The sequence below is a fragment of the Bacillus sp. TH17 genome (assembly GCF_016651125.1).
In the GTDB taxonomy this organism is placed as follows: Bacteria; Bacillota; Bacilli; order Bacillales; family Bacillaceae_G; genus Bacillus_A; species Bacillus_A mycoides.
Window position 1 is genome coordinate 3,229,600 of sequence record NZ_JAEKEN010000001.1, and the last position, 461,373, is coordinate 3,690,972.

Sequence of the window (461,373 nt, forward strand, 5' to 3'; positions counted from 1 at the left end):
GCCGGTTTGATACTGACCACTATAATCATAACCGTCTTTTGCATAGAGTTTATTTTCCCATTTTACATTAGGTGTTTCTGTTCCTGCATAAGGAGAGTTTCTGTTCCAATGTTGCCCGAAGGGAGCTTCTGCCTCTAAATCATATTTACCTTGTTCAAATTGTTTCCCTTGTGTGTTAATGGTCTCAGCTTTGGTCATTGAATTAGGATGTACCCCTACCATCAATGCAAACAGAAGCATCATTAACATAAACTTCTTTTTCATGATATACCTCCTAAATGTGATATTAAATTACACAACAATAATATCATATTTATTATATATTACAATTAATTATCCTAATACTAAAAGAGCTGATATAAATAGCAATAGAAAAAAGACCAGCTATCGCTGCTCCTGATCTGTTTGTGTTGTATTTTCAATTGTTGTTGAAGTTCCTTCTTGTGGTGGGCGTTGGCCAGTAAATGCGAAATAGTCCTCTGCACAAAGTTTCTTTTTACCGAAATTTGTTTCTAATTCATATAAGCGTGCACCGCGTTTACATATTTCGCACCTTGTTGCGATCCGGAAACAAATTGTTCCATCAGACATTTCCCTCCACACTTCAACTTTATTACTTCCTCTTGATATACCGGCGTTATCTAACATGTCGAACGGTATTTTCAATACTACTCCATCATCCGCACGCTCGAGATCAACCAGACGTCCTAGAAATGGAGTCCCTTCATTGGGTTGTACTGGCATGCCTTGTAAATCTTTGTATTGTTCCATGATTCTTATCTCCTTCCTATTTTCTATCCAAGCGCATTAAAGTGCCATCCGTTTGAATTGTTTACATAAAAACCAATACCACGGTTACCGTCTACAAATCTTATATGCCCCCAGCCTTGGAACTGATTTCCCCCCAGGTTAACGCCTTGCACCGCTCGTATGTTGGTTAAGAACTTAACTTCTTTTTCTGTTGATATATCGAACGTTTGACCATCAGGTGCCGGACCTATGTTGTTATTTACACTACCTACAGCAATTGAATTAAACGGCTGAAGACCAGCGGCTCTTTCTGCTGCCGCTCGATCCCAGTTATACATAGATGCATATTTACCGCTGTATAGTGTTACACCTGATACACAAACCGCTGTTTGTGCACCAGTTATTTGTCCATTTGCAGAACAGACTTTAATAATAAGTGCATGTTCTTGTGGTTTATAGTTTGTTGGTACCTTAAAAGTGAATGAATATCTTCTGATTTCTCCATAAAAAATACTTGGCTCAGGGAAGTCAATTTTTTGTTCATTCCATATGTCATAGGAAACATTATCCCTAAACTTAACACAGCATACATGCAAACGTGGTTTCGCTGTCTTACGTACACCATTTATCATAGATGCTCTAAAATGTGCAGATAATGTATATTCGTTTCCTGGATGTATCCCATTGTTAACCACTGCTTCTGGATAGTTGTACATATCTACCCTTGCTGCATTAACCATTTGTTCGTAATCAAATACAGATGTATTTTTTTCTATCACTACATTGCCCTGCGACTTCCAAGTTAAACCATATCCACCTTCAAACCCATAGTAATCTGCATTTCCTATATTGTTCTTTCCAACACTAGAAAAATCGGAATCTGCTATTAAGTTTCTTCTTGATACCGCAGTTGTTTTTGTTCCCCATTCGTCTTGGAATAGGAAGTCTAGCATTTTAACAGTTACACCATTTTTATCAATGGTAATTTTATCACCATTAACGTTTATGACATTCGTATCAATACCTTTTGCAGTTAACCATTTCACCATTGTATCTGCATTAATATTTACCTTTGCAACATCAATTACTAATTTTTCCGATGATAAATTAATAGCTGCAATGATATTTCCTTTTTTAACTTCTGCCAGAATTCCTTCATCTAAAACTTTAATCTTAGATCCAGTTTCTTTTACATAAGCGGCATAAGTCTCATTAATAAATTTTTCTTGTTTATTCGAGGTTATTTCAATGCCGTCTGCTGTAGCTTTTATTTCCCTCTCAATGTCCGTTACTTTTTTATTGTAATCCTCAGTTGCTACTCTATCAGCTATATCTTCCAACATCTTGTCAACATCAGTTTGATCTTTCGGATGTAACCAAAATTCACTTGCTATAGTGCCACGTTGCAACATAGGTGCGGCACACCACAAACGCCCATTTCTTGTAACATAATAACGCCATCTCACGAACGATGCATTAGCAGGTGCTTGGTCTGTACATACAGCACGAACCCACGTATTATTTACAACCTTGACATTAGCTCTAGCTGTTTTAACACGAGTTTTTTTGTCAGCAGTCCACCATTCAATTTCAATAAATGCACCGCCACTATCAATAGGTGTTTTCCCGTCAGTATTGAAATAACCTGATGCAACAAATTCCTCGTTAACTTGACACTCAATGAATTGACTTGTTAGACCCCACCAACGATCTTGAGTCTGTCCAGTAACGGTAATTGAGAATGTATTCATACCTTTGTATTTTAAATTTGTATCAACTGAACCAACAGCCCCATTACCATTATTCCAAATCCAGTATTTCTGTCCTAACTTAAAATCAGTATCACGCAACTCATTGACAGTACCTAAACCACCTACATAATCCTCAACATCTTTCTTTTTCATTGTTAACTTCAATGCTTCGCTATGTTGACCTATTGTTGTAGTAGCCTCGCTAAGCGTCTTTCCTTGCTCAGTTTGTGTTTCCTGTAATTTCTTAACACTTGCAGTTGTTCCTTCTGCATTCTTTTCTACAGTGTTAACACGTTCACTAAATTTGCCTTGTGTTTGTTCAACTGTTTTAATACTTTCTTTAATACCGTCCACACTTTTTGTAATCTCAGTTGTTTTCTTAGTGAATTCCTCATTTGTTACTTGGTTTTCTGGAGCTGGTGTCCAATCTTGCGGTTTGTTACCTTTGTACAAAGCAACCCATTCTACAGTAGCTTTTGTGGCATTACTTGGATAGTTATATAAACTTAACTTTCGTTCATTTCCACCCGTAGCCGCAACAGCTTTAAATGTCACATAAGTAATTCCGCTGGCATAAATGCTTGTTGCATATCCAACATTATTTGAACCATCATTCTGCCAAATTCCAAATTTCTGACCTTGTGAGACACTCCCTTTGATTACAAAGATATATTCCTCACCTGTAGAGAAATTTTCAGTCGAATTGTATTGATTGATTAAATAATCCGTTTTTTCATATTTAACATTTGAATCTAATAGAAGGTTACGCCCTCCTGCTTTATCGTTAGCAACCTTCTGTTCTACGCTCTCTAATTTCTCACTGATTTTCCCAGCTTTTTCTGTAATTTCAGTTGTGGTTTTCTTTAAATCATTTGTTGTTTGCTGCACCTCAGAGATTATCTTTTTTGTACCTTCGGAAGTCTCTACTACTGTATTTAATTTTTCAGTGATTTCACCGTCTTTTTTTGTTAATAATTCAATAGATTTAGTAAAACCTTCATTGGTTTGTTTCATTTCAGAGACAGTTTTATTAATTCCACCTTGGGAGCTTTGTACACTTTTAATAGTTCGAGAAACCTCTTGAAGATTTTCATTTACTACATTAAATTGTCCAGCGGTTTCGTTTTGTGCTTCTTCCACTCTCTTATTTAACTCTTCTTTTGTGGACTGAATATCCTTATTGACCTGCTCCAGTGTCTCTTTCTTTACTGCTTCTACATCAGGAATCAGCAATTCCCACCCGTTACCGTTCCATATTTTTAAAATACCAGGTTTCCCGTTACTAATATCTCGCCATATTGTTTTACCCGCTTCCAATCCTGTAGTCGGCGCTGTTTTACTTTCAATGATAGTCGTTTGATAGTTCTTTATGTTTTCTTGTATTTTTTCAGCAAGTTTTTTTGCGGCTTCAGATTCTTTTTGAGCATTGTTAGCTGTTTCAGCCGTTTCTTTAACAAGTTCATCCAGCCTGTCTAATAATTCTTGTTTATCTCCTAATGAAGCAAGAATTTTATTGTATAACTTCCTTAATTCTTCGTTAGCATCCACAATTTCACGATAATCACCAAACACATATTTATCTTGTGTAGGATCAGTAAAAGATTCATCACCAGCAATTACTCTTGCTTCTAAATACAGTTTTGGTTTAAAACCTGTATCTTTAATTCGGATTATATCTCCTTCATTAATCAGCTCATGAGCTAATCCAAATACACGCCCAATACTTTGCGCTTGAACATCATATATATAAGATGTATTTATACGTTTGGCCATTTCTATTTTCATGAGAGTTAAAAGGCGTTGTGGCGTTATATCTTCTTCTGTTTCTGGAGTATAAAAGCCAAATTTATATTGACCACGCTCATTCCATCGCTGAAACGCATCATTGTCTACGAGATAAGGGACTCCATTATTAATACTAGAGATGGTTATAAAGTCCCCACCTTCTTTTTTCACGAACCCTAATAGGGCTGTACAGATGTTTTGGGAATTCTCAATTCGTTTGATACCCATCAAATCTTTACCAAGAGTTACTTCTTTACCAGTATCACGCCCTCGCTTCTTCACCATATCTACATAACGGCCTACAATTTGAGAGCCTACAACTTCCGCACGGTATTGGATTTCTAATTCGAATAAGGACGCAATATCTTTTAAAAATTTTAATGGATTTATAAATTCATCAATCGTCATCGTGTGGAAGCCAGCGTATTCTGTTTTTCCTCTTTTCCACTTCGTACCCACCAGAGCCATATCGATAAACTCATTGACTGTTTTACCTTCAATCTTCTGCGGGTTGATTATGCCAGCCTTCGCTAGTTGAATCCATTCACCAGATGCATAAGCAATAATGGATCTATCATCTGAATTTTTTTCAGTTTCAGTAATGACATACGGAACAATCCGTCCATCCCTTACCTCTTTTAAAACTAAATTTTGCTGCATGAGTGTAGCTGCATGATCTGTATTATCAAATACTTTCAACTCTAATGTATCAATGTTATTTTTTATCTCCCAATGTCGTTTATCGTCCCAATAATCTTTTGATTGTATATTGGAAACGATTTGACTTGTTTTAAAATCAACAACATGTAAAATTCCGCTTGGTGTCCTCATCTAAATCGCTCCCTATACGTTACTTTGGCTGTTCCGACAGTGGAAGGCATGATTTCTAGTTTATTTAAACCCTTATGAATAACAGGATAATCACTAAATATATCTTTTAGATTAATAGCACTCTTACCATTTATCGTGACAAGACTTCTCTCTGTATCAATGACTACTTTATCTCCAACATCGAAAATATACGGTGGATTATCTTGTGTATTCATATTGACTTTCCATATTTTCAAATCATCAATAGACATGTTTTGACAGAACATATTATTCGAGAATTGACAGACACTAATTTGAACCTGTGCAATTTTAGTCATGTTTACATTATTTTCATCTATCCACACGACAAAGCGTTCTGAATCATCAATTTCCGTACCATCTTTAAACCTTGAAATATAAGCTTCCCATCTATTCCCTGTTCTCGCTAACCACAATCGACCACGATATTGATTCCAGGTATTAGGATGGTCGCCTGTTTCGTTAATAAATACTTGACCACTTGGCTTTTTTCGATTTCCAACAGAAGCAAATCCACTATTCTGCTCAGCTTCCCATTGAACATCACTCATAGATATACGAGCAACATAATCGCTATTTTCATCAAGAAGCCCAATTTCTACGCGTCCCATTTGATCCCACTGTAAGCTTCTTACTCCAACATACGCTTGCATAATAAAATCCTGTAATGGCCCTTGTGGAATATTCTTTTTGGCTATGCAACCATGCCATCCTTTTACTGTAGGTTCACCTAGATATTCAGCCATAAAACGATATCCATCTGTTTTAAACTTCCCTCCACCCTTCATATCTTCTGTTTTAGGAACATTTGTCCATCCCACAGTAGTTGACATTTCATCCCACAATACTCGCTGATTCCTTTCAACAGGAACTTGATCAGCTTTAAGCGGATATCCAATGCGAAAGTAATTCGTTCCATTCCATACATCAAGAAATGTGGAAGGTTTCGTTACTTCGATTTCTAAAAGTGGATTAGATTCCACGCTTCCCTTGTTTTGAACATTCGCTATTAACCCACGCCCATCCATTTGAAATTCTACCGTTCGAGTAGGTCCTAGTTTATAAGGCATTGGACAAATAAATTTAAGAACGCCCTGACCAAGTGTTACAAATTCATCTGGATCAAAACTATCATCCACAACTGCTAAATATGTTCTATTTGGTTCTACATCAAAAATAAGCTCTGTTGGTTGATCTGTTATTAACCAATCTGCAATTTCTTCTTTCAACGATTCTAAATCCGAACCATTAGGGACTATAATTCCTACAGGAATAGATAAGATACGCATTTCTGTTTGTGTGTTTAATAATCTTGCACCAGGATAACCAGGAACACTTAGAAAGTTTCGTTTCAATGGCGCCCAAGTAGGTCTTTTCCATCCTTTTGAAATTTGGACAAATTCTTTACGTTCATTGTTAAAGGTAAAAGAACTCATTTTGACACCTCATTTCTCTATAAAATAAAAGAAACTCAAACCTAAAAGGCTGAGTTTCTGTTTGCTTCTCTATCTTGATATTCCGTTGTGTATTTATATGTCCCATGGGCCACATCTCTACCCTCTAAAATCACAGGTACTTCGATCACTAAACCGCCACTTTGTGTTGGAATAGCTCCATTGCCATCCGATTGTCCAGGTGAATAATTGAATATCTGATTTGTAGGACTATTTGTCATAGCTTGTCTGCTATTTGACATGCTTCCATATACGCCACTTATGACAGTCTTTAACCCTGCTAATTGGCTTGCAGAACTAGCCATCATACGGCTCATGTCACCCATTAGTTGATTTATGTCTCCTGGCATACTAAATTGTTCTTGTGGCATGGCCGCTACGATTCCAGCACCAATAGCTCCAAGTGTCTTTTTGTTTAAAGGTAAAACGGCTTCATCCCCAGCTTCACCAGCACCTTGCAAGTTTCCGCCATTCATTCCAAAGATAGTCGGTTTGGTGAAGATACCACCTTTTGCTCGCCAATCTATATCGAGTCCAGATGGAAATGTAATATCTTTTCCTAAAACATTTTTTGTACTTGTTTGTAAGCTGAAATGTGGAAGAGGTGGCATTTCAGGTTTAGGGATTTTCAACTTTAAACCTTCAAAGAATCCCTTGATTTTCCCAATAAACTCTTCTACCTTACCAACCGCTTCTTTGATTGGATCAATAATATTACGTTTAGCCGCATCAAATTTTTCTTTCGCTGAATTATATAAGTCGGTAAATTTTTGCTTGGCTTGATTATACGCTTCTGTTACCGGATCAATTACATATTTTTTCACCAAATTCCAAGCTGTAAGTGTATAAGATTTTATCGTTTCCCAGTTACTTAATATCCAATTTGCTAGGTCACCAAGCTTTTGCTTGGTTGCATTCCACAAGTCTTGAACAGGTTGGATAACATACTGTTTTATCAGATTCCAAGCCACAAGAGTATAAGATTTAGCAAGCTCCCATTGCGAACCTAACCAAGATATTAAATCTCCGAATTTTTCTTTTACAAAGTTCCAAATATCTAGGACGGGCTGAATAATATATTGTTTAAATAACCCCCATGCAATTTGTGCCACAGCTTTTGCGATTTCCCATTGTGTACCAAGCCAAGTAACCAATTCGCCAATTTGTTTACTTACCCAATTGTAAGCATCTTGGATTGGCTGAATAATATACTGACTTATAGCTGCCCATGCGATTTGCGCTCCTGCTTGAATAAGCAGCCAACCTGCTTCCAAAACTGTTGCCATAAATGAAATGATTGGATCTAAAACAGTAAGAATGGTATTCCAAGTGTCTTGCCAAGTTTGTACGAGTGTTCCCCACAGTTCAGAAGCTGTTGTAACTAAAGATGTCCACCAAGAGGAAGCTGTTTCAGCAATCCCAGACCATAGATTACTAAAGAATTCTCCTATCGGATCAAAGAAACTATGCATCATTTCAGTGAATGAAGCCCAAGCTCCAGAAAAGAATTCAACAATAGAATTCCATGTACTACTACATATTTCACCTATACCTGTCCACAAATCACTAAAAAATTGACCTATCGGATCAAAAGATGAATGCATTGTTTCTAAAAATGAATTCCAGGCTTCGCTAGATGATTGAACGATACCGTCCCAAAGTTCTATCAAATATTCTTTAATAGAATCCCAGGCTTCTATGGTCCAATTTTTTATATCGTCCCAGTTTTTATAAATGGCAATTCCTATAGCTGCTAAAGCTGCTATAAGAAGAGGAATACCGGCAACAAGTCCAGCTGCTGCTAAAGCTCCAATCTCAAAGAAGCTCATGACTGTCATGACTATAGGAGCAAGTGCAATAATTGCACCTGAGATTATACCAATAGCCATTGCAACAGCTGTTAATGTGGCTGCTAATTTAGGATTGTTAGAAATCCATTCTGCTACTTTAGAAATAACATCAGCTATAACACTAAGAACAGGTTTGAGTGCAACTTGTAAATCTTGCATTGCTTTTTGAAACTTAACTGCTGGACTTGTATCCATTTTTTTTATGGATTCATTTAATTTATCCTGATTCTTCTGGAAGTCTACTGTTTTTTCTGAAGCGTTTATTAAAGTATTAGTTAAATTTTGTCCTTGGTCTTCAAACATAGTGGCTAGAACTTTAACCCCTACTTGATTCTTTTTAACAGGATCTTCTATTCCTTCTATCGCTTTAGCTACTTCCACCATAGCTTTCGAACCGTCACTTCCACCTTTAGCGACAGCTGCACCCCATTTTTCTATTTGTTCAGTTGCAATGCCTGATCCATCAAGTGCTTCTTTTAAAGCTTTATCCGCACCTTGAGCAAATTCAGTTAGTTGGATTCGCCCCTCCTTCAGCCCATCTAACATGTTGTCGATATTCCAACTACCCGTTTCAACCCCCGCTTCCATAATCGCTTGGACTTCTTCAGCTTTAAAACCTGCACGAGTCAGCTGACTTCCGTATTCGGCAATGATATCTAGTTGCTCTGGTGGAAATCCCATTTTTAACAACGCATCAACCATACCAAGAGCACTTTCTTGAGTTATCCCTAATTCACTACCTATTTCGTATGTTTCTTGAATTAATTCTGTAAAATCTATTCCTTCATATGATTGCGCGATTGTTGCAGCTCCCTTTACTATAGATGCATTCGCTTCATCACTAATGTCTTTATTTAAAGCCCATTGTCTACGTACACCAGCAAGCGACTCTTCAGCATCCACCCCATAAGCGGTTACGCCTCTTATTGCTTCTTCCACTAATTTTTTAGAGGACTCTGGAACATCGAATGTTATATCAATCTTAGTTTTCAACTTTGACATATCCATTGCTTTTTCAATCGCAGTTGCAATACCACCACCGGCAGCCATACCACCTATGACGTTTTCTAATCCTACCTTTAGTCCTTCAAACTTCTTCTCTGTTCTTCCGGCTTCTTGCTGTAAATCTCTTAATTCATTTCGCACTTGTTGTATTGAGTTTCCAGCATCCACAGATCGAAGAGCTCGTTGTAATTTCTCAATATCAGCTTCTGTTCCTAATGCTTCTCGGCCGATAATTCCAATTGCTTGTTCTAGCTGTCTACTTGTAGCCGTTCCACTTTTAATTGCATTCACAAGACGATTACCTAATGCACTAGCAAAATCATCAACGCTTTTCCCTGTAGCGTGGAATAAAGTTTCTAACTGCCTGGTTGAACTTGCTACACTTTCCTGTTCGGCCTTCATATTACCAAGTTTGTTTTTTAAGCCATTAAGTGACCCTTCTGTAAATTCAATTTCACGCCTAAAAGCACGATATTGTTCTTCAGAAATCTTACCGTTTTGAAATTGGGCCTGTACTTGTTGTTCAGCAGCCTTTAACTTATCTAGTTTTTCAGTTGTATTCTCAATTTGTTGTGTTAATAATTTTTGTTTTTGCGCTAATGCTTCCACATTACCTGGATCAAACTTTAGCAACCGTTCAACATCTTTTAGTTCTTTTGCCAAAGAATCACTTTGCTTATTAACATCTTTTAGAGCATTTTGTAACGGTTGAGTATTCCCACCGATTTCTATCGTAATCCCTTTAATTCTTCCTGCCATATTTTCACCTCATTTCTTAGAAAGAATCGTAATCTTTTTGATTCGCTTTTCTTACTTTTTCTTTATCTGGATTTTCCATTTCAGCAAATTCAGCAATATAATCAAAGCAATCGCCGATTGTCATGGTTTCTAAATCCCAATACGTTAATTTTGCTTTATAACAAAGAGCAAGGAACAAATCAGTGGTTAATTCTTCATCACTGAATGTCCCTTGCTTTTCATCATTTCCTGTTATTTTTTTTTTGCTCCCATAGTGACTTGAACTAATTCCATGATTTCTGGCATGATTTCTTCAATTGGGAATTCTTCAAATTCATCCAACCACGTCATAGGATCAGAAATATTTGAATCAGCCGTTTTAGCGAATAACCAAGTCAAGTCATAAATAAGTTCAAAGTCCACTTTACTTATATCAACATTAGACATATCAATAGGTTGTTCTGATCCACCTGGCGTAGTTAACGCATTAATTGCTCCTAACCCCATCATATCTGCAAATAAATTACGTCTGAATTGCGCTTTATATCGTTTAACTGTTGCCGCTGTGCTTTTTAATCGAACTTGTTTTCCATCTATAGTAATTGTCTTTTCCATTTATAATTACGCCCCTTTTGGTGCTGCCGGTGTTTTTACATATACTTTTTTGTACCAGTCGTTATAAATTGCTTGTGTTGTTTTAGCAGTCGTTTTCGTTTTAACCATTGGTCTTCCACCAGGCGCTAAAACAATTGGAATAGAAACAAACTTCAGTTCATTTGTATTTGGTTCAGCAGAACTTGTTTTTGTTTTAGATGCAATCGTTGGACGACTCGCTGAACAGTTATACATAACATGACGGGTTGCTTTCACATCACCATCAAACTCAAATAACAAGGCGAATGGTTTTCCTTTTGCATCAGCTAATTCATTTAATACGCCATCCGTTTCGTCTAATTCCTCACCAAGTGCATCAATAGCAAATTGCTCTGGAATAGTAGCAATATTTAATGCTCCATCGTACCCTTGGTTATTACTTGCCGCGTAATAAAGCATGTCATCTGCATAGAATTCAATTAAATCACCGCGTGGCTCAAAAGTTAGTTCAACTCCACCGGGTAATGGAGTTGGTGTCCCGAATTTAACTAAAAAATCCTTAGTATCTAATGGCACATAATGTACATTTTTCAAACCGAATGTTACCTTATTTTCATTCATTTACATCAACCTCGTTTCATAAAATTTTTGATATATTTTTTCTGTTTCAATAATCCCTTCGAATGGCGAATCATATGGTATTTCATGATCGTCCAGGACTTGTTCAAGCTTGGCTTCTGCAACTGAATCTTTTCTATTTGTATAAAGCTCTATATTTAAATCATTTATCTTGTGATAGACCTTATTATCAGCCATGAGATTGGCTGAACCGTCCACAAGAAAGCAAATATAAGGTGGTGCTGGAACAGGATTAGTTGGTGTTGCTGTGAAATGCGAATAAGCCACAGGATAACCTGTAGCTTCAAGAATTTTTGTTAGTTCTCCTAATGTCATTGTTGAACCGCCCTTTCGATACGTTTTGGCAATTCATCAATTACATACTCTTCAACTGGACGAATATGAACTTGTGCTGGAACTCGACCACCACCGACTTTCGCATGTCCCTTTTCTAAAAGATGCGTTAATTGTCCTTGCGTATTATGAAGGACAACACCATTACCTTCTTTTTTCTTACGCCATCCTTTACGATAAGCACCTGTTTTTTTAGGACTATTTTGCTTTAATTTACCTACAGCAATATCGCCCACTTCATCAATTTCATTTTCTAAGTTTTCTTCTACAACATTTGCATACCTTTGTAATTCTCTAGCAATCTCACTAGTAAAATCATTCATATTAAGTATGCTCCTTTGCGATAATGGTCAATGTTTGATACATTTCATCATCATTCATTGGCGGTTCGATTATATCGAAGGTTCTATGTCCTGTTTTATCCTTCAAAATAATTCTCATTAATTCTGTAATTCCCGCTGTGTAAGGAATTACAAACCTATAAATTCGCGTGGACTGTGAAGCCGAAGCTTCAATGTACTCTGAACCTTTTATCGTTTTTATCATCGCCCATGCTGTTTTAACTTCTTGCCAATTACCAGTTTCAATTTCTTGATTTAATTCATCTTTTATTACTTCAGGCTGCTCAAAAATAATTCGATTTCTAAAATCACCTGTATTCAGTGGCTTTTTATACTGAAAAGGACGCATTTTATTCACCGCCCAACTTAATTTCTTCTAAAGCCTTTTCAATGCTTAAACTATTAATCTGACTTAAAAAATTCTTGTCAAAATACTCTAGAGCATCGTTATAAACATAACGAGAGCGTTCAAAGACTAATTCCTTGAACACCTCGTCTTTATTAAGGTCGTAATTACCACAAACCCTAATTAAATCTTTATTAGATGCAAATAAGATGCGTCTTAGGTTGTCGTCTTCATCATCGCCTAATCGCATCCTATCTTTGAATTGCTGTAATATTTCATTTGAAATTACTGTTTCCATTCACATCATTCCTTATTTAGTTGCTGGTGGTGTTTCCTCAAGGCTTAATGTGTAAACTTGTGAAGTATATTTGTCCTTCGGCTTACCCGTAGCATATTGTTTTGCAATATAAAGTGTTGCATCTTCTAAAGCTAATGTTTCTTCATACTTTTTAATTGGTTCAGTTCCACCCATCGCTGCAATATACTCTCCTTTAACAAAAAACAGCACCTTACCTTGAGGTACAAACACTGATTCTGTAGGAGTTGGATTGAACGGTAAGCTTGTCACATACACTCCAGCTGCATTTTGAATTGTTGCATTTGCTTGGATATCAAAAGTATCAAACGGATTTGTTACCATAACTACTTTCCCAGCAATATTTTTTGGTCTGTCTGCATCAGTTTTACCATCAGGATTTAGCTTTTTAGCCAGTAATTTAACAACTCCTTTTAATTCATTGATTGTTTTTCGACCTGGTTCAAATGTTAAAGTCCCTGCTGTTTTTTTATCTGGATATACTCCTCCAACAACACTCCCACTTGGATCTTTTAACAATCCGATAGGTTCATCTTTACCTGTACCAATTACGAATCCACGTTCTAAACCTACAGACATAGCTTCTGAAATCATTGTACGAACATAGCGTTCCACCCACACTGGACCAAGTTTAAGCATGTCATTTGCCAATGGGATAAATGCCGTTAATTTAAGTTGAGAGATAGACTCTTTTCGGAATGTAGCATTTAGTTGCCCTTTAATATCACCGAATAATGGTCCCCATACAGCTGCACCTTCTGGATCTCCATAGATAAATTCTGTCACAGCACCTAAGTTTTCTAATCCGATATGTTCTAACAACGGATGACCTTGAACTAAATCATCAAAAATCCGTTCTTGTGTTGTCTTAGGTAATGTTTCAGTATCTTTAAATCCACCATCTTGAACAACTGCATTAAAGAATTTCATTTCCTCACTTGTTAATACATTAGAACCACGAGACTGCATAATAGAACGGTCTACAATAGATTCATTGACTTGATTCAAGATATCTGAGCGGACATCTGTAGCAAGTGCCTCAATCATGGAGTTCAATGCTGCCGATTGTTCTTCCGCTGTACCATCCTGTGTTGCTTTCGCAAATGCTATTTTCTTATCTTCAAAATTATTAAATTTAATCACCATGTTTTATTTTCCTCCTAGATTTAAAAAGAGCGTACTCAGATTCTGTTTTGTATCAACAGGCTCTTGAATAGGCTCTTTTGGATTTTGATTATTTGGTTGTTTCGTATACTTTGCTATTAAATCTTCTTTGAAATTTTCTACAATTTCCTCTTCTTCATCTTCTTGCGTATCATCAATTGCAATTTCATCAGCAATTTCATCAGCTAAACCAAGAGCAACTGCTTCCTCTGCTGTTAGCCAAGTTTCATCTTTTAAAAGCTGTTTTAATTCTTCGTCTGTTCCAACAAAACGTTTTTTATAAGATGCCGCTAAAGCTGAATCAATCTTTCGTAAATCTCGTGCTGTTTTTTCAAAAAAATCTGCATTTCCATATTCAAAGGTACTTGCTTGATGAATCATCATCATGGTATTGCTAGGCATAATGATTTTATCACCTGCCATAGCAATTACAGATGCGGCACTAGCTGCCCAACCATCAATATGAACTATAATTTCTGCATTGTGCTGCTTTAACTGATTACAAATTGCTACACCATCGAACGCGGAACCTCCACCCGAATTAATATGAACGTGAATTTTTTCTGCTTTAACATCTTGAATTTTTCTTCTTACTACTTCAGCATTATTTTCACTAAACCATCCACCAATTGATCCATAAACAGTTAATTTATACTCATTTTCTCCTTTAGCTTCAAAACGAATATCTCGTTTTAAATTTAAAAGCTTATTCATATTCACATGTTCCATCATTTCTCACCTCCTTCAGATTCATCTAATCTTGTATAGTTTTTCGTAATGTGATGAACATTTAAGTTCGGATCATCCGAATCTTCATAATCTACTTCTGAACGAATCTCATTTCCTGTAAATGCACTTGAAGAAATGAGTTTATCAATACTTGTTGCAAGGTCAAATATACTTTGGTAAGAAACAGCCTTAACTTCAATCTTTTGTCCTGAAAGATATTCATTCATTTCAAAGAATTTAACATTTGCTTCATCAGATAGCTTTTTTAATAATGGCCTTACTGTGAAAAGCATGTAATTTTTCGTTTGCTTCTCTACATCAGCCATTTCCCCATATAATAAAGCTGTTGGAATACCGATAGCCATTGCTACTTGATTTAAAAAGCCACTGGTTACTTTGTTGATTTCTTCCACACTTGGTCCATTCGCAACACCATTATATATTTCGTTATAATTAATACCCTTTTGTTGCGGAACAATAGCTATATCTTTTGAACCAATTGACTTATACATGTTGTCTATAAACTCTTGTAACTTCGCTATTTGTTCTTCTGTTTTGGCACTAATCATATCCATATCAACTGTGCCACGAACTTGATTTTTACGCTTCTGCGAGTTTAATATCCTACCAAATAAATCTCCGTAATCCGCAAATAACCCATCGATAAGTGGGGATAATTTATCGTTCCGATACTTTAAGTGAATTACTTCGCTTTGTTTAAAATTTCTCTTAAACGTGTAATCTTTTACTATTACATCGGTAAAAGTATCTTCAAACACAGCATACTCATTATGTCGAAATCCATCGGCAATAAGTAAATCACCATCATCAGCTTGTATGACTAAGCATTCATTATCATAAATAAGTTTACGAATAAATCTTTCCCAGAAAGTGCTTGCTGTCATGTTTTTGTTCGGTCTAACGTTTAATCGATAATATAGCTCATTCTTTTCAAATACTTTACCGTTTCTTACTCTGAATTCAGATTGACTAATCGTTCTTCCTAGAAAAGATACGCATGTATCAAGTGCTAATCGTTTCATATGAAGCCTGTTTGCTGTATCGGCAATCAAATCCAGATCTAGCATAAATTCTAGCTCTTTATTTCTTTTAAATACTGAACCTAACCATCCAATGGTTACCACCCCCTTTATTAAAATTTAATATCGCTTAATATGAAATCTGCTACTTCTCGTATTTCATCTGCTCGATAAAGAGCATGAACAAAACTTTGGAATCCGTCAGTTTTTCTTCGCACCGGTTCTTTCTTTTCATATATTTTATTTCCGTCACCTTTGATAACAACCAATACGTTTTGCGTGTACCAACGCATAAGAGGGTTATCGCCGAAAATAATCTGCTCATTTGCAAATGCCATTTCAATCCGTGGTGCTAATAAACTATGAATTGCTTTAGGATTTCTTATAACTTCTATTTCGAATCCTTCCGCAACTAATAAAGGTCTGATTGCTTCCATCCGGAAGTTATCAGCTATAATTTTCTTAATACCATATTGTTCACGCATTTTTACAAACCAATTAACGATGTGTTGAGGATTGATGGTCGGCTCGTCCACAACAGTTAGTAAACCGTGCTCTTCCCATTCTTTTATTGGCGCAAACTTCTGTTTTTTGAACTCGCCTGCTTTTTTGGAATATCCATAATAAATATCAACAAATTCTTTTCGTACAAAGGAATGTGTTTTGAAAAGATACTCACCAGATTGTCTAAATAAAAGACCACACGCTGCGAAATCTCGGATACTTGCAAAGTCTAATGAACCAATGCATTCTTGTCCGTGTAAATCTGGAAACGGTCGGTCTGTAGCAAGAATTTCTGACCATTTTGCAACAGAGCGTTCTAAATTAGTAACAGGTAAGTTCATACGCTTTGTCATGAACTCCTCTCTATTACTAGGGTCGTCTTCTAAATCTTCATATTCTTCCTTAATTGTTTCAAGTAACCCTTCAGCATACTCACTTAAAGGCTTAGATAACATGGGATTCGCAAGCTCCCAATTATCAAGATCATCTACTTCAGTTTCGTCATTCAATTTACAAATAAAAGGAAAGACAGCATTCGGACGTGCTTCGCCGTTTAATACCTTCATTGCCTTTTCTTTTTGTTTATCTAAGAAACCGTCACGAACATATCCATCTGTACCAATGTAAAATTCACGTGGGTTTTTCTTTTTCCCTAAACCACTGATATGAACACGGACATCTTTATTGCTTTCGTATTGATGTATTTCATCAAATACAACCGCACCATCACGCAAACCATCTTTTGTATCTCCATTTGAAGTTCTAAACTTCAGTACACTTTCAGTAGCCTTTGAAACTGTTTGAGTTAACGTTGTTTTAAAGGCTCTTTTCAAGACCTCATTCTTCTTCACACATTTATGAACTTCGTCAGGGCTTGTTTTTGCTTGTTCTTCACTATTCGCTACAACTGAAATGTTATACTCTGGAATGCCATGTAATTCACTAATTAAAAAGTGAATAATAACAGAAATCAGGCCGTTTTTACCGCCACCACGTCCTAACATCCATAGGAATTTACGATAAAATACACGTCCATTTTTCTTATAAAATAAAAAGACGAATGCTATTAAGAATTTTTGAAATGGCTGCAATGGAAAATACCACTTCTCGCCGAAGTTGATACAATCCTCAATCATTTCATCATCAAAATACAAATCGTCTCTGTTTAAAACATGTTTTTCTAGATATTCAATTAACCGTTCTCTTTCTTTATTGAACTTTACTTTCCCACTTCGATAAAGTTCAATATATTCTTCCACATACTTTTGCTTAATCATGTAAGATCACTTTTGCTATAACCTGCATTAGGGATAGTATTCTTAACAACAAACTTTATATCTCTCCCTAATGCAATTAAAGAACTGTTAATTTTATTCCTCTCACCTATAAGAGGGTGGGCTTTAACAAAAACTTGAGAACCGTTTTTTACTGTTACGGACTCGCCTTCTTTATTAATAGTTTTATTTATTTTTCTAAATGCTTTGACAAGATCAATATATCTTTCTACCTTCTCAACTTCTACTAAATCTGTAATATCAATACTATTCATGAGCTGTTCTTTTAACCTTACAATACTAACAGCCATCTACCCACCCACCCCTTACGTGCGTAATTCCGAAAAAAACCTGACAGTTAACCCCCTCCTCCGGTGCCCCTAAGACGAATTTTTCATGAAATATTTTAAGGGGGGGTGTTATTTTTGTTGTATTTTCACCATTTCTCATCATGTTCCCATTTATTTTGTTTCTTTTCGTACATTCTTCCATGTTCTTTGTTATGGCAATTTACACACACTGTTTCAAGGTTGTCTATGTCTAATGCAAGATCAGGATGATGTTCTAGTTCTTTTATATGATGGACAACGAGCTGTATCTTCTTACGCTTTGCGCTCTCACTGTATTCATTGGTATCAGTTTGTACTCGGCCGTTACGTTTACATTCCTGGCACTCATAGTTGTCACGTTTCTTTACTTGTTCGCGTGTACTCTTCCACTCACCACTGTCATAGAACTTACGCTTCTGTTGTTTGGTTTTGTATTCATTCACTATCCTTTACCTCTATCACATCCGTATCAATCCGCTTCTCTCGGCGTTGAATATCAAGGCACTTCTCGCAATAGAAAGTATCTGATACTTCCTGAATAAATTGCTTATCATCAGAATAGAAAGAAGTAGTATCACTATCTAACACTTGATACTTATACTCACACATTATCCTCACTCCTTATCTATAAAATAAAAAGCACCCGAATGGATGCTTTTTATTTAAGTATTAGTTTACACTTCAATTACGGTAAATGAAGTTTTATTCTTCTTCCAATCACTTAATTTTGTTTACGTATATTTGCATTAATATTATTAAGTAATTGGAAGAAGAGCAAAAGCCCTTCTCCGTTTACACAACGTAAATTGCAATTGAATGTGGAATCAAGAAACACCTGGTCATCCAATCTTCAACCATCGTCACCGGTCATGACGATCCATTTTCATTTATCAGGAATTTTGAGAGAAATGTTTTCCGCCATTACTCACAATACAAATATAACACGTTAATTCCAAAACAACCGGCACATATACTGCCAAAAAGCGGTCACAACTCTGCCACTTATTCTAATTTACTAATAGCCTTTATTTTCCTAGACACCCTCAAGGCAACAGCCATAAAGAGTAGATTGAATTTAATTCAAGTATTATGCTTGATCTGATTGTAGAACATGTAATGGAGGCGGAATAATCCAACCTTTTTTCTTATTCAGACGAAGTAATATAGCTCCAGCTTGTGCTTTTTTCATATGAAATTGACCAAACATCATTCCAACATCTTCTCGAAGAGATTGTCCCATAGCTTGACTACATGCTACTAAGCCAGCAGCAAGATCCATAGAAACTTTAGCTGCAATTTCTGCATCATTAATACGAGCACCAGGAGGAATCGTTTCAATAGATGCAACTGGTCTTTCTGGAGGTGCTGGTGGTAATGCAACACCGTTCAATTTCAAGATATTTTTTAATTCTTCAACTTCTGATTGGATATCATTCTCTACAAGGTTCTCTAAAAATTTCTTTAAATCCTCGTCTCCTGTATGGTTAATAAGAACTTGATATCCAGCAATCGCGCCTTGTGCCGCTGCAAGATAACTCCAAATCCCAAAGACTTCTCCGTAGTGCATTGGTTCATTTTGTGGATTTCCACTTAAAATACCCATAAAAATATTCCTCCTTAAAGAAATTAGACTTTTAGCAACAATACTTACTATAGAAAAAATTTTCCCAATCATGTTCTTGATTAAAGAAAATAAGTTCTTATAACTCATAAGGAACACCTTACCCAAATATAGTAATTACCTCTCATAGAATGTACCATTACCAAAAATTTATTCTTATAAAGAATAAATACATTTCAATTAACCTAATCCATTATTATTAAGTACTTTTAATAATGAAAATTAAAGATGTTTATCATAATTTCAATTCAAATGGTTTTATATATTTTCAACCGAATATTGTCTAAAAGAACTGGAGACATTACTAAATACGAAAGGAGGGAAAAACATGAAGAAAAAACTTTCATCTATTTTAGGTGCCCTATTACTAACTATTATGGTTTTTGGTACAAGCGTCCATGCTGAATACGATGGATATAATACGAATAGAGTTAACAATAACAATAATACAACTCGAGTTAATGACTATAACACGAATAGAGTTAATGACTATCACATGAATAGAGTAAATAATGATGTGAGAACTCGAAATGTAAATACGACAAATGATTTAAATGATAATCGTAATAAAAATAATAATTGGGCTTGGCTTGGTTTATTGGGACTAGTAGGATTATTTGGTCTTAGAAAAAAAGACAATGATCCCGAAAGACGTTAATGTAGAACATTGTAATTAATTTTAAAAGATATTTATTTTTTTAAAATCAATTACAATTGTGATTTGAACCATAATTTTGCCGCTTGGGCAGGCTTATGGTTCTTTCGGTTTGTGGCAATCCTCCTATAACCTCACTGTCCAAGACTGTTTCACCTATTGCTTGTTAAGAACAGGAGGTAATTTCTATGACTGTCAAAATATATGTAAACCACATCCACAGTAAAGAATGTACCCTTTGAGCCCCTCAATCCTTGAAGGGCTCCCACGCTAATTAATCAAATCAAATAATCTCTTTGCTTCGCTAGATCCGTTTTGATTGACAAACATCCTTTTTTTCCTATAACAGGGTTTTTGCTACTACACCAAGTACTCCTGTTAACAATCCGCTTATGATTAATCGTAAAATCCATGTAGTATTTGCACTAATTTTATCTAATTGTTTATTAATAGTTAAAACATCCTTTTCAGCTACTAGTATTCTTGTTTCTAAATTTTTCATATCATGTTGTATAGCTTTTAAATCTAGTTTCATTTGATTAAAATCTTTTTCTAGTTCCTCCAATTTTGTCATATAACATATTTCTCCTTTTAAATTTAATTTTAATACTTTATATGTATATGATAATTAAAGAATGTTGATACAAAGAGAGGTCCCAAATCTATTAGGGTTGCACCACCTGCCCATCAAGCTACATTAATAAAAAACACGGCAACTTTATGCTTTATATTAAAACTTCTGGCAAGTTTATAAGTAAAAAAAGATTTATGGCAATATTATGGTTCAAATCACAACAATCACAAAAAACAGATGCAATTAATCAGAAGCAATGAATTTCTTAACTTAAAAGTAATAGAGCATTACATCTGTTTGACGAACTACGCTCCTTTTTTATGCCTTTTCTTCACTTACCCATATCTTATATTCTGTGTAACTGAGTCAAACGCTACAGCCCTTGCTATTCATAGTTTTATAACACTTTCTCTTTTGAGTTACACAGTAAGAAAATTATGCGTAACTGTATAGATTAAAAAGAAAAAACAATGCTTAGATTTTAAATCTACTCATTGCTTTATCCATTGCATCTTGATTTACACCTATATAACGTAACGTGACCTTCTCTGACGAGTGATTGAATATCTCCATAAGTAATGCTATGTTTTTGGTTTGCATGTACATGTGATACCCATACGTCTTTCTCAATGTATGCGTCCCTATCTCATCTAATCCAAACTCTGCTGCAGCTCCACTTAATATCTTATATGCCATACTGCGACCAATCGGACGATTCTTCCCTTGTCTACTTTTTAATAGGTACTCATCCTCTTCTCTATTTTCATTGAACCATTTAAGCTCTCTCTTTAGTGCTGTTGTAATCTGTATACGCTTCTGCTTACCTGTCTTCATTTCACGCATTGAGATGTGGCTGCTTTTTAAATCTCCAACCTTTAGTTTTAAAATATCACTTATACGTAACCCTGTATTAATTCCCATCACGAATAAGATATAATTACGGTCACTCTTTTCTTTCAAATATTCTTTTATCTGTTGTATTTGCTCTGGATTACGTATTGGTTGAACAAAATTCATTATTCATTACCTCCAGTCTCTTCTGTCTCGTAAACTTCTAATCCAAGTGCAAAAGCTAGTTTATAAAATGCTTTAGACTTCCAACGGCGGTAAGTACGCTCTGACATTCCGATTTCGTTATAAACCATGTAATCACATACATCCTCTTCTTCTAAATAACGTTTACAAATAATATCCCTTTGGATACTTCCTGCACGTCCGTTTCCTAATCGATTTAGAAATTGATCAATACGTAATGACATTCTTTCGAGCCATTCTTCACGTTTACTTTGTTGAATATTCGCTATGGCAACATCTTCTAATGGCTTACCAACTGCATGTGTAGGACCGTGCTCGCGCATTTCATAAGAAGGAGTGACTTTCATTTCTTTACGCATCATCCCAAATTGTCTATGTATACGTACACTTTCCAACACACCTTCTAATTCCTCTTGTGTTGCCGTTCTATCGATTTTTGGTAAGAAAGATAATTGTTTAGTCATGTAAAGACCACCCCTTTTTATTTTTTAATTACTTTTGTCTTAAAGCTCCACGTCTACGTTCATAACGTGGTCCACGAATCCCCATTAAATCTTCAATGTCACGAGTGCTTAATTTCTCTTTTTGTTTTTTCTTGTTTTTCTTCTTCGCTTGTTTTGATTGCTTATTCCACTCACGCAATTGATCCCTTAGCACCTTCATTTCTCCATCTCCCTTTTCAAAATAAAAAGGACACCATTTCTTAAAACAGCTCTATTGCTGCTCTAAAAATTGGTATCCTCTAGTTTTCTAGCCGGACTGTATTCTGTTTTCATTTATTTGATAATACCAGCCTGCACAAAGATGTTTCTCCAAGCTTTGTTAACTTGGTATTTATCAACGTCTATCGCACGACGAGCGATAGCTTTTCTTATTTTCTTTTTCTTTGCATTTGCCATTCCTCTCATCCCTTTCATGCAAACGTCTCTCATTTCCATTTTGGAGCGTTTCACTCCTCTTGATACCTATATTACATTCAAAAATAATCTAAACGTGAATTGTACCTATTTTATAAAGGCCTTTTCCCCACAGTTGCGATAGGTAAGACTTTGAAGTTATCTCCATCTTTTCCCCCGCTTAGCACTGTACGTGCGACTTTCATCGCATACAGCGCCCCATCTTATCCTTTTATACTAAAGTAACTAGATTACAAGCTTTACGGAGTTTGTTTATTTTCTTCAATTGTTTATCGTTCAATTGAAGAATTCTCATATATGTTCTAATCGTCTCGTCATTTGTAGCGTGAATCAATCTGTGGACAAATTCATGTACAATAATCAGGTTATTAAACTCGTCAGTTCCTCCCATACCTTTCGGTATTTTATGGTGACAGTGCACATCTTCAGCTATTAAGAAGATTCCGATGACAGCGCATTTACCATTTTGCATGGAATACCTGGATATTCTGTTATCTGTATACTCCATGCTTTGTCCTTTATTGGAGGATAGCAACATCTTTTGCATTTCATTGGCAATGTTACCTTTTAGGATTTTGATGAGTTTTTGTCTTCCTTGCTTAGTATAATTGCATATGTCTTGACTAAAACTTTGAGGGAATCGTGTTTGTATGTCCGCTAGTGGATATACATGATTGCCTGCTATTTCAAAGGTTCTATAATTGTTCCTATGAGTTCTTTTGTATAATGCATTCGCATTGGTAGGAATCTTATATTTCCCTATTGACTTTAGACGATTAAACAAAGTTTTCGAGAGACGAAAGGCTATTTCAGCAAAGTCTATAGTTACATGTGTTGCAATTTTGTAATAATTTTTTATACCAAGCACATAAGAGTTATAGTCCTGTACTGTTTTCCCTGATGGGCTTTTTTGAATTGCTTTAATCCTTGTCTTTGCTTTTTCAAGGATATCCTTTTTCTTTTTCTCGCTTACATGTGTGTTTGCCACATATCTTTCGCGCTTTTTAACAGATTTGATAGAGAACCCCAGAAAATCGGAAGATTTTCTTTTTAGGTTAGTTATAGTCGATTTTTCATTAGATATATTAAGGTTTAATTGATTTTTAAGATAACCTTCTACTGCATGGAATATTTTGATTGCAGATTGATGATTGTTAGTAAATATTTTAAAATCATCTGCGTATCTAACGATATGCATTTTCTTCAATTTTGTTTTTATCAGCAATGGATTTTTGGTTGCTGTTGTGTATGGTCTTCTTGTTTTAATATTCTCCCATTGCCTAGATATCCACCAATCCAAATCGTTTAATACAACATTACTAAGTAATGGGCTTAGGATTCCTCCTTGCGGAGTTCCTTTTGTAGGAATACCTTTTCCTTTGATTGGTGCTTTTAACATTTTAGAGATAATTGTCAGCACCCTTTTATCAGTTATGCCTATGTTGTATAGTTGTTTTAATAACTTGGAATGGTTCACGTTGTCAAAGAAACCTTGTATATCAATGTCTACTACGTGACTAAATCTTCCTCTGTTTATCAGATATTGACACCTAGCCATTGCATGGTGTGTTGACCTGTTAGGTCTGAATCCATATGAATGCTTGTGGAATTTTGCCTCGCATATTGGTTCTAGAACCTGTTTGAACATTTGTTGAATCAATCTATCTCTCATTGTAGGGATTCCTAATGGGCGTTTCTTCCCATTAGGTTTAGGTATTTCTACCCTACGTACCGTATTTGGTTTGTAATTTGTGAGAGTTTTTCTAATATCGTCAACGAAGGAATTTACATCTTCCATTTTATAATGGTCGATTGTGATACCATCTGTTCCTTCAGTTTTAGAACCACTGTTAGCCTTTATACTTCTATATGCCAATAGAATATTTTCTTTTGATATGATGTATTTATATAGATTTACACCTTTAGTAGCGTTATTTTCACTACGTTGGTATAAATCATCGAACACTTTTTGTATATCGTAATATTCTGCATGTCGTAATGTTGTACTCACCGATGTATTATTTCCCCTTTCTTACGAAAAGTCCCATCATCTTACTCGATCCTGTGAGTTACATCTAGTTAATTTAGTTTTCAAAGAACAAGACTAGGGACTATCCCTCCACATTCGTTACATGCTTCGTCGGTACTTTGTCCCCACCTTCACAAGAATGAAGCAATTTCGGTTCGTTAGAACCTTATATGCATCTGTCCGCTAGTAGGCGTTGGTGACAGTTTCTTGCTTACCACGTTCCGATTGACTTAGCTATACATATATCCTTAGGTGCTTGCTTTAAGCCTGTTATCTTTACACCCTCATCGTTAGATGTTCCGAATTTCGTATCCTTTACTCTTACTTTTCGGTAGATAACGTCATCATTGACGACATACAAATTTCTATTGTATTAATAATTTAGACCCGTACATTCGCAAGTTCGCCAGTCCGTTATTTTAGACATTCTCACCATAGATATTTTGTAGCATCCCGACCTATCCATTACCATATGATTTCTCACTTAGGTTTTGTTCAGCCGACTTCACCTAGCTTCATACAATTTGTGACTACTATCACGCCTTGCATGTAGGAGTATTAGATAAGTAGTTTCAGCTCAACCTGACGGCTTTCATTCCTACTTTCAGTCAAACAGTTGTTGTTATCAAATTAATAACCCTCCTACTTCGTGTTTGCACACTTATGAGGAAACGTGTCGCACAAAGGATTATTTTATTAAAATCTTCACAAGCCATAACTTCGAATTCTTAGATCCAAATGAACCTCTAGACGAATACACCATATGCTAATTTAAATATTTTTTTAGGAAAGTAGGTGAATACTATGCCCTCAGTTGTAGCAAACCTTGTCGTACAAAATAGTGCTGGTTCTTTCAACTTAGGCGATTTTTATAACGTTTCTCCAAAAGAGAATACAAAATCTTATAATGGTTCAGGGGCATCAAATGTTGGTTTTGTTGTCAATACCTTTAGCGGTGTTAGCGCAACAAACACATTTGATGCTGATGTTGCAGACCAAAATCAAGTTGGGACAGCTTAAATTTATTCACTCCCTTCTCCCCCTGAATAAAACTCAATATCCCGTCCATACTATAGATAACCCATCTTTAATGTACTGTAACCATTTAGATCTTCTTTAAGACTAAGCAGTTAGCTTTTGCTAGCTGCTCTTATTCTGTAAGTACATCTCATCTATAATTACATCTTTTTCAATTAGTTCTTCATCCTCCACAAGACCATTACGTACTTTATCAATTGCTTTATCTAGATCAGGTGCTTCCACAAATGCTTCATAAGATTTAGTTTCATTAAATTCAACGCGATATCTTTTCAAATCCATTCCTCCTGAATAAAATTTAATAATTCGCAAATGCTATACACAGGCAATAAGCCAGAACTCATTTAACTGTCCCTGTAGTTCTTCTCTTCTCTGTATTAAGCAGTTAGCTTTTGCTAGCTGCTCTTTTGTTTGAAATTAAAATAGCGATTTCGTTCAAATACTTCACGCCCCATGAAAAAATTACATATGGTATCACGTACTCTTTTACATTAAGAGTTTTGGTCCGAAGAGCACTTATGTTTAGTGCTCTTTTTGGTATGGGATGCGAAATAGAGTCTTACTCTTAAGGCCTGTTTTGATTTTCATAGTTTTTTTCCTTACACCTGTGTGTCGGTTTACTCATAAGTTGTTATAGTATCGTTAGTTCATTTATGAGGGAGGTGTAAAAATGAGTAAATTTAAAAAGAATTGTCACATACCCTTTCCATGTGCCTTTCCTTTGCCTCAAATAGGGCCTACTGGAATGACTGGAGCGACAGGATCTTCAGGGCCTACCGGAATAACTGGAGCGACAGGATCTTCCGGTGGACCTCCAGGACCTACGGGACCAACCGGAATAACTGGAGCGACAGGATCTTCCGGTGGACCTCCAGGACCTACGGGACCGACCGGAATAACTGGAGCGACAGGATCTTCCGGTGGACCTCCAGGACCTACGGGACCGACCGGAATAACTGGAGCGACGGGATCTTCCGGTGGACCTCCAGGACCTACGGGACCGACCGGAATAACTGGAGCGACAGGATCTTCCGGTGGACCTCCAGGACCTACGGGACCGACCGGAATAACTGGAGCGACAGGATCTTCCGGTGGACCTCCAGGACCTACGGGACCGACCGGAATAACTGGAGCGACAGGATCTTCCGGTGGACCTCCAGGACCTACGGGACCGACCGGAATAACTGGAGCGACAGGATCTTCCGGTGGACCTCCAGGACCTACGGGACCGACCGGAATAACTGGAGCGACAGGATCTTCCGGGCCAACCGGGCCTTCTGGGCTTACAACATCTGGTTTATCTCAGTATGCTTATGTTTTCAATACAGCAGCTCAAGTTATTGCCTTAGAAGCACCTATTCTTTTTAATTCACACGGCACAATCACATCCGGTTTTACTCATACTCTTGGAACTTCTCAGATGACAGTTATTAATGCGGGAGATTATAAAATTTCTTTTTCTGTATCAGGAGTTGAGCCTAATCAATTTGCACTCTTTTTAAACGGGGCTCCCGTTACCAACTCCGTTTATGGATCAGGTGCAGGAACTCAACAAAACAATGGGCAAACAGTTCTCACTTTAGCCGCAGATGATATTCTTACCCTTAATAATCATACTTCCGCTGCTGCAGTTACTTTGCAGACTTTAGCGGGTGGAACACAAACCAATATAAATGCTTCAATTGTAATTGAAAAGTTAAATTAATTATTCCTTGAAGCTCTGGCAGTCAATAATCTAGAAAGGATTCTTTTTTCAACAAGTATTTAGCATTAGTGATTCATTTTCACATTACGTTGAAATGGTCATATATTATTTCGAAGCAAGAAACCCTAATCTACTTTTCAACATTTCACTTTTCCCCTAAAGAGCACCGTAAGTAAGTGCTCTTTTTTAGTTTCATCTATTCTACAAAATGAAATTTTTATACCAATCCTCACCAAGTGTTATAGCAATTATGTCGCCTCTTGTCTTCTTCTTTTAGCCAATTCATTTTAATATAGCTATATCCTATAACTTACCTTCTAATAAATTTATTTTAGAAGATTAAAAACACATGTTTATTGCCCATTCCTCAAACAACCCATACCCGCATAAATTATTAAGTATCTAAAATCCATAATTGATCATTATTTTAATCAAAAGAGAGGAGTGTTAATATGGACATCAACAATCAACAATCTTATACCCCTATTGATTATTATCGAGAGCCTCAGCAATCCTTATATCCACAATCACATAACCTTCAACAACAAACTCTTACTATAATAACTCCAGCTGTTAGTCATGGGTTACGAGAAGCCCAGCATCTTGGCTATCGACATGCATTAACAGAAGCTGTTGCCATAGGATACTTGATGGGAAGAGGTTACAATTATAATACCGCTTGGAAAACCGTTGAGTCTTGGTGGAGACCACCAGGGACTCAACTTCCTACGCCGTACTAAAGTTATTAATAAAGTCTTTAATTTGAAAAGCATTACTATATAGTGCTCTTTTGAGTACGGAGAATTTCTACAAAATGAAGTATTTATTAAGTTCACTTCCTTATAACATTTCCAATCTGGTTTACACTATAACTGTAACTTAAAGTTACACATACTAACTTGTAGGGCCTAATTTTCTTTTGTACAACAAGTGGTTAGCTGATTAAGCTGGCTACTTTGTTGTGCCAAGTGATTTTTTCTCAACATCTAACATATAGAAATCAGATTCCATTTTTGGTAATATATACGTAATCTCTATATGCTTAGCTTTAGTAAAAGGACTCACCCCCTCAATGTGGGTCCTTTTTTTAATATTTTCTACTAAAATAGCGTTTTTATTAAAAACTTCTCACATTTAAACCGGACAAGCATATGTTATTGTATGGAAGCTTTCCATTCATAGCATTCTACCTTTCTCATTTGAGAGCACACATATAAGTGTGCTCTTTTTTATTTAAGATAAAATAACGATTTTGTTTAGTTTTCTAACCTTTTCCCTACCTTACATTCATTAATTCAGATATAATAAAATATATAGTTACAACAATTTATTATTAGGAGGTGTAATTATGTCATTTGCAGCATGGAGTGCAATTTTTATGACTTTAATTGGAGCAATTTCTGGAGCAATATTTGGTACAATCTCTTCTAGAAACAAGAGCAAAAATGCCAACTAAAATACCTAATAATAAAAGTTAATATCTATTCCAGTGACAGCTGATACGTCCTCGACATTTCAGCTGTCATTTTCTATTTAAATAAGGATTTTGTTAAAAACTTACATGGATATATTTTTCGTTATATAATTAAATTATCAATATATTAGGAGTGTTAATAATGATAAAAACAATAATGATTTTGTTATACATCTGTTTCGGAATAAGTGCAGTTTTTAGATTAATAAAGGAAGTTCGAAAACCACAGAAAAAACAGTTCTTGATTTTAGTTGATTCTCTAATTTTGATAGGAGCTATATTTTTAATGGCTAGCTTCTTTATCTAAATTACATAAAGAGAACTCCCTGTGAGTGAAGCAGCTAGCAAAAGCTAACTGCTTTTTAATTAAAATAACTATTTTGTTATAAAGTCACTTCTTCTGCTGCAGGTTTGTTTTTCTCTAATTGTTCAATTGCCATTTGCAGCCCTAACCAATAACCAATTAAGCGACGTGGTAACCTTTCACCGAAATTCCAAACATCTTCCATCGTGTCAGAATCTAATGAGCTATTATGATAGACATCACTCAACCAAAAGTGGTAACTTTCCATAGATGAACTCTCACCGATTGCTGAAATAATGCCGTCATATACTTCTTGTCCATCTTCCGTTTCATTCATGTTGTATTCTTTCCAATATTCATCAAGTTCCTTTTTAGCCTTTTCTTCATCGAAATTCCAACGTTCCTCACAAAATGCTGTTAACTTTTCAGTGAAATATCCTAAATTGAATCCCTTGATGTTTGCTAATGTCGCTGGACATGTAAGGTTATACACCGCTTCTCCAATATCACCAGAAACGAACACGTTGTATCCTGAAAGAACAAATTTAGTGCGATACATATTCGTTCCAGGCTTGCCCCAGTAAATAACCTGCAATCCTTCTTCACCTTGAATTTCAGCTACATGATCTTCAAACCAATTTTCTCTAATATCTTTAGTTGCTTTTTCAATGTATTCCATTTCTCATTTCCCCCTTTTGTATTCAAATAACGCTTTTGTTATAAGTCACTCGTAATAAGTCACTTCTTGTTGCAATCAATATAATACGTAACTTCCCTTGTATTTGAACCAACTTCCTAAGAGCCGTGACCTATATTAAAAACAAGCATCTAATAAATGAAAGGATCTTTATTATTCCAATAATCACCATCTAATAAATGAAAGGATGATGTATATGTGTTGTTGTCCAGACCCACAATTTGTATCTGTTTCTACATGCAATACTTTCACTACAACTGGAGGTGATGAAGTGGGTGGAGCTGTAGTATTTAATAATACTGGAGGTCCAGTCCTTTCTGGCTATGTTACTTTAACTAATAATCCTACAAGTGGTACTATTACTGCTTTTTTAGCGAATAATGGTACAAACATTATTGGCCCAATAACTCCAGGAAATAGTCAAACTGTTTTTGTGTCAAACATAGGAACATTGGATGCCTTTTCTGGTACCGCTGGCCAACCTGTTAGTGGTAGAGTTTGTGTTGATGCTGCCCGTCAAGTAGCTTAGCTTTTAAAGAAAAAGATATTAATTCATTTTTGGGTTAATATCTTTTTCAATTTATAGAAATGAGGCATTATATATGAAAAAAAAATTTAGGGATTTTAAATACTCCATTACAATCCCTTGTGCTTTTCCTATCCCAGTCTGTGATGTATTACCCAAACCACAAGAAGAACGAAAAATTGTATGCAATGACATTTGTGGTAACTTTTTACTTAGTGACAACATTACCTTTCTAGAAGTTTGGGAAAAGAGAATTGATCAACCTGTTACTGCTACTGTCACGATTTTTAACAGTATACAAAGCTCACTTATTGAAGTTAATGTGCAACAAAACACTGGTAACTCAATTCTTTTCACAATCCCTCCTGGAAATTCGATTTCCAAAACAATTGGAGACATCAAAGTAGTTACCATTCTTCTCACCGAACCCGGTAGTGCAAGCGGAAAATTTTGTTTAGATATAAATTTCACTATAAAGTCCCTATGAATATTATGAAGGGACTTATACATATCCCTCCAAATCTCTTCCTTGTTTCTTAATAAAATTCAAATTTGATTATAATAACTGTGTTTTTCGTTCTTCCATCCGAATTACTTTTCCACTTTGATATACAAATGATTGTTCACCAAATCCACCTTGAGGTGGTTCTATTAGTTGGACTTGACCATTTTTAACAACATATATTCCGTTTGTTTTCAAATCTATTTCAGCCGTCATTTCTACAAGATTTTCTTTTCTAATTCCCATCAAGATCACTCCCATATGTTATAATTACTTTGTCGGAGTAAGTTGAGAGTGATCTCAGCTTTTTTTATTTGTCTATAAATATTGCAAAACATTTTCCGGAACAAATAATTGTTCCAGTGATAGATGGAGCCGAATTGGAATCGGCTCTTTTTCATCTCTTGCTCGCTTACAAATTTCTTCCGCTTCTTCCCATACAAAATTCTTGTCCTCCGCTCGCTTATAACGCCAAATTCCAATTGCGTAATCTTCAAATAACTCATACCGCTCATCAGGCGCTGTCGTTGGTTTTAATTCATCAATCGCTTTGGCTTGACGTGGTATTTGTACAACCACATCTGCATACCGTAATTTTGAATTCAAACATTGAATATGAGCTTTCTTAGGATCAAATGATACAACTGGTTCCACGTCAAAAATTGTTAATTGCTTTGGCATTGTTTTTTCCCCTCCAATACCTGCAAGCTTGCTATTAAAATTCCTTCAAGCTGCGTTAACGTTAGTTGATCTAATGTTTGTCCGTTAATTTCAGTTAATCCTAATCCCAATAATTTACGAATAATTGCTAGTTTTCTACGCTCTACTTCCTGCCGTAACAACATGATTAGGCATCCTGTTGATGATTGAACTTTCGCTCTAAATTTACAAACTTACTAAATTCTTTAATGAATGCTAGTTCAACAACACCAACTGGACCATTTCTCTGTTTCGCTAAAATGATTTCCGTTATGTTTTTATTTTCTGTTTCACGGTCGTAATAATCTTCGCGATATAAGAATGCGATCAAGTCCGCATCTTGCTCAATTTGACCATTTTCACGTAGGTCTGAGAGCAACGGCCTTTTATCTTGTCTACTTTCAACAGCACGACTTAACTGCGATAATGCAACCACGCATACGTTTAGTTCTCTTGCCATAAGTTTTAGCTTACGACTAATCTCACCGATCTCTTGCATGCGATTCCCTTTGTGCTTTGGGTCACCTACAATAAGCTGCAAGTAATCAATTGCGACTAGCACCTTTTTGTCTGGGTATTTGCGCTTTAGTTTCCTAGTCTTTGCGTAAATCTCTTGCATCGTTACATTTGCTTTATCGTATATTTCTAAAGGCAAATCGTTTATTAACCCCATTGCTTGGCTAATCTTTTCCCAATCCTTTAAATTACATAGTTTTTTAGGATTCTTTAATTTCGTAGCATCTATATTTCCAGTACTTGAGATCATCCGCTTAAGCAACTGTTCTTCTCCCATCTCTAGTGAAAAGACGCCTGTTGCTGTATTAGAACTCGCTGCATGATAAGCAACGTTTAATACGAAAGCTGTTTTCCCCATCGAAGGACGTGCACCAACAATGATTAGGTCCCCTTCTTGTAGTCCAGCTGTCATTCTGTTCAACTCATCGTAGCCAGTATTTATTCCCGTTAAATCTCCAACATCAACTTGCATTTTTTTATATAAATCAACGAGCGTTTCCTTTAGTTTAAAATCATCTGAATAACCTGTTTCTTCAATTGCGCTTAATTCATCAATCGATGTACTAATAGCGCTCATATCTCTTTCTTGCTGAAGACGATTATATAAATTACCAGCAACCTCCTGAGCATGTCTCATCTTCCACGCCTCAATTACTAAACCTTCGTGATACGAAAAGTTTTTTGTTGTGGTAACAACTTCTGTCAAGTTTACAAAGAATCCAATTCCGCCAATTTGATTCATAAAGCTTTCATCGAATTTTCCCATGAGAGCGACAAGGTCTATTGGAACCTCAGCATCCTCTAACTCTCTCATCGCTTTAAAAATCACTTGATGTGTTGGTAAAGAAAACTGTTTTGCCTTTAGCTGGCAATCTTTAATTAAATCGCCTTCTTGGATTATGCTACCTAAAACACTTTGTTCGGCTTCTGCGTTACGAATCATATCATTACTCATTGAACCATCCACCCATTTTGTTGATTAAGTGCTGCAAGTTCTTCATCCGTTGGAATGTTTTTCTCCCATGATTGTTGCTGCTGTATTACGTTCTTAGTAGATTCTGATAAGCCTTTCTGTTGATAAGGAGCTTGCGTCGGTTGTTGTGCCTTTGCTAATCGTTGAGTACGAAATGCTTTATCAGCTACTTCAACATCTACTATCGTTTTAAAACCTTTAAGATGCCAATCTCGTAAAATCGTATTTACGTAAGACATGTTTCTCGTATTTTTCTCTAAAGCAATCTCCATAGCTTTTACAACTAGCTCCGTATTTAAATCATCTATCCAAGCGTGAATACCATCTGCGATAAAAGGTGTAATGAATCCGAAGTTCTGCTCGTAAAAAGAAATTGGATTAACCTCAACAACTTCTTCCGCGCCTGCGCGTTCTTCTTGTTGTTGTTCTTTTTCTTCTTCTTTTTCTTCTTCCTTGCTAGGGTCTTGGAAGCCCCTTATAAGCCCCTCCAAACGGACTGATAAATACTCCTTGATACGAGGGATTTTGAAATCTTGTTCACGTTCTAATTGCAAACATGTTTCATAGAAATCAGCTAAAAAATCTTGGTCCTTCACAGATTGAATCTCTTTTAAAACACACTTTTCAATGTTTACATTTTTAATCGGATTGAATTTCAACCAGTTGATTAAGAACAACTCTTTTGTTTTTTGGTTGTAATTAATTTTTCCGTACTCAGCAAAACGTTCTAGTAGCTTCATAACAGTTTCACGGTTATATCCTGTATCGGTTTCAATAATACGAAGTGGAAGCTCATAGATTCCTGATTGAGACGTCTTACTGTTTGTCATCAAATATAAGTAGAAATACTTCTCCTCCGGTGTAAGATCTAAAACAAATGAATCCTGCCAAAATGAAACGTGTACTGGTCTATAAACTGCCATATTATTCATCCTCCCGTTTACATATCGCAAATCCGTCCTCTACACGTAATAAGCGATAATTTTTATATCCTATTTTGAGATATTGTTTTACTAAGTAAATTAGGTGTTGCTCTGATGTTGCTTGTTGAAACACTTTAGGATTCAGCAACACTCTATGTGATGATTTGTCTAAAAGCATGCGGCACACTCCGTTGTTATACGAATGCTAATTTGATATAATTAGTCCTAAGATCTTTGCAAGACCATTTATCTATCACTCTGCCAAGTGATAGACTTTTTTATTTTCTACGTGTTACCAATGAAGCGTTAACTCCTCTTGCTCTTAAATCTTTAATCACTACACGATAACTCATCGATGCCTCATGTTCCTCTTTTGTATCACGAAGCATTTTAAATTCCCTCATACATCGCTCTAGCTCTTCTTCCCAGTGATTTGATTCTTCGGTTGATTCTGCATTAAACATGTTATGAATACATTCACTCATACAGTTACGAAGTTTATTCGCAAATGAAAAATCCCCAGGAAGAACTAGATCATGAAGACGATTGTTTTTATCGTTCATGAATTACATCTCCTTTCTAATTAAATTGATGCTGTACGCATCGTTACAACCAGAAAGGAACATTGTGTAGAGGTATTGGGAGGAACAATCCCTTTCTGGTCATAACGACAAGCACAGTGCTTGTCCAAATGATTTATAAAATGTTATAATTGCTTTACAATATTTTTGTTAGGGCTACTGTTGTCTAGGCGGTAGCTTTTTCTTTTGCCCATTTATGTTTTAAAATGAATGATGCTTCGATAATTTTGATTCGAATCCCCACTAACTTTTTCTCTTGCTTTAACTCAACTGACTTTGAATCCTCACCAAGTGTTTTTGCTATTTTAATTTCACCAGTTAGTTTTGCATCATAGCGTATTAGTTCCTTATATTCTCTTAAACTTGGTTTCTTATAATCTACTGTCATTTTTCTTCCTCCTTTACAGCATCTTTGTTAAAGTCATTAAGCTATCCACCGATTGAATAATAACGTTCTCCGCCATAGCCTTTTGCAACCAACTTCTTTGTATTTGTTCCATAATGCCAAAATGAACCTGCTCAAGAGCTTGTACTACACATTGAGTAGCTTGGATTGTATCGAAGATTTCTTTTGCATGAACTGCGTATTCATGTTTCTTTTTTTCATCAAGCTTCCATGACCTTGTTGCAACTTGTAAGTTCATGATTTCCTTTGCTGCCACAATCCCCTCTTCAGCTTGTTTAATGTAGTTCATCAATTGTAGATTTACATCTTGAGTTAATCGTGGATCTGTAGGCGGTAATCCAACACCATAAATATGTTTAATCGCTTGTTGATTCAACTTTGCTCCTGTTGCATGACACCAATCCATCGCAAGCTCAAATTCTGGTTTAGAAAGTCCAGATTCAATACGAGTTAAGCGTTCATGTGTAATGCCAAGGTACTTAGATAGTCCTTTCTTCGTTTTCAGCTGAACATTATCACAACATTCTCTAGCATTCTGTAATAATTCTCCTATTGCTGAATTGCAGTATATGCTTGTTCCCATATCTGTTCGCCTCCATATTTAGTTTTCAAATGGTTACAATGAATTTAGTACATATGTAACTTGTCTATTTTTCATGTAAAAAGAGAGGAACTATTCCTCAATGTTTTCTTTCACTTGCATTTCTTTGATGATGGCCCAACCAGCCTTGTAATATGCTTGAAGGAGTTTATCAATATCCTTTTGCGCTTTTGGCTCAGGAGCCACAACATGGACTTTCGTTTTTCCAAATTCATAAGTCGCTGCATATTCTTCTTGTTGGCTCATGGTGTCACCTCTTGAAGTGCTTTTTATATGTTTATGCGACTGATCTGTTGGTACTGCCATTTGAAGTTTTGACATTTCCCCACCTCCATAGAAACAATTCGTTTCCTTTTTAACCAAAAAAAAGATCATCAATTGTTGTTTTATAAAAATCAGCTATTCTTTTGGCCAACTCTAATGAGGGTGTCCTATCACCTCGTTCAATCGCTCCTAACATTTGAGGAGTAATTTTCAACTTCTTCGCTACGATTATTCTCGATTGGACACTTCTAAACTCGATCATTTTATTTCTTTTTTTATCCACTAGTTCACCCCCAAAGAAACAATTCGTTTCCCTATACCCCCAATATAAAGAAACAATTTGTTTCTGTCAATATTTATTAGAAACTTTTTGTTTCTTTTATAGATTTAGAAACTAAACGTTTCTATAATTAAGAAACAAAGCACCTATTCTTATTTAGAAAGAGGGCAGAATTTATGCTTGGAAAAAAGATTTCAGAACTTAGGAAAAAACAAAAACTAAGTCAATATGAGCTTGCTGAACGATTGGGCTTTTCAAGAGGAAAATTAGCTAATTATGAACAAGGTCAACGTGAACCAGATTATGATACCTTAAAGAAAATCGCAGATTTTTTTGAAGTATCAACAGATTATTTATTAGATAGGACACAAAAAAAAGAAATGGTATCTAGTGAACCATCTAATTTATCTATTAAAGAAGAACGTGATATTGCCAGGGACTTGGAAAAAACTTTAGAAGATCTAGAAAATAGTGAGGATGCCCTTATGTTCGATGGTGAACCTATCGATGAGCATACAAAGGAAATGATTCGTATCTCTCTGGAAAATTCTATGCGTATGGCAAAACAATTGGCAAAACAAAAATTCACTCCAAACAAGTATAAAAAAGATTAAATGGAGCGAAAAATGGACATAAAAAAATACGTACTATACATCGCACAAAAACATGAAACCACAAATCCATTTGAAATCGCTAAACAAAAAAATATTATAGTGTTGTTTGAAGACCTTGGGAATACTCTCGGTTTTTACAACACTTACAAACGCCTTAAATTTATTCATATTAATAATCAAATTGACGAAATCACTCAACGATTTGTTTGTGCACATGAATTAGGGCATGCTGTACTTCACCCTAAAGCAAATACTCCTTTCTTGCGTAACCAAACATTCTTTTCGGTAGATCGCTTAGAGATTGAAGCGAATACATTTGCTGTAGAATTATTACTTACAGATGAAATGATTGCCGCTTATGAAAATACACACTTATCAATTCAAGAAGTTGCGGAAATCCACGGGGTTCCGGGTGGGTTTTCTCGTTTAAAAAACTATTCCTATTAAATTATTTTATTGAAGTAAACATATTCGAAAACGAATTAATCACTAAATAGAAATATAGAGATCTTTCATTCAAAGAAATAGTAGAACCTTTCGGCCAAAGTGGATTCAAACCAGTTTTTAAATACATAACACATAAATTTTCTAAATCTAATAATGAGAATACGTCTAATACTGACAGATAGTCCAATAAAGGAGATTATGAATCATGAGAAGAAAACGTTATAGAGGCAAATTTATTGCATCCAAGGTGAATATACATGAAAATATATTTAGCGACAATGTTGAATCGCTTATTCGATTAATCCCCACTGCGATACTAAATAAGCCTGAAATATCTCAAGGGAATTTCAAGTGGAAAATAACTGAAACCAATGAAATTGAAGAAAATGGATACACATTTATCTATGGTGACTTAGTTCGTTCACGATCTGAATCTGTTGAGATTTTAAAAGGAGACGATTTACAAGAATACCCTATTCCTGATAGAGCTTATACTTCTAGATTTGTTTACGAACCAGTTAATGAAATCCTTATATTTGAAGAAACATCAAAAATTAGAAGAGATGACTTTGTTGAAATATTCGAAAAGTTGATTCAAAAAAGTGATATACAAATTGGTGAAGTTGTGATTTCATATATTAATAAAATAGAAGATCTAGTCGCAAAAATCTTATCTTTAGACGTTTTGACAAAAATTGAATTTGAATTCATTCATCCTAATTTTCATAAAAAAAAGGCATTTCGTTCATTAGCAAGTATTCTTGCCGAAGAAAATGCGAAAAAAATGCAATTAAATTTAGAAAACAAAGATGGATTAAATAAAGAGGGAGAAACTATAAACGAAGGATTAGAAATGATCGGACTCTATGGAGATGCTAAGGCAGTAGGCTACAACAATTTACCTAGCAGAAAAGAAAAACATAACCAAAAAAAGAAAAAAAATATAACAATAAATTCTCGAGAATCTGTTCACACAGAAACTATAAGCGAGAAATCTGAAAGTGAACTAAAACAAAAACTTCGCGGATTTGTTTTAAAGGTTGCTCAAAAATTCAACTAATAAAGGAGGGGGAATATGATTAAACGCGAGGAACGTGCAACTTATGATAATACTTCTTTCCTTAGTTTATTAAAAGAAAATGGTATTTTTAGTTTAACAATAGGGAACTTAGGATTTTATGTAGCAATCCTGCTTGGTTGGTTGTCTTATAGAGTGTTTATTAATATGAAACAGACAGAGATCACTGAAATCGCGGGTTATATTAGCAACATACTACCTGGTGTTTCTGCATCCATTTTGGGTATTATTATTGCTGGATTATCAATTATTGTTGCATTAACCTCAGGTAAAATTCTCCACCTTCTATTAAAAAATAAGACACTTCAAAATCTGTTATTTCCTTTTTGGTATGCAGCTGCATTGTGGGGAATAATAATTGTTATAACAATGTCTTTCCCTATAATAATTAAAATAACTACTATAAAAATCTTAATTTATTCCATAGTTTTTGTCTTATCATTAACTATATATACTTTATTTGGAACTATAGCACTTATTGGAAATACTATAAGGATTATGGTTATATTAGCACAATTGAATGATAATTAAATTACACTATACTTCTCCAAAAGCCCAATTTTTTGGGCTTTTCTTTTATCATTCTCTTAACTGTTCCATAAATGTTTATCCTTAATGAACTATTGATACGGAGGTCTAACTATGAAAACCGCAATCTACCTAAGAAAATCCCGCGCCGATCTCGAAGCTGAAGCTCGTGGCGAAGGCGAAACTTTAGCAAAGCACCGCTCTACCCTGCTGAAAATTGCCAAGGAAATGAACCTAAATGTTCTAGCTGTCCGTGAGGAAATCGTTTCTGGTGAGAGCTTAGTGAAACGTCCTGAGATGTTAGCTCTGCTTGAAGAAATTGAAGATAACAAATATGATGCTGTTCTTTGTATGGATATGGACCGTTTAGGTCGTGGTGGTATGAAAGAGCAAGGAATCATTTTAGAGACGTTTAAACGCTCGAATACGAAGATTATGACACCTAGGAAGACTTATGACCTTAATGATGAGTGGGACGAAGAATACAGCGAATTTGAAGCGTTTATGGCACGTAAAGAGTTAAAGATTATTACTCGTCGTATGCAAAGAGGCCGTATCGCAAGTGTAGAGGCTGGTAATTACCTTGGTACACATGCACCATTCGGATATGATATCCATCGTTTAAATAAGCGAGAACGTACTTTAACGCTTAATTCAGAAGAAGCTTCTGTCGTAAGAATGATATTTGATTGGTATGCAAATGAGGATATGGGCGCGAATGCAATTAGGAGTAAGTTAAATGATCTTGGCTACAAAAGCAAACTCGGAAATGAATGGAACCCCTACAGCATCTTAGATATATTAAAAAACAATGTGTACATCGGAAAGGTAACTTGGCAAAAGCGAAAAGAAGTAAAACGTCCTGATGCTGTAAAAAGAAGTTGTGCACGCCAAGATAAGTCAGAGTGGATTATTGCTGATGGCAAACATGAGCCAATTATACCTGAAAGCTTGTTTGAACAAGTGCAAGAAAAATTAAACTCAAGGTATCACATCCCTTACAATACGAACGGAATAAAGAATCCATTGGCTGGTATTATTAAATGCTCTAAATGTGGTTACAGTATGGTCCAACGTTATCCAAAGAACCGAAAAGAAACTATGGATTGTAAACACCGTGGATGTGAAAACAAATCAAGCTATACTGAATTAATTGAGAAGCGTTTAATCGAGGCTTTAAAAGAATGGTATATCAATTATAAAGCTGATTTTGAAAAACATAAGCAAGATGACAAATTAAAAGAAACGCAAGTTATTCAAATGAATGAAGCTGCATTACGCAAGCTTGATAAAGAATTAGTGGATGTCCAAAAACAGAAAAATAATTTACATGATTTATTAGAACGCGGCGTTTACACAGTCGATATGTTTTTAGAACGCTCGAATGTAGTTTCTGATCGTATTACTGAAATTACTTCCACGATGGAAAACTTAAAGAAAGAAATTAAAACAGAAATTAAGAAGGAAAAAGTGAAGAAAGATACAATTCCTCAAGTAGAGCATGTTCTTGATCTGTACTTTAAAACAGATGATCCAAAAAAGAAAAACAACCTCCTAAAGTCGGTTTTAGAAAAGGCCGTTTATAAGAAAGAAAAGTGGCAAAGGCTTGATGATTTCGAACTTGTGCTTTACCCTAAGCTCCCTCAAGATGGCGACATATAAGCGTTCGCGCTTTGTCGTCACCTTGTTGGTGTAATTAGATTTACTCCATTAAGCCCTAAAGCATCATTCGTCGAAACAGCCAATACGACAGGCTTCCCATTTCTAAGCGTCGCTTTTGCTGCCATTAATACTGGAGAGTCTGTCATTGCATTTGCAAATTTACTCATCGAATTCCCTGTTAGTGGTGCAATCACCATGCAATCTAGTGGAATTTTCGGTCCTAGTGGCTCTGCGCCAACGATTGAATTAATTGCCTTAAAACCGGTTATTTCTTCGATCTTTTTAATCCATTCTTCCCCTTCGCCAAATCTAGTATTTGTTGATTGGACAGTATAAGAAACAACGGGACGTACTTCTGCACCTTCTGCAATTAACTTCTCTAAATGTGGCATAACTTCTTCATACGTACAATGTGACCCTGTAAATCCGAAACCAATTCGTTTTCCCTTCAAACTCATTTCTCATCATCCTCCTTTGCGATTGCATCTGCTATTAATAACTGAGAAAGAACATTCGCTAATATTTGTCCTGCTGTTTTCGGTGCAACAATCCCAGGAAGACCAGGTGCTAATAGTGCCTTCACTCCACGCTTCTCCGCATAGCGAAAGTCCGTGCCACCTGGCTTAGAAGCTAAATCAATAACTAGCGTATGAGCTGGCATTTTTGAAAGAACATTCGCTGTCACAACAAGATGCGGAATTGTATTAATAACAATATCGATATTACCTACTTCTTTCTCTATGTCTTGCATATGAAAAGGAGAAAACATCATTTCTGTAATACGAGCAATATGTTCCGAACGTCTCGCTCCAACTTTGACATGTGCTCCTAATGATTGAAAGGCTCTTGCAACACTCATACCAGTTCTACCAAATCCTAAAACCATTACATTCGATCCATGAATTGTGTAATCAGTATGTTGAATAACCATCATTAGTGTACCTTCTACGGTCGGAATAGAGTTATAGATTGCAACATCATCACGATCAAATAATTTTACAAGTTTGCGATTTGTAGTAGCTACGAGATTTTCCAAGTAAGGTGTACCAATACCTGAATATATAGTGAAGTTTTCTGGCGTCTTTTCAATTTGTTCTTTCGTTATGGAAACTTTCTCATTTGAAAAAATAGTATCTACTTCTCCTCTGGCATTCGTCCCTGCAACCGGCAAAATAATTGCATCTAAAGAAGTGAAATTTAAATCTTGTATACTTTCCTTTGCTGCCCCTGTGAAGCCATGATCTAACTGTTCAAACCCTATTAATGAAAGTTTCGCGTCCAGTTCGACTAGCTTGCGAATTACTTCTAGCTGCCGTGCATCTCCTCCTATGACAGCAATATGCATCTCAGTCAACATTCCCTAATTCACCTTCTTTTTCTTTCATTTATAAGAAAAATGCCTACTTTTTCTTTTTCCTCCACATCATATGTAATGTACGAGTTTGAGGTGATTGAAAAACAAAAAGCACACGTGATTTATCTTCTTTATATAAAGATAAAAAAAAGACAACCAAAATGGTCATCTTTCACTATGATCTTGAATGGTTCGTAAGATCGCAAAGTATCATATCATTTCCAACCTTCTTTATTTTGCTCCATTCTACTCTCACTTCTTGCTGTTCTCTTTTAAAACCTCCCCATTTCCCAGCAGGTATAATAAGCGCTTGTATTTTTCCATCTCTCTCATCAATTTCTAAATCTGCATGACCTAAAACTCCCATTTTTTCTGCTCTTTCTAAATCCACAATCTCTTTGCCACTTAATTCACTTAAACGCATTAAATCTCCCCCTATCCTACTTTTTATGAAGGTTATCCTATAATAAGTACCTATTCTGCATATATAAAAAAATAACCGTATCTCATATAAAAGAGATACGGTTATTTCCGAAAGCGAATGAATTACAAGATCGATTAAAGTTTCATTCCTTTTGGCAGTTTTCCATCTGGACTAATAAGTGCCGCAGAGAATTCATCGGTAAACATATTGCGAATTAACTCGTCTACATTTTGCTTTGTTACAGTGTTTACACTTTCAATAATCTCATCAAGAGAACGATGTTTACGAAGAAGCAATTCGTTTTTACCATTACGGCTCATACGACTATTCGTACTTTCTAAACTTAACATTAAGTTTCCTTTTAATTGTTCTTTACTGTTAACAAGCTCTTTTTCTGTAATACCTGTATTTTTCAACGTATTTAACGTTTCTTGCATTGTTTCATACAGTGTATCTAATTGTTTACTACCTGTTCCACCGTAAAGTGTTAACATTCCTGTATCTTCATAAGAAGAGTGATAAGAGAATACTGAGTACGCCAATCCACGTTGCTCACGTACTTCTTGGAATAAACGGCTACTCATACTACCGCCTAAAACATTATTTAATACAATTAAGTTATAAATATCTTCGTGTCCCATTTGCAAGCCTTTATATCCTAAACATAAATGAGCTTGTTCTGTTTCCTTCTTACGTGCTACTTTATTGAAATGGAAGATTGGGCTATGTACTTGTTCACGATTTGTTGTCCCTTCGTAACTACCGAAATATTGCTCTACAGTTTGTAAAAATGCTTCATCAATATTCCCTGCAATTGATACAACAACATTTTCAGGTGTGTAATGATCTTTCATATATTGACGTAACGTATCACCTGTAAATGTTTCAAGCGTTTCTTCTGTTCCTAAAATAGGATATCCAAGCGGATGCGTTTCATATGTTGCTTTCGTTAACATATCATGCACAATATCATCTGGCGCATCTTCGTACATTTTTATTTCTTCACATACAACATTCTTCTCTTTTTTCAGTTCTTCCTCATCAAATGTTGAATTAAAGAACATATCTGCTAAAACATCTAATGCATATTTAGCATGCTCATCTAGCACTTTCGCATAGTAACATGTATATTCTTTTGAAGTAAAAGCATTTACTTGTCCACCAATGCTATCAAATGATTCTGCAATCTCCCTTGCACTTCGCGTTTCTGTCCCTTTAAAGAACATATGTTCCAAAAAGTGCGAAACCCCATTATTTTTTTCATTTTCATTTCTTGAACCTGCGTGGATCCATATACCAATCGCAACCGAGCGTACAGTTGGTATATTCTCCATAACAATTCTTACACCATTTTTACACGTATATTTTTTAATCAAAAACTTTCCTCCTAATGCCAGTTTCTCTAAATAATTGCTATTATTTAATGATAACAAGTTTAGAGATGAATGTCATGCAAATGTATTTAATCCACACGTTTTTCATCTAGTAATTCTGTAATATTCCCCACTTTATATCCTTGTTCCTTTAAATTTTTAATCATAGTATCTAGCGCTTCTGTTGTAGATGAAGTAGGATGCATTAGCACAATAGCACCTGGATGTATTTTTCGCATTACTCTCTGCAATAGCACACCCGGTTCTGGCCGCTTCCAATCAATTGTATCTACAGTCCACATAATCGTCCCCATTTGGAAATCATCCGCTATTTTTACTACCTCATCCCGAAAGCTTCCACTTGGCGGAGCAAACCATCTCACTTTCTGATTTGTAGCTGCTTCTATCATTCGATTCGTTTTTTGTAATTGATCTCGTATTTCATCTGTAGACAGCGTTTTCATATTAGGGTGTGTGTAAGAATGATTTCCTACTTCTTGATTTGCATCGACAATCATTTTGGCAAATCGTAAGTTTTCTTTCACCCAGCGTCCTTCTAAAAAGAAAGTCGCCTTCACATCATGTTTTTTCAATATCTCTAATATACGTGGCAAATACTCATTACCCCAGGCCACATTAATTGTTAATCCCACCATCTTTTTATTTGGATGTCCTCGATAAATGGGAGCTGGTGGTAAATCTTCTAAGTGAACACTCGGTGATACTTCCTTAAATTCAAGTTGTTTTTGATCAAACTTCTTGATTTTCTTCATATTATTATAGGACGCTTCTATATCCACTTGTTTTCCATTATACCCAGGCGTCGCCTTCCAAATCTTATCAATCATCGCATTTTGCGGCATAATCTCGTACTGTTTTACATGCTTTTGAATCTCTTCATGCAAGTTATCCTGCGCAAAAACGGAATAAGAGCCACAACCCATATATAAAGAAAATATAAATATGTACGCTAATATACGAGCTTTCATATAAACCCTCCCATTAACTATAAAAAAGAAACCATTTTCTTCTTATCTTTGTTAATTTGAGCGTTATGATGAAAACTATACCTATACTCACATAAAAATCTAAATAAATCACATTTTTTACATAACAAAAAAAGCCAGCTAAACTGGCTTTCACTTATTGTTGCTCTTGTGCGTTTTCTTCTTTAGCTGCTTCTTCTTTAGCTGCTTCTTTTTCTTGCTCTTCTTTTAGCAATACTTTTCTAGATAAGTTTACACGACCTTGTTTGTCAATCTCGATAACTTTAACTGAAATCTCATCACCGATTTTCACAACGTCTTCTACCTTACCTACACGCTCAAGTGCAAGTTCAGAAATGTGAACAAGTCCATCTTTACCGCTAAATAATTCAACGAACGCACCGAATTTTTCAACGCGTTTAACTTTTCCTAAGTAGATTTCGCCTACTTGTACTTCGCGAACGATATCTTCGATAATTTTCTTCGCTTTTTCATTCATCTCTTGATTAATTGATGAAATGAATACTGTACCATCTTGCTCGATGTCAATTTTAACGCCAGTTTCTTCAATGATTTTATTGATTTGTTTACCACTTGGTCCAATAACATCACGAATTTTATCTGGGTTAATTGCCATTGTAATAATCTTCGGAGCATACGCAGATAACTCAATGCGAGGTTCAGCGATAACAGATAACATGTGATTTAGAATGTGCATACGACCAACTTTCGCTTGTTGTAATGCTTCTTCTAAAATCTCACGAGATAAACCATCGATTTTAATGTCCATTTGTAGTGCAGTTACACCTTTTGCAGTACCTGCTACTTTAAAGTCCATATCACCTAAATGGTCTTCCATTCCTTGAATATCTGTTAAAATTGTGTAATGCTCACCAGATTTCACTAGACCCATTGCAATACCAGCAACTGGTGCTTTAAGTGGTACACCCGCATCCATCATCGCTAATGTACTACCGCAAATACTTGCTTGTGAAGTAGAACCATTTGACTCTAATACTTCAGATACAAGACGAACTGTATATGGGAAATCCTTTTCAGATGGAAGTACAGGTTCAAGAGCTCGTTCTCCTAGTGCTCCGTGACCAATTTCACGACGACCTGGTCCACGCATTGGTCTTGTTTCACCAACACTAAATGAAGGGAAATTATAATGGTGCATAAAGCGTTTTGACTCTTCTACACCTAGACCATCTAAAATTTGCACATCGCCTAATGCACCTAATGTACAAATACTTAATGCTTGCGTTTGTCCACGTGTGAATAGACCAGAACCATGTGTACGAGATAAAATGCCAACCTCTGATGCTAAAGGACGAATTTCGTCACCTTTACGACCATCTGGGCGGATTTTTTCAACTGTAATAAGACGACGTACTTCTTCTTTTACAATTTTATATAAAATCTCACTTACTTGTCCTAATGTATCAGCATCAGCTTCCTCAGCTTCGTAATGCTCAATTACACGCTTTTTCACTACGCTAATTGCATCTTCACGTGCATGTTTTTCGTGCACTTGAATTGCAGAATGCATATCTGTCTCAGCCATTTCACGTACAGCTTGGTTCAAATCAGCATCCACTTCATAAAGTTTCACTGCTGTTTTCTCTTTACCGACAGCTTGTACAATCTCTTCTTGGAATGCAATTAGACGTTTAATTTCATCGTGTCCAAACATAATTGCTTCTAACATTGTTTCTTCAGGTACTTGATCCGCTCCTGCTTCAACCATGTTAATTGCATCTTTCGTACCAGCTACAACAAGGTGCATATCACTTTGTTCTTGCTGTTCTACTGTTGGATTAATAACGAACTCGCCATTAATACGACCAACTGTCGCACCTGCGATTGGACCTTCAAATGGAATATCTGAAATAGATAATGCTAATGAAGAACCAAGCATAGCTGCCATCTCAGAAGAACAATCTTGATCAACACTCATTACGATGCTGACAACTTGTACTTCATTACGGAAACCATCTGCGAAAAGTGGACGGATTGGACGGTCAATTAAACGACTTGCTAAAATTGCTTTTTCACTTGGACGGCCTTCGCGCTTAATAAAACCGCCTGGGATTTTTCCAACTGCATATAAACGCTCTTCATAGTTTACTGTAAGCGGGAAGAAATCTACATTTTTTGGCTCTTTTGATGCAGTTGCTGTAGATAGAACTGCTGTGTCGCCATATCTTACTAATACTGCTCCGTTTGCTTGTTTTGCAAGCTGACTTGTTTCAATTGTTAGCTGACGACCAGCTAAATCTATCGAGAAGACTTGCTTTTCCTGACTCATTTAAGTACCCCTCTCAATTTAAAATATTCAATTCTTCTATGTAAATGGGTAGTATATCACAATATTCTTTCCTCTAGTATTGCCGAAAATTAAGTAAGCTATAAAGAGTAGAAGATATATTTTTACCTAACAAAAAAGCGGGAATATTCCCGCTTCTTTGACTATCGACGTAAGCCAAGCTTTGTGATTAATTCACGGTAACGTGTGATATCGCTATTACGAAGGTAAGTAAGTAAGTTACGACGTTTACCAACCATCTTTAATAGACCACGACGTGAATGATGATCCTTCTTGTGAGTACGTAAGTGCTCGTTTAGAGTGTTAATTTGCTCCGTTAGGACAGCAATTTGAACCTCTGGAGAACCAGTATCAGTCTCATGAGTTCTAAATTGTGCAATGATTTCATTTTTACGCTCTTGTGTTAAAGCCATCCTATTTCACCTCCTAATAATTAAACCCCCAGTTACCTAGCAAGCATCGGTGAGTCGCAATGCCAAGTAATGGTTGTCATAAAGTACATAACATAGAATACTACTTTTCATTTGAAAAAGCAAGTATATTCTTTACGCTCGCAAAATATTCTTGGGCAACCTTTTTATCTTGAGCGATTTGCGCAACTAACTCATCAATTCCATTAAACTTTTTTTCTTCTCTTATACGCATGTGCCATTCCACTGTAACACTTTGATCGTATATGTCTTTATTAAATTCAAATAGATGCACTTCAATAGATAATTGACGCTCATTCTCTTTGAAAGTTGGTTTATATCCGATATTACATACACCATCATGCCATTCATCATGAACCTTCAACCTTACCGCATATACACCTACAGGTGGCAACAAATATTCATCACTTAAACCTACATTTGCAGTTGGGAAACCAATTTGACGTCCACGCTTATCACCGTGTACAACTGTTCCTTCTACCGTGTAAGCTCTCCCTAAAATAGATGGAATTTGTTCCATTTCACCGTTTCGAATTAACTTTCGTAATGAAGTAGAACTTACTTTTTCTTCTTGATATTCAACTTTTTCGATCACGGTCTGTGTAAACTCCCCTCTTGCATGAAATGGTAAAGTCTCCATCTTCCCTTTTCCTAAACGTCCATATGAATAATCAAAGCCTGCTACTACATGCTTTACATTTAAACCAATAATATACTCATCGACAAACTGCTGTGGTAATAATCCAGCAAATGGCTCATCGAATTTCACCACATATAAGATATCAATTCCTAAACTTGCGATGATTTCTTCTTTAAGGCGCATCGGTGTAATATACTCCACATGCGCTTCTTTTTTTCCTAATACAACAGATGGGTGTGGATGGAACGTCATGACAGCACTTTTACATCCTCTTTCATCCGCTATTTTTTTCGCTGTTCGAATCACACGTTGATGTCCTAAATGAATGCCATCAAAATATCCTAATGCCATTACAGTAGGTGGTAATTCTATTTTATTTTGTTCATGTGGATGAGTTAAATGAATAAGTTTCACGCTTGAATTCACCTTTTTCTGTAATAATCCTTCCAATAATTCATTATAGCTTTAGTTCTTGATTATTCACAAGTACTTTCATTGGCTTTAGCATTCCAGGGTGTTTTGGGTGATGCTCATAAATTGCTAAGCAACGATCATTTTTATCAAATACTGTAATAAATGGTGCTGTTGTTTCTAATTCATTGTTTAAGAACATACCGTTCTTTATTTTTTCAGCTTGCTTTTCATCTACAACCATTTTTGGAAACTTACTTAGCGCCTCATCAATTGAGATGAAAATAGACTCTACTGTTCCATTTTGCACGTTTTCTTCAATTTCTTCAAATGATATGCAATCTTCTAGTAAAAATTCACCAGATGCTGTTCTTACAAGGTGAGACATATGTGATGGAAATCCAAGTTTTTCACCTATCATTACTGCTAGTGTTCTTACATATGTTCCTTTACTACACGTTACACGGAAACGAAATGAAATATTTTCTCCTTCAAAAACTTCACGTTCATCAAGTAATACAAATTCATGAATTGTAATTGTACGAACTGGACGTTCAACTTCTTGTCCTGCCCTTGCATATTCGTATAGTTTTTTCCCGTTAACTTTTACAGCTGAGAACATCGGCGGCATTTGTTCAATTGTCCCTGTTAATTCCGCTAGTACCTCTTCTACTTCTTTACGTGTAATGACACGATTTACATCTTGTTTCTCCACAACTTCACCAGAAGCATCTTCTGTTGTTGTTGAAAATCCTAATGTCACTTCACCTTCGTATGTTTTTGTTTCACTTGTTAAAAATTGCGCAATTTTTGTTGCACGCCCAACGCAAATAGGTAATACTCCTGTTACATCTGGATCCAGTGTCCCTGTATGACCAATTCGTTTCTCACGCAATATCTTTCTTAATTTGAACACACAATCATGTGATGTCATTCCCTTTGGCTTATGTAATAATACTACACCTTCCATATACTCACCTCATCATTATTCTTTTGTAGTAATTGCAATTATGCAAAACTTATTTTACATTGAAAAAATGGATAGACAAATGTCTATCCATTATTCTTCACGTTTACCGTCTTTATTAATTTGATGTAAAAGTGTATCAATTCGATGACCATATCCAATAGACTCATCAAACTCGAAGGAAATTTCCGGCGTTTTACGAAGACGAATACGTTGGCCAATTTCTGAACGAATAAAGCCTTTTGCCTTCGCTAAACCTTTTAATGTATTTTCTTTCTGTTCTTCGTCACCTAAAACAGAAATATATACTTTAGCAATTTGTAAATCTCCACTTACCTGTACATCTGTTACTGTAACAAATCCAATACGTGGGTCTTTAATTTTACGACTGATAATGTCGCCTAATTCTTTTTTCATTTGCTCGCCCACACGGTTCGCACGTAATTTCATAACTCTTCACCTCATTCAATACCATTCCAAATGTGTTATCGTACGTTCAATTTCAGGAAATGAATCGATATACTCAAGTACACGATTCATTTCTTTTTCACAGACAACACGATTTGAGGATACGGAAACAATTGCAATTTCTGTACGTTGCCATACATCTTGATGCCCAACTTCAGAAACAGCTACATTATAGCGCTGTTTCACACGAGTTAACACACGTTGCAAAATTGCTCGTTTCTCTTTTAAAGAATGCACATCGTAAATCATACACTCGAATGAGAGTGAAGCGATAATCATCGCTTCACTTCTTCCATAACGTATGCTTCAATGATGTCCCCTTCTTTAAGATCATTATATCTCTCAATTGTAATACCACACTCATAGTTTTGTGCAACTTCTTTTACGTCGTCTTTGAAACGTTTTAACGTATCAAGTTTTCCTTCGAAGACTACTACGCCATCACGGATAATACGAACGCCACTATCACGTGTAATTTTACCGTCTATTACGTAACAACCTGCGATTGTTCCAACTTTTGTTACTTTGAATGTTTGACGAACTTCCGCTTGACCGATTACTTTTTCTTCGAATTCTGGATCCAGCATACCTTGCATTGCTGATTCAATTTCTTCGATTACTTTATAGATAATACGGTGTAAACGAACATCAACTTTCTCTAATTCAGCTGTACGCTTCGCATTCACATCAGGGCGTACGTTAAATCCAATTACAATTGCATTAGATGCAGAAGCTAAAATAATATCAGATTCTGTAATCGCACCTACGCCTGTATGGATAATTTTTACTTTTACGCCTTCAACATCAATTTTACGAAGTGATGCTGCCATTGCTTCTACAGAACCTTGTACGTCTGCTTTCACAATTAAGTTAATTTCTTTTACATCGCCCTCTTGGATTTGTTGGAATAAATCTTCCAGGCTGAATTTAGATTTCTCACCACGTTGTGCAACTAACGCTTCTTGTGCACGTGATTCACCAATTTGACGAGCTTTCTTCTCATCAGCGAATGCCATGAAACGATCTCCCGCTTGTGGCACTTCATTTAAACCTGTAATTTCAACAGGAGTTGATGGACCAGCAACTTTTACACGACGACCAATATCACTTACCATTGCACGAACACGACCGAATGATGTTCCAACAACAATTGGATCTCCAACTCGAAGTGTACCGTTTTGAACAAGTAGTGTCGCGATAGTTCCTTTACCTTTATCAAGCTGTGCTTCAATTACAGTACCAGCTGCATAGCGATTTGGATTTGCTTTATATTCTTCTACTTCACTCACAAGAAGAATCATTTCTAGTAAGTTGTCAATTCCCTCGCCTTGAATTGCAGAAATTGGTACGAAAATCGTGTCTCCGCCCCAAGCTTCTGGAACTAATTCATATTCTGTTAATTCTTGCATTACACGATCAGGATTTGCCGCTGGTTTATCCATTTTATTCACAGCAACAATAATTGGTACTCCAGCTGCTTTCGCATGGCTAATTGCTTCAACTGTTTGTGGCATAACACCGTCATCAGCTGCAACAACAAGAATTGTAATATCTGTTACTTGTGCACCACGAGCACGCATTGTTGTAAATGCCGCGTGACCTGGTGTATCTAAGAACGTAATTTTCTTATCATTTACATCAACTTGGTATGCACCGATATGCTGAGTAATTCCACCAGCTTCGCCAGCAGTTACTTTTGAATTACGGATAGAGTCAAGCAATGTTGTTTTACCATGGTCAACGTGTCCCATAATTGTAACAACAGCTGGACGTTCTTTTAAGTTTTCTTCATCATCTTGCTCATCGATGAATGTTTCAAATTCAGTTTCACTTACAACTACTTCTTCTTCTACTTCAATACCGTAATCAGTAGCAATTAACTCAATTGTATCTTTATCTAAGTCTTGGTTAATTGTCGCCATAATTCCTAGCATGAAGAGCTTTTTAATAATTTCAGATGGCTCTTTGCTTAACTTTTTAGCAAGGTCACCTACTGTAAGGCTTCCAGAGAAAGTGATTTTATCTGGTGTTTCTACTATTGGTGTTTGTTGTCTTCCAGCAAAGTTATCTTGACGTTTATCTTCATTAGCTTTGCCTTTTTTCTTATTCTTATTGCTGTTCTTTTTACTGCGAACAACTTTCTCTTCTACTTCAAACTCATCTGCAACAGAAGGTTTTTCCGCTCCAGCGCTATATTGATTATCTAATTTGTTTACTACTTCATCTTCTAACATTGTCATATGATTCGAAACCTCGATATTCATCTCTTTTAGTTTTGTCATAAGATCTTTACTTGAGATATTATTTTTTTTTGCATATTCATGTACTCGAATTTTACTCATACCTTCACCCCCGGTAATTTGTATCGAGCATGCTACGTAGCTTTTTCGCAAAGCCTTCATCTAAAACAGCTACAACGACTCGCTCGTCTCTCCCAATCGCATGCCCTAATTGTTGTCGATTTTCGACTTTTCTCATTGGTATGTTGTAGTACGTGGTTTTATCAATGATACGTTTTGTAGTGTTCGCTGACGCATCTTCAGAAAGCAATACTAGCTTTGCTTTGCCACTTCGTACTTCTTTTAAAACGAGTTCTTCACCCGAAATAAGTTTTCGAGCGCGGTTTGCTAGTCCTAAAAATGATTTCCAATCAGACACTTATTTCGACTCCTTCTCAACAAGCTCAAGAAGCTCTTCGTACAGAGAACTGTCGATTTTCGCTTTTAGATGATGTTCCAAAATGTTTTTCTTTTGGGCTTGAATAATGCTTTCTTTATCTTTTGATAAATATGCACCTCGTCCTGATTTTTTTCCTGATAAATCAATAGACACTTCGCCCTCTTTGGAACGAACAATGCGAACTAGCTCTCGTTTTGATTTCATCTCTTGCGTTGCAATACATTTTCGTAACGGAACTTTTCGATTGCTCATACTCATCACCTCTATTCGATTTCGTCTTCAGCTGAATCGAATCCGAATGCGATTACGCTATCTTCTTCTGTCACAATACCAAGTTGTTTCGCATCAGACTCACTTTTAATATCAATTTTCCAGCCTGTTAATTTAGCTGCAAGACGCGCATTTTGTCCACGCTTACCAATCGCTAATGAAAGCTGGTGGTCTGGAACAACAACAGTTGTTGCTTTCTCTGCTTCATCTACAAGTACTTTAACAACCTGTGATGGACTTAAAGCATTTGCAACATATTCAACTGGGTCATTCGACCAGCGAACGATGTCAATCTTTTCACCTTTTAGTTCATCTACAACGCGTTGTACACGTTGTCCTTTCGGTCCTACACAAGAACCTACTGGATCAACATCGATATTCTCTGCATATACAGAAATTTTAGAACGGTCGCCTGCTTCACGTGCTACAGAGCGAATTTCTACAGTTCCATCATAAATTTCTGGAACTTCCATTTCGAATAAACGTTTTAAAAGACCAGGATGTGTACGTGATACGTAAATTTGTGGTCCTTTTGTTGTCTTTTCTACTTTTGTAATAAATACGCGAATACGATCATGTGGTTTATATTGCTCATTTGGCATTTGCTCACTTACAGGTAATAAAGCTTCTACTTTACCTAAGCTTACATAGATGAAACGAGCATCTTGGCGCTGTACAATACCAACCATAATGTCTTCTTCACGATCACTAAATTCTGAATAAATTACACCACGTTCCGCCTCACGAACTCGTTGTGTTACAACTTGTTTTGCAGTTTGCGCTGCAATACGACCAAAATCTTTTGGCGTTACTTCAATTTCTAGTACGTCACCATCTTGGTAGTTTGGATTAATTTGTCTTGCCTCTTCTACAGAGATTTCAAGACGTGGATCAAACACATTATCTACAACGTCCTTACGTGCTAAAACTTGAATTGTTCCCACTTCTGGGTTAAAGCTCACACGAACGTTTTGTGCTTGGTTAAAATTGCGTTTATAAGCAGAGATTAATGCTGCTTCAATCGCATCAATAATAATATCTTTGCTAATACCTTTTTCTGACTCTAATACGAGCAAAGCATCTAACAACTCAGTGCTCATGAAGATCCCCCTTCTTACTAAAACGTAACAGCAAGTCGCGCATTTGCAACTTTATCCATTGGAATTTGGATTTCTTTTTTACGTGTTTTAATTGTTAATAGTAGTGTAATTGTATTACCGTCGTAGGAAAGTAGCTTTCCTTCAAACATCTTCTCACCATCAATCGGCTTATATGTTTTAATCGCCACTTGTTTTCCTACCGCTTGCTGGAAGTCTTTCTCTTTCTTTAATGGACGTTCCGCTCCAGGAGATGATACATCCAAAAAGTAAAGATGAGGAATTGGATCCTCTTTATCTAAAGCTTCGCTTAAACGTTCACTTACCGCACCGCATTCTTCAATTTCGACTCCCTTTTCAGAATCGATGAATACGCGTAAGAACCAGTCTTGTCCTTCTTGCACATACTCTACATCTACAAGTTCAAGATTTAACTCTTCAACGATTGGCTGCGCAAATGCTTCTACAATTTCTGTGACTTTCTTATCCATAAACAGCCTCCTTCCTGCCGCCATGTACCATTTACAAGAAAAGATCCCGTTCATAAAGACGGTCTATCTTATTCTTTCTCGTTAGCTAACAAAAGCCCCTGCCGTTAAGCAGGGAATATCTGTCTTAGTATTACCAAATTTAAGAAGTAAAACTTGTAACAAAATATGTATATACGACAGAAATATCTTTACTATCTACATCAGCAAAATGTAGATAGTAACACGAAAGAGTGGGTTTCCCCACTCTCTTTTTCACAAAATATACATGACATGGTTATCTCGGTTTATAGTATACCATAGCAAATGTTGATTTGCAAAGATTTTTCCTACCTATTAGAACAGTGACAATTGGTTTTGATCCGGTAAATCTCCTAGACAACCTTGACCATCTAAATACTCAATAATCGTTTTAGAAACCTTACTGCGCTGCTGTAAGTCTTCTTTTGATAAGAAATCACCATTTTTACGAGCTTCAACAATACTGAAAGCTGCGTTTGTACCAAGACCGGGAACTGCATTAAATGGAGGAATTAAAGTATCCCCATCAATTATAAATTCGGTTGCATGCGAGCGGTATAAATCAACCTTTTGGAATGAATAACCACGCTCACACATTTCAAGTGTCATTTCTAATACCGTTAATAAACTCTTCTCTTTCGGTGCTGCATCCAATCCTTTTTGTGCAATCTCATCAATTTTTACACGTATGGATGCTGAACCTTTCGCCATCGCCTCTACATCAAAGTCATCTGCACGAACTGTAAAATATGCCGCATAGAATAAAAGTGCGAAATGTACTTTAAAGTATGCAATACGTACAGCCATAAGTACGTAAGCAGCCGCATGGGCTTTAGGGAACATGTACTTAATCTTCTTACATGAATCAATATACCAACCTGGTACATTGTTATTTCTCATTTCCTCTTCCCATTCTTCAGGTACACCTTTACCTTTACGCACCGACTCCATGATTTTGAAGGCTAATGATGGATCCAAGCCTTGATAAATTAAATATACCATGATGTCATCACGACAACCGATAACTTCACTCAGTGTACACGTACCGTTATAAATTAATTCATTCGCATTACCTAACCATACATCTGTACCATGGGACAGTCCAGAAATTTGGACAAGCTCTGAAAACGTCGTTGGTTTCGTTTCTTCTAACATTTGTCTTACGAATTTCGTACCAAACTCTGGTATACCAAGTGTACCTGTTTTACAGTTAATTTGTTCTTCCGTTACCCCTAAAGATTCTGGACCAGAGAAAATTTTCATTACTTCTGGATCATCCGTTGGGATTGTTTTCGGGTCAATACCACTTAAATCTTGAAGCATACGAATAACAGTCGGATCATCGTGTCCTAATATATCAAGTTTCAATAAATTATCATGAATTGAGTGGAAATCAAAGTGCGTTGTTCTCCACTCAGCACCTATTGAATCAGCCGGAAACTGAATTGGTGAAAAGTCAAAGATATCCATGTAATCTGGTACAACGATAATACCACCTGGATGCTGTCCGGTCGTACGCTTTACACCTGTACATCCTGCAACTAAGCGATCAATCTCTGCATTTCGAATTGTTAAGTTATGATCATTAGCATAACCTTTCACATACCCATAAGCGGTTTTTTCCGCAACCGTACCAATTGTTCCTGCGCGGTATACATAATCTTCACCGAACAGTAATTTCGTATAGTTATGGGCGCGTGGTTGGTATTCTCCGGAGAAATTCAAATCGATATCCGGTACCTTATCCCCTTTAAATCCAAGGAACGTTTCGAAAGGAATGTCATGCCCATCTTTCACATATGGAACATTACATGTTGGGCATTCTTTATCTGGTAAATCAAAACCAGAACCTACAGAACCGTCATTAAAGAACTCTGATTGTTTACACTTTGGACATACATAGTGCGGTGGTAATGGGTTTACTTCTGTAATTTCCATCATCGTTGCAACAAATGATGAACCTACCGATCCACGCGAACCTACTAGATAACCGTCCACTAACGATTTTTTCACAAGCTTATGTGAAATTAAATAAATAACGGCGAATCCATGTCCAATAATACTTTTCAATTCTTTTTCCAAACGAGCTTCTACAATTTCCGGTAGTTCATCTCCATAGATACTTCTTGCCATTATATAGCTCATATCACGTGTTTCATCATCAGCACCTTCAATTTTCGGTGTGTATAAATCATCTTTTACTGGACGAACATCACCAATTAATGATGCGATCTTGTGTGTATTTGTCACAACAATTTCTTTTGCTTTGTCTTCACCTAAGAATGAAAAACAATCTAGCATTTCATTTGTTGTACGGAAATGTACAGGCGGTAATGAATGGCGATTTAACGGATTAGCTCCTCCCTGCGAACTGACTAAAATTTTCCGATATATCGCGTCCTCAGGATCTAAATAATGCACATTCCCAGTAGCAACAACTGGTTTATCTAACGTCTCACCTAGTTTTACTAAGTTAGAAATTATTGTTTTTAACTGTCCTTCATCTCGAACGAGTTCACGTTCCACTAAATGACGTAACACTTCTGGAGGCATAACCTCAATGTAATCGTAAAACTGTGCAATTTCTTCTACTTCTTCAGGCGCTTTTTGCATCATAGCTTCAAATACTTCACCTTTGTCACAAGCTGTTCCTACTAAAATGCCTTCGCGATATTTTTTTAATAGTGATCGTGGTACACGTGGTACACGATAAAAGTAATTCAAGTGAGAATATGAAACAAGTTTATATAAGTTTTTCAACCCAACATCTGATGTGGCAAGTAACGTCATATGACTTGGACGCCCACGTTTATACGCATCCCCTTGTCCCATACTATCGTTTAGTTGATCGTGATATTCAAATCCCTTTTCAATCACATCTTTTAACATCTTCACAAGTAAATATCCCGTTGCTTCTGTATCATAAATCGCACGGTGATGTTGCGTTAATTCAATATCAAGCTTTTTACACATCGTATTTAATCGATGATTTTTCATTTCTGGGAATAAGAACCGTGCAAGTTCTAACGTATCAATAACTGGATTTTTCGTTTTTTCTATCCCAGCCTTTTTAAAACCTACGTTAATAAAGCCCATATCGAAGCTTGCGTTATGAGCAACAAGTGTATGGTCACCCATCCATTCCTCAAACTTTTTAAACACTTCGTCCACTTCTGGTGCATCAGTTAACATATCATCTGTAATACCTGTTAATTCAATAATCGTCGCCGATAATGGTTGATGAGGGTTTGCGAAAGATTCAAAGCGATCAATAATTTCTCCACTTTTTACCTTTACAGCAGCTAACTCAATGACTGTATCATATACAGCAGATAACCCTGTTGTCTCAACGTCAAAGACAACATATGTTTCTTCTGCAAGTAGACGATGTGCTTCGTTATATGCTATCGGCACACCATCATTAACTAAATTTGCTTCTACACCATATAGAACTTTAACTCCAGCCTTTTTACCAGCAGAATATGCTTCTGGGAACGACTGTGCAACAGCATGGTCTGTAACTGCAATAGCCTCATGCCCCCATTTTCCGGCTTGGGCAACGAGCTTAGAAACAGAAGTAACAGCATCCATTTGACTCATTGGAGTATGAAGATGAAGTTCTACTCTTTTTTCTCCTTCTTTTGCTTTATCTTTACGAGAAGGTCCCGTTATTTCATTTATATCATTTGCGATCATAACTAAATCACGCACGAATGTATCATTTTGAACTGAACCACGCGCTTTTACCCAAGTTCCTTTTTTCAAGGATTGTAACATCGGGATATCTTCTTTATCACGTGAGAACATCTTAATCATAATAGAGTCCGTATAGTCAGTTATCTTTAAAGTTAATAATGTACGTCCACTACGAAGTTCTTTCGTCTCTACATGGAAAACATACCCTTGAACGGTTTTTCTTCTTTCTTCATCTTGAATTTCACGCAGCGGCGTAATCTCTTCATCTGGCTTAATAAGATAACCAAGCACAACTGGTCCTTCATGAACAACATCACTTTCTTCAGCTTGCCTTTTAGCCATCTCTTCCATAGCCTGTATAACTCGTTGACGATCTTCTTCCTGTGTCTGCTCACGAAACTTTTGCATTTCTTCTGCATTTTGCTTTATATGTGTGTCTAACTGAAAACGCGGGAATCCAAAAGCTTCGTATTGATCACCTACTGGTTTCGCAACGTTTTTCTTTAAAGTAGTAGATTCCAGCTCATTATTTACATTTAATAGCAACTTCACGCCATTGACCTGCGGAAGTTGCTTCTTTAAGTACGCGAACATAGGTGAAAATGTAATTCGTTCTGTACAAAGCGGCCAATATGCCTTTACTTCTTCTTCTGTAAATTGTTTATTCTCTGCTTCTAATGCAAATGTTGTTCTTGCAATATGAGAAAATGATTGCTTAAGCTTTGTTTCTAGCAACTCATATAATTCTGTCGGCAAAATACGTGGCACTTGTAAGTCAAAATGCCAACTTTTATTCGCTTTATCAATAACTAGCTTTTCAATACCACCGCCATGTAAATATTGATTTATAAGGTCTTCTGGTATTTGCAACTGTTGGAGCAAAATTTGAAATCGCTCTTGTTGTTCATTTGTTAATGACATAAGCACTCTCCTTCCATTTGCTATTATAAATTGAAACGTACTACAAAGAAAGATTTCTTCCTTCTTCTTTTACAAAATACGTTTACAAAGAAAGAGAAGGTACCTCATTACGAGGTACCTCTTCTTATTTTAAAATATTAGCAATATATGTTTGAAGTTCTTCTACTTTCACTTCTTCAGACTCGCCTGTAGCACGTACTTTCACTTCTACAATACCTTCATCTGCTTTTTTACCAACTGTAACACGAACTGGAAGGCCGAATAAATCTGCATCTGCAAATTTAACACCTGCACGTTCTGCACGATCATCTAGTAATATTTCGTATCCTTGCTCTTGTAATGAGTTATAGATATTTTCACCCATTTCACGTTGTGCATCAGATTTCATATTTACTGGAATTACATGCACATGGAACGGTGCAACAGCTTTTGGCCAAACTAAACCGTTCTCATCATTAAACTGCTCTGCGATTGCTGCCACTGTACGAGATACACCGATACCGTAACAACCCATAATAAGTGGTTTTGTTTTTCCGTTTTCATCTAGGAACGTTGCGTTCATTGCTTCACTATAACGAGTTCCTAATTTGAATACATGACCAACTTCAATTCCACGTGCGAAAAGAATTGTTCCATTTCCATCTGGAGATTGGTCTCCTTCTTGGATGAAGCGTAAATCTGTATATTGACTTACTTTAAAGTCACGTTCTGGATTTACATTTACATAATGGAACCCTTCTTCGTTCGCTCCTGAACATCCGTTGACAATTGATGCTACAGCATGGTCAGCGATAATTTCGATATCCCCTGTAACACCAATCGGTCCTAAAGAACCCACTTCACAGTTTAATAACTCTTTTATTTCTTCATGTGAAGCAAGCTCAACGACTGAAGCTCCGTATACATTCTTCACTTTTACATCATTGACTTCATGATCGCCACGAACAAGTACTACTACTAATTTCGCATCTACTTTAAACACCATAGATTTAATGCATTTTTCCGCTGCGATATTTAAGAATGCAGATACTTCTTCAATAGCTTTTTGATCTGGAGTTGCTACTTTTTCAAGTGCTTTTTCGGCTTCATCGCTCTTCGTATACGTAGCAACAACAGGAGCCATTTCAATATTTGCCGCATAATCAGATGTATCAGAATACGCAATTGTATCTTCACCTACATCAGATAACACCATAAATTCGTGTGTATCTTTTCCACCCATTGCTCCAGAATCAGCGATAACTGCACGGAAATTCAAACCACAACGAGCAAAGATATTAGAATACGCTTTGTATAAACCGCTATATACTTCATCCAAACTTTCTTGTGTTGCATGGAAAGAATACGCATCTTTCATTAAAAATTCTCTTCCGCGTAATAAACCGAAACGTGGTCTTTGCTCATCACGGAATTTTGTTTGAATTTGATATAATGTTAATGGTAGTTTTTTGTATGATTTAATTTCATCACGTACAAGATCTGTAATTACTTCCTCATGAGTTGCCCCTAGCGCAAACTCGCGAGCATTACGATCTTTCATACGCATTAATTCTGATCCGTAAGAATACCAACGACCTGATTCTTGCCATAATTCAGAAGCCTGCATAGCTGGCATTAATAGTTCTACTGCCCCTGCGCGCTCCATTTCTTCACGAACAATACGTTCTACTTTGTGTAACACTTTTAAACCAAATGGTAGAAAACTATAAATACCAGAAGCATTTTGACGCATAAACCCTGCGCGAAGTAATAATTGATGACTCTTAATTTCAGCATCTGCTGGAACTTCACGTAATGTAGGACTGAATACCATACTTTGTTTCATTTATTCGCACCTCTTCATTTTACTCTTACACGCAATAAAATCCCTCACCTCGAGTTAGGTGAGGGATTTTATTCTATGAGCTCTATTTCATTATAAACTTCTTCTTATTTTACAAGAAAAACTTACGGATGTCATTCCATGTTACAACTAACATAAGCAACATTAATAATGCAAACCCAATAAAGTGAACCATTCCTTCTTTTTGACGATCAATTGGTTTTCCTCGTAATGCTTCAATTAAGAAGAAGAACAAACGTCCACCGTCTAAAGCTGGGACTGGTAATAAATTAAATAAACCAAGGTTAATACTTAAAACTGCCGCTAAACTTAGTACACGCGTAAATCCATAATCTACAACTTGATCTGTTAGATTATAAATTCCTACTGGACCTGACAACTCATTAATAGAAAATTGACCCGTTACTAATTTCACAAGAGAATCAAAAATTAGTTTCGTCCATTCGTATGTTTGTTCAAACCCTGATTTAATAGAACCCATCACTGTTTTCTCTACAGGAGAATAAACACCAATTCTACCAACTTCGTCTTTTCCTTCTTTATCAAGCGTTGGTGTTACTTTCACATTAAATTGCTCACTATCACGCTTTACATGTAACGTAATTTCTTTATTTGGGTTTTCACGTACAATCGTTACAACATCTTTCCATGTACTAGTGTTTTTCCCATTGATTGCTTGAATTGTATCGTTTTCTTTTAATCCAGCTTGTTCTGCAGCACTATTCTCCATTACTTTTCCGACCATTGGTTTGTCAACAGGAACTCCTTGTACAAATCCAAGAATCACAAAAATAACAAATGCTAGAATAAAGTTCATTGCAGGACCTGCAAAAATTGTTAGAGCACGTTGGCCCAATTTTTTAGAGCCAAATTGTCTATTGTACGGAGCGATTTGAATTTCTTCTCCCGCAGAAATGATACGAGCTTTTTCATTTACTCGGAATGTTTGCAGCTCTTCCTCGTACTCTTCATAACCCAAAATTGTAAGATTATGCTCTAAATCAGCTTGTTCGACTTCAATGACACGAACATTTGGATATTTTTCATGTCCGTCAAAAACTAATTTCACAACTTCGTCTTTTTCATTTAATACAAGTCCAACCTTTTTTCCAGGTTTTAACTCAACTGTGTCCGCATCCTCGCCAGCCATTCTTACATAGCCACCAAGGGGCAGTAATCGAATCGTATACACCGTTTCATTCTTTTCAAATGAGAATATTTTCGGACCAAAACCAATCGCAAACTCGCGGCACAAAATACCTGCTCTTTTTGCGAAATATAGATGCCCTAGCTCATGGAAAAATACGAGTGCACCGAAAATTAATATAAAGGCAATCGCTGTATTCAATTCCATAACCACCTTTGCTAAATTTGTTCCATCACAAACCGTCTTGTGGCTGCGTCAATTTCCTGAATTTCCTCTAAGCTCGGACGTGCAATGACAGTGTGATGGTGCATTGCTTTTTCAATGAGGTCTTCCACTGTTAAGAAACCAATTCTCTTTTGTAAAAAAGCTTCAACAGCTACTTCATTTGCCGCGTTCATTACAGCCGGCATACTTCCACCTGTCTTTCCAGCTTCATACGCAAAACGTAGACAACGGAAACGCTCTTGATTCATTTTCTCAAAATGCAATGTTCCCATTTCCCATAAATTTAACTGTTTCGTGTCTGAAAGAGGCAATCTATCAGGATATGTAAGCGCGTATTGAATCGGTACTCGCATATCAGGTGAGCCAAGCTGTGCCATTACACTACGATCTTCAAATTCAACCATAGAATGAATAATACTTTCTTTATGTAGAACAACATCGATTTGCTCATAAGGGATACCAAAAAGCCAGTGTGCTTCAATTACTTCTAGCCCCTTATTCATCATTGTAGCAGAATCAATTGTAATTTTCGAACCCATTGACCAGTTTGGATGACGAAGTGCATCTTCTACGGTCACTTGATGCAATTCATCTCTCGTTTTATCACGAAAACTTCCGCCTGAAGCAGTTATAATTAAGCGAGAGATTCTTTTTTCATTTTCACCATTCAAGCATTGAAAAATAGCTGAATGTTCACTGTCTACTGGAAGTAACGATACATTATGTTTTCGTGCTGCTTCCATTACAAGATGCCCTGCAGTTACTAACGTTTCTTTATTTGCAATTCCAATTGTTTTTTTCGCCTCAATTGCGCGGAGTGTCGGTAACAACCCTACGCTACCTACAACAGCATTCACTACAATTTCTGTATCTGGGTGCAGCGCTACTTCTAATAAGCCTTCGCTACCATATACTACTTTTGTATTACCAGAAACAGCTTGTAATTTTAAAACATCTTCCTCTCTTTGCACAGAGACAATTTGCGGGGAAAATTCTTGAATTACCTTTACTGCATAATCAACATTTTTCCCTACAGAAAAAGCAACGAGACGGAATTGGTCTGGGTGCGAGCGTAACACATCTAATGTTTGTGTACCGATTGATCCGCTTGCACCTAGTAAACTAATGTTTTTCATGACTCCAACCCCTCGTTCATTTATTAATTGTATTGTAATAAGAAGTATAGAATTGGTAACACAAATAACCAACTATCTGTTCGATCTAAAATACCACCATGTCCAGGTAAAATTGTACCTGAATCCTTTACACCATAATGGCGTTTAAATGCAGATTGCACTAAATCACCAATTTGTCCAAAAATAGAAATGATAATCGTCAGAACGATTAAAACTCCTACATTCGCTTCAACTGGGAAGAACATATTGTAAACAAGTGCAACAACAATTCCACAAACAATACCGCCTAATGAACCTTCAATCGTTTTATTCGGACTAATTTCTGGCCATAATTTTCTTTTTCCAAATGCTTTCCCTATGAAATATGCACCTGAATCAGTTGCCCATATGACAAATAGTGCACAGAACACATATTTGATTCCTAATATTCTCGTTTCATTTAAATATAAGAATCCCATTCCAACATATGTCGTTGCCATAAGTAAAAATGAAGCATTGTCAAAAGTAAATGTATTCTTAGAAAGGACTGTATATGATAAAAGTAATAAAACAATCACAAATGTGATTTCTAATTTACCTAACCCAATCCACGTAAACAGTTCTGATGCACTACTCGGAATTAAAATAATCCACAATAATACTGCAGCTAAAACTGTTGGTACCGAAATAAGCGTAAGCTTGTTCATACGAATTAATTCATATAAACCTATAGAAGCAAGTGCATACACTAAAACTGTAAAAGGCACGCCACCGTAAATTACGATGGGAATGAATAGCGCGGCAGCAATCACTCCAGTAATAATTCTCTGTTTCACTACCAAACCCTCTCTTTCTACACGCCTCCGAATCTGCGCCCTCTATGTTGAAAGTCTGTAATCGCATTTAGCAAATGTTCCTCGGTAAAATCTGGCCAATACACATCTGTAAACCAAAATTCCGAATAAGCAATTTGCCATAACATGAAATTACTAATACGTAGCTCTCCGCTTGTACGGATTAACAACTCTGGATCAGGTAAAGAACTCGTCATTAAGTAAGAAGAAATCTTTTCTTCACTTATTTCTTCCGAACGAATTTTTCCTTCCTCACTATCTTTCATCATATGTTGCACAGCAGAAACGATTTCATCTCGACTTCCATAGTTTAACGCGAAATTAAGAATTAATCCCGTATTCTCTTTCGTATCTTCCATGGCTTTTTCCATCGCTCTGCGCGTATGCGTAGGAAGACGATCTTTTTGCCCTATTACTCGGACTTGTACGTTTTCTTCAATCAACTCTGGTAAAAATGCACCTAAAAATTCTTCTGGAAGCTTCATCAAATAATCAACTTCTTTTTTCGGTCTTTTCCAGTTCTCAGTCGAAAAAGCATAAAGAGTTAATACTTTCACATCAAGCTTACTTGCAAATTTTGTGATTTTCTTCACAACTTGCATACCTTCATGATGACCAGCAATGCGAGGCATGGCTCTTCTCTTTGCCCATCTTCCATTACCATCCATAATAATAGCAATATGTTCTGGGATATATCCTTTTTTCACTTTTTCAATGAGATGATCAAACGATGTGACCTTTTTACTTTTAAAAAAAGGAAACTTTTTAAACATCATTCATACCCTCCAACAAGCAGACGTATGCCTAAAAGTGTAAAAAGACCCCCTTAAGAAGAGGGTCATATTTGCGAAATTATCGCTATTACACTTCCATAATTTCTTTTTCTTTGTTTTTTGCGATTTCGTCAACTTTTGCAATATATTTATCTGTTTCTTTTTGGATATCTTCAGTATATCCTCTTAAATCATCTTCTGTAATGTCGCCAGCTTTTTCAAGCTTCTTAAGGTCATCATTACTGTCACGACGTACGTTACGAACAGCAACTTTTGCTTCCTCAGCATATTTCTTCACAACTTTTACAAGATCGCGACGACGCTCTTCTGTTAATGCAGGGAATGCAATACGAATTACAGTTCCATCATTAGAAGGGTTTAAGCCTAAATCTGCTTTTAAAATTGCTTTTTCAATATCACCGATAGAAGTTTTATCATAAGGTTGAATTACAAGCAAACGTGCTTCTGGAACTGTAATGTTCGCTAATTGCACAACTGGTGTTGGTGCACCATAGTAATCAACTTGTACCTTATCTAATACAGACGAGCTTGCACGACCAGCGCGAACTGTTGCTAATTCACGAGAATAAGCAGCAACTGCTTTTTCCATTTTTTCATTTGAAGACTTCAATACTTGTTGTCCCATAATTTATTTCCCCCTTACAACTGTTCCAATATTTTCACCTAAAACGGCACGTTTAATGTTACCTTTTTCCATAACCGAGAATACAATTAATGAAATATCATTATCCATACATAAAGAAGAAGCTGTAGAATCCATTACACCTAAACCTGCTTTTAATACATCTAAGTAAGTAAGTGTTTCGTATTTCGTAGCTGTTGGGTCAATAGATGGATCTGCACTATATACGCCATCCACATTATTTTTCGCCATTAAAATAACGTCCGCTTCGATTTCAGCTGCACGTAATGCTGCTGTTGTATCTGTAGAGAAGTATGGGTTACCTGTACCTGCAGCAAAGATAACAACACGTTTTTTCTCTAAGTGACGAATTGCTTTACGACGAATGTAAGGCTCTGCCACTTGACGCATCTCAATTGAAGTTTGTACGCGAGTTTGAATTCCAATATTCTCTAAGCTATCTTGAAGAGCTAATGAATTCATAACTGTTGCTAACATGCCCATGTAATCTGCTCCTGCACGATCCATGCCCATTTCACTTCCAATTTTCCCACGCCAAATGTTACCGCCACCAACAACAACAGCAACCTCTACATCAAGTTCTGCAATTTCTTTCACTTGTTCCGCAACTGACTTAATAACAGCTGGGTTAATTCCAAATCCTTGCTCGCCAGCTAAAGCTTCTCCGCTCAGCTTTAAAACGACACGATTATATTTCGGTTTACTCATAATGAACCTCCAATTGCTTACATCTTTATTTTAAAAAAGGGAACACAATGTGTTCCCTAATCTGTATTAGTTGTTACCTTTTACTTGGTTCATTACTTCTTCAGCAAAGTTGTCTTCGCGTTTTTCGATACCTTCACCAACAGCGTAGCGAACGAATCCTTTTAATGTTCCGCCTTTAGACTCAACGAATTGACGAACTTTCATGTCAGGATTCTTAACGAATGTTTGGTCAAGTAAGCAAATCTCTTCAAAGAATTTGCCAAGACGGCCTTCTACCATTTTCGCAACGATTTTTTCAGGCTTGCCTTCGTTTAAAGCTTGTTGTGTTAATACTTGACGCTCATGCTCAACTTCTTCAGCTGTTACAGCATCGCGGTCGATGTATTTAGGGTTAACTGCTGCGATGTGCATTGCTACATCTTTAGCAGCTGCTTCGTCAGTAGAACCTTCAAGAACTGTTAATACACCAATACGTCCACCCATGTGTAGGTAAGCGCCGAATGCATCAGCATCAGTTTTTGATACGATTTCGAAACGACGAAGTGTAAGTTTTTCACCAATTTTAGCGATTGCTTCGTTGATGTGCTCTTCTACTGTTTTGCCGCCTTCGATTGTTTGAGCCATAGCTTCTTCAACGTTAGCAGGTTTGTTAGCTAATAAGTGAGCAGCTAATTCTTTAATTAACGCTTGGAAACCTTCGTTTTTCGCAACGAAATCAGTCTCAGAGTTTAATTCTAAGATTAAACCTTCGTTACCGTTTGTTTCGATGAAAGTTAAACCTTCAGCAGCGATGCGGTCTGCTTTTTTAGCAGCTTTCGCAATACCTTTTTCACGTAAGAAGTCAATTGCTTTCTCCATGTCGCCGTTAGTTTCTGTTAAAGCTTTTTTGCAGTCCATCATACCTGCGCCAGTTTTTTCGCGAAGTTCTTTTACCATTTGTGCAGTGATTGCCATATTTTTCATCCTCCTAAAATATGTATTTATACCTTTTATAAAGGTGTTTATACCTTAAAAAAGGTGATAAAAGGCCGAACCCCTTATCACCTTTCCAAATTTGTTACGCAGTAACAGTTTCTTCACCTTGTTTTGTTTCAAGGATCGCGTCTGCCATTTTAGATGTAAGAAGTTTTACAGCACGAATTGCATCATCGTTTGCTGGAATAACGTGATCGATTTCGTCCGGATCACAGTTTGTATCAACGATACCGATGATTGGAATGTGTAATTTGCGTGCTTCAGCAACTGCAATACGCTCTTTACGAGGGTCTACTATGAATAATGCACTTGGAAGACCTTTCATATCTTTAATACCGCCTAAGAATTTCTCAAGACGCTCTAACTCTTTTTTAAGTTGAACAACTTCTTTCTTAGGAAGTACTTCGAAAGTACCATCTTCTTGCATTCTTTCGATATCTTTAAGACGCTTGATACGCTTTTGGATTGTTTGGAAGTTTGTTAAAGTTCCACCTAACCAACGTTGGTTAACGAAGTACATACCAGCACGAGTTGCTTCTTCTTTAATAGCTTCTTGTGCTTGTTTTTTAGTACCTACGAATAAAATGTCTCCACCTTCAGCAGCGATGTCACGCATCGTTCTGTAAGCTTCCTCAACTTTTTTCACAGTTTTTTGTAAGTCGATGATGTAGATACCGTTACGCTCTGTGAAGATGTAACGCTTCATTTTTGGGTTCCAACGACGAGTTTGATGTCCGAAATGAACACCAGCTTCAAGCAATTGTTTCATAGAAATTACTGACATAATTTAGTTCCTCCTAAATGGTTTTTTTGATATCCTCCGTTTACTTCATCTCTAAGCGAAACTACGAACGTAGCACCAACACTTAAATCAGTAAACGTGTGTACTTTGTACTGACACCACTGCTTACTATATCATACTGAAATATTACAATCAAGTCGAAAATGCGAACAATGTAAAACTTTCTTTTTTTCACGCTCAAATCCTAGTATTACCAACCTTCAATTCCTTTAAGCAAGGAATTGAAGGTTAATTAATAGTTTTCTAATGAATGTTGTCATGACGCCTTACGTAAGCAAAATCATTCACTTAAAAAAACAAAAAACTCTCCTCAAGCGAGGAGAGTTTTTTTATAAATTAGTTTGTTTTTAATTTAGCAAGTTCCTGTAGAAACTTGTCGTTTAGCACTTTAATGTATGTTCCTTTCATACCTAAAGAGCGAGACTCAATAACACCAGCACTTTCTAATTTACGTAGTGCATTTACGATTACCGAACGAGTAATTCCTACGCGATCAGCAATTTTACTTGCAACAAGTAAACCTTCTGTTCCATTTAATTCTTCGAAGATATGCTCGATTGCTTCTAACTCACTGTAAGATAATGAGCTAATCGCCATTTGAACAACAGCTTTACTACGTGCTTCCTCTTCGATTTCTTCTGCTTTTTCACGTAAGATTTCCATACCTACAACAGTTGAGCTGTATTCAGCAAGAATTAAATCATCGTCTAAGAACTCTTGACCAAGACGAGCTAATACTAGTGTACCTAGACGCTCACCGCCACCAACGATTGGTACGATTGTAGTTAAACCTTGACCGAATAATTCTCTATTTTCTACTGGGAATGCTGTGTAGTCACTATCCACACCTAAATTTGAAGATGTTTCTGTAACATTGAATAAACTTTGCGTATACTCTTCTGGGAATTGACGCTCTGCAAGCATGTGCTTCATACGTTCGTTTTCGATTTGTTGGTGAATCGCATATCCTAATAATTTACCGCGACGACTTACAACGAACACGTTCGCTTCAATTACTTCACACATTGTGTCAGACATCTCTCTAAAGTTTACAGGTTTTCCTGCTGCGCTCTGTAATAACGCATTTAATTTTCTCGTTTTTGCTAATAATTCCATTTCAAAATTTCCTCCTACATGTTACTTACATATTTTTTCATCACTTGGAAACTAGGGCGAGTCACCTGATGACACTATTACAAAATAAACTGGCTCACATCTTTATTTTTAGCTATTGTCGCTAATTTTTCCTCAACATATTGAGGTGTTATCGTTATTTTCTCTAACGTAATTTCAGATGCCTCAAACGATAAATCTTCAAGGAGCTTCTCCATAACAGTATGAAGTCTTCTCGCTCCAATATTATCTGTATCCTGATTAACTTGATAAGCAATCTCAGCAATCTTACGAATAGCTTCGTCTGAAAATTCAATTTCTATACCTTCAGTCGCTAATAACGCCGTGTACTGTTTAATTAGCGCATTGTCAGGCTCGATTAATATTTTAACAAAATCATCCGCCGATAATTTTGTTAATTCTACTCGAATCGGAAATCTCCCTTGCAATTCCGGAATTAAATCCGACGGTTTAGACATATGGAACGCTCCAGCTGCAACAAATAAAATATAATCGGTTTTTACTGATCCGTATTTCGTTGCTACATTCGATCCTTCTACAATCGGTAAAATGTCACGTTGCACACCTTCACGCGATACATCTACGCTATTCGACTGCTTACCAGCAATTTTGTCAATTTCATCGATAAAAATAATCCCGAGCTGTTCAGCACGACAAACAGCCTCTTGTGTAACTTCATCCATATCAATTAAGCGCTGTGCCTCTTCATTTGTCAAGAGTTTTCTTGCTTCTTTTACAGAAAGTTTACGTTTTTTCGTTTTTTTCGGCATGATACTTCCTAGTGCATCTTGGAAATTCATTCCCATTTGTTCCATGCCAGTTCCTTGCAACATATCAAACATAGAAGACTGTTGTTCCGTCACTTCGATTGATATCACTTCATCTTCAAGAAGGCCTGCCGCAAGCTTTCTTTCCACATCTTGACGTTTCTTTTCGATTTCATCATCTTCCTGTGCATCAGATGTTTGGTTTGAATTTTGATTACCACCAAAAAGCATTTCTAATGGATTTTTAAATCCAGATTGCTTCTCCGGACTCGGCACTAAAATTTCAACAAGACGTTGATTCGCTTGCTCTTCTGCTTTATCTTGAACTTTAACTACCATTTCCTCTTTCACAATGCGAACAGACGTTTCAACAAGGTCACGGACCATCGACTCTACATCTCGACCCACATATCCAACTTCTGTAAATTTCGTCGCTTCAACCTTAATAAAAGGTGCTCCAACGAGTTTCGCCATTCGCCGTGCTACCTCTGTTTTACCAACACCTGTCGGTCCAATCATTAAAATGTTTTTAGGTGCAATTTCATCACGTAAATTTTCAACTAATTTACTGCGACGGTATCGATTTCGTAGAGCTACAGCAACCGCTTTCTTTGCATCTTTTTGACCGATGATGTATTGATCTAATTTTTCCACAATTTGACGCGGAGTAAAATGTAAATGCATATAAAATGCCTCCCTTACGATTCTACAATTCTTCAACAATTATGTTGTGGTTCGTATAAACACAAATATCGCCTGCAATTTCTAAACTGGCCTTCGCAATTTGTTTCGCTGTTAAATGTTCACTTGCATGTTGCTTTAAAGCACGACCAGCAGCAAGTGCATAATGTCCGCCTGAACCAATTGCTAAAATACCATCATCTGGTTCAATCACTTCTCCTGTACCTGAAACAAGGAGCATCGTTGTTTTATCCATGACAATGAGCATTGCTTCTAGCTGACGTAGCATTTTATCACCACGCCATTGTTTCGCCATCTCAACTGCAGCGCGCTGCAAGTTGCCATTATACTCTTCTAATTTCCCTTCAAACATTTCAAAAAGAGTAAATGCATCAGCAACTGATCCTGCAAAACCAGCTAAAACTTTCCCTTGGAAAAGTTTGCGAACTTTGCGAGCTGTATGTTTCATTACAACAGCATTTCCCATCGTTACCTGACCATCTCCAGCCATTGCACATTCTCCATTATGATGAACTGCAAATATCGTTGTAGCGTGGAAATTTCCCATAGAAAAAACTCCTTTATATGTTTTTATAGCCTTAAAAGCAATTTATGCCCGCGGGTGATGCTTCATGTACACAGAACGCAATCTTTCTTTAGAGACATGCGTATAAATTTGTGTGGTTGACAAATTCTCATGACCTAATAGCTCCTGCACAGTACGTAAATCCGCTCCTTCATCCAACATATGTGTAGCAAATGTATGCCTTAACATATGGGGACTTATCCGCATTGTAAGTGAAGCTTTCTTAATGAGTTCGTTCAAAACATAACGTACACCCTGATCTGTTAACGGCTTACCTTTCGCATTTAAAAATACCATATGAGATTGTTCTTCAGTCTTTTGAGCTAACTGTTTTCTCCCGTTCTCTATATAAGTAATTAAAGCATCTTGTGCATAGCTTCCGAACGGAATATATCTTTGTTTTTTCCCTTTTCCCATCACTAAAATTGTTCCCACTGCAAAGTCAATGTCGGTAAGTTGCAAATTAACGCATTCGCTTACACGAATCCCAGTTGCATACATCAACTCTAATAAAGCTTGATTCCTTTGACCTAATGGTGCCCCTGTATCAGAAACTTCAAACAATCCCTCTAACTCTTCAGCATATAAAAACTTTGGGATTGACAATTCTTTCTTGGGAAGTGACGCAAGTGCAAACGGATTATCTTTTTGATAACCTTCACGCATCAAAAAACGATATAAACTTCGTAAGCTTGATACTTTCCTTGCGACAGATTTACGGGCTAACTTCTGATCGTGCAACGTCGTCAAGTATAAACGAACATCCGCGTATGTAACATCTAAAAAAGAGGATATGCCTTCTCGCTCCATAAATTGCACAAAATGTTCTAAATCATTTTGATAACTTGCAATTGTATATTTTGAATAATTTCTTTCAATTTGTAAATATCCAACGAATAATTGTAACAATTTCTTCACATTCACATCCATATAATTCACCTCAATAAAGGCTACTAAATCTTATCACAACTTAGTAGCCTTTGCAAGAAATTTAATTAAATATTTACAAAATTTTGAATTGTTTCCAAAGCGCGTGTAGCATATGCTTCATTTCGCTCTTGTTTCTTTTTAATTTTCTTCTCTAACGGTGTAAATAAACCGAAGTTTGCATTCATTGGCTGGAAGTTTTTCGCATTTGTCGCAGTAATATAATTTGCCATACTTCCCATTGCAGTTACAGGTGGTAATACAACTGGCTCTTCACCTTTTACAAGTCGAGCAGCGTTAATACCCGCTAATAATCCTGATGCTGCTGATTCAACATAACCCTCTACACCAGTCATTTGACCAGCGAAGAATAAATCATCACGTTGTTTATATTGATATGTTGGACGAAGTAAATTAGGCGAATTAATAAACGTATTACGATGCATTACACCATAACGTACAATCTCTGCGTTTTCTAGTCCTGGAATTAGCTGTAACACTTCTTTTTGTGGCCCCCACTTTAAATGTGTTTGGAAGCCTACAATATTATATAATGTTCCTGCTGCATCATCTTGACGTAATTGAACAACCGCATACGGTGTTTTCCCTGTTTTCGGATCTTCTAACCCAACAGGCTTCATCGGTCCAAATACTAACGTCTGTCTTCCTCTACTTGCCATAACTTCTACTGGCATACAACCTTCAAAGAAAATTTCTTTTTCAAATTCTTTTAAAGGCACTGTCTCAGCAGCAATTAAAGCCTCATAAAAACGATCAAACTCTTCTTCTGTCATTGGACAGTTTAAATATGCCGCTTCACCTTTATCATAACGGGATTTTAAATATACTTTATTCATGTCAATGCTGTCTTTCTCAACGATTGGCGCTGCAGCATCATAGAAATAAAAATAATCTTCACCTGTTAGTTTTTTTAATTGTGCAGAAAGATCCGGAGACGTAAGTGGACCTGTCGCGATAACAGTTGGTCCCTCTGGAATTTCAGTGATTTCCTCATTCATTACAGTTACGTTCGGATGATTTTTCACATATTCAGTCACTTTCGCCGCGAATTCATGACGGTCTACAGCTAAAGCACCTCCTGCTGGTACAGAGCACTCATCAGCTGCACGAATAATGACAGAATCCATTAGACGCATTTCTTCTTTAATAACACCAACAGCATTTGTCAATGTGTTTGCGCGAAGTGAGTTACTACATACTAATTCAGCAAATTTATCTGTATGATGAGCTGGTGTTTGCCTTACTGGTCTCATTTCATATAATTTTACTTGGACACCACGCTTTGCAATTTGGTAAGCTGCTTCGCTTCCTGCAAGACCTGCGCCAATGACGTTTACTACTTGTGTTGTCATATATATCACCTTTCCTTTTCTTCCCGAAAAAAATGTGAGCAGTTACGCTCACATTTGTTGTTCTTCTTCATAATCACACGAAATACATTGTACTTGCACGCCTTTTTTTAACTTTTTCTCTACGAGCATACCTTCACACTTCGGACATTTACGACCAATCGGCTTATCCCAAGATACAAAGTCACATTCTGGATACGTACCGCATCCGTAGAAAAGGCGTTTCTTTTTATTACTACGGCGTTCAATAATTTGCCCTTTATCACACTTCGGACAAGTAACACCGATTTCTTTTACAATCGGTTTTGTATTACGACATTCCGGGAAATTTGAACAAGCCATAAACTTCCCATATTTACCCATTTTAAAGACCATCGGGTGACTACATAATTCACAGTCTTCCCCAGCTGGTTCATCTTTAATTTCCACTTCACGCATTTCTTTTTCCGCTTTTTCTAAGCGCGGTTCAAATCCTACGTAGAAATCATCAACAATTTTCACCCAATTTGCATTTCCTTCTTCTACTTCATCAAGGCTTTGCTCCATATTGGCAGTAAATTCAATGTTAATAATTTCTGGGAAAAACTCTAAAATAAGTTCGATTACTATTCCACCAAGCTCAGTCGGAACGAAGCGTTTATTATCTAAAGCAACGTATCCTCGTTTTTGGATTGTTTCAAGTGTCGGTACATAAGTAGACGGTCTCCCAATTCCAAGCTCTTCAAGTGTTCTTACTAGACGAGCCTCTGTGTAACGCGGCGGAGGCTGTGTGTAATGTTGCTTTGGTTCTATATCTTTTGAAAATACAGTTTCACCTACTTCTAACGGTGGCAACATCTTATCCTTTTCTTCCGCACCATCATCTTTCGACTCTACGTACACTTTCATAAATCCTGGGAACTTTACAACTGATCCACTTGCACGGAACTGAACATTGTTATTAATGAGTTTCCCTGTAACAGTATCCATTATAGCAGATGCCATTTGACTTGCAACAAATCGCTCCCAAATCAGTTTATACAAACGGAGTTGATCACGACTTAAGAAACTTTTTAGTTCCTCTGGCTTTCTCATTACCGAAGTAGGACGAATCGCCTCATGCGCATCTTGTGCTTTCGACTTTTTCGTTTCTTTCCTCTTCTCTGTTCCTATGTATTCCGCACCAAACGCCTCAGTAATGTAATCACGAGCCTCTGTTTGAGCTGTTTCTGAGATACGTGTTGAATCAGTTCTCATATACGTAATAAGACCTACAGTCCCTTGTTTTCCAAGATCTATCCCTTCATACAGTTGCTGTGCAAGCATCATTGTTTTCTTTGCTCGCATATTTAACTTACGCGCTGCTTCTTGTTGCAAGGAAGATGTTGTAAACGGTAATGCAGGGTTACGCTTTCGCTCTTTTCGCGTTACATTTTCAACCGAAAACGCATTGTCTTTCATCTTTTCGATTATTTCGTTCACTTGTGCTTCGTTCGTTAATTGAACTTTTTCACCATCTACACCGTAAAAGCTTGCTTCAAATGTGTCTTTCCCTTTCACAAATTCTGTTTTAATTGTCCAGAATTCTTCAGGTTCAAAACTTTGAATTTCTTTTTCACGTTCGATGATTAAACGAACTGCTACAGATTGTACGCGTCCTGCACTTAATCCTTTTTTTACTTTCTTCCATAATAAAGGACTAATATTGTAACCAACAAGACGATCGAGTATACGCCTTGCCTGTTGTGCATCTACTAAATCCATATTAATTGCACGAGGATATTTAAATGATTCTTTTATTGCATCTTTTGTAATCTCATTAAATACAACTCGGCAATCTGATTCAACGTCCACATTTAACGTATTTGCTAAATGCCAAGCAATTGCTTCTCCTTCACGATCCGGATCGGCCGCGAGATAGACTTTCTTTGCTTTTTTTGCCGCTGATTTTAAATCTTTTAAAACGGGACCCTTACCACGAATGGTAATATACTTCGGGGTGAAGTTATTCTTTACTTCTATCCCCATTTGGCTTTTAGGTAAATCGCGGACATGTCCCATGGACGCGACGACTTTGTATTTTTTCCCTAAATATTTTTCAATGGTCTTCGCCTTAGAAGGCGACTCCACGATTACGAGGTAATCTGACATGCTAGTGCCTCCTTAAGAGGTGGATTCAAGTCTTCATCAATCTTATTGATTTCTCTTGTTTTTGTCAATCAAGAATGAATATACCATACAGCGACAATCTACCATTTGTCAATAATTGTTTAATAAAAACATAAAAATATATGGTTAATTTAAAATTTCTCCAAGGATATCCTCCGCATTTCTTACTAGCTTTGCGCCTTGTTGAATTAGATGATTCGTTCCCGCTGCACTCTCTATAAATATAGGTCCAGGAAGCGCAAACACCTCTCTATTTTGTTCTAGCGCAAGGTCTGCAGTAATAAGGGATCCACTTCTCGTTTTTGCTTCTACAACTAAAACACCTTTACTTATACCGCTAATAATTCGATTTCTTTTTGGGAAATACCATTTTTTCGGCACATAATGGGGCGGATACTCTGTCAATAATAATATATAATCTTTCCACGTGTCATATAAACCTCTATTCTCCTTTGGATACATATAAGATAATCCATGTCCTAATATTGCAATGGTCGGGCAATGCTGCCTTACTGTAACTTCATGAGCAATTGTATCTATCCCTCTTGCAAACCCACTAACAATAAGCCATTCTTTTTCAAGTAAAGGTTGTAAAATAAACTTCATACTCTCCTTTCCATATAAAGACGGTTCTCTCGTTCCAACAATCGCTAATTTATTTACTTTATTTAGAAAATCTCTTTCTCCTTTTCCGTATAAAACAAAAGGGGGATCTTGTATTTCTCGCAGTAATTGTGGATAGTCCTTATCCCATATTGTTATATAAAATATTCTCTTTTTTCTAACTGGGATACATATTGTTGGAGATTTGAAATTTGAAGAAAATTTACTAGTTCTAAAGATTTTTTCGAGGATATTCCAGCGTAATATTCAAATTGTTTCGGACTAAAAGTGTATATTCCCTTCAGTTCTGGATCAACATATAGTAGTCTCTCCATTGCCTTCCAATGATCCGCCAACATGTAATGAAGGTGCAATAAACGTTCTCTTTTCATCTCAATTCTCCTTACCCATAATTTTTATTATGTAAACAAAAAATGTGTAAAAAGACACCCTCTAATAAGAAGGTGTCTTTCAAAAAGATTAGTAGTTTTTACAAGTCTCAAATAATCCCTTTTCTTTTAAAACAGAGATTAATGTTTCACCCATAACAGCTGGTGTTTCCGCTACTTTAATACCACAAGCTTCCATTGTTTTAATCTTTTCAGCAGCAGTTCCTTTGCCGCCAGAAATGATCGCCCCAGCATGACCCATACGTTTGCCTTCAGGCGCTGTTTGACCACCAATGAAGCCTACAACTGGTTTTGTCATATTAGCTTGTACCCATTCTGCTGCTTCTTCTTCTGCCATACCGCCGATTTCACCAATCATAATTACAGCATGCGTTTCTTCATCTTCATTAAATGCTTTTAACGCATCAATAAAGTCCGTACCGTTAACAGGGTCTCCCCCGATACCTACAGCAGTAGATTGACCAATACCTTCTTGCGTTAACTGATGTACAGCTTCATACGTTAATGTACCAGAGCGAGATACGATACCAACATGACCTTTTTTGTGAATATATCCTGGCATAATACCAATTTTACATTCGTCAGGTGTAATGACACCAGGGCAGTTTGGTCCAAGTAAACGTGTATGTTTACCCGCCATATATCTCTTTACATTTACCATATCTAATACAGGGATTCCTTCAGTAATACATACTACTAAATCAACCTTTGCATCAACAGCTTCCATAATTGCATCAGCCGCAAAAGCGGGTGGAACGTATACAACTGAAGCGTTTGCGCCTGTTGCTTTCACAGCATCTTCTACTGTATCAAATACTGGTACGCCTTCAATATCAGTGCCACCTTTACCTGGTGTTACACCACCTACAATTTTCGTACCGTATTCAATCATTTGCTTTGTATGGAATAACCCTTGAGAACCTGTAATACCTTGAACAATAACTTTTGTATCTTTATTAACTAATACGCTCATTTTTCTCCCCCGCTTTCTATTAGCCCACTAGTGAAACAATTTTTTGTGCACCGTCTGCCATAGATTCTGCTGCAACAATATTTAAACCAGACTCATTTAAAATTTTCTTTCCTAGCTCTACGTTTGTACCTTCAAGACGTACAACTAAAGGCAACTCAAGGCCTACCTGCTTCGTCGCTTCAATAACACCTTCTGCGATAACATCACACTTCATAATGCCACCAAAAATGTTAACGAAGATACCCTTTACATTTTTGTCAGAAAGGATAATTTTGAATGCTTCTGTAACTTTTTCAGCTGTTGCGCCGCCACCAACATCTAAGAAGTTAGCCGGGTCACCATGGTAATGTTTAATGATATCCATTGTAGCCATTGCTAAACCTGCACCATTAACCATACAACCGATATTTCCATCTAAAGGAATGTAGTTTAAATCATATTTAGAAGCTTCAATTTCTTTTGAATCTTCTTCTTCAAGATCACGAAGTTCTAAAATGTCTTTATTGCGATATAACGCATTAGAATCAAAGTTTAATTTTGCATCTAACGCCATAACTTTACCGTCACCTGTTGTAACAAGTGGATTAATCTCAGCGATAGAGCAATCTTTTTCGATAAACGCACTGTATAAGCCCATCATAAACTTCACAGCTTGTCCTACAAGTTCTTTTGGAATATTGATGTTAAACGCGATTCTACGCGCTTGGAAACCTTGTAAACCTACTGCTGGATCAATATATTCTTTAAAGATTTTTTCAGGCGTTTTTTCTGCTACTTCTTCAATTTCTGTTCCACCTTCTTCAGATGCCATTAAAACAACTTGAGAAGTTGCACGATCTAATACAAGACCTACATAATATTCTTTTTTAATATCGCAACCTTCTTCGATAAGTAAGCGTTTTACTTCCTTACCTTCAGGACCTGTTTGATGCGTCACAAGTGTAGTTCCTAAAATGCTTTCTGCATATGTACGAACTTCTTCTAAATTTTTCGCAACTTTTACACCGCCAGCTTTGCCGCGTCCACCAGCGTGAATTTGCGCTTTAACTACACATACTTCCGTTCCTAATTCTTTCGCTGCTTCTACAGCTTCTTCTACTGTAAATGCAACCTTCCCGTTCGGAACGCTAACCCCATAGCTTCTAAGGACTGCCTTACCTTGGTACTCATGGATATTCATGGTCCCATCCTCCCCTGTTTTCCTGTTTTACTCGAAAAGTTTTTTAATGTTTAAAAAACATTACATTGCCATTGTATAAGATGATTGGCACGCTGTCTACAATAAAGTGTCAGAAAACTGAAATCGCTTTATTCTTTTTCGAAAATAATAATGTTTATATACCAAAATAAAAAATAAGCTGTGAATATACAGCTTATTTTTGAATCATATCTTTAATTGGCGCGAATGATTTTCGATGTTCTTCTAATACTCCATGTACTTCAATCGCTTCTAAATGCTGTTTCGTCCCATATCCCATATGTTGTTCGAATCCATATGCAGGATACTTTCCTCCTAACTCTTTCATCATGCGATCTCTCGTCACTTTCGCAATAATAGATGCAGCTGAAATAGAGACACTTTTCGCATCACCTTTAATGATTGATGTTTGCGGAATTGATGTAGGAAGCTTCATCGCATCGATTAATAAATATTCTGGTGTACATGATAAATTAGCAACGGCATCTAACATCGCTTGCTTCGTCGCTTGATAAATATTTATTTCATCAATAACTTGTGGTGATATAATTCCAACCCCAATCGCAATTGCATGATCTTTAATTTCATCATAAAAACGCTCACGTTTCGCTTCACTTAATTTTTTCGAGTCATTTAATCCTGGAATATAAAAATCTTCTGGAAGGACGACTGCCGCCGTCACAACCGGTCCTGCTAACGGCCCACGACCCACTTCATCAATACCAGCAATGTATGTGAGCCCTTTTTCACGTAACTCATTTTCGTACTTTGACATTTCTAGAAATTTTTCTCTTTCTTTTTGCGCTAACTCTTTTTGTTTATACCACTTCAAAATTAGTTTTTGAACACCTTTTCGCTCATCTTTCACTAACATTTGAAAACGCTCGTCTTCTTCATTCATAATTTCTTGCAGCAAACATTCCGCTTCATGAATAGTCATTTTTTGCATCTATTTACACTCCTTTTAAACGTAACCAAAAAGAAAAGACGTACAAACGCACGTCTTATACTTCTTCTACTTTTTCCGCATCTTCTACCTGCTCTGCAAACTCTTCTGGTGTTTCAAACGTCATTTTTCCTAATCTTCCACCACGAAGCTCACGAAGTATAAGCTCAGATGTTTTATCATAATCAATCATTCCGCCGCCCATTAAGCAACCTCTATTTTTTCCAATTGCATCAAATAACTCCACAATTTCTTCTGGAATGTCATTTAAATTATATCGCTCTTTTAAACGTTCCGGATAATGTTTTTCCATAAAACGTAACGCATAAATAGCTACATCCTGTAGATTTAATATAGAATCTTTAATTGCACCAGTCGTCGCTAAACGAAGACCAACTAATTCATCTTCAAATTTAGGCCACAAAATACCTGGCGTATCTAATAATTCCATTTCTTTCCCAACTTTAATCCACTGCTGGGCCGTTGTCACACCAGGACGATCTCCTGTTTTTGCTATATTCTTCTTCGCTAATTTATTAATTAGTGTAGATTTACCAACGTTTGGAATACCTACAATTAAAGCACGAATTGCTCTTGGTCTAATGCCTTTAGCAACCATTTTATCGAATTTTTCTTTGACAAGAACTTTACAAGCTGCTGCAATTTCTTTCATACCTTGTCCAGCTTGCGCATTAATTGAAATTGCCTTTTGACCTCTTTCATCAAAATATGCAATCCACTGCTTTGTAAGACGATCATCCGCCATATCCGCTTTATTTAAAACAACAAGCCTTGGTTTATGTGTAATAATTTCATCAATCATTGGATTACGAGAAGATAAAGGTAATCGAGCATCTACAAGCTCAATTACAACATCAATTAACTTTAATTTTTCTGTTACTTGGCGTCTAGCCTTTGCCATATGTCCTGGGAACCATTGAATTACCATGTTGCCACCTTCTTTTTCTTTTATTTCACAATACGCGCATCTTTTAACGGCCAATATAGCATATTTGCTTTACCAATCACTTGGTCCATTGAAATTGTACCAATCGAACGGCTATCTTTACTAAAACGACGATTATCGCCTAAAACAAATAATTGACCTTCTGGAACAGTTTTCTTTCCTGTCATTTCTTCAAGAGTAAAATCATATGTAAGCGGTCCGTCAGCAAGTTGTTTTTTCTGCTTATCTAAATACGACTCCTCATAAGGTTTCCCGTTAACATATAGTTTATCATTACGGTATTCGATTTCGTCGCCTGGCAGGCCAATAATACGCTTAATATAATCTTTTTCTTCCGTCGCTCGGAATACAATAATATCAAAGCGTTTCGGATCACCTATGTGATAGCCAATTTTATTAACAATCATTCGATCACGGTCATGTAAAGTCGGCGACATCGATACACCGTCTACGAGAATTGGGGCAAAGAAAAACTGTCTAATTACGCCCGCTAATACAACAGCAATCAAAATTGCTTTGATCCATTCCCAAAGTGAGCTCTTCTCTTTCTTCATGCTTTCCCCTCCACTGTTATGTAAGCTGCTCGTATTATACCAAAATTTCATATAGATTGGAAAAAGGGAGCTTGTGTATTTACAAGCTCCCATACATGTCTTATCGAATTTCTTTAATACGTGCTTTTTTACCGCGAAGGTTACGTAAGTAGTATAACTTAGCACGACGTACTTTACCACGACGAAGTACTTCGATGTTCGCGATTCTTGGCGTGTGAACTGGGAATGTACGCTCAACACCTACACCGTAAGAAATCTTACGAACTGTGAATGTTTCACTGATTCCGCCACCACGACGTTTAATTACAACACCTTCGAAAAGCTGAATTCTTTCACGAGTTCCCTCAACTACTTTTACGTGTACACGTAAAGTGTCTCCAGGACGGAATGAAGGAAGGTCAGTTTTCAATTGGCCTTTTGTGATTTCTGTGATTAATTGTTGCATATTAAATTCTCTCCTTTAAACAGATGCTCTTATAAAGTCTTATTAAATTACAGCGGAACATCGTTAATACGGCTACTGATTTCAGTAGCACAAATGTTATAATAGCATATTGCTAGGACTGTTGCAATAGAAAATATATCAAGCCCTTATCGGTCTTCTTTAATCTGTTCCAGCCATTTCTCTTCTTGCTTAGATAATTCTCGTTCTTCCAGTAAATCCGGTCTACGTGTGTACGTACGACGTAGTGACTCTTTATGGCGCCATTCATCAATGTTTTTATGATTTCCTGACATTAGTACATCCGGTACCTTCATACCACGAAAATCAGCAGGACGTGTATAATGTGGGTGTTCTAACAAACCTGTGCTAAAAGAGTCTTCCACTTGTGACGTTTGATTCCCAAGCACTCCTGGCAAAAGACGTACAACACTGTCAGTGACTACCATAGAAGCCAATTCCCCACCCGTTAATACGTAATCCCCAATAGAAATCTCATCTGTTACAAGATGCTCACGAATTCGTTCATCGTATCCTTCATAATGGCCACATACAAAAATAACATGCTCTTCTCCAGCAAGCTCTTCTGCCTTCTTCTGCGTGAAACGCTCTCCTTGTGGACACATTAAGACGATTCTCGGCTTACGGTCTGTTTCCTTCGTTAACTCTTCTACTGCGTCAAAGATAGGCTGTGGGGTTAATACCATACCAGCGCCCCCACCATACGGATAATCATCTACACTATTATGCTTACTAGTTGTATACTCACGAAAATTGACAACACGAAGCTCTACCGCTTCTTTTTCTTGTGCTTTCTTTAAAATTGAAGAACCAAATACACCCGTAAACATATCTGGAAACAATGTTAAAATGTCAATTTTCATTATAGTAGCCCTTCCATTACATGAATGGTTACTAATTTATTTTCAATGTTAACTTGAAGTACAACGTCATCAATATAAGGAATTAACAAATCTTGACCCTTTGGACGTTTAATCACCCAAACGTCATTCGCACCAGGAGATAGAATCTCTTTGATTGTCCCTAACGCTTCTCCTTCTTCCGTTACAACGTTGCAACCAATAATTTCATGGTAGTAGTATTCACCTTCAGCTAGTTCGCCTAACTGCTCTTCTGGTACTTTTATTAAAGAACCTTTTAACTTCTCTACTTCATCTACATTGTTGTATCCTTCAAGTGTTAATAAATCAAATGTCTTATGTTGACGATGAGAAGTTACCTTCACTGTAAGATAGTCTGTACCTTTCTCATCCCATATGTATAACGTGTTCCCTACTTTATATCGCTCTTCTGGAAAATCAGTACGAGAAATAACACGAATTTCTCCTTTTACGCCATGAGTATTTACAATTTTCCCTACATTAAACCATTTTGTCATAAATAGTATGTCACCCCTGGTTTCTATATAAATTAAGCATTTCCATTTTATATATGGAACATGCAATTTCTCTTTAAATGTTAAAAAAGGGAGAGGAAATAACTCCTCGCCCTTTTTACGTTTATTGAATTTCCAGTGTGACGTTCTCATCATTATGATGTCCCACTGAATACAAGAGCATTCTAATCGCTTTCGCAACTTTCCCTTGCTTTCCAATGACTTTTCCAACATCCTCAGGATGTACAGTTAATCGATACTTTATTTCTCCGTTGCAAAGTTCCTGTGTAACTTTTACATCTCCAGGATGATCCACAAGAGGTTTAACAATTGTCTCGACTAACATTTTCATTGTCATTGCCTCAATTACTTACCTTGTTTAGATAAGTGGAATTTCTCCATGATACCTTGGTTAGAGAAAAGGTTACGAACTGTATCAGATGGTTTAGCACCATTTCCTAACCATTTTAATGCTGCTTCTTCGTTGATCTTAACTTCCGCTGGTTGAGCAACCGGATTGTAAGTACCGATTTCCTCAATGAAACGTCCGTCACGAGGAGAACGAGAATCTGCAACAACTACACGATAGAAAGGAGTTTTTTTAGCTCCCATACGTTTTAAACGAATTTTAACTGCCATTTATAAAGCACCTCCGAATTTATTTCACACAGATAATTATATTAGCAAAAAGACTATTGCTTTGTAAAGTATTTTTTCTTAACAGAGCCATCTTTTTTCCTTACATGAATGGAAACTTCAATCCACCTAGTCCTTTTTTCTTACCTTTTTGCATTCCCGTCATCGTCTTCATCATTTTTTTCATATCATCAAATTGCTTGATTAGACGATTGATTTCTTGTACCGTTGTACCGCTACCTTTGGCAATGCGCTTTTTACGACTAGCATTGATTATTTCCGGTTGTTCTCGTTCTACTTTAGTCATAGAACGAATAATTGCCTCAATATGCCCAATTTGTTTTTCATCAACTTGTGCATTTTTCAGCCCTTTAATTTTATTTGCACCAGGAAGCATTCCTAACAATTCGTCAAGCGGTCCAAGTTGACGCACTTGTCCAAGTTGTTCTAGGAAATCGTCAAGCGTAAACGAAAGCGTACGCATTTTTTGCTCAAGTTCTTTTGCTTTCTCTTCATCAACTGTAGCTTGCGCTTTTTCAATTAATGTTAAGACGTCGCCCATCCCTAAAATACGAGATGCCATACGTTCTGGATGGAACGCTTCAATTGCATCTAGTTTTTCACCCATACCAGCGAATTTAATTGGTGTATTTGTTACAGCCTTAATAGATAATGCCGCACCACCGCGCGTATCACCATCTAATTTCGTCAATACAACACCTGTTAATCCTAACTGTTCATGGAAACTTTGTGCTACATTTACCGCGTCTTGTCCTGTCATCGCATCGACAACAAGGAAAATTTCATCCGGTTTCGCAACTTCTTTGACTTTTGCTAATTCACCCATTAGTTCTTCATCAATATGCAGGCGACCCGCTGTATCGATTAAAACGTAATCGTGATGATCTTCTTTTGCTTTCGCAATCGCTTGTTTCGCAATTTCAACCGGACTTACTTGATCTCCTAAGGAGAAAACAGGCATGTCCAATTGCTTCCCTAATGTTTCAAGCTGTTTAATCGCTGCTGGACGGTAAATATCCGCTGCAACAAGCATCGGTTTACGATTATGCTTTTTACGAAGCAAATTTGCAAGCTTACCTGTCGTCGTTGTTTTACCCGCACCTTGCAGACCAACCATCATTATAACAGTAGGTGGCTTATTAGCAACAGCAATTTTGCTTTGCTCTCCGCCCATAAGTTCTGTAAGTTCTTCCTGTACGATTTTAATTACTTGTTGTCCAGGTGTCAAACTTTTCATTACATCTTGTCCGACAGCACGCTCAGACACACGCTTTATAAAATCTTTTACTACTTTAAAGTTAACATCCGCTTCTAAAAGAGCTAGACGAACTTCTCTCATCATTTCTTTTACATCGGCTTCAGAAACTTTTCCTTTGCCGCGGATTTTTTGCATTGTCTGTTGAAGTCGGTCGGCTAATCCTTCAAATGCCATATTGCCGCCCTCCTAATCTAATTTTTCGATAGCTTCAACAACTTGTTTCATTTCTTCATTCACATGCTCTTCTTCGCTGAGTAGCTGTTTTAGCTTTGCAACAAGTCGCTGTCGCTCTTGAAACTTTTGAAGTAATACTAATTTATCTTCATATTCTTCAAGCATCGCTTCAGTCCGTTTAATGTTATCATACACGGCTTGGCGACTTACATCAAATTCTTCCGCAATTTCACCAAGAGATAAATCATCTAGATAATAAAGCGACATATAACTTCTTTGTTTTTGCGTTAACAACGATTGATAAAAATCAAATAAATAGTTCATTCTCGTTGTTTTCTCGAGCATGTTGGATCATCCTTTGTTAAGTGATTTCCCTTTACATGACTTAGTTTACATGGAGTATAAAAGAGTGTCAAGTTTTTTTCTTAACATCACATATTTTTATAAAAAAAGAAGCGGAAATACCGCTTCTTTCACTTTCACTTACACTTCTTCTGTTTCTACTACGTTCGCAAACAAACCATAAACATATTGTTCTGGATCAAACTGTTGCAGATCATCCATTTGCTCTCCTAGCCCAACAAATTTCACCGGAACATCCATTTCGTTACGAATCGCTAAGACGATACCACCTTTAGCAGTTCCATCTAACTTCGTTAAAACAATACCAGTAACATTCGTTGCTTCACGGAATGTTTTCGCTTGGCTTAAACCATTTTGCCCTGTTGTTGCATCAATAACAAGTAATACTTCATGAGGAGCCCCTGGTACTTCACGCTCAATTACGCGCTTCACTTTCTCTAACTCATTCATTAAGTTTACTTTATTTTGTAAGCGTCCCGCTGTATCACATAGCAATACATCCACTTTACGGGCCTTTGCCGCTTGTACAGCATCATACATAACAGCCGCTGGATCAGATCCTGACCCTTGTTTAATTACTTCTACACCAACACGATCGCCCCATACTTCTAATTGCTCAATCGCCCCAGCACGGAATGTATCTCCTGCCGCCAATAGGACAGACTTACCTTCTGATTTAAATTTATGTGCAAGCTTACCAATCGTCGTCGTTTTCCCCACACCATTCACACCAACAAATAAAACTACTGTTAATTGATCCTCTTGTATATTAACTTCATTACTAAAATCGCTGTCACCTTTGTAAATGCCCACTAGCTTTTCAGAAATAACAGCCTGTACTTCTTTCGGATCTTGAATGTTACGACGTTGCACTTCTTCTTTCAACTGATCAATTAATTCCATCACTGTCGAAACTCCGACATCCGCACTAATTAAAATTTCTTCTAATTCTTCAAAGAAATCTTCGTCTATTTTGCGGTAACGGTACACTAAGTCATTTACTTTATCAGCAAATGAATTTCTCGTTTTTTCTAATCCTTGTTTAAACTTCTCTGTTACCGTATCCGTTTGTTTTGAAATTTTTTCTTTTAATTTTTTTAAAAAGCTCATACTTCCCATCCTTCCTATCTACTTGCAACAAGTTCTTCGCCATCATCTAAACGAACAGAAACAAGCTTCGACACCCCTGATTCTTGCATTGTTACACCGTACAATACATCAGACTCTTCCATTGTACCTTTTCGGTGTGTAATTACAATAAACTGCGTTTCATCACTAAATTTCTTTAAATACTGCGCAAAACGAGCAACGTTTGCCTCATCAAGAGCTGCTTCCACTTCATCTAGAACACAGAATGGAACTGGGCGTACTTTTAAAATACCAAATAAGAGCGCAATTGCCGTTAAAGCACGCTCTCCCCCTGAAAGTAAACCTAAATTTTGTAGTTTCTTCCCTGGTGGTTGCGCTACAATATCAATACCCGTATTTAGTAAATCTTCTGGGTTTGTCATTACTAAATCCGCTCTTCCACCTCCGAATAATTCAGAGAATACAGATTGAAACTCTGTTCGAATCCCTTCGAACGTAGTAGAAAAGCGTTTTTTCATCTCTTCATCCATTTCCGTAATAAGTTGATGCAATGTCGATTTCGCTTCTTCTAGGTCATCTCTTTGCTCTAATAAGAATGTATGGCGCTCTGCTACACGTTCATATTCATCAATTGCCCCTAAATTTACTGCGCCTAACTCTTCAATGGATAGTTTAATTAGTTTCACCTTTTTACGTGCATCTTCTGCAGGCATCATCATTGTATACTTAAGTTTTGCTGCTTCAAATGAAATAGTATATGTTTCACGTAAATGTTGCAATCTATTTTCCAGCTCTACATCAAGTCGGTTAATTTTCACTTCTTGATCTTTCAGCATCTCAAGAATATATTTATGTTTACCTATTGTTCCTTTCACACCGCGCTCTAACTGCTCGACTCTTTCTTGCAATGATACGCGTTGTTCACGACGAGAACGAATTAACTCCGAAGTTTGATTACGATCATACGCTTTCTTCTCAATCATATTCGTAATTTGTTCTTCGCCACTTGAATTAGATGTCATCTCTTGCTTTAAGAACGCTAAATCTTCTTTCGTTTTTACAAGCGTCGCATCAGTCTCTTCCTTTTCCTTCGTCAAACGTTCGACTTTTTCTTTTTGATTAGACAAACGTTGTTGTTGTTCAGCAGCTTGTACTTTTAGCTCCGTCATTTCCTTCTGAACTTTTTCTTTTGAAGAATATTGTTCACTTTTTTGTTTCGTTAAAACGACGATTTTGCTATCTAATTCCCCAATCTCAACTTGAAGAATCGCTAAAATCTTTTCTAACTCTTCTTTGCGCCCTTGCATTTTTACTTGATCTTGTAAAAATCCTTCAATCTCTAAATCGTAAATCGATAAACGATCATTAATACGATGTTCATCTAATTCTAAACGATTAATTTCTTCTCTTAGCTTCTGTTCATCTACACGTTCGGTCTCTACACCTTGGCGTAGCTCTCGTATTTGTACTTCTTTTTCTTGAATCTCTTGCTTTACTGCTTTAACAAAGTTTTCTAGCTTTGTTGTTTTTTCTTCCATGTCAGTTAGTTTTTTAGTCCACTCTTCAAGTTCACGTTGACGTCCCAATAAAGAGGATTTCGCCTGTTTTACAGCTCCACCCGTCATAGAACCACCCGGGTTCACTACGTCACCTTCGAGTGTTACAATACGATAGCGGTATTGCAGTTGTTTCGCTAACTCATTTGCTCCGCGTAAATCTTTCGCAACAACAACTGTACCTAATAAACTTGAAACTACATTCTCATATTTATTATTGTACTGCACAAGTTCTGCCGCTACACCGACAAACGATGGATGCTGGTTCACAATGCGTAATTGATCAAATGATAGCGATCGGCTTTTAATAACAGCTTGAGGTAAAAACGTTGCACGGCCATGTTTATTTTGCTTTAAAAATGCAATTGCATTACGAGCATGCTCTTCTGTTTGTACTACGATATGTTGCATCGCTGCCCCAAGGGCGATTTCCATTGCGATTTCATATTCTTTCGGCACAGTCAGAAGTTCTGCAACAGCTCCCTCAATACCTTGTAGTCTATTTTCTCTAGCCTTTAATACTTCACGTACCCCTTGATAGAAGCCAGAGTAGTCCTCTTGCATCTCTTCTAACATTTCTTTACGAGAGCGCGCCTGTTGCACAAATTGATACGCTTGATACAGTTTCGTTTCATTTTCACTATACTGTGACTTACATTTCCCAAGTGCCGTTTCTGTCTTCTGTATGTTAGAAATAATGCCAGCTATTTTCTCTCTCGCTTGCTCATAACTGTCTACAAGTTTCGCCTTTTTCGCTGTAATTTCCACACGCATCTGTACATACTTTTCATTTTCTTCATCAAGTCGTTCGTTTTTAGAGTTTTGCTGTTTTGATTGTTCTTCAATCATAGATAATTCATTACGAAGACTTGCTTGTTGATTTAAAAGTTCAATATAGTCACCTTTTAAATTCTCAATTTGTTCCTCTAAATTCTCAGCAAAAGTCGCAAGTAATTGCTCGTTATCATGCAATTTCTTCTCCAATTCTTTTACTTGATTCACAAATTGCATTAAAGCTTCTGTACTTGTTTCAATTTCGCCATCATAACTTGTAGTTTTCTCTGTTAACTCAACAATTAGCTTTTCAAGCTGCGCACAATGTGTCGTTGCATTTTGCTTTCTTTCCTTTAACAGCTCGCGTTGCCCTTCTAGTTTTTCTAGTTCTTTACTAGACAGAAGTAGAACTTCTTGTAAGGAATTTACAGATTCATCAACGGCTTGTAATTGCCCGCGTAATTCCTCAAGCTCTTCTTCACTTTTTTGTAAGTTCGCCGACATTTTAGCTTCTTCATCTTTATTATGCCCAAATTGATTTCGAAGCGCTTCCCACTTTTCATGTAATTCTTCAATTTCATGTACAATAAGCGCAGCTTCTACTTTCTCTAATTCTTCTTTTTTCTCAAGATAATCTTTCGCAATAGAAGCTTGTCTTTCTAGTGGTTCTACTTGACTACTTAATTCGTGAATAATATCTTGTACACGATTTAAGTTTTCTTGTGTTTCCGCCAATTTCCCTTCAGCTTTCTTTTTACGAAGTTTATATTTCAGCACACCCGCAGCTTCTTCAAATACACCACGACGTTCTTCTGATTTACTACTCAAAATCTCTTCGACTTTCCCCTGGCTAATAATCGAAAAAGCTTCCCTTCCCATACCAGAGTCCATAAATAAATCAATAATATCTTTTAATCTACAAGATTGTTTATTAATATAAAAATCACTATCACCCGAACGAGATACACGACGCGTTACACACACCTCGTTATACTCAATCGGTAAGCGTTGGTCTTCATTATTTAAAGTTAATGTAACTTCAGCAACATTAACCGCTCTTCTCGTATCACTGCCGGCAAAAATAATATCCTCCATCTTTGCACCGCGTAATGACTTTGCAGATTGTTCACCAAGTACCCAGCGAATTGCATCAGTAATATTACTTTTCCCGCTCCCGTTAGGTCCTACTACAGAAGTTACACCTGGAACAAAATCGACAGATACACGCTCAGCAAAAGACTTAAATCCTGCTATTTCTAATCTTTTTAAAAACACGAAAGGCCTTCCTCCTATTCTCCGTTGTTGTAAACGTTGTCTGTACGAAAACAAACTACTATACGGATTTCCCACTCCTTTTATTTATAAATAAAAGGAAAGTTTCATTCTATGCATAAGGAATCCCCCTCATTCAAAGGGGGATTCCTCATGATTGTTCTTTTAATTTTTTCAATGCTTCTGCAGCAGCTTGTTGCTCTGCCTCTTTTTTTGACTTACCACTTCCAAGACCTAATGCCTCATTATTTAAAGTTACACGGGACACAAATTCTCGGTTATGGGCCGGTCCTTTTTCTTGCAAAATTTGATACTCAACATTGCCACTACCATCACGCTGAATCAATTCTTGCAATTGACTCTTATAATCCATCACATGAGAAAAAGCACCTTCATTAATTTTTGGATATACAACTTCTTTTAAGTAACCCCAAACTGTTTCTAGCCCTTGATCAAGATAAAGGGCACCAATAAACGCTTCAAAGACATCCGCTAATAAAGCTGGTCGTTCACGTCCACCCGTCATTTCCTCACCTTTCCCTAATAAAACAAGGCTACCAAATGACATTTCGTTTGCAAAACGAACAAGAGATGGCTCACATACAATAGCTGCACGTAGTTTTGTTAACTCTCCTTCGCTCATTGTCGGATATTTTTGAAACAGATACTGTGATACAGTGAGTTCCAATACAGCATCGCCAAGAAACTCAAGACGCTCATTGTCCTCATGCGGTTTTTTTCGATGCTCATTCACATACGATGAATGCGTAAACGCTTGAATCAATAATTTTTCATCTGTAAACGTAATACCTATCTCTTCTTGAAATACTTTAAAAGCTTCACGATATTTTGCTTCGTATTTTTTTTCTCTATGTTTTCGGTACGGCATAGGTCCCTCCAGATATAAGCCGAGAAGCCCCGTTAAAAAACGGGACTTCACTTAAGCATTATAGATGACTCTCTATGTAAGTCACAGCATCGCCAACAGTAGCAATCTTTTCAGCATCTTCATCAGAAATTTCCATTTCGAATTCATCTTCTAATTGCATTACAAGTTCTACTACATCTAGGGAGTCTGCGCCTAAATCTTCTTTGAAGCTTGCAGCTGGTACTACTTCAGTTTCTTCTACTCCTAAACGATCAACGACAATTTTGGTTACACGCTCTAAAACATCTGCCATTCTATTCACCTCCCCTCAAATATTATATAAAATATTGTCCAAAAAAACTAGGTGAAATCGATTCTTTTATTACATTACCATACCGCCATCAACATTTAACGTTTGACCTGTAACATATTTACTTTGATCAGAAGCAAAAAACGTTACAGTATTTGCGATATCTTGTGCTTCTCCAAACTGAGCTGCAGGAATTAATTTTAACATTTCGGCTTTTATATTTTCATCTAATACATCCGTCATATCAGTTGCAATAAACCCTGGAGCAATTGCATTTACAGTAATATTTCGGCTCGCTAATTCTTTTGCTGATGTTTTTGTTAATCCAATTACACCAGCTTTAGCAGCAACATAATTTGCTTGTCCTGGGTTTCCTGTTACACCAACAACAGAAGCGATATTAATAATACGTCCATGACGTTGACGCATCATATAGCGAGATACTGCTTTCGTACATAAGAAAACACCTTTTAAGTTTGTATTAATAACTGTATCCCATTCTTCTTCTTTCATACGCATTAATAAATTATCTTTTGTTACACCAGCGTTATTTACAAGAATATCAACTTGTCCAAACGTATCTACAGTTTGTTTCACCATTGCAGTAACATCATCAGCATTTGCAACATCTGCTCTTACTGCAATGGCATCTGAACCTAATTTCTTTATTTCATCAACTACTTCATTCGCCTTTTGCTCATTACCAGCATAATTTACTACAACATTTGCCCCTTGTTTCGCTAAATCAATAGCAATCGCACGACCAATCCCACGTGAAGCACCAGTTACTAATGCTACTTTCCCTTTTAACATCAGCTTTCTCCTCTCAAATTTGAAATGGTATCTTTTAATGTCTCTTCATCATATACCGCATATGCTTTCACTGAAGAATCAATCGACTTCATAAGACCAGCAAGTACTTTTCCAGGTCCGATTTCAATAAATGTATCTACCCCTTGATTCACCATATACTCAATAGATGGGTACCATAATACAGGCGAATAGAGCTGTTCAATTAGCTTTGCTTGAATATCTGTACCACACGTAATAACATCTGCCGTAACATTTGCAATAACAGGAATATTCGTGTCTTGAATTGTAATTTCATTTAAAACACTTTGAAATTTCTCAGCAGCTGGTTTCATAAGCGAGGAATGAAACGGTCCACTTACTTTGAGCGGAATTGCTCTTTTAGCACCATTTTCTTTCGCTCTTTGAGAAGCAAGTTCTACTCCTTGCTTTGTTCCAGAAATAACAATTTGCTTCGTACTATTCATATTAGCAATTTGTACTGCATATCCTTCACTTGTTACTTCTTCTGTAACTCGTTTCAGCATATCCGGATCCGCACCTAAAATAGCTGCCATTGCACCTTCCCCGCCTGGAACAGCTTCTTCCATATATTCCCCGCGTTTCCTTACAGCATATACAGCGTCTTCGAATGTTAATGCACCAGCAGCTACAAGAGCGCTATATTCACCTAAACTATGTCCTGCGACAAAATTAGGTGTAATATCATACTCCTTCAAAGCTGTTAAAATTGCAAAGCTCGTTGTTAATAGTGCCGGCTGCGCATTTGTTGTTAATGTTAACTTTTCTTGCGGTCCTTCAAAAATCACTTCTGAAAGAGAATCATGCAAAACCTCATCCGCTTTTGCAAACACTTTCGCAACCTCTTTATTATTCTCCGCTAACTGTCTACCCATTCCAACTGCCTGTGAACCTTGGCCCGGAAAAAGAAATGCTATTTTTCCCATTTCAAATCCTCCTCTTATTGAAGCGGCTCCTTCTCCATTACACTTGAAATTGTAGGAATTACTTCTTTCGCTACCATTTCTCTCGTTTGACGAATCGCACTAAATATCGATTGGTCATTAGAAGAACCATGAGCCTTAATGACAGGAGCTTTCAATCCAAACAACGCCGCTCCACCATACTCCGAATAATCCATTTTATCTTTCAATACCATAAGTTTTGGTTTTAATACCGCTGCTGCTAATTTGCTCGTAAACGAACTCATTAATTGTTCTTTTAACATAGAGAATAACGCAAGTGCTGTTCCTTCTAATGATTTTAGCGCTACATTACCCGTAAAACCATCACATACAACAACGTCTGCTACACCTTGCAATAAATCTCTTGATTCAACGTTTCCAACGAAATTAATTGGTGCATCCTTGAGCATAGCAAAGACTTGTTTTGAAAGCTCGTTTCCTTTACCATCCTCTGTTCCAACGTTTAAAAGTCCAACGCGTGGATTTTTAATTCCTCTTACCTTCTCTGCGTAAACAGAGCCCATTACTGCATATTGATATAAATGAATTGGTTTTGCATCAACGTTGGCTCCAACATCTAACATAACAAAACCTTCTCCATCAACAGTTGGCATTGTAGGTGATAAAGCTGGTCGTTCAATTCCTTCCATACGACCAACAACAAACAATCCAGCTGCCATCAAAGCTCCTGTACTACCTGCTGATATACAAGCATCCGCTACGCCGTCTTTTACTTGCTGCGCCGCTAGTACCATTGAAGCTTGTTTTTTTCGACGAACCGCTCTTACTGGTTCGTCTGTCGATTCAATTTTTTCGTCCGTATGAAGTATAGTAATTCGCTCTTCACTCGTTAAATATTGACGAATTCCCTCTTCTTTCCCTACTAACGTAATATGTAAATCTGAGTATTCCTTAATAGCTTTCATTGCTCCTAATACTACAGCCTTTGGTGCATGATCGCCGCCCATTGCATCTATTGCGATTTTCATAAGTTGTTACCTTCCTCACTATAATTACTAGATCGATACATTTCAAAAGTGCCTGTAAAGACAAGTTCTTCTCCAACAAAACTACGCACTTTGACAACCGTCCGTCCTTTATCATTCTCTACATCTTCAACACGTACTTTTGCAACAACACGCTCTCCTAATTTTACAGGACGAATATATCGAATGGTGGACTTTGCAGTTAAAGCTAATTCTTCATCAATAACCGCAACAGCTAGTGAGTTTGCTTGTGCAAACAAATGATGCCCACGAGCAATTTGATTTCTTTTAAATACATGTTCTACCTTTACTTCAAAGATAGAAATCGCATGTCTATCTAATTCTATATCAATAATTTCTCCGACAACCTCTTCTAACGGTAAAGATTTCACGTCTTCTTCATGTTGTTTTGTAGCCACATGCTTAATTCGTTCTCTTAATTCAGGAATAGATAATTCCATACGATCAAGACGAACAGTTTGTATGCTCACTTGAAATTTTTCCGCTAAATCTTCATCCGTTATAAAAGGATTCGTTTCTATTGTTTGTTGTAATAATTCTTGTCTTTCTTTTTTACTTCTTCTTTTTTTCATACCGCACCATCCATTTTTATGACTAGGTACTAAAAGTAGTATATAATCATTAAAAGTAGAATGCAACAAAAACTTTTGCAGACTACTTTTAATCGAGCTTCTCTCCCTGGAACACACCTGTCCCATCAAGATAAGTACGCAGCGAAGCATACTGATCATTATGCCAAAACGCTTCTGAATCAACTAGTATCGCCGCATCTTGTCTTGCTGTTTCTAACGCCCGATAATCATGTACCATATCAGCAACCTTAAATTCTGGTAGACCACTTTGCTTACTTCCAAAGAAATCCCCAGGACCTCGTAACTCTAAATCTTTTTCTGACAATACAAATCCATCATTTGTTTCAGTCATAATGCGCATTCTTTCTTTTCCCGTTTCTGATTTCGGGTCCGCAATTAATAAACAATATGATTGTTCACTACCACGCCCAACACGCCCCCTTAGCTGATGGAGCTGTGATAAACCGAAACGTTCCGCGTCATAAATAACCATAACAGTCGCATTTGGTACATTCACGCCTACTTCAACAACTGTTGTCGACACAAGAATTTGCACTTTATTTTCACTAAACTGTCCCATTATCTCTTCTTTTTCTTGAGATGATAGTCTCCCATGCATTAATCCAACTTGGCATTTCCCTTGATAATGATGAGTCAGCATACTATGTAAGTCGATAGCATTTTGTACATCAAGCTTCTCAGACTCTTCAATAAGAGGGCAAATAACATATGCCTGTCTTCCTTTTTTTATCTCTTTCTCCACAAAGCCGAGGACACGATCTAACATATCATGTTTTGCCCAGTACGTTTCGATTACCTTTCTACCAGCTGGCATTTCGTCGATAATAGAAACGTCCATCTCTCCAAATGCAGTGATAGCTAACGTACGCGGGATTGGGGTCGCCGTCATAAACAATACATCTGGACTTTCACCTTTCTCACGTAAAACCCGGCGCTGCGCCACACCAAATCGATGCTGTTCATCGGTAATAACGAGACCTAACCTATGAAATATAACTTCGTCTTGAATTAAAGCGTGCGTTCCAACAAGGATGTCTACTTCTCCCTGTTCTAATCTCGACAAAATTTCTCGACGTCTCGCACCTTTAACAGAACTTGTTAGCAATTCAACCTTCATACCGAAATGTGAAAACGTCTCCGCGAGCGACTGATAATGTTGCTCGGCTAAAATTTCTGTAGGAACCATCAAAGCACCTTGATAATGAGCCAATTTCGCCGCATAAAGAGCAATCGCAGCAACAACTGTTTTCCCAGAACCTACATCCCCTTGCAATAATCGATTCATTCGGTACGGAGATATCATATCTTTCATTATTTCATCTACAACCCGGCGTTGTGCACCAGTTAATGGAAACGGAAGCGCATCAGTAAACTCTTGCAATTCTACTAATGAAATTTCCTTTTTCGTCCCTTTCGAGTTTTCCCTTTCCATTTTCCGTAATGTTTGCATTTTCAACTGAAACAAGAAAAACTCCTCATATACAAAACGGCGACGCGCTTGCTTTAAGTCTTCCTGTCCCACTGGAAAATGTAACCCTCTGAGCGCTTCATAGCGTGATAATAATTTATATCGACTTAACAAACCATCTGGTAACACTTCGACTATAGAATCTCCATACTCCTTAAATGCTTGTGCAACAAACCGGCGCATCTGTTTTACTGTCAGTTTTCCTTTCACTGAATATACAGGTTCTACTTCTTGTTGTCGTACAACCGGTCCAAAATTCAGTTCTGATACAGCAATTGTTTGGCGATGCTGATCCCATTTACCAGTAATCGTTACCGTTTCATCTAAATTTAACTTTTGTTTATAGTATGGTCTATTAAAACATACAGCTGTAATTAAATAACGACCGACGAGAACACGAACTGTAAGACGTGACTTCTTCTTCCCATAATATTGCAGTAAAGGAGCACTATGAACTTTCCCCTCAACCGTTACACGCTCGTCATGCTTTACTTCAGCAAGATCTTTCATCGCATAGTCTTCATAGCGGTACGGAAAATGTTCTAATAGATGAGAAACTGTATAAATTCCCATCTCGTGTAACAACTCAGATGTTTCTCCTCCGATTCCCTTTACATCCGTAACAGGAACTTGTACAACTTCATTCAAGATTCTCACGCTCCGTCACATTATTTTCTTTGATTCATTCTATTGATTATCCATTATTATCATTGACATCTGTAATCGCTCTCTTTCACCTTATATATTCTATCATAGGCATTCTAAGAGAAACTACTCTAATCCCTCTATATAAAGTGAAACTATAATCAGTGGGCGCTTACGGGCAGTTAATCTCCCACTTAACTTCTTTGCTCCAGCCGAATATAGGGGGTGGAAGTTTTACTGCCCACAAATAGCGGGATAAAACAAAGTTGTACAATACGTAAGAAAAGAGCCTCACTATTAGCAGCAAGGCTCTTTTCTATCATCAATATGCTAGCCTTTTGAATAAAAACTAGTAATAAACTTCATATCACTATTTCTTATCCATTAGCAAGTAAGTAACCCATTTATTTTCAAATCGAATCTTTTCTTATTCTACAGAGAAGATGAAAGAATACACCGGTTGGTTCCCTGCATGTACTTCTACTTCTGCATCTTCAAAGTTCTCTTCTACAAACGCAACTAATTTAGCCACTTCTTCATCTGTTGCATCTTCACCTTGTAGAATCGTTACGATTTCAGAATCTTCATCAATTAGCGCTTCTAGTAATTGCTTTGCAGCTCCCACTTTCTCAGCATTTGTAGATACAATTTTCCCATCTGCAATACACATGAAATCATCTTTTTGAATCGCTACACCGTCAATTTCCGTATCACGAACAGCATACGTAATCTGACCTGTTTTCACATGAGCTAAAGCTTCTTTCATGTTTTCTTCATTCTCTTCTAGCGTTCCAACTGGATTAAATGCTAACATTGCAGCCATACCTTGAGGAACTGTTTTTGAACGAATAACAATAACTTCTTGTTCTACAACTGACGCTGCTTGTTCTGCTGCCATCACGATATTCCCGTTATTTGGTAAGATGATGATTTTTTCAGCATTCGCCTCTTCAATCGCCTTCACAATATCCTCCGTACTCGGATTCATCGTTTGGCCACCTTCGATGACTTTCGTTGCACCAATGCTCTCAAGTAGAGTTTTAATACCCGATCCCATAGCTACAGTTACAATACCATACGGTTGTTTCTCTAGTGGCTGATTCGTTTGTTCAGGTACCATGGTAGGTTCATCTAATAAAGCAGTATGCTGTTCACGCATATTTTCTACTTTGATCTTAATTAGACTACCGTAACGTTGTCCATAGTTCATAGGATCTCCAGGATGTTCCGCATGAATATGAACCTTTACAACCTCATCATCCGATACAACAAGTAGTGAATCTCCGTACACACTAATATCTTCACGGAATTTTTGTTCAGAGAAATTATGTTCCTTCATTTTTCCAGGCTCTAATTTCACCATGAACTCCGTACAATATCCATACTTAATATCTTCTGTACTCAATTGGCTTTGTACACTACGGTGATGTTCTGCACGTACCATGTCATTCATAGATGGTTGGGCAGGCATATCAGAAGAAATCGTTTCTCCTTTTAAGTCAGCTAAAAATCCTTCATATACAACAACAAGACCTTTACCACCGCTATCTACAACGCCAACTTGTTTTAATACAGGTAATAAATCTGGCGTACGATTTAACGATGCGTTTGCTTCTTTTACAACGTCTTCCATAAACAAAACAAAGTCGCGCTGTTTTTTCGCAACTGTCACTGCATATTTACCCGTTTCTCTTGCAACCGTTAAAATCGTTCCTTCAATTGGTTTCATAACCGCTTTGTAAGCTGCCTCTACTCCAGCTTCTAAAGCTGCAGCAAAATCAACTGTCGTTAATTCTTCTTTTTGTTCAATGGATTTAGAGAAACCACGGAATAACTGAGATAAAATAACCCCAGAGTTACCACGAGCTCCCATTAATAATCCTTTGGCTAAACTTACACCGACTTTACCAGCATGCTGCGAAGGATTTGCTTTCACTTCACGTGCGCCTGAAGTCATTGATAAGTTCATGTTTGTACCGGTATCGCCATCTGGAACTGGGAATACGTTTAATGCATCAACAAGCTGAACATTATTTGTTAAATTATTGGCTCCTTGAATGATCATTTGTGATAAACGTTTTCCATCAATTTTTTGAATTGACACAGATTTTCCTCCTTAATGCACATTACAAGTTTATTACTTTAACTCCTTGTACGTAGATGTTTACAGAATCTACTGCTAGTCCTACAGTTTGATCTAATGTATATTTCACTTTAGTCTGCACGTTATGTGCTACTTCTGAAATTTTCGTACCATAGCTCACAATAATATACATATCAATATGTACTTCATCTTCATTTTTACGAACAATAACGCCTCTAGTGAAGTTTTCTTTTCGTAAAATTTCTGTTAATCCATCTTTTAACTGATTTTTTGATGCCATACCTACGATACCGTAGCAATCTACTGCGGCACCTCCAGCAATTGTTGCAATTACATCTGTACTAATATCAATTTGACCGTACTTCGTTTTAATTTCAATTGACATCTCGTTTCCCCCTTCATAAATGGTGAAAGTGAGCTAGACTACTTTAGTTACTATCATATAATCTTTTTAAAGAAAATTCCATCGTTCTTTCTTTTTCACTCTCATATTTTATGTTTTAAATTACATTTTTTTATGATGAGCAAAATAGTCCATTGTTATTATACAACATGTACCACTATAATATGTCAAGCAATTTTTCTTGATTTCACCTTTTCTTCATTGACATATAGTGTCAAGTATTTTTTCTTGATTTCTTTTTCCTACGGTGTTGCATTCTCTTTTTAGTTGTGTTAAATTATAGTAGTGTTTTTAGCATCGCATAAAAGACTAATATTGAAAAATTACGTATGTTACGGTAGTTAAGGGAGGGAAATATAAATGGCTCGTGTTTGTGCTATCACTGGAAGAAAAGCTCGTTCTGGTAACTCTCGTTCTCACGCAATGAACGCTACAAAACGTAAATGGGGCGCTAACCTTCAAAAAGTTCGCGTACGCATCGACGGAAAAGTTCAACGTGTTTACGTTTCTGCTAGAGCATTAAAATCTGGCAAAATCGAACGTGTTTAATAATAAAAAAAAGAGCCGCTAGGCTCTTTTTTTATTATACCATTGGAAAAAGCACCGGTAATAGGTGCTTTTTTTAGTCTTTTTTGAAGGTATTTAACATCGCACGAACAATTCCACCAAGAAATTTAGGTAACTTAATTGTATAAAATCTCATGGTTTCCCTCCTAATCCCCATTACTCCACTTGTTCACTATATGATGCAAGGAGCAAAATTGTTTCTTCAATCAGTGCTTCTTATCATCATTAATATGCCAGAAGTGAATGAAAAAGTACCTTTTTCCTCAACGAGTTCATTACTAATACAAAGTGTCGATCCCCACTCTATTGTTTTATTAGTAAGGGGATACTTAAAACCGTGAAGTGTAATACCTTCTACCCTTTCAGTAACTGGTACAAATGATACGTATGGAAAATGTTCGTTTCCTTCAATTATATACATACCAAACTTTTTCACCATTATTTCATTTTTATTGTCCACAATACACATTTCTATATTTACTTCTAATCCCTTTAAAAGCATCTGAATATTCGCTAAACCATGATCAAGTCTTCCACCAGTAGCACCAAAAATACGAATTAATTTTGGTTTCTGTTCTAAAGCCCAGCTAATTGCAATTTCTAAATCTGTTTGATCTTTTTCTCGCGGGACGATATGTAATTCATTTGTTTGTTGCCTCATCCATGCTAATTCCTCATCAGTAACTGAATCATAATCCCCAAACGCAACAGCCGGAGTGATCCCTCTTTTCAACAAACGGTACACTCCTCTATCAACGGCCGCCCAAACTACTTCTTCATTTTCATACCGCGAAAAATCTGCGCAGTATTCTGCAGGTCCTCCCGCTAAAATATGAATAATCATTTTTCCTTCCCCTTCTATTGTAAAAAGGCAATCTGCCATTCGGTAGATTGCCTTTCTCCTTATTTGCCACTCTAACATGTATAAATAGTGAAGTCTTAATGAACTAGAAGCTTCACTAGGATAAAGGTTCGTTCATTCTTTATCCGCGAATTACACGAATTGCTTCACCGCGGTCTTTTTGATTGTATACTGCTGATCCCGCTACAAGAACATTCGCTCCTGCTTCAATACAAAGTCTTGCCGTTTCAGCATTGACACCACCATCAACTTCAATTTCCACTTCTAGATTTCGCTCTTTAACCATTTCTGCAACTTGTTTGATTTTCGGTAATACAGAATGAATAAACTTCTGCCCGCCAAATCCAGGATTTACTGTCATAAGTAATACCATGTCTATATCTTCTAATACATGCTCAATCGTTGAAACTGGAGTATGCGGATTTAATACAACCCCTGCTTTAATGTCATGAGATTTAATTAACTGAATTGTACGATGTAAATGAGGACACGCTTCTACATGAACAGTAATAATATCCGCTCCCGCTTTTGCGAAAGTTGGGATATAGTTATCAGGATTTTCAATCATTAAATGTACATCTAACGGTAATGATGTAATAGGACGGATTGCTTCTACAATTAATGGTCCAATCGTAATATTTGGTACGAAATGCCCATCCATTACATCGACGTGAATATAGTCAGCTCCGCCTTTTTCTACATCTTTAATCTCTTCCCCTAATCTTGAAAAATCTGCTGATAAAATCGATGGTGCAATTTTAATCATGACTAATACCTCGGCTTTCTCTCTCTAATTTCTTCTACGAATTGTTTGTAATTCTTATAACGATATTCGGTAATCTTTCCTTCTTCCACCGCAGCTTTCACCGCACATTTCGGTTCAGCAAGGTGTGTACACCCTCTAAATTTACAGTATTGGCTCGCTTCTTTCAACTCTGGAAAACAATATGTAAGATCTTCTACCTCTATATCTATGAAATCAAGCGAACTAAAACCAGGTGTATCCGCAACAAGTCCGCTTCCAACTGTAATTAATTCTACGTGTCTTGTCGTATGCTTTCCACGTCCTAAATGTGAAGAAATATCATTAGTTTTCAATTCTAAATCTGGACGTAATACGTTTAGCATTGAAGATTTCCCAACACCAGATTGGCCTGCAACGACGGAAATACAACCTTCTAAGAATGGTTTCAGAATATCAATACTTTCCGATGTATTTATAGAAGTAAACAACACATCATAACCCATTTCACGATAATCATTTGCATAAGATTCAACAGTTTCTCTCATTTTTTCATCTACTAAATCCATCTTACTAATACAAATAATTGGTTTAATGTTATGATATTCAATTAATACTAAAAATCGATCTAACAGTCCTGGATTAAAATCTGGTTCTACCGCAGAGAAAACAAGAATAGCTTGATCAACATTAGCAATAGGAGGTCTAACAAGTTCATTTTTCCGATCAAATACTTCTAACACATAACCTTCATTCGGATTATCCGCTTGAAAAACAACTTGGTCTCCTACAAGTGGCGTAATTTTATTCTTTCTAAATACACCACGCCCACGACATTGTGTAATCCCTTCCTCATTCTGCACATAATAAAACCCACTTAGAGCTTTTACAATTTTTCCTTCTGGCATATAATTCTCCTTTATTTTGTATAAAATGAAACTGCAATTAAATATGAATAGACTAGCGTTCTGTAAACAATTAGTTCAAAGCCCACCAAATATATATCCAGGTTCATATATTTAATCTACCATCAAATTTGAAATATTATTTACAACAGTATCACTTTTACAGCTTTTTGAATCATATATTTTTGCCTGTTATACAGTCCACGATGTAGACAGCATAACAGGCAAGAGTAATAAATTCCATCTTCTATATAAGGACGATAGAATTCACTATTATTGAGCTGGATATGGTACTTCCTTGTCCATAATCGTTACTCCATCTCGGACAATTTTATAGTGTCCCTTTGCACCTTCTTGAATTACAAATTCTAAAGAAATAATCGCTGACTCAGTAATTGTTCTCGTTTCAACTGGTTTATCCATTTTTTGCTGCATATCTTCTTTATAAATTTCTATTGTTTGCGGCTTTTTCTCACCTGTTGCAGAAGCTTCATATGGGATAGAAATGTTATCCACTTTTACCGTTTTCGTCACTTTAGGCTTCGGACCATCGGAGATAACAATCGATACTTTATCTCCTTCTTTTAAAGGTGTCCCAGGCTTTGGTAACTGTGAAATAACAAGACCTTTATCAACCTTATCTGAATACTCTCTTTGTATATCAGAAACAAGCTTTCTTTCATTTAAATAACCTTTTACACTATTTTCAGTCCATCCTGAAAAATCACCTGGTCTTATTTGATAAGGTCCTTTACTTACCCAAATTTTCAGCTCTTGTTCTGTCTCTATAACCATTTGATCAGGCGTTGGTATTTGCTCTACAATTTCACCTTTCGGCTTATCATTTTCAATATAATTTATTGTAACTTGTTTATATTCTTCTTCTAACTCAGCTCTTATACTCTCGAAATCTTTTCCTGTCAAATCACGCATCTTACTTTTCTTTTTCCCACCTGATTGATAGATAGTAATTTTAGAGTTTTCTTTCACTACTCTTCCTGCTATAGGATCTGTTTTTATCACTTTTCCGGCTTCAACATCATCTGTATATACAAGATTAGGTTCAGTAACTTCAAAACCTTTTTCAACTAATGTATTTACAGCTGTCGTATATTTCATACCAGCCACATCAGGAACCTTCACATCTTTCGGAATAAAGAAGCCTGGAATAACAGTAAGTGCTAATGTTATCCCTATCGCTAAAAGTAAAAATGTTGTAATTAAAACTTTCAGCCATTTATTATTTCGCTTTTTCTTCTTACCTGATTTAGTCTCTTCTTTTCTTACTTGTTCATCCACTTTACTTCCTTTTAATACAATCGTTTCATCACTTACATTTTGAAATAGTTGTTCTTGTTGAATAATTGGAATCGCTTTCGTTGCTTCCATATCTTCTGGTATGTAAAATGGTTGTTCATTTATTCGTTCTGGGTATAGTGCTGTTTCAATATCTCGTTTCATCGCGTTAGCAGATTGATATCGATGGAACGGATCTTTCGCAGTTGCCTTTAATATAATATTTTCAACACTTTGTGGAATATTGTCATTCCATCTTTTTGGGGATGGCATTTCATTTTGTAAATGTTTTAACGCAATTGCAACAGCAGATTCACCAGAAAACGGTTGTCTTCCTGTTAACAATTCAAACATAACAATCCCAAGTGAATAAATATCTGATTGTTTATTCGCTATACCGCCGCGCGCTTGTTCTGGTGATAAATAATGCACCGAACCGAGCACCGAATTTGTATGTGTAATTGTTGCTGCACTTGTAGCTGTCGCAATTCCAAAGTCTGTTACTTTGACCACTCCGTCATCTCGAATCAAAATATTGTGCGGTTTAATATCACGATGTACAATCTCAAAATGATGGGCGTGTGCCATAGCGGACGTTAACTGCTCCATTATATCAAGAGCCTCTCCTATCGGTAACATCCCTCGATCAATTATGTATTGCTTCAATGTTCGTCCAGGTACATATTCCATTACAAGATAATATATATCATCCTCTTCCCCAACATCATACATATTCACAATATTTGGATGCGACAACGTTGTAACAGATTGCGCTTCTCGATGGAAACGTTTAATAAACTCTTCATTATTTGAATAGTCGAGTCTTAATATTTTTACCGCTACATCTCGGCCGAGTATATCATCATGAGCTAAATATACATTGGCCATTCCTCCACCGCCAATCATTTTCAGCAGCTTATAACGGTCATTTAAGCGTTTTCCAATCAGCACGTTGCACTTCACCTACTTTCGTTTGTCGAATCCGTATAATCAATAATAACGAGGGTAATATTATCTTCTCCACCACGATCATTTGCTAATTGAATGAGATGCTCTCCCTTCGCCTCGAGCTGTTCATTCAATTGTAAAATTTGTTGCATATCAGCAATAGAAACTTTGTTAGACAATCCATCTGAGCAAAGAAGTAATTGATCATCTTCTTCAAGCACCAATGTTTTAACATCTAATCCAACTGTTTCTTCATTTCCTAATGCTCTTAACAAAACATTCTTTTTCGGGTGATATTCTGCATCTTCCTTTGAAATTTCGCCATGTCTTACAAGTTCATTTACAAGCGAATGATCTTCCGTTACAAGCGTCATTTCCCCCTCTGATACCATATAACAACGACTATCTCCTATATGACCTATCGTCACAAAATTCGATGTACAAATGGCTATTATAAGTGTTGTTCCCATGCCATTACATTCTGCATGCTGCTGAGAGTAAGCATATATGCGCTCATTAATAATTCCAACGTTAGTATGTAACCACTTTTCTACCTTTTTAGGCTCATTCATATTATGCGTTTGCTTCCAATAATCATGGAATAATTGAATAGCCATCGAGCTAGCTACATCGCCAGCTCGATGACCTCCCATTCCATCTGCTACTACCGCTAAAATATTTCCATCTAAATTGCGAAAAACTCCTGCACTATCTTCATTATGTTGACGAACTTTTCCTTTATCCGATAGAAACACGGCTTTCATCTAGTCACCTCGTCTCTTCTTTGCGCTCCTTTGCACGCAACTGACCGCAGGCTGCATCAATATCATGACCTTGTTCACGGCGAATGGTTACATTCACTCCACGATCTTTTAGCGTCTTTTCAAATAAGAAAATTTGCTCTCGTGGCGTACGTACATAATCACGTTCTGGCACGTAGTTTACCGGAATTAAGTTTACATGACATTTTACACCTTTTAAGAGCGCAGCAAGTTCTTCAGCGTGCTCAACTTGGTCATTTTCTCCTCCAAATAAGCCATATTCAAATGTAATACGACGCCCTGTTCTATTTACATAGTATTTAACAGCTTCCATTAAATCAGGTAGCTTATAAGCACGGTTGATCGGCATTAATTTTGAACGTATCTCTGTATTTGCAGCATGCAATGAAATCGCAAAATTAATTTGCATATCTTCTTCAGCGAACTTATAAATTTTTGGAACAATTCCACTTGTTGAAACTGTCATATGTCTTGCACCAATATGAATTCCTTTTTCATGATTTACAATGCGTAAGAATGACATTAAGTTATCATAATTATCAAATGGCTCTCCAATTCCCATAACAACAAGAGAACTTACACGTTCTTCTGTTTCATCAAGCGCACGCTGAACTTCGACTACTTGCGCTACAATTTCTCCAGCCTCTAAGTTTCGTTTTAACCCACCAAGTGTAGAAGCACAGAACGTACAGCCAATGCGGCAACCCACCTGTGTTGTTACACAAATGGAATTTCCATATTCATGTCGCATTAGTACAGTTTCAATAGAGTATCCATCGTATAACTGGAATAGGAATTTAATCGTTCCATCCGAAGACGTTTGTTTTACTAAAGTGTTTAAAGTAGTAATATCAAAGGAATTCGACAATTTATCGCGCAATCCTTTAGCAAGGTTTGACATATCCTCATAATTTTTTACACGTTTTTTATATAGCCAATCAAAAATTTGTCCTGCACGGAACTTAGGTTCTCCTTGTTCCTTTAACCAATCTTGCATTTCATGAAGTTGTAAAGAATAAATTGATGGTTTCTTTGTTTCTAGATTTTTCTTTTGTTTTTTTACAGTCGTTTCCATGATGCTACACCTTCTTTCTTAAACAAGCAATATAAAAGCCATCTGTTGCAAAATAATGCGGTAAAATTCGTACTTGACCTTCATCAATATACGGATTTAACTTTTCTGGCATGCGATCTTTTATCGTAGTATCCCATTCAAATTCAGGATGCTCTTGTAAAAATTGCTTTATTACTTGTTCATTTTCTATTTTTTCAATTGTGCACGTACTATAAACAAGGCGACCACCTTGTTTTAACAATGGTGCTATTTTTTCTAGTATCGCAAGTTGAATCGTTGATAACCTTTCACTATCGCCCTTATCTTTACCTAACTTAATATCAGGTTTACGTCTAATAACACCAAATCCAGAACATGGTGCATCTACTAATATTTTGTCAAAAGATTCATTTGCAAAATGCTCTTGAACTTTTCTAGCATCTAAAGCCATCGTTTCTACATTTTCTAAACCAAGTCTCTTCGCCTGTTGTTCAATTAAACGTACTTTATGTGCGTGTAAATCAAGCGACATTACCTTACCAGTTCCGTCCAAACGCTCTGCAATATGAGTTGTTTTTCCGCCAGGAGCAGCACAACTATCTAGAACTGTATCTCCTTTATTCGGTTCTAAAGCACGTGCTACAAGCATTGAGCTTTCATCTTGAATAGAAAGGAAACCTTTTTTGAACGCTTCTGTATGTGCGACATTTCCTCTTTCAATTTGAATTGCATCCTCTGACAATTCACCACGTTTTGCTTCTATACCCTCATCAGCTAATAACGCAACCGCTTCTTCTACCGTTACTTTATCAACATTTACACGTGCTGTTGGTACAGGTGGCAACATATTTACTTCACACATTTTCTCTGCTGTCTCTAAACCATATTCGGATGCCCATTCTTGTACAAGCCACATTGGATGACTCGTTGCAATCGCAAGACGTTCTACTGGATTTTCGATTTCTTCTAACGAAGGTACACCTTCTCGCTGAATTGAACGCAATACTCCGTTCACCATGCCTGAAATCCCTTTATGCCCACGACGCTTTGCAATCTCAACTGCTTCATGAATAGCCGCTCTTTCTGGAACTCGGTCTAAATATAGCATTTGATATAGAGATAGGCGAAGCAACACTCTTACCCACGCTTCAACCTTTTTTCTTAAAAATGGTTGTAAATAATAATCTAGTGTGTCACGACGTTGAATTGTTCCATATACCATTTCAGTTAATAAACCAATATCTTTTCTGTCAATTGTATTTTTTTCAATCAAATTATTTAAAAGTAAGTTGCTATATGCACCACTTTTTTCTACTTGAATTAAGCCATCCAGAGCTAACTCACGAACATTTTGTCTCATGCATTTTCTCCTAACTTCGTACCAATTTCAGGTTTTGTTCCACGTAAAAATTGTGAACAACTCATACGCTTTTTACCAGATGGTTGCAATTCAGTGATTTTAACGCCTGTCTCGTTCCCTGTTGCAACAACAAATCCATCTTCTTCAAGAGCTACTATTGTACCTGGTTCAGCTTTCTCTGTAATAGAGACCTTCTCTCCCCACCATACTTTAATAACTTGTCCTGCCAAAGTCGTATAAGCAACTGGCCATGGATTCAATCCGCGAATGTGATTGTATACTTCTTCACCTGTTTTTGTCCAATCAATTATCTCTTGCTCACGTTTTATATTATATGCAAACGTCACTTCAGCTTCACTTTGTTTAATTGGTTCTAGTTTACCCTGAATTAATAAAGGAACCGTTTTAGATAAAAGGTGTGCTCCTGCTTCGCTTAACTTATCAAATAATGAACCTGTTGTTTCACGCTCTTCAATTTCTACTTCTACTTGCGTTAATATATCGCCCGCATCTAATTTTTCTACCATATACATAATTGTAATACCTGTTTTCTCTTTACCTTCCATGATCGCATAATGAATTGGTGCACCACCGCGAAGTTCTGGAAGTAATGATGCGTGGACATTAATACATCCATACTTTGGCGCTTCTAAAATTTCATTCGGTACGATTTGTCCAAATGCTGCTGTTACAATTAAGTCTGGCTCTAGTGCTAATACTTTTTCATATTCGTCTTTTTCACGAATTTTTAACGGCTGTACTACTGGAATACCATGTTTCTCCGCTTCTACTTTAACAGGAGTAGGTGTTAAAACCTTTTTTCTACCAACTGGACGATCAGGTTGCGTTACAACACCAACTACGTCATATCCGTCCTCGATAAGACGACGAAGCACCGGCACAGAAAAGTCCGGTGTCCCCATAAATACTACTTTCATCATTCAAAAACCGCTCCTTTTAAACCTATTCTAATTCGCCTGCTTCATAATACCTTTTCACTTTAGATGTAAATAAAACACCGTGTAAATGATCGATTTCATGCTGAATTGCACGCGCTAAGAAGTCATCCGCTTCTAATAAAAATATTTTACCGCGACGATTTTGTGCACGTACTTTAATGTAATCTGCACGCTCCACTTCACCATAAAGTCCCGGAAAGCTTAAGCAGCCTTCGGGACCTACTTGTTCACCACGTTTTTCTAAAATAACAGGATTAATTAATTCAATTTTACCCGTATCATCACCTATATCAACAACAGCAACTTGTAAGCTTACACCCACTTGTGGCGCAGCTAGACCAACTCCGTCTGCAATTAACATTGTTTCATGCATATCTTTTAACAATTTCACTAACTTTTTATCAAAGTTAATTACTCTTTCGCATGGTGTTTCTAACACTTCATTTGGATGCTTTACAATTTCTAAAACTGCCATATTTCCCTCCGCTACATTAACATTGTTGGATTAAAATCAATTGAGATTTGTAGCTCTTTTTGCATTTCTGCTTGATAATGTTCATTTACCATTTTGAGCACGTTCTTTAAGTTTGGTTCCCGTTTGTATTTTATCATGCATTGGTAACGATATCTATCTTTTATCCTTGGAATTGCTGAAGCAACCGGCCCTAACACCATTGTTTGCCTTGAACAATGCGTTCGTAAATGACCGACAATTTTTTCCGTCACTTGGACTGCCTTTAATAACTCCGGATGAGATACAGTTACAAGTACAACGTAGTAATATGGCGGATATTGTCTCATTTGCCTCATTTGCATTTCGTGCTCATAAAATACATCATATTGTTGATTCTTTGCTAATTCTACACTGTAATGTTCCGGCGTATACGTTTGAATTACAACTTCACCTGGCAATTCATGTCTTCCTGCACGTCCACTTACTTGTGTCAATAGCTGATACGTCTTTTCACTCGCCCGAAAATCAGGTAGATGAAGCATCGTATCCGCCGTTAAAACGCCAACAAGCGTCACCTTCGGAAAATCAAGCCCTTTTGCAATCATTTGTGTTCCAAGTAATATATCTGCTTTCTCTTCACCAAACGCCTTTAATAATTTTTCATGCATTCCTTTACGGCTTGTTGTATCCACATCCATTCGAATGACCCGCGCCTCAGGGAATAGTTTTGTGATTTCTTCTTCAACCTTTTGCGTCCCTGTACCAAAGAAACGAATATACGTACTATTACAAGCAGGACACTCCGTTGGCATATTTTCCTCATGACTACAATAATGACACTTTAAACGATGGTTCATTTTGTGATATGTCAACGAAATATCACAATGCGGACATTGTACGACATACCCACAATCACGACACATCACAAACGTAGAATGACCCCTTCTATTTAAAAAGAGAACCATTTGTTCTTTCTTTTCTAATCGATCTGCTATTTTTTCATGCAGTGCCTTTGAAAACATTGAGCGATTTCCATCACGAAGCTCTTCACGCATATCAACAATTTCTACAGTCGGCAAAGCTTGTTTGTTCATACGTTTTTCCATTGTAAGCAACCCATAGACACCTTTTTTCGCTCTAGCAAACGATTCAAGTGTCGGCGTTGCACTTCCGAGAACGATTGGACACTTATGGTATTGTCCTCTCCACACTGCTACATCTCTTGCATGATACTTTGGGTTATCCTCTTGCTTATAACTTGATTCATGCTCTTCATCAATAATAATGATTCCTAAATTTTCGAATGGAGCAAAAATAGCTGAACGCGCACCAACTACAACTTTCACTTCTTTTCTTAATATCTTTCGCCATTCATCATATTTCTCGCCAACAGAAAGCGCACTGTGAAGAACTGCAACTTGCGAACCGAACCTACCTTTAAAGCGATCTACCATCTGGGGCGTTAGCGCAATTTCAGGAACAAGCACAATTGCTTCTTTTCCTTTCTCGAGCACCGCTGCTATAGATTGTAAATACACTTCAGTCTTACCACTTCCTGTAACACCATATAGTAAAAATGGATTGTAAGTTTCATTTGTAATTGATGACAAAATCGGTGTAATTACTTGTTTTTGTTCCTCAGTAAGCGGAAATGGTTTCGTTTGTTCAAAATCATCATCGTCATACGGACTCCGGTATACCTCTACATACTTTTCTGAGATTAGACCCTTTTTAACAAGTGCTTTTATTGGAGCATCTGTTATTTGTAATTCTTCTGTTAAATTTTTTAACGGTACACTTTTGTAGTTTTCTACAAAATAATAGAGTACATCTTGTTGTTTTTTACTTTTCAGTTCAAATGCTGCTAATTCCAATTTATCTGCCGGCAACTCCGGTTGAACTACTCTTTGTTTCTTCTTCTGCACTTTATCCTTTACTTGATAAACCACTTCAGTCGTACCATTTTTAATTTCTTGTTGAATAGTGCGATATAGGTGCGGCTGTGCTTCGATAACTTCCCAATCTATCGTTTCCTTCCCTTGAAATAAAGAAAGAATTTCTGGTGCTACTTCTTCTCGGTTACGAAGTTGCAGACGCTTTTTATATGTTGCTTTAATCGCCGTCGGAAGCATCACCTGAAAAGCTGAAATCATATAACATAACGTTTCACTTGTAAGCCAATACCCAAGTTTTAATAATTCATCATTTAAAACCGGAGTGACATCTAATATTTCATACAACGCTTTTAACTTTTTACTTTCTAGTTCAACCGAATCCTTTATGCCAATAATAAAACCTTGCAATTTCCTCGGACCGAATGGGACTACTACACGCATTCCTGTTTGCACGATATCTTCCCATTTTTTAGGGATAATATAATCAAACGGTCGATCTGTTTGACGTGCAGGTACATCAACAATTACACTTGCAAACTTCATACATAATCATCTTCTAACATCATTTCTATTTGCTTTAATATTTCACGAGCCACTTCTTTCTTCGTTAAAAGTGGCAGCTCAATGATTTCTCCATCTTTTCTATACATTGTCACAATATTTGTATCCGTACCAAACCCAGCTCCTTGCGCTTTCACGTCATTCGCAACAATCATATTTGCATTTTTCTCACGTAATTTTCTCGTTGCGTATTCCTCTATGTTTGTCGTTTCAGCTGCGAAACCGATAAGTAACTGTCGGTCCTTCTTCTCACCTAACGTTTTTAAAATATCCACTGTTCTTTCTAATTCAATTACAGCATCGCCATTTTTCTTTTTCATTTTATTATCATGAACATATTTCGGACGGTAATCTGCAACGGCTGCTGTTTTGATGACAACATCCACACTCTGATAATGCTGAAGGACTGCCTCTAACATATCTTGTGCAGATTCCACTTGTATTGTTGTGACATGTAATGGTGACTCTAATGCTGTCGGTCCTGACACAAGTATGACATCAGCACCTAAGCCTGCTGCAACTTCTGCGATCGCATACCCCATCTTTCCAGAAGAAAAATTCGTCATAAAACGAACCGGATCAATCTTTTCACGTGTCGGTCCAGCTGTTATTAATATTCGTTTTCCTTGCAATGGTTGTTGTTCTGAGAAAGCCTCTTCTAATCGTCCAATAATTGCTTCAGGTTCTTCCAGTCTTCCTTTTGCTACATAACCACATGCTAAAAAACCTTCCCTAGGCTCAATAAATGTATATCCTAATGTTTTTAACGTCATCATGTTTTTTTGAACAATTTTATTTTCATACATATGCACATTCATAGCAGGTGCAATCCACACTGGAGCTGTAGTAGCTAACAAAGTAGTTGTAATCATATCATCAGCAATACCGCCAGCTAACTTTCCAATGCAATTAGCTGTAGCAGGTGCAACAAGTACAACATCTGCCCAATCCGCTAAATCAATATGAGCAATAACAGCGGAGTCTCTCTCATCAAACGTATCCGTATATACATCATGGCGAGAAAGTGCTTGAAATGTAAGAGGCGTAACAAACTTCATTGCCGACTCACTCATCATTACTTTTACAAGAGCGCCAGCTTGTGTCAATTTACTTGTTAACGCAGCCGCTTTAAAAACTGCAATGCCTCCTGTTACACATAGAAGTATCTTTTTCCCTTTTAGCATATGACTCGTCCTCTTTCTTTTTCAAACTTATTCTACTGAAATAGAATTTCCAGCTCGTCAGTACCAGTATTTCGTTCCGTCTTTTTCGATTCTTTTTCATCCCTATCGTAAAAAAATAACAACCTACTTGTAAATAGGTTGTTACCGTTACATAGAAAATTATAAAGTCTATGTTTTAATTTGTCGAAAAGAATGTCTTAATCAATTATTGTGTCATCGCTTGGTACATATTTTAATACTTCTGCATCGATTTCTTCTAATGATTTACCTACACATTTATGAGAAACAGGCTTTTCAATAACACAATTGTCAGCAATTTGCATTTCACGTGCACGCTTTGCAGCTACTGTTACAAGTGTATATTTAGAATCGATTTTTGTTAATAATGAGTCAATTGATGGATTTAACATAATTATAGACCCTCCGTCATTTCTTTATAGTATTTTGCCACTCTTTCGCGGCGGCAATGTTCACCAACCACAATTGCTTTAATTCGGTCGCAAGCTAATTCAACTTGATCGTTTTCTACAACATAGTCATAAGCGTCCATCATTTCGATTTCTTCTTTCGCTACAGTTAAACGATTTTCAATAACATCTTCAGTTTCTGTACCACGGCCGACAATTCGGTTCTTTAGTTCAGATAAACTTGGAGGTGCTAAGAAAATAAATACACCTGCTGGGAAGGCTTTCTTAACTTGAATTGCTCCTTGCACTTCAATTTCTAAGAACACATCTTTTCCTTCTTGTAACGTTTTTTCAACATAATCAATCGGTGTTCCGTAATAATTACCAACGAACTCAGCCCATTCAAGTAACTTTTCATTACGAATCATTTCTTCAAATTCTTCTCTCTCTTTAAAGAAATAATCCACACCATCTACTTCACCTTCACGCGGTTTACGTGTCGTTACTGAAATAGAGTACTGAAAACGTGTGTCTTCATGGCTAAACAGCTCTTTTCGAACCGTTCCTTTCCCGACACCAGAAGGTCCCGAAAGAACGATGAGCAATCCTCTTCTACTTCTCATAAATATGTAAAACCTACCCTTCCTCACTTAAATCTTCTTTATTATTCAAACGATGTGCAATCGTCTCTGGCTGAATTGGACTTAATACTACATGCCCATCATCCATAACAATAACCGCCCTTGTTTTTCTCCCATACGTAGCATCAAGCAAAGCATTATGTTCACGCGCTTCCTGTACTGTCCGTTTAATAGGAGCTGACTCCGGACTTACAATAGCAATAATTCGATGAGCAGATACAATATTTCCGTATCCAATATTTAAAAACCGCATGGCCATAGTTTGCGCCTCCTAGTAAGTCTATCCGATTTCTCCACCACGTATAACTTTATATATTTTTTGAAAGCTACTCAATATTTTGTACTTGTTCACGAATTTTTTCAAGGTTATTTTTCATTTCTACGACATATTTTGAAATTGTTAAGTCATTTGCCTTAGAACCTATCGTATTAACTTCCCTATGCATCTCTTGCACGATGAAGTCCATTTTCCTTCCAACAGGCTCTGTAATTTGCAGTGCTTCACGAAATTGATCTAAATGACTTTGTAATCGAACTAATTCTTCGTGAATATCTGAACGCTCTGCAAATATTGCTACTTCTGTCAACAATCGTTGTTCATCTAAATCTTGATTATGTAATTCTTTTAAGCGATTTTCTAATCGTTCACGATATTTTTGTGTAACAATTGGTGCATGTGGAATAATTGCATTTACACAATTATGAATCTCTTGCAAACGATATGCTATATCTTTATGTAATCGTTCTCCTTCGCCATCTCTCATCGTTTTCAACATATGAGCAGCTTGGCGAACAGCTTCATATAAACCGGTTTCAAATTGTTCATTTACATTTTCTATTTCTTCAACTGCCGTTACTTCTGGCATTCCCATTAGTTGCCCGAGTGTAATAGAATCTTGTAATTGAAATTTCCCTTTTATATCTTCCATAATGGATTGGTACTGCTTGAGAAGTTCCCAATTCACAGTTAATTTTCTTTCAACAAGCCCTTCACCTGTTATACTAATAGACACTTCAATACGTCCACGGCGAACTTGCTTTGCAATTATTTTACGAATCTTGTCTTCAAACGCCATCATTTGCTTCGGAAGCCGAATACTCATTTCTAAAAAACGATGGTTCACCGACTTCATTTCTACTGTTATTTGAAAAGTATCGTTTTCTACCTTCGATCTTCCAAATCCTGTCATACTACAAATCATCTTTATCACATCCAAGCCATGAAATAACTCAATGAAAAAGGCAATAGAGACAAGGCTCTACTACCTTCTGTAAATTATATCATATTTTCATATCATTGACTATTTCAAGTTTAATCCCTTCTTATATAACAGCGGCTTTTTCTTTTTCTCCTTTTTTCTTGTTAATAAGGATCCTACTAATAAGAAGGTCGGAATAGATGATAATCCTCCAATTAACAACCAATCTCGTGCTTGTATCGGCATTGTGCTAAAAATCGGCTGTAATGGTGGATAATATATAACTACAAGCATTAACAGTAAAGAAATAATAACCGCCCCTACTAAATATATATTTCCAAACGGGTTGCGGTGAAATATAGAATGTTCACTACGACAATCAAATACATGAATAAGCTGAGCCAGTACTAATGTTGCGAAGGCTACCGTTTGTGCATACTTCAATTCATTCGGATGCTGGTTAAATGCAATAATAAACGCTACTAATGTCACTGCTCCAATTAGAAAACCACGACTTATAATTTTCCACGCAAGCCCTCTAGCGAACACCCCTTCTTTCGGATGGCGTGGTGTTCTCTTCATCACATCTCCTTCAGCCTTATCCAAACCTAATGCCATCGCTGGTAAACCGTCAGTAACTAAGTTCACCCATAAAATTTGAATTGGAACCATCGGCAATGGCAGTGCAAGTAACATCGCAAATAACATAACTAAAATTTCACCAACGTTAGATGCTAACAAATACCGAATAAACTTCCGAATATTTTCATATATGTTTCTACCTTCTTTAATCGCCGATTTAATCGTAGCAAAGTTATCATCTAACAACACAAGTGACGAAGCTTCTTTTGCAACATCTGTCCCTGTAATTCCCATCGCAATCCCTATATCAGCTGTTTTAATAGCTGGAGCATCGTTCACTCCATCACCTGTCATAGCTACTATATGTCCCTTATTTTGTAGCGCCTTAACGATTTTCAATTTATGCTCAGGAGACACACGAGCGAATACATACGTATCTTCTACAATATCTTCTAATGCCTCTACATCCATATTCGCAAGTTCTACACCTTCAACAACGCGTCCACCCGCCGGTAAAACCCCTAGCTGTTCCGCAATTGCCATTGCCGTCACTTTATGATCTCCCGTAATCATTACCGTTCTAATACCAGCTTCCTTACACTCTTTCACCGCTTGCGCCACTTCTAGTCTTGGCGGATCTATCATTCCTTGTATTCCAACAAGCATAAAATCCTGCTCGACTTCTCTTTCATGTTCAATTGAATCTGTAGCTTTTAACGGTTTAAATGCCACCGCAATCGTTCGTAAAGCTTGACTTCCTAAACTATGAATCGCTGCCTGCACTTCTTTTCGATACATTTCACTTAAAGGCTGCTGCTTATTTCCCCACAAAATTGTTTGACTCATCTGCAAAAGAACATCTGGTGCTCCTTTTGTAATAACAAATTTTTTACCTTCACGATCACGAACGATAACGCTCATCATTTTTCTAGTTGAATCAAAAGGAAATTCACGAATGACTTCAAACTTTCCTTTAAGAGCTTCACGTGATATTCCCGCCTTCATTGCAGCAGCAACGAGAGCTCCCTCTGTTGGATCTCCATCTAACACATACGTCTTTTTCTTTTGAATAACATTCGCATTATTACATAAACAGCCAAATGTAAGTAGTTGATACAGTGATTTCGTCTTAGTAGGGTCAATTACTTCTTCACCTTTCATAAACGAACCTGTTGGCTCATAGCCTTGACCTGTTACTTTCCACAATTCTCCGCCTGACCACATATGTGTTACCATCATTTTATTTTGTGTCATTGTTCCTGTTTTATCTGAGCAAATAACAGAAGCACAGCCTAACGTTTCTACAGCTGGCAACTTTCGCACAATTGCCCTCTTTTTAATCATACGCTGTACACCAAGTGATAGCGCAACCGTAACGATAGCTGGCAATCCTTCTGGAATAGCTGCAACAGCAAGCGAAACCCCAGCCAAAAACATGTGATACACTTCATTCCCTTGATATACACCAGCTAGTACAACAAGAGCCGTCAATATAAGAGCAACAATAATTAAAATTTTTCCAAGCTGTTCTAATCTTCTTTGTAATGGCGTTTCCATTTGCTCAGCATTTTGCAACATATTTGCAATTTGCCCCATAGCTGTATTCATTCCAGTCGCTACGACTACCCCTGTTCCAGCACCTCTCGTTATCATCGTCCCCATAAATGCCATGTTTTTTTGATCACCAATTGAAACATCTTGACCTTGTAACGCATCTACCTTCTTTTGTACAGGCAATGACTCTCCTGTAAGAGCCGATTCTTCAATATATAAACTTGAAGATTCCACAAGGCGAACATCCGCGCCAATACGGTCACCACTAGAAAATTTAATAATATCACCTAGTACAAGCGCTTTTGACGGCGCTTTTATCCACTTCCCATTTCTTAGTACAGTAACTTGAGGAGCTGCCAATTCTTTTAAAGCTTCCAACGATTTTTCAGCTTTCCTCTCTTGGAAGAAACCGAGGACACCATTAATAATAACAATTGCAACAATTGCAATCGAATCAATATACTCTCCTAAAAAAGCTGAAATAATTGTAGCACCAAATAAAACAAGTACCATAAAATCTTTAAATTGCGCTAAAAACACCATAAGCGCAGAAGGCCGCTTTGCTTCTTGCAATTCATTTGTGCCAAATTTCTTTAATCGGCCCTCTGCTTCTTGCTCTGTAAGACCTACCTCCACATTCGTATTCGTTCTTTCCTCCACTTCATGTGCTCGCATTTCATACCAGTTCATCCTGCCATCGACCTCCTGATTCCAGACATACTCTAATGAAAGCTTATTCAGCCTCGTCCAAAAAAATGCTATAATTAACTTTTAGTTAGAAAGGAGTGTTCATTCATGGCATTCGATGGATTATTTACAAGAGCAATTACACATGAAATTGCAAATTCTCTTCAAACAGGAAGAATTTCAAAAATATATCAACCCTCAAAATATGAAGTTTTATTACATATTCGAGCAAACGGAAAAAACCAAAAACTAATTCTTTCATCTCACCCTACATATGCGCGTATGCACTTAACAAATCAAAACTACAATTCACCAGCGCTACCGCCGATGTTTTGTATGCTTCTTCGCAAACATTTAGAAGGTGGATTTATTGAAAAAATTGAACAAATTGACTTAGAACGTATTATTCAAATTACAGTCCGCAGTCGCAATGAAATCGGTGACGAATCAGTAAAAACATTAGTAATCGAAATAATGGGACGACACAGTAATATTATCTTAGTAGATACGAAAACAAATGTTATTTTAGATAGCTTAAAACACGTTTCTTTAGCGGTAAACCGACATCGTACTGTATATGCTGGAGCTGAATATGTTGCCCCACCGGCACAACATAAAGTTAATCCGCTTCTTATCGAAACAGAAGATGATTTTATTAAACCGCTAGACTTTTTATCTGGCAACATGGACAAACAACTTGTCGGAGCATTCATGGGAATTTCCCCATTATTTGCAAAAGAAGTTGTAAAAAAAGCAGGTATGGCAAATGAAAAAGCATTATCTGAAGCTTTCTTCAGCTTGCAAAAACCTTTGCTAACACATCAGTACGTGCCAGCAATGATAACAGCAAATGGAAAAGAGTTCTTTTACCTATTCCCTCTTTCTCACTTACAAGGAAACGAAAAAACATTTTCATCTGTTAGTGAATTATTAGATCGTTTCTTCTTTGGTAAAGCAGAGCGCGATCGTGTAAAACAACAAGCTCACGATTTAGAACGCTTTATGCAAAATGAAAAAACAAAAAACGAAAAGAAGCTAATTAAACTAGAAAAAACATTACAAGATGCCGGAAAAGCAGATAAATATCAACTATTTGGAGAGCTACTTACAGCCAATATGTACGCTTTGAAAAAAGGTGATAAAGAGATAGAAGTCGTTAACTATTACGACGAAAATGGTGGGACTGTAAAAATCACATTAAATCCTTTAAAAACACCATCTGAAAATGCACAACGCTATTTCCAAAAGTACCAAAAAGCGAAAAATTCAGTTGCTATTGTAGAAGAACAAATCGTAAAAACAAATGAAGAAATTCTTTATTTCGATAGCTTACTTCAACAAATGGAGGTTGCTTCTTCAAAAGATATTGAAGAGATTCGTGAAGAACTGACCGAAGAAGGTTATGTACGTAATCGTAAGAAGAAAAACTCAAAGAAAAAACCGACAAAACCAGTATTGGACAAATATTTAGCTAGTGATGGCACAGAAATTTTCGTCGGTAAAAACAATAAGCAAAATGATTATTTAACAACGAAATTCTCCCGTCGTGATGAAATTTGGTTACATACGAAAGACATACCTGGGTCCCACGTTGTCATTCGTTCTCTTGAACCTACGGAAGAGACTTTACAAGAGGCCGCTAAAATCGCTGCTTATTACAGTAAAGCAAAAGATTCTAGTTCTGTTCCTGTAGATTTCACAAAGGTACGCCATGTCAAAAAACCGAGCGGTGCAAAACTTGGATTTGTTACATATGACAATCAACAAACATTATATGTAACACCAGATGCTGATACAGTAATGAAATTAAAAGCGTAAATTAAAAAATGCGTTGCTTGCTAGCAACGCATTCTTTAATTTAGTTCATATATCCATTAACTAATTCGTAACATCTTTCTTTTGTCATCTTATATTTCTCTTCCGAAGCCTCTATACGTCTCATCGTTCCATTATTTGGATCTATACCAATCGCTGTAACTTTACTTTCTTTTTCTTTAACCCATGCAATCTGTTTTGTTTTTAATGACTGAAATGCATCAGCTGACATCGTATTTTTTAATGTACTGTAAATTTCATTTAGTTTATTATCCCATAGTTGATAATTTCCTTCTATTTCATTTACTATGTCATTTGTTGACATAACATTTGTATGTTTTTCTTCGTTTTCTAGAGCAACTAACTCATTTAGAGCCTTAGTTTTACCTAATACTGAAGAAGATTCTTTTTTTGGCTGCTTCTCTTCTTTTGAACTAGTATACGTACTGGAATCATTTCCCTTAGCTGTTTCTTGCTCTTGAATAAAATCCTGTTTCGTTACCTTCTCTTGCTCTTCATCATCTACATTGTGAGTAATAACAGATGTTTGGGCATCCACAGCAACTACTCCGTTACTTTCTTTAAAAATATATTTCTTATTTCCACTATTCTCTTCTCTAACGAAAGAAACATTCTTGAAACCTTGAACTCTAAGAATTTCGTTAGCTTCTTCTTTAGTTAACTTTAAATCTACTGACGTATTTGATGACCATTTATCCATTAACCATTTTCCATCGGTATAAACTAAAACAAATTCCCACGTCTCCGCTTCATTCCCCATATCATTTGCAAGGATAAGCGTCTCAATCTTTAAAACATCATTTTTCTGTGAACAAGTTATTCTCACGTCTGGCTCAATATGAATTGGGAATGGCAACATATCCGTCTCTCTAGACCTATTAAATGTGTCAAGCGACTTAGGAAGCTGATTTTCTACAAACTTATCTGTAACTAATCCCTTAACTCCTTTTTTCGCTGTCTCCATATCTCCAGGATTATTTCGGCTCCATCCATTTTCTTTTTCCATCTCACTAAAAGCGTTTGCTATCCTATCTACGCTCTTTCGTACAATCTTTTTCGCTTCTTTTCCTGTCACTTCTGGTGCTTCATCAAGCTGTTCAATCTTTTCATTTACTTGAACTTTGTTTTCACTTTTTTCACAACCTGCTAGAACAAACATACTAACTACCAAGCAAAATGACATTACTTTACTTAATTTTTTCATATACTCACATTCCTTAATCCTATTTATTCGTTACGTATCCCTATCTTCGAGAGAAACCCAACAATTACCTATTGTATCAATAATTTTTTTATTTATATATTAATTTTTATATTAAAATAAATAATAAATGTAATGTTATTTTCAAATATACACTCTAAACATCGCTTATCCTTTTCTTTCCTAACTTCGATATTCCAAAAAAATTTGACATTATTTTCTCGTATTTGTATAAATTTTTTTACAGTGTGTAAAAAAATCGATTCGATGTTCTTTTCATTTGCTCACTAATATTTTGAAGCAATCCGTAGTTTTCAAATAGTCCTTCCCACAAATGGCGGACAGAACTTTACCTTCCCTTATATATATTCCCCACTATCCTTTCTCTAAAGTTAAATTTTGGCACGCTATTTGCTTTATTCAATACTGTGAAAAGGGGGAAATTAACATGACTTTAAGAATTAATAAAATCCAAAATCAACTACAAAAATATGAAATTGACGGATTACTTATTACCAAAAAAGAAAATCGCCAATATGCAACAGGCTTTACAGGTAGCGCTGGCGTCGTCTTAATCTCTGCGGATAAAGCTGTTTTTATAACTGATTTCCGCTATGTAGATCAAGCGAAATTACAAATAAAAGAAGCTAAAATTATTATGCATAAAGGAAATTTAGAAAAAGAAATCGCAAATCAAGTATCGAAATTAAACATTCAAAAACTTGGAATTGAAGAAAATAACATGACATTACAACAATATAAAAACTTACAAAAATACATACATGCGGAAATGGTGCAAGTGTGCGAAATCATCGAAGATATTCGCATTATTAAAGACACACCTGAAATAGAAACAATGAAAATTGCGGCTAATATTGCTGACGAATCATTTCACCACATCCTTACGTTTCTAAAGCCAGGAATAAGTGAGACTGATGTCCGAGATGAATTAGAATTTTTCATGCGAAAGAAAGGGGCTACATCCTCATCATTTCAAATTATTGTAGCTTCTGGCGTTCGCTCTTCACTTCCTCATGGCGTTGCATCGAATAAAATAATCGAGCACGGCGATATCGTTACCTTAGATTTCGGTGCACTTTATAACGGGTATTGTTCCGATTTAACACGTACTGTAGCGATTGGCGAACCATCGGAAGAATTCAAAAAAATATATAATGTTGTATTAGAAGCATTAAAGCGTGGAACTGCAGCCATTAAACCTGGAGAAACTGCGAAAAGTATCGATGATATAACGAGAGATTACATTACAGAACATGGATACGGTCAATATTTCGGCCACTCTACTGGTCATGGGCTTGGGTTAGAAATTCATGAACCTCTCCGTCTATCCCAAGAAAGTAAGGCTACTTTAGAAGAAGGTATGGTTGTTACAGTTGAACCAGGTATTTATATACCAAACTGGGGCGGGTGTAGAATTGAAGATGATATTGTCATCACAAAAGAGGGCTATGAGGTTATTACAAAGGCAAATCGGGAACTAATTGTCATTCCCTGTTAAAAATCATGAACTTTTTAACAGGAGTTTTTTCTTTACACATAGAATTCCTTCTCTGGAGTAATTGTTTAAAGAGGGGGAATTTTAATTGAACTTTGTAATCGATAAGGTAGATGGTTTACAGCCTGAATTTTCAAAACTTGTTTCCATGATGAATTACGCTCGCTATACAACAATGCAGGCTGTCGAAGGCTTAACAATTGAAGAACTTGATTATTTATATGATGATGAAGCAAATTCAATTGGTATGCTTTTGTACCATATGGCTGCTATTGAATTTTACTACCAAATTCATACTTTTGAAGATCGTGAACCAACAGATGCTGAATTAGAACGTTGGTTACCTGCTGTTGAGTTAGGAAATCTTGGACGCGAGAAAATAAAAGGCAACTCAATAGAATTTTACATAAATACGTTACAAGAAGTGCGCTCTAAAACGATCGAAACATTTCAGTCTTTACCTGACGAATGGCTATTTAAAACGACCGACTTTTGGCATGACAAACCAGCAAATAACTACTTTAAATGGTTTCACGTATTTGAAGATGAGATCAACCATCGCGGACAAATTCGTTTAATTAAAAAGATGCAAAAAGCTCATTCAGTAAAGTAAGAAAATGCCACCGAATAAGGTGGCATTTTCTTTTATTCATTAACGAATAACTTTTCGTTTACTTTTTTAGCGACTACCGCTACCGATATTAAAATACATATTAAATATAGCAATTTCGCAATAAATAACCACCCTTGAAACATTACAATTCCATCTATTATCTCATTTCCTTTCAATAACAAAAACGGAATCGTGCTAATTATAATGACAAACTCGATGCTGAAAACAATTTTCTTTTTTCGACTATATGCTTTCCATTCATCCCAGCGATACATAGGAGCAAAAATCAATACTCCTATACATAATATTACTGGTACCCATTCACTTTTAAGAAATTGCCCTGAAACAACTGATAATAGTAAACAAACGAGCACACCAAAATACCCTATTTTCTCTCTCATTCGTACTCCCCCATTCTACTTCTCCTTTAATATGTAACTTGCTATGCTTATAACAATTCTTAGAAAAATAACAACTACAAGTACAATATAAAGACCTTTTGCAGAAGACATCCATTCTTGAAAAATAGACATTTTCTCCATTTGTTTCTGCCCTTCTATTAAAAGAAACCCTACGAAAAATGAGCAAACAACAGTGATACCTATCATAATTCCGATACTTTTCTTACTATATTGTTTCATATCATCCCAGTTATATAAAAGTATAAATACAAACCCGAAAACAGGTATGATACTTATCCATTCATTGCTTGTAAACAGATTTAAAATGATTAATAGACTACAAGATATGATGAATCCCCAAAATCCAATTTTTTTGCGCATAAGTCCTCCTTTAATTCCATTTTTAGGATTAATTGTATTGTAACATCCATTTATTATTCTTACCATTACAGTACATGAAATTTCACTTTTTTCTTTTTCCTATACTCACATACCTTCACCGCTTTCATACAATGAACTACACGAATGCCTAAAGGATGTGAATGTTATGGGAGTTGAATTAACGCTTTTACATGCTCTCTATATTCTTTGTTTACTCACTATTATTACCTTTTTTATTCTTCGAAAAGATACGACAATTATTTGTATTGTTTTTATCTTTTTATTAGCATTAACCGCTACAAGTTCTCTCCCTCTTGCTATTAGCGGTATTTTTCAAAGTTTCATTTACGCCATTACTGAGCTATTACCAACACTTGGGATATCTTTGCTATTATTTTTGGTGTATTTTTTATTAAGGGAATTTGCATTTAAAACATATTTAGTAAAAAATGTTGCCACTGGGGAAACGTTCAGAGTAGATAAACAGGATTTCAAGCAATATAAAAGAGAATTTAAAGCGAAGGAAAAAGAAGTTAGAAAGATATCTGATCTACAGTAAAAGTGTAACTAGTACACAAAAAGTAGGTGTTTAAAATAAGGAGAGATTCTACCTTTATGAAAGTCATTCGTTCAATCTTCCACGCATTTCGTTTATTGAGTAAAATCTTTAAACCTATATTAAAAGCATTATCTAAAAGTAAATTTTAATTACATATAAATAAAAAAGCCGCCCGACAGGACGGCTCTTCTTTCACATATACATAGGCTTTATTTACAATTAAGCAAATTTTATTTTATATAAATATTACTATACTAGTCTAAAATTTCTGTGTTTACATTTTTTTCTTTTTATCTCATAATTTTAATTGGGAAAAGGGAGAAAAGAAATGGTTCAAATCAAAGTGACACCTGAAATGCTAGAAGAAGTTGCTAATCGTGCAAGTAATACCAGAATCGCATTAGAATCTATACATAATAATTTATGTAATGAAATTGATCATTTGTGTTTTCAATGGATCGGTGCCTCTAATCAACAGTTCATTCAAATGTTCAATGAAGCGAGACCAAAAGCTTTTACATCTATCAATTCAATTATACAAGTGGAAGAAGATCTGAAACGAATTGCCGAAAAATTCCGCAATACAGATAATCAAGATGTTACAATGGAAGAAGGTGCAATGTGTGGTAAACCTTCTTCTGAAGAGAATGGCTTTGATGGTAAAAAATTAGCTAGAGATATTGCTGGTGAAATAAGTGGTGAATATGATGTTCGTCGTGTTTGGGATGGTATTGATCCATCTACTGGCGAAAAACTTTCGGGGTGGGAGCGTGCTGGGGCAGGTGTCATGGCTGTAGCCGGCCTTACACCCTTTGGAAAGATAGCTAAAGTAGGAAAAGGAGTTAAAATGACTGCTAAGGCTACTGAGGCTGCAAATACAGCTAAAAAAGTCACTGCTGGGACAAACAGCGGAGCTAATCTTAGAGTAATTGAAGAACTTAAAGGACCTGTTATAGATGGAAAACGAGTTGGAAGTGGAAAAAAGGTTGATAATGTAAAACCAGTTTGGGGAAGAGATGAAAAAGGGAAACCTTTTATAGAAAAAGAGTTCCCTCATGTATCAAAGGAACATGGTTTTTCTGATGTTATTGATAATTATTCAAGATTTGCGGAGGAGTTTCCACTAGTAGGAGGGGACCGTATTAAAAGGGAATTATATCAAATAACAGGAAGTAACAATGGTAATAAAGGTGTTTTTGAATGGATTGTTGAGCCCAATGGTGATGTGAGCCACAGGAGATTCATTGAAAATGGTGTTATGACGGGTAAGCCAAATCAAATTCCAAAAAAGTAAGAGGTAAATAATATGAACTTAAAAGATTTAAAAAATAAACATATTAAGTATGACTGGAAAACTATTTTTATAGGCATCCAAGAAAATTATTTTAATAAAGACGTCATTTCCGATTATGCGGTAGAATTGATGGATATTGGTGATGAAAGTGAGTTTGTTAGTGAACTTGCATGGGGAGTATCTAGTGAAGATTTAGATAAGGTGATGTTAGAAATAAAAACTAATTATTTTCCTCAATTAGATGAAGAAAGCACAATGTTAGTAGAGGAGAATAGAAAACTAAGATTTGTTTGTTTATCTGAAATAAAAGAAAGATGTAAAGAAGATAATGAATTATTAAATGAAATTGCAGAGTTTTATGGAAATCATCACTACCCAGAAGATATGGTGAGTTTTGTTAATTATATGCCTCAAGAAGTCCCAACTACGAAAGAAGATCTGATAAATAGGTTTGAAAAATTTTTAAACTTAGAGAGATCGAGATTTAAATATGAATAAGGAAACATTAGGAGAATCAATAAGAAAAAAGCCGCCCAACAGGACGGCTCTTCTTTATTTCACATATACATAGGCTTTATTTACAATTAAGTAGATTTTATTTTACACAAATATCATTATACTAATCTAAAATTTCAAATGCATTCGTTAATGCTGAAGGTAAAGGGATTCCCATACGACCAGCATTTTCTAACAGTGATAGCAACTCATTTCCAATAAATAAAAAGATTGTTGCCTCACGAATAGCGCTATTTGTTCCCATAACCACATCAGCTTGTGAAGCCGCTGCTATTTGTAAAGTAGATCCATTTGAACTCGCACGCCGAAATTTTTTGCCAGTTATTATCGGCTTAATCGTCACCACTATCGTTGTGATGTTTATCCTGTAACGTAAGCAAGATAATACTTGCTTACGCCTTTTTAGGTTAAATATTGAAATATACTAACCTTCAAAAGGGTTTATTTATTACATAGCGAAATTATATTATGAGAGTAATTATTTCAAAACGTTTACGAGAAACAGATTACTTCAATTAGAAAAGGGGACATAACTATGAATGAATTGATTTTTGTCTTATTAATTTGTCCATTACTTATCTTTATCGTTTCTGTTATTGGAACACGTAGAACGAGAACGTACTATGTAATGCCAATTGTAACGTTTGCTAGTTTTTTAATAGTAGGTGCTATCGCCTTCCCTCCAAAGTTTTTCTTTTGGGTCGGTATGTATAGTATCTTCTCATTTATTATTTCTTATATGACTCTATTGTTTGTGAGAGGATATGAAGTTGCAGAAAACAATAAGTAGTTATTAGTGAGGAGATTGTAATATGATTTTCTTTGATATCGATGGAACTTTACATAAAATTTTAGCAATGATATAAAAAAGACGACCACGTTCCTGATATGATCCCCTTATAGTAGACAGGAAAAAGAAAGCACATTAACCTGTTTACTATGGAGGGGATTTTTTCATGGGAAAAATTAGAGTCACTTACGATGTAGAATTTAAGAAACAAGCTATAGATTTATACTTAAAAGAAGGCATGAGCTATAAAACCATTGCGAAAGAATTAGGTATTCATCACTCGGTTGTAAGTCGTTGGGTGAAACACTTTGAAGCTGAAGGAATCAAAGGACTAGAAGAAAAACGCGGTAAAGCGAAAGGACCAGGTTTAGGTAGACCAAGGGTTAGACCCGAAGATCCTGAAGCTAAGATCAGACGATTAGAAGCGGAAAATGAAATGTTAAAAAAGCTCTTAGGGATGTAAAAGGAGGAATGAAAGTCGTATCCAAAATAAAAAAATTCGAAGTCATCCATGAAATGACAAAAACAGGTTATACAGTGACCATTCTATGCGATATTGCTGGTGTAACCAGAAGTGGATACTACAAATGGCTAAAACGGCATACGACGCCTTCTAAAAAACAATCAGAGGATATCGAAATTAAGAAAAAGATATTGGAGTGTCATAAAAAATTAAGAGGAATTTATGGATATAGAAGAATACAAGTGTGGCTGAAAGCCACATATAACCTTCATTTGAACCATAAGCACATCCAAAGATTGATGAGTGAACTAGGTATCAAAGCCGTAATTAGGAAAAAACGACCTTATTACGGAAAAAAAGAAGCTTATGTGATTTCAGAGAACCATCTAAATAGGGAGTTTCAGGCTTCAAAACCGAATGAGAAATGGGTAACCGATATTACCTATTTGATTTTCAATGGACAGCGCTTGTACTTATCCGCTATTAAGGATTTATACAATAATGAAATTGTTGCCTATGAAACCAGTCGTAGAAACGACTTAAAGCTTGTGTTAGATACGCTTAAAAAGGCAAAGAAAAAACGAAATGTGAAGGGAATCCTCTTACATAGTGATCAAGGATCCCAGTATACATCTCGTCAATATAATCAATTACTTAAAAAATATCAGATGAAGGCAAGTATGTCTCGAAGAGGCAACTGTTGGGATAATGCTTGTATGGAAAACTTCTTCAGTCACTTTAAGGCAGAGTGTTTTCATTTATACTCCTTCCGTAAAGCGAATGAGGTCAAACTTGCCGTGCGTAAATATATGCACTTTTATAATCATCAAAGATTTCAAAAGAAATTAAATAACCTGAGTCCATATAAATATAGAACTCAGGTTGCTTAGTTGCGCTTTTTAAATACTGTCTACTTGACAGGGGTCACTGCATCCCCCGCGGTCGTCTTTTTTCGTGTTACGCTGTAATCCAAGCTTCGTTTGCTGGATTTTTACGCCACTCTTGTAACTTTTTCGTTTCAGCTTGTCCGATCATACCTTTTTCTGCTGCAACTTCAGTTAATGCACTGTAATCACTTAAAGAATATGATGCTACGTTTGCTGCTTCTAGTTTCTCTTTTCCTGACTCAAGCTCGTATGTGAAGATTGATACGATTCCTAATACTTCACAGCCAGCTTCGCGAAGTGCTTCTACACATGTAATTGCACTACCGCCAGTTGAAATTAAGTCTTCTACTACTACTACTTTTTGACCTTTTTCAGCTTTTCCTTCGATTTGGTTCCCTTTACCGTGACCTTTTGCTTTACTACGCACGTAGCACATTGGTAAATCCATACGATCGCTTACCCATGCAGCGTGCGCAATACCAGCAGTTGCTGTTCCTGCAATAACTTCTACAGTTGGGAAGTGCTCTTTAATTAACTCTTCTAATCCAGCTGCAATCGCTTGGCGTACTTTTGGATAAGATAAAGTTAAACGATTATCACAATAAATTGGTGATTTTATACCAGAAGACCAAGTAAATGGGTCATTCGGTTGTAAAAATACTGCTCCAATTTCTAATAAATGCGATGCGATTTCTTTTTTCATACTGTTACACCTTCCCACTGTTGTTTTACTGTTTTATACGCTTCAAGCGGATTTTCTGCTTTTGTAATACTACGTCCAACTACGATGTAGCTTGAACCAAGTTCCCTCGCACGTTTCGGTGTTGCTACGCGCACTTGGTCATTTACATCATCGCTTGCAAGACGAATCCCCGGTGTTACTGTTACAAATTCATTTCCGCATACTTCACGTAATTTTGGTACTTCAAGTGTTGAACAAACAACTCCATCAAGTCCACTTTCTTTCGTTAATTTTGCATAATGAGCAACCGCTTCTTCTAACGTTTTCTCAATGCCAATCTCTTTTTTCATCATAGCTTCCGAAGTGCTTGTTAATTGTGTAACGGCAATACAAATCGGTCTCTCTTTTCCTTCTTGCTTACCTTCCTCTAATCCCTCAATCGCAGCTTTCATCATACTGCTTCCCCCAGCAGCATGAACATTTACCATATCTACATCTAGACTAGCTAGGCTACGCATAGCGCTTTTTACCGTATTCGGAATATCATGAAGTTTTAAATCTAGGAAGATTTTATGTCCTTTTTCTTTTAAGTACGTAATAATTGCAGGACCTTCTTTGTAAAACAACTCCATACCAACTTTGACAAATAACTCTTCCCCTTCAAAGTGGTGTAAGAATTGTTCTACCTCTTGTTTCCCTGGAAAATCTAGTGCAACGATTAACGACTGTGACATGTTTGCTTCCAGCTCCTTCCTTGACATTCCGAAATATGATCAAATCCTAATTCATCTAGTAATGCTGGTAATTCTTCAATAATTGTCGGACATACGAACGGATCGATAAAGTTCGCCGTTCCAACTGCAACCGCGCTTGCGCCAGCATAGAAGAATTCAATTACATCTTCCGCTGTTTCAATACCACCCATTCCGATGATCGGAATGTTAACAGCTTGACTTACTTCATGTACCATACGAATTGCTACTGGCTTAATCGCAGGCCCTGATAGTCCGCCCGTACGGTTTGCTAAAATTGGTTTTGCAGTTTTTAAATCTAGACGCATACCAAGCAATGTATTAATCATCGTTAAACCGTCCGCACCCGCATTTTCAATTGCTTTTGCAATTTCCACAATGTTTGCCACGTTCGGTGACAATTTCACATATACCGGTACTTCAGAAACCTCTTTTACTCGCTTCGTTAAATCAGCAGCAATTTCAGGATTTGTACCAAAAGCGATACCACCCGTTTTTACGTTTGGACAAGAAATATTTAATTCTAGCGCATGAACATTAGGTGCCTTTGAAATCGCCTTCGCAACCGCTACGTAATCCTCAGCTTGTGAACCCGCAACGTTTGCAATAATCGGAAGATCAAATTGCTCGAGAAAAGGTAATTCAGAATTCATTACCTTTTCTAATCCAGGATTTTGAAGCCCGATTGCATTTAGCATTCCGCCTGGTGTTTCAGCAACACGAGGCGTTGGGTTTCCATAACGAGGTTGTTCTGTTGTCGCTTTAATCATAATTGATCCAAGTACACTTAAATCATAGAACTGTGCATACTCACGACCAAATCCGAAGCAACCAGATGCTGGGATGATTGGATTTTTTAATGATAACCCTGGTAATTCAACTTGCAATCTGTTCATAGTACAACCTCCCCGATTGGAAATACTGGTCCGTCGCTACACACCTTCTTGTAAGAATGTCCACTCGGATCTGCTTGCAAATGGCATACACATGCGAAACATGCTCCGATACCACAGCCCATACGTTCTTCTAATGAAATGTAGGCTTTTCTCTCCTTATAGCGTCCTTCTAATGCACGAAGCATCGCTAAAGGTCCACATGAGTAGAGAATGTCAAAGTCAATTCCATAGCTATCGATTACATCTGTTACAAACCCTTTTGTACCATGTGTACCATCAACTGTTGCAACATACGTATCACCAAGTTCTGCGAATTTCTCTTCATAGAAGACAACATCTTTCGTTTGGAAACCTAAGATGTGAATAACGCGTACTCCTTTTGCTACAAGACGCTGTGACAATTCATATAGTGGTGGTACACCAATTCCCCCACCAACTAATAGAGCCGTTTGTCCAGATTCCGCTTCTTCTACAGGAAATCCATGACCAAGTGGTCCTAACACATCTACAAGTTCACCTTGTTTTCTTTTCGCTAATGTTTTTGTCCCTTGTCCTTCCGCACGATATAGCATTGTAAATTCGTTCTTGTCTTGATCGACATTACAAATACTAATTGGGCGGCGCAGAAGGGGCGTAATGCCCTCTGCTACCTTAATGTGTACAAACTGTCCTGGATCGTTCATTTGCTGCACTAAATCCCCTTGAAGCACTAATTCGTAAATGTTTTTTGCGATTTCTTTTTGGTTAACGACGATCATATTTTGCTTTTGCATCATGCATGTACCACCTCGTGACGCTTCGTTTGCGTAATTTCTTTCATTGAATGAGCTGAGAATGTCATAGATTCTAATACTCTCAAGATTGCTCTCGTTGTATCAAGTGATGTTAAGCAAGCCACACCATTTTCTACTGATTCACGGCGAATGCGGAAACCATCACGCGCTGGTTGTTTTCCTTTTGTTAATGTATTGATTACAAACTGCGCTTTCCCTTGACGGATAATATCAAGTAAGTTGTAGTCTTCAGAATCAATTTTGTTTACAACTTGCACCGGAATGTTTTGTTCTGTTAGCGATTGTGCTGTTCCTGCTGTTGCTAATAAGTTATAGCCGATTTCATGGAAGCGTTTTGCAATTTCCAGCGCTTCTTCTTTATCTTTATCCGCTACAGTGATGATTACTGATCCGTGCGTTGGAATGTTAATTCCTGAAGCAACAAGTCCTTTATATAATGCTTTTTCAAGCGTTAAATCTTTACCCATTACTTCCCCTGTTGATTTCATTTCAGGCCCTAATGTTGTATCAACTGAGCGTAGTTTCGCAAATGAGAATACCGGTGCTTTTACATACACTTCCTTCTCTTCTGGGTGATAGCCAGTTCCATATCCTTGTTCTACAAGGTTTTGACCTAAAATAACTTTCGTTGCGATATTTGCCATCGGTACGCCTGTAATTTTACTTAAGAATGGTACTGTACGGCTCGCACGTGGATTTACTTCAATTACATACACTTCATCTTTGAATACTACAAACTGAATGTTTAGTAATCCAACAATGTTTAAACCTTTTCCAAGCCCAATTGTATGTTCAATAATTTGTTCTTTTAGTTTTTCAGATAAGCTCTGTGGTGGATATACTCCAATTGAATCCCCAGAGTGAACTCCAGCGCGTTCGATATGTTCCATAATACCTGGAATGAATACATTCTCACCGTCTGAAATTGCATCTACTTCAATTTCTTTACCAACCATATAACGGTCGATTAATACTGGGTGATCTGCGTGAACTTTAACCGCATTTTTCATGTAGTGCAGTAATTCTTCTTGACGATATACGATTTCCATCGCACGTCCACCTAGTACGTAAGATGGTCTTACTAATACTGGGTAACCAATTTTGTCAGCGATCGCTACTGCTTGCTCTACAGTCGTTGCTGTTTTACCAACTGGTTGCGGGATACCAAGCTTTGTTAAAGCTGCTTCAAACTTATCACGATCTTCTGCACGGTCTAAATCTTCAAGTGATGTTCCTAAGATTTTCACACCATGTGCTTCTAATTTAGCCGCTAAGTTAATTGCCGTTTGTCCGCCGAATTGGACGATAACACCTTCTGGCTTTTCTAAATCAATAATGTGCATTACATCTTCGATTGTTAATGGTTCAAAGTATAATTTGTCAGAAATACTGAAGTCTGTTGAAACTGTTTCTGGGTTGTTATTAACAATGATTGCCTCATATCCAGCTTCTTTTATTGCCCATACAGAGTGAACTGTTGCATAATCAAACTCAACACCTTGACCAATACGGATTGGACCAGATCCTAGTACAACTACACTCTTACGATCTGTTACAATCGATTCATTCTCGTCACCATATGTGCTGTAGTAGTATGGTGTTGCAGATTCAAACTCTGCCGCACAAGTATCTACCATCTTATAAACAGGAGTCATATTACTTTCTTTACGCATATCGTAAATTTCACGCTCTGTTTTGTTCCAAGCATTGGCGATGTAATGGTCACTGAAGCCCATTTCTTTAGCAGATTGTAACACTTCCATATTTCCTACATTCGCTTTTACTTCGCGTTCCATGTTTACGATATTTTCAATTTTTTGTAAGAAGAAGAAGTCCATTTCACACCATTCGTTGATTTCTTCTTTCGTTACACCTTGACGGATTGCTTCTGCTACAACGAACAGACGCTCGTCATCAGCTTTTATAATACGCTTTTTCATCGTTTCTTTATCAAGCTCTTTTAAGTGGTCTAACTCTAGGTGATAAACGCCAAGCTCTAAAGAACGAATCGCTTTTAATAATGATTGTTCTAAGTTACGTCCGATTGACATAACTTCACCAGTTGCCTTCATTTGTGTACCAAGTGTTCTGTTTGCTGATTCAAACTTATCAAATGGCCAACGTGGAATTTTTGAAACAACATAGTCTAATGCTGGCTCGAAGCAAGCATATGTTTTTTGTGTTACTGGGTTTATAATTTCATCTAATGTTAAACCGACTGCAATTTTCGCCGCTAGCTTCGCAATTGGATATCCAGTTGCTTTAGATGCTAGTGCAGACGAACGACTCACACGCGGGTTTACTTCGATTACATAGTATTGGAAGCTATGTGGATCAAGTGCAAGCTGAACGTTACATCCACCTTCAATTCCTAATGCACGAATAATTCTTAATGAAGTGTTTCGTAACATTTGATACTCACGGTCACTTAATGTTTGGCTCGGTGCTACAACGATAGAATCACCTGTGTGAACCCCAACCGGATCGATATTTTCCATGTTACATACTACAATCGCGTTATCATTCGAATCACGCATTACTTCATATTCAATTTCCTTACAACCGGCAATACTCTTTTCTAATAAACATTGTGTTACTGGACTATGTTTTAATCCACCTGATACGATTTCAATTAGTTCTTCTTCATTATTACAGATTCCGCCACCTGTTCCCCCCATTGTAAATGCTGGGCGAACAATAACTGGATAACCAATTTCTTTTACAAATTCATGTGCTTCTTCCAGCGTATGAATAATCGTGCTAGATGGAATTGGTTCATTTAATTCCTGCATTAATGTACGGAATAAATCACGATCCTCGGCTTGCTCGATTGCTGATAATTTTGTTCCTAAAATTTCAACTCCGCACTCTTCAAGTATGCCTGATTTCGCAAGTTCAACAGCCATGTTTAGGCCTGTTTGACCACCTAATGTTGGTAGGAGTGCATCTGGACGTTCTTTACGAATGATACGGCTTACGAATTCTAATGTTAATGGTTCTATATATACTTTATCTGCTGTTGCAGTATCTGTCATAATTGTTGCTGGGTTAGAGTTAACAAGGATTACTTTGTAACCTTCTTCTCTAAGAGATTGACAAGCTTGTGTACCAGAGTAATCAAACTCTGCTGCTTGCCCAATTACAATTGGTCCTGATCCGATTACTAAAATTGTGTTAATGTCTAGGCGTTTTGGCATAACTCTTCCCCTTCTTTCTTGAAGTTTTCAATCATTGCTAAGAAATCTTCGAATAAATCATTTGCATCTTCTGGTCCTGCAGAAGCTTCTGGATGGTATTGCACTGTAAATGCCGGGAACTTCGTATGACGAAGACCTTCTACTGTTCCATCATTTAAAGCAACATGTGTAATTTCCAGTTCTGTATTTCCAACTGATTCTTCTTCTACTGCGTAACCATGGTTTTGAGATGTAATTGCTACTTTTCCAGTTGCAAGATTTTTTACTGGATGATTTAAACCACGGTGACCGAATTTTAACTTACTTGTATTCGCACCAGATGCCAGGGCGAACAATTGATGTCCTAGGCAAATCCCAAATAAAGGAACTTTACCAATAATGTCTTTTAACATTTCAATTGCTTCTGGTACATCTTTTGGGTCCCCAGGTCCATTACTTAACATAATTCCATCTGGGCTAAGGCGTAGAATTTCTTCTGCTGTTGTATTGTAAGGTACAACAATTACATCGCAATCACGCTTATTTAATTCTCGTAAAATACCATGTTTCATTCCGAAGTCTACAAGTACAACTCGGTGTCCACGGCCTGGACTTGGATATGGATCTTTTGTTGATACGCGTTTCACATGATCTGTAAAGACAGTTGCTTTCAATTGGCTAACGATGTCCTCTACATCCACATCCATATTGCAAAGACGTCCGCGTAAAGTTCCATATTGACGAATTTTTCTTGTTAATTTTCTCGTATCAATTCCTGCTAATCCTGGGATATTTCTTTCTTTCAAGTAATCATTTAGCGAAATTTCATTACGGAAGTTTGATGGGTGATCACAAATTTCGTTTACGATTAAACCATTTACAGATGGGTGAATTGATTCAAAATCATCACGGTTAATGCCGTAGTTTCCGATTAATGGATACGTAAATGTTACGATTTGACCGCAGTATGATGGATCAGATAAAGTTTCTTGATATCCAGTCATCCCAGTTGTAAATACAACCTCACCTGACTTTTCTATTTCTCCTCCGAAACCTTTTCCAATTAATACTGTTCCATCTTCTAAGATAAGTTGTCTTTTCATACTAATGCACTCTCCTTTTGCCATGCGATCTTACCACCAACGATTGTCATAACCGGCCAACCTTGGCATTTCCAACCTGCGAATGGTGTGTTTTTTCCTTTTGATAAGAATGTTGTTGGATCAATTTCTTCTTCTTGTTCTAAATCGATAATTGTAATATCAGCTGTTCTACCTTCTGTTAGGCGCCCTGCTTCTAAACCGAATGTGTCAGCTGGTTTTTCTGTTAAGAATTGAATCAGTTGCTCTAATGTAATGATTCCTTTTTTCACAAGGTTCGTATATAAAAGCGGGAATGCTGTTTCAAAACCAGTAATTCCGAACGGTGCTCTTTCAATCCCTTGCGCTTTCTCTTCTGCAGTATGCGGTGCATGGTCAGTTGCGATCATATCAATTGTTCCATCTAATAGTCCTTCAATTAACGCTGCATGATCTTCTTTTCCTCGAAGCGGTGGATTCATTTTAAAGTTAGGATCAGCCGATGGGATATCATCTTCACATAATACTAAGTGATGCGGTGTTACTTCTGCTGTCACCTTAATTCCAGCACGTTTCGCGTCACGGATTACACGTACAGATCCTTTTGTACTTACATGACATACGTGGTAGTGACAATTTGCAGCTTCCGCAAGTAAGATGTCCCGGGCAATATGTACGGATTCACATACTGATGGGATACCGTTTAATCCGTGTTTCTCAGAAAACTTCCCTTCATGTACACATCCTTTATTAATAAGTGTGTTCTCTTCACAGTGTGCAACAACTGCCATATTTAATTTCGATGCACGCTTCATTGCAGCTAACATCATGCTTGCATCTTGCACGCCTACGCCATCATCAGTGAAAGCAAACGCTCCAAGTTCTTTTAACATTTCAAAATCGGTCATTTCAGAACCTGCTTGACGTACTGTAATTGCTCCATATGGTAATACATTTACATGTGCTTTTTCTTTAATACGCTTTTGCAGGTCTTCCATATGTTCTTTACAATCTGGTACTGGGCGTGTGTTTGGCATTGCGCAAATTGTAGTAAATCCACCTTTTGCTGCTGCAAGTGTTCCTGTTTCAATTGTTTCTTTATGTTCACCACCTGGTTCACGAAGATGAACGTGTACATCTACTAATCCAGGTGCGATTAACTTTCCATTTACATCGATTACTTCAGCATTATCTGCCGTAATATTTTCTGCTACCTTCGCAATTTTACCGTCTTGTACGAGAAGATCTGTTGCTACGATTGTTCCTTCTGCATTCATATAACGACCATTTTTAAACAAATAATTCATGTTTCATTCCTCCTAATACATTTGGTAATGCGCGTTTTAGTACAGCCATTCTTACGTAGACCCCGTTTTCCATTTGCTTGAATATGCGTGAGCGTTCACACTCGACAAGTTCACTCGCAATTTCAACATCACGGTTTACAGGGGCTGGATGCATAATAATGCTTCCTTCTTTCATACGTTTTTCTCTTTCAACTGTTAACCCATGTTGCTCGTGATACTCTTTCATAATGTCTGTTTCATAATGGTCATGACGCTCATGTTGTACACGAAGTAACATCATCACATCCACTTCTGGAACAAGTTCATCTAAGCTCTTGTACGTTCCAAATGTGTTCTCTTCATCTTTCCACTCTTCTGGGCTTGCAAAGTAAATTGTCGCGCCCAGTTTCGTTAATGCTTCTGCATTAGAACGTGCTACTCGGCTATGACGAACATCCCCAACTATTGCAATCTTCAAACCTTCAAATCTTCCAAACTCTTGTTTAATTGTTAGAAGATCGAGTAGACATTGCGTTGGATGATTTCCACATCCATCTCCAGCGTTCAAGATTGGGATATTCACCTGATCTTTTAATTCATCGAAGTAACGATCTTGCTCATGGCGGATGACTACCGCTTTTGTTCCGATTGATTCTAGTGTTCTTATCGTATCGTATAAAGTTTCTCCTTTTTGTACGCTAGATGCATCTGCGGAAAAGTCTAATACTTCAAGTCCTAATCTCTTCTCAGCAACTTCAAAGCTAAATCTCGTCCTCGTACTATTCTCAAAGAACAAGTTCGCAACAAATGTTTGCTCTGTCGTTTTTCTCTCTTTTCCATTCGCGAAATCTTCTGCGTCTTTTAGGATTTCTGAAATTTCTTGTTCCGATAATTCACTCATCGTTAACAAATGGCTCATCGTCATCCCTCATCTTTCTGTTTTTTATGATAACACCATTGAATTTATATAACAATAACTGTATAAAAATACCCTACTCTTTGAGACTAGGGTGCGTTAAAGTAGCCACCCTTTTCTATCTCACAGGACTGAATTAAAAGGTTATTTTTATGAAGCAATCTGCTTAGATTGTTTTGTTTTATTTGTTTGTTTTGTCTCTGGTAGTAGTAGATTTAATAGTACACCTACAATTGCTGCTAGCGCCATTCCTTCTACTTGGAACGATTCACCTACGTGCAGTACCGCTCCGCCAATACCAATTACTAGTATAACTGATGCAATCATTAAGTTTCGTTTGTCACCTAAGTCTGTTTTATCGTCTACCATCATACGTAAACCACTTGATGCGATTACACCGAAGAGTAAGATTGATACACCACCCATAACTGGTGTTGGAATCGAATGAATCAGTGCTGAAATCTTCCCGATAAATCCAAACATGATTGCGAACACTGCTGAACCGATGAATAAGTATACACTGTATGCTCTCGTAATTGCTAGCACACCGATGTTTTCACCGTACGTTGTATTCGGTGGTCCTCCTATTAGTGATGCGATCAATGTTGCTATCCCATCACCGAAGATTGAACGATGTAAACCTGGTTTTTCAATTAAATCTCTTTTAATAACATTTCCAAGTACAATTTGATGTCCGATATGTTCTGAAATTGTTACAAGTGCAACTGGCACCATTAAGAGTACAATTTTCCATGAAAACTCCGGAGTATATGTTACAAACGGTACTGTGAAGTCTGGTATGACAAACCATTTTGCCTCAGCTACTGGCTTTAAATCTACTAGCCCTTGGAAGTAAGCGAATATATACCCGCCGATGATTCCAAGTAGCACTGGTATGATACTGAAAAATCCTCTCCCGAATATGGAGCAAATGATTGTAATTGCTAATGTTACTAATGCTACTGAAAAGTGTGTAATGCTATACTTACCATCCGCACCGTTCATCGCCATGTTCACTGCTGTATGTGCTAAAGATAAACCGATTACCATTACGACTGGCCCAACTACGATTGGCGGAAGTAATTTCATAATCCATTCTGACCCAGATTTCTTAATTCCGAGTGAGATTAAGATGTAAACAAGTCCCGCAAGCATTCCTCCAAGCATCGCTGCTCCAGGTCCACCTGCTGTTTTCGCTGTAATAATTGGTGCAATAAAGGCGAATGATGATCCTAAATACGCTGGTACTTGACCTTTCGTTATTAGAAGAAACGCTAGCGTTCCTAATCCACTTGATATTAAAGCTACTGATGGATTCAGTCCTGTTAAAAACGGAACAAGCACTGTTGATCCAAACATCGCGAACAAATGTTGTATACTTAATAATAACCATTTTCCCGGTTTCGGTACTTCATGAATGTCTAACACTGGCTTTTGCTCCATTGTTACATCCTCCTTCAGTTTTAATTTTTGCAATAAAAAAACTCTTTGTGCCTGTGCACAAAGAGTCCTACACTTTCGTATGCCAAATTTGACATATGAAAGCCAAGACCCTTTGGCAGCCTCACAGGACTACATTTAAAAGGGCTTTACTTATCGTATATGCTTACTCGATCTTGTTGATCTGTCTCTTGCAAATCAACTTCGATACGCTCTTCACTAGATGTTGGAATGTTCTTTCCTACATAATCAGCGCGAATTGGTAATTCACGATGACCTCTATCAACAAGAACAGCTAATTGGATTTGTGATGGTCTACCTAAATCCATAAGAGCATCCATTGCTGCTCGAACTGTTCTTCCTGTATATAACACATCATCCACAAGGATAACTTTTTTCTTCGTAATATCTACAGGAATATCAGAACCTTTTACAAGTGGTTCTTTATGTTTCGATTGTAGTGTTAAATCATCACGATACAACGTAATATCTAACTCTCCTACTTCCATCTCTTTTCCTTCAATTTGACCAATTCGTTCTGCCAAACGTTGTGCAATAAAAATTCCACGTGTTTTTATTCCGACAAGAACACAATTATCGACACCTTTATTTCGTTCCACGATTTCATGACTAATTCGTGTTAAAGCGCGGCGAATCATTTGGTCATCTAAAACGACAGCTTTCTCTTGCATGCTCTACACCTCCAAGTTTTTTTCTTGCGTGAGAGTAATGGTATAAAAAAAGTCCTCTCAGCGTGTGCGAGAGGACTTTTGAAAAAAGGGTACAACATACCCTAAGTATTTCAAACCGTTACCTTCTCAACCTCACGGGGCTGTGTTAAAGGATCATTATTTAACTGTTGTCAGTATCTCAGTTTTCTTATGATTTGTCAATACTATTTCCGTAAAATATTTAGCGCTTCTTCAAACACTTCTGGAATCGGTGCCTCAAACTCAATATATTCACCAGTACGAGGGTGATCGAAACCTAAAATCCCTGCATGAAGTGCTTGTCCATTCATATCTAATGTTTTCTTCGGACCATACTTTGGATCCCCTGCAAGTGGATAACCAATATATTTCATATGAACACGAATTTGGTGTGTACGTCCCGTTTCTAAGCGGCATTCTACAAGTGTGAAATCCTTAAATCGCTCTAACACTTGGAAATGTGTAACTGCATTCTTACCATTTTCATCAACAGTCATACTTTGACGTTCTTTTTTATCACGACCAATTGGAGCGTCAATTATTCCTTTATCATGTGGAATTACACCATGTACAATCGCTTTATAACGTCTTGTTACCGTTTTTGCTACAAGTTGATTTACAAGTGATTCATGCGCCATATCATTTTTAGCAACCATTAATAATCCAGATGTATCCTTATCAATACGGTGTACTATACCAGGACGCATTACACCGTTAATACCTGATAGGTCTGTACAATGATGCATAAGTCCGTTTACAAGCGTACCCTTCGTATGCCCTGGTGCTGGATGTACTACCATGCCACGCGGCTTATTTACAACTAGTACATCGGCATCTTCATAATAAACTTCTAAATTCATATCTTCCGGTTGAATATCTAACTCTTCTGGCTCGGGAATTGTTACTGTAATTTCATCATTTCCTTTTACTTTATAATTCCCTTTAACTGATTTCCCATTTACTGTCACAACAGCATCTTTAATCCATTGCTGCACTTGTGAACGTGACCATTCACTGTTTATTTCTGCAACGAATTTATCAATTCGCTCGCTTTTTTGTTCTTCTGCAACTGTTACTTGTACTACTTCACTCATTCAATTACTCCTTCGCTTTCTTTCCTTCTAATACTGTTTGAATAATAATTAATACAACTCCAATACATAATGCTGAGTCAGCTATATTGAATACCGGATAGTTGTACGAGAAAATATACACGTGAATGAAATCCACTACTTCTTGTCTAAATACACGATCAATAAAATTGCCAATTGCTCCGCCTAAAATTAGACCTAATGAAATACCTAGAAGCTTGTCCGTTTTCGCATATTTTTTCATATAAAATACGATAAATGCTACGAAAATGACTGTAATAATGTAGAAAAACCACATTTTATTTTCTAAAATACCCCAGGCAGCTCCTCTATTTCGATGAGATGTTATGTATAATACATTATCGATAATCGGAATGCTCGTACCCAATTCCATGTTCTTTACAATTAGCCACTTCGATATTTGATCGATGGCAATGACAAATAACGCTATTACATAATATATCATTTTCATTTCCCCCACAAAGACAGTGTACCTCAAAATTTTAGCATAGCTGCTACCTTTTCACAATGAACCTTTGTAGAAGAATAAAATAAATTAAAAAAGGTAACATAATATCGTTGTGCGTATTTCATACATTTACCTTTTCATAGAAAAATTCATGAATAGTACGAGCAGTCGGCATTGTTTTCATTTGTTTTGTAGAAATCGCTCTTCCAGTTTCTTCACAAATACCGTACATATCTATTTCCATTTTAAACAATGCACGTTCTACATCTTTTAAATCCTCTTTTATATCATGTAATAGCAATTTTTTCTTTGTCTCTTCCTTTATTTCGTATCCAAGTTCTTGCCCAAATTCCATATAGTATGTGTGCATTACTTCTTTTGCCAATCTATCTTGCAACTCTTTTCTCATCAATTGTAATTCTTCTTTTATTTCCATATAAATTTCATTCACGTGTACATTCCTCCCAGCTGCAATGTACAATTAGTGTGTCCGAAATTTCCACGCTTACCTCACACACATTTTTCCTTCATAGGAAAGAGAGTGAAAGTTATTTTGATATATCATCAACAAAAAACTGACTGCTATTATGAGCAGTCAGCTTTTTTTCATTATTTTACATAATTTTCTTTAACAACCGTTGCACAACGCTCACATAATGTTTCATGTTCTGCATCTTTACCAATTGTTTCTGAAACAACCCAACAACGTTCACACGTCTCACCTGTCGCCTGTGCTACAACTACAGCTGTATGCTCATACTTTGGTGCATCTGTTGGTGCTTCTTCAATTGTACCACCAAGTTTATACTCAGAGACGATGAATAATTGCTTTAAGTCTTCGCTAATAGACTCTAACATAGCCTTCATTTCTGCAGTCGGATATAGCGTAATGCTCGCATTTAATGACTTACCAATTACTTTCTCATTACGAGCTACTTCTAACGCTTTTAAAACGTCATCACGTAATGTCATAAATGCATCCCATTTTGCTCTTAACGCTTCTGAACCCTCTACTTCTGTAGCTTCTGGCATATTAGTTAACTGTACGCTTTCTTCTTCTGCACCAGGAACATATGGCCATACTTCATCAGCTGTATGAGGTAAGATTGGCGTTACAAGTTTCGTTAATGCAACAAGAACATCATATAATACAGTTTGAATTGCACGACGATCCGCGTGATCTGCACCTTCAATATATAAAATGTCTTTTGCAAAGTCTAAGTAGAATGAACTTAGATCAATTGTACAGAAGTTGTGAATTGCATGATATACAGCAGCAAAGTCATATGTTTCATATGCATCTTTTACTTTTGTAATTAAGTCATTTAACTTCACTAACATGTAACGATCTACTTCACGAAGTTCAGCTACCGCTACTGTATTTTCACTTGGATTAAAATCATCTAAGTTTCCTAATAAGAAACGGAATGTGTTACGGATTTTACGATACACTTCTGCTACTTGTTTTAAAATATCATCTGAAATACGTACATCAGATTGATAGTCAACAGAAGATACCCATAAGCGTAAAATGTCTCCGCCTAATTGATCCATAATTTTCTTCGGTACGACGATGTTTCCAATCGACTTACTCATTTTACGTCCGTCACCATCTAGTACGAAACCATGGCTTAGTACGCCTTTATACGGAGCTTTACCAGTTACAGCAACTGCTGTTGATAATGAAGAGTTAAACCAACCACGATACTGGTCAGATCCTTCTAAATATAAATCAGCTGGACGTTGTAAGTCTTCGCGCTCTTCTAATACCGCTTGGTGAGAAGAACCTGAATCGAACCATACATCCATGATGTCTGTTTCTTTACGGAATTCACCATTTGGGCTACCTGTATGTGTAAATCCTTCTGGTAATAAATCTTTCGCTTCACGCTCGAACCATACGTTAGAACCGTGCTCACGGAATAAATCTGCTACATGATTAATTATTTCATCTGTAATAATTGGATCACCATTTTCTGCATAGAATACAGGAATTGGCACACCCCATGCACGCTGACGAGAAATACACCAGTCACCACGGTCACGAACCATATTATGAAGACGAGTTTCTCCCCATGCTGGTACCCATTTTGTTTCCGCAACAGCTTCTAATAATTCTTTACGGAACGCTTCAATAGATGCAAACCACTGCGCTGTCGCACGGAAAATAATTGGTTTTTTCGTTCTCCAATCATGTGGGTATGAATGCGTAATGAATGTTAGTTTCAGTAACGCGCCTACTTCTTCTAATTTTTCCGTAATTGGCTTGTTAGCTTTATCATAGAATAAGCCTTCAAATCCAGGTGCTTCATTTGTTAATACACCTTTATCATCAACTGGGCAAAGTACTTCTAAGCCATACTTTTTACCAACAACGAAGTCATCTTCCCCGTGTCCTGGTGCTGTATGAACACAACCTGTACCTGCATCTGTTGTTACGTGCTCTCCTAGCATAACTAATGAGTCACGATCGTAGAATGGATGTTTTGCAACTGTATACTCAAGTTCGCTACCTTTTACCGTTTTCACAACTTCAGCATTTTCCCACTCTAACGTTTTTGCAACTGTCTCAAATAGTTCAGAAGCGATGATATATTTCTCATCATTTACTTTCACAATAGCATATTCAAGTTCTGGGTGAACAGAAATACCTAAGTTTGCAGGTAACGTCCAAGGCGTTGTTGTCCAAATAATGTATTTCTCATCACCTTCTAATACGTTCTTTCCATCTTTTACAGGGAATGCTACGTAAATAGATGCTGATTTTTTATCTTGATATTCAATTTCAGCTTCTGCTAAAGCTGATTCACTTGTTGGAGACCAGTAAACTGGTTTTTGTCCTTTATAGATATAACCTTTTTTCGCCATGTCACCAAACACTTTAATTTGTTGTGCTTCATAAGCTGGCTCTAAAGTAATATATGGATTATCCCAATCTGCACGTACACCTAAACGCTTAAATTGTTCACGTTGACGTTCTACTTGCTCATATGCATACTCTGCACATAACTTACGGAACTCAGCAACTGTCATTTCTTTACGCTTTACACCTTTATTTGCTAAAGCTTGCTCAATTGGTAAACCGTGTGTATCCCAACCTGGTACATATGGTGCACAGTATCCGGTCATTGATTTAAAACGAACAATAAAGTCTTTTAACACTTTATTTAGTGCGTGTCCCATATGGATGTCACCATTTGCATATGGAGGTCCATCATGTAGTACAAATAAAGGACGGCCTTTCGTATGTTCTTGTACCTTTTCATAAATATTCATTTCAGCCCATTTTTCTTGCATTGCAGGCTCACGTTTCGGTAAATTCCCACGCATCGGGAATTCTGTTTTTGGCATTAGTAATGTATTTTTGTACTCCATGCTCAATTCCTCCTTAAATATATAAACGACAGACCTTAAAAAAGGGAATAAAAAAGAGACCTCTCATCCCCAAAAAGGGACGAGAAAGTCTCCCGCGGTACCACCCTAGTAGACCATATACAAATGCATAAGGTCCTCTTTATATTCTTAACGCGAATATACGCCTACGCTTACTAAATTTGTTCAGCGCGGAACTCCAGGGTGATATTCCCATTATCTCCTTATCCTGAGCTTACACCATCCTCAGTTCGCTATATAAGGTATGAAAAAGGTACTTATCCCTATCTTCGTTTTTCTTAATAAATATGCTGTTTAAAATTATATGTAATAATGAGAAAAACGTCAAGCTTACACTGTTTCTTCTTTTTTCAACAGTTCGTCCACTTCGTCTTCTAATTCAATTAGTTTATCCCAATCATCGTTGTTTAACATTTCAAGTTGTGTTTCTAATAACATACGGAAACGAGTTCGGAATACTTTCGCTTGTTTCTTCAACTCTTCAATATCAAAAGCAACTTTTCTTGATTTCACTAACGCTTCATTAATGATACGATCTGCATTTTTTTCTGCTTCACGTACAATTAATTTTGCTTCTTTTTGTGCATTACGCTTCACTTCTTCAGCAGCTTCTTGTGCGACAATGATAGATTTGTTCAGCGTATCTTCAATATTAGAAAAATGATCTAACTTTCCTTCTAATTGTGCAACCTTTTCTTCTAAAGCTTTTTTCTCACGAATGACTAATTCATAATCTTTGATGATTTGATCAAGAAACTCATTTACTTGATCTTCATCGTAGCCACGAAATCCGCGACCAAATTCTTTGTTATGAATATCTAATGGTGTTAACGGCACAACGCCACCTCCAAGTAGTTATCTAAATTTCCTCTTTCAATTATATCTTTTCTTCGACAAAATAAGAGAATTTCCTTCTAAAAAACCAATCATTTTAGTATACCATACAAAACTCTCCATTTGTCGCGCTTCGTTTTACCTTCTACAGAAAATAATTTACTTCGTCCATACCCTCTAACCGAGAAAACATCCCCTGGAAAACATTCATACGAAGTTTGCTCTACTGTTTTCCAATTGACTTTTACTAAGCCACCTTTTATAAGAGGCTGTACCTTCTGCCTAGATATATGTAGCATTTCAGCTAATAAAACATCTAGACGAAGTGACGAAACAGTCCCAGATTTTTCTCCCCATTTTTCACCTACACGCAAAATTTTCTCTACTTGTATAGGAGAGAGTGTGACTTTCATTTTCCCTATTGATTGTAAGTTCATTTCAATATACGATACAACTTCTTTGGCAACTGCAATTTGGGCACGGTCTTCTTGAAGCAAAATATCACCACATTTTTCCCTTGTTAAACCAAGCGACATGAATGCACCTAATATTTGCCTATGTTCTAGCGTAAAAAACTTGGAAGGATAGTCAATTTCTAATACTTCTACTTGAAATTCCTCTTCATTTAATTCTAGATAATCTGGATAAATTAGTGCTCTTTTCCGTTCGGCTTCAGGCATCGCACCATCAAACCGTACAGCTACATCTCCTTGCCCTATTACCATAGAAACAATTTGTTGCTGTCTTGGATCAAGAAAATCTGTTAACTTGACTTGATGGTACTCAGCAGCCTGTTTCCACTCTAATACTTTATCCACAAAGACCTCTTCATCAGGTCTAAAATGCTCATAGATGCTCATGTATTTAACCTCACACTATAAAAAATAGTTGAATAAACTCACTAAGCCACCTCTAGCAAGTTTCAAGGCAACAATAGCAACAAGTGGAGAAATATCAATCATACCAAATGGTGGAATAAACCTCCTAAACGGCTCTAAATACGGTTCGCAAATACGCGCAAGAAAATCTCCAAAAGCTGATTCCTTTGCGCCAGGAAACCATGATAGGAGAATGTAAATAATTAGTGCCCACGAGTAAATCTCGATAGCAGTAAGTAACACTGTTAAAACTGTTGTCATGGCGTATTACCACCTCTTTATATTTGTCTCTTCTTCTTCACCGAATAACTCTGAAATCGCACCAACGATATCAACATTTTCAGGTGTACACATAAATGTTTTCGGGCCTATTTTTTGAATATCCCCGCCTATAGCGTATACAGTACCACTTAAAAAGTCAACGATACGTACAGCTTGATCTGTAGACATTCTTTGCAAATTAATTACAACAGCTCGTCTACCTTTTAAGTGATCCGAAATGCCTTGCGCTTCCGAATATGTACGTGGTTCTAGTAAAACAACTTTTGAAGATTGCTTCGCTGTTTCAATACTCACTACATTTTGCTTCGGTTGCACTTTCGCAAACGGAACATCTTGTTGTTCTGGGGGATCTTGTTGCTTTTTCATGTCTGTTTGCTCCTTTTCATAACTATATTGAGCTGCTTCTTTTTCTTCCGGTGTGTCAAAAAAGAAGTATTTTACTTTTGACCAACTCATAATAACTTTCTCCTTCCTCCTACGCTTTTCCTACTAAAACCGTTCCCAAACGAATATATGTAGCGCCTTCCTCAATTGCAATCGTGTAATCATTTGACATTCCCATTGATAATTCTTTACATGGTGCATGTAATAATTCTAGCTCCTGCACCTCTGTTTGTAGCATGCGCAATTCCTTAAAGCAGCGACGAATCTCTTCCTCTTCTCCTGTAAACGGAGCCATTGTCATTAATCCTACCACTTCAATCTTATCCAATTCTTGCAAACTTTGAATAAAAGAAATTGTTTCTTCTATCGCCAATCCTTGCTTTGATTCTTCAGATGATGTTTTCACTTGAATAAAGCATTTAACTTTCTTATCAGCACGTTTTTGAATTTCTTTTGCAAGCGAAAGACGATCTAATGAATGTAAATAATCAATCTCATTAATGATTTCTTTTACTTTTCTCGTTTGCAATGATCCAATAAAATGCCAATTCACTTTTGAACCGAAATGCTCGTATTTTTGTAAGAAACCTTCATTTCTATTTTCACCTAAATCAATAATTCCTGTTTCAATTACTTCGCTTGTTTTTTCAATCCCTACAGTTTTTGTAACTGCAACGAGCTTAATATCTTTCATCGAACGTCCAGCTCGTACACAAGATTCTTTAATTACTTCGTTTACATCTGCTAAATTCCCTTGCACTGTCACTTACTTCACTCCTCCTTAAAACCTATGAAACTCAACATTCTCCCCGTCTTACCTTGATCACGACGATGAGAGAAAAATAATTGTTCTTCACAGCTTGTACAAAGAGATGACATTACAATATGTTCTTCTTTTATGCCTGCTTGTACACATAATATACGATTAACTTCTTTTAAATTAATTGCATACTGACCATCAGAAATTACTTTATGAGGAACAGATCCGTTTACTACTTGCTGTGCTGCTGTTAATACACGATCATCAACAACATAACAACATGATCCGATTGCAGGACCAATTGCGACATGAATTTCATCACTTGAAACACCTTCTGCATTCCACTTTTGAATCATTTCTTTCGCAATCTCTGTTACAGTCCCTTTCCACCCAGCATGCGCAAGTCCTATCATATCATGTGATGGTGCATAAAAATAGAGCGGAACACAATCAGCGTAACAAGATGTTAAGAGAACATCTTTGTTAGTCGTATAAATGCCATCCGTTTTTGGAATACCGTCTTCATATGAATAAACGCCTTTCCCTTTTTCTTGCAGTCCTACTTTCTCAACATGATGGTCATGAACTTGTTCAGAGCAAATCCATTTTTCTAATGGTTTTTGTAACTTATTAGCTAAAATGCGTCTGTTTTCATGAACATTCTCCACGATATCATTCACATGTAATCCTAAATTCATCGCATGAAAGGAGCCTGTACTTACTCCACCATCTTTTGTCGTAAATCCAACAGTAATGTTTCCAAGTTCTTTCCACGCTTGTAAATACAGTATACCGTCCGCATATTTAAATGGTTCTCTCATAAAGCGACTCCTTTTAATTAAAATAACAGAAAAAAGTATGGTACTTCCTGTCTATTTTACCATACTTTTATTTTTTCATAATGACAACAGAAAAAAAAGAGGAATTTGTAATATTCTTTATGAAATTGTCGGTGTTTGTATTGATTCTGTTACAGAATTAACATGATCTACTTTTACAAGTATGACATCTTCTCCAATTTTCATAATTTGCTCCCAAGGAATCACAAATTCTACTTCCTTCCCAAAGAGTCCAAGCATTCGTGCCTGCTTAGAAATAATAACCGCCCTAATCTTTCCTGTGTCTATATCAATATCAATATCTCCAATATTCCCAAGCCTCTTTCCATCTGAAACATTTACAACATCCTTCATTTGAAACTCCGAAATCCGTATCATATTCATCCTCTCCCTTATATCATGAATCGTAAGTACGCTCTCAAATAAAGTGAAACCTTAATCAGTGGGATTATCCCCATCCCTACTGATTATTAACCCATGCCAATCGGACTTTTACGGGCAGTCCCGCTTTCATCTAACTTTTTACTTCAGCCTAATTTCGAAGCGGATAAACAGTATATAACCGCTACTAATAGAACATCCATTTTATTTTCATTATATGAACCTACCCAATCTACTATGAGCGCAAAATATTATATATAAAAAAGACCTCACCATAACTGGTGAGGACCTTATCCTTGAATCGTCTTATTCATTTGCTTAATAGCAGACTTCTCCAAACGTGATACTTGCGCTTGAGAAATCCCAATTTCTTCGGCAACTTCCATCTGTGTCTTTCCTTGAAAGAAACGTTTTCGAATAATCATTTTTTCACGATCATTTAAACGCTTCATTCCTTCTTTCAACGCCAGTTCTTCAACCCACTGCTCGTCCTTTTGTTTTTCATCCTTTAATTGATCCATAACAAAGATAGGATCTCCTCCATCGTTATAAATCGGTTCAAATAATGAAACCGGATCTTGAATCGCATCTAGTGCAAAAACAATCTCTTCATGTGTCACTTCAAGAACTTTCGCAATATCCATTGCTGTTGGTTCTTTTGAATTTTCAGCAATCAATTTTTCTCTTACTTGCAACGCTTTATACGCAATATCTCGTAATGAGCGAGATACACGAATTGGATTGTTATCACGCAAATATCTGCGTATTTCTCCAATAATCATCGGCACAGCATACGTTGAAAACTTTACATTTTGGCCTAAATCAAAGTTATCAATGGATTTCATAAGTCCAATGCAACCAACTTGAAATAAATCATCAACATATTCTCCTCTGTTATTAAATCTTTGGATGACGCTCAGTACAAGACGTAAGTTTCCATTCACTAATTTCTCTCTGGCGCTTATCTCTCCACTTTGCATTTCACGAAATAATTTACGCATCTCTTCATTTTTTAGTACTGGAAGTTTAGCTGTATCAACACCGCAAATTTCTACTTTGTTTCTCGTCAAAGTGTTCCCTCCTATCGGGAGTTGCTGTACAGTGTAAAGTATTTCCTTTGAAGGGGATTTTATGCATACGTTTTTTCCATCATTTTTCACAAATATCATATTTCCTAATGCACAAAAAAAGAATAAGACCAGTCTAGATACCGACTGGTCTTATTCTTCACACCATTTTATTAAATTCTTTTCGTAATCTTTTTATAATTCTTTTTTCCAAACGAGAAATATAAGACTGTGAAATTCCAAGCATATCAGCCACATCTTTTTGTGTCTTCTCTTCGCCACCAGCGAGTCCAAACCGAAGCTCCATAATTTGTTTTTCACGGTCATTTAATTGATGCAATGCTTTCATTAAAAGATGACGATCTACAGTAGCTTCTAAATCTTTTGTAATAATGTCATCATCTGTACCTAAAACATCTGATAGTAACAGTTCATTTCCGTCCCAATCAATGTTAAGCGGTTCATCAAAAGAAACTTCCGAACGATTTTTATTATTTCGACGCAAATGCATTAAAATTTCATTTTCTATACAACGAGATGCATATGTTGCTAATTTAATTTTCTTTTCTGGATTAAATGTATTCACTGCCTTAATAAGACCAATTGTTCCTATACTAATCAAATCCTCAATATTGATCCCTGTATTTTCAAATTTTCTTGCTATATATACAACAAGCCTTAGGTTACGTTCAATAAGCATCGACCTCGCAGCTTGATCTCCATTTGGTAATTTATTCAAAAGAACTGCCTCTTCTTCTTTCGTTAACGGCGGTGGCAACGCTTCACTTCCACCAATATAATAAATTTCATCGGTCTTAATTCCTAATTTCAGCAATACTTTATACCAAAGGTATACCAAATAAAATTTAAATTTCACCATATTATCCCGCCTCTCATAATTAAGCAATTACCATCTTTTGCGAAATCAACATTTTCGGATGTACAATGCATTGATACTCTCCATTAGTAGATAATTGTTGTGTATTTAATCCAATCAGTACTTTGTTTACAACAACCGAACTACCTTCATGATAAACTCGCACACAATCTGGCTTAATTGCCCATAAAAATTGATTCTCTACTCCTACTGCTCGGAAAGGAATTAAACGTAGTTTCGTCGCCCATCCAGAATCATTTTCTGGTATTTGAGGAATTTCTGTTTTGGAATAAATTTGTTCTGTTAACCAAGCTGGCAAACAATGTTCTAATGATGAAATATGCATAATCATAACGGGTGTTTTCGTTAACGGGTCATAAAGTTGGTTCCCACTATCAATTAGACCTGCTAATTCTAGTTCCTCTCCAGCTAATTGAATTTCCACTTTCACGATTTGATCATAGTGTATCTTTGTGACCTCTACGCTTTCTATACGCTTTTTAGAAAAATAATAAATTACTGGAAAACCAAAAATAACAAATACCCAACTAATTGGATCACCGTAAGAAACTGATTTAGATTGAACTAATCCATTTACCATTTCGTTCGTTTGCAAAAAGTAATGCGTTCCAATTAATCCTCCACCAACCATAAAGGTTACAAAATAGAAAGTAAAAACAGTTTGTGTATAATTTCTAAATGTCGAAAACCCAAATGCTGTATACACAATAAGTAACGAGTACAATAGTTTCATAATTGGATGTGTCATCATAGAAGCAAAAGGCGTAAAGGCGAAAATAACAATAGTTGAACCTATAAATGCCCCTAACACAAGCCTCCATCTTTTGATTCTCTTTTTTAACACGGTGGCTGTTAATAAAAGTAAAAGAAAATCAATGCAGGCGTTTAACAACCAGACAATGTCGGCGTAAACAACCAAACAATTCACCTCTTTTTTTAAGTTGAGACTAGTATAATGCATATCCAATAGGAAAGTGTGTCAATTGGTGGAGGGGTTTTTTTGTTATTTTGTGATTTCTAGACATAATCTGTCGGTAAAAAATAAAAATGTATTTTTCATAGAATAATATAAATTTCTTACTTGTATACATAATAATTGAATTATATATATACAAAGTTTATCTTGCTATTTGCGGGCAGTAAGACCCTGCCTCAAAATTCAACTATAAAAAGGACAGAAGTTAAGTGGGAGTCGGGCTAACAATCATTTTCGGATGAACACCCCCGATTAATTAAAGTTTCAATTTATCACAGCTTATGGCTTAAAAATAGGACTGGGCTCTCCATATGCAAAATAATAAAAAAAGATCTGCTTAGCAGATCTTTTCCATTTAGACAACAAAAAAAGGAGCATGAAAGCTCCTTTTCTTTTATCGTCTACGACGGTTACGTAAGAATGCTGGAATATCGATGTCATCTGAATCTGTATGACGATCATGCACAACCGGCTCTTCACGTTTCATTTCACGCTTAACTTCACGTTGTTTTGAAGGTTGAGCTACTGGTTGTTGTTGCTGTTGTGTGTGATTCGCAGTCGGACGGATAATTGGTTTTGGTGGTTGTGTCGAAGCACTATCATCAAAACCAGTTGCAATTACAGTGACAACGATATCATCTTTTAATCCTTCATTAATAACAGAACCGAAGATCATATTTACTTCTGGATCCGAAGCTGAAGCTACAATGTCTGCTGCTTCTTGTACTTCATATAAACTTAAGTTTGCGCCGCCCGTAATGTTCATAATAACACCTTGAGCTCCATCAATAGATGTTTCTAGTAATGGACTAGAAATCGCTTTTTTCGCAGCTTCAGCAGCACGATTTTCACCATTACCAGAACCGATACCCATTAAAGCAGAACCTCTATTAGACATAATTGTTTTTACGTCTGCAAAGTCTAAGTTAATTAGACCTGGTGTAGCAATTAAATCAGAAATACCTTGAACACCTTGACGTAATACGTTATCTGCTTCACGGAACGCTTCTAACATTGGCGTATTTTTATCAACAATCTCTAATAAGCGATCATTTGGAATTACGATAAGTGTATCTACATTTTCTTTAAATGACGCAATACCAGATGCAGCTTGAGTTGCACGTTTACGCCCTTCAAATGTAAATGGACGTGTTACAACACCAACTGTTAACGCGCCTAGTTCTTTTGCAACTTGAGCAACAACTGGAGCTGCACCAGTTCCAGTTCCGCCGCCCATACCAGCAGTTACGAAGACCATATCCGCGCCACGAAGCGCTTCTTGAATCTGTTCTTTACTTTCTTCTGCAGCTTTTTTCCCTACTTCAGGGTTTGCGCCTGCACCAAGTCCACGCGTTAATTTTCCACCAATTTGCATTTTCGTTTCAGCTTTTGATAGATTTAATGCTTGTGCATCAGTATTCACAGCGATAAAGTCTACACCTTGTACACCGTGTTCAATCATACGGTTTACAGCGTTGTTTCCGCCACCGCCGACACCGATAACTTTTATATTCGCTAATTGATCTTGAGTAGTATCAAACTCTAACATGTCGAAATCCCCCTAGAACCTCATTTTTCGTGTCCAATTTTAATCCCATAAATAACGGAATGCACGTTTTACTTTTGACATCATGCGGTCATCATTTTGATTAGTATTGTTTTGATTACGAGTTTTTTGTTTCGCAGGTTGCTGTTGTACCGGCATTGGTGCTGGTACTGGTTCAAAATGTTCTTGCTTTTCCTGCACATTTTTCCCACGTAATTTAGCTTTTTGATAAGAATGTTTAATTAATCCAACTCCACTTGTATATTGAGGCTCACGAACACCAATATAATCAGGAGTTGCTATACGAACATTTTCATGTAAAATATCGTATGCAAGATCAAGAACACCTGGCATAGAAGCTATCCCACCAGTTAGTACATATCCAGAAGCAGCTTGCTTTACTCCTAACTTATGCACTTCATCTTGAACAAACATTAAAATTTCCTCTACACGAGCCTCTATTATATCCGATAATTCCAACTGAGAATATTGTTCTGTTTGATCGCTTCCCATAATAGGAACCGTAAACATCTCTTCTTCAGATGCTGTATCATAAAAAGCATGTCCATATTTCAGCTTAATTTGATCTGCATTTTCTGTTGAAGTTTTCAGCCCAATCGCTATATCCTTCGTTATATGATCTCCACCTAATGGCAATACGCTCGTTGCTTGCAACTCTCCATCTTTAAAAATAGATAAGGTTGTAGATCCCCCGCCCATATCAACAAGGGCTACCCCTCTATTTCTTTCATCCGAAGATAACGCAACTGTCGCTGCCGCTAAAGGTTGCAGACAAATATCAACAATTTCAAGACCTGCTTTTTCTACACAACGAAGTAGGTTATGTAGTAAAGTTCTCGAGCCTGTAATAAGTGTACCTTCCATTTCTAATCTTACACCGATCATCCCGCGTGGATCGTTAATCTCGTCAAGACCGTCTACAATGAACTGTCGAGGTACCACATCAATAAATTCACGTTCAGGAGCAATTGACACAACTTGCGCTGCATCTAGAACGCGTAAGACATCTTCATTCCCGATTTCACGATCTTCATTTGAAACAGCGACTACTCCGTGACACGGGAGCAACTGTACCTGGTTTGCATTGACACCTACTACAACTTGCTCAATGTGGATACCCACCATGCGCTCAGCTTGTTCAATTGCTTTTTTAATTGATCGAACAGTTTCATCTATATCAACTATCGATCCCTTTTTCAAACCATTTGATTTTACGTTTCCAACACCAATAATGTTTAAGCTATCATTAACCATTTCACCAATGATGACTTTAACATTGGATGTACCGATGTCAAGACTAACATATATTTCATTGCTGTTCATTCTTTGGCACCTCCTTCTTTATTTATACCATACAACTCAATATATGGAACAACAATCGCAACTTTACTATTTATAAGAAAAATATTCAACGTCTTTGTACGTTTCCCTTTTTTAACCCTATATTTTTCTTATTTTTATTTAACATTCATTTAAGAATATCGCAGTAACCTGTGAATAACTGCTCTATCTTGAAATAATTATATTTCAAGTGTAAAGATTACCGCCAAGTATAAGTCTACACTAAGATGTACTTGTAGAAAAGTGAAACTTGTACCAATCCTAGTATGAATCTAAGAAAATTTACATTTTTTTCATCAAATTAAGCATTCTTGCAAATTAGCATCCATATAAAAGAACGTTTGTTTCATTTCATACGTAATAACGCAGTAAAAACTATCATTCTATTCTTTCTTTTCTTCAGCACCTAGTTCCTTCGTATATGCACCCACTTCTAAGTCAATTAAAACCTTCTTACCAGGTTCAATTGTTTTTAAAATAAGTGGATAAGCTTCCATTCGCTTTGCGAAATTTTGAATAGTGGTGCTCACTTCATATCCTTCATTCATATATAAAGTAAGATGATCTTCATTTGCGTTCGTTGGTGTATAACGAATTTCAGAAATAGACCTTAAAATAGTTGGCGTTAATTTTTCTAGTTCTGCAATTAATTCCTTCATTTTTTCCTCTTTAAATGGTTCGAAAATTGGTGCTGCAACTGGAAGCTTTCCGTTCGGAAGTACATCGAGTGTTTTCCCATTTTCTAATAACGGTTGTAATTTCCCATCTTTGTTTATATAGCCAATTGTTAAATATTCTTCGATATGAACATCAATTTTGTTTGGGAAACGTTTTTTTACATTTACCTCTTTAATTTCTTTTCGTTTCGTTAAGTTTTCTTCTGCTTTATGTGCTGTTACTCGGAAATAACTCGTATCATATGTCACACCTGATTCCTTCATAACTTGTTCATCTGTCATATAATGATTTCCAAAGACACTTATCTTTTTTATATTACTAAGCGGAGACCGAAAATAAATTAAAAAGAGTACTAATAAAAATAAAATCGATATGTATAAAATTAACCGATGATTAACAGGTTTCTTATTTTTTTATTTTGATTCTTTAATTTTGGTACACGATCTTGTAGTTTAATCACTTTACTATTTTTCATGTACGATCCCCCTATGTAACATAAAGAACGGCATGTTCCTCATGCCGTTCTTATCTTCTTATTATAACATAAATGATAATGAGCGGAACGAACAACCGTTATCTTCCAATTATTTCTACTTCTGTATGCATATCAACACCAAATTTATCTTTAATTGTACGCTTTACCAATGCGATTAAGTCTAATACATCTTGCGCTGAGGCCACACCAGTATTAACAATAAAATTCCCATGCATTTCAGAAATTTGAGCTCCACCTATTGTATAACCACGAAGCCCTGATTTTTCTATTAAATCTCCTGCAAAATAGGGGACTGGATTTCGAAATATACTTCCTGCACAAGGGTAATTCCAAGGCTGCGTTTCACGGCGATACTCTTTATTCTTTTGCATGCTTCTTACAATTCCCTCGCGTTCGCCTACCTCCAATTGGAATTCAGCTTCCAAAACAATACCAGGGCGTTTCATTTGCAATACAGATGTGCGATAAGAAAAGCCCATTTCGGTATTCGTCAACCAATTAATTGTTCCATTGTCAAACAAAATACGAGCTTTCGTTAATACACTCGATATGTCGGACTTATGAGCGCCTGCATTCATATACACTGCACCGCCAACACTTCCTGGAATACCACTTGCAAATTCCAGGCCCGCTAATCCCTGTCGACTAAGTAAAGTTGACAATTTAATAAGGGGATATCCAGCACCGACTCTTACTCTATGTTTTTCGACTTCTAAATGGTCTAATCCTTCTCCTAAACGAATAACCACACCTTCTATACCTTGATCAGATACGAGAAGATTTGAACCACGACCAATTGCAGTCCACCTTGTCTTGTACTTCTTTACTAACTCTAGAGTCTTCTCAATACCAGCAACATGCTTTGGTACAATTAAAATATCAGCTGGTCCGCCTATTTTCATAGTCGTGTAACGCGCTAACGGTTCATTAACTAACACGCGACCAACATTTGCTTCTAAAAGCTCTTTTACTAATTGTTCCATAGACAATCTCCCCCATATCAAGTCTCCTTATTACAGTAATATGCGGGGCGTTCACCTAATGTTATTTTTTAATAAGCTTGTTCATTACTTCATATAGCTTATTTGCTGCATCTGGAATACCAAGTTGCTTAGTAGCCAGTTTCATATTTTGTAATGTTTGTGTATCCAATAAAATCTCATCAATGTCACGAATAAGCGTTTCAGATGTTAAATCTTTTTCAAGTAGCATTTTAGCTGCTCCTTTATCAACAACTGATCGTGCATTTTTTTCTTGATGGTTATTTGTTACGTACGGACTTGGAATTAATACACTCGGCTTTCCTAACGCTGTTAATTCTGCAAGCGTTGTAGCCCCTGCCCTTGAAACAACAAGATCTACACCCGTCAGTACCTCTGGCATATTATGAATAAAAGGTTTAATAATAACATTATTCGGATTCCCTTTTTGTTTCACGGCTTCCATAACTTTATCATAATGTACTTCGCCTGTTACATATAATACTTCGTAACTTTTATTCCCAAATTGTTCAATCGCTTCTACAAAAGCATCGTTAATCGGTCTAGCCCCGCGGCTCCCACCAAAAATAAGCACGGATTTTTTAGAAAGGGATAGTCCTACCGAACGTTTTCCTTTCATTCCATTTTGGTCCATTACTTCTGATGCACGTGGATTACCTGTCATAACCACTTTTGACTGTGGAAAATGTTCTGCAGCTGCTTCAAAACAAACTGCAACTTTATCGACATAACGACTTAAAAATTTATTCGTTACACCAGGTACACTATTTTGTTCATGGACAATAGTCGGAATACCTAATTTAGCCGCAGCATATACAACTGGCCCACATACGTATCCACCCGTACCAATCACAATATCAGGGTTAAAACGACGAATATATCGTTTACTATCTTGAACACCTTTTAGGAAACGCATCACGGTTTTTACATTATCAAGAGATATTTTTCGTTTAAATCCACTTATAACAATAGATTGGAACGGAATACCCGCTTTCGGTACGATGGTACTCTCTAATCCATTCTCTGTACCAATGTATAAAAATCTTGCTTCCGGATTTAGTTTTTTTATTTCTCTAATTAAAGCAAGAGCTGGATAAATATGTCCTCCAGTACCCCCACCACTTACTAATACTCGCACTACTGATTCCTCCACTTCCCTGTTCTTATTCAATCGTATTTATTTCTATATACATATTGTATTTTCACACACACACGAAAAACCCTGTCTTTTAAACAGGGTTTAATAGCGAGAATGGCGACTTATATTCAATAATACACCTACTGCCATTAACATTAAGGTCAAACTTGATCCACCATAACTTAAAAATGGCAAAGTAATACCGGTAACAGGCATCAGTCCTGTTACAACACCAACATTAATCATTACTTGAATCGCAATCATCGCCACAATACCTACTGCTAAAAACGTACCATATAAATCTGGCGCTCCTAATGCTATACGAATCCCACGCCATAATAATAGACTAAATAATAATAACACAAATGAACCACCAATAAAACCTAATTCCTCGGATAAGATTGCAAATATAAAGTCTGTTTGTGGTTCAGGTAAATAAAGAAATTTTTGTCTACTTTGTCCAAGTCCAAGCCCAAATAAACCACCAGGTCCAATTGCGAGTAACGATTGGATAATTTGAAATCCACTTCCGAGCGGATCCGACCACGGATCTAAATATGATGTGATGCGTTTCATTCGATATGGCGCTGATGCAATTAACCCTACAAATCCCGCTGCACCAAGCAAACCAAACATTGCAAAGTGAAAGACCCTTGCTCCCGAAATAAATATCATAATAATACATGTCCCAATCATTACCGTTCCCGTACCAAGATCTGGCTGTAACATAATTATCCCAAAAGCAAGAAATACAAAACTAAGAGCCGGTAGTAAACCTCGTTTAAAAGATGTAATTAATTTTTGTCGTTCCGCTAAAAATTTTGCTAAGAAAATAATCATCGCGAATTTCATAAACTCTGACGGTTGGATAGAAAATGCCCCGATTCCAATCCAACTTCGCGCCCCTCCACGAACGAGACCTACTCCAGGAATAAGAACGAGAATAAGAAGAACGAAACAAACTAGTAAAATTACTTTTGAATACGTACGCCATACCCAATAATCAATTTTCATCAGAAAAAACATAGCTACTACCCCAAGACTTGCAAATAACAATTGTCTTTTTGCAAAAAAGAATGAATCCCCCATTTTATAAGAGGCCCAAACCGCACTCGCACTATAAACCATAATCATTCCGATTGTTAACAACGCAAGTGTAACGATGATGAGAATAAAATCAGGCGTTTTCTTCATTACCCATGAACACCACCTCTTTGAGCAGAACCTTTGCCCTATGTAACAAAACATCAGTAGGTGTTAGCCTACTGATGTTTTGATTTACTTTATATAAGTTTATGCACAGCTTGTATAAAAATGTCTCCTCTTTCTTCAAATGTTTTAAATTGATCCCAGCTTGCACATGCTGGTGAAAGAAGAATTACATCACCATCGGTAGAATGAGCATAAGCTTTCACTACTGCATCATCTAAAGTATCGACACTTTCAATTACATCTAATCCTGCTTTTTCTGCCGCTCTTACTAATTTTGGTGCAGTTTGTCCAAATGTCACAATCGCTTTGACATGTTTAAAATATGGAATTAAATCATCAAATTCATTACCACGATCAAGTCCACCAGCCAATAATACAATCGGTTGTGTAAATGCAGATAATGCTTTTTCTGTCGCTAGCATATTCGTCGCTTTTGAATCATTATAAAATTTACGATTATTAATCGTTGTTACATATTCTAAGCGATGTTTTACACCTGTAAAACTTTTTAACACAGCAGTAATTGCTTCATTAGAAACACCTAGTAATTTAGCAATACTCATTGCTGCTAAAATATTTTCTAAATTGTGCTTACCAGGTAAAACAATATCACTTACTTTAACTACTTTTTCGCCTTTAAAATAAAGAGCGTTATCTTTTATATACGCACCATCTTCAATTTCTTTCGTCGTCGAAAATAATACTTTCTGTCCTTTACTATATGCCGATAACGCCATGACATCTGCATCATCTGCGTTAATTATACTATAATCTGCTTCAGTTTGGTTTTTGAAAATATTCGCTTTCGCCAAACCATACTCTTTCTTCGTCCCGTGATAATCTAAATGCGCTTCAAATAAATTTAAAAAGGCTGCAATTTTTGGTTGGAACGATTCCACTCCCATCAATTGAAACGATGAAAGTTCCGTAACGACAACTTCATTTTCTTTCGCCAATTGTGCAACTTCACAAGCTACAGTACCTATATTCCCCGCAATAACTGGGTGCTTTTGTCCTTCTTTTAACATTTCAAACGTTAACATTGTCGTTGTTGTTTTACCGTTAGATCCCGTAATCCCAACAAACGGTGCTGCTGAAATGGAATATGCTAATTCAACCTCAGTTACAATTGGAATTTGTTTTTCTTTCGCCGCCACTAAGAGTGGATTAGAATATGGAATTCCTGGATTTTTTACGACAAGTGAAATGTTTCTCTCCAGTAATTCTAATGGATGCCCACCACACACAACATCCATTCCTTCCGCTTGTAACTCAGCTGCAAGCACATTACCCACTAATGGTTTCCCATCATTTACAATGACGTTTGCCCCTAACTTTTTTAATAAAGTAGCTGCTGCATAACCACTTTTAGCAATACCTAATACAAGAACATTTTTATTTTGATATTCAGTTACAGTTTTCAATTACATCCACACCCCGATATAAATTCCTAGCACAGCTAATAAAAATCCTACAGACCAAAACGTTACAACAACGCGCCACTCTGACCAACCACATAATTCATAATGATGATGTAATGGACTCATTTTAAAGACACGCTTTCCTGTTGTTTTGAACGAAATAACTTGGATAATAACAGATAAAGTTTCCGCTACGAATACACCGCCAATAATAACGAGTAACAATTCTTGTTTTAACAAAATCGCTACAGCTGCGATAGCACCACCTAAAGCTAGAGAACCAGTATCCCCCATAAATACTTTCGCTGGGTTCGCATTGAATACTAAAAAGCCAAGTACAGCTCCTACGACTGCCATACAGAAAATCGCTACCCCAAATTGTTCTTGAGCTACAGCAATAATACTAAATGCTCCGAATGCAATAGCAGCTGTTCCTGATAATAAACCATCTAAACCATCTGTTAAATTAACCGCATTTGATCCACCAATAAGCATAAATAATACGAGAACAAAATACGCCCAGCCTAATTCAAATTTAACATCAGTTCCTGGAATCATGATATACGTGTGAAATGCTTGCCCTTTTCCAATTAAAAAGAACGCAATAGCAATTACAAGCTGACCAATCAATTTTTGTTTTGATGTTAAACCAAGATTTCTTTTCTTTACTACTTTTATGTAGTCATCTAAAAATCCGATTAATCCGTACCCAAATGTAACTAATAATAACAATGATACTTCTGCACCTAAATTGTTAAATTTAATCGCCATAATAAGCGTAGTCACCATCATAGATACATATATGACAATACCACCCATCGTTGGTGTCCCTGATTTCTTTTGGTGTGACTTCGGTCCTTCGTCACGAATACTCTGTCCGAACTTTAACTTTCTTAAAAATGGAATAAATAATGGTGAAAGGGCAACAGAAATTAAAAATGCTACCCCAGCCGTTACTAATAAACCTTGTTCAAGCACATGTAGTCCTCCTCTCATGCTGTTACACTTCGTTATTTAAACGCTCCGTGATTGCTTCTTTAGCAACTTCACGATCGTCAAAATGATGAACTTCTTTACCAATAATTTGATACGTTTCATGCCCTTTACCAGCAATAATAATAATATCTTCTGCTTTTACTTTCGAGATAGCGGAACGTATCGCTTCTTTTCGATCGACAATTACTTCATAATTATTCCCATTCACATCATTTACCATATCATCTAAAATAGCCTTCGGATCTTCACTTCTTGGATTATCTGATGTATAAATTGCATGAGTTGCATATTCGGTTGCGACACTTGCCATTATTGGTCTTTTCGTTCTATCTCTATCACCACCGCAACCAACGATACAATATACATCGCCTTTTGCAAACTGTTTTGCTGTTTTTAGTACGTTCTCTAAGCTATCAGGTGTATGCGCATAGTCAACAATAACTGTGTAATTTTGTCCACCATCTACAACTTCAAAACGTCCAGGAACGCCAGCAAGCTCTTTAATTACATCAATAATTGTTTGTAAGCTCACTCCTGAAACAAGACCTGCTGCTGTAGCAGCTAACACGTTGTATACATTAAACTTACCAATTAATTTCATCGTAACATTTACAGTTTCGTACGGTGTTACAAGTGTAAATGTTGTACCGCCACTCGTCATTACGATATCTCGTGCCATAATGTCGCTTGCAACATCTATACCGTATGTTACAACAGTAGCTGCTGTACTTCTCATATACTCTTCTGCTACTGGATCATCACTGTTTAATATAGCGTATTTTTCACGATTATGATGATAACTATTGCCAAGCTGTGCGAAAAGCAACCCTTTCGCATGTTTATATTCTTCCATCGTTTTATGATAGTCTAAATGATCTTGTGTTAAATTCGTAAATACTGCAACATCATAATCGCACCCGTGTACACGGCCAAGATCTAAAGCATGAGACGAAACTTCCATTACTGTGCTATCCACACCTTGTTCAACCATTTTTGAAAATGTCTGTTGAAGTGTTAGTGCATCTGGTGTTGTATTTTTCACCTCAAATGTTTCATCACCGATTTTCATATTAATCGTTCCAATTAGCCCTGTTTTATGACCATGTGCGCGCATAATTTCATCCATAATATGCGATGTTGTTGTCTTTCCATTTGTACCTGTAATACCGATTAAATGTAACTTGTGTGTTGGTTGGCCATAAAAATAATCAGCTAAAACCGCTAGCGAACGAAAAGTATTTTTCACAAGTACAACTGGAACGTCAACATCAATTGGTCTTTCCGCAACAATAGCAGCCGCTCCTTGTGCGGCTGCTTGCTTAGCAAAGTCATGGCTATCAACCGTATATCCTTTCATACATATAAATAAGCTTCCCTCTTTCACTTTACGTGAATCCGCTTCAATAGATGTTATTTCTGGATTTTCTGTTGGAACAACTGGAAAATCATGCAAACATGATACAAGTGTATGCAACTTCATTTCACTAAACCCTCTCTACATTGTTTATTTATCTCTTATTTTAGCAAGTAACACGTTACCTCCTAGTTATATAAAAATAGGAGGTAAGTGCTACTATAGTCTAATCAATAGATTTATTTATTAATGAGACACTTATCGTCTCAAGTAAAGCAATTTTTCTATAAAGAACTCACTTCCACCAATTGTACCATAAAACACAATCAGTTACCTTTAATTCCCGAAGTAAATTCTAACTTTTGAACCCTCTTTTACTTTAGCTCCTGCTTCTGGTGATTGTTTAATTACTTTCCCACCATCACCACTTATATCAAGCTTCAAGTCTACAAGTTGCGTTTGTAAATCTTTCTTTTTCATACCAATTAAATTCGGAACTTCCACAGTTGGTGTATCGCCCCATTTATATTCTTTCTCAACTTGCTCTTTTCTCGGTTCCACTCCCATTACAGGAAGTGCGTCACGAAGAATATTCCCAACAATAGGTGCTGCTACAACTCCACCAAATTGAGTGACTCCTTTTGGATTATCCACTGCTACATAAACAACAATTTGCGGATCGTCAGCTGGAGCAAAACCGATAAATGATACAATATAGTTATTATCTAAATATTTTCCATCTTTCACCTTTTGAGCAGTTCCAGTTTTTCCACCTACACGATATCCATCAATATAAGCCCCTTTACCCGAACCTTTCGCTACAACATTCTCTAATGCGTAACGAACTTTCTCTGAAGTTTCCTTGGAAATAACTTCCCTTTTCGCAACAGGTGTCTTTTTGCTGACAACTTGATTATTCTTCGGATCAATAAATTCCTTCGCTATATATGGCTGATACAAAGTTCCACCATTTACAGCGGCTGCTACAGCTGCTACTTGTTGAATCGGTGTAACAGAAACACCTTGCCCAAATGAAGTCGTCGCTTGCTCGACTGGACCAACTTTATCTAAATTAAATAAAATCCCGCTACCTTCACCTTGTAAATCAATTCCGGTCTTCTGTCCAAACCCGAAATTGCGAATGTATTTAAACAATCGATCTTTACCAAGACGATCACCGAGTTCAATAAATCCTGGGTTACAAGAGTTTTGAACTACCTCTAAAAACGTTTGGCTACCATGGCCTCCAGCTTTCCAACACCGCAATCTAGCTCCACCAACTTCAGCTGCCCCATCATCATAAAATGTATCTTTCTCTAAGTCTACTAAATTTTCATTCAAGGCTGCAGCTAATGTAATAATCTTAAATGTTGACCCCGGCTCATACGTACTCCATACAGGTAAGTTTCTGTTATATACTTCCGGAGAAACACTTTGGAAATCTGCTGGATCAAAACTTGGTCGACTTGACATACCTAAAATTTCACCATTTTTCGGATTCATTGCAATTGCTATCATACCGTCAGGATTATACGTTGATTCCGCAATATTCATTTCTCTTTCCATAATCCTCGTAATGCGTGAATCAATTGTTAATCCTAAATTCAAACCGGCTTCTGGTTTTTTGAAATCATCTCCAACGTTAGGCATTCTCTGTCCTTTCGCGTCTGCAAAAAATCGCACATGACCTTTATCACCATTTAGCTCTTTATCATAATATTTCTCTAGTCCCATAAGCCCTTGATTATCACTGCCCGCAAATCCTAATACGTGTGATAAAAAATTACCGAATGGATAGTACCGGATAGAATCCTCTGCGATGTACACACCCTTTAAACTTAATCCGCGTACTTCTTTCGCTTTGTCATGCGATATTTTCCTTCCGCCTTTATCAAGCCTTACAATCGATTCTTTTTTTGTAATCCGCTTATAAACATCATCTTTTTCCACACCTAATACTGCAGCTAACTTCTCTGCAGTCTCTGCTGGTTTTTCAATTTGCCTCGGCACAACAAAGACGGTCGGTGCACTTTTATTCGTAGCAAGCTCCACACCATTTCGATCTAAAATTTTCCCTCGCTCTGGTTCAAAAGTAATATTACGACTCCATGAATCCTTCGCACGATCCGTTAACATATTTCCAAGAAAAAATTGCACATATCCAAGACGAATATCGATAATGGTAAAAATGAGTATACCCGATATAAGTATAAAAATAAGTCGTTTTCTAACTGTTACATTTGATACACGCATATTGGAACAAGCCTCCCTTACGCCTAGCTTGTTCCAATATATGCTTGTACTTATTTAATTAGAACTTCTTCCCTATTACCATTATGGCTTTTCTGCTTCTTGCTGCGGTTCAAGTGGTGGTACGAGTGTTACACCTAATTCTGTACCAGGTTGCAACAATGTCCCTTCCGCTACACTTTGCTCAGTTACATATCCTGTACCAGAAGGTTTTAAGTTAAGCTTTAATGTTTTTGCTAAATTCATAACATCACGCAGTGCCCATCCCTGTATATTTGGCATTGTAGGTTTATCTCCTACTAAGAAGACTCGATCACCCTTTAATGTTTGTTCAGTTGCTTTTGGCACTTGCTGCTGCACTTTACCTTCACCTAATACGATTGGACGAAGTTTTGCTTTATCAATTGCTTTTTTCGCTTCTTCCATCGTTTTTTCGGTTACATCTGGAACGACAGTTTGTTGTTCTTTCACATATTTTTTCGGGTCTTTTACTTCATTCGGCTTAATCTTTAAGTACTCTAAGCTATTTTTCGTTACATATTTAAAGATATCTGCTAAAGGTTTAGCCCCGTTTTCATCATCTTTTAATTTTGGTTGTTTAACGGACAGATACACAACAAGTTGCGGATCGTCCATCGGTGCCATACCTAAGAATGAGAATATATAATTCTCTCTTCCCGTCATATAGCCACCTTTCCCGTCAGGAATTTGTGCTGTACCTGTTTTCCCCCCGACTGAGTACCCATCAACTTTATATGCAGTTCCTGTTCCTTTCGGTGATGTAACAACACGTTCTAGTAATTGCCTTACTTGCGCTGCTGTATCTTTGGAAACAGGTTTTCCTACTTCTTCTGGCTTATGCTCTAGCTGTACTTTACCTGTTATTGGATCCACAATTTTATCAATTGTATAAGGTTTCATCATTTTCCCATCATTTGCAATCGCTGTTGCAGCTTGTACAAGTTGAATTGGTGTAACTGTAGAACCTTGTCCAAACGCTGTTGTTACTTGTTGTATTTGTTGATCAAATAAAATTGTATTTGACCCTTCACCAAGTAAATCAATGTTTGTTTTTTCATCTAATCCAAAATTATGAATATATTTCCGGAAACGATCTGGACCAAGCTTTTGATCACCTAAAATTGCAAACGCTACGTTTGAAGAGCGCTCTACCCCTTCGTCAAAAGTAATAGAACCCCATCCAGCGCCGCCGTTATGATCTTTTATTTTGCGATTACCTACTTGATATGTACCAGACTGATAAAAGTCTTGTCCCTTGTATACACCTTCATTAATGGCCGCTGCTAATGTGAAAATCTTCATTGTTGATCCTGGTTCAAATGCATTTGCAATGGCGTCGTTGAAGAAATATTTAATTTGACGATCATTAGGGTCATAACTAGGTTTACTAGACATCGCTAATATTTTCCCTGTCTTCGGATCCGCAACAATCCCTATTAAATTTTCTGGTTCATAATGTTTACTCGCTTCTTTCATTGCGTCTTCTAAATAACTTTGAATACGTTGGTCAAGCGTTAAATACACATTATCTCCATTTTTAGGTGCCTTTACATTCACTTTCCCACCGTCAAGAGATACTCCTTTACGGTCACCTGTATAAGCTACCTCACCATTAGAAGCACCTAAATATTTATCCAAACTCTTTTCTAAGCCAAATTGACCGACTGAGATTCCATTTTCATCAGGTTTCGCATGACCTATGACGTAAGATGCAAAATCACCGTTTGGATAAACTCGCGCATTTTCGGTAATAAAAGATATTCCCGGCAATTTCAATGCTTCTATTTGTTCTTTCTTTTCTTTCGTCAAGTCTTTACCCAATGTTCCAAATTCCACTTGACTTTTGCCTTCTTTATTTAAAGTAGCTAAAATTTTATCTTCATCTTTTCCGAGTACTCCTGCGATTTTCTTTGCAGTATCCTCTTTATCCTTAACGGCGTTAGCTCCTTTTAACTCGGCTACAAGTTTATAAGAATTTGCGTCTTGCGCTAGTACATGACCATTTTGATCATAAATTGTTCCTCGATTCGCTTCGAGAACTCCCTTTTTACTATGTTTCTGCTCAGCAAGTTTCTTCAAATCATGATTGTCCACTGTTCCTGTTGCTTGTATGTAAAAAAATCGGGCTAATAACAGCAAAAAGAGCAGGAGGAAAAATATCATAAAATAACCTGCTCCCTTATTGGTATGAAATTTGGTCATATTTCTCTTCATCTTTTCTTCACACCTATTTGCCTTACTTTAGGCCTTTCACATTATTCGCATTAATTTCTAGCCCGTGTTTTTTTGCAACTTCAGCGATACGTTCATAACGACTTAACTTCTCTACTTCAGCCTGCAATTCTTGATTTTCCTTTTGTTTTTTCACAATTTGTTCTTCTATCGTCGCTGCTTCTACATTAACTTGATATAGACCCGCTTTATTCCCAATAAAAGCTACACAAGCATATAATAAAAACCCAATAAACGTTACGTACAATAGCTTTTCAATTCTTGTAATTTTCGTTTTAACTTTTGGCTTAACCATCTGCTGTGGCGGCGCTTGAATTTGTACCTCTTCTTGCGCCTGTTGTTTATACTTTACAGCTAAATTAGTCATACCTCTCTCTCCTTTTTATCGTTTTTCAGCGATTCTCAACTTCGCAGAACGCGCTCGATTATTTTCTTCTAATTCAATGTCAGAAGGTAAAATCGGTTTCCTTGTAATAAGCTTTAATTTCGGCTTAAATTCATCCGGAATAATCGGTAGTCCCTGTGGTAATTGCGGCGTTGTGCTATTTCGCTTAAACGTCGTTTTACAAATACGATCTTCTAAGGAATGGAATGTTATAACACTAACTCTTCCACCAGGCTTGACCATATCAATTGCAGATTCCAACGCTTCTTCAAATACTTTTAATTCATCATTTACAGCAATACGAATCGCTTGAAATACTCGCTTCGCAGGATGTCCACCTGTTCTACGTGCCGGAGCTGGAATACCTTCTTTAATTAATTCCACTAATTCTCCTGTCGTTTCAATAGCCTTATTCTCGCGATAAGCTTCAATTTTCCTTGTTATTTGCTTTGAAAATTTTTCTTCTCCGTATTGGAAGAAAATTCTTACGAGTTGTTCATATGACCAGCTGTTCACAACATCATATGCTGTTAATGGGGCATCTTGATCCATCCGCATATCTAACGGTGCATCATGATGATAACTAAAGCCACGCTCTGGTGTATCTAATTGTGGGGATGAAACACCTAAATCGAATAAAATCCCGTCTACTTCTGTGATACCTAATTCATGTAGTTTTTCAGATAAATAACGGAAGTTGCTCTTCACTGTTACAAATTGTTCACCATAAGAAGAAAATTTTTCCTTCGCATTTTGAATCGCTATTTCATCTTGATCAAATGCTATTAACTTTCCACCATCTGTTAGCTGAGATAATAAATAAGAACTATGTCCTCCTCCACCCAGTGTACAATCTACATATGTACCACTCGGTTTTATATCTAAGCCATCTACTGTTTCTTTCAAAAGTACTGTTACGTGTTTGAACATTGCTGCACCTACTCTTTTTCCAATTAATTATGTTAAATACATTTCTCACTCTACAAACACAATTTACTACTAGAGGATGAAATGCTACTAAAGAACGACTCATTTAACTTCCAACAAGGTAGTACGCTATACAAATCGCTATTTTATTTTATTATATACTAAATTTTATCATTTTTTGCGGGAATTTAAACAAAAACCTGTCGAAAAAGATATTAATCCGTTTACATTTTGTGCTATTTTGTCATATATATATACCTGATACATAGCGATTCATTACATTAACATAAGATGGATAATTCAGAAATATTTCACTTCACAGTTAATTCAACAGAATAAAAATAAAATCCTGCTCAAAAGAGCAAGATTCTATAGTTTTATTACATGATGTTTTCCATCCCACGAAAAAGATTGTTCCATTACCCGGTCAACAAAATCAAGGCCGAACTGATTTAAATAGTAACACACATTCCACACACGTTCTTGCGGTGCTCCTAATGGACGAAGCGCGAATTGTAAACGGCGGAATTTATTCAGTTGAACCTCATGTTTCTTCTCAACATTTCTTTTCAACATTTTTTCTAACAGTTCAATTTGCTCATTAATTTTCAGTTCATTTTTCCCCGCAAACTCATTTAACCCTGGATCTATTTTTTTCACGAATTGTTGTAATGATGTATGAATATCCATTATTTCTTTTTTCGCTTCTATAAATCGCTCGTCTATCGGTTCCTCTATTTGATTAGAAAGCCAATTGTCACGCAGATTATCTATATTATTTAGAAATGGATCAATTTCTTGCAAATCTAAATCATATAAATCTGTCGCTATATCTCGCTCCATATAAGTAATTGTAAGCCGCGGAACAACAGGTGGCATTTGGAAACCTGCCGTATGAAACACTTGTTGCAATTCACTCCAATAAGCTAACTCCCCTGGACCGCCAATAAACGCTAACGTAGGAAACACATATTCTTGCATAAGAGGGCGCGTTACAACATTATTACTAAAACGTTCTGGACTTCTTTCCATCTCTTCCATCAATTCTTCATACGAAAATGAATGCACTCCATCTTTTCCAATAAACTTCCCTTGATTCTCTTCAAGCAATACTCGCTCATTATCAATTTCCATAAATATATGCACTGCATTTGTCTTCGTTTCAATAATCGGTTTAAATCCTAATTCCTTAAGTACTTCCTGTTGATTACGAAGCCCTACTTGAATTTCTTTATATTTACTTATAATTTGTTGTAAAAACGGCACTTCTAATTTTCTTAATGCAGGATGATGTGAATCTACAAGAATTAAACCAGAATTTGCGAACATTTTCGTAATAAGGTGCGCAAAGAAATCTACATATGTATGCGATTTACCTAAAGCATCATCAACAAATTGTAATACATCCTTTGTAAAATTCGTTTCCGGATATGTTTTAAAAATCTCTTCGACCCATTTTCTACAGTCTTCAATAGAAAACTCAGACTCAGAAGCACTCGCCTTTTTCGGATAACGATCATGAAAAATGGTCTTTTTTATTTTTTTATTTTTCGTTACAAATGTATGATTAATTTCATCCATATCATGGTCTTCACCAGCAATCCAAAAGACAGGAACAACCCGAACCCCTAAGCTCTCTTCTTTTTCTTTTGCAAGCTGTAAAATTGAAATGATCTTATGAACTGTATAAAGCGGACCAGTTAATAACCCAGCTTGTTGTCCAGCTATAACTACATATGTATTTTCATCTTCAAGCGCTTTTATATTTTGAATTGTAAATTCTCCCGCTTGCAATTGTGTATTATATTCTAATAAATGCGTTACTAAATCTTGACGGAAAAACTCTCTCTCACGTAAATCATGTAAACGCTGTTTAAAAGCATCCTCTGTTAACAGATAATCAAAACATGACTGTATCTCTTTTTTACCGTTCATATAGTCCGCTACAACACCTTGTAGTGGAACAGAGATTTCTTTTATCTCCATATAATTCTTCCTTTCGTATCCTGTTCTCTCACCAACCCACATTGTATTCAATGTTTCACGTAAAAGCAAAGAAAAACACTTATAATTCCATTCCTTTTATTGCATTGAACAAAAATTGAAGTGTCGGAACAGATTGTTGTTGTTCCTTAGCTTCTTCTAATACATATCCAACAATCGCATTAACTTCCGTTTGTCTATTCGCTCTTACGTCCGCTAACATAGATGAAGTATTATGGGATGTTTTTTCACATACTTGGCATACCATTTTCCATAGCATTTCCTTATCTTCTTCTTTAACAAGAAATGCAACTTCCTGAAATACTTGCTCCATCATTTGATAAAAAAGTGGGTTTGAAATTAACTCCCCGTTCTCAACCCGCAATAATGCCGTCAACGGATTAATACATACATTGACTACTAATTTATTACGCATAATCCCCTTCCAATCATCTTCTATCTGAATCGGAAAATAATCAAAAGGAAAACAATTAAATACCTTTTTAAAACAACTAGATTGACCACGCACTACACCAAACTTTGTAATACCTATTCCAGTATGACGAACTGTATGTCCATCCTCTTTTTTTGCACCATGCTCCACAATCCCGACTGCTATACGTTCATTTCCTATTTTTTGCATAACGTGAAGATGTGACATTCCATTTTGCAAAAAGATTAATGACGATTCTCCCTGCACAAAAGGTAATATATCAGTTACATGATATTGCTTTACAGCAATAAATATATAATCTAACTGTTTATCCAGCATACTTTCTATCGGTAAAATAGATGGAAATACCGTTTCACGTTCTCCATTCCTAATACAAGTTACACCCGTTAAGTTTAATTCTTCTGCTTGCTTATCGTTTCTTGTAAACAACGTAACATCTTGATTACTTTTTTGTAAATAAAATGTATATAGGAGACCAATAGCTCCCGGTCCAACAATTCCAATTTTCATCTTCACACAAAGAACTCATATTAACAAGTGATATAAGTTCCCTTGCCTTTCCCCCTTTATATCTTATTAAATTACAATTACATAGTTGAGGATTCAATTACCTTTTAACAAATGCAACCTCTTCTTTCACTACGTATATACTACCTATATACATAGTTCTATTCTTAGTTTAGCAAATCCTCAAAAAAATAATGAAAGAAATATTCTATCTTCTTCATAAAAATTTAAAAATGAGTTATAATATTATTATAAATATTTTAACTTTTCTGCATTCAACAAGATAAGAAAAGGACGTGATGTAATGGGATTCCCAAAAGTTGAACGCTTGCTCATCAATTATAAAACATTAGATGAATTTAAAAAATTTAAAGGGTGCGGAGCTCAAGAACTATCCATGTTGGAAGAATTACAAGCAAACATTATTGAAAATGATAGTGAGTCTCCATTTTACGGTATTTATTATGGTGGATCGCTAATCGCACGTATGAGTCTATATATGAAAAGGAACGGCGGAGAACCATTTGAAATTACAGGTACTTACCTAGAACTTTATAAACTTGAAGTATTGCCGACTTTTCAAAAACAAGGATTCGGACAAATGCTTGTTAATTATGCGAAACAACTACAATTCCCAATTAAAACGATAGCACGTATCCAGTCATCTGGTTTTTGGGATAAATTAAGTTTCCAGCCAGTATCAGTAACTGATGGTGATTTTTATATTTGGCATCCAGAAACAAATTCGAATGCGATTACAAACGAAGAATCTGCATAAGAAACAAAAAAAACAGCTGTTACGCAGCTGTTTTTATTTCTTTAATTTTTCTAATTCTCCATTCGAGCGAGCGCCATTTCTTTCCGCTACCATTACACTTCTTTTTTGATCGATATAATCAAGTAATGTTCTATATTCTTCCTCATATACTGATAATCGCTCCAGAAGATGTTCTTTCTCTGTTTGCAACGATTCAATTTGTTGTTGCAAAACCATTAAAGAGCTTTCATCTTTATAATTTCGCAAAAATTCAATAACATCATTCAATGTAATTGATGTAGGCTCTAATACCTTTGTCTCTTTCACTTCATAATTTTCTACTTTACGAAGTTGCTTTGCTTCTTCAATACGTTCTTTGTATTGCTTTCTAACATAAGAATTCCACCTAAATCCACATGCTGCTGGTGTGCGAGACAAATGTCTCCCCACTTCTTTAAAGGCAGAAAGTTGCGTTCCACCTTCTTGAATATGCCGGAGTACTACTTCTGCCAGAAGCAAATCTTCATCATCAGTCCAAGCATCTTGTCTTGTTGTCGCCATCTCTCTAGTCCTCCCTATGCATTTTTTATTAAGCATATGCAGTTACTAGAAAAGATAGAATACAACAAATAAAGAATAAGACAAAAAAATAAACGTAGAAGATATCTTCTACGTTTATTTTCCCGCAATTACTTGCTGATTACTTCTTTACCTTTGTAAGTACCGCATGCTTTACATACACGGTGAGCTAATTTCGCTTCACCACAGCTTGGGCACTCTACCATACCAGGTACTGATAATTTGAAATGCGTACGACGCTTTCTTTTTACTGTTTTAGAAGTTCTTCTAAAAGGTACAGCCATTCTTCCCACCTCCTTAAAAGAAATAGTTATTTTCATATGAAGGCCTAAACCAGTCTTCCGATTATTTGTCAAAAAACTTTGCAAGTCCTGCTAATCGTGGATCAACAGTCTTTTCTTTGTTTTCTTCCGAAATCACTTGCCAGTCTTGACCTTGCATCGGTGCTCCACCAGAAACATCATCACTGAAAATTTGCATTGGAATCTCCAAAAGTATATTTTCCTTGATTACGGGCAGTAAGTCAAGTACTTCTCCTTCTAAACAATGAATTTCAGCTTCTGTTTCAAATTCTTCTTCCGAAGTTTGGAACACCTCAGTTGTTTTAATGTCAAATGGTAATGTCACATCTACTAAAGAGCGAGAACATGGTAAAACCATGCTTCCAGTTATATGTAGATGAAACGTAAACTTACCGGAGCCAAAATCAACTCTTCCTGTTACATGAGCAGGATTAATTTCACGAATATCTTTCTCGACCTCTTTTAGCTCACTTACATCTACCATTTCATTTAATGTCAATCCTTTATTTCTCAATTTATTCAATTGATGGATGGACCATTTCATATCATATCACCTCAAGGCAACAAACAAAATTATAGCTAGCCATTTTATATTTGTCAATGTTTTTTCTTTACACTATAATGAAGTCATCATAGGAAATAATATATAGACTATCACGTTTTCCAAAAAGATGCTACATCGAAAGGAGAGATTACCATAAAATCCAGTGGTATTGTTGTTGAATATAACCCTTTTCATAACGGTCATGCTTATCATGTGCAACAAACAAAAAAGTTAACACAGTCTGATATTATTATCGCCGTTATGAGTGGTCCTTTTTTGCAGCGTGGTGAGCCCGCACTCATCTCCAAATGGTATCGTACCAAAATGGCCTTAACAAACGGCGTAGACCTCGTTGTAGAGCTTCCATATGCATTCGCAACACAAAAGGCCGAAACTTTCGCAAATGGCGCAATTTCGATTTTAAACGCCCTTGGTGTTTCTGAAATTTGTTTCGGTAGTGAAGATGGACAAGCTGAAAATTTCTACAATACCATCGCTATACAAAAAAATGAAGAAGAGACTTTTAATCGTCTTGTGAAGCAATTTATGAATGCAGGTAATAGTTATGCGAAAGCTACATCTGAAGCCTTTCTACACATCTTACCACCCGAAAAAAACGTAGATATGTCACAACCAAATAACATTTTAGGCTTACAGTACATTAAAGCAATTCTCTTACAAAACAGTTCGATGCAAGCACAAACTATAAAAAGATTCGCCTCTCATTATCATGATGAAACATTTCACGATCAACATATTGCAAGTGCAACAAGTATTCGCAAACAGCTATTTAATGAAAACAGTTCCTCTACAACTATTGAGCCTTTTATCCCGAAAATGACTGCTTCTCTTTTAGAAAACTACAAGCAAAACTACGGGACGTTACATAACTGGGAAAAATACTTTTCATTTTTTAAATACAAACTTATGACGATGTCTTCAGAGGACTTACAACATATATATGAAATCGAAGAAGGTTTAGAGCATCGTATTTTATCAAAAATACAAAACAGTTCATCTTTCTATTCATTCATGGAAGCATTAAAAACAAAACGTTATACATGGACTAGATTGCAAAGAGCTTGTACACATATTTTAACAAATACAACGAAGGAAGAAATACACAAAGCAAATATAGAGCAACATGCGCCGTATATCCGTCTTCTCGGAATGTCACAAAAAGGACAAACTTATCTTTCTAGAAATAAGAAAAAAATAGAACTCCCAATCCTTACTCATACAAAAACATTCGAACATCCAACTTTAGACATAGAACGAAAATCAAATGCTGTATATTTCTCCATAATGCAAGAACCTTTGCGGACACAACTGCTAAAACAAGACGCAACGCATCATCCAATTCGTTATGATGAAATAACGAAAAAATTCCTATAAGAAAAACCTCTCTTCTTCAGAGAGGTTTACTTTGTTTTACCCATTTTTTCCAAATAAGTTAATGCATCATCCAGTGTGTCCACTGGCACAATTTTCATCTTCGTTTTAATATCTTTCGCAGCTTCAAGAGCATCTTTATAATTCGATTTCTCTACACCTTTTTCATTTGGCGCAAAAAACACTTCAGCTCCCGCATCACTAGCAGCTACTACTTTTTGCTGAATACCACCAATTGGACCAATTTCTCCTTTATCATTGATTGTACCTGTTCCAGCTATTTCATGTCCGTTTGTTAAATCTTCTTCAACGAGCTGATTATAAATTTCTAGTGTAAACATTAACCCCGCTGATGGACCGCCGATTTCATGGGAATCGATTTTCACTTTCGGGTCTACTACTAACTCTCTTTCCGTAACGATAGAGACCCCTATACCGACGCGTCCATTCCCATTAGGGATCGTCTTTACATTTAAATTTTCTTTAAACTGTTTTCCGCCCCGCTTGTATTCAATATTTACTGTGTCCCCTTCTTTTTTCCCTGTCATATACTCAATAAATTGTTCCGTCTTGTCGAATATTTTTCCATCGACAGCTATAATAACATCTCCAAGCTTAAGCTTTCCCTCTGACGGCATACCCTTTGCTACACCAGCAACTAGTACACCTTTATTTTCAAAAGAAACAGAGCGATTTGCACGTTTATAAGCATTATAGATTGCTGCATTTTGCGAATCTTTCATTGCATAATTTTGGCGAAATTGATATTCTTCATCACTCTCGCCTTTTTGCAATATTTCTTCCGCCTTCGAAACGTGTGTATATTTATTAAATTGCGCGGCTATTAAGTTCACCACATTAGCAGGTCCCATTGAGACAGTGACAAGCATGAAATCACCAGACTCTTTAGTTCCACCGTCAACTTGCACGTACGGCGCTAATTTCGCGGCCATACCTGGTTTTGTCACATAATACGGCAAGCGCACATAAACAAGTAGCATCGCCAATATAACCCCTATTAAAATTGCATATATAAACCGAAAACGCTTAAACATTATGTTTCTCCTTCCACTGCTCAATTAGTAAATAAATGTTTGAAATATGTTGTTCCGCTTCCACTTCTCCGACCCTAATAATGTCTTCAATATGTGTAAAAGCACGCGAACTAAATTGTTCCACTGCTGGCCGCATCATTAAATCTGATGCTATTTGCCGATTCATCACAAGTTCATGTTGCATAATTTCAATACTTTGCATAATTACATCATAAATCGATGTAACCTCTCCATTCACCTTAATTGGAGATACATCAACAGCAATAACAATATCAGCACCTAAATCTTTTACAACCGATACGGGAATACGGTCAATTACCCCTCCATCCACTAATAAGCGGCCATCTATTTTTTCTGGAACAAACACCCCTGGTACAGATATACTAGCTCGAACCGCCTCCGCAATCGGACCACTTGTAAAAACAACTTTCTCCCCCTTCAAAATGTCAGTAGCCACAACAGCTGTCGGGATATCTAACTCTTCTAAATTTTTATTATATGTAAACATTTTAATCATATCTTTAATACGTTTTCCAGCAATAAATCCCATTTTAGGAACTGTAAAATCCAAATAATATTTCCTTTTGAAAACAGCTGCCAATCTATACAGTCTTTCAACGTCACAACTCGCTGCATAAAATGTACCAATTAACGCTCCTATACTACTACCTGCTATCATGTGAATAGGGATGCCAGCTTCCCTTAACACTTTTATTACCCCTATGTGAGCAAAACCTTTTGCACCTCCGGATCCAAGCGCTAAACCGATTTTTGGTTCCTTCATTTTTCTCACCCTTTAATTTTTTTCATTCCTTTTTCATACTTATGGTCTAAATTCACCACATATCCACGTATACTGAAATGAACGTTTTTGGGACAAAGGGGGATTTTCTTACATGTACGAAAAATGGAAAACTGCTTTTCTTACCATATCAATGTTGTTTTTAACCTTTTCTCTTGTACTTCACCCCCAAGATGCTTTGCAAGCTTCAATTCGCGGGTTAAATATATGGTGGGAAGTTGTATTCCCTTCACTACTACCGTTTTTCATCATTGCGGAACTTCTAATCAGTATTGGTATTGTAAAATTTATCGGTGTTATATTAGAACCACTAATGCGTCCACTGTTTCGTGTTCCAGGGGTAGGCGGATTTGTTTGGGCAATGGGAATGGCTTCAGGATTCCCCGCTGGCGCCAAATTAAGCGCTAGACTACGCAAGAGCAATCAACTAACACAAATTGAAGCGGAACGACTCGTATCTTTCACAAATTCTTCTAATCCACTTTTTATTTTCGGAGCGGTTTCTATTGGTTTTTTCAATAATCCGAAATTAGGACTCGTATTAGCAGCAGCACATTATATAAGTAACCTTATCGTCGGATTACTTATGCGCTTTTATGGTAATAACGATACTTACATAAAAGACAAACATACGAATCAAAAGCGTGCCTTTCAAAACCCTTTTTCCATCCTCCACCAAACACGTATGCAAGAAAAAAGACCAATCGGAAAACTACTCGGTGACGCTATCGTTTCTTCTATTCAAACATTGCTCATGATTGGTGGGTTTATTATTTTATTCTCTGTTTTAAATAAAATGATTACTGTTTTCAAAATTACAGAAGCGCTTTCTTTTATTATGCAACATATTTTATCATTCTTCCAACTTACATCCCAATTTAGTATTCCGATATTATCCGGTATTTTTGAAATGACGCTCGGAAGCCAAATGATTAGTCAAATTAATGAATCAACACTTCTTCAACAAGCGATGGTAACAAGCTTCATTTTAGCATTTAGCGGTCTTTCTATTCAGGCACAAGTAGCAAGCATATTAGCGGAGACAGATATCCGCTTTAAACCATATTTTTTAGCTCGAATTATCCAAAGTATTCTCGCTCCTATTTTCACTTTTATATTTTGGGGACCATTTTATGAAAAAGTTCATTCTTTCTCGCCTACGCAAGAAGATCTTCCCGTATTTTTATTGAATCATTCTTATACACTAACTGATATTTGGACATCATTTATACACTACGGACCAATCTTCACCTTATTTTGTTTATATTTGTATGTCATTTTATTATTTTTACGCATTCATAAAGAAAAACCCCGTTCACTTTAACGGGGTTTTAAACTTTTCTTTTAAAGCACGCTCTACAATCGGAGGAACAAGGTCTACTACACTCCCACCATATCTCGCAACTTCTTTCACAATACTTGAACTTAAAAATGAATATTGATTATTTGTCATAATGAAGAAGGTTTCGATACTTTCGTCTAGTTTTCGATTCATTGAAGTAATTTGCATCTCATATTCAAAATCAGAAACTGCTCGTAAACCACGTAATATTGCATTTGCATTACGCATTTTTGCATATTCCACCAATAATCCACTATGTGAATCAACTTTTACATTCGGAATATCCTTTGTCGCCTCTCGAATTAACTCTAGGCGTTCTTCTACCGAAAAGAATGGTTTTTTTGATGAATTGTTTAAAACAACTACATATACTTCATCAAATACTTTTGCTCCCCTTTTAATAATATCCAAATGTCCAAGGGTAATTGGATCAAAACTCCCTGAAGAAATAGCTATACTTGTCATTCTGTCCCCTCACCTTCATACTTATAAATCGAAATTGCTGTAATCCCGTAGTTTTCTGCCCGTACTTTTACAAGTTCTCCTATAGAATCAGGTAAAACCACGTCATCCCCATGCTCTGCCATAATGATGCCATCTTTATTTAACAATCCATGTTGATCCATTACACTAACTAAAGACACAATTTTTTGAGCTTTATATGGAGGGTCTATTAGTATAAGATCGAATGATATTTCACGCTTTATAAGCGCCTTTACCGCACGCTCTGCATCATTTCGGTACACTTCAGCTTGTTCTTGTAGTCTACAGCTTTCTAAATTTTGATGAATGACTTTTATCGCTTTACTATCTCGGTCAACAAAAATCGCTTTATCAATCCCTCTACTTATGGCCTCAATTCCAAGACCACCGCTACCACCAAATAAATCAAGAGCGATACCACCATCATAATAAGGACCTATCATATTAAAAATAGATTCTTTCACTTTATCTGTCGTTGGACGCGTTGTATTACCAGGTACCGCTTTAAGTGGGTGCCCTTTACATTTTCCTGAAACTACTCTCATCTGTTGTCACTACCTTTATTTCAATCTATAGAGCGATTACAGCAAATTCATTTCAATTCGGTAACCGCTACCGATTCATACTATTTCATACATTTTTTCATTAATCTGTTATTTAACTAATTGAAAACCTCAGTTAAAATAATCGCTCGCTATTTCTTTCATATCCATTTCACTATTTGCAAGCAACAACCCTCTATGTACATCAGTTCCACTTTACCTTTTTTATCCTATCATAAAATAAAAAAAAGAAAAATAAAAAGCCTAACATAAATTTTAATTTCATTATGTATATCTTCATTTTAGATTGGACATAAATAAATATAACAACATCATTTTCGATGTTGTTGCCAACCGCGGAGAAGACTTACGTTTCCCCATAAGTTCTTCCTCCGGTTTCTCCTCTCCCTTTGCCTTCTTACTAGTAGTACATACTAGTATTAGAAGGGCCCTGCTTTGCAGGGTTTTTTTATTTGTCTACTTTTCATTTAAAAAGTGAGGTGGTACAGTAAAAGAAAGAGGAGGAAAAAATATGATTCAACGCTTTATAGAACTCGGAGAAGGCTACTCTGACTTATATGAATTACTTGAAATTGCCAAAACAAACCAAGAACGTGTAACACATATGTTACAATTCGAAACTGTAAAAAACGAAAAAAAAGTGTGTTCACTTGTTGTAATACTAAAACCGACAACTACTGGTGATTTCCAACCATTATACATATGTCGTGAAGGCATTCCTGTACTTGAAAATAAAAAAAGTAAACGTGTCGTTTTATTTGAAGAAATGGCGGAACAAATAGGGAAAAAAGTTACTCCCTTTACTGTAAAACCATCAACAACTTTCCCTGAAAAAGAACTATTTTTTAATCATCTAATCGGTATTTTACGAATGAACAATTTCATTCCTCCAATGAAATAACACGTTATTTCAAGTAAAAAAATCCCCTGCTAAATTTAGCAGGGGATTTTTTTACTTAGCTATAATCGTATTCTTTTGCCCGATCAGGACGCGAATTTTCGAATTCCGTTTTTAAAAATGGGCGATACGACTGTTCTACTTTTTTTACAAAAGGAAGTTTATTCAATTTTTGCATCATATGCTCAATTTGTTCCATATCACAATATACAACGGCATATTTCAAACGTTTTGATATGTAATGAATGTTACCATATTTCCTTAAAATCTTGGCATGTTTCAATGAATGTAAATAAACAATCATACTTTGTCGTTGCCCGAACATAATCTTCTCCATCTTCTCCTTTTAAAAACTTATATTCTTATATTTTATGAAAACCAATCATAAATTTATGACATTAAAGAACAAACTCTGTATACGTTTTCTTCTATATTCTAAAAAACGGGGTAAATTACCCCGTTTTTTTACAACCACAACCGCCTCCGGTACCACAACCACCGCCACAGCCACCCGCATCAAAAAACGGATTTCCTGTTGGAACTTTAACGGAAGAAGATACCTCAGAACCAATTGCTACACTAACTTCATCTAATAACTTCTGTAAAGCTGTTTCTGCTCTTTTAAAAGTTGCAACCTTATCATGCATATCTACAGAACGCTTTAATTCCCTCATTTTCGTCGAAACGAAAGTATAATCAGGATGATATTTACCAAAGCGTTGCACTTCTTCGTATCGCTCTTTCATCGCTGTAAATTGCTGAATTAGCGTCTGGACTTCTATATCTTCTTGTAAATCCTTATAATACTTACGGTAATCTTCTGCTATATCTGAACAGATGATCGCTTTTGCAAGCTGCTCTGCCTTATCTAAAATCAATACGCTTTCCAGCGTCGCTACAATCATGAGAGACACCTCCGAGTATTCATCATAACACATTTGGAACAGAACTACTAATTGAAGTGTCTCACCTAAAAGAAAGATATGATTCTAATTACTTTTCATACAATCTCCTTGCACTCTTATACACTAATATGCTCCGCAATATTATATTTAAGAACATCCCATTTCCCGCTATTCTCTTTCACGTAGCTAATACATGCGTTTTTTAACGGCGTTTTAAATGTAATTTCATTTGGTGCAATTGCGTGTAAAATAGCTTTTATTGCATGTGAATGCGCAACAATGATAATACGTTTATCTCCATGTGCTGCTGCAACCTGTTGTAAAGCCGTAAAACAGCGCTCTACGATTTCTTCATCCTGTTCCATTCCTTCTACATTACCTTCTGTAATTAACTCTCTAACGGCCGCAACTGGTTTCCCAGAAGCTTCCCCAAAATTACGTTCCATAAATCGCTCATCTAATAAAATAGATGGTAATCCAATAGCCCCAGCAATTTCCTTAGCTGTTTCTTGCGCTCTAATTAACGGGCTACTTATAATTATATCCCACGATTCCGCTTGCAAGGCAGCTGCACTTTGACTCGCTTGCTTCTTCCCAACTTCATTGAGTGGAATATCTTCGCGCCCTTGAATAATCTCTTGAAAGTTCCAATCAGTTTGTCCATGTCGTACTAAACAAATTTCCGTCATGCTGCAACTCCTTTTTTAAATAATCCGATTCTATTGTAACAAAAGTTTTGCATAACGGACATAGTTTTCCCTTCCAATTACGTCGTATTTTGCTGCTTCATATACTGGAACATATCAATCATAATTGAAGCAACGGCCAATTGATTTTGAAATTTTTCCACTTTATCTGGTATCGTTTTTTTGAAATGCTGCATGGCAGCTAACTCAAAAGCTTCTTTTTCTTCTGGGTTACGCGTCAATTTCCGGTACCAGTATGGCTGTTCCCGAATATAGCGAGCTAAATCCTCATCAGCTTTTATAAACTCCATAAGCTCTGCTCTCATTCTCTTTCCCCCTAATCCTTTTGAAAGAAAAAAGGATTATTTTCAGAAGTACTTTGTTCTTGCTGCGCACGGTTTCCTTGAAATTGTTGAATAACTTGTTGCACGCTACCAATCGCACTCGTTACATTTGCTAAATGATGTTGCATTTGTTCTACGTCTAGCTTTTTAAAGAAAGAAAGCATTTGCCCCATCACATCAGCAGTTTTTTCCTCTTCTGTTCGATTTTCTTTTTCTTCTTTATTTTCTTTTACCGAAGAAAAAGCAGGTGCTCCATCAGGTCTATATGCTGTCCATATTTGATCTTCTTCACCAAGTAAGTACCATTCTTCATAAAATTGCTGCCAAGTTTTTTGACCACCTCTAACCTCATGAACCATTTTAGGGTGATGGTTTACAAACTCTTTAAACTGTTGAACCGATGGATGTAACGGCCCTTTTGTTGTTGGCATAATCCTCACCTCTTCATGTATATCTACTATATTGTAAGAAAAAAAAGGCACATGGTTCGCCTATTTTTAGACGATTCATGCACCTTTTTATCTTCCTATTTGTGGACAATTAAAGCCCGATTGGTGAAGACTAATAATCAATGAAGAATGCCCCGACTGATTAAAGTTTCATTTTATTTTCGGATAAAGTTTTGAGTATAAAATTTATCATATACCCCAACACCTAATCCAGTAAATTGTTCGTTTAATAAATTCTTTCTATGCCCCTCACTATTTAACCAACCCTGTACCGCCGCAATTCCATCACTATGTTGCGCCGCTATATTCTCACCAGCAAGTTGAAAAGCCACTTGCCCACGTTGCAAGCGATCTCCTAACGTACCAAAAGTAGGTGAATCGTGCGAAAAATAATTATTATCCTTCATATCTTTACTATGGCCAAATGCAACATCTGCAGTTTGTTGATCCAATGTTAACAACGGTAATTGATGACGACTCCGAATAATATTTGTTAAATCGAGAATTTGTTGCATATTTCCATTTTCTACTTGCTTCATTTTTTCTGGCGTCAGCGGCTGTTCCGCTATTAATTCACCTGAATAAACAAGTTGATATGGCCTTTGTCGTAATAACGTTTCATCATCCATATAACGAAGACCAACAAGCTCATGTGTAAAGTGATCAAAGTATAATTGTGCCCATCCATCTTCTACAGGTACTAGCGGTTGTTCCATTACTTCCGTATCAGATAACTCAAATTGATAACTATTCTTTCCTCTTTTTAATGAAATCTCATGTGAAAGTGGATTCTTTTTATATACCTCTTCATACTTTTCATTTATATAATAGGGAGCCACCTTAACTTGCTCACCAGCAACATACGCCGTTACAACTTTACGTTCAGCAACTCCAAATTGAACATACTGAGCTAAATCTTGATTATACACCCACCATTCATATCCATAAGCAGACGGCTCTATTCGAGATGGTTCGCCCCACTTCGCTAATAAATTCTCAGAGTCCCCGCCAAGCATATTTAAAACAGTGTCTGTGGATTCTTCATTTACTTGCTTCTTCTTTTTCACAATTTTATTTTCTTGCTTAGAGTGAGATGGGGTTAATATATATTGTGACACGAGTAACTTCCCGTATAAATCAACAGCTAAAATTAAAAATGTAATCATTACGATACGCAATAATTTCTTCAAACGATATACCTCCTGAACAAAGCATAAAATCGAGATATACACAAATCCTTTTATTTCCTTTTTTGTGTGTACCGTACTCTTTTCACTATATCATATTTTCACGAAAAAAGTCTGGATTATCCCTTTTCTCGCAATACGAATTGCACTTTCTTATTATTCGTACTATTATAAAAATAATGAACTAACATTAAAATAAGGAGGTATTCTATGCAATTTACAAATACAAACTTTACTGATGCAGTCGTTGATCTAACTCTTTTAACTGAGATTATGGAAAACAATCATTTTGTACTTGCCGGACAATGGGATTACGAACGCGTTACATATGATTATAAATTTGAAATATTAAAGGATATTTATTATTTACGTGTACAAGGATTTGCTGTTGAAGGTGACATCGGCGGCAGACACGCTCAAGTAAAACTATTGCCACCCTTATTAGGAAAACATTATTATCCTCATGGCGTTGAATATGGCGATGATGAGATTTTTCCAACGAATGTACTTCAAAAAAGCGAACAACTCCTACAAAATATTGAAAAAGAGTTAAAAGAATTTCAAATTATTGAATAACAAAAAAACTAGCGCATTAACACGATGCGCTAGTTTTTATTTCGTCTGCAAATAAGGAGGTAACTCTTGCAGCTGCTCTTTATCCTTTTCACGCTCTCTACGTGCCCATTTAAAGAACACATAACCGATAATCGTACCGTACACTATTTCCTGGACAATTTTCATAATAATACCACCTGTTTGCTGGTCTTGTACTACCGGCATCCAATGTAAAAATTCTGGTCCAGTTATATTTAAATCTGATAAAGTACCCGCCGGTACACAGAGTTCCATTGCCTTCATCCAAGCGGCCGAATCTGTATATGTTGCAAATAATGGTGCAGTCGCAAAAATTATTAACGCACAAGCTGGCGTTAATAAAATACCATTAGCAAACATGTAACCAAGCTTCTTAATATCACTTAAAGTTTGATATTCTGGCAGTGGATTTAACATCGGCCACCACATCATCATTGCTGCAAAAAACAATATAGCAAGGCAAATAGGATGCGCTATTTGACTTTGTTTTACTGCATCAAAAACAATTGGCAAATGATAAAAGGAAAACAGGCCATTAAATACAAACAACGCAATAAGCGGCTTAGCAAAAAACTTTATCACAATTTGAACGAACTTAAAAGAAGTAATATAACGATATAACCAAACAGGTATACCAAGCAGTAATAACGGAGGCACCGCAATATACATTACTGCCATCTCAAACATATGTGCACTAAATATGATATGACCAATTAAATCAATAGGTCCTCCCTTTACAACATACAAAAGAACAATCCCGGTCGTAAAATAAAAAATTTGCTTCTTACTTACCTTCGTCGCATTTTCAAATCGCGTTCTATACGGTCCAATAATTAAAAAATAACTAATAAGAATCGAGATCATAAATAATAAAAAAATTGGACTCCATAAAGCTTGAAAACCAAATACCCATAAGTTTTCCATTTCCACACCTACCTTTTCAAAATTCTTATATTTCATATAAAAAGAGGGCTTTGATATATCAGAGCCCCCTACTATCACTGTTTAAATCCACACAATTGTCATAAAGGCTAATATTGTTAATAAACCAATTAACAATCCAGAGTACAAGAAGAAACTCGCCGCTTCATGCCCTTTATGACTCATATGCATGAAATAATATAACTGAAATATAACTTGAATGACTGCTAACAATAATATAAATGGAACCGAAAAAATCGGGCTAAATGTTTTCGGATATGCCACCGCTGCAAATGCAACTAATGTTAAAAAAATCATTAGTGAAAATGTAACAACTTGGTGCTTCATTTCCTCTGCACTTTTTCTCTTCCGATAAACAAGATCCACCTTAGGATTATTCGTTTGCTTAACCGCCATTGTTTATCCCACCATTCCCATCAAATATACTACAGTGAAAATAAACACCCAAACTACGTCAATAAAGTGCCAATAAATTGATGCAACATAAAACTTTGGTGCGTTGTATAAATTTAAGCCTCTCTTCGCGTTTCTAAAGATTAATGTTAAAATCCAACATAATCCAAACAACACGTGGAGCCCGTGTGTACCAACAAGAGCATAAAATGCAGAACCAAATGCACTACTTCTCATAGTATGCTTAAATTCATGCGTATAATGATAAAACTCATATATTTCAAACCCCAAAAATCCTAAGCCAAGCAACACTGTTACAAGTAACCAAAGTTGCATTTTCTTAAAGTTAAAATTTTTCATATGATACATTGCGTATACACTCGTTAAACTACTTGTTAACAAAAGCATCGTCATAATGAAAACGAGTGGCATTTGAAACATCTCTTGAGATGTTGGTCCACCATTTGTAGAGTTCTTTAACGCTAAATATGTGCCAAATAAGGAAGCGAACAACACTGTTTCGCCTCCAAGAAATAACCAAAAACCAACAAACTTATTTTTCCCCTCAAGGGTTGCTTTTTCAGGCTCTGCTGGAAATGTTTCATTCGTTAATTTCTCATCTACATGCATTACGCCTTGCCCCCCTTATCATCTAAATCTTCCTTATGAATATGATATCCATGATCATCAATTACTGAACGAAGGAACATTGTACCAAACGTAATGATTAAACCGATAATCGCTACTAATAACCAAAATTTATCTTTGCCACCCTGCATATACATCGCACCGAATGCTGCTATGAATAAGCCTAGAGAAATGATAAATGGTGAAAATGAAGCATTTGGCATATGAATATCACCAACTGGTTCCGCTGCTGTCATCTCTTTATTACCTTCACGTTTTTCAACCCAAAACGGATCTAACCCGCGAACAAATGGCAATTGTTTAAAATTGTATTCCGGTGTAGGTGCTGGCATTGTCCATTCTAATGTACGTCCATCCCATGGATCACGGCCAGCCTTCTCTTTTGATACCGTTGTTTTTATTACATTGAATAAAAGAACAATCGTTCCAAGAGCCATAAACACAGCTCCGATAGAACTAATCATATTCCCCATTTCCAACCCTTGGCCCTCAAGATATGTGTAGTAACGACGCGGCATACCGATTAGACCTAGGAAATGCTGAATAAAGAACGTTAAATGGAAACCGATAAAGAATAACCAAAATGTTATCTTACCTAATGTTTCATTTAATACTTTATTAAACATAAGTGGCCAATAATAATGCGCACCTGCAAGTAAACCAAATACAACACCACCAACAATTACATAATGAAAGTGTGCTACTACGAAATAGTTATCATGAAACTGATAATCAGCTGGTGCAGAAGCAAGCATAACACCTGTAACTCCACCCATAACGAAGGATGGAATAAAAGCTACCGCCCACATCATTGGTGTTGTAAACCTAATACTTCCACCCCACATTGTAAAGAGCCAGTTAAATATTTTAATACCCGTTGGAACTGCAATCGCCATTGTTGCAACCGAGAAGATAGCATTTGCAACAGGCCCAAGACCAACAGTAAACATATGATGCGCCCATACCATAAATCCTAAAAACCCTATTAATACTGTCGCGAACACCATAGAGGAATAACCGAATAATCGTTTTTTCGAAAATGTGGCGAAGATTTCTGAGAATATTCCGAAAGCTGGGAGTATAAGAATGTATACTTCCGGATGACCGAAGATCCAGAATAAATGCTCCCATATAATCGTGTTCCCACCTAGTGCCGGATTAAAGAAACTTGTGCCAAATAAACGATCTAACATTAAAAGTCCTAATCCTACAGTTAATGGTGGAAATGCAAATAAAATAAGTGAAGATGTTACAAATGTTGTCCATGTAAACATCGGCATGCGCATGTACGTCATCCCTGGCGCGCGCATATTAATAATTGTAACAAGGAAGTTAATACCTCCAATTAATGTACCAATACCTGATATTTGCAAGCCGAGTACATAAAAATCAACACCATGTCCTTTAGAGGCTAAAGCTAAAGATGCATACGATGTCCACCCTGCATCAGGCGCTCCTCCTAAAAACCAACTTAAATTTAAAAATAATCCACCAAAGAAAAACAACCAAAATCCGAGCGAATTCAAAAACGGGAACGCCACATCACGTGCTCCAATTTGAAGTGGTACAGCGGCGTTCATAAATGCAAACACGAGTGGCATAGCTGCGAGGAAAATCATTGTTGTACCGTGCATCGTTAATACTTGATTATAAGCATCCCCAACAAGAAAAGCATTGTTAGGAATCGCTAACTGCAGGCGAATAAATAGTGCTTCTATTCCACCTATTACAAAAAACAATCCACCTGCAATTAAATAGAGAATGGCAATCTTTTTATGGTCTACTGTCGTTAAATAATCCCATATGACAGCACCCATCCCCTGTTTTTTTGCTACAGAACTCACGTTTTCAACCTCCCCTTCGCAAATGATCCCTCTTTATTTTTCAATCTTTAACGTTTGTAAATATGCATTTAATGCATTAATTTGATCATCCGTTAAGTTGCCATATTTACCAGTCATTTTATTACCTGGTTTCATATTTTCAGGATCTTTGAGCCATTTTTTTAAGTTCTCTTCATTATTTTCGGCAATACCAGCAACCATATCGCGATCTGCGAAGTTTGCTAAGTTCGGTGCGATACGAGCAGAAGGTGGTCTACTATCATTTGATCCAACTGCATGACAACCAATACAGCTTTTATTAAATATTTCTTGACCCTCTTGCGCCTTTGTAGAAGCTACTTCTTTTTTTCCATCAATCTTCTTCATGTCAGCAAGCCACTTTTTGTACTCGCTTTCATCCAGAGCTTTCACTTTGAACTGCATTAAAGAATGTGATGGGCCACAAAATTCTGTACAAAAACCATTATAAGTGCCCGATTTATCTGCCTTTAACCACATTTTGTTTACATTATCTGTATTTGTATCCATTTTCCCAGCTAAAGATGGAACCCAAAACGAATGTTTAATATCGGCACCCTTCAAATTCAAATACACTTTCTTACCTGTGGGGATAACTAAATCTTGAGAAGTTACTATTTTTTCTGATTTATAAGAAAATTCCCACCAATAAAGATTCGCTGTTACATCAACAACGATAGTATCTTTATCAATATTCTTTTTCTCCATCGCACTTACATCAGCAAGCTTGAATGTATATGTAACAGTCGGAACAGCCAAGATTAACAAAAGAATAATCGGAATGACTGTCCATATAATTTCTAGTTTGTGATTTCCTTCAACTTGCTCTGGAATATAATCTTCCTCACCCTTTTTTTGTCGGAAACGCACAATTACATATAAGAAAATAATAGTAACTACAAGTACTACTCCTACCATGATTGCACTCGCTAGCAAGAGCAAATCATATTGCATTTTTGCTACTTCCCCTTGCGGAATTAAAGTAGACTGAAAAGCTTTACCGCATCCCCCTAACAGTAAAGCCAGCAGTGAAACGAACGAAAGCAGTCGCCACTGTTTCTTCATACAAACAACCCCCACTTTCTTTGTGAATTAGATTGTACTTTATAGTTAAGTAAAGTAAATCTCAACGTAAAGAAATCCAATCATGTCGTTGTCTTAGAAGAATGTAACTACAATCATTGACACAAATAAGATTGTTAAGTAATTCAGGGAATAAACAAACATTTTTACGGACCACTTGATGTCATCTTGCTGACGGAAGCCATAAAGCCCTAATGCGATCCATCCGATGTTAAGCAATGTTGCAATTACCATGAATGCTATTCCAAGTCCACTCATATAAAATGGTAGTGGTAATAAACATACTGTCCAAATCATAATCTGACGTTTCGTAATATCAAATCCCTGTACAACAGGAAGCATTGGGATTCCTGCATTTCGATATTCATCAACACGCTTCATCGCTAATGCGAGGAAATGTGGGATTTGCCAAATAAACATAATTAAAAATAACATCCAAGCAATTGGATGATTTAAAGACGGATCAATTGCCGCCCATCCAATTAAAGGTGGAACTGCTCCTGATATACTACCTACAACAGTATTTAACGTATATTTTCTCTTCGTCCATAACGTATATAAAACAACATATGTGAAGGCACCAATAAATGAGATTAACACTGCCATCGGTGTAGTAAGTAATAAAAATACAAAGCCAAGAAGTAAAATTACAAGTCCAAATGCAAGTGCAAAGCCAGGTTTATATTTACCTGTTACCGTTGGACGGTTTTTTGTTCTTTCCATTAATGGATCGATATCTCGGTCAATGTAGTTATTTAAACAACATACCCCTGCCATAATTAATGCCGAACCAACGATTGTGAAAAATAACTTATCTAGATTGTCCATAACACTCAATCCATTAAAATGTAAAGCCAACCAAAATCCTGTAAATACAGTAAGTGTATTTGAGTTTACAATCCCCATTTTAACGAGCGCTGATAAATCTTGTAACCGAGTTGTTTCCGGTACAATTGAAACAGCTGACTCATCATGCAGCTCACTTGTTGCATGGTTCATCACTTTAACCCCCTCTTAAACCTATCATCTTTCTAAGCAGATATTTCATGTGAAATATTTCGCTTCTATATAGCAATATTATTACAGTAGAAATATTGTTAACCCATTCTACTACTAATCTACGCCCATACTCCAATATATTAAATCACATTTCCCGAACATTTTGTGAAGAAAACATGAACTTTTTGTGTCGAACATTAAAAAACTTTATTCTAATTTATCCTTATCATAACATGATGTTATCTTCTATAATAAACTATTTTGTCATATTTAGCATGTATTCTCCCCATTTCTTTTCAAAATAGCCTGAATTCCTCCTAAAATATGTATTTTAAATCCCGTTTTTTTCTTTATAATACGTACGTTGTCCTCGCCCTCCATTTCTTTGCTATTTTATTATTTTTTATATATCATAGGACTGTAGCACGTTTTATTCTATACATAATGGAATGAAAATATTTCGCAATAACTTCATAGCAGAAAGATGGTGAAAGAGATTGCAACGCTTTATTAAATGGTTAGCAGTCATTACAAGTCTCGATTTATTAGTAGTTTTACTAGGAGGCGCTTTAGTTACAAAAACGGGTTCAGGCCAAGGATGCGGCAAATCATGGCCTCTTTGTAACGGTGAATTTGTTCCATCTAATTTATCAATGGAGACTATTATTGAGCTAAGTCACCGCTTAACATCTGGATCAGCCGGAATCCTTGTTACTCTTCTTTGTATCTTGTCCTGGAAATATTATAAACATGTGCGCGAAACAAAGACGTTAGCAATTTTATCCTTCGTATTTTTAGTTGCACAAGCATTAATGGGGGCGGCGGCGGTTGTTTGGGGTCAAATGCCTGCTGTATTAGCTATTCATTTCGGTATTTCCTTAATTTCATTTGCTTCTGTCATCTTGTTAACGTGTCTTATTTTTGAAATTGATCAGAAATTTGATGCACGTTCACTTATTATGGACAAAAAAATGAAATTTCATATTTATGGTGTAACAATTTACAGTTATATCGTTGTCTACACAGGAGCTTTAGTACGTCACGAACGAGCTACCTTAGCCTGTCCAGACTTCCCTTTATGTAGCAAAAGTAGACCTATGCCAACTCAACTACATGAGTGGGTTCAAATGGGACATAGAGTTGCAGCGATGTTAATTTTCGCTTGGATACTATATGCGATGATTATCGCTATTCGCCATTACAAGCAGCAGCGTGTAGTATACTGGGGATGGATTATTTCATTTATCCTTGTTACACTTCAAGCTATAGTAGGGATTTTGGTCGTATTTACAAATGCTAGTTTAGCAATGGCATTATTACATTCGCTCTTCATTTCTTGCCTGTTTGCTGTACTATGCTATTTAGTTATGATAGGTACAAGAAGTACAGTCAATGCAAAAGAAACTGAATCAACTTCTAAGCAAACAAAATAAAGTAAAACTATAATACCTTGCCAATTCGGCAAGGTATTATTTACACACAAAAAAGAGCTGCTTTGAACTGCACCCCAATTGTTAGACACAGTCTAACAATTGGAGGTGCAGTTTTTCTATGGCTAAATTTACAGCTGATGAAAAAATACAAATCGTTCTACGTTATTTGAACGGAAATGAAAGTTATCGAGAAATGGGTAGAGCGATCGGTATAAGTGGCACAATCATTTTGAATTGGGTAAACCAATATAAGCAGAATGGTGTGGAAGCTTTTCTAAAACGATGTACAAATTACACACAACAATTTAAACTAGACGTACTAAACTTTATGATTGAAAACGGTATGTCCTTATTTGAGACGGCAGCTATCTTTAACATTCCTGCCCCTTCAACGATTTCTGTTTGGAAAAAACAACTCGAAACACAAGGAATTGATGCCCTTCAATCTAAAAAAAAGGGGCGTCCATCCATGAAAAAAGAGTCAAATAAACAAGTAAAACAAGCTTTAGCTGAAGGGTCAGTCGAAGCACTTGAAGCACGTATTAAACAGCTTGAAATGGAAAATGAGTACTTAAAAAAGTTGAATGCCTTAGTTCAAAACAAGGAAAAGTCACTAAACAAGACAAAGCGCAAGTAGTCTATGAATTAAGGCATAAATATTCGGTGAAGGCACTCGTCGAGTTAGCTACTATTCCACGAAGCACGTATTATGATTTAGTAAAGAAAATGAATCGCCCAGATGTAGATGCCGATTTGAAAGCTGAGATTAAAGTGATTTATGAGGAGAATGAAGGTCGTTATGGCTACCGTCGCATTCGTGATGAGTTAGCGAATCGTGGTCAGAAAGTGAATCATAAAAAGGTGCAACGTATTATGAAAGAGCTTGGATTAAAGTGTGTTGTGCGTATGAAGAAATATAAATCCTACAAAGGGAAAGTCGGTAAAATTGCACCCAATATTTTAGAGCGTAATTTTTATGCAGATGCACCGAATCAAAAATGGGTAACAGACATCACAGAGTTTAAATTATTTGGAGAAAAACTGTATGTATCACCTGTATTAGACTTGTATAATGGTGAGATTATTACCTATACAATTGGTTCTAGACCGGCGTATTCACTTGTTTCAGAGATGTTAGAGAAAGCATTAGAACGTTTACCTGAAAACCACCAGCTACTGATGCATTCGGATCAAGGATGGCATTATCAAATGAGACAGTACTTCCGTACACTTGAATCAAGAGCTATCGTACAGAGTATGTCTCGAAAAGGAAACTGTTACGACAACGCAGTAATAGAGAATTTCTTTGGGATTATGAAGTCGGAGTTCCTCTATATAAAAGAATTTGAATGCATAGAGCATTTTAAAATAGAATTAGAAAAATATATAGATTATTATAATAAGAAACGGATTAAGGCAAAATTAAAAATGAGCCCGGTACAATACCGGACTCATTTGGATCAAGTAGCCTAATGAAATAACCGTGTCTAACTTTTAGGGGTCACTTCACTTTCGCACAGCTCTTTTTCTTTATTTTAATGATCTAATTCAATGAGTAAATCTCCCGTTTGAATTGCATCCCCATCATTTACATATACTTTTTTCACTTTACCACTAAATGGCGCTTGAACCGTCGTTTCCATTTTCATAGCTTCTGTAATTGCCATGGAATCACCTTTTTTCACTTCATCGCCTTCTTTTACAACTACTTTAATAACAGTTCCCGGCATCGTTGCGCTAATATGATTTGGATTTTCACGATTCCCCTTCACACGCTGTGCAACAGTTGATTTCACGTTTTCATCTTTCACTACGATTTCACGCGGTTGTCCATTAAACTCCAGGTAAAGCACACGATTTCCATCTGGCTGTGGCTCCCCAATGGAAACTAGTTTAACCATCAATGTTTTACCTTGCTCGATTTCCACATCAATTTCTTCACCAAGTCTCATACCATAGAAGAATGTCGGTGTATCAAGCACAGATACATTTCCATAAATCCCAGCAACTTTTTCGTAGTCCATAAATACTTTTGGATACAATGCATATGCGACTACATCAAAAATTGTTACTTCGCGTCCAAGTTTGTGGAATAACTCTTCTTTTAAAGCATCGAAATCTACTGGTTCTAATAATTCACCCGGTCTTACTGTTAATGGCTCTTTCCCTTTTAAAATAATTTTTTGTAATTCTTTCGGGAAACCACCATATGGTTGTCCTAAATCTCCAGAGAACATTTCAACAACAGATCCTGGGAAGTCCATAGCATGTCCACGTTCTAAAATATCTTGTTCTGTTAGGTGATTTTGAACCATAAATAATGCCATATCACCGACAACTTTAGATGATGGTGTTACTTTTACAATATCGCCAAACATATCATTAACACGGCGATACATCACTTTAACTTCATCAAAGCGATCTCCTAAGCCAACCGCTTTTGCTTGTTGTTGAAGATTACTATACTGTCCACCCGGCATTTCATGCATATATACCTCTGTGTGAGGAGCATTCATACCACTTTCAAATGGAGCATAATATTTTCGTACATCTTCCCAATAATGAGATAGTTTTTCTAATGAGTCTATATTAACATCTGGCTGTCTTTCGTTTCCACCTAACGCATAGTATAGTGTATTCGCACTTGGTTGTGACGTTTGACCAGCCATTGAACTCACCGCTACATCGACAATATCAACACCCGCTTCAATTGCCTTTGTATACGTTAAAATACCATTTCCGCTCGTATCGTGTGTGTGCAGGTGAATTGGAATCGACACCGTCTCTTTTAATGCTGAAACTAAATCATATGCTGCGCTTGGCTTTAGTAAGCCCGCCATATCTTTAATTCCTAAAATGTGAGCTCCTGATGCTTCCAACTCTTTTGCTAAATTTTTATAATAATTTAAATCATATTTACTGCGTAACGGATCATGAATGTCTCCTGTGTAACACATTGTTGCTTCTGCAATCTTACCAGTATCTCGTACAGCATCAATTGCAACTCTCATGCCTTCTACCCAGTTTAAGCTATCAAAAATACGGAACACATCAATTCCAGCTTGCGCGGAACATTCCACAAATTTTTGAATTAAATTATCTGGATAGTTTTTGTAACCTACTGCGTTTGAAGAGCGAAGTAACATTTGGAATAAAACGTTTGGCATTTTTTCACGAAGATCTAGTAATCGTTCCCATGGATCTTCTTTCAAGAAACGATACGCAACATCAAACGTTGCACCGCCCCACATTTCTGCTGAGAATAAGTTTGGTAACATTCTCGCTGTCGGCTCTGCAATGTGATGTAAATCTTTTGTACGAACACGAGTTGCAAGTAATGACTGATGTGCATCACGGAATGTTGTATCCGTTAAAAGTACACGCTTTTGATCTTGTACCCACTTTACTAATCCATCCGCTCCACGCTCATCCAAAATTTGTTTCGTTCCATTTTGCATTGGCTCTGAGTGTATCACATTTGGTATACGAGCATCTGGGAAAATTGGTTTCTCTTTTTTCCCTACTCCAGGGAAGCCATTTACTGTTACTGTACCAATATAATTTAACATTTTTGTTCCGCGGTCTTTACGTTTCGGGAACAAGAATAGTTCAGGTGACGCGTCAATAAATGAAGTGTCATATTCTCCTGATAAGAAGTTTTTATGTTTTACTACATTCTCTAGGAATGGAATATTTGTTTTAATACCACGAATACGGAATTCTTTTAAGTTACGTTCCATTTTTGCAGCGGCTTGTTCAAAAGTAAGTGCCCAAGTAGTAACTTTTACAAGTAAAGAATCGTAGTACGGTGTAATAACTGCACCTTGGAAACTATTACCTGTATCAAGACGAACACCAAAACCACCGCCTGATCGGTACGCCATAATCTTTCCTGTATCAGGCATAAAGTTATTAAGTGGGTCTTCTGTCGTTACACGAGATTGGATTGCAAATCCATGCACAACCACTTCCTCTTGCTTAGGAACACCTACCATTTTGCTATGTAATGCATGTCCATCAGCTATTAAAATTTGCGATTGAACTATATCCACTCCTGTAATCATCTCTGTAATCGTATGTTCAACTTGAACACGTGGGTTTACTTCAATGAAGTAAAACTCATCACCTTTTACAAGGAATTCTACCGTTCCAGCATTTAAATAATTTACATTTTTCGTTAACTTTACTGCAGCATCACAAATACGCTGACGCAAATCATCTGAAAGCGACACGCTCGGTGCAATTTCAACTACTTTTTGATGGCGTCGTTGTACAGAGCAATCACGCTCATACAAATGAACAACATTACCTTCTTCATCTGCTAAAATTTGTACTTCTATATGTTTAGGTTTTTCAACGAATTTTTCAACGTACACTTCATCATTACCAAAGGCTGCTTTTGCTTCTGATTTCGCGCGATTATACGATTCTCTTAACTCTTCACTAGCACGTACAATACGCATACCGCGACCGCCGCCACCAAGGGATGCTTTAATAATAATCGGGTAATCATACTTTTCAGCAAATTCTTCAACTTCTTCTATTGAATTTACTGGACCATCACTACCAGGAATAATTGGAATTTGCGCTAGCTGCGCTTGTGTTCTTGCTTTAACTTTATCTCCAAACATGTCTAAATGCTTACTTTTTGGACCGATAAAGATAATCCCTTCTTCTTCACAACGTTTTGCAAATTGAATATTTTCTGACAAGAAACCATATCCAGGGTGGATTGCATCTACATGATTACTTTTCGCAATCTCAATAATGCCTTCAATATCTAGATAAGCATCAATTGGCTTTTTCCCTTCCCCAACTAAATAGGACTCATCGGCTTTATAGCGATGATAAGAACCGCTATCCTCTTTAGAATAGATCGCAACTGTGTTTAATCCAAGTTCTGAACATGCTCGGAACACACGAATTGCTATCTCTCCACGGTTAGCTACCAATACTTTTTGAATACGTTGCAGCTTTGTCATGATTTTCCCCCTCTATTTTCCTACCACTCTAGAGATAAAATACATACACACTCTAAAGAGCGTGAAGTTCTTCACTTTCTACATTATATTATACTTAGAAAGCTTCACTTTATTTTTATCCATCATACCTTATTTTTCAACAAATGATAAGTTTTCTGATCGATTTGTTTCACAAAAATAGTATAGCATACCTCTTCCTTTTCTAACAACAATATTGTATATCACATTCACTTGAATGTAATATACTTTTCGTTTTATAACAATCAATATTGTATCACATTTAAAATCTAACAAAATAAAAAACACATTGAACTCTAGAGCTCAATGTGTTTTTTATTTTACAACAACAAGATGCGGTCCACCTTGTTCTATTTCGTTAGTCAATTTGTTTTGTTGTTTCTCTTGTCGTTTTACATAACTAGCAATATTTAACAGTATACCCATTGCAAGTAAATTAGCCAATAAAGAACTACCACCATAACTTATAAACGGTAATGGTACCCCTGTAAGCGGTATTAACCCAGACATACCACCAACATTTATAAAAGTTTGAACTCCAAACAAACTTGCAATTCCAATTGCTATTAAACTTCCAAACGGATCTCTGCACTTTTGTGCAACCCTAAATGCCCGAATAATAATAAGTAGTAAACAGATTAAAATGACAGCTACGCCTATAAATCCAAGTTCTTCAGATATAATTGCCATAATAAAATCTGTTTGCGGTTCTGGTAAGTATCCATATTTTTGCACACTGTTCCCTAACCCTCGACCATTTAGCCCTCCTGAAGCAATTCCAATAAAAGAATTTATTAATTGGAACCCATCATTTTGAGGATCATTAAATGGATCAAGAAAAACGGAAAAACGTGCCTTTTGATACTTGCTTAATCCATAATTCCCGAGAAAATATAGTGCCGGAATCCACACTATAGAAGTTAAAACGATTCGTTTTATCCATAAATTAATCCGTACCCCCGAGCAAAGAAACATAATTCCAACCGTTCCCGCAATTAATAAATCGGTACCTAAGTCATTTTGCTTTAAAATTAAAAACATTGCCAATCCAACAAAACCAAGCGTAAGTCCCGATCCTTTAAAAACAGGAGTATCTGTCTCTTGTCTTCTCGCAAAAAAACGAGCTAATATAATAATAATCGATATTTTAACAAATTCAGCGGGCTGTATACCTAATATCCACCCTTTTGCACCGTTTATTTCCTTACCGAAAAACAAGGCTGCTGCTAATAAACCAATACTACCTATTCCCATTGCTATTAAAACTATTCGCTTCCTCCAAAGTTTATAAGGAATAGCAATGATAATCGCTAATATTATCGCTCCAACAGCTAGAATTAATACTTGCCTATTAAAAAAGAAATCCGCTGGTTTCCCATGCTTCGAAATCGCAACAATGGAACTAGAACTATATACCATTATAACTCCCAGCACACATAAGATAATAAGAGGAAGTAATAAGGAATAATCCATCGATTTCCATACTTTTTTCATTTCATTTCCTCTTTCTGTTTCAATTTAATTATTGTTGTATTCCATATGTATATAGGTTCTTCCTTCTTTATTATACAAATAAAAGGCCCAAACTATTTCAGTTTGAGCCCCCTTATTTGAACCCGTTATTGTTGTTTGTTTGTAAATGCTTCATGAAGTGCAGACAACTCACGTTCGAGCTCTCCTAACATTGCTTTCCCTTGTTCTTCTCCAATAAGACCAAGGCGAACCGCAAAATCGACCTCGCGGGATAGTCCAAACATTTGTGTGTCTAAAACTTCTTCATATAATGGACATTGCGGCATTGTAAGATTGTCCATTTGTACCTTAATAAGTCTTAAAATCTTCTCTGCATCCGCTTGTAGAAGGGCTAGTGCCTTTTCCTGATGATTTGATACTGTCTCAGACGCCAAATTGATTCCCTCCGTTTCCGTCCTACTCTCTCATATCTATTAATATTAGCGATAGTTTTAATAAATTGCAATAGAAACATTTTTTGTGACAACAGTGCCTAATACTATTATACTGAAAAGTGGGAGTATAACACAAATGGGGGAACAACAATGAGCGAAATTTTATTTATTAATGGAAAAGTTCGTTTTTCAATCACTATCGATCCAACTGTATGGATTTTCGATGATCGAAAAATAGATTTGACAACTTACTTTGATGAAACTAGAGAAGACTCATCCGAATTAGAAACATACTTAAAACATACTTCAGAGCATTGGGATCGCGAAATCCGTGATGGTGCTGCCTTCCCGCCAATACAACAAAGTGTAAAGAAATATAAAAAAGAACAGCTTATTAACGGGACATTTGGCATACCACTTCATCCATTTCTAAAAAATGCTGAAATTTTAGAAGATGCTACTCATGTCGAAATTGCAACCACAGACAATACAATTACACTTCCGTTAGAAACAGCCCATAAAGCTATTCTCGGTTTTTCAAAAGAAGGTAAACCATTACGAGAAGACGGGCCTGTTCATCTATATTTCCATGATGGATCTAATAGACAAAATCCGATTCGTAACATCCGTAAATTTACAATCATTTAAATTGTATAATTAAAAGGCAAAAAAGGAGTGAGCTTAAGCTCACTCCTTTTTATAATAAATCCGCTGCTAGTTGTGCTAAATTAGAACGCTCTCCTTTAACAAACTTTACATGACCACTAATACGTTGTTCTTTAAACTTCTCTACAACATATGTTAAACCGTTATTATATTCATCTAAATACGGGTGATCAATTTGCTGAGGATCCCCCATTAATACAATCTTACTTTTTTCGCCTACCCTTGTTAATATCGTCTTTACTTCATGCTTCGTTAAATTTTGTGCCTCGTCAATTATAATGAATTGGTCTGGAATACTTCTCCCGCGTATATAGGTAAGCGCTTCTACTTCAATCGAACCCATTCCAGCTAAAATAGCATCTAGCTCCCCAGGCTTTTTCGTATTGAATAAATACTCTAGATTATCAAAAATCGGCTGCATCCACGGTCTTAATTTTTCCTCTTTCTCTCCTGGTAAATAGCCTATATCTTTCCCTACCGGTACAATTGGTCTCGCGACAAGTAGTTTTTTATATAATCCTAAATCTTCCGTTTGCATTAGTCCCGAAGCTAATGCGAGTAACGTTTTTCCTGTACCGGCTTTCCCTGTTAACGTTACAAGTGGAATATCTTCCCGAAGTAGCAATTCTAATCCCATAATTTGCTGCACGTTTCGTGGGCGTATCCCCCACACTTGTTCATTGTGAAAAATAAGTTTTTTTACCTTCTTACCTAAATGATCCACAATCCCAAGTGCAGAACTAGAACCCCCTAGTGCATCTTTCATTACAACAAACTGATTTGGATAAAAAGGATGATTTGCGATTTCAGATAAAGGCAGTTCACCTTTTTCATAAAAATAATCTAACTGTTCTTTTGATATATACCCTTCTAAAAATCCTGAATATATATTTTCCACTTCGATTACTCGGTCACTTAAATAATCTTCGGCCTGCAGTCCGATTGCATCAGCTTTTACCCTTACGAGTACATCTTTACTTACTAAAATAACTGATTTCCCGTCCTCTTTTTCTTGTTCTTCTAAAGAGAGGTTTTTCGCTACCGCTAAAATTCGATTATCATTTGTTTTTTCCACAAAAATATCTTGCAGTTGAACAAACGAGCGATGATTTAATTCAATACGAAATGTACCGCCGTTTTCTAACGGAATACTTTCATGCAGCTTTCCTATTTCGCGAAATTTGTCGATTAACTTAGATACATAGCGAGCATTTCGTCCTACTTCATCCATATAACGTTTTTTCGAATCAACCTCTTCTAATACAACTGCTGGAATCACTACTTCATTTGTTGCAAATGAAAAAATAGATAAAGGATCCTGCAAAAGTACATTCGTATCTAACACATAAATTTTATCCAACCTGTTACCCCCTGACTCCACTTTTAAATTTGTAGAACAAGGGTTTCATCCATAAAATATGGACGAACCATTGTTATAATTATATGTACCGTAAAAACGAGGTAGAATCGAAACTCATAGAAATTAAACCTTTTCTTTATTTTTTATTCATTTCTATTCAATATATTACTTTTTATTATAATTTTTCACATTAAATCACAATACTCACTTGTAAAAGTTTATGAACGATGTTCCTATTCATCTTCTTTATAATTCTTTCATTCCTACTAATACTTGGTTATCAAGCTTTTTAGCTGCTCGAAGATCATATGTTTTTTCATATGTTGGTTCAGTAGCAAGTTTCGCACCATAAAACATAACATCACGAACTTCTTGTACATTCACTTCTACTACCGTTAATTTTAGAGGAATCCCTTCCATTCTATCTGTTAAAATTTCACTTTCACCACTTATGGAAAATACGGATTCATTCGCCATTATAGTCAATACAACCCCTGCACTATGCCGTATATTCCCCACAATACGTGAGCGTTGATCTACCGCAAATCGAATACTAGTTTCACTCACTGCATATACCCAAGAAATAGCACTTACGTTAGGAATTTGTTTTTCGAAATCTGTTGTTGCTATCATAACGATACACTCTTTACGCAAAGATTGTACTAAATCACCTGTCAATGTAGGCTCAACTACATTCGCCATATTTCCACCTCCAAATATTATTTATATATCCTTATCATAACCTATTTTTCGAATTGCGAAAATATTATTTTTTCCCGCTATTATTCAAAAACATTATGCTTCCATGATATACTTATACTGATAGAATTCGTATTGAGGTGACGAAATGAGAGTCAGATGTATGATTTGTGATAAAAAAGATATGTTAGATGACGAAAATCCTATGGCAAAAAAACTGCGTAATCGCCCTATTCATACATATATGTGCATGGAATGTACGGAACGCATTGCAGAGCGTACTATGGAACGCCATGCAAGTGGTAATTTCCGATTATATCGTGATAAAAAAGTAGAAGACGATTGGTAAACCGTAAATAAGTCCTTAATCATATAGATAAGGACTTATTTGTATTTTTCTGGTTCACGATTCATCTGATCCAAAAAACAATCAATGGCTTCTACTGGAAATCTTGCACACCTTATTTCTCCATCAATTTCATATGTAATTAAATACATTTCCTCGTTCTTTTCCACTTCTACATTTCGTAATTTATGCTCTTCATATATCATATTTCGAAATAATACATACGTTTCTTGTGCAGCGCTATCATCTGGACGCGCTTCCGCAACCGTTTTAATTGTTAACCAATTATATAGTGCATCTTGTACCGAGCGCATGAAACTCCCCCTTTTCACCCTGCCTTTTGTTGTTTCGCTTGACGTAAACGTAATCTATAAATTCCAAGTACAATCGCCGCTACAACGAGCCCCTCTCCAACTGGTAAAAAAACTGCAAAGAAAGTTAATACCGTGCATCCAATTGCTAAAGATATGTATATTACTATATTTTTTAGCACTGATAGCTTCCTTGCAAATCCTAAATTATATACAAGTGCACTCAATATAATAATTGTTCCATAAAGTAACCACATCCCTATTTCTGGATTTTCATCAACTTTGCACAATTTCGCGAAAAATGACATTCTTTCTAACACTATCTTTCCTCCCTTCTCATAAAAACAAATTTTCTTTATGTACTTAATACAAGAGTAACTCGCAAAAAAAATACTGTCCACAAAAAAGAATAAATATTCTAAAAATAAACAAAATAAAAAAAACAACTACCTTTTATAAAGGTAGTTGTTTTTTTTATTTTTACGCTTCTACAGATTTCTTTTTCTTAGCAGCTCTTTCGCGCTCACTCTTATCAAGAATCTTTTTACGTAGACGAATTGATTCTGGAGTTACTTCACAGAACTCATCATCGTTTAAGTACTCTAATGACTCTTCTAAAGTCATTAAGCGTGGTTTTTTCATTGTTGAAGTTTGATCTTTCGTTGCAGAACGAATGTTCGTTTGTTGTTTCATTTTTACAACGTTAACTGTTAAATCATTCTCACGTGTATGTTCTCCAACGATCATACCAGCATATACTTCTGTACCTGGTTCAACGAAGATTACACCACGGTCTTCAACTTGCATAATACCGTATTGTGATGCTTTTCCTGCTTCAAGTGAAACTAGAACACCTTGACGACGTCCACCCACTTGTCCAGCATGTACTGGTTGGTAGCAATCAAATGTATGGTTTAAAATACCATAACCACGAGTTAATGTTAGGAATTCTGTTGTGTAACCAATTAACCCACGTGCTGGAACCATGAAAGTAAGGCGAACTTGACCGTTTCCGTTATTCACCATATCTAACATTTCACCTTTACGTGCGCCCATTGATTCCATAATAGAACCAGTGTATTCTTCAGGAACATCGATTTGTACGCGCTCTACAGGCTCACTTCTTACGCCATCGACATCTTTAATAATTACTTCAGGCTTAGATACTTGTAGTTCATAACCTTCACGACGCATGTTTTCAATTAAGATAGATAAATGTAACTCTCCGCGTCCAGATACGATCCATGCATCAGGAGAATCTGTATTATCTACACGTAAACTTACATCTGTCTCTAATTGTGAACGAAGACGCTCTTCAATTTTACGAGAAGTAATGAATTTACCTTCACGACCTGCAAATGGGCTGTTATTTACAAGGAATGTCATTTGTAATGTTGGCTCATCAATACGTAATAATGGTAAAGCCTCTTCATGCTCAACCGGACATACCGTTTCACCTACGTTAATATCTTCCATACCTGAAACAGCTACTAAATCTCCAGCTTTTGCTTCTTCAATTTCTTGACGTTTTAATCCAATGTAACCAAATAATTTAGTTACACGGAATTGTTTTACACTTCCGTCAACTTTCATTAATGCAACTTGTTGTCCTACTTTCATTGTACCGCGGAATACGCGTCCAACCCCAATACGCCCAACATAGTCATTGTAATCAAGAAGTGCTACTTGGAATTGAAGTGGCTCTTCGCTGTTATCAATTGGTGCTGGAATATGTTCAATGATTGTGTCAAACAATGATTTCATATTCTCTTCTTGATTTGCTGGATTTGAATCTAAGCTTGCTGTTCCGTTCATTGCTGATGCAAATACAACTGGGAACTCTAATTGATCTTCGTTTGCACCAAGTTCGATGAATAAGTCAACTACTTCATCAACTACTTCATCAGGGCGAGCGAAGTCACGGTCAATTTTGTTTACAACAACGATTGGAGTTAAGTTTTGCTCAAGAGCTTTCTTTAAAACAAATCGTGTTTGTGGCATACAACCTTCATATGCATCAACTACAAGTAGAACACCATCAACCATTTTCATGATACGTTCTACTTCTCCACCGAAGTCAGCGTGACCAGGTGTATCTAAAATGTTAATTCTTTTATCTTCATAGTGAATCGCAGTATTCTTCGCTAAAATTGTAATACCACGTTCTCTTTCTAGATCATTTGAGTCCATTGCGCGTTCTTCAATATGTTCATTCGCACGGAACGTCCCCGCTTGACGTAATAACTGGTCAACAAGTGTTGTTTTACCATGGTCAACGTGGGCAATAATTGCTATATTTCGTAAATCTTGTCGTTTTTTCAACATGTCCAACTCCTAATGTCTTTTTAATCCTTCTCTATTATAAGAGCGAAGGGGATACAATGGCAATCAAAATAAAATCAAGAATGAAAATATAGTTGTATTCTTACTTTTGTGAAAGTAAAATAAGATTGGAGGGTGAAGAAATGGAACACATTCAATATCGCTTTTTATTAACAGCAATTATCGGTGTTATCTTCTTAATTGGTATCGGAATTATGATTGCTGAAAATAGTCCCATCGGCATTATTATTTGCATTATCGGCACATTTGTTACAGTTGGATACGGTTTTGTAACAAAAAGAAAAATGCGTAAATCGCAATAACATTAAAAAGTAAGAAGCTTCTTTATGCCTCTTACTTTTTTTTCATTATTGCGATACAAATGGTAATAATTCTTCGTATACTCCTGGTTTTGCAACTAACACACTGCTTTTCTCTACAATAGAAAGAGGCGTTCCCAAGAACGTTGTCACTTTACCGCCAACTTCCTCTACAATAATCTGTCCCCCGCCAAAGTCCCATGGCGATAAGCGCGGTGTTACATATGCGTCTAATCTTCCCGTGGCAACATATACCATTTCTAACGCTGCACAACCATATGACCTCGTACCTCTTGCCTTCTTAACGAGCATCATCATTTTTTCCATATTAAGCAATGGATTATCAGTAAGCCATATCGCATTCAAAGCTATAACTCCATGCTCTACCGTTCCTTTTTCCAACATGGGAATAGCTAAATCATTGCAAAAAGCCCCTTCTCCCTTTACCGCATGATATAGTTCGTCATGAACTGGATCATAAATAAGACCAATCTTTCCGATACCGTTCTCATAAATCCCGATTGAGATTGCGAAATTTCTTTTTTGATGAACAAAGTTCATCGTGCCATCAATTGGATCAATTAACCAAACAACCCCATTAGAAGAGGTAATCTCATCTCCATAGCCTTCTTCTCCTAAAATATTATGATGTGGGAATGTTTCTTTAATTTTCCCAATTAAAAACTGCTCCGTTTCTCGGTCCATATTTGTTACTAGATCAGCTGCATTTGACTTTGTTTCTATAATAAGTGTTTTTTTCAGTGACGCCATTAATTGTTCTCCGGCTTCTCGAATCCACTGTTTCGCGTGTGTATCGATGTCTTTCCATACTTCTTGCATGTTTAAACACTCCGATCTATACTGTTCACAGAAAAAACGAACCCTTTATAAGGTTCGCACCAACTAATTATTTATACATATACTATTATTACGCTTCTAAACGGATCATTTCAAGTCTTAACACTTCTAATTTTTGTACGCACTCTTCTTTTTTCTGTTTGTCGTTATCCATCATCGCATCATATAAAGTTGCTAATTCATAATCTAGCTCCAAACGTAGCACCGGAATTCTCTTTTCAGCATCTGTTCTCTTTAACGCATTAATCACCTGTCTCATTTTTTTGCCTCCTCCCAATATTCGTCTGCCCTCGGACTAGAATTGATTCAATTTTCTGATTTTTTGTTTTATACTATACTATGTTGGATAAATCATCTATGCAACAAAATTATATTTTTTTATTTAAATTTTTTTGTGATGTTTTTTTTATGAATAGTACAAGCTATGCTAAAATTAAAACAAAATAGGAGTTGGAGGAACAATCATGACACTACAAACATTCACATCAACTGATTTTGAAGTCTTTACTGTTGATGGTCTTGAAGAACGAATGAGCGCAATTAAAACGAATATTCATCCTAAGCTAGAAGCTTTAGGGGAACAATTTGCAGAATATTTATCACAACAAACTGATGAAAACTTTTTCTACCATGTAGCAAAACATGCACGCCGCAAAGTCAATCCACCAAACGATACTTGGGTTGCTTTTTCAACAAATAAACGTGGATATAAAATGTTACCACACTTTCAAATTGGTTTATGGGGTACTCACGCCTTCATATACTTTGGTTTAATCTATGAGTGTCCACAAAAAGTGGAGACGGCTCACGCCTTCTTAGAACATTTAAATGATTTAAAAACAAATATTCCAAATGACTTCGTTTGGTCCATTGACCATACTAAACCAGGTGTAAAACTACATAAAACGCTTGAAACGGAAGACTTACAAAAGATGATTGAACGTTTAGCTACTGTGAAAAAAGCAGAGTTATTAGTCGGTATTCATATATCACCAGAGGAGTTTTCAGCAATGACCAACGAACAATTCCTTGCTAAGATTGAATCTACGATGCAACCACTCCTTCCTTTATATGCACTTTGTAATCGATAGTAGAAAACGGACAATTTATATTGTCCGTTTTTAGTTGTTATCACATTATAGCACTTTGCATTTTAATTTTCAAAATATTTTTACATTTTTACAATCTTTTTTTCCGCTACTTCTTTTGCTCTTTGAATCGTACGATATATAGAATATCCACTTACTTCTTGAAATTCTTTATCAATTTTTTTCTCCGCTGCCTTCGATGGCACAATCTCTTTAAAACGACGATATAATTCCATCAAATCTTCTCTCAAAACTCCTTTTTCATATACCTTTTCAATCGCTTCATAAAACTTTACAACTGCTACCATTTCTTCATTTGACCAATTGTAATCAAGTGGATATTGATATTCCATTTTTGCACCTCATTCAGTATTCTTTCTTTTTCCATTATGCTACCTTTAAGACAACCTTTTATTCTTCACTATAGCCACTCTGCATTATACACCATTTATCCATTTCAATGGAATTGTCTTCCTCTTTGCAGTATTTAAAATATAACTATTAAACATACTCACCTTAAAAATGCGATTTTTCTATACATCTATAATTATTGGTGATATAATGCTTTTGTTTTATAGAGAATAAAGTGAGACTACCATCCCAAAAAAGGCTTTTGCGAATGGCAGAAAAACAAGTCAAGTTCTAAAAGTTTGTCATCTTAATTTCCTTTTAGAATGAGATGAAATCATATAAAACAAACTCTAATAAATATTACGAAGAAGAAGGGGTGTATAGATTGTCCCAATACGAAACACCATTGTTTACCGCTTTAGTTGAGCACAGTAAGCGAAATCCAGTTCAATTCCATATTCCTGGTCATAAAAAAGGACAGGGCATGGATCCTACATTTCGCGAATTTATTGGGCATAATGCATTAGCAATTGATTTAATTAATATTGCGCCGCTCGATGATTTACATCATCCAAAAGGTATGATTAAAGAAGCACAGGATTTAGCAGCCGCTGCTTTCGGTGCAGATCATACGTTCTTTTCTATTCAAGGTACAAGTGGTGCAATTATGACAATGGTGATGAGCGTGTGCGGTCCTGGGGATAAAATCCTCGTGCCACGGAATGTGCATAAATCAGTAATGTCAGCTATTATTTTCTCAGGTGCAAAACCAATTTTCATGCATCCTGAGATTGATCCGAAGCTCGGTATTTCACATGGGATCACAATTCAATCTGTCAAAAAGGCTCTTGAAGAGCACTCAGATGCGAAAGGCTTACTTGTTATAAATCCAACATATTTTGGGTTTGCTGCAGATTTAGAGCAGATTGTAGAATTAGCTCATTCTTACGATATTCCTGTACTTGTTGATGAGGCTCACGGTGTTCATATCCATTTTCATGATGAACTACCAATATCAGCTATGCAAGCAGGTGCAGATATGGCAGCAACAAGTGTTCACAAATTAGGTGGGTCTTTAACCCAAAGCTCTATTCTTAATGTAAAAGAAGGTCTTGTGAACGTAAAGCATGTCCAATCCATTATTAGCATGCTTACGACTACATCAACTTCTTACATTTTGTTAGCATCCCTTGATGTTGCTAGAAAACGTCTTGCTACAGAAGGAACAGCTCTCATAGAACAAACAATACAATTAGCTGAGCATGTTCGTGATGCTATTAATGCTATTGAGCATCTTTATTGTCCCGGAAAAGAAATGCTAGGAACAGATGCTACTTTTAACTATGATCCTACAAAGATAATTGTATCTGTAAAAGATTTAGGTATTACAGGCCATCAGGCTGAAGTATGGCTTAGAGAACATTACAACATTGAAGTAGAACTCTCTGATTTATATAACATACTTTGTCTTATCACATTTGGAGATACAGAAAGTGAAACAGATACACTTATTACAGCATTACAAGATTTAGCAGCAACATATAGAAATAGAGCAGACAAAGGTGTTCAAGTACAAGTAGAAATACCAGAAATACCTGTGCTAGCACTTTCTCCTAGAGATGCTTTTTATTCAGAAACAGAAGTCATTCCATTTGAAAACGCAGCAGGTCGTATTATAGCTGATTTTGTTATGGTTTATCCGCCAGGGATTCCAATCTTTACTCCGGGGGAAATTATTACACAAGATAACTTAGAGTATATTCTTAAAAATTTAGAAGCTGGGTTACCTGTACAAGGTCCTGAAGATATGACATTACAAACATTACGTGTTATTAAAGAGTACAAGCCTATCAGTTGATAGGCTTTTCTTTCACCTTTTTTCTCTTTTTTTCATACGATACTAAAGAATTTGACATTCCCACCCTAATGGGGCAAGCTGACTAACATCAGTGGGATTCTTGCTACCTAAGGCGAAGTCCATTTCTGGTATCGCTGACGTGCAAGATTGCGGTGTGCCATCACCACTCTCACAACAGACCGTATAGGTTCGTGAGCTACGGTACTTATACCATACCGTACAGATTCGTGTTCAGGTGTTTTAGCGTCTTGTTCTTGACGACACATATCATTTTACCGATAGCTTGAATTCGGCTATCGAACTCCCTATGCTATCTTTTTTCAAAGAACACATTGGCGTTTTAAAGACTTGTACTTGTCTGTAGTTAAAGTCTACCAAAATATAAAGTGAAACTTTAATCAGTGGGGTTTTGTTCATCCCCACTGATTATTAGCCTTCACCAATCGGGCGTTTACGGGCAGCAGGGCTCCAGCCGAATTTTGAGGTGGAATTCTTACTGCCCGCAAATAGCGGGATAAATGTTTTTCTATGAAAAAGCGATACTTTCATCCTATGTCTAAAGTCCAATATAGGCTTTCCCGTATCGCGAAATCTGTAACGTATAGGTGGGGATACCATTATGATTGTGATAGGCCGTTCTATTGTACACCCTTATATCACAAATGAATATGAGCCATTTGCAGCTGAAAAACAACAGATTTTATCCATAATGGCGGGAAATCAAGAAGTTTATTCCTTCCGAACAGCCGATGAACTCAGCTTTGATCTTAATTTACGAGTTAATATTATTACTTCCGCGCTAGAACTTTTTCAAAGTGGATTTCAGTTTCGTACGTTTCAACAATCTTTTTGCAATCCTCAGTTTTGGGAAAGAACATCACTTGGCGGATTTCAACTACTTCCAAACATAGCCCCTTCCATTGCCATCCAAGATATTTTTAAAAACGGAAAACTATATGGAACTGAATGTGCCACCGCAATGATTATCATTTTTTACAAAGCATTACTATCATTATATGAGGAAAAAACTTTCAACCGTCTATTCGCAAACCTCTTACTTTATACATGGGACTACGATCGCGACTTAAAGCTCATAACAAAAACGAGTGGCGATATCGTTCCAGGTGACCTCGTTTACTTTAAAAACCCACAAGTTAATCCAGCTACGATTGAGTGGCAAGGAGAAAATGCAATCTATCTAGGAAACTTCTTTTTTTACGGACATGGCGTAGGCGTAAAAACGAAAGAGGAAATTATTTATTCATTAAATGAACGAAGGATCCCTTATGCTTTTATTTCAGCTTATTTAACCGATTTTATTACTCGTATTGATAGCCGTATGATGAGTCAATATGCCCCTCCTAACACGCCACAAACATCAATAGGATTTATTCCTATTAGAGATGATGCAATTGTTGCAACAGTCGGGCATACAACTACAATCTATTAAAAAAACGCCTACATGTGTAGGCGTTTTTTCTTAATTATTAAGCTTTTGTATGTTCTGTATGGTCACATTCGCAATGAGATCCACATTTCCCATAAAGTACTGTTGATTTTTCATCTTCAAAATGTGCGATTGTTCCTTCACAAACTTGGCATACGATTGTTCCCATTTTCATTTCCCCCTGAGTTTAAAGAATAATCTACTTATATATGATTAAGCTTTCGCATTTTCTCTACTAGCACAGTCACAATTGGAACCACATTTCCCATAAAGTACTGTCGTTTTCTCATCTTCAAAATGTCCGATTGTTCCTTCACAAACTTGGCATACGATTGTTCCCATTTTTCATTTCCCCCTAAGTTTATGGTCCTAAAAACTTTTAGCTGTCAATTTCCTATCAATTATTGGGCTTTTGTATGTTCTGTGTGATCACATCCGCAAGATCCACATTTCCCGTAAAGTACCGTTACTTTCTCATCCTCGAAGTGTGCAATTGTACCTTCACAATCTTGACATACGATTGTTCCCATTTTTCATTTCCCCCTAAGTTTATAATCCCAAAAACTTTTGTAACCGCTTAACTTTCTGTCTTTATTTTAATATGTTATACTTTTTACGTCAATAGGTTTTTAGTATAACACATTAAATATTTTAAAATTAAATTAGTATGCGATATTAACACAAAAAAACAGCCATATCTCATACGTACGACTGTTTCTTGTTAATTATTCTTCATACTCCGCATGCAAAGAAGTAGACGGAACAAGAAATTTAAAAAACTGAGCTAACTCCTCCGCCTCCTCTTCCGATCCTAACTTAAAAGTTTCCTGTATATATGGAACATTTTCTACATCATCTCTCCCAAGCAAAGTAGATCTCCCTGTTTGCATACAAACAATAAGTGGCTTTCCAAAAAACATATTTGTATAAATAACTCCAAAATCATAACGTGTATCATGCGTCATAAATCCTAAAAATCGTACCTTCACACTTTCATGCTCATCATACAATTTTTCAAACATGAGTTTCCACCTTTCTAAATAACACTTCCTACTCATTAATATATTAAACAAAAAAAGGAATACTCCTTTTAATTGTCAAAAAATTCAGTAGGATGTAGAATGATATTATTCTACTAAGCTAAGGGGGAATTTGTATGCAACACGCCTTTATCACACTTGTACCTAAATCCAATCAACAATCTGTTTCAATAGAAGATGTTAAACACCTTTTTCATAACTATAAAACCGTTACTTCCAAGACTGGTGATCAAATTAATTATGCTTATACAAATACAGCTTTTCCTTATGAAATATTAGATACATCAGCAACAACATTAAAACTCCAATCGAGTCACGATCGATATGATTCTATTTATGTTGGGATTGGAATAGAAAAGGAACAATCTTTTATTCAGGTTTCTTTGCCTACTACAGCAACATTTGGTGATAAAGGAAAAGCAAATGAATTTAGCCGTTTTCTAGCGAAGAAATTAGAAGGAGAGTTACAACTATTTAATGGAAGAACAATGTATTTCTATAAACGTTAATTTAAAAAATAGAGAATATGATTAAAAAAAGTATGCAATTTGAACACGTAAGGAATAATGCCTGCTTTCTTACGTGTAATACAAAACATGCAATCACATATGCCAAATAAAGAAATACGAAAAAGAGAATTACTTTATAATGAAACTTATCACCATTCGATAATGTTAATACAATGGAAAAACCACTCCATAATAGAAAATGATAAAATATAACATGTAATATTCTCATGGAACCTTCTCCTTTGACATGCTCTATTTTATTAATATATGGGATTAAGTTTGAATCAATTACATATTATATAACGGCATATATGCTAACGGTTCATTTAAAGTATTATATATTCATTCGACAAGTACATATAAAGACCTTGCAAGTCATTTTATGAAAATAAAAATACCCCATCTCTTTAAATAAGAGATGGGGTATTTACATTACTTAAATTATTTTACAATGTGAATTGGCATTCCAAGAGCAACTTCAGCTGCTTCCATTGTGATTTCACCTAATGTTGGGTGAGCATGGATTGTTTGAGCGATATCTTCAGCTGTCATTCCAGCTTCGATAGCTAAACCAATCTCAGAGATAATATCAGAAGCACCTGCACCTGCAACTTGTGCACCTACAAGAAGACCATCTTCTTTACGCGTTACAAGTTGTAAGAAACCGTCAGTGCTGTTTAATGATAACGCACGACCGTTTGCAGCGAATGGGAACTTAGATACAGCTACTGTCATTCCTGCTTCTTCAGCTTGTTTCTTAGTGTAACCAACAGATGCTAATTCTGGATCAGTGAAGCATACTGCAGGAATTCCGATGTAATCGATTGCTGATGCATGGCCACTAATTACTTCAACAGCTACTTTACCTTCGTAAGAAGCTTTGTGAGCTAATGGTGGTCCAGGAACGATATCACCGATTGCATAGATGTTTGAAATATTTGTACGGCATTGCTCATCAATTTCGATAATGCCACGGTCAGTCATTTTAATTCCAACTTGCTCAAGACCGATTTCTTGAGTGTTTGGACGACGACCTACAGTTACTAATACGTAATCTGCTTCTACAGTTTGGATTTCACCGTTAACTTCAAAGCTAACTTTTACGCCAGTTTCTGTTTCTTCAACGCCTTTAGCCATAGCTTTTGTATGGATATTTACGTTACCTTTTTTCTGTAGAGCACGTTTAACAACAGAGCTCATAGCTTTTTCGAAACCAGCTAAGATTTCGTCGCCAGCTTCTACTACAGTAACTTCTGTACCGAAGTTAGCATATGCAGTACCTAATTCCATACCGATGTAACCGCCGCCGATTACAACAAGTTTTTTAGGAATTTCAGTTAAGCTTAAAGCGCCTGTAGAGTTGATAACACGTTTAGAGTATTTGAATCCTGGAATTTCGATTGGTGTAGAACCAGTTGCAAGAACAGCATTTTTAAACGTATAAGTTTGTGCTGCATCTTCAGTCATTACGCGTAATGTGTTAGCATCTACGAAGTAAGCTTCACCGCGAATGATTTCAACTTTGTTACCTTTAAGAAGGCCTTCAACACCGCCAGTTAATTTCTTAACTACGCCGTTTTTCCATTCTTGAACTTTTGTAAAGTCAACTTTTACGTTCTCTGCAGTGATACCCATGTCATCAGAATGCATTGCATTCTCATAACGATGACCTGCATTGATTAACGCTTTTGAAGGAATACATCCAACGTTTAAGCATACGCCACCAAGGTTAGATTTTTCAATAATCGCTACCTTTTGACCTAATTGTGCTGCACGAATTGCCGCAACGTATCCACCAGGACCTGCACCAACAACGACTGTATCTAATTCAATTGGGAAATCTCCTACTACCATTGTTATTACGCCTCCATTACTAATAATTGTGGGTCATTCAATAGACGTTTAATTTGGTTTAATGCTTTTTGAGCAGTTGCGCCGTCAATTAAACGATGGTCAAAGCTTAGAGATAATGCTAATACTGGAGCTGCAACGATTTCACCGTTTTTCACAACTGGTTTCTCAGCGATACGGCCGATACCAAGGATTGCTACTTCTGGGTGATTGATAACTGGAGTGAACCATTGTCCACCTGCAGAACCAATGTTTGTAATTGTGCAAGAAGCACCTTTCATTTCAGTTGGAGCTAAACGACCATCACGTGCTTTACCAGCAAGTTCATTGATCTCGTTAGAAATAGTAAAGATAGATTTACGATCTGTATCTTTAACAACTGGTACTAATAGACCTTTGTCTGTATCAGCTGCGATACCGATGTTGAAGTAATGTTTATGAACGATTTCTTGAGAAGCATCGTCTAAAGCAGTATTCAACATTGGGAATTCACGTAATGCAGATGTTAAAGCTTTTACAACGTATGGAAGGTAAGTTAATTTAATACCTTTGTCAGCTGCAACAGCTTTGAACTTCTTACGGTGAGCAACAAGTTCTGTTACATCTACTTCATCCATTAATGTTACGTGAGGAGCTGTATGCTTAGAGTTAACCATTGCTTTCGCAATCGCTTTACGGATACCACTCATTTTCTCACGAGTTTCTGGATATTCACCAGCTGGGATTGGTTGTGCTTTTGGTGCTTCTTCTTTCGCTGCTGCTGCTGGAGTAGCTTCTACTGCTGCTGGAGCCTCAGTTGCTGCTACAGTTTGTCCACCATTTGCAAATGCATCGATGTCAGTTTTCACAACACGGCCGTTCTTACCAGAACCAGCTACTTTATGAATATCTACACCTTTTTCACGAGCATATTTACGAACAGATGGCATAGCGATTACACGCTCATTTACTACTTCTGCAGTTGCTGCTGGAGTAGTTTCCGCTGCTGGAGCTTCTACTGCTGCTTCTTCAGCTTTTGGAGCTTCATCATGATCGTCACCTTTAAATTTAAGGTTTTCGTATCCAGGAGCATCAAATTTAATTAATGTATCTCCTACAATTGCAACTGTTCCTTCTTCTACAAGTACTTCAAGTACTTTACCTTTAACAGGAGAAGGGATTTCTACTACTGCTTTATCATTTTGTACTTCAAGAAGTACATCATCTTCATTTACTTCATCGCCTGGTTTAATAAACCATTTTACGATTTCACCTTCGTGGATACCTTCACCGATATCTGGTAGTTTAAATTCAAATGCCACGGAATTCAGCCCCCTGATTCATTTCATTATTATGGAATATGTACAAAAGAAACCAGCATGTGCTGATTTCTTTTGCACATGAAAAACTAAAAATTAGAAGTTCATTACTTTGTTAACAGCTTCAACAATATCTTTATGGTTTGGTAACCATACGCTCTCAGCTTGAGAGAATGGGAATACTGTATCAGCAGCTGCAACACGTACAACTGGAGCTTCTAAGTTTAAGATTGCACGGTCGTTAATTTCCGCTACAACGTTAGCTGCAATACCAGCTTGTTTTTGAGCTTCTTGAACTACAACTACGCGGCCTGTTTTTTCAACAGAAGCGATGATTGTTTCGATATCTAATGGTTGAACTGTACGTAAGTCAACAACCTCTAAAGAGATACCTTCTTTTTCAAGTTCTTCAGCAGCTTTTAATGCAGCATGAACCATAGCACCATAAGCGATAACAGATACATCTGTACCTTCACGTTTGATGTCAGCTTTGCCTAAATCAATTGTGTAATCACCTTCTGGTACATCTTGACGGAATGAACGGTACAATTTCATATGCTCTAAGTAGATAACTGGATCGTTGTCACGAATCGCAGAGATTAAAAGACCTTTTGCATCGTATGGAGTAGATGGAATAACAACTTTTAGACCAGGTTGTTGTGCCACTAATCCTTCTAAGCTATCAGCATGTAGTTCAGGAGTATGAACACCACCACCGAATGGAGAACGAATTGTTACTGGAGCAGTCCAACGTCCACCAGAACGGTAACGCATACGAGCTAATTGACCAGAAACTGAATCCATTACTTCAAAAATGAAACCGAAGAATTGGATTTCTGGAACTGGACGGAAGCCTTCAAGTGCAAGTCCAACTGCAAGTCCACCAATACCAGACTCTGCAAGTGGAGTATCCATTACACGATCTTCACCGAATTCAGCTTGTAAACCTTCAGTAGCACGGAATACTCCGCCGTTTACACCAACGTCTTCACCAAACACAAGTACGTTAGGATCATTTTTCATTTCAACGCGTAAAGCATCAGTGATTGCTTGAATCATTGTCATTTGAGCCATGGCTTACTTCGACTCCTTTTCTTTGTAAATTTCATATTGTTCAGCTAAGTTGTAAGGCATTTTTTCGTACATGATTTCCATTAAATCAGTAACTTTTTGTTTTGGAGCTTGGTCAGCCTTAGCAATTGCTTGTTTGATATCTTCTTTTGCTTCTTCGATAACTTTCTCTTCAACTTCTTGAGACCATAGGCCTTTGTTTTCTAAGAATGCACGGAAGCGTACGATTGGATCTTTTTGTTCCCATTCGTTTTCGATATCTTTTGTACGGTAACGAGTTGGGTCATCACCAGCCATTGTATGTGGACCATAACGGAATGTTAAAGTCTCGATTAAAGTAGGACCTTCGCCATTTACTGCGCGCTCACGAGCGAAAGCAGTTGCTGCGTATACAGCTAATGGATCCATACCGTCTACTTGAATTCCGTAAATACCTGCTGCTACTGCTTTTTGTGCTACAGTTTTAGCTGCAGATTGCTTTTCTACTGGAGTAGAGATTGCATAACGGTTGTTTTGTACAACGAAGATTGCTGGAGCTTTGAATGCACCCGCAAAGTTCATACCTTCGTAGAAGTCACCTTGTGAAGCACCACCGTCACCAGTGTAAGTAATTGCAACAGATTTTTTACCACGTAATTTCATACCTAACGCAACACCAGCAGTTTGGATGATTTGCGCACCGATAATGATTTGTGGAGCAAGTGCATTTACATTCTCAGGCATTTGGTTACCCATGAAATGTCCACGAGAGAATAAGAATGCTTGGTATAATGGTAGACCGTGCCACACTAATTGTGGAACGTCACGATATCCTGGTAAGATGAAATCTTCTGCTTCAAGTGCGAAATGACTTGCTAATTGAGAAGCCTCTTGTCCAGCAGTTGGTGCGTAGAAACCTAAACGTCCTTGACGGTTTAAAGAAATAGAACGTTGATCTAGTACGCGAGTATACACCATACGGCGCATTAATTCTTTTAATTGATCATCAGATAATTCAGGCATAGCTGCTTCATTCACAACTTCGCCTTTTTCATTTAAAATTTGTAATGTTTCAAATTGAGCTGCGATAGCTTTCATTTGCTCATCAACATTAAATAGGGTCTTTTTTGTTTTAGTACCCATTCCGTTCACCTCTTCCTCTCTTGAACCATATTCTGAAACGCTTTCACTATCTATTAGCTAGACTGAAAGCGCAACAATGTAAACCAACAAATTTGTTTGTCGGTTGAGAATAATTTTGTGTACCTAACAATCTGTACTAATGTTTTTTCAAAAACATATTAATACAATCTTGATCACGTTTTTTAGTTTACAACTATTCTAATTACGATGTCAATTACTTTGAATACGTTTTTTTATAAATAATATGCCGGTTTCCTCTACACAAACGTGTTTTTATTTTTCACATCTGTATTAGTAAGCAATAACCTGCTGTTATATTATTCCCTTTTTAACTTATTTTTTCTCTTAGAATAATATGTAAACGATTTAATTCTCCTTAGTTTTTCTCTCTTCTCAAGAAAATTATACAAACACTTCTTCCTTTTATAGGTAAATACCTATACATTTCTGATCATTCCTCCATACATTATAGTAACCGCAGTATTAGCGGGAAATGATAAAGGAGGTCATCTCATGTACGGATACTCATATTGCTATCCAACAACTTGTTCATATCCTTCCTACGGTTATGGCGGTTCTTGTGGCGGATCTGGAAGCGGCTTCGCCTTAATCGTTGTGTTGTTTATCCTTTTAATTATCGTCGGTGCTGCTTGCATTCGCTAATTAATGTAAAATGAAACAACTATGGAAAGAAACAGACGGCTTTGCCGTCTTTTCTTTTTATTACATAACTTATCTGTAGAAGATTTGTTTCCAAGTAGCTCTTCCTTACTTGCCGATGACTTTTTTTATCTCCTTTGGTAGACTAAAGGAGAAAGGAGAGATTACATATGCTTACAATGAATGAGGTAATTCGTGAAGGAAATCCTATTTTGCGCGACGTCGCAGAAGAGGTCTCCTTACCTGCTAGCGAGGAAGATACAAATACTCTTAAAGAAATGATTGAATTTGTAATAAATAGCCAGGACCCTGAAATGGCTGAAAAATATAATTTACGCCCCGGAATCGGATTAGCGGCTCCGCAAATCGGTATTTCAAAGAAAATGATTGCGGTTCATGTAACTGATACGAACGATACGTTATATAGCTACGCATTATTTAACCCAAAAATCATTAGTCATTCTGTTGAACGTACATATTTACAAAATGGTGAAGGCTGTCTATCTGTAGACCGTGAAGTACCTGGTTATGTCCCTCGTTACACGAGAATTACAGTAAAGGCAACAACGATTAACGGTGAAGACGTAAAACTGCGATTAAAAGGTTTACCAGCAATTGTATTCCAACATGAAATCGACCATTTAAACGGTGTTATGTTCTATGACCATATTAATAAAGACAATCCATTTGTGGCTCCCGATGATTCAAAACCTCTCGAGCGATAATAGTAAAAAGGCGGAAGTTAACCTTCCGCCTTTTTATTATATGAAATGGGTTCCACACTTACTTATAACAAGCCAGCCCACTTTAATCCGTGATAAATACCGTCTTCATTAACATCTTTTGTCACATAATTAGCAAGTTTTTTCAAATCCTCATGACCATTCCCCATCACAATGCCCGTTCCTACTGCTTCAATCATTTCTAAATCATTTAATCCGTCCCCAAATGCATATACTTGTTCACGATTAAATCCTATTTTCTCAATAAACTTCTCAATCCCTTTTGCCTTAGAACCACCATTAGGGATAATATCCATTGAATATGCATGCCAGCGTATAAAATGAAAATCTGGATAATGATGAATAAACTTTTCTTCTTCGTTTACTTCACAAAAAAGAAGCGTTTGATAAATATCGCGTTTCTCATAAAAATCGGGTTCATATGCCGGATGATCGAATTGTAAGCTTCCAAAACCTTCTTTTACATAATCATGATATTCCACTGACGCTCTCATTTCTTGATGGTCAAGATATACAAGTGGATATCCTTCTTGTTTTGCAAACTGAGTAAACTTATGTAGAGCATCAGGATGTAATGGATTATTAAATAATACCTCATCCTCAAATACAACATACTGCCCGTTAAAACTAACATAATTATGTATATTGAGTTCCTCACGAATATCTTCAAACATAAATGGCGCACGCCCTGTCGCAATCGCTACATGCACACCTTTTTCTTGTAAATCTCTTACTGCATCTCTTGTAGATTGCGGAATTTTCTTATCATGATCTAATAATGTTCCATCAATATCAAAAAAGACAATTTTATCATTCATTTGTCAAAATCCTTTCTGGCACTCTATATTCCTATTTTGATTATCACTTTTCAAATTTCAAAAAAAGTATAACATATTAAACATCTGTGAAGAAAGCGTTCACTTTCTGACCTTATTTATGAAATGTGCATATACTATTAGTGAAAAAATGTGGATACTTGTTCGGATGAATTTTCTTTTCTATTCTTCCTCATACTATATCTATAACTAACGGCTACTAATCGTTACTACAAGATAACTTACACTATACTAAAAAGAACAAGATTCACTATTCACTTCTAATCTTCTTTCTTGTATGGGAGACAGAGTTATCATTAGTAATATGCATGTTTTAAATAAGGAAAGGAAGGAGTAATCATGCTGAAGAAGCTGAAGAAAAAGCTCAAGCGTTATTTAAACGATTTAGTCCGTAAGAAGACAATCGCTTAAATTGTGCCCATTTCGGGCTTTTTCTTCATTCTCATTCGAAAAAACATGAAAATCGTGACTGTTTGCTTTATAATAAGTAACAGATAATGCAAAACATAGACAAGGAGAGGTTTTCCAAATGATTTTTAAAGTATTTTATCAAGAAAAATTAACTGAGGTCCCAGTACGTGAAAATACAAAAGTTTTATATTTAGAGGCTACGTCTCAAAAGGATGTTCGTAAAAAATTAAATAAGTTCGCATATAATATCGAGTTCGTTCAGTCTGTTACTGGTGCTCATCTTGAATATGAAAAACAAAACGCTGATTTAATATTAGCGGAGATCGTATAGTCATATGAAATTCCTAAAAAATGATCAAGCTGCCGTTTTTGCCCTCGGTGGTCTTGGTGAAATCGGTAAAAATACATATGCTGTTCAATTTCAAGATGAAATTATTATAATTGATGCTGGAATTAAATTTCCAGAAGACGAACTCCTCGGGATCGATTATGTAATACCAGATTACACTTATTTTGTGCGAAACGAAGATAAAATTAAAGGATTATTCATTACACATGGTCACGAAGATCATATCGGTGGAATTCCTTATCTATTACGTCAAGTAAACATTCCAATTTACGGCGGAAAATTAGCAATTGCCCTAATAAAAAACAAATTAGAAGAGCACGGATTACTTCGTAAAGCAAAACTTTATGAAATTCAAGAAGATGATGTTATTAAATTTAAAAAGACATCTGTTTCCTTCTTCCGTACAACTCACAGTATTCCGGATTCATACGGAGTTGTTGTGAAAACACCTCAAGGACAAGTCGTTCATACAGGTGATTTCAAATTTGATTTCACACCAGTAGGTGAGCCAGCAGATTTAACAAAAATGGCCGAAATCGGAAAAGACGGTGTACTTTGTCTCTTATCTGATAGTACAAACAGTGAAGTGCCAAACTTTACGATGTCTGAGCGCCGCGTTGGTGATAGTATTCAAGATATATTCCGCAAAGTAGACGGTCGTATTATATTCGCAACCTTTGCATCGAATATCCATCGCTTACAACAAGTTGTTGAGGCTGCTGTTGAAAACAATCGTAAAGTAGCTGTATTCGGTCGAAGTATGGAAGCGGCTATTGAAATCGGACAAAACCTTGGTTATATCCGGTGTCCAAAGGATACATTCATAGACACAGCTCAGCTAAACCGCCTACCAGCTAATAAAGTTGTTATGTTATGTACAGGTAGTCAAGGGGAGCCGATGGCAGCACTTTCACGTATTGCCAATGGTACACATCGTCAAATTCAAATTATCCCTGGCGATACAGTTGTTTTCTCTTCTTCACCAATCCCAGGCAATACAATTAGTGTAAGTCGTACAATTAACATGTTGTACCGCGCTGGTGCTGATGTAATCCATGGTAAACTCTCAAATATTCATACGAGTGGACACGGTGGACAAGAAGAACAAAAGTTAATGCTACGTCTTATTAAGCCGAAATATTTCATGCCAATTCATGGTGAATATCGTATGCAACGTATGCATATGAAATTAGCGAATGATTGTGGTATTCCAGAAGAAAATTGTTTCATTATGGATAATGGAGATGTTCTTGCTTTACGTTCTGATGAAGCAAGCGTAGCTGGGAAAATCCCATCTGGCTCTGTCTATATCGATGGAAATGGTATTGGAGATATCGGTAATATCGTATTACGTGATCGTCGCATTCTTTCTGAAGAAGGACTTGTTATTGTAGTTGTAAGCATTGATATGAAAGAATTTAAAGTTGCAGCAGGACCTGATATCATCTCGCGTGGTTTCGTTTATATGCGTGAAAGCAGCGATTTAATCAACGATGCTCAAACATTAATTACAACACATTTAGAAAAAGTAATGGAGCGAAAAACAACACAATGGTCTGAAATTAAAAATGAGATTACAGACACATTAGCACCATTCCTATACGAAAAAACGAAACGTCGTCCAATGATTTTACCAATCATTATGGAAATATAAGAAAAAGGACAATGCCTCCTCGGCATTGTCCTTTTCTCTTATCTTAAAAAATGCTTAAAACGATCTACTTCATCGTCATGACCAATTACAATTAATATATCTCCCGCCTGAACGTTTTCTGTAGCTCGAGGAGATACGATAACTTCTTTTCCACGTTTAATTGCTACAATGTTCAAACCAAACTTCGCACGAATATCTAATTCAATTAAAGAGTGCCCATCAATTTTTTTATTTGCGATAATCTCTACAATACTATGCTCATCTGAAAGCTCTAGGTAATCTAACACATTACTTGATGCGATATTATTAGCAATCCTTTTTCCCATATCTCGTTCTGGATGCACAATATGATCTGCCCCTATTTTACTTAACACTTTTTCATGATAGTCATTTTGAGCTTTTACAGTAATATTTTTCACACCTAATTCTTTCAAAATTAACGTTGTTAAAATACTTGAATTCAAATTATCTCCAATAGCAACGACTACATGATCAAAATTACGAATACCAAGACTTTTTAATACCATCTCATCTGTTGAATCTGCAATTACAGCATGCGAAGCTATATTTGCAAACTCATTAATTTTATCCTCATCTGAGTCAATTGCCATTACTTCCATACCTAATTGAGCTAATTCACGGCAAATACTTCCACCAAAACGGCCAAGCCCAATAACAGCAAATTCTTTCTCTTTTTCGCCCACAGGAATTCCTCCAATAACATCAAATACTATGTACTTTTATTGTAACATACTTTAAATTCGCTACAAAAACCTGTATATACTTCTTATTTTTGTTTTTGCATATAAAAATACTGTTGTAAATAAAACGCGATACCGAAAATTAACATACCAAATACAAATATATTTCCAAATGAACTAAATGTTTCAAAAACGAACAATAGCGTTTCTTGTCCGAAAAAAGCAAATAAAAGTTGTGTAAATGCGAATAACAGTGCCAATATGTAATGATGTTGATGGAATAAATAATGTGTTGCGCCTAAAAAAGCTACAAGCGAAACAATGAAGATCCACCAAGTTTCTAAAAACAATTGCCAATTAGTAAATTGATATCCATTTACTAATATCGCAATAATTCCTATAACTGCCATCGTCGGCACACTCCATAATAATGCACGCCCTCTAAAGAAGTGCGCACCTTTTGCGTCTCCTTTTTCATTTGCGATGTATGTTAGCACGACAGTACTTATATACAAAACAGAGAGGATTGTTAAAACAATGATAAGCCAAAAATGTAATTGATAATATTCATGTTCTATATTCGTCACAATTGCAGCTAACATACATGGAATAAACATCCCTGTCCAACCATCTATTTTTCTTTCGTTCCAAAACACCGTATTACCAATCCGAATTCCTAATAGCATAAAAATAATGATACCTAGTACAAATAACGTAGTCTTATTCCCTACTAAACTCGTCGAGAAAGCAATTAATCCAATAAATAAAAAAAGAACAAATCCATTCATAATTTCTAGTACAGGTGACAAATATCTTTTCACCCATTTGTATGTTTCTTCATATTCACTATTATTTGCTAAACGATAGGCGTAAAAACTTATCCCAAAATAAACCGCCGCAATAATAACATATGCATATAAGACGAAACATAAAATCGCACTGCTAATTTGCACGTAATTCCCCACCCTTTTTTCTATGTATCACATTGATTTTACACACTTTTCATACTAAAAGTAAACATATATAGGGTAGTTAAATAATTATCTTCCCTATTAGCAATAATTAATAATGAGCAGTGGCTAAAAACCCCCTGCTCATTATTAAGACGTCAAATTTAACTTTACTCATTTGTATGAAGATGTCTAACACTAACGAATACGAAAGATGTTTTCGTCTCTGAACTAAGAAGTCCCCACTCTAAACTATTGCACAATTAGCGAGTAAGTTCACTTTCTATTTCCCTTCCACTTCACATATTGATTTAAAAATACAATTGCTTTCTCAATAACCTCTTCGTCTGGTTTTAATTTCGCATGATGTAAACCATATTCTGAATTTACTCCAAGCCAAAACATAAATCCAGGTATCTCTCGAAGCATATAACCAAAGTCTTCACCTGTCATTGCCTCCGTACACGTAATTACGTCCATAGTCGTTTGTTCACGTGTAAATTGCATAAACTCTCTCGTTAGCTCCTCATGGTTATACACTTGATGATACATCGCTCCGTAGTCAATAACAGCTTCACATTGAAAAGAAGCTTCTATTCCCGCAACAATTGCCTCAATTCGGCTCTTAACACGTTTCATTGATTCCACTGATAGCGTTCGAATTGTTCCTTCTAAACGAGATTTTTCTGCGATAATGTTTTGAACTGTACCACCTGTAATTTTCCCAATTGTAATTACCGCACTGTCAAGAGGGTTCACATTACGACTAATAACTGATTGAAGTTGTGTAACGAGATGACTCGCTGCAACAATCATATCATTTGCTGTATGCGGATATGCAGCATGTCCACCTTTTCCTTTTAAATCAACGTATAGCTCTGATGTATTCGCAAATAATAAACCTTCTTTTGTCGCAATTGTTCCCACAGAGTATTCAGGCGCAATATGAAGTCCAAGAATCATATTAGGCTTCCATTCTTTTAACTCATCGCTTTCTAACATAGGAAGTGCACCACCTGGACCTTCTTCAGCTGGTTGGAATATAAACACAAGATCATCATCTATTCTTTCGCTTACAGCCGCTGTTAGAAGTCCTAAACCGATTGTTGCATGCAAATCATGTCCACATGCATGCATCATTCCTTCATGGACAGAAGAGAATTCATATCCAGTTTCCTCTGTAATTGGTAGACCGTCTATATCTGCACGATAACCTATTATTTTTTCTGGATTTTTTCCATTTACTTTAACAATTACACCTGTTTTCCATGTTTTCACTTCCAAATATTCATTAGGAAGCGTTCCTATATAATCTAAAATATACTGTTGTGTTTTCCACTCTTTAAATCCGATCTCCGGAATTTTATGTAAATCTCTACGAACTTGGACAAATTTGCTTACTGTCATTTTTGCACCTCTATCTATAAAAAGCGTAAGAGCACATTCATGCTCTTACGCTTTTTATTTTTTATTTCTCTGGGTTTAATTGACGAAGCTCTTGTTTAATTTCAGTTTTTGCTTTTGTCTTCTCATCAATTTCTTTAATTACACGTGCCGGAGTTCCCGCAACAACTGTATATGGAGGCACATCTTCTGTTACAACAGCTCCTGCTGCTACAACTGCACCTTTACCTACTGTAACGCCTTCTAGAACAACTACATTTGCACCAATTACAACATCATCTTCAACGATAACTGGTTTTGCAGAAGGTGGCTCAATAACACCGGCAAGTACAGCACCTGCACCTACGTGACAGTTCTTACCAACTGTTGCACGTCCACCAAGCACTGCGTTCATGTCGATCATAGTACCTTCACCAATTACAGCACCGATGTTAATTGTTGCATTCATCATGATAACAGCGTTGTCACCAATTTCTACATGGTCACGAATAATCGCGCCTGGCTCAATACGAGCTTTAATACCTTTTAAATCAAGCATTGGAATTGCAGAATTACGACGGTCATTCTCAACTACATAGTCAACAATGTGCTTGTTATTTTCATCAAGAATTGTCTTAATTTCAGACCATTCTCCGAATAATACACCAGATTTTTTATTTACAAATGCTTGTACTGTTTCAGGGAATGTTACCTCTTTTAAATCCCCTTTTATGTATACCTTTACAGGAGTTTTCTTTTCACTGTTTTGAATAAACGAAATAATTTCGTTAGCGTCCATCATTTTCATTCTTGTTGCCTCCTAAATCCATTTATAATGTTACTCTACCAAACGATAGAGCGAGTAGCAAGACAATAATCTTATTTTTCCATTTGAATTTCTTCTATAATTTCTAAAAATGCTTGTACTTGCTTCAACTGCCTTGCCGAGTCACTCGTCAATAACCATGTTTCTCTCGTTAATTGAACAGGTGTTTTATACATATTTTCCTGCACTTCTTTTAAAACAGTCGAAGGTAAAAGAGCATAACCTATTCCATTTAAAACAAGCTGTTTGCACGTTTCAATTTGGTCAACTACAATCGTTCGCTTAGGTGGATTTGAAAATAATCCATACCACCAATTTTGTATTTGTCCATAGTAGGTCGAATCACTTTTAAATTGAATAAATGGTCTATTTGTCTCTTTTAACATCGAAATATCTTTTATTTCTTTATCAACTAAATATAATTCATCTTCAAATAATTGTTGTTTCTGCCCTTTGTATTCTTGTGATCCTCTCAGGATAGCAACATGAACGTCTCCTTCATAAAATTGCTTTTGCACTTCACTACTCCAGCCAGTAAACAGAGATATCTTCACAGAAGGATACTTATGCACAAATTTTTTCAAAACAGGTGGAAGCCAATATTGCCCAATGACTGATGCAACAGCTATTTTTAACGTACCGTATGTTTCGGTTCTAAAAAGAGCCAGTTCACTTTTAATACCCTCTTCCCGTTGTAACATTTCTTTTGCATAATTTGCAACTTTTTCCCCTTCAGGTGTAATTGTTAATCCTTTTTGTGAACGAATAAAAAATTTCATTCCCCATTGTTTCTCCATAGATTGTAATCGTTGACTAAGCGCAGGTTGGGAAACAAATAAACGTTCCGCCGCTTTTCTCATATTTGATTCCTGAGCTAACACAACCATCATTTGAAAATCATCAATTTGCAACTTTCTCCCTCTTTCCTTAGCTTCCATACACCTAATTTTAATAAGTATTTCATCCTTAATTTAATTGCATACTTTTATACATTAGAACGGTTTGTTAGTTCAAACTTTTCTTATGCTTTATGTCTTTTTAAATATAATACATACACAACTGATATGCACGAAAAAAAGTGACTTCGCCTTTTCTGTGAAGTCACTTTCCCTACGTTATCGATTATGCTGTCTCACTTTTTTATTCAACAATTTTAAAATAGCCCGCCGTGTTAAAATACCCTCGAAGTAACCTTCTTCATTGACAGCGCAAATAAAAGGATGATCAATTGTCATTTCTAAAGCTTTTGCAAAAGAATCTTCTAACGTAAGAACTGGAATCTCTTCCTTCATCACTTGTTCCACTTTCATATTCTCAAGTCTTTCAAACTCAATGCGCTCTAATCCTAAAATACCATCTAAAATCATAGCAGTACTAATTAACCCATGTAGTTTATACATAGGGTCTAAAACAGGAATCGCCGAATATCCAGATTTCACAAGAACGAGTAAAGCATGTTCTAGACCATTCCCTATTTGTACATGTGCTACTTTATCTGATGAAATCATTAAATCCTTCACAAGAATTTGTTGAAACTCGTCTTTCGGAATACTAATCATGTTACATCCCCCATTTTCCCTTTTTCCTGCTAATATTCTCCGATCCTATTCACATTTTATGATAGCGTTTTCATATTATTATTTTGTCCTGACATTCTTCTAATAAAAATAAAAATACATAACTATTTTAGCATATAACATAAAAAAAGACTACCATTCCGGTAGTGCTTAATACCCTTTATTTTTTAATCGGTATAACAATCTTGTGATTTTTTTATATTGCGTCACATCTGTCTGTTTTAAACCATTCTCAATGTCTGTAAGCTCCACCGCTAAAATTTCGCTCGCGTAATTTTGCTGAAACAGAATATCCAACAATAAATTTTCTTCTTCTCTTGTTAAAACAAATTCCTTTTCCATATGCTCCTCTCCTTGCACTCGCATCATCACTCTCATTATATAAATTTTTCAGTCTATTTAACAGATGTAATATTCAGTTTTTGTTAGAAATACTTAACGACTGCGAATATATAGACATCATTTCACATTATTTCGTATATCTGTTTGCATAACTAAATGCCGCATAAGCATCTGGTTTAATTTTTGCTGTTAATCCCATTGCTTGAATTTTCATCGTCATATCTAAAATAAATTCTTTTGTTAAACCATCATTCCCGATATCTAAATGAATTTCCATTATGAATCCTGCTCCATCTTGAGCGTATGGGTGCAATAAATCCCATATCGCTTGTATATGATTGGGAGTAAATAGATAGGCGATTTCTTGACTAAACTGTGTTTCTAAATATATTTTCTCTCGCAACGTTGCTGGCTTATTTTTCACTGATTTATGATGTAAACATCCCCATGCTCCTTTTCCAACACGATGAATATGTATCGCTGTAATAAACCTCGTATCCTTTTGATGCGCTTGTGAGTCTGTCCCAATAGATAATCGATATAAATTTCGCGGATCCTTTTCAATGAAACTACAAATACGGTTAAATACCATATCAAAATTCAAATGTCTCTCTGAAACATTATAAAATGTATGCTCACCGTCCACATAGTCACGTCCTTTCAATTAGACAGACTTTTCGTATTCTCATTGTATGGGACAAAAACAAAAATTATAACTTACTACCCTTTATTCGTTTCAATATTTCGAATTACATAATTACAAAATCTACATGTATATATTACATTTTGATTAGACTGGGCGGTTAATACGTGATTAATTTCAGCATGACTGTGACAATTAGGACAAATAACAATCGGTAAGCGTTCCATCCTTTGCACCTCCTATTAATATTTACTATCATTGTAGGAAAAATAAAAAATTCCTATACATATACATTTGTAAAAACTCTTTTATTTAATCGCGACTTAAATTACAACTTCTACTACCTATATAGCCCATTAATTAATATAACTAAAAAAGGTACCGCCATTTGGCAGTACCTTTTTTATATGTATCAAGAAATGATATCGTAAATCTCAATTGCAACCATATCGATGTTATCGAATTGATACACTTGAGGTTTTTCACCTTGTTGATACACTTCTAACTCATACATTTCACTTTTATCGAAAAATTTCACGCTACATTTGCGCTCACCGTTCACTTCAAAATAGCGTTGTGCTACTTCACCGCTTTCAGCTTGTTCTTGTAGACTAACAAGTCGAGTTAAAATTCCTTGGAGTAGAGACATGAAATCTCTCCTTTCTCTGATCTTCCTACCAATAGGTTTTACAGCTATACTCATTCTATCCGTCATAACAGAAAAAACGTTCCACAATCTAGGATAAAGGTTCTTGGCCAGAAACTCAACTAAAATTTGTCGAAATAAGAAGTAAAAAGATGAAAGATCATCTTTTTACTTCTTTATTGCGCTTTTTATACTGGCAGAATATAATAAACAACAGAAAAAGGGAGGAATTACAATGAAAAAAATTGAGGTTTATACACAACCTGATTGTCCGCCTTGTACCATTGTAAAAGAATTTTTAAAACATAATAACGTTGTATATGAAGAATTTGACATAAAAAAAGACGCTGCTGCACGCAATCGTCTTTTATATGACTATGAATCCTATTCAACTCCAACAGTTGTAATTGACGAAGAAGTTGTGGCAGGTTTTCAAATTGAAAAATTGCAACAGCTACTCGGTATAGAATAGGAATAGGCGACACCTATTCCTATTCTCATAATTGTTGTAACCTTTTTATTTCAGTCAACAGTTCCTGACTTTCATGATACCCTGCTAATTTCCATTTTCCATTATCCTTTTGCAATGTCACAATTTGATATTGTCCACTCTTTGTCCGCTCATAGACATATAAATTTTTATGTTCTTCATCATAAGACATTTTTGTTTCTGAATTAAAAGAAAACGGAGCTTCTTTTGCTGGAAGTAAATATTCACCACTTTGTTTTTCATTTCTACTGTTTTCATCTGTAAAAACTTGAAGGAAATTATTTGTAAAATATGGTGATAACGTCTCTATCATCTTATTCATAGGTATTTGCTTCCCGCGGATTGAAAATTGCGTCTCATAACCTTTTTGTATCGTTGTAAACACTTCTTTCCGATCCACTTTCACTTCTTCTTTTCCTAAAACAGTTGTGACACTATAGCCAACTAGAAAGGCAACACATATAAATAGAACAAACCATATTCCATATTTTTTCATTTTTTCACCTTCCTTTTAAAAGAGCTTGTCTTTGTAGTATTCATTGTAACAATGATTATGCAAAGAAAGGGATGATTTCGTTCGTAAAATCTTTACAACGATAGACAGCATTTTCATCATCATTTTCACTATTACCAATTTATGATAAAAACAAACAAAAAAATACACGAATCTCTTCGTGCATTAAAATAAAACATCTTCTTCATATAAATATTCGTACGATAAATCTATAAATAAAAAGTTTTCATCATCAATCGGGAATGAAAATGTTCGTACCATTTCACCAGTTTCGATATCAGCATATAAATCTGAAAGTCTTGCCTTATTCTCAAAACGCATTTTCATTATATTTTCTAGAAAATAAGGGCGCCAGCTCCAGTTCTTCATATAATACTCTGGCATAATGATCCATCCACCATCTTTTTTCATAATATTACCCGATTGTTGAAAACCATCTTCATTACAAATAAATATCCGAAAACTATATTGTGATATGCTTTGGCTAAATTGTAATAACCAATCATTTATATCTTCATTCTTTTTTTGTTTTGACAGAACATCACCAATTCGATCACGTAACATCTCTGTTAAATTATAAATTTTTTGCAACTTCTTCTTCTCATGCAGAATAAATTGATGACATTCATTACCAAGTCGCTCTTTTAAAACATTCGTTTCAATAAAATCAGGTAAACATTCTTTCAAATAATTACCTTGATAATACCTACCACCGTTTTTCCAAGCATATTGTAGTTGATAAAAAGCATCAATTTCTTCATATAACAATGTCGCACCAATTCTTCTAGCAAGTAAAGATAAGGAATATAAAATATCTTGATAAGATTGTAAAAGTGCAGTTTGCCTTAAATTTGTTAAATCTACTTTTAAAATATCCGGTGCTAACACGCTAATACGCTCTAAATTACTTGTACCCGTTCCGACTTTATTAATCGAAATTTGAATACCATATGTACGATAATACATGAGTAAATGATTAAATTGTTCTATATCTTCTTTACATTCATGTTCTGTTATTTCCAGAACAATGCGTTGTAAGTTCAAACCTTGTTCTTCATACATCAGCAAAAGTTGAAGTAAACTTTCATCTTCATCATTCATTAATACATTAGCATTCCGATGTATAAATAATAATAATTTTTGATCCGTTTCTAAATACCTATTTAACGCTTTTTCTACGATGATGTTATCCGCTTCAAGTTGGAACTCACTCGGAATAGAATCATCATGGAAGAAAGATGCTAAACTTTGTATGCCCTCTTCTGTTTGAATTCGTCCTACAACTTCATATCCAATTATTGTATGCTCATCAGCACTAAAAATAGCTTGATAATAAGGAAGGACTTTATCCAAGTTACTCATTACATCTAATGCATCTATCAACGTGCTTCCCTCCCTTTACTTTTCAAAAATTATAACACGATATTTACGGAAAAATAATAAAAAATCCCTTCAGTTTTCCTGAAGGGATTAGAGGGGTAAAATGCTAAGGGGAATTAGCAATTCTACTATGAAGAAAAAAGAGGTCTTAAATATAACGTATATATCCCCTCTTGTAAACACATTTCTTTTAAGTGTCACAATTTCGTCATATTTTACCACAAAGAAATGAATAAATCATTCGTTTTTTTCATCCCTTTTAAAATGGATATTGATGCAAATGCTGGCCACCATCCATTGTCATACAAGTTCCATTTATGTATGCAGCTTCATCTGAACATAAATAATAAGCTAGACCCGCAATTTCTTCTGGTGTCCCCAGCCTACCAAGTGGGACACTTTGTATTGTACGCTTAGCCATTTCTTCTGAAATCCATAATTTATCGGCACCACCTGTACGTTCAATTGGTCCTGGTGCGATAGCGTTAACTCGTATTCCATATTTACGTCCCCACTCAACAGCAAGAGTTTTTGTCATCGCTAATACACCAGCTTTAGCTGCTGCCGAATGGATAACCCCTGGGCCTGCATCCCATGCATAAGTTGCCACCATGTTAATAATATTTCCTTTTATACCTTTTTCAATCCAATATTTCCCAATAGCCTGACTACAATAAAATGTACCATTTAATACAATATTAATTACCGAATTCCAGCCATTCACAGATAAGTCCTCTGCTGGACAAATAAAGTTTCCAGCTGCATTATTTATTAAAATATCAATTCGTCCAAACTTCTCATCAATATGTTCAATCATTTTTTGAATATCATCAGTATTTCGTACATCCATTTGTACAGATAATACTTGGCCTGGAAACTGTTCAATTTCTAACTTTGCTTCTTCTAGCTTTTCTTTTGTACGCCCTGTAATAACAACACGTGCCCCTTCTTTCGCAAAACGTATCGCCATCCCTTTTCCCATTCCACTTGATCCACCTGTTATAATAACTACCTTCTCTTTCACATACATCCCCTCCAAAAAATGAATACACATTCATTTTATCACTTTATTTGATAGAAATCTTTATATTTTTCAATTTTTCTGATATTTTAACGTAAAGAGGTTTCTTTTCGTTCATTTTTTTCGTAATCTATACTACTTTTTTAGTATTTAAAATATATTTTTAAAAAACTGAAGGGAGGTTCGAGTAACCTGTATATGAAGAAAATTACAAGAAGAAATTTTTTAAAATCTGGAATACGCACTTGTCTATATTCATTTATAACCGCAAGTATCGGCTATTATTATGCTAAATATATAGAGCCCTATTTGCTTTCTTTTACGCAACACACACTTAAATCACCGCTCATACCAAAAGGTTTTCATGGTATGAAGATCCTTCAATTTAGCGATTTACATCTAGGATACTATTTCTCTCTCCAACATTTATCTCAAATCGTTTCCAAGATTAATGCTGAAAAGCCAGATATTGTCCTTTTTACTGGTGATCTCATTGATGATTACCAAACATATACCGAGGCTTCTTTTGTTGCATCCATTTTAAAGAATATACAGGCACCCTTCGGTAAATTTTCTATTTATGGTAACCACGACCATGGCGGATATGGAACTGAATACTATGATCACATCATGCGCGAATCTGGATTTGAACTTTTGCTAAATAGCGAAAAGCGAATTCGTTTACTGGATAATAGTGAAATTTCTATTTTCGGACTCGATGATATGCTACTGGGTAAACCAAAAATAGCGGAAACTTTACAACATGCAAAACAAAATATTTATACAATTGTTCTCGTTCACGAACCAGATATCGCGCCACAAATCGCTACATATCCAATCAATCTTCAACTTTCTGGTCATAGCCATGGCGGACAAGTACAAATTCCTTTTTTAGGTGCTATTATTACCCCGTCGCTTGCAAAAGAATATATTGAAGGTTTCTATAACATTCAAGGTTTGACTCTCTATGTCAATCGAGGTATTGGAAGAACACGTGTCCCATTCCGCTTTATGTCAAAACCTGAAATCACACTCTTCATCCTACAACATTCGTAACAATTCGCCTATTTCCTTACATATCCTTCCTTGTACTCGCTCATCCACGCTTGGTCCACCATATGATAAAAATGAGTCCAGTAAAGGAGGTTTGTTCATGTATCCATATTATCAACCGATCCCAGTTCGTTCAGCACCTTTTGGCCCAGCAGGCGACTCACGCTTCTTTCCATTTTTCGGTGTTCCATTTCTAGCTGGAATTGCTGGCGGACTGCTAGGCGGAGCATTAGCTTTCGGGCCTAGACCGTTTTATCCGCCTTATCCACCGCCTTTCCCACCACCAGCACCTTTTCCTTGTTACGGAGGGCCTTGTCAACAACCATACTATTATTAATTTAAACCAACCATTCTTCTAATGTTTTTCTCTCAACGAACCGACTCATCACACGCCTATAATAAAAACTATTCTCTCTACTCATCCTTCCATTTTGAGAATATATGATTAGAGAAAAAAAGTAAAAACCTCTTAAATTCAATAAGAGGTTTTTACTTTTTTCACACTATTCAGCGTCTGTATTTTGATACGCCATCTTAAATAAATTCACTTGGCTATCAATTTCTTCTATACTACTATTAATTATATAATAATAGTCACCATCTTTATTTTGTTCACGTGTTTTCACATTATCAGCTAAAACCAGCTGTAAAATTGCCTTTATTCTCGCTTTCATTTCAATATCTAAAATTGGGAAGGATATTTCTACTCGTTTTTCCATATTTCGCGTCATCAAATCAGCTGAAGATAAATATATTTTTTCATCTCCATTATGATGGAAATAATAAATACGACTATGCTCTAAATATCTTCCAACAACACTAACTACACGAATATTTTCACTTACATTTGGAATCCCAGGTCTTAAACAACATGTCCCTCTAACGATGAGCTCTACCCTTACTCCAGCTTGTGATGCCTCATACATTTTTTTTATTAACGGTTTATCTGTTAACGAATTCATTTTAGCGATAATATATCCATTTCCATATTGTCTATGATAACGGATTTCCTCATCTATTAACTCCATAAACTGCTCTCTTATATCAAACGGGGCAACAGATAAATGATGAAAATGCGGTTTTTTTGTATAACCACTCAAATAATTAAAGAAATTTGTTGCATCTACACCAAAGTCTTTTCGCGATGTAATATATCCAAAATCGGTATACAACTTCGCTGTTGCATCATTATAATTTCCGGTTCCAAGATGTACAAACCTTTCAATTTTTCCGTTTCTTCTTCTTACAACTAACGTAATTTTACTATGCGTTTTCAAGTGACTTACTCCGTAAATAACGTGACATCCGGCCTGTTCCAATTCTTTAGCCCAATGAACATTATTCTCTTCATCAAACCTTGCCTTTAACTCAACCAATACCGTCACTTGTTTTCCTTTTTCAGCTGCTACCTTCAGCGCCTGAATTATTGGAGAATCTCCACTTACACGATATAATGTTTGTTTGATCGCAAGTACATTCGAGTCATCTGCCGCATCACGGACAAAATCAACGACTGGCTGAAACGACTCAAAGGGATGGTGTAATAAAATATCATGTTCTATCGCTTTTTCAAATACATCTTCCTCATCACCTAAATCTTGAGGAGGTTGAGGAATAAGAGCTGGGTATACTAGATGTTCATATAAAGGCGCTAATTTTTTATATAAGGAGAATAAACATGTTAAATCTAACGGTCCATCCATCATGTACACATCTTCATCTTTTACTTCTAACACATCATACAATAACGCTAACACTCTTTCATCAATGTGTTCTTTACCAACTTCTAAACGAACGGCAGCTCCCCACTTACGCTTTTTCAATTCTTTTTCAATTACTTTTAATAAATCGCGTGCACCTTCTTCATGGATCGTTAAATCCGCATTACGTGTAATACGGAAACGAGTAACAGGTGATACGTTATATCCTGTGAATAGTTTATGAGTAAAACCACTAATTACATCTTCTAATAAAATAAATTTATGTTTTTGCCCTTCACTCGGTAAAAATATGAAACGCTCCAGTAATGAAGGCACTTGTACAATTCCTAACTTCGTACGATTTTCTTCCTCAGCCTGTTGCTCATCATATAAAATAGTAGCTAAATTCAAACTTTTATTTAATAACATTGGAAATGGACGATACGCATCAATAGATACAGGGGTTAAAACCGGAAATATTTGTTCATCAAAATACTCCTCGATAAATTCCCTTTGCTCTTTCGTCAAATCATGAAATGTTAAACGCTCAATCCCCTCTAGTTCAAGCGCTGGCAATACATAATTTTTAAACGTTTCATACTGCACAGTCATTAACTCATGCGATTTTATCGCAATCTTATTTAACTGTTTCTTTGGTGTTAAACCTGCTTTATTTTCTGGCTGATTAAATCCCGCACTTACTTGATCTTTCAAACCTGCTACGCGCACCATAAAAAATTCATCTAAATTCGAACTAAAAATACTAATAAACTTTAGTCTTTCTAATAGTGGATTATTTTCATCTTGCGCTTCTTGTAGTACACGTTCATTAAATGCTAGCCAGCTTAATTCACGATTATTATAATACGCTGTATCATTTAAATTTACTAAATTCCCCTTTAGCAATTCCATTCTCTTCACACTTCCCTTTGAAACTTTTTCACTATAATTTAGTTACTTTCATTTTATCAAATTACAATATTCCAAAGTGTTAATTTTCTGTAAAGACATCCGTACAACTTAACGTTTTGATTCAAATGATAAGTGAATATTTGTTTTCAATACTCTTTCTAGCTGCTTTTTTTGTTTTTCAGCTTGTACTTTTTCTGCTAATGCCGATTGCTCACATAAAATTCTAAACGTTAATCCTTCTTTATTTTCTGTTATGGATATCGTATCAACAAGCGATCTTTGTCTTACATTTAAAGCAGCTGAAAATTGTAAAACAGCGCCTAATAGGCGGATTTTTTTTTGTTCGCTTTTATCAAACCAACCTTCAAATGGAGATAAATGTTGTTTAAATAGCATTTTTGATTTATAAGATGCAATAAGCGCTAACCTCACTCGATCTTTATGCATCATGCCGTCAATTGTTTTATTTGCCAATAAATAAAACGTGTGTAAACGACTCGCTTCTTCGTCTATATATTTTCCAATATTAAATACTTTCGCTGCTTGATGGAATGCTTCCCAGTCTTTTATTGAAACAGAAATCAGTCCCATTTCTTCGAGTTGTTTACAAATCAATCTTCCATGTTTAATAAGTTGAATGACAAATTCCATATCCATTTCATATTCGTGTGATAACAAATGTAAGCTTTCTTCAACTACATTCGGATAATATGAAATCCCTAAATCTTTCGTCAACTCTTCATAGAAAACACCTTCTCTTAATCCTTTTTTGCTTAATACAAATGCCGTTGCTTCTATAATATTTACAAGCTTATGAAATACTTCAACCGCTGGAATAATTGTATCAGCTCGATCTTTTGCCAATCCTTCCATTTTCTGAAGTTCGATAAACGATTGTTTTTCCAATGCACCTTTTACATTTTCAATATCTTCTTCTTTCATTTTGTATAAATGTACTCCCGCTATAGGATAGTTTGTTAAATTTTGGTGGATTTTCGCTAAGTTTCTCGCACTACCACCAATTGCAATAAGAGGCAATTTCTTATCAATTAACCATGGTAACGTTCGAAATTGACACTCTAAATACTCTCGAATTTCCTCTAATTCATCTTTAGTAGGAATATCACCTTTAATAAATAGATGTTTTAAAGAAAGCGCACCAAAAGGAAAACTATGGTACTCTAAAATCTCTCTATTTTTAATATATGTAACTTCCGTACTTCCGCCACCAATATCTACTGTTATTCCTTCCGAAAACGAAGTAGAATTCATAACTGCTAAATAGCCGTAACGTGCTTCCTCATATTCTGATAATACTCTAAGAGTAAAGTCTGTTTGTCCTTCAACAAGTTTTTTAATCTCCTCTTGATTCTCAGCCTGTCTAATTGTTGCCGTTGCAACACAAAGTACATGATGCAACTGATGGAATTTTGTACTTTCTTGAAATTGAAATAATGTTTGTAACAATACTTCTTTACCTTCTTCATTCAAAACACCATCGATTAAATAATTTCTTAACCGAGCAACCACTTTCGTATTTTCAATTTCTTTATAAAAACCTCCATTTTGCTTTTCATAAATAACTAAACGCATTGTATTAGATCCAATATCTATAATGGCATATTGTAATTTTAATATTTCTTTCAAACTTCTCACTCTTTCATTATCAAATTTCTGAAACATATTCTATCACTATTATACAAAATAGTTGTTTTTTGTAACAATATTGCTTTAATATTGAAAATATATACAATTACTTTTTGCATATAATAAAAACCCATTTTATTTATGCTATAATAAGGAAAAATTGAAAGGAGAGTCAATATGAAACCTTCACAACCACAATCTCCATTGCATAATCAACATTCTATTAATAGACTAGCTCAATCTATTTTCGTTGTGAATCGTCATGCTAAAGCCGCAACTAACCCTAAGTACTTATATTGGTTAAAAAAGACTGCTTTAGAACGCTTAATTACTGAAAAAAAGGCTATCAAAGAAGGATTACATTTTTCTAGAAATCCACGTTTTAGTCAACAACAATCCGATGTTCTTATACGTTTAGGTGATTATTTTTTCCATATCCCTCCTACGAAAGATGATTTTCGCACCCTACCGCATCTTGGTCACCTTGAATCCTCCTATCGAAATCCGAAAACAACCTTATCTTTAACAATAGCAAAAAAAACACTTCAAGATTATATTGGTCCTGAAGCATTAAAACAGGAAAAAAAATTAAGCGAACCAGTTCCATGGTATAGCCGTACCTATACAAAAAAATAAAACAGTTTGGCCTAATATTAGGCCAAACTGTTTTATTTTTTATCTTCCTTAATTTTAATATTAGCTTGTTTATAGAATGCAACTTTTTCTGTATTATATGATTTCGTATATTCATTAAACTTATCTTTTTCTGTCTCAATATCTTTATATGCTTGGTTTACTACCTTTACTTTCTCGCTAATATCTTTTAATTTTGTACCTTTATCTTGTAGCATTGTATATAATTCTTTTTCTTGCTTTAAAGATTTATTATAGCTATCGTACATCTTTTGGAATGAATCATGTCGTTTCTCATAAGTACTCTTTACTTTATCAGCCTGTTCTTTTAATTTATTATCTTCAATTTTCTTCACATGCTTATCAGCTGACTTCACTTCTTCTTGCGCTTTATTTAACGCCTCTTTTTCTTTAATAAGAACTTTTTCTCGTTCAGCTGTATTTTTCACCGCTTGATCAAGCTTATCCTTAACAGCCTGATTATTATCTTTTCCTTCTTGGACAATTTGATTATATAATACTTGACCCTCTTTCTCTAATGACTCTAATTTTTTCGCATCTTCAAACATTGTTTTTTCTTGCTTGGCAGCATTTTCAAATGCAACATATAGCTCCTCTTCTGGTTTTGGGCCAAAACAACCAGCTAGTAAAGTCATTGATAATGCAGTTACAATTGCTAATTTATTATATTTCAACATCTTTTCCCCCTATTAATAAACGACCATCGTGCCAAAAATCCCATGAAAAACATGTAACTTCGTTAGCTATTTCACGCTCGCATCTTTTTACGAAGATCATCAATAATTATTTATACTGCTTGTACAATTTTCGTACTTAAAATTATGTAATGTCTTAAAACATAAAGGTATTTTCCTTAATCTTACCTACTGCAAGAAACACTATAATGTTTCACCTGATAAAAGATGATCGTTGACCTCTCACGTCTATCATTCCCTTTCTCACTTTCTATCAAATAACCTCTTTGTCCATTTTACATAGTGCAAAGGGGACCTCGCAACTCTTACAAAGATTCTTTTAATTTCTTAAAAAGGAAAAGTGTAGAGCATGTTTTCCTCTACACTTTTAAACTGAAAACATTGTGCAAAATGCATTGACACATCCACACACAATTATATGCTGATTTCATATATTTTTAAAGACTTTTGTTACAAAAAAAAGTTTTCTTGTAACAAAAGACAAAAAAATGTTACAAAAAATCTTTATATCATACTTCTTTAAATCAAAGTTTCATTCATGACTTTGCAAGTTTCTATAATTATACAATTGATTTTGTGCCTTTCTAAACAAATCTTCAAAAGTTTTCCCTTCTATAGGATAACTTGCAGCCCCAAATAATAGTGTGACACTTAATAAATCATTCGCTATTTCATTTTGAATATTTTTGATTAATCTACTTGTTATTGTTGACTTTTCATAGCCATTATCAACAGCTACGATAACATATTTATTTTCATCCCACCTCGTAACTACATCGCCTTTTCGAACTGTCTTTACAATTGTACGTTCTACTCTTTGGACTAGCTCATCTAACTTTTTTTCTTGCACTGTGTCTTTTAATACATCCCATTCTTTTACGGAAAGAATATACACTGTAATATTACGAGAATCTCTTTCTGATAAAGCAGCTACTTTTCCAAAAAAATCAACGACAAAATCGTTATTCGTCATTCCTCCTACTTCAATATTTACACGCGTATTCGTTCTTTTATCGTACCAATGTCCAAAATAATAGCTTAGTATCATTTGCAATATATAAATAATAAAGACGGTTAAAAATGATCTCGAATCTAGCTTAGCAATTACATCCTGAAGTGCAATCCATTCTGTAACCGCAACTGTGTTCCCAAGTAATAATCCACTAATTTTCCCTTTATGTTTCATACTCTCCCCCTTTTATACCAATATATATTTCTATAACAATAATGTTTTTCTATAAAATAAAAAATGTACATATTTAATGTACATTTCTACTTAAGCTTGTATACCTTTTCTATTTTATTTCATATATATACTATATATCGTTTTTAGGAAGGAGTGACCTATATGCCTCAAAAAGAAAATCTATTAGATATTATGCGCTTACTAGCTGGCTTTTTGTTATCATTAAAATTACTATTTAACTCTTTCGGAATAAACTTCATTACAAACGATCAAATTGACGCTATAGTAAATGTTATTTCATTTCTATTCATTCTATATTTTGGATACAAAAATAACTATATTGGAAAAAAGGGAGTGGAACAAAAGAAATTACTCAAGAAGCACAATCTTCATTAAAGAAGGAACCTTTCGCACAGGTTCCTTCTTATCATTTTCTGACAACCACTTCATTTGTTTGTAGCGGTCCATATGATACACCTTTATATTGAAATGTATATGTAGCCTGAAATAATGAATTGGGAGGAGCTTTATCTTTATTTGCTTTTATTTGACAAATTAATTCTACCTTTTCATTCGGTGATAAATTATCGATTCGCCACCTTACAAGCTGAAATAAAAACTCACTTATTCCCTTATCTGCTTTTAAAGAGTTTGGGATATACGCGAAATAATCACGAATCATATGACTTACAACTACTCGCGAAATCATTTCAACGCCTTTATTTTCAACTTCAAGTCGAATAATTAGTATGTCATTAACATCATAGATCATCTCATACGAAAATTTTTCTTTATACATACTACGGATTTGCAATGTGACTGCTACATTGGCTGCTTCCGTGTCCTTTTTAGAACCATCAATCCACAAAACCGGCTGTAACGGTATAGAATACCTTCCTTGATCCGAAATTCGTTTCCATATTTTCATAATATATTCACCTCATTCCAGATATATCATCTATACAACTGTATTCTGCCTCTCGATGCAATAAACTACACTTAGAAAAAATATTTAGCTTGTTACAAACCATATCAAATTTTTCTTTTCCTTTTATCCTATTCGACAATATAAAGAAAAAACCATTTTTAATAGGTTGACACAGGTTATACTTTATTAAATATTTTTTTACAATTTCCTTCCTTGACTACATAACAAAATAAATTCTTACTCTCTTTTGGTCATTATAATAAAGTGAAACTTTAATCAGTGGGGGTTTTGTCCATCCCCCACTGATTATTAGCTTTTACCAATCGGGCTTTAACGGGCAGTTAAAGCCCGATAAAATAATTTGGCGTTAGAAAACATTTGCCTTTTAGTCAAATTTGACTATAATATAATTTATGATTTCCATCCTTTATATCATGTCAGTGCAATTTTTTATAAAATGAAGAGGAACGATACAAACTGTACATAAAGTTTTTTATGCATTGCACTAAAAAACTTAAGTTAGTTTAATTTTTATTAAAGGAGGGCTACTTTTGGAAGCACAACTATCAAAAAACGATTCAAGTAAAACAAAATTTGTTGTTGCTGGTTTACTACTTGGTATTCTAATGGCAGCAATGGATAACACAATCGTCGCAACTGCGATGGCAACGATTGTCGGAGACTTAGGAGGGTTCGACAAATTCGTTTGGGTCACATCCGCCTACATGGTAGCAACAATGGCCGGAATGCCTATTTTCGGTAAGCTGTCTGATATGTACGGACGGAAACGCTTTTTTATTGGCGGATTAATTCTTTTCTTATTCGGTTCTGCACTTTGCGGGACAGCATCAAGTATTGAACAACTAAGTATTTATAGAGCCATTCAAGGAATTGGTGGCGGCGCTCTTATGCCTATCGCATTTACAATTATGTATGATATATTCCCGCCTGAAAAACGAGGAAAAATGACCGGACTATTTGGTGCTGTTTTCGGAACATCTAGTGTTTTCGGACCTTTATTAGGTGCTTACATTACAGATTATATAAGTTGGCACTGGGTCTTCTATATTAATATTCCGTTAGGACTTATTTCCTTCTTCTTCATTACTAAATACTATAGCGAGTCTCTAGAATATCGAAAACAAAAAATTGACTGGGCTGGTGCTATTACGCTTGTCATTAGTATCGTTTGCTTAATGTTTGCTTTAGAACTTGGTGGTAAAGAATACGCATGGGACTCTAATGTGATTATTGGTTTATTTTCAACTGTTGTTATTCTGCTTATTATTTTCTTCTTCGTAGAAAGAAACGCAACCGAGCCTATTATTTCTTTCCATTTATTTAAAAAACCTTTATTTGCAGCTAGCCAAGGTGTTGCCTTTTTCTATGGCGCAGCTTTTATCATCTGTACAGTTTATATTCCAATCTTCGTTCAAGGTGTTCTCGGTGGTTCAGCCTCAAATGCTGGATTAATTTTGACACCTATGATGGTAGGATCTGTAATCGGCAGTCAAACTGGTGGACAATTAGCTTCACGAACAAGTTATCGTAACATCATGACAGTATCTGGAGTTTTCTTCGTTCTTGGAATTTATTTACTAAGTACTTTAACTATGGAAACACCTCGTACACTCGTAACAATGTTTATGGTGCTTGCTGGACTTGGAGTTGGATTCTCCTTCTCAGTTTTAAGTATGGCATCTATCCACAAACTAGAAATGAGAGATCGCGGTTCTGCTACATCCACGAACTCATTCTTCCGTTCACTTGGAATGACCCTTGGCGTCACGATTTTCGGTACGATTCAAAATCATGTTTTCACTGATAAATTAAAAGCAGTCTTCCCTCCTGAACTAGAAAAAATGGCTCCTAAAGGTGGAGACACAAGCTTTTTATTATCACCAAATGCTACTGAAAAGCTACCTCCTGAAGTACTGAGCGGAATTAAAGAGGCTCTTGCAACATCTATTGCTAATACATTTTTCTGGGCACTTATCCCAGCTACGCTAAGTATAATTTGTATTTTACTTATGGGAAATGAACGTCTTTTAACAGGACCAAAAACAAAGCAAAAACAAAAACAAGTAAGCTAATATAGAAAAACGAAACGGTATATCCCTTTATGAAAGAGGATATACCGTTTATAATATATATAAAGTTTCTATATACAGGAGTTGAGACAGCATGAGCATGAAGTTAGTCATTCTCGGCTTGTTACTCGAAGGAGATAAACATCCCTATGAAGTGCAGCACATAATGAAAGAAAGACAAATGGATTGTTATATTAAATATGCCAAGGGATCGCTATACTACGCCTTCGAGCAATTAGAAAAACAAGGTGCGATTAGCATTACCAATATTGTTAGAGATACGAATAGACCAGATAAAACAATCTTCCATATAACAGAGGAAGGAAAAGCCCTTTTCCACACCTTATTATTAAAACAATTTGAAGCGAAAAACCAAATATATAAACCTATTTATTCAGCGCTCTCTTTCGCTCACTTTAGCGACGAACAAGCTCTAGTTCCTATTTTGAAAAAAAAGAGAGATGATACAATGCTCTATTTACATACAATGCAAACGATATACGATCATAATAAACAACTAGTTCCTCGTGCTCAACTATATATTCTACAAAGCGTCATTGAGCATATTAATGTTGAATTACATTGGCTAAACACGCTCTTACAAGATGCAACTGCAGGTCGTCTTTCAGAAATAGGTGTAGATAATGATTAAGTTTTTCTAAAAGAGGTGCCTCCTCTTTTAGAAAAACTTAACACTATAATTATTCCTCGCAACTCAAAAAACCCTCATTTTAATAATAAATAAACATCAAAAAAACTTAATTTTCCGAATAAAAAGAAATAAAAAACTTTAGAATTTTCTTATTTTAAAACAGTGGACAAAATTCCGAAAATTGTGTTAGAATTTGTTTCAATATCATATCGCTTGTTAAATTCCTTTCAAAAGGAAAATAGGTACACGAATATTTCACTTCGTGTTTAAAAGGGAAGTTTGGTGAAACTCCAACACGGTCCCGCCACTGTAAATGCTGAGATTTCTTTTTTGTGCCACTGTGAAAACGGGAAGGTGAAAGAAATTATATGAAGCATAAGTCAGGATACCTGCCTATTTTAACAACACTGATAGACTCACGGATGATGATGAGGTGTTAAGAACAAAAAGGAAGGCTTATTTTTCTATGCCTTTATGCTTTTTGTTATAGGTATTTCCGAGTAAACGGAAATGCTTACTTTCAATTAGGGAGGAATTTAAAATGGCAATTCAAACAAGTAACTTAGGTTATCCACGTATCGGACTACAACGAGAGTGGAAAAAAACATTGGAAGCTTTTTGGTCCAATAAAATTGATGAAGAACAATTTTTAACGACAATGAAAGAAATTCGCCTTCAACACGTCAAAGTACAGCAAGAAAAGGGAATTGAATTAATTCCAGTTGGCGATTTTACATATTATGACCACGTTCTGGATACGGCCTATATGTTAGGATTCATCCCGTCACGTTTTTCAGAGTTTACCTCTTACCTTGATGTATATTTTGCAATGGCACGCGGCTCTAAAGATCACGTTGCTTCTGAAATGACAAAATGGTTTAACACAAACTATCATTACATTGTTCCTGAATATGAAGAAGGATTACAAATCTCTTTAAAAGACAATCGTCCTCTTCGTTTATATGAAGAAGCGAAAAAAGAGTTAGGCGTTGATGGAAAACCAGTTATTTTAGGCCCTTATACATTCCTAAAACTGGCAAAAGGTTATAACGAAGAGCAATTTGCCACTATTTTAAAAGAGCTAGTTGCACCTTATGTACAATTATTCTCTGAATTACACGCAGCTGGAGCACAAATTATTCAAGTTGACGAACCAATCTTCGCATCTTTAACAAAAGATGAAATTAATCAAGCGAAAGAACTTTACGAAGCTATTCATAAAGAGGTTCCAAATGCGAATCTTCTTCTACAAACATATTTTGATAGTGTAGAAGAGAACTATGAAGAAATTATTGCATTCCCTGTTTCTGGTATTGGATTAGACTTTGTTCATGGCAAAGAAGGTAATGTAAATGCTATTTCAAAATATGGATTCCCAGCTGATAAAATTTTAGCTATCGGTTGTATAGATGGCCGTAACATTTGGAGAGCTGATCTTGATGATGTACTTTCTTTATTTACAACATTACAAAATCAAATCACAGCAAAAGGTTTAATTGTTCAACCTTCTTGTAGCTTATTGCATACTCCAATTGATAAAACGGAAGAAACGCACTTAACAAGTGAATTATTTGATGCACTTGCATTTGCTAATCAAAAATTAGAAGAACTAGTCCTTATCCATTCTGCTCTTACTAAAGGTGTAGAAAGCATCAGTAGCGATTTAACAACATATCGTAATGCACATCATGCAATCCGCTCATCAGCTGCACGTAATCGTGAAGATGTAAAAGTGGCACGTACATCACTTAAAGAAGATGATTTCTCACGTCCTCTTCCATTTGAAAAACGATATGAACTACAGCAAGTAGCTTTACAATTACCGTTGTTACCAACAACAACTATTGGTAGCTTCCCGCAAACATCTGAAGTTCGTCAAACACGTAAACAGTGGCGTAACGGCGATATTACAAATGAACAATATAATCAATTCATTGAAAAAGAAACTGCAAAGTGGATTCGTTACCAAGAAGATATTGGTCTTGATGTACTAGTACATGGTGAATTCGAAAGAACTGACATGGTGGAATATTTTGGAGAAAGACTTGCTGGTTTCTCCTTTACTAAAAACGGATGGGTACAATCATACGGTTCTCGTTGCGTAAAACCACCTGTTATTTATGGTGATGTTGCCTTTATAAGTGGAATGACTATTAAAGAAACTGTATATGCACAAAGCTTAACAGAGAAAGTAGTAAAAGGTATGCTAACTGGACCTGTCACTATTTTAAATTGGTCATTCGTTCGAAATGATATTTCAAGAAAAGAAGTATCATTTCAAATTGCATTAGCACTTCGTCATGAAATTGAATTACTTGAATCTTCCGGAATTAGAGTAATCCAAGTCGATGAACCTGCACTTCGTGAAGGTATGCCGTTAAAAGAAAAAGATTGGGATGCATACATTACATGGGCAGTTCAATCATTCCTTTTAGCAACATCTTCTGTAGAAAATGAAACACAAATTCATACTCATATGTGTTATAGTAACTTCGAAGATATTGTAGATGCAATTCGAGCGTTAGACGCAGATGTTATTTCTATCGAAACATCAAGAAGTCATGGAGAATTTATTAATACATTAAAGCATACAACATATGAAAAAGGAATTGGTCTAGGGGTATATGATATTCATAGCCCACGTGTCCCAAGTAAAGATGAAATGTTCACAATCGTAGAACAATCTTTACAAGTATGTGACCCTAAATATTTCTGGATTAATCCAGACTGTGGTTTAAAAACACGAAGAACTGAGGAAGTTATACCTGCTTTAGAGCACATGGTTCAGGCAGCAAAAGACGCTCGTTCTCTCCTAAAAACAAACGCATAATAAAAAAACGTGTTATCCTTCAAAAAGGATAACACGTTTTTTTATTCTACACTCTCAAAATAGAAGTCGTATTGTACTTTATACAATTCATCGTCTGATGGCTCTTCAAGAGGAGTTGCCTGCAAGACTATCATATATTCCCCGTTCGGAATAGGAATATGATATTTATTAGAAAGAATACTTGTTATATATACTTCTTCATTCTTCACTGTGAAAGGAACTGATATCGTTCTAACCACTTCTTCTTTCTCAATATGATTTCCACAAGTAACTTCCACTTCACAAGTATAGTCAGAGATTGCTTCAAAAATAATAGCTCCATCCACCTCAGCATAGCCTCTTTCAAAATCTTCAGGAGTCCAATCTACATAAGGCTGCTGACCATCATAGTTCATTATCATTAATTGCGAATATGAAATTGTTAATTCCATAACTATCCCTCTCCTCCACTATGAAATGTATGCCAATTACTATTTCACTTCAAATTTCACACGCGTACCATCTGGATATTTGTCTAGCTTATTCCCTACCCAAGAACCTGCACCGCGGTTATCTGCTGGACTTATATATTCAATATGAGCTCCTTTTCCGCCTTCCTTACACATCGCCATCGGCCATTCATCACGATCATAACCTTTCTTCGTCGGATATGGCGCTAACGATAATTTCCTTCTATCCGCTGCACCATTACGATCAATTGTACACATTTCCGAATGTCCTTCTTTTATAGCATCCGTTATATGTTTCCCGGTCTCTGGATATCGTTCTTTCGGGAACTCTAGAATTTGATCATACGTAGTTGTCTTTTTAGTACTTGTCTCCTCTGGCACAAGTACTTCATATACCGCTACCAAAAGAGAAAGAATTGCAATAATTGAAATGATAATACCTTTAAATTGCTTCATGTGTACCTCCGTGTTCCTACCAATTTCTTTTCCTCAGTTATTATAACAAACTTCTTCTATGTATGTTTTCAGACATTATTTTAGCTCTTCCTCTCCATTCCGCCAAAAACATTCATTTTTCTTCATCTTTTCACTAATGCTGTAGAAAACTAATAACCTTCCGACATTCTTTTTCAAAGGAAGTCCACATAAAAGGTTGAAATGATATATACGATACTTTTTGGGGAGGAACTATCATGGAAGCTATTTATAAAACGAAAGATGTTACAAATAAAACAGGTATCCCAAAACATATAGTCCGAAAATATAGCCAACTCTTAGAGGAACACGGTTATATCATTTCAAAAACAGCTGATGCTCGTATTTATAAATTGGATGATTTAAAACTATTGAAATCTATACATGAAAGAGCTGCTACATTACAAGAAGACATTTCAGAAACAATACCTATTATTTTAAAAGAAAAAGATGCCCCACCTGTACCTGTTATTCAAGATAAACAAGAAGTGCAACCAAAAGAAGATGGGCGTAACTTTGAGGAGTTCATGCTAAAACTTGAAATGCTTGCTCAATTAAATGAAGCAATTATTCATCAAAACTCTACTCTCATTACACAAAATCGTTTAAAAGACGAGAAATTAGATGAACTAATGCAACAAGTTTATGTAAAAGAAGGCTCACAAGAAAAAATGTTACAAGATCTAGTTGTTCACGCCGCTCAAACAGATGCACTCCAAAAAGAAAAAATGGACTTATTAATGAATCATATGTATAAGCGCGAATCCAAACAAGAAGAAAAAATGAATAAACTTGTCAATCAAATTTACAATAAAGATAGCAACCGTGATACACAACTTATGCAAGTTATTCGCGAAATTCAAGAAACAAAAAGATTAGTCGCCGCCTCAAAAGAGCAAAGCTTCTTTCAATCATTTAAAAGTTTATTCGTTCGAACAAAACAAGAAAAAATAAATGAATGAAATTTTGTATCTTTTTCTAATGCACGATAAAATAAAAAGTTACCTTCTATCGGTAACTTTTATTCCTTATATCGTACAGCTGGCAATATAATAATAGCTTCAGTTCCTTTTCCGCTTTCACTTTTATATTCCAATGTGCCATTATGCGCTTGTAAAATACTAAATGTTACCATAAGGCCTAATCCTGTTCCTTTTTCTTTTAAAGAATAATACGGTTGTCCAAGCCTTACTAACTGTTCTTTTGTCATTCCAACACCACTATCTTTAACTCTTATTATTATCAATTCATCTTTTTGAATAGCTGTTACTTTTAAATACCCTTTGTTTCCTTGAATTGCTTCAATACCGTTTTTAACAACATTCATAATAGCTTGCTTCAATTTCGTCTTATCGCCGATAGTATAAAGGCTCTCAGAAATCTCAACTTGCAAATAAACGCCCTGCATCGCTGCAAATGATGACATAAGAGTTGTCATTTCAATTAATTGTGCTGATAAACAAATATGTTCTTTTTTTTCAATTTGAGGCCTTGCTAAATTTAAATAATCTGAAATAATCTGTTCAGCACGATCCAGTTCAGCTAATACGAGACGCATATAATCTTTGTTTTTTACGTCTTCCGTACTCTCTAGCAATTGAATAAACCCTCGTACAACAGTGAGAGGGTTTCGAACTTCATGTGCAACACTTGCAGCTAACTCACTTACAATATTAAGTTTTTCTGATTTTTGCATTTCTGTACGCAATAATGCATTTTCGTTTAAATACTCAGTCAAATACACTTGAAATACCATTGTCATAACCATAATAAGTGATGCAAATATATACCCACTATATAGATTAGATATGTACGGTGTAAAACCTGTTTCTAAAAGGACATTCAACATCCCGACTACTAATGAAACAAGAACATAAAATGATGCAATCATAAAAGCTAATATTAGCTTCTTATCTCTTGAAAAAAGAGACCATTTCTTTGACAAAAATAATGGAATTATCGAAAGAAATATAACTTCTACCATAGGCAACCAACTAAGCCCCTTAAAAACCCATTCATATGCAACATAAATAATGGCAGGGATGAGCCCAACAATCCCACCATATAAAAAACCACTAACAATTGGGACTGGATGAAAATTGTATCCGCAAACGGTACCAAAACAAATAGAGTATGTCATGGAGAGAACGAGTGTAACGCTAGATAAAAACATAATAAAGTAGCGATTAGGCTTCGGAAGCATTCCTTGATAACGATTTAAACGAATCGCTTCATATAAAAATAGTGGTAAAATAATGATGGCAATTTGGATCATTAAATCACGAATCAGCTCCATAGCCTCTCATCCCCTATATGTATTTTGATATGATTATATCATTTTATAAGTCTATTTGTTTCAAAATTTTGATTTTTCTTAACATCTTTGTTAATTATTTGTTAACAACTAATAATAAATGTTACAAATTTCCGAAATGATTGTAAACCCTGTACCAAATTTCCTTCGTGCAGTATACAATGAATACGGATTACAAAGAAAATAAAAAACACTTCACTAGACGGACAACTATCGCAAAATACAGCATATAATCCATACTATCTATGTTTACAAATAAGTGATCATTACTTTAGTAGGAGGAAGATAAATATGGCGGGTACTACGCTTGTTTTAAAAGAAGAAAATTTGGTTGTGCTAGAAAACGTTGAAAAATCAGTATACGAAGAATTGCAACATAAAGCAGGGGACGAAGACTGTACATGTGCTGTAAATGAATCCGTTGTCCATCTTGGCAAAGTATCTTCCGTACTTTGGAACGAAGATGAAATAGATTGGGAATACGGTTATTAAAAAGTCGCTTGCAGCGGCTTTTTTTGTGTTTATGCTTAAGTGAAACTTTAATTAACTCACACAGCTTATACTCTTATAGACATTTGAATCCTCACATAATTTCTTACTTCCACTGAATTTTAAGATACGATTCTTATCTTTCACAAATAGCGGGGGAAATTTTATAAACAAAGCGTAATAGTTGAAAATATGATAAAATGAACTTAATTTTCAAACGGAAGAAAGGGAGATACAATGGAACAATTCATTAATCCTAGAGTGAAGGACATCCAAATTTCTGGAATCCGTCAGTTCTCTAATATGATTCAAAACTATGATAATCTTATCTCTTTAACAATTGGGCAACCCGATTTCCCTACACCTTCTCTAGTAAAAGAAGCAGCTAAACGGGCCATTACAGAAAATTATACAAGCTATACACATAACGCTGGTTTACTAGAATTACGCAAGGCAGCTTGTAACTTTGTAAAGGACAACTACAATTTACATTATTCACCTGAAAACGAAACCATTGTTACAATCGGTGCTAGTGAAGCGATCGATGTTGCATTCCGAACTATTTTAGAACCAGGAACGGAAGTAATTTTACCTGCTCCTATTTACCCTGGTTACGAGCCGATTATTCGACTATGTGGTGCAACTCCTATTTTTATAGATGTTCGCGAAACTGGATTTCGTTTAACAGCTGAAGCATTGCAACATGCAATTACAGAACGAACAAGATGCGTCGTTTTACCGTATCCTTCTAATCCAACTGGTGTTACCTTATCAAAAGAAGAATTAGAAGATATTGTATCTGTCTTAAAAGATAAAAATATTTTCGTTCTTTCTGATGAAATTTATAGTGAACTTGTATATGAAGAAAAACACACATCTATCGCTCATTTCCCAGAAATGCGTGATAAGACGATTGTCATTAACGGCTTATCAAAATCACATTCTATGACCGGCTGGCGTATCGGACTTTTATTTGCTCCAGAATATTTAGCAAAACACATATTAAAAGTTCATCAATACAATGTTACATGTGCTACTTCAATCGCTCAGTATGCTGCAATCGAAGCTTTAACAGCTGCTAAAGATGCCCCGAAGATGATGCGCTATCAATACAAAAAACGCCGTGATTACGTATATAATAGACTCATTCAAATGGGTTTAACGGTTGAGAAGCCAACAGGTGCATTTTATTTATTCCCATATGTTGGACATTTAACATCTTCATCATTTGATTTTGCACTTGATCTTGTAAAAGAAGCTGGGCTAGCCGTTGTTCCTGGAACCGCATTTTCCGAATACGGTGAAGGCTACCTTCGCCTTTCCTATGCTTACAGTATCGAAACTTTAAAAGAAGGCTGTGACCGTTTAGAAGCCTTTCTAAAGAAAAAAGCTAAGAGTTAAACTCTTAGCTTTTTGTTGCATAATGATCACAAGTTTGACGCTTCAATAATTTATGCGGAATAATAATGCATTTTGAAGTAGATTCAGAATGCTCCACCTTATCAACTAAAGCTTTTGCCGCTTCATACCCTAATTGATAAATATTCACATCAACTGTCGAAAGTGGTGGACTAGCAATTTCTGATAATAAAGCATTGTTAAAGCTTACAATCGAAACATCTTTCGGTACAACAAATCCTTTTTTAGAAAGCGCACTTAACACGCCAAGTCCAATTAAATCATCCGTTGCCATAATTGCCGTCGGTGGTTGCTTTAGTCCCATTAATTCCTCAACAGCCTGTTGACCACTCTCTCTTGAAAAATCAAAGTGTAAAATATACTCTTTCGGCAATAGAATATCTGCTAGTTTCAAAGCATCACTCATCCCCGCCAAACGATCTCTCGTTACAAGTAAATCTGATCCACCGCCGATGAATGCGATTTGTTTATGGCCTAATGAAATCAAATATTCCGCTACTTCTCTTGCAGCTGTATAATTGTCATTATCTACATATGTAATTTCATCTTTTCGATCATATGGTTTTCCAATTAAAACAAACGGGAAGTTTTGGTCATGCAAGTATTGAATAATCCGATCGTTCTCTCTTGAATATAAAAGAATAATACCACCGATTTGACGCCCTTGTACCATTTTTACAACACCATTAAAAATTTCATCTTCCGTTTCACCAGTCGACATATAAAGCGCATACCCTTCCACATGTGCAAATGAACTAATTCCTCTTATAACTTCTGGGAAAAATGGATTTTGAAAAGCTTTACTTGCAGAACTCGGCATAACAAGACCAAGTGTCTTCGTCGTTTGGTTCGCAAGGTTTCTTGCATTTAAATTTGGATGATATCCTAATTCACTCATTACTTTTCGAACACGGCGCTTTGTCTTTTCACTTATACTTGGATTATCAGCAATTACACGAGAAACAGTTGATGGTGCTACGTTCGCCTTCTTCGCCACATCTTTAATTGTAACTGTCATAAAAATCCCCTCCTTTCACTTCTCTGCCATTTTCATATATTTTATCTTGCACCCGTTGCAAGTCATAGGAGAAGTCATAAACTGTCATTTATTTATTCTATCTTGCAAAACTTATCATATTCTCCCTCTCCATGTATTGTAAGGGATATAGCTCTTTTTTCCTATACTATAATATACTATTTATTTCACTTCTTTTCATATGCGATGTCAAATCTCTTTTCATCTCTCTATAATTTTTTTATAGAGAGATGAAAAGAAAAATGGGACATAATGTCCCATTTCTCATCCTTTCGTACCTCCAGCTGTTAAACCAGAAATAAAGTATTTTTGTAGTGATAAGAATAAAATCGAAATCGGGATTGCAATTAATACGGAACCAGCCGCAAACGTCGTAAATTCATTACCAAATTTCTTCGCTACCATTTCATAGAGTCCAACTGCTAAAGTGTAATTTTCCGGCGTGCGTAAAATAATACTTGCTAAAATGAAATCTGTAAATGGACCGATGAAAGTGAATAATGCTACAACCGCTACGATTGGCTTTGCAAGCGGCATAATGATTTGCCAAAAAATACGGAAGTGTCCTGCTCCATCCATGCGGGCTGACTCATCCAACTCTTTCGGAATCGTATCAAAATACCCTTTCATAAGCCAAGTATTCATTGGAATTGCTCCACCTACATAAATTAAAATTAATGCAAGATGTGTATCAATTAATCCTGTTAACTGCGCTAATACATATAGTGCGATTAACGCTGCAAAGTTCGGAATCATTTGTAGAATTAAAAATGTTAATAAACCATTTTTTCTTCCGACAAAACGATATCTCGAAAATGCATAAGCAGTAAAGCTAATTGCTAACACCGAAAAAATCATCGTCATAACACTAACTTTTAACGTATTTTTATACCAAAGTAAGTACTTACTTGAATCAAGATCAAGTAGCTTACGATAATGATCTAACGTAGCATTTTTTGGAATAATGCTAGAACCAGACAAACTATCTCCTGGATTAAACGATGAACCAATAATCCATAGTAATGGATAGAAAATAATCGCACACATTATGAAGATAACTAAATAACTTAATGAAAGACGTAACATCTTTTGTCGTTTAATATTCATTTACATCATATCCTCTTCTTGGAATGATTTTGTTCTCTTAAATTGCCATAACGCAACTGTAATAACGATTAACGATAAAATCATTGTAAGAGCTGCTGCTTTTCCGTACTGCGCTGAAGTCATCGTTAACTTATAAATCCATGAAATTAAAATATCCGTTCCACCTGCATCTTGCCCCGCTACAGCAGGACCTCCGCCATTAAATAGATAAATGATACTAAAGTTATTAAAGTTAAACGTATATTGTGTAATTAAAATTGGTGCTGTTGCGTATAAAACAAGTGGCAATGTAATTTTACGGAACTGTTGCCAAGCAGTTGCTCCATCTACTGTAGCAGCTTCATATAATTCTCCTGGAATCGATTGCAATATACCTGTTGTCATTGCAAAGACAAATGGGAAACCGAGCCACGTTTGGATCATAATTAAAGCAATCTTCGCCCAAAACGGATCTGTCATCCAAGCAATCTTTTCAATCCCGAATAAAGCTAATACTTGATTATTAATTGCTCCAAATGTTTCATTAAACATACCCGAGAAGACAAGAATAGATACGAATGCTGGAACAGCCCACGGTAAAATGAAAATTGTTCGAATAATTGCCTTACCTTTAATACCAGGCTGATTTACGATAATCGCTAAGAAAATACCAAGTGCAACTTGTAATGTTGTTGCAACAAATGTCCAAATGACAGTCCAAGAAAATACACTTAAAAATGTCTCTCTCCACATTGGTAATGTGAAAATATCAATAAAGTTTTTAAAGCCCACCCAATCCACTAATTTAGCTGGAGGAGAGTGATATAAGTCATAATTCGTAAATCCAATTAAAATTACAAAAATGATTGGAAATACAACTACAAAGATAAGTAATAGAAATCCTGGTGAAACCATTAAATATGGAAAACCTTGATCTAATAAGTTACGGTATTGCTCTTTTACTGAGTTTAATGGTGTTCCTATATCACGTTTCTTCCCATTTTGGTATGCATCATATAAGTTAAATCCATATATTCCTAGTCCAAACACTATGACGATAAGTGCCAAAATTCCTTCTACTAATAGAAAGACAGAATGGTCACGTGGAACTTCTGTACCGAGCGTTACAATTCCCCATAATCCCATATTTAACAAATCAGCAAATGCTACAATAAATGAACCTGTTAATACTAGAAAAATAAGACCTTTTACAAATTGTTTATTATATATTTGACCCATGCCTGGAATAATAGATAACATGGTCGCCATTTTCCTATGTTTCGAACCGTTCATATCTTTCATTGGTTCCATAGATGTTTGCATGTTCCTTCCCCCTTTTTTCTTCCTACTTGGAAGGGAGAGAATTCGTGCCTCTCATATTAGAGGCACGAACTTCACCTTATTTTTTATTACTGTGGTTTGCCTCAATATTTCCTTTAATTTGTTTCACTGCACTATCAAGCGCAGATTTTGGTGTCTCTTTATCTGTAACAACTAACTGAAGAGCGTCTCCAGCTGGTTTCCATACTTCTTGCATTTCTGGAATATTCGGCATTGGAATTCCATTTTCTGATTGAGTTGCAACCGCTTTTGCAGCTTCGTTATCTTTAATAATCGGATCTTCCATTACTGATTTTACTGGAGGAATTTCTTTTGTCTTCTCAAATCGAATTTTTGCATTTTCTTCATTTGTTACCCACTCAGTGAACTTTGTAGCTAAATCATTTTGTTTAGAGAAGCTTGTTACATGCCATCCTTTTACCCCAACAAATGTTTTCATCGGTTGACCATTTGGTAATTTCGGCATTGGAGCAACACCATAATCAATTCCGTTCTTTTCCATCGCTTGGAACGCCCACGGTCCGTTCATAATAGATGCTGCTTTTCCTTCATTGAATAATCCATCAGCAGCAGGTCCACCAGATTCACCGATAATACCTTTCGGGAATAACTTTTCTTTGTACCATTTTTGAAGATATTCAGCACCTTGTACTGCTCCGCTATTATTTAATCCAACATCACTTGCATTTGGCTTTCCGTCTTTCTCACCAAATACATATCCGCCCATACCTGCCATAAACGCGTTAGCAAAGTAGAAGTTATCTCCTAATGTTAAAAATCCGTACTTGCCATCCTTCGTAAAGTCTTTTGAGAAGTTAAATAGCTCGTCCATCGTTTCTGGAGCTTTTTGCATTAATTTTTTATTGTAAATAAAAATTGGTGTTTCAATTGCTTTTGGTAAACCATATAATTTCCCGTTGTATGTTTGTGCCTTTATTGATAAGTCAGTAAATTTACTCTTCACAGCATCATCTGCTTTTACTTCAGAAAGTAAGCCTTCTGTTACTGCATTTCCGATTTGATCGTGTGGCAATGTTACAACATCTGGTCCCGTCCCCGCTGGTCCATCAAGACGTAACTTTTTCACTTGATCTGTCATTTGCATTTCAACAACTTTTACTTTTACTTTATATTTTTCCTCAAAGCTTTTCACTGCTGGTTCTAAACCAACACCTTTTTTATCATCTTCCCAAACGAGAAGATCATAGTCTTTCTTCGCTTTACTTTCCTCTTTTTTTCCTGAATCTTTCGGTCCACATGCAGATAACATGCCAATTGACAATGCTGAAATCGTTAATAGTGATAATGCTTTCTTCATCCCAAAAACCTCCCTAAATTGTCTATGTACCTCTTTAATTGAAAACGTTTGCATTTGATTGTTTAATAGAAGCGCAAACAATATCTAAATCTATGAAAACGTTTGCGCTATTTGTCTATCATTATACATCCTTTTATTCATTTTGCAAATATTAATTTTCAAAATAATCTTATCACACTCTTTATTCATTGACTTTACATAAAATGAATACTACTCTTATAAGCAATATTAAAGTTATGTGGAAGGCAATCGTTTGCAACATAATCTTTATTATTTCATTTACGGGAACTATATGTATAGAGATATTAAAGGGGGATTTTCTATATGCTTAAAGAAGCGATCTATCATAGGCCAAAAGATAATTATGCATACGCTTACGACGAAAAAACAATTCACATCCGAATACACACAAAAAGAGATGATGTTCACAGCGCCGCTCTCATCTACGGGGATCCGTACGAATGGCAGGACGGGAAATGGATTACAGCAAGTACACCAATGAAAAAAACCGGATCTACTGAGTTATTTGATTATTGGTCGGTTTCAATCAAACCAAAATTTAAACGCTTACGTTATGGATTCGAATTAAAAAACGACGTAGAAACTCTTATTTATACAGAAAGAGGATTTTTTTCTAATATTCCAAATGACGATGTCGGTAACTTTTTCTGCTTTCCATTCATTCATGCAAAAGACGTTTTCAGAGCACCATCCTGGATTAAAGACACAGTATGGTATCAAATTTTCCCGGAACGATTCGCTAACGGGGATAGCACATTAAATCCTGCAAACACCCTTCCTTGGGGAAGTACCGAACCAACTCCAACTAATTTTTTCGGCGGAGATTTTGCTGGTATTATTCAAAACCTTGATTACCTTGTGAAGCTTGGAATTTCCGGAATATATTTCACTCCTATTTTCAAAGCTCATTCGAATCATAAATATGACACAATTGATTACATGGAAATCGATCCACAATTTGGGACGAAAGAAACTTTCAAAGAACTCATTGAAGCGTGTCATAAACGTGGTATAAAAGTAATGCTCGATGCTGTTTTTAATCATAGCGGGTACTTCTTTGATAAATTTCAAGACGTGCTGGAACAAGGTGAAAATTCCGCCTATAAAGATTGGTTCCATATTCATGAATTTCCAATTATAACCGAACCACTTCCTAATTATGATACTTTCGCATTTACACCGTATATGCCTAAATTAAATACAGCACACCCAGATGTAAAAGAATATTTACTTGAAGTAGGGCGTTATTGGGTAAGAGAATTCAATATAGACGGTTGGCGCCTTGATGTAGCAAATGAAGTTGATCACAGTTTTTGGAGAGAATTCCGAAGTGAAATAAAAGCATTAAATCCTGAAGTATATATTTTAGGTGAAATTTGGCACGATGCACTCCCATGGCTACAAGGTGACCAATTTGATGCTGTAATGAGCTATCCTGTTACAAACGCTCTACTTTCTTACTTTGCTAACGAATCCATTCATGCAAGTGAATTTATGAAACAAATTACTGATTCTCTACATTCCTACTCTATGAATGTAAATGAAGCGGCATTTCATTTATTAGACAGTCATGACACACCTAGAATTTTAGCAACATGTAACGGGGATAAAAATAAGTTAAAGTTACTCTATGTATTTCACCTTTCTTTCATCGGTTCTCCTTGTATTTATTACGGCGATGAAATCGGTATGGATGGTGGAATGGACCCTGACTGCCGCAAATGTATGATATGGGATGAAAAAGAACAAGATACTCTTTTATTTACACATATACAAACATTAATTTCATTACGGAAACAACATAAAGCATTTGGAGGAAATGGTACTTTTCAATTCATTGAGGCAAATGATGAACATAATTATATTTCTTATACAAAAACATATGAAGATGAAACTATCTTTTTCGTTTTAAATCCTACTAACAGTGAAGTTACAACTTCACTCCCTCTTCATATTACCAGGAAGAAAATAATTAACATTTATACAAACGAAGAATTTTCAGCGGAAGCAAGTGTATTACAAGTTACACTTCCACCGTATGGATTCTCTATTTTAAAATGGTAATAGTAAAAGCCTTATGCCAGGGTGGCATAAGGCTTTTCTTATTTCAATTTAAATACCATTGCTTCATATGGTCGTAATGTAATGTTTTCTATCAATACATTTTCTACATCATAATTGTGTATTAATAACTCTGCTTCACTATAAATAATGTCCTCAGGCAATTCAAATACACATTCATCTGCAGTAAAGTTTGCAATCACCAGAAGCTTTTCTTCTCCATATGTTCTTACATAAGCAAAAATAGAAGGGTTATTTTCTAATATTAAATCATATGTTCCATACACAACTATTTCATTGTTTTTACGTAATTCAATCAATTTTTTATAGTAATAAAAAATCGATTCTTCATCTTGGATTGCCTGTTTCACATTAATCTCTTTGTAGTTAGGATTTACCGCAATCCAAGGCTCACCCGTTGTGAATCCAGCATGTTCTCTATCATCCCACTGCATCGGAGTTCTAGCATTATCTCGGCCCTTTATATATATAGACTGCATCACTTTATCTATATCTTCGCCGCGCTCTATAACTTTCTCTTTATACATATTTAGTGTTTCAATATCTCGGTATTCATCAATTGATTCAAATCGAACATTTGTCATTCCGATTTCTTCTCCTTGATAAATATATGGTGTCCCTTTCATCATATGAAGTACTGTCGCTAACATTTTCGCTGATTCAGTATGATAAGCTCCATCATTACCAAAACGAGATACAACGCGAGGCTGGTCATGGTTATTCCAATAAAGGCTATTCCATCCTGTTTGTTCTAATGCTTTTTGCCACTTTGTTAAATTTTGTTTCAAAGTAAGAAGTGAGCATGGTTTTACATCCCATTTCCCACCTTCTCCGGAATCTAAATCCATATGTTCAAATTGGAATACCATTTGTAGTTCTTTTCTAGCTTCCCCTGTATACAATTTAGCCTCTTCTGTCGTTACACCAGGCATTTCCCCAACCGTCATAATGTCATACTGAGACAATACGTCTTCATTCATTTCATGCAAATACTTATGAATGTTCGGACCGTTCATAAAATGTTTATGCCCTGAAACATATCCTTCTTCATCCGTTTCAACATATGGTAAGCCATCTTCTTTAGAAATAAAATTAATAACATCCATACGGAACCCATCAATTCCTTTTTCTAACCAAAACTTCATCATGTCATAAACATCTTGTCTTACCTTTTCATTATCCCAGTTTAAATCTGGCTGTTTTTTAGAAAACAGATGTAAATAATATTCATCTGTCATCTCATCATATTGCCATGCAGATCCACTAAATGCTGCTCCCCAGTTATTCGGCTCTTTCCCTTCTTTTCCAGGGCGCCATATATAATAGTCTCTATATTTATTATCTTTCGATTTACATGATTCAATAAACCAATTATGTTCATCTGAAGTATGATTAACAACTAAGTCCATCATAAGTTTCATATTACGTTTATGCATTTCATGTAATAGTTCATCCCAATCTTCCATTGTTCCGAACTCGTTCATAATTTTACAATAATCACTTATATCGTAACCATTATCATCGTTTGGAGATTCATAGACTGGTGATAACCAAATTACATCAATACCTAATTCTTTTAAGTAGTCTAGCTTCGCAAGAATACCACGAAGGTCACCTATACCATCACCATTACTATCCATAAAACTACGAGGATAAATTTGATATACTACACTTTCTTTCCACCATTGTTTTCCCATTATGCTACCCCATTTCATCTATACTATTGATTCTTTTTTCTTTTTTTAAGGCGCAAACGTTTTCATTACTGAATGATAACAGATTCTATCCAAATTTAAAATAGCGCTTACAATATTTATTTTCTTTTTCTAATAAAACATGTGAAACTTATTATATATTCATAGGAATAATGAAAATGTTTTATTTTTTTATAGTGTTTTTATTTCTTTTTTGAATCTATTCGTTTATAATAAATTCAAAGAAAACGTTTGCATAAACTTTCTAGGGGGAAATATCATGGCAGAACTTAAATTAGAAAATATTTATAAAATATATGATAATAACGTAACAGCCGTAACAGATTTTAACTTACACATTCAAGATAAAGAATTTATCGTATTCGTTGGTCCTTCTGGATGCGGAAAATCTACAACACTACGAATGGTAGCTGGACTTGAAGATATTTCAAAAGGAGAATTTTCAATTGATGGTAAGCTAATGAACGATGTTCCTCCAAAAGATCGAGATATCGCAATGGTCTTCCAAAACTACGCTCTTTATCCACATATGAGTGTGTATGATAATATGGCATTTGGATTAAAACTTCGAAAAATACCGAAAGATGAAATCGACCGTCGAGTGAAACATGCAGCTCAAATTTTAGGACTTGAACAATATTTAGATAGAAAACCGAAAGTTTTATCAGGTGGACAACGTCAACGTGTTGCATTAGGTAGAGCAATTGTTCGAGACGCAAAAGTCTTCTTAATGGATGAACCATTATCAAACTTAGACGCTAAACTACGTGTTGCAATGCGATCAGAAATTTCTAAATTACACCACCGCCTTGGCACAACGACAATTTATGTAACACATGATCAAACTGAGGCAATGACAATGGCTTCACGCCTTGTTGTTATGAAAGACGGCAAAATCCAACAAATTGGAACTCCAAAAGAAGTATATGAAACACCTGAAAATATTTTCGTTGGTGGTTTTATCGGTTCACCCGCAATGAATTTCTTCCGTGGAAAATTAACTGAAACCGATTTCGTTATAGACAGTTCACTAAAGTTTAAAGTATCTGAAGGAAAAATGAAGTTATTACGCGAACAAGGCTATGTAAATAAAGAAATTGTTTTAGGTATTCGTCCAGAAGATATTCATGATGAACTATTATTTTTAGAAGCTTCACAAGCTACTACTTTCACAACGAAAATTGAAGTTGCAGAGTTGTTAGGGGCTGAATCCATTTTATATATGAAACTTGGAAATCAAGATTTTGCAGCACGTGTTGATGCAAGACATACTTTTTCACCTGGTGACCAAATTAAACTTGCTTTTGATATGAATAAAGCACATTTCTTTGATAGCCAAACCGAACAACGTATTCGTTAAAAAATAAAGTTCTATAATAGAACATACAAAAAAACCGTCCACATATATACTGGGGGCGGTTTTCCATTATTATACTAGGGCTTCTATTGTATGAAATGATTGTCCTCTCGTGCTAATAATACCAAAAACAGGTAAATCACTAAGCACCACTTCTTCTTGCTGTTTCATAAAAGATGACGTTAATTGTTTTATCTCTATCCAAACGTCATTAATACAAAGTACATTGGAATCGTTCTCTTGTTGGCGAGAAAAAATAGAATCTATTTTATATAGACCAGCATTTTGAAAAAGCATATCAATACGACTGTATGCCTCCATAGCAAAACTAATAACACGTTGCCAATCTCCTTGTTTCCCCATATCGTAGGATACAAAAAGTGCTTCTCCGCCTAAATCCGTAATTTCCTCGGCTGTTGCTTGTCCACTTTTTTGATCAATGTCCGTCACAATTACTTTTGCGCCTTGCTTAGCCAACAAAAGAGCTGTACTACGTCCAATACCGATGCCACCACCAGTTACAATGGCAACTTTTCCTGCAAGCTTCATTTTCATTACCCCTTCTATATGTCTTACCGTCATTCAGTATACTCCTTTATTAGATTAGTCCGCAAGCAGGAAAAGTTTACTCCACAACTTGTAAGCGATTACTTTTCTGTTTCTTTTTTTTTCTTACTATTATATTGATCGAAGGTTAAACCAATAAAAATAAGAATTCCCCAAAATATTAAGCTACCTCCAGTCATTCCAAATCCCCCTTTGTTATATAACGATATTATTTATATCCATTATATCATTCTCTTAATTTTCAATCTATTCAAAACGAAAATAGGATGTTTGAATTAGCTACAGCTTCTTTAAACATCCTTCCGTAATATGGAAGGTACTATATAGGAGATATCCACCCTATATCAATTCCATTTATCTAATTTTATGAAAAAATAAGAGAATGATGAAATTTTTCACGAAATTAAAAATAAGACTTTTTATATACAAACGATAAAAAGTCTTATTTCATTAGTAGCACGTATAATCTAAATATTAATTATACAAGACTCATCACTTTCGTCTTTGCAATTAAATCATGGAAGCCACAATTATCTTTGCGGAATAACATCATATATACATTGCATATTAATGGAACTCCAAGTAATAATATGCTTGGTAATAATAATACCAAAAATCGTATTATTAATGTTTGTAACGTTAGTTTTTCACTTGTTAACGAGATTATTTTTGTTCTTGTTACCTTTTTACCAAGTGTAGAACCGTTCCAAAGAAAAGGTAACAGAATAAAATTTATAGCCATTAATACGAAAACAAGTGTAAGGTCATATCTATAGTCACCTAAACTTATATTAAAACGATCAAAAATAGCACTATAGTTTCCTGTAATAATAGCTACTACTGCACCGTACGTAACCGAGATTAAAAACATGTCAATAAGGGAAGCACCTATGCGATTCATTACAAGCGCTGGACGATGCATCTTTAACTTCATTTTGTGTCGACTCCTTCATATCCTTCTTTACCCGTTTCATCGTACCACTTCTAAAAAACATTGTAAACTGGCGTTTCGCTTACTTTTCTTGTACAATGTGTTACAACAGCATTATAAAGGAGGTTCCCATATTGAAAAGATGGATAATCCTATTTGCCGCACTCTTATTAACAGGTTGTACAGGCAATACAAACCATTTAACTTATACAATTAACGATGAATATGAACTCATCCATACTTCTGGAGATGCATTTGAACTTTTCCCCTCTCAGGATGCTGTATATGCTACACAATACATCCCTGCAAAGATTACAGAAATTGCTTGGGACGATAAATACATTATCACAAAACAAATTGAGGAAAAATCAGATCCAAATAATCCTGACGCAGCAATTACAAATAAAAAAAGTGAACATTATTGGATTATCGATGTAAAGCATAATAAACGATTCGGTCCTTATAATGAAAAACAATTTAACGAGCAAAAAGATGCTTTTAAAATTACAGTACCTTTTCAAAGTGTAGATTCATATGTGAAAGAACTAAAAAAACAGTCAGCATAACTTTTTATGCTGACTGTTTTCGTTTAAATACACACCTTACTTAGAAAATGAGATATTGAAAGTTTGTGGCTCTTTAACAGCTTCATGAGTATCTCCCACTGCTAAATCATCTGTCGTAAACTTAATATCCTTTACCTTCTCTTTTCCATCATCGAGTATTAAACCGATAATTCCTTCTCGTGTCTCACCAGGTTTATAATCTTCCCTTGATACACTCTTTGTGCCTACAAGTGTGTCTTCTTCATATAAAAAGTTTTGAGTCGCTACATTAAAATGCTGTTTGTCATTAATAATAACATCATTCATAGAGAAGAATTGCATGTTCTTATTTCCACTATTCTCTACCTTATATGTAATTTCAACATACCGAATTGTATCGCTAATCTCTGTTCCACTTAACGATGCATATAATTCAGCGTCTTCTTGACTCACTTTATCTCCCAATCTACGCTTTACTTCTTCAGGAGTTAATGCAGTATACACTTTCAATGTATTTTTTGCATCTTTGCTCATTTGTGATAATGAGATAACTTTAACATCTTGTACGTGAATTTTCATTGGGGCTACTTCAAATGTCTGATTCACAGAATGCATCTGTTCTAATTCAAATGTCCCCCACCCTTTTTCTTTCACTTTTTGTCCTACTTTTTTAAGCTCACGCCCACCATACTCTTTTGTTTCTGGAATAGATTCTTTCTTTTTAGGTTCTGCCTTCTTTTCTTCTTGATGGAAGCAACCACTTAACATAAGAAGAAAACTACATAAAACAAAAATACTTTTCCATGCTTTCATGATTTAATTTCTCCTAACACTATCATTCATTAAAATATATTAGTCCCTTGATTTGTAAACTATAGAAACAATAAGAAGTCCACAAAACGAACTTGTCAGTCCAGATACTATTATACCTCCTATTTGGAAAATATGAAAATAGGGGTCTAATAACGCGTGCACGATAAATATAATGGCCGCCACAACGATAGATGAAGCCCAATATTTCTTTTTTTCCGAAGTTAAACTAGTATCTTGATCAGTTTCCCTTCTATATTTCCATAGCACATATATTAGTAATAGTAGACCAAAACACGTACTCCCATGCTGTAAAAATTTATAAATTGGAATACTATATACTTCTTGCTGTAACAGCGGTATTTTCATAACAAAATAGCCTGTCTTATGAGTAAAAGCATCCCAAACGACATGCGTCACCATACCGAATAAAGCAGAATAGCAAAATACAAAAAAGTCCTTCCAAGTATATAGCCCCCACTTCGCATCTACTACATATTTATAGTAACTAGCAAAAGGCTTAGGTAAATGTGTTATAAACGGTCCTTTTAAAATACGATGATATGCATATGCTAATAAAAAAACGAGTGGTAAATTCAAATAGAAGAAACCAGCCCATGTATGGCCAATAATACCGTATGGCCTAAAATATAAAAAATATTCAAAATCAGGTGCCATACTACCTAATATAAGAGCCGTCACCGAAATATAACTAGAATGTTTCTTAGCAAAAGGGAGAACAGCTGCTGGATGTGCAAATGTAAACGGCATATTAATACTCCTCTTCATATTTCTAATAGAATATCATCTATCATAACGAGAGAATTAATCTTGATGCAATGTTTATTTTCACATTGGAATATGATAGTTTACGTGTTATAATCCACATAAAATATTCAGAAAATAGGAGGAGTTCACGTGTCGTTAACACTTGTATTTTTTCTTGTTCTGTCTACCTTTTTTTAAGTACATACATTCGCTTCTTTCTATGGAAGCACTTGAAAATTATAAAATATATGCCTGCTCTCTTTGGCTTTATGAGCGTTCTTTTCATTTTCATATGGAAGAGAATGACTTTCGGCTGGGAAGGGCTCGGTTTTGGCGCACTTCAATATACAATATTACTAGCAAGTTGTATTACACTTGTATTTGCTGCTTTTTTAGAATCAAAATCCGTTATGAATTGAGGTTTATATATTGATTGACGTACCCTTTTTAAAAAGTGTCACATTAAAAAAAGAAAATATCCCTAGCTTTTCCGCATATCCATACTGCTTACCGGCTATACGAACATTACAATCACTCCTTTTCCATCCGAATGTAACATTCATTATTGGAGAAAACGGAACGGGGAAATCAACATTACTCGAAGCGATTGCAGTTGCTTTAGGTTTTAATGCAGAAGGTGGAACGAAGAATTTCCGTTTTAGCACAAACGATTCACATTCATCTTTACATGAATATCTTCGAATTTCAAAAAGTTTCAATACACCAAACGACGGTTTCTTTCTTCGCGCTGAATCATTTTATAACGTTGCTTCTTATATCGATGAAATAGATGCTATAAAATCTTATGGCGGCGTTTCACTTCACGAACAATCACACGGCGAATCCTTCTTCTCATTATTTATGAATCGTTTTTCAGGACAAGGTTTATACATTTTAGATGAGCCTGAGGCAGCTTTATCCCCAATGAGACAACTTTCAATGCTCATTCGCATGCACGAACTAGCTGAACAAGGTTCACAATTTGTTATCGCAACGCATTCTCCCATTTTAATGGCTTATCCTGAATCTACTATATACTCTTTAACTCAAGAAGGGATTCACGAATCGACATTAGAAGAAACGGAGCATTACCAAACGACGAAACTTTTCTTTGAAAATCGCGATCGATTATTTCATCACTTATTTGAGTCATAAAAAAAGAGGCAACAATAGCTGCCTCTTTTTTATAATGCTTCTATAAATAAAGCTACTCCAATACCGCCTCCAACGCATAGAGAGGCAATACCTTTCTCTAATCCACGTCTTTTTAATTCGTGAATTAAACTTACAGTAATACGAGCTCCTGTACAACCAATTGGATGTCCAAGTCCTACACCACTACCGTTTACATTCACTTTCTCACGGTCTAACCCTAACTCTTTCTCTACAGCTAAATATTGTGCAGCGAAAGCTTCATTAATTTCAAGTAAATCTGCATCTTCTAATGACCAATCTACTTTTTCTAATCCTTTACGAATTGCTGGTGCTGGTCCAATACCCATAATTTTCGGATTTACACCCGCTACTGAGTATCCAACAATTCGAGCTAACGGTTGTAAGCCCTTTTCTTTTGCTTTTTCTTCGCTCATTAATACTAGAACTGCACTTCCGTCATTAAGACCAGATGAATTCCCTGCAGTTACTGATCCGTCTTTACGGAAAGCTGGTTTTAATCCTGCTAATTTTTCCGCTGTAATATCTGCACGTGGATGTTCATCCTTCGCAAATACAACTTCTTTTCTACGTTCTTTTATTGTAATAGGAACAATTTGATCGTCAAAGTATCCAGACTCCATCGCTTGCAACGCTAATGTATGACTACGAAGCGCAACTTCATCTTGTTCCTCTCTTGTAATTTCATATTGTTCAACTAAATTTTCCGCTGTTTCACCCATCATAATATGGTGAATCGGATCTTCTAAAACTTCCCACACCGTATCACGAATTTCTCCGTGCTGTAGACGTTGTCCCCAGCGGTGTTGTTTTAATGCATAAGGGCTCGAGCTCATTGCTTCTACTCCACCTGCAACAACAATATCACTTACACCTAATTGGATTTGCATTGCAGCAGACATAATTGCTTGCATACCTGAAGAACATTGACGTTGAATTGTATAACCAGTAACTGTGTCAGGAAATCCTGCCGCTAATGCAGCTGTTCTTGCCGTATTTGCTTCATCAGTTCTTTGAATACAATGACCTAAAATTACTTCATCAACTTCATGTGGCTCTACTCCGCCTCTTTTTACAGCTTCCTGAAGTACAGGAACAGCTAATTCTACTGGTGTTATATTTTTTAGTGCTCCTCCGAAAGTTCCAATTGGTGAACGAACTGCAGCTGTAATGACAACATTATGCATTTTGTACTTGCCCCTCTCTTATGTACCCTAGTAAGTTTGTAGGTGAAATTCCATAAGTTGTATGTCTAAAATTATCATACTATAAACATACCAAAAAATCAAAATATTTAATATAATAAAAATAGAAGGAATTAACCTTCTATTCTGTCAATGCGTATAAGAATTTTTGTAATATCTTCTCTGTCGTTTCATTCAATTTTGGTAACTTATCTACTGGAAAATATTGAAGTTCTAACCCTTCATGATCGAGCTTTAATTCTCCGCTTACATGATGTGCCTGATACAGATGAATCACATTAAAAATTTCATCTCCATTTGGATAACGGAAATAAACTTCCTTTCCTGAAAGAACGCCAAGAAATTGCATAATTTTCGCGTTTAGTCCCGTCTCCTCGAATAATTCTCTACGAGCAGTTTCTTCTGTCGTTTCTCCCAGTTCCATTGCCCCACCAGGTACGCCCCAATCATATGTATCTGAACGATATTGAAGCAATACTTCTTGATTATCATTTAATATAATAATTGCTGATCCTACTAAAATAAGTGGTCTTGTACCAACTACTTTGCGTAACTCTTCAATATACCCCAATATGTAAACTCCCCTTTCCTCACCCTTCCTTATCATAACAAAATTCTCTTTCTTTTGTTGCTGTAATTTTCAATAAAAAAGGAAGCTTCCGCTTCCTTTTTTTACCGTTATTTCTTAAAGCTTTCGTATTTTACAACTTCAAAAGCTTCTTCAATTTCCTCATTATGATAATGGACATATGTAAAACGCCCTAATTCTACTAACCTAGCTATTTCTTGCAATGCTTTATGCTGATCATATGTTTCTTCAATTGTAATACGTACATAAAACTTCATTAATGGATGTTCATATAAAGGTTCTCCCACCTCTACATATACATCTTCAACCCCTTGTACAACTCTTACATAGCTCGCAAATTGATACAGAGCTTCTCTGTCTGAAACGATTTTTAATGTATACATATATTCTCCCCCTTTTCTTTACTATATCAAAAAGCAGACCATACTACGTTATAGAACTATGAAATTTTTTCGACTTATAGTCTATATATTCGTGTAATAAACAAGGCGTTTATCCATACATAGGACCTTTCCCCCACATATATTATAGAAAGAATTTTTTCATTTGAGGTGTTCCTTATGAATTCATACGTTAATATATGTGTTTGCATTACTCCAGGCGCCGATATTTCTGACGACCGTATTGCAAAAGATTTAGCAGTTGCAGAATCAATTTGGCATCCCATTACATTTCAAATTAAAGAAGTAATTGTACTAAACGAACTTTTCCGTTTTTCTAATCGGGAAATTAGTTATAAAAACTCCATTCAAAGTCAGGAAAAATTATCATCCTTTTTTCAAACTTGTGTTAACGAAGCTCCTGAATGTGACCTTTATATTTGTTATATTGGCAGTGATTATTTCAAAGAAACCGCAGTAATCGCTTGCGCTTACTCTTTAGCGAAACAACAGCAACTTACTGGTTACATCGTTTTAACAAACTCAGCTGCTCCAATGAAAAATATATACACCCTCGCTCACGAAATTGGTCATATTTTATTTACAAGACGAATTCATGGAAAACTTACGCACGCAGATCCCCACTCTCCAACCGGTTCTGAACATCACCATTCACCATCGAACCTTATGTACCCTATAGTCCCTAGCCCTAATAACGTTCACATCAATTCATTATTAACAAATGAACAAAAAGCGCTCTCTTTACAAAGCTCTTTATTACAAAGAAAAAAACAGTAACGATCTTGTTACTGTTTAAAATAATCTATTCAAATCAACAAACCAAATTTCGGCTGCAAAGAATGCAAATATCCAACTAAACGTAAATGTAATTCCTCTAAAAATCCCTATATAATATTTCTTTGGAAATAATTTTTGCATATCCAGAGCAGCCCTTTTCCTATTAAGCCGAAGAACAAAACATATCCTGATGTGTCATCTAATAAAGTATTAAAATATTCATCATGTATTCTTTTTGCGAAAGCGGTATAGTTGACCTTAGAAAACTACTACTCCATATACATAACTATTCCTCTTTTTTATTCGTATACTTCTCTTTTTTCTAATTTCGTATGAATTTTTAGAAGCATATAAATAACAATGAAAAGAATTACTTGTTGTACATACATTCCAATAATGTTTGATAAATCTATCGTTACAAATACAAATTCTAATGCAATTGGAACTAGTAAATAAGACAAAGTAAACCAACCACCAACTTTAATATTTACAATAGTTGCAAAAATAACTACTACGCCAACAAGAGTGAAGCTTTCTGTTGCAGTAAATTTAATAAATGTTGTACCATAAAATTCATTTAATAATGCAATACTAAAAATTGATAAAAACCATATTGCACCAGTTATATACATAATTAAAAATTCAGTTCTTTTACGTTTAAAGACCGCTGTTCTCATCCCCCATATTAATACACTAATCCCTACAAAAATCATAATTGGATATCCAATTAATTCAATTAAAGAATAAGACAAGCGATGGTCGGCTTCACTAAAGAATACACTCTTCATCATCGTGAATGCTAATAAATTTATAATAAAGTAAAGCAATAAGTTATAATTCCCTGTTTTATCTACTTCCATCTCTTTCGCAAGTTGATTAGCATATTCCTTTGGATCATGACCGAATATATCATTTACACTCTTCCCTCTTTTTTCTCCTTCTACTAAATGAACTTCCGCATCTTCTATAAAAGAAATAATATCCGCTTCTCTAATGCCCCTCGTTCGTAAATACCCTTGGGTATCATCTGAAAATTTTTGTGCTTCATTCGATAACACTTTTATCCCTCCCTTATTTAACCGTTTCTCTTCTATTCGTCTTCATCATAATTTCAAGGAAAATTAAAATAAACAAACTTCCGTATAAACATATAATTTGAAATAACATTGGCACGAGATCTTCTGATGTAAATGTTTTAAACACTAACATAATAGAAAGCGGAATGATTAAATATAAGTTTTTAAACCATCCTTCAAAATACATATTTATCGCTACTGTGATAATAAAAATCCCACCACCTAATATATAACTTTGCACTTGAGTGAATGTAACCATCTTTGTAGGATATAACACATCCAATATCGTAACCGCTCCTAATAAAAACATTGGCGCTATCATGACTAAAAACCACATTGAAAACCATGTTTTTGTAAAGCTTGTTACAAAGGTCATTTTACGAAGTAGAAAATTAGGACCCATTACAGCTACAATCAATGTAAAACTATAGCCAATACATTGAATAAGCGAAATCTGTAAAATCCCATTATTAACTATTAAAATAGAAGCAATAATCCAAAACGAAACGATATTCATAACCGTAAACCCAATTTGCTTCCACGTTTCCTGTCTATCTCTTTCCATCACTTTTACAAGTTCATTGGCATATTCTTTCGGTGAACTTCCGAAAATTTCTTCTACACTTTTTCCGTCACTCTCACCTTCTATTAAATGCAACTCTGCATCTTCTAAAAACCTTTCAATATCGCTTTCTTTCACACTCTTTGCTGTCAAAAATAATCTCATATCTAATAAAAAATTTCGCGCTTCACTTGATAGCATTATTTTCTTCTTCCCTTCCCTTCAAGTAGACGTTCTACACTACTTTGCATCGCTTCCCAGCGACCCATAAATTCATCTAGTTCATCTTCTCCCTTTTCTGTTAACGTATAATACTTCCGTTTCGGGCCAGATGGAGATTCCTTCATTACACTTGTGATTAATCCTTCCTTTTGCATTCGTATTAATAACGGATAAATACTTCCCTCACTCGCCATTGTAAAACCATACTTTGCTAGCTTTTCACTCATTTCGTAACCGTATATTTCACCTTCAGAAATAATAGCAAGTAAGCATCCTTCTAAAATCCCTTTCAGCATTTGACTTGTCGACATAATTGAAATCCTCCTGCTATCTTGTTTTACAAGATAGATAAGCGTAAGTATCTTGCTTTACAAAATAGTATAGCAAACACTACTTTGCAAAACAAGATAGCTAGCAATATTTTTCCAAATGTTTGCAGGGATTTTATTATCGCCTCTCTAAATAGAGCAATAAGAGAACTTTTATTATGAAGGAGTGTTTTTCATCATGGTTACAAATCGAGTTGTCTTTTTAACAGGTGCTGCAAGTGGTATTGGTTATGAAATGGGAAACACATTTGCAAAAGAAGGTGCAAAAGTTGTCATTAGTGATCGTCTTGAAGAACGTGCGAAAGAAGCTGCTAAACAATTACAAAAAGAAGGCTATCAAGCTATCGGTTTAAAATGTGACGTTACAGCTGAAGAAGAAATTGCAGTAGCAATTTCTCAAACCGTTAGTCATTTCGGTTCATTAGATGTATTAATTAACAACGCAGGAATGCAACATGTTTCACCGATTGAAGATTTTCCAACTGATAAATTCGAGCTTCTTATTAAAATTATGCAAATCGCTCCATTTATCGCCATCAAACATGCTTTTCCTATTATGAAAAAACAAAAATACGGCCGTATTATTAACGTCGCTTCTATTAACGGCCTTGTCGGATTCGCTGGAAAAGCTGCCTACAATAGCGCAAAACATGGCGTAATTGGATTAACAAAAGTTGCCGCTTTAGAAGGTGCTACCCATGGTATTACTGTAAATGCCCTTTGTCCTGGTTATGTCGATACCCCTCTTGTACGTAATCAACTAGAGGATTTAGCTACTACACGAAATGTACCACTTGAAAATGTTTTAGAAGATGTTATTTATCCACTTGTACCACAAAAGCGCTTATTACAAGTACAAGAAATTGCAGATTATGCTATGTTTTTAGCGAGTGAAAAAGCAAAAGGCATAACTGGTCAAGCTGTTGTTATCGATGGTGGATATACTGCTCAATAAAAAATAAAGTTTGCTCACGAAGAGCAAACTTTATTTTACTTTCTATCGCGAGGATCTTCCTACTTTAGTAATTGTTTAGGGAGTTTCTCAATTGCAACAATCACTCCGTCTAATTTACTTTCAATGCGATGTAGTAAATATAGCGTTACAACAATCGGAAATCCCACATTACCTATCATCCTGATCCACTCTTCCATCTTTCTCTCCTCCCTTCATTACATAAATAAGAGGAAAAGAGAATCTTAGGCATAAAAAAACAAGCTATTTGTGATTAGCCTGTTTTTTCAAATAATAATGTAATTTTTTGCTTATAATCTCCACGTAAAATACCTTTCTCAGTAATAATCCCCGTAATTAATTCATGCGGTGTTACATCAAATGCAGGGTTAAATACAGGCGTTCCAAGTGGCGCCACTTGTTTCCCAAAAATTTTCGTAACTTCTGTTTCATCTCTTTCTTCAATGACAATTTCAGCACCTGTTTGTTTCGTAGTATCAAATGTAGATAACGGTGCTGCAACGTAAAATGGGATACCGAAATACTTTGCTAATATAGCTAAATTTAATGTTCCTATTTTATTAGCAGTATCACCGTTTTCAACGATTCGATCTGCCCCTACGATAATCGCATTAATTTCTTTCGTTCGAATTGCATGTGCTGCAGTATTATCCGTAATAAGCGTTACATCAATGTCTGCTTGTTTCAATTCCCATGTCGTTAAACGACCACCTTGTAAAACCGGCCTCGTTTCACACGCATACGCATGTAAACGCACACCCTTCTCTTTCCCAATATAAAATGGGGCTAATGCTGTTCCATATCTAGCAGTTGCAATACTTCCAGCGTTACAAATTGTTAAAATTTTATCACCGCCTTTAAAACATGTTAAAGCATGTTCTCCAATACTTCGGCACACCATTTCATCCTCTTGCTGAATATGAAGCGCTTCTTCTTCTAATATTTTTTGAGCTTCTTTTATTGTAGTAATCTCTCGAATAGATTCTCTCATACGATCGATTGCCCAAAATAAATTGACTGCTGTCGGACGTGATGTTCCTAAATAGTTACAATCTCTATTAAACTTCTTCTGAAACTCATAGATATTTATAGCATCGTATTTCTTCGCCGCAAGCGCCAAACCAAACGCAGCTACAATTCCAATTGCAGGCGCTCCTCGTACTTCTAACATAATGATACTTTTCCATACCTCTTCAATATTCGTTAATGTTTTGTATTCAGTGACATGCGGCAACTTTGTTTGATTTAATACTGCAATTGCATCGCCTTTCCAACTTACAGATCTCGGAATAGTAATAATTGTACTCATGCTTTTACGCCTCCAACTGTCTGTTGAAATAATGTTCGAAACAGTTGAATATCAGCACACTTGGCTTCATATTTTATTAGTTCTCTACCTAAGGATAACGCTTGTTTTTTAGCTTGAATTCTATTTTCTTTATTTGCTATCCCATCTAAATCCGCTACATGAGCTAAACCAATTGTTCTACGAATCAGTTCACATCCGGCAAATCCGACGGCATCAGTAAAGATATTTTGCAAAATAATTGGTAACCATTGTTTTTCTTTCGTATATGCTTCTACACCTTCTCCAATCCATAACTTCGTAAAGTTTTCTACAAAATAACTCCATGTCTTTTCTATATGGAAAAATAGTACACTTCTCTTTTCTTCTTCTCTAGATAAAGCATTTAATAATAGATTTGCAATAAATTGACCGATATCAAATCCAAATGGACCGTACGTTGCAAATTCTGGATCAATCACTTTCGTTTCAGAAGGTGATGAAAAAATACTACCAGTATGTAAATCACCATGAATAAGCGCTTCTTTTCTCGTTAAAAACTTATATTTATATTGTGCTACTTTTAGTTTTAAAGTTTTGTCACTCCAAAGTTCATCAATCACTGACTGTAAATCTGACTCATAATCATTCGTATCATAATGTCCAAATGGATCCGTAAAAACTAAATCTTCTGTAATTTTACTAAGGTCTGGATTTACAAATGTACCTTCTAATACCCTTTTCTCTTCTGACTGTAAACCGAAATCTGAAGTATAAAACAAAACATGTGCTAGAAAACGACCGATATGCTGGGATAAAAGTGGATATCCTTCTCCATCTATTAATCCTTTTCTTGTAATTGTTAGTCTTGATAAGTCTTCTATTACTGTAACTGCTAACTCTTCATCATGACTGTACACTACTGGAACATAATCTGGCACATACTTCGCAAAAATTTGTAATGCTTTACTTTCAATCGTCGCTCTTTTTATAGACAGTGGCCAGCTCTCACCAACTACTTTCGCATATGGCAGTGCTTGTTTTATTATAATAGACTTCTCTCCATCATCTAATTTGAACACGTAATTTAAATTTCCATCTCCAATTTCATGACAAACTACATTTGCTTTCTTTTCAAAATAACCGTGTTCTTTCGCATATTGTATAGCTGTTGTTTCAGTTAATGAATAATATCCCATCGTCTTCTCCTCCTTTTCATTCAGAGGTTTTTCTAAAATAGAAAAACCCCTTTCCACAAAGAAAGAGGTTTGAAGTTTATCTTCTCCCCTCTTATCTGCCAGAAAGTTTACTTTCTGCTGGAATTAGCACCGTGCCTTTTGGCGTCATAAACGCCCCATTTCACAATGGTATTACGGTCGGTTGCTGGGCTTCATCGGGCCAAATCCCTCCACCTGCTCTTGATAAGAGTTTTATAATTTTTAGAATTTTTAACTTTATGATGAAGACTATACCAAGAATAAAAATCACTTGTCAACATTTTATTTGTATAATTCTGGACGACGATCTGCAAAAACTGGAATTCCTTTACGTACCTCTTTAATTTTCTCGAATTTAAGTTCTCCAAATAAAATTGATTCCTCTTCATTTGCCTCTACCACAACTTCACCCCAAGGATCCACAATTAGAGAATGACCTGCAAACTCATTATTCGGATCCTTTCCTGCTCTATTGCACGCAACAACATAACACTGATTTTCAACTGCTCTCGCCTGTAAAAGCAAACGCCAATGTGCTAAACGTACTAATGGCCATTCTGCTACAACAAATAAAACTTTTGCACCTTTAGCAGTATGAACGCGCATCCACTCTGGAAAACGAATATCATAACAAATTGTACCAGCACACTCTACATCATCTAACTTAAATTCACCTGTCTCATTACCAGCAACTAAATATTTATGTTCATCCATCAGCTGAAATAAATGTACTTTACTATATTCATTGACTAGATTCCCTTCATTGTTTACAACATACATTGTATTTGTAACCCCTTGCTCTGTTTGCTTTGCTATGGAACCACCAACAATATGTACACCATATTGCTTCGACCATTCTTTCAACTTTTCTTTCGTTTCTAATCCATCCGTATCTGCAATTTCAGAAAGTCTCGTTAAATCATATCCTGTTGTCCATAGTTCTGGTAAGACGATAACATCTGGTCTTTCTTTCATCGCTTCACTTATTTTTTTTTTAGCGTTCTCAATATTTTTTTCTACATCTCCAAAGACAATATCCATTTGAATACATGCGACTTTCATTTTTTCAGCCCCATTCTCATTTTTTTCTTTACAAAATACTGGAAAGATTATATCATTTGTCACTAGAATTGTAACAACTTTCAAAAGAGGTGGAAAGTATGAAATTATTTCAACCTTCTGAGATAGTAACATCATTGCCAACACAATTTTTCGCTTCACTTGTTGCAAAAGTTAACAAAGTCGTTGCAGCTGGTCACGATGTTATTAATCTAGGTCAAGGTAATCCAGATCAACCAACACCGCAGCATATCGTTAAAGCTTTACAAGATGCTGCTGAAAAGACCATTCATCATAAATATCCGCCATTTCGCGGACACGAAAGCTTAAAAGAAGCCGTGGCAACATTCTATCAACGTGAATATGATGTAGTAGTAAATCCAAAAACTGAAGTTGCTATTTTGTTTGGCGGAAAGGCTGGATTAGTAGAATTACCAGTTTGTTTTACAAACCCTGGTGATACTATTCTCGTTCCAGATCCAGGCTATCCAGATTATTTATCAGGAGTTGCTTTAGCAAAAGCACAATTTGAAACAATGCCGCTTATTGCAGAAAATAATTTTTTACCGGATTATACAAAAATTAATGACTCTGTTGCGGAGCGAGCAAAGTTAATGTTTTTAAACTATCCAAATAACCCTACCGGTGCTACTGCATCAAAAGATTTTTTTGATGCAACCATTCATTTTGCTAATAAACATAATATATTAGTTGTTCACGATTTTGCTTACGGTGCTATCGGATTCGATGGTCAAAAGCCTGTTAGTTTCTTGCAAGCAGACGGCGCTAAAGATACAGGTATTGAGATTTACACTTTATCGAAAACTTTCAATATGGCTGGATGGCGTATTGCTTTTGCAGTAGGAAATGAAAGTGTCATCGAAACTATTAACCTATTGCAAGATCATATGTATGTTAGTATTTTTGGTGCAGTTCAAGATGCTGCCCGCGAAGCACTATTAGGCTCGCAGTCTTGTGTGGTAGATCTTGTTAATAGTTATGAATCTCGGAGAAATGCTCTTATTTCAGCTTGTCACTCAATTGGTTGGAAAGTAAACATTCCAACAGGATCATTCTTTGCATGGCTTCCTGTTCCAAAAGGATATACATCTGAGCAATTTTCTGACATTTTACTAGAAAAAGCACACGTTGCAGTTGCTCCTGGTGTTGGATTTGGTGAGCACGGCGAAGGGTATGTCCGTGTTGGTCTCTTGCATACGGAAGATAGATTACGAGAAGCAATTAATCGAATTGATAAATTAAATTTTTTCAAAAAGTCATTGACAACATAAAAAATATCTGACAAAATTCAGTTATCTTAAAAATTTAAACATTTCTAAATACTTCTTATCAAGAGCAGGTGGAGGGACGAGCCCGACGAAACCCGGCAACCGATCTACAATTGTAGACACGGTGCTAATTCTCGCAGCATTATGCTGACAGATAAGGAGCTGGTTGTAAAAAAACCTCTCCTTAGCTGAGAGGTTTTTTTATTTAACTAGGAGGGTATAACAATGAGCGGAATTATAGCGACATATTTAATCCACGATGATTCTCACAACTTAGAAAAGAAAGCAGAACAAATTGCAATCGGTTTAACAATTGGTTCATGGACTCATTTACCACACTTATTACAAGAACAATTAAAACAACATAAAGGCAATGTCATTCATATTGAAGCGTTAGACGAACAAGAACATATTAACTCTTACCTTGGCAAAAAAGTATCACGTGGACTCATTAAAATTCATTATCCATCGCTGAACTTTAGCCCTGACTTACCAGCCATTTTGACAACAACATTTGGAAAACTTTCGTTAGATGGAGAAATTAAACTAATTGATTTAACATTCTCAGACGAATTAAAGAAACAGTTCCCTGGACCAAAATTTGGAATTGAAGGCATCCGAAACCTTTTACAAGTTCAAGATCGACCTCTTCTAATGAGTATTTTCAAAGGGATGATAGGACGGAATATTGGATATTTAAAAACTCAACTACGCGATCAGGCAATTGGAGGCGTAGATATTGTAAAAGATGATGAAATTTTATTCGAAAACTCATTAACACCACTTATAAAAAGAATTGAATCTGGTAAAGAAGTTTTACAATCTGTATACGAAACTTACGGGCATAAAACTTTATACGCAGTAAATTTAACAGGTCGAACTTATGATTTAAAAGAAAACGCGAAACGTGCGGTGGTAGCTGGAGCAGACATTCTTTTATTTAATGTATTTTCTTATGGATTAGATGTACTGCAAGCACTTGTAGAAGACGATGAAATTCCAATTCCTATTATGGCACACCCTGCTGTAAGTGGCGCATATTCATCATCGAAACTATACGGTTTCTCTTCTCCATTACTACTTGGAAAATTACTACGTTACGCTGGTGCTGATTTCTCTTTATTCCCATCACCATACGGCAACGTTGCATTAGAAAAAGAGGAAGCTCTTCTCATTACAGAAGCATTAACTGAGGAAGACCACTATTTCAAGAAAAGTTTTTCTGTTCCATCTGCTGGAATTCATCCTGGTTTCGTTCCCTTTATTTTACGAGATTTTGGTAAGGATGTTGTTATTAATGCCGGCGGCGGGATTCATGGGCATCCAAATGGAGCTCAAGGTGGTGGCAAAGCTTTCCGTGCTGCAATTGAAGCTACTTTACAAGGTAAACCACTCCATGAAGTGGATGAAATAAATTTGCATAGCGCACTACAAATATGGGGAAATCCTTCTCATGAGGTGAAATTATGAGTATTCAAGTATTTTGTGATTTCGATGGTACGATTACAAATAACGATAATATCATGTCCATTATGGAAAAATTCGCACCACCAGAAGCAGAGGAAATAAAGCAAAAAATTTTATCGCAAGAACTTTCTATTCAAGAAGGTGTTTCTCAATTATTTCGATTAATACCTATTAATCTACACGATGATATTATTCAGTTTTTACAAGAAACTGCTGAAATCCGTACAGGTTTTCATGAATTCATACAATTCATTAATGAAAATAACATTTCCTTTTACGTTATATCAGGTGGAATGGATTTCTTCGTCTATCCACTCTTACAAGAAATAATCCCTAAAGAACAAATTTATTGTAATGCAACTGACTTTTCAGGAGAATTTGTTGAAGTGAAATGGCCGCACCCTTGTGACGAGCAATGTCAGCATAGTTGTGGTCTCTGTAAATCATCATTAATTCGTAAACTAAGCTCTAAAGATGATTTTCATATTGTGATTGGAGATTCTATTACTGATTTACAAGCAACAAAACAAGCAGATAAAGTATTCGCCCGTGACTTCCTTATTACAAAGTGTGAAGAAAATCGTATTGCTTATACACCGTTTGAAACATTTCACGATGTTCTAGCTGAACTAAAACATTTGTTGGAGGTGAAATTATGAAACAACTTTTTCGTCAATGGTATGACTTAAGTGAAATTAAAAAAGAATTAACAACTCGGAATTGGTTTCCAGCAACGAGTGGAAATATTTCTATAAAAGTCAGTCATGATCCCCTTACTTTTCTTATTACAGCAAGTGGCAAAGATAAAACCAAAACCACTCCAGATGATTTTTTATTAGTAAATCATCAAGGAGTTCCCGTTTTAGAAACTGAGTTACGCCCTTCGGCAGAAACAATATTGCATACACATATTTATAACAATACGAACGCCGGGTGCGTACTTCATGTTCATACAACTGATAACAATGTCATCACAAATTTGTATAGTGATGCAGTCACCCTTCAAAATCAAGAGATTATTAAAGCTCTTGATATTTGGGAAGAAGGTGCAACGATTAACATTCCTATTATCGAAAATGATGCTCATATCCCGACGCTTGGAGAGAAATTCCGAAAGCATATACAAGGAGATTCAGGAGCAGTATTAATTCGAAACCATGGCATTACCGTATGGGGCCGTGATAGCTTTGATGCAAAAAAAGATTAGAAGCTTATGAGTTTTTATTCCAATTTCATATAAAATTATTATCAATTCAAGGAGGCGTTTCTAATGGCGCAAATTCGTATTCATGAGGAAAATACTCGTATTGAAAATGAAGTAGCAGTATCAAACTTTCTACAAGGAGAAGATGTTTTATATGAGAAATGGAATATTTCTAAACTTCCTACTCATTTAAAAGAAAATTACTCCTTAACAGATGAAAACAAAGCTGAAATATTAACGTTGTTTTCAAAAGAAATTGCTGATGTTTCAGAGCGCAGAGGTTATAAAGCATATGATGTGATTTCACTTTCAAATAGCACACCTAACCTTGACGAGTTATTAATTAATTTCCAAAAAGAACACCATCATACTGACGATGAAGTTCGCTTTATTGTCAGCGGTCATGGCATCTTCGCTATTGAAGGAAAAGATGGTCGATTCTTTGACGTTGAACTCGAGCCTGGTGATCTTATATCTGTGCCTGAAAATGCAAGACACTATTTCACCTTACAAGATGATCGCCAAGTTGTAGCTATTCGTATTTTTGTTACAACAGAAGGTTGGGTTCCAATTTATTAAGGTAGCTAGTTGAATAAAAGAACTTGGAACCCCTTTTCCAACCTTTTATTCACTCTACATATATACATCCTCCTATGGACCAGGCTTATTTCATAACATTGAAGTAAGCCTGATTTTTTATTTACTGAAATGATTTTTCCCTTTCGTTTGTTTAAATCAAATATCTCGAATCACAATTCCACTTTATCAAGTATATTTCGGAATTTTTTTTGAACATTTATTGAACTTTTTTTGAAATTTTTCTGAAAATTCTGTTTTACGTATGATATACTACAACTAATAAGAAGGAAAAGAATATTGCAAACAGAGGGGGATAATCATGAGTTTACTTATCGCACTTATACTAGGAGTTACATGCGGAGCTATTCCTGTCATTTTAGGAGCTATTATGGAAGAATTAGAAGTTGGTGTTTTAGGTTTTGTCGCATCATGTGTAAGCGCTTTATTTTTCGGTTTATATGGTGCTATTCCTGTTTCTATTCTGTGCGCATTTTATATACTACGCCATGCTCGCGCGAAACAGCTCGGCCCTAATCACATTGCCCAAGTTATTCCATTCCCAATTGAACGATGCCGCCGCGCTTCCAGCCTATAAAGTGAAACTTTAATCAGTGGGAGTTTTACTGCCCACAAATAGCGGGATAAATTATCCAACTTAAATATTATGCCTGCCTAAATAAATAAAAAGTCCTCAAATGAGGACTTTTTATTTATTTTCTTCTAGAAATTGAAACAATTCTTGCAAATGAAGTGCATCTTCACTGTAGCTAACGGATACATGACATGTCCCTTCAATCTCAGCATGCATATAAAGGACAATTCCATCTCGATCATATTTCAATGCCAAATAAAACTCCATTTCCTCTAACATCTTTTTCGAGCTTCGGATAACATAATGCCCTTTCTCATCTCTTCCATATTCAAAATCTGGTCCAAAATCGTATTTTTGTTTAAAAGCTTCTTTTTGCTTATCATTAATCTGTACACAAGTTGCTCGCTGCACAGCATCAATCATCTCGTCAAACTTTTGGAGATCCATTCCATTTACCCCCTTATATACTTTTTGTATAATACTTGTGTTCCGCTATTCTCTTTTCCATCTGCGATTAGCTCTTCATACAATTCCTTCGCTAGGGTTAAACCCGGTACTGGTAATTGTAATTTTTCAGCTTCATCTAAAGCAATCTTCATATCTTTCATAAAATGCTTTACATAAAAGCCAGGTTCAAAATCTCCTTTTAACATTCGAGGAGCTAAATTACTTAATGACCAGCTACCTGCTGCTCCTGTCGAAATACTCTCTAATACTTTATCTGCATTAAGTCCAGCCTTTTTCGCATATGCTACCGCTTCACATACTCCTATCATGTTAGAAGCAATTGCTATTTGATTGCACATTTTTGTATGTTGTCCACTCCCAGCAGGGCCTTGCAACTGAATATTTGTTCCTAGTTTTTCAAATAGAGGTAAGCAAATATCATATATTCTGTTCTCTCCACCGACCATAATTGCTAGTCTTGCTTCTTTAGCCCCAATGTCCCCGCCAGATACTGGTGCATCTAATGTATATATATTCTTGCTTTTCGCAACTTCATTAATACGTTTTGCCAATGTTGGTGTAGATGTTGTAAAGTCAATTGCTATCGTACCTTCATTTGCATGTTCTAAAATTCCATCAATCCCAAAGTACACTTCTTCTACATCATGAGGATAACCAACCATCGTCATAACAACATCAACTTGCTTTACTAACGCTTTCGGTGTATCACACCAAGTCGCACCCTCTTGCACTAAAGAAGCTGCCTTCGCTTTCGTTCTATTATATACATATACTTTATGACCGCCTTGCATTAAATGATGTACCATACTTTTTCCCATTACACCAATACCAATGAAACCTATTGATAAATTTTTATTTTCCATCTTCTCATCCCCTTTGTTCTAATAAATCATTTACCATCTTTCGGAACTCTTTATTAAAATCATCATCCATACTATTTTTCACATTTGAAAATAAAATAACAAAAGTTCCTTTTTCTTTATTAAAATTATTGAAAGTGTTCCAACCAGATAGTACACCATGGTTATGGAAATAATCTGGATATATGTAAAAACTAAATGCATATTTTCTTTCTTGTGAAGGTGTAAACATCGCTTGTATACTTTGTTCAGAAAGAAGCTTTCCATTTATAATCGCTTCATCTAATTTTTTCATATCCCCTACTGTCGTATACATCTCACCCGATCCATATAACCAGTCCATTCCTAATTTTTGTGCTAGTACAAGCTCTTGATATTTCTTCACATACCCCTTCGTGAAGTTTTTATCTCCAGGCACCATATTTCCCATACCTGATTCATGCATCTCGGCCTTTGTAAATATATTTTCTTTTACATAGTCTCCTAAAGGCTTTTTCGTTATATTTTCTATAATATAAGCGAGCACCATATAATTATAATCCGTATACTTCCAACCTGTTCCTGGTGGAAACTCTAATTTTTGACTTCCAATCCAAGTTACTAAATTTATACGTGAAGCTACATTAACCTTCCCTTCCCCATTTTCCGGTAAACCAGATGTATGCGTTAATAAGTGATATAACGTGATGTGTTTATCTGCTGGAAATGAAGGAATGTATTTATTTACATTATCTTGGATATTTAACTTCCCTTGTTCTTGTAACTGTAGAATGGATGTAGCAACAACTGTTTTCGTAATAGAACCGATACGATATTTTGTTTGAGGCGTATTTTCTATTTTATTTTGAACATCAGCATATCCATATCCTTTATTCAATATAACATGCTCTTTATCTGTCACCAAAACTGTCCCATTAAATTGCTTTCCTACTAAATACTGATTTAACTTTTGAGATATACTAGCATAATCAATTTTTTGTACTTCTTCTATATTATCCTGTACCTCTGACTCAATAGCAGGAGTTACCTTTGTTGTTAATACTGCTTGTTCCTTTGAATCGGGACTATAGAGAAAATAGTATACTCCGCCGCAAACTACAGCAGACAGTGAAGCCATAACCATTATTTTTTTTATCATATTGTTCCTCCGTAATTACTTCATGTGAACTACCCACCACTTAGTCTCTCTTGCGAGCTTACTTGAAGTGGGGGCTTCTCGGTTAAAATGGCCCCCATATTCTATTATCAAGTAATAAAAAAAAATCGCAACAATTTGTTGCGAAAAATCACATTTTTTCTTTTCTATATATACATACTTGATTTTTCCCATTTTTTTTCGCTTCATATAACGCAATATCCGCTCTTTGCATTAACTCTTCTCTTGTAATCCCTTGCTCATATAACGCAACTCCAAAACTCGCTGTTAATTTCGAAATTCCAGAGAAATGCTTTGTTTCAATGAAAAATCGCAATGATTCCGCAACTTGAAACGCTTCTTTTTCTACCGTATTTGTCACTAATATTATAAATTCCTCTCCTCCCCATCTTGCAAATACATGTTGATCTTCAACTTTAGATTTCATAAGATCTGCAAGTTGTACTAATGCTAAATCGCCAAAATCATGACCATATGTGTCATTTACTGATTTAAAATTATCTATATCAAACAAAATAAGTGCAACTTTTTCATCATTACGTAATACATTCTCCCACTCTGTCTCCAATATTTGTTGGAATTTCAAGCGATTATATATTTCTGTCAATGAATCTATCATAGCCAATCTTTCTTGCTCTTGATAGATTTCATCTAATTCTGTAATCTCTGTGCATTTTACTATAAATCGTGATAAGTCTTCTGGTAATGGTGTCGCACGTAATAGAAAAGTAAATGCTTCTCCTTCATAATTATACATTTTAATTCTTCTTCCATTTGATAAAGTATCATCCAGCCATGTTATATCGTGAGTCGTCGAATAATATCCGTTCTCTCTAATAAGATGTTCTGCAAACACTAAATGTTTTTCACGATACGTAAATAAATTATCATGTCCGAAGAATTGTAAAAAATTCGTGTTACAATCAACAATCTCATCATCTTCTACTATAAATAATAAATCATTTTGAAAATCAAACATCGTTTGAAGTAATTCTTGTTGTAAACCTACTTGCCGCACTAAAGAAAGTTGATATAAACTCTTATTCACTTCCTCTAGTACCACTTGTGGGGTTACTGGTGCTATAACAATATTACGTATTCCTAACAGTAGTAAATCTGCAAACTCATTGTTTATCTGTTGATCCCAAATGATAATGAATGTACTCCGTGAATCATATATATTCTTTATATATTTTATTTGAGCAAAATCTGTTACATACATAATTACAATATGTGGTCTAGTTCTATGAAACAATATTTCTCCTTCTTCAAAACTATTTGCTATAAACATACATTTTGGATGGACGTTTTCTATCGTTTGTTGATGTGTACATCCATCTTCTATATAAAGGACATTCAACTGAAGATCTTGTAATACATTTTGGAAAACAGTATTCTCTAATAAAAAATGTAGTATGTTCATCACTAGTCTTCACTCACTTCATATATCTTGTTCTACTGAATTCCTCACAATCATTTTATAAAGAATTATGAGGAACTCATATTAACAAGCTAATTGAGAATGTTATCTTCGCTTATCTGCTCTGGAAATTCCTTTTTTAGTGTATGATTATATGAATTGTATCGTTTGTATGAATGCCCTGCCTTACTATTTAAAACTTGACAATTAAAATAAAGGTATTATATTCTTAAATTCAATAACTTACAAAATGTAAGTAGAGTATATTACATTTATTTTATATTAAGTTGATATGTAATTTGGAGGATATATAATGACAAACAATGACTTTTTTAACGTTTTATATGAACGCACATCTACACGTGCATTCAACCCTGAAAAAGAAATTTCATCTACAGAGTTACATGAAATTTTAAAAGCAGCTGCGCAAGCACCTTCTGCTTGGAACTTGCAACACTGGAAATTCCTTGTTTTCCAAGGCGAAGATGTACAAAAACGATTACACCCAATTGCCTATAACCAACAACAAATTCTTGATGCTTCTGCCGTAGTCGCTATTTTAGGTGATTTAGAGGCATATAAAAATGTTGAACCTGTTTACGGTCCAATTGTAGAACAAGGATTTATGAAAGCAGACGCAAAAGAGCGCTTAGCTAAAAATATTGAATCTGCATATACTCGTGAGCAATACCCGCGAGATGCTGCCTTTTCAAATGCTGCTTTAGCAGCAATGCAACTTATGCTTGCTGCTAAAGCAACTGGCTGGGATACTTGCGCAATTGGTGGTTTCAACCCACAAGCACTAATGGAAGAATTTAATGTTTCATCTCGTTACGTACCAATTATGCTTATTACAATTGGTGAATCCACTTTAAAAGGTCACCCTGCACCGCGCATGAGCGTAGAACAAGTAAGTGAATGGGCGAAATAATAAAAACGAAGGTAATTTCATTACCTTCGTTTTTTTATATTCTGTCACACATCCGTAATATTACAATTTATTATTCGACATCTACACATAGAGAAATTGTAATTTTTACGCTATCACTATAAACAAATATGGCGTTTTGTGTCGAAATTTGTTAAAGCATTGAAATATAACCGTGTATTTTTGTTACAATTGTGATACAATGATAACAAATAGATAACAAGAGAGGGATTTTCATTGAGTTCATACGGAAGCTTTATCGCACTTTTAAGTTACATAGTAACTGTACTACTGCTATATTTTATTGGCGATGCTGCAAACATATCAGTGTTACAATTCCCAAAAGAAGAAGCGTTACAATTAGAAGCAGAAAAACACACTGCACGATCCATTGCACCACTACTCCTAGCTCTTCCTGTATATATCATCGTTTTATATAAAAGCAAAAAAGTGTAAAGGCTACCTAATTTATTTCATTGAGGTGGTCTTTACATTTTTTTGTGATATTTCCCCTATTTTAAACATCATTCCATACTAAATACCCATCTAGTCATTTAAAATGAGAAAATCCCCTAGAAAAATTTTCATTATCTGTCCAGTCACCGACTACCGAACTTACATAGATTATAAGTGTGAAGGGGGTGATGAGGATTATGTTTGGATCATTTGGATGCTGTGATAACTTTAGAGACTGTCATCATCGTGAAAGAGAGTGTGACCATCGCGAACATCGCGAGAAAGAGAGAGAAGAAGTTAGACCACAACGAGCTGCTGTATGTAACGTACTTGCACATCTTTCTATAGGCACTGAGATTTCGCTTCTTAAACTAAAAGGAAATGGAACATTCCGCAATTTAGTTTTTGAGGGGTTCTGTAACGGTATTGCTCTATTCTCTGCATTAAGAAGAGATGACGACAAAGACAACAACAAAGATGATAAGAATGGAAACAATCGTAATGACGATAGATTTGAAGGGATTTTACGTGTTTGCCCAGAAGATGTTATCGCAATTGCTCTTTAAGATAAGTTTAAACAATAAAATCACCTAAGGTATATGTAGCAAAAAAACCTGAGATCGATTTCGAATCGACTCAGGTTTTTTTACTATTATATGCTTTTAACTAATTCAACAACTTCTTCAGCAGTTGACATCATTAATGCTTTTTCTGCTAATGTTTCCATTTCTGCTTTTGACAACTTGCTTAGTTGTGTTCTTGCAGGAAGAATAGATGTTGCACTCATACTGAACTCATCTAAACCTAAGCCTAATAATAATGGGATAGCAAGTGAATCTCCCGCCATCTCACCACACATACCAGCCCATTTGCCCTCTTTATGAGCAGCATCGATAACCATTTTTACAAGACGTAAAATAGATGGGTTATATGGTTGGTATAAGTAAGCTACTTGTTCGTTCATACGGTCTGCAGCCATTGTGTATTGGATTAAGTCATTTGTTCCGATAGAGAAGAAATCAACTTCTTTTGCGAACTGATCTGCTAATACTGCTGAAGCTGGAATTTCAACCATCATACCAACTTCAATAGAATCAGAAACAGTTGTACCCGCTTGAACAAGTCTTTCTTTCTCTTCTAATAAGATTGCTTTCGCTTGACGGAACTCATCAAGAGTTGCAATCATTGGGAACATAATTTTTAAGTTACCGTATACGCTAGCACGAAGTAATGCACGAAGTTGTGTACGGAACACATCTTGCTCATCAAGACATAAGCGAATTGCACGGTATCCTAAGAATGGGTTCATTTCTTTTGGTAAATGTAAGTATGGAAGCTCTTTATCTCCACCGATGTCAAGTGTACGAACAACGACTGGTTGATCTTCTTTTACACCTTCAAGAACTGCTTTATACGCTTCGAACTGCTCTTCTTCTGTTGGAAGATTGTCACGGCCCATGTATAAGAATTCTGTACGGTATAAACCAACGCCTTCTCCGCCATTATCGATAATACCTTGTACATCATTTGGTGTTCCGATATTAGCAACAAGCTCAACGTGATGTCCATCACTTGTTACAGTTGCTTGGTCTTTTAATTTTGCCCATACAGCTTTTTGCTCTTCAAATTTCGCTTTCTTTTCTTCAAAAGAACGAAGAGTTTCTTCAGATGGGTTTACAATTACTTCTCCATCTAAACCGTCAATGATTACGATATCGCCGTTTTGGATTTTCTCCATAACAACCTTCGTACCAACAACAGCCGGAATTTCCATAGAACGAGCCATAATTGCAGAGTGAGATGTACGTCCACCGATATCAGTTGTGAAACCTTTTGCATACTTACGGTTTAACTGAGCTGTATCAGATGGTGTTAAATCTTCAGCAATGATGATTACTTCTTCAGAAATTGTACCAGGGTTTGAGAAGTTAATTCCTAGTAAATGCGCAAGAACACGTTTTGTTACGTCGCGAATATCCGCAGCACGTTCTTTCATGTATTCGTTATCCATGTTTTCAAACATAGAAATAAACATTGATGCAACTTCATCCATTGCAAATTCAGCATTTACTTTTTCGCTATTTACTTTATCTTTTACTGGATTTACTAATTCCGGATCATTTAATACTAATAAATGTGCTTCAAAGATAGCAGCTTTATCAGCACCTAGCTCAGCAAAAGCGTGGTCCTTAATAGCTTCTAGTTCAGATTTTGCTTTCTCAAGCGCAGCGTCTAAGCGTGCAATTTCAGCAGCTTCGTTTGTAATTGATTTCTTTTCAATGTTAAATTCAGGATTCTCAAGTCTGAAAGCCTTTGCAATAGCAATCCCACTTGATGCAGCGATCCCTTGAATGTTAAGAGTCATTATTCTCCTAATCCTTCGTTTTTCATAGTTTCTTCGATAGCTGCTAGTGCTTGAGCTGCATCATCACCATTTGCAGTGACCTTAATTTCCGCGCCTTGTTGAATTCCTAAAGACATAACACCCATGATTGATTTTAAGTTAACGTTTTTTCCGTTATACTCTAAGTTGATGTCAGAACCAAATTTGCTTGCAGTGTTTACAAGTAGAGTTGCTGGACGAGCATGAATTCCTGAGTCGCTAGTTACTTTAAAGATTTTTTCCATGATAATTTATCTCCTTCAAATACATTATTTTTTTAGTTGTATAGACGTGAGTACTACATCATCTATTGTATATAATAGGCGATGTTCGGTCAACCACATCGCCTATTATAATTATAAACATTTTGCGTCAAATTCCTACTGAATGTCAATAATAGCGTTTTCGCCCTTCTTAACATTTCCATCTTTTTTCAATTCGACTTGTTGCCCTTGTTGTAAATTCGTAAAGACGATTGGTGTAATAATAGATGGTGCATTTTCTTTTACAAATGCAAGATCTACTTTTAATAATGGTTGTCCTTGCTTCACTTTATCACCTTGTGCTACAAGCGCTTCAAAGCCTTCACCATTTAATTTTACAGTATCAATACCGAAGTGGATTAAAATTTCTTTTCCGCCTTCAGACTGAATACCAATCGCATGTTTTGTAGGGAATACATTTACAATCTCACCATTAACCGGAGAAACTACTGTTCCTTCTGTTGGCTCAATCGCAAATCCATCTCCCATCATTTTCCCTGAGAATACTTGGTCAGGTACTTCTGTAATCGGTAAGATTTTCCCTTCAATTGGTGAAACGATTGTTTCATTTTCATCAACCTGTTGAGGAGCTTCTTCCACTTTTACAGGCGCTTCTTTTTCAACATGAGGTGTACGACCTGACATAATATCATGAATTTGTGATTTTAATGTGTCAGATTTCGGTCCGAAAATAGCTTGAATGTTATTTCCAACTTCAAGTACACCGGCTGCTCCAAGCTCTTTTAAGCGGTCTTTATTTACATCTTTTTGTTCGTTAACTTGAACGCGTAAACGAGTAATACAAGCATCTAACGAAGCAATATTTTCTTTACCACCAAGTGCTACTAATACTTCATGTGGAAGTTCTCCTGCTTCTGTTTTCCCTGCGCCTTCATTAGCATTCGCTACTTCACGACCAGGTGTTTTTAAGTTCCATTTACGGATTGCGAAACGGAATCCGAAGTAGTAAATAACTGCTAGTACAAGACCAACAATAATTACCCACCACCATGCCGTACGACCTGGTAGTACACCGAATAATATGAAGTCAATTAAACCACCAGAGAATGTCATACCAATTTTAACACCTAAAATTTGCATTGTCATAAATGATAGACCAGCGAATACTGCATGAATTCCGAATAATACTGGTGCTACGAATAAGAATGAAAATTCAAGCGGTTCTGTAATACCTGTTAAGAAAGATGTTAATGCAGCAGATCCTAAAATACCAGCTGCTAATTTTTTATTTTCCGGACGTGCTTCATGGTACATTGCTAAAGCTGCTGCTGGAAGACCGAACATCATGAACGGATACTTACCAGTTGTAAATGTACCTGCTGTCAATTCTACGCCGTCTTTTAACTGTGCCATAAAGATTTTTTGGTCACCACGGATTAATTCGCCAGCTGCATTTGTATACTGACCGAATTCGAACCAGAACGGTGAATAGAAAATATGATGTAATCCAAATGGAATTAATGAACGTTCGATTAAACCGAATATAAATGCTGCTATCGTTCTATTTGCATCAATCATTTGATGTGAGAACGTATTTAAGCCACCCTGAATGTATGGCCAAATGAAGCACATGATAATACCTACCACTAAAGAGAATGTTGCAGTTGCGATTGGTACGAAACGCTTACCTGCAAAGAAACCTAAGTATGATGGTAATTCAATGTTGAAGTATTTATTATAACAATATGCCGCTACTATCCCGACGATAATACCACCAAACACTCCTGTTTGCAGCGTTGGAATTCCTAATACGTTTGCATATGCTGGATCTGAAAATCCAATTTTCACTGGATCTGTTCCAGTGCTTGTTACTTTCACTAGTTTATCTACTTCTAAGAACACACTCATCGTTTTGTTCATAATTAAGTATCCGACGAACGCTGCTAAACCAGCTACTCCGTCTCCACCAGCTAAACCGATCGCTACCCCAACTGCGAATAATAGCGCAAGGTTAGCGAAAATAATATCGCCAGATTGTTCCATAATTTTTGCAACCATTACGAACCAATCTGCTTTTAAAGCAGGGATAACATTTGTTAGTTGTGGATTTTGAAATGCATTACCAAATCCAAGTAAAATACCTGCTGCCGGTAAAATCGCTACTGGAAGCATAAGCGCTTTTCCGACTTTTTGAAGAACACCAAAGATCTTCTTAAACATGGAAACCCTTCCTCTCTTATCTATATTGATACTTTTCGACAAACGCCAAAAAGGCATGAGGAAAAAAAAGATAGAACGATAGCTATACAAAGGGTAGTATGTCCCTTTCTTTAGCTTACATTCCCAACTTTTCTCCACTCATGCCTGATCGAATCAGTAACACGTGTCAAAAATAGGATTACGTATAAGTTCACTATAATTAAAGCAAACGTTTTCGTTATTTACCTTAATGTGTTTGTCGAATTTTGTATAACTTTGCAATAGTTATTATACATAACTATTGTAAGCGATTCAATCATTTTTTTAACGTTTTCATTTTAGACAAAAATATATGTCTTTTTACACATGTTCTGCTTTCACTAATCGTTGTAAATGCATCGTTAAATAAATACTCTCCGCTTCATAAACAGGAAGTTGTAATTCGTTCTGCATTACTTTGACTAGCTTCCACGCCAAATTGTAACAAACTGGATATTCTAATTTTAATAAATCAGCAAAACTTTGTGCTTCTTCTACTTTTTCTCCTTTTTTCACCCGTTCAATAGCATATTGTAAATGGCGAATAAGGCGTAAATAATGAATGCTTTCTTGGTCTAATGTAATTTGTAGGTTTGTCTCAATTAAAGACACAAGTTGTGCAATAAGACGAGAATTTTGATTAACAGAAGATAAATCAGAGTTTGTAAGCGAGCTATAAATATGGAGTGCGATAAAGCCAACTTCTCCTTCTGGTAATGTAATTTGCAAACGAGAATTTAAAAGTTTCACAACTCCTTCAGCAATTTCATATTCCTCTGGATATAGCATTTTCGTTTCAACTAAAAAAGGATTATCTATTGTAAGTCCTTGTTTCAGCCTTTTAATTGCAAAAGAAATATGATCTGTTAAAGCGATATGAATATGTTCATTTAATGGAGACTCCGCTTTTTCTTGAATGTATAACATAATATCATTCATCAATTCAATTAGCTTTTCACTCACATGCGGCACTAAAAGTTTGTATTGTTCTCGATCACGTTCATTTTTTAAAACAAACATTTTCTCAATTTGTTCTTGCCCCAACACATCTTCAGCCTTTTTTCCAAATCCAATTCCTTTACCGATCACTACTACTTCCTCGTGTTCAGGATGGCTAGCAATGATGACATTATTATTTAAAACTTTTTTAATTTCTAGATAATTACTCATATAACACCACCCTCGTACTTAAATAGCCTACTTTTATGTTACAGAACATTCTTCTTTGTCGTCAATGTAAAACATCTACCATTTGATAAAAATTCATTTTTTAGACATGTTTGTATATGATACGTATAATGTAAGAGCAACTGTACATAGAAAGGAGATAGCAACATGATTAAAATGTTTGTAAGTGATATTGACGGTACAATGATGCAGCATGGAGGTCTGATTGATGAACAGGATGTTGCGGCACTTCGCAGTCTTGCTGAGCAAAATGTTATTCTTTGCTTCGCTTCTGGACGACTTGATAATGAAATCGCAGACTTAATGAAAGCTGTAAATACAAATTTCCATCGTATTAGTGTAAATGGTGTGTTTGTATACACTAATGAAAATAAGCAACTATTATCCGCAAATTTTGATTCCAGCATTCTTCCTGATTTACTAGCTATGACAAATCAAGACCCTTATTTCCGTTATGTAAGTGATGAGCATAATTACTATATTGAAGAAAAGACACCTTTTATTCATGAACTCGAAAAACAAGTAGCAATGACTTCTGTTGAAGAACCAAATTTATTACAGAAAATCGATGATACAATTTTTCCAAATAAAATTTCTATCGGTGGAACAAAGGAAAACTTACAACTCCTTCAAAAAAAGATCGATGAAAAATTCCATGGAAAAGTTAGTACTTTCATTTCAGCTGAACAATGTTTAGATGTAATGCCACCAAATATTAGTAAAGGTTCTGCTATTTCTGTTTTATTACAAGAGTTTCAAATACAACCAGAGGAGGTTGCATGCATAGGGGATTCTTACAATGATATTCCAATGTTTTCCTTAACTCCTCATAGTTTTGCTATGTCTCAAGCTGATGATGCGGTAAAAGAGCACGCTCACTATGTAGTAGATGCTGTCAAAGATGCCGTTAACCAAGTACTTGTTTATAATGAAGAAGCAAATAAAAATACGACTCGATCCTTATAAGGATGAGTCGTATTTTTATTTCTTTACATGTTGAAAACATCAAAGTTCACTGTACTTCACAAACTGAAATATATTACTTGTTACGTGCGATGTTCGTAATAAACTTGTAACGATCCCCACGATAAATACATTTCACATACTCTAACGGTAACTCACCTTCTGAATATGACCATTGACGCATTACAAGTACAGGCGCCTTTTTAGGAATATGCAGATGTTCAGCTTCATTATCCGTTGCAATTGAAGCTTCAATTGATTGAGTAGCGCGAACAAGCTTAAAGCCCAGTTTTTTCTCTAAATGTTCATATAAAGATTGTTGTAATATTTCTTCGTTAATATCTTTCACAAGAGTTGGCGACAAATATGTCGTCTCAAATGCAATCGGTTCGTCATCAGCTAAGCGCGTACGCCTCACTTCATAAACCGATTCTCCCTCTTGTATTCTCAGCCGGTCTGCTATTTTAGCAGTAGCTGGAACTAGGCGGAAACTTAATAACTGGCTGCTCGGCTTCATACCACGAGATATCATATCTTCTGTGAATCCCGTCATTCCTTGCAACTTTTGCTCCACTTTCGGAAGTTGGACGAACGTTCCAATCCCACGTTTCCGGTATAAATAACCTTGTTCCACTAAGTTATTAATCGCCTGTCTGATTGTCATACGACTCACTTCGAACTTATCACAAAGTTCATTCTCAGATGGAATTTTATCTCCCGGCTTCCATTCGCCTTCCTCAATTAGCTGTTTCACCCACTCTTGAATCTGATAATAAATCGGAAATGGTGAATACTTGTCGATGTTCATCAGCAATCGCCTCACTGCATAAAGATAGAGCTTCTGGATCTGCGATTACGGTTACATTCGGATGACGTTGTAAAACTGTAGCAGGACACGCCTCACTACATTCACCTTGCAATAATTCTTTAATAGCTTCTGCCTTTTTAGATCCCATAGCAACAAGTAGAATTTGTTTCGCTTTCATAATACTTCCAATTCCCATTGTAATCGCATGAGTCGGCACATCTTCTTCATTTTCAAAGAAGCGAAGGTTTGCTTGGCGTGTAGATTCTGTTAATTCTACAATGTTAGTTGGAGAATTAAATGGTGTTCCTGGCTCATTAAATCCGATGTGACCGTTTTCACCGATTCCAAGAATCTGTAAGTCAACTGGGTTAGCTACTAGAATGCCTTCATAACGCTTGCACTCTTCCTCTAAATCACTTGCCATCCCATTCGGTACATAAGTTTGTTTAAATGGAAGATGATCAAACAACTGTTCTTGCATGAAATAGTGATAGCTGTTTTTATCTTCGTGTGGTAAATTTACGTACTCATCTAAGTTTACAGTGGTTGCATGACTTGTATCAAGTTTATTTTTTCGCATTTCTGCATAAATACCTAATGGAGAGCTTCCTGTAGCCATTCCTAAAGTTGGATTTTCTTTTGATTTTACAACCTCTTTAATTAACTTATAACCTGCTTCTGCTAATTCTTCTGGAGTTTTTACAACAAGAATATTCATCTAATTACTTCCCTTCCTTCATATGAATTCCTAAACGAACCGTATCATATACATGTAATTCTTCAGTCATAACAACAAAGTCTGCATCTTTACCTACCGCTAACGCGCCTTTATTATTTAATCCAAATTCTTCTGCTTGGTTAACTGATGTCATTAACACTGCCTCCTCGATTGAACATCCTGTAAATTCAATTACATTTCGGAAAGCTTGATCCATTTTTAAAATACTACCAGCTAACGTTCCATCTTCTAATCGGGCACTGCCATCTTTTACATGTACTGGCTGTCCGCCAAGCTCATATAATCCTTCTTCAAGACCTTTTGCACGCATTGCATCTGTAATGACACTTACTTTTTTCGGTCCTTTTAATTTATATGCTAATTTCACCATATCAGGGTGAATGTGAATACCATCTGTAATTACTTCAACCATTACATCTGGATTTAATAACACATGACCAACAACTCCTGGTTCACGATGATGTAATCCACGCATTTGATTGTATAAATGTGTTGCATGTGTAATGTTTCTATTTTTCAGTTGTGCATCAATTGCATCTGTATGCCCCATTGTGCCAACAACACCTGTTTCAGCAAGATACTGTTCAAACTCTAACGCACCTTCTTCTTCCGGTGCATATGTTACTAATTTAATTAGATTACCGCTTGCTTCCTGCCATTGTTTAAATTGCTCGATACTCGCAGGAACAATATGTTCAAGTGGTTGTGCACCCGCACGTTTTTTTGAAACATATGGTCCTTCTAAGTGAATATATTCGAAATGTGCTCCTTTGTCTTTCGCTTCCTTCGCAGCACTTAGCGCCGCTTCAATCGCTTCTGGAGCTTGTGTCATTGTTGTTGGGAAGTAAGTTGTAACTCCTTCTTTTAACATTTCTTTACCAAGAGTTACTAATCCATCACTATTTGCATCCATCGCATCAATATCGTATCCACCATGAATATGAACATCAATCATACCTGGAATCACAATCTTTCCTGCCACATCTAACACAGTTTCATTTTCTTGTGATACATATTGAGCCATCAAACCAATTTCTTTAACTGTTTCTGTGTAACGAATAAATCCGTTTCCCACTACTTCTTTACCTGTATAAATTTCGGCATTGATGACAACTTGCGTTTTCATTTTCATCGACCCTTTCCCATGAAATACCTACTTATTATTATTACCTTATTCGCCTAATTCCATCTTAATATACACACAAGTAGTTGTCTATACATTCTAATGAAATTTCCTCTTCGTTCAGCGAAAAAAGGAAATTGATTTCTTTTTCATTCTAATATATATTATCCATTTTTACCAAAATGGATAATAATCTCTTAATATAATTAGTTACTTAAGTAATGGCATAAGACCGCTTGCCCCCATAGTAATATGTTCACCATCTGTTTCTATTTCCACAGTTCGCTTGTTTGTTCCATATATCATTATACCACGCTGTTTTAATCGTCTTACTACACTCTGATGAGGATGCCCATACGGATTTCTACTCCCGTACGAAAGAATAGCGAATTGTGGATCTACTTTTTTTAAGAATGTTTCACTCGTTGAAGTATACGAGCCATGATGCCCAACTTTTAATACATCTGCATGTACATCAAATTGCTTTAATATTTCATTTTCCGTCCGTATATCAGCATCACCCATTAATAAAAAGTCCGCTTTACCATATCGAATCTTTAACACAATTGAGGACTCGTTATTCTCGTCTTTCGATTTACCATTGTTTAATACTTGTATAGAAACATGTGGATCTAACGGTATATATTGTCCTTCCTTCACTGAAATGAAAGGTATACCCCTTTTTTTAATATTATTCCGATACGTATGATAAGTAAATGAACTATATGTTTTTCCACTATCTAATACGAGTGAAACCGGCATTTGTTCTACAATTGGAATAAGCCCCCCTATATGGTCCATATCAGGATGAGTACTTACAATCACATCTAAATGATTAATTCCTTTTTCAATTAGTTTTTGAATAATAACCTCTCCCGCTTCATAAGGGCCCCCATCTATTAACATCGTTTGACCATTTGGCAATGTAATAAGTGTCGCATCACCTTGTCCAACTTTTAAAAAACTCACTTTCATTTTACCAAAATGTTGCCGATGCATATGTATAGAAGACGCAGTATGAATAGACATCATATATCTTTTAGCCGATGCGCTGTTTAACGAAAAACATAATAAAACAGAAACCAACAATAGAATACTCCGTACACCTTTCATAACTCGTCTCCTTTTTTCATTTAGTATGGCACGCTCTGTAATTGATATACAAAAAAAGCTTAGCAAAATGCTAAGCTTTTATTTTGATAATTCCTGTAAAGAACCAAAGAACAAATCTGCTTCATTCATTTGTTCATTTTCTTCCGAAAGAGGTGGTAAATCATCTAATGTTTTCAATCCAAACGTATCTAAAAATTCTTTCGTCGTTCCGTATAAAATAGGGCGCCCTGGTCCTTCCGCTCTTCCCGTTTCTTTTATAAGTAAGTGTGAAACTAACGTTTGTAATGCCTTGTCCGTTTTCACACCTCTAATCTCTTCCATTTCTGTCCTTGTAATCGGTTGACGGTACGCAACGATTGCCAACGTTTCAAGAGCTGCTTGAGAAAGTGAAGCCGCGGTTGGAGTATCTATTAATTTTTGATAGTACGAAGCATGTTCTTTCTTTGTTGCAAAACGATACACTTTTGCATATTGTACAATTTGCAAACCGCGATTCGATCCTTCGCATTCTTTTTGCATTTCCTCTATACTGTTTATTACTTCTTCCACTTCAACTTCCAGAACTTTAGCTATCTGTTCCGGATAAATCCCTTCGTCACCTGCAACAAATAAAAGCCCTTCAATAATCGATTTTTGTTCTTTTCTATCCATTTTACGAACTCCTTTCTCCTATTTCCCATAAAAAACACACATAAAAAAACCGAATCACAGTAAATGCGTTCGGTTCAATATTTCTTCTCTCGTTCCAAACGATACATTAAAACCTAACATGAGATAAAATATTTCTATCCCATCTTCACATCAACTCTATACGGATTTATTAGAGCTTGATACGAAAATTTCATCAAAATTATGTTCCTGCTCAATTATGATTTGTTGATTTTTCATTAGCTCAAGAACCGCTAAAAATGTTACAACCATTATTTCACGTTCTTCATCAGCAAACAAATCATAAAAGCTTTGACGACCGCCTCTTACTTCTAACTGTTGTAGAATATCAGTCATTCGCTGTGCAATTGGTATTTCTTGGCGAGTAATTCGCGTTGTTACGGGGGTTTTTGCTTTTTTACGACGCATTAGCTTTTGAAATGCCGCTAACATATCATATAACGTAACATCAAGAGGTAAGCTTGTCTCCTCTTCTTGTTGAAATGATGTAAAATCAATTGGCGGACGTGTATATAGCTGTGCTCTTTCTTGTTCTCTTTCTTTTAACTCAGTAGCAACTTGCTTATATTTCTTATATTCAATTAACCTCTCCATCAATTCTTGACGAGGATCATCTATAAAGTCTTCACCGTTATCAGGTACATCTTCTTCTTGTTTCGGTAACAACATTTTACTTTTAATTTGTAATAACGTTGCAGCCATTACTAAATACTCACTGGCAACATCTAATTGTAATTCTTTCATCGTATGGACATAAGATAGATATTGCTCTGTAATTTTCGCTACAGGAATATTATATATATCAATTTCGTAACGATTTATTAAGTGTAACAATAGATCTAAAGGCCCTTCAAAAGCCTCTACTTTAAAATTATACTGCACAAAGCATCCCACCACATTTTTTCTATAACACCATAAGTATAGAGCATACTCATGTTCTATCCAACCTTTTTAAGAAATTTAATTAAAAATAGACCTATGCCCATGTCATAATGCCCACCGCTTCATATGATAACAATGTAGTAAGAACAATGTAGGAGGTCAAAAAACTATGGGTCACGTTGATTGCGGTTTTAGCGGTGGGTTCGCATTACTTGTTGTACTGTTCATTTTACTAATCATTGTAGGAGCAGCTTGCTTCTGCTAATAGGACGCAATAAAGCGACTAGGGATATTTCCCTAGTCGCTTATTGTTAATATTTCTATGATAAACTGTACATATAACCGTTAGACAGGAGCGAATAAAATGTATCCTACCGAGTACATACAATTTTTAATTCATTTTCACGGAGACTATGATTATTTTGAATGTCATGAAATATTAGAAGAGTATTGGAAATTAAAACCTAGAGGAGAACGCGACAATTACTTAGTCGGTCTCATTCAAATTGCTGTTTCCTTATACCATCACAGACGATCCAACTGGAATGGTGCAGAGAAGATGATAAAAAGCGCAATAGCACTTTTAGAAAAGAACAGTACATCTTTACATCAATTAGGAATAGATCATAAACAACTTGTGTTCTTATTAAATGAAAGATTACACTTTATCCACAAAAAGGAAATTTTTGCGCCGTTATTTTTACCATTGTTAGACGTATCGTTAGAAAAACAATGCATACAGTTATGTAAGAAACAAAACCTCTCTTGGAAAGATGTGAACGTCATTCCTGGTGAATACATCATAAGTAAGCACACATTGCGTGATCGAACAGAAGTCATTTCTGAGCGACACGAGCAACTACAAAAAAGAAAGCAGAGATAATAAACTACTTATCCCTGCTTTCATGAATGTATATTTTGTTCAAGCTCTTTACACTTTTTGCAAAAACTTGCTGTTTGCTCATTTCCGCAAATTGTAAACTCAAGAAATTTACTCTTAAGCTCTTGAACCATCTTCGTCCCAATCCCCATATGACGGTGAGACGGATTCACGCTCAAATGCTGAATTTCCAATACCTGATCTTCTTTTTTTATAATCCCCATTATCCCAACAAAATCTTCATTTTGTTTCCACAAATACAATTGCCAATCCTCTTTCGCTTCATATTCTTTCATTGTCAATTGTAATGTTTTTACATCTTTTTCAGTTGGCATAAATGAAAGAAGCCCCATTGCAATTTTTTCATAACTTTTTTTAAAACGAATTAACATAACCCTTATCCCTTCTTACAAAAGTTACAAACTATTTATCCCCTCAATCACTCTTTTCATATCACATTCATTCTACAATATTTTTACCAGAGTGAGAAGGGGCTGAAACAACTTGATAATCATACAAAGCGTTAAGAAGAAAGTCAAATATATGTTTCCACGCTATTTCTTTCTATTACACCGCTCAAAAAAGAGACAATACTATATAGGAACTAAAAGGAAAATCCCTTTCTCATCACATTTCACTTATTAACCACTTTTGAACAAAGTAGTTCTACTAAAAGCAATATGTTAAGAGAAATACATTTATTGAAGCATATAATTCGTACTCCATCCTATGTATTTTGTTAAAAGTGTGTTCTCATGAACAATATAATTTAACGTTATTAGCCTTCCTATTTGTGTCATATACTTTAAAATATATACCAATCCCTGTTTATAGGAAATAAAAAAAGAGAGCAAAATCGCTCTCCTTTTCTCGTAACTTATTCTTCCCAAACTTTAACTTCTTTCATTACATCGCCTTGACGCATGTTTAATACTGTTTCAATACCGCTTGTTGCTTTACCGAATACAGTATGTACGCCATCTAAATGCGGTTGTGGCTCATGAACAACAAAGAATTGGCTACCACCTGTATTACGGCCAGCATGTGCCATAGAAAGTGAGCCAACAAGATGTCTATGAGGATTTCCATCAGTTTCACATGGGATAGAGTAACCTGGGCCACCTGCTCCTGTGCCTGTTGGGTCTCCACCTTGGCTTACGAAGCCAGGAATAACGCGGTGGAATGTCACACCATCATAAAATCCTTGCTCTGCTAATTTTTTAAAGTTTTCTACTGTTTTTGGTGCCTCTTCTGGGAAAAATTCTAAATCGATTTTTTCGCCATTTTCCATTAATATGTATCCTAAAGTTTTCATATGTATATGTCTCCTTTCAACTATCTCAGCACTATATTACCATATTCATGACGAGAAACAAAAAGAATCCGACAATCTGCATACTTCTTTTTTGAAATGTGGAAGAAGCTAGGTGACAAATAAGAAAAATATACTATAATAACTGTGTTGCCCGAAAATTTCAGAAAGAGAAAGGGAGCGATTTTTCGTGAAAGCGAAATTACTAGCTCTGCTATTAGCTGTAGCCGTATTTATTATGCCAACAGCTTCATTTGCAGACATCATTGAGGGAGAATCAATTGTTACACTAGGAGAAAACTTATCTGAACAACAAAAACAAGAGCTGTTAAAAGAAATGAAAGCACCAAAAGATGCTACAATCATCACTGTGTCTAATGCGGAAGAACATAAATTTCTAGAAGGAATTGTTCCAAAAGCACAAATTGGTACAAGAGCAATTTCCTCTTCTATGATTACATACACAAAACCAGGATCTGGTCTCATTGTACGCTCAAAAAACATTAATTCGATAACAGATGCAATGTACACAAATGCACTTATTACAGCAGGTGTGAAAGATGCAGAGATTCAAATTACTGCACCATTTAAAGTTTCAGGAACTGCTGCTTTAACAGGTTTAATGAAGGCCTATGAAACAACATCAAACAAAGCCATTCCTGAAGAAGTAAAAAAAGTAGCCAATGAAGAAATGGTACAAACAGCCCAGCTTGGTGATAAAATCGGCGAAGAAAAAGCAGTTCAACTTGTTGCAAAAATTAAAGAAGAAATTGCAAAAGAACAGCCAAAAACAACTGAAGATTTACGTACATTAATTAAAAAAATTGCTGATCAACTCGGTATTACATTAACAGATGAACAGTTGGATAGCCTAGTAGCGTTATTTGATAAAATGAAAAATCTTAATATCGATTGGAACCAAGTTGGTAGCCAATTAGAGAAAGCAAAAGACCATGTGTCTGCCTTCTTAGGATCTGAAGAAGGGCAAAGTTTCCTAGATAAAGTAAAAGATTTCTTCTCTAGTATCATTGATTTCGTTAAATCTTTATTCAAGTAAAAAAGAAGCTCGCCAGTGACGAGCTTCTTTTTTATACAAGTAACGGTAATTTCATAATAGCTTCTTCAACCGAACGGACAACATAATTTGCTTTCTCCTTCACATACGGATGAGCATGATGGAGGGTGAAGGAGTGCGGGGTTACTTCAAACATAGAAATATCATTGAAAGAATCTCCAATACATGCAACTTCATTTGCTTCAATTTGTAAATGTTCCATTAATCGCTTCAGAGCGCTTCCTTTACTTACACCTCTTGGCATAATGTCAACATATCGCTTACCCGATATAAAGACTTCCGCTTCGCTATGAAATGTATCTCTCAACTCTTGATCTAATACTACAATTTTTTCTTCTTCGCCAAAAACAAATAATTTCGCAGGATGTACAGTCTTCCCAAATTCCTCTTCTAACTCTTCGATTTCAGCAATATGCACTCCCATATACTCTTCAAAAGTATGGTGATGTTCATTCTTCCTTTTTGTATATCGCTGCTCATTTGCACAAACAATATCTGCTAGTCCCTTTTTATGTATATATCGATATATTTCCTGGGCAACCCCATCTTCAAAACTCGATTCATGAAATACTTTTCCATCCGGTAGTATCATTGTCGCTCCATTTAAACTAGTTGTGTAATACGGGAACGAAAACCTTTTTACCGCCTCATCAATTCGGTGAGTAAAACGGCCAGAGGCAAAACAAATATTTGTCCCGTTTTCAGCTAGCCAACAAAGCGCTCGTTCATCTTCTTTTTGCATATCATTCATATTGTAAACGAGTGTATCATCTAAATCACTTACAAATAGTTTAATCATGTCCTCTTCCCCTTCCATACACAATATCTACTCTAATTGTACAAAAAAAATGTTTGATTTTTGTTAAAAAAACAATAAATTTTCAATAAAAAATAAGCGGAGCATAATTCCGCTTATTTTTGTCTTCGCACATTTTGAGGTCTTACAATACTTGGACGAACCTTTAAACTAGACATAGTTGGACGAAGTAAAATTTTCGTTAACGCGCCCCAATCAAACGGTAAAAACGGCCATAAATACGGTGTTTGCAAGCTTTTTATAGATGTTAAAAATAGAATCAATATCGTCATTCCAATGACAAATCCCATTTCATGAAATATGCCTGTTAAAATAATGACAAACAATTTTCCTATCTTATTCCCAAGCCCTAGTTCATAACTTGGCGTAGCGTATGCTCCAATCATAGAAACTGCTACGTACAAAATAACTTCTGGTACAAACAAACCTACATCAATTGCAATTTGACCAATTAATATGGCAGAAATTAATCCTGCTGCCGACGACAATGATGTCGGTGTATGAATGGCAGCCATTCTTAAAAATTCGAGTCCGACTTCCGCCATCAAAATTTGTAATAAAATCGGTAAATGCGTCATCTTATTTGGTCCAATGAAAGCAAGACTTTCCGGTAAAAGAGTCGGATCAAAAACAAAAACTAGCCAAAATGGCAGTAAGAATAGCGAAAATATAACACCTAAAAAACGTACCCAACGTAAAAATGTACCTACAGCTGGATTTTGTCTAAACTCTTCTGCATGCTGTAAATGGTGAAAATATGTTGTTGGAGTGATCATAGCACTTGGTGATGTATCAACGAGTACTAACACATGTCCTTCTAACAGATGATTTGCTGCTACATCTGGTCTCTCTGTGTATCGGATAAGCGGGAATGGATTATAACCTTGTTTCACTACAAATTCTTCTACCGTTTTATCCGCCATCGTAATCCCATCTACTTCAATATTATTTAATTCTTGTTTTATAATCTTCACTAAATCCGGATTTGCAACATCTTGTACATATGTAATACAAATATCCGTTTGCGATCTATCCCCTACTCGAATCATTTCATTTCGAAGACGTGGATCGCGTATTCTTCTACGAATTAACGCTGTATTTACAACGATATTTTCAACAAATCCATCCCTTGCACCACGCACTACCTTTTCTGTATCTGGTTCTGTCGGTGTCCGGCCCGGATAACTACGAACATCTATTGCGAACGCTTCAGTTTCACCTTCCACAAATATAACAATGAGTCCTGATAATACTTGGAGCATTACATCATCCATCGTTTTTACTTTACTTACTTGTTGATGAATTAAACGATTCTCTAAAAGCTTTACTGTATCTTCTTCTACATCCCTTATTTCATTTGTATCCACCGCTTCTTCTAAAATAGGGATAATATAATTCGTATCACAAAGTCCATTTACAAATAACACACCAATTTCTTTATTTAAAATTTTAAATTTACGAATACCAACATCGTATGTAACACCAAGTCCAACTGTTTGCTTTAAATAATTTTCATTATCACTTAAAAAAGATGAAATCGGGATATTCACTTTTTTAGGCTTCGTCATAAAAGCCACTCCTTTCCAAAATTAATTGAATCGCCTTTCTAGTAATAGGTGATCCTCTCTCCCATTCATCATTTCCGCACATCTTGCCAATATCACCGACCCCCACTATGACAGGAACATTCAGACCATCTAAACAATAAATCGTATCCCCACTAATCCTGCCAATTTCACCATCTGGGAGTCCAAATTTATCAACGCCATATTCTGTCAAATTCCCATTCCGATCTACACTTACATCTACACGCGCCCATTCCCAATGATGTGTATTAGATGCTACTGCTAAAATACCGAGTACATCAACTTGTTTATGTGTTGCGACATACTTTAACGCCTTTTCACCAGATCCTTCTCCTATAAATCCGCTGTCATCAAACATGACAAATACAGGGTCATATGGCGTTTGCATAATAAGCTCAACAACTTTCTTCCCTGTCAATTTGGTCGGATTACTTTGCGATGCTGAAATACACCTCCCCCCAAATTCCTTTGTTAACAGCTCAATTGTCCGCTTTGCATATTCATCTCCATCTGTGACCAAAACAACCCTTCGTCTCATTTGATTTATCCTTTCGGTTTACATATAAGTGCAACAAAAAATGAAAATAATATCGCTGCTGAAATCCCCGCAGACGTTAAGCTAAACATACCGATTCCAATTCCTAAATATCCATGTTTTTCTGCCGCATGCATTGCCCCGTGCAATAGTGAGTGTCCAAAACTTGTAATAGGGACTGTTGCCCCAGCACCTGCAAATTTTATAAGCTTATCGTACAATCCGAATCCGTCTAAAATAGCTCCGGCGACTACAAAAGTTGCCATTAAATGTGCCGGTGTTAACTTTGCGAAATCTAGCAACACTTGTCCAATTACACAAATAGCTCCTCCTACAAGAAATGCATATATAAAATCCACAATTCACTCTCCTTTAACGCTTTCAAACACAACACCATGCGCAATCGTTGGAATCGTTTCCTTCTGTTGTATCATCATGGGACTTAATAGAGCTCCAGTTGCAACGACAAAAATTCTTTGTAAATTCCCTTTTTGCATTTCACGCAATAAATGGCCGTATGTTACAACAGCTGAACAAGCACAACCACTGCCCCCTGCAAACACTTCTTCTTGATTTGAATTGTAAATCATTAATCCACAATCATTGTATACATTCCCCAAATCATACCCTTCCTCAAGTAAAAGTTGTTTCGCAATTGGTGTCCCAACAGCCGATAAATCACCAGTAACAATAAGATCATAATCAGCTGCACTTCTTCTCAAATCTTCAAAATGTTGTTGAATTGTATGAGCAGCAGCTGGTGCCATCGCTGATCCCATATCTAAAGGATTAGCAATTCCTAAATCTTGCACTTTACCAATTGTTGCTGCTGTTATTTTAATTGCACTCTCCTCATTGCTAATTAATATTGACCCTGCTCCGGTAACAGTTGAGTTTGCTGTCCCTGGCTTTTGTCCTCCGTATTCTGTCGGGGAACGAAATTGTCTTTCAGCCGTCGCATTATGACTACTTACTGTAGCTAAAATACGATTCGCAAATCCACCATCTATAAAAGCTGATCCAATCGCCAAAGTTTCCATTGACGTCGCACAAGCGCTGAACATCCCTAAAAAAGGAATACCATACTCACGAGCAACATAATTTGCTGTCACTGTTTGGTTTAATAAATCTCCCGCTAAAAAGAAATCAATTTGCGATTTTTTTATATTCCCTTTTTGCATCGCTTGTTGAATTGAGTCTGACATTAACCTTCGTTCAGCAAGTTCCCAGTTTTCCTCTCCGCAATGTAAGTCAGAATATGAAATATCAAAATCCTTTCCAAGAGGGCCTTCAGCTTCTTTCGGACCGACAGCAGTACCAGTTGCATTCACGAAGATATCATTTTGAAATACCCACGTTTGTTTTCCTGTCAATCTCATACCCACCCCTCCTTTAAGACATTAAAATTTGAAATGTATATCTTATTAACCCGATAATGTATGCACCGACGACTCCAAATACAATGACACTTCCTGCAAGCTTAAACATGTTAGTAGCGATTCCTAGAACAATCCCTTCACTCCTATGCTCTAGTGCGGCACTCGCCATAGAATTCGCAAATCCAGTAACTGGTACTGCTGATCCCGCTCCAGAAAACTGCCCGATTTTATCATATACACCACACCCTGTTAAAATCGCTGATAGTAAAACAAGAGTTGCAACTGTAGGGTTTCCTGCCTCTTTCTCACTAAAGTGAAAGTAATGTATATAAAATTTCATCAACACTTCTCCTACCGTACAAATGAGTCCACCAACAAGAAATGCCTTCACACAATTTATGAAATAGTTCGGTTTTGGATGGTACTCCTTCACTTTATTTATGTAATCGTCCTTCAATTTTCGCCCTGCCATATATATTGCCTCCTACTTTACGAAATAAATCCAGTGAAACAACGAGCCTATTACTTTCCCAAGTACAAGAGCAACGAGTAAAACAATAATTTTCTCCTCTACCCTTACTCGTTTCGCTAAAATAGGTAAAACGTTTAACACTTCCGTTAACGCCGCAGCGAGCATTCCAATGAATGTGCCACAAAATATCCCTAATATAACAAGCCAATATTGTGACGTTTGAAATGTAATATTTTTCAAACTACACCAAGCCCCTGTTAAAGTACCTGCAATGACCGCCCACTCAAAGTATTGAATATGCTTTCCACTTCTCGTTAATTGAGCTAAACGAGGGATTATACCAAGTACAGCTAAAAACGCGACATATCCGCTACCTACTGCAATTCCTCCAGCTAAGCCAATTAATACAACAAATGCACACTCAATCATCAGCAATCTGTTTCATATTATCCTTGTTTTCATGAACAATTACATATTGATCAAGCGACTGCTGATATTGAAACATCTCAACTTCTAACGGGCTCGGCTCTTCATTAATTCTCTTTTGAAATACATGATTAAAAAATAAGACCATACCTAATCCAAGACCTAATGAATAAGGAATTTGAAATAAAAGTGGTTGCGCCTTAAATTCTCCAGTAATCATGTAATATAACCGTTGGTGTACTTGTTGCATACTTACATCTTCATGGAAATAAATGATCGCAAGGGCCGCTCCAATGAAAAGTAACAACCATACAAGTCCGAAGAAAACCGGATGCACTTTCTTTTTTTCGTATATAATTTCAACAAGAGTTTGTCCAGAACCAAGTAAATTAATTTGTATGCGAGCCGCTTTTTGTTGAATAATCTCAATCACTTTCATAACATCAATTACAACATGTGTTTTATCATGCGCTGTTATTTTGTAGACTATTTCATTTTGTAACAACTCAACTACAAAAGAATCTCCGGCAAGTTGAGCAACATCGCTCAGCTTTACTTCATACGTAGGAGACACTTTTAAGCGATTGCGCATTTTAATATAAATTGTTCCTTCCAATTTCCATTCACCCCTTCACTCTTCCTCGTAGTTGTAGTATGGTTATTGGAATTTTTTCTAATACAATTTTTTCATAAAAAAACATCTGTACCATTTCGGTACAGATGTTTTTAGCTTATGCCTTTTTCTTAAATAAATTTGCAATACTTAATGCAAGTCCTCCCCAAATGACTACCATACCTATAACCATCATCATAATTACTGATCCACTCATCATGAAACACCTCGGTCCTTCCATTCTTTTTCAAGCTGGACAGAGTCTGAATGTATTTGTGCATTCCATTTTTTCAGACCAATAACTAACGCGACTAGAAGGAATGCTGCCGCTATCGACCAACCATACGTTACAACAAAAAAAATCGAATAGATAGCTATTCATCTATTCGATCTTTCATCTGTTTTAATATTTTCTTTTCAAGTCTTGAAACTTGTACTTGCGAAATGCCTATTCGCTCCGCTACTTCTGATTGGGTTTGGTCTTTATAATAGCGCAAATACACAATTAGCCTTTCTCGTTCATCCAATTCTCTAATTGCTTCTTTTAAAGCAATTTTATCAAACCATTTCGTTTCCGATTGATCTGCAATTTGATCTAAAATAGTAATTGGATCTCCGTCGTTTTCATACACAGTTTCATGTATCGACGAAGGAGCACGACTCGCTTCTTGCGCCAGAACAACTTCTTCCGGCGTTAGTTCAAGAGCCTGTGCTACCTCATTAATCGTTGGAGCCCTTCCAAATTCTTTCGAAAGCTCGTCTCTCATCTTTCGGACTTTGTTTCCTGTTTCTTTTAAAGATCTACTTACTTTCACTGATCCATCGTCACGTAAAAATCGTTGTATTTCACCGATAATCATTGGAACTGCATATGTTGAAAATTTCACGTCGAAAGATAAATCAAATTTATCTACCGATTTTAAGAGTCCAATACATCCAATTTGAAATAAATCGTCTGGTTCGTATCCTCGATTAAGAAATCGCTGTACAACCGACCATACGAGACGCATATTACTTTGAACGATTGTATCTCTCGCTTGTTGATCTCCATCTTGACTTTTTTGAATTAACGCTTTTAGCTCGTGGTCCTTTAACTGAGGTTTCTTCTTCTCATTTCTGACCTCTATGTCCATTGGCTATTCTCCTTAATTGCATAGAGCGTTACTATTTGATAAGTATTTTGTCAAATGGATTGTTGTCCCGAAAGATTCGTTTGAAATAACTTCTACTTCATCCATAAAATTTTCCATGATAGTAAATCCCATTCCGGAACGCTCTAATTCAGGTTTAGTTGTAAAAAGGGGTTGTCTTGCTTCATCTAAGTTAAAGATACCAATCCCTTCATCTCGAATCGTGAGTTTCACCATCGCTTCTTCCAAAATCACTGAAATATAAACAACACCTTCTGCATTTCCTTCATACCCATGAATAATTGCATTTGTAACCGCTTCTGACACAACTGTTTTAATCTCTGTTAGTTCTTCCATCGTCGGGTCTAATTGCGCAATAAAAGCAGCTACCGTAACACGAGCGAATGATTCATTCTGGCTTAACGCTGAAAATTGAAGGTTCATTTCATTTCTCATCTACGCCACCCCCAACGTCGCGAGCGCATGCGCTTCACTTTCTTCTAAACGAACAATTTTGAATAGACCTGACATTTCAAATAAACGTTTAACGGGCGGTGAAATTGCACAGACAACCATCTCTCCACCTAATCCCTTTACATGTTTATATCGGCCTAATATAACGCCTAAACCAGAACTATCCATAAATGTTAAGTTCTCTAGGCTCAAAATAATATGATGAACACCATGTGTCTCAATCATATCTGTGACTTTCGTTCGCAACTCTTCAGCAGTATGATGATCTAACTCGCCCTCTAGCCTCACACATAAGACGTCACGTTTTACTTCTAAATGCATGGAAAGACTCACACGATTTCCTCCTTATGCTCAAACTTTACTCATTAACATAAGATTTTCGTGATATAAAATCAGAATCCTTCCTACTGACAAAAGAAGAACTATTTCGTCATAAAGTGAAACCTTTCAGCAATTATTTCAGTAAATACGAACAGAAAAACATCAAAATTTCCGCCGCTATTTTGATGTTGAAAACATCCCAAAACTTCTTTTAAATAACTCCCACCAGCTCGCTGCCTCAACATCTTCTTTCGCTACAATTGTTTGTTTTAATAAAACATCTTTATCTCTTTTAATAACAAGTGTGCCAAGTACATCACCTTTTTTAATCGGTGCCTTCACTTTCTTTTCAGCAATCACTTCTTGTTTAACTTTGTCCATATTTTCGCCCTTCTTCATAAGAAGAGACACATTGTCTGACGCAACTAAATCTACTTTTTCTTCCTTACCTTTTCCTACTTGTACAGTCTTAATTTTCTCACCACGTGTATATAATTTCTTTGTCATGTATTGTCCAAATGCATAATCAAGAAGCTTCGTTACTTGATTGTTCCGCTCTTTTGATGTAGGTGCTCCCATTACAACTGAAATAACACGCATACCATTTTTCTCAGCCGATGCCGTTAAACAATATTTCGCTTCTGTCGTAAAGCCTGTTTTCACTCCATCTACTCCAGGATAAAAACGTACTAGCTTATTCGTATTAACAAGCCAAAACTTCTTATCCGTATTTTCACGTAAATAGTCTTCATATTTACCTGTGTATTTTCGAATAAGTGGATACTTCATCAACTCTTTCGCCATAATAGCCATATCATTCGCTGTAGAATAATGATCTTTCGCTGGAAGACCTGTCGGATTTTGAAAATGTGTATTTTTCAATCCTAGATCTTTCGCTTTTTTGTTCATCATATTTACGAAACCTTCTTCTGAACCAGCGATATGCTCAGCTACTGCAACCGATGCATCATTTCCAGATGCAATTGCAATGCCCTTTAACATTTCATTTACAGTCATCTCTTCCCCAGGTTCTAGAAAAATTTGTGATCCGCCCATTGAAGCTGCGTGTTCACTCGCTCTAACTTTATCGTTTAGTTTTAGTTTTCCTTTTTCAACTTGTTCCATAATTAATAGCATTGTCATAATCTTTGTCATACTAGCAGGTGGTAACTTTTCATTCGGATTTTTATCAAACAAAACTTTACCTGTATCTTGCTCAATTACGATCGCTGATGACGCTTGTTCCGCTAACTTCGGCGTGGTTTCTTCTGTTTTTTCCTGCTTCGTTTTCTCAGATTGTGCGAAACTAACTGAAGTACCAGAAAGCAATAACATGAAACAAACAAGTATTCCAAAAACTCGCTTCATGACTAACCCTCCATTCTATATCAAACTTATTTTTTCCAATTTATACATTTTTAATACCATATTTTTCTATTATTTTCAGTTGACAAATAAATTCCTTGCCTATATTGTATTAAGTGTATTACACGTAGTAGTACACTTAATACTCATCAGGAAGGAGACATTGCTCTTGCATATTCAACTTGATCCAAGAAGCAACACTCCGATATGGGAACAAATTGTTCAAAATATAAAAGAGCTCGTACTAAAAAATATGTTAGCTCCAAGTGATAAACTTCCTTCTGTACGCGAGCTTGCTTCTTTGCTCGTTATAAATCCAAATACAGTAAGTAAAGCTTATCAAGAATTAGAGCGACAAGGGATTATTGAAACATTACGAGGAAAAGGAACATTTGTAGCCCAATCGATTACCCCAACATTAGACGAAAGGAAAATCGCTATGGTTGAAAAGCAATTTCATCAATTATTACTAGAAGCCTCTTATCTTGGGATTACGAAAGATAAAATTCACGATTGGATAGATTCATACTATAAAGAGATTGGAGGAAATACAGATGTTGAAAGTGACAAACTTGAAGAAAACAATTGATAACCAAACGATTTTAGACGATGTTTCTTTCACATTACAAAAAGGTAGTATCGTCGGATTGCTCGGAAGAAACGGTGCGGGGAAAACAACTTTATTACGAACGATGGTCGGCATTTTAGACCCCGATGAAGGAACTGTTACATATGAGAATACAGATGTTCATATGCATCCTGAAATTAAACAAAAAGTTGTATACGTTCCAGACTCTACTAACATACTGAACGGATATACAGTAAAAGAAATCGTAAAGTTTTATAAAGCGGTTTATACAGCATTTGATGAACAATATTTTTATGAAATATTAGAACGTTTTAATTTACCAAACAAACGTATTCGTAGTTACTCAAAAGGAATGAAAGCACTGCTTGCGATCATTTTAGCTTTCGCTGCAAAAGCAGAATATGTCATTTTAGATGAACCGACAAACGGACTTGATCCTATCGTCAAAAGACAGATTCTACAATTTCTCGTTGAAGAAGTAGCAGAAAAAGAAATTACAATTTTCATCTCCACTCACCATTTAGATGAAGTTGAAAAAATTGCCGATACAATCATTATTTTAAAAGGACATACAGTAGATTCTATTACATCACTAGATGATGCAAAATCACGATTTGCCAAAATACAAGTTGCTTATGAACGTTCATTACCTCAAAAACTAGAAAACTTAAGCAATATTAAAATATTAAACCAAACAGGAAAAGTATATACAATCTTAATTGAGGAAAATGTGGCTACAACACTGGAGAAGTTTTATAAAGAGCAACCAATACTCATTGAAGAATTATCAATGTCACTTGAAGATGTCTTCGTTACGACACTTGAGGAGGATGGGTATGTTTCATAAGGCGTTGTGGATGTGGAATTGGAAGCGTGGGAAGTATGCTGCTTTACTATTTTTCTTGAGTACGCTTTATTATTTATCTTTCAAATACTATAGAGAAGCTCAACTACAACTTGCTAAGTATTATGACTTGAAAGAAAAAGGAACATTCGATTATAGTTACACATTTTGGTCAAATGATAATAGCCTTTGGTTAACTATTCTTATTATTTCTTTAGCGTGTCTATTAATAGGATGGGAACGTAGCAATCAATCTATTACTTTACTTATGGGAATGCCTTTTAAACGAAAAGATGTTTTCTTATCTAAATGGGCTTTCGGTTCATTCTGTATTGTATGCTCATTTCTTATAAATTGGGTTCTTATGTATTTTATTTATAGAACTACAATTCATTTTGATTATCAATCATTTGGACCATTTCATCGATACTTTCTGTATGCAATCGTTTCATATGTCGCAGTATATACAGCTGCTTTATGTATAGGTACTTTTACTGGAGGTATCGTTTCACAAGTCGTTTTTTGTATTCCTTCGTTACTAATGGGGCTTACCTTTATTTCATTACTACACAATTTTACAATTAATTCTCTAGATATTACATATAAGAAAGAACGACACTTATATGTAAGTCTTTCAGAAATTAATGCAAAAGCAAATATCGTTGCACCGATAAATTACTTTTCTATTAATTACTACTATAATCCGGAAAAAGATAAGGAAGCACCCGATTCATCGCTTTTAAAAGGTCCAGAGTTCCATAGTTATTATTCAGCTAAATCGATGCTAGTTCCTATTTTTTATACAATCTTCTATTTACTAATTGGCTCATATTTATACAAGCGGTCACCAATTGAAAATAGTCAAAGAATATTTATTTCCAAAAAACATTTACGAATATGGATATGGGGAACGACAATCTATTTCGCCTTACTAAGTAGCTATAAATTACCTTTATTTAATTTCTTATTTAATCAGTATACCGGTATGTGTTTCGCCGGAATCGTCACTTATTTCGTACTAAAGCGCCTTACAAATTATAAAGTCTTTTAAAGGAGAGATCCTATGTTTCAAAAAGCATTATGGCTACGGACGTACCAACAAAGTAAATATATAGTCTGGTTATTTTGGTTCGTTAGCTTCTACAATTTGTCATACAAATACTATATGGCAGCTATTGAACAACAACACTTTCTAACGATGCCAAAAGAAGACAACTATACATATCACTACCAGTTTGGTTTATCACTAATGGATCCTGTTATATTCCAAGGTGTTGCACTTATCATTTTAGCTTGTACGTTAATCGGATGGGAAAGACAAAATAACTCCATTGATTTTCTTTGGTCTCTGCCTTTTAAACGCTCACACTTTTTTATGACGAAATGGTTGTTTGGTATTTGTAACATTGTAGCAGTTGTCAGTATAAACTGGGGTCTATTTGCTATTATGAAAGAGATAACTTTTCATAATAAATATCAAGTATTTTCCCCATTCCATTCTTATTTTATATATATGTTAATTGTATTAATCGCTATTTATACACTTGCATTATGTATTGGAACAATTACAGGGCATATTATCTCGCAGGGACTTCTCACTGCAGCTATATTCATGTTTCCATTGTTACTTCCATCTCTAGTCTCAGGAGTCATCGCTGTTCACTCAAATATAGATTTTCATGAGAACAGTAATAATATGAACCATTTCTTAGAAAACATACGTATTTCTGGTCCAGCAGAAGATTTTCGTATTAGATTTGATTATGATCCACATAGTGCCTATACCGATCCAGATGGAGTGCGTCATAATGAACCAAACTTTACAAAAATCCCTTCAGCAAAATTATTGATTGCACCTATCACATATATCATTATTTTATTACCACTCGGTATATATTTATATGTTCGTTCAGTCAATGAGCTAAATGGAAACTTCCTCCTATATCCGAAGTTACAAAAAATAATTATGAGCATTGGTATTTTCGTTATAGGAATAGTTGGTGGTTTAGTCTTAAGGGGAGACAAATCATTACTTAATTTTTACATTGGATTTTTTGGGGCAAGCATAATTAGCTATTTTCTTCTATCCAAACTATTGAAATGGAAGTTCTCTTGGAACGCTAAATAAACTCATCATTATCACAATTTTGTACTGGAGGGATTACATGTTTCATAAAGCTTTATGGCTCCATCATTACAAGCAAAGTAAGTACATTCTTTTACTCTTTGCTTGTAGTAGTTTTTGGTTTTTACCTATTAGCTACTTTAATGATTTACAGGTTCAACCAAACGAAGATGGCTATTTCTACTATAGTTTAAATGGGGATACTCTTATCATCCCCTTCATTCCAATTTTCATATTACTCGCCTGTTCATTAATCAGTTGGAAAAGACAAAATCAAACAGACTATCTGTTATTTGCAATGCCATTCACGAGAAAAGAGCTTTTTCTTTCTAAGTGGCTGTTCGGGACAATCGCAATTCTATTCATAATGAGTCTTAATGGCATCTTAATTTATTTCATCCTAAAGATTAATCTTTTTAGCCAATACCAATCTTTCGGGCCAATGGGTACATTATTATGTTATGTTACCATTACATGGATTGCGATTTTTACAATAGCTATTTTTATCGGAACAATTGCTGGCAATGTCATTTCGCATAGTATATTAAGCTTAATTTTCATTATATTACCATCTGGAATAGGCATGTTACTGTTTCATTTTGCTTGGATTCACACAAATGTATCTACAACTGAATTTTTCCTTAAGAAAGCGAATTATGCATCATATATAGAGAATATTGAAGTTTTTGCACCTACTAATAATACTTATATATCTTATACATTTAATCCAGAAGTAAAGGAAGTAGACATTAATAATTTAAAAGAATCCGTTAAGGAGCAGCATCAATTCCAGCCCATCTGGAAGCTTATCACTCCGATTCTATATATTCTCATTCTTTTACCATTAGGAGTATTTTTGTATAATCGGACTCCTAATGAAAATAACGGTAAAATATTATTATTCACTAAACTACATCGACTATTTATACCTTGTGTTACAATATGTTTTGCTCTATTAGGAGGCCGGATAACAGGTGGAAAAAACGATCCGCTATTAAGTTATTACGCTGGGTTCATAATAATAGGACTATTTGGCTATGTAATACTTCACTATTTGATAAATAAAAAATTTTCACTTCATACGAAATAACCTCCTTCAAAAGGAGGTTATTTCATATTCTCTCTCCTATCCCCATACACCATCTCTTCTTTCATCCCGAACCCATCACCATTTTGCACAATTTGCTCTGTCGGCGCGACTACACTTTCAGCAATTTTCCATTCGCCGCGCTCTTTCACAAATACTTGCAGAAAATAGTTCATGCCATTTAATTGATACGCATTTTCTTTTTTCACATTATAGTGCACCGCAATGTAGTGCACTTGAATATTTTCTTTCCCTGCTTTTGATACGTATTGCGATAATCTTGGAATGTACATTGATGCTTTCTTAAATGGTAATTGCTTCGCTTTAACGAGCGATGAACTTGTTACATTACGCAAAGTGTCCTGATTACGAACATTATCGCTATGATGAAATAATACTGCGTTTTGCATAGAACGAACCCATAATTTCGAATACAAGACGGTATTATCATTCTCAATGTACTTCACTTCTTTTTGCACCACTTGGATAGGGCTATCAGCGTACATGAATGTATGAAAGCAGAAAAAACTTCCAAGTAAAATGGTAAGTGCAGCAATATATTTCATAATCTTTCCTCCGATCTGTTTAATTAAAGTATCGGAGTTTCAAAATATTTTTATTCAAAAGAAAAAGGATAGGAAAGCTCTCGCTTCCTATCCTCATTTATTATAATACGCGGCCAAATAGTTCTAAAACCATTTCTATCTCTTGGTCGCTCCAACCTTTAAATTTCTCTTTATAATATTCTTTACGCACAGCTTCAAGCTTTTCAGTTACTTCTCGTCCGTTTTCAGTAATTTCTAAGTATACGATACGACGGTCCGAATTTGAACGTTTTCTTTCAACAAACCCTTTTCGCACGAGACGATCTGTTACAGCTGTAATATGACTGGAGGTTACGTTTACTTCACTCGCAATTTGCGAAGCCATCTGTGGACTTTTTAAAAATAACGCACGTAATACAGAGAATTCATTATATGGCATATGCTCTGAAAAACGTGTATTAATATCATTTTGTAATAAACGTATCATCTTTCGAAATGATGCAGATAGATCTAAAATCAGTGTTTCTCTATTTTCGTTCACTAGCCTCGTCCCTTTTTTATCATATTTACACATATTATAATCTATAAATACCTATATTGTATATGCTTTCTTCCCTCAACATTCTCATTTATGTAACTTTTTTCATAAGATTTTCTTTTTTGTTCACACATATACATATAAAAAAGGATGGTGAGCATAAATGCAAAGTGGAATGAATCCGTATTTACATAATATCCGTACGACAAATACTGGTAAAGAAGCTACTATTACTGTACAAGGAGAAGGCATTATAAAGGCAAAACCAAATGTTGTCATATTAACACTGGGCATTCGAACAGATAGTAAAAATGTAAAACAGGCGCAAGAAGAAAATGCAGTGCAATCGAAACAATTGCTTGATGCACTCAAACAGCTAGGTATTGCCGATAAAGATATAGAAACCATTTCTTATACAATTACTCCTCAATACGAATATGTAAATGATAAAGCATTACTACAAGGCTACCGTGTGGAGCATTTGTATGAAATTACCGTTTTAAATGTGCAAAAAGCAGGGGAAGTATATGATATAGCCGTTACAAATGGTGCAAACGTAGCAAAAGGATTACGTTTTCGAATATCTCATCCAAATAAATATTATGAGCAAGCTCTCATTCAAGCTCTGCAACAAGCAGTAGACAAAGCTCGTACAATTGCGAGTACCTACAATTTAAATATTAATCCTGTTCCCCTCTCACTCGTTGAAGAATCTGCCCAATTACCACGGGAGATCTCATCATATGCTACTTTGCATGCGCAAGCAGCTCCGCCCATTCAATCAGGAGAACTAGAAATCATTTCATCTATCCGGGCAATTTTTACGTATTTATAAATAAACTCATTTATAAGTAACCGTTATCATTTTCGTTGTTGTAAAAACATGATGTTCTGATATAATAAAGGACGGTGAGCTCTTACATAAGAGATATCACGGGTGGGAGAGGGATATGAAAAAGAAGGTTTAACATGAAAGGAATACTTGAAAGAACATTTAAATTAGACTTACACCAAACATCACCAAAACAAGAAGTTTTAGCTGGAGTCACGTCATTTTTCACAATTGTTTATATTATGATTGTAAATGCGTCAATCTTATCAGATGCCGGCATTCCTCTTGAGGCAGGAATTTTGGCAACTGTTTTTAGTTCATTTGTCGGATGTCTACTCATGGCATTTTGGGCAAATGCACCTGCTATTCTTGTCCCTGGTATGGGTGTAAATGCATTCTTCACGTACACTGCTGTGCATACGCTCGGTTTAACTTGGCAAGAAGCATTGGCAGCTGTTTTTATCGCCGGTATTATTTTTACAATTGCTGCTTTTACACCGATTGCTCGCGTGCTTTCGGTATCGATTCCAAAGTCATTAAAGGAAGCGATCACTGTCGGTATCGGGTTGTTTTTAGCTTTCATCGGCTTGCAAAAAGGTGGTTTAGTCGTTTCGCATCCTAATACTGCTGTTGCAATGGGAAAATTAAGTAGTCCTGTCGTTCTTGCCACACTACTTACTCTTATTGTCGCACTTGTACTATTTGCGCGTAACGTACGTGGAAGCTTTTTATGGACGATTGCAATTGGAACTGGTATTGCATGGCTGTTTGGCCTTGTTGATACGAGTCAAATGGGAAATAGTTCGTTTTCATTCGCTAATTATGGCGATGTGTTTGGAGCTATGTCATTTGGGAAACTTTCTTCCTTGCCATTTTGGATTGCAACATTCTCCTTAAGCATGGTGCTTATTTTTGAGAACATGGGACTTTTACATGGTTTATTAGAAGATGATCGTAAATTCCCACGTGCTTACCAAGCAAATGCAATTTCAGCAATGACATGTGGTCTATTTGGCACAAGCCCTACCGTTTCAACAGTAGAGAGTGCCGCAGGTATTACTGCAGGCGGAAAGACAGGTCTGACGTCTATCGTTACAGGGTTGTTATTCTTCGCATCACTGTTTGCGCTTCCGTTTGTCAAAATAATTCCTGACAGTGCCATTGCACCAATCTTAATTATTATTGGCGGGCTGATGATTACAAGCATTCAACAAATTCCTCTGAACGACTTTTCAGAAGGATTTCCAGCGTTTTTAATTATCGTTATGATCCCGCTCACATATAGTATCGCTGATGGCATTGCGTTCGGATTTATTGCTTATCCTATCTTGAAAGTTGCACTTGGAAAGCGTAAAGAAGTCGCACCGTCCATGTATATTATTACATGCTTATTCTTAGCCATGTTCGTATTACACGCTATTGGCTAAGAAAAAAACACCGAGGAAATCCTCGGTGTTTTTTTACTTAAACCAACCTTTTTTATAAAACCAAGCCATCATTCCGCCGCCAATTAATGCCATTAAAATTAAGCAAATAAAATAACTATACTTCCCGCCAAGCTCTGGCATATGTGCGAAGTTCATGCCGTATACCCCTGCAATAAATGTTAACGGCATGAAAATAGTTGAGAAAACAGTTAATGTTTTCATAATATTGTTCATATGGTGGGAATTCAACGAAAAGTAACTATCTCGAATATCTGCTGTTAATTCACGGCTCGCTTCAATCATCTCTGTCAGTTTAAGCAAATGATCATGTATATCTTTAAAATAAATTTCATGATCGCTTATACCGTAAAAACGTGTTGAATTTAATATACGATACAATAAATCACGCATCGGAATAATTGTACGCCTTAGCTTAGATAAATCTGCACGAATATCAAATACTTCTTCTAGCACACTTCCTGCTGTCTCACCCGTTAAATTATCATCAATTGCATTTAAATGGTCTTCGATGTAATAAACAGGTGCGAAATAATCATCTACAATTTGGTCAATAATTGTATGTGCTACATGCAAAGGACTCTTCTTAATACGTTTCTTTTCACCGAGCGTTTTCCATACTCTTTCAATCGCATTATTATGAGAGAAATGGAAAGAGACTATATATCGATCACTAATAAATAAATCGATTTCATGCGGTTCTAATCCGTCTTCTCCGAATGCATGAAGAACTAAAAAGTTATATCCATCATAAAAATCTACCTTTGGTCTCTGTACATACTCTACACAATCTTCAATTGCAAGGGGATGGAACTTGAAGTGATCTTGTAAAATATATGTATACTCCTCTTTCGTTGGCTTATATAAATCAAGCCAATACCATATGATGTTCTCTTTTTTCGTTTCTTCTAGCGAAACATCATATAAAACTTCATTTTTTTTCGTTATTGCACAAATTCTAATCATAATTTCACCCATTACTATTATAAACAAAAAATAGTAAAAAAAGCCAAGGAGAAATCTCCTCAGCTTTTTTTATCCCGCTATTTGCGGGCAGTAAGACCCCTACCTCAAAATTCAGCGAAAGCAAAGAAGTTAGGTCTGGGTCGGGCTGCCCGTAAATGCCCGATTGGTGAAGGCTAATAATCAGTGGGGATAAAGCCCCCACTGATTAAAGTTTCACTTTATTACTTCGTTACAATACCGTGTACTAAAGTTGGTGCATCTACGTGATCTTTAGCGATTTTCATGTTCTCATAAATTTTCGCTTTTACGTCTTCAACATTTTCGCGGTTTGCGTAAATTGTAACAAGAGAGTCACCTTTTTTCACGCTATCGCCTACTTTTTTGCGAAGCATTAGACCAACTGCTAAATCAATTTCAGACTCTTTCGTTGCACGCCCTGCTCCTAAAAGCATTGCTGCTGTTCCGATTTCATCTGCAACGATTTCCGATACGTAACCGTCTTCTTTCGCTTCCACTTCAATTTTAAATTGTGCTTGTGGCAATTTAGAAGGATCATCAACAACAGATGCATCGCCGCCTTGCGCCGATAAGAACGTTTTAAATGATTCTAGCGCTTTACCATTGTTCATTACTTCAATTAACTTTTCACGTGCATCTTCTAAAGATGAAGCTTGTCCAGCAAGGTACACCATCTGACTTCCAAGTGTTAAACATAACTCTTCTAAATCTTTCGGTCCCTTACCTTGTAATGTATCAATTGCTTCTTGTACTTCTAATGCATTACCAATTGCTTCACCAAGCGGCTGACTCATATCAGAAATAACCGCCATCGTATTACGACCAACGTTATTACCGATGCGTACCATTGCTTCTGCTAAACGCTTTGCATCTTCATCCGTTTTCATAAACGCGCCTGCTCCAGTTTTTACATCAAGAACAATTGCATCTGCACCAGCAGCAATTTTCTTACTCATAATTGAGCTAGCGATAAGAGGAATTGAATTTACTGTTGCAGTTACATCACGAAGCGCATATAACTTTTTATCAGCAGGTGTTAAGTTTCCACTTTGACCAATAACAGCGATTTTATTTTCATTTACAAGACGCATGAATTCATCATTTTCAATTTCCACATGGAATCCTGGTACTGCTTCTAATTTATCAATTGTACCACCCGTATGTCCTAGACCTCGTCCAGACATTTTCGCAACTGGTACACCTAAAGCAGCTACTAATGGACCTAATACAAGTGTCGTTGTATCACCAACTCCACCCGTTGAATGCTTATCTACTTTTACCCCTTCAATGGCTGATAAGTCAATTGTATCACCGCTATTTACCATTGCCATCGTTAAATCTGCACGTTCTTGATCATTCATATCTTGGAAGAAAATTGTCATTGCAAGTGAACTCATTTGATAATCTGGAATACTACCATTTGTATATCCTTCAACGATAAAGTTAATTTCTTCTGTCGTTAATGCATGTCCATCACGTTTTTTTGCAATTAGGTCCACCATTCTCATTGTGAAGTCACCCCTTCATTTGTTTTACAATTGCTTTTACTAATGCTAAGAAATTAGCTTTAACACGTTCTGTCGTTTCAATTACTTCATCGTGATGAAGTGGTTGATCTAAAATACCAGCTGCCATATTTGAAATACAAGAAATACCTAGTACTTTCATACCTGCATGACGAGCTACAATTACTTCCGGTACTGTTGACATACCAACTGCATCTCCGCCAAGTGTACGAAGCATACGAATTTCAGCAGGTGTTTCATATACAGGACCTGTCATTCCAACATATACACCTTCTTGTACTTTAATATTTAAATCTGCTGCAACTTGTTTCGCCATTTCGCGAAGTTCTGGCGTATATGATGTAGACATATCAGGGAAACGTGCACCCATTTCAGAATCATTTGGTCCGATTAATGGGTTCGTACCCATGAAGTTAATATGATCTGAAATTAACATAAGATCGCCTGGTTCAAATGATGTATTTACACCACCAGCTGCGTTCGTTACAACAACTGTTTCTACACCTAGTTCTTTCATAACACGAACTGGGAATGTTACTTTTTGCATATCGTATCCTTCATAGAAATGGAAACGTCCTTGCATTGCTACTACTGTTACACCTTGAAGTGTACCGAACACAAGTTGACCTGCATGTCCTTCTACAGTTGAAACTGGGAATTCAGGGATTTCACTGTATGGTACTGTTACTGCGTTCTCGATTTCATCTGCTAATACACCTAGTCCAGATCCAAGGATTAGTCCTACTTGTGGTGTCTCTTGAAATTTCTCTTTTAAGTATGAAGCTGATTTTGTAATTAGTTCACGATTCATCTGTTTATCCCCCTATTTCTTTAGCTCGTTTAAGAAGCTTGTTCCATGTTCTGGCATTTTAACATTAAAGTTTTCTGCTACAGTTGCACCAATATCAGCAAATGTTTGACGAAGTGATAACTCTTGTCCGCCTTCTTTCATGCTTGGGCTATATGCTAATAACGGTACATATTCACGTGTATGATCAGTACCAGGATGTACTGGATCATTACCATGGTCTGCTGTAATTAATAATAGATCATCTTCTTTTAGTTTTTCGAATACTTCTGGAAGACGTGCGTCATATTCTTGCAATGCTTCTCCGTACCCTTGTGGGTCACGACGATGACCAAATAAGGCATCAAAGTCAACTAAGTTTAAGAAGCTAATACCTGTAAAGTCCATATTTAATGTATCTACAAGCTTGTCCATTCCATCCATATTTGATTTCGTACGAAGTGATTCAGTTACACCTTCTCCATCATAAATGTCAGCAATTTTACCAATAGCAATTACATCATAATCGCTATCTTTAAGTTCATTCATTACTGTGCGACCAAATGGTTTTAACGCATAGTCATGACGATTTGGTGTACGTGTGAAGTTTCCTGGCTCTCCAACGAACGGACGAGCAATAACACGCCCTACCATGTACTTCTCATCTAATGTTAATTCACGTGCGATTTTACAAATTTTATATAGCTCTTCAAGTGGTACTACTTCTTCATGAGCTGCGATCTGTAATACACTATCAGCAGAAGTGTAAACAATTAAAGAACCTGTTTCCATTTGTTCTTGACCAAGCTCAACAAGTACCTCTGTTCCAGAGGCTGGTTTATTACCGATAATTTTACGACCTGTCTTTTCTTCTAATTCATCAAGTAATTCTTTCGGGAATCCTTCAGGAAACACTTGGAATGGTGTATCAATGTAAAGGCCCATGATTTCCCAGTGACCTGTCATTGTATCTTTACCTGTAGATTTCTCTTGCATTTTTGTATAATATCCAAGCGGTTTCTCTACTTTAGAGATTCCTTTCATTTCACGAATATTACCAAGGCCTAATTTCACCATGTTTGGCATGTGTAATCCATTCATATGTTCAGCGATATGACCAATTGTATCAGAACCTAAATCACCAAACTGCTCAGCATCTGGTGCTTCACCGATTCCCACAGAGTCCATTACGACTAGGAAAATACGTTTATATTTATTCATAACTGCAACCTCCTATATGTTCAGTTCTACTTCTTGTAGTATGTTCAAAACGCTATAAAGTGAAACTGTTATCAATGGGAATTATCTTTCGTCCTCATTATCAAACAGTACTGCTTTAAACCAGTCTCTAACTTTTTCGTTTTACTTTCAAACGAATCAAAAAAATTTCTAGTTTTTTCTAAGTCAGATGTCAGACATCTGATATTGATATCATACCATGTTTACGCTTTCTTTTTAATACATTTTCGTAGAATTTCTCATTTTCTATACCCTTCTATTGTAATCCATTCTGCAAAGAAGTGCTAATCATTTTATAACATATTTCCTAATATAAAAATAAAAAGCAGCTCTAAAGAGCTACTTTTTATTTTACTTCTACTGTTTCTTCTTTATGTTCATGTAGTTCACCTTTTCTTACATGAACTTTCACTTTATAAGCACCATTCTCTTTGAAAGTATGTTTACTTTCATACTCCCCTTTATTCCCTTCTTTCGCCGGAATAAATTCGTGTTTTTCAACGCCGTCTTTCCAAATCTCAAGTTGTACTTCAGCACCAGTTAACGCTTCTTCTTTTTGTTTTAAATGGACTTTCATTGTTGATTCAGCATTTGCTTTTATGTCACCGGCCATAAGATGAATCATTGTGTCACTTTTATGATCACCGTGTCCTGCATTATGATCACCACTTTCTTTTTTCGCATCTTCTACTTTCGCATTCCCTACAGCAACTTTGTGTTCTGGCATAACGTGTATATCACGTGCATTTGTATGAGGAATAATATGATATACTCCATCCGTTTCAAATGTTTTCTCTACTGCATAAACACCTTTTCCTTTATGCTTACCATCTAACATCTCGTGTTTCTCGTCGCCATCTTTCCAAATCTCAAACTTTACGTCATCAGCATCCGTTACTCTTTCTTTTCCTTGTGTAACAAGTGCTTGTACTTCTGTTTTTTCACCAGGTTTAATTTCTTTCGGATTCGTTTGAACCGCTACGTCTATACCTTCAAGTTTCTGTCCTTTTTTCGGTTCTTCTTTGTTTGTATTACAGCCAGCCAATGCTAGCATCGCGATAAATAATGTAATAATAAGTTTTTTCATCTTCATTTCCTCCTTCATACTTTCCTTAGTATAGAGGAAATACATTGTAATATTCTAGTCTTCTGCTGAAAACAATGTACGAAATGTTTGTGAAGTTTCTGTGAAATGGTTCACTCTTCTTAATCTATGAAAAAAGAGCATAGTGACTATGCTCTCGGGTGAAACTGTTTATATACATCTTTTAATCTAGTTTTTGAAACGTGCGTATAGATTTGCGTCGTTGAAATATCTGCATGTCCAAGCATTTCTTGTACAGCACGCAAATCTGCCCCGTTTTCTAATAGATGCGTAGCAAAAGAATGGCGTAACGTATGCGGTGTAAGCTCTTTTGCAATATTCGCTTCTTTCGCTAGCCGTTTTAAAATTTTCCAAAATCCCTGTCTCGATAATCGATTACCATGATGGTTTAAAAAGAGCGCATCTACTGCTTTTTTACCCATCAATTCTCTTCTTCCTTTTTCAATATACTTTTGAATCGCTTCTGTCGCTAAGCTTCCTAGTGGAATAATTCTTTCTTTGTTCCCTTTCCCGATACAGCGAACAAATCCCATCGTTAAGTGCACATCTTCTAAATTTAATGCAATTAATTCTGAAACACGAAGTCCTGTTGCATACAACAACTCTAACATTGCCTTATCACGAATCCCAAAAGCACTTGCCGTTTTCGGTGTTTGAAGTAATGCTTCCACTTCGTCGATTGATAATACTTTTGGTAATTTCCGTTCCCCTTGTGGCGTTTCAATATGTACCGATGGGTCATGCTCCACTGCTCGTTCACGAAGTAAAAATTGATGAAACGAACGAATCGATGCAATATGACGCGCCAATGTTTTTGAAGATTTCCCGTTTTCTTTTAAATGCTGCAAAAAGTTAACAATATGCAAGCGTGTCACTTCATGAAACGTCTTCGTTTGTTCTACATTTTGCAAATACTTCACATAGCTTTTTAAATCGCGTTCATAAGATACAACTGTATTTTTCGCTAAACCTTTTTCAACAATCATATAATGAATAAAATCTTTTAATTGATCTTCCAATCTACACTACTCCCCATTTTCATAGAAAAACATCATTCTATTTACGAAAGCATCCTTTTCCGGCTCCTCATTCCCTGATACTTTTTCTACAGTCTCTTCTTTTGGCTTTTCATAACGATGGTAACTTTCATATTCTTCATTTATCCATAGTATAGCGAAATAAAACAAAATCGTACAACTTGTAAATAATAAAAATACTTTCATCCCATCAAAAGTTAATTTTAAAGCTCGGCGCATTGTAAATTCCTCCAAAATATAAGTTATTACAACATATGCCAAGCTTTCACCAATTTATACCTTATTCAAATAAAAAACCTCTTCCTAGTTAAATAGGAAAAGGTTATTTTTCATCCGTTTCATTTTCTTGACAATTTTTACAAATCCCATGGAATGTTAAACGATGATCTTTCACCTTAAAGCTCCAGTCTCGTTCCACTTTATTCTCCACTTCACCAAGTAAATCTTCTTGTATTTCTTGTACAGCACCGCATTGTGTACAGATTAAATGATGATGGAAACGCTGTGCACCTTCTTGGCGTAAGTCATAACGCGAAACACCGTCTCCAAAGTTAATTTTATCGACAACTTTCAGCTCAGACAATAACTCTAAAGTTCGATAAACGGTTGCTAATCCGATCTCTGGCGACTTTTCTTTTACAAGGAGGTATACATCTTCTGCGCTTAAATGATCTTCTTCATTTTCTAGCAGCACACGAACTGTTGCTTCACGTTGTGGTGTCAATTTATAGCTCGCTGCATGTAATTGCTTCTTAATTCGTTCAATTCTTTCTTCCATTCGGTACTACTCCCTCCTCGCCACTCTTACACCATTATATCAGAAGAAGGGCTCCTGTCAAAAGAAAAACAATAAAAACAAATTGATAATTATTCTCAAAAAGTATTTATTGTTTGTTAATAGCCTCCACAACTTCTTTCATTAAAACTGGTGATGCATACACTTCGACACTGGAAGCAATAGCTAATACCGCTCCAATCACGAGAAAAAAGCATGTATAGCGAATTAATAACGGTAATAGTGGCTCAGTTATTTTCCGAATAAATTGATGCCTAATCATGCGTAAGGAAAAGCTTGCAGCAATTGTTGTCATTACGAGAAATACAGGAATTATAATTAAATTTTGTGGCAATACAGATACAAATGCTAATAATAGTCCATTCCATCCGTGCTGACTTACTAAAAAACCTACTGTAAATCCAACAACTACCCCTTTTAAAAATAGTAAGATAAAAATGAGCGGCAACCCAATAATTGAAATCCCCAAAATCCAAATAAAGCCGATATATTTTAATTGCGAAAAGTAACTTTCTCGAAACATTTCGCCTGCGACAGCAAATTCTCCTTTAGAAACTTGTCCAAAAAAACGCTGTAAATAAAATGATAAATCTTGCTTTTGGTTTATTTGTAAACTGTTCACAAGAATCGCTCCAAATATTACTCCCATCAGTAATAAAACCGCATTAAATATATATAGTGAAGAATTTTCCTGTATGTGAGACATTACACGGTCTTGCCACGTTTTTCGCCACATTTTCCTTCCCTCCGTTCACACTCTTACTAAAAATGTATGAAAGAAAGAAAAAAAGTATGACGAATTAGCATTGAAATTCCGCTCTACTTTGCTAAACTAAAAAGTAGAGAATAGGAGGGATTTCTCTTGAAACCATTATTATTAGATTTTCCAACATTATTTCAAACTGAGCGCTTGCAAGTACGTAAGCCGTTTCCAGGTGATGGCACAGAAGTATATGAAGCAATCCAAGCTTCGCTAGAAGACTTATTACCATGGATGCCAATTACAGCTGAAACAGAAGAACGTGCTGAAGAAATTGTTCGCGAAGCTCACGGACAGTTTTTACTTCGTGAAACACTTGATTTCCACTTATACGATAAAGTATCTGGTACATTCATCGGAGCTATTACGCTCAAGCCTGAAAACTGGGATATTCCAAAGTTTTCACTTCACTTTTGGCTACATAGCGCTTATACAAAGCATGGCTATATGACAGAAGCCATTAAAGGTGCGATTCAATTTGCATTTGATAAACTAGGTGCTAGAAGAATTGAAATTCGTACTGATGCAACAAATATAAACGCATGTAACTTAGCAGAACGTCTAGAATTTATTTTAGAAGGTACAATGGAAAATGATTTCCTAGCATCCGATGGCAGCTTACGCGATGCACGTGTATATGCAAAAATCAACTAAAAACACTCGCCTTAGGCGAGTGTTTATTTTTGTAATTGTAAATATTGTACTGCAAACATCGTCTTAGCATCATGTATGCGAAGGTCTTTCATAAGATCAATCGCTTCTTCTAATGACACTTCCATTAATTCCACAAATTCATCTTCATCTAAAGCTGCTTTATTTTCTTTTTGTTTTAATCCTGTCGCTTTATATACATATAAAATCTCATCTGCAAAACCAGGTGATGTATAGAAAGATGTAATAAGCTCCATATTTTCACATACATATCCTGTTTCTTCTTCTAATTCACGAACTGCTGTTACCTCTGGCTTTTCCCCAGGTTCTAACTTCCCAGCAGGAATTTCCACAATTGCCTTTTCGAGAGCTTTACGATACTGCTCAACGAGTACAATTTTCCCCTCATCAGTAATAGCAATAATAGCAACTGCCCCAGGGTGATTTACGATTTCACGTTTACTCATTTCTCCATTTGGTAATACTACATCATCAACACGAACTTTTATAACTCTACCATCAAAAATCGGTTCAGTTTTTACTGTTCTTTCTGCAAGATTACTCATACTACTTCATCTCCCTGTTCTATTTCCTAATCGTTCTTCATACATTTTACCACATTGAAAGGAGCGTGATAGAAATGAAAGTTTACATTTTACCAAATCGCGTCACTTTAGTCGGCAAAGCATGGCAAATTCGTCATAAGCTAAAACAATATGGAAAAGAGTATACAACTGTACAAGAGTGGATTACAGCAAATAAAGTGAAACTTTAATCAGAGGGGGGCATCCCCTCTGATTATTAGTTGAACCAATCGGGCTTTTACGGGCAGTTAATGCGGGGCAAAAAGTAAACGTTTGTCAACCTCCTTCCCCTTTCGTACAATAAAGGTAAGGAGGTTGACCTATGAAAAAACGTCAATTAGGAAACTCAGATTTATATGTTACGGAAATTGGATTTGGCTGTATGTCTCTCGGTGCATCTGAGGCTGAAGCTATGCGTATTATCGATGAGGCAATCGATTTAGGAATTAATTTTTTTGATACAGCGGACTTATACGATTATGGATTAAATGAAGAATTTGTTGGAAAAGCTCTGAAAGGAAAACGTGACCAAATTGTTCTTACAACAAAGGTTGGAAATCGATGGACAGAAGAAAAAAACGGTTGGTCTTGGGATCCTTCTAAAGCTTATATAAAGGCCGAAGTAAAAGAGAGTTTACGTAGACTTCAAACAGATTATATTGATTTATATCAACTGCATGGCGGGACGATTGAAGATCCTATAGATGAAACAGTTGAAGCCTTTGAAGAATTAAAAAAAGAAGGGATTATTCGTCATTATGGTATCTCTTCTATACGTCCAAATGTCATTCGTGAGTATGCAAAACGATCAAATATCGTTAGCATATTAATGGAATACAGCCTTTTAAATCGTCGCCCTGAAGAATGGTTCCCGCTTCTTAATGAACAGCAAATTAGCGTTATTGCTCGCGGACCACTTGCAAAAGGGATTTTAACTAACAATAATGCAAGAAAGATAGAAAGAGTAAAAGAAAAAGATTACCTCTCTTATTCTTACGATGAGTTATATTCGACACTCGCGAGTGTAAAAGAAATAATCGGAGAAAGCTCTTTAACAGGAACGGCTATTCAATATTGCTTACATAACGAAACTGTTGCAGCTGTTATACCTGGTGCAAGCTCTATTCAACAATTGCAAGAAAATATACAAGCTAGCCAACAGTTATCTTTAACAAAAGAAGAATATGTACAACTTCAAAAGATTGTTAAGTATGATTCATATGCTTTGCATCGCTAAAATATTGATACCGATAAAAGCAAAAGACTGCCCCCAACACTAGGCGGCAGTCTTTTTTTATAACGTATCATATTTATCAGGATTCGTTCCTACATGTAAATTACGATTTAACGTATTAATTTGATCCATCTCTTCTTCAGTTAATGAGAAATCAAAAATAGTAAAGTTCTCTTTAATACGAGATGGCGTAACAGATTTAGGAATAGTCACAATCCCACTTTGAATATCCCACCTTAATATAACTTGTGCAGGTGACTTTTCATATTTTTTAGAAATAGCCTGAATAATTGGATGCTGGAATACTTCGCCGCCTCTCATTAAAGGACTCCACGCTTCCATTTGAATATGCTCACCTTGACAAAAATCACGCAATTCAAATTGCGCTAACATCGGATGAAGTTCCACTTGGTTGACCATCGGCTTCACTTTACAATTTGGTAATAACAGTTCTAAATGATGTTTATGAAAATTAGAAACACCAATCGCGCGCACTTTACCTTCTTCATACAATTTTTCTAGCGCTCGGTACGTATCGACATACTTCCCTCTTATTGGCCAATGTATTAAATATAAATCTACATAGTCCATTTGTAATTTCTTTAAGCTTTTTTCAAACGCCTCAAGTGTTTCCTCGTATCCTTGATCGTCGTTCCAAACTTTTGTTGTAATAAATATGTCTTCTCTCGGAATCCCTGATTCACGAACCGCTTCTCCGACACCGCTTTCATTTTCATATACAGTTGCTGTATCAATCGAACGGTATCCAAATTCTAATGCTGTTTTTACTGCTTGTTTAACCTCGTTGCCTTCTTTCGCTTTATAAACGCCTAGACCAATCATCGGCATTTTCACACCATTATGAAGTGTAGTTGTTGGAATATGCACACTCGTTCTCCCTTTCATTGTTACATTTTTATAAACCACCACTTTATTTCAACAAGATTCATCCAAAAAGTCAAAACATACGTACAGTTTACATAATACTTTTATACACATTTAAAAAAATAACGTGAACTCAGTCATTCACGTTATTTCCTTTCCATTCTTTCGCTTTTTCATCAACATTACGTACAAACTCATTTTTTCCTTCCGTATACATCGTGCCATCATATGTATATTTTTCCGCTAGTTCTTTCTTTAAATTTGCATATGCCTCTGCTTCTTCGCAATGAGCCATCATGTAATCACGAAACGATAAATGCCTTACTATCTCAGGATTCCCTTTTTCAAATACGTGCAAATGATACGAGCGTTTTTCCTCAGTCCCATGAATAAAATAACGACGTCTTGAAATACCATTTTCCCCTTTTACGATGTAACCAAGCTCTTTAAAACGTTCATTCCAATGATCTACTCTGTCGATACTCTCTACTTCCATAATCATATCTATAATAGGTTTAGCTGCCAGTCCTGGCACTGACGTACTTCCAATATGATGGACTTTCACCATTTCTGGCATCGCCGATTTTAATCTTTCGGCTTCCATTTGGAATTTCTCACTCCAATGATTTTCATACGGAACGACTACAATTTCCCTCATTCTAACTCCCCTTTTCTTACAAACTCGTCAAAAAAATGATCAGCGGCATTTCACTGATCATCTTTTTATTATTTAAAGTCTTTCCAAGTAAGGCTACTTTCACTTAACAGTTCTTCAAATGATTTATTCTTTTCACGTTCTTTTTGTTCCTTACGCTTTCTTTCTTGTTCTGCTGCCTCTTTTTTCTCTTCTCTCACTTGCAACTCTTTTTTCTTATTCTTTAATTGTTGCATTAACGAATCGTTCAATTGATCACCTAGTGTAAGTGATTCTTTCTCTGGTTGATTCATTTGAGAGTGTCTTTGTGTTTGTCTTTGCTTCTTTTTCTTCATACTACTCACCTTTTACTTTTTTCTCCATTATAGAGGATACACGGCGAAATCGACAATAAAAAAGGTTCATTACTCTCACATTCTCTATTATTCATTTTTTGTAAATATGTTAATTTTTCGAAAAAACTAAATTTAACTATAGATATAATCCTATTAATCTATTAAAATTATGTCGTATGATGTCAGATTATAAAAAAAAGGAGAAATTAATTATGTGGAAAAAAATTATTCCTGCTGTTGCTGTTTTAAGCACTATTACTTTTTCAAGCGTATTCGCCGCTCCTCCATCTCAGACTCCTGCCGAACAAAACCGATACATAGACGTACAAATGCTTGGTATTAATGATTTACATGGTCAACTAGATACTGTAAAAAAAGTTAACAATAAAGAAGCTGGTGGCGCTGATTATTTAGCTACTTATTTAAAAGAACGCAAAAAACAAAACCCTAATACACTTCTCGTACATGCCGGTGATATTGTCGGAGCCAGCCCACCAGTTTCCGCATTATTACAAGACGAACCAACAATTGAATTTTTAAATGACTTAAAGTTTGATGTTGGTACAATCGGAAACCATGAATTTGATGAAGGTATCGATGAAATGAAACGCCTCATTTACGGTGGATATCACGAAAAAACAGGGAATTTCAAAGGAGTAAACTTCCCTTATGTCGCTGCAAACTTCTATAATAAATCAACTGGCCGCTTATTTTTACCACCATTTACTGTAAAAATGGTAGATGGAGTTCCTGTAGGATTCATCGGAGTTGTTACAACGGATACACCGAATGTCGTTATGCCAACTATGCTAAAGAATGTACAAATTACTGATGAAGTAGAAGCTATTAATAAATCTACTCAGCAATTAAAGCGTCTCGGTGTTAAATCTATCGTAGTCCTTGCACACGTTGGAGGTACAACTGATGACACTGGTGTAACAAACGGTGACCTTACTCGCATTGCAAATGAAACAGATCCCGAAGTTGATGTTATTTTCGGCGGACATAGTCATACGTACGTAAATGGTACTGTAAATAATAAACTTATCGTGCAAGCGAACTCTTACGGGATGGCTTTCTCTGATGTAGATGTAACGATTGATAGAAAAACAAAAGATATTGTGAAGAAAAAAGCTGAAGTTATTACAACGTACCATGAAGGTGTAGAGCCTGATAAACAAGTAAAACAAAAGTTAGATCAATATAAAGAAAAAATCGCACCTCTTGTAAATGAAGTAGTCGGAAAATCTACAGCACCTATCGACCGTAAACAAAACGATGCTGGTGAATCTACACTTGGAAATTTAGTTGCGGATGCCCAGCGCCAAACTATGCAAACACAAATCGCTCTTATGAATCCTGGTGGAATTCGTAATGATCTAGACGCTGGAGATATTACATGGGGCGAATTATACGGCATTCAGCCTTTCGGAAACCAATTAATTAAAGTAGATCTAACAGGTCAAGATATTCGTGATATATTAAATCAACAATGGCAAAAAGGAGCAACGAGAATGCTTCAAATTTCAGGTATTCAATACACTTGGGATGCAAATAAACCAAATAACGAAAAGGTTACGAATATCCGTTTAACAAATGGTGAAGAATTAGTTCCCTCTAAAACGTATAGCGTAGTTGCAAATGCTTTCCTAGCTTCTGGCGGTGATGGATTCGTATCCTTTAAAAATGGAAAAAATGCTGAAACTGGTCCAAACGATTTTGAAGCATTAGTCGATTATGTAAAACAAGTGAAAGAACCAATTCAGCCGATTATTGATGGACGTATTCAAAAAAACAATTAAATACTATTCAAACTAGTGCGTGACACTCGAAAGAAGAAGCTCCTTTTATATGCAAGGAGCTTCTTCTTTTAGAGTCATACGTATTGTCATTCTTCTAGTGCAGTAAAGGATACGCACATAGCCCCTTGTTTCTTCGTAGTATATAGAAAACTATAATGGGAAGATTTGTATGTATTTCTATCAAACAATGACGATACATTGTATCGACAAAACGACAAACACATTCGTAGTATTGAGAAAGCAATTAACGGAGAATATAGCGCCATTCATTTTTATGCTAGATTAGCTACTTTAGCTCCAGACATAAATGAACGAACTCAAATCCTTGAAATTCGGCAAGATGAGCAACGAACAGTTGATTTTTACTTAGAAATTGCTGACGAAACGACAAATCAACAAGTGAAAGAAACATTTCGGCGCGCAGCAGCTGATGAACAAAATCATGCCGTTTGGTTCCTATATTACTTTTCGAAACAAAACAAAAAATGAAATAAAAGAAAGGATACACGCTCTTATATGGAACATAGTATCCTTTCTTTTATTTCTCTGGATACGTTTCATGATTAACATCATACCGTTGCAAAAATTCCTGTAGTGCTTCTTCTACAATTTTAGACTTTTGAATCCCTTTTGATTCCGATATAACATCTAGTCTCGCTAATACTTCTATATTAATCGAAAAGGTTCGTTTCTTTTTCTCTGTGCTCTTACTTATAATTTGAACACTTACTTCTTCTCTTTTTCTTAGCAATTCGTAAATGCTTTGTAATTGTTCATAAATTAGTAATTGATAGTCTGTTTTTGCATATTGAAGGGCAGTAGCTTCTTGGATTTGCAAATGACGTGGCTCTTCGCCATCACCTATAAAGATACGTTTTTTCTGCTCTCCATCATATTCATATCCAATCACCCTTAATTTCTTTGATAATGTATATGGGCTCATTTCAAGCCGTTTCGCTATAATAGCGATTGATTCGCGTCTATTTAAAGAATCAATAATTTCTCCAATCGTCACATTCTCCCTCCTCTCTTAATCGCCTAAACTTGAAATCAAACCAGTATGTTATGATACAATGATTTTCTAGTAGTATATGCAAAAGAAAGAGCCTGTGCGATTCATACCATTTAAGAAAAGGAGGTTTACATATGCTTTTTCGTAGCCATACCCCTCAGTTTTACAACGAAAAGAAGCAACTAATCCCTAACAGTATCGCTACGATAGAAAGCGTTATGATTAATGACCGGAAACAATCTCTCCTTATACGCGGTCAAAACGTGGAACAGCCTATTTTATTATGCTGTCACGGCGGCCCTGGTATGGCACAAATCGGCTTTATTCGCCATTTTCAAAAAGAGTTAGAAAAGCACTTTATCGTTATTAATTGGGATCAGCGAGGGGCAGGTAAATCCTTTTTATGGCGGGACATCCAAACAAATCTTACGATTGATCAATTTTTTTCAGATGCAAAAAAGGTTATTCAATATCTTCTCAAACGCTTTAATAAGCAAAAACTATTTCTCGCAGGTCATTCTTGGGGAAGTATTATCGGACTACAAATCGCTAATCAATGTCCCGAATATATAGAAGCATACATCGGCATCGGTCAAATCGTACATATGAAGCAAAATGAAGAATTACTATATCAACATTTAATTAGCTCTGCCAAAAAACATGACCATAAAAAGGCATTAGCTTCTCTTTTAAAATTAGGGAAACCACCCTTTTTAGATACGAGACGCCTCATTATTCAAAGAAAGTGGCTTGGTACATTCGGAGGAGCAATCCAAAATGGATCTTCCTTTTCTTTCATACGAAAAGGCTTCTTTTCTCCTGAATATACGCTATTAGATTGGTTCAAATTTCTCGCAGGAAATTTAAAATCCGGAGTTTTATGGGAAGAGATGCTGACAATCGATTTCTTTTCATCTATTTCAAGTTTATCTATTCCTGTTTATTTTTGTTCTGGTCGCTATGATTATCAAACTCCTTATGCACTCGTTCAACAATATTGCGATATCATTCAAGCTCCTATTAAAAAGATGATTTGGTTTCCAAACTCGGCACATTCTCCAGATTTAGAAGAGCCTGAGTTATTCGCTAAATCTTTACAATCAATTAAACAAGAACTATCTTTTCAACATTAATAACAAAAGGCGCTTTTACATTTCATAGAAAACATTTTATAATGATATGTCGCAAGCATATGTCACTACAAACACTTGCTTGCCTTAACAGAATAAAAATTAGGGAGATTACATTTATTATGAACGCTGTACTCATCGCAGTAGCAGTCATGCTACTGCTTAGTTTGTTACGTGTCCAAGTCATTGTCGCCATTATCGTTGGAGCTTTAACAGGCGGACTTATCGGCGGACTCGGTATTTCAGAAACAATTAGTACTTTTACAGCCGGTCTTGGGAACAGTGCTCCTATCGCATTAAGCTACGCAATGCTCGGTGGATTTGCTATTTCCCTTTCAAAAACAGGACTTCCTGATGCAATGATCCAATCAGCTTTAAAATGGATCGGCAACGAACAAGACACGAAAAAACAAGTCTATTCTAAAATACTTATATTATTTATCATTTTAACAATGGCTTGTTTCTCACAAAATATTATCCCTGTTCATATCGCCTTCATCCCAATCTTAATTCCAGCACTTTTAAAAGTATTAAATGAGCTGAGGGTGGATCGTAGGCTTGTAACATGTCTTATTACATTTGGGTTAATTACCCCTTACATGTGGGTTCCAGCAGGGTTCGGAAAAATTTATCATGACGTATTGCAAACAAATGCTGCGCAAAGCGGTCTTACATTTGATGTCGCACTTATTCCAAAAGCGATGACTATTCCAGCAATCGGTATGATTATCGGATTATGTGTAGCGGTTTTCATTACATACCGAAAACCACGTACATATGAAACAGAACAAATTCATTCTGCACAGAATGAAATCGTTCCCTATACGAAAAGAAGCATTACTTTGGGTTTATTATCAATACTCGCTACATTAACTGTGCAATTAGCAACAGAATCAATGATTTTTGGTGCTTTAGCAGGTATTATCGTCTTATCAGTTAGCGGTAGCCTCCCTCTTAAAGAAGCCGATGCTATTTTAACGAGTGGAATGCGTATGATGTCCTTTATCGGATTTGTTATGATTTCTGCCGCTGGATTTGGCGCTGTTCTTCGAAAAACTGGACATGTTGAATCTCTTGTGCAAACGAGTGCACATATAATCGGAAATAATAAACCGCTTGCTGCATTTCTTATGCTCATTATTGGACTTCTCGTTACGATGGGAATTGGCTCTTCCTTTTCAACCATCCCAATCTTAACAACAATTTTCGTACCATTATGCGTCCAGCTCGGATTTAGTCCCATGGCTACAATCGCAATTATCGGTACAGCTGGTGCACTTGGTGATGCAGGTTCTCCAGCATCTGATAGTACACTTGGACCAACGTCCGGTTTAAATGCTGATGGTCAGCACCATCATATATGGGATACATGTGTCCCAACATTTCTACACTATAATATACCGTTACTTATATTCGGCTTTATTGCCGCAATTACACTATAAAAGGTGCGTTTTAAAAACGCACCTTTTACTTTGTTGTTTCTCTCTCAATGCACCTAAATTCTGTTTCCACTTCTTCTTGTCGCACTTGTTTCTTCTTTATTTTTCCTATTAACTGTTGAAAAGCTATTTCCCCATTTTCTTCGATATAACTTCCAATCGTCGTTAATGATGGACTTATCCATTCACCCTCTACACTCCCGTTAAATCCAATGATTTGTAACTTACCTGGTATATGAATATTAAGAGTTTTCGCCGCCCTGATTAGCTCAATAGCGACCTTATCACTTGAAGCTACAACCCCATCTATGTATGGATGCTTTTGTAACAATTCAAGAAACTGTTGATTCGTATACCCTTGTACAATTTCCTCTCGATAAGAAAGTCCTTCTTTCCAAGCAGTATCTAGAAATCCTGCCACATGCTCTTCCATTTCTTCACTCTCTACTCCCTCACCGATATAAGCAAGAAACTGGCAGCCTTTCTCTTTTAATAAAGAAACAGCTTTCTGTCCACTTTCATAATAGCTCATAAGAGATTGTCGTTCTTCAAGCACAGCGAAAGGAAGTGAGATTTCTCCTATACTTCGAAAAACAGATTTCGTCATTATAACGCCTGCAATGTTATTTTGCTCCAACATATCTATGTATCTATTCTTATTTTCTATATTACAAACTATTACTTGATACCCTTCTTTGTATGCTATTTCCTCAACGAAACGGAGCAAAGTGATGTATGATGGATTATGCAAATTATCTACAAGTAATGCAATCACCGTTGAAGGTTGTTTAAATAAAGGCTTTGCTGTAGCATTCGGTCTATAATGTAATTCTTCAATTGCTTTTTTTACTTGTTTCACCGTATCTTCATGGACATATCCTTTTTCGTTAATGACTCTTGAAACGGTTGCAACTGAAACACCGGCCAATTTTGCAACATCACGTATAGTTGCCACATCGTCACCCCTTAATATGGTAATAGATACAATTTTAAATTAAACCAAAATATAACATTCGTCAAGGTTATTGTTTTATATTTCTGAAAATTTTTACACAATTTCCACTCTACTCAGAAAATATACTCCAGCTGAATTTCATGTGAAATCGCGATATTATCATAACCAATAAACGGAATTTCTTTCTTTATTTTTCGTGCTTCCTTTACCGCATCAATATACAAGTTCGTCATCATGAAGTTACGTTTTTGATAAAAACGAAGTGCGTTCATATTATCATTCGTCGTAATAAGCCACACTTTTTTACATTCGTTCTCTTTTGCCACTCGCAATACACAATCCACCAGTTTTGTACCAATCCCCTTCCCTTCCTCAAAACTATTTAACGATACAATTTCACACATGTTTTCTATCACTTTACATGTTATAATTCCCACTATTCTGTTATTTCTAAGTGCAATAAAACCAGGTAATTCTTCTAATTGATGTACTCTGCCTCGCGAGACCATCATTGGGCTTCCCCAGTTTTCACACATAAAATCCTGAATTGCTTCTTTCATTTCTGGTGTGATTTTTTGTATATGAACCATACACAATTTCTCCCCTTTTCACATCATTGTGATACAATGTTAGTGTATCACATGTAGAGGTATTTGGAGGATGAGGTAAAGTATGAAACGTTTTTTTACAGCATTGTTTACTATACTAGGTGCACTAACTGCGATTGGGATTTTCTTTACAAATAAAGTTATGTACTTGAAGAAAAAAACAGAGGAAGAAGTTTTAGAACGCGAAACGAAAAAGCATTTTCATTTGGACGATTTTAAGGCTATTCAAAAAGAAGAGGTTCACATCCCTTCTCAATTCGGATACGAACTTCACGGATATTACATGCCAGCTGGTCATTCCAATAAATTTATGATTTTTTGCCACGGTGTGACTGTAAATAAAATGAATTCCGTTAAATATGCAAACTTATTTTTAAATAGAGGATATAACGTATTTATTTATGATCATCGCCGTCATGGTAAAACCGGTGGTAAAACAACAAGTTATGGCTATTATGAAAAACATGATTTAAAGTCAGTAGTTGACTGGCTAAAAGATCGTTTCGGAACGAATATTACACTCGGAATTCATGGTGAGTCTATGGGTGCTGCAACTCTTCTTCAATATGCAGGACTTGTAGAAGATGGTGCTGATTTTTATATTGCTGATTGTCCTTTCTCTGATTTTTATGGACAGTTACAACATCGTTTGAAAGTTGAGTTTCATTTGCCAAAATGGCCTTTATTACCTTTAGCAAATGCCTTTTTAAAAGTTCGTGATGGCTATACAATTCGTGAAGTTTCACCAATTGATTGTATAAAAAATATTAACAATCCGGTTCTCTTTATTCATAGTAAAGATGATGACTATATTTTATCTGATATGACGAAATCACTTTATGAAGCGAAAGAAAATAATAAACAGCTTTATATTGCAGAACATGGTGCACACGCTTGCTCTTATAATGAAAATAAAGAAGAGTACGAAGATGCCATCGATCAATTTTTAAACACATATGTAAAAGAAACAAAAAACAGGCTTGCATAAGCCTGTTTTTTTACTGCGCTAAAACGTCTGTAACTTGTTCCATATTTTCAGAAATCCACTTTACTGCCTCGTCTAGCGTTGGGAATTCCGTCGTTTGAAAAGTTACCTCATCTTGAAGTAACCAAACATCTTTCGGTTCTTGTCCTACACCTGCGATTGACCAATGAAGTAAACTATATGGATGATTATCATTCAAAAATGATGCCCATGTGCGCTCATTTGCAATATTTTGTAGTGTGTGTAATTTTTTATCCATCTTTCGTCACCTTACTCTAGTCAGTTATAAAAACTATTATAACACTCTCTTCTCTCTCAAACAAAGTGCTCTTTTTATATTGTCAAGTACTCTCCCTAATTATATGATGAGAGTAAGCGTTTGGAAAGGAGGGATAACGTTGGCAAAAGTACAAATTAAAGTGAATGATAATGGCTCTTTTCGCGTTACAGGGGACGTGGAATTAGTTGACTCACAAGGGAATGTATTCCCAGCAAAACCAGCATTTTCTTTATGTCGTTGTGGTTTATCAAAAAACATGCCTTATTGCGATGCTTCGCATAAAGGCAAATTCGAGTCTGTTGTTAGAGCACCAGAGGCAGAATAAATATTTAAAGAGCATGCACATTTATTTGTGTATGTTTTTTCTTTTGATCAAAGCCTATACAGCCCTTCCCCTTTCAACATTTCTATTACTTTCGTCCCCATTCAAATCGGCATATATTTTCAAACAATTCTTCACATTCGAACATTTTTTACTATGCTTTTTTCTTTTTTGTGCTATAATGTGAGCAAACAACATCCTTCGGGGTCGGGTGAAATTCCCAACCGGCGGTGATGAAGCGATAGCTTCTAAGTCCGTGACCCGTTTTCAACGCGAAAACGGTGGATCTAGTGAAACTCTAGGGCCGACAGTATAGTCTGGATGGGAGAAGGATATGTTTTCTAGTAATTTTATATAGCGAATACACTTTTATTTCAGTATGCATATTTTTAAATTTTCATTTTGAATCTTTATATATGTTTTATTTTGTATAGTTATGTTTCTATACTGAAATAAAAAGATACGACTAGCGTTGAAAGAATTTGATATTTTGCTAGGTTTTTTCCTTATGCCAAAATATCAGTCATCGTTAGGTTTCTTTCCTATACTTTCGTATTCGAACTATATTTCTAGAAATCACGTCTCCCAAACCCCAAGGATATAAAATCCTTGGGGTTTTTTGATTTTTTCAGGAGAGGTGAAAAGAATGACAGATCAAGAATATATGAGGATTGCCTTGCAGTTAGCACAAGGAACATCGGGACAAACAAGCCCAAATCCTATGGTTGGTGCCGTTGTTGTTAAAGATGGGAAAATCGTTGGAATGGGTGCCCACATGCGTGCTGGTGAAGAACATGCTGAAGTTCATGCTCTTCACATGGCTGGTGAAAGAGCAAAAGACGCTACCGTTTATGTAACACTTGAACCGTGTAGCCATTTTGGAAAAACACCCCCTTGCTGTGAATTACTCATTGAAAAAGGAGTTCAGCGTGTTGTAATTGCTACTCTTGATTGCAATCCACTCGTTTCCGGCAATGGAAAAAGAATATTGGAAGAAGCTGGAATCAAGGTAACTACTGGTGTTCTTGGGGCGGAAGCCACTTTATTAAATCGATACTTTTTTCACTATATGAAAACGAAACGTCCCTTTGTAACAATAAAAACAGCAATGAGCTTAGATGGAAAAACAGCAACTGTAACCGGTGAAAGTAAGTGGATTACAGGCGAAGAAGCACGCGCTGACGTTCACCAATATCGTCATATACATGATGCTATCCTAGTCGGTGTGAATACAGTTCTAACTGACAATCCACACTTAACAACACGAATTCCAAACGGAGGTAAACATCCTATACGCGTTATTTTAGATACCCACTTACGAACGCCGCCATCTTCTCATGTCATAACAGATGGCTTAACTCCGACATGGATTATTGTCGGTAAGGATGTAAGCAAAGAGAAAATAGCGTCTTATGAATCTAACAATATAGCTGTATTCCAAATGAAAACACAGCAAATTGAAATACAAGATGTCCTATCCCTACTCGGTGAGAAACAAATTCTTTCTCTGTTCGTTGAAGGTGGTCAAACGGTGCATGCAAACTTCTTAAAAACAAATAGTTTTAATGAAATCGTGACCTATATAAGCCCGAAATTAATTGGTGGAAAAGATGCCCCCACCTTATTTGGCGGAGCTGGTTTTTCGAAGTTACAAGATGCACTTTCCTTAACAATTCAAGAGATGAAACAAATCGGTAATGATATAAAAATTGTTGCAACCTTAAAAAGCGAGGTGACGGAATGTTTACAGGAATCGTAGAAGAGTTAGGAACGATATCAAGCATGACTCAAAGTGGTGAAGCAATGAAGCTAACTATTAGCGCAAAGCAAATTTTATCGGATGTCAAATTGGGTGATAGTATCGCAGTTAACGGCATTTGCTTAACAATAACTACTTTTACGACTACTTCATTCACTGTCGACGCAATGCCTGAAACAATGAAAGCAACATCACTTCGTATGCTAAAGCCAAGTGCCAAAGTGAATTTAGAACGGGCGATGGCTGCAAACGGACGATTCGGTGGACATTTCGTCACCGGACATATCGATGGCATCGGTACGATTTTAACTAAAAAACAACATTACAATGCCATCTATTACAAAATAGCAATTTCTGATGAATTACTACGCTATTGTTTGCATAAAGGATCCGTTGCTGTTGATGGCACTAGCTTAACAATATTTGATATAGACGAATCTTCAATTACAATTTCACTCATCCCCCACACAGTAAGCGAGTCTATAATCGGAGAAAAACAAGCCGGGGACATCGTAAACATTGAGTGTGACATGATTGGAAAATATATTGAACGCTTTATCTCAAAGCCCGCAAAAAGAACTGGTTCAATGACCGAAAGCTTTTTACAAGAAAACGGATTTCTATAAGGAGGAAGCACAATGTTTCATCGTATTGAAGAAGCTCTAGAAGATTTAAAACAAGGAAAAGTTGTTATCGTATGTGATGATGAAAACCGAGAAAATGAAGGCGATTTTATTGCTTTAGCAGAGTACATTACACCAGAAACGATTAATTTTATGATTACACACGGTCGTGGTCTCGTTTGTGTACCCATTACGGAGGAGTACGCAGAACGTCTACAGTTAGAACCAATGGTATCTCATAATACAGATTCACATCACACTGCGTTTACAGTGAGCATTGATCATGTTTCTACAACAACAGGGATTAGCGCTCATGAACGTGCAACTACGATACAAGAATTGTTAAACCCTGCATCAAAAGGCGCTGATTTCAATCGCCCTGGACATATCTTTCCATTAATTGCGAAAGAAGGCGGTGTACTGCGCCGTGCTGGTCATACAGAAGCCGCTGTCGATTTAGCCAAACTTTGCGGAGCAGAACCAGCTGGAGTCATTTGCGAAATTATAAATGAGGACGGTACGATGGCACGTGTACCTGATTTACTAGAGTGCGCAAAACAATTTGATATAAAAATGATTACAATAGAAGATTTAATTGCTTATCGCCGCCATCACGAAACACTTGTGACGAGAGAAGTGGAAATTACATTACCTACAGATTTCGGTACTTTCCATGCAATTGGCTATTCTAACTCATTAGATATGAAAGAACATATCGCGCTCGTAAAAGGTGATATTTCAACAGGCGAACCTGTACTTGTACGCGTTCATTCAGAATGCTTAACAGGAGATGTATTTGGTTCGTGCCGCTGTGATTGCGGACCACAGCTACATGCTGCACTTGCTCAAATTGAGCGTGAAGGAAAAGGTGTTCTTCTCTATATGAGACAAGAAGGACGAGGAATTGGCCTTCTGAATAAGCTTCGCGCTTATAAGTTACAAGAAGAAGGGTTAGATACTGTAGAAGCAAATGAAAAACTTGGGTTCCCAGCTGATCTTCGTGATTACGGTATTGGCGCTCAAATTTTAAAAGATTTAGGCTTACAAAGTTTACGATTATTAACGAATAATCCACGAAAAATTGCTGGCTTACAAGGTTACGATTTAGAAGTAACCGAGCGTGTACCGTTGCAAATGCCAACAAAAGAAGAAAATAAAACGTATTTACAAACGAAAGCAAGCAAATTAGGACATTTACTAAACTTATAATTAAGGGAGAGATACATTATGGTATTCGAAGGTCATTTAGTTGGTACAGGATTAAAAGTTGGGGTTGTTGTTGGACGTTTTAATGAGTTTATTACAAGTAAGTTACTTGGTGGAGCTTTAGATGGATTAAAGCGTCACGGTGTAGAAGAGAATGATATTGATGTTGCATGGGTTCCTGGTGCATTTGAAATTCCTTTAATCGCTAAAAAGATGGCCAATAGCGGAAAATATGATGCTGTTATTACATTAGGTACAGTAATTCGCGGTGCTACAACACATTACGATTACGTTTGTAATGAAGTAGCAAAAGGTGTTGCGTCTTTATCACTACAAACGGACATTCCAGTTATTTTCGGTGTATTAACGACAGAAACAATTGAACAAGCGATTGAACGTGCAGGTACAAAAGCTGGTAATAAAGGATATGAATCGGCAGTTGCTGCGATCGAAATGGCTCATTTATCAAAACAATGGGCTTAAAAAAGAGGCTACGGCCTCTTTTTTTATTTTCTCACCTTTTTTCGTACATCTTCTATTAATTCATCCATCGTTTTTCCTTCTGTTTTTATACGAAGAGCTTGTGCTGTTCTCCACACATTTTCTCTCTTTTCCGCTTCTTCTATAATAGAAATTTCCTTCCTCACTTCTTTTAAATCTTTTCCTTCTGTTTCAAGCCCAAAATGTTCAGCTTTCGTTCGAAAATGCTGTTCAATTCTTTGTTGCATTTCTTTTTGTTCAGGATTTTCAGCCGCCTTAACTGGATCAGCACTTATCGCTTTTATTAAAATCAGACAGGTCATAATAGTTAATATGTATTTGTACATGTAAAATCCTCCAACCCGATATAAATTACATTTTTACTATGTACAATTAGGGCTTGGAAAATTCGTCCACAAAATTATTTTTCTCGTCCAAAAGTGACTACTATCAAGCGTTAATGGACTTTTATTACATTTTATTTACAAAAAAAAGCAAACCCTTTAAAGAGTTTGCTTTTCATCTATCTTATAGCGCACATTCTTCAATCTCAAACCCTAAATCTTCAATCATACCCCAGTCCGCAGTCGGCTCTTGTCCAGCTGTTGTTAAATAGTCCCCGACAAAGATAGAGTTTGCTGCAAATAAACCAAGTGGCTGTACAGAACGTAAATTAAGTTCTCGACCACCTGAAATACGAATTTCTTTTGTTGGATTTACAAAACGCATCATCGCCAGCACTTTTAAACATTCTACAGGTGTTAATTCTTTTTGTCCTTCAAGCGGAGTACCCTTTACAGCAACAAGGAAATTACATGGAATAGAATCCGCATCTAAACGTTGTAATTCAAATGCAATTTCAGCGCGCTGTTCAATCGTTTCTCCCATTCCGAAAATTGCTCCAGAGCATGGAGAAATACCGGCTTGCTTCGCTTTTTGGACTGTATCAACACGATCGTCATACGTATGCGTTGAACAAATGCTATCATAATTGTTGGCATGCGTATTTAAATTGTGATTATAACGATGCACACCAGCTTCTGCTAACTGACCTGCTTGATCTTCATTTAAAAATCCTAAACAACAGCAAATTTTTAAATCTGTCGTTTCACGAATTTCCTTAACTGCTCCAATAACGTGATTTACTTCTTTATTCGTCGGACGACGACCAGATGCAACAATACAATATGTACCTGCTTTACGACGAATTGCTTCGTGCGCTCCTTCAACAATTTTCTCTTGTGTTAACCATGCATACTTATCAATCGGTGCTTCTGAAATAATAGACTGTGAACAATACCCGCAATCTTCAGGACATAATCCAGATTTCGTATTTATAATCATGTTCAACTTTACTTTCTTACCAAAATGATGATGGCGAATGATGTAAGCTGCATTCATAATTTCTAAAACCTCTGTATCATCAGCTTCTAATATTGCAATTGCATCTTCTTTCGTAATCATTTTCTCTTCTACTACGTCGTATGCAAGTTTTTTCCAATCCCTTTTTGTTTGTACTTGTTTCATTTCATCTCTTCCCCTCTTTTGTTATATACGTAAATAAAGCATGATATGTTGCCATTATCCCTTCTTTTCCCGTGAAGTCTCTTTCGTATATACGAAGCATCGTACGAAAGAGTGAAGGGCTTTGACAGTAAGACTCTTCATTACTATTGGTTGCCCCTACTTTTCGAATAGAATGTAGAAACTCCCTAACTTCTGTAAAGCTTTCTATGTAACACGTTTCAGAAACATGTACATTTCCTAATGGATTTTTGCATATATTCACTAACTGTTCTTTCGAAACGAATCGTTGTCCTATTGAAGTACAATTGTGTATCCCCTTTTCTTTCTTAGCACGCTGAAAAGACGTATGCAATTCTTGAAAAGTCGTATTACCAAACGTGGAAAATAATAATATTCCTTCTTCAGACAAATAGTTAAATAAATTTTTCACTGTCTCTTTTAAATCATTAAGCCATTGAAATGTAGCATTTGAAATGATGACATCATATGGATTTTCTAATTTTAATTGTTCAATATCTTCACATCGAAACATCACATTTTCCAAACTTTTTCTAGTTTTCGCGACTGCAATCATCTCATCAGCAAAATCCACAGCTGTAATATGAGCTTTCGGAAATAAATTTGATAATTGCTCTGTTACATATCCTGTCCCGCATCCAAGTTCTAAAATACGTATCGATGATGTTTCACTATATCGTTCCTTCAATGTAGAAAGTAACGAATGCGCCATCTTTTTTTGCACATTTGCATATTGATCGTAGGATATAGCCGCCCCGTTAAACCGTTTTTGCAGTAACGTTTTGTTGATCATGTCGTATCCCCTCTACAAATTGAATAATTTCATTTGCGCAATATTTAAAATTCGTTACACATAATGCATGCCCAGCACCACTTACTACTTTTAGATTGGCATTCGTATTATTCGCCATACTATGGGCTGCAGACAATGGACATATTACATCCTGCTCTCCATGAAGGAGTAACAGCGGGGCTTTCATATCTATTACTTCATTTCTCATATCTGTTTCTATTAAATAATCTAAGCCTAATTGTAAAGACTGAATCGAGTCTCCTTTAAACTTCTGCGCAATCTCTTCAAAACTCGTATTCTCCCTCAGCTCACTTTTTGTAAACATATTTTCATAGAAACGCTTCAAAGTATCTTCTTTTTTTCTCGTTAAATTCTTTTTCATACGTTCTATATGCAAGGAATTCCATCCACTTGTATAGTCACTTGTATTGGTAAATTTAGCGGTACCACCAATTAGTACCATACCTTGGGCCTTAATCTTTTTATAAGCTTGTACTGCCGCTAACGCTCCTAGTGACCATCCAACTAAAATTACATTTTCATCCTGCGCTACATCTATTATTCGCCCCGCAAATTCACTTTGTTCTTTCACGTTAAGCCAATCTATACATTGAACAGAATATCCTTTAAAATACGGCAGAACCAAAGTCCAAACATCTTCTTCCATTCCCCATCCTGGAATAAAAATAAGCTTTAGCTCTTTCATACTAAAAACCCCTCTTCTTTACCAATGCGTATAATATGCTGAATAGCCCATTTTAAATCGGCTATTGTATGCTGTGACGTAACTGCAAAACGGACTCGAGAACTACCAACCGGAACAGTCGGCGGACGAATTGCAATGGCTGCGATACCTACCTCTTGTAACCTTTCACTAAACCGTAAAGTATTTTCATTTGACCCAACTACAATCGGTACAATATGAGTTGAGCTATTCCCAATATCAAAACCAGCTTCTTGTAAATGCGTCCTGAAATATGCACCATTCTCTATAAGTCGCTCTCTTCTTTCGTTATCTTCTTTCACAATTTCAATTGCTTTTCGGATCGCCCCTAATGTTCCTGGTGGTAAAGCTGTAGTAAAAATCAAGCTTCTCATCATATTTTGTAAATACTCTATATAAATGGAATCACCCGTTAAATACGCACCATAACACCCTAAAGCCTTACTAAACGTCCCCATATGTATATCAATTTTTTGAGCAATATCTTTTTCTACATGAGATAATCCGGCTCCACTGATTCCATATATTCCACTTGCATGTGCTTCATCAACTATAATGATTGCCCCGTATTTCTCTTTCAGCTGAACTAAGCCTCTCAAATATGCAATATCTCCATCCATACTAAAAATCGTATCTGTTACGATTAATTTTCTCTTTTCTGGTGACGCTATTTGCAACATCTTTTCTAAATGATCCAAATCATTATGACGATATCTTTTATGCTCTGCTCCGCTTAATATAATTCCATCAACAATACTTGCGTGATTTAATTTATCACTAAAAACCATATCGTGACGACAGGCTAAAGCAGATATAGCACCTACATTTGCTGTATACCCACTATTTACAATTAATGCTCTTTCAGTACCTTTCCAGTTGCATATAATTTTCTCAACCTCTTCATACAATGGATAATTTCCTACAACGAGACGAGATGCTGTCGCTCCAGTTCCATATTTTCTCGTGCAGGCAATAGCAGCTTCTTTCAACCTTTCATCTCCAGCTAATCCTAAATAATTATTCGATGCTAAATTTAGCATCTTTTTCTTATTTCGAATAAGCCATGTCTCTTCCGCTTTCTCTGTTACATGTAAATTACGATACTGCCCTTGCTCCTTTAATTGTTCTACTTTAGATTGAAGATGCGTGCGCCACATTTGATTCATTTTGGATGAGCTCCTCTAATTTTGAAATCATAATATGCTCTTTTGCCGCCCCTAATAATTCTTCCTTTGTAAACTCTCCTTCAAGGAATGGTAATAACCCTAAAACCGGCACGCCACTTAACTCCTCAATCATTATTTTATTTTCTTGCACTCTTTCTTTTTCATATCCTTTACATCCAGATAAAATTACACCTGCTACTTTTAATCCATGTGCTTTTGCATAAGAAATTGTTAAAATAGTATGATTAACTGTCCCAAGCGTAGGACGCGCTACTACAATAAGAGGAAGCTGTAATTCTTTTGCAAAATCAATCACTAAAGCATCTTCTGTATATGGAACTGCAAGCCCACCAGCCCCTTCTACAAATAGACTATTAAACTTTTTTAGTAGTTCATTATAGTGAGCAGTAATTTCTTTTAACGTTACTGTCCTTCCAGCTCTTTTCATGGCAAGTCTCGGAGCAAGTGGTTCTTCAATGGAATAAGGACAAATTTCATCTTCTTCTGTCGGTACACCCGATAATGCTTTTAACCTTGCTGCATCACCCTCAGGATTTGATGCAACATGTCCACTTTGCAACGGTTTATATACACCAACATTATGTCCACGCTCTCGAAATATACCTGCCAATGCTCCTGTCACTACCGTTTTTCCAACTTCTGTATCCGTTGCTGTTATAAAGAAACCACCCATTACTCTCCCTCCGTAACATCCGAGATTGCTTTATATAAAATGCGTAACATCTCATCAATCTCAGCCACCGTAGATGCAAGAGGAGGCATAAATACAATCGTATTACCGAGTGGTCGCAAAATCATGCCCAGCTCTCTTGAACGTTTACATACTTGAACGCCGACTCTTTCTGTCCATTCAAACGATTCTTTCATTTCCTTATTCTTCACAAGTTCAATACCAACCATTAGCCCACACTGACGAATATCTCCTACGTGCTTATATTCATTAAGAGCTTCTAATTGTGCCGCTACATATTCTGCTTTATACGCAACATCTTCTATTAAATTAGTTTTTTCATATAGTTCTAAATTTGCAATTGCTACGGCACACCCTAACGGATTCCCTGTATAACTATGACCATGGAAAAACGTTTTTTGTTCTTCATAGCCTCCTAAAAAGGCATTATAAATTTCATCTGTCGTTACCGTAATTGCCACTGGTAAATAACCACCTGTTAAACCTTTTCCGGCTGTTAAAATGTCTGGCGTTACATCCTCGTGTTCACATGCAAACATTTTCCCGGTACGCCCAAATCCAGTCGCTACCTCATCTGTAATAAATAATACATTGTATTTTGTACATAAATCGCGAAGCCCTTTTAAGTATCCTTTTGGCATTGTAATCATCCCACCAGCACCTTGCATTAATGGCTCCACAATAATAGCTGCTACTTCTTCATGTTTTTCTTGTAGCATTTCTTCCATTTCTTCTAAATGTTTCTTTACAATTTGTTCCTTATTATCTCCATAAGGAGAACGATATGTATATGGATACGGCATTTTAATTGCCTCAAATAATAGTGAACTATACACTTGGTGAAACAAGTCTATTGCTCCTACTGAAACAGCACCTATCGTATCACCGTGATATGCTTCTTTTAATGTAACAAATCTTTGTTTTTTCGGTTTCCCTTTATGCTGCCAATATTGAAAGGCCATCTTAATTGCAATTTCAACGGCGCTAGAACCAGAGTCTGAATAGAATACTTTCTTCAAACCTTCTGGTACAACTTCAATTATTTTTTCTGCTAATAAAATAGATGGAACGTTAGCAAGTCCTAGCATAGTAGAATGAGCAATTTTATTTAATTGCTCGCGAATTGCCTCATCTAGTTCTGGTACTTGATGCCCATGAACATTTAACCAAATAGATGAAACACCGTCCCAATATTCATTTCCATTTACATCGTATAGCTTTCTTCCCTCTCCACGTTCAATAATGACAGGATCTTCTTCTAAATAATCTTTCATTTGTGTAAATGGGTGCCATACGTAATCTTTATTCTTCTTCGATAATTCTTCATATGTATAAGACGATTTTTCACTCGTGTTACTATTAATAGCCACAATTGTCACCCCTAATGTTAACTCATTTATAAATATAGTTAACATTAAAAACAAATGACTGTCAATTATTTTTAAATAAAATAGTTCTCAAAAAAGAACAACTTATCATACGATAAGTTGTTCTACTTTCCATGTTGTATCTTTCCAATTTCTAAAATAATCTCTTCATCTTTTTTTCCTTCTGTATCAATTCCAAGTTGCTTAGCATGCTCAATTAACAAATCATGGCGCTGCTCAAATCTAGCGGTATCTACTTCTTTTGTAACCTCTTCTTTTGTTTTCCCCTCAGTAGAAACTCCTAGTTTAGTAGCTGCTTTTTCCATCGATTTCTTCTCTTCAGTTTCTTTCACTTTCTTCACTTCTGACTGCTGTATTTGCTTTTGTTTCGACTGCTCTGATTCAGCTGCAAAAGCTGTGTAAATTCCAGCACTTCCGCCAACGACTAGTAAGGTGGTAAAAAGAATTATTTTTTCTTCACTCTTTCCTCCCCTTTCAAATTCATTATAACGCACATTTTTACAGTATGAAAAACATTTCTCCTTTATTTCCCTAAAAAAATATCGAATGTTTTTATTGACATGTATGATGAATATATGATAAAAATTTAACTAACATCATATGAATCGGCGTTGATAGGATTTAGTAGTATTTCGTTTTCTGATTTCAGAGAGCTGGTGGTCGGTGCGAACCAGTACAGAGCGATTTATGAATTACCCCCTGGAGCTTCTTTTACGAAACGTGAGGAGTAGTGAAAGACGGTTTAGACCGTTATGTCTAAAGAGTGGTGAAATGAAACTGTTTCACAATTTAGGGTGGTACCGCGAATTTTTCGTCCCTGCATATATTGCAGGGGCGTTTTTATTTTATGAGCGCATATCATATGACCCTTTATTTTGTGATACATTCCTTTCACAAGCTAGGGTGGTACCGCGATTTCTTCGTCCCTGCATAATTATATGCAGGGGCGTTTTTTTATCCAATCATTTCCGTATCATATTGAGATGTTGACAATTACCGGTAATTTGTCATAAAATTCTAAATTTTAGAAGGAAATATACAATATTGGCGAATTTTATATAAAAAAGAGCTATTTTAGATTACTTAGGAGGGAAAAACAATGGTTTCAAAAATTGAATCTGTTCTTTTAACATTATTTATCTTTTTCTGTATTGGCTTTAGTGTTATCCAATTAGAAGTTTCACCACACATCCCAATTTTATTTGGTATCGTTCTTTTATTAGCATTTGGATTTATGAAAAAAATCTCTTGGTCTACTATGGAAAAAGGGATGATCAGTAGTATTTCAGCTGGTATTCCATCTATTTTTATTTTCTTACTTGTAGGCGTATTAATTAGTGTTTGGATCGCTGCTGGAACAATTCCAACTTTAATGGTATACGGCTTCCAGATTGTATCTCCTAAAATTTTCGTTCCAACTGTTTTTGTAGTTTGTGCAATTGTTGGAACAAGTATCGGTAGTGCCTTTACAACTGCCGCAACTGTAGGACTTGCCTTTATGGGTATGGGTAGTGCTCTCGGATACGATCCAGCTCTAATCGCTGGTGCAATTATTTCTGGCGCATTCTTTGGAGATAAAATGTCTCCTTTATCTGATACAACAAACTTAGCTCCTGCTGTAACGGGTGTAGATTTATTTGAGCATATTCGCAACATGCTTTGGACAACAGTTCCTGCTTTCATTATTGCTTTTATCGCATTTTTCATTTTAGGAAGCGGTATTAGTGGAGACGTTGACTTCACAAACTTTATTAGCACGTTAGAAAAAAACACAACGATTTCTATCGTTACACTTATTCCAATTTTATTACTGTTCCTATTCGCATTTAAAAAGGTTCCAGCAGTTCCAACATTGCTTGCAGGAATTGTTGTAGGAATTATTATTCTCTTTATTTTTAAACCTAGCACTTCTTTAGCTGATTTAATGAAAATTATGCAAGACGGCTACGTTTCTAAAACTGGTATTAAAGACATTGATAGCTTACTATCTCGCGGTGGTCTACAAAGTATGATGATGTCGATTGCTCTTATTTTCCTAGCTCTTTGTATGGGAGGATTATTACAAGGAATGGGTATTATAGCGCAGCTGATGAATATTATCTCTAGCTTTGTAAAAAATAGCACACGCTTAATTATTTCTACTGCTTCAACTGCAATTGGTGTAAACTTCTTACTTGGCGAACAATACTTATCAATCGTTTTAACAGGACAAGCATTCGCTAACAAATACGATGAAGTCGGTTTAGAACGTCGTAATTTATCACGCGTATTAGAAGATGCAGGTACAGTTATTAACCCGCTCGTACCATGGGGTGTAAGTGGCGTATTCTTAACAAACGTCCTTGGCGTTCCGACATTTGATTACGTTCCATTCGCAATCTTCTGTTTAGCTTGCCCGGTCTTAACAATTATTGTTGGTTTCACTGGATTTGGTCTTTCATGGAAGAAAGAAAAAACAGTACCAGTTTCATAATATATACGAAAAAAAGGATTACCGATTACGGTAATCCTTTTTACAATACTGTACTATCTATTCGCTTTCTTTCTTCTAAATAACAGAAGTAATCCCGCTCCAACAAACGCCAAACCTGCTCCAATTGTAGAAGCAACACTTGTACCTGTTTTCGGTAAATCACGTTCTTCTTTATTTTCACTTACAGTTGTTGTTTCTTTTGAGTTTTGATTATCCGTTGTAGTTTGTCCAGATCCTGTATTATTTCCATCTTGTTTTGGTTCATTTCCATTATTGCCTTCACCTGTTGGTGGTGTCGTTGGATTTTCTCCGTTATTGCCTTCACCTGTTGGCGGTGTTGTTGGATTCTCTCCGTTATTGCCTTCACCTGTTGGTGGTGTCGTTGGATTCTCTCCGTTATTGCCTTCACCTGTTGGCGGTATCGTTGGATTCTCTCCACCAGTTTCCTTATCATCATTCTTCTTCGTTATATCAATTGCATATTTAGCAAATTCATTTTCAGATGGTCCAACATATGATATCTTTCCATCTTTCTTTATATGGTTTTGTGCATTTGGTGAAGAATCAAATGTTGTATTTAATTTATCTGCAACAATCGGCTTAAATGTCCAGTTTTGATCTGCTGCTGGATTAATAATTGGTGTTTCTTGCATATATTTCACAATGATTTGACGTGTTTCATCTTGTGATTGGTATACAACTTCCCCTTTACTTACACCAGGGAACGTTTGGCTACTTCCACGATAGTTATTTGTAGCTACGATGAACTCTTGATTGTCAGCTACAGGCTTACCTTCATACGTCATATTTACAATACGATTCGTATTTCCATTTACAACTTTACCATCTTTATCGTATTTCGCTGGTTGCGTCACGTCAATTTCGTATTTTAGACCATCTAAAATATCAAAATTATATGTAGGATAACCTATATTTACTAGTGGCTGCTCTTCTGTTTTCGCTGGATCAATTTTATTAAACTGACCAGCAGACATTTCAAGCCATTCTTTTACTTGTGCCCCGTTTACTTTTACAGCATATAACGTATTTGGATATACATATAAATCCGCTACGTTTTTAATTGCTAACGTCCCTGCTGGAATATCCGTATAATATGTAGCACCGTTTCGGCCACCCGCTTTAAATGGTGCTCCTGCAGATAATACTGGAATTCCTTTATATTTACTATATTGTCCGTTTTCAGCGAATAGCTTTTCTACATACCATTTTTGTGCATTTGTCACAAGTTGTACAGAAGGATCATCTTGTACTAATGAGAAATAACTATTAATTGGCGCTGTCGTTTTTCCTACAGCTGTATTCACATAATCAATTGTCGCTTGATGATCATCCTTAATTTCATTAACTAATCTTTGATCAGATTGTACTAATGGGCTCCCTTTACTATCAGCAATCGGACGAAGTTGCGGATTCGATTGCTCTTTTTGTACTTCCCATTTTCCGTTTACCTTTTTCAATTGCATATCAATAATACCTAAGTTACTTCCAAAAACACCAGGCATTACAACAGGAACACCATTAAATACATCCTTCACTTCAGTATGTGAATGTCCCATTAATACTGCATCTACACCAGGAACCTCTGTTAAATAATATGAAGCATTTTCCATTTTGGGGCTACGGCCGCTCTTATCGACACCTGAATGGGCTAATGCAACAATAACGTCCGCACCTTGCGCCTTCATTTCTGGAACTAACTTTTCCGCTGTATCAACAATATCTTTCGCTTTCACTTTTCCTTCTAAATTCGCTTTATCCCAGTTCATAACTTGAGGTGGAACAAATCCCATTACGCCAATTTTCACTTTTTGTTTTTGACCTGATTCATCTTCTACTTCTTTTTCAAAAACATGATATGGTTTAAAGTAGTTTTGGTCGTTCTCTTCATTATTATCTTTATCATCCTTATAGACGTTCGAGTTAATAACCGGGAACTCTGTTTTACTAATTACTTTGTTTAAATAGTCTAAACCGTAGTTAAATTCATGATTCCCAAGAGAGATGACGTCATACTTCATTAAATTCATTACACGATATAATGGATGTGTATAACTAGGATCCACAGGCTTCTTCGGATCATTTATTTTATTCGCTACATAATCTCCAAGCGGTGTCCCTTGTAATGCATCCCCATCATCAAATAAGACAGAGTTCTTCGCTTCTTCACGTGCTTTATTCACAAGTGTTGCAGTTTGCACGAGACCTACTTTATTATCTGTTTTCGTTTGATAATAATCGTAATTCATTAAGTTAACGTGAATATCTGATGTTTCTAAAATTCGTAAGTTAACTGTACTCTCCCCAGCTTTTTCCTCTGCATGAGCTGTTGTCGGCAACACTTGCGGTGCTATAACGCCAATAGCAAGTGTTGCTCCAGCTAGCATTTTTTTTGACTTTTTCACAAAAGATCCCCCTTATACAATTACCCCAAAATAATGAAATGAATCTCTATCAGTCCCTAATCACATACCTTTTTCTTCTATTAGAGCGATGATTTTCACCTTATCTGACATTATCATATCTAAAGTTCTTTCATACCGTCAATATTTTTTGACATACTTCTACAAATTTTCTGTAAAGTTATTGTGAATTTTTCATAAATATATAATATGCCCTTACATTGCTTATACTGCTGAATATGATACAATTACCAATTACAAGGAGGATGAATTTATGAAAAAAATCATCTTAACAATTGTTTGTCTCCTCCTTCTAATCATTTCTTGTTCTAATTTTGAAAAGAACGATGAGATAGAACAAAAAGAAACTGAAGGAAAAGCAGAAAAAACATCTGCTCCCAGTTGGATTTATAAGCAAACGAATGACTCTTTTTATCACCTCGTATTAGGTGATTCACTTGCAAAAGGATATGGATCTACACAAGGGGGATTTGCCGAATTAGCTTCTAGACAAATAGAAACACAAATTCACAAACCAATTACAGTAGAAAACCTTGGGATAAACGGTCTTACTACAGATCGTCTCGCAAAAAAAGTTCAATCAGAAGATGTTCAACAAAAAATTAGGGAAGCAAATATCATTACTATTAGTATTGGAGGAAATAATTTATTCCGCTTAAATCGTGATGTAGGTGTTATAGATGGTATTAAAATGTTAAATAAAGAAAAAGCCCGTTTTGAAACGGATGTAAAAAATATTGTAAAGACCGTTCGAGATCAAAATCCGAATGCTTTACTCATTCTCTCTGAACTCTATAACCCTTTACAACTAGAGGACTCCATCGCAAGTTATGCAGATATGTTTTTAGACGGTTGGAATGATTCTATTTATTCTATTTCAAAAGCACATCAACCGTCGATCGTTTTACCAATTCGCAAATTAATATCGAATGATAAAAAAGAGTTACTATTTGACCAAGTACACCCAAATGATAACGGTTATGCGATTATTGCCAATACATTTACAAAGCAAGTGTTATCCTACAAATATTAAGGCTACCATGAAACAATTCTATTTTTATACCTTGTCTTTTTTGTTACAATGATAGTGGAAGGGGGCCGTTATATGGAATCACGCGAGTGGGAACGTATTGTTGATCATCTTCTTTCGCTAGTGCCTCTTTTTTATCGCAAATTTATGCTTCCTGGAGAGTTTTCTTCTCAAAGACATATGCCGCCATCGCATACGCAAGTGTTACTGCTTTTGCATGAAAATGGTACATTAGCAGTTTCAGAAATTGGCAAGCGGCTAGCGATTTCACGGCCTAACATGACCCCTCTATTAAACAAACTTATTCAAGAAGAGCTAATAGAGCGTCATTATAGCGAAAAAGATCGAAGGGTCATTTTAATTTCCCTAACAACTGAAGGGAAAGTGTTAGTAAGTCAGTATCAGCAATTCATTTTAGGCAAACTAAAAGAAAATTTTCAAACATTATCTGAGGAAGAGCGTGAAAAGCTCATTTATTCTCTTAAAACCATTCAAAATTTAATTTTGAAAACAAACGCATAAAGCTGCTTCTAAATAGAAGCAGCTTTATGATTCGTAATAATTACCATAGTATACATTTGAATACGGCCATGTCGTTAAATATGGTTTTTGTTCTTGCGTAGGCTGTTGTTGTGGTATTTGTGGTATTTGTGGTATTTGCTGTAATTGTTGTTGTCGATATAACTCGTATTGTCTACTCATATCATAAACCGGATAATAATTTACATATGGGTATACTTGCGGTACGTAATAATAATACATTCATTCTCTCCCCCTTTTTCTTAAACATATTCAAAGGAGAAAATGAATGTGACATTCTTTATATTTGAACAAGTGGTTCTCTCACTTGTTTCTTTCTTTTCTTCAAACGTAACTTACGATTCTTTTCATATAAATAATGCACAACGAAATATGAAATTACCCCACACACAATTCCTATTATCGTCATACCAATTAATACATATACTTCACTCTGTAATAAGCTCTTTAACATCGTAAAAATATGGCTCGAAAACAAATCTGATATCGTAAATGGTTCATGATGTATTTTCTGTACATGAAATGGGTAAATCATTTTTCCTAGCGCATAAGCAAACGGAAATAAAAATACTGGGAGAAACGATATTTTCCCAATAATATTACCAATGACTGCGGCTGGAAAAGATCCCTTTGCTAACCTTACAATTGGATAAAATATTAAATATACGAGCGATGCCGTATAAATCACCAACATTTCTAAACCAAATCCAATAGCAAAACCTAGCGACACTTTCTTTGCTCCTTCTGGCGATCGAAGCAACTTAAAATATTGAAACTTTAATATTCTCCACATCCGCTGAAAAAACGAATATGTTTTCTTAGTTGTTTTCAAATTCATCATCTCTTTAACTATATTTTTTTATCTAGTATGTCCTTACATGATATGAAAAACAAATTTAGTTTGCTCTTTTTATTATAAATGATATAGAGATAATTAACTAAATATACATCCGACATTTCCATATAAAAAAACCTCCCTTTTAGGAAGGCTCTTCTATATTTTTAAATAAACTCACTAATAAAGCTTTTTGCGCGTGCAACCTGTTACCAGCTTGCTCAAAAACGATAGACTGTGGCCCATCTATAATCTCTCCAGTTACTTCTTCTTCACGATGAGCGGGCAGGCAGTGCAGGAAACGATATGTTTGCTTTGCATGTATAACAAGCTCTTTATTTACTTGGAAAGGCTGGAATAAAGTATATTTTTCTGCTTCTCCTTCTTGGCCCATACTCATCCAAACGTCAGTATAAATAAAATCTGCTCCACTTACCGCTAATTCAGGATTATGCAAAATTTCAATTTCAGCCCCTGTTTCATCAGCAATCGCTAATGCTTTTTTAACAATTTCTTCATTCGGCTCATACCCTACAGGAGTTGCAACAGTCATATTCATTCCGACTTTTGCACTCGCTAGCAATAGTGAATGACATACATTATTCCCATCACCTACATAAGCTAATTTAACTCCTTTAAACGTATGAACTTCTTCATATATCGTCATTAAATCTGCCAATGCTTGGCAAGGATGATGATCATCAGTTAAACCGTTAATAACTGGGATACTGGACTCTTTTGCAAGCTCCTCTACATCCGCATGCGAAAATGTGCGTATCATAATTCCATCAATATAATGAGATAGTACTTTCGCAGTATCTGACACCGTTTCTCCTCTGCCAATTTGCATCTCTTTTCCACTTAAAAACATTCCATGTCCTCCGAGCTGTACCATTCCTGCTTCAAAAGAAACGCGAGTACGGGTTGAATGTTTATCAAAAATGAGACCTAATATTTTCCCTTGTAATAAAGGCTCCTGCTTGTTCTTTTTTAAATATATAGCGAACTCAATTAAAGAAATGATTTCTTCTTGCGTCAATTCTTCTAACGTTAAAAGATCTTTCGTATTTAATTTCGGTACTTGTACAGTTGACATGAAATTTCCCCCTTATATTATTGATGCATTTTTTGTACAAACCACTCTTTTTATCATACATATTGCCTGTTCTAGCTCTTCATTCGTTACAATAAGTGGTGGTAGTAGTCTTATAACATTAGGCCCTGCTTGTAATACGAGAAGTCCTGCTTTTTCTAGTTGTTCTATGACATTTGCAACCTCATGCTTGCATTCGATTCCAATCATAAGTCCCTTACCACGAATATTTTGAACACATTCAACGTGTCGTAATTCTTCTTGCAATTTCTTTAATACGTACTCGCCCTTTTCCTGTACCTCTTTAAAAAACGATTGCTCCTTAATGAATTGCAATACTTCTTTCGCTGCAGTCATAGCAATATAATTCCCACCGAAAGTTGAACCGTGTGACCCGGCAGTAAAAGAAGAACCTAGTTCTTTTCGGCCAATCATCGCTCCAACTGGAATACCATTCCCAAGCGCCTTTGCGATGGTAACGATATCAGGAACTATTCCCATTTGCTCATAAGCGAATAGTGTTCCTGTTCTGCCTATTCCAGTTTGTACTTCATCTATAATAAAAAGAGCATTGTACTGATTACATAGTTTTTCAATTTCCTTCAAAAAGGATGGATCAGCTAATATTACTCCTCCTTCTCCTTGAATAACTTCTACCATTACCGCCGCAACTTCTTCATTCATTACTTCCTCTAATGCTCGTATGTCGTTAAATGGTATATGTAAAAAAGACGGAAGTAATGGACCGAATCCTTCTTTCACTTTATCTTGCCCTGTTGCACTCATCGTTCCAAATGTTCTCCCGTGGAAAGATTGCTCACATGTTACTACGAGAGATTTTCCAGTATGCTTACGTGCTAGTTTTAAAGCCGCTTCATTTGCCTCCGCCCCGCTATTACAAAAAAACACATGATCTAATGCTGTATCTTCTGTTAATAATGATGCGACCTCTTCTTGTAAGGAGTTCGTAAATAAGTTAGATATATGCCATATATTTCTAAGTTGCTTTTCTACTGCCTTTACAACCGTAGGGTGACAATGTCCTAAGTTACATACTCCAATACCAGAAGTGAAATCTAAATATTGCTCACCACTTTTATCAATAACTTTCGCCCCATTGCCCTTTAGAAATTCAATTTCTCTTCTTCCATATGTTTGAAAAAGATGGTTTGTCATACGATACTCACTCCTTTTGTTACCGTAGTTCCAACACACTCTCCTGTAACCTCAGTAAAATCCTTTGTACCATTTACGATACTAGCCTTTTTCACTCCCATTTTTAACGATGTAAGTGCCGCCTGTACTTTCGGAATCATTCCACCTGTAATGACGCCTTGTTCTATAAAAGTAAGAATTTCATATTCATCCGTTTTCTTTACCAATCTTCCTTCGTGTAATACTCCATCTACGTCCGTTATAAAAATGAGTTCTTTTGCGGATAGTGCGGCTGCAATTCCGGCTGCAGCGGTATCTGCATTTATGTTATAAACCTCATTACCATTTATCCCAATCGGGGCAATGACAGGAATATAATTCATATCTATCAACCCTTTCAATAGGGCTGTTTCTACATAACTTACTTCTCCTACATATCCTATCGCTTCGCCAACAGGTTGAACTTGAAGTAAACTACCGTCACATCCTGAAAGCCCCACCGCAAGTAAATCATGTTTTTGTAAATTCATTACGAATTTTTTATTCGTAGTTCCGCATAGCACCATTTGAACAACATCCATAACCTCTTTCGGCGTTACTCTTAATCCATCTTTCTTTTCTATCTCGATATTAGAGTCTTCTAACTTGGCATCAATTTCTGGGCCACCACCATGGACAATAACAACCTTATACTTATTTTGCAATTTCTTTATACAATCAAAAAAGACACTATTTAATCGATTCAACATGCTACCGCCACATTTAACTACAATATAATCACTCATCTTCTCTCTCCTTATGTACGATAACAAGCATTTATTTTCACATATTCATAACTTAAGTCGCAGCCCCAAGCTGATCCCGTTTCATTTCCTAAATGTAAACACACATCAATTTTTATTTCATGTTCTTGTAATTTCTTTGTCATTTCCTCTTCAGAAAACATTTGAGGCTCACTATTTTTTAATACAGCGATAGATTGAAGAGTGATATCAATTGTATTTGGGTTAATAATTACTTCACTCTGTCCAATACTACTAATAATTCGTCCCCAATTTGGGTCCTCACCATATATCGCTGTTTTCACAAGACTGGAACCGACTATTTGTTTTGCAATTTTCTTTGCTTCTTCATTTGTTCTAGCCCCTAACACGTTTACTTCTATTAACTTCGTAGCACCTTCACCATCTTGTGCAATTTTTTTCGCTAAATCTTCACATACCTTTTGTAAAGCAACTACGAAAGTTTCCCAGTCTTCATGTTCCATATTCATCGTTTTCGTTTCTGATAATCCACTTGCCATAACGATGACCATATCATTTGTAGAAGTATCTCCGTCCACCGTAATTTGATTAAACGTATGATTCGTAATTTGTGATAATGCTGTTTGCAATACTTCATGCTCTATATTGGCGTCTGTTGTAATAAAACTAAGCATCGTTGCCATATTCGGTTTGATCATCCCTGAACCTTTTGCGACCCCAGCAATGATCACTGCTTCCCCATCAATTATCATCTCATAGCAAGTTTCTTTCGTTATAAGATCTGTCGTTAAAATTGCTTCACAAAAAGAATAAGCTTCACTTACTTCCTTTGTTGGCACAAGAGATTCAATTCCCTTTCGAATGATATCCATCAGTAAAGGTACTCCAATTACACCTGTTGAAGCGACTGCGACGTACTTTTCTTTTACTCCAAAGTGTCCCGCTCCTAATGTTCGCATCTCATAAGCATCTTGCAATCCTTTCATCCCCGTACAAGCATTTGCATTGCCGCTATTTACAACAATTGCTTGTAATTTCCCTTCTGCTGCTATGCTATCCTTCGTTACTTGCAACGGCGCTGCTTGTATTTGATTTGTTGTATACACAGCGGCACATGATGCTGGCACCTCACAAACGATTGCACCCATATCCTTTTTCACCTTTTTCAGACCATTTGCAGTACCGATTGCCAAAAAGCCTTTTGGTGTAACAATTGAACCATTTGCTAATTTTTTAATAGACGATGCTTTAATCATAATTTCCCCCTTATGGATAAAGCGGCATATGCTGTAAACCCGTTGTCTCTTCTAGCCCCGCTAATAAATTTGCATTTTGAACTGCTTGCCCTGCCGCACCTTTCATCATATTGTCTATAACAGAAACGACCGTAACTCTTTCTGTTCTTTCATCGTAAGCTATCCCAATATCACAATAATTTGAGCCCCTTACTTCTTTCGGACTTGGAAATTCTCCTTGCGAGCGAACTCGAACGAAAGCTGAGTATTCATACGTTTCTTCATACAATTTTTGAAGTTGCTCTATTTTCATTTCCTCTTTCACTTTCGCATAAAGTGTAATCATAATCCCTCGTGATATCGGTATTAAATGTGTACTAAACGTGATTGGCTTCGTTTCATGATTCCACTCTGCAAGCATTTGCTCAATCTCAGGAACGTGCTGATGTTGATTAACTTTATAAATGTGTAAGTTATCGTATAACTCAGGAAAGTGAGTCATTGTTGTTGGCGTTTTGCCCGCTCCAGATACTCCTGATTTCGCATCAATAATAATCGAAGCTTCTTCAATTATGCCGCTACGTACTAACGGCGCTACCGCTAATAATGCAGCTGTAGCAAAACATCCTGGGTTTGCAATTAAATTTGCATTTTGGATCTCAGGCCTTTTCCATTCACTTAATCCATATACTGCTTTCCTAAGAAATTCTTCCTGTGCAGCTGGCCTTTTATACCACAATTCATATGACGAGGGATCTATCATACGAAAGTCTCCAGATAGGTCAATTACTTTTAAACCTACTGCCAATAATTTTGGTGTTAACTCTGCCGATACTCCCGCTGGAGTTGCTAAAAATACAATTTCAGCTTCCTTCTCTATTTTCTCCGCATCAATTTCTTGTAACGTATGGACAAGAACATTTCGAAAATGCGGGTATACATTTGTTATAAATTCACCAACTTGTGAAAAAGAATGGAGAGATGCTATCGAAAAATATGGATGTTGCTCTAATAACCGAATTAACTCAATACCTCCATATCCAGTTGCTCCAATAATTGCGACTTTCATAAGCTCCTCCTCATATCTATTCTTTAAATTAAGTTTGATTATAATATTGCATAATTATAAAGTCAATTAAATATTTATAATTTTAAAAAACTTCAAAATATTATTCTCGCTATAAAAGCAATATACACAAGTGGATTTTTATGCAAAAATATTGCATAACAGTATTTTCATTTCACTTCAAGTACAATAAAACAATACATGTATACATACAGGCGGGGAAAAACATGAATAAAAAATTAATTGAGAAAATGATTATAAAAAGTTTTCGGCAATATCAATGTAATCCTGTTTCAAAAGAGGATCAGGAAATGCTAATTAAACATATTCAAATGATAATTCATTCAAATACTGAAATTGATGTATACGAGGCTGTTGAGGATATCGTTTACGATTATGTGACTGGAAAATAAAAAATAGGAGATTTCCATATGGAAATCTCCTATTTTTTACTTAATGATTTGCCTGCAACGCGTTCAAATAAACCTGGGAATAATGCGTAGAGCTTTGGCCCCATTCCCATCCACTTCGGCAAGTTTACTTCACGTTTTTTCGTTTGCATCGCCTTTACGATTTGTTCTGCTACATATGTTGGTTTTAACATGTAACGTCCCATATTTTTCACATATGCACCTGATTGATCGGCTATTTCAAAAAAGTTCGTTTCTATCGGTCCTGGGTTAATTGCTGTTACATACACATTTGTGTTAGATAACTCCATACGTAAACTATTCGTAAATCCTAATACAGCGTGTTTTGTTGCTGCATAAGCACTCGACTTCGGAGTTGCAATTTTTCCAGCCAATGAAGCAATATTAATAATTTGTCCTTCGTTCCTTTTTACCATATTAGGTAATACCGCTTTCGTACAAGCTACTAATCCAAATACATTTACTTGAAACATATCCTTTACTTCATCCATTGAAGCATCTTCAAACGTTTTAAAAATACCAAACCCAGCATTATTTACCAATATATCAATACGTCCTACTTCTTGTAATACCTTTGAAAAAACAGATTGTACTTTCGTTTCTTCACTTACATCTAATACATAGTAATAGCAAGGCGTATTATAAGTTACTTTAATTTTGTCTGCTAATGCTTGTAGCTTCTCTTCTGTTCGAGCCATTAATACCGGCGTCGCCCCTTGCTCTGCAACCTGCATTGCGACTTGCTCTCCAATTCCACTAGAAGCACCTGTAATGACGATTACTTTTTCTTGTAAACGTCCCGTCATTGCTGTCACCTACTTTGCATAATAAATCAATTGTTGTGAAGATTCATCAATCATCACCTGTTGATTATATGCTAAAAAGTCTAATTGTCCAACAGTTTCTGAGATAGTAAGTGGTAATTGCTCTTTATATAATACCGGAAATAGTTTTACACACACCTCAAATGCTGTCATTGGCTTTTCCTTTAATAGTTCAAGCACTTTAAAAGCACGTGTCTCTTGCTTTTGTAATCTTGTTTCAATAAGTTGTTTCACATTCAGAACATCTTCCCCATGCCCTGATAAAATCCGTGAAATATTCATTTCACTTAAACGTTTTAACGTTTGATTGTACTGCAATAAGGGATGCGCTCTTTCTGTTTGCCCTTCATATGGTGGTTCTAATATTGGATTTGAAGAAATATGACTAATGAGAGCATCCCCACCAATTAATATTCCATCAGATTCTCTATATAATGAAATATGAGTGGAAGCATGACCCGGGGTTTCAATCACTGTAAATCCAGGTAACGAATCTATACGATCTCCCTCTCTCACGGTATGTGTTAACGATCTATTACAAGAATATTTAAGTGTCTTCGTCGTCAATAACGCCTCACCATTCAGAAATACTGCTGGAACGCCGAACTGCAAGGCTGTCTCTTTAAAAAATTCATGATACCTCTTTAAAAATTCAGCATTCTGTGTAATCCACGGTTCATTCCAAGGATGTCCGATAATCTTTACTTTTTCAGAAAATGTATTTAAAAGTCCGCAATGATCCGCATGGTGATGCGTAATCACTACCGTTTCAATATCTTCTATCTTATATCCTAATGCACCTAATTGACTTTCTAGTGCTTTCTTTGCTTCTTCTGTATTTGTCCCTGTATCAATTAACGTTAATGTTTCTCCCTCAACTAAAAACACATTCACTGTCTCAACTGCAAATGGAACAGGAATCTCCATTCGATGAATCGCCGTCATGCTTAGCCCCCCTGTCTTTTTCCGGTTCAAAAATGAATACCTCTTCAGTTTACAACTTCCCTATAAATTTGTCATTATTTTCAGATAAAAAGAGGTCTTTTCCATAAAAAAACGAATGTATGTACATTTATAAGTATTTCTAACCAAATTTAAAGGAGGCACATCATGTCTATGCAAAACATTTCCTTTCTCGGTGCAGGCTCTATTGCCGAAGCGATTATTGGTGGCTTATTAAACGCAAATGTTGTTAAGGGAGAACACGTCACTGTAAGTAATCGTTCTAACGAGACAAGATTACAGGAGTTACATAAAAAATACGGTGTCAAAGGTACACATAATAAAAAGGAATTACTTGCTGATGCAAATATTCTTTTTCTAGCTATGAAGCCAAAAGATGTCGCAGAAGCGGTTATTCCTCTTAAAGAATACATAAATAATGACTTGCTTATTATTTCGTTATTAGCAGGTGTTTCTACTCATTCAATTAGAAACCTACTTCAAAAAGACGTTCCGATTATTCGTGCAATGCCAAATACATCTGCAGCCATTTTAAAATCCGCTACCGCTATCTCACCTTCAGAACACACAACGGAGGAACATATTCGTACTGCAACATCTTTATTTGAAACGATTGGTCTCGTCTCTGTTGTAGAAGAAGAAGATATGCATGCTATCACTGCATTATCTGGAAGTGGACCAGCTTATATTTATTACGTGGTAGAGGCACTGGAAGAGGCAGCAAAAAAAATTGGTTTAAAAGAAGATGTTGCAAAATCTCTTATTCTTCAGACGATGATTGGTTCTGCTGAAATGCTAAAAGCAAGCGAAAAACACCCTTCTATTTTGCGAAAAGAAATTACTTCTCCTGGCGGAACAACTGAAGCAGGTATTGAAGTATTAAAGGAGCATAATTTTCAACAAGCATTAATCTCATGTATTACACAAGCAACGAAACGATCACACGATCTTGGAAAAACATTAGAAGAAATAGCAAAAGAAAAATAAAAAACGGAGCTCAACTTTATTTGAGCTCCGTTTTTACTTTAATCATATGCTATGGTTTTAGTTATTACTCTTACCAAAAATCTCTTCTTGCAAACGACGACCTGTCGGTGTTGCTGCAAGGCCACCTTCTGCTGTTTCACGAAGTGCTACTGGCATCGTTTGTCCAATTCTAAACATCGCCTCAATGACTTCATCACATGGAATTGTACTAGTTACACCAGCTAATGATAAATCAGCTGAAATCATGGCATTCGCAGCTCCTGCTGCATTACGTTTTACACAAGGTACTTCTACAAGCCCTGCAACAGGATCACATACTAAACCAAGCATATTCTTTAATGAAATCGCCATCGCTGTAGCTGCTTGATCTTGTGTTCCACCAGCCATCTCAACTGCTGCTGCAGCTGCCATTCCACTTGCTGAACCTACTTCAGCTTGGCAACCTCCTGCCGCGCCAGAAATACAAGCATTATTCGCAACAACCATACCGAAAGCTCCTGCTGTAAATAAAAATTCAATCATTTCTTCGCGTGTCGGCTGTAATTTTTCTTGCAGTGCAAACAGTACACCTGGCACTGTTCCAGCAGATCCTGCTGTTGGTGTTGCACAAATAATTCCCATCGCCGCATTTACTTCATTTGTCGCAACAGCTTTACTCACTGCGTCCAAAATCGTATCTCCAGATAAACCTTTTCCACTCTGCATATACGCTTGGACTTTCACAGCATCCCCGCCAGTTAAACCAGTCGGTGATTTTACACCACGAATACCGCGTTCTACTGCTTGTTCCATCACGACTAAGTTCTTTTCCATTCCAGCAATTACTTCTTCACGTGAGATATTTCTTGTTTGCATTTCACATTGAATCATAATTTCTGCGATTTTTACATTTTGCTCTTTAGCTTGCGCCACTAGTTCCGCTGCGTTCCGAAACATGGTGTGTCCCCCCTGCAATTAATCCATAATAGTTACTTGACAAATATTTTGTTGCCCATTTATTTCCGCAATTACTTCATCTGCTAATAATTCATCTGTTTCAATGACCATAAGCGCTCTTCTTCCTTTTTCTTTACGAGAAACACTCATTGTACTTATGTTAATCTCATGCTTAGCAAGGATTGAAGCTACAGCTGCGATAGCACCAAAGCGATCGTTATTTACAATAAGTAGTGCTGGACTCGTGCCTGTTAATTGAAGATCGAATCCGTTTAATTCTACAACTTCAATTTTACCGCCACCAATTGAGCAAGCAACAACTTCAATTTCCTCTTCACCTTTATACAGACGAATTTTCGCTGTATTTGGATGCGGAGCATTTGCATCTTCTTCAATGAATTCCACTTCAATCCCGCGTTCTTTTGCAATATCTAACGCACTTGGAATACGTAAATCATCTGTTTCAAATCCTAGTATTCCACCGATTAGCGCTACATCCGTACCGTGACCACGGTATGTTTTTGCAAATGAACCATATAATGAAATGCTAACTCTCTCTGGTTCATGACGAAACAGCTGACGAGCAACTTGCCCCATTCTTGCCGCACCTGCTGTATGTGAACTTGATGGACCAATCATAACCGGACCAATAATATCAAACACTGAGCGATACTTCATCATAACTCCCCCTAAACCTCTATGAAAAAATTATTTACTATTCTATTAAGCTACCGAATCGGTTGCTGTTCCAGTCGTACCACGAATTTGTTCCGCTGTAAGAATTGGATAGTTTTTGAATAACAGTGAAGCAATATATCCTGAAATAATACCAGTTATAATAATAAATAAGAAACTTAGCATTACCTGCATTTAAAAATAATATAAGATAGTCCACAATAAAGTCTGGTAGCAATCCAAAGTTTAACACAGAACCCCTTACAAGCATAGCATAAACAAGTGAAACTCCCATTGCTTTCATACCTTTTGATATTTTAAAGCTAAAAAGGAAAAAAGACTTAGTACAAATAATAGTAATATCCTTCCTATTATAATTTCCATGTTGCTCTCTCACGATTTAGTCAACTTCACTTGTTATGACAAATGGCTAAAACGCATGTAGCCTACAATAAATTATAATCTGCCCTCATTATAGCTTGTTTTTAATAAAACGCTTACTTTTAATGAATTTTAAAAGTTCTGAATAAAAATCCATTTTCGCTACTTGTACCACTCGTATGTCGTCTGACTTATATAACAGTTTTTCTAAATAATCGGTATTATGTATTTTTATCCTATATCTTCACATCATTAAAACTTTCTGTGTCATCCTATATAAAAATAAAATGATAACAGTTTTATTTTTAATTTTTTTTAGAAATAAAAAAAATGGCAACCTATCGTCACCATTTTTTCACAACATTATTATCTTTCTACTGGAAATGATTTTAAATCCGTAGCTATTTCTGTATTAGAAAATAGCTCTCTTGCCTCTTTCAATAATTCCTTATATGTATCTCCTTGATAACGAGAACTAATATGAGTCAATATTAAGCGTTTTGCATTTGCCTGAAGTGCAATACTCGCAGCTTGCTTAGATGTGGAATGAAAATAATCATACGCTTGTTGTTCATCTTCTGCCGCAAAAGTCGCTTCATGAACAAGTACTTCAGCATCTTGCGCAAGCTCTCTACTCGCTTCGCAATATCGTGTATCGCCTAAAATTGTAATAACTCTTCCTTTTTGAGGCGGGCCAATAAAATCTTTTCCATCTAACACTGTGCCATTCTCTAATTCAACTACTTCACCATCTTTTAAGCGTTTAAAAACTGGACCAGGTTTCACACCCATTCCCAGTAACTTATCCACTAAAAGAGCTCCCTGTATATCTTTCTCTACAATTCGATATCCGAAGCATTCAATTCCATGTGATAACCTTTTTGTTTCTACACAAAATTCATTATCCTCAAACACAATACCTTCTTCCGTAATCTCAACGATTTCAAGTGGATATTTAACATGTGTCGTACTTACTAATAATGCCACTTCAATAAATTGTTTAATTCCTTTTGGTCCGTACACTGTTAATTTTGTTGTTCCACCTTGAAACGAACGGCTACCCAATAAACCCGGCAATCCAAAAATATGATCGCCATGTAAATGCGTAATAAATATTTTTTCAATGCGGCGTGGACGTACAGACGTATGTAGTATTTGATGTTGCGTCGCCTCGCCACAGTCAAATAACCAAGTCTGTCCTCGTTCTTCTAACAACTGCAAAGCAATTGCTGAAACATTCCTTCCTTTTGAAGGAACACCTGCACCAGTCCCTAAAAATACAAATTCCACTTTCTTTCCTCCAGCTCTTTATATAATCTATCTTTCATCTTACGGAATGTTATTTCAAATGGCAAATTGAATTTGTATAACCAATCATCTAGACAACTATATAACACGAACATTATACTCAAAAAATTTAGCTATCGTTCGTATTTTGTGGTAAAATAATTGTACTACATTTTAAGGGAGCGTTTTATTATGAAAGAAGTATTTCGTTTACAAACTGATTTTTCATCTTCATTTGATCGCTGGGTAAGTTCTTTCGTTTCTGATCACCCAGCACAATTAGAATGGACGACTTTAAAAGAATTAATCCATGAATATACAACATCACATACAAATGAGACGTTACCAACATATATTTCTTCAGCTTTAACATATTACGCACAACGCGTTTCAACAACAAGTAACTCAGAAATTGTTATTTTTGAAAATCCTACAATCTCATAATCTATAATAAAAAGCACTGTAATCAGTGCTTTTTATTTATGTTCATTAAAGTATTTATTTTCCCGCCTTATTTCAAAAAACTCCGCTTATTTCCTACTATATAGCCATCATAAATCTATTTGATTTTTCAAAAAAACAGATTAAAAAGATATTGACACTACGATTTTACAGTGCTAATATTCAACGTGTAATTGAATATGGTCTCTGTTAGGTGAGGCTCCTGTATAGAGAAACGCTGCTGCCCAAAAATGTCGAGAGACGCCAATGGGTCAACAGGAAAGGTCGGAATGAAGGCCTTTCTTAACGTAGCTGGTTTCAGTACCTATGCTATACAGTGCTAAAACTCAACGAGGGAGAGGTGCGTATGTTTTGTCATACACAAAAACTGTTTTTATCTATGTTTACTAACAGTCTTTGTTGTTGACTCTTTTTGACTATGAATTCAGACCTTTACTCGTTTTGAGTAAAGGTCTTTTTTATATCTTTATGCACCCTACTATGAAACAAACATAGCATATTCAGAAACTATTAAATTGTATGGAGGTGAGGAACAGTGTCAAGTGATGATTCGGCCCAGATACCCATATGTTTTACATTTATATTTCATCATGTAGGTAGGAAAGAAGCTGTTCCTCCCTGTTTAAAATAGTCGAGTAACAGATTGTTTCCTCCTTCATGAAAAGGAGGAACTACCAATGTTAAATTTACAAAAACAAGAAACGAAGCATGCTTACGATCAAGATAGCATGAAAGCAAATAACGAATTATTAGTGGCAGTTGCAACACAGGATGTAAACTCTGCGTTAAAACTCTTAGAAACAACACAAGATGGACTCTCTAAACAAGAAGCGTCTCGTAGACTTTCTTTATATGGTCCGAACGAAATCGCTCATAATAAAACATTGCCGTGGTACATTCAATTTCTGCTGGCATTTAAAAATCCATTTATTTTTGTTTTGTTAGCTCTTGGAGCACTCTCTTTTTTCACAGATGATATACAAGGAACAATTGTCGTATCTGTAATGGTACTGCTAAGTGCAACGATTCGCTTTTTACAAGAATTCCGCTCTCAGAAAGCGGCGGATAAGTTAAAGGCTATGGTTCGAACAACTGCGAGTGTCTTTAGAATAGATGGATTTGTACACGAAACAAAAAACGTAACAAATTTAAATCGAAATTACACAACAGAAATTCCAATTGAAGAACTTGTACCTGGCGATATTATTTCACTTTCAGCTGGTGATATCGTGCCAGCTGATGTGCGTATTTTATCCGCAAAAGATTTATTTGTTAATCAGTCTTCTTTAACCGGGGAAGCACTTCCTGTAGAAAAATACGAAAACTGCTACCATACGGAAAATAAACATATATTACCGAAAAACATGAAAAAAAATTACAATCCGCTCGATATGGAAAACCTTTGCTTTATGGGTACAAATATTGTTAGCGGTAGCGCAAAAGCTGTTGTTGTTTCAACTAGTACGGATACGTATTTCGGCTCTTTAGCAAAAAAGGTTATCGGAAAACGTGCAGAAACAAACTTTGATAAAGGCGTAAACAAAGTAAGTTGGCTCTTAATCACATTCATGCTTATTATGGCACCCATTGTCCTTCTCATTAATGGATTCACAAAAGGAGATTGGCAAGAAGCTTTCTTCTTTGCTATTGCTGTTGCAGTTGGCCTTACACCTGAAATGCTGCCAATGATTGTAACTGCTAATTTAGCTAAAGGCGCCGTGAACATGTCTAAACAAAAAGTAATTGTAAAACAGCTCAACTCAATTCAAAACTTAGGTGCTATGAACATTCTTTGCACAGATAAAACTGGAACTTTAACAGAAGATAAAGTTGTCCTAGTTCGTCATTTAGATCCTAACGGAAATGAATGCGATCGTGTATTACACTTTGCCTATTTAAATAGCTTCTATCAAACTGGATTGAAAAATTTAATAGATAAAGCTGTTATTGAACATACAGAGGAGAACCATAAATTTGATCCATCAGCTTTTCAAAAGCTAGATGAAATTCCATTCGATTTTGCTCGGCGTCGCATGTCTGTCATCGTGAAAAATATTTTAGGTGAACATACAATGGTTTGTAAAGGTGCCGTAGAAGAAATTTTATCAATTTGTAACTACACTGAAGTTGATGGACAAATTGTCCCTCTCACTGAAGAAATGAGAGTAAATGTAAAACATCTCAGCGAAACTTTAAATAGTGAAGGAATGCGTGTCATCGCTGTAGCATACAAGAACGATAACAAACCTTATCATAAAGTTTATGCAGTACAAGATGAATCCACTATGATCCTTACTGGATATATCGGCTTTTTAGATCCACCTAAACCATCTGCTGCTTCTGCAATTCAAGCATTGCAAAAACATGGCGTACAAGTGAAAATCTTAACAGGCGATAACGAAATTGTTACAAAAAAAGTTTGTAAAGAAGTGGGATTAAATATAGGTGAGCCTGTCCTCGGTTACGAAATTGATTCTTTACCAGATAAAACATTAGCAACACTGGCAGAAGAAACAACAGTGTTCGCAAAACTAAATCCAATGCAAAAGTCCCGCATCATTCGCGTATTGCAAGGTAATGGTCATACTGTAGGTTATATGGGGGATGGTATTAACGATGCCGTTGCACTACGTGATGCTGATGTTGGAATATCTGTTGATACTGCTACTGACATTGCAAAAGAATCTTCCGATATTATTTTACTTGAAAAAAGTTTAACTATATTAGAAGCAGGTATTTTAGAAGGACGCACTACTTTCGGCAATATTTTAAAATATATAAAAATGACAGCTAGCTCTAACTTTGGAAATGTATTTAGTGTATTAGTGGCAAGTGCTTTCATTCCATTTTTACCGATGCTTGCAATTCATCTCTTAATTCAAAACTTACTTTATGATATTTCACAGCTTTCAATTCCATGGGATAAAATGGATAAGGAATTTCTAGAGAAGCCTAGAAAATGGGATACTGCAAACTTGCGTAACTTCATTATTTGCATCGGTCCAATTAGCTCTATATTCGATATTATCACATTCGTTGTCATGTGGAATGTGTTCGGTGCAAATACACCTGGAGAACAATCGCTATTCCAATCTGGTTGGTTTGTCGTTGGGTTGCTAACTCAAACATTAATTGTCCATATGATTAGAACACAGAAAATTCCGTTCATTCAAAGTACAGCATCAATACCAGTTCTTATATTAACCGCTTGTATTATGGCAATCGGAATTTACATTCCATTCTCACCACTTGGTGCAGCAATTGGTTTACAAGCATTACCACTAAGCTACTTCCCGTGGCTCATAGGAATATTATTAGGTTATGCTTTCTTAACACAATTCCTGAAAAAGCTTTATATTAAAAAATTCCACAGCTGGTTGTAAAAATGAGAATGAGTGGGTATTTCTCACTCATTCTCAAAAAATATAACATGTACTTATATGTATGGAGGTGACCATGATGATATGGTATGACATCGTATTAAGGTTATTTATAGCAATTATTGTAGGAGCTTGCATCGGAATGGAAAGACAATGGAGACATCGAATGGCTGGATCCTCTCTTCCATCTAAATAAGAAGGGTTTAAATCTCTAAAACCTTCTACATAAACTTATTTTCTAATTTTTGCTGAAACGACTTTTCTTGCTTACGCAATAATTGACTACCTCTCTGTAAAAGAGGTGTTCCATACTTTTCATTAATTTGATCAATAACAGCAAGTAACGGCTCTTCTTTCGCATCTTCTTCGAATGAAAACAAATCTAACTGTTTCACTGATTCTGTCTTCCACTCTAATTCAGTAGCTGTAACACCTAACAGACGAACAGAATCACCATCCCAGTGTTGCTTCCATAAACGTGATGCTGCTTGGAAAATAACCCGTTCTTCCCATATTGCATTTTTCAATTGTTTACTCCGTGTTACCGTGCGACGATCATGGTATTTAATCATAATTTGAATGTTATAACTAACGAGAGTTCGTTTTTGTAGCCTTTTGCTTACTGATTTCGATAATCTTTCTAACATATCAAGTAATTCTTTTTCTTCGTCCATATCCTTTGAGAAAGTCATCGAATTTCCAACGCTTTTATGTTGTCCCATTTGATTCGGATCAACTTCCCTGTCATCCATACCTTTTGCACGTTTTTGTAAATCAACACCGTGCTTTCCAATTTTAGCGCGAATGATATGCTCGTCTCCTTTTGCTAACTGTTCAATTGTATGTATATGAATGTCTTTTAGTTTTTCAGCTGTTTTCTCTCCGATTCCATGCATCTCTGCAACTGATCGTGGCCAAATAATTTCTGGGATATCACGTTTTCGAAGTACTGTAATTCCAAGAGGTTTTTTCATATCTGAAGCAGTCTTTGCTAGGAAAAGGTTTGGGGCAATCCCAATGCTACATGGAAGCTGTAACTCTGTTAGTAACGCTTGTTGAATCATCTTCGCTATTTCAAGAGGCGAACCGAGCGCATAGCAATCTGTAATATCTAAATACCCTTCATCTATAGAAAACGGTTGTATTTTTTCTGTAAAACGGGAAAGAATTTGAAACATTTGAAATGAAGCTTCTCGATATAATGTAAAATTAGGGTGCCTCACAACTAATTGCGGGCATAATCGCTTCGCTTCCCATAGAGGCATCGTCGTACGTATTCCATATTCTCTCGCCTCATAACTACATGTTATGATAATCCCTTTTCTCTCTTTTTCATTCCCCGCAATCGCTAATGGCTTTCCTTGTAATGATGGGTCATGAGCAATTTCGACAGATGCGAAAAAACAATTCATATCTACATGTAAAATAACACGTCCATTTTTCGGATACATTTCTCGCATACTACTCACCCCTTAAAGAACATTTGTTCCTTCATTATATCAAATTTCTTTACACGTTATAATAATTATTGGCTTTTCTCTATCTATTTTTTGCTATACTGTACGTAACAAATGGATATTATTGTAAAGGAGGTGAATCGTTATGAAACAACATAATAAACTCAATTATGTATTTATTATTATTATAGTAATCCTTGCGATTAATTATTTGTTACTTCCCCTTTTTAACATTAACATTTACGCTTTAGGAATCTTCTCTCATTTCATACGTTTTGCAACAACTTATGTACTTCCGTGGGTCTTCTTATATTGGCTTATCCGCCTTGTGAAAGCAATTGAATCAAAATAAAAAAAGACGTGTAAACCATAATTGGTTCACACGTCTTTTTGACTTTATTACTTACTTCGCTACTTCTTCGATAATAGCTACAACTAATTCTGCTGTTTTCGCTAATTCTTCAACAGGAATTTTTTCATTTGTTGTATGAATTTCTTCATAACCAACTGCTAAGTTAACTGTTGGGATACCATGTCCTGCGATTACGTTCGCATCACTTCCGCCACCACTTTGGTGAAGAGAAGGCGTACGACCAATGTTTTCAGCTGCACGTTTCGCAACTTCTACAACGTGATCGCCAGCAGCAAACTTAAATCCTGGATACATAACGTTTACTTCAACGTCTGCATGACCACCCATTTCTTTTGCAGTTGTTTCAAATGCTTCTTTCATTTTTGCAACTTGTGCTTCCATTTTCTCATTTATTAAAGAACGAGCTTCTGCAAAGATTTGAACATGATCGCAAACGATATTTGTTTGTGTACCACCTTCAAAACGTCCAATATTTGCAGTTGTTTCAGAATCGATACGACCAAGTGGCATCTTTGCGATTGCTTTTGCTGCGATAGTAATTGCAGATACACCTTTTTCTGGTGCTACGCCAGCATGAGCTGTTTTCCCGCGAATAATCGCATTCACTTTCGCTTGTGTTGGCGCTGCAACTACAATTTCACCAACTTTTCCATCACTATCTAATGCATAACCATATTTTGCTGTAATGCGCTCGCGATCTAACGCTTTTGCGCCAATAAGACCAGATTCTTCTCCAACTGTAATAATAAATTCAATTTTACCATGAGGAATGTTTTTCTCTTTTAAGACACGAATTGCTTCAAACATAGATGCTAATCCAGCTTTGTCATCGGCTCCTAAAATTGTAGTACCATCTGATACGATATATCCATCTTTAATAGAAGGCTTAATTCCATTACCAGGAACTACTGTATCCATATGAGAAGTGAAATAAATTGTATCAACACCGTCTTTTGTTGCTGGTAAAGTACAAATTAAGTTACCTGCACCATGACCAGTCACACCCATCGTGTCATCCTCAAATACTTCTACACCTAAAGCAGTAAATTTCTCTGTTAACACTTTGCAAATTTCTGCTTCAAATTTTGTTTCAGAATCTACTTGTACTAACTCCATAAATTCATTTACTAAACGTTCTTGATTAATCATAAGACTGCGCCTCCTGCACTACCATTATGTATATAACAACATTAATTATAACAGAATTTCGCAAAAGTTTCGAAATACAAGACAAAAAACAGATGGTTAACACATCTAGATACCCATCTGCCTTCTATTACTCGTTTAACAATACCCAGCGCATATGATCTTCCCAGATGCCATTTACCATTAGCATTTTTCGAGATACACCTTCATATTGAAATCCTATCTTCGTCACTACTTGTATAGATGCTAAATTTCGTGGCATAATTGGTGCTTCTATACGATGTAAATGAAATTCTTCAAAGGTAACTTGAATTGCTTTTCTAAGCGCTTCTGTTGTGTAACCTTTATTCAATTCTTCCTTATCTAATTTATAACCGAGTACACAAGATTGATAAATTCCGCGAACAATTAGATTAAATGAAATACATCCAATAATTTTTGTATCATCACCCTTTTTAAAAATCCAAAGCCTGATAATCTTGCCTTCCGCGAACTCTTTTCTATCCTTTTGTAACTTTTTCTTTTGATAATCTAACGTGAAAAACCCCTCCGGTCTATACTCTTCCCACGCCTTTAAAAATTCACGATTTTTGTCGTAATATTGAAGAACTTTTTCCGCATACGACTCATCAATTTCTCTTAAATGTAAACGATCTGTCTCGTATATTTTCATCATTGTATCTCCATTCTTCAGCTTGCATAAAAAAAAATTAATAATCTATCTTTTAACATATTCTCTACGTATGCTCAAATTTCCTGTAATATTTTGCACCCCCTTCCCGAATTTTGTCCTTTCTCTCCCCTTGTCCACAATTTTATTTCTCGTTACAATGAAATTGTACTGATTTGCAAGGAGGTTTAACGATGCATAAAAAAGCTCAAAAAATTATGGTTTATATAATGCTAATTTCTATGCTTGTAACAACATTACTTACTGGCGCAAGTATGTTTTGGTAAAAAGGACGATTCACTCGTCCTTTTTTTACTGCTTACACATACAAAATAGACCATCTCGAAATCGAGATAGTCTATCTTGTAATGAACATTTTATTTTATATATATTACAATTGCTACAATACTAAAGGAAAAGGCCATTACAAGTGCTATTACAAAACTTGTATATTGTTTCTGCTGAAATGCCCCAATAACAAAAGTAAGATTGAGTAATGCCATAAATACAATCGCTACAACGTAAGAACATATATTAAAAGTTGCCAATATGAATGTAATAACAAATAGAAAACCAACACAAAACTGCATGTAAGAAATTTTTGGATTTAAATACATATGAGCAACCCCTTTACTCAATTATCTTTATATATTCTCATTAACGCATGGTTATGTACACATGTCAAGACAACTTATAATAAAAGAAAAAGCCAACCGTTTCGTTGACTTTTCCAAATACTATGGCCCCTTTTTCCTTCGCCAATTGCTGAAATGTTTTTTTCGATTTCACAATCGATACTTTCGTTCCAATTGGAATACGATCAAACAAATATTCCACATCATGTTTCTTCATTCTTATACATCCTTGCGAAATATATTTTCCAATTGAACTAGGCTGGTTTGTCCCGTGTATCCCATACTTACTTCCATCCGTTCCTCTTGCATTAAATCCCATCCACCTCGATCCAAGTGGATTTTTTGGAGAGCCCCCAGGAATATCCTTCGCAATATAATAGGGATCCTTCGCCTTCAATACAATGTCAAAAGTTCCTTCTGGGGTTAATTCATTTGTTTTCCCTGTCGCTACTGGAAAAACCTTTTGGATCTTCCCATCATCGATGTAAGCTAGTTTATTCGTTGCTTTATTTACAATTATAAAAGGATCTCCAGCACGTGGGTTATCACCAAGAGGCCAGATCGGTGATAGAGAAAGACATAATAATAAAGAAAGAAGATACGGCATATATAGTTCCTACCTTCTAAATAAGTTCTTTTATATTATCCTTTCCCTTAAAACGACTTTTAATGAGTAAATATTGCTCCATCTCATAAACAAGTTGAACAAGTTTTGCACGTATTTCAAATTCTTCTCGCGAGACTGGTAAAGGCATTTCTCTAAATACTTCTCGCATTTCTTGAAGTTGTCTTAACGAAATGACCCCTGTACTTTCAGGTCGAATAGAATTCCCTATATTTTCAATTACGTCTGCAATCATATCAGCTTGTTCATACGTCCAAGATAGTGATGCAGCTAATGGTATCATGCGCTCCAAAATTTCAAATTGTTGCATACGCATATCAAAATACCGATAATAATAGTCATCTTCACGCATAAATTCATTCTCAAGTTTTTTAAATGATAAATCTTTCGCTTCTTTCAGCATCATTTCTGTTTCAATTAATTCGGCCCCACTCCAATTACTATCTCGATTCCGTAAATAAACGACCATTTCAAACAAAATCGTTCTGAAATGCTCTTCTATTTTTCCTTGATACTCTTTCAGTTTATTCTCACTGCTTGGCATGTACATGTTTACTAATAAAGCGACACTAATTCCAATCGTTAATATAGCAATTTCATTACCAACTATAGACCATGTAATTTGCTTTAATGAATACAGATGCATAACGATAACCGAACTCGTGACAATCCCTTCTTGAATTTTGCACATAACTGCAGTTGGAATAAAGGTAAGCAGTAATACGCTAATCGCTAGTGGTGTATAACCAATCGTTTCAAAAATACAAAACGCAAATACCATCGATAATACACAAGCTAAAAAACGGTGCAACGATACTTGAACGGATTTTCGTTTCGTATTTTGCACACATAAAATGACTAAAATACCAGCTGAACTATAAAATTCTAATCCTAATAACTGAGCAATAAAAACTGCCGCTCCCGTTCCAAGCGCTGTTTTCACTGTTCTATATCCAATTTTAAACATATCATTACTCCTATATGTATAAATGTATTTAAAAATAGTATAAAAAAAGGATGACGCAATGTCATCCTTTTCTACCTATTATTCACGTACCCTTCACATATTACAATATCTTTTGCAAAAATTCTTTTGCACGGTCACTTTTTGGTGCTGTAAAAAACTCTTCCGGATTACTATCTTCTACGAGCTTTCCACCATCTAAAAAGAGAACACGGTCTGCTACTTCTTTTGCAAATCCCATTTCATGTGTAACGATTGCCATCGTCATTCCTGTCGTAACTAATGATTTCATAACTTCTAACACTTCTTTCACCATTTCTGGATCTAGCGCAGAGGTAGGTTCATCAAATAACATAACTTCCGGTTCCATCGCTAACGCTCTTGCAATTGCTACACGTTGCTTTTGTCCTCCTGAAAGACGATTTGGATATGCATCTTTCTTATCTAATAACCCCACTTTTTCTAGAAGTTTCTCAGCTTTTTTTTCAGCTTCTTGCTTCGTTACTTCTTTTACATTGATAGGAGCATACGTAATATTTTCTAATACAGTCATATGAGGGAATAAGTGAAAATGTTGAAATACCATTCCGACATTTTCACGAACGTGCATAATATTTGTTTTCGGATTCGTTACTTCTTCCGTTCCAATCCAAATGTGACCATCTGTCGGCGCTTCTAATACATTCATACAGCGTAAAAACGTTGACTTTCCAGATCCAGACGGTCCAATAATTGCAACAACCTCTCCTTTCTCAATCGTTGTTGTAATTCCTTTTAATACTTCATTTTTCCCAAATGATTTATGAAGGTTGTCAATTTTAATCACTTTTCTTCATTCTCCCTTCAATGGCTTTCCCGACTAATGTAAGAATAATTACTAATATATAATAAATAAGTCCAACAAAAAGTAATGGCTCAAGATATTTAAATGTTTCACCACCTACAATATAAGCACGGCGCATTAAATCAGTCGCTCCTATTACGGTTACTACAGCCGACTCTTTCGTAAGTGTCGCAAACTCATTCACAAGTGCTGGTAATATATTTTTTAAAGCTTGAGGAAAAATAATATTTCTCATCATTTTACTGTACGGAATACCTAAAGCCATTGCTGCTTCTGTTTGTCCTTTATCGACTGCTTGAATGCCGGCACGAATTACTTCTGACATATATGCACCTGAATTTAAGCTAAATGCAAGTACAGCTGCTAAAAAGGCCGGTATCTCATAACCCATCATTTGCGGAACACCGAAATAAATAATCATTAATTGTAATACTAGCGGTGTGCCACGAAATATTGACGTATAAATATCTGCTGCAATATTTAATACTCGTATTCTAGCAATTTTGCAAAGTGCTAATAACGTTCCTAAAATAAATCCTACCACAGCTGATGCAGCTACAATTTTCAATGTAACTTCTAATCCCTTTAATATATATGGTATTGAAGGCGTAATTGCCGAAAAATCTAGATTCATCCTTTTCATTCCCCTCACAGAAAAGTGAAAGGCAGCTTATTTTCCGCTGCCAAACCATTTCTTCACTAATTTATCCATTTCTCCATTTTCTTGCATTTTCTTAATTACTTTATTAAATTCTTCTGTTTTATCACTATTTTTCGGAAGAGCAATTGCTGCACCTACTTCTTCTGGTGCTTCTTGAATTTCAATTCCTTGTAGTTCTTTCATTTTTTCTAAATAATTTTTTGCAACTGTGTCTTCTATAATTGCAGCGTCAAAACGACCAGCTTTAATTTCTTGTACGATTTCTGGTATACGGTCACGTCCCTCAGCTTTGAAATCGACTTGTTTCTGAAATTCTTTTGCCTTTTCTTCTTGAATTGATCCTGTTTGTACTCCTACTTTTTTCCCTTTTAAATCTTCTAACGATTTAATATTAGAGCCCTTTTTTGAAACGATCATATTTTTTGCAACAAAATATATATCTGTGAAATCAGCATTATTTTTACGCTCTGCAGTTGGCGTCATACCCGCCATAACGAAATCAACTTTTCCTGAATTAAGAGATGCTAATAATCCGCCGAAATCCATGTCTTTCACTTTCACTTCGTATCCAAGTTCTTTTCCGATATATTTGGCAATATCAACATCAAAGCCGATAATTTCATCATTTTTTGAAGCTTCTACGTATTCATACGGTTTATAGTCTGCTGAAGTCCCCATAACGAGTACTTTTTTATTTTTTCCAGTAGCCTTTTCTTCCCCATTACTACAAGCACTGAATATACTTACAATTAAAATAAGTGCAAATGATATTGATAACAACTTCTTCATCTTTCTTCCCCCTAATAATGTATATTTAAAAGTTTAATAGAATATTTATTCGATGTTTGTATTGTATCAGCACTTTCATTTTTATGCAATATTTAAAATAAAAATAAATAAAAAAACAGCATTAAAGCTGTTGTTAATGCATGAAAACATGCATAAACAACAACTTCCTGCATGTTTAATTATTTTAAAAACTAAATAAAAAAGGCGGTACATCCACTTCATTGTGGACGTACCGCCTTTTCGCTTATATTTATAGTTCTTCACAATTCTCTTCGAAATAAGATTGTAGTTTTGCAATAACTTGCATTGGTTCATGACCTTCAATTTCATGACGTTCTACCATCGTTACAATTTTTCCATCTTTTAATAAAGCGAATGATGGAGAAGAAGGTGGATATCCTTCGAAATATTCACGAGCTGTTGCTGTTGCTTCTTTATCTTGACCTGCAAACACCGTTACAAGATGGTTAGGACGTTTATCGTAATGTACGGAATGCGCAGCAGCAGGACGAGCAATACCACCTGCACAACCACATACAGAGTTTACCATTACAAGTGTTGTTCCATTTCTTTTAAACGCTTCTTCTACTGCTTCCGGCGTCGTCAATTCTGTATATCCAGCAGAGACAATCTCTTCACGCGCTTGGCGGACAACATCATTCATAAAAAAGTTAAAATTAATCAATCTTTTCCCTCCTCTAAAACTATCTATTTGTATCTTACCAGTTAATGTTTATGAAATACAAGTAAGTTTACTTGTATTTAGGCATAGAAAAGGTGTTAGAGCCCTTGCTCTAACACCTTTTTGTCACTTTTCCATAATTTTCATATATTCCGCAATCATTTTTTTATGCGATCCTACAATATAATCAGGTAGCTCTGTTACCGGGAAGAATTTAAGCTGAACCGCTTCTTCTTTATTCATAACAAAATTCCCTTCGTATTCATCGGTATAATAAGCTGTCGTTACGGATTGAAACTCATCACCGTTTGTTAATTTTGAAAAATAGTTCGCTCCAGAAAATACATTGATTAATCGGAGGTTCTTTACTTCTATTCCTGTCTCTTCATATACTTCACGGTAAGCTGTTTCTTCTGGTGATTCACCAAGCTCCATTAGCCCGCCAGGCAACCCCCATTTTCCGTACGGCTCTGTTCTTTGCTGTAATAATACATATCCACTTTCATTTATAACGAGTACAACAGCACCAACTAAAATTAAAGGGCGATGACCAACTATTTTTCGTAATTCTTCTACATATCCCATCGTATCGCCTCCTTTTTCGTTGTCCACACTATTGTATCATATGTATGAAACGACAAAATGCGTATATTTTTCATTTTTTTAACAAAATATTTATTTTATGTGCTTCATCTACTGTAGCTAACATAATGGATTCAATTTCTGCATTCTTCTCTAAAAACTCTTTCGCCCACTCTTCTGTTTTTCCTACTAAAGCGAGAACGTCCTGCTGAATTCTTCCATCCTTCACTAAAATAAAAGCAACTGGAGATTTTTTCCCCGCCACTTTAAGATCAAGCCGAGAAACTGCTTCATATTCTGGATACTGAAATATAGAAACAACACCACTTGCTTCCCATAATGCTAATTTAATCGTTTGAATATCGCTCACATTTCGCATGCGAAGTTCCGAAAATAAATATTCCGCCGTAATTCTCGCCTTTTTCAAATTGCTAAAATCAATGGCACCATTGTGTATAAGAATAATAGGTGCAGGCTCTAAAAAGCGTCTCCATCTATCCCATTTCAACATTAAGACTGAGCTTATAATGTGAAGTACAACGAGTATGAACGTTGTAATCATCGAGCCGAGTAATCCCACTTTTTCATCAGATAATGCGTTAGAAATATTCCCACCAAGCAATAACACTAATACAACATCTAAAAAACGAAGTTGCGCGATGGACCTTTGCCCCATCGCTTTCGCAACTAATATTAAAAATATGTATGCTATGATAGCCCGAATAACCCATTCACTATTAGAAAGATGCCGTGCCCCTTCAAAAATATGCATATGCATCACTTTGCACTCCTTACCCATCTCAAACTGCTACTTTGTTTTAGTTTGCAACGTTTAAGAGCATATATGTAAAAAAGCTGATTCGTTTTTAAACGAATCAGCTTTTTTACTTAACAGAAAACATATACTTTTTATACGTTTTTCGTACGGATAATATGAGACCCATCATAATCATATTCGAGAATAAGGAACTTCCCCCATACGATAAGAAAGGTAATGCAATCCCTTTTACAGGCATTAATCCAACGATCATACCAATATTTTGGAATATTTGAACCGTTAATATCCCAATTGATCCAGCACATAATAATGTACCGAATAAATTATCAGCAGAATAACCGATAATAATTGTTCGATATAGTAGTAATAAGAATAAGAATACAACTAACGCTGCTACGATAAATCCACCTTCTTCGGCAATTGTAGCAAAAATAAAGTCAGTATGCTTCTCAGGGATATAGACGTTCCCTTCGCCAAATCCTTTCCCTTCCATACCGCCACTACCTACAGCTAAAATCGATTGCTGTGTTTGATAACCTTGATCTGTATGTTCAAATGGATCTAACCAACCTAAAATACGTGATCGTTGGTGAGGTTTTAGTAACATAACTAAATTATTAAAGAAGAAATCCTCATACCTTACGTAAATAAATATTAACGCCGATACTATGGTCACCGGAATAGTTGTACATAACGCTATCAATTTCTTCTGAATACCTGACATAAATAAAATACATGCAATTGCAGCAGCATATAAGAACACCATACCTGTATCCGGTTGGCTATATACAACAGCCGTAGGAGGAATAGCTACTAACATTACCTTTCCTATTAATATTAGGTCTGTTTTAAATGTTCGAACCATATACTGTGCATTATGCTTTACTGCTAAATTTGCTACTAACATAACCAGTGCAATTTTGAAAAACTCCGACGGTTGAATAGATCCAATTACCGGAAACCTAAACCATCTTTTCGCCCCAAGTATTTCAGGTGTAAAGTTTGAAACTGGTAATATCTTCAACAAAATAATCGAAGCAAATGTAGCAATATACAATGGCCAAGATAGTTTTTGTAGCTGATCTGAATCAACACTTGCAACAAGAAGTAACATTACAATCCCAATTATGTAGTTAACACCTTGTTTCAGAGCAAAATTCTCAGCCCCATATTGTCCAGTTTGCTGACTGCTATATATAGCAGCTATACTCGTAACACATAATGCAAACAAAATTAATATTAATTTTACATCTAAACTTTTTAGAAACTCGGTACTTCTTTTCATGACATCCTCCTGAAACATTGTTACAGCAAAATAAAAAACCAGGAGTCAACATTCTTCATGTTTTGACGACTGATTACACATTATCTATAAAACACTTATATAGAATAACTCTCTTTTTCATACAATACAATATATTATACTACAGTTTCGTCAGTAAGATTTGCCAAAAAAATTATTCTTTTCTTATTTTATATCTATATACCATATATCAGCAATGTATTTTCGTAAATTTCTAATACATACTCGTTCATTGTAAGATTGCCTGGAAAAGTGTTGTACATATAGTAGGATGCAAATGAAGAAATAAGATGATAAAAAGCTCGCATAAGCGAGCTTTTTATTAATATACAGATGTATTATTTTCTGACGTATTTTCTAAAATTTCTTTTACACGTCCTAAGAACTTACCACAAATTAAGCCATCTAGTACACGGTGATCAAGTGATAAACATAAGTTAACCATGTCGCGAGCACCGAACATACCATTATCCATAATTACTGGGCGTTTTACAATTGATTCAACTTGTAAAATAGCCGCTTGTGGGTAATTAATAATACCCATAGATTGAACAGAACCGAATGATCCTGTGTTATTAATTGTAAATGTTCCACCTTGCATTTCGTCCGCTTTTAACGATTTCGTACGTACTTTTCCTGCAAGCTCTGTAATTTCACGAGCGATACCTTTAATCGTCTTCTCATCCGCGTGTTTAATTACTGGTACAAATAGTTCGTCCTCTGTTGCAACAGCGATAGAAAGGTTAATATCTTTCTTCTGAACGATCTTATCGCCAGCCCACATTGAATTGATTTGAGGATACTCTTTTAACGCTTGTGCTACTGCTTTTACGAAGAAAGCAAAGAACGTTAAATTAAAACCTTCGCGCTTTTTGAAATCACCTTTAATTGAATTACGGTATGACACAAGGTTTGTCACATCTACTTCAATCATCATCCAAGCATGTGGCGCTTCGTGTTTACTACGTAACATGTTCGCTGCAATTGCTTTACGCACACCTGTTACTGGAATTTCGATATCGCCAGGCATTGTTGGTACAGAAACTGGTTTTACAGCTTCTACTTTTTGTGCTACTGGCGCTGCTTTTGGTGCCTCTGGACGCGCTTCTACTACTGCTGCTACCGCTTCCTCTTTCTTCGCACCTGCTTGCGGAATATTCCCAGATTCCACAAGCTTTAAAATATCTTTACGAGTGATACGGCCATTTGCTCCCGTACCTTCTACTAAATCTAAATCAACATTATGCTCACCTGCAAGTTTTAAAACAGCTGGTGAAAAACGTGGTTTTCCATCAGTTGGTTGTTTTGCTTTCGGTGCTTTTTCAGGCGTAGCTACTTCTGCCTTTGGTTCTTCTTTTGTTTTTTCCTCAACAGCTGTCGCTGCTACTTCATCTGCGCCTTCTACTTGAATAACACAAACTACTTCACCTACAGCTAACGTCTCACCTTCACCAGCGATTAATTCTTTCACAATACCAGTGAAAGAAGATGGCACTTCAGCATTTACTTTATCAGTCATTACTTCTGCAAGCGGATCATACTTGTTTACGTGATCGCCAACATTAACGAGCCATTTACTAATTGTACCCTCTGTAACGCTCTCCCCGAGCTGAGGCATTGTGATATTTTCTACAGCCATGTATAGTCCCCCCGATTAAAATTCCGCAAGTTCACGCATTGCTTTTTCAACTTTATCTGGATTTACCATAAAGAATTTTTCCATTGTTGGTGCATATGGCATTGCTGGAACATCTGGACCTGCAAGACGTGCGATTGGCGCATCTAAATCAAACAGACAGTTTTCAGCGATAATAGCTGCCACTTCACTTATAATACTTCCTTCTTTATTGTCTTCTGTTACAAGAAGAACTTTACCTGTTTTAGAAGCCGCTTCAATAATTGCTTCTTTATCTAACGGATATACCGTTCTTAAATCAAGAATGTGTGCAGAGATTCCATCTTGTGCTAACTTTTCAGCTGCTTGAAGAGCAAAGTGAACACATAATCCGTAAGTGATAACAGTAATATCATCACCTTCGCGTTTTACATCTGCTTTTCCGATTGGTAATACATAGTCATCTTCTGGCACTTCACCTTTAATTAAGCGATATGCACGCTTATGCTCAAAGAATAATACTGGATCTTCATCACGAATTGCAGCTTTTAATAAGCCTTTTGCATCATATGGTGTAGAAGGGATAACAATTTTTAAACCTGGTTGGTTTGCAAACATCGCTTCTACAGATTGTGAATGATACAATGCACCGTGAACACCGCCGCCAAATGGCGCACGAATTGTAACTGGACAAGTCCAATCGTTATTAGAACGATAACGAATTTTTGCTGCCTCAGAAACAATTTGGTTTACTGCTGGCATGATGAAATCAGCAAACTGCATTTCAGCAATTGGACGCATACCATACATTGCCGCACCAATTGCTACCCCAGCAATTGCAGATTCTGCAAGCGGTGCATCAAGCGCACGATCTTCACCAAATTGATCATATAATCCGTGTGTCGCTTTAAATACGCCACCTTTTTTACCAACATCTTCACCTAAAACAAATACTTTCTCATCGCGTTCCATTTCTTCGCGCATTGCTAATGTAATAGCATCAATATAAGACATTACAGCCATGAAACGTTCCCCCTATTCTGCGTATACGTGCTTCAATGCATCTTCAGGTGCTGCATACGGAGCATTTTCTGCATATTCTGTTGCTTCATTTACGATATGCATAATTTCGTCTAACATTTGTTTTTCAAATTCCTCAGTTAACACGCCAGCTTCTTTTAAATAAGCTGCAAATGTTATAATTGAATCTTTTTTCTTTGCTTCTTCTACTTCTTCTTTATCACGATAAACACGATCATCGTCGTCACTAGAATGTGCTGTTAAACGATATGATACTGTTTCAATTAAAGTTGGGCCTTCACCACGACGGCCGCGGTCTGCTGCCTCTTTTACAGCTTTATATACTGCAAGCGGATCGTTTCCGTCTATTGTATATCCAGGCATACCGTAACCAATTGCACGGTCTGATACGTTTTTACATGCTAATTGTTTTTCAACTGGAATAGAGATTGCGTATTTATTATTTTCACACATGAAAATAACAGGTAGTTTGTGTACACCAGCAAAGTTTGCTCCTTCATGGAAGTCACCTTGGTTTGAAGAGCCTTCTCCGAATGTAACGAACGTTACTAAATCTTTCTTCTCCATTTTTCCAGCTAGTGCAATACCAACTGCATGTGGTACTTGCGTTGTTACTGGTGATGAGCCTGTAACAATACGATTTTTCTTTTGACCGAAGTGACCAGGCATTTGACGACCACCAGAGTTTGGATCGCCAGCTTTTGCGAAAGCAGACAACATAAGCTCTTTAGCTGTCATACCAAACGCTAGTACAACACCCATATCACGGTAGTATGGTAATGCATAATCTTTCTCTCTATCAAGAGCGAACGCCGCTCCAACTTGTGCAGCCTCTTGTCCTTGACAAGAAATTACGAATGGAATTTTACCTGCACGGTTTAATAACCACATACGTTCGTCAATTTTACGTGCAAGTAACATCGTACGGAACATTTCTAATACTTGCTCATCACTTAAGCCAAGCTCTTCATGGCGCTTTTCTTTTACTTCTGCCATTTTTCATAACCTCCTAAATCCACATTTTTATGCGTGTAACGCTCTTCCATCTACAGCAAGTGCAGCTTCACCAATCGCCTCAGATAATGATGGATGCGGATGAATTGTATGTGCTACTTCCCAAGGTGTTGCATCAAGTACTCTTGCAAGACCAGCTTCAGAAATCATATCTGTTACATGTGGTCCGATCATATGAACACCGAGAATGTCATTTGTTTCTTCATCAACTACAAGTTTTACAAAACCGTCTGATTCTCCGTATACAAGTGCCTTTCCGATTGCACGGAATGAGAACTTACCTACTTTTAACTTATAGCCTTTTTCTTTTGCTTCTTGTTCTGTTAAGCCGACAGAAGCAACTTCTGGACTACTATATACGCATTTTGATACCATAGAATAATCAATTGGTGCAACTTCTTTACCAGCGATATGTTCTACTGCAACAATTCCTTCATGAGAAGCAACGTGAGCAAGTTGCAAGCCACCGATTACATCTCCAATTGCGTAAATATGAGATTCCTTCGTTTGATAAAACTCATTTGTTTGAATGTATCCTTTTTCCACAACAATATCTGTGTTCTCTAAGCCCATATTTTGCGTATTCGCTTGTCTTCCTACAGATACAAGCATTTTTTCTGCTTTAAATGCTTTGTTCTCACCGTTATGTTCAGCTTGAATTGTTACTCCATTATCTTTTACCAATGTTTCTGGTAATACTTTTGCACCAGTTACCACTTTAATACCTTTTTTCTTGAATAGACGTTGCATTTCTTTTGAAACGTCATTATCTTCTAGTGGTAATATGTTTTTCGCATATTCTAATACAGTAACTTCTACACCGAAGTCAGCAAGCATAGATGCCCACTCAATACCAATTACACCGCCACCAACGATAATGATTGAGCTAGGAAGCGTTTCCATTTTTAGGGCATGATCCGAAGACATTACATACTCTCCGTCTAACTCTAATCCTGGTAATGAATTTGGACGAGAACCTGTTGCAACAAGTACATTTTTTGGAATTAACATTTCATTCTCTTCTCCACTTGCAAGTTCAACTGAAATTGTACCTGGCATTGGAGAGAAAATAGATGGGCCAAGAATACGGCCAATACCTTCAAACACATCAATTTTACCTTGTTTCATTAAATGCTGAACGCCTTTGTGAAGCTGCGTTACAATCTTCTCTTTACGCTCTTGTACTTTAGCAAAGTTTAGTTCTACATTACTTGCAATAACTCCGAACTCTTCTCCTTTTTTAGCAGTTGCGTATACTTCCGCACTACGTAAAAGAGCTTTACTAGGAATACATCCTTTGTGTAAACAAGTACCACCAAGATTTTCTTTTTCAACAAGTGCAGTTTTTAACCCTAGTTGTGATGCACGAATAGCAGCAACATATCCACCAGTACCGCCGCCAACGATGACTAAATCATATTCTCTTGCCATTATCTCAACCCCTAGCTACTGTTTGTTTTTCTCGTACAATATATTCTTTTGGAGCTTCTTCTTCACGTAATACACGAAGTGCTCCTTCTGCTAACGCTTGTAATTCATCTTCTCCTGGATGTACGATAACATCTGCAATCCAGTGAACACGTTCTTTTATTTCATCGACAAGAATTTTACTGTACGCAAGTCCACCAGTTAATACGATTGCATCGATTTTCCCGTGAAGTACAGCACTAGCTCCGCCAATCTCTTTTGCAACTTGATACGCCATTGCTTTATAAATAAGAGTTGCTTCAGGATCACCTTTTTCAACCATTTGTTCTACTTTAATTGCATCGTTTGTACCGATAAGACTTACAAGTCCACCTTGTCCGACAAGTTTTTTAACCATTTCGTCTCGGTAATACTCACCAGAAAAACACATTTCAACTAATTGTCCTACTGGTACTGTACCAGCACGCTCTGGACTAAATGGTCCTTCTCCGTTTAAGCCATTATTAACATCGATAACTTTTCCTTTTTTATGAGCACCAACTGTAATACCACCACCCATATGTGTAACTAATAAATTTAAATCCTCATATTTGTGATTTAATTCATCTGCTACTTTACGAGCAACCGCTTTTTGGTTTAATGCATGGAAAATACTTTTACGTTCCATACCAGCAATACCGCTAATACGAGCAATCGGTTCCATTTCATCTACAACGACAGGATCCACAATGAATGCAGGAATGTTTAATCCAGAAGCGATTTCATATGCTAAAATGCCTCCAAGGTTTGAAGCGTGATGACCGCTAAACCCATTTTTTAAATCTTCTAACATCGCATCGTTTACTGTATACGTACCGCCTTCGATTGGACGAAGTAATCCACCACGCCCACAAACAGCGTTTAATTTTGAAATGTTAATACCATGAGAATGTAGAACTTCTAAAATCGTTTCTTTACGAAACTCATATTGGTCGATAATTCGCTTATATTTTCCAATCTGTTCTACGTCATGACGAATAGTTTCTTCTAGAACGGGTCTTTCATTATCAAAAACACCAATCTTTGTGGATGTACTACCTGGGTTAATAACAAGAATTCGATTTACAGACAATGTTGCTACCTCCACTAATAAATTTAAAAGGAAGTGGAAACCTCATAAGAGGTAACCACACCTTTTGTAAAAGTTATATATGAATGATTAGCGACGGCTAATAATGTCGTGACCGTTGCGTAAGTATGTGCTACGAGAGTTTTTCAAGCTTGCAATGCGCTCTTCAGCTAGACGATCTGCTGCAACATAAGTTGCTATGCCATCGCGTTTTGAAATTTCGATTACTTTTGCAATTGTGTCATAAATAGACTCAACACGTTTTAATGCACGTTCTCTATTGTATCCATATAATTCGTCTGCTACGTTAATTACGCCACCTGCATTAATAACATAGTCTGGTGCGTATACAATACCCATTTCATGAATAAGGTCGCCGTGACGATCTTCTTTTAATTGGTTATTTGCAGAACCTGCGATTACTTTTGCTTTAAGTTGTGGAATAGTTTCATCATTAACTGTTGCGCCTAATGCACATGGTGCGTAAATATCACATTCAACACCGTAAATTTCATTTGGCTCAACTGCTGTTGCACCGAATTCTTCTACTGCACGTTGTACAGCTTCTTTATTAATATCTGTAACGATTAATTTTGCTCCTTCAGCGTGTAAATGTTTGCATAGGTGATATGCTACATTACCAACACCTTGAATAGAAATTACTCTTCCTTCTAGGTTATCTGTACCAAATGCTTCTTTTGCAGCTGCTTTCATACCACGGTAAACACCGTATGCAGTTACTGGAGATGGGTTACCAGAAGAACCGAATGATGGTGAAATCCCTGTTACAAAATCAGTTTCCTCATGGATAATATCCATATCATCTACTGTTGTACCAACATCTTCAGCTGTAATATAACGTCCGTTTAGTCCTTGAATGTAGCGTCCTAATGCACGGAACATCGCTTCGCTTTTATCTTTACGTGGATCACCGATAATTACTGTTTTTGCACCACCTAAGTTTAAACCAGCTGCTGCATTTTTGTATGTCATCCCTTTTGCAAGACGCAATGCATCTTCAATCGCCGCTTCTTCAGAATCATATGTCCACATTCTTGTTCCACCAAGAGCTGGTCCAAGTGTTGTATCATGGATTGCAATGATTGCTTTTAAACCAGATTCTTTATCTTGACAAAATACCACTTGCTCATAATCATATTTTTCTAAGTATTCGAAGATTTCTAATGTCATTGTCGTTTCCCCCTAATTGTTTTACCCTATTTGGTTTATTTTGAAGCAGTCGCAACTGCCAATGCTAATGAATATACTTTTGTTTCTGCTGAATCAGCACGTGATGTTAAAACAATCGGTGCTTTAGCGCCAGCAATCATCGCTCCTACCTTTGCATTTGCAAAGTAGACGAGTGATTTATATAGCACATTTCCAGCTTCAATCGTTGGGACGAGTAAAATGTCTGCCTTACCTGCTACATCACTTACTATGCCTTTATGTTCTACTGCAATTTGTGATACTGCATTATCTAAAGCAAGTGGTCCATCAACGACACAATTTTTAATTTGTCCGCGGCGATTCATTTGAGTTAACATCGCTGCATCAATTGTCGCTTGCATCGCAGGATTAACAACCTCTACCGCTGCAATTGGCGCTACCTTTGGCAAATCAATTCCTATTGCCTGGGCAACTTCTACAGTATTTTGTATAATAGCAGCTTTTTGTGTTACATCAGGTGCAATGTTCATCGCTGCGTCTGTAACAAAAATAAGACGATCGTAATTTGGAACTTCAAACGCTGCAACATGTGAAAGCACGCTACCCTTACGAAGTCCCCACTCTTTATTTAATACAGCTTTCAAAATATTTGCTGTTGGGATGTTCCCCTTCATTAGCACATCTGCTTCGCCATTGCTTACAGATTTAACAGAAAGTTCTGCAGCCTCAGCACTTGACGCTGCTGCAATCACTTCAATATGTTCTGAAGTTTGTAACCCATGCTCTTGTAGCATCCCTATTATTTTCTCTTGATTTCCATATAGACGAAATTGAGCTAGCTGTAACTTGATTGCTTTCGCTACAGCTTCAATTACTTCATGATCTTCAGCTACTGCTACAGCCACAGTTTTTTTAGGCTGTCCTGCTGCTTGATCAATTAAGTGTTCTAACTTCATATTTTGTAATCAACCCTTTCCGTCGTCCCTCGTCTATTCATTAAGCAAATACCGTGCCAACTTTCAAAAGTGGTCTTACCAATAATGAAAACGCATTCAAAATGCAGTAAAATCAATACTTTGAAAAACAACGAAATATTCTGTCTCGTTTTGTCGCTTTTTGTATACCATGCAATAAATTGCACGGTATGCAATTTATTGCATGCTATTTTTTGCGCAGTCATACTTTTCTAGCTTGTAATATAAGTTTCGAACTGAAATTCCTAACGCTTTTGCAGTCTTCGTTTTGTTCCCATCAAATTTCTCTAAATATTCACGGATAATATTCCCCTCAAATTCTGTCACTAGGTGTTCAAGGGCCTTCTCTTCTAATTCAGGTAATAAATTATTTTGTTTCGTCTCTACTTGTTCTTCTTTATGTAAAGGCGGTAAATGATGTACATCAATATATATTTCGTTATAATTCATAAAGATAATAGCTCGTCCTAAAATATTTTCAAGTTCCCTAACATTCCCTGGCCATTCATATGATTGCAAATACGAAACGGCTGAATCGGTGAGTCCTTCTACATTACGACCATAATCTTGATTAATTTTTTGAATTAACCTTTCTGCAATCGCTGGTATATCTCCTTTACGCTGACGAAGGGAAGGAATTTGAATCGGGATTTTATTTAAACGATAATATAAGTCCTCTCTGAACTCTCCTTCTAGAATGCCCTTTTCTAAATTCACATGTGTTGCTGCAATTACTCGGACATTAATAGGTATCGCTTTCGTTCCCCCTACTTTCACAATTTCTTTTTCTTGTAGCACACGAAGGAGCTTCGCTTGCGTATTTGCAGATAACTCTCCGATTTCATCTAAAAAAACACTTCCATTATTCGCTTCTTCAAAGAATCCTCGTTTCCCGCCTCTTTTCGCTCCAGAAAACGCGCCTTCCTCATAACCGAATAATTCACTTTCTAATAAGGTCTCAGAAATAGCAGCACAGTTTACTCGTACAAACTTATTGTATTTTCGATTACTACTGTTATGAATAGCGTGTGCAAATAACTCTTTCCCCGTACCAGATTCCCCTCTAAGCAATACTGTTGCCGGTGTATTCGCTCCAAGTTTTGCTTGTTCAATAGCTGCCGTCGTTTCATCTGAATCACCAACAATATCATCAAATGAATATTTTGCTTCTAACGTTCGAATAATTTGTCTTGCCCTATTCAATTCATTTGTTAACTTTTGAATTTCTGATACATCGCGAATTACCCCGACGCTCCCTTTCAATATTCCATCGACAATAACCGGTGCTACGTTTACAATTACATCTCGCTTTTTTTGCCCAATCTTCATATGTATTCCTCGTACCGCTCGGCGCGTCCGAAGTACTTTCATATGCATACTTTCACCTTCCACAATATCAGTTGTAGCCGGCTTCCCAATAATTTCTTCTTCAGTCAAACCCGTTAACTTCGTATAAGCAGGGTTTATAACTAGTCCTCTTCCTTTCTCATCAACAACCGAAATTGCTTCCTCAGATGAGTTAATAATCGCCTCAAGTAGCGTTTGAATTTCTTTTAAGTCTGTAACTTCTTCCGCTAAATCTACAACTTCTGTAATGTCTTTAAAAATCGCAAATGCCCCTTGAACCTCTCCACCTTCTTTTAATATCGGAATACGCGTTGTAATAATCTTTTTTTCATTCTCTAACGTCAGTTCATGATTCACTTCTATTTTTTTCGTGCGTATAATACGAAGCAACTTACTCGTTGGAATAACTTCTAAAATATATTTCCCTATTGCTTCCTCTTTTTTATATCCAGTAATACGCTCTGCGCTTTTATTAAACAGACGAACTTGTCCCTCTTGGTCTATAACAATCATACCGTCATGCGTTGAATTTAAAATTAAATTCCCTTGTTGCGTCTGTTCTTCTAGCTTTCCAATTAAGCTTTCCTTCTCATGCGCTAGTCTCGTAACAATTTTTGCAATATCCCCTGGTATAAGAAGGGTGTCTTTATGCTTGCTTCCCAATAAAACTTTATGTAAATCATAATCACCTGTCATATCAAACATTACATCAATATGCATAGAAAGAAACGGAGTTACACTATCACCAATCGGAACCCCATATTCCTTTGCGATTTGTAATCCTTTCGCAATTGGATTACTATCAATAACTCCTATAATTTGAAATATATTCGAATTTTGCAACAGACTCAGCAGTGTACTCCCACCTTCACCTGCTCCAACAATTAACACATTTTGTTTCATACATTACACTTCCTCTCGAAGTATCTCTGCAAAATTTTTCACATTCTTATCTTACTCGTTCAGCAACCTCTTGACAAACCCCCATTCCATATAACATCATTAAAATACACAAAATAATCTGAAAAGGAGCGTTATGTATGCAGCGTTACCTCGCTCTATTATTAGCACTCATCCCCATTTCATTAGCCGTGCTTGGTATTAAACTAATGAGAGATACTGTATTTGGGATTTTGTTCTCCCCAATCCCTATATTATGGTTACAATTTTTAATCGGCGCTCTTTGCTTCGCACTCGGGTTTTATATCTTCGCCGGCTTCGTCTTACACAGAGATCGTAAGAGAAATAAAGTACAAGCACGCTTCAGAAGATAAAACAAAGTTTTCACATATCATAAATAAAAAATGAGACCATTATATTAGGTCTCATTTTTTTATCGGTAATAAAGTTCTTGCTGTTTCAGGATAATCAGTAATAATCGCTGATATATTCATATCAAAATATTTACGCATAAGCGTTTCTTCATTTATCGTGTAAGGACGAACCTCCACACCACTTCCCATCGTTAATTCAGCGATAGCATCTTGAAGATAACGATAATTCGGATGTACTGCAGTAGCACCCATCTTTTTTGCATATGCCCACGGGCTATGCAAACCTTCACGATACAAAATAGCTGTTTGAATATCAGGAGCCATCATATGACATCGCTTCATACTGTAGTGATTAAAAGAAGAAAACACAATCCGATCCTCTAGACTAAACTTACGTACAAGTGTTATAACCTCTTCTTCTAAACCTCTGTATGGGATTTTATTATTTTTCAGTTCAATATTGAGTAGCAATTTCGTTTTTGCGAGCCATTCTAACACCTCTTCTAGAAGAGGTATTTTGCAAAAACCTACTTTGTCACCGAATTTATAACTCGCATCCAACTTACATAAATCCTCATATAAATAATTTCGAACCGCACCTTTTCCATTTGTTGTCCGATCCACCGTTTCATCATGAATAACGACAACTTTTCCATCTTTCGTGAATTGAACATCGAGTTCAATTCCATCTGCCCCGAAAGCCTCTGCTGCTTCAAATGAAATCATTGTATTTTCCGGATACGTTCCCGCCGCACCACGATGCGCAAATATAAGAGTCATCCTCACTCCCCCAATCTTATGCTATACTATACGAAAAAGGAGGTACTTCTATGAGACCATTACAAATTTCTCCAGACACTGCAGTCCGCCTATCAAAAGCGTTAGGTGTTCCACTTGAACAACTTATGCATATGCCACAGCATATTTTAATCCAAAAGTTAGTTGAATTAGAAAAACAAAATAAAGACGAAGAATAATATAGTCCTGTTTTGCAGGGCTTTTTATTATTATCTATTATATCATGGATGACTTCCCCGCTAAAATCCTTTAACAGATGTACTACGATGCGATTTAGCCTTTACTTCATCATTTAATAATGAATTATATATCTTCTTTTTTGTTACAAGTCATAAAGAAAGCAGAATATTTATTCACAAGTCACCATTGCCCCCTTAAAGCAAGGTAATAAAAAAACTAGAAGCCCTTCATATTATTTTTTATTGAATGTGCGGAGTATCCCCTGATTCGTATAGTTCTTTCGCTTTTTCCTCCCCGAATGTAGTTAAAATATAATGTTGCTCTTCTACCGCATCCATCGCTCTAGTGGCTTTACAAACATTACCCTCTTGAGCATCCGAGAAAAAATTGTGATCTTCTACAATTTTACTAAAATCTTTTTTCGCCCATCTATCAGCAATTGCTACAAGCTCATTTTTCTTCGCAAAACTACTCTTATTTATGATTTTTTTTAATTTTTCAGCGTTATTTTGAATCATTGGGATGGATCCCGATTTTCGTTCTGCCACTACTTTTTGATGAGTCATGTGATACATCGCTGTAATGACTTCGCTTTCAGTAGAATTTTCAGTAACATACACATCAACAAAGACTCCATCTACCTCTCTACCTACTATCGTTGGGTCTTCTTTTTTATCTATTTGAGCACTCACTTCTTTATCTACTGGATTATCGGCAAGCTCTAACATTCCAAATGTAACTGCAACAGCAAGAACTCCCATAGCTGCTACTATTCCTAGCCAAGTTAATATTTTGTTTTTCATTTTCCTTCTCCCTCTGTATACCTATTTAATTACCTTAAAAAACTCACTTATATGTAATATTACTAAAAACAGGTTTTATTTTCCATAATATCAAACAACCCTTTTTATCTACCCAAATAATTTTGATAAAATCGATATCACTTCTCCCTCTTTTTCTCAACAAAATAAAAAGACCAACGAATTCTAAAATTCATTGGTCATTAAATAAAAGTTTATTGGTTTTAAAATTGATATCGAGTATAAATTTCAAGAATTATTAAGCTCTACTAAAACTTAAATCCCTTACTACTTTCCCTCTCAGCTAGCCTTATGTTCAAGTCTTAGCTTATCCGCAACCATTGCGATGAACTCAGAATTCGTAGGTTTTGCTTTTGACATGGATACAGTATAACCAAAAGCTTTAAACGTTGATATGTAGACGTTTCTAACATTTTCTTTTCGTCCAATAAATACGCTAAATTTCACGCCCTTTATTGGTTTAGTTTTTCCTAATTCATTGGTAACATTACGTTACTAATGTGTATAAGAATATGATACATAACCACAGGGGCAAACGTCAATAAAATTAAATGACATTCGTGTACTATTATTCATTTCATCAACTATCTGATACGACTTTATCTCAAAATATAAATCAATGTATAGATGATTGACGATTCTTAATCATTTCTAATGGAACTTGAACACTCCCATAAGATACGCCACAAGTGAAAATATGTCCTATCATACTCATTATAGCTTCATGTTTTTCTTTTTCAGTTTTGGACTTATTATTCAGTATCGTATCTATCATTTCTTCGCATTGTTTAGATTTCACCATTGCTTCAGCTTGAATCTGTTCAAAAATTTCTTTTTCATTTCCCTCATAATTGTTTAACATTCTTAGAATTTCTGAAACCTTTGCATCCATGTTACTAACTCCTGTCAGTTATTTTAGAATTTAACTAATCTCAGTTTATAACGCCATTCCAAACATCGACATCTTTATCATCTAAAATTGCCTTGATTTTATCTTTCTCAAAAACTACCAGATATTCATAAGGTAAGGCTAAAACTTGAATAATTGAAGGTCTAATTTTTAATAGCTGATATGCGTAAAATGCTTCTAATTCATCTTCTGTTTCTTCGACAGGACCGATATACCAACCAGAATCACCTTTTTCACAATCACTAGCCCTTTGTAAATAAACCTCATCTAGTTGCAACACGTTCTTTGCAGTCACTATTTTATCGCTAAACTTTATCATTTCACCCTCAATATTTAACTGACGTAAACAATGTACTTGTTCTAATTGCACCCATAAAGCAATTGTTAAATCTTCTGTAGTATCCTTAAAAGGATTTTTTGTATAATCTGGGACAATAATACGATACCCATCTTCACATTTGGATAGAATAAAAAGAGACCAGCCAACTTGTATAGAAAATCCATCAACTAATTTGTTATCTTCTACTTTAGTTAGCAAATATAATAATTTTTCTATTTGAGGGCTTAAATGTTCTTCTGCTGTAGCTATTATATTTTTACCACCTATATTTTTAACTATTGTTTTCAATTGACTGCAACCTCTTTTTTATTGATTTTCTCAAAGCTTTTCTAGCCGTTACTTCACGTTCTAACATTTCAAATATTTCTTTCTCGTTTCCCTCATAATTGTCTAACATTCTTAGAATTTCTGAAACCTTTGTGTCCATGTTACTAACTTCTATCAGTTATTTTAGAACTTTCTTTTACATATTTGCCTCTGAATCCCATACCTCTACAAATTCAAAACCTTCTAAATCACTCTCTAAAACTACATTTCTAAATTCGTCAGACACTAAAACAGTAGAGGAGTGTAATCTTTGATTTAAATAGGTTTTAAATATTATCTGCCCCTCAACTATATTAGGTAAAAATGCGTATTTTTCGAAACCTATTATTAATCCTGTACTTAGTTTTTCAAAAACTGCTTTATTGTAGTCAATTGCATCAATTGTATTTAAAACGTTTATTAGGTAATAAACTTCACCTGTAACATCATGGGTTAGCGGAAGGAACTCAACATTATTACAAATTAGAGGTTCTAATACCTCTTTTGCTTTTCTACTAACCATTGGCGTGCCAAGTTCCCCCCAGAACATAGGACAATCACTATGGTTATCTCCTTCTACACATTCAACAAGAATTTCTCCCCATGAATCAGATAGCTTTATTGCCAAATCAATTTTTTCATCAAAATATTTTTTACGGTCTTCTTTCAAATTTAATAGTTGAAAAGATTTATAGTTATCAAATAAACTTTTTAATTGCCAAATTTTCATACCTTTTACTCCTTTATAATTCAATTAGTAAAACAATTAAGATTATTTAGGTTGATTTAGTTTTAAACTACCGTCCAATTACTAGAAGTATAATTAAATTCATATAGATGTTCTAATTTTTCTTGCAGTTTTTTCCTCATGACAGTAAAAAGATTCGCCATAGCGTCCATACCTGGGATTGGCATAGCTTGACTGATGGCTTCCATACTTGCTTTCATTCGGTCAATTTCTCGAATTTGTTCTAATATTTCTTGTTCGATTACATCTGTGGAAGCGACTTGTGATTGAAATTGACTTGGAAAAGCATCATTCTGACGAATTAACTCTTCACACAGATAAATGATTCCTTGTGCTAAAGGACGAAAGGTTTGTACAAAAAATGATTTTGCACTGCTATACGTTTGCCCTTGTAACACAGTATCAATTGCAAAAGCGTCAATCGACTGAATGGCTTGTTCCATACCTTGAATAGTAGCAGTACATACAGCGTTCATGCTTTGAGTTTGGTTTTGTACTTCTCCCAAATACATATTTAAACTCATGCGTTATCCTCCCTTGCTAGTTGTTGCTGTTGATAGGAAAAATCATTTTTCACTCGAACCATAATACCCCTTCTTTTCCTAGTATTTCATAAGGAAATTATACCATGCTTAATTATTGCACCGTTCTAAACACTTGGCTTTTTTTAATAAAAATTTAATATGCCTCCTTTCAAAATATACCCTTCCTTAACTTCTCCTTGGCAGACTCAAGGATTCGCCTCACTTTCTCAGGGTGATTTATACCGTATAAACATCCTAAATCTCTATATGATAAATGTGGGCTTTCTAAATACGTTGTTATTAAATTTGCTTCAGTATTATCACAATACTGTTCTATAATATTGCGAAGATAATTAGCAATCGTTGTTTCACTAATGGTCTTTCCATAATCGGTTCTACGTGTTGGATAATTAATTTGTTCACTAGCTGTATTAGATGCAAATGTGTATTTACCACGTTCCCTTAAATATTTAATATACGTCCGAATATGAAGAGGTTTTACCTTATCAACATCCGTAACTTTTAATTCTCTTTCTAAATATGAAGCAAAAAGTTTTCAACATTCATCTGAAAGTTATTCATACAACAAAAAAACCGCCTAGCTATTGGGATTAAAATTTCAATCCAATAAATAGAAGGTTTTTAAATTAACCGCCAATTACCTATGTACTTTGTTGCCTACATACGTAATTCGTTGGTTATTAAATTTTGTTATGAAATACGCTTAACACCTTGATATTACAGCGTTTACGAAGCCTTATGTTCAAGTCTTAGCTTATCCGCAACCATTGCGATGAACTCAGAATTCGTAGGTTTTGCTTTTGACATGGATACAGTATAACCAAATAAGGACGAAATAGAATCAATATTCCCACGGCTCCAAGCTACTTCAATTGCGTGACGGATTGCGCGCTCGACACGGCTTGCTGTTGTATTATATTTCTTTGCAATATCTGGATATAATACTTTCGTAATAGATCCTAGTAATTCGATATCATTGTACACCATAGAGATTGCTTCTCGTAAGTACATGTACCCTTTAATATGAGCGGGTACACCAATTTCATGAATGATACTTGTAATACTCGCATCTAAGTTTTTCGGTTTTCCATCGATCGTTGTTGCTGATCGGAAAGATGGTAATGGACGTTTAATAGTAGCACTTTCCTTACCACTAACTTGACGAATATGACTTGTTAAATTCTCCATATCAAATGGTTTTAATATGAAATATGATGCCCCTAAATCAACCGCTTTTTTCGTCACATCTTCTTGTCCGAATGCTGTCAACATAATAACGCTAGGTTGTCTTAACCTTTCAATATGTCGCATTTTCTCTAGCACAGCTAGACCATCTAAATGTGGCATAATAATGTCTAAAACGAGTATATCAGGCTGCTTTTCTTTCAATAAGTTTAAACATTCTTGACCATTGTAAGCAATTCCGATAACTTCCATATCATCTTGGGCAGCAACATAACTCTCTAGCATCGATACCAATTCTTTATTATCATCCACAAGACATACTTTAATTTTCTCCACAGTTTTTCCTCCCTTACCGAATCGATTCTTCCGACATGTGTAAGCTTCTAGGCTACATGAATTGTTCGACAATTGTGTGAAAATTCCCTTTAAAGTTTCTTACTTTCCGATAAAATCACAAAAAAATATGTTTATCGTTCATTTTTTTACTTTCGCAACACATTCCATCATAGAATTACAGCGAAACGTTCAACCCTTTGCTTATATCTTACAACAAAAAACAGCTCTTGCGGAGCTTTTACAAAATTTCAACGAATTTTTCAAAAGAAAAGCGAGCTAATATGTATTAGCTCGCTTTTTTCTCTTGATCATAAATATTAATTCCAGCCTCATGTAACATCCATTCAATATGAACACCGTATCCTGACGTTGGATCATTTACAAATACATGTGTAACCGCACCAATTACTTTCCCATTTTGTACAATCGGACTTCCACTCATTCCTTGTACAATACCACCCGTTTTTGCTAGTAAACGTTTATCTGTCACTTTTATAACCATACCTTTTGTAGCCGGGAACTTTTGTGGTACCGTACTAACAACTTCAATATCAAACGCTTCCACCTTATCTTGATCAATAACTGTTAATATTTTCGCTGGCCCTTCTTTTACTTGATGGGATAATGCGATAGGCATTGCTTTATCCATTATGCCGTTTGTCATATCTGTGTTTAATTTCCCAAAAATACCATACGGGCTATTTATTGTAATATTACCAATCACTTCACGATCCGGTGAAAATCTTGCTAATTTTTCTCCCGGGTTCCCGTGACTTCCTCTTTCAATAGACGTTACTGTCGAACGCATAATTTGTCCATCTTCTACTTGAATTGGCTTTTTTGTATCATTATCGGAAATTACATGACCAAGCGCTCCATATTTCATGGAATCTGGATGTACGAATGTCATCGTTCCGATACCAGCTGCTGAATCACGAATATACAGTCCAATTCGGTAAGAGGATTCACCATTGTCTTTTTGTGGTGTTAGCTTAGCACGAATATATTTTCCATCTCTTAATAAAACAAGATTAAGCGGTTCACCTGTTTCTCCACTATTATGAATAAATGGTGCTACATCACTCATTCTTTCAATTGTTTTACCATTGATTTCAGTAATCATATCTCCAATCTGTACACCAGCTGTTTCACCAGGAGATACTTTACCCTTTTCAGTTTGAATTAAATGATGGCCTACAACAAGTACACCTTTTGTGTTCAATTTTACACCAATCGATTGTCCACCTGGAATAACTTTAAAATCTTTTAATACTTTCACATTTACTTTTTTCACTGGAAAACCAGCAAGTTGAAACACCATATCAGCTTCACCATTTTGGTGAGAATTTACCATAAGTTCTTGTTCATTTGAACTTACAGTAAATACATTACGATTTGTAGATGCAGCCTTGAAAACTGGTAATGATGCTATTTCTGATTGTTGTCCTTCAAAAACAACAAGTTGCTTCGGCGATGAAATAAACGTTCGAAGCGGTTTAAAACATCCAATAAAAACTAGAGAAACAAGGAGACAAAGACCTATTATTTTTCGAAATCTTTCTAATTTCAATTTGTTCACTCTCCTCGCTCCTACCCCACATTCAGCCTCTTGGCTTCACTTTTTAATCTCTCCTTGCAGCGCTTTATTTATAACCGGAAGAATTAAGAAATCGTCATTTGAGAAAAAAAAGCTATCCATTACTGGATAGCCTCTGCTGTCTGTTTGAAATGATGCGCTTGCGTAAGTAACTCTTTCGCATGCTCTGTCGTTAAATCTGTAATTTCAACACCAGAAATCATTCGAGCAATTTCTGTTACTTTTTCATCCGTACTTAACACAGTAACCGATGTAATCGTACGATCATTCGCCACTTGTTTTCTAATAAATAAATGAGAGTCCGCCATTGAAGCTACTTGAGGTAAGTGCGTAATACAAAGTACTTGCGAGTTTACTGATACACGATAAATTTTTTCCGCAATAGCCTGTGCAACCCGACCACTCACACCCGTATCCACTTCATCAAAAATAACAGATGCAACACCTTGATGCTTAGAAAAAATGCTTTTTAAAGCTAAAATAATACGAGATAACTCTCCGCCAGAAGCGACCTTTGAAAGTGGCTTTAACGGTTCACCCGGATTCGTTGAAATATAAAATTCCACATGATCGTAGCCATCCGCCGTAAGTTTTACCGGTGTTCCTTCCACGAGAGGTTCTTCTACATTTCCTACCCTCTTCATAATTCTCACTTCAAATTTCGTTTTTTCCATATATAGTTCTTTTAATTCTTGATGAATAGCGCTTGTAAGATGATCTGCAAGCTCATGACGCATAGTACTTAACAACGTTGCTTCTTTTACAATAACACCTTCTAATTTCGTTAACTGCTTTCTCGTCGTTTCAATATGTACGTCTTTATTTTCAATCGTAAAAATTTCTTGTTCAATTTTATCAGCATACGCTAAAATCTCTTCTACAGTATTTCCATACTTTCTCTTTAACATACGGATTTCATTCAAACGTGTTTCAATTTCATCTAGACGTTTCGGATCATATTCCATCATATCTAATTTTTCTCTAAGCTGGTATGCAACTTCTTCTAATAAGTAATAACTATTTGCAATAGAATCATGATTTTCTTGATACGCTTCATCTAAGTGCGTAATACTCTCCATTTGTCCCATTGCATTTCTTACGTGATCCAATCCCTGTCCGTCTCCACTTAACGAACGATACGCATCTCCTAATGCTTTATAAATCTTTTCAAAATTGGAGATTTTTAATCGTTCCTCAGTCAATTCATATTCTTCATCCATTTTTAAATCCGCCTTACGAATTTCTTCATGTTGGAATTGAATTAAATCTAGACGATGGGCCATTTGTTGTTCATTTTCACTTAAAGATTTCAGCTGTTTTTTTAACTTCTCATAGTCTGTATATACATTTTGATATATGCCCAATTGTTTAACAATGCGATTTCCATCAAAATGATCAAGCATAAACATATGACGCTCTTCATTCATTAAATCTTGTGTTTCATGCTGTCCATGAATATCAACTAGCGTTTTTCCAATCTCTTTTAATATGCTGAGTGTAACAAGTTTCCCATTTACACGACAGACACTTTTTCCGTTCGCAGCGATGTCACGCTTCAAAATAATCATGCCATCTTCTATTTCTATATCTAACTCTTCTGCCTTTGCGATACATGGATGTTTGTCATCTTCTACATAGAATAAGCCTTCTATCTCAGCCTTTTCTGTTCCATATCGAACAAATTCTGCTGAACCACGGCCACCAACAAGCAAACTAATTGCATCAATAATAATGGATTTTCCAGCTCCTGTTTCACCACTTAAAACGGTTAAACCTTTTTGAAAAGAAATATTTAATGCCTCAATAATAGCAAAGTTTCTGATCGATAATTCCGATAACAATGCCCCATTCACCTCGTTATAAACTAATCCCCTATTAAGGGCTTTTCTCAGTATTCTTCATTCAAATAGTTATACTATATGTTTGTATGTATAAATTACTCTTCTAACCCGCTCCATTGTACCAAACATTCGTTTTACGGGTCAATCCACCTATTTTCTAACTTCATTCAAAAAAAATAATGTATTGTATTTGAAAATCCGTATTTTTCGCCAATAAAAATATCTTGTTTACTTTCCACTTTACAGAGGAAAGTAAACAAGATTTTTCTGTTAAAGCATATTTAAGAAACGATCAGAGACAACACCTGTATCTTCAGGTGTACGGCAAATAATTAAGCAAGTATCATCACCACAAATGGTTCCGACAATCTCATCCCACTCTAAATGATCAATGAGTGCCCCAAGTGAATGAGCGTTACCAGGCAATGTTTTTAGCACAAGCATATGTCCTGCCGTGTCTAATTTTACAAATGAATCCACTAGATTTCGTTTTAATTTTTGCAACGGATTAAATCGTTGATCTGCTGGCAAGCTATATTTATAGCGGCCATCATGTAATGGCACCTTCACTAAGTGCAGTTCTTTAATATCGCGCGATACTGTTGCTTGCGTTACATTAAACCCCACATTACGTAAAATATCAACTAGTTCATCTTGTGTTTCAATTTCTTTGTTAGCAATAATTTCCCTGATTTTAATATGGCGCTGACCTTTATTCATACATTTGCACCTCACACTATCTCTTACCATAGTTTAAACATTGGTATACTTCATTTATTTATGTTACCGTATAATCCATTACTTGTACACAATTGTTTTTACAATCATTATACGATTACAACAAAAAGAGGAACAACATATGTTATTCCCCTTTCCCTTTTTGTTTTAGAACATCATGTGCTTCTGTAACAACTTGCTCAATAGAAACCGGAGAATGATTTTCGCCATTCTCACGCTCACCGTGCCACTTTAGATGAATTAAAAATTCAATATTTCCATCCCCGCCTGTAATTGGTGAGAATGTTAAACCTTCGATATTATAGCCTTCCTTAAGAGCAAAATCGACAATCATTTCCACGACAGCTTCATGTACTTTTCTATCACGAACAATGCCTTTTTTCCCGACTTGTTCTCGTCCAGCTTCAAACTGAGGTTTAATCAATGCAGCTATATCACCATTTGGCATAAGCATTGTTTTTAAAACCGGCAATATAAGCCTTAATGATATAAATGAAACATCAATACTTGCAAACTGCGGTAAACCACGCTCTAAATCTGCCGGTGTCACGTAACGGAAGTTCGTTCGTTCCATCACAACAACACGCTCATCTTGACGCAATTTCCACGCAAGTTGATTATATCCTACATCTAATGCGTAGGATAACTTCGCCCCATTTTGAAGCGCACAGTCTGTAAAACCACCAGTTGATGAACCAATATCTATCATAACCTTATCTTGTAAATCAAGTTGAAATGTTTCTAATGCCTTTTCAAGCTTATAACCACCACGGCTTACATACGGCATGACTTGCCCTTTCACCGTAATCTCCGTATCTTGTGAGATTTTCTCCCCTGGCTTATCGAGTCTCATTTCATTCGCATATACAAGACCTGCCATAACAGCACGTTTAGCCTTCTCACGCGTTTCTATAAGCCCTCGCTCTACTAATAGTACATCTACTCTTTCTTTTTTTACGCTCATTTGTTACGCCCTTTTTTGTTTTGATGGAATCATTGTATGAATACGGTCTACAACAGCATCTGTTGTTAAACCAATTTCTTCTAACAGTTTTGTTACACTACCATGCTCTATGAAGCGATCAGGAATACCCATTCGTTCAATTAAAGCACTATGGTATCCGTTCTCAGAAGCAAATTCAACTACTCCCGTTCCAAAGCCACCGATTAAACAAGCCTCTTCAATCGTTAAAATCGGTATATTTTTCCCTAAAAGCTCATGTAAATATGCTTCGTCCATCGGCTTAATAAAGCGAGCATTCACTACTTTCACTGATATTCCAGCTTGTTCAAGACGCTCAGCTGCTTCCATTGCCATCGGGATTGTCGTACCAAACGTTAAAATTGCTGCTTGTGTGCCTTCTTTTAACGTTTCCCATGTACCGATTGGAATCGCCTTTAATTCTTCATCCATTTGAACGCCAAGTCCATTTCCGCGTGCATAACGTAAAGCAATCGGCCCATCTTCGTATTGCATCGCTGTATATACTAAATGTTGACCTTCATTTTCATCTTTCGGCATCATAAGCACCATATTCGGCAAGTGACGTAAAAACGCGATGTCAAATACACCTTGATGCGTTTCACCGTCTGCTCCTACTAATCCAGAGCGATCTATTCCAATAAAAACGTTTAAATTCTGGCGACAAATATCATGAACAACTTGGTCATATGCTCTTTGTAAAAATGTTGAATAAATTGCTAAGAACGGCTTCATCCCTTGTGTTGCCATACCAGCTGCCATTGTTGTAGCATGCTGCTCTGCAATACCTACATCAATCATGCGATCCGGAAATTCTTTTTGGAATTTCTCAAGTTTCGATCCAACAGGCATTGCAGGCGTAATTGCAACGATACGTTCATCCGTTCTCGCTAGCTTAAGCACTGTTTCACTAACAACAGCACTCCATGCTGGTGCAACTTCTTTCGGTTTAACGAAGTCACCTGACTCAATTTTATACGATCCTGTTCCATGCCAAGTTCCAATAACGTCACTTTCAGCTGGTTTATAACCTTTTCCTTTTTTCGTAATAACATGAACAAGTACTGGGCCTTTTGTTTTCTTTGCATATTGCAACGTTTCGAATAACTTTTCATAATCATGCCCATCGACCGGACCTAAATATGTAAAGCCTAATTCTTCAAAAAAGACGCCTGATACTAGTAAATATTTTAGACTATCTTTTATTTTCTCTGCTGTCGCAGCAACTTTCCCGCCGACTGCTGGGATTTTCTTCAATATATACTCTAGTTCATCTTTTACCCAATGGTACTTCCCTGCGGTACGTAAACGACCAAGTACATTATGAAGTGCACCGACGTTTGGTGCAATTGACATTTCATTGTCATTCAAAATAACAATCATGTCCGTTTTTTCATGCCCAATGTGGTTCAATGCCTCTAAAGCCATTCCGCCTGTTAATGCACCATCGCCAATGATTGGTATAACGTATTCTTCCGTTTTCTTTAAATCACGTGCTAGAGCCATTCCCATTGCAGCAGATAACGACGTTGAACTATGACCAGTTTCCCAAACATCATGCTCACTCTCACAGCGTTTTGGAAAACCACATAGACCTTGGTATTGCCTTAATGTGCCGAATTCTTTCGCACGCCCTGTTAAAATTTTATGTACATAGGATTGATGTCCTACGTCCCATAAAAACTTATCTTTCGGACTATCAAATAATTTATGCAGAGCAATTGTGAGTTCTACTACACCTAAATTAGGTGCAATATGTCCACCTGTTTGAGAGAGCTCTTCAATTAAAAACTTACGAATATCCTCACTCAACCCCTCTAGTTCACTGATAGACATATCTTTCAAAAAACTAGGGTTTTGAATTTGCGTTAGATCCACATGGATCACTCACTTTCATTTCATAATCTGTCAACATGTCAAATATTATAAGAAACATTTACACAACACAAGAAATTATCTTTTCTATTCTTTTTATCTTGTCCTGCTTTCAGAAAACACTTCCATTTTTTCACTTATCATATTATACATCATATTTCTTTACGTGATGAAAAAAATAGCCGCTAACACGAAGTGATAACGGCAATGTAATCTACATATATTTTTGCCAATAACAAGAAAAGAAAAACCTTTTCCTACATTTATATCATAAAATGATGAATGACTCAACAAATGGAAACGCTGTTATATTAGTTATTACGTTTTGCGATTAAATCACAAATAGATAGTAAATATTCATCTTGTAATTGTAAGGAGCTAATAGAATCTTTTGCTTTTGCAATTTTCTCCTCTAAAATAGATTTTGCTCTATCTACAGTAAATAACGTCGTATATGTGCTCTTCTCGTTGGAAGCATCACTACCAATCGGTTTTCCAATCTCTTCTTCTGTTCCTTCTACATCCAAAATATCATCTCTAATTTGGAAAGCTAGACCGATATATTTCGCAAATGCAAGTAACTTCTCTTCTTGCTCTTCTGTAGCATCAGAAAGTATCGCGCCTGCAAGTACAGCAAACTCAAGCAGTTTACCTGTCTTATGATTATGAATGTACTCTAATTCATTAATTGTAAGTCGTTTTCCTTCAGCTTCCATATCTGCCACTTGTCCAGCAACCATTCCTTCAGGTCCTGCTGCTTTCGCAAGCTCAAGTACAAGTCTTACTTTTTTTTCAGCAGAGATTTCTTTTTGCTCATATGCCATAATAACTTGAAAAGCATATGTCAACAAACCATCTCCCGCTAAAACTGCCATTGCTTCACCAAATACTTTATGATTTGTAGGCTTTCCTCGTCTTAGATCATCATCATCCATACAAGGTAAATCATCATGAATTAACGAATATGTATGAATCATTTCAAGGGCACAAGCTGCACCCACTCCAAGATTTCTTTCTTTCCCAAACGCTTGTAACGTTGCAAATAAAAGTAACGGGCGGAGACGTTTCCCACCCGCTTCCAAAGAATATGCCATCGCTTCACGAAGCACATTTGGACATTGTAATTCATTTGCATAGCTTACAAGCTTTTCTTCTACGAAAGTTTTACTCTCTTTCAAAAAAGCATCAAAAGCTATATGTGTCACTATGCTTCATCTCCTAAAGCAGTAAACGGTTTAAGCTCTCCATCTTCCCCAAGGATAACTGCCATTTGTTCTTGTACATCTTTCAATTTCTCATCACAAAGCTTAGATAATTCCATGCCTTCCTTAAAATAAGAAATTGCTTCCTCTAAAGGTACATCACCTTGTTCAAGCTTAGAAACGAGATGCTCAAGCTGCGAAATTGCTTCTTCAAAGCTTAACTTATTTTCCATTATTCAATTCACGCTCCTCTATGCTTGATACACTACAATCTAGTATTCCATCTTGTAATTGAACCGAAACAGCATCTCCAAGGCTAACATCTTTCACGCTTTTTAATACTTGTTTCTCTTCATCGTATACAAGCCCATACCCTCTCATCATTACTTTAAGCGGGCTTAATACCTCAAGCTTTTGAGCCGCTCTCACAAATACGAACTCCTTCGTTTGAAGTAATGTTTGCATTTCACGTTGCAACTGCTTTTGCAACGTTTCAATTGCCGTTTTCGTTTGTATAATTTTTTGAGATGGGTGGTGCTTTTCTAAATAAAATGAAAGTTGCTTTAATTGATTTACTTTTTTATCTATATAACGCTCTTTCGCTAAAACAAGTTGTTCAAGAGCCCTGTCTAACTGCTCTTCTTTTTGCTCGTACACTTGCCTTGGATAACGGAACGCATAAGATTTTTGTAACACTTGCAGTTTTTCTTCTTTTTTATGTACTCTCTCTCTCATTGCTCTTTGCAATCTCAGAGTTCTTTGTAATACCTTTTCTTGTAACTCTATAGTATTAGGTACCGCCAACTCAGCTGCTGCAGTCGGTGTTGGTGCACGTAAATCCGCGACAAAATCTGCGATTGTAAAATCTGTTTCATGGCCAACAGCCGAAATAATCGGAATCTCACTTGTGAAAATTTCTCTTGCAACTACTTCCTCATTAAAGGCCCATAATTCTTCAATAGAGCCTCCACCACGCCCAACAATTAAAACATCAATATCTCCCATTTCATTCGCTGTACGAATTGCTTGTACAATCGAGGGAGCTGCTGACTCCCCTTGTACAAGTACAGGAAACACAATAACATTTCCAATTGGATAACGACGTTTAATTGTTGTTATAATATCGCGAATTGCTGCTCCTGTTGGCGACGTGATTACACCTATTGTTTTAGCATACGGAGGAATTATTTTTTTATAAACTTGAGAAAACAAGCCCTCTTCCTCTAAACGAACTTTTAATTGCTCATAAGCTAAATGCAAGTTTCCAATTCCGTCAGGCTGCATGTCTTGAATATAAATTTGATAAGAACCACTCGCCTCATAAACAGAAATCTTTCCTTTTACAAGTACTTTCATTCCATTTTCCGGTCTGAATTTAATGTTACGATTATGACCCGCAAACATAACCGCTGCAATTCTTGCATTTTCATCTTTCAATGTAAAATACATATGACCACGACTATGATATTTAAAGTTGGAAATTTCTCCTTTTAACCAAACAGACTGTAAATGCGGATCATACTCTATTTTTGTTTTAATATAGCGTGTTAATGCTGTAACGGTTAAATATTGTTTCTCCATTTCTCTCTCCTCATAGCCGATTCAAATTATTGACAAACAACACCTGCACGCTTTGCAGACTCCACAGTGTTGTGAAGAAGCATTGTAATAGTCATTGGGCCGACTCCTTTTGGCACAGGCGTAATGTAACCTGCAACGTCTAATACATTGTCAAAATCAACATCACCACAAAGTTTGCCTGTTTCTAAACGGTTAACACCAACATCAATTACAACCGCACCCTCTTTAATATAGTCAGCTGTTACCATTTTCGGTCGTCCAACGGCTACGATTAAAATATCAGCTAACTTCGATAATTCTTTTATATTTTGCGTCTTAGAATGACAATATGTGACAGTTGCATTTTCATTTAAAAACAGTTGCCCCACTGGTTTACCAACAATATTACTTCTTCCAATTACAACAACATGCTTTCCAGAAATATCAAGATTCGTTTCTTTTACTAATTCTAAAATGCCATGCGGTGTACATGGAAGGAATGTGTCTTGTCCCGTCATCATACGTCCTACGCTGATTGGGTGAAATCCATCTACATCCTTTTCCGGTGAAATTCTTTCAATGATAGCTTTTTCTTCAATATGTTTTGGTAAAGGTAATTGTACCAATATGCCATTAATGCGGTCGTCTCCATTTAAGCGATCGATTTCAGCAAGCAAACGCTCCTCAGTAATCGTTTCAGGAAGTTCTATTAGCTCTGAATAGATTCCTACTTGCTCACAGCCTTTTTCTTTTCCTTTTACATAAGAACGAGATGCTGGATCTTCTCCAACTAAAATAACTGCTAATCCTGGTACAATCCCTTGCTCTTTTAACTTCACAACTTTTTCTTTTAATTGTGCTCGTTTTTTCTCCGCAACTTCATTTCCTTTGATGATTACTGCTACCATTTTAAGTTTCCCCCTTAAAGAAATTACAGTGTATCTTTTATATTAGATAAAACGCCGTTAATAAAACGACGAGATTCCTCATCCCCAAATGTTTTTGCGATTTCAATTGCTTCGTTAATTGTTACATTGTGCGGAATTTCTTCCATGTATTTCATCTCACACACAGCTACACGTAAAATACTGCGATCAACAATACTAATACGCTCAAGCTTCCACTTTTTTAAATTTTGACGAATTGCTGCGTCAATCTCTTCTTTGTTGTCTACAAATCCTACAACAAGTGATTCTAGAAACTCATTTGTTTCTTCGCCTTCATCTAGCGTATTTTCCACCGCTACTTTCGGTTCTAATTCACCTGTAATATCCATTTGGTATAATGCTTGCATTGCTCTTTCTCTAGCCGTCCTACGTTTCATTGTAACTCTCCTTTATACTTCAAGTCTTTCCTTATGTTTTGTTATATTATTATAATTTATAAGCCGTCAATTCACTTACTCTTGCAGTTTTCATTGATTTTCCAACCTTATAATACAATGATAATAACACAATTTATCGTTTCACACACGGGGTACAAGGCTGAAAAATAATAAAAAGATTAACTTCAAGTTCCATATCTTATCACAATGTACGTTTTTTGGAAAAATGAAACATACCGTTTTATTTTTCTTTTTTTTGAAATAGTATAATAATTAGAGGGTTTTAATTTGTGAAGAAATGAAACGATAAAAAAGATGCCTATTTTACTAGGCACCTTTTTCCACTCTTACACTGGTTCGATTTCTGTTTTTTGTGTTTCGAATGTTACGCCAACGATGTGAACGTTCACTTCTTTTGGCTCAAGTCCTGTCATTGTAAAGAGTGCTTGGCGAATATTGTCTTGAATTTTTTGTGCAACAACCGGAATCGCTACACCAAAATACATCACAACATAAAGGTCAACAATAATATCTTCGTTTGCTAATTCAACCTTTACACCTTTACCATGATTTTTCTTACCTAACTTCTCAACAACATCTGTAGCAAAATTACCACGCATTGCCGCTACACCTTCTACTTCAGCAGCTGCAATACCTGCAATTACTTCGATTACTTCTGGTGCAATTTCTACTTTTCCAAGAGTTGTATCTTGACCCATATCTAACATATGTTCAGCCATGAAAAAAACCTCCTTTAATGTATCACTGCGTCACAAGTTCATGCTCTTCCAAAAATTTCGTGTTAAACTCACCTTTTACAAAATCAGGATGCTCTAGCAATTGCAAATGGAACGGGATTGTTGTATGTACGCCTTCAATGACAAACTCACTGAGCGCTCGCTTCATTTTTGCAATTGCCTCTTCACGTGTTTTTCCGTGAACAATTAATTTAGCAACCATCGAATCATAGAAAGGTGGTATTGAATATCCCGGATATACAGCTGAATCGACGCGAATACCAAATCCGCCTGGTGGTAAGTACATTTCTACTTTACCTGGAGATGGCATAAATTTTTTGGCAGGGTTTTCCGCATTAATTCGACATTCCATTGCCCAACCATTAAATTGTACTTCTTCTTGCTGTAACGATAACTTTTCTCCAGAAGCAACAAGAATTTGTTCTTTAATTAAATCCATCCCTGTTACCATTTCAGTAACTGGATGTTCAACTTGGATTCTCGTATTCATCTCCATGAAATAAAAGCTTTTCGTTTTATATTCATAAATAAACTCAACCGTACCAGCACCTGTATAATCAACCGCTACCGCCGCTTTAACTGCTGCCTCACCCATTTGCTTGCGAATATTCTCATCAAGTGCAGGTGATGGACTTTCTTCTAATAGTTTTTGCAGACGGCGCTGAATTGTACAATCACGCTCTCCTAAATGAATGGCATTTCCATGTGTATCTGCCATTATTTGAATCTCAACATGGCGGAAATCTTCAACGTACTTCTCCAAGTATACACCAGGGTTCCCAAAAGCGGTACTGGCTTCTTGCTGTGTAATTTGAATTCCTTTTACAAGCTCTTCTTCATGGCGCGCAACACGAATACCTTTTCCGCCGCCACCTGCAGTCGCTTTAATGATAACTGGATATCCAAGTTGATTAGCAAGCTCGATCGCTTCTTCGGTATTTTTAATAATCCCTTGTGAACCTGGTACAATCGGAACCCCTGCTTCTTTCATTGTATCACGTGCAACGTCTTTTGTGCCCATCTTTGAAATGGCTTCTGGGCTTGGACCGATAAAAATCAAGTTACACTCACGGCATAATTCTGCAAAATCTGCATTCTCTGCTAAAAATCCATATCCCGGATGAATTGCATCACAACCTGTTAATTTCGCAACACTAATAATGTTCGTCAAATTTAAATAGCTTTCTTTTGAAATCGTTGGTCCAACACAATACGCTTCATCTGCAATTTGCACATGAAGTGACTCTTTGTCTGCTTCTGAATAAATTGCAACTGTTTCAATATCCATTTCTTTACAAGCACGAATAATTCGTACAGCAATTTCCCCACGATTGGCTATTAATACTTTTTTTATCATCACAAAGACTCCCTTATTACGCTTTTACAAGAAATAGCGGTTGTCCATACTCAACAAGCTGTCCATTATTAACAAGAATTTCAACAATTTCGCCCTCTACATCTGCGTCAATTTCGTTAAATAATTTCATAGCCTCAACAATACATACGATAGAATCTTTCGATACTCTGTCCCCAACACTTACATATTGAGGTGTATCAGGCGAAGAAGAGGAATAAAATGTCCCTACCATCGGTGATGTGATTTTATGTAGGTTTTCATTTTGAACAGCTGTCTTCTCTTCTTGTTTTGGCGCTTCTACTTGCGCTGCCGCTACTGCTGTTTCTACTTCTACAGATGCTGCTGGCTGTACTACCTGTTTCGTTACCGGTGCTTGCACAGTAACTACTTCATTACCACGTTTTTTCATTTTGATTGTTGTACCGTCTTTTTTGTATTCAAATTCATCAATATTAGAGCTATCAATTAATTTAATTAATTCACGAACTTCTTGAATTTTAAACATGTAAAATCCACTCCCATACTCTTGTTTGTCCCGTTTTTACAGATTGGCATCAAACTGATTTACTGTAAAAATACGATGCATTCTATTAGAAAATTTATTCCTATGACATTTACTAATAGAAATATTTACTATTCCCATCTTACGCTAAATTTTTTAAACATTCCAATTTATATTTCTTTATTATAAATCGAAATTCCTGTAAAAATATTATTCCACTAAAAAATTATTACCTAGTAATAATACCAAGTTTCACACGAAATTGGCAAGACCACTTCCTAAAAAACATTCTTTACTTTTTCAAAACTGCAAAGTGTAAAAACGTAATTCCCTCAGCATTCTTCATTTTATCTACGGTAAAAAAACATATTTTTACCAAATATTATTTTTTTGTTTACGCGCCGTTCATTCTTCCTTCATAAAAGAATAGTATGTTCAAAGTGTAGCAAATTTATTGTAGTGAGGTGCGGACATATGATATGGCTCATCCTGTTCTTGCCTGCCGTAGTGATTTGGACATTGGTCCTCTTCATTCACGTCAAATCTGGAAAAACTAATCACCATCATCACGAACCATTAATCTTTTACTCACAGCGTATTTCCCCGTTTCCAATTGAAAATACTAAATACAACTGCAAAGATGAAATAGAAAAAAGCTATCGAAAACGATAGCTTTTTTCTATTATTCTTTTATCTAATTTGAAGCAGCAACACCTATTATAATTTCAATTTATTTTACTGATGGATCAAATTTCACACCTACATCTTTTGAACCACCTTCACTTCTTACGAGCTGAATAATTTTATTCGCTTCTTTTTGTGAATGCTTTGCCGATTTAACTGTTACTTTAATGTCCGTTCCATCAGCTCTTACAAGAGCATCCTTATATCCGCCTTGAGATTTAATCACTGTCTCAAGTAATTGTTGCTTCGTTTCCATCGTAGTGATTGCATCAAGATTATCTTTCGCTTTACTCTTTTCTTCTGCTGAAGATTTTGATGACTTCATTACATTTTGTAACTTTTCTTTCTCTACACTACGCTGATCTTCCATTTGCATACGTAGCGCTGTAAAATTCTCATCGCTTGATTGAACTGTTACGCTAGCCTCTTTTTTACTTGTTTCTTTTTTACTTGTTTCTTTTTTGTCATTCTCTTTTTTGTCTGTTTCTTTATTTGTAGTTTCCTTGCTTGTATTTTCTTTTGTTGTCTCTTTATTTGTAGTTTCTTTCGTTGTTTCTTTTGTAACTGCTTTATCAACACCTTGCTTTTCTTGTCCCATCTTTTCACCCGTTGCCGGTGCTGCTGTATTCATTTTATCAGGAGTTGTTACGTAATAAACAGATAGTACAACCACTAAACTTAACATCGTTAATAGCCAAACCGTTTGTTTTTTTAACACTTTATTTCCTCCCTATCAATTTTTCGGTGATACTGAAACGCGATGAGCTGGTACATCTAATAATCGCGTCACAGCTTCTTTTACCATTGCTTTTATTTGTATATTATCCACTCCCTTTGCTACGACCAGAACACCTCGTACTTTCGGTTTCTCTGTTCGCAAAACAATTGGAGTTTCTTTATCACCTTCACGTATAATGACTGTCTTTTCATCAAGAGACTCGTCTTCTACTTCCCTTTTCCCGCCTGCTTTATCAGTTTCACCTGTCGTTTGTGAACGTTTTACTGTATTTTTCTCGAGTATTTTTTCTTCAGATGAATCTAAGTTCACTTTAATAGTTACATCTTTTACTCCGGCTATCTCTTCTAAAGAAGCTTTCAATTCTTGTTCATACGCTTTTTCGTATTTTTCTACATTTGACATATTATCATTGTTTTTTTGACCGAAAGTTGGTACATCTTTATCTTGGCTTTGACTTGTCTTTTCTTTAAACACAGGCACTTCTTCTTTTTTAGGTGATAAGAAATTACTAGAAAACATAAGCGCAATCCCAAGTATGAGTAGGACAAGCAAAAACTTAGGTGTTACCTTTTTCCCCTTCTCATTACTTTCTTTTCCATCCCCATTTAATAGGTTTCGAAAAAATGAGAATCTCGAATTTTTATCTTTATTGTCCATTTACGCTACCTGTCCTCCCTTCCATCTGAACTTGGATTTGTTTATCCTCTAGTTGCCACCTGCTTGAAAAGAAATCTTTCATTTCTACATTCGTTTCTTCTATTTTTTTTGGAGGTTCTTTCATATTAATTTCAATTGGCTTTACTGTTTCGATTGCATCATTTTTACTACGTTCTTTTTCTTTCAACGTCACAACAACAGATTGAATATCTTTCGCTGACTTTACTTCTTCTGCATGTTCCACTGCGACTATTTGTATTTCAGAGACTGTCATACCATACTTTTTCTCAAACTCTTTTCCTACGTCTTTTTTCATTTTGGTAGCCATCTCTTCTAAACTATATGCACGTGTTAGAGCTTGTATTTCTTTTTTCTTCGAATCTATCGAATTTTTTACAGATCCATCTGCTACGTACTTTTCCTCATTGAAATTTGCGATAACTTCATTTACATCTGTTTGTAACAACTTAAATAGAGGCGTTAAAATTAATACGACTAACAATAGACTTACAACGAATTTAACGTACTTTTGCAAATTTGAATTTGGAAGAATAAGATGAAGCATTGTCGCTAAGAGTAAAAAAACGATAATATTTCTAATCCACTCTGTAACAAATTGCATACTCTTCACCTCCTACCGCATCATGAGAGTAATGTTCCCGGCAGCAATAATAATTGTGATACTTAAAAAGAACATAAATGATACGATAGCTAAGCAAGCAAATACGTAAATGATACTTCGTCCAATGATATCTAAACATTGAATAATTGCTCCTCCGCCTACCGGTTGCAATACTGCTGCTGCGAATTTATAAATAAACGCGATACAAAAAATTTGAATCGCTGGGAAAGCGACAATTAAGCATAAAATAACGAGCCCGATAATTCCGACTGTGTTTTTTAATAATCCAGATGCACTAATAACAGTATCCGCCGCCTCAGTAAACATCCTTCCTACTACAGGAATGAAGTTTCCTGTTACAAATTTAGCCGTTTTCACAGCTATACCATCAGCAACGGCTGACGCTGTTCCCTGTACAGATAATACGCCTAAAAAAACCGTCAAAAAGATACCAATAATCCCAACACTAACGTTTTGCAAAAGCTTGGACAATTTCGTAACTTTATATTGATCACTCATCGTGCTTACAATACTTAATATAGTTGCAAGTAATAAAAGTGGTAGAACGATATAGTTCATAAGAAGCCCACTCGTATTCATTAAGAAAATGATAATCGGATGAAAAAACGATACAGAAACAACACCGCCGCCTGTTGCTATGAGTGCGAGTAAAATTGGTAATAACGCTAGTATGAAATCTACCATTGTTTGTATCGTCTCTCTTGCATATGTCATGACGACATAAAAACTATTTAAAGCGAAAATAATAAGTACCATGTATACGACTGCATCAGCGATTTTACTCACGCTACTCTTTGAAAAAGCAGATTGCAACGATTGCAACAATGCACTGAAAATCGTGAGCATAATGAGCGTTCCAAGTAACTTTCCATTTGCAACAAGCTCATGAAATAAATATTTTAGTAGACCTATCATCCACTCTTTTATGGAGAACTCTTTTTCTCCCTTTACAAACTCCATAAAGCTTCCTTTTTGACTCTCTGGTAAATAGCCTCCATACTTTGTAACAAGCCCGTCCCAAAATTGCTTCACATCTTCAATTCCGAGCTTATCCAATTGTTGATCAACGACGTTTGTTTCTATAGGAGAAGCTTGTACAACAATCGGTAAAGAAAAGAAAAGGAAGCAAGCAAATAATAGCTTAGCTCCAAACTTCCTCAACATTCACTCCCCCTTATCCCGTAGGTAAAAAACCGAGAATTGTTTCAATTACAACCGTCAAAATAGGAATTGCCATGACGAGAATTAAGATTTTCCCAGCTAATTCAATTTTCGAAGCGATTGCACCTTGACCAGCATCCTTTGTAATTTGCGCACCAAACTCAGCGATATAAGCAATCCCTATAATTTTCAATAACGTTTCTACATATACGTTGCTAACCTTCGCTTCACTCGCCACTCTCTCAATCATTTGTAAAATAGAATGAATTTGATCGATTAAGAGAAGAAACATCATGCTACCAATGAACACAATAAATAACGATGTAATACTAGACTTATGCTGATTTAAAACAGCAGCTAAAAATGTAGCAACGAGGCCTAATCCGACAATTTGTATAATTTCGATTCGAACCGCCTCCTTTACTGGAAGAGAAAGACACTTTTAATCTTGTCGAATAGAGTATTAATTAAAAATGCAACATGAAACAAAATAACGACAAAACCGACAAGGATAACCCAATTTGCAATATCCTCTCGCTTTAATTCTTTTAGTACAGTATGAATGAAAGCTAAAACAATGCCGATTCCGGCGATTTGAAATATTAATCCAACATCAATGGACATCGCCTTTCTCCCCCCTATAGCAGTAAAATTACGATAAGTAGCCCTGCTAGTACCCCTAAACTCTTTATCATTTTTTCATATTGTAGTTGTAATGCTTTCGCTTCTCCTTCTTCTCTCTCCAAATGTGTAATACATAAGCGAATATGTTTTTGCTGTGATTCACGATCATGTTGTCCAAGTGTTTCACCAAATTGTTGTAAGATTTCATACTCGGTTTGTTTAAACGCCGTTAACGTCCAGTTCTCCTTCAAACTATCAATCCAAGCTTCTCTAACTGTTTGCTCCCCGTCCTCTAGCCGTTTCGAAAAGCTTTGAAATATCCAATTTAACGGCTTCGGCATTTGTTTGACTAAACGCTCTGCAGCCTCAGATAACGGCGTGTGTCCATACATAATTTCAGCTTCTAATGATTGCAATGCTGCCTTCAATAACCTAAGTTGCCGCGGTCTCTCACTGTACCTTTTAGCGTATGAAAATCCGAAAAAAGTGCTAACAGCAACTATTAATACCGCACCAAATATTTTCACCATACGCCTTGAACCTTTCTATGGGATAATACTGGTTTTCCATCTCTATCTTTCACTTGCATAACTGTTCCTGGCCCTCTCGCTTTTGATAATTCCACAAACCTATCAAATACACCAAGTTCCAGCACCGCCTGTAACGATGGACGTTTCACAACGTCATCATAAGAAAATCCATGCGCACTTATAAAAAGCTGAACACCTGCATGTACCGCCTCCATAATCGCTTCACTATCTTCTTTACGTCCAATTTCATCTACGATTAATATGTCTGGGCTCATAGAACGAATCATCATCATCATTCCTTCAGCTTTTGGACAAGCGTCTAATACATCTACTCGCACGCCAAAGTCATATTGCGGGATTCCTTTCACACAACCCGCAATTTCTGATCGTTCATCAACAATCCCCACTTTACATGAAGGAATTTTCGAAGCACTTACACCTTGACTCATACAGCGTGCTACATCTCTTAAAAGTGTTGTTTTCCCCGTTTGCGGTGGGCCAATTACCATCGTGTTTAACCATCGCGATTCATAAAGATATGGCAGAAGCGGCTCAGCAATCCCTATTTTTTGACGGGCAATACGAATATTAAAAGAAGAGACATCCCGAATCATTTTCACTGCACTTTTTTCTGTAATGACTTTTCCAGCTAGGCCAATTCTATGTCCTCCTCGTAGTGTCACATATCCACGTTTCAATTCCTCTTCCATCGTATAAATTGAGAATTGGCTTAATTTATTCAATAAATGGATCGCATCTTCCGCTGTAGCGATATAGTCATAGAAAAACACTTCTCCATGTGCGATACACTCTAGTGGCCTTCCAATTCGAACGCGAATTTCCTCTAGAGTATCGTATTGTTTACAGCCTTCAACTAACTGTTTCATCGTTTTCGGTAAAACTTCTAATACTTCTTTCATAAGCTTCTCCCCACTATACTCGACTTACTATTTCAACAACGCGATAAAAATGCAGCCAATTCCAAGTGCTAGAAAAAAGAGTTTCAAGAAAGAAATCTCACTTGCTACACTCGCTATGCCAATTGTCATTGTTAAAATTAATACGGTCGGTCCAACAAACGCCAACATACCATTTATAAACAATGCTTTCTTCGCATCATTCACGTAAAGCATAAGCAGAGCGGCGAATATTTCCGCGCTTCCTGAAAACAACCGAAGTAACCCCATAACAAGCACGGATGTTTCCATTGCCGCTAGCCACTGTTTCATTCTCCCACCTTCTCCCATAACAGTTACTACTTCCTTATTCTGAAAAAGAATATATTTGTACAACCATATGCAGAGGTTGTCTATTTCAGAAGTAAAAACATAATTTTTCTCTATCGACTTTATAGAAAACTGAATATTCTCATTAATATATGGTATATTTAATAGAAAAGGAGCATAGATGATGAAGCAAGTTACTTTACTACCACTCGATTTACGATATGCAAATGTGCTTTTTGAGCTATCAAGCAATCCACATGTAAAAAATGCATTAGGGATAAAAGTAGAATCAGTGGAAGATACAAAGGCGTTCATTCTTTTTGCAATTGGAGAGGAACGAAAAAAACACTCCTTATCAAGAGTGATTGTAAGTGAGGAAAATGAAATAATTGGCCTCACGACACTTAAACATATTAATTACGAACAAAAGCACTCACATATTGGAAGTTGGCTCGGCTATCAATATTGGGGAAGAGGATATAACGAATCTGCGAAAAAAGAGATCTTTAAAATCGCTTTTTTAGACTTGCAACTTACATACGTATTTGCCGGTGCTAAAACGAATAACATTCGCTCTTTAAAAGCACAAGAGAAACTATCTTACATTTCATTACATGTGGAAAAACAATTTCCAGACGTACACGCTGCTTTGGAGAAAGAAGTAAAATCACCTTGCGTACTGCATGTTGTATCATGCGAAAAATTTTCAAATTGGTTGGAAGTACAAAATGAGGGGGGAAAATATGAAAGGATTGAAAATTAGTTTAACAATTGTAGTAGAATTAGCTATTATTTATCTTTTTTCAAAAATGGTCGGCTGGTCATTTATGGAGAGCTTTTTCCTTGGCAGTCTAGCAATATTTGCAATTACGTGGTTAATTATTATGAGTACCTTTAGAAATAACAATATGGATCATGCAACGAATAAAACTTTTACCGGTATTGAAACTGGTGAAATACGCCCGTTTCAAATTGTTTTGACTCCATATATTATGGGTACCCTTTCACTCGTCACAGTTAGTTTTGCTATAACTGCAATTTACTATCTGCCCTATTTCCTATAAAAAAAGCACTCGTGATAATCACGAGTGCTTTTCTACTATGCACGAGAAACGTATTTACCTTCACCAGTGTTGATGATAAGCATTTCGCCTTCGTTAATGAAGATTGGTACTTGTACAACAAGACCAGTTTCTAATTTAGCTGGTTTTGTTACGTTAGAAGCTGTGTCACCTTTAATACCAGGCTCTGTTTCTGCAACTTTTAATTCAACTGTGTTCGGAAGTTCAACACCAAGTATTTCATCTTGGTATGTCATAATAGATACTCCCATGTTTTCTTTTAAGAATTTTAATTCGCGCTCGATTTGGTTTTCACCAAGTTCGATTTGCTCATAAGTTTCGTTATCCATAAATACGTGAGACTCACCGCTCGCGTATAAGTATTGCATACGACGGTTTTCGATGTGTGCTTTTTCTACTTTTTCACCTGCACGGAATGTTTTCTCTTGAACAGATCCTGTGCGAAGGTTACGTAGTTTAGAGCGAACGAATGCAGCACCTTTACCTGGCTTTACGTGTTGGAAATCCATTACTTGCCAAAGGGCATTGTCCACTGAAATTGTTAAACCTGTACGAAAATCGTTTACTGAAATCATGTAAAAAAATCCTCCTGTGTATTACAAAATAATAAGTTCTTTTGGTGATTTCGTTATTACTTCATTACCTTCACTTGTTACAATGATATCATCTTCAATACGTACCCCGCCAACACCTGGAATATAAATACCTGGTTCTACTGTTACAGCCATACCTGGTTCAAGTACTGTATCAGAACGGAACGCTAAACCTGGTGCTTCATGGATTTCAAGACCGATTCCATGACCAGTAGAGTGTCCGAAGTATTCACCATATCCTTTTTCCGTTATGTAATCACGCGTTAATGCATCAGCCTCACGACCCGTTAAACCAGCTTTAATACCGTTCACACCACGTAGTTGTGCTTCTAAAACAATATTATAAATTTCTTTTAATTTATCAGATGGTTCACCGACTGCAATCGTACGAGTAATATCAGAGCAATATCCTTTGTAATAAGCGCCGAAGTCTAATGTAACGAAATCTCCTTTTTCTATCACTTTTTCAGATGCCACGCCGTGCGGTAATGCCGAACGAAGACCTGAAGCAACGATAATATCAAACGAAGAAGATGTTGCTCCTTGCTTTCTCATGAAAAATTCAAGTTCATTTGACACTTCAATTTCAGATACTCCCGGGCGAATGAATGATAGAATATGCTCAAAGGCAGCATCTGCAATCTGTGCAGCTTCCTTTAATATCTTAATCTCTGAATCAGTCTTTATCAAGCGTAACTTTTCTACAAGCCCAGAAGTTGGGATGAATTCAGCTTCGATCGCTTCATTATGCGTTACGTAAGAGCTATATGTAAGAGTATCTTGCTCAAATCCTAGCTTTTGAATTCCAAGTTCTTTAACTTGTTTCGCAACTTCATCAAGAATTAATCCTGCATGCTGCACTATTTCGTATCCAACCGCTTGCTTACTAGCTTGCTCTACATAACGGAAATCTGTAATAAATAGAGCACGCTCTTTTGAAATTAGTACAACACCAGCTGTTCCTGTGAAATTCGCCATATATCTACGGCTATGTTCATTCGTTAATACGATACCGTCAATACCAGCCTCATCAAACGCACTTCTTAATCTCTCGATCTTTTCCATTACTTTATGCCTCCCTCAATTTCTCCATTAATGCAAATAACGCTAACTTATAGCCATAAAAACCAAATCCAACAATTTGTCCCGCACAAACAGCCGCCGTCACAGATTCGTGACGGAACGATTCACGCTGGTGAATGTTAGAAATATGTACTTCAATAACAGGAATCGAAATGCTCGCAATTGCATCTCGAATCGCATAGCTATAATGCGTAAATGCTCCAGGATTTAAAATGATCCCTTCATATATATCTTCAGCCTCATGAAGACGATCGATAATAGCACCTTCATGATTCGATTGGAAACATTCTAACTCCACTCCCATTTTCTCTGCTTCGTGTTTCATATCTGTTTCAAGCGTCGCTAACGTTCCTTTTCCGTATACATTTACTTCCCTAACGCCAAGGCGATTTAGGTTAGGACCATTTACGAGGAGTAACTTTTTCATTTTCTTAAAACTCCTTAATATTAAAAAATGTCTATACGACATTTTAACATAGGAATCACTTATTTGAATAGTTTGTCTTCTCGACCCCTTCTCCTCTATTTGTATTATTCGATTCGAATGCTACAGAATACGAAATAAAAACACCATATAATATAAAGATACATATTGTCGTTACAATTGTTTCTTTCGGTAAATGGAGTGCACTTTTAATAACAGGTGCCATTAGCCCCATCCCCAAAAATAATAATGCCCACCAAAACAAACCGTATAGTACGCCAGGGAATACTCCTTCAAACTTTTTAAAAAGGGCTTTATAGAGAAATGCCACTAAAATTGAAAGAAGTCCCATACAAACGATACCTAGTACATTTCCCCAAACCCCTTCTTTCCAATCTCCAAATGCAAACGGTAAAAGTAAATAGTTAGGTCCAGCTTCTGTAAATGAGAATATATGAAGGAAATACCATATACCTCCCCAAAATAAGCCACCAAATAAACCAATTTGTACAAAGTTTCTTATTGTTGATTGTTCTTGATTCACATAGACACCTCCGCTCACTAGTATGCCCGAAACTATTTTGAGGCATGTTTAAATCCTGCAAAATTTGTCTATAAAAAGAATAAGAAATGTCCGACTCTCGTAACATTTTCCCTTGTCATCTGCCTGTATTTGTCGATAAAATAAAGGAAACTCGGTGATTGTCTTATTTCAAGATGACAAAACCAAGTATGACAATTGCCTCTTTTTCTACATAAGAGAGAAACAAATACAGGTTGGTGTTAACATGGCAGAAGAGTCAAAACAAATATATGGCGGGCAGGCAGTCATAGAAGGAGTTATGTTTGGCGGTAGAGAATATACTGTTACAGCGGTTCGTCGTAAAGATAAATCGATTGAATTTTATCGTTTACCACGCGTTCGTAATAAAGCATTATCTCTACTAAAGAAAATTCCATTTTTACGAGGTATTGCCGCTATTGTGGATGCAAGTGCGAATGGAGCGAAACATTTAAACTTTGCTTCAGAACGATTTGATGTCCACCCAGAAGAAGATGAACAACTTGCAAATAAAAAAGAAGAACAATCAAAATTAACGATGGTATTAGGAGTTGCAGCAGTTGGCGTTTTATCGTTCATATTCGGTAAAGTAATTTTCACAGCAGTTCCTGCACTTTTAGCTGAATTAACGAGACCGATTTTCCCATCTCATACAGGGCAAATCATTGTCGAAAGTGTCATTAAGCTCATGCTATTATTGAGCTATATATACTTCATTTCTTTAACCCCACTTATTAAGCGGGTATTTCAGTACCACGGTGCGGAACATAAAGTAATCAATGCTTACGAGAATAACCTTCCACTGACTGTAGAAAATGTTCAAAAGCAAACTCGCCTCCATTATCGCTGTGGCAGTAGCTTTATAATATTTACAGTCATTATTGGAATGTTTGTTTATTTCCTAGTTCCTACAGATCCACTTTGGGCAAGGGTAGTAAACAGAATTTTATTAATTCCAGTTGTTCTCGGCATTTCTTTTGAAGTATTACAATTTACCAATCGATTACGAGATGTCCCTGTTTTGCGAGTACTTGGATATCCAGGATTATGGCTGCAACTATTAACAACGAAAGAACCAACAGATGATCAAGCGGAAGTTGCAATCGCATCGTTTGAAGAATTATTACGTTTAGAAAACAAACAATAATTATTTAAAAATGGTGTTCAACTCCTTTCCTCATCGTTAATATACTAATTTTAATATATGTTTTTAGGAGGTGTCCCTTATGAACGGTCGTTCGTTTACATTCGCTATATTTGTGCTTATTATCGGATTAGCAATATTCGGCCTTGTTTCATCTGTTATTACAGATCCAATGGGAGTATTGAAAAACATTGGTATCATGTTAGCTGTCGTCGGTATCTTTTACTTACTCTACAAAATGTTTACAAACTCTAGTGGTTCTGCAAATTCGCAAAGCTCATATAAGCGTGCAGCGAAACAATCGAACCGCAAACACGGGAAACAAAATGTAGCACCCCTAAGTAATTCTTTCTTGAAACGAAATGCTTCTGATGACAAGGGGAAAAAGGGTAATTCTCCATCGTTGAAAAGAAAAAGAAAACAATCTCATTTAACTGTCATTGAAGGTAAAAAAAACAAAAAGAAAGACCGTGCTTCCTTTTAGGAAATACGGTCTTTTTTATCTCAATTAGTATGGGCAAATAATCAGTGGGGATGAGAAAAGCCCCGACTGATTAAAGTTTCACTTTATATGTTGAAGTACTTCTTTCAAACTTTTATCTTTCATACTTTCGATACGAAGGTGATGGTTTTCAAATTGTAAATTTCTTGTCACATCATTAGGTACGACGACACATTTTAATCCTGCTGCAATTGCTGCTTTCAATCCATTTAATGAATCTTCAAATACAACAGCTTCCGATGGTTCAACTCCTAATTCTTCTATCGCAGCTTTATAAAGAGCTGGATCTGGTTTTACTTTCTCGACATCTTCTCTCGTTTTAATCACTTCAAAATACTCTCTAATCTGTAACTCTTCTAAAAAAAGAACGACCCACTCTCTAGATGAGCTAGAGGCTAATGCGATTTTTAATCCAAGTTCTTTCGCTTCTTCTAAATATTCTTTTACACCGTCACGTGCTTTCGGTATTTTCATTTTTTCTTTATGTAAAGTTGTTACTTTTTCCTTTAATGTATGCTCATTAAACTTTTCTTTTAATTGCTCTTTTAAATATGCATAAAGCACTTCATCTGTCGTTCCAATACATTTCGCAAATTCCTCTAAAGGTAACTCGCTGCCGTATTCACGAACAGCATCTCTGAAAGAGTGAAACCATATTGTTTCTGTGTCCACAATTAATCCATCAAAATCAAAAATAATCGCTTTCATGATTCTCCCGTCCTTTTCGATTGAAATAAAAAAGGAAACGCCACACGTTCCCCTTAATTACTTTTCTCTTCATTTGCTTTTTGAACACCACGAAGTGTTTCTACTCGAACTTCATCTTGTTCAAAGTATTGTACTAAATCACCGATACGGTCAATTGATTCCCAACTTAAATGATGTTCAATTCCTTCTACATCATTATAAATTTTGCTTTCATCCACACCGATAATGCGCATAAACTGTTCTAACAATTCATGACGATATACGAGACGTTCTCCGATTTTTTTACCTTTTGATGTTAATACAAGCCCTCTATATTTTTCATAAATTAGATATTCGTCTTTGTCTAATTTTTGTACCATTTTTGTTACAGAGGATGGATGTACACTAAGCGCTTCAGCAATATCAGATACACGGGCATAACCCTTTTCATCAATCAACAAATAAATTTGTTCAATATAATCTTCCATACTAGGGGTAGGCATCGGTTTCCTCCATCCAATTTCATTTTGCTTATTCCGTACGAAGCAATCAATAAAATGATACACCAGAAAGAATAACGTGACAAGGTGGAAACGAGCCTAAATATATAAAACAAAAAAAGAATCCAAATTTCCCTTATGTAAAATATTGAATTTCTGCATCGGGAAAATACTCATATATATAACCTCGTATTGTTTCTTCCAATACTTCTGCATCATCCTTTTGATATACATATTTCCCAATACCGTATCGTCCCCATTTATATTTCCGCTTCTCTTCATCCATTTCAAGTTTCGTATTCGGATAACGTTCTTGAATGACTTTTTTGGCTGGTTTCGTAAAACGATGTTGAATTAATTCGAACGTTAAATTTGGTATCGTCATGTCTTTTAACTCATTGTACAATCGTTCAAACAATTCACGGTACCCTTCTTCCCACCCTTCATGCATATAAATTGGCGCAACAATAAAGCCAAGAGGATAATTAGCCCCCGCTACTTTACGAGCAGCCTCAATTCGCTCTTCAAATGGCGATGTCCCTGGTTCAAAATTTTTAATCACATAACGTGAATTAATACTAAATCGAAAACGCGTTTTCCCATTATGCTTTGCATCTAATAAATGATCAACATGCGAATATTTCGTAACGAAACGTAAACGTCCATGTTCACTTTCTCCGATAAACTCTATCGCCCGCTTTAATGCATGTGTCAAATGATCAATTCCAACGATGTCTGATGTACACGCCGCTTCAAATCTTGTTATTTCAGGGGCCCTTTCATCCATATATTGCTTTGCCTTCTCAAATATTTCATCTAGATTCACATACACCCTTACGTAAGGTTTGCTCCCAAGTGTCGTTTGCAAATAACAATAATGACAATGTCCCATACATCCTGTTGCAAGCGGGATTGCATATTCAGCTGAAGGTTTTGATGTATCGAACTTTAACGTCTTCCTCACCCCAACGACAAGTGTTGCTTTTGCATTACGATACTTTTGCAATTCATTTTCCCCTGGAAAATTTCTAATTTGATTATGTGATGTCGTTTCACGAATTTCTAATCCCATCTTCGTAAACTTCTCATAAAGCTCTTTTCCAAGCGGATATTCGAGTGCCCTCGGTTCAAAGTAAACGAGTTTTGGCATAAATGGTTTCATGTGCTTCCCTCCTCTCGTTAGTATGGGAAGCACATGAAAATTAACACAGATTAAAGTTTTCCACTTCAGTAACTTGCGTTGCAAGTTACTGACTGTTATAATTCGGATAACAGCTACCTTGCAAGGCAAGTTACCTGGATAAAAGGTGGTGAAATCATGCACAGCCAAATGTTAAAAGGTGTACTAGAAGGTTGCATTCTATATATCATTTCACAAGAAGAAGTGTACGGATATGAACTAAGTACAAAATTAAATAAACACGGCTTTACATTCGTAAGTGAAGGAAGCATCTATCCTTTATTGTTACGCATGCAAAAAGAGAAACTTATTGAAGGAACATTAAAAGCTTCCTCACTCGGTCCAAAACGAAAATATTATCACGTAACCGATAAAGGATTAGAACAGCTTGAAGAATTTAAAAAAAGTTGGGGAATGGTTTCAACGACGGTAAATAACTTATTACAAGGGGAGTGATAGGGATGAAGGCGCAAGACATGGTTGAATTGAACAATAAAAAACGCGAATTTCTAACACCTGAAAACGAAGCTGCTTACGGTGATATGTTAGTATATCTTCGGTTATCTAACGTACCCGAACATCAAGTAGAAGAACTTTTATTAGAAATATTAGATCATCTCATCGAAGCACAAGCAGAAAATAAAAATGCTTATGATATTTTCGGAAATGATTTACGATCTTACTGTGATGAACTTATATCAGCTTTACCAACCCAAACAAAGCTAGAAAAAACTTCTTTAATCGGTTTTATTATTAGCTTACTTCTTGCTATACAGTTTGGAATAGATGCACTTGTTTCGACTTTCATTTTAATCTTCGGGAAGAATATCGAACAATTAAGCCCAGCTTTTAGCATCCCTGGAACCACTTTGTTCGTTTCACTTATTATACTAGGCATACTTTTCATTTTATATTTATTAAAGCGCTATTCCTTTGATCAAAAGATGAATTGGAAAAGAAGGATTCTATTTGGATTCGCATTTGCTACTCCATTTTGTTCAGCTGTATTTTTAAATATCTATTTTAAAAAACAACCTTATCTCATTTATCATCTAACCTTTTGGCAAAACGCCTTAATCGCTATCCTATTTTTTATTTTATATAAATTACTATACAAAAAATCAAATTTTTAACAGCCTTTCAAACGGCTGTTTTTCTTCTGTCTAATTTTACAAATTGAAAAATTTCATAAAGAAAATAAGAAAAATGCAAAATAATTAAAGTTAATTGTTGACGTGATGCTTTTATTATCGGTATCATAAATCTTCGTGAGCAATTATTTTTCGTTATACGATTTTTTTATTATTACTGAATTTTTGAGAGGAGAAATTAGATGTCAGTTAAGAAGAAAACGCAAGTACGCACCGGCAAAATGGTACGTGAACTAATGTTAGCAGACGAAGATGTAAATGCTTCGCTAATTATGGTATACAGTGAAAACGGTGTAAACGCAGAAATTAAAATCGAGGGCTTAACGCCGAAATGTAACGAAGAATTATTTTTGAGCGGAAACGTGGATTGGAACAAGAGTGTTATTTATAAAATTGTTGATTTCACTGGGAACGCGGAAGTTGGTAAAGTTACATTAACAGCGATGAATAAGAACAATGTTTCTCTAGAAATTGAACGCGTTATGTGGAGCAAAGAAAATAAAGAAGCTGCTGAGCAAGAAGAAACAGTTGTAGAAGCTACTCCGAACAAAGAAGTAGTTGTAGAGGCTCCTAAAGCAGTTACACCCGCTCCTAAACCTGTTATGCGTGTAGAAACACCCGCTATAACACCTAAGCCTACTCCGGTACCAACGCCGAAGTCAGTAAGTGTTGAAGCAGCTGTAGAACTATCTACTCCAGCACCTGTGAAAAAAGCAGTACCTACTCCAGTTACAAAGCAAGAGACAGCACCGGTTACTCCTGCAAAACCGAAGCAACCTGCTTTGACTGAAACAAATACAAAACTACAAGAAAATTATGTTAAACTTGTGAAAAAGACAATTGAAGTTTGTCAAGATTACGAGCTTGGCATCGACATAGATGATTCTATTGAAGGATTAAAAAAGAGCTACAAAGCCAAGGTATTAGCGTTACATTCGACAAAGAAATTATGGACGTTGTAAATCGCCTTCGTTCTTTACAAGATAAAGGAATCAAAGTAGAAAAAGTACTTAATTTACTATAAAAATAAGGAGATGGCGGTCGCCATCTCCTTATTTTTTATAATTCCATTCATTACTTTCATACTTCTCTTTTGCTAAAGTTTGAACTTCATGAAGCTGTTCTTCTGTTAGTTCATACGGCACAAGCTCTATATCTAAACCTTTTTCAAATCCAGTTTCAAACGCTTTAATTAACTGTTCAATCGTAAATGTACGGTCTGTCAACTCATTAATCGCTACCGCTTTAGAAGAAAACATGTTTTTCATACGCTCTTTTACACGTTCATTCGGGAATAAAAATAGATCGTATAACTCATCTAAATCTATTTCTAACGGAATAGAACCGTGCTGTAAGATAACACCTTTTTGACGTGTTTGAGCACTACCTGCGATTTTTCTTCCTTCAACTACAATCTCATACCAAGATGGTGCATCAAAACATACTCCTGAACGCGGATTTTTTAAATTCTCACGATCCGCTTCTGTTTTCGGAACTGCATAATACGCTTCTAATCCTAATGCCTTAAAACCGTCCAATAAGCCTTGCGAAATAATTCGGTATGCTTCTGTAACTGTTTTTGGCATATTCGGATGATCTTCAGACACAATAACACTGTACGTTAATTCTTTGTCATGTAGTACACCCCTGCCGCCTGTTTGACGACGAACGAATCCATATTTCTTTTCGTTAACTACATCCATATTTATATCTTTTTCAACACGCTGGAAATACCCGACTGTTAAGGTTGGTACTTCCCATTCATAAAAACGAATTGTTGGTGACATTTTCTTTGCGCTTTGCCAATTTAATAAACATTCATCTAACGCCATATTAAATGCTGGTGAACATTGACCAGAGTTAATATAACACCATTTTTCTTTTCCCATCCTGCACCTCATATAACCAATTATTTTTCACATTCTCTAGTCTACCAAATTCGACAAAATTTGTGAAAGAATACGAAATTTCTTCTTATATACAAATGAATCTGTTGCATAAATACATATGGGCATTATAATATTGAAAGTAGGATAAGAAAAAAGGGAGCGATAGAATCGTGTCAACAAACTTGATTATTATACTAGCCGCAATTGCAGCATTCATCGGCTACACTGTATGGATGTATTTCTATCAGAAAAAATTAATTAAAACACTTTCAGAAGATGAATTTCGCGCTGGCTACCGTAAAGCACAGCTTATCGATATTCGCGAAGCGGATGAATTTAACGCGGGACATATTTTAGGTGCGCGTAACATTCCATTATCACAAATTCGCCTTCGCCACAAAGAACTTCGCCAAGATCAACCGGTTTATTTATATTGCCAAAGCGGATTCCGTACAGGTCGTGCAGCTCAATACTTAAAAAAACAAGGCTACACAGATTTCTACCAATTAAAAGGTGGATTTAAATCTTGGTCAGGAAAAATTAAAAAGAAATAATATACAAAAAACTAGCTGCACGATACAGCTAGTTTTTTCATTCCATATTGTTCGCAATGTACAGCAGATTTTGTTTAATCACATCTTCAGCTTTCTCATCTACATTACGATATAATAGCTGATATTCAATCCCCTTCTCTTTCCATATAAGCGTAGCAAATTCGTCCCCTCGCTCGTAATCATCCTTATTTTTAAAATAAGCAGGTGCTCCATTATTCAATTTCATTTGTTCTTGAAATCGATTCTCTTCTACGAGGTATGGAAAACTGTAAGAAAAGTTGGCCACTGTTAATTCTATATAATCGTGCCTTCCTTTCTCTTGTTGCTTATATTTAATGGTTAAGACAGCATTCTTCTTTCCCATCGTTCTTACCTCTCCCTTCACATCACTCGTGATGTCATAAGGTAAAAACGTTGGAACTTTAAACTTTGCCGGAAAATATTTTGGAAGTTCCTTTAGGGGAATCGGATCAGTAACACGGTCCTTAGCCCCTCCTGTTGTTCCTACAAATGTTTTTTCTTCTTGCATCGTTTGCTGAAATGAACATGAGCTAAGTATTACACTAGAAAACACGAAACAAATGATTCCTTTTTTCAATTTGTTTCCGCCCTTTCATACCGCTCTCTTAACGAGTGAAGCGTTTATACTCTCTACTATTCGCTTCGTTATCAAACGCCTCCTCCGAAAACTTTCCACGTTATTCTCACACATTCTGACAAAAATTCTTTGCAGACATACAAAAAAGACCCCACTATTCTTACGCCCAAATAAAAAGGTTACGCGAACAACAGAAGTCATGCTTATAACATAGATTGTGAAAAGCTTTTCAGGTCAAGATTTTTTTCATTCTTATTATTTTCCCCTTATAATTAAGGAAAGAGGTGATACATATGGCCAATATAAAACAAATTGCAAAAACTGCTGGTGTATCTATATCAACTGTTTCTCGTGTCCTTAATAATCATCCTTACGTAAAAGAGGAAAAACGTAAGCGTGTTTTAGATGCAGTTGAAGAATTGAACTATGCAAAAAATATAAATGCTATCCATTTAATAAAGGGTAAAACATATACAATTGGCGTTATGCTACCTTTTATTAATCTTCCGTACTTTAGCACGATCATTGAAGGAATCGGAAACGAAGCGTTAGCAGCTGGATATCATATTAATTTATGCCAAACGAATTACGATAGTATTGAAGAAATTCGCGTTCTTGAAATGATGAAAATGAAGCAATTTGACGGGATGATTATTTGCTCTCGCACGAGTTCATGGGAACAAATTGAACCGTTCGCAAAATTTGCCCCTATTATTTCATGTGAAAAAATGAAACATCCCCTCATTTCATCTGTCTATGTAGATCATTACGAAGGATTCCGCCTTGGTACTTCCTATTTACTCAGTAAAGGTCATGAAAAAATCGGCATTTGTTTAGCAAGAAAAACAAGTGCTAATTCAATCGATCGTGAAAAAGCTTTCGCCGATACTCTTCGTCAAGAAGGAAAAACAGTGCACCCTGATTGGGTTTTTCATCAATGTTATACGATGCAGGACGGGGCACAAGTACTCCATCGCATTTTAAGTATGAAAAATCGCCCAACCGCTATTGTTACAGCGAACGATCAAGTTGCCGCTGGTTTATTAACAGAGGCAAAAAAACATGGCATTCGCATACCTGAAGACCTCGCTATCCTGGGATTTGATAACCATGAAATTTCAAAAGCATTAGAAATTACAACTATTGAACATCCCGGTCTCACAATGGGCTCACATGCTTTTTCTTTATTCTATAAACAAATTCAAAGCGAGCAAATTATCGGCAGTACAGAAGAACTTTCATTCCATTTAATTGAGCGAGAAACAGTCTAAAAAAGAGCGTTAACTATAGCGCTCTTTTTTATCCCTTCACCTATTGACTTTATATTTTTCATCTCATATAATTAACCTAACGAACGGTAGGTAGGGGATGAAAATGACAGCAAACCGCATTAAAGCTGTAGCACTTTCTCATTTCGCACGCTACGGCTATGAAGGAACTTCATTAGCAAATATTGCTCAAGAAGTTGGGATTAAAAAACCATCGATTTACGCACACTTTAAAGGAAAAGAAGAGCTATATTTTACATGCTTAGAATCCGCTCTTCAAAAAGATTTACAAAGCTTCACTGACGATATCGAAAATTTTTCAAAATCGTCTACTGAAGAATTGCTAGTAAATCTGTTAAAAGGTTATGCAAAACGATTTGGTGAAAGTGAAGAATCAATGTTTTGGTTACGAACTTCTTATTTTCCGCCGGATGCATTTCGCGAACAAATTATTGATAAAGCGAATGTACACATTGAAAATGTCGGAAAACTTTTATTCCCTGTGTTTAAAAGAGCAAGCGAACAAGATGAACTGCATAACATTGAAGTAAAAGATGCTTTGGAGGCTTTTTTATGCTTACTTGACGGCCTTATGGTTGAACTACTATACGCAGGTTTAAATCGTTTTGAGACACGTTTAGAAGCTTCTTGGAAAGTATTTTGGCGCGGCCTTTCAAACTGACGGATTGCTCCTTTGCAATGCGTCGTTTTTAAGCCCTTTACCTAACGACTGGTAGGAAGGAGAAATGACATATGGCATGGATTTATGTAATCATAGCTGGTATTATTGAAATCTTTTGGGTTATTGGACTTAAAAAAGCGGAGGCACCACTTGAGTGGGCTGGTGTTGCTCTATTAATTACAATTAGTTTCGTCTTATTATTTAGAGCATATAAAGATTTACCTGTCGGCACTGTATACGCAGTCTTTACAGGAATTGGAGCTGGTGGAATCGTTCTTACAGAGATTTTCATCTTCGGAGAACCTTTCTCTATCGTAAAAGTATTATTAATCGGTTTAATCTTCTTCGGAGTAATTGGTTTAAAACGAGTAACAGAAGAAAAAGAAGCGAAGGAGGCCGCATAAAATGGCTTGGGTATTTTTAATTCTAGCTGGTATTTGTGAAATTGTTGGTGTACTCTTTATGAAAGTAGCCACTGAAAAGAAAGGCTGGGCACCAAAAGTTATTTTAATCGCTAACTTTGGCGTAAGCTTCTTCTTCTTATCTCTTGCAATGAACACATTACCGATGGGAACTGCTTACGCAATTTGGACTGGAATCGGAACTGCCGGAAGTGCACTTCTCGGTATTCTTATTTTCCGCGAGTCAGCGGATTGGCGTCGCCTTGCCTTCTTAAGCTGCATTCTATGCGGCGCTGTTGGCTTAAAATTATTAGGCTAACGTGAGGTGAATGTCATGTGGAAAGAAAAAGGAAAACAATTCTTAACATGGATCACACTCGGGATCATCATTCTATTACAAATAAGTTTTCATATAATAGAATGGCTGTTTCATAAAGTATTATCCATTCTTACATTCCTTCCTAACATGGCACTTGAAATTGCATCTATCGCTTGGTCAATTATTGCCTCCATTACAATCGTGATTATATGGAGTATCGCCAAGCTATGGAACAAGTTATTTAAAAAGGACAGTTCTTCTGAAAAGAAGTAACTGTCCTTTTTTATGTCTATTTAGATTTTCTATAGAAATTTGATGCGATAAGACAAAGCAAACCAACTATGACAACACTCATACCAATCCCTTTATGCAAAATAGGAAATAGCGGTGGTATATCCGAATAAAAATTTGCTAATGTGAGACCTATTGAAAATAAAAGTACTCCTATTCTATATAACCATTTTCTTTTGTTCATCATTCTCCCTCCTAAAATTTTTCATATCCTTCTTTCTTTTGGACATACTACCTAAAAAAGGAGTGGGTTATATGCAAAATTCTATACATAAGCAGATCCTATTTTTATTTTTCCTCTTTCTCATTTTCGTTATCGTTTTCAGCTTTATATTACATACTCCGAAAGATGTGCCTAATAGCCTTTCTGTTTATAAACTTTTGCTCTCGTATTGCCGTTATTGAAGAAGGTGCCTTTTACGAGGCACCTTTTAAAATTCTCTCTTCTCATACAATTTCACTGAAACGAAGATAGATACTATGAACATGCATATTGAACTAACGAATAACACGCTGTTATATAGTTGAATTTGTTCTAGGTTGATTTGAAAGAACATAGAACAGATTGCTATCGGTGCTATTAGTATGAAAAGCGTAATAAAAATAGTTTTTTTATACCCTAGCCAAAACGATATCGGTAAAACAAAGCTTAAATACACTAAAATAAAGCTAATACTAGCAACCATTGTCGTTTCAATAAATTCAAATAGGTTAACCCCATTCTTCATTCCCATCGTGAAACAACCGACCGTTACGCTTATAAAAAGAATAATAATTGCTACTATATATTTCGCATACACGATTTGTTTCCTGAATATTGGCAAACTACTTACTATAACTTCACTCTCATTTTTACTATCTGCTTCAAATGTTTTTACTGTTGCCCCAATTGTAATAATTACTGACATAATTATGAATAGATTTCCCGTATCTGTTAAAGCCATATAAAAGAGAATAGGATACAGTATGTACCAAATTAAAAATTTCCATTGAATGATGAAATCTTTTAAAATTAATTGCTTGATCATGTATTACACCTCCTAATATGAAAATGCTCCTTCTATAACTCTGCCTCCTGAAACATTTTCATTGAGAGAAACATTGATATGACTATACTTACTAATACTCCGATACCAAGAACAATCATTGCTAGTGTAGCCTCTTGAGATTGAAGTACTTTTAACATAATTATTTTATCACCAAAAACATTGCACATAAGGCCAATCATACCCGTTAAAGGCAAAACCATAATAACATTCAAAACAGAAGTAGCTTTATATCCTCCAACGTAATTAGCAGGTATCGTTACAACACAATAGATCAAAGTTGCTACTATTGCTGAAAATATTGCATATCCAGGAATAGCTATGTCTCTGTTCAATAAAATATTTCCTAATATTACGACTATAAAAGTTGTACTCAAACCAGTCATAATAAATAATGAGCTTGAAATATATTTAGCTATAACTATCTCTTTTCTCGTTATAGGCAAACTCACTAATACTTTTTCTGCTTTACTTTTCTCTTCATGATAAAAAGAAATATATATAATCGTACTACATGTTATAAATAATCCTATTGCAATCCCCATTGGTTGGACGGGATTCCTAAAAACAGAGAAAATAGGTATTAAAAAATAGAAAGGAAACATCTTCTTATGTAAGAAAAATTCCTTTAAAATCAACTGTTGCATATGAATTCTCCTCTCTATAAATCACGCGATCCATAAATTTTAATTGTTAGAAACATAGAAGCGATATATACACTAGCTAATATAATTCCTCCAACTATAAATAAGCTAAGATGTGATGGATTCATAATCCACTCAATGAATGAAGGTGCTGTTGCGTTCAGTCCATCCCCTATAAATATCCATGCAATTCCAGCTACTGCCATCGATGCTCCTGACAAGATACTTCTTGCTACCTTTGATTTGGTTCCGTAATAACTAGGAAAAAAAGCCGCAACAAAAACCAAAGCGTAAACAGCCCCATTTACTACTCCATACCACGGAATTTCAATATACAAATTAGGATGGTATACACCGATATCATCAATAACAGCGACACCTCTTATAAGAAAAACAACTAACATAGTTGAGACTATCCCACCTACAATAAATATCGCACAGGAAATATATCTAGCAATTATGATATCCTTTCGACTTAACGGTAAACTATTTATAACAATGTCACTTTTATTCCTTTCATCCATATAGATTAACGTCATAACCGAGGAAAGGGTTATAAATAGACAACTCATCGGAAATAACAATTCACCACTTGGCTCTAACATAAATAACAAAAGAGGCATAACAAAATTCACTAACCACGTTACCCGAAAAAAGAACAAATCTTTATATATGAGCTGACGCATAGGCACCTCTCCCTTTCGCAGTGTAAACGATAATATCATCTAATGTAGGATTTTCTAATACAACCTCATTTCCAAACCAATCGATAATTGCTTGTTTATCCTCTGCTAAACCTTCGAAACCAAATTTATTTTTTCGTAATCCAACAAATAGTTCTTTTCCTTCTCGATCTAATAAGTCATTACTGCCCTTTACGATTACGTAGTTCTCCATTAATTCGTCTTTCTCACCAGTAAATATAATTTCTCCATCATTGATGAACGTAATATAATCTGCAATACGTTCTAAGTCTGTCGTAATGTGCGTTGAGAATAATACAGATACTTCATCTTCCATTACTATTTCTTGCAATATATCAAGCAATTCACTTCGAACAACTGGGTCCAATCCTGCTGTTGGTTCATCCATAATAATAAATTCCGCATGGTGTGAAAGTGCGATTGCAATCGCAAATTTCATTTTCATCCCTTTGGATAACTCTTTAATCTTTTTATACTTTGGAACTTGTAATCTCTGCATATACGATTGATACTGCATTTCGTCCCACTTTTTATATAACGGTGCAATAATCCGTTTCATTTGCTCACACGTTAAATCTTCGTAATAATGATTTTCATCATATACAAAACCAATATTTTGTTTTATTTCCTTTTCGGCTTTCTTATTGTCCTTACCAAAAATTTTTATATCACCGCTCTCTTTTCTGATTAAATTCATAATCATTTTGATCGTCGTACTTTTCCCAGCTCCATTCGGTCCGATAAATCCCATAATATATCCACGTGGCAATGTAAAACTTACATTTTTCACTGAGAAATCTTGATAAGTTTTACAAACGTTTTTTAGCTCTAACATCTCTTATTCCCCCTCATATAAACACGCAATCATCTGCTGTAAATCTTCAAGTGAAAGCTGCAACGCTTTACTTTCATTCACAATCCCTTCCGCTTTACTTTCCAATAGACGTAGCCGCTGTTCTTTTAGTAGTTCATTATTTTTACGTGAAACATAAGTCCCCTTCCCAGCAACAGTTTCTATATATCCTTCTTTTTCAAGCTCCTCGTACGCACGCTTCGTTGTAATTACACTAACTTGTAATTCCTTCGCTAAGCTACGAATAGACGGTAATTGGTCTCCACCCTTTAAACCACCATTTAAAATAAGCTGGCTTAATTGTTTTCTTATTTGCACATAAATAGGGTCTTGGGAAGAATTCGAAATAATAATATTCATGTTTTCCTCCAGTGTGTGTATATACTGTGTATACCTTATATATACAGTATATACATACCATCCTATTTTTGGCAAGAAAAAAAGACCAACATTTTCCTGTTGGTCTTTCGTATATGTATCACTTTTCAAAGCGATCTAACATTTCGTCTCTCATTCCGAAACTAACAACCGCAATTCCTACATACATAAAAAGAAGGAATGCTGGATGAACTGTATTGTACCAGCTGCTATCAACAATTAAATAGATCGTTAACGCCACAACAAGAACAAACGCTAAAATAAACATATAAAAGTGTCGTGTATTACCCATGATAAACTCCTCTCTTCTCTCTTCACCATTCAACAGTATATTGTATCGAATAATTCGATATGACTCAAGGTTAACTTTCTGTTATGTAATCAAGTTCTACCTTTACAATGTCCTCACACGCTATTGAAATGATTGTTCCTTGTTTATCAATCGCTGTCACTTCTCTATTATCCATTACACGGTGTGCTACTCTTTCTAACACTTTCCCTTGGTCTCGGTAACAAAATTCTTTTACATCTTTAATTGTTTCTCCATTTTCTAAATGGTATACCATTCTATAACATCGATATCCCACGCTTCCACCCCCGTCTTGCTCGTTTTTTCACATATACATAAAAATGAGTAATTTCTACCTCATCACATCTTCTTAATTTCAATAAAATTCTAACAAAAATAAATACTTTTATCAAACCGACTTTTTCAACAAAATCACCTATAAAACCGCATCTTTACAGCAATATGAAACAAAAAATATAAATTTTTAACATTTTTTTCATTCTAGCTGCACCAATGTTGCAAAAAAAAGAACCCGCATGTAGCGAGTTCTTTTTTTTGCAATCACACTTGTACAGGTGCTAGCTTTTCATAACGTAAAACTGGTTTACGAGCAGCCAATGTTTCATCTAAACGTTTTATTACTGTTGTATGTGGTGCTTCTTGTACAACTTCTGGATTTTCTTCTACCTCTTTAGCAATTTGAATCATCTTATCAATGAAACCATCTAATGTTTCTTTTGATTCTGTTTCTGTTGGCTCAATCATAATACATTCTTCCACATTTAATGGGAAGTAAATTGTTGGTGGATGGTAACCGAAATCAAGCAAACGTTTTGCAATATCTAATGTACGTACACCAAGTTTCTTTTGACGACGACCTGATAATACAAATTCATGCTTGCAATGTCTATCGAACGGAAGATCATAGAATGGTGCTAATCTTCTCATCATATAGTTCGCATTTAATACAGCATACTCAGTTACTGCACGTAGTCCATCTGGACCCATAGAACGAATATATGTGTATGCACGAACGTTAATTCCGAAGTTACCATAGAATGGTTTCACACGCCCAATTGCTTCTGGACGATCATAGTTAAAGTGATAGCCATTTTCCGTTTTCTCTAAAATCGGCTTTGGTAAGTACGGAATTAAATCAGCTTTCACACCTACTGGACCAGAACCTGGACCACCGCCGCCATGCGGACCTGTAAATGTTTTATGAAGGTTTAAATGCACAACGTCAAATCCCATATCTCCTGGGCGCGCTTGGCTTAATACCGCATTTAAGTTTGCACCATCATAGTATAATTTACCGCCTGCATTATGGACGATTTCAGCCATTTCTAAAATATTTTCTTCGAATAGACCTAATGTATTTGGATTTGTTAACATAAGTGCTGCTGTTTCTTCGTTTACAACACGTTTTAAATCATCTAAGTCAACAAGACCATGTTCATTTGATTTCACCGTAATTGTTTCAAAACCAGCTACTGTTGCAGACGCCGGGTTTGTTCCGTGAGCAGAGTCAGGAACAATTACTTTCGTACGGTTAAAGTCACCGTTCGCTTCATGATATGCACGAATCAACATTAATCCTGTCCATTCTCCGTGTGCACCAGCTGCTGGTTGTAACGTAACAGTATCCATACCTGTAATTTCAATTAAATGTTCTTGTAAGTCATACATTAATTCCATTGCACCTTGCACTGTTTTTTCATCTTGAAGTGGATGAATATTTGCAAAGCCTGCGAAACGAGCTACGTTTTCATTAATTTTCGGATTATATTTCATCGTACAAGACCCAAGTGGATAGAATCCAGAATCCACACCGTGGTTACGGTTTGAAAGCGCTGTGTAATGGCGCATAATATCAAGTTCAGATACTTCTGGAAGCTCTGCATCTTCTACTCGAATATAATCACTCTCAAACACATCTTCTAATTTTACTTCTTCTACATCTAATTTGGGTAAGCTATATCCTACGCGTCCTTCTTTAGTCACTTCAAAAATAAGTGCTTGGTCTTGGTTCTTCATTGGATAGCCCCCATTTCGTTTACAAGTGTGTCAATTTCCTCTTTTGTACGAAGCTCTGTTACCGCTACAAGCATATGGTCTTCATGCTCTTTATAATCACGGCCTAGGTCGTAACCACCGATAATATTCTTTTGTATTAATACATCATTTATTTCTTTAACTGGACGTTTACAATCTACAACAAATTCATTAAAGAATGGTCCAGCGAACGTTACTGTGAAACCTTTCGCTTCAAATTGACGTTTTGCATATTGTGCTTTAGAAATGTTTTGACGTGCCATTTCTTTTACACCTTGTTTGCCAAGTGCCGTCATTGCAACAGAAGCTGCTAATGCATTTAACGCTTGGTTTGAACAAATGTTAGACGTCGCTTTATCACGACGAATATGCTGTTCACGTGCTTGTAACGTTAATACAAATCCACGTTTACCATCTGAATCTACAGTTTGTCCGACAAGACGTCCTGGAATTTTACGCATAAATGCTTTCGTTGTTGCAAAGTAACCACAGTGCGGTCCACCAAACTGCGTTGGGATACCGAATGGTTGTGCATCACCGATTACAACATCAGCACCGAATTTTCCTGGCGGTGTTAATGCGCCTAATGATAATGGATTTGAAGAAACGATAAATAATGATTTTTGTTGATGAACGATTTTTTCGATATCAGCTAACTTTTCCATTTGTCCGAAGAAGTTTGGATATTGAACGATTACACAAGCAACTGTATCATCTACTTCACTTTGTAATACTTCTAAATCTGTTACACCGTTTTTATGATCAATTTCAACAACTTCAAGATTTTGACCTTTTGCATATGTTTCAAGTACTGCTCTTGATTCTGGATGAACTGCCTTAGATACAAGAATTTTCTTTTTACGAGTATGACCAGCTGCTAGCATTGCCGCTTCAGCTAAAGCTGTACCTCCGTCATACATAGAAGAGTTTGCTACATCCATTCCTGTTAATTCACAAATCATTGTTTGGAATTCAAAAATTGCTTGTAATTCCCCTTGTGAAATTTCTGGTTGGTATGGTGTGTAAGCTGTATAAAACTCTGAACGAGAAATAACATGATCAACAATTACTGGAGCGTAATGATCGTATACACCTGCTCCTAAGAAAGAAGCATATTCTTTTAAGTTCGCATTTTTGCTAGCCATTTGAGATAGCTCTTTTAAAAGCTCTGGCTCTGATTTTGCTTCTTTAATTTTTAAATCCCCTTTAAAACGAACACTCTCTGGAATATCAGAGAATAACTCATCAATCGTTTGAACGCCGATTGTTTGTAACATTTCTTTTTTGTCTTCTTCTGTCATTGGAAGATAACGATGCAACATGAAATCTACCCCTCTCCCCGTTACTTTGAACGTTTATAAAATGGTGTTGGAACAACTACTGCTTTGACGCGTTTATTACGAATTTCAATTTCTACTTCTGTATCAACTGCTGCGTATTTTACATCAATTAGTGCTAAACCAATGCTTTTCTTTAACGTTGGAGATTGTGTACCACTCGTTACTTCCCCGATTTTTTCTTCTCCTATAAATACAGGGTAATGCGTACGAGGAATACCGCGTTCGATTACTTCGATGCCGACTAATTTACGAGATGCACCGTTTTCTTTTTGCTCTTTTAACGTTTCTTTTCCAAAGAAATCTGCTTCTTTATTTGGTTTTACCGCAAAGCCAATTCCCGCTTCAATCGGTGTAATATCTTTTGATAACTCTTGTCCGTATAACGGAAGTGTTGCTTCGAAGCGAAGTGTATCACGAGCACCTAAGCCACATGGTTTTAAGCCCTCTTCTGCTCCCACTTCAAGAAGTTTCTCCCAAAGTTTTGCTGCATCTTCACTCTTACAGTAAATTTCGAATCCATCTTCACCTGTGTAACCTGTACGAGATACAAGTGCAGGAATTCCATCTACAAGAATATTATTTTTAAATTTAAAGAACTTAATTTCTTTCAAATCTTCTGACACAACTTTTTGTAAAATGCCTTCTGCTTTTGGTCCTTGAATTGCAAGCTGCGCAACTTCACTAGAAACATTGACTACTTTCGCATCGCCAATTACATGGCTAGCTAACCATTCGTAATCTTTCTCGATATTTGATGCATTGATTACTAATAAATAGTCTTCTTCACCACGTTTGTAGATTAATAAATCATCTACTGTGCCACCATTTTCATAGCACATAGCTGTATATTGTGCGCCCCCTACCTTTAAGGTAGATACGTCATTTGTAACAACACGTTGTAAAAATGCTAAACTATCTACACCTTTTACCTCTACTTCTCCCATATGAGATACATCGAACAAACCTGCTCCTGTACGTACAGCTTCATGTTCCTCTTTAATGCTTGAAAATTGAACTGGTAATTCCCAACCACCGAAGTCGACTGTTTTCCCACCATACTTCGCGTATACATCAAATAACGGTGTACGTTGTAATGTAATCATGCTCTTTCCCCCTTATGCTCTGACAAATCAATAAAAGTTGCTTCCCATATCTAAACATTTTCATTCTGAAAAGATAAGGTTATACGGAATCTCAGTATATTTTTTTATGAAAGCGTAAATAAAAAGTTACTTTCTTGGATAAAATACGAAAGATTCCACACATTTCACACCATTATCCTAACATTATTCGCTATATTTCATCAATATTCTAGCATAAAAAATAATTTAGAATTTTTCATTCTTAATCTTATTAAATACAAATTTTGAAATTTAGCCCTTTATCATTGCCTATTCTTTAACTTTTAGTAATTGTGATAGCGCCTTATTACGAGGCTTATAATAAAGATTTTTTAAATAATCACTTTAGTTTATAAAAGGTGGGAGAGTCTTAATGAATGTCGATATTTCCGTAGATCGAACGTGGCAAAACAATTTTTTAAAAAGAATTGATGAAGATGGTCCTTGGACAAATTGGGATTTATATCATTTAGCTTATAAAACAGAGAAATCGTTACTCGTCCCTACTTTTGATGGATTGCAAGCACCGAAACATTTATCACATTTCACGCCGCTTCCACATCAATTAGAGGTCGCTCAAAATGTCATTGAACAAATGAATGGTAAAGCGATTCTAGCAGACGAAGTCGGACTTGGAAAAACGATTGAAGCTGGACTTATTTTAAAAGAATATATGGTTCGAGGACTTGTAAAAAAGGTACTCATTCTCGTTCCAGCTTCTCTCGTATCTCAGTGGGCGTATGAACTAAACACAAAATTTTTTATTCCTGCGGTCGCTCAAAAGAAAAGTTATTCTTGGGAACAAGCTGATGTCATCGTTTCATCAATCGATACTGCGAAACGTTCACCGCATCGCGATATCGTTTTAAACCTAGAGTATGACCTTATTATTATCGATGAAGCACATAAACTAAAAAATAATAAAACAAAAAACTATGAATTTGCACAGCGATTAAAAAAGAAGTTTTGTTTATTACTAACTGCAACTCCTGTTCAAAATAAAATCGATGAAATCTTCAACCTCGTTTCTTTATTAAAACCAGGTCATTTAGGCAATCAATCTAATTTTGAAGAATATTACGCTTCAAAAAATCGTTCCACTGAATCCGATGAAGATTTAAAAGCTCTTATCAATAAAGTAATGGTTCGAAATAGACGCAATAACACTGGCATTGATTGGCCGAAGAGGCATGTACGAACAATCTTCGTTGAATTCAATGAAGAAGAACAAGCTTTGTATAATGAAATTGAAAATTGGCGTGGACAAGATGCAGTCACATCTGCTTTCTCATCCTTAACTTTAAAACGGGAAGCATGTAGTAGTCGTGAAGCTGTTTACTATTCATTAAAAAAACATGTAGAAAAAAGACAGAAAGAAAATGAGCACTACATAAAGGACCCACATATTGATGTGCTGATGGACAAAATTAATCATATTCCGTTCAACTCCAAAGCAAATAAAGCACTAGAGCTTATAAAAGAAGTTGACGATAAAGTCATTATCTTCACTGAATATAGAGCTTCACAAATGTATTTACAATGGTTCTTACAACAACATGGCATTTCCTCTGTTCCATTTCGCGGTGGATTTAAGCGCGGGAAGAAAGATTGGATGAAGGAGCTTTTCCAAAATCATGCCCAAGTATTAATTGCGACCGAAGCTGGTGGTGAAGGAATTAACTTACAATTTTGTAGCCATATGATTAATTACGACTTACCGTGGAATCCAATGCGACTCGAGCAAAGGATTGGACGTATTCACCGTCTTGGACAAAAAAATGATGTTCATATTTATAACTTAGCAACAAAGCACACTGTTGAAGAGCACATTTTAAAACTACTATATGAAAAAATTAATTTATTTGAACGTGTAATCGGTGAACTCGATGAAATTTTAACGAGAATCAACATGAAAAATATTGATGCGCATATTCAAGAAATTTTCGCGCAGTCAAAAAGCGAAGGTGAAATTCGAATCAAGATGGAAAATTTAACATCTATTATCGATTTTGCGAAGCGCAATGAAGCAGAGGTGCAGGACTATGCAGCAAAATGAAATTCATAATTACTTATATAATTTTTTTGAGGCGAATAACTGCGAAATTTTAGAACGTTCCCCTCACCTATTAGACGTGCAGTTAACAATTGAAATGGATAAATTATTAATGAACCGCCCTTTCTATTGGCACTATCTTGAAAAAACAGGAGGCGTTCCGAACCCGATGCGCCTTACTCTTATTACAAATCCAGAAAACGAAGAAAACGACGGTGAACTTATTCATTACGGTTCACCCCGTTTGCATCAAATATTTGAAACAACAAAAGAACTAGGTTCATACATACGTTTATATGAGGAAGTGAAACATAGCGGTGCAACTCATACCCCCCTTCATCCTTGGCTTGGTGTAAATATAAAAGTATCTTATCAATGCGACCGAAAAAAAGACATACTTCATTCCATCGGTATTCATCTTATTTCCGGGACAATGATTGCAAACTTTCATGACACTTTAGCAGAGATCAAACTCACACCGAAAATACCTGACTTTTGTTTTACCCTCTCACCTATCATTAAGCCACAAAGTGGCTTACAACGTATAGAGGATGCTTTAAAAAGTATAATCGCTGAAGATGACCACACGTGGGCAAAAGAAGCGAGAGTGCGTTGGAATCACGATTTAGACCTTTTAAATCGATTTTACGAAGATAGCGATGAACTTCCAGAAAGCTATGAAATTGAAAAGCAAGCATTACAAGAACAATACGAACCACGCATTACAATACAAATTATAAACGGTGGTCTCTTTTATGTTACCGCAAATCATTTTCTATCTTAAAGAAAGCTCCTTCAGATTGAAGGAGCTTCTTTTAAGATATGTTCCCAGCCTATTCTCTATCTTCATTACGCTCTTGCTGTTTTTTCTCTGTCATACGTTTCTGATATGCACGATCCTTTGCACTTACATGGTTTGCATCAGTTGGAAGATTCTCTTTTGAACGACCAATTCCATTACTCATCTTTTTCGCCTCCTTTTTGCATGTTTCAAAATACATCTTTATTTTCAGCTAGAGGCACAATCCTTATACAAAAAAATAAGAGCAGCCAGTAGCTGCTCTTACTCATTCACGTATTTTTGAAACATATCATGGATGCCTTGATTTACGAGGTTCGAGATCTGTTCGTCAGATTTATTCGGATAACGATCACGCAATCTGATAGATGCCTTCACCATTAAATTTTCTAATACAGAACGGCCACCTTCTCCATAAATAATTTCAGCATACTTAACAAGTCTTCCATCCTCTAATGTTGCTGGATTATGATTGAAGAAAAATTTACTCATTGTCTCCACCTCTCTCTTTGATAACGTTTACATTTATATAGATTATTTATGTTATTTATTTCACAATATTGTATGCATGTATATTTAATTGGTTTCATTATAAAGCAACATATCAATAGTAAATATGTGATTTTCCGTCCATTTTGTGAACAAACCAAAAATGAAAGCGTTTCCTTTATTATATACTAAAAAAACTTACTACGCTAGGGGCAATTTTTTAATCTACTAATCATCTACTTTTCTTTTTTTCATTAACCTTATACAATTTTCAGAAATTATATTATAAAATATATGTATGACTTAAGGAGGCCATGTATGAATCAAAATAAAAAAGCTATATTAGATCTTGTCTTTTATCTCGTATTCCCATTCCTCATTTGGAAATTTGCAAAACCTTATATCGATCCTTATTACGCAATGTTAATTTCCTCTGTTCCGGGGATTATTTATACACTGTATACCTTTAAAAAAGAAAAACAGCTTAACGTTACAGGGTTCTTTATTTTAATTACACTTATTTCTAATACAGCGGTAGACTTAATATCTGGGTCGGCTGAACGAATGCTATGGAATGATGCATATTATCATATCGTACTTGGCTGCATCGTTATATGTACAATCTTTATAAAAAAACCACTCATGTTATATTTCGCAGCTGATATCGCAGCACTGCAAGGTCATGATCGTGATAAAAGCCGTGAGCTTTATCGTGATAGTCGTATATATCCAGCACTGCAATATTTAACACTATTTTTCGGCCTTCAATTTATATTAAAAAGCTTCTTGAAAATCTATTTCATCTCTGTTTTCGGTGTAGATGGATATGGTGAAATGAGAGCTATTATGACCGCTGTTGGCTGGGGGATTTCTATTTGTATCGGAATTGGATTTGTATGGGTAAACAATAAAATACATGCGGTTACTGAGGAAAAAGAGTCTGTGCAATAAACAAAAATCCCCTAGCATCTTGTTATACTAGGGGATTTTTGTTTTGCTAAACATATTACGAAAAAGTTAGCTTGATTTTTTTCTTTTATTTTTTACATTTCGATAAAACAAAGCAGCGCTCAGTGGCATAACACCAAACCATTTATTTAAGAATGGCTCTTTCTCCGCACGACGTTGTTGTTTCTGTTGTTTTCGATCCTCTTTTGGAGCATCCATATATGACACAAATTGCTGTGTCACAAAGCGTACATAATCATTAGTAGACATATTATCATCACCTCTACTTGATTAGTATGTCCACTTTTTTATTCATTAATCTTTTGCTTTAATTCATTCATAATTTGCTTTACCGACTTATTTGTCGTATCGATATGAATATCAGCCTCTTCATAATACGCTCGGCGCGATTCAAATTTCGTTATAAATGCATCTATATCTTTCTTCTGAAATAGTGGACGTGTCGTATCTTCACGAAGCCTTTCTGCAATTACATGTGGATCGCAATATAAATACACAACAGTTCCATTTTCCTTCATCCACTTTCGATTTTCCTCTCGTTCAATAATCCCTCCACCAGTTGTAATAATTACATTCTGAACCGGTAGTGAACGTAACATTTCACTTTCATATTCGCGAAAAGCCATTTCGCCTTCTTCTGCAAAAATATCACGAATTGCCTTCTCTTGCTTCTCTTCAATTTTTTGGTCTGTATCTACAACATCCATATGAAGTTCTTTACTTAACACTTTTCCAATTGTTGTTTTCCCGGCTCCCATATAGCCGGTTATGTATATAGATTTCATTTTCGTTCCTCTCAATCATCCGTTATTATTTGTTATTATAACGAAAGATGTTACTTTATTTAATAAAAAAACGTTTTGTTCTTCTTGTAAAATGAAGAACAAAACGTAACATACTCGCTTTTACTTATAAGTACCTCTTCTCACCCACTGCGTTGCAATCCATTTCTCACCTTTCGTTACAGGTGCTCCTCCATGTAACGTAAGCTCATTTAGTGATTGATCTTGATAAAAGTACTCAAAGTATACTGCCATTCCCTTTCTAGGGTGTACAGAAAGATTTAATTTCGGAAAGAATGTTTCTCCGCCTTCTTCTACATCATTTAAGTACATCACAAGAGTACTTATACGATTATTAGCAGCTGATCTACTATGTTCCGCAAAATAATCATAGTGCGCTTTATATTCTTGATCTACTTCATAATTTAAAATGTGCAATCCTTCTCCATGCGCTACAGGAACATTCGTGATAAATGAAATTCGTTTTTCAATCTTCGAAGTTAGTTCATTCTCTTCCAAAAATGCACCGCTACTCGTTCGAATATCATTTACATCACGTGATGAACCAACTTTAGAACGTTTCATATTATTTTTAGACAATTCAATTAATTCATCACACTCTTCATCACTTAATACATTTGCTAATACAACAATAAGAGGTTCTTCGAATTTTGAAATAATTTGTATTTCCCTATCCTCTGTCATAATCGTATTTCCTTTATGATCAAAAATAGTTTGTTCCTTACTTTCACCTATTTGATTGTTATTTGTCATTTCCTTATCTCCCTAGAAAAAAATGATTGGATAGCATGAATATATCATATTCTTTCTACCTTTCTCTTTTTTGAGAAAATTTAAACTTTTGACCATCATTCTTATCCCTTTCCTCAAAGAAATTGACTCCCTCCACAATAGAAACTCATGGTTCTTCTCCATATATTTTACATATTATCCTTCTACCCAATCAAATATTTTATTATCCTTTTTCCTATAGTGAAAGCTCACTGTATAGAAAATTCTCTGTTTTGTAACACATTGCAACGAAATGATAATAACATCATTTTCAAAGACGTACTTTCCACTCACTTCTCCTCTTTCATACTGAAATAAAAAAACATCCTCTTTTTCTTTTTGCTGTAAGTCTCTTTTTATATCTGAAATAGCTCGATCAACAAGTTCCTCCATGAAAAAACTTTGTTCTATTTCAGAATAAAATTTTTTATCCGAAAGTAACATATTCGTTTCGTACATCAAAAATGAAATGAATAAAATAAGAAAAATAATTGTTCCTGGCATTACAAATCCATTTTGTTTTCTCATGTTTCTATCTCAATTTCACTATAGCGCACAGCCACGCCTTCATATATTTCACCACTTATATCTTTCACATATATATATAACAAATGAGGTGTTAATTTATACGAAATCGCTTCAATCCTTTGTAATATAAATTCCCTTCCGCGCATATTTACTTTTCTTATTAAATTACTATTCAACTTTTCATACGTCACCTGATCACCATTACGAAGTTGGAAGCGTAAAATATTCCCACCGTTTTCTAGCTCTATCTTCCTCCCACTTAATACTTCACGAAACTCTAATTGCATTTGTCCTAAAAACACATCCCACTCCCAGTCATTTAATCCTTTTGAATGTGTATTTTCTATCCCCATAATATGAAGACGCGGTAAAAGTAAAAAGAACATTGATAAAAGCAACAAACATGCAATCATTTCTATTAATGTAAATCCCGCTTCTTTTTTATTTTTCCTTTGCATAAAGGCATTGCTCCATCGCTTTTCCTCTCATATCTTTCCACATCGTACAAACTTCATCTCCTCTCCAATATGTGTAATATACAATTCCTTTTATGACTTGCTCTTTTACTCGCTTTTCCTCATTCTCATACTTAAATAAGGCCGCTTCTTTTTTTAATAATATTAATGCTTTATAGCTCATTTTTATATTTTTTCTTTCTTGCATAATTAATAATGTTTGCGGGAGCAATAACGATGCCGCCATCATTATTAAACTTAACGCTACAACCATTTCAACCATTACTGATCCTTTTTGACACTTCACGATACGTAAATCTCCCTCTTCCAAGCTGAAATACAATCTCATATTTATACCCTCGATAGGAAAGTAAAATCGTACCACCCCTATTAATATTCCCGCTCGGATTATATGTCATTGGATTTGGAAAGGTATGCAAATCCATTTGGACATCTTTATCATATTCTCTCTTAACAATTAATAGGTCTGTCTCCGATTCCGAAATATAATACATATGTTTCTCTTTAAACCAGCGTAACGTATAATGTTTTTGACGCTTAATCGCTAACTGCTGCATATACAAAATATCATTTGAAAACTGTTTCAAAAACTGCTCAACTTTTTGTTTTTCATGTAATGAAGTAACGTTAAAATGCGTAACAACACTCAGTACAGAAATAGCAAATAAGACAAGTAGCATTTCTAAAAGAGTAAAACCTTTTTGCTTCACGATTTCCCAGCTGATACCGTACCATCATCGGAAATATGGATTGGTTCACCTTTCGGGCAAGTTTTTGAAGTAATATACTTTCCTGTTTCAAGTTCCTCTATTGATGGAATCTTATTATGTTGCAAGTGATATGCTTGTATTTGTGCTTCTATAGATTTCACATAGGCTGCACATCCTTTTCCTTGGACGGATGAGCGCTGTGTAACTACATTTGGAATAATTAATAGTAATAATACAGTTATGACAACCATAACTAATAACATTTCTAAAAGAGTAAAACCCTCCTCATTCTGCATGTAAATGCCCCCTATATAGAATTCATCATTTGAAACATCGGCATAATCATCGCTAAGTACATCAAAATGACTATAACCCCAAGACATGTAAATAAAATGGGTTGAATCACAAATAACATACGTTTAATTTTTTGTTCTACCTTTTCAATAATGAGCTCACTGTAATCACCAAGCTCATTTGCTAAATTACCGTTTGCTTGTCCATGCGTAATGATATAAGAAAGTTCTTTCTCGTAATAACCGCTTTTATCAATAATAGATTGTAACGGTTCCCCTGCAATTAATTGCCGCTCAATTCGGTCTGCTTCATACTGAAAGAACGGATGATACTTTTGCTTCATCATTATTGTTAATGCTTCGTGTACGGACAATCCACCGTGTAATAAACCACTTAATTGAGTGGAAAAATAATGCGAATGATTTAAAATAAGAAATGTTTTCATAAGGGGAATACGGATCATAATCTTTACCTTTTGAGTAGGCGGAAGTTTTCGGAAATAAAATATATATATACTAAATCCCGTTATAACGATAAGAACAATCATATAAATGAAGTAAGGTAATAATTTAATTGCAACTAAAATTTGCTCCGTAAGTGGTGGTGCTGTAGAACGTAAAGAACTATACATCATTTCAAACTGAGGCAATAAAATGAGGTTAAAAACAGAAAGCATAATCATTAAAAAAAATGATAAAAACATAGGATATCGCATTACTTTCATCATATCTTTCCTATATTTATCTTTCTTGTAAAGAAGTACGCTTCCTTGTTGCAAAGCAAAAGAAATGTCACCATGTCGCTCTGCATAAAACAAATAACTTAACATCTCAGAGTGAAACATTAATTGGTGAAAAGAAGCGTGCAAACTTTGTCCATTTTTCAATCCCTCGATCATACGCTGTAACTGTAATTTCTTTCCTAATGGTAGTTGCAACTGCAAAAATTCTAACGCCTGCAAAAGTGAGTAACCTTTCTCTAATAAATCACTTAATCTTTTACATAATAATGCTTGATCACTTAAACTCCATTTTCTCTTAAACATATACATCTTCTTCTAAAAAGCCTAAAGCATACCCTTTTCGAACCGACGATTCCAACGTTTTATAGTGATACGTAACATGTTCTCCACTTGCTTCTTTAATCGCTTGTTTTAATTCATATCCATATAACAGTTCATAAATGCTTGCCTGTCTCACTTTCCTCATTGATTTACATAAAGTTGCACACTTCCCTCTGCAAAATGGACATTTTAATTCGACGAGCCGCTGAGCAGCTACTGCTAATAATGATTGTTCAATTTCTTGCCTTGTAATACCATAGTCCATAAATCGTAGTATCGCTCCTTTCGCATCATTTGTATGCAAGGTTGTCATTACTAAATGTCCCGTCAAACTGGCCCTTACAGCTACTTTTGCTGTTTCTTCATCACGAATTTCGCCAACTAAAATAATATCTGGATCATGACGCAAAATAGCCTTTAATCCCGTTTTATATGTGATACCAGCTTTTTCATTTATTTGAATTTGTAATAAACCGTCTTTTCTTTGCTCAACTGGATCTTCCAGTGTAATGATGCGACGTGTTTGCCATTTTCTAGCTACTTCTAATAACGCATACATTGTTGTTGTTTTTCCAGAACCAGTTGGCCCAGTAAATACGAGTAACCCATGAGAATGCTTTAAAAAAGAGAGTAATTTTTCCGCTGAACTTGGAAATAACGAAAGATGAGACAGTGGCTGTACAGATGCTTGTAAATGGAGGCGAATAACGAGACTTTCTTGATATACTGTTGGAAGTGTTGAAAGGCGTAAATACACTTCTTGTCCATCAATTTGTAAGTACAACGAACCATTTTGAGGTTTTCTCCTCTCTCCTATATCCATTGATGCTAAAAATTTAAAGTGTGAAACAAGCTTTTCTCCAAATTCTTTCTCAATACACCGTTTCGTAATTAAATCTTTTCCAATACGTAATTGAATCGCCACATCCTTCTGCCTGGGCACAATATGTAAGTCCGATGCTTGCACCCTACAAGCTTCTTTCATAATCATATTTGCAAAAAGCTCGACACTATTCATCAAGTTTCCCTCCTCACTATGTATATATCATAAAAAAATGCACAAGAAAAATTAGAGATTTTGTATTTTCACTAAGAGAAAAAGGAAAAATATGTTTGTGAAATTATGAACAATTTCTGAACTATTGTCTGAAATTACCTATATAGAAGTTTATCTGTATTATAATGTTAATATCTTGGATAAAGTGATAAAGGTGGAGATCCTCATGGAACAAGCTTTAAAAATTACAGGTGTGTTATCTGACCCTACTCGTTATTACATTTATAAATATATTTCGCAAAAACATAATTACGTAACTGTACAAGAAATTGCAGATGAGTTTAACATTCATCCAAACGTGGCGCGTTTACATTTATCAAAATTAGAAGATGTTAATATGCTCAAATCAGAAACAAAAAAAACTGGGAAAGGCGGCAGACCAAGTAGACTATACGTCTTGTCTCAAGATGTCATCCAGTTACAATTCCCATTTCGCGATTATCAATTATTAGCACAGATAGCATTTAATTCACTACTAAGCTTAGGTAGCGCCGGTGAAAAAGCGCTATATGAAACAGGAAAACAATTCGGCAAAGAATTAATGCAACAACATATGCATCGCTTAAATGTAAGTGCAGAAGCATTGACGATAGAACAAAAAATGCTAATCGCAAAAGAAGCATTCTCAACAGCTGGCTTATCCCCTGCTTTTGAATTAAGTACAGATGGCACAAAAATTTTCTATGATGTACACAATTGCCCATTTAAAGAAGTTGCTGCGCATCATCCGACTGAAATTTGTAATATGCACGGAGATATGATGAAGGGGATTTTTGAAATCCTATTCCCGAACGTGGAATTAACACGAAACGATAGTCTACTAGATGGCTGCAAATCTTGTAACTATAAAGTGAAACTTTAATCAGTGGGGGGTGTTCTTCCCCCACTGATTATTAATTGAACCAATCGGGCTTTTACGGGCAGTTATCTCCCACCTAATTTCCTCGCATTTGCCGAATTTTGAGATGGGAGTTTTACTGCCCACAAATAGCGGGATAAAGTTCAAATTTAGTTTTTCAACTAAGAAGAAGTCAATATTATAATTGGCTTCTTTTTATATGAATGAATATTTACAATAGTTAGAAAAATGAACTATAATGAAAAGAGGTTTTACTTTTTTTAGAAAAGGAGGGAGATGGCATGGAGCGCATGTTTCGCGTTCTCGGCTTTTGGACTGGAATTTTCTCGGTTATGTTTTACGTAGGGGATATGCATTCGACCGCACTACTATTTTTAGGACAAACAGGATTCTTCGTACTTTTAAGTTATTTAAAATTAACAGAGCGTATGTATATATACGTATTCGGGGCATATTTAACCGTTTTCTTCATCGGATTTACATGGTACACAACATTTTTACTTGTCCCTGGAGCTGGGCATTAAGAGATGGCAAATTGCCATCTTTTTTTAATTCCGTAATTCCCTAGTTGACTTATAGGTTTTATTACCTTATATTCTATATAACACATTGGAATTAGGGGGAATCAACATGAATACACTGCTTGTCGGGATTAACATCACAGTCATGCTCATTTTAGTTGGCGTATTGTATTATATGCAACGTAAGCATGTATCTTTTAATAAACGTGTATTTACTGCTTTAGGAGTCGGAATTATCTTTGGTCTTATATTACAATTTATTTATGAACCTACTTCTAAAGTAATTATCGAATCAAATACCTGGTTTAGTTTAATTGGTAACGGTTATGTGAAATTACTTCAAATGATCGTTATGCCACTTATTTTAGTATCTATTATTTCAGCATTTACAAAATTACAATTAACGAAAAACCTTGGTAAAATCAGTGGTCTTATTATCGGAATTTTAATTCTTACTACAGGAATTGCCGCAGCTGTCGGTATAGCTGCAAGCGCAGGATTTGATGTATCAGCAACAGGTTTACAACAAGGTGATGCAGAATCTGCTCGTCTGAAATTAGTAGAAGAAAGATTTACTTCTATTGAAAAGACAACAATTCCAGACAAATTGTTAGAACTGTTGCCTACGAATCCTTTTCTTGATTTAACAGGTGCTCGTCCAACATCAACAATTTCTGTTGTAATATTTGCAGCCTTTATCGGGATTGCCTTTATAGGTGTAAAACGAAAATATCCAGAACAAGCAGAGCTATTTAAGAAAATGCTTGATGCTGTATATGCAATCGTGATGCTTATGGTAACATTAATTTTACGTCTTACTCCATACGGCGTATTAGCTCTTATGGCAAAGACAGTTGCTGGTAGCGATATTAACGCTATTTTAAAACTTGGTAACTTCGTGTTAGCATCTTACGTAGCTCTTATCGTAATGTTTATCATTCACTTATTATTAATCGCATTATCTGGTTTAAATCCAATTCAGTATTTGAAAAAAGTGTTCCCTGTATTAACATTTGCATTCACATCTCGCTCTAGTGCTGGTGCAATGCCATTAAATATTGAAGCTCAAAAAGAAAAGCTTGGTATTTCTGAAGGAATCGCTAACTTCGCTGCATCCTTTGGGGTATCTATCGGTCAAAACGGTTGCGCAGGTATTTATCCAGCAATGCTTGCTATGATGGTCGCTCCAACTGTAGGAATTGATCCATTACAACCACAATTCATTTTAACTTTAATCGCTGTCGTTGCTATTAGCTCATTCGGTGTTGCCGGTGTTGGTGGCGGTGCAACATTCGCAGCGTTAATCGTACTATCTACAATGAACTTACCAATCGGCATTGTCGCTCTTGTTATCTCAGTTGAACCATTAATCGATATGGGTCGTACAGCTCTTAACGTAAGTGGTTCTATGACAGCAGGTCTTATTTCTAGTAAATGGCTTGGTGAATTAGATCAGGATACGTACAATCAAGATGATGTAAAAACTGGTGAGATTGCTTCATAATAAAAAAGGACGCTAACAATTTATACTGTTAGCGTCTTTTTTATTATGTTCCATCTCTATACATCTTCTCTTGAAAGTTATCACTCCAAGTATTCTTCTAGTTGCTCTTTTAACTCTTCCTCAATCTCATAACAAGATTCATCAACAAGTTCCCCTACTTTCTTACTTCCCCAAACTCTCGACTGAGTTGGCATCCCTAAAAAAGTATTTTCGCATCTCCAAATTGGAATAATGTAAAATTCAATCATCTATCCTTCTTCATCTAATACCGCTATAGAAACTGATGAATAATATCCTATTTCAAAGGGATTCTCTTTTTCTCTTTCAAATCCTATATCTAATTTCATATTTTTCCCTATGTATAAATGCGAATACGCTTTAAAAAATACAAGTGATATTCGCTCTATTTCCTTTTCCATACATTTAATGTTCTCTTTCAACTCCAATGTAAACTCTTGTTCTTTATACTTCATTTCCGTCTCCCCACACATAGAAAAAGAGAATATAATGAAATATATTCTCTTTTCTCAAATATATTTCATTATCTCACAGCCCGTCCCTTTCACAAATAACCATTTTGCTCGCACCATGTATGAAATTGTCCTACATCTACTCCAACTAACACGATATCCTTTAGCTCTACAGCAATACTTTGTTCCCCAATTACAATAGCAAAATGGGATTCTAATTGTTTTTCATTTTTCTTTACAGTTCCAATTCGGTTCCGATGCGGCCCATTTTTTATATATGCTTTTTGTCCTACAATATCAAAGTTCAAGATTCTCACCTCTTTTACTGCGCTCAAATTGGAAATACAATCTCCACCTCGGAAAATTTCCTTTCATTGCACTATTTCTCTATATATATGACGAAACAATAAAAGAGTCCTTCCTTCTTTACAATTATTTTTTCTTTGTTTCATTTTTATGATTGAAACGTAAAGTTTATAATAAAATACACTTGGAAGCGCTTTCTACGTAATTTTTTATGTTATAATATAAAAGTAGAACTTCGTAAAGAGGGTTAAAAAATGAATATAAACATGATTAACAAAGTAATTGAAGCATTAAAAGTATATGGCTTTCAGGATGTATCATTCTGTGAAGAAACGAAGCAATTTTTATTTCATAACGAAACCGATATTATGAGCGGCTATGCAGAAATAACATATAGTAGTCAATTCGAAAAATTTAACGTACAAATTCATCCAATTGAAACGCATCACCAAGCAGAGTTACAAGAGGTTGAAAGACATATACAAGCTTGCATACGAAAAGTAGAGTATTTAAATGCACTTCTTACTGGACAAACAAAGCTAGATGATAAAATTATTATTATGTAAAAAAAAAAGAACGTGAAGCTGAACTGCACCCCAATTGTTAGACACAGTCTAACAATTGGAGGTGCAGTTTTTCTATGGCTAAATTTACAGCTGATGAAAAAATACAAATCGTTCTACGTTATTTGAACGGAAATGAAAGTTATCGAGAAATGGGTAGAGCGATCGGTATAAGTGGCACAATCATTTTGAATTGGGTAAACCAATATAAGCAGAATGGTGTGGAAGCTTTTCTAAAACGATGTACAAATTACA

At 36.0% G+C, this 461,373-nt stretch carries 503 protein-coding genes, 13 pseudogenes, 5 riboswitches and 2 other annotated features (2 of these 523 cut by a window edge); of the genes and pseudogenes, 125 read left to right on the plus strand and 391 right to left on the minus strand.

The window, feature by feature from the left end; translation table 11 throughout:
• From JFT95_RS16330 to JFT95_RS16420, 19 genes are all read right to left on the minus strand, one after another.
• Positions 1–264 carry the start of an outer membrane protein assembly factor BamB family protein gene (locus JFT95_RS16330; RefSeq protein ID WP_201052808.1) on the minus strand. Its footprint begins 1,161 nt before the window's first position, so 264 of the gene's 1,425 nt are visible here — the first part of the coding sequence; it begins with the start codon at positions 262–264; its stop codon lies off the left edge, out of view.
• Positions 265–384: 120 nt separating this feature from the next.
• Positions 385–771 carry a hypothetical protein gene (locus JFT95_RS16335; RefSeq protein ID WP_201052810.1) on the minus strand — a complete coding sequence of 129 codons (387 nt, stop codon included), beginning with the start codon at positions 769–771 and terminating at the stop codon, positions 385–387.
• 23 nt (positions 772–794) lie between these two features.
• The gene (locus JFT95_RS16340; RefSeq protein ID WP_201052812.1) at positions 795–5,117 is read right to left on the minus strand and encodes a phage tail spike protein; all 4,323 of its coding nucleotides are present in this window, start codon (positions 5,115–5,117) and stop codon (positions 795–797) included.
• Positions 5,114–6,571, minus strand: a complete 1,458-nt coding sequence (locus JFT95_RS16345; protein ID WP_201052813.1) for a distal tail protein Dit — start codon at positions 6,569–6,571, stop codon at positions 5,114–5,116. The genes JFT95_RS16340 and JFT95_RS16345 overlap by 4 nt, the downstream gene beginning before the upstream one ends.
• Positions 6,572–6,612: 41 nt before the next feature.
• Positions 6,613–10,203: a phage tail tape measure protein gene (locus JFT95_RS16350; RefSeq protein ID WP_201052814.1), complete on the minus strand. Its 3,591-nt coding sequence runs from the start codon at positions 10,201–10,203 to the stop codon at positions 6,613–6,615.
• A gap of 231 nt (positions 10,204–10,434) precedes the next feature.
• The gene (locus JFT95_RS16355) at positions 10,435–10,797 is read right to left on the minus strand and encodes a hypothetical protein (RefSeq protein ID WP_078177845.1); all 363 of its coding nucleotides are present in this window, start codon (positions 10,795–10,797) and stop codon (positions 10,435–10,437) included.
• A 6-nt stretch (positions 10,798–10,803) separates the two neighbouring features.
• Complete coding sequence (locus JFT95_RS16360; protein WP_201052815.1) at positions 10,804–11,397, minus strand: major tail protein; 594 nt, start codon at positions 11,395–11,397, stop codon at positions 10,804–10,806.
• On the minus strand, positions 11,398–11,730 hold the full coding sequence (locus JFT95_RS16365; protein WP_002088092.1) for a hypothetical protein: 333 nt from the start codon (positions 11,728–11,730) through the stop codon (positions 11,398–11,400). It lies immediately after the preceding gene.
• On the minus strand, positions 11,727–12,071 hold the full coding sequence (locus tag JFT95_RS16370; protein WP_078177844.1) for an HK97 gp10 family phage protein: 345 nt from the start codon (positions 12,069–12,071) through the stop codon (positions 11,727–11,729). Before JFT95_RS16370 ends, JFT95_RS16365 begins: the two co-directional genes overlap by 4 nt.
• Before the next feature lies 1 nt (position 12,072).
• Entirely contained in the window at positions 12,073–12,438 is a 366-nt protein-coding gene (locus tag JFT95_RS16375; RefSeq protein WP_061688560.1) for a phage head closure protein, read from the minus strand.
• A 1-nt stretch (position 12,439) separates the two neighbouring features.
• The gene (locus JFT95_RS16380; protein WP_061688561.1) at positions 12,440–12,733 is read right to left on the minus strand and encodes a hypothetical protein; all 294 of its coding nucleotides are present in this window, start codon (positions 12,731–12,733) and stop codon (positions 12,440–12,442) included.
• Between the two features lie 12 nt (positions 12,734–12,745).
• Positions 12,746–13,897 carry a phage major capsid protein gene (locus tag JFT95_RS16385; protein ID WP_078177842.1) on the minus strand — a complete coding sequence of 384 codons (1,152 nt, stop codon included), beginning with the start codon at positions 13,895–13,897 and terminating at the stop codon, positions 12,746–12,748.
• A gap of 3 nt (positions 13,898–13,900) precedes the next feature.
• Complete coding sequence (locus JFT95_RS16390; protein WP_201053669.1) at positions 13,901–14,644, minus strand: head maturation protease, ClpP-related; 744 nt, start codon at positions 14,642–14,644, stop codon at positions 13,901–13,903.
• Entirely contained in the window at positions 14,644–15,789 is a 1,146-nt protein-coding gene (locus tag JFT95_RS16395) for a phage portal protein (RefSeq protein WP_098403612.1), read from the minus strand. Before JFT95_RS16395 ends, JFT95_RS16390 begins: the two co-directional genes overlap by 1 nt.
• Before the next feature lie 8 nt (positions 15,790–15,797).
• Positions 15,798–17,465 (minus strand): terminase large subunit domain-containing protein, encoded by a 1,668-nt coding sequence (locus JFT95_RS16400; RefSeq protein WP_201052817.1) that lies wholly within the window; start codon positions 17,463–17,465, stop codon positions 15,798–15,800.
• On the minus strand, positions 17,462–17,773 hold the full coding sequence (locus JFT95_RS16405; protein ID WP_002088105.1) for a P27 family phage terminase small subunit: 312 nt from the start codon (positions 17,771–17,773) through the stop codon (positions 17,462–17,464). Before JFT95_RS16405 ends, JFT95_RS16400 begins: the two co-directional genes overlap by 4 nt.
• 125 nt (positions 17,774–17,898) lie before the next feature.
• Complete coding sequence (locus JFT95_RS16410) at positions 17,899–18,234, minus strand: HNH endonuclease (RefSeq protein WP_201052819.1); 336 nt, start codon at positions 18,232–18,234, stop codon at positions 17,899–17,901.
• Positions 18,227–18,400, minus strand: a complete 174-nt coding sequence (locus JFT95_RS16415) for a hypothetical protein (RefSeq protein WP_201052820.1) — start codon at positions 18,398–18,400, stop codon at positions 18,227–18,229. Before JFT95_RS16415 ends, JFT95_RS16410 begins: the two co-directional genes overlap by 8 nt.
• A 478-nt stretch (positions 18,401–18,878) precedes the next feature.
• Complete coding sequence (locus tag JFT95_RS16420) at positions 18,879–19,394, minus strand: DUF3231 family protein (RefSeq protein WP_000512143.1); 516 nt, start codon at positions 19,392–19,394, stop codon at positions 18,879–18,881.
• A gap of 346 nt (positions 19,395–19,740) precedes the next feature.
• Here JFT95_RS16420 and JFT95_RS16425 point away from each other — a divergent pair, with 346 nt between their 5' ends.
• Entirely contained in the window at positions 19,741–20,070 is a 330-nt protein-coding gene (locus JFT95_RS16425) for a WGxxGxxG family protein (RefSeq protein WP_201052821.1), read from the plus strand.
• 337 nt (positions 20,071–20,407) lie between these two features.
• On the opposite strand, the gene JFT95_RS16430 is transcribed toward JFT95_RS16425, so the two are convergent.
• The 6 genes from JFT95_RS16430 to ltrA form a co-directional block, all read right to left on the minus strand.
• On the minus strand, positions 20,408–20,641 hold the full coding sequence (locus tag JFT95_RS16430) for a hemolysin XhlA family protein (RefSeq protein ID WP_016079324.1): 234 nt from the start codon (positions 20,639–20,641) through the stop codon (positions 20,408–20,410).
• A gap of 474 nt (positions 20,642–21,115) precedes the next feature.
• Complete coding sequence (locus JFT95_RS16435; RefSeq protein WP_002066661.1) at positions 21,116–21,658, minus strand: site-specific integrase; 543 nt, start codon at positions 21,656–21,658, stop codon at positions 21,116–21,118.
• Complete coding sequence (locus JFT95_RS16440; protein WP_002142886.1) at positions 21,658–22,140, minus strand: ArpU family phage packaging/lysis transcriptional regulator; 483 nt, start codon at positions 22,138–22,140, stop codon at positions 21,658–21,660. The genes JFT95_RS16435 and JFT95_RS16440 overlap by 1 nt, the downstream gene beginning before the upstream one ends.
• A gap of 28 nt (positions 22,141–22,168) precedes the next feature.
• The gene (locus JFT95_RS16445; protein ID WP_002066658.1) at positions 22,169–22,339 is read right to left on the minus strand and encodes a hypothetical protein; all 171 of its coding nucleotides are present in this window, start codon (positions 22,337–22,339) and stop codon (positions 22,169–22,171) included.
• 113 nt (positions 22,340–22,452) lie between these two features.
• Positions 22,453–22,575 (minus strand): DUF3983 domain-containing protein, encoded by a 123-nt coding sequence (locus tag JFT95_RS16450; RefSeq protein ID WP_085960919.1) that lies wholly within the window; start codon positions 22,573–22,575, stop codon positions 22,453–22,455.
• A gap of 229 nt (positions 22,576–22,804) precedes the next feature.
• Positions 22,805–24,604 carry a group II intron reverse transcriptase/maturase gene (gene ltrA, locus JFT95_RS16460; RefSeq protein WP_201052093.1) on the minus strand — a complete coding sequence of 600 codons (1,800 nt, stop codon included), beginning with the start codon at positions 24,602–24,604 and terminating at the stop codon, positions 22,805–22,807.
• Between the two features lie 822 nt (positions 24,605–25,426).
• Between ltrA and JFT95_RS16465 the strand changes: the two genes are divergently transcribed.
• Positions 25,427–25,642 (plus strand): spore germination protein, encoded by a 216-nt coding sequence (locus JFT95_RS16465; protein ID WP_002066656.1) that lies wholly within the window; start codon positions 25,427–25,429, stop codon positions 25,640–25,642.
• A 120-nt stretch (positions 25,643–25,762) separates the two neighbouring features.
• Here JFT95_RS16465 and JFT95_RS16470 read toward each other — a convergent pair whose 3' ends face one another.
• A complete protein-coding gene (locus tag JFT95_RS16470; RefSeq protein WP_002088119.1) occupies positions 25,763–25,936 on the minus strand; it encodes a hypothetical protein in 174 nt (57 codons plus the stop codon).
• Between the two features lie 394 nt (positions 25,937–26,330).
• Between JFT95_RS16470 and JFT95_RS16475 the strand changes: the two genes are divergently transcribed.
• Together JFT95_RS16475 and JFT95_RS16480 are read left to right on the plus strand one after the other, a co-directional pair.
• Entirely contained in the window at positions 26,331–27,365 is a 1,035-nt protein-coding gene (locus JFT95_RS16475) for a BclA C-terminal domain-containing protein (protein ID WP_201052822.1), read from the plus strand.
• Positions 27,366–27,817: 452 nt separating this feature from the next.
• A complete protein-coding gene (locus JFT95_RS16480; RefSeq protein ID WP_016092208.1) occupies positions 27,818–28,105 on the plus strand; it encodes a hypothetical protein in 288 nt (95 codons plus the stop codon).
• 1,117 nt (positions 28,106–29,222) lie between these two features.
• On the opposite strand, the gene JFT95_RS16485 is transcribed toward JFT95_RS16480, so the two are convergent.
• Complete coding sequence (locus JFT95_RS16485; protein ID WP_201052823.1) at positions 29,223–29,822, minus strand: hypothetical protein; 600 nt, start codon at positions 29,820–29,822, stop codon at positions 29,223–29,225.
• 214 nt (positions 29,823–30,036) lie between these two features.
• Here JFT95_RS16485 and JFT95_RS16490 point away from each other — a divergent pair, with 214 nt between their 5' ends.
• Complete coding sequence (locus tag JFT95_RS16490) at positions 30,037–30,369, plus strand: S-Ena type endospore appendage (protein WP_002088126.1); 333 nt, start codon at positions 30,037–30,039, stop codon at positions 30,367–30,369.
• A 73-nt stretch (positions 30,370–30,442) separates the two neighbouring features.
• Entirely contained in the window at positions 30,443–30,853 is a 411-nt protein-coding gene (locus JFT95_RS16495; protein WP_002088127.1) for an S-Ena type endospore appendage, read from the plus strand.
• 69 nt (positions 30,854–30,922) lie between these two features.
• Here JFT95_RS16495 and JFT95_RS16500 read toward each other — a convergent pair whose 3' ends face one another.
• The 10 genes and pseudogenes from JFT95_RS16500 to JFT95_RS16545 form a co-directional block, all read right to left on the minus strand.
• The gene (locus JFT95_RS16500; RefSeq protein WP_000512858.1) at positions 30,923–31,114 is read right to left on the minus strand and encodes a DUF3954 domain-containing protein; all 192 of its coding nucleotides are present in this window, start codon (positions 31,112–31,114) and stop codon (positions 30,923–30,925) included.
• 72 nt (positions 31,115–31,186) lie between these two features.
• Positions 31,187–31,549 carry a cell division protein SepF gene (locus JFT95_RS16505; RefSeq protein WP_201052825.1) on the minus strand — a complete coding sequence of 121 codons (363 nt, stop codon included), beginning with the start codon at positions 31,547–31,549 and terminating at the stop codon, positions 31,187–31,189.
• A pseudogene (locus JFT95_RS16510) lies at positions 31,524–31,713 on the minus strand (hypothetical protein). The gene JFT95_RS16505 and the pseudogene JFT95_RS16510 overlap by 26 nt, the downstream one beginning before the upstream one ends.
• A gap of 2 nt (positions 31,714–31,715) precedes the next feature.
• Positions 31,716–33,038, minus strand: a complete 1,323-nt coding sequence (gene dnaB / locus JFT95_RS16515) for a replicative DNA helicase (RefSeq protein ID WP_201052827.1) — start codon at positions 33,036–33,038, stop codon at positions 31,716–31,718.
• The gene (locus JFT95_RS16520; protein WP_201052829.1) at positions 33,035–33,979 is read right to left on the minus strand and encodes a DnaD domain-containing protein; all 945 of its coding nucleotides are present in this window, start codon (positions 33,977–33,979) and stop codon (positions 33,035–33,037) included. The genes dnaB and JFT95_RS16520 overlap by 4 nt, the downstream gene beginning before the upstream one ends.
• A gap of 278 nt (positions 33,980–34,257) precedes the next feature.
• The gene (locus JFT95_RS16525) at positions 34,258–34,542 is read right to left on the minus strand and encodes a hypothetical protein (RefSeq protein WP_012261572.1); all 285 of its coding nucleotides are present in this window, start codon (positions 34,540–34,542) and stop codon (positions 34,258–34,260) included.
• Between the two features lie 184 nt (positions 34,543–34,726).
• A complete protein-coding gene (locus JFT95_RS16530; protein ID WP_016092216.1) occupies positions 34,727–34,948 on the minus strand; it encodes a hypothetical protein in 222 nt (73 codons plus the stop codon).
• Between the two features lie 13 nt (positions 34,949–34,961).
• Entirely contained in the window at positions 34,962–35,549 is a 588-nt protein-coding gene (locus tag JFT95_RS16535) for a sporulation sigma factor-processing peptidase (RefSeq protein ID WP_201052831.1), read from the minus strand.
• A 90-nt stretch (positions 35,550–35,639) separates the two neighbouring features.
• The gene (locus JFT95_RS16540; protein ID WP_201052833.1) at positions 35,640–35,888 is read right to left on the minus strand and encodes a hypothetical protein; all 249 of its coding nucleotides are present in this window, start codon (positions 35,886–35,888) and stop codon (positions 35,640–35,642) included.
• Positions 35,889–35,922: 34 nt separating this feature from the next.
• Positions 35,923–36,114: a helix-turn-helix transcriptional regulator gene (locus tag JFT95_RS16545; RefSeq protein WP_201052835.1), complete on the minus strand. Its 192-nt coding sequence runs from the start codon at positions 36,112–36,114 to the stop codon at positions 35,923–35,925.
• A 173-nt stretch (positions 36,115–36,287) separates the two neighbouring features.
• On the opposite strand from JFT95_RS16545, the gene JFT95_RS16550 reads away from it, so the two are divergent.
• From JFT95_RS16550 to JFT95_RS16570, 5 genes are all read left to right on the plus strand, one after another.
• Positions 36,288–36,725, plus strand: coding sequence for a helix-turn-helix domain-containing protein (locus JFT95_RS16550; RefSeq protein ID WP_201052837.1), 438 nt, complete (start codon positions 36,288–36,290; stop codon positions 36,723–36,725).
• 12 nt (positions 36,726–36,737) lie between these two features.
• Positions 36,738–37,172 carry an ImmA/IrrE family metallo-endopeptidase gene (locus JFT95_RS16555; protein WP_201052839.1) on the plus strand — a complete coding sequence of 145 codons (435 nt, stop codon included), beginning with the start codon at positions 36,738–36,740 and terminating at the stop codon, positions 37,170–37,172.
• A gap of 205 nt (positions 37,173–37,377) precedes the next feature.
• Positions 37,378–38,232 (plus strand): DUF4747 family protein, encoded by an 855-nt coding sequence (locus JFT95_RS16560; RefSeq protein WP_201052841.1) that lies wholly within the window; start codon positions 37,378–37,380, stop codon positions 38,230–38,232.
• Between the two features lie 15 nt (positions 38,233–38,247).
• The gene (locus tag JFT95_RS16565; protein ID WP_201052844.1) at positions 38,248–38,781 is read left to right on the plus strand and encodes a hypothetical protein; all 534 of its coding nucleotides are present in this window, start codon (positions 38,248–38,250) and stop codon (positions 38,779–38,781) included.
• A 111-nt stretch (positions 38,782–38,892) separates the two neighbouring features.
• The gene (locus tag JFT95_RS16570) at positions 38,893–40,440 is read left to right on the plus strand and encodes a recombinase family protein (protein ID WP_201052846.1); all 1,548 of its coding nucleotides are present in this window, start codon (positions 38,893–38,895) and stop codon (positions 40,438–40,440) included.
• A gap of 32 nt (positions 40,441–40,472) precedes the next feature.
• Here JFT95_RS16570 and dpaB read toward each other — a convergent pair.
• The 56 genes and pseudogenes from dpaB to JFT95_RS16850 form a co-directional block, all read right to left on the minus strand.
• Positions 40,473–40,898 (minus strand): annotated as a pseudogene (gene dpaB, locus JFT95_RS16575) (dipicolinate synthase subunit B); the annotation flags it as partial.
• Entirely contained in the window at positions 40,895–41,797 is a 903-nt protein-coding gene (gene dpaA / locus JFT95_RS16580; protein WP_002088148.1) for a dipicolinic acid synthetase subunit A, read from the minus strand. The pseudogene dpaB and the gene dpaA, both read right to left, overlap by 4 nt.
• Positions 41,798–41,969: 172 nt before the next feature.
• Positions 41,970–42,218 (minus strand): YlmC/YmxH family sporulation protein, encoded by a 249-nt coding sequence (locus JFT95_RS16585; RefSeq protein WP_002014571.1) that lies wholly within the window; start codon positions 42,216–42,218, stop codon positions 41,970–41,972.
• A gap of 134 nt (positions 42,219–42,352) precedes the next feature.
• On the minus strand, positions 42,353–43,594 hold the full coding sequence (locus JFT95_RS16590; protein ID WP_002088150.1) for a M16 family metallopeptidase: 1,242 nt from the start codon (positions 43,592–43,594) through the stop codon (positions 42,353–42,355).
• 86 nt (positions 43,595–43,680) lie between these two features.
• Positions 43,681–44,580, minus strand: a complete 900-nt coding sequence (locus tag JFT95_RS16595) for a polysaccharide deacetylase family protein (RefSeq protein ID WP_002033683.1) — start codon at positions 44,578–44,580, stop codon at positions 43,681–43,683.
• A gap of 154 nt (positions 44,581–44,734) precedes the next feature.
• A complete protein-coding gene (pnp, locus tag JFT95_RS16600; protein ID WP_002033682.1) occupies positions 44,735–46,888 on the minus strand; it encodes a polyribonucleotide nucleotidyltransferase in 2,154 nt (717 codons plus the stop codon).
• 161 nt (positions 46,889–47,049) lie between these two features.
• Positions 47,050–47,319, minus strand: coding sequence for a 30S ribosomal protein S15 (rpsO, locus tag JFT95_RS16605; protein WP_001229392.1), 270 nt, complete (start codon positions 47,317–47,319; stop codon positions 47,050–47,052).
• Positions 47,320–47,419: 100 nt separating this feature from the next.
• Positions 47,420–48,391: a bifunctional riboflavin kinase/FAD synthetase gene (gene ribF / locus JFT95_RS16610; RefSeq protein WP_002128800.1), complete on the minus strand. Its 972-nt coding sequence runs from the start codon at positions 48,389–48,391 to the stop codon at positions 47,420–47,422.
• Positions 48,392–48,434: 43 nt separating this feature from the next.
• Complete coding sequence (truB, locus tag JFT95_RS16615) at positions 48,435–49,358, minus strand: tRNA pseudouridine(55) synthase TruB (RefSeq protein ID WP_002014562.1); 924 nt, start codon at positions 49,356–49,358, stop codon at positions 48,435–48,437.
• A gap of 90 nt (positions 49,359–49,448) precedes the next feature.
• Entirely contained in the window at positions 49,449–49,805 is a 357-nt protein-coding gene (rbfA, locus tag JFT95_RS16620; RefSeq protein WP_002146104.1) for a 30S ribosome-binding factor RbfA, read from the minus strand.
• Positions 49,806–49,820: 15 nt separating this feature from the next.
• Positions 49,821–50,102 (minus strand): DUF503 domain-containing protein, encoded by a 282-nt coding sequence (locus JFT95_RS16625; protein ID WP_002088157.1) that lies wholly within the window; start codon positions 50,100–50,102, stop codon positions 49,821–49,823.
• Positions 50,099–52,165: a translation initiation factor IF-2 gene (gene infB, locus JFT95_RS16630; protein ID WP_002014558.1), complete on the minus strand. Its 2,067-nt coding sequence runs from the start codon at positions 52,163–52,165 to the stop codon at positions 50,099–50,101. The genes JFT95_RS16625 and infB overlap by 4 nt, the downstream gene beginning before the upstream one ends.
• A gap of 4 nt (positions 52,166–52,169) precedes the next feature.
• Positions 52,170–52,481, minus strand: a complete 312-nt coding sequence (locus JFT95_RS16635) for a YlxQ family RNA-binding protein (protein WP_002033679.1) — start codon at positions 52,479–52,481, stop codon at positions 52,170–52,172.
• On the minus strand, positions 52,482–52,754 hold the full coding sequence (gene rnpM, locus JFT95_RS16640; protein ID WP_002088161.1) for an RNase P modulator RnpM: 273 nt from the start codon (positions 52,752–52,754) through the stop codon (positions 52,482–52,484).
• Between the two features lie 11 nt (positions 52,755–52,765).
• Positions 52,766–53,872 carry a transcription termination factor NusA gene (gene nusA / locus JFT95_RS16645; RefSeq protein ID WP_002014554.1) on the minus strand — a complete coding sequence of 369 codons (1,107 nt, stop codon included), beginning with the start codon at positions 53,870–53,872 and terminating at the stop codon, positions 52,766–52,768.
• Positions 53,873–53,889: 17 nt separating this feature from the next.
• Positions 53,890–54,360 (minus strand): ribosome maturation factor RimP, encoded by a 471-nt coding sequence (gene rimP, locus JFT95_RS16650; protein WP_002088165.1) that lies wholly within the window; start codon positions 54,358–54,360, stop codon positions 53,890–53,892.
• Between the two features lie 333 nt (positions 54,361–54,693).
• The gene (locus JFT95_RS16655) at positions 54,694–58,995 is read right to left on the minus strand and encodes a PolC-type DNA polymerase III (protein ID WP_201052848.1); all 4,302 of its coding nucleotides are present in this window, start codon (positions 58,993–58,995) and stop codon (positions 54,694–54,696) included.
• A 124-nt stretch (positions 58,996–59,119) separates the two neighbouring features.
• Positions 59,120–60,820 carry a proline--tRNA ligase gene (locus JFT95_RS16660; RefSeq protein ID WP_201052850.1) on the minus strand — a complete coding sequence of 567 codons (1,701 nt, stop codon included), beginning with the start codon at positions 60,818–60,820 and terminating at the stop codon, positions 59,120–59,122.
• Positions 60,821–60,929: 109 nt separating this feature from the next.
• Positions 60,930–62,186, minus strand: a complete 1,257-nt coding sequence (rseP, locus tag JFT95_RS16665; protein WP_002088169.1) for an RIP metalloprotease RseP — start codon at positions 62,184–62,186, stop codon at positions 60,930–60,932.
• A gap of 17 nt (positions 62,187–62,203) precedes the next feature.
• Entirely contained in the window at positions 62,204–63,346 is a 1,143-nt protein-coding gene (gene dxr / locus JFT95_RS16670; RefSeq protein WP_002014547.1) for a 1-deoxy-D-xylulose-5-phosphate reductoisomerase, read from the minus strand.
• A gap of 23 nt (positions 63,347–63,369) precedes the next feature.
• Entirely contained in the window at positions 63,370–64,161 is a 792-nt protein-coding gene (gene cdsA, locus JFT95_RS16675; RefSeq protein WP_002088171.1) for a phosphatidate cytidylyltransferase, read from the minus strand.
• Positions 64,162–64,178: 17 nt separating this feature from the next.
• The gene (locus JFT95_RS16680) at positions 64,179–64,955 is read right to left on the minus strand and encodes an undecaprenyl pyrophosphate synthase (protein WP_002014545.1); all 777 of its coding nucleotides are present in this window, start codon (positions 64,953–64,955) and stop codon (positions 64,179–64,181) included.
• Between the two features lie 85 nt (positions 64,956–65,040).
• Entirely contained in the window at positions 65,041–65,598 is a 558-nt protein-coding gene (gene frr, locus JFT95_RS16685) for a ribosome recycling factor (protein WP_000531506.1), read from the minus strand.
• Positions 65,599–65,601: 3 nt separating this feature from the next.
• Positions 65,602–66,324, minus strand: a complete 723-nt coding sequence (pyrH, locus tag JFT95_RS16690) for a UMP kinase (protein WP_002014544.1) — start codon at positions 66,322–66,324, stop codon at positions 65,602–65,604.
• Between the two features lie 66 nt (positions 66,325–66,390).
• Complete coding sequence (tsf, locus tag JFT95_RS16695; RefSeq protein ID WP_002088177.1) at positions 66,391–67,278, minus strand: translation elongation factor Ts; 888 nt, start codon at positions 67,276–67,278, stop codon at positions 66,391–66,393.
• A gap of 103 nt (positions 67,279–67,381) precedes the next feature.
• Positions 67,382–68,083 (minus strand): 30S ribosomal protein S2, encoded by a 702-nt coding sequence (gene rpsB / locus JFT95_RS16700; RefSeq protein ID WP_002088178.1) that lies wholly within the window; start codon positions 68,081–68,083, stop codon positions 67,382–67,384.
• Positions 68,084–68,437: 354 nt separating this feature from the next.
• A complete protein-coding gene (codY, locus tag JFT95_RS16705) occupies positions 68,438–69,217 on the minus strand; it encodes a GTP-sensing pleiotropic transcriptional regulator CodY (RefSeq protein WP_002014541.1) in 780 nt (259 codons plus the stop codon).
• Positions 69,218–69,294: 77 nt separating this feature from the next.
• Positions 69,295–70,686, minus strand: a complete 1,392-nt coding sequence (hslU, locus tag JFT95_RS16710) for an ATP-dependent protease ATPase subunit HslU (RefSeq protein WP_201052852.1) — start codon at positions 70,684–70,686, stop codon at positions 69,295–69,297.
• 22 nt (positions 70,687–70,708) lie between these two features.
• Positions 70,709–71,251 carry an ATP-dependent protease proteolytic subunit HslV gene (hslV, locus tag JFT95_RS16715; protein ID WP_002014538.1) on the minus strand — a complete coding sequence of 181 codons (543 nt, stop codon included), beginning with the start codon at positions 71,249–71,251 and terminating at the stop codon, positions 70,709–70,711.
• 42 nt (positions 71,252–71,293) lie between these two features.
• A complete protein-coding gene (gene xerC, locus JFT95_RS16720) occupies positions 71,294–72,193 on the minus strand; it encodes a tyrosine recombinase XerC (protein ID WP_201053671.1) in 900 nt (299 codons plus the stop codon).
• 71 nt (positions 72,194–72,264) lie between these two features.
• Entirely contained in the window at positions 72,265–73,569 is a 1,305-nt protein-coding gene (trmFO, locus tag JFT95_RS16725; RefSeq protein WP_002014534.1) for an FADH(2)-oxidizing methylenetetrahydrofolate--tRNA-(uracil(54)-C(5))-methyltransferase TrmFO, read from the minus strand.
• 48 nt (positions 73,570–73,617) lie between these two features.
• Complete coding sequence (topA, locus tag JFT95_RS16730) at positions 73,618–75,696, minus strand: type I DNA topoisomerase (protein ID WP_201052853.1); 2,079 nt, start codon at positions 75,694–75,696, stop codon at positions 73,618–73,620.
• Positions 75,697–75,840: 144 nt separating this feature from the next.
• Positions 75,841–76,709: pseudogene (gene dprA / locus JFT95_RS16735) on the minus strand (DNA-processing protein DprA).
• Between the two features lie 88 nt (positions 76,710–76,797).
• The gene (gene sucD, locus JFT95_RS16740; protein ID WP_201052855.1) at positions 76,798–77,700 is read right to left on the minus strand and encodes a succinate--CoA ligase subunit alpha; all 903 of its coding nucleotides are present in this window, start codon (positions 77,698–77,700) and stop codon (positions 76,798–76,800) included.
• A 19-nt stretch (positions 77,701–77,719) separates the two neighbouring features.
• The gene (gene sucC, locus JFT95_RS16745; RefSeq protein WP_002014529.1) at positions 77,720–78,880 is read right to left on the minus strand and encodes an ADP-forming succinate--CoA ligase subunit beta; all 1,161 of its coding nucleotides are present in this window, start codon (positions 78,878–78,880) and stop codon (positions 77,720–77,722) included.
• 193 nt (positions 78,881–79,073) lie between these two features.
• Positions 79,074–79,847 carry a ribonuclease HII gene (locus JFT95_RS16750; protein WP_002142917.1) on the minus strand — a complete coding sequence of 258 codons (774 nt, stop codon included), beginning with the start codon at positions 79,845–79,847 and terminating at the stop codon, positions 79,074–79,076.
• 55 nt (positions 79,848–79,902) lie between these two features.
• Positions 79,903–80,793, minus strand: a complete 891-nt coding sequence (ylqF, locus tag JFT95_RS16755) for a ribosome biogenesis GTPase YlqF (protein ID WP_002014526.1) — start codon at positions 80,791–80,793, stop codon at positions 79,903–79,905.
• Between the two features lie 20 nt (positions 80,794–80,813).
• Positions 80,814–81,365 carry a signal peptidase I gene (gene lepB, locus JFT95_RS16760; RefSeq protein ID WP_201052857.1) on the minus strand — a complete coding sequence of 184 codons (552 nt, stop codon included), beginning with the start codon at positions 81,363–81,365 and terminating at the stop codon, positions 80,814–80,816.
• A gap of 100 nt (positions 81,366–81,465) precedes the next feature.
• Positions 81,466–81,810 (minus strand): 50S ribosomal protein L19, encoded by a 345-nt coding sequence (gene rplS / locus JFT95_RS16765; RefSeq protein ID WP_002014524.1) that lies wholly within the window; start codon positions 81,808–81,810, stop codon positions 81,466–81,468.
• Between the two features lie 146 nt (positions 81,811–81,956).
• The gene (gene trmD, locus JFT95_RS16770) at positions 81,957–82,691 is read right to left on the minus strand and encodes a tRNA (guanosine(37)-N1)-methyltransferase TrmD (protein ID WP_002014522.1); all 735 of its coding nucleotides are present in this window, start codon (positions 82,689–82,691) and stop codon (positions 81,957–81,959) included.
• Positions 82,691–83,206, minus strand: coding sequence for a ribosome maturation factor RimM (gene rimM, locus JFT95_RS16775; RefSeq protein WP_002014521.1), 516 nt, complete (start codon positions 83,204–83,206; stop codon positions 82,691–82,693). Before rimM ends, trmD begins: the two co-directional genes overlap by 1 nt.
• Before the next feature lie 121 nt (positions 83,207–83,327).
• The gene (locus tag JFT95_RS16780; RefSeq protein ID WP_002088196.1) at positions 83,328–83,555 is read right to left on the minus strand and encodes a KH domain-containing protein; all 228 of its coding nucleotides are present in this window, start codon (positions 83,553–83,555) and stop codon (positions 83,328–83,330) included.
• 14 nt (positions 83,556–83,569) lie between these two features.
• Positions 83,570–83,842 (minus strand): 30S ribosomal protein S16, encoded by a 273-nt coding sequence (gene rpsP / locus JFT95_RS16785; RefSeq protein ID WP_000268750.1) that lies wholly within the window; start codon positions 83,840–83,842, stop codon positions 83,570–83,572.
• Positions 83,843–83,942: 100 nt separating this feature from the next.
• Positions 83,943–85,292, minus strand: a complete 1,350-nt coding sequence (gene ffh, locus JFT95_RS16790; RefSeq protein ID WP_002014519.1) for a signal recognition particle protein — start codon at positions 85,290–85,292, stop codon at positions 83,943–83,945.
• 12 nt (positions 85,293–85,304) lie between these two features.
• Complete coding sequence (locus tag JFT95_RS16795) at positions 85,305–85,637, minus strand: putative DNA-binding protein (RefSeq protein ID WP_002033794.1); 333 nt, start codon at positions 85,635–85,637, stop codon at positions 85,305–85,307.
• Between the two features lie 138 nt (positions 85,638–85,775).
• Positions 85,776–86,765 (minus strand): signal recognition particle-docking protein FtsY, encoded by a 990-nt coding sequence (gene ftsY / locus JFT95_RS16800; RefSeq protein WP_002088200.1) that lies wholly within the window; start codon positions 86,763–86,765, stop codon positions 85,776–85,778.
• Positions 86,766–86,779: 14 nt separating this feature from the next.
• Positions 86,780–90,349, minus strand: coding sequence for a chromosome segregation protein SMC (gene smc / locus JFT95_RS16805; RefSeq protein ID WP_201052859.1), 3,570 nt, complete (start codon positions 90,347–90,349; stop codon positions 86,780–86,782).
• Positions 90,350–90,497: 148 nt separating this feature from the next.
• Positions 90,498–91,235 (minus strand): ribonuclease III, encoded by a 738-nt coding sequence (gene rncS, locus JFT95_RS16810; RefSeq protein ID WP_002033792.1) that lies wholly within the window; start codon positions 91,233–91,235, stop codon positions 90,498–90,500.
• Between the two features lie 58 nt (positions 91,236–91,293).
• Positions 91,294–91,527: an acyl carrier protein gene (gene acpP, locus JFT95_RS16815; RefSeq protein WP_002014515.1), complete on the minus strand. Its 234-nt coding sequence runs from the start codon at positions 91,525–91,527 to the stop codon at positions 91,294–91,296.
• A 69-nt stretch (positions 91,528–91,596) separates the two neighbouring features.
• The gene (gene fabG, locus JFT95_RS16820) at positions 91,597–92,337 is read right to left on the minus strand and encodes a 3-oxoacyl-[acyl-carrier-protein] reductase (protein ID WP_002014514.1); all 741 of its coding nucleotides are present in this window, start codon (positions 92,335–92,337) and stop codon (positions 91,597–91,599) included.
• Positions 92,337–93,281, minus strand: coding sequence for an ACP S-malonyltransferase (fabD, locus tag JFT95_RS16825; RefSeq protein ID WP_088040046.1), 945 nt, complete (start codon positions 93,279–93,281; stop codon positions 92,337–92,339). The genes fabG and fabD overlap by 1 nt, the downstream gene beginning before the upstream one ends.
• 14 nt (positions 93,282–93,295) lie before the next feature.
• Positions 93,296–94,288, minus strand: a complete 993-nt coding sequence (gene plsX / locus JFT95_RS16830) for a phosphate acyltransferase PlsX (protein WP_002128828.1) — start codon at positions 94,286–94,288, stop codon at positions 93,296–93,298.
• Positions 94,285–94,878 (minus strand): transcription factor FapR, encoded by a 594-nt coding sequence (fapR, locus tag JFT95_RS16835; RefSeq protein WP_000747354.1) that lies wholly within the window; start codon positions 94,876–94,878, stop codon positions 94,285–94,287. Before fapR ends, plsX begins: the two co-directional genes overlap by 4 nt.
• An 88-nt stretch (positions 94,879–94,966) precedes the next feature.
• Positions 94,967–97,015, minus strand: coding sequence for an ATP-dependent DNA helicase RecG (gene recG, locus JFT95_RS16840; protein WP_002014510.1), 2,049 nt, complete (start codon positions 97,013–97,015; stop codon positions 94,967–94,969).
• A gap of 424 nt (positions 97,016–97,439) precedes the next feature.
• Positions 97,440–99,116 carry a DAK2 domain-containing protein gene (locus tag JFT95_RS16845; RefSeq protein WP_201052863.1) on the minus strand — a complete coding sequence of 559 codons (1,677 nt, stop codon included), beginning with the start codon at positions 99,114–99,116 and terminating at the stop codon, positions 97,440–97,442.
• A 22-nt stretch (positions 99,117–99,138) separates the two neighbouring features.
• Entirely contained in the window at positions 99,139–99,501 is a 363-nt protein-coding gene (locus JFT95_RS16850; protein ID WP_002014507.1) for an Asp23/Gls24 family envelope stress response protein, read from the minus strand.
• A 378-nt stretch (positions 99,502–99,879) separates the two neighbouring features.
• Here JFT95_RS16850 and rpmB point away from each other — a divergent pair, with 378 nt between their 5' ends.
• A complete protein-coding gene (rpmB, locus tag JFT95_RS16855; RefSeq protein WP_000124776.1) occupies positions 99,880–100,068 on the plus strand; it encodes a 50S ribosomal protein L28 in 189 nt (62 codons plus the stop codon).
• Positions 100,069–100,141: 73 nt separating this feature from the next.
• Here rpmB and spoVM read toward each other — a convergent pair whose 3' ends face one another.
• The 17 genes from spoVM to JFT95_RS16940 form a co-directional block, all read right to left on the minus strand.
• Positions 100,142–100,222: a stage V sporulation protein SpoVM gene (gene spoVM, locus JFT95_RS16860; protein ID WP_001213599.1), complete on the minus strand. Its 81-nt coding sequence runs from the start codon at positions 100,220–100,222 to the stop codon at positions 100,142–100,144.
• Between the two features lie 66 nt (positions 100,223–100,288).
• The gene (locus JFT95_RS16865) at positions 100,289–100,969 is read right to left on the minus strand and encodes a thiamine diphosphokinase (protein ID WP_002014506.1); all 681 of its coding nucleotides are present in this window, start codon (positions 100,967–100,969) and stop codon (positions 100,289–100,291) included.
• Positions 100,970–101,069: 100 nt separating this feature from the next.
• The gene (gene rpe, locus JFT95_RS16870) at positions 101,070–101,714 is read right to left on the minus strand and encodes a ribulose-phosphate 3-epimerase (protein WP_002014505.1); all 645 of its coding nucleotides are present in this window, start codon (positions 101,712–101,714) and stop codon (positions 101,070–101,072) included.
• Positions 101,715–101,716: 2 nt separating this feature from the next.
• On the minus strand, positions 101,717–102,598 hold the full coding sequence (gene rsgA / locus JFT95_RS16875; protein ID WP_002014503.1) for a ribosome small subunit-dependent GTPase A: 882 nt from the start codon (positions 102,596–102,598) through the stop codon (positions 101,717–101,719).
• Between the two features lie 270 nt (positions 102,599–102,868).
• Positions 102,869–104,842, minus strand: a complete 1,974-nt coding sequence (gene pknB, locus JFT95_RS16880) for a Stk1 family PASTA domain-containing Ser/Thr kinase (protein ID WP_002142922.1) — start codon at positions 104,840–104,842, stop codon at positions 102,869–102,871.
• Between the two features lie 8 nt (positions 104,843–104,850).
• Entirely contained in the window at positions 104,851–105,603 is a 753-nt protein-coding gene (locus JFT95_RS16885; RefSeq protein ID WP_201031677.1) for a Stp1/IreP family PP2C-type Ser/Thr phosphatase, read from the minus strand.
• Positions 105,604–105,607: 4 nt separating this feature from the next.
• On the minus strand, positions 105,608–106,696 hold the full coding sequence (gene rlmN / locus JFT95_RS16890) for a dual-specificity RNA methyltransferase RlmN (protein WP_002014500.1): 1,089 nt from the start codon (positions 106,694–106,696) through the stop codon (positions 105,608–105,610).
• A 4-nt stretch (positions 106,697–106,700) separates the two neighbouring features.
• On the minus strand, positions 106,701–108,035 hold the full coding sequence (gene rsmB, locus JFT95_RS16895) for a 16S rRNA (cytosine(967)-C(5))-methyltransferase RsmB (RefSeq protein ID WP_002128834.1): 1,335 nt from the start codon (positions 108,033–108,035) through the stop codon (positions 106,701–106,703).
• Complete coding sequence (fmt, locus tag JFT95_RS16900) at positions 108,032–108,976, minus strand: methionyl-tRNA formyltransferase (RefSeq protein ID WP_002014498.1); 945 nt, start codon at positions 108,974–108,976, stop codon at positions 108,032–108,034. The genes rsmB and fmt overlap by 4 nt, the downstream gene beginning before the upstream one ends.
• Positions 108,977–108,998: 22 nt before the next feature.
• A complete protein-coding gene (def, locus tag JFT95_RS16905) occupies positions 108,999–109,469 on the minus strand; it encodes a peptide deformylase (protein ID WP_002014496.1) in 471 nt (156 codons plus the stop codon).
• An 11-nt stretch (positions 109,470–109,480) separates the two neighbouring features.
• Entirely contained in the window at positions 109,481–111,886 is a 2,406-nt protein-coding gene (gene priA, locus JFT95_RS16910) for a primosomal protein N' (protein WP_002128835.1), read from the minus strand.
• On the minus strand, positions 111,883–113,088 hold the full coding sequence (coaBC, locus tag JFT95_RS16915; protein ID WP_088040048.1) for a bifunctional phosphopantothenoylcysteine decarboxylase/phosphopantothenate--cysteine ligase CoaBC: 1,206 nt from the start codon (positions 113,086–113,088) through the stop codon (positions 111,883–111,885). The genes priA and coaBC overlap by 4 nt, the downstream gene beginning before the upstream one ends.
• Before the next feature lie 197 nt (positions 113,089–113,285).
• Positions 113,286–113,498 carry a DNA-directed RNA polymerase subunit omega gene (rpoZ, locus tag JFT95_RS16920; RefSeq protein WP_016100710.1) on the minus strand — a complete coding sequence of 71 codons (213 nt, stop codon included), beginning with the start codon at positions 113,496–113,498 and terminating at the stop codon, positions 113,286–113,288.
• Positions 113,499–113,500: 2 nt separating this feature from the next.
• On the minus strand, positions 113,501–114,118 hold the full coding sequence (gene gmk, locus JFT95_RS16925; protein WP_002014492.1) for a guanylate kinase: 618 nt from the start codon (positions 114,116–114,118) through the stop codon (positions 113,501–113,503).
• Positions 114,119–114,131: 13 nt separating this feature from the next.
• Entirely contained in the window at positions 114,132–114,395 is a 264-nt protein-coding gene (gene remA, locus JFT95_RS16930) for an extracellular matrix/biofilm regulator RemA (RefSeq protein WP_001251456.1), read from the minus strand.
• 67 nt (positions 114,396–114,462) lie between these two features.
• Positions 114,463–115,338 (minus strand): YicC/YloC family endoribonuclease, encoded by an 876-nt coding sequence (locus JFT95_RS16935; protein ID WP_002088227.1) that lies wholly within the window; start codon positions 115,336–115,338, stop codon positions 114,463–114,465.
• Positions 115,339–115,437: 99 nt separating this feature from the next.
• Entirely contained in the window at positions 115,438–118,161 is a 2,724-nt protein-coding gene (locus JFT95_RS16940) for a calcium-translocating P-type ATPase, SERCA-type (protein ID WP_002033778.1), read from the minus strand.
• A gap of 105 nt (positions 118,162–118,266) precedes the next feature.
• On the opposite strand from JFT95_RS16940, the gene JFT95_RS16945 reads away from it, so the two are divergent.
• Entirely contained in the window at positions 118,267–119,976 is a 1,710-nt protein-coding gene (locus JFT95_RS16945) for an Rqc2 family fibronectin-binding protein (RefSeq protein ID WP_002128838.1), read from the plus strand.
• A 40-nt stretch (positions 119,977–120,016) separates the two neighbouring features.
• Here JFT95_RS16945 and JFT95_RS16950 read toward each other — a convergent pair whose 3' ends face one another.
• The gene (locus tag JFT95_RS16950; protein WP_088040050.1) at positions 120,017–121,198 is read right to left on the minus strand and encodes a lysozyme inhibitor LprI family protein; all 1,182 of its coding nucleotides are present in this window, start codon (positions 121,196–121,198) and stop codon (positions 120,017–120,019) included.
• Between the two features lie 445 nt (positions 121,199–121,643).
• Here JFT95_RS16950 and JFT95_RS16955 point away from each other — a divergent pair, with 445 nt between their 5' ends.
• Together JFT95_RS16955 and JFT95_RS16960 are read left to right on the plus strand one after the other, a co-directional pair.
• Positions 121,644–122,714 (plus strand): M24 family metallopeptidase, encoded by a 1,071-nt coding sequence (locus tag JFT95_RS16955; RefSeq protein ID WP_201052864.1) that lies wholly within the window; start codon positions 121,644–121,646, stop codon positions 122,712–122,714.
• 85 nt (positions 122,715–122,799) lie between these two features.
• The gene (locus JFT95_RS16960) at positions 122,800–123,324 is read left to right on the plus strand and encodes a DinB family protein (RefSeq protein ID WP_088040051.1); all 525 of its coding nucleotides are present in this window, start codon (positions 122,800–122,802) and stop codon (positions 123,322–123,324) included.
• Positions 123,325–123,356: 32 nt separating this feature from the next.
• Here the strand turns inward: JFT95_RS16960 and JFT95_RS16965 are convergent, their stop codons facing one another.
• Positions 123,357–123,725, minus strand: a complete 369-nt coding sequence (locus JFT95_RS16965) for a YoqO family protein (protein ID WP_159147025.1) — start codon at positions 123,723–123,725, stop codon at positions 123,357–123,359.
• A gap of 15 nt (positions 123,726–123,740) precedes the next feature.
• On the minus strand, positions 123,741–124,172 hold the full coding sequence (locus tag JFT95_RS16970; RefSeq protein ID WP_193651960.1) for a YoqO family protein: 432 nt from the start codon (positions 124,170–124,172) through the stop codon (positions 123,741–123,743).
• 100 nt (positions 124,173–124,272) lie between these two features.
• Here JFT95_RS16970 and JFT95_RS30020 point away from each other — a divergent pair, with 100 nt between their 5' ends.
• The 3 genes from JFT95_RS30020 to JFT95_RS16985 all read left to right on the plus strand — a co-directional run bounded on the left by JFT95_RS30020 (position 124,273) and on the right by JFT95_RS16985 (position 126,457).
• Positions 124,273–124,665, plus strand: a complete 393-nt coding sequence (locus tag JFT95_RS30020) for a hypothetical protein (protein ID WP_012261596.1) — start codon at positions 124,273–124,275, stop codon at positions 124,663–124,665.
• A gap of 328 nt (positions 124,666–124,993) precedes the next feature.
• A complete protein-coding gene (locus JFT95_RS16980) occupies positions 124,994–125,959 on the plus strand; it encodes a WXG100 family type VII secretion target (RefSeq protein WP_000249934.1) in 966 nt (321 codons plus the stop codon).
• Between the two features lie 12 nt (positions 125,960–125,971).
• A complete protein-coding gene (locus JFT95_RS16985) occupies positions 125,972–126,457 on the plus strand; it encodes a DUF2247 family protein (protein WP_193651961.1) in 486 nt (161 codons plus the stop codon).
• Between the two features lie 121 nt (positions 126,458–126,578).
• Here the strand turns inward: JFT95_RS16985 and JFT95_RS16990 are convergent.
• Positions 126,579–126,755, minus strand: a pseudogene (locus JFT95_RS16990) (phage holin family protein); the annotation flags it as partial.
• Between JFT95_RS16990 and JFT95_RS29640 the strand changes: the two are divergent.
• From JFT95_RS29640 to JFT95_RS17005, 4 genes and pseudogenes are all read left to right on the plus strand, one after another.
• Positions 126,739–126,846 (plus strand): annotated as a pseudogene (locus JFT95_RS29640) (MFS transporter); the annotation flags it as partial. The pseudogenes JFT95_RS16990 and JFT95_RS29640 sit on opposite strands and share 17 nt — an antisense overlap.
• 164 nt (positions 126,847–127,010) lie before the next feature.
• The gene (locus JFT95_RS16995; protein WP_002033769.1) at positions 127,011–127,265 is read left to right on the plus strand and encodes a YbeF family protein; all 255 of its coding nucleotides are present in this window, start codon (positions 127,011–127,013) and stop codon (positions 127,263–127,265) included.
• A gap of 166 nt (positions 127,266–127,431) precedes the next feature.
• Entirely contained in the window at positions 127,432–127,728 is a 297-nt protein-coding gene (locus JFT95_RS17000; protein WP_002135468.1) for a transposase, read from the plus strand.
• An 8-nt stretch (positions 127,729–127,736) separates the two neighbouring features.
• A complete protein-coding gene (locus tag JFT95_RS17005; RefSeq protein ID WP_002140633.1) occupies positions 127,737–128,618 on the plus strand; it encodes an IS3 family transposase in 882 nt (293 codons plus the stop codon).
• 67 nt (positions 128,619–128,685) lie between these two features.
• On the opposite strand, the gene pyrE is transcribed toward JFT95_RS17005, so the two are convergent.
• The 39 genes and pseudogenes from pyrE to panE form a co-directional block, all read right to left on the minus strand.
• Positions 128,686–129,318, minus strand: coding sequence for an orotate phosphoribosyltransferase (gene pyrE / locus JFT95_RS17010; RefSeq protein WP_002137968.1), 633 nt, complete (start codon positions 129,316–129,318; stop codon positions 128,686–128,688).
• Entirely contained in the window at positions 129,315–130,031 is a 717-nt protein-coding gene (pyrF, locus tag JFT95_RS17015; RefSeq protein ID WP_000083510.1) for an orotidine-5'-phosphate decarboxylase, read from the minus strand. The genes pyrE and pyrF overlap by 4 nt, the downstream gene beginning before the upstream one ends.
• Positions 130,016–130,945, minus strand: a complete 930-nt coding sequence (pyrD, locus tag JFT95_RS17020; protein ID WP_002088238.1) for a dihydroorotate oxidase B catalytic subunit — start codon at positions 130,943–130,945, stop codon at positions 130,016–130,018. The genes pyrF and pyrD overlap by 16 nt, the downstream gene beginning before the upstream one ends.
• Complete coding sequence (pyrK, locus tag JFT95_RS17025; protein ID WP_002088239.1) at positions 130,942–131,721, minus strand: dihydroorotate oxidase B electron transfer subunit; 780 nt, start codon at positions 131,719–131,721, stop codon at positions 130,942–130,944. Before pyrK ends, pyrD begins: the two co-directional genes overlap by 4 nt.
• Positions 131,718–134,936, minus strand: a complete 3,219-nt coding sequence (gene carB, locus JFT95_RS17030; RefSeq protein WP_002128845.1) for a carbamoyl-phosphate synthase large subunit — start codon at positions 134,934–134,936, stop codon at positions 131,718–131,720. Before carB ends, pyrK begins: the two co-directional genes overlap by 4 nt.
• Entirely contained in the window at positions 134,921–136,018 is a 1,098-nt protein-coding gene (locus tag JFT95_RS17035) for a carbamoyl phosphate synthase small subunit (RefSeq protein ID WP_002121861.1), read from the minus strand. Before JFT95_RS17035 ends, carB begins: the two co-directional genes overlap by 16 nt.
• On the minus strand, positions 136,015–137,301 hold the full coding sequence (gene pyrC / locus JFT95_RS17040; RefSeq protein WP_201052873.1) for a dihydroorotase: 1,287 nt from the start codon (positions 137,299–137,301) through the stop codon (positions 136,015–136,017). The genes JFT95_RS17035 and pyrC overlap by 4 nt, the downstream gene beginning before the upstream one ends.
• On the minus strand, positions 137,285–138,199 hold the full coding sequence (pyrB, locus tag JFT95_RS17045; protein ID WP_002128846.1) for an aspartate carbamoyltransferase: 915 nt from the start codon (positions 138,197–138,199) through the stop codon (positions 137,285–137,287). The genes pyrC and pyrB overlap by 17 nt, the downstream gene beginning before the upstream one ends.
• Before the next feature lie 147 nt (positions 138,200–138,346).
• Positions 138,347–139,639 (minus strand): uracil permease, encoded by a 1,293-nt coding sequence (gene uraA / locus JFT95_RS17050; protein WP_002014712.1) that lies wholly within the window; start codon positions 139,637–139,639, stop codon positions 138,347–138,349.
• Between the two features lie 146 nt (positions 139,640–139,785).
• Complete coding sequence (gene pyrR, locus JFT95_RS17055) at positions 139,786–140,328, minus strand: bifunctional pyrimidine operon transcriptional regulator/uracil phosphoribosyltransferase (RefSeq protein WP_001156489.1); 543 nt, start codon at positions 140,326–140,328, stop codon at positions 139,786–139,788.
• Between the two features lie 203 nt (positions 140,329–140,531).
• A complete protein-coding gene (locus JFT95_RS17060; protein ID WP_002033761.1) occupies positions 140,532–141,440 on the minus strand; it encodes an RluA family pseudouridine synthase in 909 nt (302 codons plus the stop codon).
• Between the two features lie 4 nt (positions 141,441–141,444).
• Entirely contained in the window at positions 141,445–141,903 is a 459-nt protein-coding gene (lspA, locus tag JFT95_RS17065) for a lipoprotein signal peptidase LspA (protein WP_002128849.1), read from the minus strand.
• Between the two features lie 124 nt (positions 141,904–142,027).
• Positions 142,028–142,357 carry a TraR/DksA C4-type zinc finger protein gene (locus JFT95_RS17070; RefSeq protein WP_002014715.1) on the minus strand — a complete coding sequence of 110 codons (330 nt, stop codon included), beginning with the start codon at positions 142,355–142,357 and terminating at the stop codon, positions 142,028–142,030.
• 158 nt (positions 142,358–142,515) lie between these two features.
• Positions 142,516–145,281, minus strand: coding sequence for an isoleucine--tRNA ligase (ileS2, locus tag JFT95_RS17075; protein ID WP_201052875.1), 2,766 nt, complete (start codon positions 145,279–145,281; stop codon positions 142,516–142,518).
• Positions 145,282–145,353: 72 nt separating this feature from the next.
• Positions 145,354–145,578, minus strand: a binding site (T-box leader).
• Positions 145,579–145,629: 51 nt separating this feature from the next.
• The gene (divIVA, locus tag JFT95_RS17080; RefSeq protein WP_001131609.1) at positions 145,630–146,136 is read right to left on the minus strand and encodes a septum site-determining protein DivIVA; all 507 of its coding nucleotides are present in this window, start codon (positions 146,134–146,136) and stop codon (positions 145,630–145,632) included.
• 89 nt (positions 146,137–146,225) lie between these two features.
• Positions 146,226–146,993, minus strand: coding sequence for a YlmH family RNA-binding protein (locus JFT95_RS17085; RefSeq protein WP_002033759.1), 768 nt, complete (start codon positions 146,991–146,993; stop codon positions 146,226–146,228).
• 15 nt (positions 146,994–147,008) lie between these two features.
• Positions 147,009–147,272, minus strand: coding sequence for a YggT family protein (locus tag JFT95_RS17090; protein ID WP_002014720.1), 264 nt, complete (start codon positions 147,270–147,272; stop codon positions 147,009–147,011).
• A 6-nt stretch (positions 147,273–147,278) separates the two neighbouring features.
• The gene (locus JFT95_RS17095; RefSeq protein ID WP_002014721.1) at positions 147,279–147,749 is read right to left on the minus strand and encodes a cell division protein SepF; all 471 of its coding nucleotides are present in this window, start codon (positions 147,747–147,749) and stop codon (positions 147,279–147,281) included.
• Between the two features lie 19 nt (positions 147,750–147,768).
• Positions 147,769–148,443 (minus strand): YggS family pyridoxal phosphate-dependent enzyme, encoded by a 675-nt coding sequence (locus tag JFT95_RS17100; protein WP_002033757.1) that lies wholly within the window; start codon positions 148,441–148,443, stop codon positions 147,769–147,771.
• Between the two features lie 5 nt (positions 148,444–148,448).
• Positions 148,449–149,258 carry a peptidoglycan editing factor PgeF gene (gene pgeF / locus JFT95_RS17105; protein ID WP_002128855.1) on the minus strand — a complete coding sequence of 270 codons (810 nt, stop codon included), beginning with the start codon at positions 149,256–149,258 and terminating at the stop codon, positions 148,449–148,451.
• 117 nt (positions 149,259–149,375) lie between these two features.
• Entirely contained in the window at positions 149,376–149,654 is a 279-nt protein-coding gene (locus JFT95_RS17110; RefSeq protein ID WP_012261605.1) for a YlmC/YmxH family sporulation protein, read from the minus strand.
• 293 nt (positions 149,655–149,947) lie between these two features.
• Positions 149,948–150,727 carry an RNA polymerase sporulation sigma factor SigG gene (gene sigG / locus JFT95_RS17115; protein ID WP_002014725.1) on the minus strand — a complete coding sequence of 260 codons (780 nt, stop codon included), beginning with the start codon at positions 150,725–150,727 and terminating at the stop codon, positions 149,948–149,950.
• Between the two features lie 157 nt (positions 150,728–150,884).
• Positions 150,885–151,604 (minus strand): RNA polymerase sporulation sigma factor SigE, encoded by a 720-nt coding sequence (gene sigE / locus JFT95_RS17120; RefSeq protein WP_002128857.1) that lies wholly within the window; start codon positions 151,602–151,604, stop codon positions 150,885–150,887.
• Between the two features lie 19 nt (positions 151,605–151,623).
• Positions 151,624–152,541, minus strand: coding sequence for a sigma-E processing peptidase SpoIIGA (gene spoIIGA, locus JFT95_RS17125; protein ID WP_002165147.1), 918 nt, complete (start codon positions 152,539–152,541; stop codon positions 151,624–151,626).
• A gap of 451 nt (positions 152,542–152,992) precedes the next feature.
• Complete coding sequence (gene ftsZ, locus JFT95_RS17130) at positions 152,993–154,147, minus strand: cell division protein FtsZ (RefSeq protein ID WP_002014730.1); 1,155 nt, start codon at positions 154,145–154,147, stop codon at positions 152,993–152,995.
• Between the two features lie 39 nt (positions 154,148–154,186).
• Positions 154,187–155,488: a cell division protein FtsA gene (gene ftsA, locus JFT95_RS17135; RefSeq protein ID WP_002014731.1), complete on the minus strand. Its 1,302-nt coding sequence runs from the start codon at positions 155,486–155,488 to the stop codon at positions 154,187–154,189.
• 401 nt (positions 155,489–155,889) lie between these two features.
• A pseudogene (divIB, locus tag JFT95_RS17140) lies at positions 155,890–156,659 on the minus strand (cell division protein DivIB).
• 98 nt (positions 156,660–156,757) lie between these two features.
• Positions 156,758–157,663, minus strand: coding sequence for a UDP-N-acetylmuramate dehydrogenase (gene murB, locus JFT95_RS17145; protein ID WP_078184358.1), 906 nt, complete (start codon positions 157,661–157,663; stop codon positions 156,758–156,760).
• A gap of 61 nt (positions 157,664–157,724) precedes the next feature.
• Positions 157,725–158,819 carry an undecaprenyldiphospho-muramoylpentapeptide beta-N-acetylglucosaminyltransferase gene (gene murG / locus JFT95_RS17150; RefSeq protein ID WP_002088269.1) on the minus strand — a complete coding sequence of 365 codons (1,095 nt, stop codon included), beginning with the start codon at positions 158,817–158,819 and terminating at the stop codon, positions 157,725–157,727.
• A 102-nt stretch (positions 158,820–158,921) separates the two neighbouring features.
• A complete protein-coding gene (spoVE, locus tag JFT95_RS17155) occupies positions 158,922–160,013 on the minus strand; it encodes a stage V sporulation protein E (protein ID WP_002014736.1) in 1,092 nt (363 codons plus the stop codon).
• A gap of 89 nt (positions 160,014–160,102) precedes the next feature.
• Positions 160,103–161,455 (minus strand): UDP-N-acetylmuramoyl-L-alanine--D-glutamate ligase, encoded by a 1,353-nt coding sequence (gene murD / locus JFT95_RS17160; RefSeq protein ID WP_201052877.1) that lies wholly within the window; start codon positions 161,453–161,455, stop codon positions 160,103–160,105.
• Positions 161,456–162,430 carry a phospho-N-acetylmuramoyl-pentapeptide-transferase gene (gene mraY, locus JFT95_RS17165; protein ID WP_002014738.1) on the minus strand — a complete coding sequence of 325 codons (975 nt, stop codon included), beginning with the start codon at positions 162,428–162,430 and terminating at the stop codon, positions 161,456–161,458.
• A gap of 22 nt (positions 162,431–162,452) precedes the next feature.
• Positions 162,453–163,928 (minus strand): UDP-N-acetylmuramoyl-L-alanyl-D-glutamate--2,6-diaminopimelate ligase, encoded by a 1,476-nt coding sequence (gene murE, locus JFT95_RS17170; RefSeq protein WP_002014740.1) that lies wholly within the window; start codon positions 163,926–163,928, stop codon positions 162,453–162,455.
• Between the two features lie 210 nt (positions 163,929–164,138).
• Entirely contained in the window at positions 164,139–166,055 is a 1,917-nt protein-coding gene (locus tag JFT95_RS17175) for a stage V sporulation protein D (protein ID WP_002014741.1), read from the minus strand.
• A gap of 81 nt (positions 166,056–166,136) precedes the next feature.
• The gene (locus JFT95_RS17180; protein ID WP_483862086.1) at positions 166,137–168,287 is read right to left on the minus strand and encodes a penicillin-binding protein; all 2,151 of its coding nucleotides are present in this window, start codon (positions 168,285–168,287) and stop codon (positions 166,137–166,139) included.
• A gap of 22 nt (positions 168,288–168,309) precedes the next feature.
• On the minus strand, positions 168,310–168,672 hold the full coding sequence (gene ftsL / locus JFT95_RS17185) for a cell division protein FtsL (protein WP_002014745.1): 363 nt from the start codon (positions 168,670–168,672) through the stop codon (positions 168,310–168,312).
• Positions 168,673–168,687: 15 nt separating this feature from the next.
• Positions 168,688–169,620, minus strand: coding sequence for a 16S rRNA (cytosine(1402)-N(4))-methyltransferase RsmH (gene rsmH, locus JFT95_RS17190; protein WP_002014746.1), 933 nt, complete (start codon positions 169,618–169,620; stop codon positions 168,688–168,690).
• A 366-nt stretch (positions 169,621–169,986) separates the two neighbouring features.
• Complete coding sequence (gene bshC, locus JFT95_RS17195) at positions 169,987–171,603, minus strand: bacillithiol biosynthesis cysteine-adding enzyme BshC (protein WP_002128861.1); 1,617 nt, start codon at positions 171,601–171,603, stop codon at positions 169,987–169,989.
• Between the two features lie 79 nt (positions 171,604–171,682).
• Entirely contained in the window at positions 171,683–172,570 is an 888-nt protein-coding gene (panE, locus tag JFT95_RS17200) for a 2-dehydropantoate 2-reductase (protein WP_133059843.1), read from the minus strand.
• Between the two features lie 295 nt (positions 172,571–172,865).
• Here panE and JFT95_RS17205 point away from each other — a divergent pair, with 295 nt between their 5' ends.
• Positions 172,866–173,339, plus strand: a complete 474-nt coding sequence (locus tag JFT95_RS17205; protein WP_002014751.1) for an N-acetyltransferase — start codon at positions 172,866–172,868, stop codon at positions 173,337–173,339.
• Positions 173,340–173,372: 33 nt separating this feature from the next.
• Here the strand turns inward: JFT95_RS17205 and JFT95_RS17210 are convergent, their stop codons facing one another.
• From JFT95_RS17210 to JFT95_RS17220, 3 genes are all read right to left on the minus strand, one after another.
• Positions 173,373–173,879 carry an RsfA family transcriptional regulator gene (locus JFT95_RS17210; protein WP_061674434.1) on the minus strand — a complete coding sequence of 169 codons (507 nt, stop codon included), beginning with the start codon at positions 173,877–173,879 and terminating at the stop codon, positions 173,373–173,375.
• Positions 173,880–174,007: 128 nt separating this feature from the next.
• Positions 174,008–174,181 (minus strand): 50S ribosomal protein L32, encoded by a 174-nt coding sequence (gene rpmF, locus JFT95_RS17215; RefSeq protein WP_001984764.1) that lies wholly within the window; start codon positions 174,179–174,181, stop codon positions 174,008–174,010.
• 61 nt (positions 174,182–174,242) lie between these two features.
• A complete protein-coding gene (locus JFT95_RS17220) occupies positions 174,243–174,743 on the minus strand; it encodes a YceD family protein (RefSeq protein ID WP_002014753.1) in 501 nt (166 codons plus the stop codon).
• Between the two features lie 153 nt (positions 174,744–174,896).
• Here JFT95_RS17220 and JFT95_RS17225 point away from each other — a divergent pair, with 153 nt between their 5' ends.
• Complete coding sequence (locus JFT95_RS17225; RefSeq protein WP_201053672.1) at positions 174,897–176,138, plus strand: nucleotidyltransferase; 1,242 nt, start codon at positions 174,897–174,899, stop codon at positions 176,136–176,138.
• Positions 176,139–176,164: 26 nt separating this feature from the next.
• Here JFT95_RS17225 and JFT95_RS17230 read toward each other — a convergent pair whose 3' ends face one another.
• Complete coding sequence (locus JFT95_RS17230) at positions 176,165–177,190, minus strand: SepM family pheromone-processing serine protease (RefSeq protein ID WP_002088283.1); 1,026 nt, start codon at positions 177,188–177,190, stop codon at positions 176,165–176,167.
• The gene (locus tag JFT95_RS17235) at positions 177,183–177,974 is read right to left on the minus strand and encodes a patatin-like phospholipase family protein (protein ID WP_002138096.1); all 792 of its coding nucleotides are present in this window, start codon (positions 177,972–177,974) and stop codon (positions 177,183–177,185) included. The genes JFT95_RS17230 and JFT95_RS17235 overlap by 8 nt, the downstream gene beginning before the upstream one ends.
• A 112-nt stretch (positions 177,975–178,086) precedes the next feature.
• Here JFT95_RS17235 and ylbJ point away from each other — a divergent pair, with 112 nt between their 5' ends.
• Positions 178,087–179,316 carry a sporulation integral membrane protein YlbJ gene (ylbJ, locus tag JFT95_RS17240; protein WP_012261614.1) on the plus strand — a complete coding sequence of 410 codons (1,230 nt, stop codon included), beginning with the start codon at positions 178,087–178,089 and terminating at the stop codon, positions 179,314–179,316.
• On the opposite strand, the gene coaD is transcribed toward ylbJ, so the two are convergent.
• Positions 179,308–179,799 (minus strand): pantetheine-phosphate adenylyltransferase, encoded by a 492-nt coding sequence (gene coaD / locus JFT95_RS17245; RefSeq protein WP_002142952.1) that lies wholly within the window; start codon positions 179,797–179,799, stop codon positions 179,308–179,310. The genes ylbJ and coaD overlap by 9 nt on opposite strands.
• Positions 179,796–180,362: a 16S rRNA (guanine(966)-N(2))-methyltransferase RsmD gene (rsmD, locus tag JFT95_RS17250; protein ID WP_001266992.1), complete on the minus strand. Its 567-nt coding sequence runs from the start codon at positions 180,360–180,362 to the stop codon at positions 179,796–179,798. Before rsmD ends, coaD begins: the two co-directional genes overlap by 4 nt.
• A gap of 529 nt (positions 180,363–180,891) precedes the next feature.
• Between rsmD and JFT95_RS17255 the strand changes: the two genes are divergently transcribed.
• Positions 180,892–181,281 carry a DUF7147 family protein gene (locus JFT95_RS17255; protein WP_002014762.1) on the plus strand — a complete coding sequence of 130 codons (390 nt, stop codon included), beginning with the start codon at positions 180,892–180,894 and terminating at the stop codon, positions 181,279–181,281.
• Positions 181,282–181,336: 55 nt separating this feature from the next.
• Here the strand turns inward: JFT95_RS17255 and JFT95_RS17260 are convergent, their stop codons facing one another.
• The 6 genes from JFT95_RS17260 to JFT95_RS17285 form a co-directional block, all read right to left on the minus strand.
• The gene (locus tag JFT95_RS17260) at positions 181,337–181,603 is read right to left on the minus strand and encodes a YlbG family protein (RefSeq protein WP_002088292.1); all 267 of its coding nucleotides are present in this window, start codon (positions 181,601–181,603) and stop codon (positions 181,337–181,339) included.
• Positions 181,604–181,730: 127 nt separating this feature from the next.
• Positions 181,731–182,183 carry a YlbF/YmcA family competence regulator gene (locus JFT95_RS17265; protein ID WP_002014765.1) on the minus strand — a complete coding sequence of 151 codons (453 nt, stop codon included), beginning with the start codon at positions 182,181–182,183 and terminating at the stop codon, positions 181,731–181,733.
• A 116-nt stretch (positions 182,184–182,299) separates the two neighbouring features.
• The gene (locus JFT95_RS17270; protein ID WP_002014767.1) at positions 182,300–182,872 is read right to left on the minus strand and encodes a histidine phosphatase family protein; all 573 of its coding nucleotides are present in this window, start codon (positions 182,870–182,872) and stop codon (positions 182,300–182,302) included.
• Between the two features lie 77 nt (positions 182,873–182,949).
• On the minus strand, positions 182,950–183,195 hold the full coding sequence (locus JFT95_RS17275) for a YlbE-like family protein (RefSeq protein ID WP_002014770.1): 246 nt from the start codon (positions 183,193–183,195) through the stop codon (positions 182,950–182,952).
• Positions 183,196–183,206: 11 nt separating this feature from the next.
• A complete protein-coding gene (ylbD, locus tag JFT95_RS17280) occupies positions 183,207–183,644 on the minus strand; it encodes a YlbD family protein (protein ID WP_002014771.1) in 438 nt (145 codons plus the stop codon).
• Between the two features lie 173 nt (positions 183,645–183,817).
• On the minus strand, positions 183,818–184,852 hold the full coding sequence (locus JFT95_RS17285) for a CAP domain-containing protein (protein ID WP_002142956.1): 1,035 nt from the start codon (positions 184,850–184,852) through the stop codon (positions 183,818–183,820).
• Between the two features lie 207 nt (positions 184,853–185,059).
• Between JFT95_RS17285 and JFT95_RS17290 the strand changes: the two genes are divergently transcribed.
• On the plus strand, positions 185,060–185,425 hold the full coding sequence (locus tag JFT95_RS17290; RefSeq protein ID WP_002014773.1) for a YugN family protein: 366 nt from the start codon (positions 185,060–185,062) through the stop codon (positions 185,423–185,425).
• 36 nt (positions 185,426–185,461) lie between these two features.
• Here JFT95_RS17290 and ctaG read toward each other — a convergent pair whose 3' ends face one another.
• The 6 genes from ctaG to cyoE form a co-directional block, all read right to left on the minus strand.
• Positions 185,462–186,367, minus strand: coding sequence for a cytochrome c oxidase assembly factor CtaG (ctaG, locus tag JFT95_RS17295; RefSeq protein ID WP_012261616.1), 906 nt, complete (start codon positions 186,365–186,367; stop codon positions 185,462–185,464).
• A gap of 81 nt (positions 186,368–186,448) precedes the next feature.
• Positions 186,449–186,781, minus strand: coding sequence for a cytochrome c oxidase subunit IVB (gene ctaF, locus JFT95_RS17300; protein ID WP_002014776.1), 333 nt, complete (start codon positions 186,779–186,781; stop codon positions 186,449–186,451).
• A 3-nt stretch (positions 186,782–186,784) separates the two neighbouring features.
• A complete protein-coding gene (gene ctaE / locus JFT95_RS17305; RefSeq protein ID WP_000557861.1) occupies positions 186,785–187,408 on the minus strand; it encodes a cytochrome c oxidase subunit III in 624 nt (207 codons plus the stop codon).
• Positions 187,408–189,243: a cytochrome c oxidase subunit I gene (gene ctaD / locus JFT95_RS17310; RefSeq protein WP_201053673.1), complete on the minus strand. Its 1,836-nt coding sequence runs from the start codon at positions 189,241–189,243 to the stop codon at positions 187,408–187,410. The genes ctaE and ctaD overlap by 1 nt, the downstream gene beginning before the upstream one ends.
• Positions 189,244–189,303: 60 nt before the next feature.
• A complete protein-coding gene (gene coxB, locus JFT95_RS17315; RefSeq protein WP_002088304.1) occupies positions 189,304–190,353 on the minus strand; it encodes a cytochrome c oxidase subunit II in 1,050 nt (349 codons plus the stop codon).
• Between the two features lie 93 nt (positions 190,354–190,446).
• Complete coding sequence (gene cyoE, locus JFT95_RS17320; RefSeq protein WP_201052881.1) at positions 190,447–191,370, minus strand: heme o synthase; 924 nt, start codon at positions 191,368–191,370, stop codon at positions 190,447–190,449.
• A gap of 497 nt (positions 191,371–191,867) precedes the next feature.
• Between cyoE and ctaA the strand changes: the two genes are divergently transcribed.
• Both ctaA and JFT95_RS17330 read left to right on the plus strand, forming a co-directional pair.
• Entirely contained in the window at positions 191,868–192,803 is a 936-nt protein-coding gene (gene ctaA / locus JFT95_RS17325) for a heme A synthase (protein WP_002088309.1), read from the plus strand.
• A gap of 118 nt (positions 192,804–192,921) precedes the next feature.
• Positions 192,922–194,276, plus strand: a protein-coding gene (locus tag JFT95_RS17330; RefSeq protein ID WP_201052693.1) for an IS3 family transposase whose coding sequence is annotated in 2 segments (ribosomal slippage) — positions 192,922–193,375 and positions 193,375–194,276 — 1,356 coding nt in all. Because the reading frame shifts where the segments join, the coding sequence is not laid out codon by codon here.
• A 62-nt stretch (positions 194,277–194,338) separates the two neighbouring features.
• On the opposite strand, the gene pyc is transcribed toward JFT95_RS17330, so the two are convergent.
• The 3 genes from pyc to JFT95_RS17345 form a co-directional block, all read right to left on the minus strand.
• Complete coding sequence (gene pyc / locus JFT95_RS17335) at positions 194,339–197,785, minus strand: pyruvate carboxylase (protein ID WP_201052883.1); 3,447 nt, start codon at positions 197,783–197,785, stop codon at positions 194,339–194,341.
• Between the two features lie 333 nt (positions 197,786–198,118).
• Positions 198,119–199,297: an FtsW/RodA/SpoVE family cell cycle protein gene (locus JFT95_RS17340; protein ID WP_201052885.1), complete on the minus strand. Its 1,179-nt coding sequence runs from the start codon at positions 199,295–199,297 to the stop codon at positions 198,119–198,121.
• Between the two features lie 125 nt (positions 199,298–199,422).
• Entirely contained in the window at positions 199,423–199,710 is a 288-nt protein-coding gene (locus JFT95_RS17345) for an Fpa/YlaN family protein (RefSeq protein WP_002088314.1), read from the minus strand.
• 150 nt (positions 199,711–199,860) lie between these two features.
• Between JFT95_RS17345 and JFT95_RS17350 the strand changes: the two genes are divergently transcribed.
• On the plus strand, positions 199,861–200,358 hold the full coding sequence (locus JFT95_RS17350; protein WP_201052887.1) for a molybdopterin-binding protein: 498 nt from the start codon (positions 199,861–199,863) through the stop codon (positions 200,356–200,358).
• Between the two features lie 49 nt (positions 200,359–200,407).
• On the opposite strand, the gene JFT95_RS17355 is transcribed toward JFT95_RS17350, so the two are convergent.
• Together JFT95_RS17355 and JFT95_RS17360 are read right to left on the minus strand one after the other, a co-directional pair.
• Complete coding sequence (locus tag JFT95_RS17355; RefSeq protein ID WP_002088317.1) at positions 200,408–201,736, minus strand: PhoH family protein; 1,329 nt, start codon at positions 201,734–201,736, stop codon at positions 200,408–200,410.
• A gap of 246 nt (positions 201,737–201,982) precedes the next feature.
• Entirely contained in the window at positions 201,983–202,438 is a 456-nt protein-coding gene (locus JFT95_RS17360; RefSeq protein WP_002014791.1) for a PNPOx family protein, read from the minus strand.
• Positions 202,439–202,583: 145 nt separating this feature from the next.
• On the opposite strand from JFT95_RS17360, the gene JFT95_RS17365 reads away from it, so the two are divergent.
• Positions 202,584–202,784 carry a YlaI family protein gene (locus tag JFT95_RS17365; protein ID WP_002094429.1) on the plus strand — a complete coding sequence of 67 codons (201 nt, stop codon included), beginning with the start codon at positions 202,584–202,586 and terminating at the stop codon, positions 202,782–202,784.
• 35 nt (positions 202,785–202,819) lie between these two features.
• Here the strand turns inward: JFT95_RS17365 and JFT95_RS17370 are convergent, their stop codons facing one another.
• The 3 genes from JFT95_RS17370 to typA all read right to left on the minus strand — a co-directional run bounded on the left by JFT95_RS17370 (position 202,820) and on the right by typA (position 205,417).
• The gene (locus JFT95_RS17370; protein ID WP_002033723.1) at positions 202,820–203,095 is read right to left on the minus strand and encodes a hypothetical protein; all 276 of its coding nucleotides are present in this window, start codon (positions 203,093–203,095) and stop codon (positions 202,820–202,822) included.
• 14 nt (positions 203,096–203,109) lie between these two features.
• The gene (locus JFT95_RS17375; RefSeq protein WP_201052889.1) at positions 203,110–203,412 is read right to left on the minus strand and encodes a YlaH-like family protein; all 303 of its coding nucleotides are present in this window, start codon (positions 203,410–203,412) and stop codon (positions 203,110–203,112) included.
• Positions 203,413–203,572: 160 nt separating this feature from the next.
• Positions 203,573–205,417: a translational GTPase TypA gene (gene typA, locus JFT95_RS17380; protein WP_002014867.1), complete on the minus strand. Its 1,845-nt coding sequence runs from the start codon at positions 205,415–205,417 to the stop codon at positions 203,573–203,575.
• A 140-nt stretch (positions 205,418–205,557) separates the two neighbouring features.
• Between typA and JFT95_RS17385 the strand changes: the two genes are divergently transcribed.
• Complete coding sequence (locus JFT95_RS17385; RefSeq protein ID WP_000400127.1) at positions 205,558–205,737, plus strand: DUF5325 family protein; 180 nt, start codon at positions 205,558–205,560, stop codon at positions 205,735–205,737.
• Positions 205,738–205,782: 45 nt separating this feature from the next.
• Here JFT95_RS17385 and JFT95_RS17390 read toward each other — a convergent pair whose 3' ends face one another.
• Both JFT95_RS17390 and JFT95_RS17395 read right to left on the minus strand, forming a co-directional pair.
• Positions 205,783–206,574 (minus strand): inositol monophosphatase family protein, encoded by a 792-nt coding sequence (locus JFT95_RS17390; RefSeq protein WP_002014866.1) that lies wholly within the window; start codon positions 206,572–206,574, stop codon positions 205,783–205,785.
• A gap of 88 nt (positions 206,575–206,662) precedes the next feature.
• Positions 206,663–206,851, minus strand: a complete 189-nt coding sequence (locus JFT95_RS17395; protein ID WP_002121995.1) for a hypothetical protein — start codon at positions 206,849–206,851, stop codon at positions 206,663–206,665.
• Positions 206,852–207,056: 205 nt separating this feature from the next.
• Between JFT95_RS17395 and JFT95_RS17400 the strand changes: the two genes are divergently transcribed.
• Positions 207,057–207,683 carry a YktB family protein gene (locus tag JFT95_RS17400; protein ID WP_002014864.1) on the plus strand — a complete coding sequence of 209 codons (627 nt, stop codon included), beginning with the start codon at positions 207,057–207,059 and terminating at the stop codon, positions 207,681–207,683.
• A gap of 80 nt (positions 207,684–207,763) precedes the next feature.
• On the opposite strand, the gene JFT95_RS17405 is transcribed toward JFT95_RS17400, so the two are convergent.
• Complete coding sequence (locus tag JFT95_RS17405; protein WP_002014862.1) at positions 207,764–208,033, minus strand: UPF0223 family protein; 270 nt, start codon at positions 208,031–208,033, stop codon at positions 207,764–207,766.
• 383 nt (positions 208,034–208,416) lie between these two features.
• Here JFT95_RS17405 and speA point away from each other — a divergent pair, with 383 nt between their 5' ends.
• Both speA and JFT95_RS17415 read left to right on the plus strand, forming a co-directional pair.
• Positions 208,417–209,889 (plus strand): arginine decarboxylase, encoded by a 1,473-nt coding sequence (speA, locus tag JFT95_RS17410; RefSeq protein ID WP_002128878.1) that lies wholly within the window; start codon positions 208,417–208,419, stop codon positions 209,887–209,889.
• Between the two features lie 619 nt (positions 209,890–210,508).
• A complete protein-coding gene (locus JFT95_RS17415; protein ID WP_002014859.1) occupies positions 210,509–211,339 on the plus strand; it encodes a protein-glutamine gamma-glutamyltransferase in 831 nt (276 codons plus the stop codon).
• Positions 211,340–211,376: 37 nt separating this feature from the next.
• On the opposite strand, the gene JFT95_RS17420 is transcribed toward JFT95_RS17415, so the two are convergent.
• From JFT95_RS17420 to JFT95_RS17435, 4 genes are all read right to left on the minus strand, one after another.
• Positions 211,377–211,505, minus strand: a complete 129-nt coding sequence (locus tag JFT95_RS17420) for a GapA-binding peptide SR1P (RefSeq protein ID WP_002142969.1) — start codon at positions 211,503–211,505, stop codon at positions 211,377–211,379.
• A 44-nt stretch (positions 211,506–211,549) separates the two neighbouring features.
• Positions 211,550–211,678 carry a GapA-binding peptide SR1P gene (locus tag JFT95_RS17425; protein ID WP_002146000.1) on the minus strand — a complete coding sequence of 43 codons (129 nt, stop codon included), beginning with the start codon at positions 211,676–211,678 and terminating at the stop codon, positions 211,550–211,552.
• 59 nt (positions 211,679–211,737) lie between these two features.
• Positions 211,738–211,866, minus strand: a complete 129-nt coding sequence (locus JFT95_RS17430) for a GapA-binding peptide SR1P (protein ID WP_000536778.1) — start codon at positions 211,864–211,866, stop codon at positions 211,738–211,740.
• Positions 211,867–212,061: 195 nt separating this feature from the next.
• Positions 212,062–212,358, minus strand: coding sequence for a DUF3055 domain-containing protein (locus tag JFT95_RS17435; protein ID WP_000462037.1), 297 nt, complete (start codon positions 212,356–212,358; stop codon positions 212,062–212,064).
• A gap of 134 nt (positions 212,359–212,492) precedes the next feature.
• On the opposite strand from JFT95_RS17435, the gene JFT95_RS17440 reads away from it, so the two are divergent.
• Positions 212,493–212,885 (plus strand): DUF1885 family protein, encoded by a 393-nt coding sequence (locus tag JFT95_RS17440; RefSeq protein WP_002014853.1) that lies wholly within the window; start codon positions 212,493–212,495, stop codon positions 212,883–212,885.
• Position 212,886: 1 nt separating this feature from the next.
• Here the strand turns inward: JFT95_RS17440 and JFT95_RS17445 are convergent, their stop codons facing one another.
• From JFT95_RS17445 to pdhA, 5 genes are all read right to left on the minus strand, one after another.
• Entirely contained in the window at positions 212,887–213,114 is a 228-nt protein-coding gene (locus JFT95_RS17445; RefSeq protein WP_002088334.1) for a hypothetical protein, read from the minus strand.
• A gap of 212 nt (positions 213,115–213,326) precedes the next feature.
• Positions 213,327–214,739 (minus strand): dihydrolipoyl dehydrogenase, encoded by a 1,413-nt coding sequence (gene lpdA, locus JFT95_RS17450; protein ID WP_088040065.1) that lies wholly within the window; start codon positions 214,737–214,739, stop codon positions 213,327–213,329.
• A gap of 5 nt (positions 214,740–214,744) precedes the next feature.
• Entirely contained in the window at positions 214,745–216,037 is a 1,293-nt protein-coding gene (gene pdhC / locus JFT95_RS17455; RefSeq protein WP_002033838.1) for a pyruvate dehydrogenase complex dihydrolipoyllysine-residue acetyltransferase, read from the minus strand.
• 93 nt (positions 216,038–216,130) lie between these two features.
• A complete protein-coding gene (gene pdhB / locus JFT95_RS17460; RefSeq protein WP_002033837.1) occupies positions 216,131–217,108 on the minus strand; it encodes a pyruvate dehydrogenase complex E1 component subunit beta in 978 nt (325 codons plus the stop codon).
• A 3-nt stretch (positions 217,109–217,111) separates the two neighbouring features.
• A complete protein-coding gene (pdhA, locus tag JFT95_RS17465) occupies positions 217,112–218,227 on the minus strand; it encodes a pyruvate dehydrogenase E1 component subunit alpha (RefSeq protein ID WP_000536893.1) in 1,116 nt (371 codons plus the stop codon).
• Between the two features lie 513 nt (positions 218,228–218,740).
• On the opposite strand from pdhA, the gene JFT95_RS17470 reads away from it, so the two are divergent.
• Positions 218,741–218,890: a YjcZ family sporulation protein gene (locus JFT95_RS17470; protein ID WP_002014847.1), complete on the plus strand. Its 150-nt coding sequence runs from the start codon at positions 218,741–218,743 to the stop codon at positions 218,888–218,890.
• 167 nt (positions 218,891–219,057) lie between these two features.
• The gene (gene def / locus JFT95_RS17475) at positions 219,058–219,612 is read left to right on the plus strand and encodes a peptide deformylase (protein WP_002014846.1); all 555 of its coding nucleotides are present in this window, start codon (positions 219,058–219,060) and stop codon (positions 219,610–219,612) included.
• A gap of 62 nt (positions 219,613–219,674) precedes the next feature.
• On the opposite strand, the gene JFT95_RS17480 is transcribed toward def (JFT95_RS17475), so the two are convergent.
• A complete protein-coding gene (locus JFT95_RS17480; RefSeq protein ID WP_002033835.1) occupies positions 219,675–220,448 on the minus strand; it encodes a Cof-type HAD-IIB family hydrolase in 774 nt (257 codons plus the stop codon).
• Between the two features lie 547 nt (positions 220,449–220,995).
• Here JFT95_RS17480 and JFT95_RS17485 point away from each other — a divergent pair.
• Both JFT95_RS17485 and rnjA read left to right on the plus strand, forming a co-directional pair.
• Positions 220,996–221,208, plus strand: a complete 213-nt coding sequence (locus JFT95_RS17485; RefSeq protein ID WP_000576436.1) for a DNA-dependent RNA polymerase subunit epsilon — start codon at positions 220,996–220,998, stop codon at positions 221,206–221,208.
• A gap of 4 nt (positions 221,209–221,212) precedes the next feature.
• Entirely contained in the window at positions 221,213–222,880 is a 1,668-nt protein-coding gene (gene rnjA, locus JFT95_RS17490; protein WP_002033834.1) for a ribonuclease J1, read from the plus strand.
• A gap of 38 nt (positions 222,881–222,918) precedes the next feature.
• Here rnjA and JFT95_RS17495 read toward each other — a convergent pair whose 3' ends face one another.
• The 10 genes from JFT95_RS17495 to JFT95_RS17540 form a co-directional block, all read right to left on the minus strand.
• Positions 222,919–223,584, minus strand: a complete 666-nt coding sequence (locus JFT95_RS17495; protein WP_000504033.1) for a potassium channel family protein — start codon at positions 223,582–223,584, stop codon at positions 222,919–222,921.
• Positions 223,585–223,667: 83 nt separating this feature from the next.
• On the minus strand, positions 223,668–224,534 hold the full coding sequence (locus tag JFT95_RS17500) for a hypothetical protein (protein ID WP_002014843.1): 867 nt from the start codon (positions 224,532–224,534) through the stop codon (positions 223,668–223,670).
• 273 nt (positions 224,535–224,807) lie between these two features.
• Complete coding sequence (locus tag JFT95_RS17505) at positions 224,808–225,938, minus strand: N-acetyldiaminopimelate deacetylase (protein WP_002033831.1); 1,131 nt, start codon at positions 225,936–225,938, stop codon at positions 224,808–224,810.
• Positions 225,939–225,999: 61 nt separating this feature from the next.
• Entirely contained in the window at positions 226,000–226,722 is a 723-nt protein-coding gene (dapD, locus tag JFT95_RS17510; RefSeq protein WP_002014841.1) for a 2,3,4,5-tetrahydropyridine-2,6-dicarboxylate N-acetyltransferase, read from the minus strand.
• A 71-nt stretch (positions 226,723–226,793) separates the two neighbouring features.
• Positions 226,794–227,678, minus strand: coding sequence for a transcriptional regulator CcpC (locus tag JFT95_RS17515; RefSeq protein ID WP_002014840.1), 885 nt, complete (start codon positions 227,676–227,678; stop codon positions 226,794–226,796).
• 177 nt (positions 227,679–227,855) lie between these two features.
• Positions 227,856–228,299 carry a cyclic-di-AMP-binding protein CbpB gene (cbpB, locus tag JFT95_RS17520; RefSeq protein WP_002014839.1) on the minus strand — a complete coding sequence of 148 codons (444 nt, stop codon included), beginning with the start codon at positions 228,297–228,299 and terminating at the stop codon, positions 227,856–227,858.
• A 168-nt stretch (positions 228,300–228,467) separates the two neighbouring features.
• The gene (gene abbA, locus JFT95_RS17525) at positions 228,468–228,659 is read right to left on the minus strand and encodes an antirepressor AbbA (RefSeq protein WP_201052891.1); all 192 of its coding nucleotides are present in this window, start codon (positions 228,657–228,659) and stop codon (positions 228,468–228,470) included.
• Between the two features lie 127 nt (positions 228,660–228,786).
• Positions 228,787–229,305, minus strand: a complete 519-nt coding sequence (locus JFT95_RS17530; protein WP_002033829.1) for a ribonuclease H-like YkuK family protein — start codon at positions 229,303–229,305, stop codon at positions 228,787–228,789.
• Between the two features lie 74 nt (positions 229,306–229,379).
• On the minus strand, positions 229,380–229,529 hold the full coding sequence (locus JFT95_RS17535; protein ID WP_002033828.1) for a hypothetical protein: 150 nt from the start codon (positions 229,527–229,529) through the stop codon (positions 229,380–229,382).
• A gap of 185 nt (positions 229,530–229,714) precedes the next feature.
• The gene (locus JFT95_RS17540; RefSeq protein WP_000055151.1) at positions 229,715–229,951 is read right to left on the minus strand and encodes a YkuJ family protein; all 237 of its coding nucleotides are present in this window, start codon (positions 229,949–229,951) and stop codon (positions 229,715–229,717) included.
• 232 nt (positions 229,952–230,183) lie between these two features.
• Here JFT95_RS17540 and JFT95_RS17545 point away from each other — a divergent pair, with 232 nt between their 5' ends.
• A complete protein-coding gene (locus JFT95_RS17545) occupies positions 230,184–230,420 on the plus strand; it encodes a glutaredoxin domain-containing protein (protein ID WP_002014835.1) in 237 nt (78 codons plus the stop codon).
• Positions 230,421–230,445: 25 nt separating this feature from the next.
• Here the strand turns inward: JFT95_RS17545 and JFT95_RS17550 are convergent, their stop codons facing one another.
• From JFT95_RS17550 to fadH, 3 genes are all read right to left on the minus strand, one after another.
• Positions 230,446–230,934, minus strand: a complete 489-nt coding sequence (locus tag JFT95_RS17550) for a DUF3993 domain-containing protein (RefSeq protein ID WP_002014834.1) — start codon at positions 230,932–230,934, stop codon at positions 230,446–230,448.
• Between the two features lie 183 nt (positions 230,935–231,117).
• Positions 231,118–232,335 (minus strand): EAL domain-containing protein, encoded by a 1,218-nt coding sequence (locus JFT95_RS17555; protein ID WP_002033827.1) that lies wholly within the window; start codon positions 232,333–232,335, stop codon positions 231,118–231,120.
• Between the two features lie 256 nt (positions 232,336–232,591).
• Positions 232,592–233,356 carry a 2,4-dienoyl-CoA reductase gene (gene fadH / locus JFT95_RS17560; protein WP_002142976.1) on the minus strand — a complete coding sequence of 255 codons (765 nt, stop codon included), beginning with the start codon at positions 233,354–233,356 and terminating at the stop codon, positions 232,592–232,594.
• 195 nt (positions 233,357–233,551) lie between these two features.
• Here fadH and JFT95_RS17565 point away from each other — a divergent pair, with 195 nt between their 5' ends.
• Together JFT95_RS17565 and JFT95_RS17570 are read left to right on the plus strand one after the other, a co-directional pair.
• Positions 233,552–234,409 (plus strand): metallophosphoesterase, encoded by an 858-nt coding sequence (locus JFT95_RS17565; protein WP_002033825.1) that lies wholly within the window; start codon positions 233,552–233,554, stop codon positions 234,407–234,409.
• A gap of 97 nt (positions 234,410–234,506) precedes the next feature.
• A complete protein-coding gene (locus JFT95_RS17570; RefSeq protein WP_002014830.1) occupies positions 234,507–234,743 on the plus strand; it encodes a hypothetical protein in 237 nt (78 codons plus the stop codon).
• Positions 234,744–234,909: 166 nt separating this feature from the next.
• Here JFT95_RS17570 and JFT95_RS17575 read toward each other — a convergent pair whose 3' ends face one another.
• A complete protein-coding gene (locus JFT95_RS17575; protein ID WP_002014829.1) occupies positions 234,910–237,018 on the minus strand; it encodes a polyphosphate kinase in 2,109 nt (702 codons plus the stop codon).
• Positions 237,019–237,126: 108 nt separating this feature from the next.
• Positions 237,127–238,701, minus strand: a complete 1,575-nt coding sequence (locus JFT95_RS17580; protein WP_044442827.1) for a Ppx/GppA family phosphatase — start codon at positions 238,699–238,701, stop codon at positions 237,127–237,129.
• 141 nt (positions 238,702–238,842) lie between these two features.
• On the opposite strand from JFT95_RS17580, the gene JFT95_RS17585 reads away from it, so the two are divergent.
• Entirely contained in the window at positions 238,843–239,301 is a 459-nt protein-coding gene (locus tag JFT95_RS17585) for a YkyB family protein (protein WP_002014827.1), read from the plus strand.
• 32 nt (positions 239,302–239,333) lie between these two features.
• Here the strand turns inward: JFT95_RS17585 and JFT95_RS17590 are convergent, their stop codons facing one another.
• Complete coding sequence (locus JFT95_RS17590; protein WP_002014826.1) at positions 239,334–239,996, minus strand: YkyA family protein; 663 nt, start codon at positions 239,994–239,996, stop codon at positions 239,334–239,336.
• Positions 239,997–240,546: 550 nt separating this feature from the next.
• A complete protein-coding gene (locus JFT95_RS17595) occupies positions 240,547–241,200 on the minus strand; it encodes a diguanylate cyclase domain-containing protein (protein WP_002033822.1) in 654 nt (217 codons plus the stop codon).
• A 162-nt stretch (positions 241,201–241,362) separates the two neighbouring features.
• Between JFT95_RS17595 and JFT95_RS17600 the strand changes: the two genes are divergently transcribed.
• Positions 241,363–241,596, plus strand: coding sequence for a phage holin (locus tag JFT95_RS17600; protein WP_002014824.1), 234 nt, complete (start codon positions 241,363–241,365; stop codon positions 241,594–241,596).
• 31 nt (positions 241,597–241,627) lie between these two features.
• Here the strand turns inward: JFT95_RS17600 and JFT95_RS17605 are convergent, their stop codons facing one another.
• Positions 241,628–242,128 (minus strand): hypothetical protein, encoded by a 501-nt coding sequence (locus tag JFT95_RS17605; RefSeq protein ID WP_201052893.1) that lies wholly within the window; start codon positions 242,126–242,128, stop codon positions 241,628–241,630.
• Positions 242,129–242,679: 551 nt separating this feature from the next.
• On the opposite strand from JFT95_RS17605, the gene JFT95_RS17610 reads away from it, so the two are divergent.
• From JFT95_RS17610 to metE, 3 genes are all read left to right on the plus strand, one after another.
• Complete coding sequence (locus JFT95_RS17610; protein ID WP_002014821.1) at positions 242,680–244,221, plus strand: MDR family MFS transporter; 1,542 nt, start codon at positions 242,680–242,682, stop codon at positions 244,219–244,221.
• Between the two features lie 91 nt (positions 244,222–244,312).
• Entirely contained in the window at positions 244,313–244,870 is a 558-nt protein-coding gene (locus tag JFT95_RS17615) for a PadR family transcriptional regulator (RefSeq protein ID WP_133059844.1), read from the plus strand.
• Between the two features lie 223 nt (positions 244,871–245,093).
• A riboswitch (cobalamin riboswitch) is annotated at positions 245,094–245,281 on the plus strand.
• A 130-nt stretch (positions 245,282–245,411) separates the two neighbouring features.
• Positions 245,412–247,700: a 5-methyltetrahydropteroyltriglutamate--homocysteine S-methyltransferase gene (metE, locus tag JFT95_RS17620; RefSeq protein ID WP_201052894.1), complete on the plus strand. Its 2,289-nt coding sequence runs from the start codon at positions 245,412–245,414 to the stop codon at positions 247,698–247,700.
• 41 nt (positions 247,701–247,741) lie between these two features.
• Here the strand turns inward: metE and comJ are convergent, their stop codons facing one another.
• Together comJ and nucA are read right to left on the minus strand one after the other, a co-directional pair.
• Positions 247,742–248,131: a competence protein ComJ gene (gene comJ / locus JFT95_RS17625; protein WP_002088359.1), complete on the minus strand. Its 390-nt coding sequence runs from the start codon at positions 248,129–248,131 to the stop codon at positions 247,742–247,744.
• A 39-nt stretch (positions 248,132–248,170) separates the two neighbouring features.
• Positions 248,171–248,605: a DNA-entry nuclease gene (nucA, locus tag JFT95_RS17630; protein ID WP_002014817.1), complete on the minus strand. Its 435-nt coding sequence runs from the start codon at positions 248,603–248,605 to the stop codon at positions 248,171–248,173.
• Between the two features lie 236 nt (positions 248,606–248,841).
• Between nucA and JFT95_RS17635 the strand changes: the two genes are divergently transcribed.
• The gene (locus JFT95_RS17635) at positions 248,842–249,585 is read left to right on the plus strand and encodes a DUF3967 domain-containing protein (RefSeq protein WP_002033817.1); all 744 of its coding nucleotides are present in this window, start codon (positions 248,842–248,844) and stop codon (positions 249,583–249,585) included.
• A 59-nt stretch (positions 249,586–249,644) separates the two neighbouring features.
• On the opposite strand, the gene JFT95_RS17640 is transcribed toward JFT95_RS17635, so the two are convergent.
• Positions 249,645–250,919: a sensor histidine kinase gene (locus tag JFT95_RS17640; RefSeq protein ID WP_044442820.1), complete on the minus strand. Its 1,275-nt coding sequence runs from the start codon at positions 250,917–250,919 to the stop codon at positions 249,645–249,647.
• Between the two features lie 309 nt (positions 250,920–251,228).
• On the opposite strand from JFT95_RS17640, the gene JFT95_RS17645 reads away from it, so the two are divergent.
• Positions 251,229–251,429, plus strand: coding sequence for a hypothetical protein (locus JFT95_RS17645; RefSeq protein ID WP_000929276.1), 201 nt, complete (start codon positions 251,229–251,231; stop codon positions 251,427–251,429).
• A 234-nt stretch (positions 251,430–251,663) separates the two neighbouring features.
• Positions 251,664–252,827, plus strand: coding sequence for an aminotransferase A (locus JFT95_RS17650; protein WP_002033816.1), 1,164 nt, complete (start codon positions 251,664–251,666; stop codon positions 252,825–252,827).
• A 4-nt stretch (positions 252,828–252,831) separates the two neighbouring features.
• Here the strand turns inward: JFT95_RS17650 and malR are convergent, their stop codons facing one another.
• From malR to JFT95_RS17670, 4 genes are all read right to left on the minus strand, one after another.
• Entirely contained in the window at positions 252,832–253,863 is a 1,032-nt protein-coding gene (gene malR, locus JFT95_RS17655; RefSeq protein WP_002014809.1) for a maltose operon transcriptional repressor MalR, read from the minus strand.
• Between the two features lie 282 nt (positions 253,864–254,145).
• The gene (gene malD, locus JFT95_RS17660) at positions 254,146–254,988 is read right to left on the minus strand and encodes a maltosaccharide ABC transporter permease MalD (protein WP_002160656.1); all 843 of its coding nucleotides are present in this window, start codon (positions 254,986–254,988) and stop codon (positions 254,146–254,148) included.
• Positions 254,989–256,290 (minus strand): maltosaccharide ABC transporter permease MalC, encoded by a 1,302-nt coding sequence (malC, locus tag JFT95_RS17665; protein ID WP_002088367.1) that lies wholly within the window; start codon positions 256,288–256,290, stop codon positions 254,989–254,991. It lies immediately after the preceding gene.
• Positions 256,291–256,366: 76 nt separating this feature from the next.
• Complete coding sequence (locus tag JFT95_RS17670; RefSeq protein ID WP_201052896.1) at positions 256,367–257,626, minus strand: extracellular solute-binding protein; 1,260 nt, start codon at positions 257,624–257,626, stop codon at positions 256,367–256,369.
• Positions 257,627–257,950: 324 nt separating this feature from the next.
• Between JFT95_RS17670 and JFT95_RS17675 the strand changes: the two genes are divergently transcribed.
• Entirely contained in the window at positions 257,951–259,711 is a 1,761-nt protein-coding gene (locus tag JFT95_RS17675; protein WP_078175407.1) for an alpha-glycosidase, read from the plus strand.
• 38 nt (positions 259,712–259,749) lie between these two features.
• Here JFT95_RS17675 and malL read toward each other — a convergent pair whose 3' ends face one another.
• Positions 259,750–261,426: an oligo-1,6-glucosidase gene (gene malL / locus JFT95_RS17680; protein WP_088034418.1), complete on the minus strand. Its 1,677-nt coding sequence runs from the start codon at positions 261,424–261,426 to the stop codon at positions 259,750–259,752.
• A gap of 277 nt (positions 261,427–261,703) precedes the next feature.
• Here malL and JFT95_RS17685 point away from each other — a divergent pair, with 277 nt between their 5' ends.
• A complete protein-coding gene (locus JFT95_RS17685) occupies positions 261,704–262,804 on the plus strand; it encodes an ABC transporter ATP-binding protein (RefSeq protein ID WP_201052898.1) in 1,101 nt (366 codons plus the stop codon).
• 69 nt (positions 262,805–262,873) lie between these two features.
• Here the strand turns inward: JFT95_RS17685 and JFT95_RS17690 are convergent, their stop codons facing one another.
• The 3 genes from JFT95_RS17690 to JFT95_RS17700 form a co-directional block, all read right to left on the minus strand.
• Positions 262,874–263,383: an SDR family NAD(P)-dependent oxidoreductase gene (locus tag JFT95_RS17690; protein WP_201052900.1), complete on the minus strand. Its 510-nt coding sequence runs from the start codon at positions 263,381–263,383 to the stop codon at positions 262,874–262,876.
• A gap of 65 nt (positions 263,384–263,448) precedes the next feature.
• Positions 263,449–263,547 carry a hypothetical protein gene (locus JFT95_RS17695; protein WP_002142992.1) on the minus strand — a complete coding sequence of 33 codons (99 nt, stop codon included), beginning with the start codon at positions 263,545–263,547 and terminating at the stop codon, positions 263,449–263,451.
• A 299-nt stretch (positions 263,548–263,846) separates the two neighbouring features.
• Complete coding sequence (locus tag JFT95_RS17700; protein WP_002033806.1) at positions 263,847–264,302, minus strand: RDD family protein; 456 nt, start codon at positions 264,300–264,302, stop codon at positions 263,847–263,849.
• A 131-nt stretch (positions 264,303–264,433) separates the two neighbouring features.
• Here JFT95_RS17700 and JFT95_RS17705 point away from each other — a divergent pair, with 131 nt between their 5' ends.
• Positions 264,434–264,865 carry a DUF3997 domain-containing protein gene (locus JFT95_RS17705; protein WP_002033805.1) on the plus strand — a complete coding sequence of 144 codons (432 nt, stop codon included), beginning with the start codon at positions 264,434–264,436 and terminating at the stop codon, positions 264,863–264,865.
• Between the two features lie 36 nt (positions 264,866–264,901).
• Here JFT95_RS17705 and JFT95_RS17710 read toward each other — a convergent pair whose 3' ends face one another.
• A complete protein-coding gene (locus JFT95_RS17710) occupies positions 264,902–265,660 on the minus strand; it encodes a hypothetical protein (RefSeq protein ID WP_033715007.1) in 759 nt (252 codons plus the stop codon).
• A gap of 36 nt (positions 265,661–265,696) precedes the next feature.
• Complete coding sequence (locus tag JFT95_RS17715; RefSeq protein WP_201052902.1) at positions 265,697–266,425, minus strand: DUF4184 family protein; 729 nt, start codon at positions 266,423–266,425, stop codon at positions 265,697–265,699.
• Positions 266,426–266,572: 147 nt separating this feature from the next.
• On the opposite strand from JFT95_RS17715, the pseudogene JFT95_RS30025 reads away from it, so the two are divergent.
• Both JFT95_RS30025 and JFT95_RS17720 read left to right on the plus strand, forming a co-directional pair.
• A pseudogene (locus JFT95_RS30025) lies at positions 266,573–266,841 on the plus strand (hypothetical protein).
• A 10-nt stretch (positions 266,842–266,851) separates the two neighbouring features.
• Entirely contained in the window at positions 266,852–267,577 is a 726-nt protein-coding gene (locus JFT95_RS17720; protein WP_098635985.1) for an AAA family ATPase, read from the plus strand.
• Positions 267,578–267,606: 29 nt separating this feature from the next.
• Here JFT95_RS17720 and JFT95_RS17725 read toward each other — a convergent pair whose 3' ends face one another.
• From JFT95_RS17725 to JFT95_RS17735, 3 genes are all read right to left on the minus strand, one after another.
• On the minus strand, positions 267,607–268,782 hold the full coding sequence (locus tag JFT95_RS17725) for an acetyl-CoA C-acetyltransferase (RefSeq protein WP_201052904.1): 1,176 nt from the start codon (positions 268,780–268,782) through the stop codon (positions 267,607–267,609).
• Between the two features lie 139 nt (positions 268,783–268,921).
• Complete coding sequence (locus JFT95_RS17730) at positions 268,922–269,371, minus strand: NUDIX hydrolase (protein ID WP_012261633.1); 450 nt, start codon at positions 269,369–269,371, stop codon at positions 268,922–268,924.
• 107 nt (positions 269,372–269,478) lie between these two features.
• Positions 269,479–269,772 carry a DUF3928 family protein gene (locus JFT95_RS17735; protein WP_201052905.1) on the minus strand — a complete coding sequence of 98 codons (294 nt, stop codon included), beginning with the start codon at positions 269,770–269,772 and terminating at the stop codon, positions 269,479–269,481.
• Between the two features lie 177 nt (positions 269,773–269,949).
• On the opposite strand from JFT95_RS17735, the gene JFT95_RS17740 reads away from it, so the two are divergent.
• The gene (locus JFT95_RS17740) at positions 269,950–270,567 is read left to right on the plus strand and encodes an ImmA/IrrE family metallo-endopeptidase (RefSeq protein WP_088040074.1); all 618 of its coding nucleotides are present in this window, start codon (positions 269,950–269,952) and stop codon (positions 270,565–270,567) included.
• A 15-nt stretch (positions 270,568–270,582) separates the two neighbouring features.
• Here the strand turns inward: JFT95_RS17740 and JFT95_RS17745 are convergent.
• From JFT95_RS17745 to JFT95_RS17760, 4 genes and pseudogenes are all read right to left on the minus strand, one after another.
• Positions 270,583–270,797 (minus strand): annotated as a pseudogene (locus JFT95_RS17745) (DNA-binding protein).
• 69 nt (positions 270,798–270,866) lie between these two features.
• Positions 270,867–271,625: a DUF1129 domain-containing protein gene (locus JFT95_RS17750; protein ID WP_201052907.1), complete on the minus strand. Its 759-nt coding sequence runs from the start codon at positions 271,623–271,625 to the stop codon at positions 270,867–270,869.
• A 13-nt stretch (positions 271,626–271,638) separates the two neighbouring features.
• Positions 271,639–272,406: a DUF1129 domain-containing protein gene (locus JFT95_RS17755; RefSeq protein WP_088040075.1), complete on the minus strand. Its 768-nt coding sequence runs from the start codon at positions 272,404–272,406 to the stop codon at positions 271,639–271,641.
• Positions 272,406–272,738, minus strand: a complete 333-nt coding sequence (locus tag JFT95_RS17760) for a PadR family transcriptional regulator (protein ID WP_088040076.1) — start codon at positions 272,736–272,738, stop codon at positions 272,406–272,408. The genes JFT95_RS17755 and JFT95_RS17760 overlap by 1 nt, the downstream gene beginning before the upstream one ends.
• A gap of 196 nt (positions 272,739–272,934) precedes the next feature.
• On the opposite strand from JFT95_RS17760, the gene JFT95_RS17765 reads away from it, so the two are divergent.
• On the plus strand, positions 272,935–273,711 hold the full coding sequence (locus JFT95_RS17765) for a 3-hydroxybutyrate dehydrogenase (protein WP_201052909.1): 777 nt from the start codon (positions 272,935–272,937) through the stop codon (positions 273,709–273,711).
• A gap of 59 nt (positions 273,712–273,770) precedes the next feature.
• On the opposite strand, the gene JFT95_RS17770 is transcribed toward JFT95_RS17765, so the two are convergent.
• The 4 genes from JFT95_RS17770 to JFT95_RS17785 form a co-directional block, all read right to left on the minus strand.
• Positions 273,771–273,908, minus strand: a complete 138-nt coding sequence (locus JFT95_RS17770) for a YvrJ family protein (RefSeq protein ID WP_000393342.1) — start codon at positions 273,906–273,908, stop codon at positions 273,771–273,773.
• 74 nt (positions 273,909–273,982) lie between these two features.
• A complete protein-coding gene (gene mtnA / locus JFT95_RS17775; RefSeq protein ID WP_201052911.1) occupies positions 273,983–275,038 on the minus strand; it encodes an S-methyl-5-thioribose-1-phosphate isomerase in 1,056 nt (351 codons plus the stop codon).
• Complete coding sequence (gene mtnK / locus JFT95_RS17780) at positions 275,035–276,213, minus strand: S-methyl-5-thioribose kinase (protein ID WP_002190558.1); 1,179 nt, start codon at positions 276,211–276,213, stop codon at positions 275,035–275,037. The genes mtnA and mtnK overlap by 4 nt, the downstream gene beginning before the upstream one ends.
• 88 nt (positions 276,214–276,301) lie before the next feature.
• Positions 276,302–276,442, minus strand: a riboswitch (SAM riboswitch).
• Between the two features lie 71 nt (positions 276,443–276,513).
• Positions 276,514–277,377 (minus strand): carbon-nitrogen family hydrolase, encoded by an 864-nt coding sequence (locus tag JFT95_RS17785; protein ID WP_002131202.1) that lies wholly within the window; start codon positions 277,375–277,377, stop codon positions 276,514–276,516.
• 14 nt (positions 277,378–277,391) lie between these two features.
• Between JFT95_RS17785 and JFT95_RS17790 the strand changes: the two genes are divergently transcribed.
• From JFT95_RS17790 to JFT95_RS17815, 6 genes and pseudogenes are all read left to right on the plus strand, one after another.
• Positions 277,392–278,582, plus strand: coding sequence for a pyridoxal phosphate-dependent aminotransferase (locus JFT95_RS17790; RefSeq protein WP_201052912.1), 1,191 nt, complete (start codon positions 277,392–277,394; stop codon positions 278,580–278,582).
• Positions 278,583–278,634: 52 nt separating this feature from the next.
• A riboswitch (SAM riboswitch) is annotated at positions 278,635–278,740 on the plus strand.
• Positions 278,741–278,804: 64 nt separating this feature from the next.
• Positions 278,805–280,049: a 2,3-diketo-5-methylthiopentyl-1-phosphate enolase gene (gene mtnW / locus JFT95_RS17795; RefSeq protein WP_002167727.1), complete on the plus strand. Its 1,245-nt coding sequence runs from the start codon at positions 278,805–278,807 to the stop codon at positions 280,047–280,049.
• Positions 280,046–280,705 carry a 2-hydroxy-3-keto-5-methylthiopentenyl-1-phosphate phosphatase gene (locus JFT95_RS17800; protein ID WP_002128925.1) on the plus strand — a complete coding sequence of 220 codons (660 nt, stop codon included), beginning with the start codon at positions 280,046–280,048 and terminating at the stop codon, positions 280,703–280,705. The genes mtnW and JFT95_RS17800 overlap by 4 nt, the downstream gene beginning before the upstream one ends.
• Positions 280,702–281,339 (plus strand): annotated as a pseudogene (locus tag JFT95_RS17805) (methylthioribulose 1-phosphate dehydratase). The gene JFT95_RS17800 and the pseudogene JFT95_RS17805 overlap by 4 nt, the downstream one beginning before the upstream one ends.
• Entirely contained in the window at positions 281,317–281,829 is a 513-nt protein-coding gene (locus JFT95_RS17810) for a 1,2-dihydroxy-3-keto-5-methylthiopentene dioxygenase (RefSeq protein WP_002128927.1), read from the plus strand. The pseudogene JFT95_RS17805 and the gene JFT95_RS17810 overlap by 23 nt, the downstream one beginning before the upstream one ends.
• Before the next feature lie 319 nt (positions 281,830–282,148).
• Positions 282,149–282,424, plus strand: coding sequence for a hypothetical protein (locus JFT95_RS17815; protein WP_002014891.1), 276 nt, complete (start codon positions 282,149–282,151; stop codon positions 282,422–282,424).
• A gap of 111 nt (positions 282,425–282,535) precedes the next feature.
• On the opposite strand, the gene JFT95_RS17820 is transcribed toward JFT95_RS17815, so the two are convergent.
• The 4 genes from JFT95_RS17820 to JFT95_RS17835 all read right to left on the minus strand — a co-directional run bounded on the left by JFT95_RS17820 (position 282,536) and on the right by JFT95_RS17835 (position 286,328).
• Positions 282,536–282,868 carry a DUF3909 family protein gene (locus tag JFT95_RS17820; RefSeq protein ID WP_002014892.1) on the minus strand — a complete coding sequence of 111 codons (333 nt, stop codon included), beginning with the start codon at positions 282,866–282,868 and terminating at the stop codon, positions 282,536–282,538.
• A gap of 5 nt (positions 282,869–282,873) precedes the next feature.
• A complete protein-coding gene (locus tag JFT95_RS17825; protein ID WP_002128930.1) occupies positions 282,874–283,752 on the minus strand; it encodes an NAD(P)-dependent oxidoreductase in 879 nt (292 codons plus the stop codon).
• Positions 283,753–283,756: 4 nt separating this feature from the next.
• On the minus strand, positions 283,757–284,887 hold the full coding sequence (locus JFT95_RS17830; protein WP_201052913.1) for a serine hydrolase domain-containing protein: 1,131 nt from the start codon (positions 284,885–284,887) through the stop codon (positions 283,757–283,759).
• A 148-nt stretch (positions 284,888–285,035) separates the two neighbouring features.
• Entirely contained in the window at positions 285,036–286,328 is a 1,293-nt protein-coding gene (locus JFT95_RS17835) for a sensor domain-containing diguanylate cyclase (RefSeq protein WP_078177784.1), read from the minus strand.
• Positions 286,329–286,638: 310 nt separating this feature from the next.
• On the opposite strand from JFT95_RS17835, the gene JFT95_RS17840 reads away from it, so the two are divergent.
• The 3 genes from JFT95_RS17840 to JFT95_RS17850 all read left to right on the plus strand — a co-directional run bounded on the left by JFT95_RS17840 (position 286,639) and on the right by JFT95_RS17850 (position 288,275).
• On the plus strand, positions 286,639–287,256 hold the full coding sequence (locus JFT95_RS17840; RefSeq protein WP_002033918.1) for a nitroreductase family protein: 618 nt from the start codon (positions 286,639–286,641) through the stop codon (positions 287,254–287,256).
• Positions 287,257–287,490: 234 nt separating this feature from the next.
• On the plus strand, positions 287,491–287,709 hold the full coding sequence (locus tag JFT95_RS17845; protein ID WP_002088422.1) for a hypothetical protein: 219 nt from the start codon (positions 287,491–287,493) through the stop codon (positions 287,707–287,709).
• 197 nt (positions 287,710–287,906) lie between these two features.
• The gene (locus JFT95_RS17850; RefSeq protein WP_050000339.1) at positions 287,907–288,275 is read left to right on the plus strand and encodes a DUF3915 family protein; all 369 of its coding nucleotides are present in this window, start codon (positions 287,907–287,909) and stop codon (positions 288,273–288,275) included.
• 86 nt (positions 288,276–288,361) lie between these two features.
• Here the strand turns inward: JFT95_RS17850 and ptsP are convergent, their stop codons facing one another.
• The 4 genes from ptsP to glcT all read right to left on the minus strand — a co-directional run bounded on the left by ptsP (position 288,362) and on the right by glcT (position 293,724).
• Positions 288,362–290,074, minus strand: a complete 1,713-nt coding sequence (gene ptsP / locus JFT95_RS17855; RefSeq protein WP_201052914.1) for a phosphoenolpyruvate--protein phosphotransferase — start codon at positions 290,072–290,074, stop codon at positions 288,362–288,364.
• Positions 290,074–290,337 carry a phosphocarrier protein HPr gene (gene ptsH, locus JFT95_RS17860; RefSeq protein ID WP_002033915.1) on the minus strand — a complete coding sequence of 88 codons (264 nt, stop codon included), beginning with the start codon at positions 290,335–290,337 and terminating at the stop codon, positions 290,074–290,076. Before ptsH ends, ptsP begins: the two co-directional genes overlap by 1 nt.
• A 135-nt stretch (positions 290,338–290,472) precedes the next feature.
• Positions 290,473–292,536, minus strand: a complete 2,064-nt coding sequence (gene ptsG, locus JFT95_RS17865) for a PTS glucose transporter subunit IIABC (RefSeq protein ID WP_201052921.1) — start codon at positions 292,534–292,536, stop codon at positions 290,473–290,475.
• 339 nt (positions 292,537–292,875) lie between these two features.
• Positions 292,876–293,724: a glucose PTS transporter transcription antiterminator GlcT gene (glcT, locus tag JFT95_RS17870; protein ID WP_201052922.1), complete on the minus strand. Its 849-nt coding sequence runs from the start codon at positions 293,722–293,724 to the stop codon at positions 292,876–292,878.
• Positions 293,725–293,889: 165 nt separating this feature from the next.
• Between glcT and JFT95_RS17875 the strand changes: the two genes are divergently transcribed.
• Complete coding sequence (locus JFT95_RS17875; RefSeq protein WP_002014903.1) at positions 293,890–294,708, plus strand: Cof-type HAD-IIB family hydrolase; 819 nt, start codon at positions 293,890–293,892, stop codon at positions 294,706–294,708.
• A gap of 73 nt (positions 294,709–294,781) precedes the next feature.
• On the opposite strand, the gene phnF is transcribed toward JFT95_RS17875, so the two are convergent.
• The 6 genes from phnF to JFT95_RS17905 form a co-directional block, all read right to left on the minus strand.
• Complete coding sequence (phnF, locus tag JFT95_RS17880; RefSeq protein ID WP_078172874.1) at positions 294,782–295,513, minus strand: phosphonate metabolism transcriptional regulator PhnF; 732 nt, start codon at positions 295,511–295,513, stop codon at positions 294,782–294,784.
• Positions 295,443–296,231 (minus strand): glucosamine-6-phosphate deaminase, encoded by a 789-nt coding sequence (gene nagB / locus JFT95_RS17885; protein ID WP_201052923.1) that lies wholly within the window; start codon positions 296,229–296,231, stop codon positions 295,443–295,445. The genes phnF and nagB overlap by 71 nt, the downstream gene beginning before the upstream one ends.
• A gap of 4 nt (positions 296,232–296,235) precedes the next feature.
• Positions 296,236–297,378, minus strand: coding sequence for an N-acetylglucosamine-6-phosphate deacetylase (nagA, locus tag JFT95_RS17890; RefSeq protein WP_201053674.1), 1,143 nt, complete (start codon positions 297,376–297,378; stop codon positions 296,236–296,238).
• 207 nt (positions 297,379–297,585) lie between these two features.
• Positions 297,586–298,488 carry a ComEC/Rec2 family competence protein gene (locus JFT95_RS17895; RefSeq protein ID WP_002143023.1) on the minus strand — a complete coding sequence of 301 codons (903 nt, stop codon included), beginning with the start codon at positions 298,486–298,488 and terminating at the stop codon, positions 297,586–297,588.
• A gap of 78 nt (positions 298,489–298,566) precedes the next feature.
• Complete coding sequence (gene scpB / locus JFT95_RS17900; protein WP_002128944.1) at positions 298,567–299,139, minus strand: SMC-Scp complex subunit ScpB; 573 nt, start codon at positions 299,137–299,139, stop codon at positions 298,567–298,569.
• A gap of 156 nt (positions 299,140–299,295) precedes the next feature.
• Positions 299,296–300,039: a segregation/condensation protein A gene (locus JFT95_RS17905; protein WP_002143025.1), complete on the minus strand. Its 744-nt coding sequence runs from the start codon at positions 300,037–300,039 to the stop codon at positions 299,296–299,298.
• 169 nt (positions 300,040–300,208) lie between these two features.
• On the opposite strand from JFT95_RS17905, the gene JFT95_RS17910 reads away from it, so the two are divergent.
• Positions 300,209–300,304: a YjcZ family sporulation protein gene (locus tag JFT95_RS17910; protein WP_000510194.1), complete on the plus strand. Its 96-nt coding sequence runs from the start codon at positions 300,209–300,211 to the stop codon at positions 300,302–300,304.
• Between the two features lie 99 nt (positions 300,305–300,403).
• On the plus strand, positions 300,404–300,922 hold the full coding sequence (locus tag JFT95_RS17915; RefSeq protein WP_201052924.1) for a DUF309 domain-containing protein: 519 nt from the start codon (positions 300,404–300,406) through the stop codon (positions 300,920–300,922).
• A gap of 20 nt (positions 300,923–300,942) precedes the next feature.
• Here the strand turns inward: JFT95_RS17915 and ribT are convergent, their stop codons facing one another.
• Positions 300,943–301,311, minus strand: a complete 369-nt coding sequence (gene ribT, locus JFT95_RS17920; protein ID WP_000908403.1) for a GNAT family N-acetyltransferase RibT — start codon at positions 301,309–301,311, stop codon at positions 300,943–300,945.
• A gap of 485 nt (positions 301,312–301,796) precedes the next feature.
• Positions 301,797–302,234 (minus strand): peptidylprolyl isomerase, encoded by a 438-nt coding sequence (locus JFT95_RS17925; protein ID WP_000853785.1) that lies wholly within the window; start codon positions 302,232–302,234, stop codon positions 301,797–301,799.
• 187 nt (positions 302,235–302,421) lie between these two features.
• Between JFT95_RS17925 and JFT95_RS17930 the strand changes: the two genes are divergently transcribed.
• The gene (locus JFT95_RS17930; protein ID WP_201052925.1) at positions 302,422–303,288 is read left to right on the plus strand and encodes a DUF1002 domain-containing protein; all 867 of its coding nucleotides are present in this window, start codon (positions 302,422–302,424) and stop codon (positions 303,286–303,288) included.
• Positions 303,289–303,319: 31 nt separating this feature from the next.
• Here JFT95_RS17930 and JFT95_RS17935 read toward each other — a convergent pair whose 3' ends face one another.
• The 13 genes from JFT95_RS17935 to dacF all read right to left on the minus strand — a co-directional run bounded on the left by JFT95_RS17935 (position 303,320) and on the right by dacF (position 312,427).
• Positions 303,320–304,123, minus strand: a complete 804-nt coding sequence (locus JFT95_RS17935) for a Cof-type HAD-IIB family hydrolase (RefSeq protein WP_201052926.1) — start codon at positions 304,121–304,123, stop codon at positions 303,320–303,322.
• 95 nt (positions 304,124–304,218) lie between these two features.
• Positions 304,219–305,691: a spore germination protein SpoVAF gene (gene spoVAF / locus JFT95_RS17940; RefSeq protein ID WP_002143032.1), complete on the minus strand. Its 1,473-nt coding sequence runs from the start codon at positions 305,689–305,691 to the stop codon at positions 304,219–304,221.
• Positions 305,678–306,247: a stage V sporulation protein SpoVABEA gene (spoVAEA, locus tag JFT95_RS17945; RefSeq protein ID WP_002088445.1), complete on the minus strand. Its 570-nt coding sequence runs from the start codon at positions 306,245–306,247 to the stop codon at positions 305,678–305,680. Before spoVAEA ends, spoVAF begins: the two co-directional genes overlap by 14 nt.
• Before the next feature lie 5 nt (positions 306,248–306,252).
• A complete protein-coding gene (gene spoVAE, locus JFT95_RS17950; RefSeq protein ID WP_002014916.1) occupies positions 306,253–306,603 on the minus strand; it encodes a stage V sporulation protein AE in 351 nt (116 codons plus the stop codon).
• A 3-nt stretch (positions 306,604–306,606) separates the two neighbouring features.
• Positions 306,607–307,623 (minus strand): stage V sporulation protein AD, encoded by a 1,017-nt coding sequence (spoVAD, locus tag JFT95_RS17955; protein ID WP_002165116.1) that lies wholly within the window; start codon positions 307,621–307,623, stop codon positions 306,607–306,609.
• A 13-nt stretch (positions 307,624–307,636) separates the two neighbouring features.
• A complete protein-coding gene (gene spoVAC, locus JFT95_RS17960) occupies positions 307,637–308,095 on the minus strand; it encodes a stage V sporulation protein AC (protein WP_002128953.1) in 459 nt (152 codons plus the stop codon).
• Between the two features lie 12 nt (positions 308,096–308,107).
• The gene (spoVAB, locus tag JFT95_RS17965; RefSeq protein WP_016092269.1) at positions 308,108–308,524 is read right to left on the minus strand and encodes a stage V sporulation protein SpoVAB; all 417 of its coding nucleotides are present in this window, start codon (positions 308,522–308,524) and stop codon (positions 308,108–308,110) included.
• On the minus strand, positions 308,517–309,137 hold the full coding sequence (locus JFT95_RS17970; protein ID WP_274606793.1) for a stage V sporulation protein AA: 621 nt from the start codon (positions 309,135–309,137) through the stop codon (positions 308,517–308,519). Before JFT95_RS17970 ends, spoVAB begins: the two co-directional genes overlap by 8 nt.
• A gap of 115 nt (positions 309,138–309,252) precedes the next feature.
• Positions 309,253–309,351: a methionine/alanine import family NSS transporter small subunit gene (locus tag JFT95_RS17975; RefSeq protein ID WP_201052927.1), complete on the minus strand. Its 99-nt coding sequence runs from the start codon at positions 309,349–309,351 to the stop codon at positions 309,253–309,255.
• A gap of 157 nt (positions 309,352–309,508) precedes the next feature.
• A complete protein-coding gene (gene sigF / locus JFT95_RS17980) occupies positions 309,509–310,267 on the minus strand; it encodes an RNA polymerase sporulation sigma factor SigF (RefSeq protein ID WP_002014922.1) in 759 nt (252 codons plus the stop codon).
• A 12-nt stretch (positions 310,268–310,279) separates the two neighbouring features.
• Positions 310,280–310,720 carry an anti-sigma F factor gene (gene spoIIAB, locus JFT95_RS17985; protein WP_001243400.1) on the minus strand — a complete coding sequence of 147 codons (441 nt, stop codon included), beginning with the start codon at positions 310,718–310,720 and terminating at the stop codon, positions 310,280–310,282.
• A complete protein-coding gene (spoIIAA, locus tag JFT95_RS17990; protein WP_002128957.1) occupies positions 310,721–311,071 on the minus strand; it encodes an anti-sigma F factor antagonist in 351 nt (116 codons plus the stop codon). It abuts the gene before it with no gap.
• Positions 311,072–311,236: 165 nt separating this feature from the next.
• Complete coding sequence (dacF, locus tag JFT95_RS17995) at positions 311,237–312,427, minus strand: serine-type D-Ala-D-Ala carboxypeptidase DacF (protein ID WP_085312287.1); 1,191 nt, start codon at positions 312,425–312,427, stop codon at positions 311,237–311,239.
• A gap of 166 nt (positions 312,428–312,593) precedes the next feature.
• On the opposite strand from dacF, the gene JFT95_RS18000 reads away from it, so the two are divergent.
• From JFT95_RS18000 to JFT95_RS18020, 5 genes are read left to right on the plus strand one after another with little or no spacing between them, the layout of a single operon-like run.
• Positions 312,594–313,013 (plus strand): GntR family transcriptional regulator, encoded by a 420-nt coding sequence (locus JFT95_RS18000; protein WP_002033900.1) that lies wholly within the window; start codon positions 312,594–312,596, stop codon positions 313,011–313,013.
• Positions 312,979–313,860 carry an ABC transporter ATP-binding protein gene (locus JFT95_RS18005; RefSeq protein ID WP_002128958.1) on the plus strand — a complete coding sequence of 294 codons (882 nt, stop codon included), beginning with the start codon at positions 312,979–312,981 and terminating at the stop codon, positions 313,858–313,860. The genes JFT95_RS18000 and JFT95_RS18005 overlap by 35 nt, the downstream gene beginning before the upstream one ends.
• Positions 313,850–314,908 (plus strand): ABC transporter permease, encoded by a 1,059-nt coding sequence (locus JFT95_RS18010; RefSeq protein WP_063218950.1) that lies wholly within the window; start codon positions 313,850–313,852, stop codon positions 314,906–314,908. Before JFT95_RS18005 ends, JFT95_RS18010 begins: the two co-directional genes overlap by 11 nt.
• 12 nt (positions 314,909–314,920) lie before the next feature.
• Positions 314,921–315,985, plus strand: a complete 1,065-nt coding sequence (locus JFT95_RS18015; protein ID WP_061674468.1) for an ABC transporter permease subunit — start codon at positions 314,921–314,923, stop codon at positions 315,983–315,985.
• A 37-nt stretch (positions 315,986–316,022) separates the two neighbouring features.
• The gene (locus JFT95_RS18020) at positions 316,023–317,072 is read left to right on the plus strand and encodes an ABC-2 transporter permease (protein WP_201052928.1); all 1,050 of its coding nucleotides are present in this window, start codon (positions 316,023–316,025) and stop codon (positions 317,070–317,072) included.
• 17 nt (positions 317,073–317,089) lie between these two features.
• On the opposite strand, the gene JFT95_RS18025 is transcribed toward JFT95_RS18020, so the two are convergent.
• Both JFT95_RS18025 and JFT95_RS18030 read right to left on the minus strand, forming a co-directional pair.
• Positions 317,090–317,635, minus strand: coding sequence for a hypothetical protein (locus JFT95_RS18025; protein WP_201052930.1), 546 nt, complete (start codon positions 317,633–317,635; stop codon positions 317,090–317,092).
• 100 nt (positions 317,636–317,735) lie between these two features.
• On the minus strand, positions 317,736–318,155 hold the full coding sequence (locus tag JFT95_RS18030) for a MarR family winged helix-turn-helix transcriptional regulator (RefSeq protein ID WP_002088468.1): 420 nt from the start codon (positions 318,153–318,155) through the stop codon (positions 317,736–317,738).
• A 160-nt stretch (positions 318,156–318,315) separates the two neighbouring features.
• Here JFT95_RS18030 and JFT95_RS18035 point away from each other — a divergent pair, with 160 nt between their 5' ends.
• Both JFT95_RS18035 and JFT95_RS18040 read left to right on the plus strand, forming a co-directional pair.
• A complete protein-coding gene (locus JFT95_RS18035) occupies positions 318,316–318,987 on the plus strand; it encodes an SIMPL domain-containing protein (protein WP_002033894.1) in 672 nt (223 codons plus the stop codon).
• Positions 318,988–319,121: 134 nt separating this feature from the next.
• Complete coding sequence (locus JFT95_RS18040; RefSeq protein WP_002143039.1) at positions 319,122–320,411, plus strand: NCS2 family permease; 1,290 nt, start codon at positions 319,122–319,124, stop codon at positions 320,409–320,411.
• A gap of 33 nt (positions 320,412–320,444) precedes the next feature.
• On the opposite strand, the gene corA is transcribed toward JFT95_RS18040, so the two are convergent.
• From corA to spoIIM, 9 genes are all read right to left on the minus strand, one after another.
• Positions 320,445–321,407 carry a magnesium/cobalt transporter CorA gene (corA, locus tag JFT95_RS18045; protein WP_002067031.1) on the minus strand — a complete coding sequence of 321 codons (963 nt, stop codon included), beginning with the start codon at positions 321,405–321,407 and terminating at the stop codon, positions 320,445–320,447.
• Positions 321,408–321,616: 209 nt separating this feature from the next.
• The gene (locus JFT95_RS18050) at positions 321,617–322,921 is read right to left on the minus strand and encodes a pyrimidine-nucleoside phosphorylase (protein ID WP_078177775.1); all 1,305 of its coding nucleotides are present in this window, start codon (positions 322,919–322,921) and stop codon (positions 321,617–321,619) included.
• Between the two features lie 7 nt (positions 322,922–322,928).
• Positions 322,929–323,750, minus strand: coding sequence for a purine-nucleoside phosphorylase (locus JFT95_RS18055; RefSeq protein WP_078177774.1), 822 nt, complete (start codon positions 323,748–323,750; stop codon positions 322,929–322,931).
• 12 nt (positions 323,751–323,762) lie between these two features.
• On the minus strand, positions 323,763–324,947 hold the full coding sequence (deoB, locus tag JFT95_RS18060) for a phosphopentomutase (RefSeq protein ID WP_002014935.1): 1,185 nt from the start codon (positions 324,945–324,947) through the stop codon (positions 323,763–323,765).
• A 364-nt stretch (positions 324,948–325,311) separates the two neighbouring features.
• Positions 325,312–326,052 carry a FixH family protein gene (locus tag JFT95_RS18065; protein ID WP_002167718.1) on the minus strand — a complete coding sequence of 247 codons (741 nt, stop codon included), beginning with the start codon at positions 326,050–326,052 and terminating at the stop codon, positions 325,312–325,314.
• Positions 326,053–326,198: 146 nt separating this feature from the next.
• Complete coding sequence (xerD, locus tag JFT95_RS18070; RefSeq protein WP_002067028.1) at positions 326,199–327,089, minus strand: site-specific tyrosine recombinase XerD; 891 nt, start codon at positions 327,087–327,089, stop codon at positions 326,199–326,201.
• 6 nt (positions 327,090–327,095) lie between these two features.
• Entirely contained in the window at positions 327,096–327,326 is a 231-nt protein-coding gene (locus tag JFT95_RS18075) for a YqzK family protein (RefSeq protein ID WP_002088473.1), read from the minus strand.
• A 103-nt stretch (positions 327,327–327,429) separates the two neighbouring features.
• Positions 327,430–327,885 (minus strand): ferric iron uptake transcriptional regulator, encoded by a 456-nt coding sequence (fur, locus tag JFT95_RS18080; RefSeq protein WP_000392654.1) that lies wholly within the window; start codon positions 327,883–327,885, stop codon positions 327,430–327,432.
• 106 nt (positions 327,886–327,991) lie between these two features.
• Complete coding sequence (spoIIM, locus tag JFT95_RS18085; protein ID WP_002014939.1) at positions 327,992–328,639, minus strand: stage II sporulation protein M; 648 nt, start codon at positions 328,637–328,639, stop codon at positions 327,992–327,994.
• A 126-nt stretch (positions 328,640–328,765) separates the two neighbouring features.
• Here spoIIM and JFT95_RS18090 point away from each other — a divergent pair, with 126 nt between their 5' ends.
• Positions 328,766–329,317 carry a GNAT family N-acetyltransferase gene (locus tag JFT95_RS18090; protein ID WP_201052932.1) on the plus strand — a complete coding sequence of 184 codons (552 nt, stop codon included), beginning with the start codon at positions 328,766–328,768 and terminating at the stop codon, positions 329,315–329,317.
• 23 nt (positions 329,318–329,340) lie between these two features.
• Here the strand turns inward: JFT95_RS18090 and JFT95_RS18095 are convergent, their stop codons facing one another.
• Entirely contained in the window at positions 329,341–329,880 is a 540-nt protein-coding gene (locus JFT95_RS18095; RefSeq protein ID WP_002014941.1) for an NUDIX domain-containing protein, read from the minus strand.
• A 74-nt stretch (positions 329,881–329,954) separates the two neighbouring features.
• Here JFT95_RS18095 and mciZ point away from each other — a divergent pair, with 74 nt between their 5' ends.
• Positions 329,955–330,089, plus strand: coding sequence for a Z-ring formation inhibitor MciZ (mciZ, locus tag JFT95_RS18100; RefSeq protein ID WP_000870297.1), 135 nt, complete (start codon positions 329,955–329,957; stop codon positions 330,087–330,089).
• Positions 330,090–330,220: 131 nt separating this feature from the next.
• On the plus strand, positions 330,221–331,135 hold the full coding sequence (locus JFT95_RS18105; RefSeq protein ID WP_002088476.1) for an aldo/keto reductase: 915 nt from the start codon (positions 330,221–330,223) through the stop codon (positions 331,133–331,135).
• A 57-nt stretch (positions 331,136–331,192) separates the two neighbouring features.
• On the opposite strand, the gene JFT95_RS18110 is transcribed toward JFT95_RS18105, so the two are convergent.
• From JFT95_RS18110 to JFT95_RS18120, 3 genes are all read right to left on the minus strand, one after another.
• Complete coding sequence (locus JFT95_RS18110; protein WP_078177772.1) at positions 331,193–332,020, minus strand: aldo/keto reductase; 828 nt, start codon at positions 332,018–332,020, stop codon at positions 331,193–331,195.
• A gap of 130 nt (positions 332,021–332,150) precedes the next feature.
• On the minus strand, positions 332,151–332,675 hold the full coding sequence (locus tag JFT95_RS18115) for a GrpB family protein (protein ID WP_002167715.1): 525 nt from the start codon (positions 332,673–332,675) through the stop codon (positions 332,151–332,153).
• A 68-nt stretch (positions 332,676–332,743) separates the two neighbouring features.
• The gene (locus tag JFT95_RS18120) at positions 332,744–333,007 is read right to left on the minus strand and encodes a YqkE family protein (protein WP_002014945.1); all 264 of its coding nucleotides are present in this window, start codon (positions 333,005–333,007) and stop codon (positions 332,744–332,746) included.
• A 212-nt stretch (positions 333,008–333,219) separates the two neighbouring features.
• Between JFT95_RS18120 and JFT95_RS18125 the strand changes: the two genes are divergently transcribed.
• Both JFT95_RS18125 and JFT95_RS18130 read left to right on the plus strand, forming a co-directional pair.
• On the plus strand, positions 333,220–334,809 hold the full coding sequence (locus JFT95_RS18125) for a bifunctional metallophosphatase/5'-nucleotidase (protein ID WP_201052933.1): 1,590 nt from the start codon (positions 333,220–333,222) through the stop codon (positions 334,807–334,809).
• 165 nt (positions 334,810–334,974) lie between these two features.
• A complete protein-coding gene (locus JFT95_RS18130; RefSeq protein WP_098632784.1) occupies positions 334,975–335,298 on the plus strand; it encodes a ferritin-like domain-containing protein in 324 nt (107 codons plus the stop codon).
• Between the two features lie 49 nt (positions 335,299–335,347).
• Here JFT95_RS18130 and JFT95_RS18135 read toward each other — a convergent pair whose 3' ends face one another.
• Positions 335,348–335,824 (minus strand): ribbon-helix-helix domain-containing protein, encoded by a 477-nt coding sequence (locus tag JFT95_RS18135; RefSeq protein ID WP_002014948.1) that lies wholly within the window; start codon positions 335,822–335,824, stop codon positions 335,348–335,350.
• Between the two features lie 131 nt (positions 335,825–335,955).
• On the opposite strand from JFT95_RS18135, the gene JFT95_RS18140 reads away from it, so the two are divergent.
• A complete protein-coding gene (locus JFT95_RS18140) occupies positions 335,956–336,954 on the plus strand; it encodes an alpha/beta fold hydrolase (RefSeq protein ID WP_002128974.1) in 999 nt (332 codons plus the stop codon).
• A gap of 119 nt (positions 336,955–337,073) precedes the next feature.
• Entirely contained in the window at positions 337,074–338,393 is a 1,320-nt protein-coding gene (locus JFT95_RS18145; protein WP_002014950.1) for a Na+/H+ antiporter family protein, read from the plus strand.
• A 25-nt stretch (positions 338,394–338,418) separates the two neighbouring features.
• Here the strand turns inward: JFT95_RS18145 and JFT95_RS18150 are convergent, their stop codons facing one another.
• Both JFT95_RS18150 and JFT95_RS18155 read right to left on the minus strand, forming a co-directional pair.
• Positions 338,419–339,345, minus strand: coding sequence for a LacI family DNA-binding transcriptional regulator (locus JFT95_RS18150; protein ID WP_002014951.1), 927 nt, complete (start codon positions 339,343–339,345; stop codon positions 338,419–338,421).
• Positions 339,346–339,458: 113 nt separating this feature from the next.
• Positions 339,459–339,935 carry a GNAT family N-acetyltransferase gene (locus JFT95_RS18155; protein WP_078177770.1) on the minus strand — a complete coding sequence of 159 codons (477 nt, stop codon included), beginning with the start codon at positions 339,933–339,935 and terminating at the stop codon, positions 339,459–339,461.
• Between the two features lie 82 nt (positions 339,936–340,017).
• Here JFT95_RS18155 and JFT95_RS18160 point away from each other — a divergent pair, with 82 nt between their 5' ends.
• A complete protein-coding gene (locus JFT95_RS18160; RefSeq protein ID WP_002014993.1) occupies positions 340,018–340,941 on the plus strand; it encodes an alpha/beta hydrolase in 924 nt (307 codons plus the stop codon).
• A 10-nt stretch (positions 340,942–340,951) separates the two neighbouring features.
• On the opposite strand, the gene JFT95_RS18165 is transcribed toward JFT95_RS18160, so the two are convergent.
• Positions 340,952–341,197, minus strand: coding sequence for a DUF2552 family protein (locus JFT95_RS18165; RefSeq protein ID WP_002014992.1), 246 nt, complete (start codon positions 341,195–341,197; stop codon positions 340,952–340,954).
• A 139-nt stretch (positions 341,198–341,336) separates the two neighbouring features.
• Here JFT95_RS18165 and JFT95_RS18170 point away from each other — a divergent pair, with 139 nt between their 5' ends.
• The 5 genes from JFT95_RS18170 to ribH all read left to right on the plus strand — a co-directional run bounded on the left by JFT95_RS18170 (position 341,337) and on the right by ribH (position 345,611).
• Entirely contained in the window at positions 341,337–341,543 is a 207-nt protein-coding gene (locus tag JFT95_RS18170; RefSeq protein WP_001151582.1) for a CDGSH iron-sulfur domain-containing protein, read from the plus strand.
• A gap of 190 nt (positions 341,544–341,733) precedes the next feature.
• A riboswitch (FMN riboswitch) is annotated at positions 341,734–341,877 on the plus strand.
• A 309-nt stretch (positions 341,878–342,186) separates the two neighbouring features.
• A complete protein-coding gene (gene ribD / locus JFT95_RS18175) occupies positions 342,187–343,299 on the plus strand; it encodes a bifunctional diaminohydroxyphosphoribosylaminopyrimidine deaminase/5-amino-6-(5-phosphoribosylamino)uracil reductase RibD (RefSeq protein WP_002167712.1) in 1,113 nt (370 codons plus the stop codon).
• Positions 343,281–343,925, plus strand: coding sequence for a riboflavin synthase (ribE, locus tag JFT95_RS18180; RefSeq protein WP_201052934.1), 645 nt, complete (start codon positions 343,281–343,283; stop codon positions 343,923–343,925). The genes ribD and ribE overlap by 19 nt, the downstream gene beginning before the upstream one ends.
• Before the next feature lie 12 nt (positions 343,926–343,937).
• Complete coding sequence (ribBA, locus tag JFT95_RS18185; RefSeq protein WP_002167711.1) at positions 343,938–345,131, plus strand: bifunctional 3,4-dihydroxy-2-butanone 4-phosphate synthase/GTP cyclohydrolase II; 1,194 nt, start codon at positions 343,938–343,940, stop codon at positions 345,129–345,131.
• Positions 345,132–345,149: 18 nt separating this feature from the next.
• A complete protein-coding gene (ribH, locus tag JFT95_RS18190) occupies positions 345,150–345,611 on the plus strand; it encodes a 6,7-dimethyl-8-ribityllumazine synthase (RefSeq protein ID WP_000230892.1) in 462 nt (153 codons plus the stop codon).
• Positions 345,612–345,634: 23 nt separating this feature from the next.
• Here the strand turns inward: ribH and JFT95_RS18195 are convergent, their stop codons facing one another.
• The 8 genes from JFT95_RS18195 to JFT95_RS18230 all read right to left on the minus strand — a co-directional run bounded on the left by JFT95_RS18195 (position 345,635) and on the right by JFT95_RS18230 (position 352,430).
• Positions 345,635–345,955, minus strand: coding sequence for a hypothetical protein (locus JFT95_RS18195; RefSeq protein ID WP_002088493.1), 321 nt, complete (start codon positions 345,953–345,955; stop codon positions 345,635–345,637).
• 181 nt (positions 345,956–346,136) lie between these two features.
• Positions 346,137–347,135, minus strand: coding sequence for a biotin synthase (gene bioB, locus JFT95_RS18200; protein ID WP_002014986.1), 999 nt, complete (start codon positions 347,133–347,135; stop codon positions 346,137–346,139).
• A gap of 1 nt (position 347,136) precedes the next feature.
• Complete coding sequence (gene bioC, locus JFT95_RS18205) at positions 347,137–347,946, minus strand: malonyl-ACP O-methyltransferase BioC (protein WP_002128987.1); 810 nt, start codon at positions 347,944–347,946, stop codon at positions 347,137–347,139.
• The gene (locus JFT95_RS18210; protein WP_201052935.1) at positions 347,912–348,652 is read right to left on the minus strand and encodes an alpha/beta fold hydrolase; all 741 of its coding nucleotides are present in this window, start codon (positions 348,650–348,652) and stop codon (positions 347,912–347,914) included. The genes bioC and JFT95_RS18210 overlap by 35 nt, the downstream gene beginning before the upstream one ends.
• A complete protein-coding gene (gene bioF / locus JFT95_RS18215) occupies positions 348,649–349,836 on the minus strand; it encodes an 8-amino-7-oxononanoate synthase (RefSeq protein WP_078177766.1) in 1,188 nt (395 codons plus the stop codon). Before bioF ends, JFT95_RS18210 begins: the two co-directional genes overlap by 4 nt.
• Complete coding sequence (bioD, locus tag JFT95_RS18220; protein WP_078177765.1) at positions 349,802–350,530, minus strand: dethiobiotin synthase; 729 nt, start codon at positions 350,528–350,530, stop codon at positions 349,802–349,804. The genes bioF and bioD overlap by 35 nt, the downstream gene beginning before the upstream one ends.
• Positions 350,530–351,963: an adenosylmethionine--8-amino-7-oxononanoate transaminase gene (bioA, locus tag JFT95_RS18225; RefSeq protein ID WP_078177764.1), complete on the minus strand. Its 1,434-nt coding sequence runs from the start codon at positions 351,961–351,963 to the stop codon at positions 350,530–350,532. Before bioA ends, bioD begins: the two co-directional genes overlap by 1 nt.
• 77 nt (positions 351,964–352,040) lie before the next feature.
• Positions 352,041–352,430, minus strand: coding sequence for a hypothetical protein (locus tag JFT95_RS18230; RefSeq protein ID WP_201052936.1), 390 nt, complete (start codon positions 352,428–352,430; stop codon positions 352,041–352,043).
• Between the two features lie 108 nt (positions 352,431–352,538).
• Positions 352,539–352,758: a binding site (T-box leader), on the plus strand.
• Positions 352,759–353,035: 277 nt separating this feature from the next.
• On the opposite strand from JFT95_RS18230, the gene nhaC reads away from it, so the two are divergent.
• Positions 353,036–354,409, plus strand: coding sequence for a Na+/H+ antiporter NhaC (nhaC, locus tag JFT95_RS18235; RefSeq protein ID WP_078177762.1), 1,374 nt, complete (start codon positions 353,036–353,038; stop codon positions 354,407–354,409).
• Between the two features lie 53 nt (positions 354,410–354,462).
• Here the strand turns inward: nhaC and cpdB are convergent, their stop codons facing one another.
• Positions 354,463–356,832, minus strand: coding sequence for a bifunctional 2',3'-cyclic-nucleotide 2'-phosphodiesterase/3'-nucleotidase (cpdB, locus tag JFT95_RS18240; RefSeq protein ID WP_201052938.1), 2,370 nt, complete (start codon positions 356,830–356,832; stop codon positions 354,463–354,465).
• A gap of 271 nt (positions 356,833–357,103) precedes the next feature.
• On the opposite strand from cpdB, the gene JFT95_RS18245 reads away from it, so the two are divergent.
• Positions 357,104–357,883 carry a GDSL-type esterase/lipase family protein gene (locus tag JFT95_RS18245; protein WP_002129000.1) on the plus strand — a complete coding sequence of 260 codons (780 nt, stop codon included), beginning with the start codon at positions 357,104–357,106 and terminating at the stop codon, positions 357,881–357,883.
• Positions 357,884–357,955: 72 nt separating this feature from the next.
• Positions 357,956–358,402, plus strand: a complete 447-nt coding sequence (locus JFT95_RS18250; RefSeq protein ID WP_002129002.1) for a MarR family winged helix-turn-helix transcriptional regulator — start codon at positions 357,956–357,958, stop codon at positions 358,400–358,402.
• Positions 358,403–358,426: 24 nt separating this feature from the next.
• Here the strand turns inward: JFT95_RS18250 and JFT95_RS18255 are convergent, their stop codons facing one another.
• The 7 genes from JFT95_RS18255 to argC all read right to left on the minus strand — a co-directional run bounded on the left by JFT95_RS18255 (position 358,427) and on the right by argC (position 364,571).
• Positions 358,427–358,642 carry a hypothetical protein gene (locus JFT95_RS18255; RefSeq protein ID WP_033731229.1) on the minus strand — a complete coding sequence of 72 codons (216 nt, stop codon included), beginning with the start codon at positions 358,640–358,642 and terminating at the stop codon, positions 358,427–358,429.
• A 58-nt stretch (positions 358,643–358,700) separates the two neighbouring features.
• Positions 358,701–359,252: a DUF2062 domain-containing protein gene (locus tag JFT95_RS18260; RefSeq protein WP_002167705.1), complete on the minus strand. Its 552-nt coding sequence runs from the start codon at positions 359,250–359,252 to the stop codon at positions 358,701–358,703.
• Positions 359,253–359,400: 148 nt separating this feature from the next.
• Complete coding sequence (gene argF / locus JFT95_RS18265) at positions 359,401–360,351, minus strand: ornithine carbamoyltransferase (protein WP_002014968.1); 951 nt, start codon at positions 360,349–360,351, stop codon at positions 359,401–359,403.
• A gap of 12 nt (positions 360,352–360,363) precedes the next feature.
• A complete protein-coding gene (locus JFT95_RS18270) occupies positions 360,364–361,524 on the minus strand; it encodes an acetylornithine transaminase (protein WP_201052939.1) in 1,161 nt (386 codons plus the stop codon).
• Complete coding sequence (gene argB, locus JFT95_RS18275; RefSeq protein WP_002033848.1) at positions 361,521–362,288, minus strand: acetylglutamate kinase; 768 nt, start codon at positions 362,286–362,288, stop codon at positions 361,521–361,523. Before argB ends, JFT95_RS18270 begins: the two co-directional genes overlap by 4 nt.
• An 11-nt stretch (positions 362,289–362,299) precedes the next feature.
• A complete protein-coding gene (argJ, locus tag JFT95_RS18280) occupies positions 362,300–363,523 on the minus strand; it encodes a bifunctional glutamate N-acetyltransferase/amino-acid acetyltransferase ArgJ (RefSeq protein WP_201052940.1) in 1,224 nt (407 codons plus the stop codon).
• Between the two features lie 10 nt (positions 363,524–363,533).
• A complete protein-coding gene (gene argC, locus JFT95_RS18285; RefSeq protein ID WP_002129012.1) occupies positions 363,534–364,571 on the minus strand; it encodes an N-acetyl-gamma-glutamyl-phosphate reductase in 1,038 nt (345 codons plus the stop codon).
• A 224-nt stretch (positions 364,572–364,795) separates the two neighbouring features.
• Between argC and JFT95_RS18290 the strand changes: the two genes are divergently transcribed.
• Positions 364,796–364,981 carry a YqzH family protein gene (locus JFT95_RS18290; RefSeq protein ID WP_002014960.1) on the plus strand — a complete coding sequence of 62 codons (186 nt, stop codon included), beginning with the start codon at positions 364,796–364,798 and terminating at the stop codon, positions 364,979–364,981.
• Between the two features lie 29 nt (positions 364,982–365,010).
• Here JFT95_RS18290 and JFT95_RS18295 read toward each other — a convergent pair whose 3' ends face one another.
• Together JFT95_RS18295 and JFT95_RS18300 are read right to left on the minus strand one after the other, a co-directional pair.
• On the minus strand, positions 365,011–365,805 hold the full coding sequence (locus tag JFT95_RS18295) for an SDR family oxidoreductase (protein WP_201052941.1): 795 nt from the start codon (positions 365,803–365,805) through the stop codon (positions 365,011–365,013).
• Between the two features lie 9 nt (positions 365,806–365,814).
• Positions 365,815–366,768, minus strand: coding sequence for an MBL fold metallo-hydrolase (locus JFT95_RS18300; RefSeq protein WP_002014957.1), 954 nt, complete (start codon positions 366,766–366,768; stop codon positions 365,815–365,817).
• 165 nt (positions 366,769–366,933) lie between these two features.
• Here JFT95_RS18300 and proI point away from each other — a divergent pair, with 165 nt between their 5' ends.
• The gene (proI, locus tag JFT95_RS18305; protein WP_002066991.1) at positions 366,934–367,773 is read left to right on the plus strand and encodes a pyrroline-5-carboxylate reductase ProI; all 840 of its coding nucleotides are present in this window, start codon (positions 366,934–366,936) and stop codon (positions 367,771–367,773) included.
• 57 nt (positions 367,774–367,830) lie between these two features.
• Here proI and sdaAA read toward each other — a convergent pair whose 3' ends face one another.
• The 4 genes from sdaAA to rnz all read right to left on the minus strand — a co-directional run bounded on the left by sdaAA (position 367,831) and on the right by rnz (position 371,055).
• Positions 367,831–368,709 (minus strand): L-serine ammonia-lyase, iron-sulfur-dependent, subunit alpha, encoded by an 879-nt coding sequence (sdaAA, locus tag JFT95_RS18310; RefSeq protein ID WP_002033842.1) that lies wholly within the window; start codon positions 368,707–368,709, stop codon positions 367,831–367,833.
• Positions 368,710–368,727: 18 nt separating this feature from the next.
• Entirely contained in the window at positions 368,728–369,387 is a 660-nt protein-coding gene (gene sdaAB / locus JFT95_RS18315) for an L-serine ammonia-lyase, iron-sulfur-dependent subunit beta (protein WP_002088527.1), read from the minus strand.
• Positions 369,388–369,432: 45 nt separating this feature from the next.
• Entirely contained in the window at positions 369,433–369,570 is a 138-nt protein-coding gene (locus JFT95_RS18320) for a hypothetical protein (RefSeq protein WP_002066987.1), read from the minus strand.
• A 561-nt stretch (positions 369,571–370,131) separates the two neighbouring features.
• Positions 370,132–371,055, minus strand: coding sequence for a ribonuclease Z (gene rnz, locus JFT95_RS18325; protein ID WP_201052942.1), 924 nt, complete (start codon positions 371,053–371,055; stop codon positions 370,132–370,134).
• A 189-nt stretch (positions 371,056–371,244) separates the two neighbouring features.
• Here rnz and JFT95_RS18330 point away from each other — a divergent pair, with 189 nt between their 5' ends.
• On the plus strand, positions 371,245–371,496 hold the full coding sequence (locus JFT95_RS18330) for a DUF3932 family protein (protein ID WP_000665712.1): 252 nt from the start codon (positions 371,245–371,247) through the stop codon (positions 371,494–371,496).
• Between the two features lie 196 nt (positions 371,497–371,692).
• Positions 371,693–371,860: riboswitch (M-box (ykoK) riboswitch) on the plus strand.
• A gap of 331 nt (positions 371,861–372,191) precedes the next feature.
• Positions 372,192–374,897, plus strand: a complete 2,706-nt coding sequence (gene mgtA, locus JFT95_RS18335; protein ID WP_201052943.1) for a magnesium-translocating P-type ATPase — start codon at positions 372,192–372,194, stop codon at positions 374,895–374,897.
• 218 nt (positions 374,898–375,115) lie between these two features.
• Here mgtA and JFT95_RS18340 read toward each other — a convergent pair whose 3' ends face one another.
• Positions 375,116–376,354 (minus strand): DNA polymerase IV, encoded by a 1,239-nt coding sequence (locus tag JFT95_RS18340; RefSeq protein WP_002088539.1) that lies wholly within the window; start codon positions 376,352–376,354, stop codon positions 375,116–375,118.
• A gap of 142 nt (positions 376,355–376,496) precedes the next feature.
• Between JFT95_RS18340 and JFT95_RS18345 the strand changes: the two genes are divergently transcribed.
• Positions 376,497–376,703 (plus strand): hypothetical protein, encoded by a 207-nt coding sequence (locus JFT95_RS18345; RefSeq protein ID WP_002129020.1) that lies wholly within the window; start codon positions 376,497–376,499, stop codon positions 376,701–376,703.
• Between the two features lie 51 nt (positions 376,704–376,754).
• Here the strand turns inward: JFT95_RS18345 and JFT95_RS18350 are convergent, their stop codons facing one another.
• A complete protein-coding gene (locus tag JFT95_RS18350; protein ID WP_002015107.1) occupies positions 376,755–377,873 on the minus strand; it encodes a tripeptidase T in 1,119 nt (372 codons plus the stop codon).
• A gap of 127 nt (positions 377,874–378,000) precedes the next feature.
• The gene (locus tag JFT95_RS18355) at positions 378,001–378,546 is read right to left on the minus strand and encodes a GNAT family N-acetyltransferase (protein WP_002015105.1); all 546 of its coding nucleotides are present in this window, start codon (positions 378,544–378,546) and stop codon (positions 378,001–378,003) included.
• Between the two features lie 188 nt (positions 378,547–378,734).
• On the opposite strand from JFT95_RS18355, the gene prli42 reads away from it, so the two are divergent.
• The gene (gene prli42 / locus JFT95_RS18360; RefSeq protein WP_000549036.1) at positions 378,735–378,827 is read left to right on the plus strand and encodes a stressosome-associated protein Prli42; all 93 of its coding nucleotides are present in this window, start codon (positions 378,735–378,737) and stop codon (positions 378,825–378,827) included.
• 90 nt (positions 378,828–378,917) lie between these two features.
• Here the strand turns inward: prli42 and JFT95_RS18365 are convergent, their stop codons facing one another.
• The 18 genes from JFT95_RS18365 to JFT95_RS18450 all read right to left on the minus strand — a co-directional run bounded on the left by JFT95_RS18365 (position 378,918) and on the right by JFT95_RS18450 (position 397,003).
• Entirely contained in the window at positions 378,918–379,157 is a 240-nt protein-coding gene (locus tag JFT95_RS18365; protein ID WP_002088543.1) for a DUF3894 domain-containing protein, read from the minus strand.
• Between the two features lie 64 nt (positions 379,158–379,221).
• A complete protein-coding gene (locus JFT95_RS18370) occupies positions 379,222–379,782 on the minus strand; it encodes a L,D-transpeptidase (protein ID WP_002015103.1) in 561 nt (186 codons plus the stop codon).
• Positions 379,783–379,798: 16 nt separating this feature from the next.
• Positions 379,799–380,767 carry an aromatic acid exporter family protein gene (locus JFT95_RS18375; protein WP_002033971.1) on the minus strand — a complete coding sequence of 323 codons (969 nt, stop codon included), beginning with the start codon at positions 380,765–380,767 and terminating at the stop codon, positions 379,799–379,801.
• A 100-nt stretch (positions 380,768–380,867) separates the two neighbouring features.
• Complete coding sequence (locus tag JFT95_RS18380) at positions 380,868–381,590, minus strand: amino acid ABC transporter ATP-binding protein (protein WP_002088545.1); 723 nt, start codon at positions 381,588–381,590, stop codon at positions 380,868–380,870.
• Positions 381,583–382,242, minus strand: a complete 660-nt coding sequence (locus JFT95_RS18385) for an amino acid ABC transporter permease (RefSeq protein WP_002067073.1) — start codon at positions 382,240–382,242, stop codon at positions 381,583–381,585. The genes JFT95_RS18380 and JFT95_RS18385 overlap by 8 nt, the downstream gene beginning before the upstream one ends.
• Positions 382,243–382,278: 36 nt before the next feature.
• Positions 382,279–383,058 carry a transporter substrate-binding domain-containing protein gene (locus JFT95_RS18390; protein ID WP_201052944.1) on the minus strand — a complete coding sequence of 260 codons (780 nt, stop codon included), beginning with the start codon at positions 383,056–383,058 and terminating at the stop codon, positions 382,279–382,281.
• A gap of 250 nt (positions 383,059–383,308) precedes the next feature.
• Positions 383,309–383,722: a BrxA/BrxB family bacilliredoxin gene (locus JFT95_RS18395; protein ID WP_002008492.1), complete on the minus strand. Its 414-nt coding sequence runs from the start codon at positions 383,720–383,722 to the stop codon at positions 383,309–383,311.
• Positions 383,723–383,866: 144 nt separating this feature from the next.
• The gene (locus JFT95_RS18400) at positions 383,867–384,325 is read right to left on the minus strand and encodes an NUDIX hydrolase (RefSeq protein ID WP_033709417.1); all 459 of its coding nucleotides are present in this window, start codon (positions 384,323–384,325) and stop codon (positions 383,867–383,869) included.
• Positions 384,326–384,395: 70 nt separating this feature from the next.
• Positions 384,396–385,100, minus strand: coding sequence for a DUF421 domain-containing protein (locus JFT95_RS18405; protein WP_088034317.1), 705 nt, complete (start codon positions 385,098–385,100; stop codon positions 384,396–384,398).
• A 106-nt stretch (positions 385,101–385,206) separates the two neighbouring features.
• Positions 385,207–386,385 carry an FtsW/RodA/SpoVE family cell cycle protein gene (locus tag JFT95_RS18410; RefSeq protein WP_033731238.1) on the minus strand — a complete coding sequence of 393 codons (1,179 nt, stop codon included), beginning with the start codon at positions 386,383–386,385 and terminating at the stop codon, positions 385,207–385,209.
• Between the two features lie 340 nt (positions 386,386–386,725).
• Complete coding sequence (locus JFT95_RS18415; protein WP_002184993.1) at positions 386,726–388,042, minus strand: dihydrolipoamide acetyltransferase family protein; 1,317 nt, start codon at positions 388,040–388,042, stop codon at positions 386,726–386,728.
• Between the two features lie 15 nt (positions 388,043–388,057).
• Positions 388,058–389,041 (minus strand): 3-methyl-2-oxobutanoate dehydrogenase subunit beta, encoded by a 984-nt coding sequence (gene bfmBAB, locus JFT95_RS18420; RefSeq protein ID WP_000290070.1) that lies wholly within the window; start codon positions 389,039–389,041, stop codon positions 388,058–388,060.
• A gap of 12 nt (positions 389,042–389,053) precedes the next feature.
• Positions 389,054–390,055, minus strand: coding sequence for a 3-methyl-2-oxobutanoate dehydrogenase subunit alpha (gene bfmBAA / locus JFT95_RS18425; protein ID WP_000852549.1), 1,002 nt, complete (start codon positions 390,053–390,055; stop codon positions 389,054–389,056).
• A 27-nt stretch (positions 390,056–390,082) separates the two neighbouring features.
• Positions 390,083–391,504, minus strand: a complete 1,422-nt coding sequence (lpdA, locus tag JFT95_RS18430) for a dihydrolipoyl dehydrogenase (protein WP_002015090.1) — start codon at positions 391,502–391,504, stop codon at positions 390,083–390,085.
• A gap of 4 nt (positions 391,505–391,508) precedes the next feature.
• Positions 391,509–392,612, minus strand: coding sequence for a butyrate kinase (gene buk, locus JFT95_RS18435; protein ID WP_002088555.1), 1,104 nt, complete (start codon positions 392,610–392,612; stop codon positions 391,509–391,511).
• A gap of 87 nt (positions 392,613–392,699) precedes the next feature.
• Positions 392,700–393,800, minus strand: a complete 1,101-nt coding sequence (locus JFT95_RS18440) for a leucine dehydrogenase (protein ID WP_002015088.1) — start codon at positions 393,798–393,800, stop codon at positions 392,700–392,702.
• A gap of 35 nt (positions 393,801–393,835) precedes the next feature.
• Positions 393,836–394,735 carry a phosphate butyryltransferase gene (gene yqiS, locus JFT95_RS18445; protein ID WP_002015087.1) on the minus strand — a complete coding sequence of 300 codons (900 nt, stop codon included), beginning with the start codon at positions 394,733–394,735 and terminating at the stop codon, positions 393,836–393,838.
• A 195-nt stretch (positions 394,736–394,930) separates the two neighbouring features.
• Entirely contained in the window at positions 394,931–397,003 is a 2,073-nt protein-coding gene (locus JFT95_RS18450) for a sigma 54-interacting transcriptional regulator (protein ID WP_002129032.1), read from the minus strand.
• Between the two features lie 137 nt (positions 397,004–397,140).
• Here JFT95_RS18450 and JFT95_RS18455 point away from each other — a divergent pair, with 137 nt between their 5' ends.
• Entirely contained in the window at positions 397,141–397,374 is a 234-nt protein-coding gene (locus tag JFT95_RS18455; protein WP_201052945.1) for a DUF2627 domain-containing protein, read from the plus strand.
• Between the two features lie 51 nt (positions 397,375–397,425).
• Here JFT95_RS18455 and JFT95_RS18460 read toward each other — a convergent pair whose 3' ends face one another.
• Positions 397,426–398,154, minus strand: a complete 729-nt coding sequence (locus JFT95_RS18460; RefSeq protein WP_002033957.1) for a glycerophosphodiester phosphodiesterase — start codon at positions 398,152–398,154, stop codon at positions 397,426–397,428.
• Between the two features lie 50 nt (positions 398,155–398,204).
• Between JFT95_RS18460 and JFT95_RS18465 the strand changes: the two genes are divergently transcribed.
• Complete coding sequence (locus JFT95_RS18465; RefSeq protein WP_001247671.1) at positions 398,205–398,351, plus strand: YycC family protein; 147 nt, start codon at positions 398,205–398,207, stop codon at positions 398,349–398,351.
• Positions 398,352–398,591: 240 nt separating this feature from the next.
• Here the strand turns inward: JFT95_RS18465 and JFT95_RS18470 are convergent, their stop codons facing one another.
• The 21 genes and pseudogenes from JFT95_RS18470 to accB all read right to left on the minus strand — a co-directional run bounded on the left by JFT95_RS18470 (position 398,592) and on the right by accB (position 417,282).
• Positions 398,592–399,155 carry a PRK06770 family protein gene (locus JFT95_RS18470; RefSeq protein ID WP_002167694.1) on the minus strand — a complete coding sequence of 188 codons (564 nt, stop codon included), beginning with the start codon at positions 399,153–399,155 and terminating at the stop codon, positions 398,592–398,594.
• Positions 399,156–399,452: 297 nt separating this feature from the next.
• Positions 399,453–399,551, minus strand: a pseudogene (locus tag JFT95_RS29360) (sporulation initiation factor Spo0A C-terminal domain-containing protein); the annotation flags it as partial.
• 238 nt (positions 399,552–399,789) lie between these two features.
• Positions 399,790–400,065: a hypothetical protein gene (locus JFT95_RS18480; RefSeq protein WP_002129035.1), complete on the minus strand. Its 276-nt coding sequence runs from the start codon at positions 400,063–400,065 to the stop codon at positions 399,790–399,792.
• Between the two features lie 40 nt (positions 400,066–400,105).
• On the minus strand, positions 400,106–400,711 hold the full coding sequence (locus tag JFT95_RS18485) for an immunity protein Imm33 domain-containing protein (RefSeq protein ID WP_002167693.1): 606 nt from the start codon (positions 400,709–400,711) through the stop codon (positions 400,106–400,108).
• A complete protein-coding gene (locus JFT95_RS18490; RefSeq protein WP_002129038.1) occupies positions 400,695–400,850 on the minus strand; it encodes a hypothetical protein in 156 nt (51 codons plus the stop codon). Before JFT95_RS18490 ends, JFT95_RS18485 begins: the two co-directional genes overlap by 17 nt.
• A 36-nt stretch (positions 400,851–400,886) precedes the next feature.
• Positions 400,887–401,459 carry an imm11 family protein gene (locus tag JFT95_RS18495; RefSeq protein WP_002138281.1) on the minus strand — a complete coding sequence of 191 codons (573 nt, stop codon included), beginning with the start codon at positions 401,457–401,459 and terminating at the stop codon, positions 400,887–400,889.
• A gap of 77 nt (positions 401,460–401,536) precedes the next feature.
• Positions 401,537–402,001, minus strand: a pseudogene (locus tag JFT95_RS18500) (ribonuclease); the annotation flags it as partial.
• A gap of 747 nt (positions 402,002–402,748) precedes the next feature.
• Positions 402,749–403,543 carry a sporulation transcription factor Spo0A gene (gene spo0A / locus JFT95_RS18505; RefSeq protein WP_002015081.1) on the minus strand — a complete coding sequence of 265 codons (795 nt, stop codon included), beginning with the start codon at positions 403,541–403,543 and terminating at the stop codon, positions 402,749–402,751.
• Positions 403,544–403,829: 286 nt separating this feature from the next.
• A complete protein-coding gene (gene spoIVB, locus JFT95_RS18510) occupies positions 403,830–405,122 on the minus strand; it encodes a SpoIVB peptidase (protein WP_002015079.1) in 1,293 nt (430 codons plus the stop codon).
• 119 nt (positions 405,123–405,241) lie between these two features.
• Positions 405,242–406,981, minus strand: coding sequence for a DNA repair protein RecN (recN, locus tag JFT95_RS18515; protein WP_002088564.1), 1,740 nt, complete (start codon positions 406,979–406,981; stop codon positions 405,242–405,244).
• Between the two features lie 270 nt (positions 406,982–407,251).
• Positions 407,252–407,701: an arginine repressor ArgR gene (argR, locus tag JFT95_RS18520; RefSeq protein ID WP_002015076.1), complete on the minus strand. Its 450-nt coding sequence runs from the start codon at positions 407,699–407,701 to the stop codon at positions 407,252–407,254.
• A 142-nt stretch (positions 407,702–407,843) separates the two neighbouring features.
• On the minus strand, positions 407,844–408,683 hold the full coding sequence (locus tag JFT95_RS18525; RefSeq protein ID WP_201052947.1) for a TlyA family RNA methyltransferase: 840 nt from the start codon (positions 408,681–408,683) through the stop codon (positions 407,844–407,846).
• Positions 408,684–408,686: 3 nt separating this feature from the next.
• Positions 408,687–410,579 (minus strand): 1-deoxy-D-xylulose-5-phosphate synthase, encoded by a 1,893-nt coding sequence (dxs, locus tag JFT95_RS18530; RefSeq protein WP_002129043.1) that lies wholly within the window; start codon positions 410,577–410,579, stop codon positions 408,687–408,689.
• A 308-nt stretch (positions 410,580–410,887) separates the two neighbouring features.
• Positions 410,888–411,781, minus strand: coding sequence for a (2E,6E)-farnesyl diphosphate synthase (gene ispA, locus JFT95_RS18535; RefSeq protein WP_002015072.1), 894 nt, complete (start codon positions 411,779–411,781; stop codon positions 410,888–410,890).
• On the minus strand, positions 411,781–412,011 hold the full coding sequence (xseB, locus tag JFT95_RS18540; protein ID WP_000428422.1) for an exodeoxyribonuclease VII small subunit: 231 nt from the start codon (positions 412,009–412,011) through the stop codon (positions 411,781–411,783). The genes ispA and xseB overlap by 1 nt, the downstream gene beginning before the upstream one ends.
• Positions 412,001–413,359 (minus strand): exodeoxyribonuclease VII large subunit, encoded by a 1,359-nt coding sequence (gene xseA / locus JFT95_RS18545; RefSeq protein WP_002015068.1) that lies wholly within the window; start codon positions 413,357–413,359, stop codon positions 412,001–412,003. The genes xseB and xseA overlap by 11 nt, the downstream gene beginning before the upstream one ends.
• Positions 413,360–413,385: 26 nt before the next feature.
• Positions 413,386–414,246, minus strand: a complete 861-nt coding sequence (gene folD, locus JFT95_RS18550; protein ID WP_002067081.1) for a bifunctional methylenetetrahydrofolate dehydrogenase/methenyltetrahydrofolate cyclohydrolase FolD — start codon at positions 414,244–414,246, stop codon at positions 413,386–413,388.
• Positions 414,247–414,269: 23 nt separating this feature from the next.
• On the minus strand, positions 414,270–414,662 hold the full coding sequence (gene nusB / locus JFT95_RS18555; RefSeq protein ID WP_002067080.1) for a N utilization substance protein NusB: 393 nt from the start codon (positions 414,660–414,662) through the stop codon (positions 414,270–414,272).
• Between the two features lie 347 nt (positions 414,663–415,009).
• Entirely contained in the window at positions 415,010–415,402 is a 393-nt protein-coding gene (locus tag JFT95_RS18560; protein WP_000807630.1) for an Asp23/Gls24 family envelope stress response protein, read from the minus strand.
• 22 nt (positions 415,403–415,424) lie between these two features.
• A complete protein-coding gene (gene accC / locus JFT95_RS18565) occupies positions 415,425–416,777 on the minus strand; it encodes an acetyl-CoA carboxylase biotin carboxylase subunit (RefSeq protein WP_002015065.1) in 1,353 nt (450 codons plus the stop codon).
• 16 nt (positions 416,778–416,793) lie between these two features.
• Positions 416,794–417,282 (minus strand): acetyl-CoA carboxylase biotin carboxyl carrier protein, encoded by a 489-nt coding sequence (gene accB, locus JFT95_RS18570; RefSeq protein WP_002129047.1) that lies wholly within the window; start codon positions 417,280–417,282, stop codon positions 416,794–416,796.
• A 471-nt stretch (positions 417,283–417,753) separates the two neighbouring features.
• Between accB and JFT95_RS18575 the strand changes: the two genes are divergently transcribed.
• Positions 417,754–417,951: a hypothetical protein gene (locus JFT95_RS18575; RefSeq protein ID WP_012261697.1), complete on the plus strand. Its 198-nt coding sequence runs from the start codon at positions 417,754–417,756 to the stop codon at positions 417,949–417,951.
• Positions 417,952–418,009: 58 nt separating this feature from the next.
• Here the strand turns inward: JFT95_RS18575 and JFT95_RS18580 are convergent, their stop codons facing one another.
• Genes JFT95_RS18580 through JFT95_RS18620 form a run of 9 tightly spaced genes read right to left on the minus strand, consistent with a single transcriptional unit; the run spans position 418,010 to position 423,546 of the window.
• A complete protein-coding gene (locus tag JFT95_RS18580) occupies positions 418,010–418,681 on the minus strand; it encodes a SpoIIIAH-like family protein (protein WP_201052949.1) in 672 nt (223 codons plus the stop codon).
• Positions 418,682–418,696: 15 nt separating this feature from the next.
• Positions 418,697–419,359 (minus strand): stage III sporulation protein AG, encoded by a 663-nt coding sequence (spoIIIAG, locus tag JFT95_RS18585; protein WP_002088572.1) that lies wholly within the window; start codon positions 419,357–419,359, stop codon positions 418,697–418,699.
• Positions 419,349–419,981, minus strand: coding sequence for a stage III sporulation protein AF (gene spoIIIAF, locus JFT95_RS18590; protein WP_002015059.1), 633 nt, complete (start codon positions 419,979–419,981; stop codon positions 419,349–419,351). The genes spoIIIAG and spoIIIAF overlap by 11 nt, the downstream gene beginning before the upstream one ends.
• Before the next feature lie 12 nt (positions 419,982–419,993).
• Complete coding sequence (gene spoIIIAE / locus JFT95_RS18595) at positions 419,994–421,166, minus strand: stage III sporulation protein AE (RefSeq protein WP_002033983.1); 1,173 nt, start codon at positions 421,164–421,166, stop codon at positions 419,994–419,996.
• 10 nt (positions 421,167–421,176) lie between these two features.
• Positions 421,177–421,560: a stage III sporulation protein AD gene (gene spoIIIAD, locus JFT95_RS18600; RefSeq protein WP_078172833.1), complete on the minus strand. Its 384-nt coding sequence runs from the start codon at positions 421,558–421,560 to the stop codon at positions 421,177–421,179.
• Between the two features lie 23 nt (positions 421,561–421,583).
• The gene (spoIIIAC, locus tag JFT95_RS18605) at positions 421,584–421,787 is read right to left on the minus strand and encodes a stage III sporulation protein AC (RefSeq protein ID WP_000020914.1); all 204 of its coding nucleotides are present in this window, start codon (positions 421,785–421,787) and stop codon (positions 421,584–421,586) included.
• Between the two features lie 14 nt (positions 421,788–421,801).
• The gene (spoIIIAB, locus tag JFT95_RS18610) at positions 421,802–422,317 is read right to left on the minus strand and encodes a stage III sporulation protein SpoIIIAB (RefSeq protein WP_002088574.1); all 516 of its coding nucleotides are present in this window, start codon (positions 422,315–422,317) and stop codon (positions 421,802–421,804) included.
• Positions 422,311–423,237 (minus strand): stage III sporulation protein AA, encoded by a 927-nt coding sequence (spoIIIAA, locus tag JFT95_RS18615; RefSeq protein WP_002088576.1) that lies wholly within the window; start codon positions 423,235–423,237, stop codon positions 422,311–422,313. Before spoIIIAA ends, spoIIIAB begins: the two co-directional genes overlap by 7 nt.
• 27 nt (positions 423,238–423,264) lie before the next feature.
• Positions 423,265–423,546 (minus strand): YqhV family protein, encoded by a 282-nt coding sequence (locus JFT95_RS18620; protein ID WP_000816054.1) that lies wholly within the window; start codon positions 423,544–423,546, stop codon positions 423,265–423,267.
• Between the two features lie 178 nt (positions 423,547–423,724).
• Between JFT95_RS18620 and JFT95_RS18625 the strand changes: the two genes are divergently transcribed.
• Together JFT95_RS18625 and JFT95_RS18630 are read left to right on the plus strand one after the other, a co-directional pair.
• The gene (locus JFT95_RS18625) at positions 423,725–424,306 is read left to right on the plus strand and encodes a GNAT family N-acetyltransferase (RefSeq protein WP_002129049.1); all 582 of its coding nucleotides are present in this window, start codon (positions 423,725–423,727) and stop codon (positions 424,304–424,306) included.
• On the plus strand, positions 424,287–424,607 hold the full coding sequence (locus tag JFT95_RS18630) for a hypothetical protein (protein ID WP_002129051.1): 321 nt from the start codon (positions 424,287–424,289) through the stop codon (positions 424,605–424,607). Before JFT95_RS18625 ends, JFT95_RS18630 begins: the two co-directional genes overlap by 20 nt.
• Before the next feature lie 35 nt (positions 424,608–424,642).
• On the opposite strand, the gene efp is transcribed toward JFT95_RS18630, so the two are convergent.
• From efp to JFT95_RS18650, 4 genes are read right to left on the minus strand one after another with little or no spacing between them, the layout of a single operon-like run.
• On the minus strand, positions 424,643–425,200 hold the full coding sequence (efp, locus tag JFT95_RS18635) for an elongation factor P (RefSeq protein ID WP_002129052.1): 558 nt from the start codon (positions 425,198–425,200) through the stop codon (positions 424,643–424,645).
• A gap of 21 nt (positions 425,201–425,221) precedes the next feature.
• Positions 425,222–426,283, minus strand: a complete 1,062-nt coding sequence (gene pepQ / locus JFT95_RS18640) for a Xaa-Pro dipeptidase (protein ID WP_002015050.1) — start codon at positions 426,281–426,283, stop codon at positions 425,222–425,224.
• A 4-nt stretch (positions 426,284–426,287) separates the two neighbouring features.
• Complete coding sequence (aroQ, locus tag JFT95_RS18645) at positions 426,288–426,728, minus strand: type II 3-dehydroquinate dehydratase (protein ID WP_002015049.1); 441 nt, start codon at positions 426,726–426,728, stop codon at positions 426,288–426,290.
• Positions 426,729–426,783: 55 nt separating this feature from the next.
• Positions 426,784–427,269 (minus strand): YqhR family membrane protein, encoded by a 486-nt coding sequence (locus tag JFT95_RS18650; RefSeq protein WP_002015048.1) that lies wholly within the window; start codon positions 427,267–427,269, stop codon positions 426,784–426,786.
• Between the two features lie 244 nt (positions 427,270–427,513).
• On the opposite strand from JFT95_RS18650, the gene JFT95_RS18655 reads away from it, so the two are divergent.
• Together JFT95_RS18655 and JFT95_RS18660 are read left to right on the plus strand one after the other, a co-directional pair.
• Positions 427,514–428,434, plus strand: coding sequence for a DUF1385 domain-containing protein (locus JFT95_RS18655; protein WP_002015047.1), 921 nt, complete (start codon positions 427,514–427,516; stop codon positions 428,432–428,434).
• Between the two features lie 79 nt (positions 428,435–428,513).
• Positions 428,514–428,915: an SA1362 family protein gene (locus JFT95_RS18660; RefSeq protein WP_002129056.1), complete on the plus strand. Its 402-nt coding sequence runs from the start codon at positions 428,514–428,516 to the stop codon at positions 428,913–428,915.
• Positions 428,916–428,993: 78 nt separating this feature from the next.
• On the opposite strand, the gene JFT95_RS18665 is transcribed toward JFT95_RS18660, so the two are convergent.
• From JFT95_RS18665 to splB, 3 genes are all read right to left on the minus strand, one after another.
• A complete protein-coding gene (locus JFT95_RS18665) occupies positions 428,994–429,641 on the minus strand; it encodes an HAD family hydrolase (RefSeq protein ID WP_078178177.1) in 648 nt (215 codons plus the stop codon).
• A gap of 53 nt (positions 429,642–429,694) precedes the next feature.
• Entirely contained in the window at positions 429,695–430,123 is a 429-nt protein-coding gene (gene mntR, locus JFT95_RS18670) for a transcriptional regulator MntR (protein WP_001143080.1), read from the minus strand.
• A gap of 133 nt (positions 430,124–430,256) precedes the next feature.
• Positions 430,257–431,282 carry a spore photoproduct lyase gene (gene splB / locus JFT95_RS18675; protein ID WP_002067092.1) on the minus strand — a complete coding sequence of 342 codons (1,026 nt, stop codon included), beginning with the start codon at positions 431,280–431,282 and terminating at the stop codon, positions 430,257–430,259.
• 156 nt (positions 431,283–431,438) lie between these two features.
• Here splB and JFT95_RS18680 point away from each other — a divergent pair, with 156 nt between their 5' ends.
• The 3 genes and pseudogenes from JFT95_RS18680 to JFT95_RS18690 all read left to right on the plus strand — a co-directional run bounded on the left by JFT95_RS18680 (position 431,439) and on the right by JFT95_RS18690 (position 433,475).
• A complete protein-coding gene (locus JFT95_RS18680; RefSeq protein ID WP_000556081.1) occupies positions 431,439–431,756 on the plus strand; it encodes a PadR family transcriptional regulator in 318 nt (105 codons plus the stop codon).
• 5 nt (positions 431,757–431,761) lie between these two features.
• Positions 431,762–432,433 (plus strand): DUF1129 family protein, encoded by a 672-nt coding sequence (locus tag JFT95_RS18685; RefSeq protein WP_078206280.1) that lies wholly within the window; start codon positions 431,762–431,764, stop codon positions 432,431–432,433.
• Between the two features lie 200 nt (positions 432,434–432,633).
• Positions 432,634–433,475, plus strand: a pseudogene (locus tag JFT95_RS18690) (hypothetical protein).
• Positions 433,476–433,503: 28 nt separating this feature from the next.
• Here the strand turns inward: JFT95_RS18690 and JFT95_RS18695 are convergent.
• Positions 433,504–434,340, minus strand: coding sequence for a lipoate--protein ligase family protein (locus JFT95_RS18695; RefSeq protein WP_002015039.1), 837 nt, complete (start codon positions 434,338–434,340; stop codon positions 433,504–433,506).
• 170 nt (positions 434,341–434,510) lie between these two features.
• Here JFT95_RS18695 and JFT95_RS18700 point away from each other — a divergent pair, with 170 nt between their 5' ends.
• On the plus strand, positions 434,511–434,894 hold the full coding sequence (locus JFT95_RS18700) for a rhodanese-like domain-containing protein (protein WP_002015038.1): 384 nt from the start codon (positions 434,511–434,513) through the stop codon (positions 434,892–434,894).
• Between the two features lie 37 nt (positions 434,895–434,931).
• Here JFT95_RS18700 and JFT95_RS18705 read toward each other — a convergent pair whose 3' ends face one another.
• Positions 434,932–435,468, minus strand: a complete 537-nt coding sequence (locus tag JFT95_RS18705; protein ID WP_002129065.1) for a hypothetical protein — start codon at positions 435,466–435,468, stop codon at positions 434,932–434,934.
• 317 nt (positions 435,469–435,785) lie between these two features.
• Here JFT95_RS18705 and JFT95_RS18710 point away from each other — a divergent pair, with 317 nt between their 5' ends.
• The 5 genes from JFT95_RS18710 to JFT95_RS18730 all read left to right on the plus strand — a co-directional run bounded on the left by JFT95_RS18710 (position 435,786) and on the right by JFT95_RS18730 (position 438,435).
• Positions 435,786–436,763, plus strand: a complete 978-nt coding sequence (locus tag JFT95_RS18710) for a LacI family DNA-binding transcriptional regulator (RefSeq protein WP_201052951.1) — start codon at positions 435,786–435,788, stop codon at positions 436,761–436,763.
• Between the two features lie 97 nt (positions 436,764–436,860).
• Positions 436,861–437,442 carry a TetR/AcrR family transcriptional regulator gene (locus JFT95_RS18715; protein WP_002034003.1) on the plus strand — a complete coding sequence of 194 codons (582 nt, stop codon included), beginning with the start codon at positions 436,861–436,863 and terminating at the stop codon, positions 437,440–437,442.
• 71 nt (positions 437,443–437,513) lie between these two features.
• On the plus strand, positions 437,514–437,846 hold the full coding sequence (locus JFT95_RS18720) for a DMT family transporter (RefSeq protein ID WP_000312339.1): 333 nt from the start codon (positions 437,514–437,516) through the stop codon (positions 437,844–437,846).
• A gap of 1 nt (position 437,847) precedes the next feature.
• Positions 437,848–438,162, plus strand: a complete 315-nt coding sequence (locus JFT95_RS18725; RefSeq protein WP_002015033.1) for a DMT family transporter — start codon at positions 437,848–437,850, stop codon at positions 438,160–438,162.
• A gap of 15 nt (positions 438,163–438,177) precedes the next feature.
• Positions 438,178–438,435: a DUF3975 family protein gene (locus JFT95_RS18730; RefSeq protein ID WP_201052953.1), complete on the plus strand. Its 258-nt coding sequence runs from the start codon at positions 438,178–438,180 to the stop codon at positions 438,433–438,435.
• Positions 438,436–438,451: 16 nt separating this feature from the next.
• On the opposite strand, the gene JFT95_RS18735 is transcribed toward JFT95_RS18730, so the two are convergent.
• From JFT95_RS18735 to gcvT, 11 genes are all read right to left on the minus strand, one after another.
• Complete coding sequence (locus JFT95_RS18735; RefSeq protein WP_050000311.1) at positions 438,452–438,637, minus strand: hypothetical protein; 186 nt, start codon at positions 438,635–438,637, stop codon at positions 438,452–438,454.
• Between the two features lie 247 nt (positions 438,638–438,884).
• On the minus strand, positions 438,885–439,481 hold the full coding sequence (locus JFT95_RS18740) for an ABC-2 transporter permease (protein WP_201052955.1): 597 nt from the start codon (positions 439,479–439,481) through the stop codon (positions 438,885–438,887).
• 32 nt (positions 439,482–439,513) lie between these two features.
• Positions 439,514–440,146, minus strand: coding sequence for an ABC-2 transporter permease (locus tag JFT95_RS18745; protein WP_201052956.1), 633 nt, complete (start codon positions 440,144–440,146; stop codon positions 439,514–439,516).
• A 14-nt stretch (positions 440,147–440,160) separates the two neighbouring features.
• Positions 440,161–440,829: an ABC-2 transporter permease gene (locus tag JFT95_RS18750; RefSeq protein ID WP_078213469.1), complete on the minus strand. Its 669-nt coding sequence runs from the start codon at positions 440,827–440,829 to the stop codon at positions 440,161–440,163.
• Complete coding sequence (locus tag JFT95_RS18755) at positions 440,810–441,682, minus strand: ABC transporter ATP-binding protein (protein ID WP_201052957.1); 873 nt, start codon at positions 441,680–441,682, stop codon at positions 440,810–440,812. Before JFT95_RS18755 ends, JFT95_RS18750 begins: the two co-directional genes overlap by 20 nt.
• 3 nt (positions 441,683–441,685) lie before the next feature.
• Positions 441,686–442,060 (minus strand): GntR family transcriptional regulator, encoded by a 375-nt coding sequence (locus JFT95_RS18760; RefSeq protein ID WP_002184968.1) that lies wholly within the window; start codon positions 442,058–442,060, stop codon positions 441,686–441,688.
• 118 nt (positions 442,061–442,178) lie between these two features.
• Positions 442,179–442,370 carry a hypothetical protein gene (locus JFT95_RS18765; protein ID WP_002088608.1) on the minus strand — a complete coding sequence of 64 codons (192 nt, stop codon included), beginning with the start codon at positions 442,368–442,370 and terminating at the stop codon, positions 442,179–442,181.
• A 70-nt stretch (positions 442,371–442,440) separates the two neighbouring features.
• Positions 442,441–442,644 (minus strand): DUF3929 family protein, encoded by a 204-nt coding sequence (locus tag JFT95_RS18770; protein WP_000262495.1) that lies wholly within the window; start codon positions 442,642–442,644, stop codon positions 442,441–442,443.
• Between the two features lie 284 nt (positions 442,645–442,928).
• Positions 442,929–444,404 carry an aminomethyl-transferring glycine dehydrogenase subunit 2 gene (gcvPB, locus tag JFT95_RS18775; protein WP_002122485.1) on the minus strand — a complete coding sequence of 492 codons (1,476 nt, stop codon included), beginning with the start codon at positions 444,402–444,404 and terminating at the stop codon, positions 442,929–442,931.
• Positions 444,401–445,744 (minus strand): aminomethyl-transferring glycine dehydrogenase subunit 1, encoded by a 1,344-nt coding sequence (gene gcvPA / locus JFT95_RS18780; protein WP_201052958.1) that lies wholly within the window; start codon positions 445,742–445,744, stop codon positions 444,401–444,403. The genes gcvPB and gcvPA overlap by 4 nt, the downstream gene beginning before the upstream one ends.
• A 20-nt stretch (positions 445,745–445,764) precedes the next feature.
• A complete protein-coding gene (gene gcvT, locus JFT95_RS18785) occupies positions 445,765–446,865 on the minus strand; it encodes a glycine cleavage system aminomethyltransferase GcvT (RefSeq protein WP_002034013.1) in 1,101 nt (366 codons plus the stop codon).
• A 391-nt stretch (positions 446,866–447,256) separates the two neighbouring features.
• Here gcvT and JFT95_RS18790 point away from each other — a divergent pair, with 391 nt between their 5' ends.
• Positions 447,257–448,939 (plus strand): DEAD/DEAH box helicase, encoded by a 1,683-nt coding sequence (locus tag JFT95_RS18790; RefSeq protein WP_002015016.1) that lies wholly within the window; start codon positions 447,257–447,259, stop codon positions 448,937–448,939.
• Positions 448,926–449,720: a YqhG family protein gene (locus tag JFT95_RS18795; RefSeq protein ID WP_002088611.1), complete on the plus strand. Its 795-nt coding sequence runs from the start codon at positions 448,926–448,928 to the stop codon at positions 449,718–449,720. The genes JFT95_RS18790 and JFT95_RS18795 overlap by 14 nt, the downstream gene beginning before the upstream one ends.
• 49 nt (positions 449,721–449,769) lie before the next feature.
• On the opposite strand, the gene JFT95_RS29900 is transcribed toward JFT95_RS18795, so the two are convergent.
• Entirely contained in the window at positions 449,770–449,901 is a 132-nt protein-coding gene (locus tag JFT95_RS29900) for a hypothetical protein (RefSeq protein WP_002088613.1), read from the minus strand.
• A 98-nt stretch (positions 449,902–449,999) separates the two neighbouring features.
• On the minus strand, positions 450,000–450,227 hold the full coding sequence (locus JFT95_RS18800; protein WP_000032698.1) for a hypothetical protein: 228 nt from the start codon (positions 450,225–450,227) through the stop codon (positions 450,000–450,002).
• 72 nt (positions 450,228–450,299) lie between these two features.
• On the opposite strand from JFT95_RS18800, the gene JFT95_RS18805 reads away from it, so the two are divergent.
• Positions 450,300–450,416 (plus strand): GTP pyrophosphokinase, encoded by a 117-nt coding sequence (locus JFT95_RS18805; protein ID WP_080019198.1) that lies wholly within the window; start codon positions 450,300–450,302, stop codon positions 450,414–450,416.
• Positions 450,417–450,542: 126 nt separating this feature from the next.
• Positions 450,543–451,175: a VC0807 family protein gene (locus JFT95_RS18810; protein ID WP_002145755.1), complete on the plus strand. Its 633-nt coding sequence runs from the start codon at positions 450,543–450,545 to the stop codon at positions 451,173–451,175.
• A 66-nt stretch (positions 451,176–451,241) separates the two neighbouring features.
• Here the strand turns inward: JFT95_RS18810 and JFT95_RS18815 are convergent, their stop codons facing one another.
• From JFT95_RS18815 to comGA, 10 genes are all read right to left on the minus strand, one after another.
• Positions 451,242–451,442 (minus strand): YqzE family protein, encoded by a 201-nt coding sequence (locus tag JFT95_RS18815; protein WP_002015009.1) that lies wholly within the window; start codon positions 451,440–451,442, stop codon positions 451,242–451,244.
• A 38-nt stretch (positions 451,443–451,480) separates the two neighbouring features.
• The gene (gene aroK / locus JFT95_RS18820) at positions 451,481–451,978 is read right to left on the minus strand and encodes a shikimate kinase AroK (protein WP_137057331.1); all 498 of its coding nucleotides are present in this window, start codon (positions 451,976–451,978) and stop codon (positions 451,481–451,483) included.
• 120 nt (positions 451,979–452,098) lie between these two features.
• Complete coding sequence (locus JFT95_RS18825; RefSeq protein ID WP_201052959.1) at positions 452,099–452,749, minus strand: 2OG-Fe(II) oxygenase; 651 nt, start codon at positions 452,747–452,749, stop codon at positions 452,099–452,101.
• Between the two features lie 174 nt (positions 452,750–452,923).
• The gene (comGG, locus tag JFT95_RS18830; protein WP_088040148.1) at positions 452,924–453,295 is read right to left on the minus strand and encodes a competence type IV pilus minor pilin ComGG; all 372 of its coding nucleotides are present in this window, start codon (positions 453,293–453,295) and stop codon (positions 452,924–452,926) included.
• Positions 453,292–453,753, minus strand: coding sequence for a competence type IV pilus minor pilin ComGF (gene comGF, locus JFT95_RS18835; protein ID WP_002088620.1), 462 nt, complete (start codon positions 453,751–453,753; stop codon positions 453,292–453,294). The genes comGG and comGF overlap by 4 nt, the downstream gene beginning before the upstream one ends.
• The gene (locus JFT95_RS18840; RefSeq protein WP_002088621.1) at positions 453,737–454,033 is read right to left on the minus strand and encodes a hypothetical protein; all 297 of its coding nucleotides are present in this window, start codon (positions 454,031–454,033) and stop codon (positions 453,737–453,739) included. The genes comGF and JFT95_RS18840 overlap by 17 nt, the downstream gene beginning before the upstream one ends.
• Positions 454,026–454,481 carry a competence type IV pilus minor pilin ComGD gene (gene comGD / locus JFT95_RS18845; RefSeq protein WP_002088622.1) on the minus strand — a complete coding sequence of 152 codons (456 nt, stop codon included), beginning with the start codon at positions 454,479–454,481 and terminating at the stop codon, positions 454,026–454,028. The genes JFT95_RS18840 and comGD overlap by 8 nt, the downstream gene beginning before the upstream one ends.
• Complete coding sequence (gene comGC / locus JFT95_RS18850) at positions 454,478–454,777, minus strand: competence type IV pilus major pilin ComGC (protein WP_002088623.1); 300 nt, start codon at positions 454,775–454,777, stop codon at positions 454,478–454,480. The genes comGD and comGC overlap by 4 nt, the downstream gene beginning before the upstream one ends.
• Positions 454,778–454,788: 11 nt before the next feature.
• Positions 454,789–455,826 (minus strand): competence type IV pilus assembly protein ComGB, encoded by a 1,038-nt coding sequence (gene comGB, locus JFT95_RS18855; RefSeq protein WP_002138336.1) that lies wholly within the window; start codon positions 455,824–455,826, stop codon positions 454,789–454,791.
• Entirely contained in the window at positions 455,813–456,856 is a 1,044-nt protein-coding gene (comGA, locus tag JFT95_RS18860) for a competence type IV pilus ATPase ComGA (RefSeq protein WP_002014996.1), read from the minus strand. The genes comGB and comGA overlap by 14 nt, the downstream gene beginning before the upstream one ends.
• A gap of 205 nt (positions 456,857–457,061) precedes the next feature.
• Here comGA and JFT95_RS18865 point away from each other — a divergent pair, with 205 nt between their 5' ends.
• The 3 genes from JFT95_RS18865 to JFT95_RS18875 all read left to right on the plus strand — a co-directional run bounded on the left by JFT95_RS18865 (position 457,062) and on the right by JFT95_RS18875 (position 459,779).
• Positions 457,062–457,757: a helix-turn-helix transcriptional regulator gene (locus JFT95_RS18865; protein ID WP_002014995.1), complete on the plus strand. Its 696-nt coding sequence runs from the start codon at positions 457,062–457,064 to the stop codon at positions 457,755–457,757.
• A gap of 278 nt (positions 457,758–458,035) precedes the next feature.
• Complete coding sequence (locus tag JFT95_RS18870) at positions 458,036–458,278, plus strand: DUF2626 domain-containing protein (protein ID WP_002015110.1); 243 nt, start codon at positions 458,036–458,038, stop codon at positions 458,276–458,278.
• Positions 458,279–458,384: 106 nt separating this feature from the next.
• Positions 458,385–459,779 (plus strand): L-cystine transporter, encoded by a 1,395-nt coding sequence (locus JFT95_RS18875; RefSeq protein WP_201052961.1) that lies wholly within the window; start codon positions 458,385–458,387, stop codon positions 459,777–459,779.
• An 80-nt stretch (positions 459,780–459,859) separates the two neighbouring features.
• Here the strand turns inward: JFT95_RS18875 and JFT95_RS29645 are convergent.
• Together JFT95_RS29645 and JFT95_RS18890 are read right to left on the minus strand one after the other, a co-directional pair.
• Positions 459,860–460,252, minus strand: a pseudogene (locus JFT95_RS29645) (hypothetical protein).
• Positions 460,253–460,341: 89 nt separating this feature from the next.
• A complete protein-coding gene (locus JFT95_RS18890) occupies positions 460,342–460,557 on the minus strand; it encodes a DUF3912 family protein (RefSeq protein WP_133059861.1) in 216 nt (71 codons plus the stop codon).
• Positions 460,558–460,809: 252 nt separating this feature from the next.
• Between JFT95_RS18890 and JFT95_RS18895 the strand changes: the two genes are divergently transcribed.
• Together JFT95_RS18895 and JFT95_RS18900 are read left to right on the plus strand one after the other, a co-directional pair.
• On the plus strand, positions 460,810–461,121 hold the full coding sequence (locus JFT95_RS18895; RefSeq protein ID WP_002165070.1) for a hypothetical protein: 312 nt from the start codon (positions 460,810–460,812) through the stop codon (positions 461,119–461,121).
• A 74-nt stretch (positions 461,122–461,195) separates the two neighbouring features.
• Positions 461,196–461,373, plus strand: a protein-coding gene (locus JFT95_RS18900; RefSeq protein ID WP_157404958.1) for an IS3 family transposase (it continues 1,177 nt past the right edge of the window). Within the gene, positions 461,196–461,373 belong to an annotated coding region that runs on past the window's edge; the region does not span the whole gene.

Excerpts from the sequence above, each read along its gene's own strand:
- JFT95_RS16335 (WP_201052810.1), bottom strand. The coding sequence starts at position 771 with ATGGAACAATACAAAGATTTACAAGGCATGCCAGTACAACCCAATGAA.
- JFT95_RS16340 (WP_201052812.1), bottom strand. The coding sequence starts at position 5,117 with ATGAGGACACCAAGCGGAATTTTACATGTTGTTGATTTTAAAACAAGT.
- JFT95_RS16345 (WP_201052813.1), bottom strand. The coding sequence starts at position 6,571 with ATGAGTTCTTTTACCTTTAACAATGAACGTAAAGAATTTGTCCAAATT.
- JFT95_RS16350 (WP_201052814.1), bottom strand. The coding sequence starts at position 10,203 with ATGGCAGGAAGAATTAAAGGGATTACGATAGAAATCGGTGGGAATACT.
- JFT95_RS16355 (WP_078177845.1), bottom strand. The coding sequence starts at position 10,797 with ATGGAAAAGACAATTACTATAGATGGAAAACAAGTTCGATTAAAAAGC.
- JFT95_RS16360 (WP_201052815.1), bottom strand. The coding sequence starts at position 11,397 with ATGAATGAAAATAAGGTAACATTCGGTTTGAAAAATGTACATTATGTG.
- JFT95_RS16365 (WP_002088092.1), bottom strand. The coding sequence starts at position 11,730 with ATGACATTAGGAGAACTAACAAAAATTCTTGAAGCTACAGGTTATCCT.
- JFT95_RS16370 (WP_078177844.1), bottom strand. The coding sequence starts at position 12,071 with ATGAATGATTTTACTAGTGAGATTGCTAGAGAATTACAAAGGTATGCA.
- JFT95_RS16375 (WP_061688560.1), bottom strand. The coding sequence starts at position 12,438 with ATGCGTCCTTTTCAGTATAAAAAGCCACTGAATACAGGTGATTTTAGA.
- JFT95_RS16380 (WP_061688561.1), bottom strand. The coding sequence starts at position 12,733 with ATGGAAACAGTAATTTCAAATGAAATATTACAGCAATTCAAAGATAGG.
- JFT95_RS16385 (WP_078177842.1), bottom strand. The coding sequence starts at position 13,897 with ATGGTGATTAAATTTAATAATTTTGAAGATAAGAAAATAGCATTTGCG.
- JFT95_RS16390 (WP_201053669.1), bottom strand. The coding sequence starts at position 14,644 with ATGGAACATGTGAATATGAATAAGCTTTTAAATTTAAAACGAGATATT.
- JFT95_RS16400 (WP_201052817.1), bottom strand. The coding sequence starts at position 17,465 with ATGATTAAGCAAAAGTATGTGGAAGAATATATTGAACTTTATCGAAGT.
- JFT95_RS16405 (WP_002088105.1), bottom strand. The coding sequence starts at position 17,773 with ATGGCTGTTAGTATTGTAAGGTTAAAAGAACAGCTCATGAATAGTATT.
- JFT95_RS16415 (WP_201052820.1), bottom strand. The coding sequence starts at position 18,400 with ATGTGTGAGTATAAGTATCAAGTGTTAGATAGTGATACTACTTCTTTC.
- JFT95_RS16420 (WP_000512143.1), bottom strand. The coding sequence starts at position 19,394 with ATGGGTATTTTAAGTGGAAATCCACAAAATGAACCAATGCACTACGGA.
- JFT95_RS16425 (WP_201052821.1), top strand. The coding sequence starts at position 19,741 with ATGAAGAAAAAACTTTCATCTATTTTAGGTGCCCTATTACTAACTATT.
- JFT95_RS16430 (WP_016079324.1), bottom strand. The coding sequence starts at position 20,641 with ATGACAAAATTGGAGGAACTAGAAAAAGATTTTAATCAAATGAAACTA.
- JFT95_RS16435 (WP_002066661.1), bottom strand. The coding sequence starts at position 21,658 with ATGAATTTTGTTCAACCAATACGTAATCCAGAGCAAATACAACAGATA.
- JFT95_RS16440 (WP_002142886.1), bottom strand. The coding sequence starts at position 22,140 with ATGACTAAACAATTATCTTTCTTACCAAAAATCGATAGAACGGCAACA.
- JFT95_RS16445 (WP_002066658.1), bottom strand. The coding sequence starts at position 22,339 with ATGAAGGTGCTAAGGGATCAATTGCGTGAGTGGAATAAGCAATCAAAA.
- JFT95_RS16450 (WP_085960919.1), bottom strand. The coding sequence starts at position 22,575 with ATGGCAAATGCAAAGAAAAAGAAAATAAGAAAAGCTATCGCTCGTCGT.
- JFT95_RS16465 (WP_002066656.1), top strand. The coding sequence starts at position 25,427 with ATGCCCTCAGTTGTAGCAAACCTTGTCGTACAAAATAGTGCTGGTTCT.
- JFT95_RS16475 (WP_201052822.1), top strand. The coding sequence starts at position 26,331 with ATGAGTAAATTTAAAAAGAATTGTCACATACCCTTTCCATGTGCCTTT.
- JFT95_RS16480 (WP_016092208.1), top strand. The coding sequence starts at position 27,818 with ATGGACATCAACAATCAACAATCTTATACCCCTATTGATTATTATCGA.
- JFT95_RS16485 (WP_201052823.1), bottom strand. The coding sequence starts at position 29,822 with ATGGAATACATTGAAAAAGCAACTAAAGATATTAGAGAAAATTGGTTT.
- JFT95_RS16490 (WP_002088126.1), top strand. The coding sequence starts at position 30,037 with ATGTGTTGTTGTCCAGACCCACAATTTGTATCTGTTTCTACATGCAAT.
- JFT95_RS16495 (WP_002088127.1), top strand. The coding sequence starts at position 30,443 with ATGAAAAAAAAATTTAGGGATTTTAAATACTCCATTACAATCCCTTGT.
- JFT95_RS16500 (WP_000512858.1), bottom strand. The coding sequence starts at position 31,114 with ATGGGAATTAGAAAAGAAAATCTTGTAGAAATGACGGCTGAAATAGAT.
- JFT95_RS16505 (WP_201052825.1), bottom strand. The coding sequence starts at position 31,549 with ATGCCAAAGCAATTAACAATTTTTGACGTGGAACCAGTTGTATCATTT.
- dnaB (WP_201052827.1), bottom strand. The coding sequence starts at position 33,038 with ATGAGTAATGATATGATTCGTAACGCAGAAGCCGAACAAAGTGTTTTA.
- JFT95_RS16520 (WP_201052829.1), bottom strand. The coding sequence starts at position 33,979 with ATGGCAGTTTATAGACCAGTACACGTTTCATTTTGGCAGGATTCATTT.
- JFT95_RS16525 (WP_012261572.1), bottom strand. The coding sequence starts at position 34,542 with ATGAACGATAAAAACAATCGTCTTCATGATCTAGTTCTTCCTGGGGAT.
- JFT95_RS16530 (WP_016092216.1), bottom strand. The coding sequence starts at position 34,948 with ATGACAGTAGATTATAAGAAACCAAGTTTAAGAGAATATAAGGAACTA.
- JFT95_RS16535 (WP_201052831.1), bottom strand. The coding sequence starts at position 35,549 with ATGGGAACAAGCATATACTGCAATTCAGCAATAGGAGAATTATTACAG.
- JFT95_RS16540 (WP_201052833.1), bottom strand. The coding sequence starts at position 35,888 with ATGTCAAAACTTCAAATGGCAGTACCAACAGATCAGTCGCATAAACAT.
- JFT95_RS16550 (WP_201052837.1), top strand. The coding sequence starts at position 36,288 with ATGCTTGGAAAAAAGATTTCAGAACTTAGGAAAAAACAAAAACTAAGT.
- JFT95_RS16555 (WP_201052839.1), top strand. The coding sequence starts at position 36,738 with ATGGACATAAAAAAATACGTACTATACATCGCACAAAAACATGAAACC.
- JFT95_RS16560 (WP_201052841.1), top strand. The coding sequence starts at position 37,378 with ATGAGAAGAAAACGTTATAGAGGCAAATTTATTGCATCCAAGGTGAAT.
- JFT95_RS16565 (WP_201052844.1), top strand. The coding sequence starts at position 38,248 with ATGATTAAACGCGAGGAACGTGCAACTTATGATAATACTTCTTTCCTT.
- JFT95_RS16570 (WP_201052846.1), top strand. The coding sequence starts at position 38,893 with ATGAAAACCGCAATCTACCTAAGAAAATCCCGCGCCGATCTCGAAGCT.
- dpaA (WP_002088148.1), bottom strand. The coding sequence starts at position 41,797 with ATGTTGACTGAGATGCATATTGCTGTCATAGGAGGAGATGCACGGCAG.
- JFT95_RS16585 (WP_002014571.1), bottom strand. The coding sequence starts at position 42,218 with ATGCGTTTAAGTGAATTAAGTGGCAAAGAGATTGTGGATTTAGAAAGA.
- JFT95_RS16595 (WP_002033683.1), bottom strand. The coding sequence starts at position 44,580 with ATGAAAGCTCGTATATTAGCGTACATATTTATATTTTCTTTATATATG.
- pnp (WP_002033682.1), bottom strand. The coding sequence starts at position 46,888 with ATGAGTCAGGAAAAGCAAGTCTTCTCGATAGATTTAGCTGGTCGTCAG.
- rpsO (WP_001229392.1), bottom strand. The coding sequence starts at position 47,319 with ATGGCTTTAACACAAGAGCGTAAAAATGAAATCATTGCACAATTTAGA.
- truB (WP_002014562.1), bottom strand. The coding sequence starts at position 49,358 with ATGGAAGGTGTAGTATTATTACATAAGCCAAAGGGAATGACATCACAT.
- rbfA (WP_002146104.1), bottom strand. The coding sequence starts at position 49,805 with ATGAAATTACGTGCGAACCGTGTGGGCGAGCAAATGAAAAAAGAATTA.
- JFT95_RS16625 (WP_002088157.1), bottom strand. The coding sequence starts at position 50,102 with ATGATTATCGCTTCACTCTCATTCGAGTGTATGATTTACGATGTGCAT.
- infB (WP_002014558.1), bottom strand. The coding sequence starts at position 52,165 with ATGAGTAAAATTCGAGTACATGAATATGCAAAAAAAAATAATATCTCA.
- rnpM (WP_002088161.1), bottom strand. The coding sequence starts at position 52,754 with ATGAGCAATCGAAAAGTTCCGTTACGAAAATGTATTGCAACGCAAGAG.
- nusA (WP_002014554.1), bottom strand. The coding sequence starts at position 53,872 with ATGAGCACTGAGTTGTTAGATGCTTTGCTCGTATTAGAGTCAGAAAAA.
- rimP (WP_002088165.1), bottom strand. The coding sequence starts at position 54,360 with ATGGATAAGAAAGTCACAGAAATTGTAGAAGCATTTGCGCAGCCAATC.
- JFT95_RS16655 (WP_201052848.1), bottom strand. The coding sequence starts at position 58,995 with ATGTCATTAACAAATGAACAACAAGAGCGATTTCAAATTTTGCTCCAA.
- JFT95_RS16660 (WP_201052850.1), bottom strand. The coding sequence starts at position 60,820 with ATGAAACAAAGTATGGTATTCAGTCCTACATTACGTGAAGTTCCAGCA.
- dxr (WP_002014547.1), bottom strand. The coding sequence starts at position 63,346 with ATGAAAAACATTAGTTTACTAGGTGCAAGCGGATCAATCGGTACACAA.
- JFT95_RS16680 (WP_002014545.1), bottom strand. The coding sequence starts at position 64,955 with ATGATGTTTAAAAAGTTTCCTTTTTTTAAAAGTAAAAAGGTCACATCG.
- frr (WP_000531506.1), bottom strand. The coding sequence starts at position 65,598 with ATGGGACAACAAGTATTGAAGTCTTCAAATGAAAAAATGGAAAAAGCA.
- pyrH (WP_002014544.1), bottom strand. The coding sequence starts at position 66,324 with ATGAGTAAACCGAAATATAATCGTGTCGTTTTAAAGCTGAGCGGAGAA.
- tsf (WP_002088177.1), bottom strand. The coding sequence starts at position 67,278 with ATGGCAATCACTGCACAAATGGTAAAAGAACTTCGCGAAAAAACTGGC.
- rpsB (WP_002088178.1), bottom strand. The coding sequence starts at position 68,083 with ATGTCAGTAATTTCTATGAAACAATTGCTTGAAGCTGGTGTTCATTTC.
- codY (WP_002014541.1), bottom strand. The coding sequence starts at position 69,217 with ATGGAATTATTAGCAAAAACGAGAAAATTAAATGCGTTATTACAGAGC.
- hslU (WP_201052852.1), bottom strand. The coding sequence starts at position 70,686 with ATGCATTTACATTTTACTCCGCGTCAAATTGTGGAAAAATTAGATCAA.
- hslV (WP_002014538.1), bottom strand. The coding sequence starts at position 71,251 with ATGGGAAATTTCCACGCTACAACGATATTTGCAGTTCATCATAATGGA.
- trmFO (WP_002014534.1), bottom strand. The coding sequence starts at position 73,569 with ATGACAACACAAGTAGTAAACGTCATTGGCGCAGGTCTTGCAGGAAGC.
- topA (WP_201052853.1), bottom strand. The coding sequence starts at position 75,696 with ATGTCAGATTACCTCGTAATCGTGGAGTCGCCTTCTAAGGCGAAGACC.
- sucD (WP_201052855.1), bottom strand. The coding sequence starts at position 77,700 with ATGAGCGTATTAGTTAATAAAGATACAAAAGTTATTGTTCAAGGTATT.
- sucC (WP_002014529.1), bottom strand. The coding sequence starts at position 78,880 with ATGAATATCCATGAGTACCAAGGTAAGGCAGTCCTTAGAAGCTATGGG.
- JFT95_RS16750 (WP_002142917.1), bottom strand. The coding sequence starts at position 79,847 with ATGCAAAAAATGACTATTCATGAAGCGGAATGTTTGCTGCAAGAAATT.
- ylqF (WP_002014526.1), bottom strand. The coding sequence starts at position 80,793 with ATGGTAATTCAATGGTTCCCAGGACATATGGCAAAGGCTAGACGCCAA.
- lepB (WP_201052857.1), bottom strand. The coding sequence starts at position 81,365 with ATGAAGAAAGAGAAGAGCTCACTTTGGGAATGGATCAAAGCAATTTTG.
- rplS (WP_002014524.1), bottom strand. The coding sequence starts at position 81,810 with ATGCAACAATTAATCACAGAAATCACAAAAGGCCAATTGAAAACTGAC.
- trmD (WP_002014522.1), bottom strand. The coding sequence starts at position 82,691 with ATGAAAATTGACATTTTAACATTGTTTCCAGATATGTTTACGGGTGTA.
- rimM (WP_002014521.1), bottom strand. The coding sequence starts at position 83,206 with ATGACAAAATGGTTTAATGTAGGGAAAATTGTAAATACTCATGGCGTA.
- JFT95_RS16780 (WP_002088196.1), bottom strand. The coding sequence starts at position 83,555 with ATGAAAATGTTAGTCGAGACAATTGTTAAACCTCTTGTGGATCATCCT.
- rpsP (WP_000268750.1), bottom strand. The coding sequence starts at position 83,842 with ATGGCAGTTAAAATTCGTTTAAAACGTATGGGAGCTAAAAAAACTCCT.
- ffh (WP_002014519.1), bottom strand. The coding sequence starts at position 85,292 with ATGGCATTTGAAGGATTAGCCGACCGACTTCAACAGACAATGCAAAAA.
- JFT95_RS16795 (WP_002033794.1), bottom strand. The coding sequence starts at position 85,637 with ATGCTCGAGAAAACAACGAGAATGAACTATTTATTTGATTTTTATCAA.
- ftsY (WP_002088200.1), bottom strand. The coding sequence starts at position 86,765 with ATGAGCTTTTTAAAAAAATTAAAAGAAAAAATTTCAAAACAAACGGAT.
- rncS (WP_002033792.1), bottom strand. The coding sequence starts at position 91,235 with ATGCCGTACCGAAAACATAGAGAAAAAAAATACGAAGCAAAATATCGT.
- acpP (WP_002014515.1), bottom strand. The coding sequence starts at position 91,527 with ATGGCAGATGTTTTAGAGCGTGTAACCAAAATTGTCGTTGATCGTTTA.
- fabG (WP_002014514.1), bottom strand. The coding sequence starts at position 92,337 with ATGTTAAAAGGGAAAGTAGCATTAGTAACTGGTGCTTCACGTGGGATT.
- fabD (WP_088040046.1), bottom strand. The coding sequence starts at position 93,281 with ATGGGAAAAATAGCATTTCTTTTTCCGGGCCAAGGTTCACAGGCAGTT.
- plsX (WP_002128828.1), bottom strand. The coding sequence starts at position 94,288 with ATGAAAATCGCAATAGATGCAATGGGCGGCGATCATGCACCAAAGGCT.
- fapR (WP_000747354.1), bottom strand. The coding sequence starts at position 94,878 with ATGAAAAAAAGAAGAAGTAAAAAAGAAAGACAAGAATTATTACAACAA.
- JFT95_RS16850 (WP_002014507.1), bottom strand. The coding sequence starts at position 99,501 with ATGTCAATTGAAATTAAAACGAAGTACGGTCAAATTGATATTAGTACA.
- rpmB (WP_000124776.1), top strand. The coding sequence starts at position 99,880 with ATGGCTCGTGTTTGTGCTATCACTGGAAGAAAAGCTCGTTCTGGTAAC.
- spoVM (WP_001213599.1), bottom strand. The coding sequence starts at position 100,222 with ATGAGATTTTATACAATTAAGTTACCTAAATTTCTTGGTGGAATTGTT.
- JFT95_RS16865 (WP_002014506.1), bottom strand. The coding sequence starts at position 100,969 with ATGGCAGATTGCCTTTTTACAATAGAAGGGGAAGGAAAAATGATTATT.
- rpe (WP_002014505.1), bottom strand. The coding sequence starts at position 101,714 with ATGATTAAAATTGCACCATCGATTTTATCAGCAGATTTTTCAAGATTA.
- rsgA (WP_002014503.1), bottom strand. The coding sequence starts at position 102,598 with ATGCCAGAAGGAAAAATTGTAAAAGCTCTAAGTGGGTTTTATTATGTG.
- JFT95_RS16885 (WP_201031677.1), bottom strand. The coding sequence starts at position 105,603 with ATGAAAGCCGTGTTTCTATCGGATAAAGGAAAAGTTCGTCAACATAAT.
- rlmN (WP_002014500.1), bottom strand. The coding sequence starts at position 106,696 with ATGGAAACGACTGTAAAAAAACAAAAGAAAAATCTAGAAACAAAGAAA.
- rsmB (WP_002128834.1), bottom strand. The coding sequence starts at position 108,035 with ATGAGACAAAATGTTCGTGAGTTAGCTCTGGATGGCTTAATTCAAGTA.
- fmt (WP_002014498.1), bottom strand. The coding sequence starts at position 108,976 with ATGATGAAAGTAGTATTTATGGGGACACCGGACTTTTCTGTGCCGGTG.
- def (WP_002014496.1), bottom strand. The coding sequence starts at position 109,469 with ATGGCAGTTTTAGAAATTGTAAAGCATCCAAATGAAGTGTTAGAAACA.
- priA (WP_002128835.1), bottom strand. The coding sequence starts at position 111,886 with ATGAAGTTTGCAAGTGTAATTGTTGATGTACCTGCACGTCAAACAGAT.
- coaBC (WP_088040048.1), bottom strand. The coding sequence starts at position 113,088 with ATGCTAAAAGGGAAAAAGATACTTCTATGTGTAACAGGAGGCATTGCA.
- rpoZ (WP_016100710.1), bottom strand. The coding sequence starts at position 113,498 with ATGTTAAATCCATCAATTGACTCATTATTAACAAAAATCGATTCTAAA.
- gmk (WP_002014492.1), bottom strand. The coding sequence starts at position 114,118 with ATGAGAAGTAGAAGAGGATTGCTCATCGTTCTTTCGGGACCTTCTGGT.
- remA (WP_001251456.1), bottom strand. The coding sequence starts at position 114,395 with ATGGCCATGCGGTTTTTAAATATTGGATACGGAAATATTGTATCTGCT.
- JFT95_RS16935 (WP_002088227.1), bottom strand. The coding sequence starts at position 115,338 with ATGATTTGTAGTATGACAGGATTTGGAAGATCGAAGGTAGAAAACGAT.
- JFT95_RS16940 (WP_002033778.1), bottom strand. The coding sequence starts at position 118,161 with ATGAACTGGTATGAAATGCGAGCACATGAAGTGGAGGAAAGAACGAAT.
- JFT95_RS16945 (WP_002128838.1), top strand. The coding sequence starts at position 118,267 with ATGGCATTCGATGGATTATTTACAAGAGCAATTACACATGAAATTGCA.
- JFT95_RS16950 (WP_088040050.1), bottom strand. The coding sequence starts at position 121,198 with ATGAAAAAATTAAGTAAAGTAATGTCATTTTGCTTGGTAGTTAGTATG.
- JFT95_RS16955 (WP_201052864.1), top strand. The coding sequence starts at position 121,644 with ATGACTTTAAGAATTAATAAAATCCAAAATCAACTACAAAAATATGAA.
- JFT95_RS16965 (WP_159147025.1), bottom strand. The coding sequence starts at position 123,725 with ATGAGAGAGAAAATAGGGTATTTTGGTGTGCTCGTTTGTTTACTATTA.
- JFT95_RS16970 (WP_193651960.1), bottom strand. The coding sequence starts at position 124,172 with ATGGTAAGAATAATAAATGGATGTTACAATACAATTAATCCTAAAAAT.
- JFT95_RS30020 (WP_012261596.1), top strand. The coding sequence starts at position 124,273 with ATGGGAGTTGAATTAACGCTTTTACATGCTCTCTATATTCTTTGTTTA.
- JFT95_RS16980 (WP_000249934.1), top strand. The coding sequence starts at position 124,994 with ATGGTTCAAATCAAAGTGACACCTGAAATGCTAGAAGAAGTTGCTAAT.
- JFT95_RS16985 (WP_193651961.1), top strand. The coding sequence starts at position 125,972 with ATGAACTTAAAAGATTTAAAAAATAAACATATTAAGTATGACTGGAAA.
- JFT95_RS16995 (WP_002033769.1), top strand. The coding sequence starts at position 127,011 with ATGAATGAATTGATTTTTGTCTTATTAATTTGTCCATTACTTATCTTT.
- JFT95_RS17000 (WP_002135468.1), top strand. The coding sequence starts at position 127,432 with ATGGGAAAAATTAGAGTCACTTACGATGTAGAATTTAAGAAACAAGCT.
- JFT95_RS17005 (WP_002140633.1), top strand. The coding sequence starts at position 127,737 with ATGAAAGTCGTATCCAAAATAAAAAAATTCGAAGTCATCCATGAAATG.
- pyrE (WP_002137968.1), bottom strand. The coding sequence starts at position 129,318 with ATGAAAAAAGAAATCGCATCGCATTTATTAGAAATTGGAGCAGTATTT.
- pyrF (WP_000083510.1), bottom strand. The coding sequence starts at position 130,031 with ATGTCACAGTCGTTAATCGTTGCACTAGATTTTCCAGGGAAACAAGAG.
- pyrD (WP_002088238.1), bottom strand. The coding sequence starts at position 130,945 with ATGAACAGATTGCAAGTTGAATTACCAGGGTTATCATTAAAAAATCCA.
- pyrK (WP_002088239.1), bottom strand. The coding sequence starts at position 131,721 with ATGATGCAAAAGCAAAATATGATCGTCGTTAACCAAAAAGAAATCGCA.
- carB (WP_002128845.1), bottom strand. The coding sequence starts at position 134,936 with ATGCCAAAACGCCTAGACATTAACACAATTTTAGTAATCGGATCAGGA.
- JFT95_RS17035 (WP_002121861.1), bottom strand. The coding sequence starts at position 136,018 with ATGAAAAGACAACTTATCTTAGAAGATGGAACAGTATTAATTGGAAAA.
- pyrC (WP_201052873.1), bottom strand. The coding sequence starts at position 137,301 with ATGAATTATTTGTTTAAAAATGGTCGTTATATGAATGCAGAAGGAACA.
- pyrB (WP_002128846.1), bottom strand. The coding sequence starts at position 138,199 with ATGAGCCATTTGTTAACGATGAGTGAATTATCGGAACAAGAAATTTCA.
- uraA (WP_002014712.1), bottom strand. The coding sequence starts at position 139,639 with ATGGAGCAAAAGCCAGTGTTAGACATTCATGAAGTACCGAAACCGGGA.
- pyrR (WP_001156489.1), bottom strand. The coding sequence starts at position 140,328 with ATGCAAGAGAAAGCTGTCGTTTTAGATGACCAAATGATTCGCCGCGCT.
- JFT95_RS17060 (WP_002033761.1), bottom strand. The coding sequence starts at position 141,440 with ATGAGTGAAGTAGTACAAGTAACAGTTGCAGAAGAACAAAAAAGCGAG.
- lspA (WP_002128849.1), bottom strand. The coding sequence starts at position 141,903 with ATGATATATTATGTAATAGCGTTATTTGTCATTGCCATCGATCAAATA.
- ileS2 (WP_201052875.1), bottom strand. The coding sequence starts at position 145,281 with ATGGAGTACAAAAATACATTACTAATGCCAAAAACAGAATTCCCGATG.
- JFT95_RS17085 (WP_002033759.1), bottom strand. The coding sequence starts at position 146,993 with ATGAGCATCTATGAGCATTTTAGACCTGATGAAGAGGTCTTTGTGGAT.
- JFT95_RS17090 (WP_002014720.1), bottom strand. The coding sequence starts at position 147,272 with ATGACAACAGTTTTAACAGTGTTACTTACTGCTATCGAGATTTACTCG.
- JFT95_RS17095 (WP_002014721.1), bottom strand. The coding sequence starts at position 147,749 with ATGAGTTGGTCAAAAGTAAAATACTTCTTTTTTGACACACCGGAAGAA.
- pgeF (WP_002128855.1), bottom strand. The coding sequence starts at position 149,258 with ATGAGAGAACCATTTAAATATGCGGACGGTATACTGTATTTACAAGCG.
- JFT95_RS17110 (WP_012261605.1), bottom strand. The coding sequence starts at position 149,654 with ATGATACGGATTTCGGAGTTTCAAATGAAGGATGTTGTAAATGTTTCA.
- sigE (WP_002128857.1), bottom strand. The coding sequence starts at position 151,604 with ATGGTGAAATTTAAATTTTATTTGGTATACCTTTGGTATAAAGTATTG.
- ftsZ (WP_002014730.1), bottom strand. The coding sequence starts at position 154,147 with ATGTTAGAGTTTGATACTACTCAAGATCAATTAGCGAATATAAAAGTT.
- ftsA (WP_002014731.1), bottom strand. The coding sequence starts at position 155,488 with ATGAACAGCAATGAAATATATGTTAGTCTTGACATCGGTACATCCAAT.
- murB (WP_078184358.1), bottom strand. The coding sequence starts at position 157,663 with ATGGAACAATTAGTAAAAGAGCTTTTAGAAGCAAATGTTGGTCGCGTG.
- spoVE (WP_002014736.1), bottom strand. The coding sequence starts at position 160,013 with ATGAAGAAAACGCCTGATTTTATTCTCATCATCGTTACACTTGCGTTG.
- murE (WP_002014740.1), bottom strand. The coding sequence starts at position 163,928 with ATGAAGTTGCATACACTTGTATCATGTTTGCATGATTTTCCAGTTGTT.
- JFT95_RS17175 (WP_002014741.1), bottom strand. The coding sequence starts at position 166,055 with ATGCGTGTATCAAATGTAACAGTTAGAAAACGACTTATTTTTATACTT.
- JFT95_RS17180 (WP_483862086.1), bottom strand. The coding sequence starts at position 168,287 with ATGAAGAGAAATATGACCAAATTTCATACCAATAAGGGAGCAGGTTAT.
- ftsL (WP_002014745.1), bottom strand. The coding sequence starts at position 168,672 with ATGACTAATTTAGCTGTAAAGTATAAACAACAGGCGCAAGAAGAGGTA.
- rsmH (WP_002014746.1), bottom strand. The coding sequence starts at position 169,620 with ATGTTCAAACACGTAACAGTACTTTTGAAAGAAACAGTAGATGGCTTA.
- bshC (WP_002128861.1), bottom strand. The coding sequence starts at position 171,603 with ATGGAGATAAAAGAAATCTCTGTTCCACTACAAGGTGTTGTAGCGGAC.
- JFT95_RS17205 (WP_002014751.1), top strand. The coding sequence starts at position 172,866 with ATGGGATTCCCAAAAGTTGAACGCTTGCTCATCAATTATAAAACATTA.
- JFT95_RS17210 (WP_061674434.1), bottom strand. The coding sequence starts at position 173,879 with ATGGCGACAACAAGACAAGATGCTTGGACTGATGATGAAGATTTGCTT.
- rpmF (WP_001984764.1), bottom strand. The coding sequence starts at position 174,181 with ATGGCTGTACCTTTTAGAAGAACTTCTAAAACAGTAAAAAGAAAGCGT.
- JFT95_RS17220 (WP_002014753.1), bottom strand. The coding sequence starts at position 174,743 with ATGAAATGGTCCATCCATCAATTGAATAAATTGAGAAATAAAGGATTG.
- JFT95_RS17230 (WP_002088283.1), bottom strand. The coding sequence starts at position 177,190 with ATGTTTAAGCGTTTTCGGTTTATATATGCAATTTTAATAGGGGTTATA.
- JFT95_RS17235 (WP_002138096.1), bottom strand. The coding sequence starts at position 177,974 with ATGAAGGAACCAAAAATCGGTTTAGCGCTTGGATCCGGAGGTGCAAAA.
- ylbJ (WP_012261614.1), top strand. The coding sequence starts at position 178,087 with ATGTACGAAAAATGGAAAACTGCTTTTCTTACCATATCAATGTTGTTT.
- coaD (WP_002142952.1), bottom strand. The coding sequence starts at position 179,799 with ATGACAAGTATAGCTATTTCTTCAGGGAGTTTTGATCCAATTACCCTT.
- rsmD (WP_001266992.1), bottom strand. The coding sequence starts at position 180,362 with ATGAGAGTAGTTTCAGGAAAATGTAAAGGGCACCCACTTAAAGCGGTA.
- JFT95_RS17255 (WP_002014762.1), top strand. The coding sequence starts at position 180,892 with ATGATTCAACGCTTTATAGAACTCGGAGAAGGCTACTCTGACTTATAT.
- JFT95_RS17260 (WP_002088292.1), bottom strand. The coding sequence starts at position 181,603 with ATGTTCGGGCAACGACAAAGTATGATTGTTTATTTACATTCATTGAAA.
- JFT95_RS17265 (WP_002014765.1), bottom strand. The coding sequence starts at position 182,183 with ATGATTGTAGCGACGCTGGAAAGCGTATTGATTTTAGATAAGGCAGAG.
- JFT95_RS17270 (WP_002014767.1), bottom strand. The coding sequence starts at position 182,872 with ATGACGGAAATTTGTTTAGTACGACATGGACAAACTGATTGGAACTTT.
- JFT95_RS17275 (WP_002014770.1), bottom strand. The coding sequence starts at position 183,195 with ATGAGAGCAGAGCTTATGGAGTTTATAAAAGCTGATGAGGATTTAGCT.
- ylbD (WP_002014771.1), bottom strand. The coding sequence starts at position 183,644 with ATGCCAACAACAAAAGGGCCGTTACATCCATCGGTTCAACAGTTTAAA.
- JFT95_RS17290 (WP_002014773.1), top strand. The coding sequence starts at position 185,060 with ATGCAATTTACAAATACAAACTTTACTGATGCAGTCGTTGATCTAACT.
- ctaG (WP_012261616.1), bottom strand. The coding sequence starts at position 186,367 with ATGGAAAACTTATGGGTATTTGGTTTTCAAGCTTTATGGAGTCCAATT.
- ctaF (WP_002014776.1), bottom strand. The coding sequence starts at position 186,781 with ATGGCGGTTAAGCAAACGAATAATCCTAAGGTGGATCTTGTTTATCGG.
- ctaE (WP_000557861.1), bottom strand. The coding sequence starts at position 187,408 with ATGCATGTAGATGAGAAATTAACGAATGAAACATTTCCAGCAGAGCCT.
- ctaD (WP_201053673.1), bottom strand. The coding sequence starts at position 189,243 with ATGGGTGCTGTCATATGGGATTATTTAACGACAGTAGACCATAAAAAG.
- coxB (WP_002088304.1), bottom strand. The coding sequence starts at position 190,353 with ATGAAGAAACAGTGGCGACTGCTTTCGTTCGTTTCACTGCTGGCTTTA.
- cyoE (WP_201052881.1), bottom strand. The coding sequence starts at position 191,370 with ATGAACCATGCAACAAGTGAGCTGCATGATGAGTCAGCTGTTTCAATT.
- pyc (WP_201052883.1), bottom strand. The coding sequence starts at position 197,785 with ATGACAAAGCTGCAACGTATTCAAAAAGTATTGGTAGCTAACCGTGGA.
- JFT95_RS17340 (WP_201052885.1), bottom strand. The coding sequence starts at position 199,297 with ATGAAAAAAGTATGGAAATCGATGGATTATTCCTTATTACTTCCTCTT.
- JFT95_RS17350 (WP_201052887.1), top strand. The coding sequence starts at position 199,861 with ATGAGCGAAATTTTATTTATTAATGGAAAAGTTCGTTTTTCAATCACT.
- JFT95_RS17360 (WP_002014791.1), bottom strand. The coding sequence starts at position 202,438 with ATGGCGAATGTAGTTGAGCCTACATTGACAGGTGATTTAGTACAATCT.
- JFT95_RS17365 (WP_002094429.1), top strand. The coding sequence starts at position 202,584 with ATGAGAGTCAGATGTATGATTTGTGATAAAAAAGATATGTTAGATGAC.
- JFT95_RS17370 (WP_002033723.1), bottom strand. The coding sequence starts at position 203,095 with ATGCGCTCGGTACAAGATGCACTATATAATTGGTTAACAATTAAAACG.
- typA (WP_002014867.1), bottom strand. The coding sequence starts at position 205,417 with ATGTTGAAAAAACGACAAGATTTACGAAATATAGCAATTATTGCCCAC.
- JFT95_RS17385 (WP_000400127.1), top strand. The coding sequence starts at position 205,558 with ATGGAACACATTCAATATCGCTTTTTATTAACAGCAATTATCGGTGTT.
- JFT95_RS17390 (WP_002014866.1), bottom strand. The coding sequence starts at position 206,574 with ATGCAAGAAGTATGGAAAGACATCGATACACACGCGAAACAGTGGATT.
- JFT95_RS17395 (WP_002121995.1), bottom strand. The coding sequence starts at position 206,851 with ATGAGACAGGTGATTAATGCGTTAAAGAGAACAGATGCTGAAAAGAGA.
- JFT95_RS17400 (WP_002014864.1), top strand. The coding sequence starts at position 207,057 with ATGACACTACAAACATTCACATCAACTGATTTTGAAGTCTTTACTGTT.
- JFT95_RS17405 (WP_002014862.1), bottom strand. The coding sequence starts at position 208,033 with ATGGAATATCAATATCCACTTGATTACAATTGGTCAAATGAAGAAATG.
- JFT95_RS17415 (WP_002014859.1), top strand. The coding sequence starts at position 210,509 with ATGATTGTGATAGGCCGTTCTATTGTACACCCTTATATCACAAATGAA.
- JFT95_RS17420 (WP_002142969.1), bottom strand. The coding sequence starts at position 211,505 with ATGGGAACAATCGTATGCCAAGTTTGTGAAGGAACAATCGCACATTTT.
- JFT95_RS17425 (WP_002146000.1), bottom strand. The coding sequence starts at position 211,678 with ATGGGAACAATCGTATGCCAAGTTTGTGAAGGAACAATCGGACATTTT.
- JFT95_RS17430 (WP_000536778.1), bottom strand. The coding sequence starts at position 211,866 with ATGGGAACAATCGTATGTCAAGATTGTGAAGGTACAATTGCACACTTC.
- JFT95_RS17435 (WP_000462037.1), bottom strand. The coding sequence starts at position 212,358 with ATGTTTGAAAAATTGTATGATGAGCATGAAAGTGTGAAGGTACGATTT.
- JFT95_RS17440 (WP_002014853.1), top strand. The coding sequence starts at position 212,493 with ATGCAACACGCCTTTATCACACTTGTACCTAAATCCAATCAACAATCT.
- JFT95_RS17445 (WP_002088334.1), bottom strand. The coding sequence starts at position 213,114 with ATGAGAATATTACATGTTATATTTTATCATTTTCTATTATGGAGTGGT.
- lpdA (WP_088040065.1), bottom strand. The coding sequence starts at position 214,739 with ATGGTAGTAGGAGATTTCCCAATTGAATTAGATACAGTCGTTGTTGGT.
- pdhB (WP_002033837.1), bottom strand. The coding sequence starts at position 217,108 with ATGGCTCAAATGACAATGATTCAAGCAATCACTGATGCTTTACGCGTT.
- pdhA (WP_000536893.1), bottom strand. The coding sequence starts at position 218,227 with ATGGGTACTAAAACAAAAAAGACCCTATTTAATGTTGATGAGCAAATG.
- JFT95_RS17470 (WP_002014847.1), top strand. The coding sequence starts at position 218,741 with ATGTACGGATACTCATATTGCTATCCAACAACTTGTTCATATCCTTCC.
- def (WP_002014846.1), top strand. The coding sequence starts at position 219,058 with ATGCTTACAATGAATGAGGTAATTCGTGAAGGAAATCCTATTTTGCGC.
- JFT95_RS17480 (WP_002033835.1), bottom strand. The coding sequence starts at position 220,448 with ATGAATGATAAAATTGTCTTTTTTGATATTGATGGAACATTATTAGAT.
- JFT95_RS17485 (WP_000576436.1), top strand. The coding sequence starts at position 220,996 with ATGATTTTTAAAGTATTTTATCAAGAAAAATTAACTGAGGTCCCAGTA.
- rnjA (WP_002033834.1), top strand. The coding sequence starts at position 221,213 with ATGAAATTCCTAAAAAATGATCAAGCTGCCGTTTTTGCCCTCGGTGGT.
- JFT95_RS17505 (WP_002033831.1), bottom strand. The coding sequence starts at position 225,938 with ATGACAGTAAGCAAATTTGTCCAAGTTCGTAGAGATTTACATAAAATT.
- dapD (WP_002014841.1), bottom strand. The coding sequence starts at position 226,722 with ATGAAAATGATGGACGCTAACGAAATTATTTCGTTTATTCAAAACAGT.
- JFT95_RS17515 (WP_002014840.1), bottom strand. The coding sequence starts at position 227,678 with ATGGAAGCTAAGGAAAGAGGGAGAAAGTTGCAAATTGATGATTTTCAA.
- cbpB (WP_002014839.1), bottom strand. The coding sequence starts at position 228,299 with ATGATTAGTATTCCGAAAGACGAGTTTCAACAAATTCTTGTGAAGGAT.
- abbA (WP_201052891.1), bottom strand. The coding sequence starts at position 228,659 with ATGGAAAAGGAATTTGTTTTAACAAGAGAAGAAGAAAATTTATTGTTG.
- JFT95_RS17535 (WP_002033828.1), bottom strand. The coding sequence starts at position 229,529 with ATGGAACGCTTACCGATTGTTATTTGTCCTAATTGTCACAGTCATGCT.
- JFT95_RS17540 (WP_000055151.1), bottom strand. The coding sequence starts at position 229,951 with ATGTCTCTACTCCAAGGAATTTTAACTCGACTTGTTAGTCTACAAGAA.
- JFT95_RS17545 (WP_002014835.1), top strand. The coding sequence starts at position 230,184 with ATGAAAAAAATTGAGGTTTATACACAACCTGATTGTCCGCCTTGTACC.
- JFT95_RS17550 (WP_002014834.1), bottom strand. The coding sequence starts at position 230,934 with ATGAAAAAATATGGAATATGGTTTGTTCTATTTATATGTGTTGCCTTT.
- JFT95_RS17565 (WP_002033825.1), top strand. The coding sequence starts at position 233,552 with ATGAAGAAAATTACAAGAAGAAATTTTTTAAAATCTGGAATACGCACT.
- JFT95_RS17570 (WP_002014830.1), top strand. The coding sequence starts at position 234,507 with ATGTATCCATATTATCAACCGATCCCAGTTCGTTCAGCACCTTTTGGC.
- JFT95_RS17575 (WP_002014829.1), bottom strand. The coding sequence starts at position 237,018 with ATGGAATTGCTAAAGGGGAATTTAGTAAATTTAAATGATACAGCGTAT.
- JFT95_RS17580 (WP_044442827.1), bottom strand. The coding sequence starts at position 238,701 with ATGTTTCAGAAATTTGATAATGAAAGAGTGAGAAGTTTGAAAGAAATA.
- JFT95_RS17585 (WP_002014827.1), top strand. The coding sequence starts at position 238,843 with ATGAAACCTTCACAACCACAATCTCCATTGCATAATCAACATTCTATT.
- JFT95_RS17590 (WP_002014826.1), bottom strand. The coding sequence starts at position 239,996 with ATGTTGAAATATAATAAATTAGCAATTGTAACTGCATTATCAATGACT.
- JFT95_RS17595 (WP_002033822.1), bottom strand. The coding sequence starts at position 241,200 with ATGAAACATAAAGGGAAAATTAGTGGATTATTACTTGGGAACACAGTT.
- JFT95_RS17600 (WP_002014824.1), top strand. The coding sequence starts at position 241,363 with ATGCCTCAAAAAGAAAATCTATTAGATATTATGCGCTTACTAGCTGGC.
- JFT95_RS17605 (WP_201052893.1), bottom strand. The coding sequence starts at position 242,128 with ATGAAAATATGGAAACGAATTTCGGATCAAGGAAGGTATTCTATACCG.
- JFT95_RS17615 (WP_133059844.1), top strand. The coding sequence starts at position 244,313 with ATGAGCATGAAGTTAGTCATTCTCGGCTTGTTACTCGAAGGAGATAAA.
- metE (WP_201052894.1), top strand. The coding sequence starts at position 245,412 with ATGGCAATTCAAACAAGTAACTTAGGTTATCCACGTATCGGACTACAA.
- comJ (WP_002088359.1), bottom strand. The coding sequence starts at position 248,131 with ATGGAATTAACAATTTCATATTCGCAATTAATGATAATGAACTATGAT.
- nucA (WP_002014817.1), bottom strand. The coding sequence starts at position 248,605 with ATGAAGCAATTTAAAGGTATTATCATTTCAATTATTGCAATTCTTTCT.
- JFT95_RS17635 (WP_002033817.1), top strand. The coding sequence starts at position 248,842 with ATGGAAGCTATTTATAAAACGAAAGATGTTACAAATAAAACAGGTATC.
- JFT95_RS17640 (WP_044442820.1), bottom strand. The coding sequence starts at position 250,919 with ATGGAGCTGATTCGTGATTTAATGATCCAAATTGCCATCATTATTTTA.
- JFT95_RS17645 (WP_000929276.1), top strand. The coding sequence starts at position 251,229 with ATGGCGGGTACTACGCTTGTTTTAAAAGAAGAAAATTTGGTTGTGCTA.
- JFT95_RS17650 (WP_002033816.1), top strand. The coding sequence starts at position 251,664 with ATGGAACAATTCATTAATCCTAGAGTGAAGGACATCCAAATTTCTGGA.
- malR (WP_002014809.1), bottom strand. The coding sequence starts at position 253,863 with ATGACAGTTACAATTAAAGATGTGGCGAAGAAGGCGAACGTAGCACCA.
- malD (WP_002160656.1), bottom strand. The coding sequence starts at position 254,988 with ATGAATATTAAACGACAAAAGATGTTACGTCTTTCATTAAGTTATTTA.
- malC (WP_002088367.1), bottom strand. The coding sequence starts at position 256,290 with ATGCAAACATCTATGGAACCAATGAAAGATATGAACGGTTCGAAACAT.
- JFT95_RS17670 (WP_201052896.1), bottom strand. The coding sequence starts at position 257,626 with ATGAAGAAAGCATTATCACTATTAACGATTTCAGCATTGTCAATTGGC.
- JFT95_RS17675 (WP_078175407.1), top strand. The coding sequence starts at position 257,951 with ATGCTTAAAGAAGCGATCTATCATAGGCCAAAAGATAATTATGCATAC.
- malL (WP_088034418.1), bottom strand. The coding sequence starts at position 261,426 with ATGGGAAAACAATGGTGGAAAGAAAGTGTAGTATATCAAATTTATCCT.
- JFT95_RS17685 (WP_201052898.1), top strand. The coding sequence starts at position 261,704 with ATGGCAGAACTTAAATTAGAAAATATTTATAAAATATATGATAATAAC.
- JFT95_RS17690 (WP_201052900.1), bottom strand. The coding sequence starts at position 263,383 with ATGACGGTAAGACATATAGAAGGGGTAATGAAAATGAAGCTTGCAGGA.
- JFT95_RS17695 (WP_002142992.1), bottom strand. The coding sequence starts at position 263,547 with ATGACTGGAGGTAGCTTAATATTTTGGGGAATTCTTATTTTTATTGGT.
- JFT95_RS17700 (WP_002033806.1), bottom strand. The coding sequence starts at position 264,302 with ATGAAGTTAAAGATGCATCGTCCAGCGCTTGTAATGAATCGCATAGGT.
- JFT95_RS17715 (WP_201052902.1), bottom strand. The coding sequence starts at position 266,425 with ATGCCGTTTACATTTGCACATCCAGCAGCTGTTCTCCCTTTTGCTAAG.
- JFT95_RS17725 (WP_201052904.1), bottom strand. The coding sequence starts at position 268,782 with ATGCATAATGTTGTCATTACAGCTGCAGTTCGTTCACCAATTGGAACT.
- JFT95_RS17735 (WP_201052905.1), bottom strand. The coding sequence starts at position 269,772 with ATGTATACATTAAAAATCGTTTCAGACAGAGAAGCTCTGTATCAATTT.
- JFT95_RS17740 (WP_088040074.1), top strand. The coding sequence starts at position 269,950 with ATGAATTCATACGTTAATATATGTGTTTGCATTACTCCAGGCGCCGAT.
- JFT95_RS17755 (WP_088040075.1), bottom strand. The coding sequence starts at position 272,406 with ATGCTATCAAGTGAAGCGCGAAATTTTTTATTAGATATGAGATTATTT.
- JFT95_RS17760 (WP_088040076.1), bottom strand. The coding sequence starts at position 272,738 with ATGTCGACAAGTCAAATGCTGAAAGGGATTTTAGAAGGATGCTTACTT.
- JFT95_RS17765 (WP_201052909.1), top strand. The coding sequence starts at position 272,935 with ATGGTTACAAATCGAGTTGTCTTTTTAACAGGTGCTGCAAGTGGTATT.
- JFT95_RS17770 (WP_000393342.1), bottom strand. The coding sequence starts at position 273,908 with ATGGAAGAGTGGATCAGGATGATAGGTAATGTGGGATTTCCGATTGTT.
- mtnA (WP_201052911.1), bottom strand. The coding sequence starts at position 275,038 with ATGAGTACAATTATTACTATTCCGAGATCTGTAAGTTGGAAAGGCGAT.
- mtnK (WP_002190558.1), bottom strand. The coding sequence starts at position 276,213 with ATGGGATATTATTCATTAACTGAAACAACAGCTATACAATATGCGAAA.
- JFT95_RS17790 (WP_201052912.1), top strand. The coding sequence starts at position 277,392 with ATGAAATTATTTCAACCTTCTGAGATAGTAACATCATTGCCAACACAA.
- mtnW (WP_002167727.1), top strand. The coding sequence starts at position 278,805 with ATGAGCGGAATTATAGCGACATATTTAATCCACGATGATTCTCACAAC.
- JFT95_RS17800 (WP_002128925.1), top strand. The coding sequence starts at position 280,046 with ATGAGTATTCAAGTATTTTGTGATTTCGATGGTACGATTACAAATAAC.
- JFT95_RS17810 (WP_002128927.1), top strand. The coding sequence starts at position 281,317 with ATGGCGCAAATTCGTATTCATGAGGAAAATACTCGTATTGAAAATGAA.
- JFT95_RS17815 (WP_002014891.1), top strand. The coding sequence starts at position 282,149 with ATGAGTTTACTTATCGCACTTATACTAGGAGTTACATGCGGAGCTATT.
- JFT95_RS17820 (WP_002014892.1), bottom strand. The coding sequence starts at position 282,868 with ATGGATCTCCAAAAGTTTGACGAGATGATTGATGCTGTGCAGCGAGCA.
- JFT95_RS17825 (WP_002128930.1), bottom strand. The coding sequence starts at position 283,752 with ATGGAAAATAAAAATTTATCAATAGGTTTCATTGGTATTGGTGTAATG.
- JFT95_RS17830 (WP_201052913.1), bottom strand. The coding sequence starts at position 284,887 with ATGATAAAAAAAATAATGGTTATGGCTTCACTGTCTGCTGTAGTTTGC.
- JFT95_RS17835 (WP_078177784.1), bottom strand. The coding sequence starts at position 286,328 with ATGAACATACTACATTTTTTATTAGAGAATACTGTTTTCCAAAATGTA.
- JFT95_RS17840 (WP_002033918.1), top strand. The coding sequence starts at position 286,639 with ATGACAAACAATGACTTTTTTAACGTTTTATATGAACGCACATCTACA.
- JFT95_RS17850 (WP_050000339.1), top strand. The coding sequence starts at position 287,907 with ATGTTTGGATCATTTGGATGCTGTGATAACTTTAGAGACTGTCATCAT.
- ptsP (WP_201052914.1), bottom strand. The coding sequence starts at position 290,074 with ATGACTCTTAACATTCAAGGGATCGCTGCATCAAGTGGGATTGCTATT.
- ptsH (WP_002033915.1), bottom strand. The coding sequence starts at position 290,337 with ATGGAAAAAATCTTTAAAGTAACTAGCGACTCAGGAATTCATGCTCGT.
- ptsG (WP_201052921.1), bottom strand. The coding sequence starts at position 292,536 with ATGTTTAAGAAGATCTTTGGTGTTCTTCAAAAAGTCGGAAAAGCGCTT.
- glcT (WP_201052922.1), bottom strand. The coding sequence starts at position 293,724 with ATGAGTAATTATCTAGAAATTAAAAAAGTTTTAAATAATAATGTCATC.
- JFT95_RS17875 (WP_002014903.1), top strand. The coding sequence starts at position 293,890 with ATGATTAAAATGTTTGTAAGTGATATTGACGGTACAATGATGCAGCAT.
- phnF (WP_078172874.1), bottom strand. The coding sequence starts at position 295,513 with ATGAACATCGACAAGTATTCACCATTTCCGATTTATTATCAGATTCAA.
- nagB (WP_201052923.1), bottom strand. The coding sequence starts at position 296,231 with ATGAATATTCTTGTTGTAAAAACTCCAGAAGAATTAGCAGAAGCAGGT.
- nagA (WP_201053674.1), bottom strand. The coding sequence starts at position 297,378 with ATGAAAACGCAAGTTGTCATCAATGCCGAAATTTATACAGGTAAAGAA.
- JFT95_RS17895 (WP_002143023.1), bottom strand. The coding sequence starts at position 298,488 with ATGAAAGGTGTACGGAGTATTCTATTGTTGGTTTCTGTTTTATTATGT.
- scpB (WP_002128944.1), bottom strand. The coding sequence starts at position 299,139 with ATGGATAGAAAAGAACAAAAATCGATTATTGAAGGGCTTTTATTTGTT.
- JFT95_RS17910 (WP_000510194.1), top strand. The coding sequence starts at position 300,209 with ATGGGTCACGTTGATTGCGGTTTTAGCGGTGGGTTCGCATTACTTGTT.
- JFT95_RS17915 (WP_201052924.1), top strand. The coding sequence starts at position 300,404 with ATGTATCCTACCGAGTACATACAATTTTTAATTCATTTTCACGGAGAC.
- ribT (WP_000908403.1), bottom strand. The coding sequence starts at position 301,311 with ATGTTAATTCGTTTTAAAAAAAGTTATGAAAAAATTGCAATGGGGCTT.
- JFT95_RS17925 (WP_000853785.1), bottom strand. The coding sequence starts at position 302,234 with ATGAAAACTTTAGGATACATATTAATGGAAAATGGCGAAAAAATCGAT.
- JFT95_RS17935 (WP_201052926.1), bottom strand. The coding sequence starts at position 304,123 with ATGGAAGGGGAAGAGGACATGATTAAACTATTTGTAAGTGATTTAGAT.
- spoVAF (WP_002143032.1), bottom strand. The coding sequence starts at position 305,691 with ATGACGAAGCCTAAAAAAGTGAATATCCCGATTTCATCTTTTTTAAGT.
- spoVAEA (WP_002088445.1), bottom strand. The coding sequence starts at position 306,247 with ATGAGACGAAGGGTTGTTTTGGTCACAGATGGAGATGAATATGCAAAG.
- spoVAD (WP_002165116.1), bottom strand. The coding sequence starts at position 307,623 with ATGAGATTGACAGGAAAACAAACGTGGGTATTTCAAAATGATATCTTC.
- spoVAC (WP_002128953.1), bottom strand. The coding sequence starts at position 308,095 with ATGGCAGGGCGAAAATTGAAGGACGATTACATAAATAAAGTGAAGGAG.
- spoVAB (WP_016092269.1), bottom strand. The coding sequence starts at position 308,524 with ATGATTGAGTGTGCATTTGTTGTATTAATTGGCTTAGCTGGAGGAATT.
- JFT95_RS17975 (WP_201052927.1), bottom strand. The coding sequence starts at position 309,351 with ATGAGTGGATCAGTAATTATGATGATGGTTATAGGTATGGTAGTCATT.
- sigF (WP_002014922.1), bottom strand. The coding sequence starts at position 310,267 with ATGGACATAGAGGTCAGAAATGAGAAGAAGAAACCTCAGTTAAAGGAC.
- spoIIAB (WP_001243400.1), bottom strand. The coding sequence starts at position 310,720 with ATGAGAAATGAAATGAACCTTCAATTTTCAGCGTTAAGCCAGAATGAA.
- dacF (WP_085312287.1), bottom strand. The coding sequence starts at position 312,427 with ATGAAGCGAGTTTTTGGAATACTTGTTTGTTTCATGTTATTGCTTTCT.
- JFT95_RS18005 (WP_002128958.1), top strand. The coding sequence starts at position 312,979 with ATGTTGAAAGTGACAAACTTGAAGAAAACAATTGATAACCAAACGATT.
- JFT95_RS18010 (WP_063218950.1), top strand. The coding sequence starts at position 313,850 with ATGTTTCATAAGGCGTTGTGGATGTGGAATTGGAAGCGTGGGAAGTAT.
- JFT95_RS18015 (WP_061674468.1), top strand. The coding sequence starts at position 314,921 with ATGTTTCAAAAAGCATTATGGCTACGGACGTACCAACAAAGTAAATAT.
- JFT95_RS18020 (WP_201052928.1), top strand. The coding sequence starts at position 316,023 with ATGTTTCATAAAGCTTTATGGCTCCATCATTACAAGCAAAGTAAGTAC.
- JFT95_RS18025 (WP_201052930.1), bottom strand. The coding sequence starts at position 317,635 with ATGAAATATATTGCTGCACTTACCATTTTACTTGGAAGTTTTTTCTGC.
- JFT95_RS18035 (WP_002033894.1), top strand. The coding sequence starts at position 318,316 with ATGCAAAGTGGAATGAATCCGTATTTACATAATATCCGTACGACAAAT.
- JFT95_RS18040 (WP_002143039.1), top strand. The coding sequence starts at position 319,122 with ATGAAAGGAATACTTGAAAGAACATTTAAATTAGACTTACACCAAACA.
- corA (WP_002067031.1), bottom strand. The coding sequence starts at position 321,407 with ATGGGTGAAATTATGATTAGAATTTGTGCAATAACGAAAAAAAATGAA.
- JFT95_RS18050 (WP_078177775.1), bottom strand. The coding sequence starts at position 322,921 with ATGAGAATGGTGGACCTAATTGCAAAAAAACGTGATGGACATGCATTA.
- JFT95_RS18055 (WP_078177774.1), bottom strand. The coding sequence starts at position 323,750 with ATGAATCGTGAACTAATTACAAAATCAGCTTCATACTTAAAAGAGAAA.
- deoB (WP_002014935.1), bottom strand. The coding sequence starts at position 324,947 with ATGAATAAATATAAACGTATTTTCCTAGTCGTAATGGACTCTGTGGGA.
- JFT95_RS18065 (WP_002167718.1), bottom strand. The coding sequence starts at position 326,052 with ATGAAAAAACTTATTATTACATTATTTATCGCGATGCTAGCATTGGCT.
- JFT95_RS18075 (WP_002088473.1), bottom strand. The coding sequence starts at position 327,326 with ATGCGCCGAGCTTTAAAATTAACTTTTGATGGGATGAAAGTATTTTTA.
- fur (WP_000392654.1), bottom strand. The coding sequence starts at position 327,885 with ATGGAAGAAAGAATTGAACGAATTAAGAAGCAATTACATGCAGCGAGC.
- spoIIM (WP_002014939.1), bottom strand. The coding sequence starts at position 328,639 with ATGTGGCGAAAAACGTGGCAAGACCGTGTAATGTCTCACATACAGGAA.
- JFT95_RS18095 (WP_002014941.1), bottom strand. The coding sequence starts at position 329,880 with ATGAGTAATCTTGCAGAAAGAACAGTAAAAACTGAACCGATTTTTGAT.
- mciZ (WP_000870297.1), top strand. The coding sequence starts at position 329,955 with ATGAAAGTTTACATTTTACCAAATCGCGTCACTTTAGTCGGCAAAGCA.
- JFT95_RS18105 (WP_002088476.1), top strand. The coding sequence starts at position 330,221 with ATGAAAAAACGTCAATTAGGAAACTCAGATTTATATGTTACGGAAATT.
- JFT95_RS18115 (WP_002167715.1), bottom strand. The coding sequence starts at position 332,675 with ATGAGGGAAATTGTAGTCGTTCCGTATGAAAATCATTGGAGTGAGAAA.
- JFT95_RS18120 (WP_002014945.1), bottom strand. The coding sequence starts at position 333,007 with ATGAAGAAAAAGAAGCAAAGACAAACACAAAGACACTCTCAAATGAAT.
- JFT95_RS18125 (WP_201052933.1), top strand. The coding sequence starts at position 333,220 with ATGTGGAAAAAAATTATTCCTGCTGTTGCTGTTTTAAGCACTATTACT.
- JFT95_RS18140 (WP_002128974.1), top strand. The coding sequence starts at position 335,956 with ATGCTTTTTCGTAGCCATACCCCTCAGTTTTACAACGAAAAGAAGCAA.
- JFT95_RS18145 (WP_002014950.1), top strand. The coding sequence starts at position 337,074 with ATGAACGCTGTACTCATCGCAGTAGCAGTCATGCTACTGCTTAGTTTG.
- JFT95_RS18155 (WP_078177770.1), bottom strand. The coding sequence starts at position 339,935 with ATGGTTCATATACAAAAAATCACACCAGAAATGAAAGAAGCAATTCAG.
- JFT95_RS18160 (WP_002014993.1), top strand. The coding sequence starts at position 340,018 with ATGAAACGTTTTTTTACAGCATTGTTTACTATACTAGGTGCACTAACT.
- JFT95_RS18165 (WP_002014992.1), bottom strand. The coding sequence starts at position 341,197 with ATGGATAAAAAATTACACACACTACAAAATATTGCAAATGAGCGCACA.
- ribD (WP_002167712.1), top strand. The coding sequence starts at position 342,187 with ATGACAGATCAAGAATATATGAGGATTGCCTTGCAGTTAGCACAAGGA.
- ribE (WP_201052934.1), top strand. The coding sequence starts at position 343,281 with ATGTTTACAGGAATCGTAGAAGAGTTAGGAACGATATCAAGCATGACT.
- ribBA (WP_002167711.1), top strand. The coding sequence starts at position 343,938 with ATGTTTCATCGTATTGAAGAAGCTCTAGAAGATTTAAAACAAGGAAAA.
- ribH (WP_000230892.1), top strand. The coding sequence starts at position 345,150 with ATGGTATTCGAAGGTCATTTAGTTGGTACAGGATTAAAAGTTGGGGTT.
- JFT95_RS18195 (WP_002088493.1), bottom strand. The coding sequence starts at position 345,955 with ATGTACAAATACATATTAACTATTATGACCTGTCTGATTTTAATAAAA.
- bioB (WP_002014986.1), bottom strand. The coding sequence starts at position 347,135 with ATGAAACAAGTACAAACAAAAAGGGATTGGAAAAAACTTGCATACGAC.
- bioC (WP_002128987.1), bottom strand. The coding sequence starts at position 347,946 with ATGATCAACAAAACGTTACTGCAAAAACGGTTTAACGGGGCGGCTATA.
- JFT95_RS18210 (WP_201052935.1), bottom strand. The coding sequence starts at position 348,652 with ATGAAAGAGCTAAAGCTTATTTTTATTCCAGGATGGGGAATGGAAGAA.
- bioF (WP_078177766.1), bottom strand. The coding sequence starts at position 349,836 with ATGAATCAAATGTGGCGCACGCATCTTCAATCTAAAGTAGAACAATTA.
- bioD (WP_078177765.1), bottom strand. The coding sequence starts at position 350,530 with ATGGGTGGTTTCTTTATAACAGCAACGGATACAGAAGTTGGAAAAACG.
- bioA (WP_078177764.1), bottom strand. The coding sequence starts at position 351,963 with ATGTTAACTATATTTATAAATGAGTTAACATTAGGGGTGACAATTGTG.
- nhaC (WP_078177762.1), top strand. The coding sequence starts at position 353,036 with ATGGTTTCAAAAATTGAATCTGTTCTTTTAACATTATTTATCTTTTTC.
- JFT95_RS18245 (WP_002129000.1), top strand. The coding sequence starts at position 357,104 with ATGAAAAAAATCATCTTAACAATTGTTTGTCTCCTCCTTCTAATCATT.
- JFT95_RS18250 (WP_002129002.1), top strand. The coding sequence starts at position 357,956 with ATGGAATCACGCGAGTGGGAACGTATTGTTGATCATCTTCTTTCGCTA.
- JFT95_RS18255 (WP_033731229.1), bottom strand. The coding sequence starts at position 358,642 with ATGTATTATTATTACGTACCGCAAGTATACCCATATGTAAATTATTAT.
- argF (WP_002014968.1), bottom strand. The coding sequence starts at position 360,351 with ATGTCAACTGTACAAGTACCGAAATTAAATACGAAAGATCTTTTAACG.
- JFT95_RS18270 (WP_201052939.1), bottom strand. The coding sequence starts at position 361,524 with ATGACAAACCATCTTTTTCAAACATATGGAAGAAGAGAAATTGAATTT.
- argB (WP_002033848.1), bottom strand. The coding sequence starts at position 362,288 with ATGAGTGATTATATTGTAGTTAAATGTGGCGGTAGCATGTTGAATCGA.
- argJ (WP_201052940.1), bottom strand. The coding sequence starts at position 363,523 with ATGATTAAAGCATCGTCTATTAAAAAATTAGCAAATGGTTCAATTGTT.
- argC (WP_002129012.1), bottom strand. The coding sequence starts at position 364,571 with ATGAAAGTCGCAATTATTGGAGCAACTGGATATGGAGGTATTGAGTTA.
- JFT95_RS18290 (WP_002014960.1), top strand. The coding sequence starts at position 364,796 with ATGAATAAAAAATTAATTGAGAAAATGATTATAAAAAGTTTTCGGCAA.
- JFT95_RS18295 (WP_201052941.1), bottom strand. The coding sequence starts at position 365,805 with ATGACGGGACGTTTACAAGAAAAAGTAATCGTCATTACAGGTGCTTCT.
- JFT95_RS18300 (WP_002014957.1), bottom strand. The coding sequence starts at position 366,768 with ATGACGGCGATTCATCGAATGGAGATTCCTGTTCCATTTGCAGTTGAG.
- proI (WP_002066991.1), top strand. The coding sequence starts at position 366,934 with ATGTCTATGCAAAACATTTCCTTTCTCGGTGCAGGCTCTATTGCCGAA.
- sdaAA (WP_002033842.1), bottom strand. The coding sequence starts at position 368,709 with ATGTTTCGGAACGCAGCGGAACTAGTGGCGCAAGCTAAAGAGCAAAAT.
- sdaAB (WP_002088527.1), bottom strand. The coding sequence starts at position 369,387 with ATGAAGTATCGCTCAGTGTTTGATATTATTGGTCCGGTTATGATTGGT.
- JFT95_RS18320 (WP_002066987.1), bottom strand. The coding sequence starts at position 369,570 with ATGCTAAGTTTCTTATTTATTATTATAACTGGTATTATTTCAGGATAT.
- JFT95_RS18330 (WP_000665712.1), top strand. The coding sequence starts at position 371,245 with ATGAAAGAAGTATTTCGTTTACAAACTGATTTTTCATCTTCATTTGAT.
- mgtA (WP_201052943.1), top strand. The coding sequence starts at position 372,192 with ATGTTAAATTTACAAAAACAAGAAACGAAGCATGCTTACGATCAAGAT.
- JFT95_RS18340 (WP_002088539.1), bottom strand. The coding sequence starts at position 376,354 with ATGCGAGAAATGTATCCGAAAAATGGACGTGTTATTTTACATGTAGAT.
- JFT95_RS18345 (WP_002129020.1), top strand. The coding sequence starts at position 376,497 with ATGAAACAACATAATAAACTCAATTATGTATTTATTATTATTATAGTA.
- JFT95_RS18350 (WP_002015107.1), bottom strand. The coding sequence starts at position 377,873 with ATGATTAATCAAGAACGTTTAGTAAATGAATTTATGGAGTTAGTACAA.
- JFT95_RS18355 (WP_002015105.1), bottom strand. The coding sequence starts at position 378,546 with ATGATGAAAATATACGAGACAGATCGTTTACATTTAAGAGAAATTGAT.
- prli42 (WP_000549036.1), top strand. The coding sequence starts at position 378,735 with ATGCATAAAAAAGCTCAAAAAATTATGGTTTATATAATGCTAATTTCT.
- JFT95_RS18365 (WP_002088543.1), bottom strand. The coding sequence starts at position 379,157 with ATGTATTTAAATCCAAAAATTTCTTACATGCAGTTTTGTGTTGGTTTT.
- JFT95_RS18370 (WP_002015103.1), bottom strand. The coding sequence starts at position 379,782 with ATGCCGTATCTTCTTTCTTTATTATTATGTCTTTCTCTATCACCGATC.
- JFT95_RS18375 (WP_002033971.1), bottom strand. The coding sequence starts at position 380,767 with ATGTTTAAAATTGGATATAGAACAGTGAAAACAGCGCTTGGAACGGGA.
- JFT95_RS18385 (WP_002067073.1), bottom strand. The coding sequence starts at position 382,242 with ATGAATCTAGATTTTTCGGCAATTACGCCTTCAATACCATATATATTA.
- JFT95_RS18390 (WP_201052944.1), bottom strand. The coding sequence starts at position 383,058 with ATGAAGAAGTTGTTATCAATATCATTTGCACTTATTTTAATTGTAAGT.
- JFT95_RS18395 (WP_002008492.1), bottom strand. The coding sequence starts at position 383,722 with ATGAATGATGTTGTCCGCCAAGCGCGTGAAGAGATTGTCTCTGCTGGA.
- JFT95_RS18400 (WP_033709417.1), bottom strand. The coding sequence starts at position 384,325 with ATGGGATATGTAGAAGAATTACGAAAAATAGTTGGTCATCGCCCTTTA.
- JFT95_RS18405 (WP_088034317.1), bottom strand. The coding sequence starts at position 385,100 with ATGCATATGCATATTTTTGAAGGGGCACGGCATCTTTCTAATAGTGAA.
- JFT95_RS18410 (WP_033731238.1), bottom strand. The coding sequence starts at position 386,385 with ATGAAAAGAAGTACCGAGTTTCTAAAAAGTTTAGATGTAAAATTAATA.
- JFT95_RS18415 (WP_002184993.1), bottom strand. The coding sequence starts at position 388,042 with ATGGCTGTAGAAAATATCACAATGCCTCAGCTCGGGGAGAGCGTTACA.
- bfmBAB (WP_000290070.1), bottom strand. The coding sequence starts at position 389,041 with ATGGCTGTAATGTCTTATATTGATGCTATTACATTAGCAATGCGCGAA.
- bfmBAA (WP_000852549.1), bottom strand. The coding sequence starts at position 390,055 with ATGGCAGAAGTAAAAGAAAAGCGCCATGAAGAGCTTGGCTTAAGTGAT.
- lpdA (WP_002015090.1), bottom strand. The coding sequence starts at position 391,504 with ATGGCAAGAGAATATGATTTAGTCATCGTTGGCGGCGGTACTGGTGGA.
- JFT95_RS18440 (WP_002015088.1), bottom strand. The coding sequence starts at position 393,800 with ATGACATTAGAAATCTTCGAATACTTAGAAAAATATGATTATGAGCAA.
- yqiS (WP_002015087.1), bottom strand. The coding sequence starts at position 394,735 with ATGAAGTTAGAACACTTAATTGATCAAGCAGCAGGACAGCCTAAAAAA.
- JFT95_RS18450 (WP_002129032.1), bottom strand. The coding sequence starts at position 397,003 with ATGAAACAAAATGTGTTAATTGTTGGAGCAGGTGAAGGTGGGAGTACA.
- JFT95_RS18455 (WP_201052945.1), top strand. The coding sequence starts at position 397,141 with ATGCAGCGTTACCTCGCTCTATTATTAGCACTCATCCCCATTTCATTA.
- JFT95_RS18460 (WP_002033957.1), bottom strand. The coding sequence starts at position 398,154 with ATGACTCTTATATTTGCGCATCGTGGTGCGGCGGGAACGTATCCGGAA.
- JFT95_RS18465 (WP_001247671.1), top strand. The coding sequence starts at position 398,205 with ATGAGACCATTACAAATTTCTCCAGACACTGCAGTCCGCCTATCAAAA.
- JFT95_RS18470 (WP_002167694.1), bottom strand. The coding sequence starts at position 399,155 with ATGAAAAACAAAATATTAACTTGGCTAGGAATAGTAGCAGCTATGGGA.
- JFT95_RS18480 (WP_002129035.1), bottom strand. The coding sequence starts at position 400,065 with ATGGATGCAAAGGTTTCAGAAATTCTAAGAATGTTAAACAATTATGAG.
- JFT95_RS18490 (WP_002129038.1), bottom strand. The coding sequence starts at position 400,850 with ATGGACACAAAGGTTTCAGAAATTCTAAGAATGTTAGACAATTATGAG.
- JFT95_RS18495 (WP_002138281.1), bottom strand. The coding sequence starts at position 401,459 with ATGAAAATTTGGCAATTAAAAAGTTTATTTGATAACTATAAATCTTTT.
- argR (WP_002015076.1), bottom strand. The coding sequence starts at position 407,701 with ATGAATAAAGGTCAGCGCCATATTAAAATCAGGGAAATTATTGCTAAC.
- JFT95_RS18525 (WP_201052947.1), bottom strand. The coding sequence starts at position 408,683 with ATGAGCGTAAAAAAAGAAAGAGTAGATGTACTATTAGTAGAGCGAGGG.
- xseB (WP_000428422.1), bottom strand. The coding sequence starts at position 412,011 with ATGGAAAATAAGTTAAGCTTTGAAGAAGCAATTTCGCAGCTTGAGCAT.
- xseA (WP_002015068.1), bottom strand. The coding sequence starts at position 413,359 with ATGGAGAAACAATATTTAACCGTTACAGCATTAACACGCTATATTAAA.
- folD (WP_002067081.1), bottom strand. The coding sequence starts at position 414,246 with ATGGTAGCAGTAATCATCAAAGGAAATGAAGTTGCGGAGAAAAAACGA.
- nusB (WP_002067080.1), bottom strand. The coding sequence starts at position 414,662 with ATGAAACGTAGGACGGCTAGAGAAAGAGCAATGCAAGCATTATACCAA.
- JFT95_RS18560 (WP_000807630.1), bottom strand. The coding sequence starts at position 415,402 with ATGGCTGAACATATGTTAGATATGGGTCAAGATACAACTCTTGGAAAA.
- accC (WP_002015065.1), bottom strand. The coding sequence starts at position 416,777 with ATGATAAAAAAAGTATTAATAGCCAATCGTGGGGAAATTGCTGTACGA.
- accB (WP_002129047.1), bottom strand. The coding sequence starts at position 417,282 with ATGTTTAAAATTCAAGAAGTTCGTGAATTAATTAAATTAATTGATAGC.
- JFT95_RS18575 (WP_012261697.1), top strand. The coding sequence starts at position 417,754 with ATGATATGGCTCATCCTGTTCTTGCCTGCCGTAGTGATTTGGACATTG.
- spoIIIAG (WP_002088572.1), bottom strand. The coding sequence starts at position 419,359 with ATGGACAATAAAGATAAAAATTCGAGATTCTCATTTTTTCGAAACCTA.
- spoIIIAF (WP_002015059.1), bottom strand. The coding sequence starts at position 419,981 with ATGCAATTTGTTACAGAGTGGATTAGAAATATTATCGTTTTTTTACTC.
- spoIIIAE (WP_002033983.1), bottom strand. The coding sequence starts at position 421,166 with ATGTTGAGGAAGTTTGGAGCTAAGCTATTATTTGCTTGCTTCCTTTTC.
- spoIIIAC (WP_000020914.1), bottom strand. The coding sequence starts at position 421,787 with ATGTCCATTGATGTTGGATTAATATTTCAAATCGCCGGAATCGGCATT.
- spoIIIAB (WP_002088574.1), bottom strand. The coding sequence starts at position 422,317 with ATGGTGAAAATATTTGGTGCGGTATTAATAGTTGCTGTTAGCACTTTT.
- spoIIIAA (WP_002088576.1), bottom strand. The coding sequence starts at position 423,237 with ATGAAAGAAGTATTAGAAGTTTTACCGAAAACGATGAAACAGTTAGTT.
- JFT95_RS18620 (WP_000816054.1), bottom strand. The coding sequence starts at position 423,546 with ATGAAACAGTGGCTAGCGGCAATGGAAACATCCGTGCTTGTTATGGGG.
- JFT95_RS18625 (WP_002129049.1), top strand. The coding sequence starts at position 423,725 with ATGATGAAGCAAGTTACTTTACTACCACTCGATTTACGATATGCAAAT.
- JFT95_RS18630 (WP_002129051.1), top strand. The coding sequence starts at position 424,287 with ATGAAAGGATTGAAAATTAGTTTAACAATTGTAGTAGAATTAGCTATT.
- efp (WP_002129052.1), bottom strand. The coding sequence starts at position 425,200 with ATGATTTCAGTAAACGATTTTCGTACAGGTTTAACAATTTCAGTGGAC.
- pepQ (WP_002015050.1), bottom strand. The coding sequence starts at position 426,283 with ATGGAAAAGATCGAGAGATTAAGAAGTGCGTTTGATGAGGCTGGTATT.
- aroQ (WP_002015049.1), bottom strand. The coding sequence starts at position 426,728 with ATGAAAAAGTTACTCCTCGTAAATGGTCCTAACCTAAATCGCCTTGGC.
- JFT95_RS18655 (WP_002015047.1), top strand. The coding sequence starts at position 427,514 with ATGGCAGAAGAGTCAAAACAAATATATGGCGGGCAGGCAGTCATAGAA.
- JFT95_RS18660 (WP_002129056.1), top strand. The coding sequence starts at position 428,514 with ATGAACGGTCGTTCGTTTACATTCGCTATATTTGTGCTTATTATCGGA.
- JFT95_RS18665 (WP_078178177.1), bottom strand. The coding sequence starts at position 429,641 with ATGAAAGCGATTATTTTTGATTTTGATGGATTAATTGTGGACACAGAA.
- mntR (WP_001143080.1), bottom strand. The coding sequence starts at position 430,123 with ATGCCTACCCCTAGTATGGAAGATTATATTGAACAAATTTATTTGTTG.
- splB (WP_002067092.1), bottom strand. The coding sequence starts at position 431,282 with ATGAAACCATTTATGCCAAAACTCGTTTACTTTGAACCGAGGGCACTC.
- JFT95_RS18680 (WP_000556081.1), top strand. The coding sequence starts at position 431,439 with ATGCACAGCCAAATGTTAAAAGGTGTACTAGAAGGTTGCATTCTATAT.
- JFT95_RS18685 (WP_078206280.1), top strand. The coding sequence starts at position 431,762 with ATGAAGGCGCAAGACATGGTTGAATTGAACAATAAAAAACGCGAATTT.
- JFT95_RS18695 (WP_002015039.1), bottom strand. The coding sequence starts at position 434,340 with ATGGGAAAAGAAAAATGGTGTTATATTAACTCTGGTCAATGTTCACCA.
- JFT95_RS18710 (WP_201052951.1), top strand. The coding sequence starts at position 435,786 with ATGGCCAATATAAAACAAATTGCAAAAACTGCTGGTGTATCTATATCA.
- JFT95_RS18715 (WP_002034003.1), top strand. The coding sequence starts at position 436,861 with ATGAAAATGACAGCAAACCGCATTAAAGCTGTAGCACTTTCTCATTTC.
- JFT95_RS18720 (WP_000312339.1), top strand. The coding sequence starts at position 437,514 with ATGGCATGGATTTATGTAATCATAGCTGGTATTATTGAAATCTTTTGG.
- JFT95_RS18725 (WP_002015033.1), top strand. The coding sequence starts at position 437,848 with ATGGCTTGGGTATTTTTAATTCTAGCTGGTATTTGTGAAATTGTTGGT.
- JFT95_RS18730 (WP_201052953.1), top strand. The coding sequence starts at position 438,178 with ATGTGGAAAGAAAAAGGAAAACAATTCTTAACATGGATCACACTCGGG.
- JFT95_RS18735 (WP_050000311.1), bottom strand. The coding sequence starts at position 438,637 with ATGAACAAAAGAAAATGGTTATATAGAATAGGAGTACTTTTATTTTCA.
- JFT95_RS18740 (WP_201052955.1), bottom strand. The coding sequence starts at position 439,481 with ATGATCAAGCAATTAATTTTAAAAGATTTCATCATTCAATGGAAATTT.
- JFT95_RS18745 (WP_201052956.1), bottom strand. The coding sequence starts at position 440,146 with ATGCAACAGTTGATTTTAAAGGAATTTTTCTTACATAAGAAGATGTTT.
- JFT95_RS18750 (WP_078213469.1), bottom strand. The coding sequence starts at position 440,829 with ATGCGTCAGCTCATATATAAAGATTTGTTCTTTTTTCGGGTAACGTGG.
- JFT95_RS18755 (WP_201052957.1), bottom strand. The coding sequence starts at position 441,682 with ATGTTAGAGCTAAAAAACGTTTGTAAAACTTATCAAGATTTCTCAGTG.
- JFT95_RS18760 (WP_002184968.1), bottom strand. The coding sequence starts at position 442,060 with ATGAATATTATTATTTCGAATTCTTCCCAAGACCCTATTTATGTGCAA.
- JFT95_RS18765 (WP_002088608.1), bottom strand. The coding sequence starts at position 442,370 with ATGGGTAATACACGACACTTTTATATGTTTATTTTAGCGTTTGTTCTT.
- JFT95_RS18770 (WP_000262495.1), bottom strand. The coding sequence starts at position 442,644 with ATGGTATACCATTTAGAAAATGGAGAAACAATTAAAGATGTAAAAGAA.
- gcvPB (WP_002122485.1), bottom strand. The coding sequence starts at position 444,404 with ATGAAGAACCAAGACCAAGCACTTATTTTTGAAGTGACTAAAGAAGGA.
- gcvPA (WP_201052958.1), bottom strand. The coding sequence starts at position 445,744 with ATGTTGCATCGTTATCTTCCAATGACAGAAGAAGACAAAAAAGAAATG.
- gcvT (WP_002034013.1), bottom strand. The coding sequence starts at position 446,865 with ATGATTACATTACAACGTACACCGTTATTTGATGTATACGCGAAGTAT.
- JFT95_RS18790 (WP_002015016.1), top strand. The coding sequence starts at position 447,257 with ATGAATGTCGATATTTCCGTAGATCGAACGTGGCAAAACAATTTTTTA.
- JFT95_RS18795 (WP_002088611.1), top strand. The coding sequence starts at position 448,926 with ATGCAGCAAAATGAAATTCATAATTACTTATATAATTTTTTTGAGGCG.
- JFT95_RS29900 (WP_002088613.1), bottom strand. The coding sequence starts at position 449,901 with ATGAGTAATGGAATTGGTCGTTCAAAAGAGAATCTTCCAACTGATGCA.
- JFT95_RS18800 (WP_000032698.1), bottom strand. The coding sequence starts at position 450,227 with ATGAGTAAATTTTTCTTCAATCATAATCCAGCAACATTAGAGGATGGA.
- JFT95_RS18805 (WP_080019198.1), top strand. The coding sequence starts at position 450,300 with ATGCATGTATATTTAATTGGTTTCATTATAAAGCAACATATCAATAGT.
- JFT95_RS18810 (WP_002145755.1), top strand. The coding sequence starts at position 450,543 with ATGAATCAAAATAAAAAAGCTATATTAGATCTTGTCTTTTATCTCGTA.
- JFT95_RS18815 (WP_002015009.1), bottom strand. The coding sequence starts at position 451,442 with ATGTCTACTAATGATTATGTACGCTTTGTGACACAGCAATTTGTGTCA.
- aroK (WP_137057331.1), bottom strand. The coding sequence starts at position 451,978 with ATGAAATCTATATACATAACCGGCTATATGGGAGCCGGGAAAACAACA.
- JFT95_RS18825 (WP_201052959.1), bottom strand. The coding sequence starts at position 452,749 with ATGACAAATAACAATCAAATAGGTGAAAGTAAGGAACAAACTATTTTT.
- comGG (WP_088040148.1), bottom strand. The coding sequence starts at position 453,295 with ATGAGAAAACAAAATGGATTTGTAATGCCAGGAACAATTATTTTTCTT.
- comGF (WP_002088620.1), bottom strand. The coding sequence starts at position 453,753 with ATGCAAAGGAAAAATAAAAAAGAAGCGGGATTTACATTAATAGAAATG.
- JFT95_RS18840 (WP_002088621.1), bottom strand. The coding sequence starts at position 454,033 with ATGGTTGAAATGGTTGTAGCGTTAAGTTTAATAATGATGGCGGCATCG.
- comGC (WP_002088623.1), bottom strand. The coding sequence starts at position 454,777 with ATGCAGAATGAGGAGGGTTTTACTCTTTTAGAAATGTTATTAGTTATG.
- comGB (WP_002138336.1), bottom strand. The coding sequence starts at position 455,826 with ATGTATATGTTTAAGAGAAAATGGAGTTTAAGTGATCAAGCATTATTA.
- comGA (WP_002014996.1), bottom strand. The coding sequence starts at position 456,856 with ATGAATAGTGTCGAGCTTTTTGCAAATATGATTATGAAAGAAGCTTGT.
- JFT95_RS18865 (WP_002014995.1), top strand. The coding sequence starts at position 457,062 with ATGGAACAAGCTTTAAAAATTACAGGTGTGTTATCTGACCCTACTCGT.
- JFT95_RS18870 (WP_002015110.1), top strand. The coding sequence starts at position 458,036 with ATGGAGCGCATGTTTCGCGTTCTCGGCTTTTGGACTGGAATTTTCTCG.
- JFT95_RS18875 (WP_201052961.1), top strand. The coding sequence starts at position 458,385 with ATGAATACACTGCTTGTCGGGATTAACATCACAGTCATGCTCATTTTA.
- JFT95_RS18895 (WP_002165070.1), top strand. The coding sequence starts at position 460,810 with ATGAATATAAACATGATTAACAAAGTAATTGAAGCATTAAAAGTATAT.